Below are 461,373 nucleotides of genomic sequence, written 5' to 3' on the forward strand. Positions count from 1 at the left end.
CGTTTCTTACCAACAGATGTATTTGATAGAACCCTAGCTCAGGACAAGTTTCAAGTTTACCTGCAAAATATGTTGGCGAAACTATTTAAAACTGTGAGTAACGAATTACTAGGCAACGTTACTAATAATGAATTTAGAATGTAAAAAATTGGATCTAAAAAGCAGTGACTTTGTAGACCCAAACCTTTTAAAGGCATATTTTGAGTTTATCAGGTGCCCAGTAAAACGGCGCTGATTGCTGGAACAGTTGTGCCAATAACTTCCTGAGTGCTGGCAACAACAGGTAAAGTTGCAGACATAACACTTTCAACGACTGTTGGCGTATTGTAGAGACCCATACCGCCACCAATGCCCAAGGCAAAAGCCATCAAGCTTTGGCGAGCGATACCGCCCACAATACCCACCAGAACCATGGCTCCCGCTACGATCCGTCCCAAAGTACCTTGGGTCCAATCTTTTAGGGTATCCCACACATCAGTGAAAGCATCACCACCGGTGCCCGCAAATGAGGGCTCCGAAATCATTAACGCCATTAAACCAAGCGCACCAATAGTCATTAGGCGCTGAGTTTGAATGGTGCGAACTGCATTTGTCATTCGTTAGTTTCTCCGTAGATACTCAAGTTATCGCGCTTACCATCAGCTCCCGCTGAGGCTGAATCGCTTTGAGTCTGAAGTGGACGTAGCACTGGCGAAACCGTTCGAGGTGCTGACACCCCAATATCCCACCGGCGCGGTTCAATTTCGGTAAACACGTAGCTGGATAAATTCAGATCTCCACGGTCATCCTCCCAAGGCGCAATCCAAATTCGCATCACCCTTGAAGGAATGCGAATAGGTGCAGATTGCTGCGTCTCAGGTAATGCTGGATGGCTCAGCAGTCCTGTCTCTAAATCAGATTGTGAATACCCAGAGGGAGAACCAATTCGAGTCGCCACAGCATCAATCGTCTTGGGTGCAGCCCCATTACTTGTAAGCTCATAGACTTCACGAGCGGATAAACAGCGCACACCGTCAGGCATACCTGGGCATCCATATTCACTACTCCCAAGACCCAATGAACTACAGCCAGACAATAAGGTTGAGCCGACTGCCAATAAAAGTAATCCAGCTTTAGACCACTGTTTTGACTGGTGCTTTGGGTTGTTCTGCATTGATGTCATCATGGTTAACTCTCCTCTGGATACACATCTTATTGTCTGAAACGGACTTCGATCGGTTAGCAACATGCAGGATTTTTTCATCTTCTTGCACCTCCCCCTTGCGAAGTAGCCAACGACAACGAGGCACCACGAGTGACTATGACTTCAATTTTCCTTGCAGCGTCTACCTCTATGACTGGGAACATATTTTCTGCCATGTCCAAATAGAACTTGGCCACTCGATCCAATGCTTTACCAGTGCCTTTAATCGCAGCGCCTTGTAATGCTTCTTGGCTCATGACTTGCTGGTACAACTGAGTATCACCGGCATTACCCGTCTGAATCGTTGGTACGGGATTCACATCAAATGCGCCTGCCAAGCCCTGAAGGAATCCGGCCATCATCGATTTGGCCACCAGCTGGCCTTGTTTCGACACTAATCGGCCACGAATACCGGCTTTGCCGTCTTCTCCCACGGCATAAGAATCCAGTCGCGTTTCAATGACGCCACCATCTTCTCTCACACATGAAATGGTCTCGCCTCGCAAATAAGCACGCTCAGAGCTCAAATCACCGTAACCCGCGGCGATCAAGAAACACTCTTTGATATCCGCTCTAAATCGGTTGGGTAAAATGGCTTCCTTTTGAATCCTCAGCAATGCAGGAAAAGGCTCGCGCCTTGCGGACTCGTAAGTAGGTGCATCCAAACCAGTGATCAAAGTACCTGAGATGATGCTGCCCGCCGGTAGGTACAAAGGCGGCGCTTCTTGCACAACAACCTCTGGTTCAGCAACCACTTCAGGCTCAATCATACGAATCGTGATTGGCGGCAATGGAACATCTCGTGCTCGTGTACCTTGGCCATTGGCTGGCTGCTGATAGAGCGGATCAGGCAGCGGCGCATTGGCAAAATAGTCGTCTGGGTTAGACGGCAGTGGCTTTTCTTCTTTAGGTAATTCCATGGCAGATAAAGGCACTTCAAAACGGCTATTTGTGCCTTCAACTGCTGCATCACCTCCTGCGCGAACATCATCAAGTTCCGCTCTAAGGCGGGCCAGCTCCGCATTGACCTCACTTGGTATAGAAGGCGAACCTGGGCTTAGCCGTCCTGAATCGACGTCACGACGCAAGCGCTCAACTTCACGACGTAACTGCTCGTTGCGCTCACTGAGAAGTTTTACGTTCGCAGCCAAACTATCGACCCCAACATCACGAGTATTGGTATCCGTAAGAATGTGCCGGATCGTTTCCTGCCGGTTCCGACTGCTTGAGCCATCGTCAGGATTAGGTGAAAACACCATCACCATAAGGATGAGACCACCAGCAATACCAGCAACCGATAGGCTCCGCTTCATGTTCGGGCTCATTTGTTCCCATTGTGCTTTCATCGTTATTCACCTCCCACAAGAAGCGAAGGTCGCTGACTTTCCACCGCTTCTTCACGATGATTGCGAACAACCACATACAACTCAGTCTTTTCACCCGGCAACAAAATATTGCGAGGCCAGTAGGCGCTTGCCACTATATCTGGTGAATGACAGGCTATTTCACTGGCTTCTATCGGCTCATCAGCAAAGCTTTCAACCAGTCCTACATAGACGGTGAAGTAATGTCCCGTCACAATTTGCCCCTGCTTAAAACCAAACTTTAAGCCCGGCTGAAAACATTTCGGGCTTGTGTCAGTTTGGCCAGCTAAACGGATGTCATAGCCTTGTGGTAACTCATTTAGTGCAAGGCGTCTGAGTAAATCACGTAAGCTATCGACGTATGGCTGAGTCGTTTCCCAAGTGGCGGCTTTTCGGTTCACGACGCCCTTGATAGGCCACTGCTGACCATCAATAGCTAAGGTGATTTCACGCGGTGGAATACGACGAGGCACTAAGGTGACAGATAATGCGGGCGCTTCCTGACCAGGCGGAGTGATGTAAAGTGAAACCGGTGATTCTTTGTCCGTGGCTACATATACAACATTCCCCTTGATTTGCGTCTGAGCATCACTGGTTGTTCTCACCTGAGGCGATTCAAACGGCGTCACAATTCGATTCAGATGACCAAGTGCTACAGGGATCAGTTCATTAACCCCCGGTGTCATCAGTAGCGTTGTTGGCGTATCCGCTGCAACCGAATTGCTTTGAATCGGTGGATTTGCAGTAGCAGACTGCTTCATCACACTGGCTGGCACAATTGGCAATTCCACGTCTGCATACGACGCTTGAGATAAAAGGACGCCACTCAAGCTCATTGCGATTAAGCTTGATGTTATCCATCGACTAATTTTGGTTCGCATCATTCACCCTCCGGTTTTGCTCTTGGGTCAACTTTTCACGAACGCGCTTCGTTCTAGCTTGCCCCTCATACGTATCCATCCAACTGAGCTTTGGACGGTATTGCTCAATATCGATGTCAAACTCATAGGTGCGAGTTTGGCGCTGTTCATCTCCAGATGGCCCAGAAACCAAGGAATAACCGGTTACAAAGACATGCCCGGTTTCATACTCATACTCCACTTGTCTGGGTTGGAATTTGAGCGTGACTCGGTCTTCTCGGATTTGCCTTGCCTGAATTTCCAGTGCATCGACCACTTGCTGGTACACCGCTGGAGAAAGCAGTGGTTCTATAGCAACCCGGATAAAGGACACATTACCCGGCGTCACGTTGCCCATAAGCTCAGCCAGGTAGAGTCCCCAGGATTCAAGGTAAGGTTGAGTGGCTTGGTTTCGCGATACTTCAGCCGTTTCAGACAAGGTTAGTGGTTGAATGGCTACCACGGTATTGCGAGAAAATGCCGCTACCGCAAGCAGCAAATTAGATAGCACCAGCACTGCAATCAGGAACCGTTGCCATCGGTTCTCTAATTGCGTGCCTTGCCATGATTTTAAAAACACGTCGAACTTCACGGCAGATAGCTCCTGATAAATGGATTGGGGATCGTCTTGGCTTTGGTTGGCAACAGTCCAGCCCAGTAGATGGCGTGAAGAATAAAACCATCTGGGCGACCATCACGAAAACGCCGATAGAGCTTGGTTGTCACCAACCCCAACAGGCATAAACCCAAGGAATTACCGGTAAAAATGCCGATCACTAGCCCCAACAGAATGGGAGCCATCTCATCGGCACTCCAAAGCAGGAAGTGCGGCGGGTCATCGATATAGGACGGAATACTCACAGGTTCCATAGTCACTCCTCGTTGTTTGAATTGAGAAGTGAAGAATGCCTTGGGATTGGTAGGTTCAGTGGTCAGCTAGATGCCGAATTCTTGAAGGTTTTGAGGTGGCTACTCAGACAAGACGGTTAAGTTCTAGACAAACCGAGCAACCAGAGTTATCATTTATGATAACCTAAGTTAAGGATACCCATGAGCTGGAAGATCGACTTTTACGATGGCGTTGAGGATCAGATCCTCGATATGCCACCCAAAATACAAGCTCGCATGATTAAGCTTTTAGAGCTGATGGAAAAGCATGGTGCAAACTTGGGGCCTCCTCATACTGAGTCTATGGGCGATGGGTTATTTGAAATCCGCGCCAAAGCACAAGAAGGTATTGGTAGAGGCTTATTTTGCTACTTAAAAGGGAAGCACATTTATGTGTTACACGCTTTTGTAAAAAAATCTCAAAAGACGCCCAAAAATGAGCTCAATCTTGCCAGAGATAGACAAAAAGAGGTTCAAAAATCATGAGTCTGCAAAAACTGAAACAACGTGCTTTAGCCAATGCTGAAGTTAAGAATGAGTACGATAAGCTTGAGAGTGAGTTCAGCTTTATTGACCAATTGCTTACCATGAGAACAAAGGCAGGACTTACTCAAGAACAAGTTGCTGAAAGAATGCATACCCAAAAGAGTAACGTCAGTCGTTTAGAAAAAGGTAATGCCAATCCAAGTTGGTCAACTCTTCTAAAATATGCTCACGCATGTGGCTTTGAATTAACACTCAAGCCACAAAAAATGAGTTAACGTAATTCATGAGGCCTAACTGGCCTCATATCTTCTTCTGCAAGTGACTTAACGCCAACCCCGCCATCAACGCCAAGCCGATGATCATCGACGGTAGTACCACCGGTGGAATAGCCAGCGGGGCGAACAATCCCATAAATAGCAAGATGACGCCTGAGCCCAGGATAATCATGCTGTAACGGTGAATGATAGGGCTCGAAAAATCAAAGGTTGTCTTCTTAATCTTCCAGGTCATCAAGCCGTCCCACAGCGCCGGTAACATGAGAATAAGCGCAAAGGGCAACCAGACCATCAGCAAAGCAAATCGAGTGAACACTTGGTACAACACATCAAAAAATGCCTGAATACGGTCTTCTACCCAGACGAACCAAAAGCCACCCATGTTCTCCATCCCTTTAGAACGCAGTCGCTGCTCTTCAGTGGGGATTAGAAAATCACGCACAGATTGCTCCATCTGCGTATCCACAATCCATGACTGATACCAGCGATGGCTAGTTTGACCAATCCAATAGCTTGTTTGTGCGCCCAATTGGTTTTGGATCATCTGCTTCTCTTTATTAATAACCCGGCCAGTCCAATCACCGGGCACTAATACGCCAATGGCAATAATCTCCAGCATCAGCGCCAGACACAGCAGCCAAACTGACTTATGCTTGCTCATGCCAAACATCCTCTTCTACTCGGGCCAGCATGGCTGCAACGGTTGGCGTCATAATCCGGGCTTTAATCACTTGTTGAAGCCGCTTTGTCGTCGTATGGCCACTGACATAACGCACTTCGATGCGTCCTTCAGCCAAATACGCCATCCTGTTTGGACGATTACGAATCCAGGAGTAGAAATACACACCATCTACGGCGGCCCACTCGAAATGGTCAGGATCACGCAGGCGAATCCCCGTTAAAGCACTGGCGGCAGTCCAGGTCAGTGCCTCAATTAAATGCCACAGGCGTACACTGTCATCATCACAACTGACTTCTTCATAACTGCTCAAACCATTACACAGACACAAATCAAAGATGGAATGGCCATCTAACGTGAACGCATCTGTTAAATAGTCCGCCAAGCAATACACAGAGGCCAAAGCATGAGGCCAGTCGGTTTCAAGCAGTCTTAAGGTTTCCTTGAACTGGGGGTTATGTTGCTGCCATTGAGCGAGCATTTCTTTACTGGTAAGTGTTGTCATTTTCAGACAGACAGAATGATGCATACAGACTCCTTATGCTGCCTGTGTAGAGCTGGTTAAAATAGGAATACGGCCTTTGATCACGCGGCCACCTGAAAGCTTGGCGATGTACTCCAGGTTAGGGAGCTGGCCCAATAACTGCGGTGGAAACATATCGCCTTCTTCCTCCATCAAGCGTTCTCCATGATTGCCGGTAAACAATGCGGGGCTGTCCGAGTTGGACGACATACCTTGAGTTTGCATGATGTACTGCAACCGAGTCTTAGGCAGATTGTCAGTAATGTACTGCTGCGTTTCGGCGTCCATCACCCGAAGGGCTATCAAGTTGTTGATGTTACCTAACACCTGGCGAGCCTTAGCTTCACTGCCTGTACGAGCTGCAAAGTCAGCAAAGGTCTGAGTAGCAATAACACAACGCATTTTTGCGCCACGGCCTTTGTTGAGCAGTTGAATGAAGGGATCGTTGACGACTTCAGCCGCCTCATCGATGAAGATATTTACGGGACGATTTTCAACACCATAGTTATAGCGGTCACCGGCCACGGCGGTGAGATCGGATAAAAGCAACGAACCAATGGCGCTGCCAACCATGGCGTCGGTCAATGAATCCAACCCGATATACGCCACTTGGGCATTGTTGATAATACGGCCAGAATCCGTAATTAACCGGCTGTCATCCACATCGTTTGTAGTAGGTGATAGCAATGGGCCTAGTTCACTTGATGTGAGCATATTGAGTACCGGCATCAGTGAGGCCACCATCTTGGAATAGTGGGTTCTGTCATGCTCAAACATACTCAATAGCCCCTCTAAATCGGTATTGGCGGCAACGGGCTGAATGCGTTCGTAGTAGAAAAGCAGCATCGCCATGGCTTGTTTAGTCAAGGTGTTGGCCTTTTCGGTAAAGCGCTTGATCTCCACACTAAAGTTCGGATACACCTGCTCCCCCCAGGCCGTGACGGCTTTTACTACCAAGCCTTCTGGGCCACCTTCCAAGAACCGTCTCAGTGTTTTCAGATCAGGACGTTGTGACGTAAGCAACAGACCTTGCACTATGTTATTCAGTGCCATTTGGCCAAAGGCTTTAAATGGATCAGCACCGGTTTCAGATGGGATTAATGCCGCAATTCGGCTGGCAATTTCAGTGCCCCGGTTAAAGTTCCTCAAGGGATTAAGACGTACTGAATGTTCAGGAAAACCCGGATGAAAATACACAAAGCGCTCAGGACTATCGGCGGCAATACAGGCTCGCTGTGCATTATCCTTAAGTTCTTTGTCTCCCTTAGGGTCAATAATAATCACGGCTTCATTGCGCAAAATGGCCTGGGTGATCATCGCATCGAAGCATCGGGTTTTTCCGGCACCGGTCGTACCGACAATTAAGGTATGCCCCTCGGTGTGACCAACTGGCTGGTACACATCTTCTTCTTTGGGCTCGACACCATGAATCCAAGTCGAACCCATTTGTTTGCCGTGACCTTGGTTAAGCAAGGTTTGCTTATCCCGCTTTAGGATTTCATAAGCGCGTTGAGCATGACGTTGATCCCACTCAAAGCCATATCCTAACCACAATTCATCAGGATGTTTTGCCATCACTTTTTGCAAATGCGACAGCTCCATAAATGCCAATGGTTTGCCTTTTAGCCCCCTCTGCAACTTATAAAGGCGGTAAGACTCAGGCAGGCGGTACAACGCCATGCCCGAGGAAATCCCTGTCATCCACCAAAATGGCTCAGGTGGTAGCTCAGTCAGCATTTCTGCGGCAATTGCCCCAGTTGCTCCGACCAGCCAACCTGCTGCTGCCATGGCTTCATAGTTCGTGCGCCAGGGCATCTCGTATGCGTTTTCTTTCATTCATGCTCCGCAAAATAACCGTTTGCAATCTGCTCAACTTAAAATGGATTAACGTTCAGCGTGAGCGGTAAACAGAACCGTTTCCCCCTCATCAAACTGGCATTGGTCACTGGCCGAGATCCCCCGAAGCAGCTGTCCGGCTGGAATGCCATGCTCATTGGCGACTTGGCGTAAGGTTTGAATCGTGACGCGAATACCATCGGCACTATGATCCACGTCTGGGTAATCGCCATCGGTCAGTAAGATGGGCAAATCTTTCACAAAATTAACCATCTGTTGCCGCTGCGCGTGTTTGGGATCTGTACTTGAGTTCGCATTGGGCTCAATCGGCTTTTGATTACGCTCCGCTCTTATGACGGGCTCTTTTGCTTGGGCAGTGGTTGTCTCAGTTCGACTCGGACGCTGTGAAGCCTCTTCGTTCTGAATTGCTGCCGCCGGTTCTGCGTATTGTTTGGAGAGGTCTATCAGTGCAGTTAGCCCTTTAGAAACTGGCACTTTTAGCAGCAACCCTTGCTCCTGAACACCATCATTCGTAGTCACAGTTCTAGCCTTACATGTCGGGTTTGCGGGATCTAATTCAAGCCAATCTAATCGACTGAGTTCAGCAAGCAGTTTTCGGGGAGCACACCAATGTCTTACGGCATCGGGATAGCGGATCAATATCTGTTCACCAACCATGACCAACGCACTGCCTGCCTCTGGGAGCCACGCCAAAGAATCAGGGAGATTCAATGCTTCTACATCGTGCTGGTTTACGTTATTTGAGATAGCGCCATCATATGAGTTGTTAGGCTTTTCACATCCATCACCTGGAGCATTTTCATTTGCCTGGGGGTTATTAACATCACTAGCAAGACGAAGTTCATCATCTTGTTCGGACGAGTTTGTCGATGGCGACTCAGACGAATTGCCGTGTTCGATTGATGATGACGCGTCAGGCAAGCCTGGCTGCTCACTGGAGCGACTCTGTGGCTCTGCTTGTGTTTGCTGTGTTGCTTCCCACTCAGATTTGCTAAACAGTCTCACGCTACTTGGTACATTCGAGCTGAACAATAAATCGGCCTCAACTATATGTAGCATAGCTAACCAGATTGGCTTGTCATCTTTGATCAGCACTTCAGGGGCAAGGCTTTCATATCGCTCATTTGAGGCGGATTTAGTGGCCAATCCTCGCTCAATAAGGATGTCCGCAAGGGTATCGGGATCTCTTGGAATGCCAGGTATCTTGTCTTTAGCCAACAGCTCAATGATGTCCTTAGCCGCGCTTTTCCAAACCAGGTAAAGATGGGTTGATTGATTCGATTTTCGTATCCAAACTCTGGCATCTCGCTGATTGACCAGCCATTGCGAACTGGCAAGTAATCGCCTCATGGCATCAAGTAGATAGCGTTCAACTGGGACACCAAGGGCATTGTCGTCAACGGAAATTCGTTGAGCTTTCAGGTCTCGCTGGACACTGGTTTGGTCAGCTTCAATAACCAATTTAGACAGGACATGCTCGGGATCTGTATTGCCAATTGCCTCTAGCATGGCTTGCAAAATTTCAGGGCCCGGCTGGGTTAACCAGGCGAGCAACTCAGGTGTCATCACCCGGTTTAATACCAAAATTGAAAATTGCTCGTGCCGCTTGCACCGTCCGTCGCGCCAGCGAATAAAATAGCGTTCAATGCTGTTGTTACTGGTCCACTGAGATAAGGTTTCTAAAAAAGGGTTCCACTGATAGCGTCCATCTTCATCCGTGATGGACAGGTCTGAAACGGGCTTACCAATATCATGGAACAAACCGCCAAGAGCCGCTGCAACACGCCACCTTGGCTCTAGCTCTTTTTTCTCAACCGGTGTGCCACTGGCAACAAAGATGATCCCTTCAGCAGCTTGTGCCGCCCAGAAAGCAACTTCCAACGAATGACGTAATAAACCACCTGCGCCACTGTGATGATGATACTCAGAAGCTGGCAGCAAGTGGACATAAGCAGCCAGATGATCAATGCAGGGCTGAATCAACCGTTGAAAATCACGCTGGTTGAAGCCAAGTATCTGGCGAAGTTTGGCAATTAGCTCGTCTTGTGTGGACTGCAAATCTTCCGGTGACGCAGCTGGCAACCCCTTCAGGAATGGCGGGTAGCGTGGAATTTCTGCATCCAGTTGCGATGAAAGCTCTGGTAGTGCTTTGGTTTGAAAAAATAGTTTTTTGAACATAGTGAACCTCCGACACGATAGTGTGAAGGTTCAAACAGAGTTGTTTAGTTCGATAGCTTCAAAAATCTTGCATCAAACTACCATGTCATTTTTAGGCCACCAAGAGGCTAACAATCTGCTATCAATGTTTTACGAGTTCTTTTGATGGATACTTTAGTTGCCATGTTTCTATTAGGAATAACGCTGCGGTACTTGCTGAGTGAATAGCTAACTTGGCTATACGGGCATCTAGTCGGGTGTATCCCCGCTCTCGACCATGAGCATCACCACCATGTGTTCGCAGAGCTCCGATACCTTCAACAATGGTTGCCAATCCAGATAGGACCTTTCTTACGTCATCAGCAATTTCTGGATTTACATTAATTTCTCCAGGAGACAACCCTAGTGGTCGCTTTACTGAGTCAAACAATCCCTTAATATCTTTCTTCTTTGGAAGTTCAAAGCCAAGTTCAATTATGATCGAACGGCACACACTCTCCAGTGTAGAACAAGCCGATGTGACAGCACTTTCCGGATCACGAAAGGCGCTTTTCAGGGCTCTATCAAGGTCCCTAGATACCGTATCCATATTCAAAACTTCGGCTTTGGTTGAAAGCGTCGCTAAGACTGAAGCACTAACTCCAGTTTCAACTTTGGCTAAAATTTCAAGCAGTTTTGCCTTTTCCTGCGATTTATACTGCCAAAGTTTTCTGAGTACTTGACCAACCAAGTAACCATCCTCTAGCTCAATAAAAGCTCTTAAACGTTTAGCCTTTGAGCCCCCATTGATCTGGTACTTTTCTTGAGTAATATCAATGTTCAACTCGTCTTCAAAATACTCAGCCATTGTCCTATCTGAAAAATCTAACAGGTAGCCATCTGTCATTTCGAAAATTTTATCTATCGTTCTAATCTCAGAACCTTTTAGTTTTGGCATGAGCAATCCTCTCTGACCATAAAACGCTGCCCGTCATGTTGTTAGCCAAATAAAGCCTTGATAAACAGAGATGGGTACCGAAATTAATGCACTAGCCAATGCAATTGTCTTAGCCAACCGGCTTTCAAAAAGCCTATCAATAAGAACGCCCATGCCCTTTGCGTTCGTTTTAAGTTTTCCCTGAGCTAGCTTATCGATTAATTTCTTATAAAAACCGGTCTTACACAGCGTAGAGTTGTGCATTTTGATGAACTCATTGCTCTTGAACGCTTCTACTTCTTCCGCACCAGTTAAAAAGTGCCTATGGATACCACCATTCAAATTCATCAATGACTTTAAGCGAGGATCTGCAATATAACCACTGCCATAACGGTCAGACAAAATATCATTGAGATTGATTCGTCGTTCAACAGGAATTACTGCCATATCGGTTTTACCAAGTACTCGATATCGATGTTCTAAATGTTCGAAACCGTAAGTCAGATTTCGCATATTCCAGTGAATCCAGTATCTATCACGACGATCACGGACAAATTCATTGAATTTACCTAGTAACGCAAGCTCAATATCATCGAGACGTTGATGGATATTATCTCGACTGATACCAAGTTCTTCAGCAATAGCGTGAATAGAAAAACTCACTGTCTGGTCTGTAGACAGGTGCAGTATTGCAATCGACGTAATTCGAGGAGATAAGCCGTCGTTATCATCATTCAAGCTTTGGCAAGAATAGTGAATAATGTAGAAATTCTGAGGTGTGCGCTTAACCTCACGAATGAATTCTTTGCTATTAACGATAGTCAATCATCTTACCCCAACAATATTTAAAATCAGTCAAGCAGTATGCTTTTTTGCATAAGCATCTGATTATTCTGATAAAACGTAACATCTGTATTGCCAAGAACTGTTGGTGGTACATTTATTAGCTCAACTAGATTATCCATTGGAACAACAACCGTCTTCGCGCCATTCTCAGACAACATTGTTATCTTGTCAGCAAAGTTAATCGACCTTTCAATCGCACCGCCAACGGATATATTACCCAACACTGCAAGGCCAGCCTTTAGGTTCTTTTTGTACAGAGCAGACACGATTGCGATATAAACCGCCGAGCCAATTCCCGTTGATATTGAAGCCCCCAGCATATTGGTTACTTGGATAGTGATATCGTAATTTTTAAGCGAATGCTGTTCACTTAAAATTGTTTTTTCATTAGCTTTAATATACTGGTAGGTATTCTTGATATTTTCTTTTACTCCGGTGTTACTTACACCAGAAATATTGAGTTTCCCAGAACCCGAGGTAGTAACAGCTTCAATACGCACGAGCGCGACATTGTCACCATCACTAGTACTGGTGTAACAAACACCAGGCGGCAGTGGCGTATTTTCGATTAAGTGAGATCCCTTTTCCTCAGGCAAGCCAACAAAGTGCTCTTCCTGCGTTTCTTTATCTATGTAAGAAAAATTCGTATCCCAAAACTCCATTCCACCGATTCGCTTTAACTGTTCTTTCACGCGACGTCGCATTTCAAGAGCTATCTCGAGGTATTCACGCACATCTTCCTTGGTGTATTCACCATTCGGGTGAAGCAATTTAATCAGACCTGATACCGTCTTTTTTACTGGCTTGGTGTCACGTTGTTTCAAGTGTGAACCTAGCGAAAAAAAGTTTTCAAGAGCATCAGTGTATGTAACGCGACGAAACGACTTCAATGCTTCTGAGAAGTAGTCTGTACTGAAACCAAAATTAGATGTGAAGTGTTTAGGAGCAAACTTGATCATTTCCCACCCAGGTAGATAAAAATGAATACGATCAAGGAATGCAGTATCGTTATTCACTTCATCAGAAAGAGGACTAAATAAGTGAGATGTTTGCAATACCGTCTCAACTGGTTGATTTATATTGCCGTTTAGGATTATTGAAGCAACACCAGTGATTTCACCTCCTGCACCAGCTCGCGAAAACGAGCCAGACTCCATATAGTCCTTCATTAAAGGAACAGCATCCTTTTCTTTAAAGATCTTGTCCGTTGCCTCATCGAAACATATCGCATCCCATTGACCAACGGCACCAACTTTGCCAGTAGAACCGTGAACAAAGAGCTTGGCAACTGTTCCTTGACCACCTGATATAAGCACGGCATAAGGTGTAAGCTCTTTAAAAACGAACGACTTACCTGTTGAGCGCGGACCTAACTCTACAAAGTTAAAATTACTCTCAACCATTGGCAGCAGACGTGCAAGTAACAGCATTTTTACGCGGGTTGTCATCCCTTCAGCATCAGGCTCATATCCACAGCTACGTAGCAATACATTCAGCCATTCATCTCTCGAAAACTCATTTCTTTTCTGGATAATCTTACTGTTATCAAAAGTCGACAGTTGAATAGGCTTTATATTTGTCACTACAAACGGATATATGTTTTGACCGATTCTTATGTCGGGGTCATATTCGACGTCAATAATGGCCCAAATACCACCCATCAACATCTTCTCATGCTCTTTCACAAGGCCATCACGGATATTACCGTTGTTAATGTTGCTATTTTGAAGCTGAGCCCAATAGATATCTTTTTTCGAATCCAGTTTGACAGAAATTTTATCGATTATTTTAAATCGACCTTTTTCTCTTATTTTAGAATGTATTAGAGAACTTTCTTCCGGATTAACATAGTGCTCGCTAAGAATCTTCTTAACGTTTTCCATGCCTTCTTTAATCTTTTCTTCATCATCGGTAGAGCAGGAATTAGCAATTAAATATTCCAATACAAACACCGGTACGTTGGCACCAACTTTTACCATACGCACTAAGTCTTTCTTTACCACATAGCCTCGAAAGTGCTCTAACAGCTTGTGATCTAAATCGTTCAAAACGGCCATCGCCTATTCCTCTATCGCATTCTTTAACATAACTGGCCTTAAAATAATCCGCCAAGGTCGCGGTCGTTATTCTTTTTAATAAGAACACGATCAAGCTGCTGTTTTGAAATCGCGTCTACCAGTTGCACTTCTAACTCTTCATGGCCATCAAAGGTGTACTCTTTAGTAACCTGACCATTACTCTGCACGGTATGTAGTGGCAGGAATCGAAACGATGAAACAATCTACATGGTTTTATTGACTTTGGTCTCAATGCCTGCATTGGCTGATGACATGGGGTTGGCTGACACAATGAAAGCGCTTGATACGCGGCGTTTAACTCATTTAATCATTGCCAAAATCCGCAAGAACTAGATAGGCAAGCAAGCTTTTTTACAGCTGATGTTGAGTTTTATCATGATAATGGTGGGGGACCGTGGGATCGTGACGCCATGATTGCCAATACTAAAAATAATGCCTGTGGTCATTTCAACCGAAAGTTGGTTGAAGAATCTTTTAACGTCCACTCAATTAAAGATTTTGGAGTTATTACCGAAGGGATACATATCTTTTGTCATAATAAAACCAACCAATGCGAAGGCAAAGCTGACTTTGTCATGATTTGGCATAAAGTAGACGACAAATGGGAAATTACTCGCGTATTAAGTTACGGTCACCGCGAAATAAATAAAAGAATAATAATATACAAACAGATTTCAATTATTACATTCAGCATGATGATGTTAATGGGCTGCTCTGGCACTGTTCCTAAATTGGGCTTGAATCATGGCCAATTAATGCCATATTCTGAATCATTAAATTGCAATAACCGAAGTCTGCTATTTATACCCACCCTTCTCAACCTGCCATGACAGCAGCAACGGTAAGAAATAACACATCAAACAGAGGACTTGCTTAGCGAGGATCATCAATGTCATTAAAGTGACTAGAAAAACCAGAAAAACTCATGCAATACACCTTAAAAAAGAGAATAAGTTCACAACAATATTAGCGAGTCGAATAGTTTGTTAGATTGTATGAAAAACACTTAAAACATCGCCTTGGGTGTCATATCATTTATAATTTACCCTATTGACGGTTGCCTTTTAAATAAATCAATATTTGCATCTACACAAACATGATATCTGATAATAAGCCACTACCTATAATCGATAATGGCTTAGAATTATTATCATTTAACTAGAAATTGAAAGTGAAATTGGCATCCCAAAGTTGCTAATATTAATTTAAAAATAATATCCAAAGTTAATATTGACGCGCTTATCCCAATTGCTACCGGCTTGGGGTAACCCAACATGATCATCATTAGCGGTTGAAAAAGTCATATTTTCACCCATGATAAAATCAATCATGGTGTAGGTCGGGCCGGCAGAAATGGCACAACCAGTGACGTTTTGCATACTATCATCATAGCTGGTATCAGCTACATCGGGGGTCATTAGGCCAAAGTCGTTATAGCATTTTACGCTACCAAAGGATGTGGTGATAGTTTTAGCTAGATTCAGGCTGTATATTTGGCCTTTGGATGCAATTTCATATTGCCAGTCAAGCAAGGCAACACCTATTTTATTGGGATCCTGACTATCATCCGCATCATATTCATACTGCAAGGCTTGTAGCTGCAGGTTCCAGTCATTATAACTGGAGTCTAGATGAACCGCTGCTGCATAGCGATCGCCATTGTTTTTAGTTTCATTGTTATAGATTTGTCCTACTTCAATCGAACCACCCAAGATAGTCGATCCGCCTTCATACTCGATAGTATATGTATGGCGCAGATTGAACTGGTTAGTTTCTTCGTTGTTGTAAGCGGTACCATTGATGCTGCCGCTAAACAAATCCGGTGCATATTGCTTATTTTCAGTCGGACCATATTCAGGGTTTTTATAAAAGGCAATATCCGTATGCCAGCCATTATTTTTATAGACAGCTTTAATGCCGACATCATTGTCATCTTCTAGGCCAACATAGTAGGGAATGCCAAACCAGAAACTATTAGAGATATAATCACGGTTACCAAAAGGCGTCTGGTTTATACCGAATTGGATTTGCCAATTAGCTCCCGCATCTAAAAGCCATAACCATATCTGATATAGTTAGTATTTGCGGTGAATCTGTATTCAGAATTTAGACCCCAATTACCTTTTTTTCCACTGAATTTTAATGCGGCGATATCGAATTTAAGATCGCCTCCTTTGTCTTTCGAACTTTTGTCATAATCTTTGTAGACATAGTTGAGTCGCACCGTTCCGCCGATCTCGATACCATCTTCAGCACAAACAACAGTGGTATAGCCGCAAAATGCAATTGTTGTAGTCAAAGCCGATAGTAAAATTTGTGTTGATTTTTTCATTGTTTTCTACCTCTCCCATTACTATGTAATAAATGCCTTATTATTAGAGTTTTAACTCTTGTTCAACCAATGCTTGCCAGTAACGGACACCTAGTATCAATATTTTGTCATTAAAATCGTACAAAGGATTATTTAGCGCGTACCACCACACTCGCTTTGGCCATTACCAATTAGAATGTAACAGCCAGCGACTTCACGCAGCACAAAAGAGAAATCTTCACTGATAGTGAAGGGCTCACAGTTAGCATTAACCTTGCTTTCCCGTACAACACTTTTATCCGCTCGAGCAGCATTTCCTGTTTGTTCTGGACTATTTATTGTGGACAAGAAACTGTTATGAAAGTGGTACTTATAATCGCCCCCGGCACTGATACATTGGCCTTTCACTATGCGCTCGATAGCAGCATCTATTTTTGCCAGTGCTTCATCGGCAAAGCTGCAAGTATCCCCCCTTTATTTTGACCTGTGATGGAATAACATTTACATTACCGTTTGTAATAAACTCAGTAATCGAAATAACTGCAGTTTCGTAAATGGCTGTTCAGTTACGTGACACAATTGTTTATATTGCTGTAACAATTTGTGCTCTTACCACTAACGGATCGGTACTCATTTGAGGCATTGCTGCATGACCACCAGTGGCAACAAGGTCAATTTCGAAACTGCTTTTACTGGCCATGATCAATCCAAGACGAGCAACGAAGTGTCCTTCTAATATCTCTAGTAAGTTGTACTTTGCATAAATGGCATCGATCTTCCAACACGTGAACAGACCATCGGCTATCATAGCCTTGGCCCCTAGCCCATGTTCTTCACTAGGCTGGAAGATGAAATAAACGGTACCGTCAAAGTTTTGAGTACGTGCTAATTCATGAGCAGCACCTAATAACATTGCGGTATGACCGTCATGACCGCAAGAATGTATAACACCGTTATAGAGTTGCGACTCTTAGGTTTTTATCTGCCGGACAGCTTTAACAACACGCTCGGCTAGTTTCTCGAATGCCACTGGTAACGATTAATAGCGCCAGCAAATCATAAGTAGAGCAGCTCATTTAATGATTAACTCTACTAGTTATCAGATTATCAATACCAAAACCAATAACACCATTCTACTTTCCACCGGCCCCCATTCTAGAATGCTCAGTATTTTCCACCAGAATACCTTCGCCGATGTGATTTATCTCAGTCCACAACGTTTCATCAATTTCGATACCGTAATCAACACTGTATTCCTTATTTTTTTCGACCTGTAACGCACTGACATAACGAGCATTAGTGTTACCTTTGGACTGCTGCAAAGAGGCCGTCAGATCAACGCGGGAGCTACAGATAATCGTCAACGCTTGCTTTTCTCCCACCGTGGCTGCCAAGTTAGTGGTTGCCTCGCTGTAACTCGGGTAGCGACCCCCCGCTTTAATAGCGACGGCATGCTCACTCACTACCTTGCTGCCATTTTGCCAGTAAGCCGCAGCGCTGATACCACGTCGCCCACAATCAGTCAGCGCTTTAAGCACGAACATACGATTATGGCAGTTATGAACGGTCACCGTTGCGATGCCACACTCCAACGCTTTAGCATGAGCAAGGTCAACCGAAGCCGCGATACAGTTCAGCGCACTGCGGCCATTGCTATCAATAATAGCCGATGTGCTATCTTCGTATATCATGGTACTTAACGGTTTTTCTTTATCTTCTTTGATGTAAGAGATGGCTCGTTCTAACTCACCTAAGCCATTGAGTCCGTGTTTTTCCAGCCACAAAATCATATTGGCGGCGTCTTCATAATTGCCGACAAAGTAACCACTCGCTTCAAAACAGCGGCGCAGAGCAGCTTTCAGTTCTATCATTGATACATGCATAGCGATCTCCTGCTGTTATGGGGTTACTGATTCCAAGGACTCTTGGTTTTGTACTGATTCTGGTTTTGGTGCTAATGGCATAAACCAGTCGTCATTAAATGTTTTACCGATATCTTCCAATAACGGAGCACCCTGAAACATCGTATTACGTACCCATAAACGCGAACGAGGATCAAATTTACCGACACCAAAAAATGCTAATTTGGCACGTAATAAGTGCATAGGCAAAACATTCCTATCGAGCAGATTGGCCTGAATATCACCATAAACGCACTTATTCATGGTCTGAATGCGGCGCACAATGCCGCGTAATTTGGGATTCGCCACCATAAAGCGGGCGGTAGTATGTTTGGGATAAGCGGCGACATATTCACATAGCTGGTCATAACATTTGCGCACAGCATAACCCACGCCCAGAGCCATCTGTTTTTTCCTACCCTCTTCCAGCTCAGTCCCTCCTAAGCGCGGTTCCATTTTTTCTTCGGAGCGATACCAGAATGTTTCGCGCGCGCCCTCAGCGTTAAAATCAATCGCCAGCGCCCAGTCATAACGCTGTTCTATTACTTCTTTTAACTGCTGCACCGGCATCAGTGGATCAAGATCCAAAAACTCTTCCGCCGTATGATAATCTTCAAGATCATCCACCAGCTCAGGGTAAAGCTCTAACATCATGGAGATCAGCATCTCCTGACCTTGTAACGAACAGTGCTCCTCACTCCAACCTAATAACTCATCCCAATCATTAAAAGAAACAGCTACACGATCTTTTAATCCATCAAGATCGTTAAGGACTTGCTGATTGTTGCTCGTCTGCCACTCATCTTCCGTGACTGTTTCTGCGGTATGCTCGTAACAGCGTTCAATCAATTCTTCCAGCTGTTGGCAGATATGTGCATTAATCCCTCCCAACACACGAATACGCGCCAATGCCAATTCACGCATCTCAACCCATTGATTAATCAAGAGCGGATGGTTGATCAGATACGGCGCCATCCCCAAACCTGTTGAGTTACCGATACCGAAGAAACGTTTAATCTTAGGCTGCATCGGTGTAAAAAAATCTGGCGACTGATTTTTTGCAATATGCTCTACCTGTAACAGACTGAAATTGCGCAGCATTAGGCAAACAAACATCTCAGCAGCAAAAGGGCGGGCAAAATCAGGGTAACGGGTAGAGACCTTTTCCCAGTCCGCCATACCCAATTTGCCACTGCCGTACACAGCGGTGGTGCGATACAAATAACCAACTTGTGCAATTTTGGCGACATCCGGCCGCTCACCTTTGGCTAACTGATTAACCACATAACCAAAGTTACGGGCGCTTCGGTTAGCACGTGATAAAACGAACACACGCGAGTCAACCCGCCCAGCTTCCTGCTTAGGCACATTTTGACGTAGTTTTTCAAGATAGATGCCGTCGACTTGACCATCAACCAACGCCATGGTAATATCCCACTGAGTCGCGATAACACGATCATTTCGGTTTTCTGGGGCCAGATAACTGGAGAATAAAACGAAACTAAACAAGCCATGTAGTGCTTTAACTTCGTATACCACAGTGCCGTAACCTAGTGCATCAAGCTCAAAAAGTGCCGGAGCAATCTGCCAGCGTTGACGCATAATGCGACGCACTAAGGTACGCATAAAACTTAATCGGCTCTGATGCATTGCTCCTAACCGCTCGAGATTCATCACTTGGTTAATCGGCCGTAACGGCAATGCGTTATCGCCCCTCAAAGCAGCTTTAATGTATGCTGGCGTTATCATTATTTTTATCCTCGTTTATATACTTGCATCTGGTTTTCGTCACTCAATCATCAGCCAAACAGGCAATACTTATCAAATAAAAAGGTTATATCATTTGATAAGTATTGCTTATCAAATCACCTTAAACTGTTATTTTTCCTATATACAGCACTACTTTTCTAGTGAGTTATTTCTTATAAAATATTTCACTGTTAACGGTAGCCATCACTTTTTATTTTGCTCAAAGATAAAATCAACTAACGCCTGAGCCGGTGGCGTCAGCGACTTGTTATTTAATTTTACAATACCGATACGCCTCGTCACTTCAGGTGTTTCTAAGGGTATAAATTGCAACATGGTGCTTTCTTCAGGAAAAGCATAATAGGGTAATGTTGTAATCCCGAACCCCGCCTCCAGCATCGCGATTAACGAGATCATATTGGACACATAAAACTGAGAATGTCCGAGTAGCGGACGCGCTTCGGTATCTTCCAATAACCGAGAGGTTCCATTACTAATCAGTCGATGCTGTCGCAACTCTTTCCAATGTACGCCCTGCTTATCTGCCAACGGATGACCCTTAGGGCACACCACACCAATGCGATCCTCCCAGATAGGCGAAAATACCTTGTCGCTATGATCTTCCTCATGAAACAGGTGACAAATACCAAAATCAACTTGCTGGTTCTCTAGCATCTTCAATACTGCATCAGAATTATCATCAAAGAAACTAACATGCAGAGAGGGCGAACTCGCAACAAACTTCAATAATATTTCGGGCAGTACCCGGCTCGCAATAGAAGGCACGGAGGCAAGCCGCAAGTGTCCGGTTTTATGCTCTGACAACAGCATTATATCTTCGGCGATACGATCATGATGCGCGATAAGCTCTTTTGCTTTGGGCAAAAAATACTTCCCAAAAGGTGTGAGCTCGATCTTAGCCGTTTTCGCATTGCGCTTTTCAAACAACCCTTCACTGAGTTTGTTTTCAAGATCCCGGATAGATAACGAAATAGCTGGCTGGGTACGATGCGCCTTTTCTGCCGCTGCATGAAATCCTTTTAGCTCAGCCACCCAAACAAAGTGGCGTAGCTGAATCACTTTTAATTCTGGAAGCATGATAAGAAAACCTTATTGTTCGATATAATTTATTAATTTTTATTATTGCATCACGAGTTTTATGATTATCTCAATTACATTCCGGAGGTCAACATGTCTGATTCAGTATTTAAAAATTACATCGCAGGTGAGTGGGTAGAAGGCAACAAGGGCAACCTGGCTAACATCAGCCCTGCCGATACCAACGACGTAATCGGTCACTATGCGCAAGCAGATAAAGCCCAGACTGAAGCAGCTATTGCGGCCGCTGCGGTTGGTCAGGCCCAATGGGCTATGAGCGGTTTAGAACAACGTTACTCTGTTCTTATGGCGATTGGCGACGAGCTGATTGCACGTAAAGACGAACTTGGCGAACTGCTCGCTCGTGAAGAAGGAAAAACGCTGGCAGAAGGTGTTGGCGAAACGTACCGCTCAGGTCAGTTCTTTCATTACTACGCCGCTGAAGTCCTGCGCCAAATGGGTGAGACTGCTGATTCCGTTCGTCCTGGTGTTGAGATTGAAACCCGTCGTGAGCCAGTGGGTGTCGTCGGCATTATCACTCCATGGAATTTTCCTACAGCAACGGGCGCCTGGAAAATTGCGCCAGCCTTAGCGTTTGGTAACGCGGTTGTTTTCAAACCAGCCAATCAGGTTCCGGCAAGTGCCTGGGCGCTCACTGAAATTATCTCTCGTCAAGGGCTGCCTACAGGTACATTTAACTTGGTCATGGGTCTTGGTGCTGAAGTCGGTGACGTACTGATCAACTCTCGCGGTATCAACGCACTAACCTTTACTGGTTCTCTTGAAACGGGCCGTAAAGTTGCCATAGCAACTGCTGCGAACCTGGTGAAATGTCAATTAGAGATGGGCAGCAAAAACGCACTGGTCGTTTTGGATGATGCTGATCTTGATAATGCCGTTGAGTGCGCGGTTGGCGGGGCTTACGGCGGCACAGGCCAGAAATGTACAGCCTCCTCTCGTTTGATCGTCACTGAAGGCATCCATGATCGTTTCGTTGCTGCCGTTATTACACGAATGAAAAAACTGGTGGTGGGTCATCCATTAAAAGCCGGTGTACACATTGGTGCGGTCGCCGATGCGCGTCAGATGGAACAAAACTTACGCTATTTAGAACTCGCTAAAAATGAAGGCGGCACGCTGGTTTATGGCGGTGAAGTACTGAAAGAAGAGACCGAAGGCTACTACATGCAGCCGGCGCTGTTCACCAACACCACCAATGCTATGACGATTAACCGTGAAGAAGCCTTCGCACCGATCGCGTGTGTCATCAAAGTTAAAGATTACGCCGAAGCACTGGCGACGCTGAACGATACCAACTTTGGCCTTACCGGCGGTATCTGCACAGAATCTCTGAAATACGCAACGGACTTCAAACGCAATGCCAAAACAGGCTGTGTGATGGTTAACCTGCCGACAGCAGGCACTGACTACCATGTGCCATTCGGTGGACGCAAAGATTCCAGCTTTGGCCCGCGTGAACAAGGCACCTATGCGAAAGAGTTTTACACCGTTGTAAAAACGACTTACATCCGCGCCTGACAGGAGCAGACCCATGAATAATGCATTGCATAACGATCTGATTGTGATTGACGGTCTGCAGTATTCGAACTGGAACCGTAAAATCTTCGAGCAGCTACACGAAGGTGGCGTAACGATGGTGCATGCCACCATCGTTTACCACGAGCAAATTCGTGAAACACTGCTGCGTATTTCGGAATGGAACCGGCTTTTCGAGCAAAACAGTGACCTGATTATGCCAGTCAAAAGCGCGTCGGATATACGCCGCGCGAAACAACTCGGCAAAGTAGGCATCATGTTTGGCGCGCAGAACTGCTCTCCCATTGAAGACGATATCGGCATGATCGAGGTGATGCGCGAGCTAAACCTGATGATTATGCAGCTCACCTATAACAACCAAAGCTTACTCGCTTGCGGTTGCTACGAAGCTGAAGATAGCGGTGTAACGCGTTTTGGCCGCCAAGCGATCAAAGAGATGAATCGCGTCGGTATGGTTATCGATATGAGCCACAGCGCAGAACGCAGTACGCTGGAAGCCATTGAGATTTCACAGCGCCCGATTGTGATTTCGCATGCAAACCCTACCAGCTTTCACAAAGCAAAACGCAACAAGTCCGATACGGTACTCAAAGCACTCGGTGAATCCGGCGGTTTACTGGGTTTGAGTTTGTACCCATTCCATCTGAAAAATGGCCCGGACTGCACGCTAAATGAGTTTTGCGACATGGTCACCAGCACCGCAGATCTAATGGGAATCGATCATATCGGTATTGGAACTGATCTTTGTCAGGAACAACCGTTATCGATTCTTGAATGGTTACGCAACGGCCGCTGGTCAAAGGATATGGATTACGGTGAAGGTTCCAAGACCAACGCCAATTGGCCTCGGCCATTGTCCTGGTTCAAGGATAACCGGGACTTCCCAAATATCACTAATGGACTGCTAGCACGTGGTTTTAGCCCAGACGATGTGGCCAAAGTCATGGGCCTGAACTGGCTGAACTTTCTGGATGATGCACTTAAGCCATTAAATGTAGGTGTTTGATAATAAGGAACGCAATAGCGACTCCTTGTATCAATAAATGACCTGATCAACTAATAACTATAAGAGATCCATCAGGAGACTCATATGAGTAAAACAACTCAGGCTTCTCTGGCGACTGACGCACCAGATAATAGCCAAAACACATCGTTTTCAGGCGTTGATATATCTGTATTCCTTATAAGTGGCGGTACGGTAGTACTGTTTGCAATATTGGCACTCTATGACATCGACATGATGTCTAGCTGGGTTAACAGTGCATTTGCCACCTCCACCAAATACTTCGGAGCTTACTGGCAAGTACTCTTATTGCTGACATTTTTCATTGGTATTATCCTGGCTCTCGGGCGCACTGGGGGAGTTGTTCTCGGCGGTTTAAAAGCCCCTGAAATTTCAACCTTCCAGTGGATATCCATTATCATGTGTACGCTACTTGCGGGTGGCGGTGTATTTTGGGCTGCAGCTGAGCCTATGGCTCACTTTACCTCTCCCCCCCCGTTATTTGGAGGTGAAACAGGCACGACTGAAGCGGCCTACAATGCATTAGCGCAAAGCTTTATGCACTGGGGCTTTCTTGCCTGGGCGATTCTCGGCAGCCTGACAGCCATTGTTTACATGTACCTGCATTATGAAAAAGGACTGCCGCTCAAGCCGCGCACCTTGCTGTACCCTGTATTTGGTGATCGCGTTATGAAAGGCCCTTTTGGTGCCATTATTGACTCCTGCTGTGTTTTGGCAGTGGTGGCCGGCACCGTTGGCCCGATCGGTTTTCTTGGTCTGCAAGTCAGCTTTGGACTGGAAAAACTTTTTGGCATTCCTTACACCTATACGACCCAAGTCATCATTCTACTCGGGCTGATCGCCATCTATACACTATCTGCGGTTAGTGGAGTGGCCCGCGGTATACAAATACTTAGTCGCGCTAATGTGATTTTAGCCGTTGCTCTGATGGCGTTTATCCTGCTCTTTGGCCCAACCGCCTTTATCATTGATAGTTACCTGCACTCTTTTGGTATCTACCTGGATAAATTCATCCCAATGGCAACTTTTCGTGCCAGCCCAGGCTGGTTAGACTGGTGGACCGTGTTCTTCTGGGGCTGGTTTCTGGGTTATGGTCCGCTGATGGCGATGTTCGTTGCACGTATTTCCCGTGGCCGCACTCTCCGTCAAATGGTACTTATGATCTCTATCGTGGCACCCGTTATTACCTGCTTCTGGTTTACGATTGTGGGTGGTAGTGGTCTTGCATTTGAACTGGCGAACCCCGGCGTTATTTCTGAACCCTTCATCGGATTCAATTTACCGGCGGCCCTGCTGGCGATTACTGAACAGCTACCGATGGGCTTCTTTATCTCAGTACTATTTCTGATCCTGACCACTATCTTTGTTGCCACCACCGGAGACTCCATGACGTATGCCGTCTCCATGGTAATGACAGGAACGGATCATCCGAAAAGCTCTATACGTGTCTTCTGGGGCGTCATGATGGGTGTCGTTGCGGCACTACTAATCTCTATCGGATCAGGTGGTATTTCAGCCCTGCAATCCTTCATTGTTGTCACGGCCGTACCGGTATCTCTGGTATTACTACCTTCATTATGGACTGCACCGCAGATCGCGAAAAAAATGGTGGATGAGCAAGGTCTCTAGTGCCTTAAATGATTCAAAAGGAGCCTGTTTATGGCTCCTTTTTACCTTCACAGTTAATAAAGTGGAAACACAATATGAAAACAGCCGTAAAAACCGACCTATTTGCATCAGCAGCCCCTCTGGAGTGGGCTATTATTGCTAACAATCAATTCTATACTGCCCAGATCCCTATTAATGCACAAGGCAAGGTTGTTGACGGAGGGATCGAAGCACAAGCCCGCCAAACAATGGATAACTTAAAGCACACTATTGAAGCCGCTAAACTGACAATGGATGATGTTACGCAAGTCTTAATCTATGTCACGGCTCGTGAGCAACTACCTGTGTTTAATAAAGTTTATGCAGAGTATTTTGCAGCGCCCTATCCAAACCGTGCCGCTATGGTTGTTGCAGGACTTGCCCGCGAAGAGATGCTATGTGAAGTAGTCGTGTATGCAGCTGTGTCTTAATCAGTCGAGCCTCAATAAACCGAGCTTCAAAAACATGCTCCTGCATCTATTTCTAAACCCCTGCTTCTACTTAAGCAGGGGTTTCTATTATCCAATCACAAAAAATCAAGCTGCGGCAATTTGTGTCAATCTGCAACAGCGATTTTTTCAGTTATAATCTGCTACATTCATACACTGGAGCAAGATGCTGTAGGCCCCTCATAATTCATAACCCCAACAACCATGAGTAATGAGAGTGCGCAAGTTTCCTCACAGCACAAAGTAAATCATCTGCTGATATGGGATAATCATGCCGTCGCCGCAGCAGTTTTTTGCCCATCCTGATTGTTGATAGCACATTCCTTTTCTTTGCCGTATTTGCTTGGAAGTGCCTCTGTAATTGCTGTGTTTCTCCATATAATCCTACCCACCAAAATGCCAGTTGCACCAATAACGCTATCAATAGCAGTATGTCCATCCTTGCCGTATAACGTGTTCTGCTATGACGTAAACCAAAGTCATAAGCGGGACTTTATTAAGTCTCTAAATGTTTCCTCTATTTGCATTCGTTTATGGTAAATATTGACCAGTTTCTAAGGCGACATGGCTTCCATAGTCGAGTTAGTCACCAGTACCCAAGGCTCTTTGGAGGTCAATTCATACGTCCATTGCACCGTATGGTGACAGTCTGTTGTCGTACTTCGCTGACCTTTTCAGCCTTTACTTTGGACCCTAAACAATAGCATGAGAGAGCCTGTGCGGGTATAAAGCTGCAGTGTATTTTTATAAGTTTGCGCGCAGACTTCAGTGGTGGTTTGTTTTAACTGAATAAAACGTGATAATGTGGGGTTCGTTGTTTGCACTGGCAAGGTTGAATTAGGCTGATACTCAGCCAGTAAAGCGCTGTTTATAGTAAGTGGTTATAGAGACATTATAGTGTTGGCAAAATTCGATATTAGTGCCACTAAACAAGCCACGTTGTTGAAGTTGCACCTGTCACTAAGTAGTTGATCTGTATGTTTTCATCACCTGCTCCAAATTTATTATTGAGCAGGTATTTTTAGATAATCAGAACATCGATGCTAGCTGTACTTAGCTAGACGCATACAGTTATTTAAGCGCTTCGATTAAAAAAATGATTCGATCCTGCCCCCAGAAAACCTCATCATCGACAATGAAAGTAGGCACCCCAAAACCGCCTTTTTCAATCAATTCATCAGTATTCGAGGCCATAATTTCACTACACTGCTTCTGACACATAAGCTCCGAAAGATTAAAGCTATTCATCTGTTTCTCAATAAACTCTGGAGTAGAAATATCAGTCTCATGGCGCCAGAGCATTTTACCAATATCAATTGCCATTTCCAGCCCTTGACCGTTCTCCTGCTCCGCAGACATCACCAGAGCATCTGCTCTAGCCTCATTACAAGGATAAAACTTAGGATGTAAATTGATGGGAATTTCAAGATGCCGACTCCAACGCTCTAATTCCTGCAACCGATATTTTTGTCTATTAAGAGAACGCTTCTTCAATGGTAACCCTCCGGTGGCATCAAATAACCGTCCAATATCAATCGGCTTCAGATTCAAGCTTGCGTTGTAGCACGGCAATAGACTCCGTATCTGCACAGAGGAAAAAAGCGACCATGGAGAGTTTAAACAGAAGTAATAATCTACATTTTTCATTCGCCAGCCTATTTCGAGAAACCATCAATAATGACTAGTATTACTTTTAATACTCTCAGAAATTTGAGAGAACGATCTTTCTTTTTACTTGGTGCAATCAACTTATGTTCTCTAATTATATTTTCTACATTGATTTTTCCGTAATTTTTATCCAGTGTCCTGATGACTTGTCCCTTTTCAATCAACTCGGCGATACGATTCCCCCCTTGCGAGGCAATATCCACTGTCTCAAAATCGATTTAGTAAACATAAACGCCCAGTGTACCGACACACTTTTATTCTTGAAAACACTAATATTGAGACGTTCTGGATCATCAGTCAAACCAAATTTACCCTGCGGGGCGATAAAGTTTGCAATCGCAGCAAGATGCTTATACGTCTGATTCAGACTGGCAACATGGTCTGCACTCAGGGACTTCATCCATTTCTGCGTATCAAGGCGGAGCCGATGCAATCACCTTGATATTGGTCAACGCCTTGAGCAGCTTAATCATTAATCGAGTCTGCAACACCATAGGCTTATATGCGCCTTGGAGCCCCTTAAGCAACTGGAATTTGCTAACCGCAGAAGCAGCGCCCCATACTGCAGTAAAAGCAGTCGCTACTTATCAGCCAGTACTGCTCCGGGAATTCGATAAACCTTACTGCCATTAACGGTAGCAAAATAAACCCACTGGTACTGAGTATCGATAGTGATCCAGATAAAGAGCCTCATTCGTACCGCCTTCTCGCCTAGTTTCCATAACCGTTCCATCAATCTTGACTGTATGATTTCCCATCATCAGCCTGATATCAGCTTCCAACACCCGGCGGGCTTTAGGCGTTTCAAGATCAACAACAAGCGCGGGCTTGGCTTCACCAGCAAGGATACCTAGGGTCATATCCGCAATATAGACCTTATTACGCTCGTATCAATCGCAAAGTCCTGCAGAAAAGGTGTACCAACCAATGCTTCCTTTTCAACCGAGATAACTTTGACCAATACTGTTCCAGCCAACTGGCTGCGCAGGAGCAGTATCACTGCCCATATCCAGAACCCAGACAACGCACTCTTCAGTAGCATCGATACCAACACCAGTAAATAACCTTTAAATCAATGAGTTGTGGTGAAAATATAATACGAACGGTGGTCGTCACATTGGGTTCCCCGCCGACTGCCTTCCAGTTGCGCGACCACTTCAATATCAGTCACTGCATAAGCAGGGTTAAACGCCAGCAGTGAGATCAGAGCTATAGACGTTTTATATGTTTCATAACGGCTCCTGTCAGATATATGTAATCAACAAAATCATCATAAAACTTGATTGCCACAACTTAAAGAGTACAATTATTGAAATATTATATTAAGAATAAGCTTTTAGAAGAGCTACAGGCAATACTTATAATTAGCTAATTCCGCAGTCCTACCGCTGCCTCAAATAACTGGAGCATGTGCACGTAAATAGAAAGGCTAGTAGTAAGCGATTGGAAAAACTAGGCGTAGGCGTCAAATATTAAAACGTTATAACAAGGAAAAAGCAGTGAAAATAATTACGGTATCGTTTGATGAAAAATATGCTCCGGAGATCAAAAACATAAGGAGCAAAGTATTTACGAGTGAGCAGAATATTGATCCCAATATGGATTTTGATGGTCAAGATCATGATGCTGTACACGTGCTGATCCGTTCCGATGATAAATATGTTGGCACAGGCAGAATGCTAAATGATGGTCATATCGGCAGATTAGCTGTACTTAAGGAATATAGAGGTAAAGGGTTGGGTGCTGAGATTATTATATCTTTAATCAAAGAGGCAAGAAAAAACAATCTAAAAAGAGTCTATCTTGGAGCACAGAGTCATGCAATAACTTTTTATGAAAAATTAGGCTTTTCAAAACATGGTAAAGCATATATTGAAGTTAATATTGAGCATGTGAATATGGAAAAAATAATCTAACCAATCAATTTACATCGAATATACTTGTTCATGCTTAGAGCGTTTGAAAAACTTACTCATTAACTATTGACTGTAAAAGGTTTTAACTCTACTAACACAATGATTTGTAACATTATATCAGATATCTCTAAGGAACATGCGTTCAAGTCAAACAGCGCGCCTTAACATTCTGAAAGCCCAATGACAGTCAGTAATGTGGGTTGTTTATCATTTTACCACTAAACAAGATAATTGAACCTTGTTTAGTGTTTTTTAAACGTATTAACCTCTTGCTTTTCGGATCAGCTGATCAACTCGAAACATGTTTGCAAAAGTAAACAGCATGGCGAGCTTACTGTCATTTTTAGCCAACCCACGATAAACAGCTTTTCTAAAACCAAACTGACACTTGATGATTCGTAACCGTCTAGCGAAAAACACCTACTGTTTAAAATTCCAGGGTAACAAGCTATCGATATTGGGTTCTGGTTTACACAGTTCATCAAGGCAAACCATGATGTAATCAAATGGGATTAGACCATTTGTTTTGGCGGTTTACATAATACTGTAAAGAGTGGTTCTGGCATGTGCACCGTTAGCCGTTTGGCTAAATAACCAATTCTTTTGGATTATTCGGGTCTGGTGAATCTCGACCAGAGTAATACACTCATCGGATTTCACCTCCTTTAATGGCGTTTCATCGGCAAATAACGTGGGCTGCTTTAACAACTCTGTTTTAAATCGTTCAACTAGTAGTGCAAAGAGTGTGGCGGATTTGTCTATCAAGCTGCTCATGTTCTGACGACTCAGCTTAATACCATATTGCTTGAGCATCGCCCCCTGGCGATAAAGCGGTAACCCATATTGGTATTTACTGGTGATAAGCTGACTGAGCAAACTGCTCGTTGCAATGCCTTTGTTGATGGCATGGCAGGCATTGAGGCTTGCTTTATCTGTGTTTGAATCGAGGATTTATCACAGTGACGGCAAGCGTACTTAGGCCGAATGTGCTCAATCACTTTGATTTGAGCGGGAATAAACTCAAGCTTTTCTGACTTATATTCACCCATTTTATGTAGCTCACCGCCACAACAATTACAGGTTTTATCTTCGATGTCGTGGATAACCTGCCCACGAAATAAGTCTTTTGGCAGCGGCTTACGCACTGGCTTTTTACGGGTATAGCTAATGGATTGTTGCCCAGCCTCAGCGGCTTAAACAATTTCCTCCACTTCATTGAATAACTCGTCTTGCCCTACAAAGCCTTCAGCACTTTTGCCGAATTGTTTTTGTTGAGCTAAACGCCAGCGTTCTTCTAACGCTGCGATTTGCGCATCTTTCTGTAAAGATAATTGCCGCTCATTTTCGAGCAGTTTTTCCAGCTCAGCGATGCGCTGTTTAAGGGCGAGTTCATTTTTCATGAAGCCTATTTTAAGGCATAACAAAAGGCTTTCCAGTGCTAACTGAACGTCTTTTGATGATCATTAATCGATCGCCATATCTTTTGAATAATTAAAGCACTTGCTTACCTGCGACATCAATTTTGCTGTGGCCAATCACATCATAACCCGCTAATAACCAGTGTAATTGTTGCTCAGTTAATGTCATGGTGGGTAACATGAGTTTGGGACATTTAAATTTATGCTTGTTTAATCGCTTATACCATAGGGCAAAGCCAGTGTTATCCCAGTACAGCAGTTTGAGTTTGTCGCGCCCTTTATTACAAAACACTAATAGTGCGCCACTGGCACCGGTAGTTCAAGCCCTGCTTCCACTAAGGCGGCTAATCAATTAATCGATTTACGAAAATCGACCACATCCGCACATAAATAAACGGTGGGCACATCAACAAACATCTTCATGCCATCAGCCCTTTAATGATGGAAACGATATCGTTCGTTGCTAAATTGGCAGGAAACATTAACTGGCCTGTGCGGGTATAAAGCTGCAGTGTATTTTTATGAGTTTGCGCGCAGACTTCAGTGGTGGTTTGTTTTAACTGAATAAAACGTGATGATGTGGGGTTCGTTGTTTGCACTGGCAAGGTTGAATTAGGCTGATACTCAGCCAGTAAAGCGCTGTTTATAGTAAGTGGTGATAGAGGGCAAAATTCGATATTAGTGCCACTAAACGAGCCGCGTTATTGAAGTAGCATCTGTCACTAAGTAGTTGTTCTGTATGTTTTCATCACCTGCTCCAAATTTATTTTTGAACAAATATTTTTAGACAATCAAAACATCGATGCTAGGTGTAATTCGCTGGACGCATAAGATAAAGTAGCCCAAACGATTACGTTTAAAAAAAACATTAACTTATCGATATTTTTCTACTCGCTATCTATGAATTACTCTCTGGGGTCGAGGGGGGGACGAGGACATTGAGAACTTTGATCACCTTAAGCTTTAGTCATAAAGTGGAAGATATGCCTTTGTCGGTTCACAAGTGGGACAGTTCCTGTTGAAACACTACGGATATAAGTCGCGACTTAAATGCTGCCCTCAATATCCGTAATAAAGGCATCCTGGTATTCCCCTTGCAACAAGCTGGACCTAAGTTAACTTCCCTCAACAGATTATTCTTGCAGCGTAATACATATGTGTGAATGCATCATTCGCTCTATGTTGCCAGAAAAGAAATAAAGAAGGAGGCCAAACTTTTTCATGTTCAGCCTTCCTTATACAACCTAAGTATCCATTTAAGTATAAGCGATGATACTTATCTGAATGTCATTAGATCATAGGGTCGTATTTTTTCATAAGCGACTATTTGAGTTCTACCACGCCTGGGTAATAAACGTCTGCTGGTGATGTACGCGGTAATGTCTTGGAGGTCACGGCGCCCCCGCCTAAAGGTACTGCAAACAACACATCATCGTTGTTCTGGCGCATAATGCCGAGGATGTCACCATTGCTGTCTTCGGTGAGATAACCTAACACCTCCCCGGGCCCCACTGATGCAAATTGTTGCACCTGATTGAGCAGTGGATCAAACTCCATCAACTTACCATTTTCTGTGCCGTAGTATAGCTTGCCGTTTGAGGCGGTGAGCAGGCCTGTGGATGGTATATCGGTCAACCCAGTTACCACATCATTGTTTAGCGGCTGACCACAATCATTGCTTACGGCTTGTATAGTACCTTGATTTGCTGTTGCACTGGATCGGGTTGCCACATACCAGGTATTGGTGGCGTCACTGAAACTCAATCCTCTCACGGGTAAATGCCCATCAGTACTCACAAATGCGCTGGAACCCTGAGCCTTGGTTTGCATGTTGTAGCAGTGAATAGCGCTGTTGGAAACAAACCAGGCCTCATCATTTCTCAGTTGCACTTCGCTGGTCGCCTGGGCACTGTTAGTGATATCGAAGGCGGCCAACTCGGTGAAAGCCAGTGAATCTGGGTCAATGCGGTACAAAATTTGTCTGAAATTGTCTAAAATATCGATCCCCAGTCCAACCAACCCACCACGGTCGTCCTCCTTCAGGGCAATGCCCGGGCGAATATCACCATTACCACTGCCATATTGAATAATGGCATTGTTTGGGTCATAACTGAATTGCGCGCCGGAACCGGTGAAACCGGGAGCATACCAGACGCTGCCGTATACTTTCCCATTACTGTGAATTAACGGCTTGCCTATTGGATATGCACCAGCGGTATAGCCCAAACTGGTTACCGATAGGCTATCATCCAAACGATCTTTAGTTATGATGGCTCCATGACGGGTATCACCACCATCAAAGCTGATAACAGATACAAATCTGTCATTGATATTGTCATTGGAAAAATCTGCAATGCCGGGATCGCCAATAAAGATATACCCTCTATTCCCTCCGCCGACAATAACAGGGAAATCGGAAAAGTTAAGGCTGTTAATACTTCGAAGCTGAGAGGTACCAAGAGTTATACCAAAAACCTTATTGGAGCCGCTAAGGCGAATCTCACTGGCAAATGCCAGTGCACTTTCATCTCCATTTGAAATATAGAGAGCACCTCCCACTGTTGATGGTGCAAATCCGGTTGCTGTTAAGCCTCCCCAATTTGAGAATCGTCGAACATCACTCGATTGCCCACTGCCAGCGTTCACTTCAGTTAACATCGCCGGGTGGGTCGATGACCCAGCACAAACCGAGAACAGATCATTGCCAGTCCAACTGAATACTCCCAGACTTTTCCAACACTCAAAATTAACATACCCTTCAGCCCCCCCATCACGGGTATTAACGTTAAAGATGGTTTTGCCACTATTTTGCAGGGCACTGACAAACGAATTTCCCGATACATGGAGATAATGCCCCGAGTAACTGTAATAAAGTGAATTGAAATATGTGGGAGTCATAAAAGGCGTTGATACCCAAGGCTTGCTAAGGTCCTGAGGATCTGAGGGCGTCAACTCCAGCACATTTGTATTGGTAGCGTTACGTCTACTGTAGTTGGCGATAAATATCCGGTTATCCCCGTTCCATTGCATATGCGCCAATGGGGAGCGCCCAAATGTGTTGCCTTGGATATCCGGTGCACCGAGGTCTGCGACCCAGGCAAATTTCAGATAGTCGGGGCTGGCAGGGTCGATATTCAGATAAAACACCCGTCCAGCATTCAAATAACTACCGTATTTGGCCAAACCAAAAAGTGCTTTGCCAGAAGGGTGAAGCAGCAAACGGGTATCAAAACCATAAACGCGATTACCATTCACTATCTCATATTCAACATGATGTAGAATATCAACGACTTTGGTCACTGGATCAAAGCTCATTACGGCAGCGCCAGCATACAGCCCCTCATTTGGCAGCATGAAGTAAAATTTGCCAGTTGTTTGGTTAAATACCAATCCAAGGTATCCTGTAGTCTCGACTCCGGGCTTACCTTTGAGGCTTAGTAGAGGATGAATTTCAGTAATATTTTTCTCGCTAATAGAGTAAAGCCCTCCTATCTCATCCTCCCCGCCAAGAGAACTGTTTAAAATCAGCGTATGGCCACTGGGTACAGGGTTAGCACCGATGTTACTACTTGGTTTATTGGTTATGGAAACAGTCACTGGGCTACTATCTAGTTTACCGTCATTGACGACTAGCTGGGCAACATAGGCACCGGCAATATCCAGGGTGAATTGACTGCTAGCCTGATTGTCATTGGTTAGCATAGCCATACTGGCAGCAGGCTTGCTGATCAAGGCCCAGTGGTAACTCAATGCATCACCATTGGCATCAAACGATGCCTGACCACTGAGTGTCACCTGGGCTCCCACATCCACCTGCTGGTTGTTGCCCGCATCGGCGATAGGGGCAACATTTTTAGCCACATCATGGATAAGTACTGTATCCGGCAAGCTGTTCCCCTTGCCATCACTCACCACCAACTGCACCACATAGTCACCAACTAGATCGGTTTTCAGGCTTGGGTTGGCACTGGCAGCATCCGCTAATTGGGCGTTGCTGCCACTCGGACGGGTCAGTAGCGCCCATTGATAACTTAGGCTATCGCCATCGGCATCAAATGACGCACTGCCATCGAGCAATATACTCATCCCCGCTTCGGCCGCAAGGTCCGAGCCTGCATAGGCTACAGGTAAGGTATTTTTATCAAAATCACGCACTATGACTGTGGCAGGCTTACTGTCGAGCTCACCATCATTGACTACCAGCTGGACGATATAATCGCCACTGAGATCAGCCACAAACTCGGTGTCCACAGTGTCGGTATCAGTAAGCACAGCAACGCTACCCGCAGGTTGGTTCAGCAATGTCCAGCGATAACTCAATAGCTGCCCTTCAGCATCAGTGGAGCGTGTGCCGCTGAGGTTAACCCGGCTGCCTTTGCTGGCTTTTTGATCGCTGCCCGCGTTGGCAACCGGAGCAAGGTTGACATCGGTTATCACCATGGTATCCGGAGCGCTGTCGGCATAACCATCATTCACTATAAGCTGCACCACGTAGTGGCCCTGAGTATCTAGGGTCAGCGCTGGTTGGGCGGAGCTGGTGTCGGTTAACACAGCCTGACTACCCGCGGGTTGACTCACCAAACTCCAGCGATAACTGAGTGGATCGCCATTACCATCGGAGGATGCACTGCCATCAAGCAGCACCGTCTGTCCCGGGCCACCTTTAATATCGCTGCCTGCGTGCGCCACTGGCGGCAGGTTGCTGTCGGTTAACAGCACACTGACCGGCAGACTGTCACGACTGCCATCGTTAACGATTAACTGCGCTACGTAGCTGCCGGGAACATCTGGGGTAAAGAAAGGATGCACGCTAAAGGGTTCACTAAGCTGAGCCTGACTGGTAGACGGCTTGTGTACCAGTGACCAGCGGTAGTTTATAACGTTTCCATCAGGGTCGTGGGACGCACTGCCGTCTAAATGCACGGGTTGCGAGGTGGCAATCTGTCTGTCATGCCCGGTTACCGCAATGGGAGCCCGGTTTACCATTGAAGCGGCATGAATGGTTACTGTGGCTGTTTCACTAGTGCTACTGACGTCCTTTACTGCCAATGCTGCGACATAATCGCCAGCCACATCAGGCGTAAAGCTGGTTGCTGCTGCACTGGTATCCAAAAGATTTGCCTGGCTGCCCTCAGGCCGGGAAACCAGATGCCAACCATACGTTAAGCTATCACCATCGGCATCAAAAGAATCAGAGCCATTGAGCTTTACTGCAGTGCCCAGGGCGATAAAAGCACCGGCAGCCGCCTTTGCAACCGGCACAGTATTGGTGTCTGAGATGATCACCCGATCTGGAGCACTTTCCTGGGTGCCGTCACTCACCACCAGCTCTGCAACATATTGCCCTGCAATATCATGCTGAAGCAACGGAAACGCTGTTTTGTCTCGATAAAGGCTTGCTTGGCTGCCCGAGGGGCGCTCAACAAGCGTCCATGAATAACTGAGGCTGTCGCCATCCACATCAAAGCTTTGACTGCCATCAAGCATAACGGCGGCTGTGCCAGACAACTTAATATCCAGCCCAGCGTCAGCAACGGGAGGCGTATCTGTGTCGGTTATGACAACCTCCGCAGGAAGACTGCTTTGGGTGCCATTGTTGACAACCAGTTGAACCCGGTACTCGCCTGGACGGTCGAGCGTCAGCAGTGGATAGGGGTTGGTTGAACCAGAAAGCTGGGCAGTACTTCCTAGCGGCAGAGAGATCAGTTGCCATTGAAACGTTAATGGTTTGCCATCTGGGTCATGGGAGCCACTGCCATTGAGTATGACGCTGGCGCCGATCTTGGTTAGGATGGGATGCCCTGCATCAGCGACTGGCAATACCACCTCAACGGGTGGCTGCACGGGGGGAACTACCGGCGGTTTAACAGCGTTATTATCCCTGTCGTCACTGCATCCCTGAAGTACAATTAAGATCCAAAACAAGAAAATCACTCGACTCCTGAACATAGCCCGCACCCATTAAATAGTCTACTCATTATATTTGATTTCAGCTTAGACTATTAACTTACATTTTACAAAAGGGCAAGTTTCGTAAGAAAAGTATCCTGATTTAGTTGCGCATAACATCGCCTGATAGGAGGTAAGAAGTCACCACCACAGTGGTTCAATATCAGCAAAACGCTTGCTGATCTTCATATAACAATAATGGTTTAGAAGTTAATGGCCAGTTGATATTCAAATCCGCATCATTCAATAAAATCGCTTTTTCAGATGATGTATTATACTAATCCGTACATTTATAAAGAAAATCAGCAGAGTCACTCAACACATAAAAACCATGAGCAAAACCTGCGGTGATCCAAATTTGACGTTTATTATCAGCAGATAAATATTCTCCCACCCATTGCCCATAAGTGGCTGAATCTTGGAGAATATCCAATGCTACATCAAATACCTCATCAGAGGTAACCCAAACTAACTTATCTTGGATATGCTTCATATTAGTCGAGAGCTTATCACAGTGACGGCAAGCGTACTTAGGCCGAATGTGCTCAATCACTTTGATTTGAGCGGGAATAAACTCAAGCTTTTCTGACTTATATTCAACCATTTTATGTAGCTCACCGCCACAACAATTACAGGTTTTATCTTCGATGTCGTGGATAACCTGCCCACGAAATAAGTCTTTTGGCAGCGGCTTAAACAATTTCCTCCACTTCATTGAATAACTCGTCTTGCCCTACAAAGCCTTCAGCACTTTTGCCGAATTGTTTTTGTTGAGCTAAACGCCAGCGTTCTTCTAACGCTGCGATTTGCGCATCTTTCTGTAAAGATAATTGCCGCTCATTTTCGAGCAGTTTTTCCAGCTCAGCGATGCGCTGTTTAAGGGCGAGTTCATTTTTCATGAAGCCTATTTTAAGGCATTAATAATGGCATCAATAATGGTTTTGTAGTGCTAAATGAACTTGTTTTGATGATCATTAATCGATCGCCATATCTTTTGAATAATTAAAGCACTTGCTTACCTGCGACATCAATTTTGCTGTGGTCAATCACATCATAACCCGCTAATAACCAGTGTAATTGTTGCTCAGTTAATGTCATGGTGGGTAACATGAGTTTGGGACATTTAAATTTATGCTTGTTTAATCGCTTATACCATAGGGCAAAGCCAGTGTTATCCCAGTACAGCAGTTTGAGTTTGTCGCGCCCTTTATTACAAAACACAAATAGTGCGCCACCAGGATGGGATTCCACTTTGCTCATAGATTAACCAAAGAGTAACTCCGTCCTAAAATCACCATTCCAAGCTGCTCCTCTTCGTTTCGCTGCTAAACTGTCTTTTTTACCTTGATGTTATCTGATTATGTTTAAGCATACCCTGTTGAATAAAGCGATGTGCGCCGCCCCGTCGGGGTCTGATACCTTTAATTTATCTTCTTTGAAGACAACATCTAAGACCCAGTGAAGCCGATTCTCTATGTGCCAATGTTTCGCGTATTACTTTTGCCACTAACTCTGGCTCTACCGCCAATGAACTGACATAGAAGTGGGAGGTATAACTGGTTTTGTCACCTAATTTACGACCTCTTGCAATCTCAATCACCGTTTTGACATTAGGCCATTTCTCTTTGAGTTTCTGCGGTAATTTAATCGGTAGTTGCATAACTAGACGACTTTCACTTCGGCCATGAGCATTTCCATTGCTTTGTGTTTCTTCGTGTGGGCCCATGCTGTCATAGTGAGCTTTAAAGTGCTCAGCGATAGCATTATGTAAATTACGCTGATTGGCTTTGACTTGGATAATAAAGTAGCCTTATTCTTTACAATTGTTTCCAACGTTTTCGTTTGGCAATGCAGAGCATCAAGCGTCACAATGCAATCTTTACACGCTAATATGTCGATGATATCACGGACAACTTGACCTTCTTGGCCTTTATTTTTCGCAGCTTGTTGATATAAGGCTAGCCCATTATCAACATCAAATGCACTAACCACATTTAGCGCATTGTCACATTGTCTTTCCAGCAACCTCGAAGCACCTAACCATCAATCGCAATGTATGGCTTTTGAGCTTCTTCACGACGAGAATTACTCCGATTTAACAGTGCCTTGAGTAAAGAATCTGTATCTAATGCTCTGATTATATTAGCAATACAATGGCGTTTTGGAATGCCATTTTCAAAGGGACGATGATGCCTTAGCCAATCCAGTTGCAACTCACCAAACTCTTGAATTGACTTCCATCCATCAGCGCCATTGAGCACTGGCATCTCCAATTCCGCTTTGACCAGAGCCGCCAAACCATTAATCGATTTTCGAAAATCGACTAAATCGGCACATAAATAGACGATGAGTGCATCAGGATGACATAGCGAACAATTTTCAGCCATTCAAACTAGCAATACTTCTCAATTTGACGGCTTTGTGATCTTATATTCTCTTTTGATGAGACACGATCATTAGCCTTCTTTCCCTTACCAAGCACTTTGAACTTATTGAAGACCACCGACAGGCCGCCAAAGTGACTTATCTTTTGTTTGATGTGTTGTTCTTAACCGTGGTGGCGGTCATCGGTGGCTCTGAGAGTGGGGAAAATATTGAAGACTTTCGTCATTGTCACTTGGAATTACTGAAGAAGTATGGTGATTTCAGCAAAGGTATTCCTGTTCATGACACCATCGCACGAATTATCAGCAAAGTTGATCCAGAAGCGTTGCAACAAGCCTTTATTTCATGGATGTAAGCAACCCAACAATTGACTCAAGGTCAAATCATGGCCATTTATGGCAAACTTACTCGATTCTTATAACACTGAGGAGCGTCAATCGGCTATTCATATGGTGAATGCTTTCTCTGCCAACAATGGTGTAGTGATGGGACAACTTAAAACCGATGCGAAGTCCAATGAGATCACACCGCGTTCCCTGAGTTATTAGCCTTATTGGATATTAAAGGCGCACTGGTTACCATTGATGGTATGAGCACTCAAGCAGAGATTGCTCATACCATCATAGGTAAAGGCGCCGACTTCCTGTTAGCAGTCAAAGGCAATCAAAGTGCTTTGTATCAGCGCGTAAAAGAGACCTTTGCAGCTCAGTTTGAGGAAGCTGAAAATGTTACTCAAATCGAGGTGCTGCGTAGTCGAAAAGAATATCAGGAGTATCAAACCATAGCGGCTTCCAAGGAGCTGATAGATGCTAAATAGCCGACAATACAATCAGTTGGCAAAGTCATTAGTTATCAGATACACAAAGGTGAAGGAAAGCTTCAGACATATCAGTTCCGCGATATTATCAGTAGAGGAATTAGCTGACGCTGCTCGTAGTCATTGGGCTGTTGAAAATCAGCTTCATTGGGTACTGGATGTGACAATAAATAAGGATGCTTGCCAGATATCTCGAGATGATAGTGCAGAAAATCTAGTAAGAATGCGGCAGACTACCGACAATATACTGAAAAAGGGCCAAGCAAATTAAGTCTACGGCGAAAGAGACGCCTAGCCGCAATGAATTCAGAGTATTTGGATAAGATAATAAATGCTTAAAAAAAATTCATGCTCTTGCCCTGGTAATCCCGCACTGTTTACCAAGGTGGTGATTAAATATTGTTAAATTCTACTCATTTGTCAATAAAGGCGATTGAATTGCTTATTTATTTTGTTTTTTTAAAGTGCGTCCTACCATACCTAAGCCTAAACCGATAAACCCCCCATAAAAAAGACTATGAAAAAAAGATACAAATAGTTTGGCTTGAAGCCCTTTGGGAATTGTATCTATTATTTCTTTACTACTTTTTATGTGATTTGTTACAGAATTCCCTCTTGGTGAGCCTCTAAGTATCACTTCGATGTAATGGCCTGGTTCTGGAGCGTTATAATACAATATTAATGTTAACCAAACTATATAAATTCCTAATATGCCCCCTAACCTCGCTGATTTTGACAGTATACAGACTGTCATGAGGTAAATAATAAATATAAATAATGAATTAATATTAAAGACTAGTAAGGTTGGGAGGGATAGCAATAGAAGTATAAATATGGTCTTTGTCTCGAATAAGACCTTTAAAGTGTCATATAGGTGGTCGATTAATTCCTCATTATAATTTTTCATTTTATCTTCGATTTACTTGTGAAGGTGCAATTCAAGTTATAGTATACCTAACTTTAGTTCTTCCGTATTTTAATTCAAGTATCCATTTACGAATATTACAACTTTACATCTTTAATGGCAATTCTAATCACCTCCGATTTCGGGTCGCGTTGTTGATGACTAAGTCACTGTAAGTATTGTTTCAACCCCTGCGCCCAGAAGGGTGTTAACTGTACCATTACTTGATAGCAGTATCGTCCATCCAAAAGGTTAACTAACCTCTTTGAGTTAAGACTGGATTGTATTTACTTTCAGTTGGTGATTTTGCCCTTGGCTGCGCTGCGCCCATGATACGACCTGATTGTAATGTTTCACGAGCAGACGCAGATAAGCAAAATGGGTTAACTCGATATAGGCAACAACGCCTTACCATGGTTCAATTCCTCACGGGTTTGACGACGCCAAGGGGATACAGCCATTTTGGATGAACACTTAGCCAACATTCGGCAGCTTCTTCTGCGCTAAGATCCCTGCGATTGATGGCATAGTTCAACTCGGCAATGTCCCTATTAGACATCTGAATATTATCCAGCACCGGATCTGAGTCTGAGCAAAGCGACCAGCGGCATTTTCTGTCAGTAAGAGTAAGGCGTGATCTTTGCCACCCAGCAGACCTTTGAGATCCTTGAGTTCCCATATCTTGTAATTATGATTCAAAAACTGGGGCCTCGGCCCAGACCTTATGTTGCATTGCATTCTTAAAGGCTTAGAAACATTGCTGCTGAGTGCCGGTATGGAACTCATAGCCGACCTGCTGCAAACCATAACCCTGCATCATCTGTTTTGAGAAACATTCCTTGAATGTGGTGGCGCATTTACTCCAACACTTATGGACGCAATAGATCTGTCACCGATTACACCAGATCTTACGACACATATTCTGGCACACATCATAGGGCATAGGGGTCATAATACAGCCCAGCTCCCACACTTCTAGATTTTATCCAGACAGATGCCGTTGCTGTGAGGTAACCAAGCGAAGCAGATCAAGCTTGCCCCGGTCAAGGGCATCAAAGTTGGCCTGATGATCGGCAAAATTCAATTGCACCGATTTACCCAAGATATCTAGCACATAGCCGACAATGGCTGTAGTGGCCCGATGAAAGCGAGGTTGGTGACTCCCAGCCGTGGCGGCGTTTCCTGTGATGTTGAAGTGATTGCATGGTTTGGTATCGGGTTTGGCATGGGGTTTCTTCTGTCAATGGTATGGCCGTTAGGATCTGCTAAATATCAGCTTGGGCATAGCTTCTCCCAGGATATTATTGACCAGTGAGAAGGGAAAAATTATCTCAACGGTAATGCCGTTGGGGTCTTCCAGAAACCGTTGATGTTCAAGAGTTTCAGGGGTCTACTGCTCCCGAAATTGCAGTTCAAGTGCAAGCAGTTTGTGCTGCATGGCACTTAGGTCTGCGCTGCGAAAAGATAGATGAACCACGACGCCTTAGCCATTGGTGATGCGCCTTTGTCTTGGTAGGCCTCTAGCCGGATCTTGCTCGGCAGACTCTAGATGCAGCACAGGTTTGTCTGCGGCATAAAACCAATGGCCCGGAAAGGCTAACGCAGGACGGTAGCCCTCGATCAAGCCAACAACCCAGCAGTAGTAATCACGGGTCTGCAGCAGTTTACTGCTGAGCAGCGTAAAGTAATCCAATCCCTGAATATTCATGATGGACTCCTTAGTTTCAGTTTCCCTGTACACCGGCGCTCAAAGGTTTAAAGCGGAAGATGTAGTAAGGGGGTTGGTTTTTGGCCTTACCATCGTTCAGTGGCGCAGACAGCGGCAGCTGTGCGGCTGCGCTGTAGAGGAAGCCATCAGCACCCAGGCTGACACCGTCTGGCCAGATCATTCTCGGATCTGCGGCAAATGGGCGATACTCACGACTACTTGCTGGAATAATGCCAATACGGCGCTCGCCGACTTCGGTGAGATAGATATTGCCGTCAACATCTATGCTCAGGCCACCACTATTGGGTTTGTGGGCCCAAAACTGAACCTGATTGGCCAGCACGCTTGCCGACAGGGAAGGATTGGCCAAGGCCAACATGGGGATCCGGTAAAGTTCCCCCTTGCTGAGCGGAGTAAAGTAAAGCCACTCTTCATCTTTATCTATGGCAATACCATCGACGCCCACATAAATGGGGAGCGATTTCTGCCCGGCTGTGCCGACATCTATCACTATTGGGCGGTTAGTGTCAGGCATCACGCTCTGGTGGCCCTGCAGTACTCGGCGACTCTGGCCTGTTTTGAGATCTACCACCACCAGGGCAGCCTTGTCGCCCACAGACCCAGTCGCAATGCCTTCATCGGCGATAACAATCAACTGATGCTTGGGGGATATTAGTAAGTCATTATGCTGCGACTCCGGCAGGGATACCGGTGATGGCAAGTGGATAATTCGTTCCAGCTTGTTGGTATTGCTGTTCCAGGCCACCAGTTTCGGGGTGACTCTGGGGCTAGCCTGGCCCGAGTCCAGCAACCAGACAATACCGTTGGTATCGGTACGCAGACCAAGAACCCAGTTTAGGCAGGTATCGGGATCTTTCTGACTGCCGTCACCGCGGACACAGCCTTGCCAGTCGCGGTTTGGAAATGGCTTGCTGCTGCCATCGGCGAAGATTTCCGCTACCTTGATTTCAGGCTCGTAAAAGGGATGAAAACTCACCAGCATACGCCCGCTTGGAGTGAAGCTGATGCCACCGACAGCCCGCTCTGTAGTGCGGTAGACCTGAGCTTCGCTTTCAGAGTACTGCGAAACGGATGCCGCAGAGGCTGAAATACTAAAGGAGGCCAATGCACCGGCGAAAAGGGTAGACAAAGTAAATAATTTCATTGTGTTGACTCCTTTCTTGGACCGGCCAGCAGTACGAGCTCACTCTTAGTCAGGGTGTGTTGCCAGAGGAAGAAGCCGGTCATCGCCGCAGAATAGTCGGGGGTTACTGGCAGTTTTGCCACATCGAGCGCATAGACTGTCCACTTGTATCTGTGCTGACGCCCCTCGGGTGGGCATGGGCCGAAGAAACCGGGTTTTCCCAGATCTGTGTTTGACTCAATAGCACCTTCTGGCAAGGGGCCGCCATCTTTGCCGCCTGGCAGGCTGTGGACATCGGCGGGAATATCATATACCACCCTGTGCCAGAAGCCTGAACCTGTGGGAGCATCCTGATCATAAAAGGTGACTGCAAAACTCTTGGTTCCTACCGGCGCATTTTCCCAGTCCAGCCTGGGCGCCAAGTTGGCACCGCTGCAACCGAATTGGTTCCAATAGTAGTCTGAAGGTATGACTTGATTGGCAGTTAATAAACTTTTTATTTGAAAATCAGCGCCATAGACAAAGGGGAGGAAAATGAAAGTGCCTAGTGCAATACACCAATATTTTTTTTGCCTCATGATATAACATCCTAAATTTTATGATAGATTTGGTTCGTAGGATTTATTATACAAAAAGAAACCTAAGTGTATTAGTGGATATTTATTGTATTTACTTTTAAAAATTTTTTGATAATCACCGGCTTTTTCTCCTAAATTGAACTAACAAAAAACGCCCCTCGATTGTTTAAGTATTAGCCAAAGCACTGTATTTCAGGCGTACTTTCCCCAGGAAGAATAAGAGGCTTGCAGCCCTAGTCTGTAGCACTGAAGTATTTAACCACCATCTCCTGACACTGCATGAACCTTTCTGCGAAGTGGATTCAATAATATTTGAAGAGCTTCACTATCACCAACGTTGCCGAGGCTTACTTCTGCGCTAATAACTTCATGGGTATCAACATCAATCGCAAGATGCATTGCATGCCAACGATATATCGACAATCTGTCGTTATTGATGTGGTGATTACCGAGCAAGCGGTCAATGCGTTTGATACTTTGTTTAAGCGCCACTTTGCCAGAGATATTACGACCTAGTTGGGTCAAAGATAATTATTCACCTTCCAGTAATAATTTACTGGTAAATATAAGATAATTAAGACATTTTTTGTTGATGAAAGAACATTGATAGCTAAGATATTCATCTTATATCGTAATGTCACGCATTATGCTGTTTTAGTTTGTTTTTGGCGAAACTGATTAGATCAAACAGCAGCATGCGTGTCTACTAATTAATTGTAAAAGGAATTATCTGGTGATTCCCTAGTCAGCGACTACTTCCATCGCGAGTTAATATATATTGCAGCGCTGGGTAACTTGCAGGGAGTACTATTTTTGACGGTCTTTCAAATGTATTGGGATAGCATAATATTCGCCCCAAGTTTTTAATGACATTAATATTGGTCTTAGTGTTTCACCAATATCTGTCAGGCTGTACTCTACTTTGGGGGGGACTTCGGCATAGACCTCTCTGTGAATTAATCCGCTTGCCTCCAGTTCTCTCAACTGCTTAGTTAACATACGTTGTGTTACATTACCAACTTGTCGTTGTAACTCGTTAAATCGTAACGTTCCGTCGAGTAAATGATAGAGGATCATTCCTTTCCATTTACCACCAAATAGCTCCAAAGACGCTTCCACTGGGCATCCTATACTTGAGTAACAATCGAAACGAGGCTCTTTCATAGTATCCTTTTAGTACCTATATGACAAATTTGTACGTACTTGTTTTTTTAGATTGTAGTTTTATTATAGATGCTACAGCGTTTTTAACATAAATGAAATTAAAGGAGGCATTTTTATGTCTATCGCAACAAAAAAAATGAAAGCTATTGGTTTTACTCAGTCTTTGCCAGTTTCAGATCCTCATAGTTTACATGTATTTGATGCTGATTATCCCAAGTCCGCTTCAAATGATGTAATTGTTAAAATTAGCGCGGTATCGATAAATCCAGCCGATGCTAAAATTCGCATTCGCGCAGCGAAAAACACAACTTTAGATATACCAAGAATTGCCGGTTATGACGCTGTTGGTACGATTGTGGGGCTAGGAGATGAGGTGAAAAACTTCGCGCTGGGTGATCGCGTTTATTATGCAGGGGATGTGAGTCGTCAAGGCTCAAATGCAGAATATCAGGTGGTTGATTCACGAATTATTGCCCTAGCACCGAACAGCTTAACCGATGCAGAAGCAGCAGCGTTGCCTCTTACAGCTCTAACTGGCTGGGAAGCTCTTTTTGATCGTTTACATATAAACCACACCACTAAAGGAAAATCATTATTAATAATCGGCGGAGCCGGAGGTGTGGGCTCTATCACCACACAGATTGCTAAGCAGTTGACAAACCTCACTGTTATTACAACTGCATCCCGCCCTAAAACCATTGAATGGTCAAAAAAAATGGGGGCAGATTATGTCGCTAATCATCACGATTTAGTCCCCTCCGTTAAGGCTCTTGGTTTTGAGACTGTTGATTATATTTTCAATACAGCAGATACCGTCGGACATTGGGATGCCATGGCCGAGCTGATAGCACCACAAGGAATGATCTGCTCTATTGTTGAGTTTGATGGTGGTGTTGACTTGAGTAAGCTGCAAGGAAAATCCGCAGGTTTTGTCTGGGAACTGATGTTTACACGTTCTCTATTCAATACACCTGATATCGAAAAGCAAGGCGAAATTTTACAACAAGTTGCTAATCTAGTTGATGCTGGACGTATCCGGACAACATTGAATGAAACGCTAACCGGCTTCAATGCAGAGACTTTAAGAGCAGCCCACGAAAAAATAGAAAGCGGCACAGCTATCGGTAAAACATCAATTATTTTTTAACCCACATAATAAATCATCTAGGAGTGATTTATGAATATTGCAGATGTAGCTTTAACACGCTATTCCACTAAAGAGTTCGATAAAAATAGAAAAATATCTGAAAGTAACTTTAATGATTTAAAGACATTATTACGCTTTAGTCCTTCCAGTGTGAATTCACAACCATGGCACTTTGTAATTGCAGATACAGACGAGGGAAAACGCAAGATTGCTGAAGGAACACAAGGAATCTATAGCTTTAATGAAGGAAAAGTTTTAGATTCCTCGCACGTAGTACTTTTCTGTGCAAAAACGAATATTGATGAAGAGTATATGTACCATCTGTTAGATACAGAAGAAAAAGATGGTCGTTTCGAAGCAGACATTTCTTTTAAACAAGCTAACCATAGTGGCCGCAGTATGTTTGTCAATATGCATCGTTTTGAGTACAAGGATGCACAGCATTGGATGGAAAAACAAGTCTACCTGAATATGGGCACGCTATTGCTGGGAGCAAGCGCCATGGGTATTGACGCTGTTCCCATTGAAGGCTTAGAGCCAAAGGCACTTGACGAAGCACTCGGACTACGTCAGCGCGGTTATACCGCATTAGCAATTATTGCACTGGGTTACCGTAAAGATAGCGACTTCAATGCTAAGCTACCGAAATCTAGATTACCTGAAACTGAAATTTTTACTTTTCTTTAAGGATGGAATAAAACGAATGTCAGAAGTTAATGTTATTGCCACATTGCATGTTATAGAACATGCGAAGGCTGCAGTTAAAACTCATATGAAAAAACTTGTTGAACTCAGTCGCGCTGAGTCAGGCTGCTTGCGTTATGATTTTTATCAGATCAACGCAAAAGGAGTACCTGGTGTAGAAAATACAGGTGGAGACTTTGTAGTTATCGAAAGATGGAAAAATATTGGTGCATTAAACTCTCATGCTGAATCTGATCACTTTACTGCCTTTGCAGGCAGCTTTAATAAAGATGAGATGAATATTACTCTACAATTAATTGATGAAATCTAATACCCTCTTGTCTTTGAATCAATTAGTAATATATAAGTGTGTTAATAAGCTCCGGTTATATAACCGGAGCGAGGCTGGATCTCTAGCACACTGCTATTTAATACTTTTTTACAATTTAAGCCTCTCAGCTGAATACTTAAGAGCATAATTTAAGAGGTATTGAATTTATTCAATATTCATAGATAAGTATACTCATATATGGAAAGTTACTACCCCTGCTGAACTAATAAATACAGCTCTGATAACTTGACCAATACAAACAGAATCTTTCAGGGGGCTGTACTATTGAGTTATCTGTGAAATAAAGAGTTATCTGTGAAATAAAGAATTAACCGTAAATAAATGATAAATATAATTAATTTCCACACGCGATGGTAAGGTGAGCGTTCTAAACGCCTCAATTCGTTTTTATTATGAGGGATTAGGTATGAAATTATTAAGTCAATAAGACTAACTTAAAAAACATTTTATTCTAGTATACCTCGCTACTCCTAGGAGTCTAGATGCTCATATTGAGCTAACCTATAACTGGGATCAAAAAGTATTGAGTGGAGGGCGTAATTTTGATCAGAGCGGTATAATTTCGCGCGCACGATTTTCAATGAGATTATGAACTGGATCATTGAGGCACCCAGCTCTACCAATAATAAAGCGGGTGAACGTGATCCCGAAATGCATCAAACCAAGAATGGCATTTCGGCATGAAAGCCCATATCGGTGTTGATGCCTGAACCGGTCTGGCTCACAGTTTTACGACTACTGCCGCAAATGAACATGATCTCAACCAAGCTGAACACCTTCTTCACGTCGAGAATAGAGTATACCTTCGTAGACAGTGGTTAGTTTGTTGCAGAGAACCGTGAAGACTTGGGAATGTGAAAGCCAGCTGGCATGTTGCTGAAATACCCAGCAAGGTCAAAGAGCTTAAGAAGCATCCGCGAATCAACACAGTTCAGTTGAAAACTGAATACCTAAAGGTGCTGAGCATCCGTTCTAGATCATCAAATGTCAGCTAGGGATCACCAAGACATGCTACCAGGGATTGTAGAAAAATAATAACAAACTGGCCATGCTGTTCCCCTTAGCGCGTGTATTAAAGGCAAAACCGTCTGTATGCTGAGCTGAGAAACCGGCATACAGACGGTAAAAAAGATCAATAATGTGCAGATTACGCCACAAATACAACGAAGCTAGAGCATTTATCTCCTGCTCATACAACACACTGGCACCAGTTGCCGAGAGTGAAGTAGCGCTGTTGATTCAATAGGCATTCACTCTGCGACGCAGCATGTTGAGCTTATCAACCTGGCATCGAATATCACTGAAGAAACCTTCTTTTTCCATCGCCAGCGCTAACTCCCATTCTTTGGCCAGACCTTGGCAGTCCAAAAATGAATATCTCAGCTTCGTCTTTGAAATTCGCAGTCCCTTACTAAAGACTACGCGCTTTCCTCGTTGACCGTGAAAACTGTTGATGTACCACTCTATGCCAAAGCCATACTTAAAGTCTCTGATACGGACACCAAGCAGCCCCCAGTCTTTAAAGGGCTCATTCTCACGAACCTTGTAATGGGTAACCCAAAAGTTATCAACTTCAGCTCGTGCCAGCGCTTTTAGCCTGTCCGTTTCTTGCTGCAATAAATTTGATATTTCCGATTTCCATTGTTCATTGACGATTACTACCAAACCAATTTCCCCATCCAATTTACCCCAAAAGCCAAAACCACTATCCGTTTGGCTTTTGGATCGAAACGCCAAACGTAAAACTGCCGTCACAATCACTATTTGGCGTCTCGATATAAATCGACTCGCTCAATCCCATACCTAACAAGAGATACAGGCTGATTTCACACAAAAATGACTGAAAAGACGGATCGCCATGAAGATACAAACCATTTGGCGAGTTCAAGCCAGAATGCAAACGACATTTGGCGTCTCGATTTTTTTGACTAGGTCATCCGCCGCCAAACAGAGCCTATTCTCATACTTTTGCGAAAATGCAATAGGCAGATAGATGAAAGGATTTGTCACCTTTCTGCCCACCGCCAGTGCACCGAATCCTGATAATGGCATTTGAGTGAATCGCCAGAGCACTTGGACATGCCCAAGCGTGACCATCGCGGTTGATTGAAAACCGTTAGAGCACTTTGAGTGTACAGGAGATAAGTATGTTTGTACTAGGCGTAGATATTGGATACTCAAACCTGAAGTTGGCATTTGGCCAATCAGGCAATGAACCGAAAACCATTATTTTGCCTGCGGGTGCCGGTCCTGCGGATCGTATGCCGGAGCGTATCGGTGGAGGCGAAGATGAAACTTGTTTGTATGTATCTGTCGAAAATGAGCGTTGGGCCGCTGGTGTGCCTGCTGGACGCCTTCAAGGCTGGGAACGAGAGCTTCACCCGGAATATCCCACCACAAAAACCTATAAGGCGCTTTTTCATGCCGCCTTGTTAATGGCTGAAACTGAGTCCATCGATTTGGTTGTCACTGGATTACCGGTTTCCCAGTTTCATGAACCACAACGTAAATCTGACCTTGTGAAGCGTTTAAAAGGTATCCATCAAGTGACGCCTAAGCGCAGCATCACAGTTCATGATGTCAAAGTGCTGCCGCAGCCTGCCGGTGCCTATATGGATCTGGTTCAAACAGGTGGTGATTTGGGCTTGATTGAAGAAGGTCGCGTCGTCGTCATAGATCCAGGCTTCTTTTCTGTTGACTGGGTTGCCCTTGAGGCCGGAGAAATTCGCTACAGCTCATCAGGAACCAGTCTTCAGGCAATGTCCGTGCTACTGGAAACGATTGATAAGCTGATTTCAGAAGATCATGGTGCCAAAGTGGGTATGGATCGACTTGAAAAAGCCATGAGAACCGGCGACTTGCAGGTGCTGCTATTTGGAGAAAAAGTCGATATTTCACCTTATCTGAATGCTGCCATGAAAAAGGTAGCGCCTGTTGCTCTTACAGCCATGCGCCAATCCATGCGTGACGAAAGCATCAATGTGGACTTGGTATTGATCGCGGGAGGTGGAGCCTTGGCTTATAAGGAAGCGGCCAAGGAGATTTTTTCACGAAGCAAGATCATCGTGCCGGAACAGTCTGTTTTGGCGAACGTCCGAGGCTTCTGGTTTTATGGGGCCTGATTATGAGAGTTGTCGTCAACATTCCCCCAGGGAGCCACCCAGAACTTCTCAAAGAATTGGAAAAGACGCCACCACGGGAACGTGCTGAGCGTCTGCGGATGCTGGCCACCTTTGGATTAATTCACATGAGCCACCCCAATCTATCCACGACATCTGTACCGGTGGATGGCTATGCACCAGATGGTGAAGTTACTTCTATGAGTACAGCGCCAGAACCCAAAGCAGAATCACGTAAACAATCATTAAAATCAAAACTAGGGCTGGGCTTATAATATGGCGTTATCAGTTAGCTGGCTCGATGCCAGGTTAAATAAAGAAGCAAAAGAAACCGTAGTAAAAGCCGACCGAGATGGGCTAAGTGCTCGGGTATCGCCTAAGGGCAAAATTGTTTTTCAGTTTCGTTATCGTTTCGATAGCAAGCAACAGCGGGTAGACATAGGTACTTACCCACTTATGAAGCTTGCTGAAGCCAGGAATGAACTGGATAGGTTAAGGGCAGTACTTGATCAAGGCAGAAACCCCAAGCTCTACCTACAGCAAGAACGAGCCAAGTATTCTGCCAATCAAAGCTTCGAATCGATTTTTCGAGACTGGATAGACTCTGCTGGTAAGCAATGGCTAAAGGAGAAAACGTGGCACTACCAAAAACGCAGCAGTGAAATATATTTGCTACCCCGACTTGGCAAGTATCCATTAACTGACATTAATGAATTGTCCTTGCGAAACTGTCTTCGTGAAGTTTCGGCGTCATCCCCTTCAAACACAGAACGCCTAGTGTCTGTACTGCATAAGTTCTATGACTGGCTGATTGATGAACAAATCTTGGAAGTTAACGCTGCTGCTGGGATCACAGCAAAAAAAGTCGGCGGTAAGAAAGGCAAACGAACTCGGGTGCTAAATGATAACGAGATCAGGATACTTTGGCGCTATTTGCACGAGTCAAAAATCACTGAGAAGAACCGCATCTACATAAAACTGCTTCTGCTATTGGGCGGTCGCAAGGGTGAACTCATTCAAGCTGAAAAGCATCACTTTGATTTGCAATCTGCAATGTGGACAGTGCCCATAGAGATCCGCAAACAAGGTGAGAAAATTGGAGCGCCGATCATGCGGCCATTGATTAAACCAGCTATCGAGCTGATTGAACTTGCGATGCATATGAGTAAATCAACTTACCTATTTCCCGCGAACGGACAGGAAGAACTTGCCACAAATGGCTTTGATACCACTATCCCTAACAACGTAAAGATCTGGGCTCGCAGATCGCTTGGTGTTGAGATGGAACATTGGTCTATGCATGATCTTCGCAGAACGATGCGTACGCGAATGTCGGCCATCACGACGCAAGAAGTTGCAGAGTTGATGATTGGCCACAGCAAAAAAGGATTGGATGCTATCTACAACCAATATCAGTACCTGGATGAAATACGTCATGCTTACGACGTTTGGTATCAACAGCTAGAGACTATCATCGAGCCGACAGGCTTTCCATTCAATTGGTGTTTTGGACAATAAAATAAAAGAAAGAGGCTCAGTCCTCTTTCTTTTCATACTCTTCCAGATCTTCAATGTGCCACAGCTTGTTTCGTGTATATCGGTTGATGCGCGGTTGCGGCAAGCTGCCATCCTTTATTCTTCGCCAGAGCGTCGTATAACTAATATGGTAACGAGCCATCACTTCGTAAGACGTTAAAAAAGGGGTTACTTGGTGCGCTACTGCTGTCATCTGCATTCTCCTGAAAATCAATGTAAAGCTATCATCGCCTGATTCATCAATTGTTGATGGTCAGAAAGATGCATGATCTGTTCAGAAGATCAGCCTGTTGAAAACATTGGTATCACTATTCAGTTTACCAAATTTCCAGTTTACGGCGCAAAGCGCCGTAAAACCACGTGAAGTTAAACCATCTTTACGAAAACATCGATATGCACATGCACGCTCTGACTACTAGGAATTCAGCGTAGCGCAATGCTTCGTAAGTGTGTTTCGATGGCTTCAATCACTGACTTAGTAAGGGGTAAATGCGCTTTTTCTTTCGCCCATACCTCATGGAAGCCTGCTACAGTTTGCTTTGCGGTATCTAACACCAATTTTTCTGGCAACATGGCTTTAGCCGCTAAGTGTGATAGCTCATCCAGCGTGAAATCGATGAATTTCTTGCTACGGCTAACCTTCAGCGACGCACTATCATCTGGGATATAAGGAATGGTTGAAACAAAGTCATAAGCAGGTGCAATAGACGCTGTGCGCTTATCTTTGTAGATCACAGACCAATTCTTTAAATGCATATCGGCATTTCCAATTAGAGTATTGAACACCAATCGGCGAGTAAATTCTGCAATGTCTTCGTCTTTCCCTTCAATGCCGATAACCTGAGCAATATTCCGCATACTGGCTTTTTTGTATTTATCTTGAGGATAGATGCCAAACACTTGCGCAAAGTCCTCAATGTGCACGGCTTGACCATCTGCACGGTCAAAACGCTTGATAACAAACGCACTGTCACCAAATTTGCCAATGCCATTTGGGATATTAGCAATCCGATTAATAGGGAGTAGTTGCGTTTCTGGCACGTCCATTCCCAACATTCGAGCCAGTTCCATCATTGAATATTCATTTTCTGGCACAGCTTCAAATCGAGACGACGGCAATTTAACAATCCAAGAACCACCTTGACCGGTTGCTGGGATCGTCAAACCACCATTTGCCTGTTGTACGGCAGAAAACTTCAACTGCACTCCCGCCAATGAAAAACGCATTGGTCCATCCGTCTTCGTTTCATCTTCTATGTCTTGATGTACATTAGGTGGTAAGGCTTCACCATCCGCAGACTCAACCGTGATCGCGCCGGCCAGATCCCGCCCCAGAACCCACAATAGAAAAAACTCCCGCGCTGAATTAACACCGGCACGCTCTGCCAGGTAATTACGCATGGTTTCTTCTGGCAAAAGGTTAGAGAAAAACGGGGTTAACTTAGTTTGGGTCGGTTTGAAGCTAGCCAGCAGGCCACCTAGCGAATCTTTAAAGCCCAGTCCTAACACAGGACGCGATTCGTCATGAATGTACGAGTCCATAAAGGCAAAAAGCGTTCTGTCATTGCCCACGTTGGTGATCGTTGCAATGGGTTCACCATACAGCAAAACGTTGAGCGTAGAGACATGGTTAGTCATCGTAATCTTCCTCTAACTGATATGCGGGCAACATTGGCTCACCCTCGTCGCTGATGCCATTAATACCTTGACCACTTCGAATAATTGACTTGATGGCAGGTACAGATTTTTTTGGCGCAACAAATAACTCTAGGTCGAGTACACGGGCAAGAGCAATCAAACTGGATATTCTTAAATCAACACTGCCTGACTCGATTTTCGATATATGGCTTTGAGGCACACCCGAACGCGCGCTTAACTCTCTCTGGCTAAACCCCTTTCGTACCCGAGCTTCTCGAAGACTTTCTAGTATCTGCTCTGTTACATAGCTCATTTCGATAGGCCTTAATGCATCACTTAAGAATAATTATGCACAAAAACATATCACAGTAACTCAAAGAACACAAATTCGATTATCTACTACATATCAATAACCATGAACTGATACACAATTACATATAAGTAGATGGAGATTTTTGTCATCGACAAAAGAGAGATACTCTAGCTGATAATCGCGAACTGACACATCAAACTCCCTAAGTGCTTTTATCGCTCAGTCCTTATACAACAAGGGCTACAGAACAACTCGCGTCAAATAGCCGAAGGATAAGTGCAACAAAAAGGAAGTTTGTACACAGTCACAGGAAATTTTGTACACACAGGCCGAAAAACAAGTGCAAAATGATGGTGTAAACAGCAACTAAATTTGAAGGTAAGTCTGATATCTCAATTAGAAATAACCGTATTGGTTCGCTTCAAGCATATTCAAAAATAAATGCCAAAGCAAAAATCACACCAAGAATAAACCCATTCATTAAATTTTGTAATTTGGTACAGAAGAAAACATTTACCAAAAAAAGAGACTCTTTTTAACGGTAGTACTTTTTACGTAAAACCCAGTAACCACAAGGCCTACAGCCAGATTTGTGTCATGGAATGTTCGCCAATGGCCTCTAAAACGGAATTTGTACTCAAGTTTGTACACACTTTCCGAGGTTACGCTTGAACATAATTGAAAAGCAAAGAAACGAGAAAAAGACAAAAAGCCTTTAAATTCAGTACGTAGAGATGTGATTGTGGTGTGCAATGAAAGGTGGTTTTATGCGTTGAAAGGCTGGGCGGCATCAGGATGCGAGATGATCGCAAAGGTACGGCGTTTATTAATTTCGCTAAGGAGATTTTGGTCTGCCATTAAAAAGGTTCTTTTAGTTGATATACGGATGTATTTATATTTTAGTATGCTGAGCTTTTAAGGCTAAAAACAAGCCAACCTCGAAAGCTCAACATACCCCAACAAGAACCCAAATTAGCTCTTGTGACGCTATCCGTTAAGTTAATCGTAATTGAAGACTATTTTCGCTGATCTTGGCGCTATAAACAATCAATGGTTGGTTATTAACGGATCTTTTTTAACTTTGGTATTTTCAGCGATTATTAACAATAACGCTATAAATTGCCCACTAACTTAACACCAAGCTTGAGTAATAGTGCTGTAAATCATATTATTGTTCGATTACATGGAGGATTTGATGTTGGGTAATGAAAACCAGTAAGCTAAGTATTCGATTATTATGGTATATAACTCCACTGGTTATACTGCCGTTGTTATTTTTAGGCGGGTTCACGCTCACTAATGTAACCAACTCTACGCAAAAACAAGCTGACTTGATCATGAGTCGCTTTGTAGAGCAGCAACAACAAAAAGTATTCAACTATATTGATTCCTTTCATGCAACGGCCAAGTTACTCTCTGCCTCACCCGTGCTGAGTGACTTTTTAGCTAAAGATTTATTTGAAGACGCCAGCTATACGTATCGTCTTGGTGCACTAATGGACGTATTTGCTAGTTATAGTGAAGCCTACCCTGACATTATTAGCATAAATTTAGTCTCAAAAACCGGTGAAAGTGATGCCTATTACTCCAGTAATTTAACCGTAGCGCCCAAGTCATACCCATTTTTTGATCAAGTTATACAAAGTAATTTAAGCCAACAACAGTTTATGGTGCAAAAAGAAGATGGCACCACCAACTTATACTTTGTGCAACGCATATACAGTGTCGACTATTATCTAAAACGCCCACAGCAACTCGGTTTTATTGTGCTTAAGGTCGACCCTTCAATTTTAAACACCAGTATTTTAGAAGCGCCTTATAACAACACCTTAAATTTGTTACTGGCCAGTGATGGTAAAATTTTATTTAGCTCTGATTATAAAATGCGCGGCCACTATGTTAGTGAGTATGAACTAAATAAAATTAACGACTTAGCGGATATAGGTAGCTTATCAACCATTGAGCTTTCAAGTGTTGATAAAATAGAGCGACTGATTTTTGCAGCTCAAATGAGTGGCGGCTACTATTATGTGTCGACTATTCCTAAAGCGGTGTTATATCAATCGGGCAAAGCAATTAGTGTGATCACCGGGCTAATTGTAATTATTTCCGTGATCACCCTACCAATCTTAATTTTTATTGTGGTGCGTAATTTACTACTTAACCCAATAGAATTACTAGGTGAAGCAAGTCATCGTGTTGGTGATGGCGACCTCTCAGTCACACTGCCCGCTTATACTACGGATGAAGTAGGGATACTGTTTAACGACTTTAATCACATGATTAACCAAATTAAGCATTACCAACAGCAACTAGAAGAATATAAGCATCACTTAGAAGACAAAGTAGAGAGCCGTACTAAGGCACTTGAGTCGATGAACAGCAAGCTTGAAACCGCTATTGCCCAAGCAGAACAAGCAAACCAGCTTAAAAGCCGATTTTTAGCTAATATGAGCCATGAAATTCGCACACCGCTCACCGCCATTATGGGGTTTACAGAGCAACTACTGCATAGCGAAAAACCAACCAATGACAAACACCATTTAGGCACTATTTTACGTAACTCAAAGCACTTATTAGAGCTTATTAATAACATTCTTGATCTATCAAAAATTGAAGCCGAAAAGCTCGCGGTTGAACAAACGCCGTTAAATGTTGTGCAGCTTATCCATGATGTTGAATCAATTATTAAGCCTTTAGCACAAGAGAAACAGTTATTATTTAAAATTAATTATGCATTTCCGCTACCACATACCATAAATAGTGATATAACTCGTTTAAAACAAATACTCATTAATATTGCCAGTAACGCGGTTAAATTTACTGAGCAAGGCCAAGTTACAATAACCGCTAAATACCAAGCACCAAAAACACTTACCTTTGTTATAGAAGATACCGGTATTGGTATGTCTGCAAACCAAATAAGCCGATTATTTACGCCATTTGAACAGGCCGATGCTACTACCACACGTCGGTTTGGAGGTACGGGATTAGGGCTGTGTATTTCAAAGAATCTAGCTCAGTTACTCGGTGGTGATGTCAGCGTAACCAGTGAAGTGGGTGTGGGCAGTTGCTTTACTATCGATATAGACTGTCATTTGAGTAATGGCTTAGGTAATAACTTATTGTTAACCGAGCATTCCCAACTTACACCAGAAAAAGATCCGCAGCTGTCTTTTGCAACCAACAGCTTTGATGCGCATATTTTGGTCGCAGAAGATAACCCCGATAATCAGTTATTGATTAAATTACTATTACAAACATGGGGGTTAGAGCCCGATATAGCCAACAATGGTGCACAAGCCGTAGAAATGGCATTGGTGAACGACTATCAGCTTATAATCATGGATATGCAAATGCCGGTTATGGGCGGCTTAGAAGCAACTAAAATGCTTAGAGATGCCGCCTACGATGGCCCTATTATCGCCCTGACCGCGAATGTAATGAATCATGATATTGATACTTACCTTGAAGCAGGCTGTGATAAAGCGCTGGGTAAACCCATTGATAAAGACGCACTGGAAAATGTATTAGTTAGCTATTTACACCTTGAACGTGATAACCAAAACAAGTGGGATAGCTTATTAAAGAGTGAAAAGTTTCAGCAAATAAATGCTAATTATTTGGCAAGTTTACCTGATTATTTACAACAGATAAAAACCCTATATAACAGCCGGGACTGTGAGACATTACGCGCCCTTGCTCACAGTATTAAAGGCAGTGCTGGTTGTTTTAACTTTGATGACATTTACCATAGCGCCTCAGCCGTTGAACACAGCTTAAAAGGCAATGATATGCCACAAAGAGAAAAGTGCGTTGCAGAACTTATTGCCGCAATAGAGCAAGCCATTGCTAATAAGTAATCCTTAAAAATTTAAACCCAGTGCCATGCCCATTAAAATCGCGTCTTCAAAGCCGTTTTTATTGGGTGCATCACTGGGGTAATAATTTTTACGCACTGACATTTCAATAAAGCCTGCACGTTCATACAAAGCAATCGCCCGCGTATTAGACTCTCGCACTTCTAAAAATAAGTTTTCAGCGCTTTGTTGCTCACCGTTCGCTATAAACTGCGTTAATAACTGCTGAGCAAACCCTTTCCCCTGAAAGCTCGGAGCAACACAAATATCCATTAAGGTAAAATCGGGTCCTGCTTTTTCACCAATGTAAAAACCTATCATTTGCTCGTCATCGAACGCGGCTAAATTAAAATAGCGGCCCTGCAAACACGACTGCATTGTTTTTAATGTCCAAGGGTGAGTATGGCAGGAGGTTTCAATAGCCATAAGCTCATTGATATTCTCATCACTAACCGACTTAAAGTGTATCAAGGTGTTCACTCATTAATGCCCATAACGCACGTTTTTGTGCACTGGACAGGGTGGAATCAGGTAAGCCTAATTGTTGCTCACTAAACTCAATGGTTGATGATTTAACAATCTTGTTTATTGTTACTGGCGCAAACGCACGCTCAATATCATCTTTTAACGTATCACAGAGTATTAACGATGAATTAGCTGACTGCTCTGACGGAGCTGGGCGAAAGTGTTGATTAAGTTCAAGCTTTTCTATACCAAAAACAGATGCGTAACGTGAATGCATAACGACTCGATGGAATTAGTAAGTTGAATAATATATGAAGTAATCAAAACGATGTAAAGAAGAAATGGCAGGGGCGGAGAGATTCGAACTCCCAACCGTCGGTTTTGGAGACCGCTGTTCTACCAATTGGAACTACGCCCCTGCAATGACGATGAATTATAAAGACCTTTTGACAAAGGTAAAGTAAAAAATCAAATTTTTAGTTTGTTTGCTTTTTAAATAAACAAAACGGCGAATTAGCATGCTAATTCGCCGTTAGTTATTACTTAACTATAGCAATGGGAGGGTTATTCCCATTCGATAGTTGCAGGTGGTTTACCTGAAATATCGTAAACAACACGTGAGATACCGTCGATTTCATTAATGATACGGTTTGAAACCACACCTAAGAATTCATACGGTAAATGTGACCAACGCGCAGTCATAAAGTCGATGGTTTCTACACAACGAAGTGAAACAACCCAATCGTACTTACGTGCATCACCCATAACCCCTACTGACTTAACCGGTAAGAATACAGTAAACGCTTGGCTTACTTTATGGTAAAGCTCTGCTTTGTGAAGCTCTTCAATGAAAATAGCATCAGCGCGGCGAAGTAAATCACAGTACTCTTTTTTGATTTCGCCAAGTACACGCACACCTAAACCTGGCCCTGGGAATGGGTGACGGTAAAGCATGTCGTACGGTAAACCTAGCTCTAAACCAATTTTACGTACTTCATCTTTAAATAACTCACGTAATGGCTCTACTAAGCCCATTTGCATATCATCTGGTAAGCCGCCCACATTATGGTGCGATTTAATTACGTGTGCTTTACCAGTCGCTGAGGCCGCTGATTCGATTACGTCAGGGTAAATTGTACCTTGGCCTAACCATTTTGCGTTTTTAAGCTTTTTAGCTTGCTCATCAAATACATTAATAAACGTGTGGCCAATGGCTTTACGCTTATCTTCTGGGTCTGATTTACCTGCTAAGTCATTTAAAAATTGATCTTCGGCATCTACTTTAACAATGTTTAAGCCAAACTTATTGCCAAACATATCCATAACTTGCTGGCCTTCGTTTAAACGAAGTAGCCCGTTATCAACAAATACACAGGTTAGTCGCTCACCAATAGCACGGTGAATAAGCATAGCTACAACCGATGAATCTACACCGCCTGATAAGCCTAAAATAACTTCGTCGTCGCCTACTGTTTCTTTGATACGCTCAATGGCATCATCAATGATTTTTGCCGGCGTCCATAATTTTTCACAACCACAAATATCAATAGCAAAACGCTCTAGTAAACGTTGACCTTGATGTGTGTGTGTTACTTCTGGGTGAAATTGTACACCGTAAAAGCGTTTTTCTTCGTTAGACATTGCCGCATGCGGACAAGTAGATGTTTTAGCTGTGGTATTAAAAGTATCTGGAATTTCCATTACTTTATCACCGTGGCTCATCCACACATCTAGTACACCATTGCCGCCATCAGTGATGTGATCTTCAATGGCATCAAATAATGCACAGTTACCCACTTTTTCAACTTGTGCGTAACCAAATTCTTTTTTATCTGAGCTATGTACACGGCCGCCAAGCTGTGTTGCCATAGTTTGCATACCGTAACAAATACCAAGTACTGGAACGCCTGCATTAAATACATACTCAGGAGCACGCGGGCTGTTTTCAAGCGTAGTTGATTCTGGGCCACCTGAAAGGATAATACCTTGTGGGTTAAACTCGCGAATTTGCTCTTCGGTTACATCCCAAGCCCAAAGCTCACAATAAACACCAATTTCGCGCACGCGACGGGCGATTAACTGCGTGTATTGTGAACCAAAATCTAAAATGAGGATTCGTGAATCGTGAATGTCTTTGCTCATGAAGTATCTCGTAAAGTCAGGTGCTAAACGCCACCAGCTTAAGCTGTGTGACTATATTAGGGCTAACAAAGGTTAGCCCACTTATTTCAAGTTGTTAAGGCTGATTAGCCTAAACGGTAGTTCGGTGCTTCTTTAGTGATTTGCACATCATGAACATGCGACTCACCCATACCAGCAGAAGTTACACGTACAAACTGTGGTTTAGTGTTTAGCTCTTCGATTGTGGCACAACCGGTTAAGCCCATTGCACTGCGCAGACCACCCACTTGTTGGTGAATAATGGTTGCAATTGGCCCTTTATAAGCAACACGACCTTCAATGCCTTCAGGTACTAACTTGTCAGCTTGGTTTGATTTTTGGAAGTAGCGATCTGATGAACCTTCTTTTTGATCCATCGCACCTAGGCTACCCATACCACGGTAAGACTTGTAGTAGCGACCTTGATAAAGTTCAACTTCACCTGGTGCTTCTTCAGTACCCGCGAGCATAGAGCCAACCATTACACACGATGCACCCGCAACCAATGCTTTTACAATATCACCAGAAAAACGAATACCGCCATCGGCAATCACTGGAATATCGCGACCTTTAAGGCCTTCGACCGCATCTGAAATGGCTGTTATTTGTGGTACACCACAACCAGTAACAATACGTGTAGTACAAATAGAACCTGGGCCGATACCTACTTTAACAGCATCAACACCGGCATCTGCAAGGGCAATAGCACCTTCGGCAGTTGCCACGTTACCCGCAACAATTTGTAAGTCTGGGTAAGCTTGACGAGTCGCTGCAACACGGTCAATAACACCTTGAGAGTGACCATGAGAAGTATCGATTAGTAGTACATCAACACCGGCTTCGACTAATGCAGCAATTCGCTCATCAGTGCCTGCGCCAACGCCTACCGCAGCACCTACACGTAAACGGCCTTGCTCGTCTTTACATGCATCTGGTTTGTCTTGTGCTTTTTGGTAATCTTTTACGGTGATCATGCCTTTAAGTTTAAACGCATCATCAACCACAAGAATCTTCTCAATGCGGTGTTCGTGCATTAAGCTTAAGATATCTTCGCGAGCAGTTCCCTCTTTAACCGTTACTAGGTTTTCTTTTTTCGTCATCACTGTTGAAACCGGCTGTTCAAGCTTAGTTTCAAAGCGCATATCACGACTAGTTACAATACCTACAAGGTTATTTTCGCTATCGGTGACCGGAAAACCTGAGAATCCCTTTTCCTGAGACAGCTCAACGGCATCTGCAATAGTCAGATCGGCGGTTACTGTAACAGGGTATGAAACAATACCTGCTTCATAGGTTTTAACTTTACGAACATTTTTCGCTTGTTCTGCAATGGTCATGTTTTTATGAATAAAACCAAGACCACCTTCCTGCGCGAGTGCAATAGCTAAACGAGCTTCAGTAACAGTATCCATAGATGCTGAAATGAGCGGCAAGTTAAGTTTGATACCACGCGTTAAGCGAGTTGAAATATTTGCCGTATGTGGCAAAACAGTAGAATGACCAGGTACTAAAAGTACGTCATCAAAGGTAAGAGCTTCTTTAGCGATTCTAAGCATTTTGGCAACTTCTCACATGTGGATCTAAGATAAGGAATTGCGGCCAAATTTTAACAGCGTTGTAGGCACTAGTAAATAATATTTTGTATTTATTTATGATAAGCTAGATTTATAAATGTTTTTTGGTAGTTTTTATGTTTTCTAAGCCCTCGCAAACGGTTTATACCGTATCTCGCCTTAATCGTGAAATACGTGCCTTACTTGAACAAGGTTTTGCGTCTTTAGTACTCACTGGTGAAATTTCTAACTTTATTGCGCCTGCTTCTGGGCATTGGTATTTTTCGTTAAAAGACGATAAAGCGCAAATTAAAGCCGCCATGTGGCGAGGCAATAATCGCAACCAAAGCTACCGCCCTGTAAATGGTGCACAAGTAACCGTTAAAGCACGTGTATCGTTGTACGAACCCCGTGGTGACTACCAGCTTATTGTTGAACATATGGAGCCTGCCGGCGAAGGGCAACTTAAGCAAGAGTTTGACGCGCTAAAAATGCGTTTGGCTGCAGAGGGCTTATTTAGCTCCGCTTATAAAAAACCCCTACCCCAAAACATAAATCGCATAGGGGTGATCACCTCACCTACAGGCGCCGCAATTAAAGATATTTTAACAGTACTAAAACGTCGTGCACCGCAATTAGAAGTCGTTATTTATCCTGCGATGGTGCAAGGCAAAGAAGCGCATGGCCATTTAATAAAGCAAATAGAGCTGGCAAATTTACGTAATGAGGTCGACGTTATTATACTCGGGCGCGGCGGTGGTTCATTAGAGGATTTGTGGTGCTTTAACCATGAGCACCTTGCTCGCGCTATTTATCAAAGCGCACTACCCATTGTGAGCGCTGTTGGCCATGAAATAGACACCACGATTAGCGATTACGTTGCTGATGTACGTGCAGCAACTCCTTCTGCAGCCGCAGAGCTCGTAAGCCCCAATACACAAGAGCTACATAATAGGGTTCATCAGTTAATTAGCCGTTTAGCGAATGCATTTAAACACGACATTGCCGATAAACGCGCACTAGCCATACAGTTGCAGCACCGCTTAAATTTATGCCACCCGCGCAATCAGCTAAACCAAAAATCACAACGCTTAGATGAGCTGAGTATTGCACTGCAACAGGCAATGCGTCAGCGTTTATACCAGCAAGAACGCGTGTTAGCTAATTTAACTCCACGCCTAATGCGCCAATCACCAGATAAAAAGCTAGCAAATGCAAACTATCAGTTAGCACAACTCCATGCAAGGCTAAACCAAGCGATGCAGCAGCAGCTACAACACGCAAATAATACGCTTGCCTTACAGGCGAGTCGGCTTGATTCGGTTAGCCCCCTTAATGTATTAGCGCGCGGTTACAGCATAACGAAAACGGCGCAAAATAAAGTGGTTAAATCAGTGGAAGATGTAAAAGTGGGTGATGTGTTGATCACTGAGTTAGTAGATGGCCAGGTTATTTCAAAGGTAGAAGCTTAGCCATATTGCTAAGCGCTAGCCTTGCGTACTAACAGTAAACTCAATACGGGCATCGTTAGATTGAGATGCACTGAGTTTAAATTGCTGCCACCAAGGTTCAAGATGAAGCTTATCGTTTAGCTCGCGCCATAATTTAGCTCCATAATTAACGGCATGTTGGTTAATGGTAAGCTCAAACTTACAAATTGTTTGCTTACACTTTAGCGCTGTAAGCTCAGCGCTATCTGCAAACTCATTAATAATTAAAAAGTCAGTTAACGCGACTTCAAGCTCGTAACTCCATTCGAGATTATCAGCCTCTTGTTCAAACTGTATTGCGAGTTCATCATCAAGCTCTACACTTTCTGATTGATTTAACTTTAACTGTTGTTGAGACTGCTTAAGCTGGATTGATTTTTTTTCAAGCCGCTGATTAAGCTCAACCACATGTTGTGCTAGCTGAGTTTGTTGATCAGCCTCTTGGGCTTTATTAACCTGCACTAGGCCTTGCAAAGTAGTTGGCTGATTATTGACTTGAGTGTTAGCCGAAGAGATTACAGCTTGTTTGGGCGCTGAGGAAACACGAGTGGAATCTTTAAAAAACAAAAAGTAACCACTTGCTAACGCCACGCCTGAAGAAAAACAGAGCAGCATAGCCACAAGGTTACTTTTATATATCATTTCTAGGTACTCAAAAATTAAAGCATTGCACTGGTGTGCGATTCGTTTTCTGGCTCGGGGTATTCTAAAAAGTTTTGGTTCATACTTTCTGCCGGGCACTCACAATCAGGACGACCAATAATTTTTGCAGGCACACCCACCGCGGTCGTATGAGGCGGCACAGGGCTTAGTACCACAGAGCCTGCACCAATACGTGCGCCCTCGCCTACTTCAATATTACCCAACACTTTAGCACCCGCACCAATAAGTACGCCCGCCCTGATTTTAGGATGGCGATCGCCTTGCTCGTTACCCGTACCACCTAATGTAACCGATTGTAATATAGATACATTATCTTCAATCACGGCGGTTTCGCCAATTACAATACCGGTAGCATGGTCAAACATGATGCCTTGGCCTACTTTACAGGCAGGGTGAATATCAACCCCAAACACCTCTGAGGTACGGCTTTGAATAAAGCGTGCAAGCTCTTTACGGTTTTGCTGCCATAAGCAGTTTGCTAAACGGTGTGCTTGAATCGCGTGAAACCCTTTTAAATTTAAAATCACAGTAAGGTAGGTTTCGGCTGCAGGGTCACGATCTTTTACTGCTTTAATATCATGAGCAACATGTGTCAGCATGCGGTCACACTTTACAAAAGCTTGGTCAAACAACTCACGGATTGTAAAAGCAGAAACCACAGCATCAGCTAGTTTATTAGCAACAATAAAACTCAATGCCGACCCTAAGCACTCATGATTTAAAATACACGAATACACATGGCTCGCTAAAAGGGGTTCACGAGTTACTACTTCATTTGCTTCACTACGAAGCTGTTGCCAAATTTCATGACGCATAATAATGCCTTAAGATTAGTACAAAGAGCCTATCGCCAATTCTAACGGATTTAGCCGCCTAGGTGTTAATCCCTTTGTTATTTGTTCTAGTTATTAGATATAACCAGCTAAGTTTCAGGTTTATATTACTTTTTTCAAGTCATGTCATATGACAGCTAGGCAGGTTTAAGCATTTATGAAAAAATAAAATAAGTTAATAAAAATCAGTAAATAACAACATATGACAGCACGTGTGTCATGTGCCAAAATAGCCACTGGCGTACTGCTGACGGCGTAAAAAATAATAATAAACGCTAAATTAGCATCATCAACTCAACAAGGATAACGATGATGAAAAACGACATATTAAATACAAAAAAATTAGGCTATAAATTTTACTTTCAAGATGGCGATAACCAAATAGCCTGTTTTGGAAGCTACTTTACAGGTAAAGAAGAAGTCTATATTAACGATGACTTAGTTAGCAGCAGACGCAGTGTTAATATAAAAAGCTCACACAAATTTGAATTTGAAAATTCGCAGTACCAAGTGAAATTTGACATGCTCAACATACTGACAGGGCGACTTGAATGCACTCTTTACAAAGATCAAGAAGTGCTTGCCAAGCAAGTTCAAAGTAGTCTTCCTAGCGATCCTAAAAAAGCGGCTTTTTTTATTCTAGGCTGCGCGTTAGGTGGTGCAGTATTTGGCTATACCACAGCAACAGTCGTAGAGCTAATTGTAGGGAAACTTTAACATGCAATTAAACCCTACAACGGTAAAGTCGCTTAGGCACACATTCGATTGGACACAACAACAGCTTGCCGATGCCTGCGATGTAAGCTTACGAACTATTCAACGGGTAGAAAAAGAAGGTGCAGCCTCAAAAGAAACCACCATGGCCTTATGTGCGGTATTTGAAGTACGCCAAGGTGAGCTTATTAAGCTTGATGAAAACAACCAAAATGATGCCAATAACAGCCCATCTAAAAGTTTTATTGCTGGTTTAGTTATTAGCTCTGTTATTAGTTTTGCTCTTGGTGCAGCCTCAGTACTATTAATTAGTAACTAACATTACTGCAGTAAAGCAATAAAAATGCCCCAATGCTTACGGCACAGGGGCATTTTTTAATACTTAAGAACTTAAATTATTGAAATACTTTATCCACCTTCACTACTTCAATATTTTTCGCTGGTATTGCCAGTTTGTAATCAGCAATTACCCTATCTTCAGCCACTAATTCGGCAGGCTTATCGGTGTTATACACCATAGGCGAGGTTTGCATAGTTGCTAAACGTTTTTGCATATCTTCACCATCACCGGTAACAAACACATAGTGAATATTCTCAGTTTGTAGGTTGTCTTTAATCACTCGATTTACATCGCCAACAGTCAATGTTTTAAGCTTGTTTGTTACATAGTTTACAAAACTATCGGTGTTATAAAACTCGCTATCTAGCGCATAACCTAACTGGCGATTTTGACTAGCAACCATTTGTGGCACAAAGTTAATTAAAAAGTTACGTGTAGCTTCAAAATCTGCCTCAGTCATACCATTTTTAATTAGCTTATCTAGCTCAAATAATGCGGTACGGGTTGCAAAATGCGCATCGTTGTTTGAGCGCAGTGGACGCAGCCACACTTGGAATATTTGCTCAGAGCGCCCTAAGTTTGCATCAGGTTTAGTTTGAAACATACCTCTAGGGAAGTATTCAATGTAGGCGTAATCACCGTAATTCATACCACGCGTTTGACGAATACGTTCGTACAAGTAACTGTTAGAACTGCGATGCTCACCAAAGTACGAACGCACTAGCCACAATGCGGTCCAGTCTTCGCTGCTACGAATGGTATCAATAGGGAACCCGAACGACACAGCCGTTGATTGCGCTGACTTTTCAACAATCGTTGCATGATGACCTTTAAGCTCTGGCGCATCAGGGATTGTTAAGCGGCTTTGTTCGCCTTTTGGAAGTGTCGCCAAGTCAGCTAACATTTGTGCTTTAAGTTTTTCAGGCACAGCACCAATTAAACCCACAGTAAGTTTAGCTTGTGTAAGTTCAGCATTATAAAACGCTTTAACATCATCAAGAGTGAGCGCTTCTAAATCTGATAAGTCACCGTAGTTATAGCTTTCATAAGGGTGCCCCTTATAAAGCACACTGTAGAGCACTTCTTTACCCAACTCTTCATCATTAGAGGCTTTTAAACCCGACTTAATGCCATCGATCATTTCTTTTTTCAGACGTTTAAAGTCATCTTCTCTAAAGCCTGGGTTTAACAGCTGCTCACTCACTAAGGCATACCACTGAGCTGCATTATCTTTATGAATACGCCCTTGGAACGACAGCATTTCTTTATCTATTTGATAACCAAAGCTACCCGCCAGTGGGTACATTGCCTTTTTAATATCTTTGTAACTCATTGAGGTTGAGCCACCTTGCGCCAGCATTGCGGCAGTCAGTGCTGCAACCCCTTTTTTACCCTGCGGATCGGCAGCGGCACCGGTATTAAATAATAAGTTAATATCGATTAACGGCGAGCTATTAGTTTTATCCAGCACTTTAAAGATAGGCTTACTCGGTGCTTGCTGATACTTAGCTACCAATGCATCTAAGTCGCTTTCTTGTTCAAAACCTGGGGCTTTATCAAGTGCCGACATAGTAATTGTGGTGCGGGCATTATCAACAAAATACTTATTTGCAACGGCTCTAATATCTTCGCTAGTGATATTGTCTGCCGATTTATACAGCTGGTTAATCACCTCAGGATCGCGCTCAAAATGCATATAGCTGGCAAGTGTAGAGGCAATTGCTTGCGATGAATCTAAACCATTTATAAAGCTGTATTTAAGATTAGACTTTAAATCGCTGAGTTTTTGGCTATCAACCAACTCGGTACGCGCTTTGGCATACGTACGGTTTATAGCATCACGCACTGTGGCTAAATCATCGGCATTTTCAACTTTTACAAATACATGCAGTAACCCTGGATCTTTTGTCTCTGGGTTATAGGTAAACATTTGACTCGCGATTTGCTTTTCTACTACCAGCTCTTGGTAAATATCTGAATTGCTAGAAAAATAAAGCTGCGACAGTAAATCTAATGCGGCTCGGTCTTTTTTCTGTGGCTCCCATGCGGCCCCTTTATACGACACAAGTAACCAATGACCTGGTAACCCTTCGTTTTGCTCATGCACATATTTTGGCGCTTGCTGAGTTGGCTCTTTTGGAATATCAGCAACATAGTCGCCTTTTTGCCAGTTACCCCAGTGTTTTTTAACCATCGCCATGGTCTCTTTTGGATCAACATCACCAACAATCACAAGCGATACATATTCAGGCTTATAAAACTTATCAAAAAACTCTTTACCGTAGGCCATTTGATCTGGCATAGCTTCAATGTCTTCAAAAAAGCCCATTGTAGTGTGTTTATAGGTATGTTTTTCGAACGCTTCTTGGCGTACCGCACTTAATAATTTACGAATTGGACTGGCGTTATTTTTTAAGTACTCGCCTTTAACCGTTAGCGCTTCCGTTCTAAATTGTTCTTCGGTGTAGCTTAAGTTTTGAAAAATATCAGCTTCAATCTCGAGCACTTTATCAAGGTGTTGTTTTGAAAAATTTAAGTGGTAGTTAGTGTAATCGTTAGTTGTGTAGGCACGGTTATCAACCCCTGAATTTTTTAAAATATCTGAATACACATCTTGCGGAAACTTTTCAGAGCCTTTAAACATCATATGTTCAAAAAAGTGAGCAAAACCAGTTTTACCCGCTTCCACTTCATTACGCGAGCCAACAGATACCGGTATTTGTAGCGATACTACATCTGGGTAATCGGTTTTAACTACCATAACGCGCAAGCCGTTATCTAGCTCTTCTATTAGGTAATCTTGTGAAAAAACACGCTCATCTGCTTTATTAACTTGTTCTTGTTGAGCTGCTGTTTGCGTGTTTTGACTTTGCTGCATAGCACAACCGGTTAAGGCCAGCGATACCGCTAGGCTAGTTGCCAGTAATTTAAATTTCATTGTTATCCCTTTTTAAATCGAGCAAATTTGTTGTTGTATTAAAACATTTACCAAACTAAGTATGCCGTAAAGTAGTTAAATATAAGAGCCCTAAGCCTATTAATTATGTAAACAACTGTGTCAGTTATTGCTGGTAACTTGGTTTAACTATGAAAATAATTCACGTTAATTGAGAAACTTTCAATAAATAAATCTATCTAGACGTCTAAATGGCTGCTATATTAAATCTATCATCACAAATTAAGCTGGAATGGGGATTATGGCTTTATCACTTCAAGAAAAAATACAGGACACCAACCAAGGTGTTTACCTAATTGGCACAACACCGCCAAAAATTGGGACTGATAAAGCGCAATTAAAAGTCATTGCCGAAAAATTATTAGGCCGTTTACACGAAATTGAATATGACGGTGTGATTATTTATGACATTCAAGATGAAAGCAGCCGTACAGAGCAAGCGCGTCCATTTGCGTTTAAGCAAACAGTTGATCCGCGCGAGTACAGTCAACTCTTACGAGGCTTATCTGATCTTGATGTAATTACTTATAAAAGTGTAGCTCAGCGCGGTGTGAGTGAGTTTAAAGCGTGGTTAGATGAAACTAAAAATGACTACGATTTAAAAAACGTGGTGTTAGTGGGCAGCCCTTCATCAGCGGGTGATATAAAGCTGAGCTTACCGAATGCCTATAAAACACTGGCAGAGCAGTCTGAAGACTTCTTTTTAGGTGGCGTAACCATTGCTGAGCGCCATGCCAATAAGCGCAACGAGCACCAACGCTTAATAGAAAAAACAGCACAAGGATGCCAGTTTTTTATCTCTCAAGCCGTTTACAATGCACAAGCAACCATAGATTTAATAACCAGTTATGCGCGCACATGCAAAGCACAAGGCCTGACACCTAATCGGATTATATTAACCTTTACGCCTTGTGGTGGTGAAAAAACCTTAGAGTTTATGCAATGGCTAGGTATCTCAGTGCCAGAGGCAACTAAATGGCGCATGCTTGATTCGGAAAATACATTAAGCGAATCGGTGCGTATTTGTCGCGAAAATCTCGATTCAATTTTAAAAAGCTGTGCGCACTTAGGTGTGCCGCTGGGTTTAAATATTGAAAGCTTAACCAATCGTAAAGAAGAAATAGACGCGTCTATTAACTTATACCGATTGCTAAAAGCCACAATGGAACTCAACCTTGCGGAGAAGCTAATAGCTTAATTGCGGGGTTCGAGGTTCGGGGTTCGGGGTTCGGGGTTCGGGGTTCGGGGTTCGGGGTTCGGGGTTCGGGGTTCGGGGTTCGGGGCTCGGGGCTCGGGGCTCGGGGTTCGGGCAGAATGATAAGCTACATAAAATAAGCCGGTTCAAGTCGTTAGCTTCGTTTATTTTAATAAGTACTAACTTGATCTATCAGGTTTGAACTGTAGGACTTTATCAAATCTAACAGTCGCATTTGTGCCATGAGCGGATAAAAAGTGAATTTGAAAGCCTGTTGGGTGGCGCCTTCGGCTTAACCAACCTACATTTTGACGTAGGTCGGATAAGTGGCGGAGCCACGCCATCCGACAAAAATGATGAATTTACCAGAAACAATCTAATTTGCCACGTTAGCGATATATAACTGCTTTATACTGTAAGTTAAACCACTCTATACCGACTATCGGCTGAGTGCCATGGGCGGTCATTGGTAACGCCCTGTTAACAGGCAAAATATAGTTGGCTAAAATAAGTGAACGGAGTGAACAAAAAGCCAACTGTATTTTGTCCTTGTTTAACAGCTTGTTAGGCTTCAATTGCTTGAGGATTTAATATGTGTCCTTGTGTTGCGGTTAGTGGTTTCCAATCTCCCAGTTTTACTTTAAAACCTTTTTTTACATAATCTTGCGCAATTGATAATAAATAATCATCTTGCGAACCAAATGAAGCTAAAGCTAAAATCTGTCTACCAACACTAGTTAGTTGGTATATAGCAGCATCTGCTTTTTTATCAATGTCGTCATGTTCTAATAAAATTACTTTATTATTAGAAATTAATGCTTTTATATAATTTGTAGGGGATGTTGAATTCCATGTTACAGATAAGCCAACAGATTCTACGCCGGAGACAATCCCAATCTCTTGTAAAAACAATAACGTATTAAAGCTAATACCACTTTGTTCTAGAAATGAATCTTTATCTCTAAATATTGAACCAGCCACAACAAATTTTGCAACCTTACTAATTAATTCTGCTTCATCTTTGGACAAGCCTTTCAAAAATTCCATAGTTCTAAATGAGTAGCTACCGGGGTTCTTAATTTCTCCTGCTAGAATTCGTCCCCAAAGATCTTGAAGTTCTTCAGAAGAAACACGACCCGCATTTTCCCGCCATGAATATAACCAATCATCTTCTACATCTTGTACTGGAGGCTCCTGAACTTCGCTAGCTAATATATTCTCAGCCGCAAGAACTGCTCTACTTACATTTACTTCTTTTCTAATGGATTCAGAAATATCGATATTAGCTGCTGTTATTGCTAGATCAGGAAGACCAATAGTTGGTTCTATTCTATTTTGTGCAGATCCACCAATTAAGGGAGTAGACACATCAATTGGTATATTTTTTCCAGCCTTTATATCAGCTGCTAACTTTTCAGCTTCAGCTAACATTATTATTTCGTTTCTTCTAACTTGATTTTTAGCTTCACCTAATCGTTTTTCATGCCAAGGTTGTAGAGCTGAACCAATTCCTTTTTCGGCGAGAGTTTCCCACATCTTTATAACTAATTTTTCACCTGGAAATTCCATATATACTCCTTGAAGCCTAACAATTTAATAGTGCGCTCATCGCGCATATTTCTGCCGACTCCACGCTCATTTTTCTACATTATATAGTTTTAACAAATAACCTAAGGTATTACTATAACTATGTTTTCTAAAGTTTTTAGGTAAAGTTAAATAGAACAATATGCGCTCATAGCAGCTTGTCAGGTGAAGTCTAAACTAATTCTCCTCAGCTGTAAGATCAGATATGAGCTACTACACCTATATGGCTTGCCTTTTTATTTTTATAATGTAATTAGCCGGTCAATTTCTTTTTAAATTTATATTTTATTACTGTGTTTATCGCGGATTGTTTTTTTTAGCTGTTTCTTAATTAAGGTTTGCTCGCAATATAATGCAACAAGAACTCCAATAAAACTCGAAAAGATCACAATAAGCCAATAGTAAATACTATTAAAAATGACCACCCCTGAAATAGATAGATACAAATTGAATGGAACCACAAAAATTAAAAACCCTAAGACTTTGATAAACTCTCTGAATAGCTGAGAGTCCATTTTTGCTGAGTTTATATGAGCATTAATAGTTTCGTCTGACACATTACCTAGCTCAGCGTATTCCTTTTTCAACCAATTGAGATAATCCAATTTCACTTCCTTTTTATATTTTTCGCTTCAATCACCTGATTTCATTCTCGACAAAATAATTACACTTTATTGATTACATGTAAACAATACAATGACTTAATACTTAAGCTGTGTGCTAAAAAGAACTAACAGGGAGAGGTAGTGAATTAAGAATATGCAGCAAACCACGGCGCTAAATTTAACGCCGTGTTGGGCTCTTTTTTACTGACAGCTGATAGCTAAAAACTGAACGCTTTTATTTACGTCTTCTATTTGGTGCTCTTTGGCCTGTAATACGTTTTTTATCGCGATCTTTACGCGCTTTGTTAGTGTTTTTGCGGTTATCTTTAGGCGGCTTATTTAAATCAGGTTCATAGCCTTCAAGCCATTGTGGTGTTAAGCGGGTATCAAGCAGCACTTCAATTTCTTCAAGCAGCCATTGCTCATCTAAACTCACTAGCGACATAGCAAGGCCTTGCTCGCCTGCACGCCCTGTACGGCCAATACGATGCACATAGTCTTCAGCTATGTATGGCAATTCAAAGTTAATTACGTATTTAAGTGCCGGTATGTCTAAACCGCGCGCCGCTACATCGGTGGCTACTAAAACACGCGTACTGCCCTCTTTAAAGTTTTGTAATGCGCGATCGCGAGCACCTTGCGATTTATCACCATGAATAGATTCGGTTTTTAAACCATCTTTACACATTTCTTTGGCTAGCTTATCGGCCATTTGTTTTGTGCGGGTGAATATAAGCACTTGGCGCCAGTTTTTCATGCCAATCATGTGCGATACCAGTTCGCGTTTTCTGTCTTCATCTACTGCGTAAATAACTTGTTCAACCTCTACAGCAGCAGAGTTGCGCTTATCGACTTCAATAAGCTCTGGGTCTTTAAGTAATTTTTTACTTAGCTCAAAAACACTGTCATCAAAGGTCGCAGAAAACAGTAAGGTTTGACGATCGCCTGGGATATGACGCAGTATTCGTCTAATTTCGTCAATAAAACCCATATCAAGCATACGGTCTGCTTCATCAAATACCAAAGAATCCACGCTTGAAAGCACCACACTGCCCTTCACTATATGATCAAGTAAGCGCCCTGGCGTTGCCACTATTACTTGCGCTGTTTTAAGAGCTTTGATTTGTGGGCCAATGCTTGCGCCACCATAGGCAAGTGCACCTTTTATATCTGTACCTTGTGCGTATTTTTCAAAGCTTGCAAATACTTGCTGAGCAAGCTCCCTAGTGGGCGTTAAAATAACCACACGAGCAATGCCTGGTTCGTCTTTTTTAGTGGTATTTAAAAGCTTATGTAAAAGCGGCAAAACAAACGCGGCTGTTTTACCAGTACCAGTTTGAGCGCTACCCATAACGTCTTTGCCCGCTAAAATTGGCGGTATCGTTTTGTGCTGAATGGCGGTAGGCGTAGTGTAATTATTTTGCTCTATTGCCGTTAATAGTAACGGGTCTAGGGCTAGTGATGAGAACGATGTGGCAGACATAAGCTTGGCTTTAAAATAACAAAGAACGCTATTATACCTGAGCTTAAGTAATAAAAAAGGCGCTAAATAGCGCCTAAGTAAAATGAAATATTTAAGCTGGTTTTAATGTGGCTTTACGCTCATTATAAAATGCAATTAAATCATCTACGGTGCTTTGACAGTATTCACGAATACCCGATACCACCATGTGTTTTTCACCAAAACCCACCTTTTCGCCGTTTTCTAATAAATTAAAGCGCAAGGTTATTTTGCCGCGTTTACCAGCGTATTCAAAGCTTGGCTCTGCAAACTCAAGGGTCGGTGATTTAATATCAATGTTATTAAGATTAATTATCATTGATTCATAAATAATCATAGGCCGCGCAGGATTTATCATTACCTCTTGCTTGCCCATTAAAGGAATAATTACATGCGGGAACGCAGCACCTGAAAACTCAACATAATTTTTTATTAAACTGTTTGTAAGTGTTGGGCATTTACTGGTTTTACCGTCGCGTTTAACCTTTAAAATTACTTTTTCGCCATGGTTTACATCAAACTCTTCTCCAGGTTGTTCTGGAAAATTTAGCTTGGTATTTTCATCAACCATACCGGCAAAGGTAAACTCCATTCGCTCACTAATGCCATAGCGGTCTAACACTAGAGAAAAAAGTAAGTCTCCTGGTGCGCAAAACTTTTTAGCGTCTTTATCATGAAGCGGGTTGTAGTCGTCGGCTACACATTTAGCAAAGCGACAACCTTGCTCACGAGAAATTAAAACATAATCAGCATGCTGCTGATAGTAAGGACTTAACATAGTGTGTTCACTGCTTAAACTGCTTATAACCTAGCTATACTACCAGAAAAAAAATCTTGAGAGGTCGAATCTGTTTAATAAAGGCGAAAAATGATAATTTGCAACTCGCTAATTAACTAAGTAAATTAGGCAAATACGAGTTTAAGGGATTAACTAATGAAGTATTTTTCTTTATTAATATGCGCGGTTTCATTATTAACTGGCTGTAATAACATTACTTACACAACCAATATCGACGACGAGGTTTTATCAGAACACGTTTCAAGCCACACTAAAAAACGTGGTCTAGAGCAGTTTTACAGTGTTCAGGACGCTCTCGATAGAGGTGCAAGCCCTCTTGGTGGAATAAAAGGCGAAAGCTGCGATGTATCAGATGATACGCGAACATCCTCAATTAGCTATAACCGTTTGAAATCACAAGCTATAGAATCCCTTAAAAACGATGTGCTTTATTTAGGTGGCAATGCATTTACACTGGAGCAATGCCAATCAGTATCCCGCTACAATTGTGATTTAGCCGTTACTTGTACCGGACAAGCCTATAATTATTAATAGCTCAAAATTATCTAATTGAGACTATAACGCTATGTGATTCGTTTTCTCTCATTTCCTCTATCAAACAACAAGCAGTATTTGCCAATGACTTTTTACTTTTTAGCTGCCGCTATTTTATGTGTTTTCCCGCAGTGTAAACTCACTGTATTTCGCCAACCATTATGGCAATACTTATTGCTGCTAAGTGTTATTAGCGCCTATTATCAAGAATATATAAATTTAAACGCGGTTGCTGTTATAGCTGTTTATGTGGGATTGTTTCACTTTACGCTATTGGCAACCTCAGCGTTAAAACGTAATGTTCTAACGTCTTTATTTATAACAGCCTCACTCGGGTTGGCCTTACATTGGTTTGCGGGTTTTAATAACCTGCCTATTGTTGTTAATGAACAAATCACCAGTAACGCAATTGCATTCACCTTGTATGCTAATTTTGATAAAGCATTAGCGGGTTTAATGCTGGCCGCTTATGTTTTTGAAAAAAATAAAACGGCAAAGCCAGTAACTATCGGCTACCCTGCTTTAATCATAATTATCACTATTTTAGCGGCGCTCATAACTGCTTTAACGTTAAACCTTGTTGAATTTGCGCCAAAAGTACCTGAATTTTGGTTGTTATTTATAGCCATCAACCTACTTTTTACCTGCGTTGCAGAAGAGGCATTATTTAGGGGAGTGATACAAACTAAGCTTTCAAAACTAATAACCCCGAGCAGGTTTGCATTACTGGCACCGGTGATCAGCACTTGTGTATTCTCACTGGCACACTTTTCAGCGGGTACTCATTATATGCTTGTGGCGGCCGTTGCAGGTTTTGGTTATGGCTATATTTACTATAAAACTAGCCGATTAGAATGGGCCATTTTATGTCATTGGCTCGTTAATGTGTTTCACTTTTTCTTATTTACTTACCCTATGCTGGCAACACCATCTTAAAACTACGGGTACAAAAAAGCCGCTTAAATAAAGCGGCTTTTGAATCTGTATACGCGATTACGCACTTGGATAATCACGGTATGCGCGTTCTATCTTTTTAGCCTGCTTTTTAGAAATACCTAAATGGGCAAGCGCAACACGTAAACGTGCACGCGATAGGTCAGACCCTAAAATCTCCATTGCATCTAATACCGAGGTAGACGATGTTTTGCCGGTAATAGCCACAAATATAGGCTCTAAGAAATCTTTAATTTTAAGCTCGTGGAAGGTGGCTACTTCTTTTGCAATTGCAAAAATAGCAGGCTTTTCAAAGCTACGTAAGCCTTCTAGCTGCCATACAAAAAATTGTAATGCTTGGCGAATAACATCTTCGTCAGCTTTACCGGCTGTTAATAGCGCTGGGTCGTAAGTCGGGATGCCGCCTACAAAGTGCCCTGCTAAATCAACCATGTCAGAGAGCGTATTAATACGCGTTTTAGCTTCAGGTAAGACTTTAGCCAGCATGTCGCCATTAAATTTCCAGTCAACAAAACGCTGCATTAGCTCTGCATCAGTTAAGTTTTCGCGGATCCACATACCGTTTAACCAGCTTAACTTGTCTACGTCGAATACTGGGCCACCAAGCGATACACGCTTCATGTCAAAATGTTCAATCATTTCATTAAGGGTGAACTTTTCACGCTCATCAGGCATTGACCAACCCATACGGCCTAAGTAGTTTAGTACCGCTTCTGGTAGGTAACCCATTTCTTTGTAGTAATTAATAGACGTTGGGTTTTTACGCTTAGACAGTTTTGATTTATCTGGATTACGCAATAATGGTAAGTGACCTAGTACCGGTGCTTCCCAACCAAAATCTTCATACAGTTTTAATAGCTTAGGCGCTGAGTTTATCCACTCTTCACCACGGAAAATGTGGCTAATTTGCATATGGTGATCATCCACCACGTTAGCTAAAAAGTACGTTGGAAAACCATCCGCTTTTAATAGCACTTGCATGTCTACGTTTTCCCACGGGATCTCAATTTCGTCGCGTAGGTAATCGTTAAACTTAAACGTACCTTCACTTGGGATTTTCATACGAATAACGTAAGGTTTACCCGCTGCTAAGTTTGCTTTAATTTCGTCTTCTGTATGGTTTAAGCCACGACCATCGTATTTAGGACGCAGACCTTCGGCCATTTGTTCTTCACGCATTTGGTCCAGTTCTTCGCTGGTTGCGAAACAGTAGAATGCTTTGCCGTCTTCAACTAACTGATGAGCGTATTTTTTATATAAATCACTGCGCTCAGATTGACGGTATGGACCAAACTCACCACCTACATCAGGACCATGATCCCATTCAAGGCCTAACCAGCGTAAGCTATCCATGATGGCTTGTTCAGATTCAGGTGTGCTGCGAACTTGGTCAGTATCTTCAATACGAAGTACAAATTCACCGCCTTGCTGTTTAGCAAAACAGTAGTTAAATAAGGCAATGTAAGCGGTGCCAAGATGCGGGTCACCAGTTGGCGACGGAGCAACACGGGTACGAATTGTCATGGTAATGTCTCTTTTAATAAGTGAGATGGTATGAAATACCAATAAATATTTTAAGCGGCTACTTTGTTTAAGTAAGCAATAATATCGTTTGATTCATAAAGCCATTTAACTTGGCCATCTTGCTCAATACGTAAACAAGGTACTTTAACTTTTCCGCCTTGCTCTAATAGCTCTTGGCGGTATTGCTCATCATTTTTTGCATCGCGTGTTTCAATTTTTAAGCCTTCACGCTTAATTGAACGGCGCACTTTTACACAAAAAGGGCATGCTTTGAATTGATAGAGCTTAAATTGTGCGGTTTGCTGATCAAGCTTAGTTTGCTCTTGCAGATCACGTTTTTTGCTACGCGGCGTAAAAACAAAATTAAAAAATAAGATGATACAACCTAAAACCCAGCGAACTAATTTCATCTTCAATACTCTTTACAACAAATTTAAGGTGCAAGATTTTAACACAAAAAAGCGCAACACTATAAGCGGATTATACGTTGCGCTATATCGTTAAAAAAGTGCTTAATTACAACACCACCATATCATCTCTGTGTAGCACTTCCACGCCGCTATCGTAATCAAGTAAATGGCTGATTTGATTAGAGTGTGCGCCTTTTATTTTATCGATTTCAAGATGACTAAAGCGAGTTAACCCGCGTGCAATAATTTGCTCGTTTACATCAATTAAGTTAATTAAATCTCCACGTTCAAATTCACCTATTGCACGCGTAATGCCTTTAGCAAGTAAACTAGCCCCCTTAGATTGCAATGCATGCACCGCACCGGCATCAATTAAAATTTGGCCACTACTTTTAGGCCCTGCCAATAACCATTTTTTTCGGCCATCTTTAGGCGCGGTAAGTTTTAAAAAACGGGTGCCTGGCAGTTGTTCGCTCATGCATTTTAAAATCACGTTTTCATCAGCGCCTTTGGCAATAATCACCTCAACCCCAGCTCTTCTGGCAATATCTGCTGCCTGTAGTTTGGTTGCCATACCCCCTGTGCCTAGGTTTGTACCGCTGCCACCCGCAAGTTGGCGTAACTCATCATTAATATGAGTAACTTCGTCAATCAAGGTGGCGTTAATGTCGGTGCGGGGATCGCTGGTAAATAACCCTTGTTGGTCGGTCAGTAGCAGTAACTTGTCGGCATTGGCTAAAATAGCCACCAATGCCGACAAGTTATCGTTGTCACCTACTTTTATTTCGCTAGTAGCAACTGCGTCATTTTCATTAATGATCGGCACTACATCATAATTTAATAAGGCATTGAGGGTATCGCGGGCATTTAAATAACGCTCTCTGTCGTCAACATCCGCGCGCGTTAGTAGCATTTGCCCGACGTTAACGCCATATAACGCAAATAAACTTTGCCAAATATGAATGAGTTGCCCCTGTCCAATGGCGGCCAACATTTGTTTGTCTATTAATGTGCGCCCACAGGGTTTTAATAGCTGTTCGCGACCTGCGGCAACCGCACCGCTTGATACCAAAATAACGTGATGACCTTGCTTTTTTAGCTCACAGCATTGGCGAACAAGTTCCACCATATGTGCTTTGTCTAACTTATCGGTACCGCCAGTGAGTACGCTTGTACCTAGCTTTACAACTACGACCTGATCCCTTTGCATGTTTTTTACTTTGCGCAATAAATGATGAATTTATTTATACCAGTTCGGTATTTTTGAACAAGTAAAAAATATTCAATCACCCCCTCTGCGTGCTAGGATCGCACTATATTCAACCGTTTAAATTACGCCTTATGCCTGCCAGTTTATGTTTAATTATTGCCACCTTTTTGTGGGGTAGCTCCTTTATTGCACTTAAATACGCGATTGCGATTTATGACCCTGCCTTGGTGATATTTTTACGTATGCTCACCACTTTACTGATTTCGTTATGTTTATGGCGTTACGTAATTCGCTTTGAATATTTAAAAGGCGATTGGAAGTACTTATTAGGCATGTCGCTGGCAGAGCCTTGCTTGTACTTTTTATTTGAAGGCCACGCAATGGAATATACCTCAGCGTCTCAAGCGGGGGTGATTGTTTCTTGTTTACCCATTATTGTGGCATTTTTAGCGTTTTTCATGCTCAAAGAGCATATTAGTAAAGCTATTGTGGTGGGTTTTACGCTGTGTATTGGCGGCAGTATTTTACTGACCTTGCTCTCACCGAGTTCAAGCCAAGCCCCAAACCCATTACTGGGGAATTTTTTAGAATTAATGGCCATGGTGTGCGCGGCATTTTATACCGTGTGTATAAAACATTTAGCTAACCGTTATTCCCCACTCACATTGATTGCTCTGCAAGGCGTGAGTGGTAGTTTGTTTTTTGCTCCGTTTTTACTGTTTATTGACCTACCCAGTGAAAACCAACACGATTTAACCGCACTAATGAGCATTTTGTACTTAGGCTCTTGTGTTACTTTGGGTGGGTACGGCATGTACAACTATGCGATTAGTAAAGTGTCGGTATTAACCGCCGCGGCTTATTCTAATTTAATCCCTATTTTCACTTTAATTTTGTCAGCCATTATCCTCAACGAAGTACTAACTCTTGGCCAGTGGATCAGCATATTTGTGGTGTTTATAGGCGTAATGATTAGCCAACGCCATCAAGAACTAGTGGTCGATATTCCTAACTCAACTTCGGGTGAGAATATTTCTGCCGACACTAACCATCTTAAATCGGTACCCGAGGCCAGTGAATCAAAAGGGTAACAGGTTAATAAATACAACCCTGATTGCTGCAAAAAATCGGTGTTGTACTGATTAATTACCTCAACATGTGTTACTGAATAATGCTGCACTTGGCCATTTTTAAGTTGTAGAGAAAATTGCTCCCCCACTTTAGCGTTTTTTAAAAACGCAAAGTGGGTATCGTTGTGGCCAGCAATAAGTGCTCCTTGCGAATTACCAAAATCAGCCCCACCTAAATCCCCTGCTGGTAAAAAGTGGCTCGGCGCAAACGCTAAATTTCTACCACTTGCACCATCAAGCACGGTTAGTCGCTTATTATGCTTTGGCCATATTATTTGTGCTACGGGGTAACTATCAGCATAAAACCACGGCTTAATTTTTTTATTGGGCGATTTAAGGGTCGTTTGCCAAGCTTGCTCTATTAACACTTGTGCAAGCCACGCCTTTGCCTGCATGTATACACCATGGCCAAACAAGCTCAGCCCTAAGGCAAGTAAACCTATGCTTAGCCACTTTTTCATTTACAGCGCCTTACTAACAACAGACCACCTAGAAGTAGTAATGCTCCAAACACAATATGTATTTTGCTTTGCCCATCAGTTTGCGGCAAGCGCATACTCATTCCTTGTGGCATAGTATTAGCCACTTGTGTGCTTTGTTTAGCAACTTCTTTAATAGTGGTCTCTTCTATGGCAATAAACGCAGTAAATGGGCTAAGTAATTGATGCTCAAGCGCGAGCTGCTGCACTTGCTGTTTTACAACACTTTGTTGGTTGTATAACAATAACGACTTTATTTTTTGACGTGCCCAAAGCTTATCAATTCCCGTGGCTTTTGAACTTGCTTGCGGATTAAGCTTAACCTTAAACTCCCCATGCGCCGTTTGCCCCGTAAAAGTAATTGCATCGGTATTGTCTAATTTAATGGCCACCATAATGGGCTCAGCAAAATATAGGTCCGGCAAAGGTGAGGGCCAAAAATCTAAGCTCTCTCCATTTTTATTTGTTAACGCTAAATTAGTCATCGCCGGGTGAGCAAGTTTATCAAACAACTGCTGCATTTTCGGCTGCACATCATGAGCACTGCTTATAAAGGTGTAAGTTCCCTTGCCTATATCAGCGGCACGACGCATAAAATAACGGTTAGGCGCACTACCAATGCCCACAGTAAATAAACGGCTATCACCTAAGGTATACGCAATATGTTTAAATAACTGATCTTCGTTACTTACGCTACCATCGGTTAAAAATACAACTTGGCGTACAAACCCTTCAAACTGCGTACCATCGAGTACTGCATCAAGTGCGCCTTTTATTTCAGTTCCGCCATCGGCTTGTAAGTTATAAATAAAACGCTCTGCGCGACGTAAATTAAAGTCACTGGCAATTAATGGGGTTTCACTCATGGCTGCAACCTCATTATTAAAACTGACAATATTGAAGCTATCATCACTATCTAATAATGATAATGCGTAAAACAGCGCTTTTTTAGCTTGTTCAATAGACTGCCCATGCATAGATCCCGAGGTATCAACTACAAACACCATTTCACGCGGTAAACGCTGAGATTGAGTAAAGCTATCGCTTGGCGGCATTAGCATTGCTAACGCATACTGCTCACCATTTTGTGCTTGCTGAGTAAAAAGTGCAGCTTGCGCTTGCGCTATTTGTAGTGGCTTAAACTCAAGTACAAAGTCTCTATTTATGGCTTGCTGTGGTTTTAGCACAATGCTGTATTGCCCAAATGCAGGGTTTTCAATATTAACTTGATGGTACTTAGCGTTTATATCAACCAATTCTAAGCCTATATCCATGTTAATTGTTAAGCTTAAATCGCTGGCATTTGTCGCCTCATTGGTTTGTTTTGTGTAAACAGGGCTTAACCAACCCTGTGGAGTGAACGAAGGTGCATTAGCGCTTTTTATCGCATGTGTATCTTGTTCATCGTTAACTTCCCCTGTTATTGCATGATAGCGTGGCGTAATTGTAGTTGGAAAATGAATCGCAAAGGTTCCGTGTTGGTAATCAATAATCTCTTGATACTCAAGCGTTATAACTATTTCTTCTCCTGGCCCTACATTTGCCACATTTGTAATAAACATATTTGCACGCTGCTGTCGCAGCAATGAAGCTTGTTTGCCTGCTTTTTTGGCAGCTTGGTACTGTTTTTCAGCTTGGCGTTTTTTTGCTATTTTACCTTTGATAACTCGCTCGCCAATGCGCATGGTCATTGCTTGCACGGCGCTTTCATCGGGTAAAGGAAATACATAACGTGCATTTACGGCAAAAGGGTTTTCATTTATGTAGTGCTGCGTTACTACAACATGATTAATTAGCCCTGTTAGGGTCATTTTTGCATCGCTTTTTAAAATAACCCCAGGGTTAACCGCCACTCCTTGGCTATCAAACAAAGATAGTTTTGGCGACTGTGCATGGCTTTTAAAGCTGGCCAAAAGCACGATAATAATAAAAATAAAAAGGCTTACCTTGGTAAGCACTTTGGTGGGTTTACTCAACATAAATCACTCCATCGAACGCCTTGCGATTAATTGCTTGCTGTTTGATCAGTCGTTTGATTAAGCGCACGGGTAGTGAGAGTAACGCGTCTGTCAAAAAAGTTATCTTCAAGGGTGTTACTATTTGCTATGCTTTGTTGCTCGCCAAATGCTTGTGCGCTTAAACGTGTATGGCTTACACCTTGTTTAATTAAGTAACTTTGTACGGCGTTTACTCTGGCTTTTGAAAGTAATAAGTTTGCTTGCTCTGCACCACGCTGATCGGCAAAGCCACTTAAATCGAGCGCGAGTTGCGGTTGGCTTTTTAATAACGCTACCAATTGATCAAGCTGCTTGGCAAAATGAGGAGCAATATCGCTAGATCCAGTTTTAAATTGCACCGTCATTGCCAATAAATTATTAAGCTGCGATTGAGTTAATTGCTCATTTTGTTGCGCCAGCAGTTCAAGTTGCGCCTCTAGGTGACTGTTATGATTAAGTACATGCTGGTAGTCGTTGGTTTTCTCTGCCATTACAATTAAAGCTTGCTGCTGCTCAGCAATGGTTTGCTCAGCTACCTTGGCATCGCCAATCAAACCACCAGCAAATGCGCCTACAAACGCGCCGATTGGCCCACCAACAACACCACCAATAATGGCACCAGTGCTCAGGCCAACAATTGTTTCTTTTTTTGCTTCTTTTGATGGGGTATCCGCAGCAAATACTGGCGTACAAAAAGTGCTAACAAGTGTGAGTGCGATTAATGTTTTCTTCATGATCTATTCCTTACTATTAATAATGGTTGGCAAGCTATTGGTTGGCACTTGCGTTGTATTGGTAATTTCAATAGCTGTATTAAAACACCATGAAGTGGCAATAAAGGGGAGTAAAAATGGCAAACTGCTGAGCAATTGTGGCAAAAAAATGGCAATTGTGTTTTTAACCTTACTTAGCGCAAAAACTTCGCTATAGTGCGCCTAAGTCAATATGAGTAATTAAAAAATGAAAAAAATAGCTATCGTTGAAGATGAAACTGCCATTCGCGAAAACTACATAGAAATGCTGAGCGCTCAAGGCTATCAGGTAAGTGGTTATGAAAACCGCCCTCAAGCAGAAGTAGCTTTTAAAGAAGCACTCCCCGATTTAGCCATTGTTGATATTGGCTTAGGCCATGAAATAGATGGCGGCTTTTTACTGTGCCAAACACTGCGTTCACTTTCTAAAACCTTACCAATTATTTTTTTAACCGCTCGCGACAGCGAAATAGACACCGTATGCGGCCTGCGCATGGGCGCCGATGACTACTTAACCAAAGATATTAGCTTAGCGCATTTAGCCGCGCGTATTGGTGCGTTATTTCGCCGCATGGAAGCATTAGAGCAACCCGCCGATGCCAACGCATTAATAATTCGCGGTCAACTAACACTCGATACGCAACGCATGCAGGTGCTTTGGCAGCAACAGTTGGTTGATTTAACCGTAACTGAGTTTTGGATGCTGCATTCACTCGCCCAACGACCTGGCCATGTTAAAAGCCGTAATGAGTTAATGAGCGATGCTAAAATTTATGTAGATGACAGCACCATTACCTCGCATGTAAAACGCATTCGCAAAAAGTTTATAGCACTCGATAGCCAGTTTGACTGCATTGATACCGTGTATGGCATGGGTTACAGGTGGGAGCAACCCACATGCTGAGATTTGGCCTACGCAGTAAATTTATTCTACTTTCATGCTTTTTGTTTTTGTTGCCATGGTTAGGCTACGAGTACGTATGGGAAATGGAAAAGTTTTTACGCCAAGGCCAAGAAAAAACGCTCGTAGGCACTACACGCGCACTGGCAACAGCCCTGCACGAACGCCCCGCTTTATTTGACGAACAAACCAACTTTTTAGATCAAGTTGTAAAAGGCCGCGATCTCTATGCTTATAATTTAAAAAGCCCAATTCAGCTCGATGGCAAACTCAGCGATTGGGACGCTTACCAATCGCTGTTTTGGCTTTATGATAAACGCTACTTACAAACAGCCAATGATAACCACCAACTGCGCGACTTATCATTTAGCCACATGGTGGGTAAGTTTGATAATTACTTATATGCGCTCTTTAACGTCACTGACGATGCTTTAGTTTACCGTGCCAAAAACAGCCTCAGCATTACCAATAATGACTATGTAAAAATTGGCCTAAAAAACCCTGATGGGCAATTTAATACTTATATTATTGCTCCGCGCCAAGATGGCTGGGTCAACGCATTTGATGCCAACAGTAAAATGCCTTTTACTAAAATTCAGGGTTTCTTTAAAAAAACTGAAACAGGTTACAACCTTGAGCTGCGCTTTCCTTTGAGTATGCTTGGCAATAAACTGGGATTTGCCATTGCCGATGTTGATAGTAAACAACCAAACCAAACCCCTAGTATTATGTCTACATCGAACTTAAATAACCCGAATGATTTAGGTTCGGTACTGGTGCCCTCCCCTGAAATAAACCGTATATTAAAAGGCATGGGACACAGCGGCAGTCGCATATGGGTGGTCGATAATCATCACCGTGTATTAGCGCAATCGGGCAGTATTCAAAATGCCGATGGCGTATGGGCCGATGGGCTAAAAAATCAAGCGCCAAAAACTGCGTGGCAGCGCTTTGAACAGGCCTATTTACATCCTTTGTATTATAAAATTTTAACGCGTCCTGAAGATGAATTTATAGATACCTTACACGATGTAGCTTCAATGCAAGGCGCTCACTTAGCCAAAGCACTGAAAGGCCAACCGGCCTCGTCTTGGCGACTCACCCCCGACAATAAAGCGGTGATATTATCGGCTGCGTATCCTATTTGGATCGAGGATAAAGTTATTGGGGCAGTTATAGCTGAAGAAACCACCAATGGCGTGCGTACACTGCGTAATAAATCGCTGGAAAAACTATTTAATGTGATTTTAGCGGTCATGTTAATTGGCACAGTCACTTTGTTCTTTTTTGCTTCGCGTATATCGAGCCGTATTAGGCGACTACGCGATACAGCAGAGCAAGCCATTGATGCGCAAGGGCGAGTAACAGGCCATATAAATTACAGCGATGCCAATGACGAAATTGGCGATTTATCGCGTAGCTTTTCAAATATAGTGAGCCGCCTTGGTGGCTATACCGATTATTTAGAAAATATGTCGTCGCGCTTATCTCACGAGCTGCGCACACCGGTTGCGGTTGTCCGTTCATCTCTTGAAAACTTACAAAGCTTGCAGCAAAGTGAACTGAGTCAAAAATACCTTGAACGTGCCAGCGAAGGGGTTGAGCGCTTAGGAAAAATAATTACCACCATGAGCGAGGCAACCCGCCTTGAGCAAAGCATTCAAAGCAATGAGCCAGAGCAGTTTGATTTACAAAAAGTAATTAGTGGCTGTATGCAGGGCTACCAACTTACTTATCCTAACCAGTTATTTACACTCAACATTTGCCAAAGCACACTATTGATGCAAGGTGCCCCTGAATTTATAGCGCAACTGCTCGATAAGCTAATTAATAATGCCTTGGAATTTAGTGAAGCTAACACAGCAATTGAAGTCAGCCTTAAGCAAAATGAAAACAAAGCAACCTTAACGGTAAGTAATACAGGTACCTTATTGCCTGAGGGACTTACTGAACATATTTTTGATTCTATGGTATCGGTGCGCAGCCAACAAATGCAGCAACAACCGCATTTAGGCTTAGGGCTTTATATTGTAAGACTGGTGTGTGATTACCACAAAGGCACAGTAACGGCGCACAATAATGAGCAAGGTAATGGGGTCACTTTTACAGTGAGTTTACCGTTAGCAAATTAGTTAAATGATTTTTTAGTCTTAATTAGTTTTAGCTTGATTTAGCGGGGCTGGCTAATAAGATTAAATTAAATCTAAGAGCCTAATACCTACCGATTAAAAACATTAGTAAAGCAACGAGCAAAGCAGAAAAATAGTGAGTTAAACGGGCATAAAAACGTAACACATTATTTTACAAAAGTTTAATGACAGTACTAGTTGATAACTTTTAAAATTAAGTAAATATGACCAATGTATAAAATTACAAATACATACCCTATAGATATCAAACGATTTAGTACCCATATACCATACAAAAACTTACCATAAAAATAAGTACTCTCTTAACTTGGTATTAAATAGTGCAAAAGATGAAAAAGCAAAGACTGACCGTACACTTTAAAGCTTACCATATGTACTTTACCTACCTCCCCTTAAACGCATACTAGTAGAATAGATGATATCTTCGCTTGAGCAGGAATATTTTGGTGTGGTAGATGAGAAAGGCTGATTTGGCTTGCCAAAAAATTAAATCGAGTTTGCGTTTTTACTGGCTGAATTAGTTTAATACTGAATCAATAATCACTTAACCCAAGTAAAAAATAAAAAAAGGTTGCCTTTATGTAACCTTTGGGTATCATTGATACCTGAAGGTTACATATGGTGTGTTTAGGTATCACATGAAAACCTTAAGTGGAGTAAACACAACGCGACATTATTTGGTCGTCACTAAAAAGGGATATACAACAGATGGCAAAATCAATATCAGTACTACCAGAACAAGAACAGCAATATTTAACAATTACTGGAAAAGCCAGTATTGCTCTAGCGTTTTTCTTGTTAGCAGAGCTGCTTTCAACAATAATCAGCAAAACCGATTCAGTTATATATTTGCTAGTAGATTTAACTTTATTTGCGAGTTTTATCTATTTTCTTGTGTTAGGTACTAAATCCATGAAGTTTGCTAAGCACATATCAAAACTAGGTTTCTGGACATATAAATTTAACGACGAGTATGTGGATTATGTTAGTTCGCTCAGCCTGCGCGCTACATGTCACATTATGGTAATTGGCGGAGCATTTCTAGCATATAGTGGCGACAGTAAGTGGTTTGTGGAATTAATAGCCCCTTTCAACCCCACAGATGCACTTCAAGTATTGCTTTGCCTAGCAGCATCTACACATGGCACATTAATTTTGTGGCAACTTGGCAAGGAAGAGCTTTATGAATGAAGATTTAGATAATCATATTCACAAACTTCGATTACAGCATAAAATATCTCAGCAAGAGTTAGCGGATGCCATAGGCGTTTCTAGAAAAACTATTAGTACAGTAGAAACCGGGCGTTTTACACCGTCGGTGGTTATTGCACTAAAAATAGCGGCTTATTTCGCTATTTCTGTAGAGCAAATATTTACTTTAAAATAATCTTCCTGGCTCTACAGACTTTGAAGATGCTCTCAACAACAGTAAATAGCTATGAGTTAGGTGCTTTTAATAGAAAAAAGCCTTTAAATATTGCTCCCTTACCATCCTTAAATAAACCGCAACAAATGTCGAGCTCATTTAAGGATGGTAAGAAACAGCTACAGATTTTCCTTAAATAGCTTATTAGATTCTACGATATTAATCTAACAATGAGCTTTTGAATGTTATCCAACTCTTTTTTTGGGAGTTTACTGATTGTTTTGTCGTTGCTTTAAAGGTATGAGCAACTGCGATTTAATTAATTGTAATCATTCACTTTTAATTAAGTCGGGTTCACATACTCTGGCGCTATATTAACTCATTCAGCAGTAGGATTTGCCGTGTTGCCATCACTTGAACGAGAAGAGCTCGACTTTATTTTTAGTTTATATAAATCAGATAAAAACGCTGAGCCTGAAGCAACTAAACCACAACACTCAGGTAAACGACCTTCAAAAAGTACCACTTCTTAAGGTATAAGGCGTATCTCGGTACTTAATTTAATCTTCACTAATTAGCTTACCGTACTTGGCTCATCGCTTAAAAACGCTTTAATGCAGTCTATTTCTGCCTGTTTGACCGTTTCGCCTATTTCGGGGCCCTTTTTGCCGCTTTTAAGCGCGTCTTGCACTATCTGTTTTTTATCCATTTTTTGTAGTTCATTGTGAATAGCACGTAATTTAGCGGCTTGTGGATAGGGCTTATCCACCAACGTTTCGCCTCGTCCTTGTGCATCACACTGGCAGGCTTGAGTAAAGGCAATAAAACGCTCTGGATGCACTAGCGCATTTAAATTAGTGACGATTAATTTATGAATAGTTTGCGGTCTTAACTGTTCAAGCGTGTGGCAAAGGGTATGGTTATCACTGGTAAGCACGCCTATATCACGAAAGCGATTAGGCACTTTTAAACGTTCACAAAAGGCCTCAACTACAGCAACCCCTTCACGTTCATGGCCACGTAAATTACCCCGTTTTTTATAGCTTAGTGCTTTACCAAAATCATGGGTTAAGGCGGCAAACCGCGTTTCTAGGTTAAAGCCTAAATCGGCTGCTCGTCTAAGCACTAGCATGGTATGGACAAACACATCGCCCTCGGGATGATGATTTGCCGACTGCGGGGTGTTTTTCATCTGCTCTATTTCAGGAAAAATACCTAACCCATCTAATGCTTGGAAATAAAGCTCAGGGTGTTTTTCGCCAAGCGCTTTTTCTGTTTCAAGCCAGACTCGCTCTGGTACTAGATGTTCCAACTCGCCTTTATTTTTAAGCTCATGCATTAATGCAGTAGTACTTGGATGAATAGACCAGTCGCTACCATAACGCGCTAAAAAGCGAGCAATACGCAATACCCGAACAGGGTCTTCTACAAATGCTTGGGTGGTGTGACGCAGTATTTTATTTTTTAAATCAGCTTGACCATTAAATGGATCAATAATAGTGCCGTTTTCATCTAGTGCCATAGAGTTAATGGTTAAATCTCGGCGTGCTAAATCTTCTTCAAGAGTTACGTTTGGGCTGGCATCCACCACAAAGCCGGTATAACCTTTACCACTTTTACGCTCAGTGCGCCCTAGTGCATATTCTTCTTTAGTGTTTGGGTGTAAGTAAACCGGAAAATCGCTGCCAATGGGTAAAAATCCGAGCGCTTCCATTGTCTCTGGCGTTTCACCAATAACAACATAGTCATTATCTTTTGATTGTATGTTTAGCAGTTTATCTCGCACTGCTCCACCCACTAGGTAAACTTGCTTTAAACTCTGTTGCACTTTATTCCCAACCACTACTTTTAAGCTTTTCTTTGATGTTAATCATACCTAATAGTCATTAAAAAATCTGTGTTGTTTGCCAAGCTTTATTAAGCTCATTACAATAGCGCATTATTTTTTAATACCTAACAGCGAATGAAAAACCACTCAGCAAAAAAAGAACTTATGTTACTGCCCATCCTTTTGGTGGTTATTATTATGTGTGTTGCAGGGCATTTCTTGCTACAGGCTAATTTTCAAGATAGCCATTTGGTTGAGTATTTGTTAGCTGCAATTCCATTTGCTATGTTTGGCTTAGTAATAATAGCCTTTAAAATGGCAGCCAAAAGTGAACAACAAGAAAATGATGAGTAAATAAGTTACTGATAGTTTTTTTCTGCTTTAGTGACTTTGTATAAATAGCGTCTTGATTCTGCACGTGAGTGCTTAGTGGTGAGAATATTATAAAACTGGCTTGCAGTAAGCTGATTTATTTGTGAAAACGCCACACTTCTATTTTTATTAAATATGCGCAGTACATTACCCGCCCCGCCGTTATAAGACGAGATCATGGCAAAGTGCTTACTTTTGTCGGTACTAATTTTGTTTAAGTAGTTATTTTTTAAAATACTTAAATAGGCGCTGCCAATATCAATATTATGTTTTGGATTAAACAATACAGCTTTGGTTGGTTGCCCGGATACTTTTTTTATTTTTTGGTATACATCGCGCCCTGCGGTAGCCGGGATCACTTGCATTAATCCATAGGCATTGGATGAACTCACCGCATGTGGATTAAAGCTACTTTCGGTTTCAATAATGGCATAAATAAGTGCTGCCGATATTTGATATTTTTTTGCAGCCGCCAGCACATAAGCACTGTACTTTTGCTTTCTTAAATGGGCATTTTGCTCGACTAAATCAAAACTAACCGACGAAATAACGTGCCCATATTGACGTTGCTTTTTTAAGTTATTATTTACTAAATAACGCGCAAATCGATTAGCACGCCAGCTATATTTTATGGGTAACTTATCTTGATCGAGCACTTGTTGGTATAAAAACGGCTCACCTTCTAAAATGGGCGCTTCGCTGGTAAAAATATCGGTTTTATCGGGATCGCTAGAGGTCAGTAAGGTCATAACAATGGCCTGCTGTAACAAGCTTATTGTATTTTTTAACGCGATGGTTTCTACTTTTACAGTGCCTTGCTCAAAATCAATAATGGCACGAGCTTGGTAATCATTACTGTATTTTACGTATTTTTTGGCACTAGGTTGCTGAGTGTTTTGTTTACCCCACTTGCGCCCAACAACGCTTTCTAATGCGGCTAAAAGCTGTTTTACGCTACCAACCTGTGCCTTAATAGAACGGTGTGTTTTTTGTGCTTGCTTGTGAATTGCAACCACGTCAGTAGGATCGTTTTTTACTTGCTTTACCAGTTTATTTAAATCAACAACGGGTGGTAAACCTGACAGCGATTTACAGCCACTTAAGCCAACTAGCAAAAGTATAAACGCATACTTTTTCACACAACATCCTAATAAACTTAATAAATCCTCATTTATTATAATACATGATAACCAAACCAGTCAGGTTTAATTGTTTGTGCTTGACCACTTGGGGTTAGTTTAATATTAAGCTGGCTATCGAGTAAATCTATAGCAAAGCAATCATCAACGTCATGTAAATCATCTTTATGTAGATGGCTAAGCCCTGCGAGTAAATCATTTTTAGCGCGCTGTTTTGCTTCTTCACTACTACTGGCAACATACAAAGCAAAGTCGTGTTGCTCTGCTAGTGAGTCGCTTCTGTAAGCACCTAAGTTAACAAAATAAAGCTGCTTATTTTGCTCTACATAACTATCAACTACCTCGACTTTATAACCATCAATGTGATTAACCGCCATGTAGCTATCCATGTGTACGCTATTTTTGTCGCCTACCCACTGACTTTTAAGCTTGCTATAAGTTTGCTCAATGTTTTGACCTACCACAAAGCGTACGTCGTGCATTTCTATGTGGCAACCTTGAATACGCCCACCTAAATACACCATAAATAACTGCATGCTCACTTCCTTTTTTAAAATTACATTAAGCTATCTACGTCAATTTCATGCTTTTTAATCAGCTTATAAAAATCAGAACGATTACGCTTGGCAAGCTTGGCACCTTCGGCCACATTACCCCCTGCCATTTTCAGGGTATTGATAACGTAATCTCGCTCAAACTCTTTTTTAGCGTCGTTAAGCGAAAGTGGCTCAACGTTATTTTCATTGCTATTTAACGCACTAAGCACTAAATGTTCAGATATAACGTCACTTGGTGTTAAGGCAACCACCTGCTCCACTACATTTTGTAATTGACGAATATTACCTGGCCAATCATACCTTACCAATGCATGCATGGCATCGTTTGCAAAACGTTTTTCTTTTTGCTCCATACGTTTTGCAATATTAGCGCTAAAAAAGTTAGCTAATAAGCTAATATCTTCACGGCGCTCTCGCAGCGGAGGAAGTTTGAGGTTTACTACGTTTAAACGATAATATAAATCTTCTCTAAACTCTTGATTGCTAATAGCTTCAGGCAAGTTTTTATGGGTCGCTGAAACAATTCGCACATTAATGGGGATTTCTTCTTGAAAACCGACTGGGCGAATGGTTTTTTCTTGCAGCACGCGTAATAACTTAACTTGTAAATTTAGCGGCATATCACCAATTTCATCTAGAAATAAGGTCCCCCCTTGCGCTTGCTGAAAAAGGCCTTGGTGATCTTTTACCGCCCCTGTAAATGCGCCTTTTTTGTGACCAAATAACTCCGATTCTAATAACTCACCAGGGACTGCACCACAGTTAATAGCCACAAATGGGCCATCACTAACATGGCTGTGCTGATGAATTGCCTGTGCAAGCAGCTCCTTACCCGTACCACTAGCACCAGAAATAAGTACATTTACCTGAGTAGGGCCTAGTAATTTAACTTGCTCTAGCAAATGCAGCATAGCGCCACTGCGAGTAACAATATTGCTTTGCGGAGTAATATCATCATTATTCACCCCATGTATTTCTATGGCTTTAACTAAGCTATCGAATAGCTCATCTTTATCAACTGGCTTAGTAATAAAGGCAAAAATACCTTGCTTAGTCGCCTCTACCGCATCAGGAATTGAACCATGAGCCGTCATCATAATTACAGGTAGTGCTGGGTAGCGGCTTTGCAGCTGCCGATGCAGTGCCATTCCATCCATTTCATCCATTCTTAAATCGGTGATCACCGCATCAAATACTTGGCTTTTAAGTATTTGTAATGCATTCATGCCACTATCACAGGTTGTTACTTCATAACCTTTTGATTGAATTCGAATTGCCAGTAACTGCAGTAAGCTGGCATCGTCATCAACGAGTAACACTTTAGCGCTTGATGGAAGTGTGACTGACATAGTTACTGCTCCTTGGTTTCTTCACGTAATAAAAGTTGCTGTTCAATTGCAGCTAATGACGATAAGGTTTTTTGCATTTCAGCGTTTAATGCTTGCTGTTGTTTTTTGGCATTTATTTGCATTAACACCTGCTGCTTTTGCAGCCATAAATAGTGTTTTATATCGTCTGGCCAATAGTAAGCCTGATCTAGCTTAAGCAATTGACTCATAACAGTATCAGGGTCGCGACTAAGGTTGACGCATGCGGTATTAAAAAATGCCTTAAGTGCTTGCTCCCCTAAGTAAGTTTTATTGTCAGGCGTTAATTTGAAGCCACCACACTGATGGGCATGCCATGCAATAACTTGCGCTGCAGGCGGATACATTAGATCTAGTTTTGGCCGAGGCTTTGGGTTGGGCTGGTTGCTTTTATTGTCGGGCTGAGTTTGAGCTATTAACTTAGGTTTAGCTGTTCTTTGAGTGTTGGTTAATTCACACCCAGATAATAAAACGAGACTGCTGGTTAGCCATAAAATAGCCATTAAACGCGCAGACATATTATTTAACTCCTTTATTTTTATAGGGGATGACAATGTTAAATCGACAGCCTTGCGGCTCATTATGCTCAATAGTTAACTTACCCTGTAACTGTTCAACCGACTCTTTTACTATGGTAAGGCCTAAACCACTGCCTTGAAGACTAATCTCTTTACTGTGTTTACCTTGATAAAAAGCGCCAAAAACATATTCTTTTTCATGCTCTTTAATACCGCAGCCCTCATCAGCGACCTGTATAATTAAGCTATTGCTTTCTAAACTTAAGCTAATCGACACTGCTTGGTTTGACTGTGAAAACTTTAAACCATTAGAGATTAACTGAATTAAAATCATTTCAATTAATTCTCTCGGTAAATTAAGTGCAACTGTCGGTAAGCTATTGTGCCAAATAAGCGACTGCTCTCGTGCATTTAACCTATGTTCAAAATGATTACTTACCTTTTTTATTAGCTGGTTAAATTCCACTTCACTAACATTATCTTTACTAGTTCGAATCGCGTTATAACTTAACAAGCTGTCTATCATAGTGCGTAATCGCACCATAGATTGACTAATTAACTCAAGCACTGCTTTTTGCTCATTATTAATTGGCCCAACAATTTCATCGGCTAATAACTCAGTGCCCTCAACCATAGAGGCCAAAGGCGTTTTTAATTCGTGAGTAACATGGCGTAAAAACGTATCTTTTTGCTGCTCTAGCATATGCAATTGCGCCTGCACCCACTGCAACTTGTTACCTAGTTCAATGAGCTCAGCTGATCCCTGCACTGATATTTTTTGCTGCCAATCTCCTTGGCCTAATTTATCAATAACGGAGGTTAAACCTTTTAAACGGCCACTTATCCGCCATAAAAACCCACCGCCAACAAGTAAGGTTAAAGGCGTAAGTGCCACTAACCAGTTTATAAAGGAGGCTTGTAAATTTGTCAGTTTAATTTGGTTTTGAGTGATTTTGGCTTCATTGGTTTCACGCAACCACATTGTTAGATCTGCCAGTATTTCACTAATTGGCACAAACAACTCTGCTTGCTCACGAGCTTCAACCACCAGTTTGGTATGCGCTGCTTTTAGCGTATCTGTTAACCGTTGCCATTGTTGAGTACTTTGTTGGCTGCTAGAAAGCTGTTTAAGCTCATTTATATTGTCCAGCGATGACTGCCATTTATCCACGATAAGTTTATCAAGTGAATCGCTTTTTAAAACCCAGTTTTGCCTTGTTGCCCTTTCTAAACTATTGAGCTCTTGTTTAAGTGCATTAAACGACTTGGTTACTTGGTAGTTATTACTGACAATTTGCTGTGTGACCGCTAATTGTTTATTTAATACATTTAAAAATACAATAACCACAATAGACAAAGGCAAAAGTGACAACAGCATACTCATTACAAACTGGCCAATCAAATTAGGACGCCAGTTTACCAATGCTTTATATTTTTCAGCCATGATTGCAGGCATACACTAATCCTTTACTACTTTTAAGCGCTCTATTATTAAGCGCTCAACTTATACACTCGCTGAACCAAATACATTTTTGAGAGTAAAACCGTTGCAATGTCGCACAATTGCGACAAGTTAAACACTTGATTTAGAAATAGTAAAAAATTCTAACTAAGAAAATGTTGCATAAAACACACAACCGTCGGTAAATATTACTCATTAAAAACAAGTTAAAAAATTAAATCATTGATTTTTAATAAAAATTAAAGATGGCACTATAATTGTAATACGCTTATAAATATTAATTTTTAAAGGCCAAGGAATGACTAAAGGTTATTTAAAATCTACTGCCTTAATAGCGTTATGTTTAACGAGTAGCCATTTATTTGCGCTTGATGTGAATACAGCATTTTACAGCCTAGATAAAGACAGCAACGGTACATTAAGCGAAGCAGAGGCCGGCGAAGATGCATTACTGCATGAGAATTTTGCACAAATAGACAAGAATGAAGACGGACAACTATCGTTCGATGAATTTAAACAGTTTGTAAAATAAAGGAGTATATTTATGAAACAATTAATTGGTGCTTTTTCGCTACTATTTTTAGCTATTAGCGCGACGGCATTGGCATCGTCGTTAAATGTACGTTTTATGCATTTAGACAAAAATATGGACGGCCAAATATCGCTCACTGAGGCCAAACAAGATAAGCAGCTGCTTAAGCAATTTACTGATTTAGACAAAGACAATAACGAGATGATTTCTAAAAAAGAGTTCGAAAACTTTAAACCTTAAGTTTAGATTCAAGTTAAGTTTTATATTATAGAGTTAAAAGCATTTGCCATAATCCCTGAGGGAGTGTGTAAACGGATTTAATGTTGGGAGTTAAATTATGGCAAGTGCTTTCTTTCAATACTGCAGCAATTAAAATACACCTTGGAACGCCAACTATGAGAATACTGCTTCCCTTTATTGGTGCTTTACTTTTTATCAGCCAAAGTGCATTCGCACTTGATGTAAAGCAACGCTTTGACCATTTGGACAAAAATAATGATGGATATTTAACCCACAGCGAGCTTGCTGCTCAGCCTCAGCTATTAAACTCATTTTCAAATTGGGATGAAAATCAAGACAACAGAATTTCTTTAACTGAGTTTAAAAACTACTTAACCACTAACCTGTACTGAGCATTTATATGAAGCCTTTTCATAATATTATTTTACTAACACTGACTGTTTTTAGCTGTATGAGTTTTGCAACAAGCAGTTATATTGCCGAAAAGTTTGAAAAACTTGACCGCAACCAAGATGGCTTTTTGACTCGTTCTGAAGCTGCCAGTGATCCTGCTTTATGGTCACGTTTTGGCAGTTATGACCGTGATAAAGACGCACAATTGTCATTAAGCGAATACAGCTTGTACGCCAGTAAATAAAGAAAATATATTATAAAGTACGTTTATATACTTTTCCTTTTACCAAAAATTTTTCTTCGGTGGGGGGGCAGTTTTTCAAATATTTTTTACTAACGTCTTTAGATTCAAGCATAAAATCCATTCTAATGTGCGTAAGAATGGGTTGTTTATTTTTATTATTTTCAGCCGGAAGCCATTTCCATAAATTGAGGGATTTTGCGGCTGCTTTATCAAATAGCTTTTGAGGGTATGAAGAAAGTATTTTATAGCCTTGCGCCTTTCCTTCCTGATTAATCATAGTTACGAGCTCAACACACCCTGCAAGCCCTTTTTTAGCAGCTTCAATGGGGTATAAAGGCTCCACTCTTTTAAAAATATTCCAGTAATCTTTTCCCGAATCACGAAGTTCTGCGCTTGATAAATCAATGTAGTCTATTTTTTCAACAGTCTCATTCTCAGGTGATGTTGCACTACATGCGCAGAGAAGTAATGTTAAAGGAATTGTGAGGTAAAGTGGTTTCATAGCGTTTCCTTATGCTTGAAAGTTAAGTTTAAATTTTTAATTTTTTAAACGGTCACTGTTTAACCTACTATAGGTACGCTATTACATCAATAAAAAATCGCTATATTGGTATTCTAAATTTGAGTTTGCTAATGTGATAGTACAAAAAATAACAACATGCCTCTTATGCAACTGAAAAAACTAATAAAACCGATATTGCTAGTAAGCCTTTGCGGCTTATCTAGTGTGGCAATAGCACAAACTAAAGTCATTTATAATGCCAATGGCTACTCACCTTTGTATAAAGGAAAAATGCGCCACGGCGAAGTAAACACATTTACAACCTTAGTCATAAAAGATGGCAAAGTTGTAAAAACCGGTCCAGACAGCTTAAAAAATAGTTTTCCCGGCGCAACCCTAATTGACGCAGAAGGTAAAACTTTACTCCCAGGGCTCATTGATGCCCACGGACATGTAATTGGCCTTGGTGAGAACTTGTCACAGCTGGATGTGCGCGGTGCTAAGTCGGTAGATGAAATAACCGCTAAGCTCAGCGAATTTGCTAAAGATAAAGAAGGTTGGATCATTGGTCGGGGCTGGAATCAAGAACTGTGGTCAAACACCCGCTTTCCTACAGCCGCTGATTTAGACAAAGTCGTTAACGATCGCCCTGTTATTTTATCGCGAGTAGATAGCCACGCTATTTGGGTTAATTCAAAAGCCCTAGAGCTTGCTAATATTAACGCTGATACATTATCACCTACTGGTGGAGAAATTATAAAAGATGAGTTTGGTAAACCCACCGGCATTTTTATTGATAAAGCAGAAACCTTGGTTACCCAGCATATGCCTGCAACGTCTGCACAATCTGTCAGTAATGCATTAGATGCCGCAGGTAAACACTTACTAAGCCTAGGTATCACCTCAACTCACGATGCAGGTATTGATAAAACCACTTGGCAAGTTTATAAACAACGCGCCGAGTTAGGCACATTACCGCTTAGAATTGTAGCGATGTTAAGTGCAGCAAGTCCAGACTTAAGCGCCATGCTTAAAGCGGGTCGTTATCAAGATGCACAAGACTATTTATCTATCCGCAGTGTAAAAATTTATGCTGATGGCGCATTAGGGTCACGCGGTGCTGCGCTTATTGAAGAATACGCTGATAGAGCCAATCACTTTGGCCTAATGCTTGAAACCCAGCAAAAGCTAGAGCAATTATTTACCCAAACCTTTAAAAGCGGTTTTAGCGCTAACACACATGCAATTGGCGATAGAGCCAATAAAATTGTGCTAGATGCCTATCAAAATGTATTTAAACAAACCGGTGGCATACTACTGCGCAATCGTATGGAGCATGCACAAATAGTTTCACCCGCAGACATTCCACGCTTTAAAACCCTGAAAATAATTCCATCTATGCAACCTGTGCATGCCACATCAGACATGCATATGGCAGAGCAGCGTTTAACCGATAAGCAACTTCAAGGCGCTTATGCTTGGCAAACATTTTTAGACCAAGGCTCAACGATTGCGGCGGGGTCTGATTACCCTGTCGAACTGGCGAACCCGTTCGATGGTTTGTATTCTGCGATAACGCGCATGGATCATAATCAACTGCCTGAAAACGGCTGGCGCGCCAGTGAAGTATTGAGCAGAGAAGATGCATTGCGTGCGTTTACCCTTGGCGGCGCGTATGCAGCGCATCAAGAGTTTAAAGTAGGAAGTTTAGAGCAAGGTAAATGGGCTGACTTTATACTGGTTGATCAAGACTATTTTAAAGTGCCTATTGAGCAGCTTTACAAAACTCAGGTGCTGCAAACATGGATTGCAGGCAAGTTACGTTACCAAAAAGGTTCAGCAAAGTCTGAGTAAAAACAAAAAAGGGTTAACTTAAAAGTTAACCCTTTTTTGTATCAGCTTTAGACTGACGATATAACTTAATAATGTGATAAATATTGACCAAAGCTAATAAGCCATTAGTAAATGCCACCGGAACAGAGCCGATTGCTGCACCGTAAAAAGTAAACGCAATACAGCCCAGTAAATTAAACCAACGTAGTTTGGTTACATCGGTCATGGTCAAGGATATAACTAATAAAGCGGATGCTAAATAACCTAAATATTCCCAACTCAATTGTTCTCTCCTAGGCTTTAGGTTAATATTAACAGCTAAACTTTAGTACATTATTAAAATATGCTGCACAGCAGTTTAAATAAAAAAGCTAACTTACCAATAAAACCTTAAAATATGCTGGTTTTACCCACAATTTTTTAATCATTACACGGTAGAATGAAGGCCATTTAACGCCATTAAATAAATAACAACGTGGGCAAGTTAGCGTAAATTCTTAATCTTAATGCTATCGTCATTAAGGTGTAATAAATAGGACAATTGTCCGAAGAGCATGATTGATGTTTCAATACCATTTTTCCAGTTACCTTGTTGAACAGCTGCTGACATTTGCCGGCAGTAGTTATCAGCAATCAAAAAAAGAAATATTAATACAGCAAGACCAACCACTCACTAAGTTGGTATTGGTGCGAAGTGGTACTGTATCGTTTAGTTATGATGTGGGGAATGGCCGACGCCTGCTTCTTGGTCAGCTCGACTGTAACAACACCTTAATTGGTGAAATTGAAGCACTGAATAATAACCCGTGCATTTACACGGTAACCTGCTTCAGTGATGTAACGTATAATCTTATTGAGCTAAAGCATTGGCGCTCATTATTGCTCGATAAACCAGAACTGAGTCTTTACACAGCGCAAACCATTGCCGCTAAGTTCCAAGAAAATCAAAAGATTAACTTAGATAAACTGTTACTTCCCTTAAGCTACAACATTGCTAAAGATTGCTTATTACGTGCGGAGAATAACAACCCCACTTTATTGCGTGCTTATCCTACGGTAAATGCAGAAGCAGAGCGCTTTGCAACCACTGAACGTGCATACCGACGGGTAGTGAGTGAGTTAGTAGAAAAAAACCTAGTGCAACGAAGCACTCAAGGGCTGCAAGCTGTCGATATTCCTAAACTCAGTGACTATGTAGATAGCTTTGCACAGCTTTAAAGACAATAAAAAAGGCCATTAAGGCCTTTTTTATTGAGCAAAATCACGTTTATTTTTCAAGTAAAATATCGTGGATTTTAGCTAAATCAGATTTACCTTCAATAATTTCATCCGGCGTTAACCCTGATAATTCATGCGGGAATACTAACCATTCTTCAGATTCATGAATGTAGTAATCAGGCACTGTATCAACTTTTGAATTTTTTGGCTTGTAGTATGGACAAGCAATACGAATATCACGTGGTAAGTTTAAACGCATTAGCTCAGAAAGCTTCTCTTTTAACGCTACAATGCTACGACCTGAGTCAAACACATCATCCACAATTAACAATGAATCACCCGCATTCGCGTTTTCAACAATGTAGTGTAAACCATGTACTTTGATTTCTTTTGATTGCTTGCCAATACCGTAATAAGACGACGTACGCACCGCAATATGATCGGTTTCTATACCTTTGTAATCATAATATTCTTGAACTGCAATCCCAATTGGAGCACCACCGCGCCATATACCAATAATAAAATCTGGACGAAAGCCATCTTTATACACTTGTGCCGCTACGCGGAATGAATCTTCAAGTAATTGTTGAGCCGTGATATAGCACTTTTCTGACATAGTAAGGATCCCAGTGGTATGTATAATATTTGAGCGAGGTTTAAATGAAATAGATGCCCAAACACGTATTGGCGAAGGATTTTACCGTAAATAAAACAAAATTGCTTGTATGGCGGATAAAAAAATAGGCACCCTAAGATACCTATTTTTTAACTAATTGCTTAATCTTGGTTGATTAAGCCTTTTCAAGCAAGGTACGCGCGACTGTACGCATACCTTGAGTAGTTGCGCCTGAAGCCCACTGGCTAGTGCCGCCACCCATATTAAATGCAGCCGCTAAATCAATATGTACCCAACCTTTACCATCGTTTGGCACAAAGCGAGATAAGAAACCTGCTGCATTTGAAGCACCACCATAGCCACCGCCTTTTTGTGCACGGCTGTTTGCTGTATCTGCATACGGTGATGGGCAGTTTTGTTGATGCCACTTTTCAAGCGGTAATGGCCAAGCGGCTTCCATTTCTTGTGATGCAAAGTCTTCTACTTCACGCACTAGCTCTTTATCAAGGGCAAATAACGCGTTGTATTCTTGACCAACGGCAACAAGGGCTGCGCCCGTTAATGTTGCTGCATCAATAATAAGTGGTGCGCCTGTCTCACCTGCCGCCATTAGGCCATCAGCTAATACTAAACGGCCTTCAGCATCTGTGTTTACAATTTCAACGGTTGTGCCATTTTTGTAGGTAAGAATATCACCTAGTTTGTATGCATGGCCGGAAATTAAGTTCTCTGCACAACATAAAAACAGCTTAATACGCTTTTCTACACCACGATTAATGGCCAGCGCTAAACCTGCAGTTACCGTTGCAGCTCCACCCATGTCGCACTTCATGCCTAACATGCCTTCGCTAGATTTAATTGAGTAACCACCTGAGTCAAATGTAATACCTTTACCTACAAGTGCTGCGCTTACTGGTGCGTTATCATCGCCAGTTGGGTTGTAATCAAGCTCAAGTAATACAGGTGGGCGTTCACTACCACGACCTACAGCATGAATACCAATCCATTGCTGCTCTAATAGCGCATCGCCTTTTATTATTTGGTAGCTAACATGCTCTGGTGCCAGTGATTGAATAAATTCAGCCGCTTTTTCTGCTAGGCTCTCTGGGTAAATGTCATCGGCGGTGCCGTTAACCATTTCACGTGCCCACGTTGCTGAAGCTTTTAAATCAGCAAGTTCTTTTAAATCAGATTGTGCATTATCAACAAACTCAACACCGTGCAGTACTTTTGGTGATACAAAGCCTTGGTAAAATGCCCATTGGCTCTCTGTACACCAAACATCGCCTTCAAGCACAACACTTTTAATACCTTGGCTTGCAATAGTACGACCTGCTTTTTGCACGTTTTTTAATGTTTCTTGCTCAGATAAATGAACCGTTGCGCCGTGTTCGTTAAAAGATAGTGACGCACTTTCGCCCCAGTGTCCTGGTGCCGACTGCTCGCTTAATTGAACAACAAATTTTTCACTCATGTTAGAATATCCTTGCACTTAAATGTATGGTTGAGTTTACTATAGCGCGCTTAAGTTCCCAACTGCTTGCGGTAAATAACCTCAAATAGTCCGTAAAGTCTTATTTTACTTAACCTGAACCCTGGTTATATAAGGAAGTCATTAATGAAGTACACCCCGCCATTACAATCTGCTACGTTATTAAAACGTTACAAACGCTTTTTAGCTGATTTAGAGCTCAGTGATGGCAGCACTTTTACCGCTCACTGTGCTAATACGGGGAAAATGACGGGCTGTGCTGACTCTGGTTTTAATGCCTTTTATTCCACCAGCAGTAACACCAAACGAAAGTACCCACAGTCATTAGAGCTGACGCAAAATAACTTATCACAGCTTATTTGTGTAAATACAGCCGTTGCTAATAAAGTAGTTGAAGAAGCGATTAACGCTGAAGTAATTAAAGAGCTGACAGGCTATCAGCAAGTCCAAAGTGAAGTGAAATATGGCAGTGAAAACAGCCGCATTGACTTTTTACTTACCCACAATAGCAAAGCTAATTGCTATGTTGAAGTTAAATCAGTCACGCTCCTAAGTGAAAAGCACCCACAAAGCGGCCAAGGTTACTTCCCAGATGCGCAAACAGTTCGTGGGCAAAAGCATATTCGTGAATTAATCGAAATGGTAAAACAAGGGCATCGTGCGGTGTTACTATTTGCGGTGCTGCATCAAGGGATCACACAAGTGAGTGCGGCGGCGCATATAGATTCAACCTATGCACAATTACTAAGCGAAGCGATTGAGCAAGGCGTAGAAGTATTAGCTTATAAAGCCCATATTTCTGCCAGTGAGGTAACTTTAGTTGAGAAAGTGGAGTTTGTTGAGTAAAAGCGCCAGCATCAACACTAGCGCTCAAAGTCTGCTTACTCTTTATTCATTGATAAATCCATTTCATCAATTAAATTAAGGTTAATATCTTCATCTTTAAACAGGATGGGTCTCAATACGGGTGTATTTGAATAAAAACGCGATTGATCATCAAAATGTTCAGAACTTGAATCAGAGCTTTGCGACATAGTTAACAGCCCTTTTGCTACAGGGCCATCATCGGTAAAGTTCATTACAAACATCCAGCTCGATCCGTAATTAACAGGGTAGCCATTGGCAGATAAATCAGAGCGTAGTGGTTTACCAGTTATTGCATCATTTAACGTTTGATGATCGATATACGGGATCACCGTAGAAAATGAGCGACTGCTACTGCGATCAAAGCGATATACATTAAAGCCGCCTTCCACACTCATTGGTCCACTCCAAGGTAATTGCTCGCCTGAGGCAATACCACCCGCTAGTGTTTTTTCAACAAATTGCAGATCACCTAAGGTGCTGTTTAATGCCACGCCATTAGTTTGCAAATTAAGAACCGCATGGGCTAAAGCGGTTAATGCAGAGCCATCTGCACGCAATGTATTAGGTGTATTTGCAGGATTGGTTACATCAAAGTTAGCATATAAGTATTTATCGCCATCAAATAGATGGGCAAACTCTCTAATTAACGCAGCCCCTTGTGTATCAAGGTTCATAGCACCATTCCAGCCCTCTAACACTGTACAAGCAGCTGTTAGGTCAACACTTGCGCCATTACTAAGGGTTACCGGTGTTGTGCCACGCGCTTTACATTGGGCAACTAAGTCATCAAACACCAATTCACCTAAATAAATACGATTACCAACCAGCGCATTTTCAAGCTCAACTAAGTCAAACTTGCTGTCTTCACCGCCTCCCTCTTTTATGAGCTTCAAACCCATACGGGTACGCAATGATAATGGCTGATGAACATCGCCATATTGCGCAGCAAAGCCCACAAGAGGTTGTTCAAGATTAGTAACCCAATAGCTGTCATTTGAGTTTTGTACGTAGTCAGTGCGACTTAGTTGGGGAGCTTGTTCAAAAGGCACAACGCCTTGCGGCTCAAATAACTTTAAGTTACCAGGTACTAAATCAAAGCCCGTCGACTCTCTAAGTGCAACCAATTCAGGTTGCAAACGAATTGCCATATTTGCGGTATCACCCAGTTTCAAAACGGTGCTGTCATCAACAAAAAAGACATTACCTTCTTTATCGCTGGCCATGGTGTTATTAAAAGAGACGCCATCGTATTTAGCAAACGAGGCCTTCATCTCTTCTAAGCTGGTTGCTTGATTAATAGCTGACCACTGAGCAACCACATCCATATTAAATTCATTGGCATCTTTGATGGTAAATGCTTGGCTGTCGTTCCACCCTAAACCATTTGCGGCAGGTGTTTCAATCATTAAACCATGGTGGCTATAGTAAAACGGTTTGCTAAGTGTAATTGTGGTCCCTGGTGCTACAGTTACCTCAACGTTAATTGTTTTGGAAGTAATTTCATAATTATCACCCTCTACGCTATAACCCATGCGGTCATTATCATTGAGTGCCAACTGATAAATTAAAAAATGGCGCGCAGTAGAAAAAGTATGGGTCCAAGCTATGTGCTCATTAAAACCAATATTGATAACCCCTGGCATGCCTTGCAAACTGCCACCCATTACATTCATAGCATCAGGAATGGTTAGGTGCGATTGCCAAAACCGTAAATTACCTTCATGTGGAAAATGAGGGTTTGCTAATAAGCCCCCTTTGCCGTTGGCCATCATATCTTTACCAAGCCCCCAACCGTTCGAGCCTAAATGTTCAAACTTTTTCTCTAACTTAAACTGCTTTGCTCGCTGATTAATATTACCCACTAATGACGACACGCTACTCGGTGCACCCGCAGTTGGAGCAGGTAAATACTCATTGGAATCACCTGGGTTGGCTAAAAAAGCGAGCTCTAAAAAGTTCGCCGAACTTGCCAATTGCACTGTTGCCATAGAATAGGCCAACATATCTTCTGCACTCAAACTGGTTACCCAAGGGGCACTGGCACATTCAGGCGCTAAGTTATCAACCCCAGTATCAGTAACGTATTTATTAAAGCCTTGCACAAACCCTTCAAAGTGGGCTCGGCTGTTATCTTCTAATTGATTATAATTAGCTTGAGCATATTCATTTACTCCCAAGGCTTTATAACCAAAATCAGAAATTAAATGTACTGAATCGCCACTGCCGGGGACTTTATCTGGGCCGTAGTATTTAGAGCGCTCGCCACGCACTTTAATAATTTGATCCATCAATAAACACGCATGATCTTTAGCGTAGGCATAGCCACTACCAAACGCTAAACTTTCTAAGTTATCAGCCGTAATATGCGGCACACCAAAGGTGGTCCAACGGATATTCGCATCAAGTTTATTATCGTCATCAAAGGCAATTATTGGCGCGCTTGTTTCTGGCGCAGGATCAGGCACCACGGCAACCGGTGGCGCAACATTATTGTCATTATCTTCGCTACAACCAATTAAAAGTAGGCTACTGGCGATACAAAGTGAGAGTAAATGGGGTTTCATTGCGATGTTCCTTGTCATTATTATTGTTTAACCTAACAACCATGCCGTAAATCCTAGTTAAAATCTTGACCTCAAACGCACAAAATTGACTTTATGCGCCAGTTAAGGCAGTTTAAACTTTAACCATATAGAAAAGGATGTTTTATGTATTTTGTAAGTAGCCAAATTATTCGCTCTTTGACGAGTTATTTAGCTTCTCAAGGCCTGAGTAAACAACACTTACTTAATAATATTACTCAAGGAGAGCTGCAACTTAACAATAGTCGTTATAAATACCCCCTTAGTGATTACGAAAAACTCATGACCATTGGCGCAAAACAATTAAATAGGCAAACAATAGGGCTTGAATTTGGGCAGGCATTAAATGCACAAAATTGGGGATTGCTGGGGCATATTGCTTTAGTAAGTGACTCTTTATTAAGTGCATTACAACATGCTTTAAAGTTACATACCTTAGTTAGAAACATTGGCACTATTAGCCTAAATCATCACCCACAATACAGCAGCCTGGAATGGCACCCTAAAACGGCTGTCACACACTACATGGCAGATGAACTTTTTAGTAGCTGGCTTGCTTTTGCTAAACAATGTTGTGAATGGCAAGCTTCGCTGACGCTCAGCCAAGTAAAGTTAATGCGCCCACAACCTCCAACCAGTGAAGCAAAGCAGTATGATTTGCTGTTTAACTGCCCAATTGAGTTTAATAGCACAACAAATAGCATGACCTTTAATAGCCAATTACTACACAGCCCATTAAAAGGCGCTAATAACGAGCTAGAAACCCTATTAGCCGCACAAGCTATTAACTATAACCATGAAGCCCAGTACATCAGTCAGCTCAAAGCGCTAATAACCCAACACCTGCCAGAGCGTTTAAGCGTTCAGCAAGCGGCACAGGCGCTAGCATTATCAACCCGCAGCCTACAGCGTTACTTAAAACAACAACACACCAGCTACAGCAAAATTATTGACGATATATGTAAACAACAAGCGCTCATATTACTAAAACAAGGACTCAGTTCGTTAAACATTGCCACTGCACTGGGTTTTTCTGAACAAAGCGCATTTCAGCGCGCATTTAAACGTTGGTATTGCGCCACGCCAAAAAAATACTTAACCAAAAAGTAAAAATAAGTTGTTTTTATTGTTATTGCCCATATAACTACGCCAGTTTATAAACCAATACTGTGATAAGAAAGTATAAGTAGTGCTTTTACTACTTTTATATCACCAAACAGGGTTAAGCTAATTCGATTATTTAAAAATAAATTTGCCTAGGGTATGAGTTTCTGTTATTTATACCGCCGGCTAATGCTGAGGCATTAAATTAAGGATTTAGGAGAGAGTTATGCCAGACCAAAAAAGACATGGTTTATTGGCTCAAGCCGGTTTAGAACCATACCAAGAAAAACCGGGTGAAGAGTACATGAATGATGCACAACGTGCTCATTTTAAAACAATTTTAGAAACTTGGCGTAATGATTTACGTAACGAAGTTGATCGTACAAAATCACACATGCAAGACGAAGCAGCTAACTTTCCTGATCCCGTTGACCGCGCAGCACAAGAAGAAGAGTTCTCATTAGAGCTTCGTACTCGTGACCGCGAACGTAAGTTGATTAAGAAAATTGAAAAAACAATTATATTAATTAAAGAAGACGAATTTGGCTTTTGTGAGTCTTGTGGCATTGAAATTGGCATTCGCCGCTTAGAAGCGCGCCCTACTGCTGATTTATGTGTAGACTGTAAAACACTTGCTGAAATCAAAGAAAAGCAATCTGGACGCGGCTAATTAAGTATAGCCATGTCTTCTACAGCCGTTACTGCGCAAGTACCTAACTATCGCGGCCGATTTGCACCGTCCCCTTCCGGACCGTTACATTTTGGCTCACTTGTGGCGGCTGTAGGTAGCTACCTAGATGCAAAAGCAAACCAAGGAAAGTGGTTAGTTCGCATCGAAGACATAGACACCACTCGCGTTGTAAAAGGCGCCGCCACCGATATCCTAAATACCTTAGACGCCTACAACCTCAATTGGGATGAAAACGTTGTGTACCAAACACAGCGTCTTACTATCTACCAAGATGCCGTGCACTCTTTATCACAGCAACAGCTTGTGTATGCCTGCCAATGCTCCCGTAAGCAAATAAAAGCCCTCGGCGGCATTTATCAAGGGCAGTGTAAACACAGTCAACTAAATGAACAGGGGCATGCCCTGCGCTTAAGCCAATGCCATGCAACTGTTGATTATAACGACCTTATTCAAGGGCATATTGACGTTGACCCAGCCCTCGCTCATGAAGATTACATAATAAAACGTAGTGACGGTTTATTTGCCTATCAACTGGTGGTGGTTATTGATGACATTGAGCAAGGGATTAATCGTATTGTACGAGGCGCTGATTTAATTGAACCGACTGCGCGTCAAATCAGTTTATTTAAACAACTTAATTGCCCTATTCCAGAATTTGCTCATTTACCTTTAGCGGTAGCAAAACCGGGATTTAAACTCTCTAAGCAAAATTATGCCCCTGCAATTTGCAAACAAAATCCAAAACCTACTTTAATAGCTGTATTTAAATTTTTAGGCCTGCCAATACATGAGCAATTAATGGATTTAACCTGCGAACAATTACTCGCTTGGGGCGTGGCACATTTTAACCTAAGCCTTGTTCCTGCTAAGCGCGAAATACAGATTTAACCTTCCATTACGTATTACGTGTAATTAATTCAAATAAAATCGTTAAAAATGGCTTAATTTCAGTGCTGCAACTTAATTTTTTTACCTTGCTGGTATATGATAGCCGCCTAAATATATGCTAATTACATTGAACGGTAAAAATAACGCTTTAAGCGAATACTTGCTGTGATTTTGATTGCAATGGCGAGCAAATCAACCGCTTCTCTAGGAGACAGACTATTATTTCCAAGCTTTTTCAATTTTGTCGACAAATTATCGGCCCAAGTGCCAATAACGAAAATGTCGCAATCAGCAGTGAGCCGTTAGTGATCCCTAGAGGTGAGCATGGTATTTCTCGCAAACAATTTAGCCCAAATGCAATCAAAGTACTCTACCGCCTGAAAGATGGTGGTTATGATGCTTACTTAGTTGGTGGTTGCATTCGCGATGTATTGTTAGGTCAACAACCTAAAGATTTTGATGTTGTAACCAATGCCACCCCTGAGCAAGTAAAAAAACTGTTTCGTAACTGTCGCTTAATTGGTCGCCGCTTTCGTTTAGCGCACATTGTTTTTGGCCGTGAGATTATTGAAGTGGCAACAATGCGCGGCCATCACGAAGCACAAGAAGATAAAAATCAAATTAGTCAGTCAAGTGAACACGGGCAACTTCTTCGCGATAACGTATTTGGGAGCATTGAAGAAGATGCAGAACGTCGTGATTTTTCAATCAACGCTTTGTACTACTCCATTAATGATTTTTGTGTTTACGATTACGCAAATGGCTTAGCCGCTATCAAAGCAAAACAAATTGAGTTGATTGGCGATCCTGAAACACGCTACCGTGAAGATCCGGTTCGTATGCTTCGCGCAGTGCGCTTTGCTACCAAGTTAGATATGCAAATAGCGCCAGCAAGCGAAAAACCGATTACCGAATTAGCAAGCTTGCTTGATAATATTCCGCCAGCGCGGTTATTTGAAGAAATACTCAAGCTATTTTTAAACGGCAAAGCACAGCAAAACTTTATAATGTTGCGTCAGTACGGTTTATTTAAGTCGTTATTTCCTGAGCTAGACCGCATTTTAGATAAAAACCCAGGCGGACTTGAAGAAACCTTCATAAAGCAAATGTTTGCCAACACTGATATCCGTATTAATGCTGATAAAAAAGTCACTCCTGCATTCGTATTTGCAGCGTTACTGTGGTTCCCGCTAATTGAACGTACTGAAAAAATTAGACGCCAAGAGCAACTATCTGAATACGATGCATTTGCTCAGGCAATTAATAAAGTACTGAGTGAGAATGCCCAACACATTGCCGTGCCAAAACGCTTTACGTTAGGTGCTCGTGATATTTGGCATATTCAACAGCGCTTAGATAAACGTGCTGGCCAACGTGCCTACCGCTTAACACAGCAGCCACGCTTTAAAGCCGCTTATGATTTTTTACTATTGCGTGTTGATGCTGGTGAAACTGAGCATACAGAACTGGCACAGTGGTGGACACAATACTTAGGCCAAGATATTAATGGCCAAAAAGAAATGGTGCGAGAGCTTGGTCATCAAGGCGGTCCAAAACCACGTAAGCGACCTCGCCGTCGTACTACTAAAAAGCCAGCTGAGTAAATAATGCAACGTGTCTACTTGGGGTTAGGTGCAAACCTTAACAGCCCTAAAAAACAACTTGATAACGCTGTTATTGCACTTAAAAGCTTGCCAAACAGCGAATTTATAGCCTGCTCGCATTATTATGCGAGCAAGCCTATGGGACCACAAGATCAACCTGATTATGTGAATGCGGTCGCCTGTATCAACACTTCACTTGAGCCAGAGCAACTACTTGATTTAACCCAAGCCATAGAGCTGGAACATGGTCGAGTTAGAAAGGCTGAGCGCTGGGGCGCACGCACACTGGATATTGATATTTTATTATTTGGTGAACACATTTTAAATACCGAACGTTTAACCGTACCTCATTATGGATTAACTGAGCGAGAATTTGTTGTTTACCCATTGCAAGAAATTGCACCGGAACTGATTTTACCTAGCGGCGCATCTATCCAACAGATAGCAAATACCTTACCGCTTAACGACTTACAACAATTACCACGGTAATTAATTAAGGCCATTGTCTGCGAGAATATTATGTCTAAAATAACCGTTTCAACTTTGAATAAAATGAAGGCTGAAAGTAATAAAATCACTGCGTTAACAGCTTACGATGCTAGTTTTGCTAAGTTATTTCATGATAACGGCGTTGATGTTGTTTTAGTTGGTGATTCTTTGGGTATGGTATTACAAGGTGGCGATGATACCTTAGCGGTTACAAACCAAGAAATTGCCTACCATACTCGCTGTGTGCGCGCAGGAAGCCGTGATTTATTTGTTATTGCTGATTTACCATTTATGACCTACGCAAACCCAAATGATGCGTGTAAAAATGCTGCAGAGCTGATGCGCGCGGGTGCTAATATGGTCAAACTTGAAGGCGGTGAATGGCTGCATGACAGCATTAAATCACTCACCCAACAAGGTATCCCGGTATGTGGCCATTTGGGTCTTACACCACAATCTGTGCATGTATTCGGTGGTTTTAAAATCCAAGGCCGTGAAGAAGCGCAAGCGAAAAAAATTATTGCCGATGCAAAAGCATTAGAAGCCGCAGGTGCTCAACTACTGGTGCTTGAATGTATTCCAAGTGCCTTAGCAAAACGCGTTACTGAGTCATTGAGCATTCCTACAATCGGGATTGGCGCCGGTAATGTAACCGATGGCCAAATTTTGGTTATGCACGATTTAGTGGGTATTTCTGCAGGTTACATTCCTAAATTTTCAAAAAACTTTTTACTCGAAACAGGTAATATGCCTGCTGCGGTTAAAAAGTATTGTAACGATGTCAAAAGCGGCGTATTCCCAAGCGCTGAACACGAGTTTAAATAATGCAGTCAATCACTGAAATTAAATCATTACGCAGTCAAATTAGAGCATGGCGCCAAGCCGGTTTAAGCGTCGCATTTGTACCTACTATGGGCAATTTGCATCGTGGTCATTTTTCACTGGTAGAAAAAGCAAAAACACTGGCCGATAAAGTCGTCGTGAGTATTTTTGTTAACCCAATGCAATTTGGCGCTAACGAAGATTTAGACAGTTACCCGCGCACCTTGGATGCAGATAAACAAGGTTTAGCCGATCTTGAAACAGATATTTTGTTTATTCCCAGTGTAGAAACTATTTACCCTAATGGGTTAGGTGCACAAAGCTTTGTTGATGTACCCGGTATTTCAATGGGGTATTGTGGCGGTTCACGCCCAGGTCACTTTAAAGGCGTAGCGACTGTTGTTACTAAGCTATTTAATTTAGTACAGCCTGATTACGCTTGTTTTGGTGAAAAAGATTTTCAGCAGCTACAAGTGGTTAAAACCATGGCCACTGATTTATCAATACCAGTAGAAATTATTGGCGTACCTACCATGCGTGAAGTTAGCGGCCTCGCTATGAGCTCGCGTAATGGGTATTTATCAGCTGATGAAAAACACACCGCTCCCGCTTTATTTAACACCTTAAAACACTGTGCTCAGCAACTTAAAAGCGGTAATAAAGACTTTGCCACACTTGAAAATGAAGCGAAGAGTGCATTAGAAAACGCAGGTCTAAAACCAGATTATTTTACGATAGCTCAACGAGATACATTAAAAGCTGCTACACTCGAAGATACACGATTTGTAATTTTAGCTGCCGCCTTTTTAGGTAGTGTTAGATTAATCGACAACCTACAAGTTGAAGTTTAATCTTGGTAGCTACACTTTAAGGACAAGCATGAAAACTTTTATAAAAACTAGCTGTGTGGCTTTTTCGTTTGCAGTTCTCGCTGGCTGTCAGAGCCAGGCGGGTAATCCGGCACTTAATCAATGTGCTCAACAAAGTTATCAATGTGAAACCAGCTGCGAGCAGCAAACAACGACCGATAGTCTTAAATCGCAAGTTTGCTCATCAAAGTGTATTGAGGCGTACAATCAATGCAAAGTACAAGCTGAAAACTTAGGTAAAGCTGACTAATAGCAATCGTCGGCATAAATTGTAAAACAAAAAAACCGCTCAATGAGCGGTTTTTTATTAATTGCTTCAGTTGCTTATTTCAAGCCTAGCTTTTTCAGTTCTAATTCAACTAACTTTGCAGAAAGTGGTACATAGCCATCTTTTTCTACAATTTTTTGACCTTCTTGAGAAAGTACCATCTTTAAGAACTCAGCTTCAACTGGGCCAAGTGGCTTATTTGGGTGTTTATTTACATAAACATATAAGAAACGTGACAGTGGGTATTTACCTTGCGCTACGTTTTCAAGCGTGGCATCAACAAAGTTAGTGCCTTTTTTCGATAACGGAACAGTACGTACACCCGATGTTTTATAACCAATACCAGAGTAACCAATCGCATTTAATGACGCTGAAATTGATTGTACAACAGAAGCTGAACCCGGTTGCTCGTTCACGTTATTACGAAAATCGCCTTTACATAACGCTTTCTTTTTAAAGTAACCGTAAGTACCTGATACTGAGTTACGTCCGTATAATTGCACGTCTTTTGCAGCCCAATCACCTTCTAGACCAACATCACTCCAGCGATTTACTTGCTCTGGTGCACCACATTTACGAGTTGATGAGAAAATAGCATCGATTTGATCAATGCGTAGTCCTTCGATTGGGTTATCTTTGTGTACAAATACGGCCAACGCATCAATTGCTACACGCACTTGTGTTGGTTTGTAGCCATGACGCTTTTCAAATGCTTCAATCTCTTTTGACTTCATTGCACGGCTCATTGGACCTAAGTTAGCCGTACCTTCAGTTAGTGCTGGTGGCGCAGTAGACGAACCTGCCGCTTGAATTTGAATATTTACATTTGGGTAAATACGTTTATATTCTTCAGCCCAAAAGGTCATCATGTTGGCTAATGTGTCAGACCCTACCGATGAAAAGTTACCTGATACACCGCTAATTTTTTGATACTCAGGAATACCGTCTTCTAATGCAACCGCTTGTGCAGATACAAATGTTGTAACAGCCACACCCATTGCGGCAACTAAGTTTTTAAATTTCATTTTGGGGTTCTCCAGTTTGTTCGTCCCATTTCCTAACTGCGGTTCACTCTAAAGTGAGTACATGACAATGGTGTGACTCTTAAATGACACTTTTATGACCACTCTAATTACGCCACTGATGGCGCAATTGCGATAAGTCTATCGCTTGAGAATGCGAAAGAAAAACAGGAACCTTTACCCAGTTCACTGTGGATTTTTAATTGACTACCATGGCGAGTAAGTACATGTTTAGTAATTGCCAAACCAAGTCCAGAGCCACCTGTAGTACGACTTCTGGCTTTATCTACTCGATAAAAACGCTCAGTTAAGCGGTTAATATGTTCAGGTGCAATACCATCACCATTATCGGTAACACTAAAACATGCTTGTTCGTTGTTGCGCTGCCAAAGCACCTCTATTTTACCGCCTGGTTTAGTATAATGAATGGCATTAAATACTAAATTTGAAAATGCACTTCTAAGTTCATCCTCAGCACCGGTAATATCAAGTGATGTATCAATATTAAAAGTAAGTTGATGGCCTTTGTCTTGATTAATAGATTTCGCTTCTGTTTCAATTAAGTTTAATAATCGTGGCACATTCACCGCTTTGTCATTACTGTGTTGCTTTGCTCCTTCGATGCGCGATAACGACAACAACTGATTGACTAAGCTATCCATACGCTTGCATTGCTCTAGCATAGTAGTTTGTGCTTTATTCCACATTGCAGGCGGGGGCAGTGAATCACTATCGAGCATTTCAAGGTAGCCGGTAACAACCGTTAAAGGCGTTCTGAGCTCATGAGAGACGTTTGCTACAAAGTCTTTACGCATTTGCTCAAGTTGCTTTAAGCGAGTGACATCGCGTACCACTACCAACAACTGTGTATTGGCATAGGGCATCACCCTAAATTCAAGAACTTGCTCAACACTGTGACCACTTTCAAGCTCCAGTGCATCGCTAAACTCTTTACGGCGCATATATTTAGCAAATTTAGGATCGCGAATGAGGTTATCTAAGCGCTGACCATGATCAACCGGCCACTGTAACCCTAGCACTTTGAGTGCAAGCTGATTACACCACACAATTGATAAATCGTTTTGTAGTACAACAACGGCATCAGGTACGGCCTCAGCGCCGTCGCGAAAACGCCGTATCAGTTCTGCCAACTCATTACGCTTTTTACGATTGCGGTGTTGCAGCTGATAAATACCTTCAAATACTTGCTCCCACGACCCTTCCCCTTCAGGCGGGTTAAAGCTGCGTTGATTATGCAGCCAGTCACTTAAGCGATAAAGCTGATGGTAATGCCACATAAGTAGCGAAAAAGCACCCAAAAACAACATCAAAAATGGGGCACCAATAAGCACCCCAATTAAAAGCAAAGGTATAAAATAGACAAACAGCCGTTTGGTTAACGCCTGCTTGTTAATAACTCGATACATACACGCTCTTTACCTTATAAACGCTAGCAGAAGTTTGACTGTGCTAGGTTAATAGATTGTGACTTACGAAGTAAACTTATAATTTACTCGAAAAGCGATAACCAGCACCGCGAACTGTTTGTACTAAGCGGTCATGCCCAAGGGTTGCAATTGCTTTACGCAGGCGACGGATATGAACATCTACAGTTCTATCTTCAACATAGACGTTAGTACCCCATACATGATCAAGTAATTGCTCTCGGCTATATACACGCTCTGGATGGGTCATAAAAAAGTGTAAAAGTCGAAATTCGGTTGGTCCCATATCAAGCTCACTGCCACCTGATGTCACACGATGCGAAATAGGATCTAAACGCAAACCATGTACTTCAATGGCCTCTTCAAGTGAGGTAGGAGCAACACGACGAATAACCGCTTTAATACGCGCCATTAACTCTTTAGGTGAAAACGGCTTAGTAACGTAATCATCAGCACCGACCTCTAAACCGCGTATTTTATCTTCTTCTTCGCCGCGAGCAGTCAGCATAATGATAGGAATTTGGCGTGTGTGTTCATTTTGTTTGAATTTTTTAGCGATTTGAATTCCACTACCGCCAGGTAGCATCCAATCGAGTAACACCATATCTGGATAAGGTTCAACCATTGCTGATATTGCAGAATCATAATCTTCTGCCTCAATGGCTTGAAACCCATTTTGTTCTAAAACAAAAACCAACATTTCCCTGATAGGTGCTTCGTCATCAACGACTAATACTTTACGTGACATTCCAATTTATCTCTTAGGCTATTGAGTAGGTTTCATTATTATGACTAAGTATGACATTTTTATTAAAGTGTAACGTGGAAATCAAAATGAGCGTAAAAAAAACACAAAATAGTGACAAAAAATTAAATATGTCATCTTTGTATCATCATAAGCTGTAAATAAAAAAGCGGTTTGAGGTGTTAATAGCTTAAGAATTGCGCATAGTTTTAATATTATTTATGAGATCATCAAATTACTAAGCGACGAGTTTTAACAGCTATATTTTTAGTCTGATCATAAAAGCTGACTGCGCCACGACACTATTTAGATCAGCTTTATTAAGATCTTAAATATCAGGATCAGAGTTTTATCAAGCAGATCCCTTTGCGGATCACTATTTTACCCACTACTAAAGCTAAACTAATGATTTTTTGTATAATTTTCATTCTACCATTGCGCTTTACGATGCCTAAATGAGTAAAACATGCCCATTTTAGCGCTTTAGTTAGTAAAGTAATGATCCCAGATATGACAAGTTAGTAATCGAGTGATCCCAAATTAATAACTAGGTAAAATACTGATCCCCCACAGATCAAAAAAGCCAGTGCATAGGCAACTGGCTTTTATAATGAGTACGAGAGTATCGCTATTATTGACTCATTATTTTATTTTTGGGTTTAGCTCACCGCTTAAGTATTTAAGGTGCATTTCATCCAATGAAATTGGCTTAATTTTACTTGCTTGACCTGCAGTACCAAACGCTTCGTAACGAGCAATACAAATGTCAGTCATTGCTTGCGTTGCAGCGGCTAAGAACTTACGTGGGTCGAAGTTAGACGGGTTCATTGCTAAATGACGACGGATTGCACCGGTAGACGCTAAACGTAAGTCAGTATCAATGTTTACCTTACGCACACCGTATTTAATACCTTCAACAATTTGCTCAACTGGCACGCCGTAAGTTTCTGGGATCTCACCACCGTATTGGTTGATCACCTCTAACCACTCTTGTGGTACTGAAGACGAACCATGCATAACTAAATGCGTGTTTGGTATACGCGCATGAATTTCTTTAATACGATCAATTGCTAAAATGTCGTCGGTTGGTGGACGAGTAAATTTGTAGGCACCGTGTGATGTACCACAGGCAATAGCCAGCGCATCAACATGGGTTTTATTTACAAAGTCTGCCGCTTCTTCTGGATTTGTTAGCATTTGCTCAGTGGTAAGTTTACCCTCAGCGCCAACACCATCTTCTTCACCCGCTTCACCAGTTTCAAGTGAACCTAATACACCTAGCTCACCCTCTACAGATACGCCACACGCATGCGCCATTTCAACTGTTTTACGTGTTACATCAACGTTGTAATCGTAGCTTGAAGGTGTTTTACCATCGCTCATTAATGAGCCATCCATCATTACTGATGAAAAACCTAGCTGAATTGAACGCTGACATACACCCGGTGATGTACCGTGATCCTGATGCATAACCACTGGAATATGTGGCCATTCTTCAACTGCCGCTAAAATCATATGACGAATAAAAGGTGCACCGGCATACGCACGTGCGCCCGCAGAACCTTGCACAATAACAGGGCTGTTTGTTTTATCAGCCGCTTCCATAATTGCACGCATTTGCTCTTGGTTATTTACATTAAACGCGGGTACACCGTAACCATGCTCTGCGGCATGATCAAGAAGTTGTCGCATACTGATTAAAGCCATTGGGTATTCTCCAATTTATCGGTAGTTATTTTACTACCTAGTTTGAACGGATTTGTTAGTTTGGCGCAATCACTGCGCCATGAATTAAAAGGCAAATGGCCTAATATTCATATTATTAACGACTAAATAAAAGTGAGAGGTATTTACTCGTTAATTGTAGCAGATGTGGGATAAGCACATCTGCTTTACGGCTAGCTAATACCCAAAGGTATTATTTAGCGCGTGATTCTAGCATTGCAACTGCAGGTAATTTTTTGCCTTCTAAAAACTCTAAGAACGCACCACCACCTGTAGAAATATACGATACTTTATCACTAATGCCGTACTTATCAATTGCCGCTAGGGTGTCACCACCGCCTGCAATAGAAAATGCGTTTGAATCAGCAATCGCTTTTGCAATGGCACGTGTACCATTACCAAATTGATCAAACTCAAACACACCCACTGGGCCATTCCATACAACGGTGCCCGCATTAGCAATAATTTTTGCAAGTTGATTAGCAGTATCAGGGCCAATATCAAAAATCATATCGTCGCTGGTGACTTCACTTACATCTTTAAGTGTTGCTACAGCTGACTCTGAAAACTCATTACCTACAACAACATCTGTGGGTACCGGTATTTCGCCATCGTTGGCTTTCGCCGCAGCGCATAAACGATTTGCTTCATCCATTAAATCAGCTTCATAAAGTGACTTACCTACAGGATGGCCAGCAGCAGCAATAAAGGTATTGGCAATACCACCACCGGTAACAAGCTGATCAACAATTTTAGACAATGAATCAAGTACCGTTAATTTAGTGGATACTTTAGAGCCACCCACAATTGCTACTAACGGACGAGCAGGGTTATCAAGTGCTTTACCTAATGCTTCTAGTTCAGCCGATAATAATGGACCGGCACACGCGACATCAGCAAACAAACCCACACCATGGGTTGACGCTTGAGCGCGATGCGCAGTACCAAAGGCATCCATTACGTAAACGTCACATAATGCAGCTAATTGCTTTGATAAGGCTTCGTCGTCTTTTTTCTCGCCTTTATTAAAACGCACGTTTTCAAAAACAACCACTTCGTTATCTGCAACATCAACGCCGTTTAAGTAATCTTTTTCTAGGCGAACAGTTTGCTCAAGTGCATCATTTAAGTAATCAACAACCGGTGCTAATGAAAACTCGTCTTCGTATTGCCCTTCCGTAGGACGGCCTAGGTGTGACATAACCATCACTTTCGCGCCTTTTTCTAACGCAAGTTTGATAGTAGGTAGTGCTGCACGAATACGCGCATCTGACGTCACTTTACCTGCTTTAACGGGTACATTTAAATCTTCACGAATTAATACACGCTTGCCGTTTAAATCTAAATCTGCCATTTTTATGACCGACATGAACATCTCCTTAGTTAACGATACTGAACCTGAAATTAAAATATTACTTAAATGCCATCATAGCACGAGCGGTATCAAGCATGCGATTAGCAAACCCCCACTCGTTATCACACCAAACTAGTAATTTTATCAGGCGTTTATGACTAACACGTGTCTGTGTGCCATCAATAATACAAGAATGGGGATCGTGGTTAAAATCAACCGATACCAGCGGCTCTTCGGTGTAACTTAAAATACCTTCAAGCCTGTCTTTAGCTTGTGCTTTAAGCGCACTATTAACCGCGCTTAAATCAACATCGGTATTTACCGTGACACTTAAATCCATGGCAGTCACATTAATGGTCGGTACACGAACGGCAATGGCCTCAAAACGACCTTTAAATTTAGGTAAAATACGGTCGATACCACGGGCTAATTTTGTGTCTACCGGAATAATAGATTGGCTGGCGGCACGAGTTCGGCGTAAATCATGGTGATACGCATCAATCACTTGCTGATCGTTCATTGACGCATGAATCGTTGTAATGGCGCCAGATTCAATACCAAAGGCATCATCGAGTACTTTAATAACAGGAACAACGCAGTTGGTGGTACACGAGCCATTAGAGACAATAGTATGCTCGTTTTTCAGCTCATCGTCGTTTATGCCATACACAATGGTCGCATCTACATCATTATCAGCAGGATGAGAAAACAACACTTTTTTAGCGCCTGCGGCAATATGTAACTGCGCGTGCTCACGTGAGTGGTACACGCCTGTACATTCAAGTACCACGTCAACATCTAGCGTTTGCCATGGTAATTCAACTGGGTTTTCTTCACAAAATAATGCAATGGTATCATCAGCAACGCTGATAGTGTCTTCACCTAATTTAACTGGGAAGGTAAAGCGACCATGAGAGGTGTCGTATTTTAATAAATGGGCAATAGCTTCAGGGTCGGCTAATTCGTTAATCGCAACAATTTTAATCTCGTCGCTTAAGCCTGATTCGTATAGTGCGCGGACAATATTTCGACCAATACGACCAAAACCATTAATTGCAAGTTTGATTGCCATGAAATATAAAATCCACTCTAGTTACGTACAGAGAAAGGCAGCGTCGCCTTTTAGATGGCGGTATTGTAATCGACCTTGCCTGTGATTATAAGAGCCAAGCATTAGAAACTTTAAATTAACGTCAGAATCAACACGCAATGCGCTTTTACTTTTAGCTCGGCTAATAGGTATTTGCGGTATTTGCTATTTTAGTTTTAAATCAAACACCACGTTTATAGATGCTTTAACGCTTATTGTTGCACCTAAATATTGCTGTTGCGTAAATGGGCTCTCGTTATTTCTAGCAGCCATGCTATTTCTGTGGCTAGATAAAATAATGTGCTTAACACCGCTCGCGTCATAATCTGAGCTGCTGGAATTTGCACTAATACTATAAACGTTGCCAAGTTCAGCACCAAAAGACTGAGCGAGCTTATTTCCCTTCGCTTTTGCGTTATCGATTGCTAGTTGTGTCGCCTCTGCCTCTAACTGCTTAGCCTTGGAGGATAAACCATTAATTTTTTTGATATTGTCTATTTTTAAGCGTTGGGCAAAATCAATAAATTCATCGACTTTTTTAATATCTTTCAATGTGACTTTAACTGTTTTCAGTGCTAAATACTTATCGCCTGAAACAGTTCCAGATTCTGTACCAACCCTAGTGTATACCTTGCTTTTTAAACCCGATATATGAACATCACCTTGCCCAAAGGCGTATTTGTCTAATTCTTCGAGTAACAAACTAATCCGGCCATCAAGCTCACGTTTAGCCTCAAGTAATGTATCTTCAATGCTTTTTACTTCAAATATAATTTGAGCCATATCTGGCTCAACTAATACCTCAGCTGTGCCATGCACAGAAATATGACGATTAGCTGGCACGCCTGAATTAGCAAAAGCAATAAGAGGGAATAAGGTAATAAAAATAGCGATGATAAGTTTCATATTCGTTCCTTGAATTTTTAATTAAACATGCGTTCCCATAATTATACAAACAAGAAGAAAAGTAAACTGAATAAAACTAAGCCATTGTGCCTACTTTAAAGTTGGGTTTCGCTTCGCTCTTCAGAACCTACGTTAGATCGCCTACTTTAAGTTCTTTACCGGCGCCTATTTGGTGGCATTGGGCTAATAACAATTCGGCAGTGGCTTGTGCATCGGTAAGAGCGTGATGACAATGATAGTTTGGTAAATCGTAGCGATTACGGCATTCATTTAAGGTTAAATCATCTAATTTTATATCGCTTGCGTGTTGCAGTAAGCGCTTTTTTTCTATTTGTAAGGTATCGATGATCAGCTTAGGCCGCTGGGTGATCCCTGCATTTTTTAGTGCTAACTTTAAAAAGCCCCAGTCGAGCATGGCATTATGAAATACTAAAATGCAGTCACTAAAGTGAGCGCTTAGAGACATTAAAATACTCTGTAGGCTTTGCCCTTGTGCCACCGAGTCAGTACTAATGCCATGAAAAACAGGGCTTTGCTCTAGACTTTTAACCTCTTTATTAACGATATGCTGCGACTGACTGTTTTTAATACATTGATTATCAATCAGTACCCAAGCAACCGAAACAATTTCATGTTGTTTAGGATCAAGCCCTGTTAATTCTAAATCAATCACTAAGTAACGTTGCTTTAGAGCACTTTGCGCAAGCAAGTGGCGACGCTTTAAGTACCGCGTAATAAGCTGCTTAACCATTATTGTTACAAACTCCCACGCGCAAATTTAAACGCCGCGCCTTGCTGCGCTTGTTTTACTAGGTAAAACGCTTCTTTAAGCTGATGACGCTCTAACGAATTGAGTTTGTCTGGGTTAATACAATTACTAGGTAACCCTTCTTCGTTTATTTGCGTGCGCAGCCGAAGCTGAGTTAAAAATCGCCAACAATCTTTTAAATTATAAATATCTTCTTTGCTTAATAGTGAATACTTTAATAAAGCATCCAACCTCTCTTGGGTGTTAGCACGGCGAATGCCTACTTTTAATGCATAAAGTCGCGCTAGATCGTTAATGATCACTACCCCGCGCTTTTTAAGATCGATGTACTTATGGTGTTGCTCTGTTTTTTCGGTTTTAAAGTTATTGAATAAACCAATCGGCGCACTATTAGCATTAACATCGCTGGCCATTGCCGCATAAAAAAGATCGTTGCGAGAAATATGGGTCAACTCTTCACAAAACTGGCTATAAAGTGTGGTGGATCCTTCAATAAAACGCAGATCAAAAAAGATTTTACAGTTGAGCATTGCCTGGGGTGTGGGACTGGTGATCCACTTTAAAAACTTCGCCCGCCAATCACTAACACTCATTCGACACGCATCACTGCTAGCCATTATGTTACCAGGACAACGACGAATGCCGCACTCAACTAAGTTTTCACAAACAAATTCGCCCATCTGTTTAAAATATGCGTGCTGTTCATCGTTTAGACCATCAGGTAATAACAAGCCATTATCTTGATCTGAATGCAGTGTTTGCTCTTCGCGCGCTTGAGAGCCAAAACAAATAAAACTAAAACTGGTTGGCGCGGCGCCATGGTGTTGTTGAAATAAAAAAATTAGCCGCGAGGTCAATGCATCGGTTAAACCACTGAGTAACTTTCCGATCAGCGAAATATCATCAATATTATTTGAAAACCCTTTTAATAACTCAGGAATTTCTTTCGCGTAACGTTTTAAATCAGCCACATTATGGGCCTTGTAAATACGACCAATTAGCTGCACTGGGTCGCTTTTTTGTTGGCGTAGTAAGTCTGTACTGGTGATCATTCCTAGCGGTTTATGGTTTTCGTCAAGCACAGGTAAATGATGAATATTATGCTTAAGCATTAAGTGCAGCGCTGAAAACACGCGGTTATTTTCAAATATAAACTTAGGCTTATTGGTCATAATACTATTGATAGCTTGCGCGGGATCCACTTCATCAGCAAGCACTCGGTTACGTAAATCCCGATCTGTAACTACTCCAACAAGATGCGAATTTTCGGTGATCATCATTGATGAAATCCCATGCTCTTGCATTTTTTTAGCACTATGGCGGATGCTGGCATCGGGGGGCAGCGTAATCGCTTTGCGAGTCATGATCTCTGATATTTTACGCTCAGACCAGCTGTCGTTGTTACTTTTATAATGTGATGACAGCAATCGATTAGCATGAGCACGAACAAAGTATTGCTCGAATGCTTTATATTCTCGACGTAAGTAATCAAAATCCGTTTGGTCGAGCATATAGACAATGCCCTCTTTTTGTACTTCTAAACTGTTTTGTATTGAATCTCCCGTCAGTAACGAGGGGTAACCAAAGTAATCACCTTGAGTTAAACGCGTTACCGTATCGCCTTGAGCATCCACTAAATCGTATAACCCGGAACGAATTAAAAATAATTTAGGCTGTTCACTGTTAAGCCATTGCGTTTGGTTTTCTCGGGTCAAATAAATACTATCGAGATGGTTAACAAAATAACTGCAGGCGCTGTCCTGTAACATTGAAAATGGTGCTTGCTTGTTAATAAACTGCGCGACTTCCTGTTGCTCACTACTCATAAATCATCCTCAATAAAAAGCGACTTAACCTGAAATATGGTTATTTAATATAGCGATTATTTAATGTAGCCATTATTTAAACAAATAAAAAGCCCGACTTAAGTCGGGCTTTGATGCGTTATATCATTAGATATATGGATTAGTGAGCATGCGCTTCACTAGACCCTTTAGGATTACGAATACCTTCAACCATTTCTTGAATTTCAACTGGTGTCGGTTGAGTCATTTTCATAACACCTGCAGCTACTGCAAAGTTAATGATCATGCCTACTAAACCAATCCCTTCAGGTGAAATACCTAAGAACCAATTTTCTGGGCTATTAAGCTCTGGACTCACAAACTTGAAGTAGATGATGTATGCAGCAGTAAAGGTGATACCCGTTACCATGCCTGCAATTGCACCATGTTTATTCATTGATTTAGAGAAAATACCCATAATAATTGCAGGGAAGAAGCTCGCCGCCGCTAAGCCGAAGGCAAAGGCAACAACCGAGGCCACAAATCCTGGCGGGTTAATCCCAAAGTAAGCGGATATTACAATAGCAATCATCGCTGCTAACCTCGCTGCAAGTAATTCTTGCTTGTCGGTTATATCCGGTTTGAGTGTTCGTTTAAGTAAATCATGCGATACCGAGGTCGAAATTACCAATAGTAAGCCCGCTGTAGTAGATAGTGCCGCGGCAATACCACCAGCAGCAACGAGTGCAATAACCCAGGCTGGTAAATCGGCAATTTCAGGGTTCGCTAGCACCATAATATCGCGGTCAACGTTTACTTCGTTTGCGCTATTAGGATCAGTGATTTTACCTGATGTGTAGAACATTTTGCCGTCACCATTTTTATCATTAAAGGTGATTAGGCCCGTACGTTCCCAGTTTTTGATCCAAGCAGGCGCATCCGCATACGCTGTACCGCTTCCGTCTTTACCGTTAATTGTATCAATCATATTTACACGGGCAAACGAAGCTACTGCGGGTGCTGTTGTGTATACAATAGCAATAAACACCAGTGTCCACGCAGCTGAAATACGCGTGTCTTTAACGCGAGGTACAGTGAAAAAGCGAACAATTACGTGTGGTAAACCGGCTGTACCCACCATAAGAGCACCTGTGATTGCAAATACATCAATCATACTCTTAGAGCCTTCAGTGTACTGACCAAACCCAAGCTCGGTGCTTAAACCGTCTAGTTTATCCAATACATACATGCCTGAGCCGTCACTTAGCGTGGCACCAAAGCCTGTTTGTGGAAAAAAGTGACCTGTTGCCATCATAGAGATGAAAATAGCCGGTACTAAATAAGCAAATACTAGTACACAGTACTGCGCAACTTGCGTGTAAGTAATACCTTTCATGCCACCAAGTACGGCATAGAAGAAAACAATGATCATACCGATGTAAACACCGGTTTCAATTTCAACTTCTAAGAAACGAGAGAACACTACACCAACACCGCGCATTTGACCCGCAATGTAAGTAAAACAAATAAAGATGGCACATAAAATAGCCACTAAACGCGCTGTACGAGAGTAGTAACGGTCACCGATAAAGTCTGGCACGGTAAACTTGCCGAATTTACGTAAGTAAGGCGCTAAACACATAGCCAGTAGTACATAACCACCGGTCCACCCCATTAAGTAAACACTTCCGTCGTAACCCGCAAACGAGATGATACCCGCCATTGAAATAAATGACGCAGCACTCATCCAATCCGCAGCAGTTGCCATACCATTAGCAAGTGGAGGTACACCACCACCAGCAACGTAGAATTCATTTGTTGACCCAGCACGAGCCCAAATTGCAATACCGATATAAAGCGCAAAGCTTAAACCGACGATTATAAATGTGAGTATTTGAACATCCATTGATTAGCTCCTATTCGTCTACGCCATATTTTTTATCTAACGTATTCATTTTGAAAACGTACACAAAAATCAAAGCTACAAAGGTATAAATCGCGCCTTGCTGGGCGAACCAGAAGCCAAGTTTAAACCCAAAAAAACGTACTTCGTTAAGTACATCAACCAGTAATATGCCAAAGCCGAAAGAGACTACAAACCATACTGCTAATAGTTTAAACAGTAATGAAATGTTTTCTGCCCAATAAGCTTTTGCTTGTTCTTCATTTTTAAAAGCCATTTTTATTTTCCCCTTTAAACATCACAAGATTGTGATGGGTGGTTTTTTATATTCGTTAACCAATTTAGCAATGCAATTCAAATATTGAATTGCGACAATAGTCGTAACAACATATTAACGTTTTCGTAAACTGCTAGCGATTGATTAATAAACAACCCATGAACTACTTTAGTTTCAGTAGCTTAATGAATTTTAATAACTGAGGTTTTTAGCCAAATTTAAACAAACCGTGGGAATAAGACATTAGTCTAACTAAATAGACAAATAAAAATTAAAGCATATAAATCAGCATGTTATTTTATTTATAGATAATATAAATAAAATGTATACCCCCTACTTTATCCACAACTAGGTATTGTAAATAAGCAAACTACTTCAAACTCCAACTGACGCTCGCATCTTGAGATAGTTTGGGTATAGTTATGGCAAATTATAAAAATATTCTATGAGGTTAAATAAACATGACGGCTGTACTACTGATCGTTGCCTTTGGCTACATAGGTCTGCTGTTTTGGCTGGCAAATTGGGGCGATAAGACCACGCCACTGGCCAAGCGTATTAGTCATCACCCATTTGTGTATTCATTTGCATTGGGGATTTATTGTACTTCGTGGACTTACTATGGTTCGGTAGGCACCGCAGCTACCAGTAGTTGGAGCTTTTTGCCTATTTTATTAGGGCCCGCTTTACTGTTTTTTTTCGGCCAAGGCTTTTTACGTAAACTGGTATTGGTGAGTAAAAAACAAAATATTACCACCATTGCCGACTTTATTTCAGCACGTTACGGTAAACGCCAAACCACCGCCATCATGGTGACCATTATCGCCTTATTGGCCACTATTCCTTATATTGCTCTGCAATTAAAAGCGCTCAGTTCTAGCTTTTTACTTTTGCAAAGCAGTAATCAGATATCTGGGGATATTTTGGCGTTATCGGCCACGTTAATGATGGCGCTATTTGCTATATTTTTTGGCACGCGCAAAGTTGATGTAACCGAGTATCGCTCAGGTTTAATGCTCGCAGTTGCGTTTGAGTCGCTAATAAAGTTGTTTGCTCTAGGGGCTGTAGCAGGGCTTGCAATATATAGCTTATTTAATTTACCTGCAGAGAGGTCTAGCCAAGTCGCCGAGTCCATTTGGCTGCATTGGGCACAGTTTGACTTTTTTAGCTTTAACTTTGTAGGTCAGTCGCTGATGGCGGCAGCGGCTATTATTTGTTTGCCACGCCAATTTCATGTAACCGTGGTTGATAACCAAGATAAGCGCCATTTATTCACTGCTCGCTGGGCTTTTCCATTGTACTTGTTATTGACCGCAGCAATGATTTTACCTATTGCCACTGCTGCTATTCATCCAGAAATTGGCCGCAGCTTATCACCAGACAGCTTTGTACTGGCACTGCCTATGCTGCACGATAATGCTTTTTTAACCACCTTTGTATTTATAGGTGGGCTTTCAGCTGCCACGGCCATGATTGTTGTAGCCACGCTTACGCTAAGTACCATGATCTCCAACGATGTGGTGCTGCCCTTAATGTTACGCCGTAAATTTAAACGTAATTTAATCACTAGCAGCTACAAATCTCGCATTTTGTTAGTGCGTCGATTTACCATTGCCGGGGTGCTTATTTTAGCCTACTTCTATCAGCAATGGTTTGGTAATGGCAGCGCGCTGGCCAGTATGGGATTAGTGGCTTTCTCACTGGTGTCGCAGTTATTGCCTGCTATTGTGGGTGGTTTATATTGGCGAAAAGGCCATGCTTATGGTGTTTATGCCGGGCTACTCGCTGGGGTCATTTGTTGGGTACTGTTTTTAATGCTGCCTATTTTAGAAGCCCCCAACCCACTAGACAGTGAGCTGCAACAAACACTTATAACTCGAGGCACCTTAATCGCGTTGTTTGCTAATATTGGCTGTTACATTAGCTTTTCGCTAGGAGCTGAAGAGCGCTTAATTGATAAAATTCAAGCAGCGGCATTTGTTAATCCCAAAGATCAGGCCATTTTATCTCGTCGCTTAAATAAAAACGTAAAAGCCACGGTGTATGACTTTAAAATTTTACTGCAAACCTTTTTAGGTATTCAACGTAGCCAACAAATTTTATCGCATTACGCACTCCATCATGATTTAAACGACAACAACGCACACCCTCGCGCTGACTTTATTGCCTACTGCGAACGCGCACTGACAGGCGTATTAGGTGCCTCTTCTGCGCAAGCACTTATTCACACCGTATCGTCTGGCAAGCGAATGGCGTTTGAAGAAGTAGTAAACTTTTTTGATGAAACCACACAAGCACTGCAGTTTAATCAGAACTTACTATTTACCTCACTAGAAAACTTAAGCCACGGACTCTCTGTGGTAGATAAAGATCTTAACCTCGTTGCTTGGAATAAGCGCTACAGCGAAATGTTTAACTACCCTGAAGGCTTTTTACAAGTTGGCCAGCCTATTGAAGAAATAATACGGTATAACGCAGAGCGCGGTGAATGCGGCCCAGGTGAAATTGACCGCCATGTTGATAAACGGGTTCAGCATTTAAAAAATGGCAGTTCACATCATTTTATTCGCCATCGTCGAAATGGCCAAGTGTACGAAATGATAGGTAACCCACTGCCTGACGGGGGGTTTGTAACGAGTTTTTCTGATATTACTAATCATATTAGTACGCAAAATGCGCTCGAAGAAATTAATATGGACTTAGAAAACCGTATTGAAGCGCGCACCCAAGAAGTACAAACCATTAATAGTAGCCTGCAAGCACAAATCGATAGCCGCGTACAAACAGAGCAAGCACTCACTTTAGCTAAACGTGAAGCTGAGCAAGCAAATGATAGTAAAACTCGCTTTTTAGCACTCGCCAGCCATGATATTTTACAGCCACTCAATGCGGCACGTTTATACCTTGCCGCCATTGATGAAACCCAGTTAGATAGCACCAATAAAAATAATTTTAATAAGTTAGGTGATAGCCTAGATTCCACCGTGCATTTAATGTCGGCTTTATTAGAAATTGCCAAGCTAGAGCAAGGGGCAATGACCCCAAATCCCCGTCACTTTTGCATTGATGATATTTTAGATCCTCTTAAAAGCGAATATGCGATTTTATCGAGCGATAAAGGACTTTCATTTAAAGTACGTTCAAATCAACAAATAGTACACAGCGATATTACTTACTTGCGTCGAATACTACAAAACTTGCTGTCAAATGCGATTAAATACACCGAAAATGGCCGTGTGTTAATTGCCTGCAGAAACAGAAAACACAGTTTACGGATTGAAGTATGGGATACCGGCCCAGGTATTAGCGATATTGAACAAGCAAAAATATTTAACGACTTTTACCGAATTGAAGCGGGCGACAATAAAGGCGTTGGCTTAGGTCTAGGGGTGGTTAAACGTATGGCTGATTTATTGAGCCTGCCGATTGATGTGGTTTCATTACCCAATAAAGGCAGCCGATTTAGTATTGAAGTGCCTTATGGTGATGCGCAATTAGTACAGCAAAAACAAACCAGTCAAAATATAGTCGACAACCGCGCCGCGATAAATATTATTGCCGTTGACGACGACCCTGAAAACCTTGCAGCCATGGCCAGCTTATTGAAACGCTGGCAAGCAAATTACACCCTATTCGATAAAGTAGACGCGGTGTTAACTTATGCAAAAGAACAGGGGGCACCTGATGTTATTTTAATGGACTATCAATTAGGTAATGATTGGGATGGCATTACGTTAATTAAAGCGCTACGCGAGATTTGGCAAAGCGATATTCCGGCTATTTTAATTACCGCAGTGCGTGACACTGAGCTAAAACAAACCACCAAAGCTGAAAATATTCATTATCTGAGTAAACCAGTAAAACCAGGTAAACTTAAAGCACTGCTGAATCACAGTACTTAACGTTCAATAAACGTGTTAGCCCAGTAAATACTGGGCTAACACCTAACTATAATTGCGCTTTCTGAGTTTTTGGAACAACCAACTAAGCCCTACCAGCGACAGCCCTAAACCAATGAAGGATAATGCTTTTAAAAGCCCCGTTAAGTTTGCCATATCAATTAAAAACACCTTAACAATTACAGCGCCAAGAATACCTAAACCAACATTTTGCAGTAACCGTTGCTGCTTTAAATGCCCGGCTATCACGACCAGTGCACCCAGTAACAACCAAATGACCGAATAGCTATATAGTTCAGCGTCACTGGTTGCTTTATCAAGGTAAATGAAGCCGCCTTGCCAATATTGGCGGATCAAGGTGTTGATAGCTAATACCGCTAATAAACCAGACACACCGAGTGTAATTTGACTCAATTTAGCATTTAACGATTTAACTAAACTCGCTAACCATAACGCCAGTAGGCTCGGTACCAACCAAATTAAAATCACCCAGTTAAATATTGGCGTTTCACCAACATAAAGACGCATTAATAACGGATTATCACCCAACGTTGTTTTAATTAACAATAAGCCAGCTAATGCAGATAATATAAGACCTGCTGTACGGTATAACTGACCTAATTGCCCAGCACTTTGCGAACGGTATAAATAAACGCAGCCTAAGCCAAGTAAGTTACAGCTAAGTAATACTTGCTCATAAAAACTTAAAGAAAAAAGTTGTGGGTAATGCCCTACCAGTTGATAACTGGTTTCGGTTGTCACAAATAACGCTAAGCAATGCAGTGCTGCTCCTTCGAGCCATATTTTTAGTTGTGAAGCATTAAAACATTTAGCCGCTGTAAAAAATAACCCAATACAAAGCGGGTAAACAGCTAAGCTCCAATGCAAATCAAATAGTGTTAGCTCTTCATAACTAGGCGTCCAAGGTGATAGGGTTAGACGTAAAAGTAATGCCGCCACAAGCGCCTTTATTGGCCAGTGTGGCATTGCCACATTGTATTTTTTTATTAATAAGCTCAACAGTAATACTTGAACAGCCAGAGCAATGGTAAGGCCGCTATCGCTGAGTAACATAGTAATTGCTAAGGTAATATTGGCGTTTGCCCCTACCCAATAACTAAAGCGCTGCCATAAGGTTGTTTGATGCTGAGTAAATTTTATTAACACCGCACTCATTAAACATAGCAACACCGCCCAAAGTGGGTAAGCGGTTGCTAAAGCCGTGTTTGGGATCATCGCATACAAGGCGCCAACTAATGCAAACATGCTTAATGAAGCAAGCAAATGAAAGGCTAATCTTTTTGGGTATATATTGCCAAAATAAAGTCCATAGCCACTCAAGCCCAGAGCAAGTAATAAGCCTAATCCGTATTCATTTTTAAAAATAAATAACGCATCATCAAAGGTATAAGTTTGTTCAGCACTGATCACTAATAACAGCGCAATCACTAAAGAGACCCCTTGCCATGCATCCCAACGACTATTTTTTAGCACTAAAAATAGGAGTAAAACGATGCTTAATAACGCCACTATTTGCCATTGTATATTAAACACACTCAACAGCATGGCAACCATTAAAGGCGCAATAAAGGCCAGTAACAAACCATGATCTGGAAATAAATTAACTAACCGTTTAAAGCTGTGCGGGCGTACTTCAAGGGTTTTAAAGGTTAACCCTAAGCGTGCAATAGCGATTAATCCTAAAATACTTAACAACGCAAAAGCGCCTATTAACCACACTGTGTCGTAGGTAAATAAAGTGAGTCCAACCAAATACCAACTAATATGCCCTACCCATAGTAAATACCACAGCCAAACACGCTTTACTTTTTGTGCCACTACTGTCGCAGCAACACTCACAAGGGCAACATAAATAAGCAAAGAAAATAACTGCCCACTGTCCGTATTTACCCAAATAGGGACACTGTATGCGCCTATAATGCCTATTACTGCAAGTAAAGGGCCTAGCTTTATTGCCATTGCACTAGCACACAGAGCAATAACTGCTAAGCCAATAAACGCCCACTCAGCACTGAGCATGCTAAAGCTGTTATAAGCTAAAAACATTAAGGCAAAACAGGTTATAAAGCCGCCACTAGCCAAGGCTGCAGGAATATAATTATTAAAGCCTTCAAAAACGATTCGTTTATAATGTAAATAGGTCGCCGCTGCGATTAAGCCAACACCAAATAACCCACCAGCACTGAGCCTCATTGCTGGTGAAAGTAGCCCCGCCTCTAAACTGTATTTTGCTAAAAATACGCCACCTAAAGCCAAAGCAATAGCACCAATCCAGGTCATCCAATTTTGCTCGAAGCCTGCACGTAACTGCTTAAAGAGCAGTTCAATACTCGATGGTTTTTTAGCTATCGTTTTACGAACTGATGTAGGTTTAATGCTCACTGGTTTATAAACAGCGGCTGGAATATCTGAGCGGTGTAGAGATTTTGCATTATCTATTTGAGGATCGGCGGGAGATTTTTCATTTATTGCTGCATTTGCATTTAACTCAAACTGAAATAGTTTTAGTTTTAATGCTGCAACCTCTTGTTTAAGGGAGTTCAATTGCACTAAGGCTACTAACCCACATATGGCCCCTGCAACAATCGCAATAGATATAATAATTGCTAATCCGATTAACTCATCCATACAATTCCTTTTTATCTCGCAACAAGAGTTCCCAAAAATAGCACAAGCGAAGTCTATTTCATAAAATTACTATGTTTAAGCAACCTCAAGGCGATCACGGCCTGCTTTTTTAGCACGGTATAATGCTTGATCAGCACGTTTCATCACATTATCAAAGCTCTGCTCACTGCTACGATGTGCAATACCAATGCTAACCGTTAAAGAGCGCTGGTTTTGCACGGTAATAGTGCGAGCAGTCTCTAGGATAGTCTGCGCGAAGTTAAGTACTTCATCAAGCTCATAACTAGGCAGATAAGCGGCGAATTCCTCTCCCCCTATGCGAGCAAATGTATTTTCATTGTTAAATAGCGCATTCACTTTGCTAGCAAATTCTTTCAGCACCTGATCGCCCACATCATGACCAAAGTCATCATTAATACGTTTGAAGTGATCAATATCTATGATTAAAACAGTATAGGGATTATTAGCAATCCCCTTCACATGCTGATAAAAGCAGCGTCGGTTATACACTTTAGTTAAATCATCTATAATAAATTCTTGCGCCAAGCGGGTGTGCATTCGCTGCATAAAATGCATGGTTTTAAATAAACCATAAGCGGTGATTAACATGCCGAGTGTTCTACATAAATCTTCGATGTAGTTGCTCACCCAATAGGGTTGGCGTGTCACTTCATCAAGTACATCGGCAGTAGAGCCTACAATCCATAGCATCAAACCGATACTGACATATACATAGGCTTTTTTGGCTAACTGTGAACATTGCACCACAAAGAAAATAGTGAAAATAACCACTAAATTAATAAAGTCAGTGGTAAAGCCATAGAGATTTTGTGTTATATCTATTGGAGAGAAGCGCATTAACGAAAAAATTGAAAAGCCAATAATAAATGCCAGCGTAGCTAAAATTAACAGCTTGTTTAATCTGGTAATTTTTACAAAACGGCTGAGCTTAAGGCTCACTTTTTCCGGATTCATCATAGGCTGTATTTAAATTTATTATTGTTATTAAAACTATACCATAAACTAAAACTGATTAATTTTAAATTAATGTGCTTATAATCCAACCAATCGCAACTAAAATAGTTAGTCCAATCATGGCCTTAGTTTTGTGCTTGCTGATAATACGTTCAGCTTGATTACCCGCATAATACACCACTATTGCTAAACCAAAATAACGTATAGAGCGAGCAATAGCGCTTGCTAATAAAAACAGCGCCAGCGAATACTTAGTCGCGCCAGCGGCCAACATCGCAATTTGAAACGGAATAGGCACGATACCTAGGCTTAATACAAACCAAAACCCTTGTGACTGCATTTTCTGTTTTACGTTTTCAAACTGCTCAGGGCTTGAGAATGTGTTGATAACCCAATCGCCAATCACATCAAATAAGTAATAACCTAAAGCGTAGCCAAATAGCGCCCCCACAATACAGCCTAGTGTTGCCATAAGAGCAATTTGCCACAGTTTTTCGCGCCTTGCCTGCATTAAGGGCACCAAAACAGCTTCGAGTGGAATGGGCACTATGGTGGATTCTAAAAATGAGGCAATAGTAATTCCACCGAGCATATTTTTAGACTCAATAAACTGACGTGTTTTTTGCTTGAGCTTTTTTTGTACTGCCATAAACGTCCTGTTAGCAATGAGGTAAGTGATTAAATCATCTCATAATAAGGTTAATGCTGCCTGAAGAAATACAACCAACATAGTAATCAGCAAAAGAGTGCTTTATTATCTTTACATGACATTATACTTTTAAAAATTATCACTGTATGCAAACTGCTCGCTACATTCCATTTAGAAAACACGACATCATTACAATGTGCGCCAAAGAGCTTAATAAAGATCAACAAACCTCTTTTAAGCAGCTTTGTGAACTTTTAGCCAGCTTAATTCACTTTCAGTACCACGGCACACTTGAGTCATTAAAAAACAATTACGCGCCTTTTGATCCAAATAGCGATACCCGTTTAATAAACAGTGTGACTGATGAGCAAAAAGCTCAATGCCAACGCGATTTTGCTAGAGATTTTGCCAATGTATTAAACGCGGCTAATTTTGAAGTGATCACCCATCAAGACTTACAAGATGCACTCAACGAAGAATCACTTTTTAAAGTACGCCTTGAGGTGGAGTTTGAGGATTTTGAAGAAGTGGTTTTTTATCGCCGAGGCGAATCACAGCTGAGCGAAACCATAACCAGTTTTTGGGGGTTACGTAAAAAGCCACTGCATTTTACCAACTACGATCGCGTAGCAGTATTTATCCGTTTTAAAGACAAAGCCTATTTTGAATCAAAAAATAAACTACCTATGGGGTTTGAGCCCAGCTCAACCATAGTAAAACTATTTCAAAATGTGCCAAAAGCTGACTTAGAAATGCTATTTCCTAATAGCGAAGTACGCATGCGCCCTATTGATAAAGTGATTATTGGCTCATCGGCACTTATTGGCGGTGCGGTAGTATTAGTTACCAAACTGGGCGCCTCATTACTTTTACTGTTTGCTTTGTTTACATTTTGGGGAGGGTTTAGTGATAAAGCCGTTACCATGACTCAGCAGCACTTTATTACGTTAGCCATTGGTATTGGAGTATTTGGCAGTTTTGTGTTTAAAGAGTGGAGTAAATTTAAAAACCGTAAAATTAAATTTATGAAAGCACTGAGCGATAATCTTTACTTTAAAAACCTTGATAACAACGCCGGTGTTTTTCATACACTAATAGACGCCGCCGAAGAAGAAGACATTAAAGAAGCCCTGCTTGCTTATACGTTTTTACTAAAATCTAAAAATGCCTTAAGCGCACACGCGCTTGATGAGCAAATAGAAACGTGGTTTAAAACTAAGTACCAATGCGAGCTAGATTTTGAAATTAGCGACGCGCTTGAAAAGCTTGAACGTATGCATTTAGTAACTTGCACAAACACCCTATATAAAGCAGTAAATCTAGAGCGCGCAAAAGCCATATTAGATGAGCGCTGGGATAGCCTATTTCAATATAACTAAGCAACTCCTTACTTAAAAAAAAGCAGCTGACAATTCAGCTGCTTTTTACGTTATACATTAGTTAGTAACTAGTTAAGCTGTTTGCTGCTTTTTAAATTTTCCATGCACTAATTTATAAAGTGCTGGTAAAATTAACAATGTGAGCAAAGTGGATGACATAATTCCACCTACCACCACGGTTGCCAAAGGCCGTTGTATTTCAGCGCCGGTACCGGTATTTAGCGCCATAGGTATAAAGCCTAAACTAGCCACAAGCGCGGTCATTAGCACTGGGCGTAATCGCTGTAGTGCCCCGCTATGTATTGCATAATATAAGCTTAACCCCTCATTTCGTAATTGCTTAATGAACGACAACATCACTACACCGTTTAATACCGCAACTCCACTTAGCGCAATAAACCCCACACCCGCTGAAATAGAAAGCGGCATATCTCGTAGCAATAATGCCAATACCCCACCGGTCAGTGCCAGTGGTACACCACTGAATATAATGAGTGAATCACGCAGCGATCCAAAAGCACTATAAAGTAAGCCAAAAATAAGCAATAAAGTCACAGGCACTACCAACGACAAACGCTTACTCGCCGATTGTAATTGCTCAAACGTACCGCCGTATTCAAGCCAATAACCGCTGGGTAGGTTAAGTTGTGCGTTCATAGTCGCTTGGGCATCTCTTACAAAGCTGGCTAAATCGCGCCCCGCTACATTGGCCGTTACTACCACATTACGCTTACCACTTTCGCGGTTTATTTGATTCGGCCCTTTTTCAATACTGATTGTAGCTACTTCCCCAAGCGGTACAAATGCAAGCTCAGGGTTACTACTTTGAGGTAACGCAATAGGTAAACGCGCAAGCGCAGAGACATCTTCAGACCAACGCTTATCTAAGCGCACCAATAACGAAAAGCGCTTATCACCCTCATAAATTAGCCCTGTTTGCACCCCACCAACAGCAGCGGCAAGGGTTTGTTGAATGTCGTTTACGGTTAATCCTAATAGCGCCATATGATCTCGCATTGGGGTAACAGAAAGTGTAGGCAAGCCCTCCATTTGCTCTAAACGAACATCGGTAGCACCGGTAATATTTCGCATTAAGCTTGTGGCTTTTTCGCCAAATTGCTTAAGTATGGCTAAATCATCACCGTAAATACGCAGCGCTACATCGGCACGCACACCGGCAATTAACTCGTTAAAGCGCATTTCTATAGGCTGGGTAAATTCATAGTTATTACCCGGTACCTCATTCACACGATGACGAATGCGCTGCACTAACGCGTCTTTACTTAGTGATGGATCAGGCCATTGCGCACGCGGCTTTAACATTAAAAAAGTGTCGGCAACATTAGGCGGCATAGGATCGCTGGCTACATCCGCGGTGCCAATCTTTGAAAATACGTTCGCAATTTCAGGTTGCGCTAATAAAGCCTGCTCCAACTGCTTTTGCATTTGCACCGATTGTTCAATACCGGTGCCAGTAATACGCAGCGCATGCATTGCAATATCACCTTCATCAAGCTGAGGTAAAAATTCGGCGCCCATATTTTTAACTTTAAAGCCAAGTACCAGCACTAAAACAGTGGCAATGCTTATCATAAGCCACGGTAATTTAAGCGATAAATTAAGCAGTGGCTTGTAGATTTTTTTAACGCCACGCATTACTGCGTTTTCACTTTCATCTACTTTACCACGCACAAATACGGCAATAGCCGCCGGCACAAAGGTAACAGCAAAAATAAGTGCACCTATTAACGCGGCAACAACGGTAAACGCCATGGGCTGAAACATTTTGCCCTCAACACCACTGAGCGCAAAAAGCGGTAAATACACCAACATAATAATTAAAATACCAAATACCGCGGGGCTAAACACTTCTTTGGTGGCTGAAGTGACAACCTCTAAACGCTCACTGAGCGTAAGTAAGCGGCCATGTTTATGTTGAGCCATCCCTAATTGACGAAGGCAGTTTTCAACCACAATCACCGCGCCATCTACAATTAATCCAAAGTCGATTGCACCTAAGCTCATTAAATTACCTGAGACTCGATTGCCCACCATGCCAGTAATAGCAAATAGCATACTGAGCGGAATAACCATGGCGGTAATAAGCGCACCAGTGATATTCCCAAGCAATAACAATAAAATGACGATGACCAATACCGCCCCTTCAAACAGGTTTTTTTGTACTGTAGCGATGGTTTTATCAACCAGATTGGTGCGGTCATAAACAGGCTCAACAATAACCCCTGCAGGTAAACTTTTTTGTACTTGTATAAGCTTATCAGCCATGGCTTTAGCAACCACACGGCTGTTTTCACCTATGAGCATCATTGCCGTGCCTAATACGGTTTCTTCGCCATTATAGGTAGCCGCGCCGGTTCTAAGCTCTTTTCCTAAGTATACATTTGCCACGTCTTTAATTCGCACAGGAGCATCATCACGCTTAGCAATAACGGTGTTTGCTATATCCGCTAATGTTTTTAATTGCCCAGGTGAGCGCACTAAATATTGGCCGTCAAAGCGCTCTATGTAACCGGCCCCGCGGTTGCTGTTATTAAGCTCAAGAGCGGTTATAACATCCTTAATTGTCAGCTTATAAGCAATCAGCTTTTCTGGTATGGGCGCAACTTGGTACTGGCGCTCAAAACCACCTTGGCTGTTTATTTCGGTTACGCCTTTTACTTTTAAAAGCTGCGGACGAATAACCCAGTCTTGTAAAGTACGTAAATCTTCGGCGCTGTAAGGCATACCATCACTTTTTAACGCATCGGGTTTTGCATGCACGCTATAGGTAAATATTTCACCTAAACCACTGGCAATAGGTCCAAGGTTTGGCTCAACATTATTAGGTAAATCGGCGCGAATACTTTGAATACGCTCACCAATTTGTTGACGCGCCCAATAAATATCGGTGCCTTCATCAAAAATAATGGTTACTTGAGAAAGCCCATAGCGAGAAAGCGAACGGGTATAATCAAGCTTAGGAATACCCGCCATCGCTGTTTCGACTAAGTAAGTGATACGCTGCTCAACTTCAAGCGGCGTAAAACCAGGCGCTTTAGAGTTAATTTGCACTTGTACATTGGTAATATCGGGTACAGCATCTACCGCTAAGTTTTGGATGTTATACACACCAAACCCAGCAAATAAAAATGTTAGTGCCAGTACCATCATGCGGCGTTTAACCGCAAAAGAAACAATCCAGTTAATCATGGTACCTCCTAGTGAGCGTGACTTGCGCCGCTTTTTAAAATATCGGCTTTGATCACATAGCTATTGGTTGTGACGTACTCACTACCTGGGCTTAAACCCGCGATGACTTCAATCCACTCGCTATTTTTTGCGCCTAAAGTAACCGGGCGTACTTCAAACACATTATTTTTACGCACAAACACACTCGCCATGCCGTTAAACTCTTGAATAGCCTCAGGCTTTACACGCACGTTAGCATTAACCTTATCGATACTGACATCAGTATTAACATGCATGCCCGGACGCCAATGACCATCAGGGTTATTAAGCGCTATACGGGCACGTGCAATGTGCCCGCCGGTCATCATAGGCGCTATAAAAAACACCTTACCTTGGGCATTCAAATGATGATGTAAATCGTATACCGTGGCGCTTTGACCAATGGCTAGATTTTCGATGTTTTCAGGAAAGGCTGATAGCTCAACCCATACTTTATCAAGGTTCACGACCTGCATTAGCGCGCGAGTACTTGCCAATTCACCACGCTTTAAATACTGCTCGGTCACCACACCGCTAATAGGGCTTTTAATACTGTAGTTTTGCAAAGTTTCGCGATTGGTGACGCTGGCTAATACATCACCTTTTTGAACGGTTTGACCTATGCTGACAAAAATATCGCTGATCAATCCGGTATATGGCGCCATCACTTCTACTGTGCCGTGCTGTGTCGGTGCAATAACACCAAACAGCGTGTCGGAAATATCAACCTCGCCACTTTGTGCTATCTCTGTTTTAATGCCCGCACCTTTAATTGCTCGCTCGCTAATCACGGTGCGGCCTTCGTGCTGAGAGTACTCAAAGCTAACGCGCTCACCTTTATAATTGGCAGTAATGAAAAGCGCAAACGAATGTGGCTCATTTATGGGTTGCGTGCTAACAAGGTAGCCATTCTCACGCGTAAATTGTATTTTTTGCGGCGCTTCTACTAAGCGTTTTAAGTTTATTTCTATACTTAAATCGTTTACATCTACCGGCTGATTTTGCTCATAACCATATACGCGCAGCTCAACTTTACCTGCTAACTCTTGCAGCTTTAACTCAAGAGTGAGCTTTTCGTTTGTTAATAAAAAGCCGCCGTGTGGACCTTGTTTTTGGGTTTGCTCTGTTTGGTCATGTTCTGCTGAGGCAAATACATGTGTGCTTGTTAAGCTAGCTACAAACGAGAGAAATACTAATAATGCGATAAAAATGTTGTTCATGATTGAAAAGTCTCAGTTAAAGATTGGCCAGTTAAACGCTCAAGTGCGAGGTGGGTCTGATATAACGCTGCATAGGTATTGATAAGTGCGCGTTTAGAATCAAAAAGGGCTTGTTGAGCATCGAGCAATTGCAACACCGAAATTTGTCCGCGTTGATAGCTTTTTAAGCTTTGCTCAATCAGTGTTTGCGCTTGGGGAATAATCTGCTCAGATAACAACTGCACCTGTAATGTTTTGCCTTGGTAATAGGCATACAAAGTACGAACTTGTTGGCGTAATTGAATCCGTAACTGTCCTTGCTGATCACGTAACAATGCCAACTGACTATTAGCCGCTTCAATATTACCGCTATTTGAGTTACTCAATTGCAACGGCATAGAAAACGAAAACAGCAATGAACTGGTATCGTTTTGCTGGTTGTAACGCAGGCCTGCACCTACATTAATGTCACTTTGCCCATTGGCTTTTTGCAGCGTTAAGTTGGCCGCTTGCTTTAAGTATTGCTGCTGTAACATAGCAAAATCAGGCGCTTGGTTAACCGCATCAAGTAACCCTTGCTCAGAGCTAAGCGATATTAAGGTAGTAATATTTCCCGCTAAATTAGTGTAGCCATGTTGCTCGCTCCACAGCTCATTAAGTGATAAACGTGCTCGCTCAAATTCGCTATTTAGCTTAGCTTTCTCAAGCTCTACTTGACTAAGCGCATAACGCATGCGGGTTACATCCGCTTGCGATACAGCACCAGCATCAGCCCTTTGCTTTATTGCTTTGAGAGCTTGGCTTACAACCTGATGTCGTTCGCTATTGAGAGAAAGTAAAGTTTGAAATTTAAGCGCCTCGTAATACCGCTCACCGGTGGTTGCCAATAAGGCTAAACGAGTATTTTGATACTGTATTGCTTGGGCTTTAATGTTTGCCGTAGCGTAATTTACACGGCTTTGGCGTTTATCTCCAAGCTCTATAAGCTGGCTAAATGCCAAGGTTACTTCAGCGCCTTGTACACCACGTGCATCGTTTGTCCCCAGCAAATTTTCAGCTTCTATATTTAAAATAGGGTTAGGCGAAAGTGCCGCTTGAGATTTAAGCGCGCTGAGTATTTTTTGATGATAAGGGTAGCGTTTTAATAGCGGATTTTGTTGCTCGGTATTTATCAACGCTTGTTTTAGAGTTAGTGTTTTAACATTTGCAAACGCACTAAAAGCAGGCAGCGCGCACAGCATCGCCACCAGCATAATTGGTTTTTTATTCATATAGCTTGTCCGTTTTTAATCAACAGAGTTCACTTGCAAACCATTCACAACCTACGCAAAAAATAGCGACAGTGTAAAATGCTCAGCAATCTAAACATGCCTATAACAGCCCATTAAACGCTTACGCGTAGGCAGCTAAAAGCACACTAATTAATTGAAATAAATTAAAAACTAACTAAATAAATTCGGTGGCGGTACGTCTGGTGGATAATGTAAGCCGTGATAGCATGTCGCTAAAGTTGGTTTACTTTTCTCGGGAGTTATTGAGTGATTTGAGCTGTGGCTATAGCCACTGTGGCAATGCTGGTGGGCATGTATTTCTGCTGTTGGGGCGCTGTCGTTATCATCAGCAGTTTCGCTACTTTGCGAAAATGAGCTATTTACGTGGTCAACGTCTTCTTGTAAATGGTACGCGGCGCCATCACAGCTTATAAAGCTATGCACAAGCACAAGTAACATTACAATTAAAAAACGATTTGAACGCACAGTTAAACGAATTCCCTATTGAAATACACGATTAGTTAAGCTCATTACTTATCTAATTCAGCACTGTACCTGAAAATACCTAAAAAGTAATGCAGCAAAATAAAATTTTATTTCATTCAATCTTATTTTGCTGCAAAAAGCCGCTAACCAATGTTAGCGGTCAATATTAACCGTTATTAAGCAACCGCTTGCTCTAAAATTTCACGGCTTTCTTTTAACGTAATAGCTTGGTTTTCACCAAGGGCAACCATGCCATGAGCTTCAAGCTTGCCAATAATATTATCAATGGCAGCCGCTTTGTCATCACCATGCTCAGTAAGCTCAGTGGCTACATCAAGACTGTGGTAAAACGCTTCAATTGCTTGAATTGTTTGCTCTGCTAAATCATCTGTTTGTGCAAGACCAAATACGTTTTTACCCATTTGTTCTAGTTTTGCTTTTTTAACTGCAAATTGGTTGCGCAGTAAAGAAGGCTGAACAATAGCTAGTGAGCGGGCATGATCAACACCATAGGCGGCTGTTAATTCATGACCAATCATGTGGGTTGCCCAATCTTGCGATACGCCAGAACCAATTAAGCCATTAAGTGCTTGGTTAGCTGCCCACATAAGATTTGCACGCCATGCATCGTCTTGGCTTTCAAAGTTATCACCCAATGTTTTAAGCGCTTTTAACAGTGCCTCTGCGTAACCTTCTTGAACAAGTGCACCTTCTGGGAATGTTAGGTACTGCTCACACGTATGTACCCATGCATCTACTAAACCATTTACAAGCTGGCGCTGCGGTAATGTTTTCATTACATCAGGGTCCATAATGGCAAATTTTGGTAATACTTCTGGAGATGCAAACGGTAGTTTTTGCTTCGTTGCTTCTTTGCTTACTACTGAATTTTGATTAGACTCAGAACCCGTTGCAGGCAATGTAAGTACCGCACCAATAGGTAATGCGCTGATAATTGTGTGCTTACCTGTAGGAATATCCCAACCTTCGCCATCATATACAGCAGATGCTGCAATGTATTTAACGCCGTCTATTACAGAGCCGCCGCCTACACCTAATACGAAATCGATGTCTTGTTCTTTACAAATTTTTACTGCTTGGTCTAACACTTCAATTGTTGGGTTAGCACCCACGCCCGAAAACTCTACCCAATCAAAACCTTCAAGTGCTGCTGCAACTTCATCGTATACGCCGTTCTTTTTAATAGAACCGCCACCGTACACAACTAATACTTTTTGATCTTTTGCGATCAAATCAGTAAGTGCGGCAATTTGTTGCTGACCAAATTGAATTAAAGTGGGATTTACGTAGCTAAATTTCATTATTTTGCTCCTAAAGGGGACGGTTAATTACTAAACACTTTATCAATTCTTAAACAAATAAAGTGTTGATAGATGCATAATAATGGCATGGCGCATATATAAAAAGCCTAATACCTGTCAAAAGCTTGCCTAAAACTATCAGCGTTGTTATTTTATGCCAAATACCGTTAATTTAAGCTGTTCTTATGACGACCATCGCCACTTTGTTACAACAATACGCAGAGCATAATAAATTGCTCAGCTTTGAAGGTACCATGGAAACTATTATTCCAGGGGTGTACTTTCATCGCGCCACCAAAAGCTCAGCGCGTCAGCCGCTTATTTATAATTCAGGTATTATTATCGTTGGCCAAGGACATAAAATTATTCACTTCCCTGAGCATCAAATTCAGTATGGTGCAGGCGATTATTTAGTACTAGGTGTGCCCGTTCCACTAGAATGTGAAGCGTTTACTGATAATGATTTGCCGGTAATGGGTATTGCAGTTGATATAAACCCAGCCATGCTGCACAAATTGGTTAGCCAAATGATGCAACATAAGCCTATTTCACCACCGTTAACGCAAAGCGGAGCGGTACAAAGTGCCGCTTTAGATATGGCCATGGAGCAAGTCACTCACCGACTGTTAACAGTGTTAAACAATCCGCTTGAGGCTGAGGTATTTGGTGGCGATATAGTTAAGGAATTAGTATTTAGAGTACTGTGTGGCCCTCAAGGGCATACCTTAATTGGGCTTGCAATGCACGATGGCCATTACGCGCGCATAGCGCGTACTTTATCAACATTACATAGCAATTACGCAAGCCCTATTACCGTAGAGCACTTAGCTGAAGAAGTGAACATGAGTGTGTCATCTTTTCATCGTGCCTTTAAACAAGTTACGTTTGAATCCCCTTTGCAGTATTTAAAAAAAGTGCGTTTAGCTAAAGCAAAAGAATTAATAACCACCTCTGGCAGTAAAGCAAATGAGGCCGCATTTAAAGTAGGTTACACCAGTGCGTCACAATTTAGCCGTGAGTTTAAACGCCATTTCAACAAAACCCCCAGTGAAATACATGTGTGATTAAAACTAACTTACTTTTGCGCAAGTCATTATTTAAATACTTTATCATTAGACTTTGTTAATATGGCTTAAAAGTATTCGTCTACTTAGTAGCAATAAATTGTACGATAAAGACAAGGAGTTTTTAGCATGTTAGGCGCTCAGGTGGTTAGGTTTAGCATTTTTATATGCGCTTTTGCTATGCTATTTAGTAGCGTTACTTATGCGCAAGAACGTTGCCAGCTCAGTGTAAGTGCAACAAACACATCGGTGTCTTTGTCCAAAGAAGTTGTCTCAAATATTAAGCTTAAAAACGGTATCAATCATCTCGAATTAAGCTGTAACTTAAACCAAGGCGGGGTGTTTTCATTTACTCGTCCTGCACTTAAAGACTTTTCGTGGCAGCAAAATTCAGTATATAAAACACCTTTAAAAACCAATCAGATGGCAATTTTAATGGACCCAGGCGTTTTTACTGCCCAGCTTACGGTTACTACCTCAGCAGCTTATACCCCACGCTTTACTTGGTCAGATACACAGCCTTTTGTCGAAAAAATTCAACGCTACAACCTTATTTTTGGCATTTTTTATGGTCTTTGCGCCACGCTTATTTTTTATGCACTAATTATAGGGCACGGCATAAAAGACCCTCTTTTTAAACTGTATGGCATTTATATTTTTTGCATCGCTAGTTTTATATTCTTTCAAGAAGGACAGCCTTATTTATTTACACAGCAGTACTACTCTGTGTACGTAAGCCATCTTTACACGTTAAGTATTGGCTTAACTATAGTCAGTGCTACATGGTTTATGAGCGCACTATTGGAGCTACCTAAATACTTTCCAAAGATAAGCAATACATTAAAAGTTGCCGCCTTATGCGTACTGACTTTGTGCTTACAAAAAATAGCCCTCGATCTGCCACTCATAACCAATATTACCTCTGCAGTAACCGGCTATTTATCATTATTTATTGTCATGACTATTTTTATCCTCAGCGCGACACAAACAAAGTACGGTGTTAATGAAGCAAACTTGGTATTTATAGCACTGTCAAGTGTGTTTATTAGTATGGTGTTTAGAGTACTACTAACCGATTACAGTCCGTTCATTCAACGCTATGGATTTGTTATTGCGTTTACAATTGAATCTTTATTACTAGCTATTGCCGTCGGCAGACGAATTCAAAGGTTAAGTTATACAAAAAAACAAGCTGAACGACACGCTAACTTTGATCACTTATGCCATATATACAATCGTCGCGGTTGGAGCTTAAAAGCAAACGACTTACTAGCAGAGCACAAACAACGAGGAGGCGTTTTGTGTTTTTTATATATAGATTTAGACCGTTTTAAAGCAATTAATGATACTTATGGTCATGATGTGGGCGACAAAGTACTGTGCAAAGTTGCAGAGTCACTTAGTCAACATATGCGCACTGAAGATGCCGTTGGCCGCTTAGGAGGCGATGAATTTGTGGCCATGGCATTATTTAATAGCAACGAAAAAATTAACCAGCGAGTTAACACCCTAGAGCAACAATTAAACCAGTTAACTATAGAGCATCAGGGCCATACCATTTCCATTTACGCCAGTGTTGGGCAAACTAGCTATACTCAGCCACCTGATAACTTAGACACAGTTTTAAAAGCGGGTGATGAAGCGATGTATAAACAGAAATTACAAAGAAAGGCGAAGCTGGCTGAAAAAATGGTAGTCGCCGCTATTTAAAAACATAAAACATGAGCTAGTCAGTAAGACTAGCTCAGCTACAGTCTAATCCTTTTTAAATAGTACCTCAGGATTAACCATGGTTTTCATTTCAAGCACGTTACCGTTAGGATCTTCAATAAAAAAGGTTTCTTGCTCAAACTCATCACCAACAAAACGACGGTAAGGCTGATCTAAATATTCAAGGCCGGCATCGGCAATGCGTTGCTTAAGTCCTTGAAACTCGTTCTCTGATAAATGTATACCAAAATGAGGGACAGCCACTGCGCCCATATCAACGTCGTGACGAACCGTAGGTAAACGCTCAACACTTTGATGTAGGGTTAATTCATTACCCCAAAAATTAATGTCTACCCATCGCCCCGCTTCACTATTGCCGGTTTTACAGCCGAGTACGTCACAGTAAAACGCTTTCGCTTTTTCAAGATCACCAGCAGGGATAGCCAGATGTAAACAGTTAGACATAAATTACCTTAGGTTATAACTTTTAATATATGAAATATGCTGCATTATACATAATTTGCAATTTATAGAACATTAGCAGTGTTATTTTTAGTCATTCATTGCATATTACTAACCTTCAATAGTAATAATTCACCTTTTAGCTGCGGTGTATCGATTTTAGTCTTAAATCGCAGTTTTAACTATTAAAGCTAAAACTGATACATTATTATGTGCGCGCCATGACTAAATTCATACTTTTAAAATTCATCACCTTTTTTATCGGCTGCTTGTCGTGTTTTGTAATGCATAGCACATTCGCATTACCTATTGTTGTATCTGCCGGTTTAACAGGGCTTATCGGTTCATTTATTCCATTTCCTGCAGATTACAAAAACCACCCCTATGCAGCTATTTATGCAGGCAGTTTTGCCGGTATGTGCTCCACTAATTTAATTAATGAATACTGGGAAATTGCGATTATTTCTGCCATTGGTGCTGTTTTATACACACTTACCATTAATGTATTTGCGGGGTTTGGCGGACGGTTAGGTAGCATTGCATTTGCTAGCGTCGCCTTATTTGTTTTAGCCAAGGAGTTAATAATATGACACTTATTTATCCGCTGCTTGCATTGTTAGGGGCGTTTTTAACCTTTTACTTGGCTAAACATAATCGCTTTGATGGGATCCGAGCCTCTGCAGCCCTATCCATTATTGCTTATTTAATATTTGAACAATTTAGTTTCAACGCTGAGCTATATAGCATCGTCTTTTTTGGCGGCACATTTATTGGCATGAGTGCCCCTCAACGCTTTGGTGTGTATACGCTTGCCAGTTCAGCAATTATATTTTCACTGTTTTTTGCCTATTTAGTGCCTATTCTTGATGGTTTCGGTGGTGCTTTGGGGATTAGTGCATTTTTATCCGTATGTATTTGCCATGTATTTATTTTACTTGGTGCACCGCGCAGTAAAAAAACTAAAATTTAAACGCTTTCTTGAATAAAAATTCAATAAAATCCTACATCTATCAAATTGTACGAAAATAAATCAAGTTTTTTTGATCAACAATGCAAACAGCTTCGTAATATTCACAAAGCTGTAACACTGTAACATTCGATTAAAGGAACAATTATGAATAAAGTATTTAAGCTCGGTGCTCTCATACTTCCCTTGTTACTCATTCAAGGTTGTAGTAGCGATGACGATAACAACGCCCCAGTAACTGTAGATACACAACCCGCTGTCTCAGTCTTTGATGCCGCACAGGACTCTGGAGATTTCACCACCCTTGTTGCAGCACTTGAAGCAACCGGTCTAGATGAAACCCTTGATGATTTAACTACTAGCTTTACTGTATTCGCCCCAACTGATGATGCATTTGCGTTACTAGGCGAAGAAACCATTAATAACTTATTAGCTGATACAGACACGCTTAGTTCAATTTTAACTTACCATGTGGTCTCTGGCAGAGTTGATGCACAAACTGCTATTGGTTTAGCGGGTACTACCGTTGAGACTGTTAACGGACAAAGCATTGCTTTATCTTTAAGTGGTGAAAATTTATTAGTAAATACCAGTACAGTAACAATGACTGATATTGTGACTGACAACGGAATTATTCATGTTATAGATGCAGTGCTCACACCTAAAACAGTGCCAGAAACAGCACCAACTAATAATATCATTGAAACAGCTCAACAAGCTGGCAATTTTAGTACATTACTTGCAGCTCTTGATGCTGCATCCCTTACTTCAGCACTTGCCGATGAATCATCAGAATTTACCGTATTTGCCCCTACGGATGCTGCATTCGAGGCAATTGGTAGCAACTTTTTAAACACGTTACTGGCTAATCCCACCGTTTTAGCCGATATTTTGAAGCAGCATGTGCTTGTAGGAGCAGTGGATTCTGTTACTGCAATGTCTCTTAACGGTCAATCAGCAGAAACGCTACTTGGCAATACCCTTCCAGTGGCGATAAACGCAGAAACAAACATGCTATCGTTTGGCGGAGCCAATATTATAGTAAAAGATATTATGACCAATAACGGTGTCATTCATGTAATTGATTCGGTTATTATTTCTGATGTTACTTTACCTCAAAGTACCAATACAATTGCTGACATTGCGAGCGCTGATGGTAACTTTACGACACTTCTCGCGGCTCTAACGGCAACAGGCTTAGATACACTAGTTGCCGATCCAGATAATACTTTTAGTGTATTTGCTCCTACAGACGCTGCATTTGCTGCACTCGGTCAGGATACAATCAATGCGCTACTAGCTGACACAGATACGCTTCGTGATATTTTGCTATACCATGTTTTTCCTGACGCAACAGTTTTATCAGATGACGCAGTAAGCATTGCCAATAGCAACAGCAACAAGGTAGAAATGGCCAATGGCGACATGGCAGCTATTTCTTATGTAGACAGCTCACTATTTATCAATGATTCTGCAATCACAGAGGCAAATGTAACCGCCAGTAACGGCGTGATTCATGTATTAAATAAAGTGATTATGCCGCCGGTTGAAGTGGGTACTCCGACTAAAACAATTGCTACTGTGGCTACTGAAACACCCGCATTATCTACTTTGGTCACTGCACTACAAGCAGCATCACTAGTAGATACCTTTAACGACACCACTCAATCATTTACGGTATTTGCACCGACAAATGCTGCATTTAGCAAAATCCCTGCGGCTGATTTAGAGGCTTTATTGGCTGACACGACAGCACTAACAGGTGTACTGACTCAACATGTTTTAGGCGCTCAAGTGGGCAGTACTGATGCATTTGCAGCCAATGGAAAAATGGTTACTACCCTTGCTGAAAATATGTTGAGCGTAAACATTGTTGACTTTACCAGCACCGAAAATACAGCAACAGACAGCATTGCTTACGATACAACTAACAACCGTTTAGTAACAGGTATGGCCGATGCAATGCCAGGTAAAACAGTTTATGTGTTCGACAATGATTTAGGTGAGGCAATGAGCGTGTGTGAAGGTGGATGTGCAACAACATGGCCACCTGTTCTTGGTACTGCAGCGTCAATTGAAAATGTGCCAGGTTTATCGTTAATTGCTCGCTCAGATGACAGCATGCAAGTCGCTTATCTTGGTCGTCCTTTGTACACTTACGCAGGTGACACCGCTGTAGGTGATAACAATGGCCAAGCCGTGAACAATATTTGGTGGCAAGTAAGCTTGCCGGCTACATCACTACAAGTAGCGGGTAGTAATGTAACAACCACTGATATTTACACCAGTAATGGCGTTGTTCACTTAATTGATACAGTGATCACAACAGCTAAATAAGTTAAGTTTTACTGTGAGATAAGCCAGGAGTGATGCTATTTACTCCTGGCTTTTTTATATAAAAATAGGCTTACTTATTACTACCTTGAGAGCTTGTTGGGTAACCAAATACTACTTTTAATTTAGCTTTTAACCCGTTTGCCCTGTAGCTACTTTTAACGAGATGCTGCCACTGATGAAAGGTAATTTTAATCGGGTTATTACTGTTTAGTTGGCCAATAATTCCGTATTTACACGGCTTATTTTCATCCTCTTCTACATAAGTGCCAAATAATTTATCCCAAATAATTAAAACTCCAGCGAAGTTTTTATCTAAGTAGCCATTATTTATAGCGTGGTGCACCCGATGATGCGATGGGGTATTAAATACGCTTTCAAACCAACCCAACTTTTTTACCACTTGGGTGTGAACAAAAAATTGATACGCTAAATTAAGGGCAACTACGGCAAAAACAATCACAGGTTCAAAACCAAGTAATATCATCGGCATCCAAAACAGCCACATGCCCGCAAGCGGATACATTAAACTTTGTCTAAACGCAGTAGTAAAATTCATTCTCGTAGAGCTATGATGTACGACATGTGCTGCCCATAACCAATGTATATGGTGTGATGCACGATGAAACCAATAATATAAAAAGTCTTGCAGTACAAAGGCACCTAATACGGTCAGTACCGTCAATTCAATATCAAATAACCGAAACTGATACAGCCAGTAAAAAAACGGCATTAGCACTATTAACGCAATAGCATCAGCGCCTTGGTGTAATAAAGCAAGTAACGCGTTGGCTAAGCTGTCTTTTATATCGTAATAACGCCTAAATTTAATAAACTCAATAGCAACAAATAACAAAAAAATAGGGCTCAGTGCGAGTAAAATAATTTCAATGCTCATACAACACGCTCCTGAAAATAATGGGCTATTTTTTTAAGTGCTTGGCTAATATCTTTTTTTATAAAAAAAGTCAGTATAAAATCGGGTAGCCATAAAGGTGCAATGCAACGAATATGATAGCTAATCTCGGTGAGTGATGGATCTTCGTTATTGGTATTTAAGTAAATATCACCACGATGCTGTGCAACGGGCTTGCTGCCTATAATACGGTAACTAATATGACTATTATCTGCGGCTATTATTTGCTCTTTAAAGGTAGTGCCTTGCATTTTTATTTCTCTAATCGTGCCTTTCCCACCACTTATTTCACCCGGCTCTTGTGGTGTTAGTAGTTTAAAGTGAGCATTAAAAAACCGCCCTAAATCGGCATGCGCTAGTAATACGCTGCGTATTTGCTCAGGCGTTGCTGCCACAGTACGCTTAACCTTTATTTTTACCATGACCTTTGCCCTATTATTTTTATAGATCACTAGCATATAAAAATATGCCGTGGCAAACTTGCGATTAGATGACTATTTTTTAGCTTTAGGCGACAAATGAAAACCTTAGCCGATCATTACTTTTGTAGCTGTTTGGATTACCTTGAAGCCAAGGGCTTAGCTAGTCATGAGGTTTTAAACGCGATTGAATTTAATGAGTATACTAATAAGCAATTACAACAATTGGCGCCGCGGATCAGTTTAAAAAGCTATAATGCGTTGCTTAGCTATGCACAACAAGCGTTAAACGACCCCTTATTTGGCTTTGAATTAGGAAAACAAATACGCACCGCTGATTTTGGTGTATTAGGGTATTTAATTGAATCGAGTACTAATTTAGCCAGTGCAATTACTGCACTGCTCAATTACGACAGCCTAGTAGCTAACATTGGTCGCGCCCAGTTTGAGCAACAACAAACATTGTGTAAAGTAACTTGGTTAGCCGATCCACAATGTAGTCCACAGGCTGTTTTACGAAATATGACCGCATGGGTCAGTGTGGTACGCCAGCTACTTAATCCACAACTTTCACCTAGCTGCGTGTATTTTTCAACACACTTTTCAATCACCGAGCAACAACGATTAACTGATTGGTTTAATTGCCCAGTAAAAGCTGGAGCTAGCTTTAATCAAATCGAGTTTCCAAGTAATTACTTAACTCTGCCTTTTAAAACCGATAACAGCCAAATCAACGCGATGCTCAAGCAAATGTCAGAGCAACAGCTCTCCCAGTTTAAAAGTCAGCAGTTATTAACAGAAAAAATTAATCATATTTTAATGGCAAAACATGACTTACAAGATTGCTCTTTGCTTAGAACAGCCGCCGCCTTAAATATGACGCCACGCACAGTACAACGCTATTTAAAAAAAGAACAAACCACCTTTGCTAAACTGCTTGAAGAGGAGCAAAAACGACGTTTATTAACCTATATTCCTCATTATTCATTAAATAATATCGCATTTATGCTGGGATTTAATAATCAAAGCTCTTTTAATCGTGCCTTTAAACGCTGGTATCATTGCTCACCTCGACAGTTCATAAAAAACAATAATTAAACATCTTAATTACTTAAAATACACATTTACAATATACCTTCTTCTTAATTTTCTTTACACTAGCATTATTGTATTGCCTAAAAGACAATTATTTATGCTTTTGCGTATGGTGTTAACTGTTTTTGTATTGGTTTTTTATAACGCGGTTTGTAACGCCAATCCAGTTACTTTCATCGCTGAAGATTTACCGCCTTATCATTTTAAAAATCCCCAAGGTGAAACGCAGGGCGCATTGGTTGATATCGCAAAAGCTGTACTAAAAGGGACTGATTTAACAGCAAAGTTTGAAATAATGCCAATGGCTAGAATGTTTCAGCAGCAACAAGCCAACCCTAATGCCATTATGCTGTCACTGCTAAAAACACCAAACAGGCATCATCAATTTAAGTGGCTGGGTAAAGTTTACTTTGCAGACGCATACCTAGTTAGCTTACGCAGCCATAAAGATGAAGTGATTCATTTAAACTTCGCTAAAGAATACAAAGTAGCCACTATTCGCGGTTACTCTGCGCAGGCCTATTTAGAAGCCCAAGGTTTTACTGAAAATGAAAACTTGGTATTAGTGAGTTATTATCAGCAGCTCTGGAAAATGCTATATAAAGATCGTATCGACTTTGTCGTTACTAACACGCTCACACTTGAAAACGAATTAAAGCGCAGCGGGCTCGACCCTCATTTAATTTCAAAGCGCATCCATTTAGATGAATTACCTTCTTCTTTGCATTTTGCAGCCAGTAATCAACTTGACTCACACACAGCAAAAATTATTAGCGATAGGTTAAATGCCATCAAAGAAAGCGGTGAATATCAACAAATTTTAAATAAATGGCAACTTCCTATGCCAAAAAAACTTTAATACTCAGCGGGCAAGGAACTCTGTGCTAAATAATTTTTTAATGAGGCAAACAAAGGTGAAGGCAAGTTATTAATATCGCACCAACGCCACTGCAAACATTTATGTGGCTCTTTATTTACCACTTCACCACCTTCATAGTCTGCTTGCACATATAAAGTAATATAATGTTTGTTCTCTTTGCTAAATATATCGTTGGTAAAATCGAGTTGTCGAATATTAGTAACATCAAGGCCCGTTTCTTCTGCTACTTCACGCACAGCACATTGCTCAACCGTTTCACCAAATTCTAAGTGCCCACCAGGGGTTGCCCACGTATTTGCACCATGCGCGCCTATCCGTTCACCCAGTAGAATTTTATTATCATGCATTACTATTACTGCAACGCCTACCCTGACCATTTGATTCATTCTTTTATCCAATTACTCTTCATTAATTACAGTTACATTTTACATTAGTTGGTACCTTTTAGTTCCATACAATCATTACGTTAACCAAAAAACAAAAGTGTCGCTCACTATTTAACCGACCATGGTCGAATATCGCTATTGATAAAAAGCGCTTAGTTTTAAATTACGTTAGATTATATTTTTCTCAGGAGCCTTTATGTCAGGTGAATACAAACAACATTACAACGAGTTTAAACAAGACCCGGCAGCGTTTTGGTTATCACAAAGTAAGCGACTTCCTTGGTACAAGGCTCCAGAAACAGCATATACACAAGATCAACAAGGACTGCACCACTGGTATGCAGACGGCCAACTTAACAGCTGTTTTTTAGCATTAGACCAACATGTAATCGCTGGGCATGGGAATGAGACCGCCTTAATTTATGACTCACCGGTTACCAATAGCAAACGCAGTTTTAGCTATTTACAACTGCAGCAAGAGGTCGCTAAATTTGCAGGGGTAATGCAGTCTTTGGGGGTGACTAAAGGCGACCGCGTAGTGATTTATATGCCTATGATCCCCGAGGCAGTAATTGGTATGTTAGCCTGCGCCCGAATTGGCGCTATTCATTCTGTTGTATTTGGTGGTTTTGCAGCGCATGAATTAGCGGTACGGATTGACGATGCCAAGCCCAAATTGGTACTCAGTGCCTCTTGCGGTGTAGAAGTAAATACCGTAATTGAATACAAAGAATTACTCGATAACGCGCTTGAAGCTGCTAGCTATAAAGTTGAACACTGTATTATTTATCAGCGTGAACAAGTCACTGCTCCGCTAACGGCTAATCGCGACATAAACTGGGCAGATGCAATGCAAACGGCCACACCGGTTGAGCCTGTTGCGGTCAGTGGTGATCATCCGCTTTATATTTTATACACCTCAGGCACAACAGGGACACCTAAGGGTGTGGTCCGTGAAAATGGCGGTCATGCGGTTGCTATGCATTACAGTATGGAAACCGTATATGGCATGAAACCGGGTGACGTGTTTTGGGCCGCCTCTGATATTGGCTGGGTAGTAGGCCACTCATATATTGTGTATGCGCCACTTATGTATCGATGCGCAACTATTTTGTTTGAAGGAAAACCAGTTAGAACTCCCGATGCCAGTGCTTTTTGGCGCGTAGTAGAAGAATACAAAGTGAATGCTTTATTTAGTGCCCCCACTGCGTTTCGCGCGATTAAAAAAGAGGACCCCAATGCCGATGGATTTAAACAATACGATACTTCTAGTCTCAAACGATTATTTTTAGCCGGAGAGCGTTTAGACCCACCTACCTACGATTGGCTCAAAGAAAAAACAGGCTTACCGGTACTTGATCATTGGTGGCAAACCGAAACCGGCTGGGCAATTGCGTGTAACCCTGTAGGCATTGAACACCTGCCTACAAAAGCCGGAAGTTCAACGGTTGCAACGCCTGGATTTGACGTACGAATTTTAGATATGAATGGGGATGAATGTGCCCCTAATGAGCAAGGCGCGGTTGTTATAAAGCTGCCTTTACCGCCGGGCTGTTTACCAACAATTTGGCAAAATACAGCTCGTTTTAAGGCTGGTTATTTGGCCGAATACGATGGCTACTACTTATCTGGTGATGGTGGTTATATAGATGACGATGGTTACCTCTTTATTATGGGTCGCACCGACGATGTGATTAATGTTGCAGGGCACCGTTTATCCACTGGTGAAATGGAAGAAATTGTTGCCGCTCACCCAGCTGTAGCTGAATGTGCAGTATTTGGTATTAGTGATGCGCTAAAAGGGCAAAACCCAATGGCGATGGTGGTGCTAAAAAATGATTTTCATGGCTCACATAAAGAGGTAGAACAGCAATTGGTGCAAACCGTGCGTAATCAAATTGGCGCTATTGCATGCCTTAAAAATATTATGTGTGTAGAGCGGTTACCAAAAACCCGTTCTGGCAAAATTTTACGTAAAAACCTGCGGCAGTTAATTGATGGTGAAGAACTGCAAATCCCCTCAACCATAGATGATCCAAGTATTTTTGAAGAGCTTAGCCATCAACTCGAGCATAGTAAACTGTAACTACACAATGTAAAAAGTCTTAAATAGACTTTTTACATTACAGCTGCTTAACTACCAGTAATTAATAATAACGCCCTTATGGAGTATTAATGACAGGAACACGTGCACAGCTGCGAGATTTTTTACTGCAATGGTTTGGCGATTATTTTCCGGGGAGCCCTTTTTTATGGTACGACCTGATTGTATTGGCTTGGATTGCGCTATTTGCATTAATATTACACCTTATTTTAAGGCTGATTTCTCAGCGCTTAGTTAAAAACCGTTTTAGCGAACAAGCAGCGCAACCCGATAGTAAAAGCCCTTTATATTCAGCAAAGAAGCTCGCTCGTAATATCTCATTTGTTTTACAAGGAGCGGTCGTTGTTATTCAGGCGCAACTATGGATACCCGAAGGCACTACGTTTTTGTATTTGATTCAAATGATCACCGATCAGTGGATCATTTTATTTGCCTTGCTTTCGCTGTTTTCGTTACTGGATATATTTCAAGCAATTTCCGATAAGCGCCCCTTGAGTGCTCACTTTCCGCTGCGCGGCTTTTTGCAAACAATTAAGCTTATTGCCAGTGTATTAACTGCCATTTTAGCCGTTTCGTTGTTGATGAATAAATCACCGTTAATTTTACTAAGCGGCTTAGGCGCTTTGTCTGCGGTGTTATTACTGGTATTTAAAGACGCTATTTTAGGATTAGTAGCAGGTATTCAGCTCTCTGCCAATAATATGCTGGCGGTAGGTGACTGGTTAGAAATGCCTAAATACGGCGCCGATGGTGATGTTATTGATATTGCGTTAACCACAGTTAAAGTAAGAAATTGGGATAAAACCATTACCACCATTCCTACTTATGCGCTTATCTCCGACTCATTTAAAAATTGGCGCGGTATGTCAGACTCTGGTGGACGCCGGATAAAACGCAGCATTCATCTAGAAATGAGTAGTGTGCACTTTTTAGATGAAGCCGCACTTGTTGCCCTTAAAAAAGCTGACTTACTAAGTAATTACCTTGAAAGTACGCTATCGACTATTAACGAGCAGAACACGACTAAAAAAGTAGATATGAGCTGCATTTTAAATGGCCGCAGGCTCACTAATGTGGGTACATTTCGTCACTATTTGGTGGCGCTATTAAAACAGCACCCGCATATTCATCAGGGTATGACCTTAATGGTAAGGCAATTAGCGCCAACAACCCAAGGGTTACCCATTGAGATTTACGCATTCACCAATACCACCAATTGGGGTGAATATGAAAATATTCAGTCAGATATATTTGATCATATATTAGCGGTTTTGCCCGCCTTTTCGTTACGTGCACATGAAGCACCAACAGGAAGCGACATTCGTCAACTAATTAAATAATCACTAAATCTGTTTTAATTGTGCAATAAGCCACTGATGAATATCGCTATTATTTGAACGCGGGTGCCAGGCTGCAATCACCTTAAACGGCGGCGGTAATAATTCAATATCCAATTGCTTCACCTTACTATTTGGCAATAACCGTGATGGGTAAAACGCAATTAAATCGGTGGTATTGAGTAAATCAGGCACAGATGAAAACCCAGGTACTGACATGACAATATTTCGTTTGTAGCCTTTATCTGCAAACCAGCGATCGTGCGATCCACGTAAGTTTGCTCTAGATGCCGACACCACCAACTGCGGCCGACTCGCAACCTCAGATAAGCTCAAAGGCTGTGAAGATGTGGGCGCATGTGCGCCTGCAATACAAATATGCTGTTCTTCAAATAGGGTATCGTAAACTAAATTATCAGGAATAAATTCAACAAAGCTAATCAGTAAATCAAGCTCTCCTGCACTAATGAGCTGGTTAACGTTATCGGATGCGAAGTCTCGAATAATCAACTTTAAACCTGGCGCTTCACGGCGAGTAATTGCTAATAACTGGGGTAAAAGTGCAGCAATCGCATAGTCCGTAGCACTTATAGTAAAAACGCCTTGATAACTCTGCGGGGAAAACTGTGGTGGCACTAATAACGCGTCTAGTTGACTCAGAATTTGATTAATTGATAGTTCAAGCGCCAGCGCTTTTGGCGTTGGCAGCATCGTATTGCCTTGACGAATAAACAGCCTATCATCAAATAAGTCGCGTAATTTTCGCAGCTGCTCACTAATGGCTTGCTGAGTTAGCCCCATTTTTTGCGCAACATGCGATACATTTTTTAATTTAAGCAAAGCGCTTAAAACTCGCAACTGCTTTATATCCAGCCGACCTATACCATTCATAATTGTATCTAAAACAAAAAAGTGTTGTTTCAAATTGTAGCTTTAAATCCCTATGCTCACCAGCATTGTTATAAGCGCTAAGCAGCATAGTTAATTTAAAAGGTATTCAAATGAGTCAACCGAGTAAAAATATCGACAGTTTATTTTCATCCATTAGTTTAGGGCCATATACCCTTAAAAATCGTATTGTTATGCCGCCACTTACCCGCTCACGCAGTACAGTACCTGGCAATATCCCCAACGAAGTAATGGCCACCTATTATGCGCAACGTGCAAGTGCTGGCTTTATGGTTACCGAAGGCACTCAAATTGAACCCAGAGGACAAGGATACGCTTGGACACCCGGTATTCACTCTGCTGAACAAGTCGTTGGCTGGAAAAAAGTGACTAATGCCGTGCATGCAGAAGGGGGAGTTATTTTTGCCCAGCTTTGGCATGTAGGCCGTGTATCGCATACTAGCCTACAACCAAATGAAGCCAAACCTATTGCTCCCTCAGCAATAGCAGCTGATAGTGTGAAAGTGTTTATAGAAACAGGGCCAGCTCAAGGCGCTTTAGCCGATCCAAGTAAACCACAAGCTTTAACAACAAATGAAGTAAAAGAGCTTGTTGGCATGTATGCACAAGCTGCCCGTAATGCGCTAGAGGCTGGGTTTGATGGTGTGGAACTGCATTGTGCTAATGGCTACTTAGTAAACCAATTTATTTCTGAGCATAGTAACCAACGTGAAGATGAATACGGTGGCTCACTGACTAATCGCTTACGCTTTTTAAAAGAGATTGTTGCTGCCGTTAGTGATGTAGTTGGCGCTGAGCGTTTAGGGGTTAGATTTGCGCCGCTATTTAGCAGTACTGATGAAACCCGTGTTTATTTAGGATTAGTAGAATCAGACCCTCAACATACTTATATAGAAGCCATTAAAGTACTTGAGCAAGCGGGTATTGCCTATCTTTCAATTGCTGAAGCCGATTGGGACAATGCCCCTGATTTGCCAGAGCAATTTTACCAAGCGGCACGCGCAGAGTTTTCTGGACGTATTATTTACGCAGGTAAATACACAGTTGATAAATCTGTGGTAATGCTAGCTAAAGGTTATGGAGATTTATTTGCTTTTGGTCGCCCTTTTATTGCCAATCCTGATTTACCAGCGCGTATTAAACATAATTGGCCATTAAATGAAGCCGATGCTACTACTATGTATGGTGGCACTGAGCAAGGCTACAGTGACTACCCTCGCTATCAGAACGATTAGCAAAAAGGCCATGGATGGCCTCTTAAATTGCTAAAGGCGCGATAATACACTCTATCTAAACCCCTCAAATAGTTTTCATTACTGTTTTTATCTTATCGAAAATATCATACATTTGGTTAAAAAATGTCGATAAAAGCCACCTAAATTAGTTTTAAAGTATTGTTTTTAAATAATTAACAAGCATTAAAGTAGTAATATTTTTCAATATGAATACAATAAGCCTTTATTTTTTAGACATCGGTCTTTGGAGCATGGGTTGTTAAAATTAGCAGGAGTTAAATCAACTTCTTTGAGCCTTTTAGGGCTATGTGGCTTATTTTTATTATTAGTTCAGTTTCAAGTTCAATGGCAAAGTAAGCTCTCTCTTATTAATAACCTTGTTTATCCATTACTGGTTATTACTGCTGTATTTGCTACTCAGTTTAATCGAAGTCGAGTTGCACTACTTTGCGCATTTTGGGTGATTTATTTATCTTCATTAGACTACGCTTTACCTTGGTCTGACTGGCTCAAAGCGCAACCTGACTGGACCTTATTATGCGCTGCAAGTTTATTAATGTTATTGGCAGTCATAAAAGATAGAGCGCTTTTATCAATACACACAGTAACTCGCAGTTTACTTGTTATTGTTTGCGGCGGTGCTGCGTTTGCTTGGTTAGCACTGAGCCAACATTTACAAGAACTAACAATACAATCCTCTTTTTATACTCAACTACTTCCTTACTTTCCCATTATTTTACCGCTTTCAATAATTGGCGGCTTGCTTATTTGGCAAAGCTTGAGGGCCCATAACCTGACTCAAACCGCCTTATTAATTACCTTTATTGTGTGGTGCCTTAATCAGCAACATATTATTGATTTTCCTTGGTCTGTAATAGCCGTGCTTATGGCTTCTTTGTATTTATTGGCAGTGAGTACCGACTCTTATTATTTAGCCTATAGAGACGATTTAACCAGCTTACCAACGCGGCGAGCACTTAATCAGCTTGCTTTATCATTAGGGCGAAAATACACCGTTGCTATGCTCGACATTGACCACTTTAAAAAATTCAACGATACCTATGGCCACGATATTGGCGACCAAGTGTTAAAGCTAGTGGCGGCTAAAATGGCTGGCATTAAAGGGGGTGGCAAAATTTACCGTTATGGTGGAGAAGAATTTACGGTGGTGTTCCCGCGTAAAACAGCCGAGCAGTCAATCCCTGAGCTAGAAACACTGCGCGAAAATATTGCCACCTACGACATGGTGATCAGAAACCCAAAACGCACTGATAAAAAATCTCGCAAAGGTAAACAGCCAAGCGACAACAAAACGGTAAACGTGACGGTTTCTATAGGTGTAGCGCAAAGAGCGGCAAAACAAAGCTTTGATGAGGCATTAAAAAATGCCGATTTAGCCCTTTATAGAGCTAAAAAGAAAGGCAGAAATAACGTAAGCGAGTAATGCTTTTAACGTGGCACGCTAACTTAATAATAGCGTGCCCAAAGGCAACTAAATTTAACTACAACTTATTGCTTTTCCAAAACCGCTTTTAAATTATTTAATGCCGAGACAGAAAAGCCACGGTCGTAAAAGTAAATAATTTTGCCACTCTCATCAAGCAGTATTACACGGCTGTTATTAGGATTTTCGTTGCCAGTAAATGCCTGAACTTTATCGCCATCTTTGTAAATTGTGATCACCCCACCCCACAACTCTTTTGGGATCCCCTTACGCATGCCGCTATCAATTAAGGTACTAAACATACGAGGAACCATGCCCTGAATAGTTGGCAACTCATAGGCCGTTACATCCACTGCAGTCATATCTAAACCAATAAGCCAACGATCAATATCAAACTGGCTATCTTGTTTATAACCAATTAATAGCAACGTATGTGGGTTGTTAAAGTCATCAGGAATAGTGAATGACTGTTGCTCTAAGCTTTCTCCTGTAACAGTGGGAAATTGCTTACCAAGTAGTGCTTGATTTGGATACTGGGTTGAACATCCGCTTACTACTAAAACCATCACCAGCGTCATTATTGCCTTTAACATACCTTTACTCCCTATTTTTAAATAAAACTAAAGTGAACACGTTGACCAATTAATTCGTATGAGACTTACGCTTTAAACAAGGCTTACGATCTATAGTAAACCCTATAAATTAAAGAAAATACAAGCATATGAATAAGCTTGTACAATAAAACGCTGATTCGTTATACTTTAATATTATTACTATATTCCTTTTAATTCTATCCCATAGCGAAAGTGTATTTTGTTAACGTCTTACAAAGCGTTAAAGTGCCGCGCTAATTCACAGCTATAAAAGAGGGTACCATGTCGCTTGCTGTATTATTAATGTTGGCATTATTTGTCGGTTTGCTGTTTGCTATTTATCTTGTTTCGCAAAAAAGCAGCTCTTTATCTCGTACCGTTTTATTTGGTTTAGTACTTGGTAGCGCCTTTGGTTTAGCCCTACAGTTTTTATTTGCCCATTCCCCAGAAACCATTAAAGAAATACTCAGCTGGGTTAGCATAGTAGGTAAAGGCTATGTCGGGTTACTAAAAATGATCATCATGCCACTGGTATTGGTCTTTATGATTGCCGCTGTGGTTAAGCTTGAGAACCAAGGCTCACTGGGGAAAATATCCTTTATTAGCATCTCTGTTTTACTGTTTACCACCGCGATTGCAGCATTAATTGGTATTGCGGTAACGTATGGATTTGATTTGAGCATTGAAGGGCTTGTTTCAGGTACTCGTGAAGCCGCTAGAATGGACACCCTGCAAAGCAAAGCAGCGAATGTGGCCGATTTAAGTGTGCCACAAATGCTACTGAGCTTTATTCCTGAAAATCCCTTTGCAGATTTAAGTAATCAACGTTCAACCTCTATTATTGCCACGGTTATATTTGGTGTACTTGTTGGTATAGCTGCGCGTAAAGTAATGCTTGAAAAAACAGAGCTTGCTAGCCCAATTCGTAACGGTGTAAACGCCCTACAAGCAACAGTAATGAGCTTAGTTCGCATGGTAATTGCTCTAACGCCTTATGGGGTTGCAGGTTTAATGGCAAGTGTTGTGGCAAACTCTAGTAGTAGCGACATTTTAAATTTACTTGCCTTTATCGTTGCTTCTTACGTGGCTATTTTATTAATGTTTGTTGTGCATGGTTTACTGCTTAGCTTAGTAGGTGTTAATCCAAAACATTACTTTGAAAAAATCTGGCCAGTGCTTACCTTTGCTTTTAGCTCACGTAGCTCAGCGGCATCGATTCCTATGAATGTAGATGTGCAAATTAACCAGTTAAAAGTACCCCCAGCAATCGCTAACTTATCGGCTTCTTTTGGTGCCACCATAGGTCAAAACGGCTGTGCTGGTATTTACCCTGCCATGCTCGCGATGATGGTTGCGCCAAGTGTGGGGATAGACCCACTCACGTTTGAGTTTATTTTACCGCTTATTGGTATTGTGGTTATTAGCTCGTTTGGTATTGCTGGCGTAGGCGGTGGTGCTACTTTCGCAGCGTTGGTTGTATTACCTACCATGGGATTACCTATAGAGGTAGTGGCTTTACTTATTTCTATTGAGCCTTTAATAGATATGGCGCGTACCGCACTCAACGTGTCGGGTGCTATGACCTCTGGTGTGATCACCAGTAAGTTAATGAAAACTCAATAGCACTAAGTTTATTTAATAGCCCAGCCTACGCTGGGCTTTTTTATGCCTATAGCTCTGCAAAGCCTTCTTTGCGTATTTACAATTCATTTATTTAATCGATTAAATTTAATAAATCATTTTTATAGATTGCACTAATCGTTTTATTTCGCACACGGTTTTTACCCTCTTTACTATACTATCCTCACTGCTTAGCCATTCAGGCTTGTTTAACAACAACTTGAATGAAGTATTAGCCTACTGTTTTTTTAATGAGTAGGCCCTATTTTTTAATACGCTTTGTATATAACGAAATTCGTTAACTTTAAGGAAGCTGACAATGAAAAACCGATCATTTACAAAAAAAGCGCTTGTTGGATTTATAAGTATGGCACTTATGTCTGGCTCTGCTTTTAGCCAAGAAAAACCACAAATGTCTAAGCCACAAGGTGCTGTAGGCATGGGTGAGGCAAAAATGGGCGCAACCAGAACCAACCAATTTTGGTGGCCAGATCAACTTAACCTATCTCCTCTTCGCGATCATGATCTACGTTCAAACCCTTACGGTGCCGACTTTAATTATGCAGAGGCATTTAACAGTCTAGATTTAGACACTGTAAAAAGTGATATCGACGCTCTACTAACTCAATCTCAAGATTGGTGGCCAGCAGACTTTGGTAATTATGGCCCATTTTTTATTCGTATGACCTGGCACAGTGCTGGTACCTACCGTACGCTTGATGGCCGTGGTGGCGCTGGCGGTGGACAACAACGTTTTGAACCACTTAATAGTTGGCCAGATAACGTAAGCTTGGATAAAGCGCGCCGTTTACTTTGGCCAATCAAACAAAAATACGGTGAAGCCCTTTCATGGTCAGACTTAATCGTATTAGCGGGTAACGTTGCCCTAGAAAATATGGGATTTGAAACCTATGGTTTTGCTGGTGGTCGTACTGACGATTGGGAACCAGACATGGTTTACTGGGGTCCTGAAGTAGAAATGCTTGCCAGCGACCGTGAAGATGCTGACGGCAAATTAGAACGCCCATTGGGTGCAACACACATGGGCTTAATTTATGTAAACCCAGAAGGGCCTAAAGGGGTTCCTGATCCTATTGGGTCAGCTAAGAACATTCGCGTTGCGTTTTCTCGCATGGCGATGAACGATGAAGAAACACTCGCACTTATCGCCGGTGGTCACACCTTTGGTAAAATGCATGGTGCGCACAAACCTAAAGACTGTGTAGGTGCAGAGCCTGCTGCAGCAGGTATTGAAGAGCAAGGTTTAGGCTGGAAAAACAAATGTGGTAAAGGCCACTCTGAAGATACCGTATCTAGTGGTTTAGAAGGCGCATGGACACAAGCACCTACCCGCTGGTCATCACTGTACTTAAGCAACCTACTTAACTTTGAGTGGAAACAAACTCGCAGCCCTGCAGGCGCTATTCAGTGGATCCCAACAGATGAATCATTACATAACGCCGTACCTGATGCGCACGTTAAAGGTAAATTTAACCCACCGGTAATGACTACGGCCGATTTAGCGTTAAAATTTGATCCTGAATATCGCAAAATTGCAGAACGCTTTTTAAATGACCCTAAAGAGTATCAACTTGCCTTTGCTAAAGCATGGTACAAATTAACTCACCGAGATATGGGACCACCACGTAACTTTTTAGGTAAAGAAGTACCAAAAGACGACTTAATTTGGCAAGACCCTATTTCAGCAGAAACTCAATCAAACATTGATGCTGGTGCAGTAAAAGAGCTTAAAGCCGCTATTTTAGACTCAAACCTAAGTGTACCTGAGTTAGTACGTGTGGCATGGGCATCGGCTGCCAGTTACCGTGATTCAGATATGCGCGGCGGTGCCAACGGCGCACGTATTGCGCTAGCACCACAAAAGGATTGGGCAGTAAATAATCCAGCAGAAACCGCAAAAGTACTTAAAGTATTAAAAGCGATTCAAGCTGACTTTAACGACAGCTTATTTAGCAAAAGCCATGTATCGCTTGCTGATTTAGTTGTACTTGGTGGTAATGCAGCGATTGAAAAAGCAGCCAAAGATGCAGGCTACTCAGTAGACGTGCCGTTTAATGCTGGCCGTGGCGATGCTACGCAAGCGCAAACTGACGTTAATGCATTTAGCTTATTAGAGCTGCCAGCCGATGGTTTTAGAAACTACTTTGATGCAGAGAAAAGCTATAAATCGCCAACAGAAATGCTGATTGATAAAGCGGATCAGCTTGACCTAACAGTTCCTGAAATGACTGTATTAGTCGGTGGTTTACGTTCACTTGATGCAAACTATAAAGGCACTGACTACGGCGTATTTACCGATAAGCCAGGTACTCTAAATAACGATTTCTTCGTTAACTTATTAGATATGTCGACGGTATGGAAAAAATCGTCAGATGCTGGCATTTATCAAGGCTTTGATCGTCAATCAGGTGAGCAAAAGTACACCGCTACTTCGGTTGATCTGATTTTTGGTTCAAACTCAGAACTACGTGCAGTTGCTGAGGTGTATGCCTTTGATACATCAAAACAAAAGTTTGTAGAAGACTTTGTTAAAGCATGGACTAAAGTAATGAATTTAGACCGTTAATAACCATTAAGTAACACAACCACAGCGCTGCAATTAATTGCAGCGCTTTTTTATTGTAAAGCTACTTTAAAGCAAGCACTCGATCACGCAAGTCATCGGCACTCACATTTTCAGGTGCAACCGACTCACCAATCGCGACGCTTACTAACGACCATTTGGGTCTAGGTAGTCGCCACTTGGTTTTTCGGCTAAACATACTGCCCCATAATCCATCTAAATGAACAGGGATAACAGGCACAGGCGTGCGCTGAATTATTTTTTCAATGCCACGGCGAAATACATCAACCTCGCCATCACCGCTGAGCTTTCCTTCAGGAAAAATACCTACTAACTCACCACTTTCCAGTGTTTTAGCGATGTCATCAAAGGCTTTATTAAACGCCTTAGGGTTTACCTTTTCACTATCGATTGGAATGGCTTTGGCCATTTTAAATAACCAATTAAGTGCCGGTGAATAGTAAATAGGTGCAAATACAACAAACCGAATTGGCCTAGGCGACGCCGCTAAAATAAACATCCAATCAACAAAGCTAACATGGTTACTTACCACTACCGCAGCCCCTTCATCGGGAATGTTAGGCTCGCCTTTAGTGCGCACCCGATACATGCAAATCGCTAAAATATAAATAATAAAGCGTAAAAAGAACTCAGGAACTTTGCTGTATATATAAACCGATATCAGTAAATTAAGCCCTGCTAATAACAACAGTAATTGTGAAATATTCCAGTGTAATAGCGTTAAAGTAACAATACTTAAAACGGCGCTGCCGACCATAAACAGTGCGTTTAATACATTATTAGCTGCAATTACCCGAGAACGGCTATCGGGGTGAGTACGCTGCTGAATGAGTGCATACAAAGGCACGGTATAAAACCCCGAGGCAATACCAATACCTGCCATCCAAACAAAATGCCAGAGCATATCGCCGGTATTAATCACTTGTTCAAGAGTAAGCTGCAACTCACTAACTTGGCGATAAAATTCAATACCAGGTTCTTGACTTAATAAATATAAAAATAAAGTAATTAACAGTGCACCAAAAGGCACAATACCTAGCTCAATACGTGAGCGTGATAGCTTTTCACACAATAAAGACCCCAATGCAATACTCAACGAAAACACCACTAAAGCAGCCGTCACCACCAACTCATCGCCTCCCATTACATGTTTTACGTAATTAGGGAGCGCCGTTAGTATCACCGCACCAATAAGCCAAAACCAGCTGATCCCTAATACTGACTTACCCACCGACTCGGTTTGTGCCTTAAGCGCATTAAAAACACTTTTGGTTGAAGTAATAGGGTTAATCGATACTTTTAAATTAGCATCATTGGCAGCACTTTTAGGAATAAATCGACTGCTCAAAAAGCCAATAACCGCTAGGCTCACTATTGCGATACTGATATAAATAGGGCCCGCTGCTTGGGTTATATAATAGGTGCCAAATACGGTGCCCAATAAAATAGCGACAAAAGTGCCCGACTCCACCAGCCCATTCGCTTTGGTTAGCTCATTTGGGGCCACATGTTGCGGTAAAATAGAGTACTTAAGCGGTCCAAAAAAAGTGCTTTGTAAACCCATTAAAAATACAGTACCTAACATTAACCAAACCTGCTCGGTTAAAATCGATACTACGCCCACCAGCATAATAGGAATTTCGCAAAACTTTACGATGCTGATCAGTTTTGATTTTTCCAACTTTTCTGCAATTTGCCCAGCCATGCCCGAAAATAAAAAGAACGGCAAAATAAATAATCCTGCCGCCAGATTAGAATAAAAGGCACCATCGGCTACCGTAGCAGCTTGAAAAATTAAAATAAGCAAGATTGATTGCTTATAAACATTGTCATTTAAAGCAGAGAAAAACTGCGTCACAAACAGAGGTAAAAACCGTTTACTGCCCAGTAAAGCTCCTTGAAATTGTTGTTTATTTTCCTTCATTACGGTCTCTTAACATTAGGTACAGCGGTTAGATTACCATTGTAGAAAAGAAATACGAACCCACTTTTTAAGTGTTTACTTATACACGGAAGTAAAACCGTTCCCCCTATAAAAATGACTAACAAATGAACAATGCGATTAAATCTTGCGTATAAGTTGTTTACGAGTTGTAAATAAAACATCTATGTTCTAAAACTAAAAGGTGACTAAAAAAGGAGCATCTTTATGCCAACTACAAACACGATAGAAAAAGACACTAAATTCGCACGCTGTTTAGAGTGCAACAAAGTAAATACATTTGCCGCTTTTCATTGGCTTTCGTTAGCGTTTAAAGATATGGCGCGCGCGCCCATGTTGAGTTTAATTTACGGTTTAATCTTCACGCTTATTCCGATAGCGATTGTTTACTCTGTTGTACTTACCGACAGCCACTTAGCTATTTTACCTGCAACCGTTGCTTTTGCTTTAATCGGTCCGGTATTCGCCGTTGGCCTATACGATGTAGCCTGGGAGCTTGAAAAAGGCCACAAACCTACGTTAAGCCATTCATTAAAATCAATGTTTCGTAACCCTGTAGGTGAATGGGGGTTTGCGGTATTACTTATGGTAATTATGATTATTTGGATGCGCCTAGCTGCAATTGTGCATGCGTTATACCCAAACCACGCAAATCCTACCTTTGAAGAACTTTCGGCGTTTTTAACTATAGGCAGTATTATAGGCGGAATTTTATTGGTCAGTGTGTTTTCAATCTCAGCGTTTACCCCGCAAATTATGATGGAAAGACGCGTTGATATTATGACTGCCGTGGTTTCTTCAATCCACGCGGTTAAAGAAAACTTTGCTGCCATGGTGGTGTGGTCAATTTGTATATTTGTATTGGTAGCGCTGGGCTTTGCTGCAGGTGCAGCTGGATTCATTATTATTATGCCGCTACTTAGTTATGCTAGCTGGCACGGTTACATTGCGGTAATTAAAACTAAAAAACCACGCGGTTACGAGTAACACTTGTCGAAAAAATTTTAATCTCTTTCTATCATTCACTTAATTAAATGCTTTTGGGCATTTAGTTAAGTGACTCCTCTCTCCTCCTGTTTATTAAATCCGCAAAAACCTTGATCTGAATAAGGTGCAAAGCTTAAAAATAGCGCTAATATAAGCTGATACACTACAGATAACATAAAGGAATAAACATGAGTCAAAATGTTACCGACTTAATGACAGCTAACCCATTTTCAGTGAACGTAAAAAGCACCCTGCATGACGCACATAATTTAATGAAAGAAAAAAATATTCGTCATATTCCTGTTATCGACGAAGACGGCGCATTTGTCGGTATGCTGACACAAAAAATCATGGTCGCTAAAGTTATGGGGATCATGGCAACGTTTGGTGCAAATGCATTACAACGAAAAGAGAAACTCACAAAAGTAGAAGATATTATGGTGAGTGATTTTATTAGTGTCACCCCAGAGCAGCCGCTATCAGATGTGGTTAAGTTTTTTGTAGATAATCGCCACGGTTGTATGCCCGTTGTTAGCCAGCAGGGTCAGCTAGTGGGTATTTTAACGTCTTCTGATTTTGTGCGTTTAGCGGCAGCACTACTTTCGTAAGCGCCCTTGCTTAGTAAAAACTGCATTTTGGCTTTACTAAGTGCAGTTTTTTACTCGCTTAAAGATGTATAAAATTAATAGCATAGATAGATAAGTCACTAACGGCCTGTTATGGTAAACACCTCTGCTTTCGATGATTATTACAAGGTAACTGTGCTGCATGGCTAATCAATTAAATGTACTGGGAACTCGCTTACAACTGTGTTGTGGTAATGGTGGCTATACCCGTGAAGGGTTTTGCTATGTGCCAGATTCAGACTTTGGCAATCACAGTGTATGCGCCATTATGACCGACGAATTTTTGCAGTTTTCTAAAGCGCAAGGTAACGATTTAATTAGCCCTAATCCTTTGTATGATTTTGCTGGCTTAAAAGCTGGCGACAAATGGTGCTTGTGCGCAGTGCGTTGGTATCATGCCATTGCTGCAAACGTTGCTCCTCCAGTGGTACTTGAAGCTACAAACCAAAAAGCGCTCGACATTATTGAGTTTGACGTATTAAAAGCGCATCAATATCAAAAAACGCTATAACGATTAAACACTGAACCCAGTTTTCTTTTGCCTAAATAGCGTAGGCAAAAAGAGTCCTTAACGTGCCCCCCGTTTTAAACGTGCTTTTTTGCAGAATTTACAAAAAAGTGCATATTTTTCATATGCACTTAAGTTTGTTGCTTTGAAAAATACCGCCAATTAAAAATTAAAACAATAATTTCAGCAACTTAAAAAAACAATACTATCGGCATGAGCATTGCTTCTATTAATACAAGACGTGTTCGTTATCGCAATTAAAACACTCACTTGAGTTAAGCGAGCACTATTTTGAAATAGTAGGAGGCATAATGAGTAACAGTAATAATGCAAACAAAGTCGCTGAATTTACCGCTCCCGGTGTAGAAAACGAATCAGCAAATAAAGCAATATCTGTTCTAGAAGATCGCATGGTAGCGCTAATTGATTTACAGCTAACTTTAAAACATATTCATTGGAATGTAGTAGGTCCAAACTTTATTGGCGTACATGAAATGCTAGACCCTCAAGTTGAAACCGTACGTGAAATGACCGACACCATAGCAGAACGTATTGCCACTTTAGGCGGCGTCCCTGTTGGTACACCAAAATCAATTGTCGATCGTCGTACATGGGAAGACTACGCTATAGGCAAAGGTTTAGTAACCGAGCACTTAGCTGCATTAGACAAAGTATATAACGGCGTTAACGGTGATCACCGTAAAGCTATAGAATCACTTGCTGAGCTTGATCCGGTATCTGAAGATATGATCATTGCGCAACTTGCCGAGCTTGAGCAATATCAGTGGTTTGTTCGTGCCCATATAGAGTCATCTACGGGTCAATTGAACAGCTAATTTTAAATTGATATACATTGAGCCCAGCAAATATGCTGGGCTTTTTATTTTTTCACTATGTCCATCTCATCATTAAGCTAAAACCATCACATTTAATCCACTATAGCGCGTTTAGTTACTATACTTATTTTTATACAGAACTTACTATCTACTCCTTATTATTAAAGGGATTTTTCAGTGTTGTCGCGTTTATATAATTTTATGCCTGGTTTACAAACGTTGTTTAATTATCAGCGCCAATGGCTTGCCGACGATATGCGAGCAGCCTTATCAGTTGCAGCCGTGGCATTGCCTGTAGCTATTGCTTATGCGCAGCTTACCGGCGTAAATGCCGCCGTTGGTCTCTATTCTTGTATCTTACCTATGATGCTTTATGCACTATTTGGTACCTCTAAACAGCTTATTATTGGCCCTGATGCCGCAACCTGTGCGGTGATTGCCGCAGTAGTGACTCCACTTGCCGCAGGCGATAGCTTTAAACATTGGCAATTAGTGATCACCATGACCGCAATGACAGGTATCTGGTGCTTTATTGCCAGCCGCTTTAAACTAGGTGTACTTGCTGACTTTTTATCAAAACCTATTTTAATGGGACTGCTCAATGGCGTAGCTATTACCATTATTGTTAGCCAGTTTTCAAAAATATTTGGTTTTACCTTTGACGAACGCTACTTACTGGAGCGCTTAGGAGGTGTGCCAACCTATTTATCGCAAACTCATATTCCCACCTTGCTAATGGCTTTATTAACGCTGAGTGCCTATTTCGCTTTCAAACGTATTAAACCAAGTTGGCCTGCCTCTATGCTGGCAATCACATTGGCTGCAATCTTAGTTTGGTTATTCAACTTAGAACAGTTTGAGATAAAAACCATTGGCGTTGTAACGGGTGGCTTACCTATATTTAACCCTCCAATGTTTGATATTGGGGTGATCCGTGAGCTCGTAGTTCCTGCACTTAACTTAGCCATAGTCAGCTTTGTAAGTATGATGTTGACCGCACGAAGCTTTGCTGCAAAAAATGGCTATGACATTAATCCAGATAAAGAATTTAGAGCCTTAGGTATTGCCAATTTAGCCTCAGCATTGTCGCAAGGTTTCGCAGTTAGTGGTGCTGACTCTCGTACGGCTGTTAACGACAATGCCGGCGGTAAAACTCAATTAGTATCGATTATAGCGGCTGTTATTATTGCCATTATTGCGTTATTTTTAACGGCTCCCCTTGAGTATATTCCCAGTGCAGCACTGGGAATTGTGCTTATTATTGCTTCAATTCATCTCATCGATTTAAAGGCGTTATGGCAATTAAAATTTAAAGATAAGCAAGCATTCTACTTAGCATTAACTACGTTATTTGCGGTGTTGTTTATTGGTGTAATCCCTGGCATAACGCTTGCTGTATTATTGGGTTTATTTCAATTTATCCGCAGCGTTATGCGTCCATCTGACACTATTTTAGGTATTGATGCCAAAGGGGTAGTAAGAAGCCTCGACGAAACAGATAAAGCCAAAGCGATACAAGGCGTTTTTATTTATCGATTCAATTCGCCTTTAACTTACTTTAACGTGGGTTACTTTAAACGTCGCTTATTAGAGCAATACGCCCGCCAGAAAGACGATATAGAATGCGTTATTATCGACGCTGTACCTTGTTTTACTCACCTTGATTTAAGTGTAATGAGCATGCTTGCCGACTTAGATGTAATTTTTAAAAAGCGCCATATTCGTTTAGAGCTTGCTGGCAGAAAACGTCAATTGCTCGCTTGGTTTAAAACGGCAGGAATTACATCTGGTAAAGAGGGGATTTATGTTCACTCAGACTTGTATATCGCCCTACAAAAAAACAGTGTGAGTCAACATATTACTGAAGCCGCTTTATTTAAATCGCCTAACCAAAGCTCAGCTTAGTTAGAATTATTAGTTATCATCTACTACACTCAAATTGTAGATAAAATATGGTGATGACTCATTTCATTAACTGAAAAATATCTGAGACTCAGTGCAAAGAATGTTTTCTTTATTAACTTGTTAAGCCTTAAAAAGATATCGCAAGCAAAAATGAAAATGCCATACCATGCAGTATCAAAATACTCGTGCAGCCGCTTATTTTATGGCTTATCAAATAAAGTATTATTGATGAGAACAATTAAGCACTGCAAAAAACCAATTAAAAAATGGAGTTATTATGAAATATACACTCTTAATTGCATGCTTAATGGCACTGGCAGGTTGTGATAAAGGCGTTGATTCACCAAAAGGATTTAGCTTACCCGAAGGTAATGCAGAACAAGGTAAAGCCGTGTTTTTAAAATATAAGTGCTTGGCATGTCACACCCTTGCAGGCGTTGAAGATAGCAGCGTAACAAAACATGACGATATTTCTATTAAGCTAGGAGGTAATAAAACCAAAATAATTACTTATGCTGAGCTGGTAACGTCAGTGATTAATCCCTCCCATCGGTTTTCTAGGCCTTATAGACCCGACGCCAGAAATGAAGATGGCAGTTCAAAAATGACGGTATTTAACGATACCATGACCGTATCTGAACTCACCGACTTAGTCACTTTTTTACAACCAAACTATAAACTTATTCCGTACCACAGAACTAATTACCAACTTTACTCTCACTACAAGTAAATATTGATAGCAAAAAAAACCGTTGTTAAACAACGGTTTTCTTTATGCGTTTTATCTACTCGGCATTAACCATTTCTTCAAACTTCATACCGGTTAGCTTGGTCAGCACTTTAATTACATATATAAAAATACCAATAAGCATCAGCATAGAAGGAATGGCAATAACGGAATAACTTAATAGGGTCATTTCGCCAAGTTGTTCGTTAAATTCCACACTACCTGCGGGGCTAGTAACAATCCATTTAGCTAAGAGGTAATTCATAGTTGATGAAAACACAAAGGTCAGCGCTAATAAGTAATTAGCGTTAGTAATTTTTTGTTTAAAGCTTTGCGTATTGCCGCGCTCAGCAAGGGCATCGTAAATAGTGTCTAACTTGAATAAAAGTGAGTTTAATAAAAGTTTGGCTAGCAAGGGCTTACCAAAAAAGCCCGACATTAGCACTGTAAAACCAATAATTGCCGGTATAGCCGCTTCTTTAATTGCTAACCACTCAACGTTAAGCTCAAACAGCGCTATACCACCGGTAAGTAAAGTACTTAAAAAGCCCAAAAGTGAAATAAAGTTTAATGAGCCCGCTTTTATAAAATCATAAATACCATAACTAATAGGAAATATGAGCGCCACAATTAAGCCAACCACACTACCTAAATATTCAGGGCCAGAGAACTTCATTAAAATGACTGAAGGAATGATGATATTAAATACTATTTCGATAAGCGGATTATTTTTTTTACGCTGCTTTGTGGCTTGATTATGACTGGTCATTGTTAATTCCAAAAAATATTACTGCTGCATCACTTTCCTCCTGTGTGGAGTAAATAATGTTTTAAAGTGCCTTGAAGCATAATACCTGCAATGCAGCCGCTATTCTAGCGCAGCACACAACCACCCGATTTTTTTAGGTCGCTATCTTATCAAATGCTATTTTTATTAATAAATAATTTATCGAACGCTCTATATTCTTACGCTGAGTGTTCATTATTACAGAACACATTTTTTACAGCTTGGAAAACCTTCATGCTTGCTCTAGTATCTAATTGTCTTAGCTCAATAATTTGCATTTTAATGAAATCATTTCCATCACTGTATTTTGCCAATTTATTTTTAATTATTGGTACCGGCTTACTTACAACCTATTTAGCCCTGTATTTAGGTAAGCAAGGCACGTCCACATTTTGGATAGGCTTAATGACCTCGTGTTATTACCTTGGCTTGTTGCTGGGCTCTAAACTTGGTTACCACCTAATAAAATCGGTAGGTCACATTAGAACCTTTGCCGCCAGTACCGCTGCTGTGACAGCCTGCGTGGCCGCCCACGGGGTGAGCGATAACCTATACATATGGCTTGCTTTAAGGCTGTTTGTTGGCTTAGGTATGATGTGTAATTACATGGTGCTAGAAAGCTGGCTAAACGAACAATCAGCGCCTGAATCTCGCGGGCGAGTCTTCTCTTTTTATATGATCACCTCCTACCTAGGCATGATTTTAGGGCAACTAGCGCTCGCACAATTTCCTGAGCTAGGGTATGCGCCGCTATTTTTAGTGTGCATGGCGTTGGCTATCGGCATTATTCCAATTTCTATCACTCGTAGAATTCACCCAAAACCGTTAAAACCGATAAAAATGAGCCTATTTGATTACGCTAAAAAAGTGCCTCAGTCGCTTACTGCGGTGCATTTCGCGGGCATTATTAATGGTAGTTTTTATGGTCTATCGCCTATTTTTGCTAAGCTATCTGGCTTTGGCGCCGCTGAAATTGCTATTTTTATGTCGGTGACTATTTTTGCTGGCTTGTTAGCACAATGGCCTATGGGGATGCTCTCCGACCGTATTCGCCGCAGTGTGTTAATTCGTACTAATGCAGCAGCTATCGGAATTGTAAGTTTGGCATTGTTTTTATTACCTACCTCACAGCCTATTGCCTACATACTCACTTTTATATTTGGTTTGTTTGCCTTTACTTTATATCCGCTTTGTTCGGCACTGGCCAATTCGCGGGTTGAAGACGAAGAACGCGTAGGCGTATCATCTGCATTATTAGTCGCTTTTGGCGCTGGTGCTGCAATAGGCTCAACAGTTAACGCACAGCTTATGAGCTACTTTGGTCACCCAGCATTGTATGCGTCTATTTCACTATTAACCGTGGCCATGTATTTACTGCTGACCTTTATTAACTCAAAACAAAAAGTTGAACAGCCTGAACCCAGTGATTATGTGGTCGGTACATCCGATGTTACAAACTCGCCACTGGCCGCTACGATGGATCCGCGCATTGAAGAAACCACCGCGCAAGATCAAATGTTGGTAGTAAATGAAGATGATGATGAATTTTTTGAGCATCCCCAAGGGGAGCTGTTTAAAGATCTTCACGAAGATGACGTGAAAAATTAAGTTTCTATTCAAAGCATTAGTAATGCATAACAAAAAAGGGGAGCCTCCCCTCTTTTTTGTTATTTTTACTACTTAATACATTACTGGCTTATCTGTGGCTTAATATCGCTTAAATCTAAATGGATAGTCATTTCAAAATTCTCAGGCTGTACAGCAACATCACTCAAACCTGTTCTCGCAAAATAATCTTCAAAGTCTTGCTGATATTTAGCCGAAAACTGCGTATACGCGGTAATAAACAAACTCAACTTTTTAGCTATTATTAGATAGGTAGCGGCAAGTTCCCGCAGTTTTTCAGGTTCAGCAAAGGCAAATTCAGCATAAATATTAAAGTCGTTTCCGACAGAGGTTTTACCATAATCAGACAAAAAGCCTGCGTTATAATCGGGTGCAGATTTATACTTTGTAAGCGCGTCAAAATTAGATGCTGCGGGTTTCCAGTCTTTTGGCAGCAAAGCTTGCCATGCAAATATAACGAAAGGTGAACGTATATAAACTAACGAGCTTAATTCATGATGAACCCCCTTCAACGAATTTTCGAAATTAAAATTCATGCCATTCCATCCTGAGAGATTAACTAGAATTATGGAATTACTTGAATAGGTTCCTCCAGCAGCAGCCCCCTCTATAAGCATAGGTCCAGAAAGGTAAATAGCGTCAATTGCTTCAGCAACAAACCCTGGAGGATAGGTCGTTAATGCGGCCTCAATACCATCGAGTGACTCAGAAGCATCTGCAAGCGTAGTCATTTCCATTTCAAGAATTGGAGGCTCTCCATCACTAACTGCAAATTGTTCAGGGAAAAATAAACGGGGTTCACCAGCTTGAATGTCTACTTGGTGTGTTTTGGATAAACGATTAGCTTGCTCTGTTTCACTTTCGAAATATGAACACGCACTAACAAATAATAAAAAAACGAATATTGCTTTTTTCATTTATAAAATCCTTTTTAATGAGCATGCCTGAATGTTGCCACCGCCACTACTGAGAAGCAAAATCTAACAACAGCAGGGAAGCAACTTAAAGCTCTAAATTTCATCTACCTAGAGTAGATAAAATAGAAAATAACAGGCAAACCTTAAATTAACTACATTCTTTTTAGCCAACCCAAAATAAAAAAATCAAGAGACCTTTTATATAGGTTAAATACTACCCCTGTATTTTTAATTAAATTTTAAAACTATTTCACCCCTTTTCTATTTGCCAGCCGTTATAGCTCTGAAACAACATAATAAGTTAATTTGGAGCGGCTTATGCACACACTTGAATTTCCTAAAAACCCCATGTTCAAAACATCAACAGCTATTATTGGCGGTGCTGTGATGACCTTTATTGCATTTGCCTTTATGCAATACTTAATTAGTGGCGAACAAAGAGCACCTATAAAATTGGGTGATGATATTACTGTTGAGATTTTTCAAGCACCAGAAGATAAACAAACCACGCATATTAAAAGAATACCGCCACCACCCACACCTAAAGTGCCGCCTAAAGCACCACCACGTGTAACACCTAGTAATGAGCCAATAACAGCAATAAGCACTGCACCACCCATAGTAATTGACGGATTTGGTAACGATATGAAGCAAACACTGACCCGCCCTACGGGAGATGCTTCACCCATTGTGCGCATAAATCCAAAGTACCCAACTAGCGCAGCACGTGATGGTATAGAAGGCTGGGTGCAACTTAGCTTTAATATTTCACCCACTGGTGAAGTGATTGATGCCACGGTAGTAAATGCTGAACCAAAACGCATATTTGATCGCGAAGCACTTCGCGCTATTAAACGCTGGAAATATCGTCCAAAAGTAATTGAAGGTGTGGCACAATTACAAACAGGTCAAACCGTACAGCTTGATTTTAAATTAGACAGTTCGCAGTAAAGGAATAAGCGCCTATGCTATTGAGTATTAAGTCATGGTTATTTGAAGCGCCAAGCAAAGACTGCATGGCGCGGTATGCAAAAAGTGGCGACAACCGCCACTTAGAGCAGCTTATTGCCTTATACAGTAACGATTTATATCACTACCTAGTTACCCAGTCTAATACACATTTAGCATACGACGTAAGCCAACAAACATGGCTAAAGGTTATTGAAAAGCGCCACCTTTACCAAGCACAAACCACGCCCAAAGCCTGGTTATTTAAACTCGCACGCAACACCCTAATAGACGAATACCGCAAACAGCAACACTTTGTCGAGCTTGACGAAAACAGCCAACTACCTGCGCAAAATAACAATCAAAGTGAATTAACAAGTAGTGACTCACACATAGGCGACACACACATAAGTTATGAAGCGTTTAATGCTGCGCTCAAGCAACTTAGTTTTGTGCAGCGCGAAGCCATCACCTTACAACAAGAAGGCTTTAGCCTTGCCGACATAGAGCTTATAACGCAAAGCAACGCCCAAACCATAAAAACAAGGCTACGCTACGCCAAACAAAACCTAAAACAATTATTAGGAGATTATAATGAACAAGCCTGATGAGCAGTTTAATGAAAAGCTCACACAACATTATAACGAGCGTAAAGCACGCACCAGACTTTCGCACGCTCAGCAACAGGCGTTAAAACATAGCGTAATCCAAAAACAACCTAAAAAGCTTGGCTTTGCCCTGCAACTCACGAGCCTTACCTGCGCATTGGGCTTACTGGCTTTTATAGTGCTCGACAGTAACAACGTGATAAATACTTCCCCTAAAACCGTATTAAACACCATAGACATACACGACTACTCGTTTATAACAACGCATGAAATAGATCAAACAGGTAACTACGCAAGCACTATAACGCAACAAAAACGCGCGCTCGACACCCAACTAGCAAACGACTTACGCCGCCATCAACAACACCACATAGAATACGGCACGCTCGTAAAGGTCGACAACGACTGGTACATAGCCAGCTGCAATGACGAAGTACTCGTACAAATTAAGCAGTCACTGCTCAGTGATTTAAAAGGAAAACATGCAGTTGAAAGTAATATAAATACGGGTGATATGCTGGCCATGGCACATAACGGCAAAGGGCAGATTATTGCGCTGAAGCATGCTGGGGCTGGGGTTAAGATGTGCGGGGCTTAGGTGGTTTAGCTCAGTTAAGATTGGTGGTAATTTAGATAAATTACCACCGAGAACACAGAGGCGCTTCGCGCTGCACAAAGGTAGTTAACTATCGCCCATATAATCTAATGGTGAGGAAAGCTCTATAAAATCACGATATTGCTCTTTGGTAATTTTGTTGTATTCATCTTTGATATAGATATAGTCAAGCCATAATAAAGTAACTTCTGGAGAAGCTTCTATTTTATGCTTTGCTAACGCCTTTTCTGTGTATTGCAGTTCCGTTAAATCATCATCACTAGAAGAAATCCAAAAATCATAAGGGTTTGATTCTGAGACAAAAATACTGCAAAAAATATTCTCAATAAATTTAGATAGTGAAATAGGGTAATTTCCCTCAAAGTACTTATTATCTTTTGGAACGAAACGGCCGTTATGGAATTGAGAGGTGTATGACTGTGGCTCAATAAAATAGATTATCTCGGCTAATAAATACTCTTTTGATATATCCTTTTGTAAGAAGTCAGCTAGGCTAATATCTATGATCTTATTTTCATCACCTCGTTCTGTTCTTTTGAACCTACCATTTATTATCTCCTCATAAAGTGGGTGGTCTTTTTCATGGATACAAAACAAAATAGCGAGCACAAGCACATCTACTTTTTTACCATTTGGTAAATTTGCAATAATGGCAGTAATACGTTCAGTAATTTGAATAGCTGTTCTTGCTGATACCTGAAAGGCATCTAGAACAACTGAAATATTAGCTAAAGCTATCTCTGGTGTCTTTGTGTAGGGAAATATTTCAATATTTTTACTTTCTAAGTACGCAGATTCAAATTTAGTTGTATCGCTGTGTACTGATAAAAAATCCTTTAAAACAGGACGCTTTAAACTGTAACGACTATTAAAAAAACGGCCTAAATAAACCTTAGCGTCAAACCCTTCACCGTATATTGATTTTATTGTATGTTGAAGCTGATCGGTATCCGTAGCCACAACAAATACGATACCTTTAACATCAAAAATATGTTTAATCGTCTCTAGCATTTCGACCGCATAACTTGGGCGACAGCGATCTAATTCATCAATAAAAATAAATATGGGTAGCGACTTACCTTCCTGCTTTTCAAACTTACTTACCCAGTCTGCTAACTTGGATTTGATTACTTCGATGCTTTTATTCTTTGCTTCATGATCTTTAATCAAATTTTGTGCAAGCGCTTTTACTGCTGGTGAAAAGTCGCTACCAGTCAGCTTATTGGTATTTTGATTCTGATCGTTATCAATTTCATCATCGGAAAATAACAGTGCATGCAGTTCATCTATATCTATACCTGATATTTTTTTAGTTAAACCTTGTGCAATAGCAGGTGCTACAGCCTTAAACATCGAAACTGCGCTTTTGGGAATAGTTATATCAAATTTCGCCTGAAGTTGTAGCTGCTTAATAATCCCCGAAATTACAGTTAAAAACGGATCGTCTGAGTAATCTTGCTGCCAAGCATCAATATATACAACGGGATAATTTACAATTAGCTCTTGTGACCAACGCTTAAGAAAATAGGTTTTCCCCGCTCCCCATTCAGCATTGAGATTTAATACATAGTTTTTCTTTTGGTCATCAGGTTTACTTTCGTCAAAGCCTTCTTGAGCCAATAGCCTTGATAAGAATGTGGCATAACGAGCGCGATCTAATTTATCAGCAGGAAAATATTCCCCAAGTGAACGGTTGGTTGACTTGCTCCAGTTGAAGTCTTTAATATCGTGCATTTAATTTCCCTTTAAATCATTCTTTTTCACATAGTGCCATACAACATTCAATAAACGTAACCTATTAATAAAAAGCTATTATTATTTATCTCTGTGAAGCGCGTAGCGCCTCGGTGTTCTCGGTGGTGATCAATCTTAAACAAAAAAGCCTGCACTAAGCAGGCTTTTGATTAACTCACTTTGTTGGGTTTCGCTACGCTCAACCCAACCTACAAAACAATTAAGCTCGTTACTAAGTAAGCTACAAACGTTAGGCCACCGCCTACTAATGCATAGGGTAATTGGGTTTTAACGTGGGTGAGTAAATCACAACCTGAGGCAATAGCTGATACTGCGCTGGTGTCGGATATAGGGGAGCAGTGATCGCCAAATATGCCGCCACCTAAAATAGCGCCTACCACCAGCGATGGCGGTAAACCAAGCGCTTGAATAAGCGGTACGCCAATGGGGATAAGTATGGCAAATGTGCCCCATGATGTGCCTGTAGTAAACGACATAACCGCGCCAGTTAAAAACAGTACTGGTACTATTAAATATATTGGTAAGTAATCGCCAACCAAAGATGCCACAAACACGCCTGTACCTAGCTCTTTTAAGCTTGCACCCAAGGTGAGCGAGAGCAATACAATACTTACCAGTGGGAGTAATTCACCCATGCCTTTAAAGCCAGTATCGACTAATTGGTGGTGGGTAAACTGGCGCGAACTAATCATTAAACAATAGGCCACAACAATAGCCAACACAGTGGCATACAATACTGATTTTGAGCCACTACCCTCGGCAAGTACCCCGTTACCAGTGTAAAACATAAAACCGACCATGCTCACAATCAGCGTAAGTAATGGCACCAACATATAGCGTGCTTTAGAGCCTTTTACTTCTTCTTTTAGCTCGGTTGTTTGTAACTCTAACTTTTGCTCGGCTACTTTCATTGGCCCGTGTACTTTATCGAACGCAATGGTATAAAAAACAATAACCAAGGTAATTATGGCGTAAAAGTTATAGCCTACGCTGCCCCACAATACCGATACTGCCGACTCGCCTAATTCGTAATTACCTAACAAGCCCAGTACAAATGCACCCCAGCCATTTAATAAAATTAAAATACACACAGGGGCGCTGGTGCTATCGATTATATAAGCTAAACGCGCGCGGCTCATTTTAAATTTGTCGAACAGGCCGCGAGATAAAATACCCGAGGTAAGCACACTTAAGTTTGACTCTATAAATACCGCAACGCCGGTAAACATAGTTAAAAAGCCCACTTGGCGCTTACTTTTAGCAACGCCTTTGTTCATCAGCAAATTAACAGTAGCAGCAACACCGCCAGACTCGCGAATATAGGCAAGTAAGGCACCTATTAAAATACTAAATATGAGAATACGGGTATTACCGGGAGAACTGGCCACAGCAACTATGCGCTCAATGCTATTTAAAAACGTAGTAAATACGCTATTTCCTTCACCTTGTAATGCGAGTAAAAATTCCGATGAAATTACCGCAACAAGCAGCGCCATAATGACTTCTTTGCGCCAAAACACAATAATAATGGCAATCAGTGGTGGCAAAATAGAATACCAAGACATAGCTAAACCTTTTTAATTTTTATAATAAACGCGGCTTTAACAGCCTTGGTTAGTTAACAGTTAACTTAATAGATTTACATCATTAAGTCACTCACTGAGTTTGCTGATTTAACAGCGCCTCATAAATTAACGAAACGATAGAACCATACTGGGCGGTTTCGAAATTCTTACCTACAAACTGATAACGTTTTTCACTACCTTTAATTGGTGAATGGCGTGCATTGGTAAGTAAGATGATGGCTAAATCGTAAGCGGGATCAATCACAGTTACTGTGCCAGTCCAACCTGTGTGTCCATAAGCTTGTGGGCTGGCATACGGGCCAAAGTGCCAGCGCCGCGCTTGATTATTTCCTGCAAGACGAAAGCCTAAGCCGTAGGTTTCATCGGTACTTTGTGGGGTTAAAAACTGCGCCAAACTACTGGCATTAAAAATTTGCTTATCGCCGTAACCGCCCTTGTTGAGTAACACTTGGCATAAAACGGCTAAATCGGGGGCATTACTAAATAGTCCTGCATGGCCTGCTACACCATCAAGTGAATAAAAAGCACGCTCATCATGTACCTGCCCTTGCAATACATTGGTGCGAATATTATCAAAATGAATACGGCCATCGCGGGTATTTCCACTTAGCTCCGTGGCGGCAAACTGCTGACGATTAAAGCCTTTTTTAAGCGGGTTAAATAAAGTGTTGTTAAGCTTTAAAGGCGCGTAAATATGCTGCTCTAGGTATTCGTCGAGCGGTTGGCCGCTAATACGCTCAATTAAAACTCCTAAAATCATGTAATCAATATCAGAGTAAACATGCTGGGCGCTTGGCTCGCTAGCTAATGGCACGCTGGTGAGTAGTAATAGTTTGGTGGTGTCGCTGGTTTGTGAAAAAAACGCTTCGCCATAGCGGGTGTCTTTTCGATGAAAGTCGAACACTGGCGGATAACCGGCTTTATGAGTGAGTAAATCTTTAACTTGGCGCAGCTCTCGTCCATCGCCTTGGTATTCTGTTAGGTAATCACTCACCCTATTATTTATATTTAACCGCCCTTCGCTCACAAGCTTCATTAGCGCAAAGTTAGTGGCAAATATTTTGGTGTTTGAGGCTAAATCAAAGAGTGTATTTGTTTGCATGGGCTCTGGGCGTAATAACATTAAGTCATTTTGCTGATATTGCTTGGCATCACCATAAGCGGTTAATTTTAATATCTTACCTGCTTTAATTACCGCTAATACCGCACCAGGAAAGCCCTCACTTACATCTTTTTCTATTAGCTTATCTACGGCACTAAAATCAATAGTTTTAGCCGCTGAGCTATTTAGAGTAGCAAAGGCAAATCGCAGCGTTAAACTGCCGTCAGCAGGTTGAATGTTATCAACCTTAAAAGTGTTAACTCCGTTGTGAGTGTACTGCCCTAAATTAAAGGCATACTCAGTATTTTTTTGCAGGGTATCAAGCGCTAACTTTTTATTATTAATATAAATATCGGCACTTAAGGCGCTTTCATTTTGTAGTAATAATTGCCCGCGCCCTTTATACGCTTTAAAGGTGCCACGATTATTTACATATTCTCGGCTACTGGGGTTGGGCTCAGGAAAGGTGGCAATAACTTGCGCATTAGCGAGGCTCTGTATTTGATTAGGAATAAACGGGCGCTGAGATTTAATTGCACTGCTTGCGCCACTGCAACCGGTAATAATAAAGCAAAGCGCAATAGTCAGCGCGTTAAAAAAAGTACGCTTTGCTAGCACGGAAAAATTTAAATACACACACATTCCTTATTGGTAGAGCAAATAAGGCGCTCTTTGCTGTTTAAATTGCTCAAGCCCCGCTTGCCAGCTTTGTTTAATTTGCGCTGCCGACTCACCTGCTTCTATGGCGAGTCTTAATTTATCAGTTCCTGCGAGTTTATCCATAAAGTCGGCACGCTCAAAAAACAGCTTTTTAGCCTCAGTCAGTTGCTGGTAAGCATTAATTAAATAATTTAAGTTTAAGCCAGTGGTATCACTATGGCGTAAATCAATCCCTTTCACTAGCTGGTTTTTAAATTTAGGATTAAGCGCTGCGCCTTTTATTGAGCGAGGGGTAAAGCTAAAGTCCCCAAGTGCTATCGGTGAATAACCAATAACCTGAAATGCAAAGTCGGTACCTCTACCAATACTAATGGGCGTTGCCTCAAAAAAGCACAACGAGGGATACAGCGCTATTGACTGATCGTTGGGTAAATTAGGGCTTGGTTTTACTGGCAAACTATATGGTGTTGTGCGGGTGTAATGATCAACAGCAATGACGCTCAGCTGTAACTCAGCCGCTTGATTGATCCAGCCCTCGCCTTTGATCATTTTAGCTAGCTCGCCTACCGTCATACCGTGTAATACAGGGATTGGGTGCATACCCACAAACGATTTAAACTGCGGCTCTAAAATTGGCCCGTCAATGTGGCTAATATTAGGATTTGGTCTATCAAGTACAATAAATTCAACACCCTGCTCAGCAGCGGCCTCCATCATGTAATGCATAGAGCTAATGTAAGTATAAAAACGTACGCCCACATCTTGAATATCAAAAATAATGATATCAATATCGCTTAGCACCTTGGCGCTTGGTTTTTTGTTTTTTCCGTAAATAGAAATCAGTGGAATACCGGTTTTGCTATCAACGGCGTTTTGTACATGCGCTCCCGCGTCATGATCGCCTCGAAAGCCATGCTCAGGTGCAAAAATTTTAGTAATATTGATGTTTTTAGCCAGCAAGCTATCAACTAAATGCGTTTGCCCCACAAGAGAGGTTTGGTTGACCACCAGCCCTACACGTTTATTTTTTAATTGCGGTAAGTACAAAGCAAACTGCTCTGCACCTACGGCGATTGTATGTTTAGCCTCATTTGCATGTGTAGCAACAGTAAAAAGTGCGCTTAAAATAAATAAGAATATAAAAAATACGGTTTTAAACATACGGCAAGATCCTTTTAAACAAGACGTTTAAAATAACACAGCCGAGTTTAAAGAGCAGCTTAGGTTTTAGGTTTTAGGTTTTAGGTTTTAGGTTTTAGGTTTTAGGTTTTAGGTTTTAGGTTTTAGGTTTTAGGTTTTAGGTTTTAGGTTTTAGGTTTTAGGTTTTAGGTTTTAGGTTTTAGGTTTTAGCAATGAGAAGCTGTGCTGCTAATATAAGCAAGTTCTTTGTATATTTAAGTTTTTAAGGGCGTTATTCACAAAGAGGTTAAGAGGCGTTGCGCTTTTAGAGAAATGATTAAAACATTATAAATAAAAAGCGACGCTTTCAATGTAAGCAAGCTCTACGTCTGCTTAAAATTTTAACTGCGGTATTTAGTTGGGTTTAACTGATAGCTGAAGACTTTCTCAAATTTTAGGCACAAAAAAACCGACTTAATGTCGGCTTATGTATGAAAGTGGTGGGCGCAGGACGTATCTTCTAAGAGTGAACCTCCGACCGTCTGGTTCGTAGCTTACTACTTTTCCATATTCACTTTATTTCAGACATAAAAAAACCGACTTTCGTCGGTTTCTTTTCTATTAACTTTTGTAGTAATAGAAAGTGGTGGGCGCAGGAGGATTCGAACCTCCGACCGCCTGGTTCGTAGCCAGGTACTCTATCCAGCTGAGCTATGCGCCCACTTTCATATTTACTTATTTATACTCTAAGTGAGAGTTGAAAGTGGTGGGCGCAGGAGGATTCGAACCTCCGACCGCCTGGTTCGTAGCCAGGTACTCTATCCAGCTGAGCTATGCGCCCACTTTCATTTTGCTTGTTTTAACTCTAAGCAGAGCGTTCTCTAAAAGAGAGTAAAGTATGGTGGGCGCAGGAGGATTCGAACCTCCGACCGCCTGGTTCGTAGCCAGGTACTCTATCCAGCTGAGCTATGCGCCCATACTTTATTTTACAAGATTTCGCCATTTAAGAAATGGTGGAGAGGGAGGGATTCGAACCCTCGATAGAGCTACAAACTCTATACTCCCTTAGCAGGGGAGCTCCTTCGGCCACTCGGACACCTCTCCGTCTTGTGGGGCGTATAATAAAGATTTCAGAAAATATGTCAAACACTTTTCTGACAAAAGTGACTATATGGCTATAGATTGCACACATGTCTGGTTTTAAAGTGTAATTAGTTTGAAAATTAATCAGATTAGGTATTTGAAGTGCTTGAGTTTACGCCCATCACTGGCACTAGTTCGTCAGTAAGTTCAGCAAGATATTGCTCTTGGTAGCCTAACTTCTGAAACTCAGCAATACACGCGCGGTAATAAGCTTGTCGCTCTTGCTCTGTGGTGCTCTCATCGGGTAAAGATTCTACTCGTTTAACTTTCATATTATTTCTCTAAGTCCTTTAGAAATTTTTATTTTTTACGACTAAGAATGACCGTGTACAAATTCCGGTCATATTTTAGCTAAAAAATTCACATAAATACAACATAATGTTTAAAAAACAATCATACCAAAAAGTTATAGTACTGCTTTTATGTTACTAAGCAGTCGGCCAACTTTATGATAATGAAACTGAATTAAGGGTTAACACCCCTTTATACTTACACTTCATTATCAGTGTAGTACTTATTAATTAAAAGCCCTAATGGAAAGTTTAAGCAATGTCTCACAAACAATAGGGCAAAAAAAACGCCACTAATTAGCGGCGTTAATAATTTTTTAGTTTATTCCTTCAAGCTTAGTCAGCTTGTGGGCGCATGTGCGGGAATAAAATAACATCTTTGATAGTTGATGAGTCAGTAAATAGCATCACTAAACGGTCAATACCAATGCCCTCACCTGCCGTTGGTGGTAAACCATACTCAAGTGCGCGAATGTAATCTTCATCGTAATGCATTGCTTCATCATCACCGGCGTCTTTCTCTTCAACTTGGCGAGTAAAGCGCTCAGCTTGATCTTGTGCATCGTTAAGCTCTGAGAAACCATTTGCAAGCTCACGTCCGCCAACAAAAAACTCAAAACGGTCAGTTACAAATGGGTTTTCGTCGTTACGACGTGCCAATGGCGATACTTCCCACGGGTAACCAGTAATAAATGTCGGTTGGATGAGCATATGCTCAGCCGTTTCTTCAAATATTTCACATAAGAACTTACCTGGGCCCCATACGCAGTTTTCAGGAATTTTAACGTGTACTTGTTTAGCGTACGCTTTTAATTCTTCAAAGTGGTTTTCTGGGTCGTTAAATACCGCAGCATCAAACTCAGGGTTATATTTTAAGATAGCATCTGCCATGCTTAAACGTGTGAACGGTTGACCAAAGTCATACTCTACTGAATCAACAACGTCGCCGTTTTCATCTTTAGTGGTGTTAACCACAATTGGGCTACCTAATACGTTAGTTGCTACTGTACGTAACATATCTTCGGTGATGTTCATTAAATCAATGTAGTCAGCGTACGCTTGGTAGAACTCAATCATAGTGAATTCTGGGTTGTGACGCGTTGATAACCCTTCGTTACGGAAGTTACGGTTAATTTCGAATACACGGTCAAAACCACCAACGACTAAACGCTTTAAGTAAAGCTCAGGCGCGATACGTAAGTACATGTCGATATCAAGCGCATTATGATGAGTTACAAACGGACGTGCCGATGCGCCACCAGGGATAACCTGTAGCATTGGCGTTTCTACTTCCATAAAGTCGCGGTCTGCTAAAAAGCGACGAATACCTTCAACCACTTGTGAGCGAATACGGAATGTTTCACGCGTTGCTTCGTTAGTAATTAAATCAACATAACGTTGACGGTATTTAGTTTCTTGATCTGATAAGCCATGGAATTTTTCTGGTAGCGGGCGAAGTGACTTAGTCAGTAGTTCGTACTCAGCCATATCTACGTATAAATCGCCTTTACCCGATTTATTAAGCGGACCTTTAACACCAATAATATCGCCAATATCGAGTTGGCCATATTTTGCTTTTAAATCTTTTTGTACGTCTTTTGATGCGTAAACTTGTACACGGCCTTTCATATCTTGAATAGACATAAATGGACCACGCTTAGCAAGAATACGACCCGCAATCGATACTACATGCTGTAATTCGATTAACTCTTCTTTACTCTTATCACCAAACTCAGCCTGCAAATCTGCCGTGTAATGCTCACGACGGAATTGGTTTGGATGACCGTTGGCTGGGCAATTTTCGCGAATAGCGTCTAATTTGCCGCGACGCTCAGCGATTAACTTATTTTCGTCTTGGATTTGATCAGTCATTTTTTAGCTCTTTTTTAGCTTGGTGGTTATAAACCAGATTTTAAGCTGGCTTCAATAAATTTATCTAGGTCGCCATCGAGTACCGCTTGTGTGTTACGGTTTTCAACGCCAGTACGTAAATCTTTAATACGCGAGTCATCAAGTACGTATGAACGAATTTGACTTCCCCAGCCAATATCAGACTTGTTGTCTTCTTGGCTTTGCTTTTCAGCATTTTGCTGTTGTAGCTCAAGCTCAAATAATTTCGCTTTTAATTGCTTCATTGCTTGGGCTTTATTTTTATGTTGTGAACGCTCGTTTTGACATTGCACCACGGTGTTGGTTGGTACGTGAGTAATACGTACCGCCGATTCAGTGGTATTTACGTGCTGACCACCCGCGCCTGATGCACGGTAAACATCTATACGTAAGTCAGACGGATTAATGTCAATTTCAATGTTGTCATCAACTTCTGGGTAAACAAACGCAGAAGCAAACGAGGTATGGCGACGGCCACTTGAATCAAATGGGCTTTTACGAACTAGGCGGTGTACGCCTGTTTCAGTGCGTAACCAGCCATAAGCGTATTCGCCAGAAAAACGTACCGTTGCGCCTTTAATACCAGCAACATCACCATCGGTCGCTTCAACTAGCTCCACTTTAAAGCCTTTTGCTTCACCCCAGCGTAAGTACATACGCAGTAAAATATTACACCAGTCTTGTGCTTCAGTACCGCCAGAGCCTGACTGTAAATCAAGGTAAGCATCGTTTGAGTCGTGAGTACCTGAAAACATACGACGAAACTCAAGCCCTTCAAGCTGCTGGTTTAAATCAGCTAGTTCGCTCTGCGCTTCATCAAAAGTGTCTTGATCTTCAGCTTCCACAGCAAGCTCTACTAAACCTTCAACGTCGTCAGTACCGGCTACTAATGTGTCTATGGTTTCAACCACGGCTTCTAGTGCAGACTTTTCACGACCAAGGGCTTGTGCGCGCTCAGGCTCATTCCATACGGCTGAATCTTCAAGTTCGGCGTTAACTTCTTCTAAACGTTCTTGTTTAAGAGCGTAGTCAAAGGTACCCCCGAAGCAGTTCAGTACGTTCGCGAATTTCCTTGATTTGATTAATCACAGGATTCACTTCAAACATGTACATTACTCCAAAATGGCTAGGTTATTGCGCACTTAAAAAAGAGACCGAGCGCAATTAAAAATCATCAAATAATAAAAACGCCCGATTTTAACAAAAAACCGCGCGTTTTATTAGCCTTTTATGCATGGTTTGAAGATATTTTTTAAGCCACTTTTTCAAGCTCTCTAACTATAAGTTGTAAGCTAAACTTACCTCTAAACTCGTTAATATCGAGTTGGTACGCTACTTTAACAAACTGCGCCTCGGTATCTGGCCACGCTTTAACATCAATGCCAAAGGCAATGGCATCCACTAAGCGTGCAGACTGATGCTTTAATACCAGCTTTAAGTGTTTTTCACCCACAATACGCTGCTGGATTACTTCAAAGGTGTGTTCAAATATCGGCTCAGGAAACTGCTGCCCCCACGGCCCCGATTGTTTTAAAAGCTGCGCAAAATCCATGCTAAAGCAATCATTAGGTAGCTCACCATCGGTAAACACAATGCAGCGTTTACTTTCTTCGCTGAGTTGCTCGCTAACCGCACTATCAAACGCGCGTTTAAACTCAGTAAATTGCTGCTCGTTAATACTTAAACCTGCTGCCATTGCGTGGCCGCCAAATTTATTAATTAAACCGGGTTGCGCAGTGTTTAATCCCTCTAGTAGGTCGCGCATATGCAAGCCTTCAATAGAGCGACATGAGCCTTTAATTTCACCATTTTCGCCACCGGCAAATATCACGGTTGGGCGATGGTATTTTTCTTTTAAGCGCCCCGCTAAAATACCAATAACGCCTTGGTGCCAATCGTCTTGATATAAACAAATAGCATCAGGCACACTGTCTTCTTTAAATGCCAGCCTATCAAGCACAGCTTGCGCCTCTACTTGCATACCTTGCTCTATTTCACGTCTAGCAAAGTTTAAGCTATCAAGCTCGCCAGCTATGCGCCTAGCTTGATTTATGTCGGTACTGAGTAAGCAGGCTATACCTAGGCTCATATCATCTAAACGCCCTGCTGCATTTAAACGCGGCGCTAATGAAAAGCCAAAATCGCTGGCACTCAAACGAGCTGCATTGCGATTAGCCACTTCAATCAGTGCGGTGATACCTGGGCGGGTTTTACCGCTGCGAATTCGAGCCAGCCCTTGATGTACTAACGTACGGTTATTTGCATCCAGTGCCACCACATCGGCCACCGTACCTAGCGCTACAATATCAAGCAAATCAGCAATATTCGGCATAGGATGTTGGTTAAAGTAGCCTTGTTCACGCAGCGCACTTCTCAGTGCGATAAGTAAATAAAACGCCACCCCAACACCGGCTATCGACTTAGAGGGAAAATCACAGTCATGGCGATTAGGATTAACAATAGCATCGGCATTAGGCAGTTGCTCACCTTGTAAATGGTGATCTGTTACCAGCACTTTAATGCCTGCAGCTTTAACAATATCAATGCCTGCAACACACGAAATCCCGTTATCTACGGTGATCACTAAATCAGGCTGAATAGTCACTATTTGCTCAGCCAATGCTGGGCTTAAACCATAACCTAGACTAAAGCGGTCTGGCACTAAGTAATCTAAATGGGTAAAGCCAAACATGGCCAGCCCTTGCATTAAGGTGGCGGTGCTGGTTGCGCCATCGGCGTCAAAGTCGCCCACAATAAGTATTTTGCTTTGTGCGTGTAGGGCTTCAATTAACAGCTGGCTGGCTTTGTCTATATCTTTAAATAATTTAAAGTCGAGTAAAGTGGCCGCACTATTATTTAATTCATCAGCATGGCAGACGTTACGCGTGGCATAAATTTGCTTAATAACAGGGTGTAGATGACTTGGTAGGTGAGAGTCGTCAACGGGTTCTCGCGCGATGATCATTTTTTTCATGCTGGTTTTTAACTTATGATGTTCATAACAAAAAGACAAAAAAAGGCCATAAAGGCCTTTTTAAACAGTTACTCAGGTTTTTAATTAACCTGCTTTGTTGGCCTCAAGCGCAGCGCTTAATGCGGCTGCTGGTTGGTAGCCTGGGATCATGGTGCCATCTTCTAAAATAATAGCCGGTGTACCACTAATACCAAAACTTTGGCCTAATTGGTAATGCTCTGCTACAGGGGCGCTACAGCCTTTTACAATTTGTGTATCTGCACCCGATTTAGCTTCAGTAAGTGCTCCTTGCTGATCTTTAGCACACCATACATTCATTAAATCAGCATAACCTGACCCTTGTAGGCCACCGCGTGGAAACGCTAGGTATTTAACCGTAATGCCCGATTCAAGTAGGTCATCAAGCTCACGGTGTAATTTACGACAGTAACCACAGCTAATATCGGTAAACACGGTAATGCTGTGTTTTTCTTCTGGCGCTTTATACACGATCATTGAATCTTCGTATTCTTTTAACCCTGATTGGCGCACACCGTTAAGTGCTTGCTCGGTCAAATTACTACGGTTGTTTAAATCGATTAGTGTACCTTGCATTAAAAATTGACCGTCTGGGCTTGCATATAGTACCCCTTTATTAGTGATCAATTCTTTTAAGCCTGCAACTGGGCTTGGGTTAATTTGTTTAACAGTTACCCCTAGCGCGGCAAATTTTGTCACGATAGGATCTGTAGCATCCGGAGTGACTACAACGCTATTAGCAAAAGCGCTCAAACTAGTGCACAACATGGCACCTGCTAACATTAATTTTTTCATAACGGGTTCTCTATCCTAAAAATACTTATCTTATCGTGTCTATATGACCGGCTTAGTGACAAAAAAATTCGCTTAAGCACGAGGATGATGCTCAGCATGCACCGATTTTAATCGCTCATTCGCTACATGCGTATAAATTTGGGTAGTTGATAGGTCGCTGTGGCCAAGCATCATCTGCACCACACGCAAGTCAGCCCCATGATTTAATAAATGCGTTGCAAATGCATGTCGCAAGGTATGGGGTGATAACGGCGACTCAACGGATGCCAAAATAGCATAGTGTTTAATCCGATGCCAAAAAGTTTGTCGTGTCATGCCTACCCCTCGTTTAGAAGGAAATACAAAATCAGTGGCGTGTTTTATCATTTGCGCGCGCCCGAGCTTTAAAAACTGCTCGAGCCAATACATAGCTTCTTCACCTAAAGGCACTAGCCGCTCTTTGTTTCCTTTACCTTTTACAAACACCACAGCTTGGCGCAAATTTATTTGCTCCATTCTCAGCCCCACCAACTCAGTTACCCGCAAGCCCGTTGCATACAAGAGCTCTAGCATGGCTTTGTCGCGCAGACCCATTGGTTCTTCTGTATTGGGGGCACTTAATAGCGCCTCTACTTCAGCCTCAGAAAGCGTTTTTGGTAACGACTGCCCCGCTTTAGGCTGAGCAATATTGACCATAGGTGAGTCACTAATTATTTTTTCACGCACAAAGTACTGATAAAAACGTTTTAATGCACTAATGCTGCGCGCAGTACTGCGTGGCTTTAGCCCTAAATCAACACGGTGCGCTAAGTAACTTTCAACGTCGAGGCTGGTTACCGTCATTAAGTTTTCGCCTTTTAAAAATTGGCAAAACTTATCTAAGTCACTGCGATAAGCGCTCAGTGTGTTTTCACTTACACCTTGCTCTAAATAGAGGCTATCAAGAAAGGTTTCTAAAAAGTCGCTATTGCTGCTTAGCTCAGTATTTTGTTCAGGTAAATCGTCAGATAGCGTTGTCACGTTGTGATCTCATGTTGGTAATACCACGGGAGAAGGTATCAATTAAAAATACCTTACGGTAAACTTGAGCCTATCATAACAGGCAATTACACAGTGATAAATACGATGCAGATTGGTTTATTTTTTGGTTCTACTACCTGCTATACCGAAATGGCGGCAGAAAAAATACGCGACATTATAGGCGCCGACATTGTCAGCTTACATAATATTAAAGACGAGCCGCTTAAAAACGCTGAGCAATATGACTTTATCATTTTTGGTATTTCTACGTGGGACTTTGGCGAAATTCAAGAAGATTGGGAATCAAAGTGGGACGACATAAAAGACGTTGACCTAAATGGTAAAACCATTGCCTTATTTGGCATGGGCGATCAGCAAGGGTATGGCCAATGGTTTCAAGACGCATTAGGTATGCTTCATGATGAAATAAATGCCCAAGCCATTACTCAACTTGGCTTTTGGCCTAACGACAGTAATTACGAATTTGAAGCCTCTAAAGCCCTTACCGAAGACGGTAAACAATTTGTTGGTTTAGCATTAGACGAAGATAGTCAGTACGAGCTAAGCGACGAGCGCATTGCCACCTGGGTAGAACAGGTGATGACAGAGTACGCTGAAACCCTATAACTATTTAGTATACAAACAGCGCTGCCATGCAGCGCTTTTTAATCCTTAACTATTCTACTTTTAACCAGTATTGGTTACGGTAAAAAAAGCCCACATAACCGCGCACTTCAAGTTTTTCGCCATTTTGCTGCGGTGTTAAACGCACGCTGTAGGTTTTACCGTTATTTGGGTCGAGTATTTCACCGTCTTCCCAACGACCATCTCCGGCATACGTTACATTTTCAATAATGGTCATACCCAACATAGGCTGATTCTTTTTATCACCATCACACTCGCTGCAAAGTGCATCTTGCTTATTTTTATTGAGTATTGTTTCAATTTTGCCAGTCAGTACGCCATCTTGTTCAGTAATGCGTACGTACGACTTTGCTTCTTTGGTGTCTTCATTAATGGTTTTCCAAAGCCCAACCGGTGTGGGGTTAGCTAATAACTTAAATGAGGCAAAAATACTGCCGACCAAAAATCCCATCAACAGCGAGTTAGCTCTTTTTTTATTCAATAAATTCATTGCGTTACTATATTAGCGATTAATTAAGCCATAGTAACAATAAACAACCAGATGCAAAACTGTTTAAACACCCAGAACGCGCTACATTTTTAAATAAAATTCGCGGCATAACGCCTGATACTGTGAGGTATAGCTATTATCATCGGCTCTTATACATAACTGAGTTGTGCTTACTTCGCTTTGCTCATAGCTAAAGGTCATTAAGCTGCGAGTAAAAGATTTATGCGCCGTTGCTTGTACTTGGCAATGCGCGTTTAAATACAGCCCTTGCTGCTGCGCCAGGGTTATGAATAACTGCGCCTCTTCACTAGGCAAAATTAAATTAAAACGTGCTTGCTTATGCGTTAAGCGTTTAAACGCAGCAATCAGTTCTGCAAAGCTTAAACCATCGGTATGGCGAGCGGCATTTCGCGCTGCATTATCACTTTTTAAACTGTGATTAAAATAAGGTGGATTAGATATAACGCAATCAAATTTAGTCTCAGCCGCAAACTGCTGAACGCACTGGTGATAAATATTAATGTCTGGCCAAGGGCTTTGCTGGCAGTTTTGTAAAGCTTGCTGGTAGGCGGCTTCATCAACCTCAACTGCGCTCACTTTTAAATGTGGCGCTCGTTGCTTACACATTAACGCCAGTAACCCCGTGCCTGTGCCAATATCTAATAACGAACTTGCACCGTTTAAATCAGCCCATGCCCCGAGTAAAATACCATCGGTAGAGACCTTCATGGCGCACTGGTCGTGCTCAACCTTAAATTGTTTAAATGCAAAACCAGACATTTTTTCACCTTTTCATTCACCAAGTAGGTTTAAGTGCGTATAATTAACGGCAATTGTCCCCTATTTTTGACACTCTATGCAATTTTCTGAATTTGATCTTGATGATAAGCTACTTAATGCTATTAATAAAATGGGTTTTGAAACCCCCACTAGCATTCAACAACAAGCCATTCCTGAGGCGTTGCAAGGGCGCGATATTTTAGCGTCTGCACCAACAGGTACGGGTAAAACGGCGGCATTTTTAATTCCAGCAATTCAATATTTAATGGATTTCCCGCGTCGTGATCCGGGCTTTGCACGGGTATTAATTATGACCCCAACTCGCGAGCTTGCTTATCAAATTCATGAACAATGTGAGTTACTTGCAAAGCAAACCCACTTAAAAATTGGGGTGGTTACCGGTGGTATAAACTACGGTACACATAAAGAAATTTTTGAAAATAATAACGACATTTTAATCGCCACACCTGGGCGTTTAATGGAGTATTTGGAAACCGAAAACTTCCACGCAGAAAACGTAGAAATGCTCATTCTTGATGAAGCAGACCGCATGCTCGACATGGGTTTTCGTAAAGAAATGCTGCGTATTTGTGATGAAGCTAAAAATCGCCGTCAGTGCTTTTTATTCTCAGCTACTCTTGAAGGTGACAGCGTAGAATTATTTGCAGAGCGTATTTTAAACGACCCTGCTCTACTTGAAGCCGAATCATCACGCAAAGAAAAAGCTAAAATACACCAATGGGTTCATTTAGCCGACGATTACCATCATAAACTTGAGCTATTAGTTAACACCTTAAATGGCCCTGATGTTAGTAAAGCGATTGTGTTTGTAAAAACCCGTGAGCGTCTTGAAACCCTTATTGGTGAACTAACCAATAACGGCGTTAAAGCTGCGTGGCTACGTGGTGAAATGCCACAAGATAAACGCATGAAAGCGATGGAAAATTTCCACAGTGGCAAAACTCGCATTTTGGTAGCTACTGATGTCGCCGCGCGTGGTATTGATGTAGCGGATATAAGCCATGTAATTAACTTTGATATGCCGCGCACTGCAGATGTTTACGTACACCGTATTGGTCGTACGGGTCGTGCAGGTAAAAAAGGCATAGCGATTTCACTAATTGAAGCGCACGACATTGGTATTCTTTACAAAGTAGAACGTTACATAGAGCAGAAGCTAAAACGCCGTGTATTTAAAGGATTAGAGCCGAAGCATAAAGAAGCTAAGCCACCGGTTAAAAAGCGTAAAGATCCAGTAAAAATGAAAGCAAAGAAAAAAGCCAAGGTTAAAAAGAAAAAGTAACCTTTGTTTTCTAACTTGTTTAATTTAGCCGACGTCTGTCGGCTTTTTTATGACTTATATTAATTTTATTAAAACAGTGAGTAAGCAATTCAAAGTAATATGTAAAAACTACTTAGCTGAATAACCATTTAACAAAATAACCAATAATTTCAATTGGTTAAATTTGGAATGAAACTTGTAACCCCTAACAGTATATGAGTATTAAAACGCCGAGTAACGGCGTTGCTTTTTAGTAACACACTAAGGATATAGTTATGAGTCGCATTAAATTTACTGTCGGTTTTATTTCGTTTTGTTGTTTATTTTTATTAGCCTCTGCTTTTAACGTCAGTGCAGCAACGCATTTAGCAGTAGTGAGTAGTGTGGCCACACAACCTAATTTACAACAATCTATTACTCATGAGTTACGTACTAATCCAAATTTAGAATTAGAAAATTTAAACGTACGCGTTAATAACGGTGACGTTGAACTCAAAGGCGAAGCTAAAAACGGTTTTGAACGTGCTCTTGCACAAAAGTTTTTAGAAAATATGGATGGGGTTAAACGCATTAAAAATAATATCGCTATTATTTAAGGTCTGTTGACCTTTGTGAATTAAATTTTTAGTAAGCGCAGCGTGTTGCTTAAACACGCTGCGTTTTTTATTGTGCAAAATAAATATCTGCATAAAAATAAATTTAAATAATGGCTTACATAAAAGAGTGCAGCGCAGCAGGCAATGTAAAAACGCGCTGCAAGTGGGAAATTATTTCCCACTCAATTTACTCAATCTAGTTTGATCTATTGTTGTCCTTGCTCTCACTTTTTAGCCGAGTGGTGGCTTATTTTTTCGCTTATCATGGCATCGAGCTTTTCACCGCCTTTAATACCAAAATCAAGGGTACGAATTGGAAACGGAATACTTATATCTGCCGCATCGAGTGCTTGCTTTACTGCCACAACCCCTTTGTGACGCACCGTCATAAAATCGGGCTCGCCAGGGTATTTAATCCAAAACCATACCAGTAAGTTTATACTGCTATCACCAAAGCCTTCTGCGTACACCGCGGTCTCATTTTTACGGATCACAAAGTCAAGTTGATTAATTTTATCGACGATAACTTCACTGGCTTTTTCTATATCGTCAGCGTAAGAAATACCTACTGGTACTTCTATTCTTCTGACCCCTAAAGTGCTGTAATTACGCAGTACATTTCTAAATAGTATTTTATTAGGAACCAGTATCAACTGCCCGTAAAAGCTCTCTATTAGTGTGTTACGTAAATTTATTGAATGCACTGAACCAAATACGTTATCGGTCTCGATAACATCACCCGCTTTGAACGGTTTACGAATACCCATAGCAATACCCGCAATTAGGTTTTCGGTCATATCTTGAAAAGCAAAACCAATGGCGAGACCAACAATACCTGCACCCGCAAGCAATGACGTAACGGTACTTTTTAAACCCATAAAATCAAGGGCAATAAAGACTCCTACACTCAAAACAATGACTTTAAAAATGGAGGCCATTAAGTCGGCAATTTGAGTAGAGTCGAGGGAACGACGCAATACTTTTTTCATTCCTTTGCCTGCAAGGCGGGCTATAAATGAAAATATAATCGCAATAATTACTGCAACGATAAAGTTTGGGATATGACTTATAACAACATCAAACCAGCCACCGAGCTTCTCTTCTATAAGTTTTTCGGCTTCTGTAATTGAGGGAATTGAGAGCATTTATCTTATACCTTAGTTTGGGTTAATAACCTAAGGTTTGCAAAAATAGCGCCAAAATAAAAAGCGATGCAATGCATGGCTTATAACTACTTAATTAAAGAGAGCGTTAATTTATTCTTAAGGTTACTTACTACACTTTTGTATCAATAGTTTTTAGTGTAAAAACCCACTTAAAGTATTTGCTATTATCATTAGTTATTTTACTTTCAACCCACAGCGAAAAATGATAGCGTGATATTACTCAATATAATAGGGATATTTTATTAATGAAATATATAATTTTTTTTACTATGCAGTTATGCATTATGTTTTCAAGTAATTCACAAGCCTCTCAAACAACCGCTGCTAGTTGTGACTATTGTAGTGCGGAAGGCAAAAAAATAACGGCACTTGCAGCCTCATTCATAGATGGTCAAAAAATTTGGATTATAGATCAACAAGGCACAGACTTTATTCTCGATGAATATAAAGCTGTATATACTGGAAATGACCAAATGCTTCAGGTTGGTGATTTTACTGTTGAGCATGTTAGTACTCATAGTAAAAATTCTACTTTATCGCGAATAGTTAGTAATACATTTACAGTTAATCAAGAAGCTCTTAGAAATATAGATAAAGAAATTAGCCATATAATCCTACCTCACGATGATGAATTTCAAAGTGCTTTTGAAGTTTCGCTTTTCCCTCAATTATTTGCGGGAAAAATGAGCGATAGAATAATGAATGACCCAGAAATTAAAAGTCAGTTTGATATTATTGACTCTCAAAACCAAGAGTTAAAAGCCAATCTTTCAATATCAATACCATTTTTAAGTACATCATTAAATTTATCTAGTCAAATAACTGTCAGCTTTACTGATGGTACTACAGTAACAATGGGTGTTGAGTTAGTTACAACTAATGGCACTAATGTGAAAGCAAACTTAAAATTTGAGCAAGCTCGTGATAAAGAAGGAAATATACTTCCTATTAAGTCATCAGGATTATCTCATTATAGGAGTGGAGTTATTCTTAATTCTGGCAATACAGGAAACATGGAGCATTTTGCTAGTTGGTTTGAAACACTACAGATTAGTGGTATAAAAGTTATAACCGTAAGAGGTGGTGGCGCTAACACTGGATCAATCAAAGATTGTACATACGTGGTAACAACTAATGCACAAGGAAAAAAGATAACAGAGCTTGTGTGTAGCTAAAATTGATATTATTTTACAAAAGTGCGTAATTGTAAATTTTTATAAATGGCAAATAAAGTCAACTCAGATAACAGGTGATGACTAACACTTAACTGCCAACGTTGTTACCTACCAACATAGGTTAATAAATAAAAAGCCATGCAATGCATGGCTTATTAAACACTTTAAACGATGTGTTAGCTTTGCTCTTCACGCAAAAATACCGGTTCAAGTTCTTTAGTGGTTGCCTCTGGGCAAAAGTAATAACCGGCTACGGTAAACTCTTTAAGCTGACTTAATTGCGTGACTTGGTTTTCGATAATGTAACGCGCCATCATGCCGCGCGCTTTTTTAGCGTAAAAGCTAATCACTTTATATTGACCATTTTTACAGTCTTTAAAATGTGGGGTAATAATTTGTGCGTTAAGCGCTTTTTTATCTACCGCTTTAAAGTATTCGTTAGACGCTAAATTAACTAAATATTGTGCATCTTGTGCCGCTAAAACGTCGTTAAGTTTATTAGCAATAATACTGCCCCAAAACTCATATAGGTTTTTACCACGGCTGTTTTCAAGCTTTGTACCCATTTCTAGGCGGTAGGCTTGCATTAAATCAAGTGGTTTTAATAATCCGTATAAACCCGAGAGTATACGTAAATGCTCTTGAGCATAATCAAGTTGCTTAGCCGTTAGGGTGTCGGCATCTAAACCGCCATATACATCGCCGTTAAAGGCAAGCACCGCTTGTTTAGCATTACTCGTAGTAAACGGTTGCGCCCACTCACTAAAACGTGCTGCATTAAGGCCCGCGAGCTTATCGCTAATTTTCATTAAACTACCAATCTGCGCAGGAGTTAGTTCACGGCATACTTTCATGAGCGCTTCGCTGTGCTCAAGTAATTCAGGTTGAGTGAACTTATCTGTTGCGGGTGGCGTGTCGTAATCAAGATTCTTTGCTGGTGAAATAACAGTGATCATAGTTAGCTATTGACTTGTAAATTATTTAATGTCAATTTCAACATTAAATGAGACGAAAAGCACGTTTTGTTTAAAATTATCCTACCTAAAACTCAACCGTTACCGTTTTTTCATTGATAAGGACATAAGACCTATCAAGCATTGTCACACTGTTGCAGTATAGCTATATTAAGGTAGTTTAGATTTTCTTTTAACTTGCTTGGAATGAGGAAAAGCAAATGACTAGCGCTCTACAAAGGCTTAAACAACATTCTTCTATCGTGGCCGACACGGGCGATATAGAAGCCATAAAAAAACATCAACCTGAAGATGCGACTACCAATCCATCGCTGCTTTTAAAAGCGAGCGAGATTGAAGCTTACAAACCTTATCTAGATAAAGCATGGCAATACGCTAAAGAAACCGAGCAACAGCCTGCAAAACAACTAGAGCTGGCTTGTGATTATTTTGCAGTATTACTTGGTAAAGAAATTAGCGAAATTGTACCGGGTTATATTTCTACTGAAGTTGATGCACGTTTATCATTTGATACCCAAGCAACAATTAATAAAGCACACACGCTATTGAGCCTTTACGAAAAAGAAGGCGTAAGCAAAGACAAGATTTTAATTAAAGTAGCCTCTACTTGGGAAGGCATTAAAGCCGCAGAACAGTTAGAAAAAGAAGGCACTAAATGTAACTTAACGCTTTTATTTAGTGATGCTCAAGCTCGTGCCTGTGCTGATGCAAACGTATTTTTAATTTCGCCATTTGTTGGCAGAATTTTAGATTGGCACGTAGCAAACGGTATGGAAAAACCAACCGACCCGCTTCAAGACCCGGGTGTACAATCGGTGCGTAGTATTTTTGAGTTTTACAAACGTCACGATTACAAAACGGTTGTTATGGGCGCAAGCTTTCGTAACACCGGTGAAATTATTGCCCTTACAGGCTGCGATAAGCTAACAATTAGTCCTAATCTTTTAGAAGAGCTAGGTAATTTAGAAGACGCACAAGAGTACTTACTAGAGAGCGACATTGCTAAAGAGCCAAAACCAGAGCCACTTAGTGAAGCACAGTTCCGTTGGTTACATAACCAAGATGCTATGGCCACTGAGAAACTAGCTGAAGGTATTCGCTCATTTGCAGATGCGCAAGAGCAATTAGAAGCACGCTTTAAAGCGATGTAACTAACAGCTGTTTAATGAGTTAAGAAACGTCGCTTTTAGCGGCGTTTTTTTATGTCTGCGATTTACTTTAAATACTCGACTTGTCCCCATTTACGTTCTTTTTGTATTGATCTTCATCAAAACACCACCCATCAGTAACAGTTTCGTCACATTTATATTCTATTTTATTAATAGCTGTGGTATAGATACTGCCGAGGTTCAAAAAGTGGTCAATAGGAGATAATCAATGGATAGCCTAAACGAAATAATAGAGATATTAGAAGGTTCTGATACATCGAAAAAAACCTCTCAAAAAAATAAAAAAAGAAAATGGCGTGAAATAGAAGCAATAAAAGATAAGCAACGTTTGCGCAAAGAACTACAGGAGCTCGACTATTTTGCTGATAGTATTGCTATTGATGAATTAGAGTTTTAATCAACAACAGCAACTAAAAAGGCTTTCATTTATGAAAGCCTTTTTTAATACCAATTACCCTATACTTGCCAATTAATGGGCTGTGCTCCTTGCGCTATTAACAGTTCATTGGTTTTTGAAAAGTGCTGACAGCCAAAAAAGCCGCGATGCGCAGAAAGCGGTGAAGGGTGCGGCCCAGACAATACATGATGGCGCTGGCGATCAATGCTTTTACCTTTTTTTTGTGCATGTGCGCCCCACAAAATAAACACCACTCCTTGGCAATGCTCATTTATATGAGTAATTACGTTATCGGTAAATTGTTCCCAACCTAAATGTTTATGGGAATGGGCTTGCCCTTGCTCTACTGTTAGTACGGTATTAAGCAAAAACACACCTTGATCTGCCCAGCTTTGTAAATAGCCATGCTCTGGCGTAATAAAACCATTAATGTCCGTCACTAACTCTTTATAAATATTTTTAAGTGAAGGCGGGAGCTTTTTAACTTCAGGCAATACAGAAAAACACAAGCCATGCGCTTGCCCTTCTCCATGGTAAGGGTCTTGACCTAATATAACCACTTTGATATCGCTAAGTGGAGTTGCATCAAATGCGCTAAACACCTGTGGTTCTGGTGGATACACAGCAATACCGTTTGATCGTTTATTCGCAACATATTCAAGGGTTTGCTGCATATATGCTTGGCTAAGTTCGTGATTTAAAAAAGATGACCAGTTGCTCATAATTGACTCTTAATAAGTTCTCTAGATACCTCAATTTTGTCACACATTTGTGCTAACCCATCAAGCATTCTAGGGGAAAAACGATGTAATAAATCCGCGTTAACGCTAATAAATTGCTCATATTTAACCGCCGGAATTTCAGGCCATTGCTGCCAATTAACTGTAGGTATTACCCGTTTTGACTTTTCATCAGGAATAATAATAACTTGTGGCTTAGTCACTATCACGTTTTCAATGCTGATTTGTGGGTAATCTGTGTCGCTGTCAGCAAATACATTAGTTACTTGGCAGGTTTCGATTAACTGATTTATCCATGTATTTTTTGATACCGTCATCATAGGCTCTGGCCACAGCTGATAAAACCCAGTAAGCATGGTTTTATTATGCTGCGCGGCTTTAATTGCGTTGAGCTTAACTGTAAATGCCTCAGCTACTTTTTTACTTTGCTCAATATGACCGGTTAATTGACCTAGTTTTAGTATTTCTTTAGCTACGCCTTCAATAGAGCGTGGATTACTTAAATGCAATTCAATCCCTAGTCGCTTAATTTGTGCCAAATCTTCTGCCTGATTACCGCTTTTCCACGCAATGACCATGTCAGGCTTGAGCATGAGTAACTTTTCGATAGAAATACCATTATAGCCGCCGATACGCTCAATTTTAGTCGCTTCTTGTGGGTAATCTGCGTAATCCAGCGTGCCCACTATTAGATCACCCGCCCCAATGGCATATAAATTTTCGACTATGTGTGGTGCCAAAGCCACAATACGAAGCGGCTTGTCGGCTAAGGCTTGAGGTACATAAACAGCAAACAATAACAGCCCAAGAATAATGCGTTTTAACATTAGTAATCAAAGCCTTTTAGTGCTTTTACGCCCGACTCAAACGCATGCTTTACATTACGCACTTCACTTACGGTATCGGCCAGCTCAATTAAGGTACGGTGCGCAGCACGGCCAGTAATAATTACCGATTGCATTACAGGTCGGTTGTTAATTGCAGCAACCACTTCCTCAAGGTCGATATAGCCATAGGTCACCATATAGGTGAGCTCATCGAGTAATACCACATCGATACTGCTGTCGCTTAGCATCCGCTTTGAATCTTGCCATGTTGCTTGTGCTGCCGCAGTATCGGCCTCTTTATTTTGCGTATCCCAAGTAAAACCTGTGTTCATAACAGCAAATTCGACCCCTGCACCTTGCAGTAAATTACGTTCACCACATTCCCACGTACCTTTAATAAACTGACACACGGCCGCCTTTTTACCGTGACCAACACAACGTGCAACCACACCAAAACCAGAGGTTGATTTACCTTTGCCATTACCAGTAATAACCTGAAAAATGCCTTTTTCTTGCTGTGCCGCTGCTACTCGAGCATCAACTTGTTCTTTTACTTTTTGCTGGCGCTGTTGGTGCTTGTCGTTTGTTGATTCAGTCATTGTTATGTCCTTGGTAAATTTTAATAATTTGTTCAATGTTTAAATGTGTTTGGCACATTTTAGCGAGGCGTTCTAGCTGGCGCTCGCGATGCTCATTGATGCTGATACCACTAATTTCACTGTCTGGTTTTAGCCACTTTAATAGCAGCTCTGTAGCGGCTGCGTTGTCAAATAAGCCATGTAAATAAGTACCAGCAATAGCATTATCATCACTAATAAAACCATCAGTTTCAAAGCCATTTGGGTGTTTATTAAAGCGAATAAGTGGTTTGTTGAGCGCTTGACCTTTACTGATCCCAGCATGTATTTCGTAACCGTGACAAGCAACCTGCTGCTGGTTTAAATTAAGTATTGCATTTACTTGGCTTAGCACTTTTTGCTCACCTAAAATGGTATCAAAATCACTAAGCGCTAACCCAGCTATTTGCCCTAATGATGATTCCACCGCATTAGGGTCACAAATCGTATTACCTAGCATTTGCATACCGCCGCAAATACCCAGTACTTTGCCACCATAACGTAAGTGGCGTTTAATTTGCTGATCCCAGCCTTCATTTTTTAAAAATACCAAATCACTAAGTACATTTTTACTGCCAGGCATAATGATTAAGTCAACGGATGGAATCGCTTGAGTATGACGCACATAGTTTATATTTATATTTGGGTGCAATCGCAGTGCATCAAAATCAGTGTGGTTACTAATATGAGGCACCAGGAGTACCGCAATATTAATGCTGGCTTCGGTCACATTATTATCTATGGCAACGGCATCTTCGGCATCAAGTGCTAAATCGTGTAGGTAGGGTAACACCCCTAACACAGGTTTACCTGTGTACTCTTCAAGCCAATCTAACCCGCCTTGTAATAGGCTAATGTCACCACGAAAACGATTAATAACAAAGCCTTTTACCCGTGCTTGCTCTGACTCGCTTAATAGCGCCAAAGTTCCTACTAGGTGAGCAAACACACCCCCTTTATCAATATCGGCAATAATAATAACCGGACAATCGACCTTTTCGGCGTAGCCCATATTGGCAATATCGTTTGCCCTTAGGTTAATTTCAGCTGGGCTACCAGCCCCTTCAACCAGCAATAAATCAAAGCGTTTAGCTAAACGATTATGCGAGGTTAATACCGCATCCATAGCCACTTTTTTATAGTCATGGTAAGAGTCGGCTTCCATATTGCTAATAACTTTGCCATGAATAATTACTTGTGCGCCGGTATCACTATTGGGTTTGAGTAATATGGGATTGAAGTCTATTTCAGGTGCTACTTTTGCTGCAACGGCTTGTAATGCTTGGGCTCTACCAATTTCACCACCATCATGCGTTACGGCACTATTAAGCGCCATATTTTGTGGCTTAAACGGCGCAACATTAACACCTTGATTGGCAAACACTCTGCAAAGCGCTGCAACCAAGGTACTTTTACCCGCATCGGAAGTAGTGCCTTGTACCATTAATGTTTTCATTATTTACCCACCAGCTGGCGCTTACGAAAATACAATATACTTAAGAAAAATAGACTGCCGATAGCCGCCGTGATCACCCCGATTGGCAGCTCTTGGTTGCTTAATAGTGAACGAGCAAGCACATCGACCCATACCATAAATATGCCCCCGACTAATCCGGTCATTAATAACCCAACACGACTACCTTGAGAGATAAAAAAGCGTACTATGTGTGGCACCATCAAGCCAACAAAACCAATTCCACCACAGTTAGCAACCAATACGGCCGTGATCAGTGAGCTTAAAATAAGCATTAAAATTCTAAAGCGATGCACCCTAACACCAAGCGTTGTCGCGCTTTCATCGCCTAACAACATCGCATTAAGCTGTCGCCTAAAACCCAACATGACTATTGTACATACTATAATGACTAAGGCAGGTAACAGCAGCGACTGCCACTGTGCTTTAGCAAAACTACCTAAAGTCCAAAATAAAATAGCCGCGACTGCTTGTGGATCGCTCCAATAAAGTAACAAACTAGTAAAAGCACTAAATAAAAATGATAAGGCCACCCCTGCCAATAACATCGACTCAACTTGAGCGTTGCGCTGGCTACCTGCAATTAAAATTAATAACCCCATCGCCACTAAACTGCCGGTTAATGCCGCCCCAGATAGTGCAATACCCGCCCCAGCTCCTACCAAGGACATTAATATAACCACCCCTAATGAAGCACCAGACGAAATACCAAATAAATAAGGATCAGCTAAGGGATTACGGGTAACCGTTTGTAGTATTAAACCTGCAATCGCTAAGCCACTACCGGCTAAAAAAGCCAACAAAGTACGTGGCATTCTTAATTCAATAATAATACGGCTGGTAAATGAAGCCTCGTTTGAAAAGGTTAAGCTTTGGTATACATCTGCGAGCGACGTAGGTACCGCACCAAAACTTAGTGCGATAAATAAACTCAATAGTGCGCATAATAGCGCAGCGATTAATGCAACGGCGTGGTTAGAAAAGGCCGTCATATTATTGGTATCCATAATAATAAGTAATATGAGGAATAGCCTCACCTTTGATTGTTGCTTGAGGGTGAGTGCTCACTTGAGCACAAACACCAAACACCTCATCCAGCATCTGCTCGGTGACCACTTTATTTGGCTTACCTGCATCAACAATCTCTCCGTTTTTAATAACCACTAACTCATCGCACATAGCTGCGGCTAAATTTAAGTCATGAAATGACGCGAACACCGTAATACCTAAAGATTTAGCCAGCTCCATAAGTTGAATTTGATATTTCACATCAAGGTGACTGGTCGGTTCATCCATAATAAGAAGTTGTGGTTGCTGCACAATAGCGCGGGCAATAAAAGCACGTTGCTTTTCACCGCCAGATAACGAATCAAATAATTGAGTACTATGAGATTCAAGTCCCACATGGCTAATAGCCTGAGCTATTTTTTGTTTATCTGCTTGGGTGGTCGAACTGAATAGCGTTTTATGTGGCGTAAGCCCAAGAGCCACAACATCGAATAACGAGAGGTTAAATTGCGACGGTGTTTCTTGTAGCACAACAGCAACCTGCTTAGCGTAGTCTTCGCTTTTTAGTTGCCAAATATCGGTATTATTAAATTTAACCTCGCCTGCTGATGGCTGATTAAATCGATATAAGCAACGCAGTAAACTCGATTTTCCCGCACCATTAGGACCAATTAAGCCAACAAACTTGCCACGCTCAATACTCACATTAATATGCTTAAGGATTAAGGTATTACCCACTCGCCAAGAGACATTATTTACGGTTAAAAGCGCTGTTTGTTTAGAGGTTTGAGTGTGCAAAAAATTATCCTAGGCAGGAAAAACCCACACTCAGTACCACAAGTACTAAAAAGAAAATGAGTTAACCCGCTCGTTATATGAAGTTTTAAGGCACTTGTATCTGACTTACAGTAAAACTGATCACAGTTACGGGAATAGTTGAGGAGTTTCACCTCATTCCAAATGCTTGGCTATTATGCGCAGATAAGTAAATAATTTAAAGCAAAAAAAACCGCACTCAACTGAGTGCGGTTAAAAGGGAGTGTTTTAACTAAGTATTAGTTAAAACTTATATTCCATACCTAAACCTAGGTAATCTTGGTCAACGTTGTTGTCCATATCAAAACTTGAGTAAAAGCCAAACACTTTAAGGTTTTTGTTTAGCTTATGATCAACACCCACTGTTACAGCGCTTTTATCATCGCTGTCATCAAAGTCCATTGCTTGGTATTGAACTTTAAAAGTGTTACTACCCATTAGGTAAGCTGCATTCACTAAATAGCCATCAGCTTCTGCGCTGCCGTCTAATTTTTCTTGTGTTTGGTACATAGCGCCAAGTCTAAAATCTTCAATTTTACCTTGTACTGTTGCACGTACTACATCGTAGCCGTTCACTTCGCTGTCAGCAGCAATAGCAGCATATACTGCGCTCTTTTTAAGGCCTGAATCACCATAAGTTAACGCCACTGAGTAACCATTTTTAGCATCTACATCGTCTTCTGCAATAAATGACGCTAATACTTTAAAGCCTTCATAGCTGTTTGAAGCGTAAGATACTGAGTTACCTAAACGGTTTTCACCTTTAAAGATATTTTTAATATCACCTTCAAGGTCGCTAAATAAGTCTACTTTACCTTGCGCCTGCTTTAGCGCTGTATCGTTACGGCCTATTACTACCTGACCAAATGAACCTTTAAAACCTACATATTGATTACGTGCTGAAATATTATCTTTATCGCCTTTTGAGTCAGCATCCGACACATCAACCTGAAATTCAAACTTATAAACAGCTTCTAAACCGTCTGAAATTTTTTCAGACCCTTTAAGTCCGAAACGAGATGCATTACTTTTAATTTCAGTAAACGACCCTTCACCATCGTCAGATGATTGAACGGTTACATTCGCTTTACCGTAAATGTCTACTTCTGCAAGCGCATTAAAAGATAAACCACTAAGTAAGGCTAAGCACAAGCTCGATTTTACAAATTTCATGTTATTTCCTCGATAATCACAATAGGCTAATTTTTAAAACAGCAGCAGTGTGTCACCACTAAATGACAAAAATATTACAAACGACATATTTTTGTCTTTTTAAGTTAATAAAACTGCATTAATTATGAAATCAAAATAACATGTAACTAAAATACGGCCTGATCACTACTTACTTTGTTTCAATAAACTGGGTGTCATTTGCGACAACAAATTAACTAAGGTTTCAATTAACTCTTTCTGCTCGTTATCTCTATGATAGGCAACAAATACATCTCTTGAGGTATTTTCTACCCCTTTAACATGAAAAAGTTCGCCTTTTTCCAAATGATCTTTAACTAATACTTGTGGAATAAACGCACTACCACCGCATTGCAGTATTAAATCAAGCGCTATACGACCAGTGCTAGTTCTAAAATAAGGCGGCGTTTTACCAGTAAACTGACGCGCATGCCAAAGAGAAAACGTGGTTCCCCAATCAACATACACATATTGATTATCAAAGAAGTTATCGCCTGTTGCGGTGTCGTAACCACTCACCGGAATAATAGGTAGTTCACAAATTCGTTCAACCACGAGTTCATCCACTTTTGGCGGATCAAATAAAATGGCGAGATCAAGGGTGCGTTCTAGTAGTAATCGAGTACTCTCTTGTTGCGCTTTCACTTCTGCCACCAGCGATACACCAGGCATAGCCGATACAATATTTGTAATACCAAACTGTAAAAAAGCATCCCAAATATTAGGAGTCCCTGCTAAGCTTATTTGCTTATGCATATTATCTGCAAGTGCAACATCCACTTTGGCTCTTTGCATACCGGTAATAATCATTTGCGCATGCGGTAATAAGCGCTCACCAGGGGCCGTTAGTTGTATATTATTACGCTGGCGAATAAATAAATTTACGCCTAATCCCTGCTCTAATTGACGAATTCGAAAACTCACCGCAGACTGCGTTATGTATAGGTTTTCTGCCGCTTTACCAAAATGGCGAGTACGCACCACTTCGACAAATGTTTTTAATAAATCTATGTCCAATTTTTTATCCTCACGATAAAAATTTTTTGTTTAAAAAAATAGCAATTATGTCCCATACTCCAGCTAATAATTGGTATGAGGGTACAGCTATGAGCAATGATATTTCACTACTTCGTCAAGCATTTGTTAGTCAACGTCAGTTTTATGATGATCAAAACTTTCCACGCGGATTTAGCCGCAGCGGACATTTTACCCTGTTAGAGGCAAGTATTTTAGAACAGCACGGTGTTGTTTTAAAAAGTCTGTATAACAAAACAATTGAGCCACAAAACGAATATCAGCAACAATTTGTAAATGCGGTCAGTGGCATAATTGAGCCAAGTAACCCAATTGAGCGAGCATGGGTTAAATACTTAAAGTTAACAACCTGCAAAACAAAATTTCATACATTATTTGGTCGCTCAAAAATTTCAGGGCCAACACCAATCAGCCAAGATTATTATTCTGAGGCTGACAATTTATAAGTCATTACAATAGTTGCTTTTTGGCGTTTTAGCAGTTACAACTTGTATAAGCAAACACTTTTGCAAAATTTTAAACAGGGCTGTTACGTGACGCACAGAATACTTATTGTTGAAGACACACCCGCAATTGCGCGAGTGCAAAAGCATATCGCGCAAAAAGCGGGCTACGAGGTTGATATCGCTCAGTCGCTGGCTGAGACTAAAGAGCTAATAAGTGAGCACGCTTACTTTTGCGCGGTCGTTGACTTTATATTGCCTGATGCCCCGCGAGGGGAAGCGGTTCCCTGCACGGTTGCAGCAGATATCCCCACCATAGTTATGACGGGCAATATTGATAAACAAACTCGCGACACCGTCGAAAAATACCCTATTATTGATTACATTATCAAAGGCAATAAACAAGCTTATGAATATTTAGAAAAGCAACTTTACCGCCTACCTCGCAATAAACAGGTAAAAGTACTGGTTGTTGATGATTCAGCGTCAACACGCCAATACATATGTAGTTTATTAACACGTCATAAATACCAAGTATTACAAGCAGCCGATGGCATAGAGGCGCTCAAAGAGCTTGAAAATACGCCAGATATTGCTGTAATTATTACCGATAAAGAAATGCCTAACATGGGCGGTGTTGAGCTGTGCAATGAAATTAGGCGGATTTACACTAATGACGAAAAAGCTATTATTGGAATTTCAGGTGCTACGTCGTCTAATTTATCTGCCTTATTTCTAAAAAATGGGGCAAATGATTATTTGTATAAACCTTTTAATAGTGAAGAGTTTTACTGCCGGTTAAGCCAAAACGTCGATATGCTAGAACACATAGCCACCATAAAGCGACAAGCCAATACCGACTATTTAACTAAACTTCCTAATCGTCGTTACTTTTTCGAAGAGGCTAATAAGTCGTTAAAGCAGTTAAAAAAGGCAGAAACACCAGCCATGCTAGCGATGCTTGATATTGATCATTTTAAAGCGATTAACGATACCTATGGCCATGATGCCGGCGATGAAGTGCTAAAAGGGCTTGCGGTGTGTTTTAATAAGTATTTTGAAAACCAATTGGTTGCCCGTTTAGGCGGAGAAGAATTTGCGGTATTTTTTACTGAATTGACCGAACAAGAAGCACTAAAACGACTCGAAAGTTTCAGACTTTTTATTGAGCTTAACAGCCATGAATTTAGCCAAGCACAAATCAAGTTTACGCTGTCGATAGGCTTCAGCCATAGTGAAACCTATCAAATTGACGAGTTATTAAAACAAGCCGACTTAAAGCTCTACAAAGCCAAAGAGTCGGGTCGTAATAAAGTGGTTTAGTTTCTAAACCACTCCGGAGGCAACAATCGCCGCTTTTCTGCGTTTACGCGACTGATGGTATGAATCCCAACTAAAAATAGCCAATGCACTCCAAATACACGCAAAGGTAATTACCCGTTCAGCATCAAACACTTCACCATAAAACACCACTGCTAAAATAAACATTAAGCTAGGGCCTATGTACTGAAAAAACCCAAGCGTTGTGTATTGCAATCGCTTAGCCGCGCCAGTAAAACATAGCAATGGCAGCGTAGTCACTATGCCCGCACTCACTAACAATGCATTAGTTAGCCAATCATTCGCTGGTAAATTAGAGGTTTCGGTCGGCACCATTAACCACCAATAGGTCAGTGCCACTGGTAATAATATTAATGCCTCGATTAAAATCCCAGGCAAAGCATCAACCTGTAGCTTTTTACGTAATAAGCCATATAACGCGAAAGATGTCGCTAACGAAAAAGCCACAACTGGAAATGAGCCAAAGCTAATTAGCTGTAACAACACGCCCGTAAAAGCTAAGGCAACAGCAGCACCTTGCAACTTACGTAACCGCTCGTTTAAAAACACCATGCCAAGCAGTACGTTTAACAAAGGATTAATATAGTAGCCTAAACTGGCATCTAGCATGTGGTTGTTATTAATGGCCCATATAAACAACCCCCAGTTAAATCCCAGTAAGGTAGAGGTAACAACTAACATTAAAATAAGTTTAGGTTGGATTAAAATGCGTTTAATTTTATCCCAGTAGCTCAGCACACTCACTACCACAATAAGAAACACCACTGACCAAATAACACGGTGCATTAAAATTTCAAATGCTGACACATGTTGGATCATCTTAAAATAAATAGGTGCTAGGCCCCACATAAAAAAAGCGAGGCAGGCAAAAATGGCGCCCTTTCGCTGCTCGGTATCAATCGACATAGTAACCACTTGGTGATTTAAAAGGCCGTAAGTTTAACCCCCTCTCACTTTTTAGCCAACTAAATACGTGCCCGTTCCAAAAGCAATTTGTACTGACTGCTCGTTGTGCAACTCCATTCGGCACACGCATACTTTATTTCCTGAGCGAATCAGTTTAGCACTAGCAATAAACACCTCGCCTTTACCTGGGCGTAAATAGTCGGTGCGTAAATCTATGGTCCCCAGTGTGGCTAGCTTTTTATGTACACTGGGTAAATCTGCATCGTCTAGTTTTCCTATAACGCTGGCGGCAGCAAGCATTCCACCCACATTATCAAGTACTGCCGAAATAACCCCGCCATGGAGAATTTTTTGCGCGGGGTTGCCTATTAACACATCTTGCCAAGGAAAGGAGATTTTAGCTTGTTCAGTACTAAGCGACTCCACCGCTATTTTTAAAAACTGGTTAAAAGGCATATTATTTACAAACAACGCCCCAACTTGTTCAATCAACATTTCTTTATTCATTATTATTCTCTATGTTTTAAGGTGGTACGATGAGTAAAGCACAACTTTAAGCTGTTGTAACCTCCTCGATTATCATTACCTATGTTTACACCAAGTAATGAAAGCTAAAGACATCCTGACAAAAAACCACTAAAATAGCGCCGATGAATACACTAACTCCCTCTCCCAATACGCTGGTGCGTAAACCCGAAACTGTACTCAAACAAGTGTTTGGTTACAGTGAATTTCGCGACGGTCAAAGTGCAGTAATTGATGCTGCAATTAATGGCCAAGACTCGTTAGTATTATTGCCTACCGGTGGTGGCAAATCGGTTTGTTACCAAATACCCGCACTAGTATTAGAGGGGGTAACCATTGTTATCTCTCCGCTCATTTCTTTAATGCAAGATCAAGTAACTCAGTTACAAGCTCTAGGCGTCAAAGCCGCTTACATAAATAACAGCTTAGCACGTGAAGAACAGCAGCTAGTCTATCAGCAGTTGCATCAGGGGCTTATAAAATTACTCTATGTTGCCCCTGAGAAAGTGCTGCAAAGAGAATTTTTAGAGCGGTTATCGCATTTAAATGTCAGCTTGTTTGCTATTGATGAGGCGCATTGTGTTTCTCATTGGGGTCATGACTTTAGACCACATTATTTTCGTTTAAATGAGCTTAAACAACGCTTTGCAAATGTGCCGATGATGGCACTCACTGCCACCGCTGATAAAGCCACTCGCTTTGATATTGTTGAGCAACTAAAGCTGCAGCAGCCTTATATTCACACTGGCAGCTTTGACCGCCCTAATATTCGTTACACCATAGAAGAAAAATTTAAACCTATGGTGCAATTACTGCGTTATTTAAAAGAGCAAAAAAATCAAAGCGGTATTATTTATTGCACCAGCCGCAAGCGGGTTGATGACATTGCTGAAAAACTTGCCGATGCAGGTCTCAATGCCGCGGCTTATCATGCGGGAATGAGTAACGAACAGCGTCAATTTGTGCAAACCGGGTTTGCTCGTGACGATATTCAAATTGTGGTTGCCACTGTTGCCTTTGGAATGGGAATTAACAAGCCTAACGTGCGTTTTGTACTGCATTACGACATTCCAAAAAGTATTGAAGCGTATTATCAAGAAACAGGTCGCGCTGGGCGTGATGGACTGGCTGCAGAAGCCATTATGTATTTTGACCCCGCAGATATAGGCCGGGTTAGACGCTTTTTTGAAGATATTGACGATGAGCAACGCCGTCGAGTAGAAGAACAACGTTTTAATGCCATGGCCAGTTTTGCCGAAGCGCAGACCTGCAGACGTCAAATATTATTAAACTACTTTAGTGAATACCAACGAGAGCCGTGCGGTAACTGTGATATTTGCTTAAATCCACCAAAAAGCTTTGATGGCACACTGGTTGCCCAACAAGCACTTTCGTGTGTCTATCGTGCACAGCAACGATTTGGTTTAGGTTACATCGTAGAGTTATTGCGCGGCGCTAATACCAGTCGCATTCGTGATAACAACCACCATGAACTCAGCACCTATGGCATAGGTAAAGATAAAAGCAGTGAGTTTTGGCTGAGTATTTTACGCCAACTTATTCACCAGGGGCTATTAAGCCAAGATATAACTCAGGGCGCATCATTACGGCTTACTGAAGCCGCACGCGCTATTTTAAAGGGTGAGTATGCGCTGCAACTGGCTGAACCACGCCTACAAGCTAAGCACGTTTATCAGGATAAATTAGCGCAGTTTAATTACGATAAAAAACTATTCGCTCGCCTGCGTGCATTACGTAAAGAATTAGCCGATGCCGATGACGTGCCTCCTTATGTGGTATTTAACGATAAAACACTGGCCGAAATGGCGCAGCTTATGCCTACAAACGACAGTGAGTTTTTAAAAGTGTCGGGAGTTGGTTTTACTAAATTAAACAAATATGGCGGTGAGTTTTTAACCGCAATTCGACATTATCTAGCAACGCAATAAGCCCCTTATGACCGAACTTGAATACGATCACACACATCAATGTATTATTGTTAAACCAACAGAGCTGCCGCACGATGAAGACTTTGAATTGTGGGGAACGTTTTTTTTGCACAGCGATGAAATTAGCATTAGTGAATTTGCGGCTGGGGCTGATCGTCATCAACTGCGTTTTAACTATGCTAACCACACGTTTAATTTAAATTTTGAACATTACAGTCAAAGTGTATGGATTAACGGCGAAGGGCAAGATGCTGACAACCTATTGGCAGCGTTAACATTTTATTTAAGCTAAGACCAACACCTATTTACCGCTAATACCTTATAATCGCTATAAAAAATAAACTAAATTGGCACTTTTACTTACATATTAATAACAATGATGTAAGCTAAGAGTAAGTGTTTTATTTTGCAAAATAGCGCTAAAGAGGGTCAATGCTAAATAGAAAATGGATTGCACGTAGTTGTTTTAGCCTTTCTATTTCGAGTATGTTTATGCTCAGCGTTTGCGCGCAAGAAACGCCACTAGCCCAAAGCTGCCCAAATGACGACTCATCACAAACTCATGAAATTAATTTGCGTCGCCAAATCGAGTCTCAAACCCCACCGCTTACAACAAATAGTAACGCTAAAATTGCCTCAATTAATCTTAAACAACTTAATGTTTTTAATACCGAACTTGAAGCTGAAAACAACGCACTATTTCGCTTTGCTAACCGTGCACATATACAAACTGAGCCTGAGGTTATTAAAAGCATTTTATTGTTTAAAGCGGGTGATACTTTTAATCAAAAAACGCTAGCGGAATCTGAGCGGCTACTGCGTAAACAAAACTATTTATATGACGCACAAATCATTGCCAACGAAAACTGCGATGGCGATGTTGATGTAACCGTGGTGACTCGCGATTTATGGACTTTATTACCAGAGCTTAGCTTTAGCCGCAGTGGCGGCGAAAATAAATCAAGTATTGGCTTTCGCGAGTCGAACTTATTTGGGTGGGGTAAACGACTATCGTTTGCCCGCAAAACCGACAGTGATCGTAATGGCTATTTATTTGTTTACGATGATCCAAATATCCTATCAAGTCGCTACAGAGGGCGTTTAGAGTATGCTGACAATAGTGACGGCAAGAGTCACTTAATTGAGCTAACTTACCCGTTTTACGCTATTGATACACCTTATAGTTATGGTGCCCTGAGTTACTCGACCCAGCGAGAAGAAGCCCTCTACCTTAGGGGCGAAAAATTTAGTGAGTTTGAACAAACCTCCGATCTAAATCAGGTGTTTTTTGGTCACTCTAAAGCCCTTAGTCATAATTGGACACAGCGTTTAAGCCTTGGTTATATTGATGAGCAACAAACATTTAAAAGCATAGATGAAACCACAGTGCCGCTAGCTGAAAATAGGCAACTTAGTTACCCTTATGTAAGCGGCCATTGGTTTGAAGATAACTTTATAAAAGTGCGTAACTTTGACAGTATTTATCGTACCGAGGATTTAAATTTAGGTTGGAATATCAAAGCTACGTTGGGTTACTCTGATGAATCGATTAGTAATGACGATAGCCGCGCTATTTACTCGTTTAACTTTAACAAGGCACATTTTAGTGGCGATAATACGCTGTGGCGCTTTCACGCTGATATTCAAGGTTATTGGAATAAAGAACAAAAACAGCTTGAAAACTTAATCACCACCAGCCAAATTCAATATTATTTAAATACCAGTATTGATCAGTCTTGGTATGTAAAAGCCAGGCTACAATACGCAAAAAATCTCACCAATGATAAACAGCTTACCCTAGGGGGAGAAACCGGTTTACGCGGTTACCCTATGGAGTTTCAACATGGGGATCGTAGTTTTTTAGTCAGCTTAGAAAAGCGCTACTATTGGGAATATGATTTACTACAGCTATTTAAAGTGGGTGGTGCAGCCTTTGTAGATGTAGGCCGCGCATGGTATAACAACGACTCGAATACCCTGTATCAAGTTGAAAATACCCCTGTGCTTAAAAATGTGGGTTTAGGTTTACGCCTTGCGCCAAGTCGCGCCAATGCAGGTACCATGATCCACCTTGATATTGCTGCGCCACTAAATAAATACAACGATGTTGACTCGGTACAGTGGCTACTGAGCGTCAAAAATTCTTTTTAAATCACTACTGCGCACAAAGCTAAAACGTTAAACTGTGCGCCTATCATTATTGTGAGAATACGTTTTGGAATTAATCACTGTTTTAGAGCTTGTGGGCACACAATATAAATTAATCGTAACCATTATTGCCCTTTTAAGCTTTCCGTTGCTGTTAAAGCTAACTAAAAAATTACTCGAAAAAGCCATTCGAGGTAAAATCGATTTACACCGAAAATACCGTGCAGAGTTACTATTAAAAATAATACTCGCCTTTGTGATGCTGTGTTTAGTATTAGTTTTTTGGGGAATAGAACTGCGTGGTTTACTGGTATTAGGCTCTTCTTTATTTGCCATGCTAGGCGTTGCACTCTTTGCGGCGTGGTCATTGCTGAGTAACTTAACCGCGTTTTTACTGATGTTTATTCAAAATGACTGCCGTGTAGGTTATTGGGTGAGAATTGTGGATGGAGCTAACGCCATTGAAGGGCGTATTATTGAAATGGGGCTGATGAATGTCTTACTCGAACACGTTGATGGCCACAGAGTGATTTACCCTAATAACTTATTTGTTACCCGCCCCGTGTTAGTACTCAATACAGAGCCAAAACCAACAAAAGCACCTAAAATCAAACGCATTATTGGCCCTAAAAAATCATAAATTTAGCATAAAAAAAGCCGTTTTATTAACTAAAACGGCTTTTTAGTAGCTGTTAATAGGTTAGTTATTTAGCTCAGCTGTTTTCAGCTCATCGTCTAAATCGCTTATTTCACCAATAAAACTTTCAAGCTGTTGCTCTACCAAACTATTTGAGTGGGCAAAGTAAGCAATATGAAATACGGCATCGCCTTCATTTACTAGTGGCATGGTTTGCTGACCAATAATAATACCGCTACGTGGGGCAAGCAGTTCAAGCTCAGAGTCGCCAAGCGGGCTACTTATATAAGCAAGCACTTGGCCTTTCATTACTCTTTCACCTAACGATACTTGCGCTCTTACTATGCCATCAACCTCAGCTCGCACCCAACTTGTTGAACCTGCAATAACTGGCTCAGGTAGCTTTTTAGGACGCTTACCACGCATCATTTTTAAATGACGCATAACATAATCAACTCCTTGAACCCCTGCTGCAATTGCAATCGGGTCAAAGCGCAACGCCTCACCGGCTTCGTAGGTAATAACGGGTATACCCAAATTGGCCGCTTCACTACGCAGCGAGCCATTGCGTAACGACGCGTTAATTACTGCTGGTGTGCCAAAGGCTTTAGCCATTTGCGCTGTTGCTTCATCGGCTAAATTAGCGCGTATTTGCGGTAAGTTAGTACGGTGAATCGCACCCGTATGCAAATCTATAATATGCGTACAGTGCACAGCGACTTGGTTAAAAAACATATACGCCATGCGACCCGCTAACGAGCCACGCTCAGACCCAGGAAAACTTCGGTTCATATCGCGGCGATCAGGCAAGTAACGCGACTTATGAATAAAACCAAACACATTCACAATCGGCACTGCGATAAGGGTTCCACGTAGCTGGCTAGGGTCGATTTTAGCCAGTAATTGGCGCACCACTTCAACACCATTTAGCTCATCACCATGTATTGCGGCGCAAACCATCAAGACAGGGCCTTCCATTACACCATTGACCACTTCAATAGGGATATTAAGCGGAGAATGGGTATAAAGCTTTGCAGCTTCCAGCGCCAGTGTTTTTCGCTCACCTACGCCAATACTTTCACCTAATAAGGTAAAAGGACGGTTAATTTTAACCTTTGCCACGTGTTGCTGTTCCTTTCACTGAGGCCGTTTTTTCGATGAAATCAATCACCATACCCGCTATATCTTTACCTGTTGCCACTTCAATTCCCTCAAGGCCTGGCGATGAGTTTACTTCCATAACCAAAGGACCACGAGATGAGCGAAGTAAGTCAACGCCAGCAACGTTTAAGCCCATTGCTTTTGCCGCTGCAACTGCTGTTTTACGCTCTTCTGGAGTAATACGCACCAGTGTAGCACTACCACCACGGTGAAGATTAGAGCGGAACTCGCCTTCTTGCGCTTGGCGTTTCATCGCAGCAATTACTTTATCACCCAATACAAAACAACGAATGTCTGCACCGCCTGCTTCTTTAATGTACTCTTGCACCATGATATTGGCTTTTAAACCCATGAATGCCTCAATAACACTTTCAGCTGCTTTACGTGTTTCGGCCAATACCACACCAATACCTTGAGTACCTTCAAGTAGCTTAATAACAACCGGTGCGCCGCCTACCATTTCTAATAAATCTTTTACGTCATCTGGCTTGCTGGCAAAGCCTGTAACCGGCATACCCACACCTTTACGTGATAGTAACTGCAAAGAACGTAATTTATCGCGAGAGCGAGAAATAGCCACAGATTCATTAACAGGGAACACCCCCATCATTTCAAATTGGCGTAATACAGCACAACCATAAAATGTAACCGATGCACCAATACGTGGCACGATAGCATCGAAATCTTTTAGGTTTTCACCACGATAATGAATTTCAGGTTGTTCTGAGTTTATGTTCATGTAAGAGCGTAACGCATCAATTACTTTCACTTCATGTCCGCGCGCCTCAGCAGCTTCGATTAGACGACGCGTTGAATATAATTTTTTGTTACGAGATAAAATACCAATTTTCATCATTAAAGCCTTAACTAAATGATGTTAAGCATGACGTTAACACTTAACGCTGCTCAACGAATTCTTATAATAAATGTGATAAAGCCGGATCAACGACTATACGATTTTCCATTGCTGTGCGCCCTAACAACATTCTAAACTTCATTGACGCACGACTTGTTAATGTTATTTCTATTGGCCAGCTATATTCGCCTGCATGTAATGTGGTCTCAATAAAATAACGTAATTCTCTCTGGCCACTAGAGCTGGTGACGTACTTCATCTTTTTAACTTTGGCATTGCAGGTAATTTGCGTTTGCTCGTCTTCTTGCAATGGTTGGGCTGTAAATTTAACCCATTTTTCGCCATCTACTTCGTACTCTTCAATATTAATTGCATGAATACAGGAAGTACGCGCACCAGTATCTATTTTTGCTTTAATTTGCTCGATGCCTAGCTCGGGTAAACTTAACCACTCACGCCAACCAACTGTTATTTTTGTCGTCATAAATGTGCCCTTAGTAAAAAAAGTGTTTTATACGCTACAGCCAACAAAATACCAACAAAATAAATTCATCTACTCGATAAGCCGATTTGATTGACCTTTTAAGTTAACTCGTTTAACAATGCACCTTAGCGGGTGCACTTAACCATAGGCTAAAAAACAATTTTTTGTTGCTTAACTCAATTTAACATACGAAAAGTAAAGCTAAATTTTATTTACTTAATTAAATACATTACAGTCAACTGTATTAAAAATATACCATTTATGAGAAATTATTATGATTAACGGCTTACTTCATGCGCTTATTCTTGATGAACAAGGCGGTGCTCGCCCAATAGAAAACAGTAAACAATTACGCCAATGGCAACCCACTGATGGAAAGCTGTGGGTGCATATGGACTACAGTCAAAAAGAAGCCGTTGACTGGTTAAAAAATTGCGGGCTGTTAAACGACTACGAACTTGAATCACTGACCGCAGATGAAACACGCCCTCGTATTACTCCTACAACGAATGGCCATATGCTGTTTTTACGTGGAATTAATTTAAATCCAGCACAAAGCCCTGAAGACATGGTGTCTATTCGCTTATTTATTAATAAAGATGTGGTGATCACTACCCGCAAGCGCCGATTATTATCAGTGCAAGATATTCTAACCTCATTAAATAATAACGAGGGGCCAAGCAGTATTTCTGAACTGGTGTGTACATTAGCGCAGAAACTCACTTCACGTATGCAAACGGTAATAGATGAACTAGATGAAAGCTTAGATGAGTTTGAAGAAGAAATTGATGAACCCAGTAAAAAGTTTGATAACCAGGGCTTGTCGCAACTTCGCCGTCAAACAATCGCGCTAAAACGGTACTTAAAACCACAAAAAGAAGCGTTAAGCAACATGGTTAATCATCATTACCCATGGCTTTTTGACGAAAATAAAGCCAAGCTAAATGAAACCACCAACTTACTTATTCGCTATTTAGAAGAGCTCGATAGCTCAATAGAGCGCGCGCAAGTTATTCAACAAACCATTACTAACCAAGTGTCTGAGCAATTAAATCAGCGTATGTATGTGATGTCGGTAGTGGCGGCTTTATTTTTACCGCTGGGATTTTTAACTGGATTATTAGGTGTCAACGTCGGCGGTATACCAGGGACAGACAGCCCCTATGCATTCACTGCATTTGTCGTTTTTTTGGTTGTTTTGACTGGTGGCATTGGTATTTACTTTAAAAATAAAAAGTGGCTGTAATTACAGCATAGCTCCAACAAGACACAAAAAAGGCGAACATTATTGTTCGCCTTTTGCATTAGACACCCTTACTCTTGAAAGTAAGTGCCCCAACCGTCGTATTCTACATCACATTCAACCGCAAGCTGCGCAAGCTTATCAACGTCTTCCATTATAACGTCAACATCTAATTCGGCTTCAACAACAATGTCAAAGCTCCAAATTTTTTCGCCGTCTTCAAGCTCAAGTTCTGCTGGCTCTTCTACATCGTAACCTAGTTTAAACGCAGCAAGTGCAGCTTGTTCTAACTTAGTAAAGTCTTCACATACAAAGTGGTGTTCTACTTCATAAAGAATTTCCGGATCGGAACCATCTTCAAGTAATGAAGTTACGATGTCTTCACTTATTTCACGCCAGTTTTCCATTATTTCTCTCTCACTTGAGCATCTAATTCTGTTATTTTAGCAGCCATAATGCTGTGCACACTTTTAGCATGTTCACGGGCACTGATACTTTTATCAAGTGCTATGGGGGCTAACATTTCGATGTAAATTGTACCATTATCCCAACGATTTAGTTTAATGGTTTTATCGGTTGTGTTCATACATACTGGCACAATAGGCACCTCTGCACTCATTGCCGTATGAAACGCACCGGTTTTAAAAGGGAGTAAACCTCGACCATAACTGCGCGTCCCCTCAGGGAACATCCACACCGATAAGCCTTTTTGTCTTATTTTAGCCGCTGCTTTAGAAATAGTGCCTGCCGCTTTTGAACGATTCGCTCTGTCGATTAAAATATTACCCGACAACCAATACAGCTGACCAAAAAATGGGATCCACTTCAGACTTTTTTTGCCAACACTCACACAGTTTTTTGGCACCATAGCTGGAACAGTAAATAAATCATAGCTATTTTGATGATTCGCTACATACACAGCGGGTCCCACCTTAAGCGCATCGGGATGATATTTTAGTTCTAATTTAACCCCAAGCATTTTAGCCATTGAGCCAAACCAACTTGCAATAACATGCACATTATTAGGGTGAAATGGTCTAAATATTGATAATAACAAACCAAAAAAACAACTTAATAATATAAACAACAGCATTATTAAAATACGTATAACAGCTAGCAAGTGCGCCTCTCCAATATAACCACAATTATGTATTGCTTTATTATAACGTTATTTTATTGCGCAGACGAGAAAATAGCGCACAAGCGTGCGCTGAAATAAAACAGTCATAAAAAAAACGGCTTACCTGAGTAAGCCGTTGTCTAGTTTAGTCTAATTTTTCGAGTGTATTAACTTTGCTCTGCGTCTGAGCTTGGCTCATCTACTTGCTGAGGTGTTAACTCTACAACGGCTTCATCAACGCGCTGCAAGCCACGAGGTAACTTATTGCCTCTTCGGCCTCGCTCACCATGATAATGTTCAAGGTCACTCGGCTTAAGGGTTAATTTACGCTTACCTGCATGCAGCGTTACACTACTGCCTTGCGGTACAACGGCTAATACTTTTACAAACTCTTCGCGGGCTTGCACTTTCGCACCCGGAATAGAAATAATTTTATTGCCTTTACCTTTACCAAGCTTAGGTAAGTCACGCAGTGGGAATAACAACATCCGTCCTTCATTGGAAATCGCCATACAGTAGTCAGTAGCCACGTCGTTAACGCGAATTGGCGAAAGTAATACCCCACCTTTTGGTACACTCACCAACGCTTTACCGTTTTTGTTTTTACTCACTAAATCTTTAAAGTCTGTAATAAAGCCATAACCAGCGTCGGAGGCCATTAACAACACTTGAGCGTCTTCACCCATAACTACGTGCTCAAAGCTTGCGCCCGAGGTTAAGTTAAAGCGCCCTGTCATTGGCTCGCCTTGGCTTCGCGCTGAAGGGAGACTATGAGCATCAGTGGCAAATGCACGGCCTGCTGAATCTAAAAATACCGCTGGTTGATTACTTTTACCTCGAGCAGATGCCCTATAGCCGTCACCAGCGCGATAACTTAATCCTTCTACATCAAGGTCATGACCTTTACCAACCCGTGCCCAGCCTTTGTCTGATAACACCACGGTGACTGACTCTGATGGTATTAAATCTTTTTCGCTTAGTGCTTTAGCTTCTACACGCTCAATCACTGGCGAGCGGCGATCATCACCATACATTTCTGCGGCTTCTTGAATTTCTTTTTTCAATAAGGTCGACATGCGACGGTCTGAGCCCAGTGTTTGCTCTAATTTGTCACGCTCTTTCGCCAATTCATCTTGCTCACCACGAATTTTAAACTCTTCAAGTTTTGCTAAATGACGAAGTTTTAATTCTAAAATGGCTTCTGCTTGAATATCGGTTAAATCAAAGCGCTCCATTAATAAAGGTTTGGGCTTATCTTCAGAGCGGATGATTTCTATAACTTCATCAATATTTAAAAAGGCAGCCAGTAAACCTTCTAAAATATGTAATCGTGCCAGCACTTTATCAAGTCGATATTGCAAGCGACGACGTACCGTTTCGCGTCTAAAGGTTAACCACTCGGTTAAAATACTACGTAAATCTTTAACTTGTGGACGGCCATCTAAGCCGAGCATGTTTAAGTTTACGCGGTAATTTTTTTCAAGATCGGTAGTCGCAAATAAGTGCGCCATTAATGGCTCAGCTTTAATTCGGTTTGAACGCGGCACAATCACAATACGGGTCGGGTTTTCGTGATCAGACTCATCACGTAAATCGGCCACCATCGGCAACTTTTTAGCATTCATTTGCGCTGCAATTTGCTCAAGTACTTTTGCACCCGAACATTGATGCGGTAACGCAGTAATAACTATATCGCCCTGCTCTTCACAATACACAGCGCGCATTTTAATTGAGCCACGACCGGTTTTATAAATTTTGTGAATATCAGCTTTTGGAGTAATTATTTCAGCATCAGTTGGATAATCAGGCGCATGCACTAAATCCAATAACTCTTCGAGTTCTGTTTTTGGTTTATCAAGTAATAAACAACAGGCACTGGCTACTTCACGCACATTATGCGGCGGTATATCGGTTGCCATACCTACCGCAATACCGGTGACACCATTAAGTAATATATGCGGTAAGCGCGATGGCAATACTAATGGTTCATCCATGGTGCCGTCGAAGTTTGGCGTCCAATCAACAGTCCCTTGGCCTAACTCTTTAAGTAATACTTCAGAGAATTTAGATAAACGCGCTTCGGTATAACGCATTGCCGCAAACGACTTCGGATCATCTGCAGCACCCCAGTTACCTTGACCATCAACCAAGGGGTAGCGATAAGAAAACGGCTGCGCCATAAGTACCATAGCTTCATAACAGGCACTATCACCGTGAGGATGGTATTTACCTAATACGTCACCCACGGTACGGGCTGATTTTTTATACTTTGCATTCGCCGATAACCCCAATTCACTCATCGCATAAATAATACGACGCTGAACTGGTTTGAGGCCGTCACCAACGTGCGGTAAGGCACGATCCATGATCACGTACATTGAATAATTTAAATAAGCGTCTTCGGTAAAACGCCCCATTGTTTGCTGTTCAATTCCTTGCATTAGCAAGGTATCTGTATCACTCATTAAAGCTTACCTAGTTTTTCTTATAGCTTACGCGGTAAATTACGTTTGCGTAATCATCGCTTACCAATAGACTGCCATCATTTAATTGTGCAAATGCAACAGGGCGTCCAAATGTTGTTTCGTCTTGCATAAAGCCGGTGATCAATGGCGTATAGTTAGTTACTTTGGCATTTTCTATGGTTGCCACAGCCACTTTATAACCGACCTTTTTAGAGCGATTCCATGAACCATGCTCAGCAACAAATAACTGTTGTTTGTAGCTATCTGGGAACTGTTTGCCGGTATAAAAATGAATACCTAATGGCGCAACATGCGCCCCCAATGCCAATGCAGGTTGAGTGTAATCAGCAATATTTTTGCCTTCACCAAACTCAGGATCAACAATAACGCCACCATGCACGTATGGAAAACCAAAGTGCTCTTCTTCCTTAGTAATACGGTTTAGCTCATCGGGTGGAATATCATCCCCCATCATGTCGCGGCCGTTATCGCTAAACCATAGCATTTGCGTACTAGGATGAAAGTCAAAACCCACCGTATTACGTACACCTTTGGCTAAAGTCGTTATTTCTTTGGTATCGGTATTTAACGAAAAAATACGGCCAAAGCGAGCATCTTCCTCACAAATATTACACGGTACGCCCACGGGAATTATCAGCTCGCCATTTGGTGCAAAGCGCAAAAACTTCCAACCATGGTGACGCTCTGAGGGTAAATCGCTATAAAACACTTCATACTCAGGATTTTTGAGGTGTTTATCGATATTTTTAAAACGAATAATACGGTGCACTTCACCGACATATAAGTCACCGCCTTTAATTGCTAATCCCGAGGGCATATTTAATCCCTCTGCAATCACTATTTTTTTATCTGCCACGCCATCGCTGTTATGGTCAATCAGTGCATATACATTACCCGCCTTACGCGACCCTGCATACACTATACCTCTGCTTGATACTGCAATTTGCCGTGCATTTTCAACATCATCAGCAAATAAGCTGATTTCAAAACCCGGTGCAGCGGTCAGCTTGTCGAGTATATTTTTCGCCATCACTGGCGATGATATTAAGCCGAGTAACAACAGTGTGCTAAATAATTTATTCATTTGCCTCTCCTGCTTTAAGCCCAAAGGCTTATTAAACTTGTGCCTTGTTACCGTGATCTTCTAACCATTGACGGCGATCTGATGAACGCTTTTTGGCTAGTAGCATATCCATCATTTCCATTGTTTGCTGCTCCTCATCAAGAGTGAGTTGCACTAAACGACGAGTATTAGGGTCCATGGTAGTTTCACGCAATTGTAGCGGGTTCATTTCACCCAAACCTTTAAAGCGTTGTACGTTTACTTTGCCACGTTTTTTTTCTGCTTCTATGCGCGCTAAAATACCGGTTTTTTCATCTTCATCCAGCGCGTAGTAAACATCTTTACCAATATCAATTCTAAATAACGGTGGCATAGCAACATACACATGGCCAGTTTTAACTAATTGTGGGAAATGGCGTACAAATAAGGCACACAGTAAGGTGGCAATATGCAGTCCATCGGAGTCAGCATCCGCTAATATACATATTTTATTGTAACGTAGTCCCGACATATCGGTTGAGTCAGGGTCTATACCTAGCGCAACTGAAATATCGTGCACCTCTTGAGAGGCCAAAATTTGCCCTGATTCAACTTCCCAAGTATTTAAAATTTTACCTCTTAGCGGCATAATTGCTTGGAACTCACGATCTCGTGCTTGCTTTGCCGAGCCGCCTGCTGAGTCACCCTCTACTAAAAATAATTCCGTGCGGTCATTATCCGCAGCGCTACAATCGGTAAGCTTACCCGGTAGTGCTGGGCCTGATGTTACTCGCTTACGTACTACTTTTTTAGCCGCACGTAAGCGTCGTTGCGCATTAGAAATACATAATTCAGAAAGTAGCTCTGCGGTGTCAGTGTGCTCATTTAGCCACAAACTAAAGGCATCTTTTACTACACCCGATACAAACGCAGCACATGAACGTGATGAGAGTTTTTCTTTGGTTTGGCCTGCAAATTGTGGGTCTTGCATTTTAACCGACAACACATAGCTACAACGCTCCCAAATATCGTCTGGGGTAAGCTTTACGCCACGTGGTAATAAATTTCTAAACTCACAAAATTCACGCATCGCCTCTAAAAGTCCTTGGCGCAGGCCATTTACATGGGTGCCCCCTTGCGCGGTAGGAATTAAGTTTACATAACTTTCGGCTATCGACTCACCACCTTCTGGCATCCATACTACCGCCCAATCAGCGCCTTCAATAGAGCTTGAAAACTCACCCACAAATGGGTCTTTAGGTAGTATTTCGTAACCTTTAACGGCTTCAATTAAGTAATCTTTTAAGCCTGTTTCATAAAACCATTCTTGGGTTTCTTTCGTTTGTTTATTTACAAACTTAATACGCAAACCTGGGCATAAAACCGCTTTGGCTTTTAATAAGTGGTTAAGCTTAGTCAAAGAAAAATTAGCGGAGTCAAAATAGCTGGTATCTGGCCAAAAACGAACCGTAGTACCGGTGTTGCGTTTACCCACTGAGCCAATCACATTTAAATCTTCAACTTTATCGCCATGCTCAAAAGCCATTCTAAATTGCTGTGCATCACGGCGAACCGTTACTTCCACGCGGGTAGATAGCGCATTAACAACCGAGATACCTACGCCATGCAAGCCACCAGAAAATTGATAGTTTTTGTTTGAAAACTTACCGCCAGCATGCAGCTTAGTAAATATTAACTCAACTCCTGGAATACCTTCTTCTGGGTGAATGTCAATTGGCATACCTCGGCCATCGTCACTCACCTCAAGCGAATTATCTTCATGTAAAATGACATCAATGCGTGTTGCGTGCCCAGCCATTGCTTCATCAACACTGTTATCAATAACCTCTTGGCCTAAATGGTTTGGCCTTGTGGTATCTGTATACATGCCAGGGCGGCGTTTTACCGGCTCTAATCCATTAAGTACTTCAATGGCTTCGGCGTTATAATTTTGTTGAGTCATAGTTTTTATCTTTATATACGCTAATATCTGATTTTAAGAAAATCGACAATGCTTGAAAAAGCTCGCTCAAAGCCATTAAAGCTATGATCGCCGCCAAATTCAATTAACTGTTTACATTGTGAGTAATACTTTATTGCGTGCTGAAAATTTAACACTTCATCCCCTGTTTGCTGTAATAAATACAACAGCTCAGGGTGTTTTAACTCTGTCACCGTTAATGCTTTTAACGCATCTATATGACGAGATTGTAATTGGTAATTATAATCTTGATACGGATTATAATTAGGCCCAAGTATAGGCTCTAATAGTGTATATGGGGCAACGGCAGGATTAATTACCACCGCAGGAATTTGATAACGCTGCGATAAATACGTGGCAAAAAAACCACCTAACGAGCTGCCCAATAATACGGTATTCGGTGTTAATAGTTGTTCAAGCGCTATAATAGCCTCTACAGGCTCATGATTTAAACGCGGCACACAATAATCAACATCATAGTGTGCCATAAGCTCACCAAAGCGCACAGCTTTATATGATTTTTCAGAGCTATTAAAACCGTGAATATAAATTACTCGTTTAACCATACCACGTCCGAGTGTATATGTAGCTGTTGTTGCTCAGCATTTAAATACAGCATTCGATAAGCTGCCCCTTTATTTTCTTGCTGCCAAGTCGCACTGTGTTTACTAAATTGCACGCAGCTGGCTGGGGTAGCGTAAACATTAAGCCCTCTAAACTGCTGTTGATAGTCATTATGGACATGCCCATGAAACAGCGCATCAACGCAGCCATTATTAACTAATAAATTTAATAATTGCGGCCCATTTTCTAGCATGTGTTTGTCTAGGTAGCCATTAATAGGCAGTGGGTTGTGATGACAAAATGCAATATGACGATTGCTTGAGTTAACTAAGCACGCCATGATTTCATCTAAATGTGTGGCGCTGACCCACCCTGCAGGCGTTTCACCTTTAGAATTAATTAATATCAGTTCAATCCCTTGCGCCACTATATGTTTAGCGTGTTGTATTTGCCCGCCACTAATTAAATTAAGCTGTTCAATCTCATCATGGTTACCAGGCACCCAAAATACCGGGCAATCAACGTCACTATTATGAATAAGTTCTGCAAATAATAAATACGAATTAAAGCTGTGATCTTGCGTTAGGTCACCACCAAATATCAACGCATCCGGCTGCTGCTTTGCAATATCAGCTAATGCCTTAACAAAATGATCTGCTGTATTAACGCCAAAGTATTCAGCATTTTTATCACTAAAAAGGTGACAATCGGTTAGGTGTGCAATTCGAAGCCTAGTCTGTTCAAAATAATAAGTGTCATCAAACCAAGCCATTATTTACATCCCAATTCAGTGTTGATTGACCTCTTTCAACACACGCTACTAACCAATCATACAAAAAAGCATTTAACTGATACTTTTCATCTTTTTGATGCATTTTAGGGTTAGGGTAACCATAAGAAGGCTTTATTCGTTGGTGGTAGTCATGATGAACAATTTCAGCCACCTTCGCATCATTGTACAAACGTACTGTTAAATACAGCGGAGCAATGCCAACGAGCATGCCATTTAACTGTTTAATAGATACATCGAGTGTGTACTTGGCACTATCATCTATATGGATTACAAATTCACTGTGGCCTAATTTAACTTCTCTTACATTACCAATCACTCGCTCATGAGGCAGTAATTTTAAAAGGCGTACGTAATTATGCTCACAAAGCGTTAAATACTTTGGAAGACTTTGAATATATCGATTAGTGGTTAAAAGTGCTGTCAAAATACCGCCATTACTATTAAAAATTAAAAACTATGCCCACTTTTTACGTATCTTATCGCGATTTAGCGCTAACCATTGCAAGCAAATTACGGTAGCGGCATTATCAATTTCACCACTATTAAGTCGCTGCAGTGCTTCGTCTACGTGCATAATATGGGTTTTAATATCTTCACCTTCGGTTTCTAACCCAAAAATGCCGGTGCTCATTTGGCTTAAATCGGCATGAGCTAAATATAAAAACAAACGCTCTGTGGTTCCACCTGGGCTAGAAAGATAAGACAACATAAACTCAAGCTCGGTTAAATTAAGCCCGGCTTCTTCAAACGCTTCCTTTTTAACAACCGACTCGTAATTTTCGCTGCCATCAGTCATGCCCGCTATACATTCTAACAGCCACGGCGAGTGTTTGCTTTTAATTGCGCCAATGCGAATTTGTTCTATAAGCAATACTTGCTCAGTCACTGGATCATAAGGAAGTACCGCAACCGCATCGCCACGCTCTAAAATTTCTCGACGAATAACCTCAGACTCTCCACCAGCAAACAGAGCATGCTGAAATTGATAAAGGTTTATTTTAAAAAAACCGCTATACAGGTTTTCAATCGGTTTTAATCTCACATCATCATGGGTAAATTGAATACGACTTTTATTCGCCATGTTTTTCTATTTCCTTTTTGAAAGCGCCGATACATCAACGTCTTGATAGCCAGTCCCAGTAAAACGCTAAATTGAGCGAATGGGGTTTGTTGGGTATATATTCTGTTACACTTGAAAACGTTGTTTTACTAATTTTTTTTTTAGTTATGAAGTAAAACAGGTTAACATGCCTGTAGTACAAAAATTGTCTAAGGACCGAACATCACATGAAAAAGAACATCCTTGCAGCACTGGTTAGTTTATCATGCGCATTGGGCTCAACCGTAGCCAATGCAGAAGATTTACTTCAAGTTTTTGAAATCGCAACAGCCAACGATCCTACCGTTTTAAAAGCAAAAGCCCAAGCCGATGCACAATCATACCAAAGCGATCGCGCTATGAGCGCACTATTACCGCAAATTGGTTTGACCATGAGTTACGATAAAAGCGACTCAAGCTCTTTTCAAAGCGTAGGCGATTTATCAAACCAAGTTAAAGTAGAAAGTGAAACCGATCAATTCAGACGCGGCATTAGTTTAAGCCAAACGTTATTTGATTTAGGCGCATGGAATTCATTAGGTATTGCCGACAAACAAGCACTTCAAGCAAGCGGCCAATACGACTTTGCCAAGCAAAACCTAATTGTGCGTGTTGCTGAGGGCTATTTTAACGTACTTAGCGCTATTGATAACCTTGAATTTGTACAAGCTGAAAAACGTGCTATTGAGCGCCAACTTGAACAAACTAAACAGCGTTACGCTGTAGGTTTAACGGCTATTACCGATGTACATGAAGCACAAGCACAATTTGATAACTCAGTAGCGCAAGAGATCATTGCTAATAATGCGGTAGAAACAGCCCGTGAGCAGCTACGTGAGATCACCGGTAAGTACCACGCAAAACTAGATATGTTAAACACTAAAACATTTTCTACTGTTAAGCCAAGTACGCCTGCAACTGATTTAGTTAAAATAGCTAAAGACAAAAACTTAAATCTGCAAGTATCAAAAATAACGGTTGATATAGCTAAAGAACAAATTGAACTCGCAAAAGCAGGTCATTACCCAAAACTAACGTTAAATGCTAGCTACGGCGACTCATTAACAGATAGTGAGTTAAATGGCGCTAGTTTTGACGACCAGCCTCGTTCAGATTCAAGCTCTATTGGACTAAACTTTAGCGTCCCACTTTATTCAGGGGGTGCAACAGTTGCTGCAACTGATCAAGCACGTGCATTTTACGTTGCTGCAAGCCAAGATTTTGAAACCGATTATCGTGCAGTAACTCGCTCTGTCATTACTTCTTACAATCAAGTGGTATCTGACATTGCGACATTTAAAGCGCTTGAACAAGCTGTTATTTCAGCAGAAAGTGCATTAAAAGCCACTGAAGCGGGTTTTGAAGTAGGTACACGTACTATTGTTGATGTACTGATCAGTACGCAAAACTTGTACAATGCAAAGCGTAACCTTGCTGATGTACGTTATCGTTATGTTGTATCAACGCTTCGCTTAAAACAAGCAACAGGAACATTGAGCCGTGAAGATTTAGTGGGTATAAACCAAGGGTTAAATACCGTTAACTAAACACACGACTTCATTATAAATAATCACTAAAGCCAGCTTTTTGCTGGCTTTTTGTATTTTTAAGCACATAGCGTTAAACTAGGGTCTGTTGACCTTTCAAGGTTTAATTTGCAGCAGCCTGTTTGGTATTTAGGCAAGGCAAAGCTTATGTGGTGTGGTTATTCCCCATAAATAGGCGATAACGCAGCATCAATGCCAAACAGGCGCTGCCCGAAGGGTTCTGCCTAGGGGCGATTTACTCTTTGTTGCTCGGTTTTTACTTAGCCCACTAGGTTACAAACCTCGCGCCGCTATTAAACCGCCCCTAGTTTGAACAAATATTAATCCGCAAAGGTCAACAGACCCTTGCCTTTTATTTTTAGAGAAAAATTTTTGTGGTTAACTCATCCCCTTTTAAAGCTTCTTTTTTAGGTCCTCGTTACTGGCTAACCTGGATTGGTGTTTTGTTTTTATATCTTATTTCATGGTTACCACAAAAACTACAATTAGCTATGGGTAAGCAGCTCGGACGCTTGGTTTATAAGTATATGAAACGCAGAAGGCACATTGCTGAGGTTAATATTAAGCACTGCTTTCCAACAATGAGCGAAGCCGAGCAACAACAGCTGGTACTTAAGAACATGGAAAATACTGGTATTGCAATGGTTGAAACCGGTATGGCTTGGTGGTGGCCACAGTGGCGGGTCAAAAAAGTATTGGGATCACTAAAAGGACTTGAACATTTTGAGCGCGTACAACAATCAGGAAAAGGCGTTTTATTACTTGTTCCACATATACTTCACCTTGAAATGGCAAGCCGCGTAATGGGATTGAAGTGCCAAGGTATTGGTTTTTATCGCCCACATAATAACCCGCTTATGGAATATTTTACCACCAATGGACGCCTTCGATCTAACGAGTACATGGTTGGTAAAAAAGATGTTAAAGGACTATTGAAAGCATTAAAAAATAAAAAAGTTTGTTATTACTTACCTGATCAAGATTATGGCCGTAACCGTTGTGAATTTGTGCCTTTTTACGCAGTTCCCGACACAGCAACGACCACTGGCACACTGATGTTTGCGGGTAGTAAAAACTGCGAAACAATGAGCCTAATTACTCGTCGTGATGAGAAAGGCCAATATCATTTAGAAATCGTGCCTGAGCTTGAGCACTTTCCAAGCGGTGATGATAAAGCCGATGTAAGGCGTGTTAATAAGCGCATGGAACAATCAATAAATGCAGCCCCTGAACAGTATATGTGGCTACATAGACGTTTTAAAACGCGCCCCAATAAAGACGCCCCGTCTTTTTATTAAAGATGGGTTATTAAAATAACAAAGATGAGTGACAGCCATGTGGTTTTGGATTAGATACATACTTTTAGCCTTATTGTTAATTGGTGCAGCCATTTACTTTTTACTAAATGGTACGTCGTCACTTAATTATCAACAAACCACTAACGCGGCAGCTGAAGGGTTGTCTCGTTTTTATGCGTCAATTCGCGATAAAATTAGCGTTAATAAAGATAACGAAAAATTTGTAATTGAACTTGAGAAACCCGATCTTAGTCTCGATAGAGCACTGAACCAACGCTCTTTTGTAGTAGAGCCTATGCCTTTGAATTGGAGTGGAGAAGTAGGGCCTCGTCGCTTTCAACGTGACTCAACCTTACGTACTGTACTAACTCAATATGCGAATAACGAAGGGGTTACTTTAATGTGGTACTTAGACAAAGATTACGTTGTTAAAGATCACTTTCGCATAGATAGCAGTTTTAACTCCGCTTTATACCGCGTTAGCCGCTCTATAAATGATGATTTTTCAAATGAGGTGTATGCGTTTTTCTGCCCTAAACAACGTGCAGCGGTCATTACCGAGCTACCGTCTGAATTTGTACGTACAAACTGTTTAAAGCTAAGTAATTAACTAGGGTCTGTTGACCTTTCAAGGTTGAATTTGCAGCAGTCTGTTTGGTATTTAGGCAAGGCAGAGCCTATGAAGTGTGGTTATTCCCCATAAATAGGCGATAACGTGGAATAAATGCCAAACAGGCGCTGCCCGAAGGGTTCTGCCTAGGGGCAATTAACTCTTTGTTGCTCGATTCTTACTTAGCCCACTAGGTTACAAACCTCGCGCCGCGATTAAATTGCCCCTAGTTTGAACAAATATCAATCCGCAAAGTTCAACAGACCCTTGGCTTTATAGGCGCTCAATAATAATCGAGCGCCTACGTATTTATTCAATTTAATTCAAAAATAGCCTGCCATATCGACGTTACATTTTTAATATCTTCACTAAAATCTTCACGTTTTACGCAGCGACCTTGCTGATCTAGGCTCAACACATGATAGCGTGAACGATAATCTATATAGGCTTTAATAAGTTGCTGTTTTTGTGTGTCTGTAATGCAACCAATTTTAGCCGCGTCCGTTAAAATTCTGACATTGTCAGAATTATCGCATAAATGGGTAAACTCATGAGCGTGCTTTAATACTAAGTATTGAGTCATAAACTCAATATCAGTCATCGCCCCCACGTCTTGTTTTAAATCAAACTGCTGCTCGTTGCCTTTGGCTAAATGACCACGCATTTTTTCGCGCATTTTAATTACGTCGGTTTTTAGCAGTTCAACATCACGTTTTTGACACAATATCTCGGCGCGAATTTGTGCAAAGCGCGTCACTAGTTCAGTTTGGCCTAAAATTAACCTCGCCCTTACTAAAGCTTGATGTTCCCACGTCCACGCTTGGGTTTGTTGATAATGATTAAAACTCTCTAAGTTAATCGCTAATAACCCTGATGCGCCCTCTGGACGAAGGCGAGTGTCTAATTCATATAAAATACCTGAGGCTGTACGAGTATTAAATAAGTGCATTAACCGCTGCGCTAGCTTTAAATAAAACTGCCTTGAGTCAATTGCCTTGTCGCCGCTGGTATAGCTGGTACCGTCATGGTTATGGACAAAAACTAAATCGAGGTCAGAATCATAGCCCACCTCAAAACCGCCGGTTTTTCCATACGCAATAACAGCAAAGCCTTTATGTTCATCGTCAGTATTAGGTGGCATGCCAAAACGTTTAACACAATGATACCAAGCAATATTAACAGCCTGATCAACTATTGCTTCTGCAAGTGCAGTTAAGTGATCGCTTACTTTCATCACATCAATAACACCAGTGGCATCTGCGGCGGCAATCCGTAACTGATGGGTTTGTTTAAACTGACGTAATGCTTCCATTTGTTGTTCAAGATCGTCATGTTCAATACGTAAAAAATACTGTCTTATTTCATCTTTGTACGCTGTTAATGGGGTCGGTTTATATAGTACTGCAGGGTCAATAAGTTCATCGAGCAAAATGGGGTACAATGAAATATGCTCACCAATCCACTTGCTATGGCAGCAGAGCAAAACTAACTGTTTTAACGTTCCAGGGTTTTCATACAACAGCTCTAAATATGCGGTTCGCGAAATAATTTTATTTAATATTTGGCATACCGTTGTAAATGCACTGGCACTGGCATTAAAGTCGTTTAATTGTTTGAGCAATGCAGGCATTAATTTATCAAGAATATCGCGTCCACGATTACCCACTTTGGCTTTAGATAGCCGTTGTTTAAAGTCATTTAATGGTGTTTGCCACTCATCTCTGGGATCATTTAAAAAGCTAACATCGCCATGATCCCAAGTACTTATAAACGCGCCTTCACAGGTATCAAGTGGTTCGGTTTCTTCACCAATTACCTGAATAAACTCATTATGAATTTGCGCCATTACCTGCTCTATTTTCTCAATAGCTGAGCCAAAATCACCTTGGTTCAATAACACATTCAACCGTTGCTGATTTAGCTCATCATCAGGCAGAGTTTGTGTTTGCTGATCATTAAAAATTTGCAGGTATTGCTCTACCCTACGTAAATAAAGGTAGTTATTTTTAAGCCCGCTGGCCTCATGTTCATCAATCACTTGGCTAACTGTTAGCTGCTCTAATGCAGTTAATAAAGATTGTGTTTGTAAGTTAGCTTCTCTGCCGCCTCTGACCATTTGCAATGCTTGAACAATAAATTCAACTTCGCGAATGCCGCCACCGCCTAATTTAATATTATTAGTTAAGCGCTTACGACGCACTTCTTGGGCAATCATGAGTTTCATTTTTCTAAGCGATTCAATCACTGAAAAATCAATATAACGGCGATATACAAAAGGCCTCAGCAAGGTATTAAACTCCTGCCAATAAATGTTAGGCGTGCCAATTAAGCGCCCTTTTAACATCGCGTAGCGCTCCCAATCACGTCCTTGCTCTTGGTAGTAATCTTCAATGGCATTAAAGCTCATCACCAACGGGCCACTTTCACCAAATGGGCGCAGGCGCATATCAACCCGAAATACTTGGCCATCTACGGTGCATTGGTTCAGTGCTGTAATTAGCTTTTGAGCCACTTTAGTATAAAAAACAGATGCTTCGAGCGAGCGACGTCCCCCTTGGGTTTTAACGTTGCGGGGGTATGCAAAAATAAGGTCTATATCAGATGAGTAATTGAGTTCTTGCCCACCTAACTTCCCCATGCCTAGTACCATTAATGGTAAAGAATTTTTGTCTTCATCTAATGGTTCACCATTAGTTTTAGCAACATTTTTGTAGGCCCATTGGTTGGCACTATCTATAAGTTTATTAGCTAGTTCACTAATGTATTTAATACTATCCGCGATTGAGTTTTCACAACACAAGTCTAAAAATGCGACTTTTAGCCAGTATTTTTCGCGATATTGGCGCAGTAATTGATGACATTGCTGCTCTTCTACTTCATTTATATTAAGCGTTGCAAAGGGATCTGAAATTTCTCTATTGTTAATTTCAACGTCGCATAGCAACCAAGATAACAGCGAAGGTTGAGAACTTAAGCTGCGCCAAGCAAAATCACTTAACGCTAATAAACGCACGATTTGCTGCTGGATTTGTTGTTCGGGATACAGCGCGGCAAAACGCGTTTCACCCAGTTTTTGTAATTCAATAGGAAGCTGCGTGTCGTTACTCATCAATACCCTCTTTTATCTCACCAATAACCATACTAGAATGGTTAAAAACCTATCAAGGTAAATCTATTTAGGAACACCATGTCATACTTGTCATTATCTAACACTAGTTTAGTTGCGATTGCTATTAGTTTTGTGGTTATTTGTATCATTATCATTAGTTTAAGAATTGTTACTCAAATAAAAGCAAAACAAGCACTTAAAGAAGAATTAGCGCAACATGATAACTTTGCAATGGGGATTAGTTTTGCCTCTGAAATATCAGTAGTGATCGCCACGATGGCATTTTTGTTTGATGAAATAAGTATTAGCACGGCTCAATCAAATCCACTAAAAGTCATTTTATTAATTGTGCTGTTATTTTCGTTTATAAAAATGGGGCATTTAATCCATCGTAAATGGATATTACGCCGCTTTAATGAAGAAGCTGCCATATTAAAACAAAACGTTTGTGCGGCGCTGGTTGATTCAGGGATGCTGATTGCTAACTGTATTTTAGTACTGGGTTTGTATACGTGGACACACACTCAGGGCTTTAGTAATTTATTAATAGCCTCAGTAAGCTTTTTTGTTTTACAAGGCCTATTTGCCCTAGACAGTAAAATACGCGAAAACCGCTTTGCTAAAGCCAATCAAGGGGCTTCGTTGCAAAGTAACTTTGGTTTAGAAAATACCTCAATTGGTATTCGCTATGCGGGTAAGTCAATAGGCTTGGCACTTGCCGCGTATGCTGGTTTATCAAGTGCGGCGTTTCAAAACGGTAAAATGGTAGAAAACTTATTTACTTTGGTAATGCATTGCGGTGTGATGTGGCTATTACTATACTGTTTAACGTATATAATAAAAATTATCTCAATGCCAAATATCGATACCGCACTTGAAGTCGATCATCAGGATAATATTGGCATTGCCTGTATTGAATTTGCTGTATTTTGTGCTATTGGTTACTTATTGATAAGTATGTTTTCAATTTAGTACCAAACACGTTAAATTTAGCCGTTGCTAAACGTCCCTATTTAATTGTTTGGTAAAATTAACAGGGACTTTAGGCATATGGCAATTAAAACAGGAAGTTATCTATTAATTGATATAGATAACGAGTTCAGCCGATCATTTGTAAAACAGTATATTAATACCAATGATGCTGCTAAAAAAGACATTGTAATAGCCGGTGCGAATACGCAAAAGCTAGTTAAAATGATGTTTGATGAACTCGTTAAAGATTATTGCTATTGCGATATTGAGAACGAAATCAGTATTTCAGAGCTCGCCAGCTACCTCCACGAACACCACAATGTTCAAGGCGTGTTATTTAATCAAACAGATTATTTGCTCGCCGATGATAAACAACGCTTTATTTATAATTCATTACATGAAAAACGCTATATTATCAGTCAAACCAATCATGGTTATGACATTAAGCCTATAAATGAAGAGTGTCATTCAAATCATTTGTCCTGTCATACCGATATAGCTCAAACCGCACAAGCGCTAGCTGAGCTTGCTGCCCCTGAATCTGAAAAATAAATAATTGCACCCAAGCCTTTGCTTACTTACCATAGAGGGATATAACTTCTATGTAAAAAAGTGATTTGCCATGCGAGTGCCTCATATTTATCAATCATCTGCGATTGCTGTTAATACCCCTTTAAGCCTTGACGATGATGCTGCAGGGCACATAGGTCGAGTGTTGCGCATGAAAGTGGGCGAACAGGTTTCTATTTTTAACGGTGAAGGCGGAGAATTCCTCAGTGAAATTATTGAGGTAAGTAAAAAGAGCGTGGTTGTTATGCCGCTTGAATTTAACTCTCATGACGTTGAATCACCATTAAAAATTCATTTAGGCCAGTGCGTATCTCGTGGTGATAAAATGGACTTTACCATTCAAAAGTCGGTTGAATTAGGGATCACTGAAATCACCCCTATTTTTAGCCAGCGCTGTGGCGTAAAACTAAGTGGCGACCGCTTAGAAAAAAAACACCAGCAATGGCAAAAAATAGCGATTGCCGCAGCAGAGCAATCTGGGCGCAACTTTGTGCCAACAGTACACTCTCCCGTTGATTTAAAAAGCTGGCTTGAACAGCAAACAGCTGCCATTAAATTAACTTTGCATCCTCGCGCCGAACACAGTATTAAAACCATTACCATTCCCGATGACGGCGTACGCTTTTTAGTAGGGCCGGAAGGCGGATTTACTGACGATGAAATAGCGCAAACAAAACAACAAGCGTTTGTAGATATTCGCTTAGGCCCGCGCGTTCTTCGCACAGAAACAGCGGCATTAACCGTTTTAAGCGCACTACAATTACAATTTGGCGATTTAGCTAATTGAAATAACTAAAAGCACCCACATATCAAGGTTACAGTTGTAAAAAACACATAAATTAAGGCACAGCGCATGGCAATTAAGTTAGGTATTATTTCAGATCCTATTAGTGGGTTTAACATTAAAAAAGACACCGGTTTTGCAATGATGCTGCAAGCGCAAACCCGTGGCTACGAAATTTACTATATGGAAATGGATGATTTATCGCTGCGTAAAGGTAATGCCTACGCCACAGCGGCCAAAGCACAGGTTTTTGATAACACAGAAAAATGGTATCAGCTTGAAGAAAAAACCAGTATTGCGTTGGCTGATTTAGACGTTATTTTAATGCGTAAAGATCCGCCTTTTGATACTGAATATATCTACGCAACCTATATTTTAGAACGTGCAGAGCAAGCCGGTACTTTAGTTATTAATAAGCCGCAGAGCTTGCGCGACGCCAATGAAAAATTATTTACAGCTTGGTTTAGTGAGCACACACCTGATACATTAGTTACGCGCAGCCAAAAGCAAATCCGTGAATTTTTAGCCGAGCATAAAGATATTATTTTAAAACCACTGGATGGCATGGGCGGTGCTTCTATTTTTAGAGTGAAAGCAGATGATGCCAATATTGGCGTAATATGCGAAACCTTAACCGAGCATGGCAGTCGCTTTGCTATGGCGCAAAATTACATTGAAGAGATCACTCAAGGTGACAAGCGCGTATTGGTTGTTGATGGTGAAGTTATTCCTTATTGCTTAGCGCGTATCCCACAAAACGGCGAAACGCGCGGTAACTTAGCCGCCGGCGGACGTGGTGAAGCACGGCCAATTAGTGAGTCAGATCTTAAAATTGCTCAAGCAGTTGCCCCTACATTGAAAGAAAAAGGCTTAATATTTGTTGGTTTAGATATTATTGGCGATAAGTTAACTGAAATTAACGTAACAGCCCCAACCTGTGTTAAAGAAATTGAGGCCGCTTACGATATTTCTATTACTGGCATTTTATTTGACGCTATAGAGAGAAAACTTAGTAAATAATATTAAAGCCATACCAAACTTTGAGCGGTGGCGCTTCTATAATCACCGCTTAAAGTTGAATAAATTTTTAGTGTTAAAACATGGGACTATGCCATACTCAAGATTCAATAACTAAAAGGGTAAAAATTATGCAGTCATTAGAAAATCACTTTTTAATCGCAATGCCATCAATGCAAGACCCTTTTTTTAAACGTGCTGTCACTTATATTTGTGAACACAATGAAGAAGGCGCTATGGGACTTGTTATCAATCAACCGATTGATGTTACCGTAGGTGAATTACTCGATAAGATTGATATTGACAACGATAAGTCTCAACATGCTGCGCAAGTGACAGTGTATGCTGGTGGGCCAGTTAAAACTGATCGTGGTTTTGTGCTACATTCACCAAAACCTGGGTACTCGGCAAGCCAAAAGCTGAGCAGTGATATTATGATCACCACCTCAAAAGATGTGTTAGCCACGTTAACTACCGCCCAAGCACCCGAACAATTTATAATTACCTTAGGTTACTCTGGTTGGGAGCAAGGCCAATTAGAGCAAGAACTACTTGATAATAGTTGGCTAATTATAAAAGCCGACCCTAAAATAATTTTTGATACTCCCGTAGAAAAACGCTGGGAAATGGCAGTTTCTATGCTTGGTTTTGATATTGGCCAACTAAGCCCAGAAGCTGGACATGCTTAGGGTCTGTTGACCTTTGCGGATTAAAATTTGTTCAAACTAGGGGCGGTTTAATCGCGGCGCGAAGTTTGTAACCTAGTGGGCTAAGTAAAAACAGACCCTAATAACATAAAAGATAAACATGACTAAAAAAACTCTAAAACCGCAGGGTGAACGCACTGTAATGGGATTTGACTTTGGTACTAAGAGTATTGGTATTGCAATTGGTCAAGAATTGACAGGCAGCGCCACCAGCTTAAAAGCGGTGAAAGCTCAAGATGGCATCCCTAATTGGGATGACATTGCTGTGCAGGTAAAAGAGTGGCAACCTGATTTAATGGTGGTTGGCCTACCGCTTAATATGGATGGCACCTCACAAGAGGTTACATTTAAGGCTAAGAAGTTCGCCAACCGTTTGCATAACCATTACGGTATTGCGGTTCATACTCAAGATGAGCGCCTCACGACCGCTGATGCTAAAGCACGATTGTTTGAACGTGGCGGTTATAAAAACTTAGGTAAAGGCAACGTAGATAATATGTCTGCGGTGATCATTTTAGAGAGTTTTTTTGAAGCCAGTTATGGTGAATAAATTGATTTAACAAAAAAAGCGCCTTGGGCGCTTTTTTTTATGCGTGGATTTACACTAGGGGCAATTTAATCGCTGAGCGAGCTTTGCAGCCTAGTGGGCTCGATAACTGCTCCTGCTTTATTCTACTGGCTTACATCCAGTAAGAATAAGTAAAAACCGAGCAAAGCTTGCGCCCTGCTCACGCACCTTTACTACATCCATGTAGGCAAAAAATTAGGTCATATTACCTTTATCATCAAGGCCATCAATGGTTACACCTTGTAAAAAGCCTGCTCCCTGCTGCTCGTTATTACGCAGTTTTATCATTAAGCGTAAATCATTTGGTGAGTCTGCATGATGCAGTGCATCGGCATAGTTAATCCGTTGCTGTCTATATAGCTCAAATAAAGCTTGGTCGAAGGTCTGCATGCCCACTTCAGTTGATTTGGCCATAGTCTCTTTAATGCCACCAATATTGCCGTTTTTAATCAGCTCACTCACCATTGGCGTATTCAATAACACCTCAATAGCTGCAACGCGCCCTTCACCGTCAGAGGTCGGGATCAGCTGCTGGGCAATAATAGCGCGTAAGTTTAATGCTAAGTCATATTTAAGCTTGTCGTGCTTTTCTTTTGGCACTAAGTGCATAATACGGTCAATCGCTTGGTTAGCATTATTAGCGTGCAAAGTGGCAACACATAAGTGACCAGTTTCGGCAAAGCTTAACGCATATTCCATGGTTTCTTGCGAACGAATCTCACCAATTAAAATAACATCTGGCGCTTGGCGTAAAGAGCTTTTTAGTGCTGACTCAAAGCTTTCTGTATCTAAGCCCACTTCACGTTGGGTAATAATACTTTTTTGGTGCTCATGCACAAATTCGATTGGATCTTCTATGGTTAGAATATGCCCGCGCTGATGGCGATTTCTATAACCAACCAGTGCCGCCAGTGATGTTGATTTACCGGTTCCCGTACCACCTACAAATAATACCAGGCCTCGCTTTGACATAATGACATCGGTTAGTGCCGAGGGTAACCCCAGCTCTTTTACATCGGGTATTTTGGTCACAATCCGGCGAATAACCATCCCCGCTCTATCACGTTGCCAAAATGCCGAAATACGAAAGCGCCCTTCGCTGGTCGCAATCGCAAAGTTACACTCTTTAGTGTTATGAAACTCAGCTTTTTGTTTTTCACTCATTGCCGACTCAACCAACGCCAGCGCTTGCTCATCGGTTAGTTTGTCATCATTAAGAGGGGTGAGCTCGCCATTAATTTTGGCGCTAATAGGCAGCTGGCTTGATACAAATAGATCAGAGCCTTTTTTGTCGATCATTATTTGTAAAAAATGATTCAAAGATAAAGTCATAATAATTCCTTAAGCGCTAAACTGCGTCTTATCTTGCGCTTTTGCATGCGCCGCAATATGAGTGATGATGCCACGGTTAACAAGGTTTGTTAAACATTGATCCATAGTTTGCATGCCCTGCGACGCACCGGTTTGAATTGATGAGTACATTTGAGCAATTTTATCTTCACGAATTAAGTTACGAATAGCAGGCGTTGCCAACATGATTTCGTGTGCAGCCACTCGCCCTCCACCGACCTTCTTGATCAGTGTTTGTGAGATAACCGCACGCAATGATTCTGAGAGCATAGAGCGGATCATGTCTTTTTCTTCACCTGGGAATACGTCAATGATACGGTCAATGGTTTTAGGTGCCGAGGTGGTATGCAAAGTGCCAAACACTAAGTGACCAGTTTCAGCGGCAGTCATAGCAAGGCGAATAGTTTCTAAATCTCGTAATTCACCGACCAAAATAACATCGGGATCTTCACGCAACGCACTTCGCAGGGCGTTAGAAAAACTATGTGTATCGCGGTGAACTTCACGCTGGTTAATTAAGCTGAGTTTATTGTCGTGCACAAATTCGATAGGATCTTCAATGGTCAGTACATGATGATGTTTAGTTTGATTTATATAATCAACCATGGCTGCAAGTGTAGTCGACTTACCTGAACCCGTAGGACCCGTGACTAATACCAGACCTCGTGGATTATCTGAAATTTGTTTGAATATTTCCGGCGCGCCCAAATCTTCAAGTGTCAGTACGTCACTAGGTATGGTACGGAATACGGCAGCAGGACCACGATTAGAGTTAAAGGCATTTACACGAAAACGTGCTAAATTAGGGACTTCAAAAGAAAAATCCACTTCGAGATTTTGCTCATAGTCCTTACGCTGGTTATCGTTCATAATGTCATAAACCAGACTGCTGACTTCTTTATCTCCAAGTGCTGGTATATTAATACGTCGCACATCACCATCAACACGTATCATAGGTGACACCCCTGATGATAAGTGCAAATCTGATGCTTTATGTTGCACACTAAATGCCAATAATTCGGTGATATCCATTTATGACTCCACAACTAACTGATAAATATATGGTTACAATAGCAGAACGACTCACATCCGCCTACGCTAGAATTGCAGAGGCAGCGCAAAATGCGCAGCGTAACAGTAACGACATTACGTTACTTGCAGTATCTAAAACCAAACCCGTCTCTGATATTATGGCAGCTTATGAGCAAGGGCAACGCCAATTTGGTGAATCTTATGTTCAAGAAGCTGTAGATAAAATAGCGCAACTAGGCACATTTAGCGATATTGTTTGGCATTTCATTGGCCCCATTCAGTCAAATAAGAGCGCCTTAGTGGCTAACCACTTTGACTGGGTGCAAAGTGTTGATAGGCTCAAAATAGCAAAACGCTTAAATGCTCAGCGTCCACAGGAACTACCCGCACTTAATGTGCTAATACAAGTTAATATTAGCGCAGAAGAAGCAAAGTCGGGCTGTGCAGTAGAAGAAATTGACCAATTAGCACAATTTATAAGTCAATGCTCGCAATTAAAACTGCGCGGACTAATGGCTATTCCTGCAAAAAGTGACGATGAAAACACGCAAACTCAATATTTTGAGCAATTACAAACTTGCTTTGATAAACTACAGACCCAATATCCTCATATAGATACGTTGTCGATGGGGATGAGTAACGATGTAGAAGCTGCCATAGCGGCAGGTTCAACCATGGTGAGGATCGGCACAGATATTTTTGGAACACGAACTTAAAAGGTGATAACAGACATATGTCAGATAAAAAAATCGCATTTATAGGCACAGGTAATATGAGCTACGCCATCATTGGTGGCATGGTAAAAAACGGCTTTAACGCAAACAATATTATTGCGACTAACCGCAACCAAGAAAAACTAGCTAAGGTAGCCGCGGATTTCAAAGTGCAAACCACCAGTGACAATAACGAAGCTATGCGCGATGCAGATGTCATTGTTCTGTCTGTTAAACCACAAATGATGGGCGACTTATGCCAATCATTTCAAGATTCAGGCATCGACTTTAGTGATAAATTATTTATCTCAGTTGCTGCGGGCCTAACCGTTAAACGCTTACGTGAAATGCTTGGCCAAGATGTGAAAATGGTGCGTTGTATGCCAAATACACCGTCGTTACTTGGCCGTGGCGTATCGGGCTTGTATGGCGCTGGCGAAACGCAAAGCGAACATGAATTTGTACAACAAGTATTTGAGTGTACCGGCATTGTAGTATGGGTAGAGCAAGAGTCACAAATAAATGACGTGATTGCTGTTACCGGCTCTTCGCCAGCTTACTTTTTCTTATTTATGGAAGCGATTGAAGAAAAAGCGAAAGCATTGGGCTTTAATGATGAAGACGCGCGTCGCTTAGTACAGCAAACAGCGCTAGGCGCAGCTGAAATGGCACTTAGCCAACCAGATATTAGCATTTCGCAACTGCGCGCCAATGTAACCTCAAAAGGCGGTACCACGCATGCAGCTGTTGAGCATTTAAAAGCGCAAGGTTTAACCCAAACTGTGGGTGATGCAATGGATGCGTGTATTGCGCGTGCAGTGCAAATGGAACAAGAACTTTAAAACCATTTTTTATTGAAGGTTATACTATGAATGCCATGCAATTTTTAATTAGCACCTTGTTTGATCTATTTTTAATGGTGGTACTACTGCGTTTTTGGCTACAGTGGGCAAAAGCCGACTTTTACAACCCGATGAGCCAATTTGTGGTCAAAGCCACTTCGTTTGCAGTTAATCCACTGCGAAAAATCATTCCAGGGCTGGGCGGGCTTGATTTAGCCTCTTTGTTACTGGCATTTATAGTAGCGGCTGCAAAAATAAGTACATTAATGTGGCTTATTTATAGCTCTTGGGCTATTCAACCTGTACTTATACAGGCGCTAATAACTGTTTTAAAAGAAGGTTTAAATTTAGTCTTTTGGGTGTTAATCATCCGCGCTATTTTAAGCTGGGTAAGCCAAGGCTATAACCCAATTGAAGCGGTATTCCATCAGCTAACTGAGCCAATGTTAAAGCCAATCCGTAAAATTTTACCGCCATTGGGGGGATTAGATTTATCGGTATTGGTACTGATTATCGGCATTCAGTTTTTACAAATGCTGCTAATGGACCTTTTAGCTTAAGCATAACGTAATATAAAAGAGGCCTAGCGCCTCTTTTTTATATATTCAGGAGTTAACCATGCAACGTTTAATCAAGTTTTGTTTTATTGCTTGTCTCGCTTTAGCATTTAATGCACACAGCGCTCAAGAACAAGGCGCCCAATACAAAGAACTAGGCCCTTGGCAAGTTCATTACATAGCCTTTCCATCAACGTTTATTCAACCACAAATAGCTAAAGCCTATGACCTTGAGCGTAGTGGCTATAAAGGCATTGTTAATATTTCAATATTAAAAAATAATGCAGATAAAGCCGCTCAAAAAGCAACATTACAAGGTACCGCTAAAAACTTATTAGGTAACAAGCAAACCCTTAACTTTAAAGAAGTCGTTGAAGGCGATTCAATTTATTACCTAGCACAAGTAGATTACACCAACGAAGAGATTTTACGTTTTGAAATTGAAATCCAACAAGGTAATCAGTTTCAAACATTAAAGTTTAAGCAAAAATTTTACGTAGATTAAATATGACCAACACCTTAGTTCTTGCAACCGGCAACCCCGGAAAAGTGAATGAGCTGGCTAACATGCTCAGCTCACTTAATATTAATGTTGTACCGCAAAGCGACTTTAATGTCAGTGACGTAGACGAAACAGGCACCACGTTTGTAGAAAACGCGATAATTAAAGCGCGTCATGCGGCTAAAATTACCGGACTGCCTGCTATTGCAGATGATTCAGGCTTAGAAGTTGATGGCCTGAATGGCGCACCCGGTGTTTACTCTGCTCGTTTTGCAGGAAATAGCGCAAGCGATCAAGATAATATCGATAAATTACTGGCTGATTTAGGCAACAACCCTAATCGCAGCGCTCGCTTTTGGTGTGTGTTGGTACTAATGCGTCATGCCGACGACCCTACTCCACTTATTTGCAGTGCTAGCTGGGAGGGCGAAATTACCCTTAGCCAACACGGTAAAGGTGGCTTTGGTTACGATCCTATCTTTTTTGTACCATCAGAAAATTGTACCAGTGCAGAGCTTACAAAAGAGCAGAAGAATGCACTAAGTCACCGTGGGCAAGCACTTAATAAATTACTACAAGAGTTACAACACAAAGGCGGCCTGTGAACCTTCCTCCACTGAGTTTATATGTGCACGTGCCTTGGTGCGTGCAAAAATGCCCTTACTGCGACTTTAATAGCCACGGGCAAAAAGGTGACATCCCTGAAGCTGAATATGTACAGCACTTAATTGACGATTTAAAAGCTGATTTACACTTAGTACAAGGGCGAAAAATTCACAGCATTTTTATTGGCGGCGGCACGCCAAGCCTATTAACCGGCGCGGCATACACCCGTTTACTCAATGAAGTAGATAGCCTCATAGGCCTAGCCGATAACTGTGAAATAACCCTTGAAGCAAACCCCGGCACAGTCGAAACTGGCCGTTTTAAAGATTATGTAAAAGCAGGGATTAACCGTATCTCTATTGGCGTGCAAAGCATGCAAAATGATAAGTTAAAAGCCTTAGGCCGAATTCATGGTGCCGATGAGGCCTGTTATGCAGCACAACAAGCTAGTGAAGCAGGGTTGAATAGCTTTAACCTTGATTTAATGCATGGCTTACCAGGGCAATCCCTCAATGACGCACTAAGTGATTTAAAACAAATTATTGCCCTGAGCCCACCACATATTTCTTGGTATCAGCTCACCATTGAGCCTAATACGCAATTTGCTTCAAAACCGCCCACGTTGCCACAAGATGAAACCTTATGGGATATTCAAGAACAAGGCCAAGCATTATTAGCACAAGCAGGCTATCAGCAATACGAAATATCAGGATATGCAAAACCGGGCTTTCAATGCCAACATAACTTGAATTATTGGCGGTTTGGCGATTATCTTGGTATTGGCTGTGGCGCCCATGGTAAGGTTACTGATTCGAAAACGGGGGTGATAACACGCACTGAAAAGGTTAAACACCCACGGGGCTACATGGACATTATTAAGCCCTACTTATACAAAAGCTGGCAAGTAGAACAAGACGACTTAGCGTTTGAGTTTTTTATGAATCGCTTTCGTTTAACAGAGCCATGTCCGATTGAAGACTACAGTGCACTGACTAATCAGCCATTACAAAGCCAACAAGCGGCTTTAAATAAAGCTATTAACACAGGTTTATTAATAGAAAAAGACGGCCATTGGCAAGTAAGCCTTAAAGGCCATCGCTTTTTAAATGACCTGCTAGAATTGTTCGTATAACGCTTTTGGCGTTATGCGCATGTAAAGTAAATACATGAAAAATTAAAATACCCTAATGGGTTTCTAACAACAAAAGGGAAACGAATGCGTAAACTTACTCTAATTGCTGCCACGGTAAGCGTGGCACTGCTTGCAGGTTGCCAACAAGCAACACAACAATCAACGCCTGCACCTGCGGTTCAAGCTCAACCTGTACAAAGTGAAATTGATAAAGCGAATGCTTTTTTTGAAGACACTTTTGATCGTGATGTAATGAGCAGCCCAGTTTATCAAACCTACATGGGCATCAAAAAAGATTACGATAAATGGGATGACAACAGCGAAGAAAAAGCGCTTAAAGACTTGGCACAAACTAAAGCCGATTTGGTCACGCTCAACAGCATTGACCGTGCGCAATTAGATGCAGCTACTCAAGTAAGTTATGATTTAAAAAAACAAGATTTAGAAGCTAGCATTGCTGATTTTAAATGGCGTTACCATAACTACCCAGTAAACCAAATGTTTGGTACGCACTCTATGGTGCCGGCTTTTTTAATTAACCAGCATCAAATTAGCAACGTAAAAGAAGCAAACGATTATATTGCTCGTTTAAATGGCGTGCCGGGTGTATTTGATCAACTTATTACCGGCTTAGAAATTCGCGCCGATAAAAACATCATCGCGCCTAAATTTGTATTTCCACACGTGATTGATTCAAGCAAAAACATCATTAAAGGTGCGCCGTTTGAACAAGGTGAAGATTCTACGCTATTAGCTGACTTTAAACGTAAAGTAAATGCATTAGAAATCGACCAAGCTGAAAAAGATGCACTTATTAGTAAAGCGACTGATGCATTAAAAACAGCAGTTAAACCTGCTTACTCTAAGTTAATTAACTACATTGCACAGCTAGAAAAGCGTGCTGATGACCGTGACGGTGCTTGGAAATTCCCTGATGGCGAAGCGTTTTACAATAACGCGCTTAAACGCACTACCACGACAGACCTTACAGCAAAAGAAATTCATGCCATTGGCCTTGCCGAAGTGTCACGTATTCATGATGAAATGCGTGCCATCAAAGATAAAGTTGGCTTTGAGGGTGACTTAAACGCCTTTATGCAGTTTATGAAAACCGACAAGCAATTTTACCTTGCTAATACTGAAGCGGGTAAAGCGCAGTACCTAAGTGAAGCTAAAGGCTTAATTGATAACATGAAAACACGCTTAGATGAGCTGTTTATTGTAAAGCCAAAAGCCGACATGATAGTAAAACGTGTTGAAGCTTTCCGTGAAAAAGCGGCGGGTAAAGCGTTTTATCAACAACCTGCGCCAGATGGTTCACGCCCAGGTATTTACTACGCCAACCTCTATGACATGGAAGCAATGCCAACTTACCAAATGGAAGCTCTCGCTTATCATGAGGGTATTCCGGGTCATCACATGCAAATTGCTATTTCACAAGAATTAGAAGGCGTGCCTAAGTTCCGTAAGTTTGGTGGTTACACAGCCTACATTGAAGGTTGGGGTTTATACTCAGAGTTACTACCAAAAGAAATGGGCCTTTACGAAGACCCGTATTCAGATTTTGGTCGTTTAGCTATGGAGTTATGGCGCGCCTGTCGTCTAGTGGTTGATACCGGTATTCACGCAATGAAGTGGACTCGCCAAGAAGGTATTGATTACTACGTTAACAATACTCCTAACGCCACTTCTGACGGTGTGAAAATGGTTGAACGTCATATTGTAATGCCATCACAAGCAACGGCTTACAAAGTGGGTATGCTGAAAATTTTAGAACTACGTGAAGCAGCTAAAAAGCAGCTTGGCGACAAGTTTGATATTCGTCAGTTCCACGACGTAGTGCTTAAAAATGGCCCTGTACCATTGAACGTACTAGAAAACTTTGTTGATGAGTGGGTTGCTAGCAAACAAGCTTAATTTTTAAGTATTTACTTAAAGGTATAAAAGGTCGCAATTGCGGCCTTTTGTTTTATAAAGCAAAAAATTAAGCTAGGATAAAGTAGGTATTCAAGGAGAACAGAATGGATCTAAGCATACAGCTACTCAATGCGCGTATTAAACAACAACAGTTTGATGAGCTTGATAACGACTTTAAAAAGCTCACTGACGCACAACAAGTGATGCAGCTTAATTACCTGTTTGAGAGCGCGTTACGCATGAGTATTAAATACGATTTTATGCAAAACATTGCCGTGCGAATTTTAGCGAGCAATACGCCACCAGCGCTGTTTATTGAACAGCTAACCAGTTTAGATGCATTGAGCTTTTTTACCCCTGCGCTTAAATTAAATAAAGGCTTTATCAGTACAGATAAGCACGGCAATAACGTGTTGCATAATGTGTTTAAGCACGCAGCGCCGAGCCAATTGCCTTTTAACTATGTTCGCTCGTTAATGTTATTTGAATCGAATGAAGAGTTACTGCATGCATTGGCGCAAACCAATCAGCACGGGCTGACTCCGGTGGCCAATTATATCGCTTATGCACATAAGCCCAACATACCGGTAAAACATGAGTTTTCTGCCTTACTGGCATTAATGGAAATAGAACAAAAACAAAATCCTACGGCAAAATTACAATTGCTTGAGGCATTAAAAAATAACCCCCCAAGCGACATAACCTTGCTGCTAAGCGCCGCTTATTTACAGCGCTCTACTGAGCAAATAGCGGCACTAGTCTGATAAGTAATATTCTACGCTGGTAACCACGCGAACATTTTTAATTTGCGGTGTGTTTGAATCCCGATCGCTAATGCTAAATTGCCCCTGGCGTGCGGTTTTAATTTTACCTAATAGGGAGTTTGAATCTTTCGCGAATTTATTTGCTACTTCACGGGCTTTTTCTGTGGCCTCTTGTACCATGGCAGGTTTTATATCGTTAAGCCCAGTAAATAGATATTCGATACGGGTTTGATAGTTATCTTGCACTATGGCTATATTTTGCTTAGCTAACTGGCTCACTTTACTCAGTGCGTTTTTAACTTTATCAGGGGCATTAGAGTACACAATAATATTTGAGCTAATAACATACCTAAATTTTTGGTTGTCGTTCGCGTATTCACGCGCTTGCTTATCAATAATAGATTGAGTGCCTGTCGATATTTCTTCATCGTCAAAGCCATGTAACTTTAAAAAGGCAATTACGGCATCGTTTTTTTGCTCAACTCGCTCAACTAGCTGCTCAAGGTTGTTATCGGCATCATTAAACTGCAGCGGCCAAATAACAGTATCAGCGACCACTTCACGCTCTGCTAAACCTTTTACCTGAACTGTACGCTCCATACCTTTAATATCAAGCGCGGCTCCTTTTATAATAAAGCCCAATGCAATTAAGCCGATGCTTAAACAAACTGCTGCCATAACAACGGTTACATTCGATATTTTATTCACTTCACTCTCCTTGATTAGGGTCTGTTGACCTTTGCGGATTAAAACTTGTTCAAACTAGGGGCGATTTAATCGCGGCGCGAGGTTTGTAACCTATGGGCTAAGTAAAAACCGAGCAAAGCTTCCGCGTCCTGCTCACGCCCCTTACCTACATCCATGTAGGCAACAAAGAGTAAATCGCCCCTAGGCAGAACCCTTCGGGCAGCGCCTGTTTGGCATTTATGCTGCGTTATCGCCTATTTATGGGGAATAACCACACCACATAGGCTCTGCCTTGCCTAAATACCAAACAGACTGCTGCAAGTTTAACCTTGAAAGGTCAACAGACCCTAATATCAATAATAAGCATGTTCACGCTCGAAAAAACACATTAAACAGGTTACATTGAGGCAGTACAGAACGCAAAACTTAATCAGCCAAGGAAACGCAATGAGTCTAAAACGTATTAGCCAGTTTTTTAACCCAAGCTCTGTCGCTGTTATTGGGGCATCAAACACCGCCACTCGTGCAGGTAATGTGGTTATGCGAAACTTACTTCAAGGTGGCTTTAAAGGGCCAATTATGCCCGTTACACCCAATCATACAGCGGTGCATGGCGTGCTGGCTTATCCTAGTATTGAAGCCTTACCTAAAGTGCCTGATTTAGCGGTTATCTGTACCAATAAAAACACCTTAATGAAAATTATTGAGCAACTAGGAACGCTTGGCTGTCATAGCGCCATTATTATTGCGGATGGCTTAACTACAGTTCAAAAACAGGCACTTAAAGAGAGCGCGGCGAAGCATAAAGTTACCCTACTTGGCTCAAATTGCTTGGGGTTACTTATTCCGCATATAGGCTTAAACGCGAGTTTTTCGCACACCGTTGCCACGCCAGGTAAACTGGCTTTTGTGTCGCAATCAGCGGCTGTTTGTTCAACGATTCTTGATTGGGCTAAAAATAAAGAAATTGGCTTTTCATACTTTGTATCTATGGGGGATTGTTTAGATATTGAGTTTGACGAAATACTCGACTTTTTAGGCCGTGATGCTAAAACCAAAGCTATCTTACTGTACATCGATAATATTAATGATATTCGCAGCTTTATTTCTGCGGCTCGTGCAGCCGCATTTTCTAAACCGGTTATTGCTATTAAAACCGGCAGAACCAGTGCAGGGGCTCTCGCTGCTGAAATACATACTGGCGGAAAACAAAGCTCCGATGCAGTATATGATGCCATGTTTCAACGCGCGGGGATGCTAAGAGTAAACGACTTACGTGAGCTTTTTGCCGCCACTCAAACCTTGGCCATGCATCCTAAGTTGCTGCAAGTAGAGCAACTTACCATATTAACCAATGGTGGCGGCCCTGGAGTAATGGCGGTTGATGAACTCATTCAAAGCTCTGGAAAACTGGCTCAGCTCAGTGATGAAACTCGCGAAGCACTCAATAAAGTGATCCCGCATTCAGACACTGCAGCCAATCCGGTTGATATATTTGGTGATTCGGCGCCAGTGCGTTACAAGCATGCGTTGGAAATATTACTAAATGCTAAAGAAGTTAAAAACTTACTGATCATCCACACTCCATCGGCATTGGCCCCAAGTGAAAGTTACGCTCAGGTTATTGTTGAGGCGCTAAATAAATTACCGAAAATGGCACGCCCCTATGTGATTACTAACTTTATGGGCGAAGATGCCGCCTTCGCAGCCAGACGCATCTGCGCTAATAATGCCATCCCTACCTACCGCACCCCAGAAGGTGCGGTAGGTGCCTTTATGCACCTAGTAAGCTACCGTCGTAACCAAAAGCATTTAACTCAAACACCAGAATCAAATACTGACGATGCCACTATTAATAAAGCGGCAGCGAAAGCGACTATAAAAGAGTTTTTAGCTGATGAGCAGCATTACTTATCGACCCATCAGGCGAGTCATATTTTAAGTAGTTACGGCATTGACTGTATTCAAACTGAAGTTGCCTACACTCCAACTGAGGCCAAAGAACAAGCAATAGAGCTAGGTTTTCCGGTGGCATTAAAGCTGATGAGTCCCAGTATTCCCTCTAAGTCTGAAGTCGGGGGTGTCGTACTAAACCTCAATGATGCGCAAGAGGTAGAACAAACCGCATTTGCCATGCTGTTAAGAATAAAAAACACCTACCCTGATGCCATTATAGATGGTTTTTCATTACAAAAAATGGCACCTCGAGCAGGCGCCAACGAGCTGCGTATAGCCATTAAAACCGAGCCTAATTTTGGCCCAGTTATTTTATTAGGTGAAGCTGGTACAGGGCTTGAATATGCACAGGCTGCAGTCGCTTTGCCACCATTGAATATGAACCTAGCTAAATACTTAATTGCCGCTGCCCATGATAAAGGCGTGCTTAAAGATCGCGTGCTACCTGAAAAAGTTGATAAATATCGTTTGTGTTCACTACTAACCCGAATTTCTCAATTAGTGGTTGATCAACCGGATATTACCTCATTAGAGCTTAATCCTATTTTAGCTAGTAATGGCCAGTTTTTAGTACTTGATGCCACCATGAACTTGAGCCAATATCAAATTCAGGCACACCGAAAACGTTTATCTATTCGCCCTTACCCTATTGAGCTGGTTGAAACGGTTACCCTAAAAAATGACACCTTAGCAACGCTCAGACCAATTAAACCTGAAGATGAGCAAGCACATCAAGCGTTTGATCAGTCATTAACCAAAGAAGATAGGTATAAGCGCTTTTTTGGTGAGTTACCTCAGTTTAACCACGATCAACTCGCTAAAATGACACAAATTGATTACGACCGCGAAATGGCGTTTATTGTTACCCAAACACAAGACGAGCAACAACAGACATTAGGGGTTTCGCGAGTGATTATGGATCCTGATAACTTACAAGCAGAGTTTGCTATTGTAGTACGTTCTGATTGCCAAGGGCTTGGGTTAGGCCGTATTTTAATGAATGCAGCAATTTCTCATTGTAAGCGCCAAGGGGTAAAAACCGTTGAGGGGATCACCCTCCCTGAAAACACCGGCATGATTGAGCTAGCTCGTAAACTCGGGTTTAAAATTAGTCGTGATTTTGAAGAAGGCAGTATCAACATGCTGCTCACATTGTAATAATTATTATGCAAAAACTCAGACAAACCATTAATCAAGTATTTGAAGCGTCAGGAAAGTACCAACGGGCCGGTCATTTTTTAGATGCCCTACTAATCACTATTATTATGATAAATGTAGTGGCCATCGTACTCGAATCAGTTCACAGCATTGCTACCGCATACTATAACGAGTTTTTGATGTTAGAACTGGTATCGGTTGCCATATTTAGTGCTGAATACCTCATACGTGCTTGGACCTGTGTAGATAGAGTAAAGTATGCCTCTATGAATTGCTCCAATACGCAAAAGCGGATCCGCTATATTTTTTCACCACTAGCTATCATCGATTTAATCGCCATTTTGCCAAGCTTGTTAATGTTTTTCTTTGCTTTAGACTTACGTTTTTTACGCGTACTACGTTTATTACGCGTATTTAAACTGACTCGTTATTCTCGGGCAATGCAGTTGTTATTACAGGCATTTATTGATGAATCAAGTTCATTATTAGCCGCATTTTTTATTATGTCGGTGGTGCTTATTTTAGCTTCTTGCGGTATTTATTTATTAGAGCATGACATTCAACCAGACAAGTTCGGCTCAATTCCGGCCGCAATGTGGTGGGCAATGGCAACACTTACTACAGTAGGCTATGGTGATGTTGTGCCAATAACACCCATTGGTAAACTGTTCGGTGGCGTTATCACTCTGGTAAGTATGGGCATGGTGGCTATACCCACTGGTTTATTGGCATCGAGCTTTTCAGAGCAAATACGCAAACGTCGCCAGCTATTTGAAGATGCCACCCATGAGCAAATAACCGATGGTAAACTCACTAACGAGCAGTTACATCACCTAGAAGATCTTCGCTACAAACTTGGGTTAAGTAAGTTAGAGGCTAATAAAGCGATAAAAGCGGAGCTTAATAAACGCAGCTCACACTTATTTTGTCGCCATTGTGGTAAGCGGCCTTAATTAAATATAGATAAAGCGGTATTTTAAGCTTGTGAAAATACAGGCTGCCAATCGCGTTCAATGAGCTCAAGCACCTGCTCTTTAGGCACCGCTTTACTGAACAAATAACCTTGAAAGTAGCTGCAGCCTTGAGCTTTTAAAAAGGCCAGTTGGTGCGCGCTTTCAACCCCCTCAGCAATACACTCTTTACCTAAACTGCTGGCTAAAGTCAGAGTGGATTGAATAATCGCTTCATTATCTGAATCAATACCAATATCTTGCACAAAACTACGATCAATCTTTAATACATCAATCGGGAAGCGCTTTAAATACGTTAATGAGGCATAACCCGTTCCAAAGTCATCCATATATAGCTTACATCCAAGCTGCTTTAGTGCATCCATATTTTTAAGCGCATAGTCTGAGTCTCGCATTAAAATAGACTCTGTTATTTCAAACACAATAGCCTCGGGCGGCAGTGCCGCATTACTCAGTGCCTGACTAATTTCAGGTACAAGCCCTGTAAACTCAAAATCAAGTGCAGATAGATTAATTGATAAATATAAATTGGGGTTCACTGTGCGCCAACGCACCAATTGTACAAGTGCTCGTTTAAATGTTTGCAGCATTATTTTGGTAATTAAACCAATATTTTCAGCCACATTTGCGAACTCTTGGGTACTGGCGAGTTGGTTTTCAGGCCAGCGCAGTAACACCTCAAAGCCCACGGTCTTTTGTGTAGATGTACTAATTATAGGTTGATAGTAATTACAAAATTCGTGCTCGTGATACGCTTTGATCAATTGCGACTCTAAATGCAGCGCTCTTTCAACTCGCTGATTCATCTCTTGTTTGTAAAACTTGTAACACCCTTCTAAGCCATCTTTAGCATAATAGAGCGCCACATTTGATGCCTTTAACAGCGCTTTATAGTGCTGGGCGTCATCGGGGAAAAGCGCCACACCAATACTTAGGTGCACATTTACATTTTGGTTATTCATAGCAATGTCTTTACTCACGCAATCCATAAGCTTGGTGCATATAAGTAACACTTCTTCTATTTGCTGAATGTCTTCAACTAAAATAACAAATTCATCACCACCTAAACGCGCTATGCTATCGCAGGGGCGTAATGCTGTTTTTAAACGGTTTGCCACCAGCTTAATGATTTCATCGGCGTTTTCTGTACCAAATGAGTCATTAAAGTATTTAAAGCGTTTTATATTTACGTGTAATAGAGCGACTTTGCTGTTATGACGACGCGCTTGATCTATGGCATGCACAGCTCGGTCATTAAACAAGGTTCTATTTGGCAAGCCCGTTAATGAATCGTAATTAGTTAATAGATGCAGCTCGTTCTCAGCTGATTTTTGCGCATGAATATCCGTTAAAATAACCACATAGCTACTCAACCTTTTACTTTCATCCGCTACAGCGCTTATTTTAACTAACACATGACGCTGCTCTTTATTAGCCAGTACCACAGTGTCTTCACATGAGAAGTGCTCGCCTACTTCAAGCTTTTGCATAATGCGTAAATAGTCAAAATAGCTGCTGCGAGTCATGCCTAAATTAAGCGAGCGAGTTGAACGAGGCTCTGCCGATACAGCAAAAGCCGTTTGCAGCGACTTATTTGAAGCACGTATGTTAAAGTTTTTATCTAAAATAAATACCCAATCTCGGGTTTGTTCAAACGCGGCGGTAAATAATCGAGCGTGTTCTTCAAACACCATTTCACGTGTCATATTAGTATACGTACCCGCTACTTTTTGCGGTGTTGTTTCATCCCATTCAACCACTTTGCCAAAGTCTTTGTACCAGCGCCAATGACCTTTGGCATGACGTAGTCTGTAAGTACAGTTAAAGTATCCTTTGTCGGTTGATAAAAATTCTAACCACTCCAACCTAAAAATGGCACGCTCTTGTGGATGAACTTTGTCTAAGTAGTCATCTAAACTGACTGAGTCGTCCTCATAACCTAATTCGTTGACCAATCTAGGCTGATAAATATTTAATTGACTCGCTTGCCAATCCCAAACACCCGACTCACTTCCCTCTAGCGCAAGCTTTAAACGTGCCTCGCTATCTTGGCTTTCTTTGTGTGCAGCTAATAAAATACGCTGTATTTTATTACGTCTCATCACCCATGCAGTCACTACAGTGATCAATAAAATAGCATACAGTGCTAAAAAGTAAGGGGCGCGCCATAACGGGTATTTCACTTTAATGTTTAACGTTGCTGGTGGGGTATACTCACCCGTCAGCGGATCCTTTGCCCAGACCTTTAACTGGTAGCTGCCGGGATTTAATTTAGGAAACACCACGCGATTATTACGGGTATAACTTTTTTTACCCTTGTCGAGCTGATACTCGTAAATAATACGTTCTTGAAAACTAAATGACATCGCTGAAAATGCAATTTCAAGCCCTATATCATCATGATTTAAAATAATATTTTTTAATGGCTGTTGTAAATTAAGCGACAAGTCTCGAGACATTAAATTGATACGGGTAATGTTGACGTGATCTAATAAACCTTGGCTATTTTTATTATCTTTAGGATCAAAATAGGTAAAGCCTTTAAGGCTACCATAGGCAATTCGTCCATCATTTAATTTAGCCATAGCACCACTATTAAATTCAGCAGAAAGCACCCCATCTGATGTAGTGAATTGCTGAAAATGAATGGTGCTCGGGTTTAATCGCCATATTCCCTTATGGCTGCTCATCCAAATCATTCCCTCTTCATCAAGCACCATATCGTATAATAGAGTACCTAGTTTATTTTTATCTAAATCAATAGTGTGTACTAATTCATAAGTGCTGGCATCAATTCCAATCAAACCAAAGTTAGATAAAGAAAGCCACAGTATCCCTTGCTTATCTTCAACGTAAGAAAGAATACTCACAGCAACATTGTCATGATGCTTGGGGACTTTATAGAGGGTGTTTAAACTGCGATCATCTGGGTTAAATTGGTACAATACCCCACCACTAAAAAATAATGGCCACTGCGGCTGTGAGGGTAATGGCGGTAAAAAGCCATGCGCTAAAAATGGGTCAAATTGGGAAAACTCGCCTTTTAATGGGGTTAAAATCCGGCTATCAATATTATATTTAAACATGCCATGATCAGGGTGAACAAAATATAAATCGCCATTTGCTAGCAAGGTAATGCCATGCATCCAGTCATTTAAAAAAACTTGGTTCTCGGGGCTGACAGTTTCAGGCTTGGTAAGCTGCTGAGTTTGTGGGTCAAAAATAAATAGTCCTCGGTTTGAGTGTAACCAGAGTTTATTTTTGTAAGGCATAATTTTGAAAACGGTAAATTCAGTGGTTAGTAAATCAACTTTATAATCTTTTAAATACACCCTTGAGGTGTTATTTTTTATATCAACCGCTGTTAAACCATTATGTGTACCTAGCCATAACTTATCTTGGAATTGTTTAATTGCCCAAACTGAGTGATGTGAAAATCCATCTCCTCCCAGAGCACTGCCCTCTACATTATAAAATTTATAGTTATCACCCGATAAATAAAAAGCACCATCAGTTTTAGTCGCAAGCCACATACCGCCTGATTTATCTTTTACCATATCAATAATACTGGTATCGGCAAGGGTGTATTTACTTTGTTGAATACGTTTATTTTTAACCACCGTTTTGGTGGTTAAATTAAAGCTGAGAAGGCCTTTGTCTGTTGCTAAATCAACAACCCCCTGCTGATTATCTATATCCCAAACATTCAAATCAGCCAGTAGCTTTTCATTTGTAAATGCCTGCTCACTATTCTTAAATAGTGCCTCTAGATTGCTAATATCAACAGCGTATAAGCCCTTAACCGCTCCAACCAATAACTGGTTATTACCACCTAGTGCAAATGACTTCACATTGTTTTGATAAATATGCACATCGGTTTCGCTTAAATGATCTAGCGGACGTACTTGTTGCGTTGCAATGTTAAATACATAAGCACCGTCTGTGCTACCAATAAAGATATAGCCATTGTAATGAAACAAGGTACGCACAAACGCATTTTCAAATTGCTCAGGTAGCTTAAATAAAGGAGTAATTGAGCCACTGGCTATATCGAGTTGTGCAAACACTCGCCCTTGTCCAACCCACAAGGTTTTGTTATCTGTGGCTAACATGGTAAAAACAGACTGCTGAAGAATTTGCTCTTCTGTCACTGGTTTTTTTAAATACTGCTGATAGGTATCTGTTTGCGGGTCATACCTGAACAACCCTGCTAATAAGGAAGCAATCCAAATTTGCCCTTCTGGATCTTGGTATATGCGATCAATAATAGCTTCTTCTAACTCACCATTAGGGCCGTTAATTGGAATAACCTGATAGCCATCGTAGCGATTTAGCCCCCCTTCAGTAGAGAGCCATAAATAGCCATTATTATCGATAAGCATAGTATTGACGTAACTTTGAGATAACCCTTCGCTTGGGGATAGCCGTTTTACTTGCGCTGTTGCAGCAACGCTTATGAGCATAAATAGCATAAACATGGCTGTGATAAACCTATTAATACTGATGCCCATGTGTTTCCTATTACTGATTTAGGGTTGCTGATATTTTAATGCGATAATATTTCGGTGCTTATATGCATCAAATAGCGTTAATAATGCAGGAGTATATGTTAACACCTGGTTAAAACCAAGTGTCTGATAAAAATCAGTAATGTGTTGATAAGCGAAGGTGAAAACAGCGTCGGTTTGCTGACTTAAAAGCGTGCTTAACAGCTTTGTTGCTACACCAGTGGAACGGTATGCAGGAGCCACAAAAACTGTCGATAAAAATAAAAAAGTCGGTTTGTGTTGTAACCGGCACGCCGCAATGATTGTGTGGTTATCGTAGGCGACCCACAGTTGATCTTGTTTATTGGCGCGACCGCGAACTTTATACAAAGTATAAAACTTATTTACTAAGGGAGTTTTAACTGGTTCTAATTGTTTAATAACAATCATAGCAAGCAGACTCTAACTAAGCATAAGTGCCAAATATTGCTCAAACTTTTGCTTTAAAAACCCTTGCTCTGCAACCGGGCGGCTATGCAGGGTGTCATAAACTTGCTCACGCGTTTTCTTGCCGCGCTTAATTTGATATGCCCAAAATGAAGCTTCGTAATCTAGCTGAATCTGATACTTTTGCTCTCGTGGTAAATCACACAGGTTATAGCTCACAATCACCCCTATTCTTGGCTTAATAAAACCTAGATTATACGTTTAAACTGATAATAAACTAACTTTATAACGAATAAAAGTAACCAATTCAAAGTGACGCAGCAAAGCCTGAGCTATAGGCATATTAGGTAAGACAAACTGGGCAAAAGACAGCCAATTTGTTATTATACTCGCTTACCCATTTGCCCCAAAAGACAGGAAGTGCTGACGTGTTTAAATACTGTAAAGGATTGCTGGTATTAATATGTTTAGTGTTTAGCAATCCGTCATTTGGTCATAGTTACAGCTATACATTTAATCGCCCACAGAACACCCAGCAAGCAAATTATACTATTGAACTTTTACAAATAGCGTATGCAGATATGGGCTTTAAATTAAATATTATCGATTTTAATCGCCAGAATGCATTATTTGCAGCAAATAATGGCATGTTAGCTGGGCAGCTTGCTCGGGATATTAGTATTGAAAGTGCCTACAAAAATTTAATTCGAGTTAATTATCCGTTATTTAAATTTAACCTTGAGCTTTATAAACACTGTGAGCCCAGCTCTACTAAAACAATCGATAGCGTTGCCATTATAGCCAGCTACCCTGTACAACAGCGATATTTAGACAGCATTGATTTTCAAGGCGAGGTTATTGAAGTAAAAAATAATACCACTCAGCTAAATTTACTGATCCAGCAAAAAGTACAAGCCGCATTACTGATTGATTTTGCAATGGCCAATAAAACTATTCCTCCCGCTTTAGGCTGCTATGAAAAGCAAGTGGTTGCTACCTACCCGCTATATCATTATTTACATAACAGCCATGCGAGTATTGTCCAGCAGCTAGAGGCTACACTTGAGAAGTTACACAACAACGGCACAGTCGCTAAACTCAGATCAAAATACAAGCTACAGTTTTAAAAATCAAAGCCTTGCTGCTGTGCTGGCGAAGCGGCTTGCGCAGCTTTATTTTTTTGCTGTAAATAACGTTTATAGCGTTGTTGGCATAAGCTCAACACTTTCTTTTTTTGCGCATTGGTTAACGAATTCCACGAAAATCGCTCATCGCGACTGCGATAGCATCCTTTGCAGTAACCCCGATTATTAACCAAGCAAATACCTTTACAAGGGCTAGGAATATCAAATATTTCAATTTGTTGCATAAAACCCTCCGGTATATAAAAGCATAGCTTGAGTATAGCGCTATTTTTGTGCAAAAAAAAAGCAGCAAATTAATTGCTGCTTTTATCTTAGCTGTTAATTAATGTTCACAGCTTTGTTCATCTACTTGTGTTTTTCTGTGATACGGTTTGGCGTACATCGCTAATACCAGAGGTCTTAATTCTTCTGGTACCTTTGCCAATCGCTCTGCAAACTGTGCTGCATCATTTTTATTTATTACCGCTTCAGTACAACCACCCGCAATGTAGTTGCCTGGGTGTAAGTAAAAAGAATCAATTATTTGTTTATCAATGGTTTTTGCCAATTCATCGGCACTGTCGCAATGCGATGTAATTGGTTGACCAAAGGATAAGTGCACATGCCCTTTGGCTGAACTAAAGCCTTCAACAATGCTGGCAATATCTTCACCCGCTGATTTCACATATTTACCATGATGCTGTTTATGGTAGAGCTCTTTTGCCTTGGCTATTGCACATGGCTCGTATTGATAAGAGATTGCAACAGGCACCACTTTTAGCTCTTTGATGTATTCGCCAAATTCTTTCTTTTGTTTGCGTCCATTTAGTTGCAGCATTTTTAACAGTGCGGGATCGGTTTGATCTACGCCATCTTTGGCACGGCCTTCTTTTTGAGCAATCCAAATAGAATGCCCACTGCTGAGTGAGTCATAAATGTAAGCCGATAACTGAGTAAGCGCTTTTAACATCTCTTTTGGCGCTTTGGCTGAGCGTTTTACAATAAAGCTTTTATTTAAACGCATAAGCTCAGTAATGTAAGGAATTTGCAGTAAGTTATCACCAATCGCAATTCTCACTGTTTTCATTTTATGCTGATAAAGGCCCCAATTAACCAATGCAGGGTCAAGTACAATGTCTCTGTGGTTTGAAACAAAAAGATAGGCTTGATTAGGGTCTAACGCCTCTAAGCCCGAAAAGGTTACGTTTGATGTGGTGCGCTTTACTAATTTATTTAAATAATGCGCAACTTCGTTTTGTACATCTTCAACTGTTTTAACTTTGCCCCACTTTTTACGCAACTGATGTTTTATTATAGCGCGTGCTAAAAACCCAACTGCGGATATAAAGCGTGGCAAATTATACTTTGCTATCACATCAAGAAACGCATTATCGTTAATTAATCGCGTTAATGAGGCGGCAACTTCATCGTCATTGTAAGGTCTTATATCTGCGTACTTATCTTCTAATTCAATCATTTACTGCATCTACAAAGTTAAAAACGGCGCGCGAAAACGCCCCGTTATGTCTGATTTTGATTATAACTCAAGCAAAAATACGAAACTAGCAATACTAAAGTTCGATTTACTGAGTTTTCATAGCGTTATAGTTTAGTACTAAGCATCATTGTCAGATTAACTGCTCATGTGTATAAACTATAGCTATTAATTATTAATTCAAATGGATAGACCTTACTAATAGCACTTTGTTCAAGTTAACTTAGCAAGGCAGTTGATCATAATAACATGCAAGTTAACCCTCAGTGGGCAGACCACATTTAAATATGGCTTTACACCTGCTAATGTGAACACAATAAGCTAAGTCTAAATAAATCCATAACATTCAATCAAATGATGATCTTTTATCTGCTTACAGAGGCTACTCCCTCTCTAACACATACACTTATTAGGACATACCGTGAAAATAACAATTCTTGATAACGCAACACTGGCAAACACCTCACTTGATGGTATTTCAGCACTTGGAGATCTCACCGTACATCAGCTAACTAGCCCTGAGCAAGTATTAGCGCATAGCCAAAATGCAGAGGTTTTAATCACTAACAAAGTGGTGATTAATCGTGACACGATGACGCAATTAAAATCGTTGAAACTCATTTGTGTTAGTGCAACGGGTACTAATAATGTTGATTTAAATGCCGCGAAAGACTTAGGCATTGCAGTTACTAATGTTGCCGGTTATTCAACCCCTTCTGTTGTTCAGCATACCTTTTCGTTGATCACTAACTTATTAGGTAATACTCATCGCTATCAAGCAGATTGTCAGCAAGGCGCATGGCAAAAAAGTGAGATGTTTTGCCGACTGGATTACAGCTTTAATGACCTTCAGGGCAAAACATTAGCCATTATTGGTGGTGGCACTTTAGGTAATGCAGTATCTAAAGTGGCTGAAGCGTTTGGCGCCAATGTGATTATTGCAGAGCGCAAAGGCGCAGCGTGTCGCAACGGACGCACCCCGTTTGAAACAGCAATAAAAACAGCGGATATTATTAGCGTTCACTGCCCACTTAATGATGAAACGCGCGACTTAATTACGCTTAATGAATTAAAAATGATGAAACCAACTGCGCTAATTATTAATACCGCACGCGGTGGGATTATCAATGAAGCTGACTTAGTTGAAGCATTAAAAGCCAATATTATTGCCGGTGCCGGCGTTGATGTGCTTACCAAAGAGCCCGCTGAGCTAACTAACCCTTTGGCTAATTATACCGGTGATAACTTACTACTTACTCCGCATATCGCGTGGGCGAGCACTGAATCTATCGTGCGTTTGGTAAAAGAAGTGAGTTTAAATATTGCAGCATTTAATCAACAAGAGACTCGTAACCGCTTGGTTTAATGCCGTAAAAGTAACTTAGTCAAAATTACTAAAAAGTGGCTTTTTAGATTTATATTTTAAAAAAGCCACTAACCCACTACGCACAACAAAATCAACCCATTGATTTTTAAAGATTTAAAAACTGGCTTAGTCTTTGCTATATTAATCTTAATTAATCATCTAGGGTAATAAAAAATGAAAAAAACACTTTTAATCGCTGCACTTACCGCTCCTTTTTTAACAGGTTGTGTAATCGCTGTATCAGATGGCGAAGCAGAGGGTCATTGGGCAGGTAATAGCTCTTCAGGTTGGCAGGCAACACATAAAAATAATCGTGAAATCATTTCAGGCTTGGCAATGGATAGCTCGTATCAGTCGGTATTAAACCAACTAAAAACACCTAACTTCACTGAATTATTAAAAAAACAGGATGATGTTTACCAAGTCTTGTTCTACGCAACACACAGCATTCATTCAGATGGAAAAATGACCAAAGATGAATGTACACCGCTCGTTTTCAAAAATGATAAATTAGTGGGTATTGGTAGTTCAGCGTTATTGATGCTGACAAATTAAGCCATCGCAAATACTATTGGGCGCTAATTTGATTGCGCCCTAATTTCTTGGCATTATATAAGCCTGAGTCAGCCTCTTCTAACAACGCTTTCTCGGTGTATGCTTGACTGCTCTCACTTGAGGCAATACCAATGCTAATAGTAATATGTGAAGCATTTAGCGATGCATTGTGTTCTATATTCAAATCATTAATGGCTTTACGTAATTTATTAGCAAACGCAATAGCACCTTGCTTATTGGTTTCTGGTAATACTGCTACAAACTCTTCTCCGCCATAGCGGGCAACAAAATCACTGCCGCGCTCACATTGCGCAGCTAACGTTTGCGCCACTGTTTTTAAACACTCATCGCCAGCACGATGACCGTAACAGTCGTTATAGCGCTTAAAGTGGTCAATATCGATAAGCAATACACACATGGAAGAGTTATTACGCTTACTTCTTCGCCACTCTCGCTCTAAATTTTCATCTAAATAACGTCTGTTCGGTATTTCTGTTAAACCGTCAATAGACGCAAGCATTTCTAATAAATCGTTTTTTTGCTTAATGAGTAATTGGTTGCGCACACGCACTTTAACAATTGAGGCACAAAATGGCTTAACAATGTAATCCATTGCGCCTAACTCTAAGCCTTTTGCTTCGTCTTCATGGGAGCTATTCGCTGAGATAAAAATAATGGGGATGGCATGGCTTAAACTGCTTTCTTTAAGTTCCACCAGCACGTCGTAACCATTCATGCCAGGCATCATGATGTCTAAAATAATTAAATCTACTTGTGTGTGCTTAACAAATGCCAACGCCTCTTCACCACTTGTCACTAAGTAAATCTCATGCTCATCACTTAAGGTTTTTTCTAAAATGATTCGGTTAAGCGCATCGTCATCTACGATTAATATTTTTGCTTTATTTATCATTGCTTACATCTAAACTTTTTATATAAATTTGCACTTGCTCTAACTGTATTATTAATTCTTTAATTGCAGCTGCGGCGTGCTCGCCGCCCGCTTTTAATACCTGCTCAGTGTGTTGAGCACACAATAATAATCGGTTAAAACCTAAATTTCCTGCTATCCCTTTTAAACTATGCACTAAGCGTACCATTTCAATACTAGGGTTGTTGTTTTGAAGCTCAGCTGAATATGACTCACTTAATGTCGCTAACTTGTCCAACATACTGTGCAGTACAGAGTGATCATCCTCAAACTGAGACAAAGCAAAGGCTTTATCAAAAAAACGAGGCGCTGTGATACCAAGACTAGCCATTGCTGTAAATAAAACTGGCGCAACCACAGGCTTAGTTAAATGTTTATTCATCCCACCATTGAGTGAACGCTCAATGTCGGCTGGTTCACTATGCGCAGTTAATGCAAAAATAGGCAATTGCTGGGCGTCAAACTGTTGGCGTATTATCTCAGTCGCTTGATAGCCATCAATATTGGGCATTTGAATATCCATTAAAACTAAGTCGGGGCGTAATACACTCACCAATTCAATCCCTGTTTGCGGGTCATTGGTCGTAACAATATTTACTCCGGCTTGACTCAGAATACTGCTAATAATATCGAGGTTCAATGGATTATCGTCTATCGCTAATACTAATATCCCTGCGACTTTATCACGTGGTTTTTGCGCTTTATTTTCAATTACCTTCGTTATTTTTTGCGAGCTTAAATTAAGTAATCGCTGTGCAAGTGCGCTTGAGGGTAAGAACTGGGTAATAAAAGAGTCATTTATTGGTGGCTGTTCGCCTTGGTTATCCGCAATTACAACAACTGAAATAGTAGCTGTGCGCAGTGTTGTTTTTATTTTTGGTGTTAAAAAGGCCGACAGCTCACACGCATCAATGATTATTGTGTGCGCTTGCAGCAAACATTCTGGTTCAGCGATTGCCCTATTAAGCGCTTGGTTATTAATAACAGGATGCGCTTTAATTACTTGATTAAGTAACGTACTTTTAGCGCTAGTAATAACTAATAACTTATTTTCATCACAGCCAAGCTTGCTAGTATCGGTCGCTAAATCGAGCGTGAAGTAAAAGTGGCAACCTTGTCCTTTATCGCTATTCAGTGAAATCTCCCCGCCCATTAATGCCACACTGTGTTTTACAATCGCCAGTCCTAAACCCACCCCTTGATGTTGACGAGTGGATGATTCATCGCCTTGGGTGAAGGCATCAAATAAACGGCGCTGATCGGCTTGAGCAATTCCCTCACCAGTATCTATAACTCCAAAACAGATACGCTGTAACTCATCACGGCTACTTGGCTGTAACTGCATTTTTAATGTCACGTTGCCTGCAGGAGTAAATTTAACGGCATTGGTTAATAAGTTACCCAACACTTGTTGCAAACGAATGGTGTCGCCAACTAAAAAGGGGGAAATATGTGGATCGATATCAATTTGTAGCTGTATCTGTTTAGCTTGGCATAAAGGCAAAATTAAGCTTTCGCAGGTATCAATCAAATCAACTAGGCATAATGGCGCTAATTGCAGCGTTGCTTCATTACTTTCAACACGCGCAAAATCAAGCATACTATTTAGCATTTGTAATAAATTATTGGCTGCATACGTCGCTTGGCTGGTCTGTTGCAATTGTCGCTGCGTTAATCCATGCTCTGCTAACATATCTAGTAACCCCAGTATGGCATTGAGGGGAGTACGTATTTCGTGGCTTAAATTAGCAATAAAGCGACTTTTAGCTAAAGTGGCTCGCTCTGCATCATCTTTGGCTTTAGTCAGCTCAGTAACATCTTGAATATGAATAACATAATATAGCGGCTGAGCATTCTCATTCCAAATTAATGACATGCTCAACTGCAACCAAGCATTTAATTGAGTGTGCGCAAAAGTTAAATGAAACACCTGTTTTTTGTTGTGTAGTAGTTGCTGCAGTAAGGCTTCGAGTTCTTGCCACTGCGTGTCACTAAATAGTGTATCAAACGGGGTATCTGTTAATTGATGATGTTTGGTAAACAGTTTCCGCGCGGCTTTATTAACCTGTAAAATAGCGTACTCAAGTGAAAGTAAAAACACCCCATTGGCAGCAAATTCAATGGCACTTCTAAATTTAGATTCCGACTCTTTTAACGCATATAGAGTATGTTGCTGCGCAGTAATATCGCGACCAATTCCCATTGTGCCTAGCAATTGGCGCTGTTCATCATAAAACGGAGCAATCGTTAACTGATAAGTTTGCTTAGCAACGTCTATACGCTGCTGAATTTGCATTTTATGCTGTAATGCTTGATGTTCCAGCAGCTTAATTTGCTCGTAGTTGTGACTAACACTGTGCACCTGTTGACCAATAAGTTCGCTTTGGCTCTTACCTATAAACTGCTCAAATGCTTTATTACAACCTAAAAAGGTGCCGTCTGTATTTTTAAAATATATAAAGTCAGGCACGCTGTTAAGTACTGTATTTAGCAGAGCTAAATGCCGCTCTTTTGCTTGGTCGCTATGTTTTAATTTTTCAGATTTGAGCTGCACCTGCTCATCTAACTTTTTATTAGCATTTTGCAATGAAATAACTAAACGTTCATTTTTCGCAAAAATAGCTTTCACCCTAGCAAACCAAGGTTGCCAATTTAATGGTATTTTGTAATTTAAATATCCCGAGTTGTCATCGTTATGATGTTCTAAGTAACGCATTAGCTCTGTCATAGGTCTGATAAATATACGCTTGCTTAACCAAAAAAAGACATAAAACATCAAGCATAAAAATAACGCTAATGAAATAAACTCCAACACCACTTCTTGCACAAGGCTGCTGGTCAGTGTTTGCTCATCAGCAAGAAATCCTAAATGAATCGGGGTCTGATCTGAGGGTTGAATTAAAAAAAGCGGTTCAGACAGGGTCGTAAGCTTTGGTGAGCGCGTATTAATTTGAGGCCAGTATGTCGAAAAATTTATTGCTTGGTTAATTGACTGCTGTGAACTGGCAATAATTTGATTTGCTTGATTAATAAAAACATACTCACCTTGCTTAGAGGTGATTTTGTTTAACCAGCCAGAGATGGCCTGCAAGTCATAAATTAAAATAATATAATCAGATGAATTTCGCTCACGCTGACGGCCAATCGCAAAATATGCTTTATTACCTAGATTAATGACTGCACTCGAAGCCAATTTCGCTGCTGACGGTAAGGGTTTAAAGTCGCCATTCAATAGCGGGGTAAATATATTATTTTGAGTATTGTCGCGCCGAGTTAAGTATGCAAACCCACGTTCATCAACATACGCAACAGAATGCAAAGATGAAAGCAGCGCTAAGGTGGTATTAAAAGAGGGTGCAAGCGATATTACCTGCTGCCACTGTAACAGTGCCGACTCAGAAGAACTAAACTGACCTTTACCTACAATTTCACCGTTTAAATGGTCAAATTGACGATAGTAGTAATGCTCATATTGGTTAATGTTTGCTGTGAGACTATGATTTTCTACAAGAAAAGTTTGCTTGTTATACATAGCAAACATTTCATCAAGCAAATCACTCATGGCTTGCATATCATGGTCAAGCTGCGCCGATAACGCACTAAAATCGGTGGTCTTTTTTGTTATTGCACGGTCCATTTTTATATCATAAAAATGCAAACACAAAAAAGAGGCCACCAATAAAGGGATTGCTAACGCCACAAAAACAGAGCGATGATAATGTTTTAGCGGTAAAAAATTCAACGACCTACCTAATTATTAGCTCAAAAATCAAACTGTAGACTATAGAGCCAAGGTGTTAAGCGCAAGTTATAAATTCTCCTCGGCAAACGACGCTAGTCGGCTTCTTACCACACCATTAAGATTAACAGTAGCGCCACCTTCAAAGTGCTTAAATCGCTCTACAATATAAGTAAGCCCTGAGGTAACTGCGGTTAAGTAATTACTGTCTATTTGTGCTAAATTTCCGGTACAAATAAGTTTAGTTCCTTCACCACAGCGGGTAATTATGGTTTTGAGCTGAGAAGCCGTTAAGTTTTGGCTTTCATCTAAAATCACCACCGCATTTTGAATGCTTCGCCCACGCATAAAGTTCACCGATTTAAACTGAACATTGGCTTTTTCCATAATGTAATTACGGCTTGAAACAGGGTTCTCATCTCCTTTATGTAGCACCTCTAAGGTATCAGTTATTGCAGCCAGCCAAGGCGCCATTTTCTCTTCCTCGGTGCCAGGTAAAAAGCCAATCGATTCTGCAATTTCAGGGGTATTACGGGTTACAATGACTTTATCGTAAATACCTTTTTCAATCACCATTTCCAGCGCACACGCAAGTGCCAGTAAGGTTTTACCACATCCCGCTGGGCCGGTTAAAATAACAAGCTCAATAGACGTGTCGAGTAAGGCATCAAGGGCCATTGCTTGGTAAATATTTTTTGGCTTTATTCCCCATGCACTTTGATGCATCAACCGCTCGGCACCAATATCTTTAATGGTAATATGCTCACCATCATACGATTTAACTCTAGCGGCAAACTGATCGCCATCATCAAGTAAATACTCATTACAAAACACATCTGGGATTAAATCTTTAGGGATATGATGAACTGTTTCACGCCCGTGTTGCTCAGTGTTACACTCGCCAACATGCTGCCAAAAATCACCAGTAATTTTTTTATAGCCGCTGGTAAGTAAGGCGATATCGTCAATAAGCTGATCGGTACGGTAATCTTCAACATATTTAAGCCCCGCCCCTTTGGCTTTTAAGCGCATGTTGATATCTTTAGTAACCAGTATGACTTTTTTATCACTGTGCTGATTTTGTAAGTGCACCGCGCAATTAATAATGCGGTGGTCGTTTTCATTGCCCGGTAAGCCAGAAATAGAATCGGCAAATAAATGGTCGTTTACAATCAGTAAGCTTCCTGTTAATCCGCCTTGTTTATTACTTGGTAGCGCAACCCCTTGTAACATTTGCTCGGGAGAGGCCTGGCTGAGCACCCCATCAAGTCCACGAATGGCCACTCGGGCATCGCGACTTACATCGTGTTTTCTATCTTTAATGTGATCAAGCTCTTCCAATACAGTCATTGGAATAACCACTTGGTGTTCTTGAAATGACAAATACGCGAGGGGTTCATGAAGCAATACATTGGTATCTAGCACATACATTTTACTATCAAGGTTCGAAGCTTTTTCCATAGCACTTTCCTTACGTTTTATGATTTTTATGCTATACCCAATAAACTAATCAGTGTGACTAATAAACTTGATTAATTACTTAGGTATAATTTGAGTTTAGTCTATTTGTCATAAAAGTCTGTTTTATGACAAATATCATTTAGTTTGAATTTCCTACAAAATCGGCGCACTAATCAGTGCTTATAGATAGGAATAATTCACACTTATAAAATTAATTAAAAGTCAGGCAAATAGCGCCTTGCAGTGGTGTTATCTAACAGGTAACATAGCCGCCTTTTTCTTCATAGACGAGACATACATGAATTTTTCCTTAGGTCAGCGTTGGATCAGTGATACAGAGTCAGATTTAGGATTGGGCACCGTTGTTGCCATTGATGGCCGCCAGGTCAGCATTTTATTTCCTGCCAGTGGTGAAAACCGTGTTTATTCTTCTGCAGAAGCTCCGGTAACCCGCGTAGCATTTAATCCTGGTGATGTGATCCGAAGCGTTGAGGAGTGGGAATTACAAGTTGAGTCAATTGAAGTACAAGGCGAATTACTGTGCTATCACGGTGAACGTATTGATAACGGTGAAAAAGTACAATTAAAAGAAACCTTTTTAGACCATTTTATTAAATTTAATAAACCACAAGACCGTTTATTTGCAGGCCAAGTAGACCGTTTTGACCGGTACACTTTGCGCTACCAAACTTGGTTACATCAATTTGAACGCCAACAGTCACCTATTAAAGGTTTAATTGGCCAACGTGCCAACCTTATTCCGCATCAGCTTTATATTGCTCAAGAAGTAGGTAAACGTTTTGCGCCACGTGTATTACTTTCTGATGAAGTCGGTTTGGGTAAAACCATCGAAGCTGGCATGATTTTACATCAACAAATTATTACTGGTCGCGCCAGCCGTGTGCTTATTGTGGTACCTGAGAACTTGCAGCACCAATGGTTAGTAGAAATGCTACGCCGTTTTAATTTACGTTTTTCTATTTTTGATGAAGAGCGCTGCGACGAAGCGTTTGCTGATTCACCTAACGTATTTGATACCGAGCAACTGGTGCTTACCAGCCTTGAGTTTTTAACTAAGAAAAAACGTTGGTTTGAACAAGCTACGTTGGCCGACTGGGACTTATTAGTCATTGATGAAGCCCATCATTTAAGCATTAACAACAATAAACCCAGCGCCGAATACCAACGTATGGCTGAGCTGAGCCAAGACATTCCGGGGTTAATTTTATTAACAGCAACGCCAGACCAACTGGGTCATCGTAGCCACTTTGCACGCTTACAACTGCTCGATCCAGATCGCTTTTACGACTACGACGTATTTAAAGAAGAAGAAGCAAACTACAAAGATGTAGCCGAAGCTGCTAACCAACTACTGCAAGAGCAAGCATTAGATGATAACGCTAAAGCAACCTTGATTGAGCTATTAAAAGAAACGGATATCACCGATATTCTTGAAACAGCACAACAAGGCGACCTTGAAGCACGTAAAGAAATTTTAAATATGCTTTTAGACCGTCACGGTACTGGGCGCATCTTATTTAGAAATAGTCGCAGTGGTATTGATGGTTACCCAAGTCGTAAATTACACGCCTACCCTATGGCTTTACCTAAGCAATACAAAACAGCAATGACTGTACTAGGTAATATGAGCGGCATTCAAAATGCTGAACTCAGTGCGCAACGTGCACTTTTCCCTGAAAAAATATTTCAAGAGTTTGAAGGTGAAAGCGCCAGCTGGGGTTTATTTGACCCCCGTGTCGATTGGCTAATCGAAACGCTAAAAACACTCAAACGTGAAAAAGTACTTCTTATTTGTGCTAAAGCCGAAACAGCAATCAGCCTTGAGCAAATATTACGTGAACGCGAAGCAATTAAAGCCTCTGTGTTCCATGAAGGTATGTCGATAATTGAACGTGACCGCGCCGCCGCATTCTTTGCCGATGAATACGATAATGCTCAAATATTACTGTGTTCAGAAATTGGTTCAGAAGGCCGTAACTTCCAATTCTCACACCACTTAGTGTTGTTTGATTTACCACTGAACCCAGATTTACTTGAGCAACGTATTGGTCGCTTAGACCGTATAGGACAAACACAAGATGTAAACATTCATGTGCCTTACTTTGAGAACACGGCACAGGAAGTATTATTGCGTTGGTACAATGAAGGCCTAGATGCATTTGAAAGCACTTCAACCACAGGGCAGTTATTGTATAAAGAGTTTAGCGAAGATTTACTTGAGTACATTGCAGCTCATAACTGTGACGAAGACGAGCTAGACCCATTACTTGAGCAAGTGGCACAAAAGAATGCAGTATTACGTAAGCAAATGGAAAGTGGTCGAGATCGCCTACTAGAACTGCATTCATCAGGGCAAGGCGCTGCTGATTCACTTGTGGCTGACATTGAAAAACTCGATAATCAGTTTGAGCTACCAAGTTACATGATCAATGTGTTCGACACCTTTGGTGTAAGCCAAGAAGATAAAGGTGAAAACACCATAATTTTAAAGCCCACTGAGCATATGCTTAATGCCTCATTCCCAGCTTTAAAAGAAGATGGCATGACGGTGACCTTTGACCGTGATACTGCTCTTTCGCAAGAAGATGTGCACTTTATTAGCTGGGATCATCCTATGGTGCAAGGCACTATGGACATGATTTGCGATGATGACTTTGGTAGTGCGTCAGTGGCGTTACTTAAAAATAAAAAGTTACCACCAGGAACATTCTTTGTTGAGCTAATATTTGTTGCCGAAGCAATGGCACCAAAAGTACTGCAAGTGGGCCGCTTTTTACCGCCTACGCCTATTCGTATTTTACTCGATAAGAGCAGTAATAACTTAGGCGAAAACGTTGGCTTTGATGGCTTTAATCAACAGTTATCTGCGGTAGGCCGTCAAACAGCAAGTAAATTAGCCGGAGCATTACAAAGTGCGGTTCATCCGATGATCAACACAGCAAAAGACATGGCGCAACAAAAGCTAGATGTTATTCGTGCAGAGTCATTAGCTAAAATGCAAACATCGTTGAGTGAAGAGCAGCAGCGTTTAGAGGCACTTAAACAAATAAACCCAAATATTCGCCAAGAAGAAATTACTTTTTACGATAAACAACGCAATGAGCTAACCGCACATATTGAAAAAGCGCAGTTAAAACTCGATGCCATTCGTTTAATTGTGGTTTCTCACTAAGGGATCTAGCTTTGAGCTATAAGCTGTCAGTCGTTAGTTAAAGATTAACTAGCGTGTGTATTGAAAAAAGCGCGATATTTATATCGCGCTTTTTACTTGAGCCTTTGCGCTCGCTCCACTAAAATAGCGCACTTCAAAATCACTGAGGTCTGCCGTGTTAGTTAATTACAATCCCCCTATGAGCCCGTATTTAACTATACTGTTTCAAGACGATGATTTACTTATTGTAAATAAGCCCAGCGAGTTACTCACCGTACCAGGTAAAGACCCAAAACATGCCGATAGCTTAATTAATCGCGTCAACCGTGTTTTTCCTACGGCTAAAATTGTTCACCGTTTAGATATGGCTACCTCAGGGATACTTTGCTTGGCAATGAACAAAGCCGCTCACCGCCATTTAAGTATGCAATTTCAAGAGCGTGAAACGGCAAAGCGTTACATTGCGCGAGTTTATGGGCAACTTGAAAGTGAAACCGGCTCAGTTGACTTACCGCTTATTTGTGATTGGCCGAACCGTCCTAAGCAAATGGTTGATCACGACAATGGCAAGCCCTCGCTTACTCATTTTAAAGTGCTTGAGCGCGAAGCACAGGCAACCCGTGTAGAGCTGACTCCCATAACAGGGCGTTCCCACCAATTGCGAGTGCATATGTTAAGCTTAGGCCACCCTATTTTAGGCGATCGTTTATATGCCCACAAAGACGCACTTTCTGCGGCACCTCGATTACAGCTGCATGCACAAATGCTGCAACTAAAGCATCCTGTTACAGAGCAAGTACTCACGTTTGAAGCTGACCCCGAGTTTTAAATAAATACGCAAATAGCTAAACTTTTATAGCCTCGCGCCGATACCTAAATAATCTTTATTGTTTGAGTTTATTATGGTTGTTGCGCAATTTATAAAAATGTCACTGTATGCATTGTTAGCTGTTTGCATATTAATGCATTGGCAAACATATGCTGTAGAACATATAGCCCCTACAGCCCACTCAACTATTATTGAAAATGATATTAAACGCTTGGCACCAGGGGATGAAATTAAAACCATTGAGCTTGGCGACACCCCATTTTTAACCTTACATCGTGAATACATGAGTGCTGATTTTAGAGGTGTGGTGATTCTAATACCCGACTGGCAATCGAGCCCTACAAACAATTCTGGCATGAACTTTTTGCGCAAAGAGTTAAATAACCATGGCTATAGCACTTACGCTATGACGGTGCCCGATATTAATTGGCAAGCTGCTGAGCAGAGCAGCGAGGCAAATAATCAACCGGCTGCAGCAGATAACAGCACGCCAACTGAGCCGCCTCATCATGTTGATTATATTGAGCAGGTCAATGTTGACGTATTAGATAACTACAAAACAAATTTAATTGCTCGCTATGAGGCCCTCTATCAGCAAGCGAGTGAAGCCTCGAATGATATCGTGGTTATTGCTCAAGGAACCAGTGCGGGAGTATTAATGGAGCACTATGCTGATTTTTCAGATTTACAGATCAATGCATTTATTAGTTTAAGTAGCTTTTTACCAAATTCACAGCGTAATGCGCGTTTGAGCCAAACCACCTCTTTAGTGACACCTGCGTTATTAGATATTTATTTTTCAGGCGATCATAACGATATTTTAATGAACCTTAAAAACCGTCAGCGTTGGGTTAACCGTAATGCAAAGTTTGATTACCGCCAGCGCCAGCTATTTGGATTGCGCGACGCGCCGCAGCAACATGCACGCTTGAGCAAAGAAATAGACGGTTTTTTACGCCGCCTTTTTTAAATACTCGTAAGCAGCTTGAATATCTTGACTTTTTTTAACCGCGACTTCCATCATATGCTTAGGTAAACCTTGCGATACCAGTTTATCAGGATGGTGCTGAGCCATAAGCTTTCGGTACGCTACTTTAATATCACGTTGCGACGCGTCTTTATTTAATCCCAATAAGGCCAATGCCTGCGAGCGATTCATATCATTACTTGGCGGAACATGATGCCCTGAGCCTTCTCGGTAACTACTACTTTGACTTTGCTGCTGTCTAAAGCGCTGTTGTTGCTGCCTAAAATTAAACTCAGCTTGGTAACGTTTTAGCACAAACGCAAAGTGCGCTTTAGATACACCCAACTGCTTACTGACTTCTTGTAATAATTGCTTTTCTTGTGCGGCAAGTACCCCATCAGAAAACGCCATTTGTATTTGAATTTCTAAAAATAACTGCAGTAAATCGTAACGTTTAGCAAAGCGTTCTTTAAAGTCATAAACCGTGTCTTTGAGAGAAAAGTCGCTATCTTTACCTGATTGAAACGCTTGTTGAGCTTCACGGCGTTCTTCGCCTTTTAAGCCCATTTCATCCATAAATAGCGTCGCAGCTTTAATATGGGTTTCACTTATTCGTCCATTTGACTTGGCAATATGCCCCATTACTGCAAAGCAGCTAGAAAAAAACAGTGCTTGGCGTTCGTTAACATCATCGCCCTTAAAAAGGTTAGAGAAGCCGCCAGCCTGATCAAAGTCTTTCTTTAGGCTTTTATCAAACATATGACCTAGGTATAAGCCTAAAATGGCGCCAAATATTTTGCCAAACATAAAACCAAAACAGAAACCGAGAATTTTTCCCCACATTTTAAAACTTACCTCTAGTGTTTTATATTTAGCTTATGGCGCTAATTGTTGGTTAAGAGTCGATAAACGCTCTGGTGTGCCTATATCGTCCCATTGGCCAATATAGAGTTCAGTGGAGACTAAATGTTCATTTAATTTTTCACGCAGTAAAGGCCCTAACGGGCGGATACCTAGGGCCAGCCCTTCAAAGAAATCAGCCTGGTAACGGCCAATTCCAGAAAATGTATAGCGCTGTTCACTATTAGGTAAGTGGCTTAGGGTAAAATCACCCTCTGGGTTATGCGCAGGATTTTCAACCAATACAATGTGCGCTTCTTTTGGCTGTAAATGCAGCTGCATTAATGCACTAATATCGTAGTCGCTGTAAACATCACCATTAATAACAATAAATGACTCACCTAATAAAGGAAGTGCTTGAATAATACCGCCTGCAGTTTCAAGCCCGCCAGTCACCTCTTGGCTATAGGTTATGGTTACCCCCCATGCACTGCCATCTGCAAAATAGGCTTTTATTTTATCTCCTTGCCACGCAAGGTTAATCACAATTTGGCTAATGCCAGCCGCTTTTAAGCGCATAATATGATGTTCAATAAGTGGCTTACCTGCCACACATAACATAGGTTTTGGCAGCTGTGCGGTGAGCGGCATCATACGTTTACCGCGTCCAGCAGCTAAAATCATCGCCTTCATAATTGTTCCTCTTTTAACCGCTGCTGTACTTTTAGTATCACGTAATTTTTTATCCAATCTGATAAGCCGCAAAGCTCCGGATATTGTGCCGCTACCTCTATTACGTATTCAAGCGTAGGAAGTATATTCGCTAAGTAACCTTTTTTGCCATCACGTAGGTACAAGCGACAAAAAATACCCGCCGCTTTTAAATGGCGCTGCAAGCCGGTTAAATCAAACCAATACTTAAATTGTGCAAATGACTCATTAGTTATTAAGCCTTGGCGCTTAAATTCGTCATAGCCAAACTCAAGTAAGTGAGTAAGCTCGTCATTAGGCAACTTAAAGTAACAATCTCTTAAAAGCGAGACCAAGTCATAACATAATGGGCCTTGTACCGCGTCTTGATAATCAATAATTGCCCATTGCTGCTCGCAACGCATAATATTACGACTATGGTAATCACGGTGCATAGTCACTATAGGTTGTTCAAGCAGTGTATTGATTAACAGCGTAGTGCTTGTTTGCCAAATATTTTGTTGCTCAGTGCTGAGCTCTGCACTAATAAAATCATTAACTAACCAATTTTTAAAAATATCCAACTCAAGTGCAATAAAATCACTGTCGTACGGGTTCATTGCCGGTGCTTTTGGCGTTTTAGACCACTTGGCACTTAAACTGATCAGCTGCTGGTAATACTCACTGCGATTGGCATCATCAAGCAAGTCAGCTAAATGGGTGCTGCCCAAATCACTTAAAATAAAAAAACCTTGTTGCTCGTCACTATAAATAATGGATGGTAATAAAAAACCCTGCTCAGAAAACACCTTATTTAATGCAATATAAGGGACGTTGTTAACTTTTTTTGGATCGGAGTCCATCACAATAAAGCTTTTATTTTCAGCATTTAATCTGTAGTAACGGCGAAAACTGGCATCTGCGGTTATTGCATTAAGCGCGCAGGATTGCTCACTAAAGTGAGTATTAATAAACTGTTGTAAACTCTCAAAGCGTGTCATTTTATAAGCTATCTATTTTTCACTAATTACTTTGCCATTGTTTTCCTTTATTATGTATAGCTTGTAACTAATCACAGAGCATAAAGGTCGATAAATGAGCAAAACCTGGGGCATTTTGATGCTAAGCGTACTGAGCGCACCATCGCTTGCCGAAACTGAACTGACACACAATTTTTGTGGCACTTCAATGCAAACCAGAGCTTGGCAACCGCTAGCTGGCCTTGAGCTTGGAACGGTTGATATCAGCGCTGATGACGTTGAGCTTTTAGGCACACAAAGCGCTGAATTTACTGGCAATGTTGATATTAACACCGTTAACATGAGTTTGTCCGCACAATCAGCACTGATTGATAAACAACGCGGCCTACTCAATGCTACCGGCCCAATTACCTACCGCGATTATGTAAGCCACGTACAAAGTGCGGGCTTAAACGCTGATTTAAACAACTCATCATTTAGCTTATTAGGCGCACAATACAGCCTAACACAACAGCAAGGCAAAGGCGGTGCGGAAAAACTCACCATTGATGAGTCTGGCTTAATGCTGATGAATGCAAGCTTTACTGCTTGTCCTGGAAATACGCCAGTGTGGGCTATTGAAGCTGATGAGATTAATTTATCTCGTGAAGAGGGCTGGGGCGAGACCTACAATGCGGTGCTACGTATTTTAGACACGCCAGTACTCTATTTACCTTATTTTACTTTCCCACTTGATGAGCGCCGTAAATCAGGTTTATTAACGCCCAGCTTTTCAAGTTCAGATCGCTATGGGTTAGAAACAATTACGCCTTACTATTGGAACATTGCTCCAAACTATGATGCAACCATTACCCCGCGTTATATGTCACGCAAGGGGCTACAGTTACAAACTGAATTTAGATATTTAACCCCAGAGCACCAAGGCCTAGTGGCTGTAGAATACCTAAATAAAGATGATTCAGAGCCAGAGCTAGACGAGCGTTTCTTGTTTCATTGGCAACAAAAAAGCTATATAGGCGAAGACTGGCGAGCCAGTATTGATATTACCAATGTCAGTGATGATAACTACCTGACTGATTTAAACTCAACCTATGCAAGTAAAACCGATACTCAGCTTTATCGTACCGGCTCACTGACTCATATGGGCGAGATGTGGCGTACCGATATAAAAATACAAAACTTTGAAGTACTCGGTGACCACCTAGAATCATATACAGCCTTACCTCAAGTTAGCTTTACACAAACTACGCCGTGGAAAATTGATTACTTCGATTTTAGTGTTTCAGGCGAGCTAAGCCACTTTACTAATAGCTCAGCGGTGATTGACCAAGCAACTCGCGTTCATATAGAACCTAAAGCACGCTTTGATTACAAAGAATATGCCTGGTCGTTTTTATCTGAAGTAAGCTTGCTACAAACTAACTATAAACAAGACGGCGACTTACAAGGCACTCAATATAGCGAGACTGTCTCGCGTACATTGCCAAAAGTGCGCTTATATTCTCAGCTTAACTTTGAGCGTGATACCTCAATTTTTATCGACGATGGTATTCAAACCTTAGAACCACAAATTCAGTATTTATATACACCTAATAAAGATCAGTCTGATATTGGCTTGTACGATACCACTAAATTACAAGACGACTTTTTTGGCTTATTTAGAGATGCGCGTTTTTCAAGTGTTGACCGAATTGCCGCTGCGAATCAGTTTACGCTTGGGGCAACCACCCGTTTATTTGATAATAAAAATGAAGAAGTATTTAACTTCAGCGCAGGCCAAATATTTTATTTAAGTGACTCAGCCAAGCCCACAGAGCAAGGGCTTAACAGCGACAGTAACTACAATGCCTTGTTTGCAGCGCAAACCATGTTACATTGGCACCGCCGCTGGTATTTATCCGGTGGTATTCAGTACGACACGGATGGCAAGCAAATTATCCAGTCAAATTTAACCTTAGACTATAAAGGTGACGATAATCAGCTGGTTCAATTGAACCATCGCTATGCAAATGATGTCTCAGGAAATACAATCGAACAAGCGGGCTTATTTACAAGCATCCCTATTAGTGACGAATGGCAATTTATTGCAAGTTACCATCGCGATCTTGATAATAACCGCAGTATTGAAGTATTTAGTGGATTACAGTATGAATCGTGCTGTTGGGCGTTCCAAATTACTGGCCATCGTCAAATTGAAACTGATTTAAATCAGTCAATTGGGCAACCCCAAGCCACTTTTGATTCGAGCATTCGTTTGAATTTTGTATTAAAAGGGCTTGGTAGTAAAAGCCGTTATGATGCTCAAAAATTATTACAACAAGGTATTTTTGGTTATCGTAGGCCGTATTTTCTTAATGACTAAACTGCATTTTGTATAGTAAAAATTTACAAATAACTATATCAATCTAGCCGCATTTAGCATTACAACAGTACTATTAGTAAGAGTAGTAAAAAGAATATGAATTTAAAAAAATTATTAACATCAGCAGTTTTAACGTTTAGCTTATGCCAAAGTGCATTCGCCGCTCCGGTCGAAATAGACAAAGTAATTGGTATTGTAAACCAAGGCGTTATTTTAAAAAGTGAAGTTGACACCATTGTTGATCGTGTTAAAAAACAAGCAGAAGAACAAGACCAACAGCTGCCAAAAGACGAAACACTTCGTGTACAAGCAATTGAGCGCTTAGTTAATCAAACACTAATGATGCAAATGGCTGAGCGTATGGGCTTAGAGATATCAGATAGTCAGCTTGACCAAACACTCGCTAACATGGCCAAAGAGCAAGGCGGTACGATTGCTGACTTACGTCGTACCATTGAAGCGTCGGGTGAAAGCTTTCAAGCTTACCGCGAAGAAATACGTAAAGAAATAACCACCCAACAAGTCACGCGTGCAAACGTAGACCGCCGTATATATGTAAGCGACCAAGAAATTGATAACTTGCTAAAAATTATGGATAGCCAAGGCCAAAACGCCGAAGAATACGATATTGGTCATATTCTTATCGATATTCCAAGCGGTGCAAGTGCAGACGACGTAAGCTCTGCAAAAACACGTGCAGACAAAGTAATTGAACTACTACAAGACGGCCAAGAGTTTAAGCGTATTGCTATTTCTTCATCAAGTGGTTCAAAAGCCCTTGAGGGTGGTCAGTTAGGTTGGATGGGCATTAACGAAATGCCATCACTATTCGCAGAAGCTGTAAAAGGTGAAAAGAAAGATGCGATTATTGGTCCACTTCGCTCTGGTGCGGGTTTCCACATCATTAAAGTACAAGACGTGCGTGGCCGCCAAGTAGTAGAAACCACAGAAATTAAATCTCGCCACATCCTTATTAAGCCTTCAATTATTTTAAGCGAAGAAAAAGCCCGCACTATGTTAGCTGGCTTTGTTAAAGATTTACGCGCCGGTAATGCTGACTTTGCAGAACTAGCTAAAGAACACTCGCAAGATCCAGGCTCAGCACTTAAAGGCGGACAATACGATTGGACTGATCCAACTACTTACGTGCCTGCGTTTAGAGATACATTACTATCTCTTGATCAAAACGAAATCAGTGAACCATTTAGAAGCCAGTTTGGCTGGCACATTGTGCAATTACTAGACAAACGTGTTGCAGACAAAACTGAGCAAGCTAAACGTAATCGTGCACATGGCATGTTGTTTAATCGTAAATTTAAAGAAGAAAGCTTTAACTGGCAGCAAGAAATGCGCGAACAAGCCCATGTTGAAATTTTCCCAATAGACGAATAATTATGACCTTAAGAATTGCGGTAACCCCTGGCGAGCCTGCAGGCATTGGCCCTGACTTGCTATTAAAATTGGCACAGCACAGCTGGGATGCACAACTAGTAGCGATTGCAGATGCTTCGCTACTAAAGCAGCGCGCTAAACATTTAGGTTTAAACATTAAATTAATTGAATTTGATGAAAGCGCTGAAGCCATGCCTACTGCTGCTGGCAGCTTATACATAAAACAGATTGATTTAGCCGAGCCGGTTGAGCTGGGTGTACTGAATGACGCAAACGGTCAATACGTATTAGACACTCTACGTATTGCTAGTGAAAAAAATATGGACGGCACTTTTGATGCCGTTGTTACTGGCCCTGTTCATAAAGGTATTATTAACCAAGCCGGTATTTCTTTTAGTGGCCACACTGAGTACTTTGCTCAGCAGTCGGGCACTGCTGATGTTGTTATGTTATTAGCCACAGAAGGTCTGCGAGTTGCACTAGTAACAACACATATTCCGCTTGCTTATGTCTCTCGTGCGATTACCCAAGAGCGACTAGTTAAAGTGGCAAATATTCTTAATCATGACTTAAAAACTAAGTTTGGTATTGAGCAACCACGTATTTTAGTCTGTGGCTTAAACCCGCACGCTGGTGAAGATGGCCATTTAGGCCGCGAAGAAATCGACACGATTACGCCTACACTTGACATACTAAGAGCTGAGGGGATGAACTTAATCGGGCCTTTACCAGCTGATACGTTATTTCAAGATAAATACCTAAATGAAGCTGATGCAGTGTTGGCTATGTATCACGATCAGGGATTACCTGTGCTAAAATACAAAGGATTTGGTAAGTCTGTGAATATAACTCTCGGCCTTCCATTTATCCGCACTTCAGTCGACCACGGTACTGCGCTTGATTTAGCCGGTACCGGTGATGCTGATGTTGGCAGTTTTGAATTAGCGATCCGCGAAGCAATTAAGCTCGCCCATGAAAAAGCACAGAATCAATGACCGATAAAGTACACTTAGGACACCGCGCCCGTAAACGTTTTGGCCAAAACTTTTTATTCGATGAATCAATTATCGATAAAATCGTCACCGCTATAGATCCCAAGCCGCAAGATAATTTAGTAGAAATTGGCCCAGGCCTAGGCGCTATTACTGAGCCTGTAGCCGATTTAAGCGGCCATTTAACGGTTGTTGAGCTAGATAAAGATTTAGCCCAACGTTTAATTGAGCACCCTTTTTTAGGGCCTAAATTAACCGTAAACCAAGGCGATGCAATGAAGTTTGATTTTGCAAGCCTAGTTAAAGACGACAAAAAGCTAAAAGTATTTGGTAACCTACCGTACAACATTTCTACTCCTTTGTTGTTTCATCTTTTTGAATTTGCCGATCATATTGAGCACATGCACTTTATGCTGCAAAAAGAAGTGGTAAAACGCATGGTTGCAGGCCCAGGCAGCAAAACCTTTGGCCGCTTGAGTGTAATGACTCAATACTACTGCAATGCGATGCCTGTAGTAGAAGTACCACCAGAGTGCTTTAAACCTGCACCTAAAGTAGATTCTGCGGTTATTCGCTTAATCCCCAAAAAGGCAGAGCAGCGCACAGCTAAGAGCGTTAAAATATTAAATACAGTCTGTTTAGAAGCGTTTAATCAACGTCGTAAAACACTGCGCAACAGCCTAGGCAACCTTTTAACCGCTGAAGAGTTAACCAGCATTGGCATTGATATTACCCTGCGTGCTGAGAGCCTGTCGTTACAACAATTTATTGATATAGCTAACTGGATTTATGACAACAAGCAGTAATATGGGATCACCTGTAAAGGTATCTGTAGAAACATTTTATGTAGAAGAGCAATCGCAACCTGAACTTGATAAATTTGTATTTGCTTACTCCGTTACTATAAAAAACCACAGTTTATGTAGTGCAAAACTACTTAGCCGCTATTGGTTAATTACCGATGCCAATGGTAAAGAAGTAGAAGTGCAAGGCGAAGGTGTGGTAGGTGAAACCCCAGATATAGCCCCAGGTGAAAGTTACAAATACACCAGTGGTGCAATATTAGATACTCCCGTAGGCACCATGCAAGGGCATTACACTTTACGAAACGAGTTTGGTGCTGAGTTTGAAGCACCCATAAATGTGTTCCGTTTAGCTTGCCCTAATATCTTACACTGATAAAAAACAGCATCTAATGGCCGACTACGCAATAGGTGATTTACAAGGCTGCTTTAACGAATTTAATTTATTGTTAAAGCAAGTCGACTTTAACCCTAGCAAAGATCATCTCTACCTAGTGGGTGATATTGTTGCTCGCGGCCCAGACTCCAAAGCGTGCCTTGATTATATTTATCAGCACCAAGATAGTGTTAGTGTTACATTAGGCAATCACGACTTGCATATGATTGCCTGTTATTTAAATAATGTTGCCCCTAATCCCAAAGACAAACTAACGACACTGTTCAACAGTAGCAAACTCCCCGACTACATCGCGTTTTTACAAACTCAACCTTTAGCTCTTTATCTAGAGCAATATGACTGCTTTATTTCACACGCGGGGCTAAACCCTGACTGGTCGTGCGAGCAAGCCATTAAGCACGCTCAATTTGCGCAGCAATGCTATGGTGCTGATAACGCTCAGTTCTTCTTAAAAAACATGTATCAGCCTCATCCACTCAAATGGAGTGAGCAACATGATGACGCTGCTAAATTTCGGTATATCGTTAATTATTTCACCCGCATGCGCTTTATTACGCCTGATAACTTGCTTAATTTTAATGCAAAAGAAGCAACAACAAATTCCTCATCATTAATCCCTTGGTTTTCTCATCCTAAAATAGTGAATGCTCAACATGACCTTATTTTTGGACATTGGGCAGCTCTTGAAGGACAAACTCCCTACAAACACCTATACGCACTAGACACTGGTTGCGTTTGGGGCGGCTCAATGACCTTAATAGATTTACAAAGCAAACAAAAATTTTCAGAAAAATCACAACTTTTGTCTAAATAAACTGAAAAAAGTTAATACATCTGTTAAGTTTAAGAGTGCATGTTAAATCGTATAATTACAAACTATTCACAACAGTGTGTAAAAAATAGCAACACTCTCATAATCAAATTGATGATGAGTAAAATTGCCTTTTATTATTTTATATCCATAATCGAATAGTTTAATTATGCATTCTTAGCGTGTGATGTAGTTTCACGGTAAATTTAGCAACTAACTATTAACAGTAAAAATTAATTATTTTTAATTACTTAACTTATTGTTGAAAGCGCCGATAAGTTTTAATAGACGTATTTTTGAATGGAAAACCATATGAATCTAACAGTGAGTCAACGTATTTGGGGTGGTTTTATATTTATCACTTCATTACTTTTAATTATTGGCGGTAACTCTTTAATAAAAATAGCAAATATAGATCGTTCAACTCAAAAAGTTAATCAACTATCGCTTCCGGCATTAAACAAGAGCGCTCAATTACAAGCTGAATTTATTTTGATGAGTAAGGCTGCTCAAGCCAGCTTTCATACTTCGTCAGCTCAAGAGCTAGCACCAATAAAAGCACAGATAGAAGAACAAAAGCAGTTATTTGATAGCTTACATCGCGAGCTGCAACAGGTCGTAAAAGATGATCCGCAATTAAATAAGAGCAGCCTTGAAGTTGAAAAAACCTACTTAAGCTTTTTAAACATTATAGAGAGCCTACTTAAAGATAAAAACACTCAGTTAGTGCTTAACAAAAAGCTCAAAGCGCAATTAGAAACCGTTGAGCTTGCTGCAGAAGATGCCAACTCTATGGTTCTTGATATTATTGATATTGATGGCTTAGAAGATAACTACCCTCGTGCTTATCAAGCAGCTAATAACCTTGAAAATAACTTTATGTCTGTGGTTACCAGTAGCACCGACATGTTAACTGTGAAAACACTTAACACGCTCGATATTATTAAAAATGAACAAGTGTATTACTTTGAAGAAGTGGTTCGTACTGTTGCATTAATACAACCTGCGATAGAGCAAAGCCACAGCAGCTTGTTTAACGACTTAAAAGGTTATGTAGATACACTTGAGAGCAATATCTTAGGCAACGATAGCCTTTCAGCGAATAAAAAGCGCCTTATTGATGCAATCAGCACAACTGAGCGTGAATTAGAAGAGTCTGAAAAAGCCACTAAAACAGCACTTAGCCAAATAGACGAATTAGTATTACAAGCCAGCGGCGTTGCATTTACTTTGCAAGAAGGCGTACGCAGCGATGTAAACTCAGCTAATTTATGGACTTGGATAGGCATGATCATTGCGACTATTATCGCTGTGCTTGTAGCCATCATTACTGTTAACCGTATTACTAAGCCATTAGCAGAAGTTAACCGCATTTTAGATATTGTTGCCAGTGGTGATATGACTCAACGCTTAGATGACAGCGCAAAAGATGAGTTTGGTGAATTGTCGAAAAGCTGTAATACCTTAATTGATAGCTTACGTAGCTTAATTACCGGTATTATTTCACGTTCAACACAACTTGCAGCCGCTTCTGAGCAAACTTCAACAATTACCGGTGAATCAAGCAAAGCGATTAGTAATCAACAAGCGCAAGTAGAGCAAGCTGCAACCGCAACCACTGAAATGAGCAGTACTTCACAAACTGTAAGTAACAGTGCACAACAAGCACTGAGTGAAATTAAAAATGCCGATAAAGAAGCTGAACGTGTTAAAGGCATTTCAAATCAAAACAAAGCAACCATTGAACAACTCGCTTACGAAGTCGATGAAGCATCAAGTGTTATTAATAAACTACACAAAGATAGCGCATCAATTGGTAGTATTTTAGACGTTATTCGTGGCATTGCAGAACAAACTAACTTACTTGCACTTAATGCGGCCATTGAGGCAGCGCGTGCCGGAGAATACGGTAGAGGGTTTGCCGTGGTAGCTGATGAAGTAAGATCACTTGCAAGTAAAACACAAGAGTCGACCCAAGAAATTCAATCTATGATTGAATCACTACAGTCTGGCGCTGAAGAAGCAGTTAAGGCAATGGAAAAAGGTAAAGAACGTGCCGTTTCGTGTGTTGAACAAAGTGACTTAGCCAATAGTGCGCTGGATTCAATTACCCTTGCGGTATCACAAGCGCACAATGTCAGTGAAGAGATATCAACAGCAGCACAAGAGCAACAACAAGTGTCACAAGAGATCAGTGAACGCTTAGAGTCTATTGTTGCTATCGCCGAGCAAACAGCAGAAGGTGCTGTACAAACTAATATTTCAAGTTCAGAAGTGGCTAAGTTAGCCGAAGAACTAAGAATATCAGTAGAGAACTTTAAAGTATAAATATCGCACTGTAAGTAGCCCTAGGGCTACTTACAGCTCACACCCTAGTGAAGTCATAGTAAAACACCCACTTCCTCATTAGGTGTGCTTACATGCCCCACAATCTCACTCTAAATACACAACACTCAACTGCTTAGTCCGTAAAGTCATTTAATGCCCATACTCTTTATGTTCTCTTTGGTTATACCCATTCGCTTAATTAAGTGGTCTATTTTGAAGATGAAAAAACGTGTTGATAGCAAGGCAAAAAAATTGCTATTTAGTTGTTCTAAATGAGAATTTTTTAACGCAGATAGCGACACGTTTAGTCCTGTAAAATGATTAAGTATTATTGCGAATTGGTATTAGATGGACATTATTACGGTAGGTATATTTTCGGTAGCTAACAGAGTGGATTTAAAAACAAAAAACCCAGCATAAGCTGGGTTTTTACATTTCTGAAAGAAAACTAAATTACTTGATTTTAGCTTCTTTGAAAATCACATGTTTACGAGCCTTAGGATCGAACTTTTTGATTTCCATTTTTTCAGGCATGTTACGCTTGTTCTTGTCGGTAGTGTAGAAAAAACCAGTACCAGCAGTTGAAACTAAACGGATCTTATCGCGCATAATTCAGTTCCTTAAACTTTTTCGCCACGAGCACGGATTTCTGTAAGAACCGTGTCAATGCCTTTTTTATCGATAATACGCATACCTTTAGTAGTAGTGCGTAATGTTACAAAACGTTTTTCACTTTCAACCCAAAAACGGTGTGTTTGTAGGTTAGGTAGGAAACGACGTTTAGTCGCGTTTCTCGCGTGTGAACGGTGGTTACCAACCGCTGGACGCTTACCTGTAACTTGACATACTTTAGACATGTCTATATATCTCCAATAACTTCGCTCGAGCTTAATTTTTCCCTAAGGCCATGTATTTGTGCCCTAGAGATAAATCGAAGGGCGCTCTTTATACAGCTTTTACAGGCAAAGATCAAATACTGATCTTATCCAACCAGCTCATGTGTAAATTTTATAGCGGCTAATTATAAAGATCGAATGCCCTTAGGGAAAGTAAAAACTGCATTTAAATTAAACTAATTTGCCAAAACACACTAAACCGCTCATTTTTAGCACATATCTGCGAGCGATAAACTTAAATAAGTCCCCGTTCAGCAAACGAAACACAATTTTCACCACCAATAATAATATGATCCAACACATTTATGTCGACTAATTGCAGTGCTTGGCATAATTTATTGGTAATTAGCTTATCGGCCTGACTCGGTTCTGCAATACCACTTGGGTGATTATGTGAAAAAATAACCGCTGCCGCATTATTTTTTAACGCTGCTTTGACTACTTCACGGGGATACACACTGGCTGCGTTAATCGTACCATAAAATAAGATTTCATCTTTCAATAAACGATTTTGGCTATCAAGATACAACACCATAAACACCTCCTGCTGCAGCCCTCGCATTTGCAAGGTTAAATAGTCGTATACAGCTTGAGGGGAGTTAAAAACGGCATCGCGAACAAAGCCTTCTTGCATATAACGTTGACTCAGCTCAAGTACCGCTTGTAGCTGTACATATTTAGCTGTTCCTAGCCCTTTTTGCGCACAAAATTCATCTATGCTGGCATTAAACAAATTATGCAGGGTTTTATTTTCATTGAGCAGGTGCTGTGCCAGCTCTATCGCATTCATACCGGGTAAACCAGTACGTAAAAATATAGCCAATAGTTCAGCATCAGAGAGTGCCTTTGCGCCTTTTTCTAGCAGCTTTTCTCGCGGTCTGAGTGAATTAGGCAGAGAGGTTAATTGCATCGTTCATCCTTGAAAGCGGTCAGTATCATATAACTGTAATGCAAAATTAAAAATTAGCGCGATAAAACGCATTTTATCTTAGCTGTCACGCTCAAGATTTGTTATTTTAGCCAGCATATTTTATAAAATTGATGAACAACCATGATTAATTTAACAAATAAAAAAATAGTGCTGGGAATTAGCGGTGGAATTGCAGCCTATAAATGTGCCGAACTCGTAAGACGTTTAAAAGACCATGGTTGTGACGTTAAAGTTGTAATGACTGAATCAGCAAAGCATTTTATTACCCCGCTAACGATGCAAGCAGTCAGTGGTGAAATGGTGTCTGACTCATTACTCGACCCATCAGCAGAAGCTGCAATGGGACATATTGAATTTGCCAAATGGGCTGATTTAATTTTAGTTGCCCCTGCCACCAGCAATATTATTGCAAAAATGGCCGCAGGCATTGCTGATGACCTACTCACTACGTTATTGCTCGCAACCCCTGCAAAAGTAGCCATAGCGCCGGCAATGAATCAGCAAATGTACGCACATCTTGCAACGCAAGCTAATATAGCCACTTTAAAGGCGCGTGGCGTTGCTGTTTGGGGACCTGGTAAGGGTGAGCAAGCCTGTGGTGATGTAGGTGCAGGGCGAATGCTTGAACCGCATGAATTAGTGAGTTTATGCACTGAACCTGCGCAACCACAACTCTTAGCGGGTAAAACCATTACTATTACCGCAGGTCCAACCCGAGAACCTCTCGATCCGGTGCGTTTTATATCAAACCACAGCTCAGGAAAAATGGGCTATGCACTAGCACAAGCTGCTTTATCATTTGGCGCACAAGTTAACTTAATTTCAGGCCCGGTAACCATTACCGCACCGCAAGGGGTTAATTTAATTAATATAGAAAGTGCTGAGCAACTATTGCAAGAGTCACTCAATTACGCTCCTCAATCAGACGCCTTTATTGGCTGCGCTGCTGTAGCCGATTACCGTGCAGCAAATATCGCCACACAAAAGATGAAAAAACAAGGTGATGAACTCACTCTTAGCTTAGTTAAGAACCCAGACGTTATAGCAGCGGTGGCAAACCTTACACAAAGCCGCCCTTACACTGTCGGCTTTGCAGCAGAAACGCAAAATGTTGCTAATTACGCTAAAGGGAAACTAGCCAATAAAAACCTCGATATGATTTGTGCTAACGACGTATCGCAAAGTGATTTGGGCTTTAATTCAGAGCGTAACGCACTCACTCTTTACTGGCAAAATGAACAACTCGATTTACCTGAGACCAGCAAAACAGAAATAGCCATCAAAGTGATCGAACAGCTTGCCAAACGATTATAAAAAGGCTGGAAACAAACTGAATAAAACATTAACATGATGACGCCTTGTGACCTTTTAGTGTAATTTTATCTCGCTAATATAGTTTAATGCTTGCGCAGTACCAGAGCTTCACCGTAACACGTGAAAATACCGTCTCACTGGTTACTGCCTGTAGCAGCACTAGGCCGGTAGCTGTGTTATCGCACATTGATGTAGAAAAAATAACTATTAAAAAAGGAATGTTCATGCCTGCGACAAAAAAAAGTAATCGCAAAGAGCAAATACTGCAAGCACTCGCACAAATGTTAGAAACCAGCCCTGGCCAGCGTATTACAACAGCCAAACTTGCCGCAGAAGTTGGCGTATCTGAAGCCGCTCTTTATCGCCACTTTCCTAGCAAAGCGCGGATGTTTGAAGGATTAATAGAATTTATTGAAGATACCCTGCTATCACGTATTAATCTTATTTTAGATAACGAAAAAGAAAGCAAAGCACGCGTATACAATACCCTATTACTGTTGCTAACGTTTGCTGAGAAAAACCCTGGCATTACTCGTATATTAACAGGCGACGCTCTACAAGGAGAACAAGAGCGACTTCGTGAGCGTGTACAGGGCTTATTTGAAAAACTAGAAACCCAATTTAAACAAATTCTTAGAGAGCGTAAGCTACGTGAAGGTAAAAACTTCCAAAGCGATGAGTTAACCCTAGCTAACTTTTTGCTTGCCTACGTTGAAGGTAAAATGAATCAGTTTGTGCGCAGTAATTTTAGTGCTCGCCCAAGTGAGCAATTTGAAAAACAATGGCCAGAATTACAAAAAATTTGGTTATAAGGTTTTAGGTAATCTTGCCAGCAAGATTATTAAATTAAACTCTTTAACCTTCTCCTATCATCAATTCCACATAAACTCTGTGTTCTTTTTTATAAATTAATTTGAACACAGAGCAAAAAGTAAAAAATTGAAAACCACAATTAAACGTACGCTTCCCTAACTTTTTACGGATACTTAGCACCTCGCATCCCGTGGCCCGAAAATCAAACCTTTCACCTTTAACCTTTGACCTTTAACCTTTGACCTTTAACCTTTTACCATTCATTTTTCCCCTCTCATCTCTGCCTTGCTACCACTTATCGTATCTACTCGAATTGTTATTAAAACTCGTTACAATAAAATAATGTTAAAAAACGAGAATCTATAATGAAAACACAACTCACTCTTATAGGCTGTGCACTTATTACCAGCTTAACGAGCGCCAGTGCCTTAGCAAATAAGCCATTAGAATTTAAAGATGTATTTGATTTTAAATCTGCAAAAGGCACACAGCTTTCTGAAAATGGTCAAATCCTCTCTTTAAGTGCAACTCCTTATCGTGGCAATGCCACTGGGCAAGTCTACTCGCTAAGTAACAATAAGCTTATTGCAGAGGTAGAACGAGGCACTCGCCCTACAATTAACAAAATGGCGAACTGGGTCGCATTCACCCAAGTGCCTACCCTACTTGAAAAAGAAACCACTAAGAAAAAAAGTGATTTAAAAAATAACTTAGTATTAGTGAATACCCAAACCGGTGAGCAACAACGTTTTAATGACGTAAAAGACTACGTACTTGCTAATAACGGCCAATGGCTTGCCTATCGCAAAAATGAAAGCACCGACACGGATGATAAAACCTCCGATAACGATAGCGCTATTACTGCTGACAAAAAAGATAAAAGCTACCCGCTGGTTATCATCAACTTAAATGATAAGCGCACCCATACTCTTGAAAGTGCCTTCACCTATGATATTAGCGCCACCAGCGATCAGCTATTAGTGAGCCAAAGCTATGTGGATGGTAACAATAATCAAATTACTTTGTTTTCACTCGATGATTTTACCAGCACGGCATTAATTGATGAGCCGGGTGTGGTTGCCAGCAAAATAGCTTGGCACCCAATCAATAAGAGTGTTGCATTTACCTTAGGTAACTATGTGAACGATGATAAGCGTCGCCGCCAATACGAATTAACGCTTTGGCAAAACGAAACGCTTACCACTGTGCAGTCACCTAACCCAGAATGGTTAATGGGTAAAACCGCGACATTAACGTGGTCCGAAGATGGCACACGCTTGTACTTTGAAAACCGCCCAAAGCTTGCTGCAAAAGTTAAACAAAAGGAATATACCGATGAGTCGTCACTGTATGACTTTGAGATTATTCGCGACCAAAAAGGGTTAAATGTATGGCACAACAACGATGCGCAAATTAAACCTCGCGAAGAGCAGCAATGGAATGAAAATAATAAAAATCGACATTACACGGCGGTATACCATGTAAACTCGCAACAAGTTGTGCAGTTAAGCACACCAAATATGCCTGAGGTCGCACTTAATACTGAACGCGCGGATTCATTATTAGGTTACTCAAATTTAGCTCATCTTGAAAAAGTAATGTATGGCGGTTTTTTTGCTGACTACTTTGCTGTTGATATAAAAACGGGTAAACAAACCCCTATTATTAACGACTACCCATTTAGACCAAGCCTTGCGCCTAATGGTAAGTTTGCTGCTTACTTTGATAATAACCAAGTACAGCTTAAAAACTTAGGCAATAACAAAGTGAGCGTACTCAGCAAAGCAGTTAACGCCACCTTTGCCGATGACAAACACGATTACCCATCTAAGCAGCCTGGCTATGGCTTTGCTGGCTGGCTTAACGATAGCAGCGAAATACTGGTTTATAGCAAATACGATATTTGGTCGTTTAATGTAAATACCAAGCAAGCCAAACGCTTAACTAATGGTAAACAAAGTAATACTCAGTACAGAGTGATCACACTTGATAAAAGCCAAGTGGGCTTTAACAGTAAGGATACACTGCTGCTCTCTGCAATTAACTTACAAAGTAAGCAAAGAGAAGTTGCTAAACTTAATTTAACAACGCTTAACGTTACTAAAGTACTCACAGGAAATAAACGCTTTGATGTAATTAAAAAAGCCAAAAATGCCGATAAATACTTATTTACTGAGCAAACCTATCAGCAATTCCCTGATATTTACCAAACTGACTTTAGCTTTAATAAGCCACAAAAGGTCACGAACTTAAATCCACAAGTTAATAACTTCGCGTGGGGCCAAGAACCTGAGCTTATCAGCTATAAAGGCTTTGATGGGGAAGATTTACAAGGGGTATTAATCAAACCTGCGGGCTACAAAAAAGGCGATAAAGTACCGGTTGTGGTGTACTTTTACCGCTATATGAGCCAGCGTATGTACGACTTCCCTAAAATGGAATTAAATCATCGCCCTAACTTCCCATTGTTTACATCAAATGGCTACGCCATCTTTTTACCTGATATTCGCTTTGAAATAGGTCACCCAGGTAAGTCGTCAACGCAAACCATGATCAACGCCACCCAAAAGCTGATTGATTTAGGCATTGCCGATCCTAATAAAATAGGGTTACAAGGCCACTCATGGGCGGGTTATCAAAGCGCGTTTATGATCACTGAAACTGATATGTTTAAAGCTGTGGTATCGGGTGCGCCAGTGTCTAACATGACCAGCGCTTACAGTGGCATTCGCTTAAAATCAGGGCTTGCTCGCCAATTTCAGTATGAAACAGGGCAAAGCCGTATTGGTAAAAGCTTATTTGAAGCCCCAGAGCTTTATATTGAAAACTCGCCAGTCTTTTTTGCCGATAAAGTAAATACCCCTATTCTGATTATGTTTGGCGACAAAGATGATGCTGTGCCATGGCATGAAGGCGTACAATATTATTTAGCGCTGCGCCGTGCGGGTAAAGATGCCACATTTTTACAATATGAAGGTGAACCGCATCACTTAAAGCAATTCCCTAATCAGGTAGATTTCTCCGTACGCATGATGCAGTACTTTGATCATTACTTAAAAGGCAAGCCAGCCGCTAAGTGGATGAACGAAGGTGAAGCGTTTGTAGAAGAATAACCCCTCTCTCGAAGCTAAAAACCCCATACACTGATAGGCTATGGGGTTTTTAGCTTTTAACATCAAATAATTTACCAACCAAAACTTAGACCAAAATCTTCATAGCAAACATTGAGCTTTCGTTTGAACACAAAAATACGCTATTTTTTATAAATATTTATTTGTAGAGTGATTTTACTCAGCACTATAATAAAGCTGGGTTATAGGTAATAATCAATAAAAATATAAAAACTAAAGAGAAGTGGAGAATGCTAGATTTTTGGTACAAAGGGCTACCACAGTATCCAAAAGATCATAAAGATTTTTGGCGCACACGCTTAATCGCTCATTCATTATTAACAGCAACCTGCTACTTTTTAATTTTAACTCTACTCAATTTGTTCTACTTTGATAGCTACGATATTGCAGCCATTGACGCATTTGGCTTGCTTATAACACTAGCAATTTATCTTTGGTTTAGTAAAACGGCGAATGTGCATGCTGCAGCATGGGCAGTCACTATTATGGTAGCTAGTTTAATAATGACATTTGTTGTCTCTGTAGGTGGCCTTGCCCACTCTTTATTTTGGGCAACACTTATCCCTCCTTTTGCATTTTTTCTCGTCGGCAGAAATTGGGGGAGCATCTTTAGCGGCATTGCCTTTTGTATTTGCGCTTATTTAACTTATAAACAACAGCAGCTAACTGTGACTGTAGGTCTGGGCTCTTTATTTAATATCATAGAGGTCAGTATTGCCCATATCTTAATCTTCAGGTTTTATGAAAAAACTCGCTTTTCTGCTTATGACCATTTAACAATGCGCAATATAGAAATCCAACACCTTGCTGAAACAGATAAACTGACAGGGCTTTTTAATAGGCAAAAATTTGATTACGAGCTATCACAACTAATAACCAACTCTAAAAAAACAAAAACCACTAACTGTTTACTTATTTGTGATATCGATCACTTTAAAAAAATTAACGACACTCATGGCCATATAGTAGGTGACCGTGTTTTAAGTGAATTTGCAAATATAGTTAAAAGCAAAATGCCAGGTCATTCAGTAATAGCGCGCTGGGGCGGTGAAGAGTTTTCAATTATTTTACCCAACACCTCCTTAATCGAGGCTATAGCGCAGGCAAATCAACTAAAAGAATGTATTTACGCTGTTCCCATTGCCAACATTCCACTAACTATAAGTATAGGGCTAGCATTAATCGATCCTAACGATTCGGTTCTTAGCGTATTAGAACGTGCAGATAGCGCGCTATACAAAGCTAAAAACAATGGTCGTAATTCAGTGTATTTTAGAGACATTGAACTAACAATAGCAACTTCATAGAGCCCTTTATAGTTGAGTAAGATACCCAATTAATTAATAAACACTCAAAAAAACAACCATAAAGAACCAATAAAAAAATAAAATTGCATACTAAAAAACCATTAAAACTGACTTTTATGCTTAGTTCGCGTATTCTAACGCCCTGATTTACATAACCTCTATAACGAAATGAGCAACACCACTCCCCCATTTTCGATTTCAGCCAGCATGACTCACAGCATTGCAAATATTAGTGAAGCTTTAGGTAAAATCAGTGTCTTATATTCACCAGCAACCCTTGAGCACTATAAGCAACAAAAAATCACCTCTGTACAAATGAAAAACCCTGAGTTTCAATTCACAGCATCTGACTTATCAAACCCAGACAACTTGTTATGCTTACATCGCAGCTTAATGAAAGATCAAAGTGAAAAGTCAGGCAGTTATAGGCAGCAAAGTCTAGCATTAAAAAGTGGTGCACAAATGGCACCACAGGCAATACGAGTGCCACAAATGGTAGAGGAGTTATTTGCGTGGTTTAATACAACCGCGCATCACCCCTTAATCAGTAGCGCAGTATGTCATTATGAATTACAGTTTATTCAACCTTTTGCACAGGGTAATACTGAATTAGCGTGTGTGTGGCAAACTAAGCAATTATCGCAGTGGCATACGCTATTTTCATTGCTAAACATTCATAACCTAATCGCGACAACACGCCAACAATACGTTGAAAGCATTAACCTAAGTACCAAAATCGGTGACTCATCCGTGTTTATTGAGTACATGTTAGAGACATTACTTTCAGCATTGAACGTTTTAAAAAGTGATTTAAAATCAATAACAAAGAACCAAACCCCACAACACCCCCCTCAAGTTGAAGAGACTTTAGATATAAATCTGCAAGCCCCCCAAGTCATCGCTTTAATCAATGTATTTAATCAAATCGAAAGGCCGTTAAACCGACAAGAGCTACAAAATCAGCTAGGATTAAAAGATCGAAAACATTTTAGAGAGCGCTACTTAAAGCCTGCGATTGAGGCAGGCATAATCGAAATGACCATTCCCGAAAAACCGAATAGCAAAATGCAGCAATATAGACTTAAAAATTAGAAATAAAAATGCCACTTCAGAGCTAAAGTGGCAAGTTTAATAAGCTGTGGTGAGCTATTTTTTTACACGTATTGCCCAGCGGCGAATCCACAACTCCATGCGTATTGAAAATTATAACCTCCAAGCCAACCCGTTACATCGGTTACTTCGCCAATAAAATATAAACCATTAGCTTTTTTAGCCTCAAATGTTTTAGAGCTTAGCTCATCAGTATCAACACCGCCTAAAGTCACCTCTGCGGTTCTGTAACCCTCTGTACCATTTGGCTTAATTTGCCACGCATGAATATAATCCGCGAGTGCATCTATTTGGCTATGCGTCAGTTGATTAATATTGCAATCGGGAATGGCTTTACTGTCATGAAGTATTTCAACAAAGCGCTTAGGTAAGATAGTCGCGAGACTATTTTTTAACGATTTTTGCGCTTGCGTTTCTCGCCAGTCAGCTAACTGTTGCTTTAAATCGAGTTCAGGTAGTAAATTGATCGTTACCGCCTGACCTGCTCGCCAAAATGAGCTTATTTGTAATATGGCAGGCCCGGATAAGCCGCGATGAGTAAATAAAATATTCTCTTTAAATACAGTGCCATCTTCGCTTGTAACTTCACAAAGTATACTAATACCCGAAAGCTCTTCAAAACGGTCTTTATCGTGCTGATGTAAGGTAAAGGGAACTAAAGCAGCCATCGTCGGCAATACCTTTAAACCAAATTGGTCTGCAATTTTATAACCTATTGGCGTAGCACCAAGCTTAGGCATAGTTAAACCACCAGATGCAACGACTAACGACTCACAAGTGAGTGTTTCTTGCTCAGTTGTGACACTGTAACCCATTGCTGTTTTAGCAACATTTAATACTTCGCTACGTAGTTTAATAGTAACACCAGCCCACTCACACTCGGTAAGTAAAATATCAACAATGTCCTGTGCGCTATTGTCACAGAATAATTGTCCCAATGTTTTATGGTGATACGCCAAACCATGTCGGTCTACAAGCTCTACAAAGTCATGCTGCGTATAACGACTTAAGCACGATTTTACAAAATGAGGATTTGCGCATAAATAGTTATTAGGGCTCGCATTTTCGTTAGTAAAGTTACAACGCCCGCCGCCACTAATTAAAATTTTACGTCCTGGCTTTTTACCCATATCAAGCACTGTAACGCTTCGGCCGCGATACCCTGCTTGCGCTGCACACATTAAACCTGCTGCACCTGCACCGATCACAATTACATCAACGTGAGTCATTTAGTCATCTCTTAAAAACTTTGGTGGATTATAACAAAGTTTCGATAATAACCAGATAGTTGTTACATTGTTTTTAATTTGTCAACAAAGGCCAATTAATGATAAAAAACACCGAAAAAATCTAATACATTAGGATCGCAAAAAATAAAAAATTAAATACAAAACAATTGAAAGCTCACTGAATACGCGGTTATAACTAAATGAAATAGATACATGCGTATTTAATATTTCAAAATAGTTAACAGATCATTTACCTTTGTACCCGCTTTGTGGATATCCACAAATAATAATAACACTAAGGGTAATTATGACTTCTAATAATTCATTTAAAAAATGCGCTGTTGCGCTAACAATAAGTACACTATTTGCTGCCAGCTCAAGTATGGCAAATCCAGCACAAGCAATCGCACCTTCAATGGCTGAAACCTCAGCTAAAATGCAAAATCAAGGTGGGTTTGAAACTCAGTTCATTATCAAATATAAAAATAATAGCGATATGATGAGCACATCTACAGCTGACGCATCGCCTGCAATGATGAACAAAAAAGCGCAAAGCTTTGTAAAAAACTTCACCTCAAAAAAAGGTAAAGTTAAAGCTAAATATATCCGCGCAATGGCATTAAACAACCATCACGTAATGCGCGCTGACAAAAAGCTCAATGCTGAAGAAGCACAACAGTTTATGCAAGAAATGGTTAATTCAGGCAATGTTGAATACATTGAAGTCGATCAAATGTTAAAGCCATTTGCAACACCAAACGATCCTCGTTATGGCGACCAATGGCATTACTATGAGCAAGCCGGTGGTCTAAATCTACCAACAGCTTGGGATACTGCCACAGGTAGCGGCGTGGTTGTAGCTGTTCTTGATACTGGTTACCGTCCGCACGCTGATTTAAACGCTAATATTTTACCTGGTTACGATATGATCTCTAATCTATCAGTGGCTAATGATGGCAATGGCCGTGATAACGATGCTCGCGATCCGGGGGATGCAGTTGCAGCCGGTGAGTGTGGTAATAACGGTGCACAAGGTTCTAGTTGGCACGGTACTCACGTAGCAGGTACTGTTGCTGCGGTAACTAATAACGGTGAGGGTGTTGCAGGTGTTGCTTACGACGCAAAAGTAGTGCCTGTACGTGTATTAGGTAAGTGTGGCGGTTTAACCTCTGATATTGCTGATGGCATTATTTGGGCCTCTGGCGGTAATGTATCGGGTACATCGGCAAATGCTAACCCTGCTGATGTTATAAACATGAGTTTAGGTGGTGCAGGTGCATGTAGCTCAACGACTCAAAATGCGATTAATACAGCACGTAATAATGGTACTGTTGTTGTTATTGCTGCAGGTAACGATAACGATAATTCTGCAAACTACAACCCAGGTAACTGTAATGGTGTTGTTAATGTTGCATCAGTTGGTCGTAACGGTGGCCGCGCATATTACTCAAACTACGGTAGTAATATAGATGTGGCAGCACCGGGTGGCGCACAAAGCTTTGCAAATGATTCTGAGGGTGTTTTATCTACTTACAACTCAGGCTCAACAACACCATCAAGCGACAGCTATGGCTTTTCGCAGGGTACTTCAATGGCTGCACCTCATGTTGCGGGTGTTGCAGCATTGATCAAGCAAGCTAAACCAAATGCTACCCCTGATGAAATTGAAAACATCTTGAAAACAACGACTCGCTCTTTCTCTGCAGCATGTACTAGCTGTGGCACAGGCATTGTGGATGCTGCAGCCGCTGTTGCCGCAGCATCTGGTGGCACGCCACCGCCAACAACCGGTGATAATGAGCTCGTTGATGGACAAGCGAAAACTGGATTAAGCGGTGCGGCAAGTGCACAAGACTTTTACACTATGACAGTACCAAGTGGTGCGACTAATGTTACTTTCACCATGAGTGGTGGTACAGGGGATGCTGACTTGTATGTACGTGCTGGCAGCAAACCAACCACCACTACATATGACTGTCGTCCTTATAAAGGTGGTAACAGTGAAGAATGCTCTATCGATAACCCAACGGCAGGTACTTACCATGTAATGTTACGTGGTTACTCAGCATACACTGGTGTGAGCTTAGTTGGTAACATCACAGGTGGTTCAACCGGTGGTGGTTCAGGTACACCTCAAGCTGGTGGCGGTACAGTAAGTGATGTTTCTGCAACAGCAGGTCAATGGAAACATTACACGCTAGATGTGCCAGCTGGCATGGCTAACTTTACTGTAACAACATCAGGCGGCACCGGTGATGCAGATTTATTTGTAAAGTTTGGCAGCCAACCAACTAGCTCTAGCTATGATTGTCGCCCATATAAAAATGGTAACGCTGAAACTTGTACGTTTAGTAATCCTCAAGCAGGCACATGGCACTTAAGTGTTAATGCGTATCAAACCTTCTCTGGTTTAACGCTAAGCGGTCAATACCAGCCATAATCCACACTCTCCTTAGATAAAAAAGCCGATACATATGTATCGGCTTTTTATTCAATAATTAAAACAACTTAGTTATAGCTTAGCTAAAACAGCTTCAGCACTGCTTATTACAAATTCTTTGTCTTGTTCTACAAATAATTGGTTAACAACACCATTGTCAACAACCATAGCGTAACGTTTCGAGCGCAAACCACCAAAGCCTGCAGTATCTTTTTCAAGCCCTAAGGCACGAGTAAAACTAGCATCACCGTCTGCAAGCATGTCTATATGCTCTGCGTTTTGTGACTCACCCCATGCTTTCATCACAAATGCATCATTAACTGATACACAATAGATAGCGTTAATACCTTTAGCCTTAATTTTATCGGCTAGCGCGATATAACCAGGCAAATGAGCATTCGAACAAGTGGGTGTAAAAGCACCCGGCACCGCAAATAGCACAACTTTTTTATCTGCAAATAATTCATTATTAGTGAGTGTTTGCATACCTTCATCAGTAAGCTGAGATAAATTTACTGCAGGTATTGTCTGACCTTGCTCTATCATATTAATTCCTTAGGGTAATTACGTAGTCTTTTAGCATACAGATTAATGTTTAATTCGTCTTCGATTAATCGCTGTTGTTACCTAAACCTAAACCTTCTTTAATAGATATCATTTGCAACTCTAACTGCGAGCCTATATCAGCAACTAATTCACTCGACTCACTTACTTGGCTTTTCATATCATGCATTGATAGAGTAAAACCATGAAGCAACTCACTTTGTTGTTTAGCCAATTCCATTGCATCTACCGCAACTTTATTAGCCTGCTGCGCATTATCTGCTACTCCTTCAGAGTTTGCTTTAAGCTCTTGAGCATTTGCTGTTTGTAACTGTGCATCCTCAGTTAATGCATTGATTTGTTTATAGACTTCTTGAGAGTTTTCACTTAATAACGCCAATTGATCATTAATCTCTTTTAGCGAACCTTGAGTCTGCATAGCTAATTGCCTTACCTCATCAGCAACCACGGCAAAACCCCGACCTTGCTCACCGGCTCTTGCTGATTCAATCGCAGCATTGAGCGCGAGTAAGTTTGTTTGCTCAGCGATGGTACGTATAACGGTAATAATATTACTTACTCCTTGCACCCCGCTCAGTAACTCCTGAACACTATGCATTCCCTGCTCAATACGCTGCTGTGTATCTGAACTGGCATTAAGCATATTTTTAGCAAAACCAACACTTTGCTGCATTGCTTCATAGGTACTTTGAGCATTTTCAGCTGCAACAGCATTAATATGATTTACCTGCTCGCCAAGTTGCTGAATATTAAGAAGCAGCTCTTCATTGTGATTTACCTGCTGATAACTCGCATTACTTTTTTGGCCAATCGTGTGTAAATGCTTACTCATTTGCTGCATGAACTGGCTGACTACATTGAGCATATTTGCCTTCTCTTGAGCTTCTAGACGCTGGCGCTCAATTAACTGGTTAAAATACTGCGCTATTTCACCCACCTCTGTTTGAGGGTTGTTTACTGTAATATTTTTTAACTCATTGCTTTCGATTAGGAATGCAAATCCATCTCGCAGCTGTCGCAAAGGCTGTAAAACCTGTTTACGTTGCCCCCAATAAACACCAAAAGCTAATATTACTAATCCACCTATCGCTATTCCAAATACCCAAAAAACTTGTTGTTTCACGGTATCTTGCTGCGCTTTTAATGTTTGCTCTGCTTCAATCACTGTTTTTGATAGTAAGCTAATTTGTTTCCGTAATTCATTTGTTCCTAAACGACGCTGTTTTGCTTGCGATAAAGTACTACTTAAATCGCGCAGATAGCGTTTAGGCCAACTCACCAACTCTGCTTTTATTTCAGCTGCCAAATCTTCCGGTTCCTCATCTACAAATAAAGCAAATTCATCAACCTCAGTCATTACCCCTAAGTTAGGTAACTGTTCAATTTTGACAGCCAGTAAATTTAGGTTTTTAATACTTTGTTGCAGACTTTTCTCTACCTCGGATTGGTAATCATTTATTAATTGATAGGTCGATAAAGATAAATTAACCACTTCACTGTAATAATCACTCGCTAATTTATTATAGCTAAGGGCGTTGCTGGTTTGCGTTGATGCTTTTTGCGCATAATTAATAAGTGAAGAGGCTGAGCCCGCCATTTGCCTCAGTGCGTTATCTAACAGCGCCGTTTCATTACCAGAGAGTTTTCCAAGTGCTCTGTATTTACCGTTAATATCTGTATTTAATGAAATTAATTGTGCTGATAGACGAGCTTCTAACTCAGGAGGCAGTGCTGTTAACTGTTGCGCTTTAAGCTGCTCAATCAAAGTTGATGATTTTATTAAATATTGGCTATTACCTTGTACTAAGTAACTCTCCAAATGATCGGCCAGCTCAACCATTATGCTATTTTTTAATTGACTATATGCGCTATCTTGTTGTTGGAGTTTTAGTAATGTATGGCTTGCCCACAATAAAGTCGCAGCTAGAAGGATACTTGCTAACGTTAGTAAAATGGCTAATAAACGGGTAAAGAATGATACACGCATAAACATATCTCAAAACTGACATGCGCATAGAGTATTGAATTTTTATGACATTTTTATGTAATAAGAGTAATAAGAGTAAATATTTAGAGGAGGCAGAGATAGTTAAACAGGATGTGAAATGACAGTGTATCCAAACAAATAAAAAACCGCGTTTAAACGCGGTTTTTTTAATTAAACTTTTATTTAAAGACCTGCACGGTCTTTAATAATAGGGATTAAAGCTGAACCTGCATGGTTTGCCTCAGCCCAAGCAATATCAGCACCATCTTCAAGCGAGCTCTTTGATAAGTTTTTAACAATGTACTCACCCGTATCAACCGCATTACTTGCAACAGCGTGACGTAGTAAATTATTACCGTTACAGAAAACTGCATCATAGATATTACGTACTTTCACACGCGAGCTTTTTAATTTACTACGTAGGCGATTTTTATCATCAGCAGCAATGTACTCACAAACTGAAACAGCTAACTGATCATCAGCGCTTGCAGGCGCAGTATAAGCGAACGAACCCGCTGCGATAGCAGCAATTACAACTAGCTTCGGTAATTTAATCATTGATTGGACACCCTATATTAATACTTTTTTCGTACTCGACTGTTTAATATTGTACCAACACGCTCAGATTTTGGCAATAATGTTAAGGAATTTTATTCAAAGTTACGAACTTATAATTATGTTTGTTTTTATCATCAGGCGTCATCAACATTTCATCTTCAATTTGCCAGTTTGCAACACTTTGGTAATCAGGAAATTGTGTATCCCCCTCAACATCTAGGTCAATAAAGGTTAAATACAATCGCTGCGCCTGCTCTAAGAACTGCTGATAGATGTTTCCACCACCAATAATCATCACCTCTGCAACATCATTAACAAGCTCAAGTGCAGCTTCTGGTGTGGTTACAGTTTCAATTCCTGATGCGTGATAGTCTTTATTGCGAGTAATAATAATATTACGACGCCCAGGCAGAGGCCGACCTATCGATTCAAATGTTTTACGTCCCATAATAACGGGCTTACCAGAGGTTACTTTCTTAAAGTGCTGAAGGTCGCCAGGTAAGTGCCATGGCATTTTATTATCTAAGCCAATGACACGGTTGTTTGCCATTGCTGCAATCATTGAAATTATCACACTAAACACCCAATACTTTATTATTAATCAAAGAAAAAGGAGCATTAGCTCCTTTTAAATATACACAATTATAATTAACGCTCGTAGACAACTTCTACGTCGTAATCATCTTCATCCCAATCATCCCAGTCATCATCATCGCCTTTAGTGGCTTTTTGATGGTAGGTATCCCACTTAAATTCAACCTCTTCGTCTGCAACTTCAACAAACTTTTCTTTAGGCATGTTATCAAGTAGCGTCATGATGTCGTGAATTAATGGCTGCGTATTTAATTTATTAATTGCGGCAATACTATAAATATTTTCAGATTCACCTAACTCTTCTGCAATTTGCTCACACAGGGCCTTGGCTTCATCTTCAGGCAATAAGTCAATTTTATTAAATACTAACCAGCGTGGCTTTTCAGCAAGCTTAGGACTGTACTGATGCAACTCGTTGATGATTGCAAAAGCATTATCAACAGGGTTAGATCCATCAACTGGCATAACATCAATAATGTGCAATAACACACGACAGCGCTCTAAATGCTTTAAGAATCGGATACCCAAGCCCGCACCATCCGACGCACCTTCAATCAAGCCAGGAATATCGGCAATGACAAATGATTTATTTGCTTCAGGACGAACAACGCCTAAATTAGGGATAAGCGTAGTAAATGGATAATCTGCTACTTTAGGTTTTGCAGCGGATACACTGCGAATAAAGGTCGATTTACCTGCATTTGGTAAACCCAGTAAACCTACATCAGCTAATAGCATTAGCTCTAATTTAAGGTTACGTACTTCACCTGGTGTGCCGAGTGTTTTTTGACGTGGAGCACGGTTAGTACTTGATTTAAAACGCGCATTCCCCAAGCCATGGAAACCGCCTTTTGCAACCACAATTCGTTGACCATCTTGGGTTAAATCCCCTAATGATTCTTGAGTATCAACATCTAGGATACGTGTACCTACCGGCACTTTTACAATCAGATCTTCACCTTTTTTACCAGTACAATTACGGCTTTGACCGTTAGTACCACGTTCTGCTCTGTGAAAACGCTCAAATTGATAGTCAATAAGGGTATTTAAGTTTTCATCAGCTTGTAGATAAACACTACCACCGTCTCCACCGTCACCGCCATCAGGTCCACCATCTGGAACATATTTCTCACGACGAAAAGACACGATGCCGCTGCCACCGTCACCAGCTTCTGCGCGAATTTCTACTTCATCTACAAACTTCATGATTACTCACTTTAGGGATTGGCTTGTTAATAACTCTATTATATACCCAAGCCGTGCTGATTGCAGGCTGGGCTTGGGTATATATTTTGCTTAAAACAAAAAACCCCGCAAAGGCGGGGTTTTTTAACTACCTTGCTGATTACTCAGCTACGATAGTTACGTATTTACGGTTTAAAGGACCTTTTTGTTCAAACTGAACTTTACCATCTGCTTTTGCGAAGATAGTGTGGTCTTTACCGATACCTACGTTTGCGCCAGGGTGGAAACGAGTTCCACGTTGACGAACAATGATGCTACCCGCTAGAACTGATTCGCCACCAAAACGCTTAACACCTAGGCGTTTGCTTTCTGAATCGCGACCGTTACGAGTACTACCAGCTGCTTTTTTATGTGCCATTTCTAAGTACCTCTAATTAAGCGCTAATGCCAGTGATTTTAACTTCTGTGAACCATTGACGATGGCCCATTTGCTTACGAGAATGCTTACGGCGTCTAAATTTAACAACCTTAATCTTCTCACCGCGACCGTGTGAAACAACCTCAGCTGTTACTTTACCACCGTTTACGAACGGTACACCAATCTCGATCTTCTCACCATCAGCAACTAAAAGTACTGAATCAAATTCAACTGCTGCACCAGTTTCAACGTCTAATTTCTCAAGACGAATTGTTTGACCTTCAGTCACACGGTGCTGTTTACCACCACTTTGGAAAACCGCGTACATAATTAACTCCGTCTGTGCGCCCTCAAATCGACGCAACTAAAATATTCTTCAATAGGGCGCGAAGTTTACGCTAATGCGAAAAAACTAGCAAGCCTCTTTTTGTAATTAAATGAATAAAAAGTAGCTGCATTGAGAGCAATTCAATATTTCCCCTATTTTATATTAAAATCCCCCTTTGCCAAGCGCTTTTTAACGGTTAGAGAAAATAAATTAGCAATCGCAAAGCAAGCCCACGCAGTTCAATTAACCGTCAAGGATGATTCAAATTTAAACCGCGCTGTTTAATCATTTATTCACCAAGTTAATAGGTCATTTAACCTACTTAAGGGTGTTTTTTTAAGGAATCATCACAAAATATCGAGCTAATGCGTTTTTTGTTGTACAATCTGCGCCGTTCACACATTAAAATTGGCTCGGAGATCAATGGATATAAAAGCTATCCAGGCGTTAATCGAAAGCGATATGAATGACGTCAATCAACTAATACATGCGCAAATGCGCTCAGATGTGGCGTTAGTTAATCAACTTGGTTTGTATATTGTTAACAGCGGTGGCAAACGTGTTCGCCCCATGTTAGCTATTTTGGCGGCTAAAGCGCTAGGTTACCAAGGTAAAGATCACATTACGCTAGCAACTATTATTGAATTTATTCATACCGCCACTCTTTTACACGATGATGTGGTAGATGAATCTAACTTGCGCCGTGGCACACCCACAGCAAATGCTGAATTTGGTAATGCCGCCAGTGTTCTCGTGGGTGACTTTATTTACACTCGCTCGTTTCAGCTAATGGTCGGCCTTGGCAAGATGCAGATAATGCAAATACTGGCTGATGCAACCAACATTATTGCTGAAGGCGAAGTACTGCAATTAATGAACTGCAATGACCCAGATACTACTGAAGCCAGTTATATGCAGGTTATTTATTCTAAAACCGCTAAGTTATTTGAAGCTGCAACCGGACTAGCTGCCATTATTACTGAGCAAGATGATAGTGTATTAGACGCACTTAATTTGTACGGTATGCATTTAGGCACCGCTTTTCAGTTAGTGGATGATGTTTTAGATTACAACGCCGATGCCGACCAACTGGGTAAAAACATTGGTGATGACTTAGCTGAAGGCAAACCTACACTACCATTAATTTATGCCATGCAACACGGTAGTGAGCATCAAACACAGTTAATAAGAGATGCCATAGAGCACTGTAATGGTATGGCGCATCTAGATGAGATACTCGCTGCACTTAAACATACTAATGCCCTTGAGTTCACAATGCAAAAAGCAGAGCAAGAAGCAGAAAAAGCGATTGCTTGTTTAGATTGCTTAGCTGAGTCGAGTTACAAGCAAGCATTAATTAGCTTAGCTAGAATAGCGGTTGACCGCGACCACTAAGTTTTACTGTGTAGATAATTCCGAGCAATAAAAAAGCCTGCAAATGCAGGCTTTTTTATGAGTTAATTTTGGCTATTACGCCATAAAATCAACACCTTCTTTAATGTCTTTTTTCAGCGTTTCAAGCATGTCATTCTTTGCTTGCTCTTCAAATGCGCTTAGTGTGCCGTAAGAAAGAATTTCTTCTACGCCATTTTTACCTAAACGTACTGGGTGTGCAAAGTACTCTGCATCGCCATTTTCAACAGCAACGTATGCGTAATCTACAACGTCTTCACCTTGTAAGCCTTTAACTAAAGACATACAAAAACGTGCAGCAGCAGCACCCATAGATAATGTTGCAGAACCACCGCCCGCTTTAGCATTAACTACTTCAGTACCTGCGTTTTGGATACGTGGAGTCAGTGCAGCCACTTCTTCATCAGTGAAAGTAACACCTTCAACTTGAGAAAGTAATGGTAGAATTGTTGTGCCTGAGTGACCACCGATTACTGGAACTTTAACACTTGCTACGTCTACGCCTTTAAGTTCAGCAATGAACGCTTCAGAACGGATCACATCGAGTGTTGTAATACCGAATACACGCTTAGCGTCATAAGTACCTGCTTTTTTAAATACTTCAGCAACAATTGGTACAGTGCCGTTAACTGGGTTAGTAATAATACCCACAAGCGCTTTAGGACAGTTAGCAACAATGCCTTCAGCTAATGTTTTGATGATACCAGCGTTAACATTAAATAAATCAGCACGATCCATACCTGGCTTACGTGGCATACCCGCTGGGATAAGAACGATATCACAACCTGTTAATGCTTTATCTAAATCGTCTGCACCAAAACCTGCAACTTTAACATCTGTTGGGATGTGAGAAAGGTCAACAGCAACACCAGGAACTACTGGCGCAACATCATATAGTGATAATTCAGAGCCAGCTGGTAAGCCTGTTTTTAATAATAAAGACAACGCTTGACCGATACCGCCTGCAGCACCTAATACAGCAACTTTCATTGGAATTCTCCGTGATTTGAGGTAGGAAATATTTGTGGTTCATAAGATAAAGAAATTAACGACTAAAAACAAATTTATCCTGCTTATTTTAGCTATATTTTCGACCATAGTTGTAAACTTTGCTGTTTAAACGCAGCAAAATGGCAACTTAAGCAAACAACTGCTGCATAATTATGCATTTTTGTGTAGAATTTGCAGTATCTATTACATAACTAATTAGACACTATGCAACCACAAGACAAACAAGAAGCATTGGTTAAAGCCTTTAAAGCACTTTTAAAAGAAGAAAACTTTGGCTCACAAGGCGAAATAGTTGATGCGTTAAAAGAACAAGGCTTTGATAATATTAGCCAAAGTAAAGTGTCGCGAATGTTAAGTAAGTTTGGCGCGGTACGCACCCGTAATGCAAAACAAGAAATGGTGTACTGTTTACCCGCCGAAATGGGAGTACCAACCGCTAAGAGCCCGTTGCGCCAACTCGTTATTGATATTATGCATAACGAAATGATGATTATTATTCGCACCAGCCCAGGGGCTGCTCAACTCATTGCGCGTTTACTTGATTCATTAGGCAAAGCAGACGGCGTACTAGGCACTATTGCCGGCGATGATACTATTTTTATCGCACCAGCTAAAATCTCAGAAATAGACCTCACACTAGAGCGTGTGCGTATTTTATTTGATACGGTTTAACCACTAACGCTGTGATTGAAACGGCTATGATCACTACGTAGCCGTTTTACAACTGTTATAACTGCTTTAAAAATCGCACTGAAGGCGCAAAAAATGCAGAGCCCATATCCGCCTGAGTAAAATCAAGCCAGTGGTCATAATCTTCCCCCTGCCCTAGTCGGCTAGTTAGCACTTTTTCGAATGCATCTCCTTTAGCAGAGCACGTGATCACTAACATACCTTGCTCATATACATCGCCATAAGGCATGCTTTGGTTGAGTAACAGTGCCTGACCTTGTTCATCTTTTAATTCACTGCGGGTTGCATGGCTACTTTCAGGTGCGGGGCTGAGCAAGGTATTATCAAGGCGTGTACGACCCATTATTTGCTCTTGTTCATGTAATGACAAATGCTGCCACAAGCTCAAGTCGTGCTTATAGCGCTGCACATGAATGTAACTACCTTGATCTTCAAAACTATCAGGCTTATTAACTAACGCCGTTACACGTTTTTGACGGCCATGGGGAGTATCGCCCGCATAAATAAAGCCATTAAAGTCTCGGCCATCTAAAAAGCGAAAATTACGAATTTGCTCAACTAGCTCAACATCTGGGGTGAATAGCTTGAGTATTTGTAGTGCAAACAAATGGTTTACATCTTCTCTGTCTGAGCGGATTTGCACAAACAAATCACATGGCCTTGCACTCATAACAAAGTCGCTATGGGTAATATTAGGAAAGCTTTGCAGCTCGCTTGGCATGAAGTCAGGTAAAATATGCGGCCAATATTGGGCGCCAATTGCCACCATGCAAGAAAGCATAGATTCAGAGAACTGATCACTAAACTCATCTTCAATATCGCTCACTTGTTTAAGCTTAGCGCGAAGTGATTCGTCGTGACCATCAAGTACATTAAAAAATAAGTGCAAACCGTGTAAGTTTGCTTCAGCACAAATCCCTGATTGCGCTTGCGCCATTGTTATTCCTTACTTTTTAGAGCAAAACACAGTGATTAATTACGATTCAAAAAAATTCACCGTGTGCGGTTTTATTTTTATTATAACCTGTTCATTAATTTCAAATGACTGGCCATACTGAGCTGCAACTTCTATTTCTTGTTCAGCAATAACCACAGTGTATACATAAGCAGAGCCAATAAAGCGACTACTTAGTATAGTTACGCACTCACACTCCAGCTCGTTATCATTATTACTGGCAAGTTCAAGTTGATGTGGGCGCACATAAATAACACCCTTTTTAGCCACTGCGCATTGCTGTGGCAGTATTGATTTAACCACACCAAACTGTGTTTTATATTCAGTTGCTGTTAATACAGTTGCGCTTAAGTATATGCCCTGACCCAGAAATTCTGCAACCTCCTTTGAACTTGGTTTGGCAAAAAGCTGCTCTGGCGTGCCTTGCTGCGCAATTTTACCTTGATGCATAACCGCAAGCGTATCTGAAAATGCAAACGCCTCTTCTTTTGAGTGAGTAACAAACACTGCCGACACTTGCTGAGCTTTAATAATACGCCTAATATCGGCGATTAATTCAAATCGGACTTGGGTATCAATATTAGAAAACGGCTCATCTAACAAGAGTAAACTGGGTTTATAAGCTAATGCACGTGCAATCGCTACCCGCTGCTGTTGACCACCAGAGAGTTGATGTGGGTACCTATCGGCGCAGCCAACCAAATGCACAAGCTTTAACATTTCATCCACGCGAGCTTGTTTATCCGCTTTGCTCATACCGCTTAGACCAAAGCCAATATTATTCGCTACCGTTAAATGTGGGAATAGTGCGTAGTCTTGAAACATCATACCAATATTACGATGCTCTGGTGACACAAACGTATTGGCATCACTGACTAATTTACCATCAATAAATACCTGTCCTTGCTTGGCCTCAATTAATCCTGCAATGGCTTTAAGCGTGGTGGTTTTGCCGCAGCCACTGGCACCGAGTAAACACACTATTTCGTCTTTGCCTAAGGTTAAGTCTAAATCATCTACAACCTTAGTCCCGTTATATGCATAGCTCACGCCTTGTAAAATCAAACTACTCATTTAACTACGTTGCTCCATTGAACGGTTAATAAAATATAACGGAATAAAGCCCACCACCACTATAAATAAAGCCGATATAGAGGCCAGCTCTAATTGTTCGTCACTGACATATTGAAACACGTGCGTTGCTAAGCTTTCAAAGTCAAAAGGCCTTAGCAGTAAGGCTGCGGGCAGCTCTTTCATACACTCAATAAAGACCAATAAACCTGCGGTTAATAAGCCTCGGCGCAATAAAGGCAAATGCACTAAGCGTAATGTGCGGCCTTGGCTTTTCCCCATTGACTGACTTGCCATATCAAGCGAGGGGCTAATACGTGAAAAGCTTGATTCTATGGCACCATGAGCCACGGCATAAAACCGCACTATATAAGCAAAAATAATAGTGAGTAAGCTGCCAGTTAGTAATAAACCAATATCTAAATCATAAGGAGTCAGAATGCGGTTAATGGTATTTTCTAATAATGTGAGTGGCAACAATACCGCAATCGCTAATACTGTACCTGGTAACGCATACCCCGTACTTGCTAAACGCCCAGGTATAAGTGGGTTTGCTTGTTTTGCAATGCGCTGATAAAACACCACTAAAACACTCAGTGTTATCGTCACTGCACTAACCACTGCAGCCACTTTTAAACTTTGCCATGCATAGCTAAAAAATTCACTATTCCACGCTTGGTCAAAATACATCACTGCATATTTAAGTAATACAAACATAGGAATAATAAATGAGATTATTAAAATAAGGCTACAAAATCCCGTTGCTAACCATGCAGACTTACCTTTTAGGATATAAAGCGCCTCGCTGTTCACGCTCGATTGACGTTCAAATACAGCTTGGTTACGACGGCTAAAACGCTCGGTGATCAATGCTAAGAACAGCAGTAACAACATCACCCCTGAAATTTTTGCTGCTGCAGTTAATGAATAATAACCAAACCAGGTATCGTATACTGCGGTGGTTAGTGTACTGACTGCAAAGTAGCTAACGGTAGCAAAATCAGCCATGGTTTCCATACTGATCAAAGCCAGCGCAGCAACAATAGCACCACGAGAAAGCACCAAGCTTACTTTAAAAAAGCTTTTCCATGCACTTAATCCCATTAACTGGCTTGCTTGGACTAACTTAAAGGATTGTTCACGTAGTGCAGTTTTAAAAATTAAATATAAATACGGATAGAGTACCAGCGCAATCATGATGATAGCCCCTGGCAGAGTGCGTATATCAAAAAACCAGTAATCACTAGGTGACTGCCAACCAAACCACTCTCTAAGTGTTATTTGTACCGGCCCCGCGTAGTCGAGTAAATCGGTATATACATAAGCAATAATATAGGTAGGCATTGCAAGCGGCAACATCAATGCCCATTCAAACTGTTGTTTGCCAGGAAAACGGCAATAAGCGGTGAGCCAACCCAGTGGTAACGCAATAAGACAGCTAAGTAACCCTACACCTAAAACCAGTAATACGGTATTACTTATATAGTCCCACAGCACGGTATTCCACAGGTGAGTAAATACCTCTGAGTCGCCTTGTAAAGATTCTACTAGTAGAAAAAACAACGGGGTCGACAGTAACAAACCAGTCGACCACGCAATAAGCTGCCACTTCGACAGCTGAAATTTATAAGTCATTAAAGATCGAACTTCACCTCATCAATTAGCTTAAGGGCTAACGGACGATATTTGCTAATTTCATCAAGCGGTAAGCTGTCTTCCTTAAAGCTTCCCCACGATGCAACCAAACTTGAAAGCTTAACACCTGGCTTAACCGGATACTCCATATTGAGCGAGGCATACATATTTTGCGCCTTATTGTCGGTCATATACTCTATGAGTTTCAAGGCATTTTCAGGGTTTTTAGCATACTTAGTAATTACCGCACCCGATACGTTAATATGCGAACCACGGTTAGTTTGGTTTGGAAAATTAATATTAACCGCATCTGCCCATGGTTTTTGCGCTTCATCTTGCAACATTTTACCTAAGTAGTAACTGTTACCTAAGGCTAAATTACATAAACCTTCTTTAACGGCTTTAACTTGCGCACGGTCATTTCCCTGCGGCTTACGCGCTAAATTCGCTTTTACACCCTCTAGCCATGTTTTAGTCTGCGCTTCACCATGATGAGCAATCATAGAAGCCACTAACCCTAAGTTGTACGGGTGCTTACCAGAGCGAGTACAGATTTGACCTTTATATTCAGGTTTAGCTAAATCTTCATAACTCAGCTCAGGCAATGGACCTAAGCGCTCTTTTGAAGAGTAAACGTTACGTACTCGCTTAGTGAGTGCCACCCACTGGCCATCGCCATCACGAAATGCAGCCGGCACATTATTATTAACGTTTTCACTCTCAATAGTTTGCGTTAGCTTTAGCTCTTCTAACTGAATTAACGCACTAAAATTAGAGGTTAATACTAAATCTGCTTTGCTATGCTTACCTTCACGCTTAACACGTTCTATTAAGCCTTTTTTAGCAAACACCACATTGGTTTTAATGCCTGTTTGCTGTGTAAAATCATCTAAAATAGGTTTAATTAAAAAAGGTTGTCTAAATGAGTAAATATTCACAACATCTGTTGCAACAGCAGGTGCTGAGATAATTAACCCAACAACAAGCGCGAGTGTTTTTTTCATATTTTCTTACCTGATTAATAATTATTATCATTAATTTTACCGCGATGAACCAAAAAGTGCACACTTTATATAATTACTTAGTGATAAATACGCCCAAAAAAGAAAACCCCTGTAAGATATCTCTTACGCTTATGACAGCAAATGAGTAAAAACACCCTGCACAACACCCTAAAAACAAACTAAGCTATTGTATTTTAAGTTATTTAAATATATTTCATTTGTAAGAACATAAACCATAAGCGGTTTTATCCTACATTTACTGCAAATCACTCTCTATAATTAACCCATAAATAAGCAACGACGCTTACCGAGTAAATGGAAACGGACTAACTACTCGAGTACCAAGGTTTGGTTTTTAGGATAACAGGGATTTAAGGACAGGCTCAGGATGAGTATCGCAATGGATTGTTGCATAAGGGATAGCATCAGGATGATGCGTAATGGATAACAACACCGGAATAGTTGTTTATAAAGGATAGGGAATAAAAGGACAGGCCTTTAAGGCAACACAATGGAATGATAACAATGGAAATGCACTCGGATGTGCAATAAGGATTGGTAATAGATTTTACCTTACAGGATGTTTCAGGGATTTAGGGAGACAGGCTCGGATAGCCTATATTACATAGAACTAGAAAGTAATATTGTAATAACACGGAACGTAAAAATTGGAGTTGATTAGGTTCAATTGCAGGATGCAACAAAGTTAGAAGATTCCGCAAGCGCGACTAGAGATGGTTCGCGCTTTTCTTTTGCCTGAAAATCAGCGGTCAGCCAGAATTATATATATTCAAACTATGAACAAGCATTAAATCCAGCTTTTTCGTATTAATACCCTGCACTTTATTCCGGCCTGCCTTTGTTACGCTTACCGAGTAAATAGGCGTCGCGAAACTTAATAAAATGCTGCTCTAATTTAGTACTTGCATCAACCTCATTCGCTAATGCTAATACCATAATAGCCACCTCTGCCGTACCTAACTGGTGAGCATGGGGTGCTACACGTAATCGGTAATCTGAGAGTTTTTCTGCGGTAATAGAAAGCACGGGCAAATTATCTAAATAAGGACTTTTGCGGATCATTTTTTTAGCTTCACGCCATGTACCATCTAAAAATATAAACAATGGCTGTTTACCTGCAAACGTTTCAACCTGGGTTACCACCCTATCAGTTTCAACATCTTCAGCCGGAAAAATCACAAAAGGCTGATACTTATCATTATTCAACAAGGCTAACAATGCCGGATCTGGGGAGGTTCTATCCCAACGAAACGCATAATTATCAGGCACTATTTCCGCAATTAAACGCCCAGTGTTAGACGGTTTAAAACTTTCATTGTGATACATCAATAAACATACAGCAGCATCGCAGCTTGCGTACTCAGCGCCCTCACAAATACAGTAATGCTTGGCAATTAAGCATTGTTCACAGCGATCCATTTTTCCACCACGGGCATTAAACTCACGTCGAGATTCACTTATTTGCTGGGCACGTAATGCTAAAACTGAATTTTTTAAACTCTGGGTCACTGTGGTTAATTACCTATAAACTGATGGCTGCGCATTGTAGCTAAAATAAAAGAAAATAGATATCAGCGGGCAGCGGGCAGCGGGCAGCGGGCAGCGGGCAGCGGGCAGCGGGCAGCGGGCAGCGGGCAGCGGGCAGCGGGCAGCGGGCAGCGGGCAGCGGGCAGCGGGCAGCGGGCAGCGGGCAGCGGGCAGCGGGCAGCGGGCAGCGGGCAGCGGGCAGCGGGCAGCGGGCAGCGGGCAGCGGGCAGCGGGCAGATAGTAAAATAAAACACTGGGCTCTTTGCAAACACAATTTTTATATTGTTGACGGGAGTTTACCTCGCGCAGGTTTAATTTTGAGGTTTTAAGCCCTTTGCTCGACATCCTTTAACCTTTTTTGCACCATTGAGACGCTGCGCTACACAGAGCAATCTTTTGCTAAACGCTGAGGCTATAAAAACAAAAAACCCAAGCCGAGGCTTGGGTTTTTTATCGCGATTAACTAAAAGAAATTACTTCTTCTTTTTAACTGCTTTTTTGTTTGGTAAATCAGTGATTGAACCTTCAAAAATTTCAGCAGCAAGGCCGATTGATTCGTTCAATGTTGGGTGAGCATGAATTGTCAGCGCTAGGTCTTCACCATCTGCACCCATTTCAATACCTAGACCGATTTCGCCCAGCATTTCGCCTGCGTTAATACCAATCATAGCACCACCGATAATACGGCCGCTTTCTTTATCAAAAATAAGCTTAGTAGAACCTTCAGTACGTGAAGAAGCAATAGCTCGACCCGATGCAGCCCAAGGGAATACAGCTGTTTCGATGCTTAAACCTTGCTCTTTCGCTTCTTTTTCAGTTACACCTGCCCAAGCAATTTCTGGGTCAGTGTAAGCGACCGAAGGAATACACTTAGGATCAAAGTAATGTTTTTTACCAGAGATAACTTCAGCAGCAACATGGCCTTCATGAACCGCTTTATGCGCAAGCATAGGCTGGCCAATTAAGTCACCAATTGCATAGATATGATCTACGTTTGTTTTAAGTTGCTTATCAACGTTGATAAAGCCACGCTCATCAACATTTACACCAGCTTTGTCAGCGTCTAATAAGTTACCATTTGGTGTACGACCTACAGCAACAAGTACTTTGTCGTAACGTACTGGTTCTGCTGGCGCATTTTTGCCTTCAAACGTAACATATAAACCGTCGTCTTTTGCCTCAACGCCAGTTACTTTAGTTGAAAGCATCACGTTAAATTTATCTTTAACATGCTTTTGGTAAACTTTCATGATGTCTTTATCAGCAGCAGGAACAAGTTGGTCTGCAAATTCTACAACATCAATTGCAGAACCTAGTGCGCGGTAAACCGTACCCATTTCTAGACCGATAATACCACCACCTAAAACGAGTAGCTTTTCAGGAACATCTTTAAGCTCTAACGCGCCCGTTGAATCAATAACGCGATCATCTTCTGGGATGAAAGGTAAGTTTACAGGTTTAGAACCCGCAGCAATAATTGCGTTATCAAAGGTAATGGTTGTTTTACCGTCAGCGCCTTCAACATCTAAAGTGTTGCTACCAGTAAATTTACCGTAACCAGATACAACTTTTACTTTACGCATTTTAGCCATGCCGTCTAAGCCACTAGTAAGTTGGCCAACAACAGACTCTTTCCAAGAACGAACTTCATCTAAGTCAATTTTTGGTGCGCCAAAAGTAACGCCGTGAGATGACATTTCTGCAGCATCATCAATCACTTTAGCTACGTGTAAAAGTGCTTTAGAAGGAATACAACCAACATTAAGACATACACCGCCTAATGTCTCGCGAGATTCTACTAATGTAACTTCTAAGCCCAAGTCAGCAGCGCGAAAAGCCGCAGAGTAACCACCAGGACCACCGCCTAGTACAACAACTTGAGTTTTTAATTCGTTGCTCATGCTATTACCTTTATTGTTTGAACGGGACACAGCCCCAAAATTTAACTGCCATGTTTCTGCAAGGCAGAAAAGGGCATTTGTGCAAATATTGTATCATTGCAAATGATAAAAATCCCAGCTAAAAACAACTGGCTGGGATTTGATTTTATTCACTCTGTAGTAATTACATCACTAACTGGCGTATATCACTCATGTAACTTGCAAGAGTAACAGTAAAGCGTGCAGCAAGTGCACCGTCAATCACTCTATGGTCGTAAGACATTGAAAGCGGAACCATTAGCTTAGGTTCAAACTCTTTACCATTCCACTTAGGCTTCATCTCAGATTTTGACACACCTAAAATAGCCACCTCAGGCGCATTCACAATCGGCGTAAATGCCGTACCGCCAATACCACCTAGGCTTGAAATAGTAAAACAACCACCTTGCATATCTGATGAACTTAGCTTGCCATCACGCGCCTTAACAGACACGTCCATTAGTTCACGAGAGAGTTCAATAATGCCTTTTTTATCAACATCTTTAAACACTGGTACAACTAAGCCATTCGGGGTATCAACCGCTACACCAATGTTAATGTACTTTTTAAGGATTAAGCTTTCGCCATCCTCAGAAAGCGATGAGTTAAATGTAGGGAACTCAGCAAGCGCTTTAGCTGCTGCTTTCATTACAAACACGAGTGGCGTAATTTTAACACCTAGCTTTTTCTTCTCGTTAAGGGCATTTTGCTCTTTACGGAATTGCTCAAGACTCGTGATATCCGCTTCATCAAACTGAGTAACATGTGGGATTTGCACCCAGTTACGATGTAGGTTTTTACCTGACAGCTTTTGAATACGAGAAAGTTTTTTCTCTTCAATTTCACCAAACTTAGCAAAATCAACTTTTGGCCATGGAATTAAACCAAGCTCACCGCCACCGGCATTGCCTTTAGCTGCAGGTACTTGACCAGATTCAACTTGCTTAACCAGTTGCTTAACATAGTTTTGCACGTCTTCTTTAACAACACGGTTTTTACGACCTGTGCCTTTTACGTTCGCAAGGTTAATACCAAACTCACGTGCTAAACGACGAACAACGGGCGATGCATGAGCATAAGCGCTGTTGTTTTCAAAGCTCTCAGCACTTGCTTTTTCAGGCGCAGCAGTTGGTTTTGACTCTGCTTGAGCTGCTGGCTTAGATTCAGCCTTTGGCTCATTTTGTTTTGCAGGCGCGTCACTTGGCGTGCTACCTGCTACTTCAAATACAAAAATCAGGGAACCCGTTTTAACTTTATCGCCTGTTGCCACTTTAATTTCTTTTACAGTACCTGCAAACGGTGCTGGTACTTCCATGGCGGCTTTATCGCCCTCAACGTTTAAGATAGATTGCTCTTCTTCTACGCTATCGCCAACCGCAACCATGACTTCGGTTACTTCAACTTCGTCGTCACCAATATCCGGTACGCTAACTTCTTTTGTGCTTGATGCTGACGCTTTAGATGAAGCAGCTTTTTCAGCAGGCTTCTCTTGCGTTTTTGAATCACTTGCAGGTGCAGTGTCGTTATCACCACCAGCGACTTCAAAAACAAACACTAATGAGCCCGTTTTCACTTTGTCACCAGTATTTACTTTAATTTCTTTTACGGTGCCAGCAAATGGTGCAGGTACTTCCATGGCGGCTTTATCGCCTTCAACGTTTAAGATAGATTGCTCTTCTTCTACGCTATCGCCAACCGCAACCATCACTTCAGTCACTTCAACTTCGTCATCGCCAATATCTGGCACAGTCACTTCTTTGGTTGATGAGCCCGATGATGCAGCAGGGGCTGCTTCTTCGGTTTTTTCAGCTGCTTTAGAGTCAGCACCAGAGTCTTGCGCTTCACCTTCAAATATGAACACTAAAGTGCCTGTGGTTACTGTATCGCCCACATTTACTTTAATTTCTTTTACCGTACCCGCTTGTTCAGCAGGTACTTCCATCGCAGCTTTATCGCCTTCAACACTTAATAGTGATTGGTCAACTTCAACTTTATCGCCAACGCTCACTAGTATTTCGGTTACTTCTACTTCATCGCCACCGATATCAGGTACTTTAATTTCAATACTCATTGCAAACCTCTTATGCGTACAGTGGATTTAGTTTGTTAGTGTCGATGTTGAATTTTTTAATTGCTTCAACAACCACTGACTTTTCAACTTCACCACGTTTAGCAAGTTCAGATAATGTCGCAACTACCACGTAGCTTGCGTTAACTTCAAAGTGACGACGTAGGTTTTCACGGCTGTCTGAACGACCGTAACCATCTGTACCCAATACTTTGTAGTTATTGCTTGGAATAAATGAACGCGCTTGTTCTGCGTAGTTTTTCATGTAATCCGTTGCAGCAACAGTTACTGAATCGTTTAATACGCTAGTGATGTATGGCGTTTTTTGCTCGCTTTCTGGGTTAAGCATGTTGAAACGTTCAACATCTTGTCCATCACGGGTAAGTTCATTGAATGAAGTTACTGAGTAAACATCAGACGCAATACCAAACTCTTCGCTTAAAATTGTCGCCGCTTTACGCACTTCAGTCATGATAGTACCTGAGCTTAATAGCTGTACGTTGGCTTTTTTACCTTCGTAGCTTTCTAGCTTGTAGATACCTTTACGAATACCTTCTTCAGCGCCTTCTGGCATTGCTGGCTGATGGTAATTTTCGTTCATTAGCGTTAGATAGTAGTAAATGTTTTCTTGATCTTCACCGTACATACGACGAATACCGTCTTGCACGATAACCGCTACTTCAAATGCATAAGTAGGATCGTAAGAAATACAGTTAGGTACCGTGTTTGCAAGAATGTGGCTGTGGCCATCTTCGTGCTGTAAGCCTTCACCATTTAGCGTTGTACGACCCGCTGTAGCACCTAATAAGAAACCACGTGCTTGTTGATCCCCTGCCATCCATGCCATGTCACCAACACGTTGGAAACCAAACATAGAGTAGTAAATGTAGAATGGGATCATCGGTAAGTCGTTGGTACTGTAAGATGTTGCAGCAGCAACCCATGACGACATTGCACCTAGCTCGTTAATACCTTCTTGTAGTACTTGTCCTGACGTTGCTTCTTTGTAGTAAGAAACAATATCACGGTCTTGAGGCGTGTAGTTTTGGCCATGCGGATTATAAATACCGATCTGACGGAATAAACCTTCCATACCAAAAGTACGTGCTTCATCGGCAATAATTGGCACAATGTTTTTACCAATGCCTTTATCTTTTAATAAGATATTAAGTGCACGTACAAAGCCCATAGTGGTTGAAATATCACGTTTTTGCTCTTCAAGTAACGGCTTAAACGCATCTACTTCTGGCAACTGTAATTTTTCAGAGAACTTAGCGATACGTGTTGGCGTGTAACCTTGTAACGCATCACGACGAGCATGTAGGTACTTGTACTCTGGAGAATCTTTTTCAAGCTCTAAGTAAGGCAGCTCTTTTAATTGCTCTTCTGATACTAAATCATCTAAGCCTAAACGTGAGCGTAAGTGAGCCACATGCGACATATCCATTTTCTTAACTTGGTGCGCAATGTTTTTACCTTCAGCCGCTTCACCCATGCCGTAACCTTTTACTGTTTTAGCAAGGATCACTGTTGGACGGTCTTTAGTCTCTTCTGCTTTTTTGAATGCAGCATAAAGTTTTGAAGATTCATGACCACCACGCTTAAGCGCAAAAATTTCGTCATCGGTCATATCAGCAACAAGTGCCGCTGTTTCTGGGTAACGACCAAAGAAATGTTCACGTACGTACGCGCCATCTTTTGCTTTATATGTTTGGTAATCGCCATCAACAGTTTCGTTCATTAGCTGTAGTAGTTTACCTGTGGTGTCTTTAGCAAGCAGAATATCCCAACCGCTACCCCAAACAAGTTTAATAACATTCCAGCCAGCGCCTTTAAATAGCCCTTCTAGCTCTTGAATGATTTTACCATTACCCATTACAGGGCCATCTAAGCGCTGTAGATTACAGTTAATTAAGTAACATAGGTTATCTAGCTTCTCACGCGCAGCAAAAGAGATAGCACCACGTGATTCTGGCTCATCCATTTCACCATCACCTAAGAACGCGTATACACGTTGGTTTTTAGTGTCTTTTAAGCCACGACCATCTAAGTACTTTAAGAAACGCGCTTGGTAAATTGAAGAAATTGGACCTAAACCCATAGATACCGTTGGGAACTGCCAAAACTCAGGCATTAATTTAGGGTGAGGGTAAGAAGGTAGGCCATTGCCATCTACTTCCTGACGGAAATTATCAAGTTGTTCGGCGCTTAAACGCCCCTCAACAAATGCACGCGCATAAATGCCCGGAGAAATATGACCTTGGTAATATACTAAATCGCCGCCATCAACATCATTTGGCGCTTTAAAGAAGTGGTTAAAACACACCTCATAAAATGCAGCAGACGATTGGTAAGACGCCATATGGCCGCCTAAGTCGAGATCTTTTTTCGATGCACGCAATACAATCATAATCGCGTTCCAGCGAATAATTGAACGAATACGGCGCTCAAGATTTACATCACCAGGGTAGGCAGGTTCTTGATCAACCGGAATCGTATTAACGTAGTTTGTGTTAATGCCTGTTGGCATATCAACACCGTCTAAACGGGCTTGCTCTAACACTTGCTCAAGTAAAAACTGAGCTCGTTCAACACCTTCTTCGCGCACAACCGATTCAAGAGCTTGTAACCACTCTTGTGTTTCTAGCGCGTCTACGTCAATTTTATTGACTTCAGACATATGGAGGTTTCCTTATGTTTAAAATACTAATGTATGTATTGAATACTTCACTGTTGAATCAAGTTAACAGTGAATGTACTTGCTTAATTTTGTTTGGTGCGTCTTAAACTACGTTCAATTCGCGAATGCTCTTTACCCGCTTCAAGCAATGCTTCTTCAATATAGGCTAAATGCGCATTACTCGCTAAGCGAGCTTGTTCAGGATTACCGTCAATCACTGCATCCATTAATAAACGCCGGTGTTCGGCTAATTGGCTGCTTATATCTGACTTTTTAAGTAACACTGTTAAATTTTGTAAAACATTTTGCTCAAGTAAGCTTTGCATCCCTCTTACTAAATGCAGTAACACTACGTTATGAGACGCCTCAGCGATGCAAAAATGAAAGTCATTAATCGCTTTGGCTTTTTGCTTTAATTCATCTTTAGCTAATGCAATCTGATCAAAGCTCTGTTTTACTTTTGCAAAATCGTTGCTTGTTCCGCGAAGTGCTGCGTAATAAGCTGCAATTCCCTCTAGCGCATGACGAAATTCTAATAAATCAAATTGCGATTCGGGGTGTTTACTGATCAAATCAAACAACGGATCAGTCAGTCCCTCTTCCAATTGATTTTTTACATACGTTCCACCACCTTGACGACGGGTTACAAGCCCTTTTGCCTCAAGCTTTTGAATGGCTTCACGCAACGACGGACGCGACACTTCAAATTGCTTAGCGAGTTCACGCTCCGGTGGTAACTTTTCTCCTGGTGCTAACGACCCCTCAAGAATCATGTTCTCAAGTTGTTGTAAAATAACATCAGATAATTTTGCCGCTTTAATTTTTAAAGACATCAATCAACGTCCGCGTTGTATAAGTGCTAGCAGCCCATTAAATAAGGCTTTTAACTGAATGACCTGACCAAAAGGTAAATTGGTCATACCAAATTTTGCCATACGTTATCAAAAACCGTAATTACTGTCAATTTACAGCAGTTTTAAAGCCCTAAGGCCAGCGTAACGTAATTTAAACAAAGTTCAAATAATACACAGATTACAGAGGATAAAGAAAGGTTAATAAGATGAAAAACAAATGGTCAGACCAGCTGATTTTCGGGGTTCGGGGTTCGGGGTTCGGGGTTCGGGGTTCGGGGTTCGGGGTTCGGGGTTCGCCAAAATAATGCTTGGTATTAATTAAAACACAATTAGTAATTTATTTATAAAAAAGCAAAGAAAGGCTGTGTTTTTTTGCTCATTTTCACTCATTCTTTGCTCTTTGTGCAAATATATTTTAAGTGATTTATTCACAACAGAGATTAAGAGACGCTGCGCTTTTAGAGGAGGTTTTAGGTTAGAGGTTAAAGGTTTTAAGCCCGTTCCACGTTGCTTGTAGCTCGTAGCTCGCCCACATTAAGCTAAACACGGTGCTTAGTTTCTACCAAAACCAAACACCAAATATATTTATTTCTGAACCTCTGAGGGCACAACCATTGATTGTCACTTTCTCTGTGTACTCAGCATTCTCTGTGGTAAATAAATTACTTAAACACTATTACACAAAGAGAAGATAATAGGGATAAATGAGAAGCCAAAATGAAGTAACCCCCAGTACCTAGAACCTAAAGCCAGAGATCTAATATTTATTTTTTGAACCACAGAGGGCACAGAGGCGCTTCGCGCTCCACAGAGGGAACAACCATTGATTGTCACTTCCTCTGTGTACTCTGCATTCTCTGTGGTAAATAAATTACTTAAAAGCTATTACACAAAGAGAAGATAATGAGGGTAAATGAGAAGCCAAAATAAAGTAACCCCTAGTGCCTAGAACCTAAAGCCAGAGATCTAATATTTATTTTTTGAACCACAGGGGGAACAACCATTGATTGTCACTTCCTCTGTGTACTCAGCATTCTCTGTGGTAAATAAATTACTTAAAAAACTATTACACAAAGAGAGGATGGGGGTAAAGAGGTTTTAGCCCGCCCCCCGTTGCTCGCGCAGCCCGCCAACACCAAACTAAACAAGGTGCTTGGCTTAATTTCTACCTAACACCTAATACCTATGACCCAACCCCTAGTTTTAACTTAAACCGCCAAATAAAGTCATTAAGGCAATTAATACTAAGTAAAAAAGTACATTGCGCTTAACCAGTTTAATCATACAGGTAGCTTCAAAGGTGCAACCATAATAGCGCTCTTCAACTTGCTCGGCGGCTAATGCAGTATAAGTAACCACCTTACGGTTAGGGCTTGAAAAATCAAACACGTAGCGCAGCCAACAACTCGTGCCTTTGTTAAAGTTGCCAATCACTAAATAACCAAAACTAGTAATACGCGCTGGTAACCAGTCTAGCCAAAACAACAAACGGTGAATGAGCTTAAAGTGTTTGGCAATCACTTCATCGCGGTTATCACTGACTAAGTCTGCAAAGGTACGTACTAATGCATAAAAAACAGCACCAGCAACCCCCAATACCACAAACCAAAATATAACCGCGCAATAAAACCGGAAATTAACCCAAGCTAATGTTTGCCCAACGGTTTCTCCGCCCTGCTGATCTTCTGTGCGCTTTTGTCCCAATTGCAAAGCATATAAAGTAGCTGCGGTTTGATCACCGCGAGTCAGTGCATTTAAATACGACTTATACAAAGCACGCTGTTTAGCACAGCCAAAGCACACCAATAACACCGCTACATTAAAAACAAGCTGCCACAATGCAAAGTCAGATAAAAAATACACACACCCAACAGCAATCACTGGCAGTAATAACCAAATTAAAAACCCGGTAGCCGTGCCAAATAAACCTTTATTCGTTAATAAATTAACACTGCGATTTAAGTAGCCATTGGCATAATGACTTATTTGCCAATGCGCAGAGCGAGCACCTAAACGCTCAAGTATCAGTGCTATTATTATTGAAACCAAAATCATGTTGTTACTCGCTTAATTTAGGGTCTGTTGACCTTTGCGGATTATAATTTGTTCAAACTAGGGGCGATTTAATCGCGGCGCGAGGTTTGTAACCTAGTGGGCTAAGTCAAAACCGAGCAACAAAGAGTAAATCGTCTCTAGGCAGAACCCGAAGGGCAGCGCCTGTTTGGCATTGATGCTACGTTATCGCCTATTTATGGGGAATAACCACACCACATAGGCGCTGCCTTGCCTAAATACCAAACAGACTGCTGCAAATTTAACCTTGAAAGGTCAACAGACCCTAGTTATTTAATTAGGTTAAAAAACTTACGCCAGTTAAAACTAACCCCAGGGTCGGTTTTTCGCCCAGGGGCAATATCGCAGTGCCCTACTATATTACTGGCTGTTATTTTTGGGTAGCGCTGCATAATAGCCTGCGCCAATGCAGCTAAACTTTGATATTGCGCATCGGTGTAGTTAGTTGTATCTGTGCCTTCAAGCTCTATACCTATACTAAAATCATTACAATTTTGTTGCCCAGCAAAGCAAGAGCGCCCCGCATGCCATGCACGTTTTTCAAAAGGGACATATTGTATAATTTCACCACAGCGCTTAATAAAACAATGCGCTGACACTCTAAGCCCTGCTAAATCAGTAAAGCTAGGGTGTGCATTGCAATCAATATTGCCCATAAATAAGTCATCAACGTAGGGAGTGTTAAACTGCCCTGCAGGTAATGAAATATTATGAATAACCAACAGCGAAATATCGCAGTGAGCAGGTCGATCGTCAAAATGGCTACACGCCCGCTGGCTAATATTATTTATAACGCCTAAAGAATCTATTTTCATACTATTTATTTAAAACTTATGTAGCCCGCTGCCCATAGCCCGTTACCCGCATCCCGTTACCCGTAGCTCGCAGCGCTCAGGTTAATCAACCAAAATTGATGTATATCAAGATGCTAATAGATTTAAGCCCATAAAGATAGCGTAATACCAAACGATAAAATATGATTAACGCGTTAATTAAGCGCTGGCTTTTTAGTTTAGTTGTTAGCGGCTTCTATTTAGTAATTAAACAGAGTAAAATTTAGTTAATTTATTATCTATTATGAGTTTTTCATGTCTATTTCGCATACCCTAATTAGCCAACTTGTTACCTTAGCGCTAGATGAAGACCTAAATCACCAAAGCGCAGAACAAGGCGATATTACCGCACAGCTTATTCCGCAAGCAGAGCAAGCCAATGCGAAAGTGATCACCCGTGAAGACTGCATTTTTTGTGGTAAAGACCTAATCATTGAAGTGTTCAAGCAAGTCGACCCAAGTGTGGTTGTAACTATATGCGTGAACGACGGCGACTTTGTTAGTGCCAATAGCACTCTATTCACCGCATCAGGCTCTGCTCGCGCTATTTTAACGGCAGAGCGTACAGCACTTAATTTTGTACAAACGCTCTCTGGCACAGCCACCACCACCGCGCATTATGTAAAAGAGCTAAGCGGTACTAATACACAACTACTCGATACCCGTAAAACCATTCCAGGGCTAAGAGCATTGCAAAAATACGCAGTTAAGTGTGGTGGCGGTGCAAACCACCGAATTGGTTTGTTTGATGCGTTTTTAATTAAAGAAAACCACATAGCAGCCTGCGGAGGAATTAATAACGCAGTAGCTCAAGCTAAGCTAAATCATGCCGATAAACCTATAGAGGTTGAAGTTGAATCGTTTGCTGAGTTAGAGCAAGCCATTAACGCAGGCGCCGATATTATAATGTTAGATAATTTTAACCCAGAGCAAATACGCCAAGCGGTTAGCATTACAAATAAGCGCGCTAAATTAGAAGTATCAGGCAATATGACCTTAGAAACGCTAAAAGCATACTCGCAAGCTGGGGTTGACTTTATTTCAAGCGGCGCGCTTACAAAAAATTTACAATCAATCGATTTATCGATGCGATTTGAGTAAATAGTGTAAAATTTATTTATATATTCCCGCGCTAATTGATTGACAGCCTTTAAAAAAGGGCATTAAATAATTGAAAAGGATTATTTATAACAAGTTATTAAATTAATGCGCTTTTTATCAGTTTTTTACATACAAAAGCGCAATAAACAGTGTTAGACTCATACCGAACAACTAGTTTTAAGTATAAAATTAGTTTAAAAGACTGAGAAAACACAAAAGCGTATAAACTTGAGATAAATGACAATGTTTATTTCATTATTAACTTGTAACTTTCGGGGATTATAACTAACTTTTAATAGTTAGGCTTATACTCAAATAAGGGACGAGTAACGAATAACCGTCATACAGTGCGTGTCTTTGTGGCAAATATTTTTCCGCCCAAGCGCAGCACTAAATTTGGCAAGATGATTTTATTTTTGTAGTAACAGGTTAAGTAAACACATAAGTTACAGTTTAAAAACTTATACCCGTTTGGCTTACCACAACATTATCCTTTAGGAGAGGAAACATGCAAACAATGACACAACAAAACCAAAAGGGTTTCACCCTAATTGAATTAATGATTGTAGTAGCAATCATCGGTATTTTAGCAGCAGTAGCCCTGCCTGCTTATCAGGATTACACAAAACGTGCTCATGTTAGTGAAGGGATTACGCTAGCAGCTTCAGCAAAATCTGCTGTAACTGAGTACTTCACATCACAAGCTGTTTTACCTAAAACAAATGCTGAAGCTGGGTTACCTGCAAAAGCTACTATTAAAGGTAATGCAGTAACCTCTGTTGAAGTCGGTGCAGCAGGAATTATCACTGTTGTATACAATGATAAAGTAAAAACAGGTGCAACACTTATACTCACTCCAGACACTACAACTAACGCTGGAGCTATAACTTGGACATGTAATGCTGGTACTGTTGAAGACAAATACCTACCTGCAAACTGTCGTTAAATACTGAAAGACTGTAAAGCTGAGTAATATTCACTCAGCTTTATCTATAAAAATAGAGATATGTATATGTCATCAAAGGAGCCTTCGAAAAATCTAGACACTTTCCAATGGATGGGATTAAGCGCTAGAGGTAAAAAACTAGAGGGAGAGCTTACGGGCTCTAGCATTGCATTAGTAAAGGCACAACTTCGTAAACAAGGTATTACTCCTTCCAAAGTAAAACGAAAAGCAAAACCCTTATTTGGCTTACAAAGTGTACAGAAAATCACTCCAAAAGATATTGCGTTAGTTACGCGACAAATAGCCACTATGTTAATGGCGGGTGTACCGCTGATACAATCAATTGAAATGATAGGCTCAGGCTCCACCAATAAAAGCGTAAGTAAGCTCATGGAAACCATTGGTGATGAGGTTAAAGCCGGTCAACCATTATCAATGGCACTCAGAAAGCACCCCCGTTATTTTGATGATTTATATTGCGATTTAGTGGCCTCTGGTGAGCAATCGGGCGCACTGGATAAAATATTTGACCGCGTAGCCCTTTATAAAGAAAAATCAGAAGCGCTAAAATCAAAAATCAAAAAGGCCATGTTTTACCCTATTGCGGTATTGGTGGTGGCATTGATTGTAACCTCCATACTACTTATTTTTGTAGTACCGCAATTTCAGGATATTTTTAATGGCTTTGGTGCTGAACTGCCTGCCTTTACCTTATTTGTTATTGCTATTTCTGAATTTATGCAAGAGTACTGGTGGATGGCGCTAATAGCGGTAATGGCATTTGGCTATATATTTAAAGAAGCCCATTTGAGGAGTTTAGCACTCAGAGATGCCACCGACCGCGCCATACTCAAACTGCCCATTATAGGCATGATACTTAATAAAGCAGCGGTAGCACGTTATGCACGTACCCTATCGACCACCTTTGCTGCCGGTGTACCGCTTGTAGATGCGCTTGATTCTGCTGCAGGTGCCTCCGGTAATGCGGTTTATCGCTATGCTATTTTAGAAATTAAAGCCGAGGTGAGTTCAGGTAACCAAATGAACTGGGCAATGCGCAACTCTAAAATATTCCCAGATATGGTGGTACAAATGGTCGCCATTGGTGAAGAGTCAGGATCGCTTGATGGCATGCTGGCAAAAGTGGCTACTATTTACGAACAAGAAGTGGATGACGCCGTAGATGGCCTATCTAGCCTATTAGAGCCATTAATAATGGCAGTACTTGGTGTATTAGTGGGTGGCTTAATTGTGGCCATGTACTTACCTATATTCCAACTAGGTTCAGTTATTTAGCTTCGAGCTTCGAGCTTCGAGTTTCTAGGCCCGTTGCCCGAAGCCCATTGCCCGCACCTAAAGTGCGCGGCAAAAAGCTCCGCCTACAGGACAATTAAAGCGCGGTGGCTCCCCGCTACCCGCTACCCGTTGCCCGTCGCCCGTCGCCCGTCGCTCGAACCTAACATCCTAAAACCTAACTTTGCACTTATGTAAAACCACTGTATTATCAACGCAGAATTTAGTTTTAGGTAAAATAAATGCAAAGTTTTTTTATTGATATTATCAGCGCGATGCAGGCCCATTTATGGTTTTATTTGACCACAGTTGGCTTAGTGAGCTTATCTGTTGGTAGCTTTTTAAATGTAGTGATATACCGCTTGCCGCTAATGATGCAAAAAGAATGGCAAACTGAATGCCGCTTATTATTAGCCGATGAACTAACCAGCCCAAAGGCTAAACACGCCCCTGCACGAACAAATGACACGTTTAACTTAGTTAAACCCAACTCATGCTGCCCTAAGTGCAAAGCGGCCATTAAACCTTGGCAAAATATCCCTATAATTAGCTGGCTATTATTAAAAGGAAAATGCGCAACCTGTAATAACCCAATATCAATTCGTTACCCAAGCGTTGAGGCCATTACTGCTATTTTAAGCCTAGTGGTTGCTTATTGCTTTGGCGTAACTGAGCAGGCTTTATTGTACATTGTAGTTACTTGGGTATTGGTAGCACTAACTTTTATTGATATTGACCACATGCTCCTGCCGGATCAGCTTACTTTGCCGCTTTTATGGCTGGCGTTAATAGCCTCAGTTATGGGTTATACCATAGCCCCTAGCGATGCCATTATTGGCGCAGCATGTGGCTATTTAAGCTTATGGAGTGTGTTTTGGTTGTTTAAATTAATAACCGGTAAAGAAGGCATGGGCTATGGCGACTTTAAATTACTGGCGGTGTTTGGCGCATTGCTGGGTTGGCAATCGTTATTGACCATTATTTTGCTCTCCAGCGTGGTTGGCGCAGTAATTGGCATTGCCCTGCTGAGCATTCAAGGTAAAGACAAAGCAACACCGATTCCTTTTGGTCCTTATTTAGCAATAGCCGGTTGGATAACTATGCTGTGGGGGTCACAACTACAAAACAGCTATTTTAATTTTATTGGCTACTAACTATGAATAATACACACCATCATATTAAAAACTGGGTGCTAGGGCTAACCGGCGGCATTGGCTGTGGTAAAACCGCCGTAAGCAATATGCTGGCAGAACTAGGCATTACTATTGTTGATGCTGATATTATTGCTCGCCAAGTAGTTGAGCCTGGCACTGAAGGGCTTAATGCTATTGTTAAGCATTTTGGTACTGACATACTTAATGAACATGGCGCATTAAACCGAAGCGAACTAAGAGCGCGTATTTTTAGTAACGCTGAGCAAAAAGCATGGCTGAATGCGCTGCTACATCCTTTAATACGCACTAAACTGATCACTGATTTAACAAACGCGCAAAGCGACTACGTGGTGTTAGTTGCGCCGTTGTTATTTGAAAATGAGCTTGATAGCTACTGTAATCGTACCTTGCTAATTGACGTACCGGTAGAAATACAAATTACCCGCACTACAAAACGTGACAATATTAGCACTGAACAAGCAAAACAAATTATTGACGCACAAATGTCTCGTGAGCAAAAACAACATAAAGCGGATGATATTTTAAATAATAACCGCAACTTAAACGATGTAAAACAAGACTTACTTGAGCTGCATAAGTATTATTTACAGCAAGCTAAGTCTACAATATAACTGGATAAGCTAAATGCTAGATAGTAAACCATGCAACAGCGCATTTTTTATCAGTAAAAATACCTGCTGCATTGGTACGATTAATGTATTCCTTTCTTTTTTCTGATAAATTGCTGACAAATGAAGGATTAAATCAGGTGCGCAATGAATATTAACTCACCGTTATTAAGAAAATTTATTACCCTCGGCCGGGTTGATACCGATACCGTAAAAGCAAAACAACAAGAGTTTGCGTCAACTGCTGAGCTTATTTCTAAATGTGGCAAAATAGACAGCCAAGATTTAGCGCAACAATGTATTGATTTGTTTAGAGTGCCTTTTTTTGATTTAAAAGATTTTAATGTTGCACAAATATCTGCCGAGCTGGTTAAAGAAAAGCTGATCCGCAAGCACCATATTTTACCTTTGGTACAAAAAGGCAGAAAAGTATACATTGCTGCCTCTGATCCTACCGATTACGGCGCTTTTGAAAACTTTGAATTTAGCACCGGTTTATCATGCGAAGTGGTGGTGGTTGACTACCTACAGCTCGACCATAAAATTGAGCAACTACTGGATGCCACAGGTAGCTTAAACTTAAGTGAAGATGAATTTAAAGAGTTTGCTGAACTAGACTCTGAGCCACAAAGAGATAACACCCCTAAAGATGATGACAAAGACGATGCCCCTATTATTGTCTACATTAATAAAATTTTAATGGATGCAATAAAAAAAGGTGCTTCCGATCTTCACTTTGAACCCTATGAGCACAAATACCGTATTCGCTTTCGTATTGATGGTATTTTACATGAGGTAGCTAGTCCACCGAATAGTTTAGCAACCAAGCTTTCGGCGCGTATAAAAGTTATGTCACGCCTTGATATCGCTGAAAAACGTAAACCACAAGATGGCCGTATCAAGCTTAAAATTACTGAGCGTAAAAGTATTGATTTTCGTGTTAGTACCATGCCAACCCTATGGGGTGAAAAAGTGGTAATGCGTATTCTAGATTCATCCAGTGCTATGCTAGGCATTGATGTATTAGGTTATGAACCCGAACAGAAAAAACTCTACCTCGATGCACTAGAACAACCACAAGGGATGATTTTAGTGACCGGGCCAACCGGCTCGGGTAAAACCGTATCCTTGTATACGGGTTTAAATATACTTAATCAGCCGGAACGAAATATTAGTACCGCTGAAGATCCGGTAGAAATTAACCTCGAAGGGGTTAACCAAGTACAAATAAATATTAAAGCCGACATGACCTTTGCTAATGCTTTACGGGCGTTCTTACGTCAAGATCCCGATGTTGTCATGGTGGGTGAAATACGTGATTTAGAAACCGCTGAAATATCAATTAAAGCGGCGCAAACCGGTCACTTGGTGCTATCAACGCTTCACACTAACTCCGCGCCAGAAACCATTACCCGTTTGTTAAATATGGGTGTACCCGCGTATAATGTAGCCAGTTCAATTAGTTTAATTATAGCCCAGCGCTTAGCGCGCCGATTGTGCTCTAAATGTAAAGTACCAGAGCCTTTACCCCGTGAAGAGCTTATTCGCCAAGGCTTTAATGAACAACAAATACAGGACATGATTTTATACGCACCGAAAGGCTGTGAAAGCTGTACCGATGGCTATAAAGGCCGTGTTGGTATTTACGAAGTCATGAAAGTTACCCCAGAAATAGCGCAAATTATAATGCGCGGTGGTAACTCATTAGAAATTGCTGAGGTATCACTTAAAGCAGGGTTTAATAACATACGCTTATCAGGTCTTCGAAAAGCCGCAGAGGGCGTGACCTCACTCCTTGAGATAAACCGTGTCACTAGTTTTTAAATAAAGTGCTTAGTTGCTTAACAATAAATTGAGCGGCTAAGCCTATGTTAATTTGAGAGTAAATTATGCCAACTATGGTTAACTGCCCAAACTGCAAAGCACAAGTAGAATGGTCAGCACAAAGTCCGCACCGCCCTTTTTGTTCAAAGCGTTGCCAACTTATTGATTTAGGTGAATGGTCGTTTGAAAATAATAAAATTTCCGCGCCGATTACAGCTGCAGATGAGTTCAATCAAGACATGATTGAAGACATTGAAGCAATGATGGCAAAAAATGAAGATGACTTTTTTAAGTAACCTTTAAAGGTTCGAGGTTCGAGGTTCGAGGTTCGAGGTTCGAGGTTCGAGGTTCGAGGTTCGAGGTTCGAGAAATTTAAAAACCTTGCAGTTAACATTGCAAGGTTTTTTTATACCTGTAGCAGCGGGTTTACCCCGCGTCAGTATTAGGTTTTAAGTTTTAGGTTTTAGCAACAGGCAACTCTGTGAAGCGCAAAGCGCCTCTGACCCCTCTGTGGTTCAAAATATTCTGTAGATACAAGGCGGGGCTTCGGGCGACGAGCTTCACCCCTCGAACCTCGCACCTAGCCCTTCTACCTGCGGCGCTGCTCTATTTTAGCTAACTTTTCTTTTTGCTCAGCGTTAAGCAGTTGCATTACCTGATGCTGGGTTTTCAATTTAATTAATCCCAATTGCTGTTTCTTATCTTGGCGTGCGGTTAATAACTCTTTCGCTGCATTTTCGTCAAAGTTTGGCGCTGACAATAACGCATCCATCTGCGCTTTATAAGCTTGGCGCTGTGCCTTACGCGCGTCTTTATTTTGGTTTCTTAGTGCTTTAATCTGTGTTTTTTGCGCTGTAAAAATCGCTTTTAATTGTGTTTGTTGCTGTTGCGTAAGCGCCAGCTTATCTGCTGCTCGCTCAGAAAGTAAAAAGCGCGCTTGAGAGTGGCCTTGTTTATGTCCATCACCTTTTGCAAGTGCGCTGCCCGCACTGAGCGTTGCTGCTGTTAAGCCACATATAAGTACTAATTTTGATAGCATGTTTACTTTAGTCATAATCATCACCTTAATATTAGGTTGGTTGTTGGTTGCTAATGTTTACTATAACTAACTCAATACAAAGTAACGCAAAGCAGTGTAAAGGTTATGTAAAGACTAACTTTTGATGAATTTAGCGCGTAAAATAAAACCATAAACAGCGCGTAAGGCTTTATATATGAAACTATTAATGATTGATGATGACACCGGTTTATGTGAGTTATTGAGCGAGTATCTGAGCGCACAAGGCTTTAGCATTCAAACCGCACACGATGGTCAACAAGGCTTAGAGCTAGCCTTACAAAACGATTACGCGCTTATATTACTTGACGTTATGCTGCCCTCTATAGATGGCTTTGAAGTGCTAAAACAGCTCAGGCAAAGTAAATTAACACCAGTGATTATGCTGACCGCTAAAGGAGAAGACTTTGACCGTATTTTTGGCCTTGAACTCGGCGCGGATGATTATATTGCAAAACCATTTAATCACCGTGAACTCCTTGCCCGGGTTAAAGCCATTACTCGGCGTATTGAACACATTAATAGTGTGTCTAATAACAATAAAAAAATATCTTCAAACGGTATTACTGTTAATTTTGCTACGCGAGAAGCTAGTATTAATAACAACTCCCTCACACTAACGGGCACCGAATACGAGATACTTGCCTTATTGATAAAGCACGCCCCGAATGTAATTAGCAAAGAGCAAATAAGCGAAGATGTATTAGGCCGGCGGTTAGCGTCTTTTGACCGCTCTATAGATATGCATGTGAGTAATATCCGTAAAAAAATAGCCGAGCACATAGACGGTGATAAAATTAAAACAATGAGGGGAACAGGGTATGTCTTCATCCAAGGAGAATAAACCTCACCGTTTTAGTTGGCTACGCCACCCACGACATTATTTATTTTTTAAGGTCTTTACGTGGTTTTGGCTGACGATTATTGGCACTTTTACAGCGCTCTTTTTCTTGAGTAATATTTCACTAATAAATGCCATTAGCCATGACCCACTGCAAGGACCAATGCAGAAAAACCTAGAATACCTAGCACGAGCTATCGAGCGCAGCGCACATAAACACAAGCGATCTATTAATGACATTATTACTCATCCGCGTTTAACTAAACGTAAATTACTTTATTTAAATTCACAAAACAGCGATGAGGTTTTGATCAGTAAAGATGTTGAGAACAATATTGATTTAAGCTTACTTAACTTTAGCAAGGGGATGCCTCCACAGGTTATTTTTACTGAATACTATCAAGCTTTTGGCCCCATGCGTATTCGTGTTCCCGAAGGGGAATTTGAGTTATATGAAATAGATATAAATCAGCAGCGGCCGCTCTTTATTCGTTTAAGGTTGCTACCTGTATGGTTAAAAATTTCCATCGCGATTATCGCCTCACTTACATTAAGTTTTTTATTTAGTCGTAACTTAATTGCCCCTATAAATAGTTTAAAACAAGCAGCAATCAAGCTCTCAAACGGCGATTTAAGTGCGCGTGCGGCAATAAATAGTCAGCGAAAAGATGAACTTGGAGTTTTAGGCCGCGACTTTAACCGCATGGCCGATCAACTAGAGCAGCTACTTAGCGCTCAAAAGCGCTTATTAGCCGATATATCCCATGAATTACGTTCTCCGCTAACTCGTTTAAAAATGGCGACGGGGCTGGCGCAAATGCAAGCAAGTGAAGCAAGCCAATCGTATTTATTGCGTATTGAAAAAGAAGCTAATCAGCTGGATAAAATGATAGCCGATGTATTACAGGTATCGCGCTTAGAAGCAAATAGCCAACCTTTATCGCTGCAAGCACAGTCGTTGCAAGTGATTGTTGACCATGTGATTAACGATGCTCAGTTTGAAGCGAAACAGCACAATAAAACCTTACTTGTACACGGTAATGTTGAAGTAAATATAGAATGTGACGAAATGTTGATTGCCAGTGCCTTAGAGAACATTCTGCGCAATGCCATTAAATATGCACAACATACTATTAGCATCAGCTTAAAACACAGTGATACCATATACATACAAATATGTGACGATGGCCCTGGCGTACCTAAGGCGCAACTTGATAAGTTGTGTGAACCGTTTTTCAGGCAATCAGATGCCCGCGACCGCCTCAGCGGTGGCACGGGTTTAGGGTTAGCCATTGCAAAAAATGCGGTGATCGCGCATGGTGGAAATTTAGCTTTATCAAATAAAGACGCTGGCGGGTTGTGCGTTGAGGTAAGCTTACCAATACAAAAGAGAGAGCATGTTTTATAGTACTGAAAGTGAGCTTGAAAAGAATCAGCCTGCAATAATTGAGTTTTATACTAATACGCTAAAAAAAGCGTATTTAAACACAGCGGCTGGGGAATTGTTTTATGCTTATGCCAAGCCTAACGATGCTCACACTGCCATTGTTATTAGTTCAGGGCGTATTGAAGGACTGGATAAATACAAAGAGCTACTTTGGGAGCTTTATTGTAATAATTTTGCAGTGTTTATTGTTGATCACCAAGGCCAAGGTCGCTCTTATCGGTTATTAAAAAACCCCCATAAAGGCTACGTAAAACAATTTGAAGATTACAGTCACGATCTTAACCAGTTTAATGAAAAAGTGGTGCAGCAGCACTGGCAAGGTAAAAAGTTACTGCTTAGTCATTCAATGGGCGGCGCCATTGCATTTGATTACTTAGCACGTTATTCACATGATTTTAGTGGGGCATTTTTATCGGCGCCCATGTTTGATATTCATACCAAAGGAATACCCAAGCCAATTGCACAGTTTATCGCTGCAAGTGCCTCATTATTAGGGCTCTCAGGATGTTATGCACTAGGACAAAACGATTACTCACCTGAAGAGTTTGCGCTTAATACTTTAACCAGTAGCCAAATACGTTACGAGCAATTTAGGGCAACTTATCAGCAAACCCCACTATTACAATTAGGTGGCGTGACTTATGGCTGGCTGAATACTGTTTTTTCGTTTATTAAAGCGCTTGATAAACTATCCATAACCACCCCACTATTTATAGCTAGCGCAGAAAATGATGAAGTGGTTGATAATCAAGCCCAATACAAGCTTGCAAGCCGGCATAAAAATACGCTAATCAAGCAGTTTAAAGGGGCTAAGCACGAGCTATTTTTTGAGCGTGATGAAATTCGCCAACCACTACTAACAAGCCTATATAAATTTTGTGAGTCGCTAAGTTAACCTAAATTCTGGTTAGGTTAACGACCAAGCGATAATGGATCTAGGTGAATCAATATATCCACTTCCGATTCAAATTGCTGAGTGATCATCAGCTCAACTTCGTCGGCTACTTTATGGGCACGAATAAGCGGTAAATGATCATCAAGCTCTAAATGCAGTTGGATAAACTTAACTTTACCGCCTTGTCGAGTACGAATTCCGTGTACCCCATAAACATCAATATGGGCATGCGCTATTTCAAAAATACTTTGCTTTTCTTCATCTGGCAGCTCTTTATCCATTAAGTGCGAGGCACTCTCAGTCGCTATATCCCAGCTGTTATAAAGTAAGTAACCCGCTACACCAATGGCAAACAAAGGATCAGCATACAGCACCCCATAATAAGCAAGTAAAATAGCAATTAGTACCGCCGCGTTTAAAATTAAATCGCCTTTATAGTGAACAGAATCAGCCTTGATGGCGATTGATTCTGTATGCTTCACTACTTTATTTTGCACAAATACAATTACTAAAGTACATGCTATAGCAAAAATACTGACCCACACACCTAATAATGAATGTGTCAGCTCTACGGGGTTAATTAGTCGCTCAATACCGTGAAACGCCAATAAACAACCTGAGCCTGCAATAAAAGCGGCCTGCCCAAGCCCTGCAAGTGCCTCTGCTTTACCGTGGCCAAATCGGTGGTCGTCATCCGCAGGACGCAGTGCATACGATAAAACCAAAAAGCTCATTAGTGTTGCTGTTATATCCATTAATGAGTCGGTTAATGAGCCAAGCATTGACGCCGAACCCGACGCAAGCCACGCCCATGCTTTGGTCGCAATCATTAGGCTGACCATAATCATGGTCACTATACTGGAGGCCTTGACCCAAAATTCATAACTGCGATTATGCACGTATCTTTCCGTTGTAAGCTGTATTTAATGTTTTCAGTATATCATTTTTTATTCATTGTTCGTGTATACTGACCCCGTCAAATTAAAGATTTTATAGGGCTTATTGTGCTGGATATTGTTTTATACCAACCTGAAATTCCGCCTAACACCGGGAATATCATTCGTTTATGTGCCAATACAGGCTATTCACTGCATTTAATTGAACCGTTAGGGTTTGAATGGGATGACAAACGTGTAAAACGCGCTGGCCTTGATTATCATGAATTTAGCCATGTACAACGCCATGCTTCATTTGAAGCTTACTTAGAAAAGTGTCAGCCTAAAAAAGTGTATGCGTGCACCACTAAAGGCAGTCAGTTTCACCATCAAGCACAATATGAAGCGGGTGACTGCTTAGTATTCGGCCCTGAGACCCGAGGCCTACCTGATGACATGATCCAAGCATTACCAAACGAGCAACGAGTACGTATTCCTATGCAAGCCGACAGCCGTAGTATGAATCTATCTAATGCGGTAGCTGTGTTTGTGTATGAGTCTTGGCGCCAGCTTGGTTTTCCAAACGCCCAGTAAGGTTTTAGGTTTTAGGTTTTAGGTTTTAGGTTTTAGGTTTTAGGTTTTAGGTTTTAGGTTTTAGGCAAACAAAAATACCTGTCACCTAAAACCTAGCAGTTCGTTTTATTCTGATTTCTGTTCACGACCTAATAAGGCCATAGCAGCTGCTTTCATGTCTTTATTTTCATAAAGTACTTTGTATATTTGCTCAGTAATTGGCATTTCAACACCTGCTCGCTGCGCGAGTAAATACACTTCTTTGGTGTTTCTAAAGCCTTCAACGACTTGGCCAATTGATGCAATCGCATCATCAACACTTTCACCTTTACCTAACGCTAAACCAAAACGGCGGTTGCGCGATTGGTTATCGGTACAGGTTAAAATTAAATCGCCTAAACCAGCCATACCCATAAAGGTTTCTGGTTTTGCACCCAGTGCACAACCCAAACGCGATAACTCTGCTAAACCACGTGTAATAAGCGCGGTACGTGCATTTGCACCAAAGCCGACACCATCAGAAATCCCTGCACCAATAGCAATTACGTTTTTAACCGCACCACCAAGCTGGATGCCAATAAAGTCATCATTGTTGTACACCCGAAACGAGCGGCCGCAATGGAGTAGATCGGCAATTTGTTTCGCAAATGCTGATGAAGTTGATGACACCGAAATAGCAGTAGGTGAACCCATCGCCATTTCTTTTGCAAAGGTTGGCCCAGAAAGTACCGCTAATGGTACTTCTTCACCGAGCTCTTGCACTGCCACTTCTTGCAATAAGCGCCCAGTATCTGGCTCAAGTCCTTTAGTAGCCCAGGCTATTTTTGCATTTGGCCGCAAAGCCGGTTTAATTTGCTTTAGCGTGTCGGCAAATGCGTGGCTTGGCACAACAACCAGTACAATATCGCTAGCTGCTGTTGCTTGCTGCAAATCGGCTTCAAGGGTTAAGGTGTCAGGAAAAGGAATATCAGGTAAGTAACGTTGATTTTTTCGCTCAGCTGCAAGCGTCGCAACGTCTTGGCTATTGCGCCCCCATAAAGTCACATTGTGACCATTTCGGGCTAAACAAATAGCAAGGGCGGTGCCATAAGACCCCGCCCCTAAAACAGTAACAGCTGATGTTGCTGTATTCATAAATTATGCGTCTGCTGAAGCCTGCTCAGCTTGCGCTGTGCGTTGCTGCATGTATTGTGCAAATAATGCATCAAAGTTAACCGGTGCAAGGTTAAGCTGTGGGAACGTACCACGGTTTACTAAGTTCGATACCGCTTCACGTGCATACGGGAATAACACGTTAGGGCAGAATGCACCTAGCATATGTGCTAATTGCATTTCTTCAACATCAGCAATAGTAAAAATACCTGCTTGTTGAATTTCACATAAAAACGCAGTTTCTTCACCGATAGATGCCGTCACAGTTAACGCTAAAACAACTTCGTAAACACCTTCATCAAGCTTATTAGAGCGTGTATCTAAATCTAATTTTACTTCTGGAGCCCACTCTTTTTGAAAAATAGCGGGTGAATTTGGCGTTTCAAACGACACATCTTTAGTATAAATACGTTGAATAGTAAACTGTGCGCCTGCATCAGCTTCTGCTGCTGCGTTTTGATTTTGTTCGTTCATTGTTATTCCTAACCTGTTATTTATTATAATTAATTAAATTAAGCACTCAGCTTAGCATCAAGGTTACCTTGTGCTTCTAGTGCCATCATATCGTCACAGCCACCGATGTGTTCATCGTTAATAAAAATTTGTGGAACCGTGCTTGCGCCACCGGCTTTGGCGATCATTTCATCGCGAAGCTCTGGCTGTAAGCCAATATCAATATTTGTGTATTTTACACTTTTGCTGTCTAACAACGCTAATGCGCGATGACAAAAAGGACAGTATCCTTTGGTGTATAAAACAACGTTACTCATAATATAATCCTTAATCGGTTTAGCTAAGGCGTATTAGCGACCGGTTGTTGTTGGCAAGCTTGCTGATTGCCACGCACCCATACCGCCAGACAAAACAGAAACCTGTTCAAATCCTGCTTTATGCATTGCTGTTGCAACGCCTGAGGCAGTCATACCTGCAGCACATACCACTATAATGGGTTTGCTCTTGTACTTTTCAAGGGTTGAAAAATCAGATTCTTTGGCTTTTTCAGGGTTTAAATGCACAGCACCGGCAATATGGCCGGTTTTAAACTCTTTTTGCCCACGCATATCAACAACCTGACCGTCTTCGCGGTTAATAAGTAACGTTAACTGCTGAGGATTGATCTGACGAATTGCTGAAAATTTACTTTTTATTGCGCCACTAACAATAAGAAACGCAATCGCAACCCAAGCTAGGCTTAGAATTGGATGATTTGAGACAAATTCAATATATTGATCCATTCGACTTCCACTATAAAGTTACATGCTAAAACAGGGTGTTTTAGATATTTAATTCATATTTATTGTACTTACATAATGAGCAGTCACTCATCAGTAAATCAATTTAGAGTACTGTTAGGCTACTCTGAATTTTACCTACACAGAGGCTTAACTTACCCCACAAGCCTATTCAATACTTGAATAAAATAGGGATTAGCCGCGCAAGTATACCCAAATCAGCTAAAAATGCGAGTTTAAGCACGCCTGAAAGCCACAATGTAGCGCTCTTTTTAACTGAAAAATAACCTAACCCTTTAAAATATTCAATTGAGAGAGGAAGCTCATTGAAAATTTTTAATATCTTCTTTTCATTGCTGATCCTAGCTATAAAACACGGTATGCTTAGGCTTGGCATGTTGGCATTAATGTTAGCGTGTATTTTAGCAACGCTAGGGTCTGTTGATCTTTCAAGGTTAAATTTGCAGCAGCCTGTTTGGTATTTAGGCAAGGCAGAGCCTATGTGGTGTGGTTATTCCCCATAAATAGGCGATAACGCAGCATCAATGCCAAACAGGTGCTGCCCGAAGGGTTCTGCCTAGGGGCGATTTACTCTTTGTTGCCTACATGGATGTAGGTAAGGGGCGTGAGCAGGACGCGGAAGCTTTGCTCGGTTTTGACTTAGCCCACTAGGTTACAAACCTCGCGCCGCGATTAAACCGCCCCTAGTTTGAACAAATTTTAATCCGCAAAGGTCAACAGACCCTAATAGGAGTGACTATGACAGAGCATAAAAAACCACTGGTATTAATGATTTTAGATGGCTGGGGATACAGAGAAGATGAGCAAAGCAATGCCATTTTAGCTGCTAATACCCCTGTGTTAGATGAGCTTTGGGCAACGCGCCCTCATACATTAATTTCAGCATCGGGTTTAGATGTGGGTCTTCCTGATGGTCAAATGGGTAATTCTGAGGTTGGTCATGTTAACTTAGGTGCCGGTCGTATTGTTTATCAAGACTTTACCCGCATCACTAAAGCCATTGATGATGGCGAATTTGACTCAACCCCCGCACTGGTTGAAAACATTGATAAAGCCGTTCATGCCAACAAAGCCGTTCATATTATGGGACTGCTAAGCCCTGGTGGCGTTCATAGTCACGAAGATCATATTGTGGCGAGTATACAACTGGCTGCAAAACGCGGCGCTAAAGAGGTGTACTTTCATGCCTTTTTAGATGGCCGAGATACACCACCACGAAGTGCCAAAGCATCTATTGAGCGAATTGAAGCTTTATTTAGCGAACTTAAATGTGGCCGTTTAGCCTCATTAGTTGGTCGCTATTACGCCATGGACAGAGACAACCGCTGGAACCGTGTTGAAAAAGCGTATAATTTAATCACCCTAGGTGAAGGCGACTTTGATTATGAAAATGGCTTAAGCGCACTCAATGCTGCCTACGAGCGCGATGAAAATGACGAATTTGTAGCAGCCAGTTCTATCACTCCTAAAGGTAGCGAATCTGTAAAAGTAAATGATGGCGATACCATTATATTTGCCAACTTTAGAGCAGACCGTGCACGTGAAATCACTCGCGCCTTTGTCGAACCTGGTTTTGACGGCTTTAATAAGAAAAAATCGCCCGAGCTTAGTGCCTTTGTGATGATGACAGAATACGCCGCCGATATTGATGCGCCAGTAGCTTTTGGCCCAACGCCGCTTAATAACGTACTTGGCGAATGGTTTGAAAAACAAGGTAAAACTCAGCTACGTATATCTGAAACTGAAAAATATGCCCACGTTACCTTCTTCTTCAGTGGCGGACGCGAAAATGAGTTTGACGGCGAAACTCGCGAGCTGATCCCATCTCCTCAAGTAGCAACGTATGATTTACAGCCAGAAATGAACTCACAAATGCTTACCGATAAACTCGTTGCAGCAATAAAAAGTGGAAAGTATGATGCCATTATTTGTAACTACCCTAATGGCGATATGGTAGGCCACTCAGGTGTATTTGAGGCGGCAGTTAAAGCCTGTGAAGCAGTAGATAGCTGTATTGGTCGCGTAGTTGATGCCCTTAAAGAATATGGTGGAGAAGCACTAATAACTGCTGATCATGGTAATGCAGAGCAAATGGCAAACCTTAAAACAGGCCAAGCGCACACAGCACATACTAGCGAGCCAGTACCCTTTATTTATGTAGGTCGTGACGCACAAGCGCATACCGGTAAAGCCTTGAGCGATGTTGCACCCACTATGCTGCATTTAATGGGTTTGGAACAACCTGCAGAAATGACAGGTTCGCCAATTATGGTGTTGAAATAATTTATGAATAAAAGCGCATGCCGCATTATTGCGTGTATATGTGTACTAAATTCATTAGCCACTGGCGTTGCCGTGGCTAATGAAGATCGTACCAAAAAAGACTTATCACAGGTACAAGTCGCTTTAGAGCAAAGCCAAGCTGAATTTCAACAACAACAAAAAGAAATCGCTAAGCAACAGCAAAAACTGAAAAACCACGAACTCGCCATCGCTAAAAATGCTAAAGCACTTAATATGGCTGAGCAATCAGTTAAAACAGCACAACAACTGCAAACAGAACAACAACAAAAAGCGGCACGGCTTGAAAAACAACAGACACAGTTTCAGCGTATTTTAGCAGCTCAATTAAAAAGTGCTTACATGGCTGGCGGCGATGACTATTCAAAAATGCTGCTTAACCAAGAAGATACCGCCAAATTTGAACGAACACTTAGCTACTATAACTACTTAAATAAAGCCCGTATAAAACAACTCGATGAACTTAAAGCACTACAACTAGAAATTGCGAAAAACCAAGCTGAACTTGCGAAAACAAAAGAGAGACTGGTTGCTTTATTTGAGGAGCAAAAAAGACGACAAGCAGCGCTTCTTGGGGCTAAAAATGAACGTCAAGCAAGCTTAAAAAATCTAAAACAGCAATTAAATAAAACCAAAAATTCCATTAGCTATTTAGAAGAAAACGAGCAAACTCTGATTGCTACCATTAAAGAGCTTGAAGAAGAAGAAAAAACCACAAAAATTGAGCTACTTGGCTTAAATCGCAATAAGGGTAAATTAAACTGGCCGAGCAAAGGAAAATTAGCGCACCAGTTTGGCCAACGTAAACACGGGGGCATTAATTGGAAAGGCGTGTTAATTTCTGCATCTGAAGGGACTGCGGTAAACAGTATCGATAATGGCCAAGTAGTATTTGCCGATTGGTTAAAAGGCTATGGCTGGGTAATCGTACTTGACCACGGCCAAGGTTTTATGAGCTTATACGGACACGCACAAACCTTGCTAAAAGACGTGGGTGATATGGTCAGAGAAGGTGAAAGTGTTGCATTAGTTGGGCAAAGCGGTGGACAAGCTGATTCTGGTCTATACTTTGAAATACGTCATAAAGGGCGTGCTGTTAATCCCATAAAATGGTGCAGGCGTATTTAATATCAAAATAGCTGCATCCTATTAGAGGCAGTTATGATAAACAGACACATTTGCCAAAAAAAAGTATCGCAAACAAAACCAATGTTTTGGTTTTGTTTGCAGTTGTTTTTTTTATTCGTGTTTTTTAGCTTTATAAATACAGGCTATGCAAGCTCGGTTAAAGATTTAGAAAGCCAAAAAATAAATGAAATACTGTTTAATATCCACACCTACTACGTTGATGATTTAGCACTGCAAAATAGTGAATATATTGAATACAATACGTCTCAATTTGAACGCTTATATTCTAAGCTCGACGCTTACTCTAAGTATTTAGATAAAAATGAGTTAAATGCATTATTTGATAATACTAATGGCCGCTATACCGGCTTAGGTATAGAAGTAAAAAGCATTGAACAGCGCACCACAATTGTTAAAGTAATTAATAATTCACCAGCAAAACAAGCTGGCCTTCGCCCAGGCGATATAATTACCGCCGTTAATCAGCGCCATGTAGAAAATAGCCCCATTGATATCGTCGCGCAGCAAATTAAAGATAGTGCTAACGGTAAAGTACGGCTAAGTATTACCCGTAATAATAATCAAACACCGCTAATATTTAATCTTAGTAGAAAACAAATTAAGCTCGCCAGTGTTACCAAGCAACTACTTGATGCGGGTAGTGGCTATATTGCTATTAATAACTTTTCTAATCACACCTTGCATGAGGTTGCCTTACAAATAGCTGCCATGCAAAACCATTACGGCCATTCTTTAAAAGGCCTGATTATTGATTTACGAGACAACCCTGGGGGCACCTTAAAAAGTGCAGTTGCAGTAGCAGATCTGTTTCTTCAAGATGGCTTAATCGTGACCACCAAAGGACGTTTTTATGATTCGAATCAATCCTTTTACGCTAAACGTGGCGATATTTTAAAAGGTGCACCGATTGTTGTGCTCATTAATGAAAACTCAGCCTCAGCAGCAGAAATACTGGCTGCAGCGTTAAAAGAAAACCTACGTGCAAAAATAGTAGGCAGTCAGTCGTTTGGTAAAGGAACAGTGCAATCACTCATTCCATTAGGCGATGGTGATACCGCTTTGAAACTAACAACAGCTCGCTACTTTACGCCATTGGGAGAGTCTATTGAAGGGATTGGCGTAACCCCAAATGTGGCGATTAATCAAACAACGCTTCCACAAACAAATAAAGCCGTTATAATAAAAAATGAACAATCAGAACAAAACACCGCTTTTAACGCTGAAGAATTAGCCGATATCCAGTTAGTAAAAGCAAAGCAGCTACTTAGCATGCAGTAAAAGTGGTAAATTATTTTAAGATAATAAAAATTATAAAACGTGAAAATTATAAATTTAATGGTGTTAGCTGGGCTTTTTTTAGCCTTATTTGCAACATCGAGTGCTGTTAAAGCCAAACAAATAGCCATAGTGATCGATGACATAGGTTATCATCAACGTGACCTAGAATTCCTGAGTTTACCTGGGCAATTGTCTTATTCAATTTTGCCTCATACTCCCTACTCTCAAATATTTGCAACCCTTGCTAGTCAGTCAAATAAAGAACTCCTGTTGCATGTGCCTATGCAAGCTTTAAATGGTAAAAAGCTGGGCCCTGGGGCGCTCACTTTAAATATGGACAAAGCCCAACTCCAACAAACACTCGGTAATGCGCTGGCTAGTTTGCCACAAGTTAAAGGGGTTAATAACCATATGGGCTCTGCGCTCACTCAGCAAAGCCAAGCAATGAAATGGACTATGGAAGTACTTAAAAAGCGTCAGTTGTATTTTCTTGATAGCCGAACAACCGACTTAAGCCAAGCACAGAATGCAGCTAACTTTTTAGGGGTAGAGAATATTGGTCGGCATGTATTTTTAGATAATATAACGACCCCTGAGCAGCTACAATTTAGGCTAGAAGAACTAAAATCAAAAGCAACTAAGTATCAGTTTGCCATTGCAATAGCGCACCCCTATCCCGAAACCATCGATTTTTTACGCCACGCTTTGCCGCAATTAACCGAGCAAGGATTTGAATTGGTGCCAGTATCACAACTGGTAGAACGTAAGTATGTGCAAATAGCCCAACAACAAGCCATTTCATTAAACTGATGGAGCAAGGTAACGCCTTACCCCAACAGTTGATTTAACTCAATTATAAGTATGCTACTTATAAAATAAACGTCGCTACTTTGGCATTTAAATCTGTAGCTCTGTCTTTTAAGACTTCTGCTTGGCTTAAATGCGCAGTAGCTGAGGTCGTTATTTCATCGGTTACATCTTTAATGGCGACCGTATTTCTAGTAATTTCATTGGTCACTTGCGTTTGCTCTTCTGCAGCTACGGCTATTTGACCCGCCATATCAGAAATTTCATTTACCGCCAAAGTAATTTCTTCTAATGCTTGCGCCGCAGCATTTACATCATCAACACTATTATTGGCATAACCCTTACTGCTGTCCATCAAGCTCACGGCTTTTTTAGTAGTGTTTTGTAAAGTTTCTATGGTGGTATAAATTTCGGCTGTAGAGTTTTGTGTTCTTCTTGATAGCACACGAACCTCATCAGCTACCACAGCAAAACCACGCCCTTGTTCACCGGCGCGTGCAGCCTCTATAGCGGCATTAAGTGCTAAGAGATTAGTTTGCTCAGCAATTTCTTGAATAGTGGTCAAAATGCTCGAAATAGCCTGAGCATGCAAGCTTAGCTCACCAATCACGGTGGTAGTTTGGTCTATTTCGCCCGCCAGTGAATTAATCGTGTTTCTGGTTTTATCAACTAACAGCTTACCTTCACGACTACTTTGCGCCGACTGCTGCGATGCGGTCGCAGTATTTTCAGCATTAGCAGCAATTTCATGGGTTGCACTCGCCATTTCTGTTACTGCAGTGGCAACCATGGCTACTTCTTGTTGCTGTCGCTGCAATTCACTGACACTGCTTTGGTTGGTGATTAAGCTTTTCTCTGCATCAAAATCCAAATCCGTTGCTAGCTGACGAATATGGCTAATTAGCTCATGCTGGCTGCTTACAAAGCGATTAAAACTATCAGCCAGTACCCCAACCTCGTCTTGCGTATCAACACTAATACGCTGGGTTAAATCACCGTTACCATCTGCAATTGTTGATAATGCTTGTGATACTCGGCTTAACGGCGCAAGCAACACACCCAATAACCATGAAATAGCAAACACGCTTAATAAAAGTGCCACACCAACTAACACGAGTTGAGTTACTAATAAACTGATTAGCGGTGCCTCTAAGGTTTGCTTATCCAGTACAAATAATAGCTGCCAATCAGTATTGTTAATATTCTCACCCCAAACAAGCTTCTCTCGGCCTTCATCTTTAAAATAAATAGGCGTAAATTCACTGTTTTGGCTGTTAGATAAAATTAATTGGTGATTAATTTTCGAGTCAATATGCGTAATATCTGCCATTACTTTTTTAGTGTCTTTATAAGCAATCACAGTGCCATCTTTATGCATCATGATTGCGTATCCATCTGCAGGCAAAGACATTGTATTGACGCTATCGACTAAGGTCTCAATCGATAAATCACCCGCTACCACGCCGCTTTGCGTGGTTTTAGCAATAGAAACAACCAACTGATTAAACGCGGTATCTAAATAAGGTTTAGTAATTACGGTACCACTTGTAAGTTGTGCTTGTTTATACCATGGTCTTGAGCGCGGGTCGTAGCCGCTTCGGTCAATATTAGGATCAGAATCAGTCATTTTACCCTGATTATCACCAAAGTATGTCAACTCAAAATCACCCGACAACTTTGCTTGTTGCAGTGCGTTTAACGTATTGCCCTCAACTTTGCTAGCTACTGATTCTACAATTCGCTGTCGATCGACTAACCAACTTTCAATGCGTACTGCCTGCTGTTTACCCGATTGACTGACGTTATCAATACTGCTTTTTAACAGTAACGCTTTTTGAGAGGTGTAGCTATTCCACGATAGCAAAATAATGATGACAGCTAGGGCAAGAACCACCGATAGCAAGATCTTTTTCTTTAGTGAATAAGAGTTCATAGTGAGTGCAAATACTCGTGTTAATAAAATTAGAAAGTGATTTTAAATACAGCGATTGAATGGCTGAATTTAGACTATTGTTGAAGCTGATTTAAGCTCACACGCGAGGCATCTTCACATACAAGCTAAAAAAAACAAATAGAAATCATTAATTTAGTTAAAAACCAAACTTATTCACTAATTTCAATGAGACTCTTTTTAATTAAAAGATATTAAGATGTAACAACAGGTAAGCAAAAAAGTTGCAAGCCTGCTTTTTATTAACTTTTCTTTAAAGCATAAAAAAGCCCCGCATTTTCATGCAGGGCTTTGTCAGTTTTTTAAGTACGATTAACTCATCGCGCTTTGTAATTTTTTCATTGCTGTTTTTTCTAGCTGGCGAACACGCTCAGCTGATACGCTGTACTTTTCAGCCAGCTCTTGCAGTGTTGCTTTATCGTCTGACAGCCAACGTGCACTAACGATATCTTGAGAGCGCTCATCGAGTGTTTTCAAGGCGCTAAATAAACGCGTATGCGACTGTTCTTGCCATTGCTGTTGTTCAATGTCGTCAGCTAAATCAGCAGAACCATCGGTTAAGTATTGCACCGGTGAGTAAGTGCTGGTTGGCGCGTCATCATTATCGTCGCCAGTTAAATCAAAGCCCATGTCTTGGCCGCTCATACGCGACTCCATTTCACGCACTTCTTTTTCACTCACACCTAGCTCACTCGCTACTGTGCTCACTTCAGCTTGGTTAAACCAACCTAAACGCTTTTTATTTTTACGTAAATTAAAAAACAATTTACGCTGTGCTTTGGTCGTCGCTACTTTAACGATACGCCAGTTTTTAAGCACAAATTCATGGATTTCAGCTTTGATCCAATGAACCGCAAATGAAACCAAACGTACACCCACTGATGGGTCAAAACGTTTTACTGCTTTCATTAGTCCGATGTTACCTTCTTGAATCAAATCAGCTTGTGGTAACCCGTAACCCGAGTAGCTTTTAGCTATGTGCGCTACAAAGCGCAAATGCGACATAATGAGTTGCTTTGCAGCACTAAGATCGCCTTCTTCCTGAAGTCTTTTTGCAAGTTCCTGCTCTTGCTCAACTTTAAGCATAGGAATAGTACTAACAGCTTGAAGGTAGCCATCCATACTTGCGCTTTGTTGCCCAACTGTAAGTGCCATTGCGTATAAATCTTTACTCATTTTTCACCTCGGTGATAAACATTTGAAACCATCTTAGCACTCTTTTAGTAAGAGTGCTAACTTGAATTTAAAACTTTTTTGAATCATAAATCAAGTGGTTTTTTTAGTGTTAAGCCAGTCTACGCTAGGCGACTGAATAACCTATGAATTGATTTAGCCAAAGCAAAGATTAACCTTTTTACTTTGGCTTTTTTATAATTTTAAACTTAAAACATGACAGTTTTAAGAATTATATTAGGGCCCTAAACCTTATCAGGTTCTATTTCTGAGATGTAACGATTAACCGATAAGTAAGAACCAATAAAACCTAAACTAGTAGCAAGTAATACCAACGCGCCAAACTCATTAAGACTAAGCCCTATTAGCGTAAAACTGGTTTGATACACCCCTGCAACACTGCTTACTGCAGCCGATAGCCACCACATCATTAATGCTACACAAATAAAGGCAAACAATCCGCCAATCACGCCATACCAAATGCCGGTCCATAAAAATGGAGCGTGTATAAAGGTATTGGTTGCCCCCACTAGCTTCATTACCTGTATTTCTTCTTTTTTATCCATAATAGATAAACGAATTGTGTTGCCTATAATAAGCGTCACTGAGGTAAGTAATAGTAGCGCAATAGTGATTACACTCTCTTTTAACAAACTTAGTAATGCATTTAGGCGCTCAAGCCAAGCAATATCAAGCTTACCAAAGTCAACTTCGCGCTCGGCTTCGAGTTTTTTAAGCAATAGCTTAGCCGCATTAGGTTGGCTATGTCGCTGTGTTGGTGTAACTAAAACCACATTCGGTAATGGGTTGCTATCTAAATATTCTAAAGCCTGACCAAACCCAGACATTTCTTTGAATTCATCCAAAGCCTCAGTGCGAGAAATAAAAGTCACACTTTGTATTTCTGGATATAGCGCTAAACGTTTAACTAAAGTTTGTGTTTCTTGCTCGCTCATATTTTCTTTTACAAACAAGGATATTTCGCTGGCTTGCTCAAAACCACTACTCACTTGCTGCACATTTTTAACCACTAAATATAGTGTAGCGGGCAAGGTTAAACTCAAACCGAGTACTGCAATGGTCATCATTGAAGCCAATGGCGTGCGCCACATTTCTCCTAGGCTGTACACACCTTGGCGAAAAATATTAATAATGAAAAAGTAACCACCAGAGAATACTGATTTTTTTTGTTTATCATTACTATTTTGACGGCTTTTAAATAGTAAACTCATAATATCCCCTCAGCCAATGGATCTTGGCTCATGCGCCCATCATGAAGCGTTAAGCTACGGTACTTCATTCGCGACACCAAGCCTAAATCATGGGTGGCAATTAAAACCGTGGTGCCATGTCTATTAAAGTCTTCAAACAGGCGTAATATTTCCATTGATAATTCAGGGTCTAAGTTACCGGTAGGTTCATCGGCTAGCAATATAGGTGGAGAATTGACGATGGCTCGTGCAATCCCTACTCGTTGTTGCTCACCGCCAGAAAGTGTTGAGGGGTGACAGCGAACTTTATCTAACAAGCCCACTTTATCGAGCGCGCCATGTACACGTTTGGCAACCTGCTTGTGGTGAGTCCCTTCAATAATTAAGGGCAAAGCAACGTTATCAAATACCGTATATCGCTCTAATAACCGATGATTTTGAAAAATAATACCAATATCACGACGTGCATAAGGAATTTGACGCGAATTTAATTTATTTAAATCCACGCCATTGATAAACACATTGCCCGCAGAAGGGCGTTCCATCAAGCTTATAAGCTTTAACAGTGTACTTTTACCGGCACCACTGTGGCCTGTTAAAAAGGCCAATTCACCAGGCTTTATATGAAAGTTCACTTTTTCAAGCGCGCGGTGCCCACCGGTATAGGTTTTACTTACTTGCTGAAAATTTATCATTTTTTATTATTGCCAATTTATTGTGAGCCTTAGGCTTAAAAATAAAATGGTATTCCTCGCAATTAAAAAGGGAGCAGGCTCCCTTTTGGTAAATTAAGCGTCGTCCTCATCTTGACTAAATAGCGCGTCAATAAAGTCATCGCTCTTGAAGGTACGTAAATCATCAATACTTTCACCTACGCCAATGTAACGAATAGGAATATTAAACTTATCGGCAACGGCAAAAATAACTCCGCCTTTAGCAGTACCATCGAGTTTTGATAGTGTGATACCCGTTAAACCTACGCATTGATTAAATAAGTTTACTTGGCTAATTGCATTTTGGCCGGTACCAGCATCAATAGTCAGCATCACCTCATGCGGTGCATCAGGGTCTACTTTTTTCATAACACGGGCTATTTTTTCAAGCTCTTGCATTAAGTTATCTTTATTTTGCAAGCGCCCTGCTGTATCAGCAATTAACACATCGACATTACGTGCTTTTGCAGCTTGAAAAGCATCAAATACTACCGATGCACTATCAGCACCCGTATGTTGAGCTATTACCGGAATGCTGTTGCGTTCACCCCATACTTGAAGCTGCTCTACCGCTGCAGCTCTAAAGGTATCACCTGCAGCAAGCATGACCGACTTACCTTGGTTTTGAAATTGTTTGGCCATTTTACCAATGGTGGTGGTTTTACCTACGCCGTTTACACCTACCATAAGGATAACAAAAGGTTTTTTCTCTGCTGGTATTTCTAAAGGCTGCTCTGCTGTTTTGAGCATAGTTGCCATTTCTTGTTTCATAAGCTCATAAAGGGCATCACCATCTTTAAGTTGCTTGCGATCAGCAGCATCAGTCAAGTTATCAATGAGCTTCATGGTGGTATCAACCCCAAGATCAGCTGTAAGTAACTGAGTTTCTAGCTCTTCAAATAACTCGTCATCAATTTTTTTACCGCTAAAAATAGACGAAAAACCAGAGCCAATATTAACGCGAGTTTTAAGTAAACCTTTTTTAAGACGAGAGAAAAAGCCTTCTTTTTTAGGCTGTTCAACTTTTTTTGCATCTTCCTCTGCAAGCTCTGCAGTCAGTCGCTGTTGCTCTAAGCGTTCAGCCTCTTCTTCAGCCGCAATGCGTTCTTGCTCTAAACGCTCATTCTCAGCTTGTTCTGCTGCAATGCGCTGTTGCTCTAAACGTTCATTCTCAGCTTGTTCTGCTGCAATGCGTTGTTGCTCTAAGCGTTCATTCTCAGCCTGCTCTGCTGCAATGCGTTGTTGCTCTAAGCGTTCATTCTCTGCCTGTTCAGCCGCAATGCGTTGTTGCTCTAAACGCTCAATTTCAGCTTGCTCTGCTGCAATGCGTTGTTGCTCTAAGCGTTCATTCTCTGCCTGTTCAGCCGCAATGCGTTGTTGCTCTAAACGCTCAATTTCAGCTTGCTCTGCTGCAATGCGTTGTTGCTCTAAACGCTCATTTTCAGCTTGCTCTGCTGCAATACGCTGTTGTTCTAAACGCTCATTCTCAGCTTGCTCTGCTGCAATGCGTTGTTGCTCTAAACGCTCATTTTCAGCTTGTTCCGCCGCGATACGCTCTTGCTCTAACTGCATTTGCGCTTGTTGTTTAGCTAAGCGTTTAGCTTGCTCTTGTCTTTGTTGCTCTGCATCTGCCTGTTGTTTGGCTAATAGCTCAGCGTTAGCCTGTTCAATCGCTTGTTTTTCTGCAGCCGCTGCGCGTTGTGCTTGCGCCTGTTTTTCTTGCTCTAAACGTTCCGCCTCTGCTTTTTCAGCAGCTATTTGTTGTTCGGCTTTTTCAGCTTGCTCTTGCGCTAAACGTTCTGCTTCAGCTTGTTCAGCTGCAATTCGGGCTTGTTCTAAACGTTCGGCTTCAGCTTCAGCTTGCAAACGCTCAGCCTCGGCTTTCTCTGCTGCTAAGCGCTCCTGTTCGGCTTTTTCTGCCTGCTCGTTTGCTAATGCTTGTTGTTTATCAGCTTCCGCTTGTTTTTTATCTGACTTGCCAAAACCGAGCCACGACATGAATTTACTTTTTTTTGCCATACTTGCTAATAACCACTTATAAAAATCTGATAAACTAACGATAATGATAACGTGCTTTTAAGCCTAAATAATTGCTTTTTAGCAACACGTTATCCTCGAGGGTGCATAATAGTAACACTTTTAGCGCAGTTGAAAAATGACACGCCATGATATGATTGCAATATTATCTGAGCTAGATCATAGATACCAATTTTTAGTGAGTTAAATGAGAAAAAAAACCACACAAAATAACACCAGCCATAAATCAGCCGATGGCGTTATTAGAATCATTAGCGGCCAATTTCGCGGTCGTAAACTGTCAGTAAAAGATGTCCAAGGCCTGCGCCCCACAACCGACAGAATAAAAGAAACAGTATTTAATTGGTTAATGCACGATACCCGCGATGCGCGCACTCTCGATTGCTTTGCCGGTTCCGGTGGTTTAGGATTCGAAGCGCTATCTCGCTTTGCTAAAAACACCACGTTTATAGAACTTGATGCGTTAGCAGCAAAACAACTCATGCAAAATATTGCCACGCTGAATGCGCAAAATGCACAGGTACTCAATACTAATACCTTGACCTTTCTTGAGAGTAAAAACACCAGTGAGGCATTTAATTTAGTTTTTATTGACCCGCCATTTCGTAAAAATTTGGCTCAATCATGCTGTGATTTATTAGAAAATAATCAATGGCTCGAGTCAGACGCTCTGATATACGTTGAGGTAGAAACAGAATTAACTTCGTTTAAAGCACCTAGTAACTGGTTGTTAATAAAAGAGAAAAAAGCTGGTCAAGTTTTTTGTAGGCTGTACCAACGCCATATAAATTAACACTGTTTTAGCGGTCGGGTTTCTGTTAATATTATCCTTTACATGTGGTGTTGCTTCGGATTACAATACCGCACCATTTTTGAACCACTTGATCAATGTTTGATCAACTTGAGCAACGCTCATAATTTAGGTAGGTGAATTTTTAATGCCAGTAATTAAAGTAAGAGAGAACGAACCGTTTGACGTAGCACTTCGTCGCTTCAAGCGTTCATGTGAAAAAGCAGGTATCCTTTCAGAAGTTCGTCGTCGCGAGCACTATGAAAAACCAACAGCTGAGCGTAAGCGTAAAAAAGCAGCTGCTGTAAAACGTCACATGAAAAAACTTTCTCGTGATAACGCTCGTCGCGTTAAATTATACTAATATATTAGGTCTTGTATAAATGAGCCTTTTAATAACGCTAAAAGATGCGCAAAAAGATGCGATGAGAGCCAAAGACAAACAACGTCTTAACCCTATTCGTATGGTACTTGCTGCAATCAAGCAACGTGAAATTGACGAGCAAATAACACTAGACGACGCAGGTATTACCTCCGTTATAGTGAAGCTTGTTAAACAACGTCGCGACTCTTACACTCAGTACAAAGATGCTGGGCGTGATGATTTAGCTGAAATTGAAGCCAATGAAATTACAGCACTTGAAGCTTTTTTACCTCAACAACTGAGTGAAGAAGAAATCATTGCTCTCATTGACGCGGCTATTGCTGATACTAACGCAGCAGGTATGCAAGACATGGGTAAAGTAATGGGTATAATCAAAAGCAAAGCCGAAGGTCGTGCCGATATGGGCAAAATCTCAGGTTTAATTAAGCAACGATTAACTGCCTAATACTCCCACATACATTAAGTATGATTGAAGTAAACCGAGCCTTGAGCTCGGTTTCTTCGTTTAGAGATTTAGTACTTCAAAAAATTATGCATTTATGTTCAAATCTTTGCGTATAATAATTCGTTTTCATCACTTTTCTATTTATCTTAGGGCTGTACTTTAACCAATGGCTGGAAAGATCCCACGCAACTTTATCGATGATTTATTGGCACGAACCGATATTGTCGACCTGATTGACTCAAAGGTAGGGTTGAAAAAAGCGGGCAAAGACTATCAAGCTTGCTGTCCTTTTCACAATGAAAAATCGCCTTCATTTACCGTATCGCAAGATAAACAGTTTTATCATTGCTTTGGCTGTGGCGCTAACGGCAACGCTATTTCTTTTGTTATGGAGTATGACAAACTCGAGTTTGTTGATGCAATTGAAGAACTAGCCAGTTTACTTAACCTTGATGTTCCTCGCGAGCAAGGAAGCAGTAATGGACCAGAACGCACAGCGGCACAAAAACGTTCAGACTACGATTTAATGCTCCATGCAGCACGCTTTTATCAGCATCAGCTAAAACATCACAGTAACTCTGAAGCGGTAATCGATTACGTTAAAGGTCGCGGCTTAAGTGGCGCAACAGTTAAAAAGTTTATGATGGGTTATGCGCCCAGCGAATGGGAAGGTCTGTGCCAACAACTAGGGCGAAACCAAGAACAAAAAGAGCAATTAGTTGAGCTAAAACTCGCATCAGAGAAAACCCCAGGTAAACAGTTCGACTTTTTCCGTGATCGCTTAATGTTCCCTATTCGTGATAAACGCGGCCGCGTTATCGCTTTTGGTGGGAGAGTAATGCAAGCGGATCAAGGGCCTAAATATTTAAACTCTCCGGAGACGCGCATATTTCATAAGGGCTTTGAACTCTATGGGCTTTATGAAGCTAAACAAGCGCACAAAAAGCTTGACCATGTACTGATTGTAGAAGGTTACATGGACGTAGTCGCGCTGGCAGAACAAGGTATTGAATATGCCGTAGCAGCCCTTGGCACAGCGACAACTAGCGAGCATATGCACACTTTATTTAGAACCACTGACAAAGTTATTTGTTGCTACGATGGTGACCGTGCAGGTAAAGATGCTGCGTGGCGTGCACTGGAAAATGCACTTCCTTACTTAAACGATGGTAAAGCACTGCATTTTGTATTTTTACCCGATGGTGAAGACCCTGATTCACTTGTACAACAAGAAGGTAAAGAGGCTTTTGAGCAGCGCCTTGAAAACGCCGATGACTTCACTAAAGTGCTGTTTAATAAACTAAGTAAAGAGATTGATTTAACGCTTGATTCCGGTAAAGCTAAGCTACTTAGTGCAGCATTGCCATTAATTGAAAAGATCCCAAGTGAGTTCTATCAAGAAAATATCCTAGAGCAGTTAGGCCGATTAATTGGTCGCACCCGTGAGCAACTTAATAATCACTTAAAAACGCCAAAACAACAGCAAGCAATTGAACGCAAATTTAAAATTACCCCCATGCGCCAAGCGATAGGTATTTTAATTCAGCATCCTAATTTGGCGAAAAGCGTGCCCTACTTGCCTGATTTAGCACAAATGAATATAGCGGGTATTGGCTTATTATTGCGCCTGCAACATCAAGCATTACAAAAAGACGGCATTACCACTGCACAAATTCTCGAATCATTTAGAGATACTGATGACTATGAGCCACTAACTAAGTTAGCGACATGGCAACATCAAATAAATGAAGAGCGTTTAGAGACTGTTTTTCAAAATACTTTTAAATTTATTGAAGATCAGTGTTTAAATTATCGACTAGAGACCCTATTAATAAAAGACAAGACACAGGGCTTAAATAGCGATGAACGACTAGAATGTCATTTGCTAATGACAGCGTTAAAAACGACTAACGGCTAGTCAGATTTGATTTAGGCTGTTATACTGTGCTATTCACTGCGTCACATTATTCTGGTTAGCCTTTGAGCAAACTCCATGATGGCGCCTGTTGTATCAACTTATCAGAGTGGAAGAAACAATCTCTATGGATCCAACTCCTCAGTCACAATTAAAACTTCTGATTCAAAAAGGTAAAGAGCAAGGTTACTTAACTTTTGCAGAAGTTAATGATCACCTTCCACAAGATATTATCGACTCAGATCAAGTAGAAGATATCATTAGCATGATTAATGACATGGGTATCAAGGTTAGCGAAAACGCGCCTGATGCTGATGAATTAATGATGCAAGAAACCACGACAGACGAAGACGCAGCGGAAGCTGCCGCTGCAGCCCTTGCTACTGTAGAAAAAGAAATTGGCCGTACAACTGACCCTGTTCGCATGTACATGCGTGAAATGGGTACTGTTGAGCTTCTTACCCGTGAAGGCGAAATCGTTATCGCTAAACGTATTGAAGAAGGCATTAACCAAGTACAAATTTCGGTTGCTGAATACCCAGAAGCGATCACTTACCTACTTGAACAGTGGGATAAGTTTGAAGCAGAAGAGATGCGTCTTAGCGACATTATCTCTGGCTTTTTCGATCCTGATGCAGACGAAGCACCACCGATTGCTGCCACTAACATTGGTTCTGAATTAAGCGAAAAACAGCTTGATGACAGCGACGATGATGACGATGACAGCGATGATGAAGACGAAGAAGAAGTAGATACAGGGCCAGATCCTGAAGAAGCGCGCATCCATTTCGAAAACTTACGTGATTTATACACTAAAGCACGTGAAACATTCGATAAAAAAGGTCGCTCTCACCCAGAATCTCAAGCCGCTATTTTAGAAATCGGTGAGTTGTTCAGAACCTTCAAACTTGTGCCTAAACAATTTGATCGCATGGTTAATAACATGCGTGAAATGATGGACCGAGTTCGCGTTCAAGAACGTCTTATCATGAAGCATGCAGTACAAGTTTCAAAGCTTCCAAAGAAAACCTTTGTTAAGCATTTTGCAAACAACGAAACTGACACAGCATGGCTTGATATTGAAATTGCAGCCAACGAAAAGCATTCAGCTAAACTTGAAGAAGTGAAGCCTGAAATACTTCGTTGTATTAGCAAACTTACTTCAATGGAAGAAAGCACTGGCTTAAGCATTGAACGTATTAAAGACATAAACCGTCGCATGAGTATTGGTGAAGCGAAAGCGCGCCGTGCTAAAAAAGAGATGGTAGAAGCAAACTTACGTCTTGTAATTTCAATTGCGAAAAAATACACCAACCGTGGCTTACAGTTCTTGGATTTAATTCAAGAAGGTAACATTGGTCTGATGAAAGCGGTTGATAAATTTGAATACCGTCGTGGTTATAAGTTCTCTACTTATGCTACGTGGTGGATCCGCCAAGCAATTACGCGCTCTATTGCTGACCAAGCAAGAACGATCCGTATTCCAGTACATATGATTGAAACGATCAATAAATTGAACCGTATTTCACGTCAAATGTTACAAGAAATGGGTCGTGAGCCAAATCCAGAAGAATTAGCTGAACGCATGATGATGCCTGAGGATAAAATCCGTAAGGTACTTAAGATTGCAAAAGAGCCAATTTCAATGGAAACACCGATTGGTGATGATGAAGATTCGCACTTAGGCGACTTCATCGAAGATACGACTATTGATTCGCCTATCGATTCGGCAACAATGGAGTCTCTTCGTGGCGCAACTAACGATGTGCTAGCTGGCTTAACAGCCCGTGAAGCGAAAGTATTACGTATGCGTTTTGGTATTGATATGAATACCGACCACACGTTAGAAGAAGTAGGTAAGCAATTTGACGTAACACGTGAGCGTATTCGTCAAATCGAAGCGAAGGCACTGCGTAAGTTACGTCACCCTTCTCGCTCTGATTTACTGAAAAGCTTTTTAGACGCTAAGTAATCTAGCGTTACATTATGAGTTAACTTAAAAGGCCGCTGTAGCGGCCTTTTTTCTATTTCAAGGAAATAAAAATGGCCTGGATCCAAATCCGTATCAATGCCAATGCTGCAACTGCTGATGCAGTAAGTGACCTATTAATGGAAGCTGGTAGTGCTTCAGTCACCTTTATTGATGCAAAAGACACCCCTATTTATGAGCCTAAAATTGGCACTGTCGTTTTTTGGGCTGACACCACAGTAATTGGCCTGTTCGAAGCTAATCATGATATGAACGCCGTGGTTGCGCTATTAAAGCGCCATGATGAACTAAAAGACAATTTAGTTTACAAAATTGAGCAACTCGAAGACAAAGATTGGGAACGTGAATGGATGGATAATTTCCACCCCATTCAATTTGGCGAAAAACTCTGGATTTGCCCTAGCTGGCGCGATATTCCAGACCCTGACGCAGTCAATGTACTGCTTGATCCAGGCCTTGCATTTGGAACTGGCACACACGCCACCACCGCGCTGTGTTTAAAGTGGCTTGAAAGCCAAGACTTAACTGGTAAGACGGTAGTCGATTTTGGCTGTGGCTCAGGCATATTAGGCATTGCAGCAATTAAATTAGGTGCTGAGCGCATGATTGGGATAGATATAGACCCACAAGCCCTAGAAGCAAGCCTAGATAACGCTAATCGTAATGGCGTTGCTGACAAGCTTGAAGTTTACCTTCCAGAAAACCAGCCTGAGTTTACTGCTGACATTGTAGTGGCAAATATTTTAGCGCAACCACTGCGTGAGCTTCATAGTGTTATTTTAGGATTATTAAAGCCAGGCGGTAAAATTGCCATGTCTGGCATTTTAGAAGAACAAGCACAATCGGTTGCTGACATATACGCGCCCTTTATTGAACTCGATGAAATTGCCATTGAAGGTGATTGGACCCGAGTCAGTGGCACTAAAAAAGCGTAATAGTGCGTTTTTAAAAAATTTAGAGTATTAACTCAAAAGTCGTATCTAGAGCCTGTATTTAACAGGCTTTACTATTTTTTTACATAATAAAAAATAAAGATTTTTTATTATAAAAACAACGACCGTTCAAAATTCAAACAAATAAACCGCTTCGTCATACGGTTATCAAATGTCAATACGAAAAGAGCAAAAAAAAGTCACTTTTGTTCAATTTATAGCCTTTGATTTTTGCGCAAAAAGCCGTAAACTTAGCGCCCCTTGAAAAGAGGCCTATTGAATATCGTGCGTATCGGTTCATACCAACTTGAGAATAATGTCATTGTCGCGCCTATGGCGGGCATAACAGACAGACCATTTAGACAGCTATGTCGTCGTTTAGGCGCTGGCCTTGCTGTATCTGAAATGCTGTCGTCGAATCCGAAGGTTTGGAAAACCGAAAAGTCGATGAACCGAATGGATCATTCTGGTGAGTCGGGTATACGTGCGGTGCAAATTGCAGGAGCAGACCCTGAGCTTATGGCACAGGCCGCACAATTCAATGTTGCAAACGGTGCACAGATCATAGATATCAATATGGGGTGCCCAGCAAAAAAAGTGAACAAGAAACTTGCAGGCTCAGCCTTATTACAGTTTCCAGAACTCGTGGAAGAGATTATTGATGCCGTCGTTAATGCGGTTGATATACCTGTGACACTTAAAATCCGTACTGGATGGGATCAGGACAACCGTAATGGTGTAGAGATTGCAAGAATAGCTGAACGTTATGGCATTGCATCACTGGCTGTACATGGGCGCACGCGCGCATGTATGTATAAAGGTGATGCTGAGTACGCCACTATTAGGGATATAAAACGTTCAGTGTCGATACCTGTGGTTGCTAATGGTGATATTACATCACCAGAAAAAGCAAAACAGGTTTTGGACTATACGGGTGCAGATGCCATTATGATTGGTCGAGCCGCCCAAGGTCGCCCTTGGATATTTAGGGAGATAGACCACTATTTGCGAACTGGTGAACATATGCAGCCACCTGCTATAGCAGAGGTGCGCAGTATTTTAATGGAGCATTTAACTAACCTCCATATGTTTTACGGTGAGCCAATGGGAGCACGAATCGCTCGCAAACATGTATCTTGGTATTTGCAAACCCATGACAGTGACGGTCAGTTTAGGCGAGTATTTAATGCGCTCGACAATTCAGAGGCACAGGTCGTCGCATTAGAGCAATACTTTAAAACACTAGCAGCTAACTAAGAAAGAAAGAGACTTTATAATGTTCGAACAAAACGTGACTTCTCCATTTATCACTAACCCTCATGTTCAGTCACACGAGAAACCGCAGCCATTGCGTGATGCAGTAAAAAAAGCTGTTCACCACTACTTAAAGCAGCTTAACGGTCAAGATGTGCAAGACGTTTACGACCTTGTTCTTTCTGAGCTAGAAGCGCCATTGCTTGAAGAAGTAATGACTTACACACGTGGTAACCAAACTCGTGCGGCAATTTTACTAGGTATCAACCGTGGTACTTTACGTAAAAAGCTTAAAAAATACGGTATGAACTGATACCAGCTATATTGAAACCGTAATCATTCTAACGAGCTAAATAAGCCCCTAACTGCGTTAAAAATTTTTTATGTAGAATAACTACACAGCAAAATTTTTGCCTTGTTATTGACTTATTTATCTGTCGTTATAATTGCTTACTAATCCAATACAACTGGTATAAAGTATTTTGAGTAGAAAGCACCTTAGGGTGCTTTTTTTATATGCAAAATTTATTAACGAAATTGCAAAATGCTCACGCTTTATGGGTCGTTATAAGTCGTTTTTTGAGTCGGAATCAGTTAAAATACGCGCTTCTAAGCTAGCTCATTAACTGAGGAAATCAAACTACAATGGATACACATCGTCCTATACGTCGCGCACTTTTGAGTGTGTCAGACAAAACCGGTATTGTTGAATTTGCCCGTGCACTAGAAGCACAAGGTGTTGAAATACTTTCAACTGGCGGCACATGTAAACTACTTGCTGATAATGCTATTAAAGTGACTGAAGTATCAGATCACACCGGTCACCCTGAGATCATGGATGGTCGCGTAAAAACCCTTCACCCAAAAATTCATGGCGGTATCCTTGCTCGTCGTGGCCAAGATGAAGACGTAATGGCAGATAACAACATTGCTGCTATCGACATCGTTGTAGTTAACTTATACCCCTTTGCGAACACTGTCGCTCAAGAAAACTGCAGCCTTGAAGATGCTATTGAAAACATCGATATTGGTGGCCCAACTATGGTGCGTGCAGCAGCTAAAAATCACAAAGATGTGACGATTGTTGTTAACGCAAGCGACTACGACCGTGTTATCAGCGAAATGCAAAATAATAACGGCTCAACCACCTACAAAACCCGCTTTGATTTAGCTATTGCCGCCTATGAGCACACAGCGCAATACGACGGTATGATTGCTAACTACTTCGGTAAAATGGTGCCTGATTACACAGAAGAAGCCGCTGAAGATACTAAGTTCCCACGTACTATTAATATGCAATTCACTAAAAAGCAAGATATGCGTTACGGTGAAAATTCGCATCAAGATGCCGCGTTTTATGTTGAAAACGACATCACTGAAGCGTCTGTGGCGACAGCGACTCAGCTACAAGGTAAAGCATTATCGTTTAACAATATTGCCGATACCGATGCCGCACTTGAGTGTGTTAAAGAATTTGATGTACCTGCGTGTGTTATTGTAAAACATGCTAATCCATGTGGTGTTTCAATTGGCGACAATATCTTAGAAGCGTACGATCGCGCTTTTAAAACAGATCCAACGTCAGCGTTTGGCGGCATCATTGCTTTTAACCAAGAGCTTGATGCCAACACCGCACAAGCGATTGTTGAACGTCAATTTGTTGAAGTTATTATCGCACCAAGTGTAAGTGCAGAAGCGGCTGAAATAGTCTCGGCTAAGCAAAATGTTCGCTTATTAGAGTGTGGTGAGTTTTCAGCTAAAGGCACAGGCCATGATATTAAACGCGTTAATGGCGGTGTTCTAATTCAAGACCGTGATTTAGGTATGGTAACGCAAGGCGACTTAACGGTCGTGTCTAAGCGCCAGCCTTCTGAGCAAGAACTTAAAGATTTATTATTTTGCTGGAAAGTCGCTAAATTTGTAAAATCAAACGCCATTGTTTATGCCCGCGACGGTATGACTATTGGTGTAGGCGCAGGCCAAATGAGCCGCGTTTACTCAGCTAAAATCGCCGGTATTAAAGCCGCCGATGAAAACCTTGAAGTAAAAGGTTCGGTAATGGCATCAGATGCATTTTTCCCATTCCGTGATGGTATTGATGCTGCAGCCGCTGCAGGCATTACCGCGGTTATTCAACCGGGTGGTTCAATGCGCGATGAAGAAGTAATTGCCGCCGCTGATGAAGCCGGTATGGCAATGGTGTTTACGGGTATGCGCCATTTCCGCCATTAATCGCTTAAAGAGCTAACTACTTCAGTTAGCTCTTTTTGTTTGCATCAAATTCACGTATTCTGCTTATTCTATAACCATGACTAACAATTATAATGTGAAGGATTAGACGATGAAATTTGCACTAAAATCTCTACTGGTTGCCACGCTGTCATTAAGCTCAACAATGGCATTGGCACACAACCACGGCCACGAATCAGCATTAACAAATGCAGTTAAAGCAAGCGAGCGCAGCAGTGAGCGCGATCAATACCGCAATCCTGTAGAAACTCTGGAGTTTTTTGGCTTTAAACCAACAATGACTGTAGTAGAAATTGCGCCTGGCGGTGGTTGGTATAGTGAAATTTTAGCGCCAGCACTAAAAGAGCGAGGCACTTATTATGCCGCGCATTTTCCTGCTGATTCATCGGTAGGTTACTACCAACGCTCTCTTGCTGGTTTTAAAGCTAAAATCGCTGAAGATGCCCGCTTTAGTAACGTTAAACTCACTGAGTTTGCTCCTTCTACTCATTTAGATATTGCCCCTGCAAATAGCGCCGATATGGTACTTACTTTTCGCAATGTCCATAACTGGTTCATGAGTAAAGACAAAGACGCAGCAAGCAATGCATTTAAGTCTTTTTATACAGCACTTAAACCCGGCGGCACTTTAGGTGTAGTTGAACATCGCCTTCCTGAAGAACAAGCCGATGAAATGCAAAAGTCATCAGGTTATATGAAGCAAAGTGTGGTTATTGCACTTGCTGAACAAGCAGGTTTTGAACTTGAAGCAAAAAGCGATATTAATGCAAACCCTCTTGATACAGCCGATCACCCTAAAGGGGTATGGACCCTTCCACCGAGCCTTAGACTTGGCGAGCAAGATGCCGCTAAATATAAAGCCATAGGTGAAAGCGACCGTATGACGCTGAAATTTAAAAAACCGCTTTAAATAGGATATTCGCCATGAATGTATTAGTCATTGGCAGCGGCGGCCGCGAACACGCACTTGCGTTTAAGGCCGCTCAAAATACAAAAGTAAACACTGTTTATGTTGCACCAGGTAATGCCGGCACAGCCCTTGAGCCAAAACTTGAGAACGTAGCAATTAACGTTGAAGACCTTGATGGGCTACTTAGCTTTGCACAACAAAATAACGTTGAGCTAACCATTGTTGGTCCAGAAGTGCCACTAGTATTAGGGGTTGTTGATAAGTTTCGTGAACACGGCTTAGCCATTTTTGGCCCAACAGCCGGTGCAGCGCAGCTTGAAGGGTCTAAATCGTTCACTAAAGACTTTTTAGCACGTCATGCTATTCCAACGGCTGATTACCAAACGTTTGAACAAATCGACCCCGCGCTTGCCTACTTAAAAGAGAAAGGCGCACCGATTGTTATAAAAGCTGATGGTTTAGCGGCCGGTAAAGGCGTTATTGTCGCAATGACACATCAGGAAGCTGAAGACGCTATTCGCGATATGCTTGCGGGTAATGCCTTTGGTGAAGCTGGCAGCCGTGTTGTCATCGAAGAGTTTTTAGAAGGTGAAGAAGCGTCGTTTATTGTAATGGTTGATGGTAAAAACGTACTGCCGTTTGCAACCAGCCAAGACCATAAACGCGCTTACAATGGCGATGCAGGCCCTAATACTGGCGGCATGGGTGCATACTCACCAGCGCCTGTAGTCACCGATGAAATTCATCAACGCATTATGAATGAAGTGATTTACCCAACGGTAGAAGGTATGGCTAATGAAGGCCATCCGTACACTGGCTTTTTGTATGCAGGCTTAATGATAGATGACACCGGCACACCAAAAGTGATTGAATATAACTGTCGTTTTGGCGACCCTGAAACACAACCTATGATGCTTCGCTTACAATCAGATTTAGTTGAACTAATTGAAGCTGCCAACCGTGTAGAACTTGATAAAACCACCATTGAGTTTGATTCACGTGCTGCTGTAGGTGTTGTTTTAGCTGCCAAAGGTTACCCAGATAACTACCCGAAAGGCGATGCAATAAGTGGCCTAAAAGTAACCTACCCTGAAGGCGAAAAAGTCTTCCATGCAGGGACTAAGCAAGACGGCAATAATGTAGTAACTGCCGGTGGTAGAGTATTATGTGCAACGGCACTGGGTAATACCGTTACACAAGCGCAGCAGCGCGCTTACAAACTGATTGATGAAATCAGCTGGGATGGCATGGAATACCGTACAGATATAGCCTATCGTGCAATTGCTCGTGAACAATAATTATTGAGTTTTACTCATTAAACTTTATAAGCGCAGATTATCTGCGCTTTTTACTGCTACACTATAAAAAAACAATCAGGGCATAGATTAATATTGGATTTTAAAACCTTGCGCTATCATGCGATAGCGGTCGTGATACTTATTTTTATTTTTTTTATTATCAGCACATTGTCATCAAACTTTGTGATGCCCTCTCGCTATACTATAGATAAAATCACCCCTGTTTACCTCGATCATGCTTATTACATAGATGAAACCAAGACACAAAACTTCGCAGAAGTAATGAGTACACAAACGCAGTTTACACAGCAAAAATTTAACGATATTCCTTGGAGCTTTAAACAGCAAAATTATTGGTTACGCCTTGATTTAGAAAATAAAAGTAGCCAACAAGAAGATGTGGTGGCGCATTTTGATAACCCAATGGTGGATCATCTCACCATATACCGACTTAATAATAATAACCAGCTACTCGATACTTATAAGCTTGGCGACAAAGAGCCGCGGCTGACTCTGTTTGAATACAGTGTACCCCATATTCGTTTTAAGCTTGATGGTCAATCTACGCAACGCCTCATTATAAAAATAGATACCGTGGGGATCAGTAAAACCCCAATTCACTTATATCGCCATACAGTATTTGTTGACTTGATGCGCTCTCAAACGGGCATTTGGGGAATTTTTGTTGGCGTGCTGTTAATGGCTTCACTGTATAACCTATTACTTTATTTTGGTATTAAAGACCGCGTATATTTGGTTTATATTGGCTACATTATTAGCGCTATTGCATTAATGGGCACCGTTCTGGGATTTGGTTTTTATTTATGGCCGCTGCAATGGCAATTATTTATTCACGAAAAAGTAATTGTAGCGAATTACGCCATTGCATTTTTTACCCTTGCTTTTTGCACACTGTTTTTGCGTTATCACAAAGATGGTTGTTGGCGTTATAAATTGAGCATCGGCTTATTAAGGCTAATGCTAGTGCTTGCTATATTGAGTTTTTTTATTCCTGAAAATATAGCAGCACCGATATTTTTTGTGATTTTAGGATCGCTCTATATCGTCTGCTTCATTTTAATTTATAACAAATTAAGAAGTGGTTTTCGCTGGGCTAAGTTTTACGTGTTTTCGTGGGTGCCACTGATCATTGGCGCTGCGATACAACCCTTAGAACTGACAGGCGTTATTTCCTATAGTTTTTCAATACGCCATGCATTTTTGATTGCCATTTTGTGTGAAATTGTCTTAATGGCAATGGCACTTGCCGATCGGATTCGTTATCAGCGTGAGCAAGCGCTGTACCATGCAACACATACTCAGCAAACCAAGCTACTCAATAGTGCAAAGTTAAAATATGCCTTTATGGCACTCAAAGCACAACAGCGCTCTACCACTTTATGTTTAGTGAAAATACGTCACTTTAATTCTCTAAATACCATTATTACCCCTTCGCAAGGGTATGAGCTCATTAAACATGTTGCTCAGGAGTTAGAACGCCAATTGAGCTTTGAACGAGAGTTCTCTCAGCTCAACAGTGGCATTAATCAGCCTGCTAAAATTGCTGATTTAGGCAGTGGCGTATTTGCCTGTATTTCCACTAAAAATCAGAGTCAGCATACACTTGAAGAGTTATTGAAACAGATCTTAAATAAATTACCAAAAACGTATCAAATTAAAGGTCTAGACCTACAACTTAATTACAGTGTTGGCATTAGTGGTTATGGTAAACGTGATGACTTTGAGTTTTGGTTAAAGCGAGGCTATTTAGCATTACACGATGCTAAACATAGCCTAACTAAGGTCAGCTCATCATCTGCTAATAATAACCTAGCAATGGACGTATCACTTGCTGCCAAGCTACAGCAAGCCATAAGAGAGGATCAGCTTGCGCTTTATTATCAACCACAAATTAGCTTAAAAGAGTGCAGTATCAATGGCGCTGAAGCACTATTACGTTGGCCTAACGCGGAATTTAAAAATATTTCGATAGAAAAGCTGATTATGCTCGCTGAGCACACCGGTATTATTAATGAGCTAACCCTTTGGGTTATTGAGCAAGCCTGTAAAGACATTGCAAGGCTGGCAAACGATGGCATCAAAAATCACAGTGTTAGTGTGAATTTAAGTGCAAAAAATTTAGCCATCGCCAATTTAACGGAAAAAGTAGAGAATATTTTAATTAAGTATCAGGTCGCACCTCATTTATTAAAGTTTGAGCTGACTGAATCTGCTTTTGTCGAAAACCAAGATGCGTTAGTCACCTTAGTGGATGAACTGGCCACTTTAGGCGTTAAAGTAGTACTAGATGACTTTGGTACTGGTTATTCATCGCTTAGCTACTTAGTTAACTATCACTTTAGCGAACTTAAAGTAGATAAGTCGTTCGTGTTTGATTTAACTGATAACCGTGCACATCAGGTTATTGTACAAACAGCCATAGATATGGCACATAATCTGGGCCTAACGATTACGATTGAGGGCGTAGAGACTCAAGAGGTTCATCAACTACTTACAGCCATGAGAGCCGATCGTACCCAAGGCTACTTATATGCCAAAGCACTCTCTTATGATAATTATTTAGACTTCTTAAAAAGCCAATACAGCCTAAAAATGTTAAACTCCCCTTTTTAACATCTTTGGGGCCAAGAAAAGATGCAAGGTACACTGCGTAAATTAAAGTCGAGCTTAACAGAGCCAGTTCAATATCATCTACCTGTGGGTGAGCAGCTGGTTGATTTAAATGCCTTAATTGGCAAACAGCTGACCCTTACTTTTAGTGGCACAATTTTGTGCTCTAACTGTGGTAAAAAAACCAAAAAGAGCTACTCTCAAGGACATTGCTTTGTATGTATGCGCAAACTTGCTAGTTGCGATATGTGTATCATGAAACCGGAAACCTGCCATTACGACCAAGGCACCTGCCGCGAGCCAGAGTGGGGCGAAGAAAATTGCATGATCCCGCATTATGTATACCTAGCAAATACCTCAGGATTAAAAGTGGGCATTACTCGCCATACACAAATCCCTACCCGTTGGATTGACCAAGGGGCAACCCAAGCCTTACCCATTTTTAAAGTGCAGACTCGTTTGCAATCGGGCTTAGTTGAAGTAGCACTGGCACAGTTTATTGCTGATAAAACCAATTGGCGTAATATGCTAAAAGGACAAAACGACGCGCTTGACTTAAAAGCAGCGGCCGCTGAACTTATTCCACAAATAAGCGAAAAGCTCACAGAGCTGAGTGAGTTGTTTGGCGCAACCGCCATTGAAGAACTTGATGAAGACGAAGTAAACCTTGATTTTCCAGTCAGTGAATACCCAAGCAAAATTAGCTCGTTTAACTTTGACAAAAACCCCGTTGTTAGCGGCGTTTTACAAGGTATAAAAGGTCAGTACTTAATTTTTGATAGTGGTGTAATTAATATTCGAAAATTCACCTCTTATGAAGTGAGTGTAGACTCAGAATAACCATTTGCTGCTTGGTTATAAAATGCTATCCATTGCTGTCGTGTTAATGGATAGCAATAATGGTAACCCTGAATAACATTGCAGCCTATTTCGACTAAGTGTGCCTCTTGCGAGGCATGCTCAACTCCCTCAGCAACCACATCCAATCCTAAACTTGTCGCCATGGCTATAATCGCCGTAACAATTTGGCTATTGCCGTATTCATCAGGAATTTTCGCAATAAAACTGGCATCAATTTTTAATGAGTTAAAGGGCAATTTTGTTAAATAGCTTAACGCCGAATACCCCGTGCCAAAGTCATCAAGCGCAATATGCACACCTAGCGTTTTAAGCTGTTGTAATTGTTCTTTTGCCTGTGAAAAAGAGCCTATAAAGCTACTTTCTGTCAGCTCTATTTCAAGTAAACTTCCTGGTAATTGATAGTGAGTTAGCATCGCTTTAATATTATCAGCCAACTTACCTTGGCTTAGGTGGCAAGCAGATACATTAATTGCTAAACGCCCAGGGTTCATTCCTTTTGCTTGCCAAAGAGTTAACTCTTTACCGGCTTGGTTAATAACCCATAAATCGAGACGTACAACTAAACCTAACTCTTCAGCGAGTGGAATAAACTGCGCTGGTGGAATAGTGCCTAAATCAGGGTCATGCCAACGCAGTAATGCTTCAGCCCCCATAATCGCCCCTGTTTTTAAACATTTTTTAGGCTGAAAATAAAGCTCAAACTCATCATGTTCGAGTGCATGTTGAAAGCGGCTCATCATCGCTAAGCGCTCTAGAGAGCGTGCATTCATTGAGGGTTGAAACAACTGAAACGAATTACGCCCTACATCTTTTGAGCGATACATGGCAATATCAGCATGCTTTAATAATGTTTCACTGTCCAAGCCATCATCGGGATAAACGGCAGCCCCTATAGAGGCGGTAACACCCACTTCAAATCCTTCCAATTTGAAGGGGGTATTTAAGTGATTTAAAATCCCTTCTGCAAGTCTGATAACAGCTGCTACGTTTTCAACCTCACACAATACAATAAACTCATCACCCCCTAATCGCGCCAGTGTATCTCCCTCATTAAGAGTGTTAATAATGCGCTCAGAGACTAATTTTAATAAGGTATCACCGGCGTTATGGCCTAAGCTGTCGTTTACCTCTTTAAAACGGTCTAGGTCAATAAACATTACTGCTAACATTTGTTTGTCTCTGTGAGCAGCAGCCAATGCCATAGAGAGTCTATCGTTAAATAAGCGCCGATTAGGTAAGCCAGTTAGCTCATCAAAATACGCTAGCTGCACCACTTTTTCTTCTGCACTTTTTCGCTCTGTTATGTCACTAAAAATAGCGGCATAAATCACATCACTATGACTTGGCTCTTTTATTTCTATAATACTGAGCCATTCAATATAAATATCGCCAGATTTTTTACGATTATGAATTTCCCCCTGCCATACCCCTGTTTTGGTCAGTGAATCCCACATTTTTATGTAAAAGTTTTTATCATGACGCCCTGAACTCAACATATTTGGCCGCTTACCTATCACCTCATATTCTTTGTAACCGGTTAAATGGGTAAATGCAGGATTTACTTGCATAATCACCCCATTCGAGTCGGTGATCATGATGCCATCTAGAGAGGAGTCGATAATTTTATTGGCTAAAAATAAATTACGCTGTGAATGCTGCAGTGCAATATCACGCTGCTGAAGTACCTTTTCAAGCTCACAACAATAAGCGGTTTCAATTTCATTAATTAGGTTTTCAAGCGACAATACACCATTAATTTGATTATTTTCGCTTACCACTAAATGCCGAATATTACTTTCAGACATTAACCTGTAAGCATCAAAAAGGCTGTCTTGAGGGCTTATTTTATAAAGAGGACGGCTCGCTAAATCCCAACAAACAAGATGGTTATGCTGCTCGGTGATGAGCTTTAGTAAATCACGTTGGGTAATAATGCCATGGACATTTTCATCTTCATTAAAGACTAAAATCACTTTTTCAGCGTATTCGCGCATTAAGTTAACCGCGTCATTAATTGCTAATGAACTGGAGACGACTCTTATTTTTTTATTATACTGATCGTTTATCGGTCTAAATTGCAGGTAATGCTCTAATCCTTGATTACTCACAATATCAGTAATACTGATCACCCCACTTGGGTTATCGTTGGCATCGGTTACTAGTAAATGCTTAACCCCGTGCTTATTAAATACCATCGCGGTATCGGTTAATAATTGTTGGCTGGGTACACTTAATACTGGGCTCGACATCACATTCTCAATCATTACCTGTCTTAGTGTCTGATCAGAAAAGTTAAGCGTTAAGCAATCTGTTTCAGTCCATACCCCCACTATTTGCTGCTGATATTTAACAAAAATAGCGCTAACATTGTGCGCACGCATTAGTTTCACCGCTTCAATTAAAGGGGTATCCTTAGTGCAAGCGATCACCTTATTGGTAAAAACATCGCATACTTTTTGATAGCGGCTAGTGTGAGGCATTGCTTCTACTTCCAAAATTAAACCAATGCACGATTATAAATTATTCAGTAAATGACAATTTGATTTAGGACAATATATGAGCATCAGTTACCCATTAATTATTATTTATAATAATGAGATTGAGCTATTAGAGTATGCCGATGAGTTACATGACTTTATTTATACTCTGGACGTGAATGAGCAGCAAAACGTGGTTATTTTAGATAAGGTAAGTGGCTATCAAGGTTTAAATGGCGATGCGCATAATGCACTCAGTGCAATACAATTAGCCCAATTGGTAAAAGAATATTTAGCAAAAGAAGGACAATGTTGTCTCAGTAAAATAGAGCAGCTTACTCCTGAACAGGCATTTAGGTTACTCGCCGAAATCAACTAAGGCTTTAACGTGTGCAATTGCGCTGCGCCCGAGGGCAGACAGTGAGTATCCTCCCTCTAAATAAGAGATAATACCTAAGCAATCATGTTGTTGGCTAAATTGCGCTAATTGCTCAGTAAGCCATATATAATCACTTTCAACAAACTTTAAACTGGCCATATCATCTTCAAGGTGCGCATCAAACCCTGCGCTTATAAAAAGTAGCTCAGGCTTAAATTCTGTTAATTTTGGCAACCACTGCTGCTCATAAAGCGCTTTTAAATCAGTACCATCACTAGCTATAGGCAAAGGTGAATTTACCAGTGTGGCGTTATTTTTAATGGCGGTATTTGGATAAAATGGATATTGAAATAACGAGCACAGCAACACATTTTCATCATCCATAAAAATATCTTGCGTGCCATTGCCATGGTGCACATCAAAATCGATAATGGCAATGCGTTTCACCCCTTTGCTTTGTGCATATTTAACCGCAATAGCAAGGTTGTTAAACACACAAAAACCAGAAGAGCTATCTCTGTTAGCGTGATGCCCTGGCGGGCGCACTGAACAAAACGCGGCATCCAATTTACCCTCTAAAATCTCATCAACAGCGAGTAAACCAGCTCCTACTGCACGCTCAATGGCTTTTAATGAATCGGGGCACAACCAGGTATCGCCGTCCAAATCGCTAAGCCCTTCGATTGGGATCATACTTTCTACATGCTTAATGTGTTGCTCACTATGCGCCAATAAATAGTGCTCACGCGAGGCCTTAGGCGCTTGTTTTTGCTCAATAGCGACATCCAGTCCACTTGCAAGTAAACGGTCGTTAATGGCATCCAAACGCTCAGGGCACTCTGGATGATCGTCAATCATTTTATGTTTACGACAGTGGGGGTGAGAAATAATCGCAGTGCGCATAGCTAACTCCAAAGATAAGTTGCTTAACGAGTATAACAAAGCCACCTGAGGGTGGCTTTGCGACTTTGGTTGATACTAAACGACTATATAACCAAGGTTCAGGTTATTTAGCTTTTAAGTCGAGATTTCTAAAATCAAAGCTAAAATCGGTCACCTGCGTTGAAACTGCATTCATTTTCGCTGATTCTACGCGGTTATCTGCACTCATAGAAAAACGAATGAAGGCATCTGCTTCTAATAGTTTTTCATCCCACTTAACGATAAAGGTATTGCCAGTGTAATGCTCCAGTTCACCTTTAAGGCGCTTTGTGTGGGTAAAATCAATGCGTAATTTACCATCTAACTCTTCAACTATTACATCGCCATACCAATCATCATGCAATGTGCCTTTGTAATTAATGGTTGGCAATGCCGGCTGGATATCTGCTGGTACTGATGGAGCTGCGTTAGCATAAGCTTTTTCTTTACCTGCAAAGTGCTTTTTAGCTAAATCTTCAACCCAGTCTTTATCTTCAAGCTCTAGTACATCTTCAAGTACCTCATGGGTCACCGCCGATAATGCAGAAAACGCTTGTTGGTTGCTTAATATCACAATCCCCACGTTTTTCTCTGGCAAAAGAGTAACCTGCGATACCATACCTAAAATACCACCACCATGTGCCAGCTTCTTAACGCCGTGGTAATCTTCTATACTCCAACCTAACCCATAACCTCTAAATTGCTGATGGTACGCTTCATAAGCACTTTTAGATGCTAGTGAGGTAATATGTGGGTGCCACATTTGTGCTTGTTGTTTTTCGCTAAATAGCTGCTCGCCATTAGGCATTTTACCACCAGCAAGTTGAGTACGTAGCCATTGGCTCATATCATTTACGCTTGATGCAATGGCTCCTGCCCCTCTAAAGTCTTCAAGGTAATTAACAAAAAAGGGATGTAATTTACCGTCCATTGGGATATGCCCAATTGCCCAGTTTTTGTTATTTTTAGCGATACGCGAAAAGCCAGCCCGTGAGTTGCTCATATCGAGCGGCTGTAAAATATTTTTTTCAATGTAGTCGTTCCAACTCATACCCGATATGCGGGCAACAACTTCACCAGCGGTAACAAACATTAGGTTGTTGTAAGCATATTGGCTACGAAAACTGCTGGCAGGTTTTAAATATTGCAGCCCCGATAAAATATCAGCGACTGATTTATCAGTACTTGGCCAAATCATTAAATCACCTTGACCAAGCCCTAACCCACTGCGATGACTTAGCAAATCGCGAATTCGCATTTCACGGGTAACATAAGGGTCATGCAATCTAAATTCAGGTAGGTGATCAATTACGCTATCATCCCAGCTTAATTTGCCTTCATCCACCAGCTTAGCCAGTGCTGCACTGGTAAATGCCTTAGTATTTGAAGCAATGCCAAATAAAGTGTCTTTATTCACCTTGCTATTAGTATTGAGGTTGGCAACACCAAACCCTTTAGCGAATACGACTTTGTCATTTTCAACAATAGCAACGGCCATTCCGGGTACATCAAACCGTGTCATTGAGGCGTTGATCACCTCTGAAATTTTATCGGTATCAACTGCTGCAGAGCTCGTAAACGCCCAGCCAGCCAATAATGCGGCTGTGGCTAATTTTTTTAGTTTCATAGTATTACCTTAGGTTATTATTTTTGTTTAGTCTTGATGAACCGCAAATTCTATTTCGGCGCGCGCTTTATTTGTATCTTGCTTACTCGGGTAAGCTAAAATGCGTTGACTATAATGCTCTGGCACACCGGCCTCAAGTGCGCCGCGGTATACATGCTGTACGTACCAATCATAAGGTAGCAGTGTGTCGTCATGTGTGTTTGCTATGTAACAGTGCACATTAATGTCATCGTCATCTAAAAGGCTCACGGTTAAATCAACACAGTCGTAATTAGGGCCTTCAATTTTATCTAAGATCTCTTTTTCGGCCTCATTAAGCTGATACACCACCCCATATACCAGAGCATCGGGTTCGTTGGTGGGTACAATAGTGCATTTACCTGAACCATCAGCAAAGGCCATATTAAAGGTTAACTTATAGCCTTTTAAAAGCGCCGTACCCACACGTTTTGCATTAGGTAAACGTGCCAATAAACGATTAGATGACATATTGGAGCCAAACGAAAAATTATATAACGCCATACTATTCCTTAGGGTCAATTGACCTTTCAAGATCAAATTTGCAAAGGTCAACAGACCTCTGTTAAATAACAACTCGCACAGCCAGTGCGATTAAAATAATGCCAATGCCGCGATCGAACCAATAACCACTTTGTTGAAAAAAGTTACGCACCCGTGCTTTTGATAACAATAGCGACAAAATAGAAAACCAAGCCCACGTAGCAAGCGCCATATAAACACCATACCCCACTTGCACTATTACCGGTGTGGTTGGACTAATTACTAAGGTAAACAAAGACATAAAAAATAGCGTAGCCTTAGGATTTAATGCATTGGTAAAAAAACCACGGCGAAACGCAAGACATGGTGACTCAGGTACAAGGATGGGTTTTGCAGTCTGTTCTGATGAGGTGTTTGAAGGTTTAGCAGCGCGTAGCGCCTGCACACCTAAATACGCTAAATAAGCACCAGCTATATATTTAAGTGCCATAAACAGCGAAGGCGATTGAGTTAACACCAACGCGACTCCCAACACACAATAAGCTATGTGTAATAAAATAGCTGCGCCTACACCTGCACTGGTCCACAGCGCATTATGCCTGCCGTACTGTACACTTTGCTTAAGTACCACAGCAAAGTCCGGCCCGGGACTCGCCACTGCAAAAAAGTGAGCAATGGCAATTAATAAAAACTCATCAATATAGATCATGATTAACTGGCTTGCTCTGGCGAAAAAGCCAACAACAATGGGTTAGCCGACTGATTAACCAACGCTTTTATTTCTTTTTGCGCTTTTTTAAATTGGCCTCTTAAATGCGGTTTTAAATGTTTTTTAGAGTGTTTATCTTGCTTAAAGTAGCTTACTAAAGCATGCATAAATACAGTATGGGTTTCACTGAGCGTGGCTTCGCGATTGGCATATGGGTTGTAACATGAGCCACAACCCCCCTTAAACTGGTATACGGTATTGCTCATCATCACCCCAAAACCTAAAAAGCACGCTAAAGCATCCGTTGCTTGAGGTAAGAACTCTTTACCACCTGGAGGTAATACGCCTACATGATGAATTAAAATAGTAGCAAGAGTACCTGCAAAGCTAGCTACTAAATCTTGTGGCTGATTAATTTGGTTGGGGTTAAACGACACATTAATTGTATGGCTTGGTGGCACCATTAAATGGCAGTGCTCACCACGTAGATGCTCACTAAATTCAAAATGTGGAAACACCTGAGGTTGTAATTGTTGCGGTGCAACAAGTGTTATAGGCCACTCATCCATACCAGCATAGTGTTTAACACGCGCAAACACTTTACTGGCCATTTCTTCAATGCTTGAAACCGAATCAGGAAAAAACTCGACCGTTGGTAAAATAATTTGGCTATGCTTAGTAAAAAAATTCAGGTCAAAGTTTTCTGCAGCCCAAATAAAGGTATCAACTAGCCACTGTTGTTCTTGTTCTGCCAATAAGGGCTTTGATTTAAATAGGGTTAACATAAACTATTCTTGCCCCTGTGCCCATTGCCATGCTTGTGTATTGTATAAAGGCACCGTAGAAAGCGCGTGATGATGACTGCCCGTAGATTCTTTCGTTGAGTACGATAAATACAATAACGTATGGGTTTTAGCATCATAAATGCGACGAACCTTTAACGACTTAAACAAAATACTCTTAGATGATTTAAACACGACTTCACCCGACTTACTACGGTCAATAGACTGTAATTGGTCTGCGGTAATTGGCCCTGTTTGACGACAAGCAATCGACATATCTGAGGGATCTGAAAAATCTAAATTAGCCTCAATATGACTAATATGACAAGTAACCCCTGTAACAAGAGGATCTTGCTGTGAGTTTACCACCACATCTTTAGTAGTAAACAGCCCTAAACTCACTGAAGCAACATCATCAGAACACCCTGTAAGCCCTGCTAAACACGCAATTAGACTACCCATTTTGAGATACTTCATAGCAAGTCCTTCGTTCATAATAAAATTAAGTTATGCCTTATACTAAACGCTTTCACTGCGATAAAACAAATTTTATAAACAATAAAAAAGGCACGCCCGAAGGAGTGCCTTTGCAAACTAATACAGCTAAAAATAATTAAAAGCTATATTGTGCACCTAGATAAACATAACGACCGGCACCGCCGCCGTAGCCACTATAAAAGTTACCTCGGCCACTTGGATAAAATGCCCCTTTGTCGTCAAATACATTATTAATCCCACCAAATACACGTAAGTCACTCTTGTCAGTCAGTGCCATAGTGTAAGACGCTGATAAACTATGCTTTAAAAATGAGCCATAGTTTTGATATGCCAGTGGCTCAGGGTTAGCAATACAACCGGCATCGCCCGTAGCACAGCGTTCATCATTTGCAGCAACATATTCAAGGTAATCTTTCTCATCTTCTTGGCTTGCTTTAAAAGCACCTACGTAATTTGTACGCCAGCGGATACGTAAGTCATCCATTTTCCATACAATCGACATAGCTGCTTTATCTTTTGAACGGCCATAACCTGCATACTGAGAAGTCACACTAGAACCATCTAACCCTTCATAGGTTTGCGAGTTTTCAATAATATGATTGTAATCAAGCTTAAATGACAGGTTACCATAGCTGCCTATGTCATATTTGTAAGTTGCAACTACATCGTAACCGCGCGCTGTTAACTCATCTAAGTTATATTCACGCTGTAGTATTTTTACAATGTTACCTTCGTCGTTACGGGTAATATCGTTACAATATTCGTTATCACTACCCCACGCAGCCTCTGAGTCATAACATTCACGCATGATGTTTTCGTTACTTATTTCATCAATTGCATCAACAATGGCAATGTCGTAGTAATCAACCGCTAAGTTAAAGCCATCTAAAAACTCAGGTGAAACAGTAATACCAAAGGTATAGGTATCGGCTGTTTCTTCTTTTAAGTTTGGATTACCCGTATTTGGTGAATAGTTATTGTCTTCACTTTCAAATTCAAAGTCAGGATCATCAGCCAGCTTTTGTGCCAAGGTTGGCTCTAAACGGCAGTTATCGTGCCCTGGGTTTGTTGATGTTGCCGTTAAGCCATCACAAATATCATCAAATGAATCAAAATCGCCACGAGGGGGTGATAATAATTCCGTGATAGTTGGGGCACGCTGTGCACGTGCATAGTTAGCACGTAGCATGTACCCATCAATTGGCTGCCACAATAATCCTAACTTATAACTGGCTACGGTGCTGATATTATCAATACTGTAATTAGCTAAACGCAACGACGTTTCTGCCGATAAGCTTTTAGCAAATGGCACATCTTTAAGTAGTGGCACTGCAAGCTCTGCAAACGCCTCATATACTTCTACTTCACCATAAAAAGAAGGCACAACGTTAAACGTAATACCGCCCGCTTTCATATCATCACTGGTATCTAAGCTTTGCGAGTCTTTACGATACTCTGCACCAAATACTGCAGACACATTACCTGCTGGCAATTCATATAAGTCACCGGTGATATAACCCATTACCGTGTACTGTTGAATCTCAGTATCAATAATTGGATTTGTACGGATCCAGTCAGCCATTTCAGGGGTAATAGACCCTTCACCAAATAAATTAAGCGGGACACATCCTTGCGCTCGCGCTTCGGCGTCTTTACATTGAATAGTGCCATCGGCTAGCTTTTCAGCTTGCAGGGCTTGGTTAACACGCACCGTGTTTAACTCGTTACTGCGGATTTGATGCTGTTTAAATTGACCATATCCGGCAGAAATATCCCAATCCCATGTATCATCAAACATCATACCTTGCAGGCCAGCCCAGGTACGGATAGTCGTACGGTCGTTGTCAGTGCTGATATTACCTACTTCACCAAAACGACGATCCCAATAAATACGGTCTTTGTATGGGTTACTGTCAATAATTTCTTGTGGCACATATGGGTTATCAATAGGAATATAACCTGGCGCAATATCATCGATAGGATCGCCAGTCACTGGGTCGTAGCGAGGTACGTAAGCCCCTTCGTATTCATCTTCTGGTGACTTATCGTTGAACGAGCCACTCTTACTGTATTGAATTTGGAAATAACTCATGATGTCGTCTGTTACATCATAATCGACTTTTATTGCGGTCGAAAAGTTATCACTCGGCACATCAAGCATAACGTACTGCTGTGAGTTGATACCGTATATCTCTTCATTGCCTTTCCAATCATCACGTAGCGTTTGGCCGTCATACCAAAATTGCGTATCGTTTCGGTTGTTTTCTAAAAATACGCCGCCTAAGGTGCCATCGCTTTTGCTTGCCCAATCAGCTTGTGTAATACCGCTCATACACTGATAGCCATCAGCAGTGTACATTTGATTACACATCAGCTCATCATCGTAACTATGCGCCGCTTCTATTTGCGCTCGGTCGCGATCGTAAAAGGTCATACCAAAATCACGATCCCAGTTTGAGCTAACAAATACATAACCACGATCATCAGCAAATGACGTTCCGTAGTTTAAATCAAGCGTAAACTCGCGACCGCCACCATCTGTTGTTTCACCGCCACGGGCTTGAAATTCAAAACCTTCTTTTTTTGACTGGGTAATAATATTAACTACACCAGCAACCGCATCGGCACCATAAGTGGCCGACGCACCACCACTAATAATTTCAACGCGCTCTACCATGCCACTTGGAATGGTATTTAAACTGACATAATTACCACCGTAACTATTAGAGACAACACGGCGGCCATCAATCAATGTCAGCGTTCTATTAGCGCCTAAGTCACGAAGTTGGACTGTTGATAAACCAGTTCCCGAAATGCTTGATTGGCTGGTTGTGTTACCAATACTTTGGCTCAGTGCAGGCATATTATCGATTAATACATCAGAAAGATTACCTAAGCCTGTATCCTGAATTGATGCTCTGTCCATGGTAACCAGCGGAGTCGTAACTGAAAAACTATCACGCTTTAAACGCGAGCCTGTTACTGTTATTTTCTCTGGTACTTCTTGTACCACTTCTTCGCTTGCCTTAGCAGTTGATTGACGATCAATTGCCTCGTCATTTGCTATTGCATGCCCAGATAAGCTTGCTGTTATAGCCAGTGCTAACGCACATTTTTTGGTTGATATTTTACTCACAGACTTCCCTCATTTTTTATTAGCCCATTAGTACAAATCGCTTTTTTATTAACTTTTTAGTTATTAAATCTGTTTTGTAATAATTGGTTTGTTTTACTAATAACAGGTTGTAAGTAATCGTGAATAAAAGCACAATGAGAGGTGTCTCGTTTATATCCCTATTTTACATCTATTTAATATCTATTTATTTATAATCATGAACTTATATTTATTGTGTTAGAATGGTGTAAAATTGAATATTAACTAATTATCGTGTTACTTTGCATTAAACAACACGTGTAAACATCGCTAATAACTCATACTAGGAAGAGGTTTAAATACACATACTATGAATACTCAACAGCCATTTTCAATTGGAAATTGCCAAATATCGGCGTTTGAAAATAAGCTGTTTTGTGCTGATAAAGCCTGTATTTTACAACCTAAATTTATAGAACTGCTGACCTACTTAGTAACGTGTTATCCAAATGCGGTGAGTCGCGAACAACTAATCGAAAACGTATGGGATGGTAATCAATATGTGGGTGAAAAAGCACTCACTAATGCCATATGGCACCTTCGTAAAAGCTTTAAAGAACTCGACCCCGACAATACCTATATAGAAACACTGCGTAAAACGGGTTACCGCTTAGTACAAAAACCAACAACGCCAGAGCCTGTTAATAGCATTAACAATACGCCGCTTCGTTCTGGGTATATTTACGCTGCCGTACTTGCTATCGTTATATTATTAGGTAGCTATTGGGGTTATAGCGCCCTTTTTGAAAACGCAAAGCAGCCACTTGCTCAATCGCAACAAGCAGCACGTTTGTACGATTACATTGAAACAATTACTACCAGCCCAGGAAGAGAGTTGTTTCCGGCTATTTCTAATGACAGTCATTTTTTAGCGTATTCGTGGCGCCGCCCTGGTCACAAAGCTAATTTATACTTACGCGATTTACATTTACCCGAACAAGCTGCCATCGCACTTACCGACACGCCATTTATTGAAGGGCGAGCGGTATTTAGCCCCGACTTAACTTTTATTTATTATTATCGCCGCATATCTGGTCAAGGCTGTGAGGTTATTCAGCAAAATGTTGCCTCGGGAAATACCACGATTTTAGGACAATGCGGCAGCAAAGCGAGTACCGATATAGACATAAATGCCGTGGGCACACAACTGGTTTATATTAGTGAAGATGATGAAAATAATAGCCTAACTCAACTTAACCTTGTTGATTTAACCTCATCGCCATACACAGTTACTCAAATACCTTGTATTTCAGCATGCCAATATACCGATGAGTCGGTTGTATTCTCCCCAGATGCAACTCAACTTGTAGTCTCTCGTAACTTACCAACGGGGTTTGAAGAATTATTTTTAATCGATATAAAAACAGGCAATGCAAAGCAGTTAACTACTGGGTTTATTGATATGAGAGGCGTTGATTGGCACCCCTCTAAGGCGCAACTCGTTTTTTCTGGTGTGAAAAAAGGTAAACGCCAAGGGTACTTTTACAACCTTAAAACACAACAAATGATCAATGCCCGCATAGATGGCTTAAGCTACCCAGAATTTGCCAGTGATGGCAGTTTGTATTTTCATCAGTGGAATATAGACTCAGCTTTAATGCGTTTAGAGGTTAATAATGCGGTTGCAAGCTCTCCTTTCCCAGTGTTATCGAGCCATTTTAGTACCCGCTTTCCTGATTACAATAAAGCCAGAAACAAACTCGCGTTTGTCTCTAATGAGTCGGGTTCAATGGAATTGTGGACCGCAAATAAAGACGGTACGTCTCGAAAGCAGCTCACTAATCTCAATGCCAATATTTACCACCCAGTATGGTCGCCTGATGGTGATTACATTGCTTTTGTTGCCTCGCACCCTAGTGGTCATGCGTTATACCTGTATGACTTTAATAAACAAACCAGTCAATTATTACCTACAGGCTTTAGAGATCATGGCAAACCGAGCTGGGCTGCAGACAGTAAAAGCGTATTAGTCTCTGATGATCAGCATGTGTATCGCTTCGATTTAAATGGTAATAAACTCGAACAGGCCATAGATTCACCGACATTATACGCTTATGAAAACCAGCAAGGCGCTTTAATTTTTGCCAACCAAGCAACCAATCAGTTATGGATCAAAGACCCTGATAGCCAAACTGAGCAACCACTGGTTAGCGAAATTAATTTATCAAATCATAATTCGTGGTATTTTTTTGAAGGCGATACCTTAGCGCAATCGCGTATTTACTATTTTAATGTAAAACAAGGCGACTACCGATTAAGTTATTACGACTTTTCAAACCAAGATCACCATGATGTAATAAGACTTCCTGAACGTGCATTTAGCCGCAGCTCAGGCTTAACTTATATTACAAGTGCAAACTGGCTGGTGTACTCTTCGTATAAGTCACCACAAATTGATATAAAGCGTATTAATCACCAATATTTGCCCTAAAAGCAACAGCCTGAACTATGCTAAGCCAAATTTTTAAAAATTAAGCTCCATAGGGTTAGCGTGTACAAACCCGTTTGGTATAATTAAACAAACCAATCTAAAGAGGATACGCTAAATGCCACACATTATTATTGAACACTCAGAAGATCTACCTTTATTACCTCAGGTTCTAGTGGAAAAAATCCACACAACAACATTTGAAAGTGGCTTATTTGATTTAGAAACAATAAAAACTCGTGCTATTGCGTATCAACATTACCAATTAGGTGTAGGTAAAGAAGGGTTTATACATATTGCAGTGCATATTATGGCTGGGCGTTCTATTGAGCAAAAGCAAAAACTAAGTGAGCAGTTACTAGCGTGCCTGCAAACATATTGCAGAGCCTCTGACAGTTTAAGCGTTAATATTTACGAAATGAATCACGAGATTTATCGTAAAAACTAACCGCCATTAAAACATCATAGTTATAGTACCAGTGCTCTATAACTATGATGGTATCCCTGTTCGGCTGATTTTTATAAAACCGCGGTTAAAGCGTAAACTTACCTAGTAAATCCCTTAAAATATTCGACTCTTTATTTAAGCCATTACAAAGCTGCTCTGACTTTTTCATATTTTCTTTGGTTTGCTCTGCCGAGTCGGAAATCATCACAATATTTTGGCTAATTTCTGAGGTTGCTAACGTTTGCTCTCGCGTTGCAGTAGCAACTGAGTTATTTAACTCGCTTAACAGTACAATTTCCTGTGAAATACCATTTAATGTATGGCCTGTTTCTTTTAATCGCTCGGCATTTTCTAAGGTGTTTTTGCTGCCCAATTCAATCGCAGTTACCGTGCTTGAAGCTTTAGCATTTAACGAAGCAATCATCTCATTAATTTGCTCTGTAGACTCCGCAGTACGCTGTGCAAGCGTTCTTACTTCATCAGCAACTACTGCAAAACCACGCCCTTGCTCGCCAGCTCTCGCCGCTTCAATTGCCGCATTTAACGCCAATAAGTTAGTTTGCTCAGAAATCCCTTTAATAACATCTAATACATGAGAAATTGATTTAATCTCTGTCGAGAGCTCTAACACTGAGGCCACAGAATTGGCCATCGATGCTTCCAGCTGCTCCATTTGTTTAATTGTGCTTTGCACAAAATCAACGCCTTTATGCGTAGTTTCTTCGGTTTTAGTAGCAATATCTGCCGCATTGCTGGCACTGCCGGAAATATCTTGAACCGTAACTTCCATCTCATTAACCGCTGCCGCCACCGTTTGTGTACTCGATGATTGCACTTCAGCTAAATTAGCCGCGCCTTGCACTTGCTCAAGTACATCATGCGAAATATCTTTAACATGAATTGCCGACTCAGAAACCTGTTTAAACATATAATGTAACTGCTCTAAAAACAGGTTAAATTTAATCGCTAAATCAGAAATTTCATTATTATCGTCGGTAGGGAGTCGTGCTGTTAAATCGCCATCTTTTTCTGTTAATGCGTTCACCGCTGCAGTAATGTTTTCAATGGGTCTAAATATTTGCCCGACCAACACACGTGCTAACGCTAAACCTACAAGCGCAATAATTACACCAAAAATGATATTAGTATTAATAGCGCTATTAATTGGGCCATATAATTGCTCTTGGGGAATCTCAGCGACTAGGTGCCAACCTAAAGAGTTTACTGGTGTACTTGAGACAACATAGTCATCGCCATCAATTACTTTACTTTGAATTGCCCCATTTTTAATTGGCGCTAAGTTAACAGATTGCCCTATTTTAGTTTTATCACCATGCAACATAATCTCGCCAGTACCAGAGGCCAAATAAACAATGCCGCCCTCGCCAATTCTATATTCGCTTATGAGCTCCACCATAGAATCGAGCGAACGGCCTATCCCGGCAATTCCTTGTCGTTGCCCATCAAGCTCAATGGCATAATTAATAAATACCATTACCTCAGAGCTACCTTTATCTATATCGAGCGCGACTTCAAATGGCCTATCCGATGCTAAAAAAGTATCAAACCAAGTATCGCTGCTGTCTATTTGCCTAGAAATACCTTCATCGGTGTAATAGTTACGGGAATTTTTAGAAATAATATATGCGTTACTGGCTTGGTTTTTATTTTTTATATGTTTGAGGTAATCAATAAATTTACCGCGACTTTGCGCATCTTCATTATTATTCATCCATTGCTGCACAAATAAGTTTTGCGCTATTTCTTTACCAACAATAATAGGTGTAGAAAGCTCTAATTCAATTTGGCTTTTCACTTCACTAAGCGCTGTAGGTAGATCTACTCTAGCTAGCTTTTCTTCTGTATTTGAGCGAATACTATTTGAAAATATTAGCGTAGATATTGCTAAAGGAGCAACAACAGCCAGAATAAGACTGAGGTAAACTTTTCGTTTTAATAACATAGAGCACCTAAGGAGTAACTAAGCGAAATTTTATATACTGCACACTATTAACAGTAGCGACATTAAAGGTCATAAAGTAAAGATTTTTATAATAAAACCCCATAACACTTTAATAGTAGATCCAACTGTGTTTATTGCAATGTATTCAATAGAATTAATACAAAAATCAGTGCACTGGTAAAAATACGATAGAAATAATAAAAACGAATTTTATAAACGAGGAAGATGAGTTTCTATTTACTTGGAAAGCTTGTAAAAGTGGTGGCCCCTCCCAGACTCGAACTGGGGACCTAACGATTATGAGTCGTGTGCTCTAACCAACTGAGCTAAGGGGCCAACTTTGTATAACTGTAAGCAGTTAATTTTTGAGGCGTTTAGCCACAGAGCGACTAAAGCGGGTTGCAGTATAAAAAGTTTTTAGGGGCTTGTCACTAGCAAAAAGCTTTATTTTAACAATCAAGGGGCTAACTGCTCAAATAGTAGGCTTTGAGATTTTAATGGTGATGACTTTTAAAACGAATCCATTTATTAAATTACAGTCTGAGTGGCTAATACACATACCTTTGTTGGCACTTAGCAACTCAGTGTTAAATGTCCAGTCAAGCTACTGCATTACTTCTTGGCAATAATATAAATCGCATGAATTAATCCTGGGAAATAGCCGAGCAAGGTTAGCAGAATATTTAACCAAAAGTGCATCCCTAGCCCCACCTGTAAAAATACACCCAGTGGTGGTAATAAAATAGAAAAAATAATTCTGATGATATCCATAATTTAACCCTTCTAACGTTAGCAAAGCAAAAAGCCCAGCAAGGCTGGGCTTTTAGTATAGTGTATTATTCTGCAATAACAGTTAATTCATCAACTACTTCGCGAACATCTTCTGCGTTTTTAGCAATTTCCATCGCTAGTTGTTTTTCAGCATCCGATTCCACAGTCCCCTTTAGGGTAACTACACCGTTATCAGTATCAACATCAATGTCTGTACCACCGACTTCTGAATCAAATAAGTAGCGAGTGGTAATTACGGTGGTAATTTTCGCATCGGTTAAATCACTTTCAGTGTCGCTATCCATCATAGTAGAATCGTGGTGTTTAGCATTCATCTGATCAACTGTTGTTAAATCTTTTGCATCCTTGAGCTCAATAACAGTTAGATCATTTTCAACCTCAGTTACACCATCTAGGCTTAGCACAAGCTCTTCAGCAAGCTCTTTATCTACTTCGCTATTAACTTTACCTGTTAGCATTACTTTGCCATTTTTTACGTCCGTGTTGATGTCAAAGTTATTCAGGTTAGTGTTCATCAGCAGTACTGTTTCTGCCTTTCCATCAATCCAAGCATCTTTGCTTTCGTTTTCCCAGCTGCTTGCTTGAGCGCCCATTGCGGTTGTTCCTAATACTAGGGCTGCAATCATAGACTTATTAAATGTTTTCATAATCGTTCTCCTTTTGATTAAAGACACTTAAACTAATGCGAACATCGGGCCAATATTTTTTACACTTAAATTTCAATGACTTAAGTTAAAACTACCGATACTGACTTAAACCTACAAAGTAAACATTTACCGAGTATTGCGTAAAAGTTTCTCGAATAGCGAAACTTACTAAATAATTGTATATTTGGTTAATCTGTCGTTAATATAGTAACACGAAAGAACACAGCAAATCATAATACACTGATTTTAAATGAGTTAATATTTGGTATAAGGCTTGCTCTGAAATAACCAGCAACCATAAAAGGATAATTTAAATGTCTGTTAAAATTGAAGACCGCCCTATTGAGCAAGTTCGAGAGCAAGTGATTGATCAGCTCATTTATAATTACAGCCATGGTGTCATTTCTGTAGAAGCATTTGAACGACGCTTAGACGACGCCATGGCAGCGAGTGACAATAAAGCACTTATGGATCTCGTTGAAGATTTAACCTTAAATACTGACCAGCAATACAAGGCGCAAAAGCACTCGCAGTTTGCACCTAACTATGGTTCGCAGCATGAGGGGAGTGAAGAACCACTTACATTAAGAAGCATTCTTGGTTCAAGTGAACGAAGCGGCCAATGGGTCGTTCCTCAAAACATTTATATAGAAAACTACATGGGATCTATCAATCTTGATTTTACGGATGCTATTTTTACCCACCAACATGTCACTATTCACGTTAATTGTTACTTTGGTAGCGAAGAAATATATGTACCAGAGCACGTTAATGTAGTTTCTAAAATGTTTTGTATTTTAGGCAGTTTTGAAAATAAAACCGTATCACTCAATAAACGCCAAGGGCCAACAATTCACATTGAAGGAAAAACTGTTTTAGGCTCTGTGGAAGTTAAAGTTAAACGCACTATTAAAGAAAAATTTATTAGCTTTGCAAATGATTTAAAAACTCAACTTGGCATGAATAGTAAACATTTTTAAATATGCTAATTTATGATGAAGCCAAAATAGTTGGCTTCATCCATATTATAAATCGTTATTACGCTCACTGGGTATATCACTCATGTACTCTACAAACTCAACCTCAAACCCTGCGGGGTCAATAAAATAAATATTCTTCCTAAATGGATTTTCAGCGCCTTGCTTACTTATTTCAAAGCCCGCATGCTTTAAGCGCGTTATTACTGCATTTAAGTTATTAGTGACATAAGCAAAATGTGCCAAACCAATTTGATGCCCTGATAAGTCACGGTTTTCACCTTCTCCATGATCGCTAATAGCAATATATTGCTCGTTATCACCAAAGTGTATCCAGCGTCTTGCTTTACCATACCAGCTTCCTTCTCCCTCACTTCTAATTGACCAATAGGGAAACGCTGCTTGGTAAAACTTAAGCATGGCGTTTATATCACTGACAACTAAATTTACGTGTTCTAATTTCATAATTTTCTTCCTGTTAATTGAATATAGAACATCATAAAACCTCAAGCTAACTTTAGGTAAAGTGCTCATTCATAAATTTATTGCTTGTTTTTATTTCAAGAAATGTAGTGAAAGATCATAGCTGTACAAAAAACACTCACAAGTATTTAGGCTTTATGGTTTACTTTATGGCAAAAACCGCTAAAATACGCCGGCTTAAATATATAAACGTTCTTTTACAACCCAAAGGTAATACCATGCATCCAATGTTAAACATTGCGGTTCGCGCTGCGCGTAACGCAGGCAAACTTATTCTTCGTGCAAGTGAAGACTTATCAAAAGTTGAAGTGCAACAAAAAGGCACCAACGATTTAGTTACTAACATTGATAAAGAAGCCGAAGCCGTAATTCGTGACACTATTTTACGTTCTTACCCTGATCACTGCATTGTTGGTGAAGAGTTAGGCGAACACAAAGGTAAGGATGCTGATTACCAATGGATTGTTGACCCACTTGATGGTACAACTAACTTCATCAAGGGTATCCCTCATTTCGCAGTATCTATTGCACTTAAAGTTAAAGGTCGTTTAGACCAAGCAGTAATTTACGATCCAATTCGTGGTGAGCTTTTCACTGCTTCTCGCGGTCAAGGCGCACAGTTAAACAGCAAACGTTTACGCGTATCTAAAACGGTTGAACTTGCCGGTTCTGTTCTTGCTACAGGTTTTCCTTTCAAACAAAAACATCACTTAGATGCCTATTCTGAAGCGTTTAAAGCGTTATTTGTTCACACAGCTGATATTCGTCGTGCAGGCTCTGCTGCGCTAGATATGGCGTATGTTGCAGCGGGTCGTGTTGATGGTTTCTTTGAAATTGGTTTAAAACCTTGGGATACAGCAGCAGGTGAGTTATTAGTTAAAGAAGCTGGCGGCATGGTTGTTGATTTTGCTGGCGGTAATAACTACAACGTGAGCGGTAACGTAATCTGTGGTGCACCTAAGCTAACACAAGCGATCGTTCGTGAAATGCGTCCAGTATTATCTGAGTCGTTATTACGTTAATCGTAATTACGTACTAAAAAAAGGAGCCTTGGCTCCTTTTTTGCTTTTTGTTAGCCACTTTTTTTACTATTGGATAAACGTACAACAGCGGGAGCGGGTCTTCTGCGATTACAAATAAATAGGTAGCTGTGTTTGAAGCGCTTAGCTTCCTTCTTTGCATCGGTTGCTAATGCCGCCACTTGATGACTATTTTTACACTGCTGCAGATCAGGCTCAACTAAACCTATCGATAATGTAAGTAAAGGCACAAACTGCTTTTCGCCTTCTCTATTAGTTGCCCAATACCCTTTTTCAGCAATATGCTCTGGCGTAAAAAACACGCGTGACTGCAGTTCAAATTGCGTGATAATAGTATTACAAACTTCCACCGCATCTTTTTTTTCAAACACCACCATAAAATCATCGCCGCCAATATGGCCGACAAAGTTAGCGCTGTGCGCACACGCTTTTACAGTCACATCGGCCAGAAGTTTTATCACGCTGTCACCACTGGCATAACCATACAAATCGTTAAATTGTTTAAAGTGATTTAAATCGATATAGGCTAGTGAAAATGGCTGTTTATGTTGCAGACGCTGCTCTATTACCTCACTAATTGCCACATTACCCGGTAACATGGTCAAAGGGTTAGCATGTTGGGCGTGGCGGATTTTTTCTGCTGTAATGTGCTTTAGTATGTCTCTGAGCGGTGCCAAGCCTAAATATTTATTGTTGCAGGTGATAACAATATGACGACGAATATCAAAATCTTGCTCTGTTATTTGCTGGGAGACAATATCAAGCATTTGATTTTCATCAACCACCAGAGGTTGTTTATCCATTAACTCTGTGACTTCACACTTATCATAAAGCGCGTGCCCATAAGGCGCGGCAAACACTTCTGTTAGCTGATCTTTGTGTAACAGCCCTATTGGCTGCTGACTGCTATTTAATACCGGTAAGCTGATTGTGCTTTTGTCTTGCTCAAAAAGTGCATGAGCTTCTTTACAACGCGTATGACTGCTAATAGCAGGCTGAGCAACAGCAAGCACACCTATTGCCATTGATTGCTCAAACTTTGAGGCGGCTTGGGTCGAAGTGAGTGATTGTAACTGTTTACAGTTATAGTCATAACTTGGCTGTTGACTCGGTCTTTCTAACAAAAACCCCTGAACATGATTTATGCCTATGCTTTTGACTAAATCTAGCTCTTCAGGACGTTCAATTCCCTCTGCAATCACCGCTGTATTTGTTGCCCGCGCTAACACCATAATTGATTTTAAAAATTCTTTTTTAACTTCGCTTTGATCGCAATGATCAATAAAGTAACGATCAATTTTTACAATATCTGGGCATAACTGCGACCATTGCTTTAGTCCGGAATAACCTGCACCGAGGTCGTCAATAGCAATAGTAAAGCCTAGCTCTCGATAATGCGCGATGGTTTTTAACAGTAAAAAACCATCATCTACCTTTTCTTGTTCGGTGACTTCAATCACCACACGATTGGCTGCAAGACCAAACTGCTCAATTAAATGTAAGGTTTCGCCTTTAGGGTGACTCGGATCGAGTAAAATTTTTGGGCTGACATTTAAAAATAACTTCCCTTGTAGACTGAGTTTTACAAAATTTTCAATGGCGCGAGAGCGGCATAAAAGCTCAAGCTCTGAGATCAATTTGTATTTATGAGCCGTTTCGAATAGCTTATTTGGCATGGCTAACGGACCATTTTTAGGGCCTCGACTCAGCGCTTCATACCCAATAATAGATTGCTTAGCTATATCGAAAATAGGTTGGAACAAGGTTGTTATTGCCCCTTGGTGTAAAATTGATTCTAAGACTTGTCGTTGCTCTGTCACTACTAGCTCGGATAAAAATTTAATAAGAGCAATAAAATACCAACTGAGTATGACTATTATGTGACTTATGTACGAGGCAATAAAAAACCGCTCACTAGGAGCGGTTTTTTAAAAAGGATAATTTAATCTCAATTAAGGCATTGGATCTAAATCAGCGCCTTCTTTTTCAATCACTTCTGGTATTAAATCTTCTTTACTTACGCCCATGGCAATAGCTACCGAACTGGCAACGTAAACTGAAGAATAAGTACCAATAAATACACCAAATAATAGTGCAGTAGCAAAGCCATGAATGGTTTGGCCACCCCATACAAATAACGCAATCAATACTAAAATAGTGGTTATTGAGGTTACTAAGGTACGGTTAAGTGTTTGCGTAAGCGAGATATCAATAATCTCAACAGTGTCGTCAATACGTACTTTACGGAAGTTTTCACGAATACGGTCTGATACAACAATGGTATCGTTTAGTGAATAACCTATCACGGCGAGTATTGCTGCCAAAATAGTTAAGTCAAACTCTAAACCAAGTACCGAGAACAAACCAATCGTAATAATTACATCGTGTAAAAGCGCACCAACTGCACCCACAGCAAAACGCCATTCAAAGCGAAACGCCACGTAAATTAAGATACAAATAAGCGCAGTTAACATGGCAAGGCCACCCTGCTCTTTTAAGTCTTCACCTACGCTTGGGCCTACAAACTCAATACGGCGCATTACTACGCTATCATCAGCTTGTTTAAGAGCAGCAATCACTTGGTTACCAATCACTTCTGCTTTTACATCATCACCGCGAGGGGCTAAACGAACCAGTATCTCTTGGCTTGAGCCAAAAAGCTGTACCGATGCATCAGCAAAATCGTTTTCAGCCAGTACATTACGAACTTTTTTCAGATCGGCTGGTTGTGAAAAACCTACCTCAACTGCTGTACCGCCGGTAAAATCTAAACCGAAATTTAAGCCTTTAACAAAAAGTGACGCCAGCGACGCTATAATTAATAACGTAGAAAAGCCCATTGCCACTTTTCGAAGAGACATGAAACGAAGGGTTTTTCCGCCCAATCTTAAAATTTGCATGTCTGCTCCTTAAATTGAAAGTTTATCAACACGTTTGCCACCAATAAATAGGTTGATCACCGCACGGGTACCTATAATTGCTGTAAACATAGACGTTAAAATACCAATTGCTAAGGTTACCGCAAAGCCTGCAACAGGACCGGTACCAACAGCAAACAAGATAATCGCCGCAATTAATGTGGTGATATTGGCATCAAAAATAGTACTAAAGGCACTATCGTAACCAAAATGAACCGCTTGTTGAGGGCTACGGCCATCGGCCAGCTCTTCACGAATACGTTCAAAAATAAGTACATTCGCATCAACAGCCATACCAACGGTTAATACAATACCGGCTATACCTGGTAGGGTGAGTGTTGCGCCTGGAATTAACGACATAACGCCGATAATAAGTACTAAGTTGGCAGCCAGTGCAATATTTGCAACAAGACCAAAACCTTTGTAGTAAATAAGCATAAAGGCCAGTACAAACGCAAAACCTAAGGCTACAGCGGTCATACCTGCTTCAATGTTTTCTTGACCTAAGCTTGGCCCAACCGTACGTTCTTCTACAATTTGAATAGGCGCAACCAGTGCACCCGCGCGAAGTAGTAAACTTAAGTTATGTGCTTCAGCTGGGTTATCAATACCGGTAATGCGGAATGAACGGTCAAGACGCGCTTGAATGGTTGCTACGTTAATAACTTCTTCCACTTTAATTGGCGGAAGTGCTTTACCGTCACTGTCTTTTTTACCTGATGGCTTGTATTCAATAAACACGGTAGCCATGCGTTTACCGATAGCACGCTTGGTAAAGGCATTCATTTTTGCCCCACCTTTACTATCGAGTTTAATGCTTACTTGTGGACGCTGGTACTCATCTGCACCTGACTGCGCGCCAGTAATATGGCTGCCTTCAAGAATAATGCGTTTTTTTAGTACTACAGGGTAACCATCACGACTCATGATCATTTCAGTACCCGGTGGGATACGACCTTGAGCAGCGGCGCTTATGTCAGCATTTTCGTCAACCTCACGAAACTCAAGCGTTGCCGTAGCACCTAAAATTTCTTTAGCGCGAGCGGTATCTTGAATCCCTGGTAATTGCACAATAATACGTTCAGCACCTTGACGCTGTACGTTTGGCTCTGCAACCCCAATTTGGTTGATACGGTTACGAATAATAGTTTCGTTTTGCTTGATAGCATAGTCACGAATTTCTTTTAGCTTTAGCTCACTCATAGTGGCAAAGAATGCGTTATCGTTACTGCTATCATCAATGTAAACGTTTAATGGGTAACGGCTTTCTAAAAAGCGCTCTGCAGCGTCTTTATCTTCTTCGTTACGCATTTCTACACGCATACGCTCAGTACCAGCTACACGGCGCACACTACGATAACGTAGTTTTTCTTCGCGCAGGTCGCTACGAAAATCTTGCTCCATTTGCTCTAACTGATTATCCACCGCAGTGACCATATCGATTTCCATGGTGAAATGCACACCACCACTTAAATCTAGGCCTAACTTCATAGGATTACCGCCCAGCGACTTTAACCAAGCCGGTTGTGCAGGAGCCATATTAATTGCTGAGATATAATCGTTACTAAGCGAGTTACGCAGTAAGTCTTGCGCTTTAAGTTGGTCTTCAACGTTTTTAAAGCGAACAAGAATTTGCCCGTCTTCGAGCTTTGTCGATTTAGCGCTAACGTTATCTTTTTTGAGGATTGCGTTTACTTTGTCTACAACACTGAGGTCAACATCGGTGCCTTTAGCGCCAGAAACCTGTATGGCCGGATCGCGGCCATACAGGTTTGGTGAAGCATATAAAAGGCCAATGGCTAACACAGCTAAAACAAGTAAATACTTCCAAATTGGAAACTTGTTTAACACGGGGTCGTCCTTATTATTTTTATAGCGACTTCATTGTGCCTTTAGGCAATACAGCAGATACTGCTGATTTTTGTACTGTTACTTCTGCTTGCTCATTTAATGAGATCACGATGAAGTCTTTATCTTCAGCAATTTTTACGATTTTACCCACTAAACCACCTTGGGTTAGCACTTCATCGCCTTTTGCCATCGCACTCATTAAGCTTTTATGCTCTTTTACGCGCTTTGCTTGCGGGCGGTAAATTAAAAAGTAAAAAACCAAACCAAAAATCGCTAACATAATTAGCATTTCCATACCGCCGCCTGCCGCAGGTGCGCCAGCGCTTGCATGCGCGTTTGAAATAAATAAACTCATAATACTTCCTCTTTAATTTTTAAATTTTAATTTGTTGTATCAGCTAGCTCTGGCACTTCTTGGCCTCGGCGAGCGTAAAAATCGTGTACAAATGTCTCTAGTTGACCTTCGCTAATAGCATTACGCAAACCTTCCATAACACGTTGATAGTATCGTAAGTTATGGATAGTGTTTAGTCGTGCACCCAAAATTTCGTTACATTTGTCTAAATGATGCAAATAGGCGCGCGAATAATTATTACAGGTATGGCAATCACACTCAGGATCAAGTGGACCAGTATCTGTTTTATGCACTGCGTTACGGATTTTAATGGTACCCGTTGTAATAAATAAGTGACCATTACGTGCATTACGCGTTGGCATTACGCAGTCAAACATATCAATACCGCGACGAACCGACTCAACTAAGTCTTCTGGCTTGCCTACACCCATTAAATAACGTGGTTTGTTTTCTGGCATTTTATAAGCACAATGATCAAGAATATTAATCATTTCATTTTTAGGTTCACCCACCGATAAACCACCCAATGCATAACCATCAAAACCAATTTCTTCAAGACCCGCTTGTGATTGTGCACGAAGCTCAGGATACATACCGCCTTGAATAATACCAAACAATGCTGATGGGTTGTCGCCATGCCCTTCTTTTGAACGCTTAGCCCAACGAAGAGAAAGCTCCATAGAGTCTTTGGCTTCTTTTTCGGTGGCAGGGTACGGCGTACATTCGTCAAATATCATCACGATATCTGAGCCGAGATCACGCTGCACTTCCATTGATTTCTCTGGCGACATCATAATTTGGTCACCATTTACAGGCGATTGGAACATTACGCCTTCTTCAGTGATTTTACGCATTGCGCCAAGGCTAAATACTTGGAAACCGCCTGAATCAGTAAGAATTGGGAAGTCCCAGTTCATAAAGTCGTGTAAATCACCGTGCTGTTTGATGATTTCAGTGCCAGGGCGCAACATTAAGTGAAATGTATTGCCTAAACAGATTTGTGCACCCGTTGCTTTAACTTCATCAGGTGTCATGCCTTTAACCGTGCCGTAAGTACCTACAGGCATAAACGCTGGTGTTTCTATTACACCTCGGTCAAAAATCAAGCGACCGCGGCGTGCTTTGCCATCGGTGCAGTCTAATTCAAATTTCATAATATCCTCTGTGTCGGAAAAACAGTCCAACAAGCTATAATTTAACCGCTCGATTCTACCCTTTTTACCATCCTATTACTATTAGCAGTGAAAAATTCACTGTGCTTGGGAGTAAAATAAAAACCGATAACGCTGTAAATTATTTACGGGTCAAAAACATTGCATCGCCATAGCTAAAAAAGCGATACTGTTGTTCAATTGCAGTATTGTAGGCACCCATAATATTGTCTTGTCCTGCAAAGGCACTGACCAGCATAATTAAGGTTGATTCAGGTAAATGGAAGTTGGTGACCATGGCATCAACAACATTAAATTGATAACCCGGAAAAATAAAAATATCGGTATCACCAAAGTAAGTATCTAACTTGCCGCCATGTATTTTTGCTGCCGACTCAAGTGAACGAACTGAAGTTGTACCTACCGCAATCACACGCCCGCCCTTGGCTTTAGTGCTTGCAACCGCATCCACCACATCTTGCGGTACTTCAATATATTCAGAGTGCATGATGTGCTCATCAACACTTTCTACCCTAACTGGCTGGAATGTACCTGCACCAACATGCAAGGTAACAAACGCCATTTGTACGCCTTTGTCTTTAAGCGCAGTCATGAGTTTATCGTCAAAATGAAGGCCTGCTGTTGGTGCCGCAACCGCGCCTGGCTTTTCACCATATACTGTTTGGTAACGCTCACGATCCGCTTCGTTATCTGGGCGGTCAATGTAAGGAGGAAGCGGCATATGACCCACATCATTTAAAATGTCGAGCACATTTTCACTGCGGTCAAACTCAAGCTCAAATAACGTATCGTGGCGTGCCACCATAATAGCTTTTGCTTTGCCCTCTAAAATGAGTACATTACCCGGCTTTGGCGATTTACTCGCGCGAATGTGAGCGAGCACGCGGTGTTCGTCTAATACGCGTTCTACCAGCACCTCAACTTTACCGCCAGATTCTTTTTGACCAAACATACGCGCAGGTATTACTTTGGTGTTGTTAAAAACCAGTAAGTCGTTTTCGTTTACAAGCTCAAGAATGTCACTAAATATTTTATGCTCAACAGCACCACTCGGCCCGTCTAAGCTCAATAAACGGCTACTGGTTCTATCTGCTTTAGGAAAACGAGCAATTAATTCATCAGGTAAGTCAAAGCTAAAATCAGCTACGCGCATTGTTAGAATTCCACATCATTTAAAATCGCGCCAAGTGTATTACTATTACTAATGAAGCTCAAGATAACCCCTATATTCTCCCTAATTACTATTACTAATGAAGCTCAAGATAACCCCTATATTCTCCCTAATTAGCTATCAATGAACTACATTTAAAATAGCGGTTAAATACGCTTGTTCTTATCGCTAAATATCATTACTCTTACTAATTGAATTATTATCTGCATTTCTCGGAGTGGTACCTAAGTGGCAAAACAGCTTAAATTGCTAATATTAAATGCAAGTAATGATGAGCGCCAGACTATACGTGCCACGCTGGAGAGGCTTAGTGTGTTTGAGTTTATTGAAGCCTCAGACAGCCAAGATGCGTTAAAAATCTTAAAGAACCAAAGCGTAAATATAATCATAACCGGCTTAGATGTAGGTAAAATTGATGGTTGGCGGTTTTCACGTATGATCCGCTCTGGTTTGCTAAACACGCCGAAAAACACGCCTATTTTGCTAATTCCGCCCATTTATTGTGAGCGTATCGCTGAAACCACCGCGCGTAGCTATGGCATTGATGCAGTACTGCCTTTTGAGCGCCAAGATATATTGCCGCAAATACTAGCAAATGTGCTGTCGAGTCATTTAGAAAAAAGCAGTCGCTTAAACCTGTTGTTATTAGAACCCTTTACCAGCAGAGCAAACGACATGAGTGAACAATTAAAGCTTAACTTTGCAATTACTCATGTTACTAACGAAAAAGACGCGCTCAGTGCCTATAATCAGCAGCCGTTTGCTATCGTGCTACTTGATGCCACTGCAGCACACGCTGAGAGCTCAAATCAATTAGTCGAAAAGATCCTACAGCATAACCCTCAGCAAGCCATTGTTACTATTATTGATAAAAACGATGCCGATTACGCCGAGCAGTTATTACTTTCAGGCGTTACCGACTTTATTCGCGCCCCTTACGACCCCTCATTTTTAAATAAAGTCTGTGATCACGCAGCTCGTCGTGAAGACTTTATGGTCAGCTATGCTGAATTTGCTAATAAGGTACAGCAGCTAAGTATTAGTGAAGTAAAGTATCGCGACCTATTTTCAGCGCATCAACGTATTTTATTGCACCTAAACACAGTTGTACTTGAATTAGACCAACAAGGGAATATTCGCTTTATAAACCCTGCGTGGGAATCTCTGAGCGGCTTTGGAGTTAAGTCGACCTTACAACAACCACTCACTGCATTTTGTACCACAGAATATAAACAGTCATTACAAGCGACGATTGATGATATTTTACAAGGTGGCGCAAACAAACAAAAAATAGAAGTTAAACTAAGCCAAAAAAATGGTAATTCAGTGTGGGTTGAATGTCGGCTTCAGTTAATAAAAAATAGCAGCAACAACGCTACTATTACCGCCACACTCGATAATATTCATGAGCGCAAGCAAGCAGAGCTGCAATTACGCCATCTGGCATTGCATGATACTTTAACCGGCCTACACAACCGGTATTATTTTGACCAACAGCTTAACTATATTTGCCAGAGCGAAAATACCCATACAAATATTGAACATGCACTTATTTATATCGACCTTGATCACTTTAAAATAATCAACGACAGCAAAGGTCACCAACAAGGTGATATTGTTTTAAAAGAAGTGGCTCAGCTGTTTATTGCCAATATTAGTAATGAGCATCTGATCTGCCGTGTTGGTGGTGATGAATTTGCGGTGATACTTAAAAATACCAATTTATTGGATGCACATTTAATCGCAGAAGGAATTTGTAGTGCCATTGAAGGCAACCAATTTAAATCTGAAGAGCAAATCTATTCAATTAGTTGCTCGATTGGTTTAACCCAAATCACTGCTGATAACTGCGATCCAAATGAATGCTTAAAGCAGTCAGATATTGCGTTATATATTGCTAAAAATTTAGGCCGTAACTTAGTACATTGCTATTCAAAACAAGATGGTGAAAACAATGCGCTGCAAACGGGTTTAGAATGGGGTCATGGAGTACGCCAAGCACTCCAACAAGACAGTATAGAGCTTCATTACCAACCCATTTGGGATTTTAAAACCAATCAAGTTGCCTATTTTGAAGTACTGCTAAGGTTAAAACTCGATGGCGAGCTTATTTACCCAAATCAATTTATTCCCTCATTGGAAATGCTTAACGATACCTTTTTAATGGACCAATGTGTTATTCGTAACAGCATTGCGAGTGTTGCTGCACATCCAGAGCTTCTTCAAGTTGCAATAAACTTATCGGCACAGTCATTTTTAGATGAGCGTTTATTGCCATTAATAGAGTCGACCCTTGAGAAGTATAAAGTATCTCCGGCGAAAATTATTTTTGAAATAACCGAGTCGGCCAGTATTAATAATTTAGCGGCGACGCGTAAAATGATTGAGCGGCTAAATAATTTAGGCTGCCACTTTTCAATTGATGACTTTGGCACCGGCTTCAGTACTTTTAATTACCTTAAACAATTACCAGCTCAACACGTAAAAATTGACGGCTCATTTGTTCGCGATATGCTTAATGACTCCATTGATTTAGCGCTAGTAAAGGCCATAAATGACATCAGTCGCTCACTAGATAAGCGCTCTGTAGCCGAATATGTTGAAACCGCAGAAGTGTTTTTTGCACTTAAAGAAATTGGTATCGACTACGGGCAAGGTTACTTTATTGCTCGCCCTGTACCTATTGACAAGGTATTGATTGAGTTAGAAAAAATAAAAAATAATCCTATTTTTTATCAAGACACCCTCACGTCACTATAAACATTAATAAACAAATTTAAGCAATTTATTACTTTCAAATTTGCCTATCTAACCTATACTTTGCTTATCGGCAGCACAATGTCATGAAAATTAAGTGATTACCTTGATTTTACATGACATCTTTATTTCTTATCGTCTAGATGTCTATACTTTTAAAGGTGGACATAGGGCATAAGGAGGATGTTTATGACGCAACTAATCACGTTATTATTGTTTATACACTTTGCTATTGCGCTTCAATGTTACAAATATGCTCAGATCAAGGGTTACCCTGTAAAAACCTTTACAGTGCTTGGGCTAGTCCCTTACTTTAATGTAGTTGTTTGGGTTTACTTACTATTTTTACCGCCGCTAGAAAGCTATCACGGCCAGCACAAGCAGCCACTTTAATTCCCCCGTGTTATTTAGCGTATTAATTAAAATACGCTTTTTTTTATCTATTTAAAATCAACACTGCACTGCTTTTTCAAAAAAACCTCTAATTGTTGGCTAAACAATTTAAAGTCACGAATGCGCCCCGTTGTTTTGCGCCACAATACACCAATATCACGATAGGCATCACCTTGCGATGGTGTAGCAAGCATATCTTTGTTCTCTAAAATACCCGCGTTAATTGCCATTTGCGGTAAAAACGTCACGCCAAGTTTATACTCAACCATACTCAATAAGGTATGAAGGCTAGCCGCCTCAAAGGGGTTTATACAACTAGAGCGGTTTAAATGACACGCACTAAGCGCATGCCCTGTCATACAGTGCTCTCGCTCAAGCAAGAATACACTGGCTTCTGGTAGTAAATTAAAGTCTTCAATACCTTTAGCTGGCATGTAATCTTTATGATGCACTAAGCTAAAGTGATCTTGTGCTAATACTTGGGTATGAAATTTATCGGTTTCGTAGGGCAGCGCTAATAATGCTAAATCAATTTGCCCATGTTCTAACTTGTCGAGAAGCTTGTCGCTGGTGTCTTCAATTAATACCAACTCTAAATCTACAAATGTTTGCTGACAAAAATGATATAAAGGCGCTGCGATAAAGCTGGCTATAGTAGGAATAACACCCACCGTTAATGTACCACTAAGCGGTGTTAAAAAGCTTTTAGTTAACTCTTTTAAACTAATTGTATCGTTGATTATTTTTCTTGAACGCTCAACCACCTCTTCACCAATGGTGGTAAACATTAGGCTGCGATTTTCTCGCTCTATAAGCTGACATCCTAAAGTTTCTTCTAGGTTTTGAATCGCGGTACTCAGCGTAGACTGACCGATAAAACAAGCACTGGCTGCTCGGCCAAAATGTTGATGTTGATGCACAGCTAATAAATACTGCAGCTGTTTAATACTAGGGAGATTGGTCATTTTTCTTTCCACAAATAAAAAGACCCCAACACCAAGGGCGTTGAGATCTTTTCAAGCTAAAAGTCTTTTAAGTACTTTTTATTAAACCCCAAAAGCGGTTCTTAGTACGTAGAAAATAACAATAGCAAGGGCAGCACCAACTGGCAATGTAATTACCCAAGAAACTACAATATTTCTTATTACACCCATGTTAAGTGCGGCAATACCACGTGCCATACCTACGCCCAACACAGCGCCCACTAGGGTTTGTGTGGTTGAGATAGGTAAGCCTGTGCCCGATGCAATAACAACCGTAGAGGCCGCGGCTAATTCAGCAGCAAAACCACGACTTGGTGTTAAATGGGTAATACCTTCACCAATGGTTTTAATTACTTTTTTACCTAAAATAGCAAGACCGGCAACAATACCTAAACCACCTAGTGGTAATATCCACCAAGCGATAGCCGCCTTTTTAGCAATTTCACCATTGTTTTCAACAATGTTTACAACAGCAGCTAGAGGTCCAATTGCGTTAGCAACGTCGTTAGAACCATGAGCAAATGCCATACAACAAGCAGTTAGCACCATAAGTACCGCAAACACTTTTTCTACATTGTTAAACTGCATTTCTCTATCCGCTTTAGGATCGATATTTAAACGAGAAATAGCAATTTTACCAATAACAGCAACTAGTACCGCTATACCAATAGAAATAGCAAAACCTTCAAATGTACCTAAATTAATACCAATGTGCTTTAAGCCTTTTTTAATGGTCACAAGTGCCATAATAAAGCCAGCTAAACCCATGTATATTGGTACAAAGCGCTTTGCATTTTTAAGTGGAGCATCGGTGTCAAAAATCAGCTTTTGCGCACTCATAAATATTAAGTACGCTATAAAACCAGATATCGCCGGCGTTACAATCCAGCTACCTACGATACCGGCAACCTTACCCCATTGAATAGCCTCTGTGCCTACTGCAACAAGAGCAAAACCAATGATAGCGCCAATGATTGAATGAGTCGTCGATACCGGCCAACCTAAAAACGAGGCCATTAATAACCAACTGCCAGCGGCGAATAAAGAGGCGATCATACCTAAAACCATCAGTTCAGGAATGTCAGCAAATGGGGTCGCATCAATAATCCCTTTACGAATTGTTGATGTTACTTCACCCCCTGCTAAATAAGCACCTGCGAATTCAAAAATCATCGCGATAAAAATCGCTTGTTTAATGGTAAGTGCTTTTGAACCCACCGATGTACCCATCGCATTGGCAACGTCGTTTGCGCCAATACCATAAGCCATAAAAAAGCCGACTGCTGCGGCAATTAAAATTAATACCGTGCCGTAAGATGCAATGATATCCATTGTGTAACCTTAATCTTTCGTGTTTGAACTGATTTTAAATTAACGAGCTAACATCAGCTCAAGACGTGATCCTACGCGCTCTGCAATATCTGCAAGCTCGCCAACCCATTCAATGATTTTGTATAAAAACATTACATCAACTGGATTTAGCCCATCTTCTACTTTACGTAGTTGACGGCGTATTTTAATTTGCATTTCATCCGTGTCTTGTTCTATGGCATCCAATTCAACAAGCATTTTTTCAACCAGAGTTACTTCTCTGCCTTTAAAGCCTGTTTCTAACAATTCTTCTAATTCATTAATCGCTTTAGATGCTTGTTTAGTTGCATCTACACAACGAGTTACATATGCCAAAAAGTCTTCTTGAATCTCTTTTGGTATGATCATCTCACGACCAATTACGCGCCCAGCAATGTCTTTTGCTTTATTAGCAATTTTGTCTTGTTGGGTTACTAATTCGAGCAGATCTGTACGCTCTACCGGCATGAATAATCCACGCGGTAATTGTAGGCGTATGTTTCTTTTCATTTCATCGGCTTCACGCTCTAAGTTTCGAATAGTTAAACGTAGCTCTTCAGCTTGTTGCCATTCTTCTTTAAAAACGTGATTGAAAAAAGGTATCAAGGTTTTACTAGCTTGATGAACCTTTCGGATATGTTCTTCCATTGGTTTTATAGGAGATTTTGCAAATACTCCTAGAAACGCGTTTGTATGCATAACTGACCCTTAAATCAATTTAGTATGCTGATCAGCGTGAATTTTACAGCATTAAGCTCGATTGTGAACGCTTTTTATTGCTCAATGACCAGCAGACTAAAAGAAAAATGAATATTCATCCCTATAATTAAAAAGGATGATGGTTCAAAATTACAAAGACTTCTCTATATCTTCTTGAGATGTATGACGAATATCTTTTCCATTTACAAAATAGATAATATATTCAGCGATGTTTTGACAGCGATCACCGATGCGCTCTAATGAGCGAACAGACCATACTAAATCCATAATTTTTGGAATTGAGCGCGGATCTTCCATCATGTAAGTCATTATTTGACGGGTGATTGCTTCATATTCCCTATCCACTTTGGCATCCTCTTTATGCACTTCAAATGCACGTTGCACATCCATACGTGCAAATGCATCTAAAACGTCATGCAACATTTTAGATACTTGGCGTCCCATATTTTCGATATTTACTAATAAATCTTGTTGATCCTTAGTAAATGAGTCTAGTGCAACTTTAGCAATTCGCTTAGCTTCATCACCAATTCGCTCTAAATCGGCAATGGTTTTTGCAATTGCCACCACTAAACGCAGGTCGCTAGCAGCTGGCTGACGACGCGCGATAATGCGAGTACAGTCTTCATCAATACTCACTTCCATTGCATTAACTTTATAATCATTCTCACGCACTTTTTGTGCTAGTACCGCATCGTTTTGACTTACCGCGTCAAGGGCACTATTTAGTTGCTGCTCAACCAGTCCACCCATGCTTAGCACATGGTTACGGACATCTTCTAGTTCTTGATTAAAACGACCAGAAATATGTTTATTAATGTTGTGTTCCATAATGACCTTCTTTAATAATTTATTGCTTTCGCGTTTTAATCCGACTAGCCGTAGCGACCGGTAATATAATCTTCCGTTTTTTTCTTTGTAGGCGTTGTAAACAAGGTATTGGTATCTGAATACTCAATCAGCTCCCCCATATACATAAACGCTGTTTGATCAGAAACACGAGCTGCTTGTTGCATGTTGTGAGTAACAATAACCACAGTAAATTTATTCTTTAAATCATTAATTAGTTCTTCGATTACTAACGTTGAAATCGGATCCAGTGCTGATGTTGGCTCATCAAGCAGTAATACCTCTGGCTCAATCGCAATAGAGCGAGCAATCACTAAACGTTGCTGCTGACCGCCCGATAAACCAAATGCGCTATCGTGAAGTCTATCTTTTACTTCATCCCAAAGAGCTGCACCGCGAAGCGATTGCTCGACCACTTCATCAAGCTTACGCTTTTCTTTAATGCCTTGCAGGCGAAGACCATATACCACATTCTCATAAATTGATTTTGGAAATGGGTTTGGGCGCTGGAACACCATGCCAACATTACGGCGAAGCGCTGCAACATCAACGCTTTTATCGTAAATATTTTGCCCATGCAGCATGATTTCGCCTTCAATACGACAAATATCTACCAAGTCGTTCATGCGGTTAATACAACGTAATAAGGTTGATTTACCACAACCCGACGGGCCGATAAATGCCGTTACTTGGCCTTTAGGAATATTCATATTTACTTTACTCAGTGCTTGTTTATCACCGTAGTAAAGGTCGAGATCTTTAATTTCTAGCGCTTTTTGTTCGTCTGTTAAATTATTTAAATCTAACTTCAAGCTTGGCTTTGCTTGGTTTACTTTTGGAGCGACTGTAATCATGTTTGTTACCTATACTAAATTAATGCTCAAGCGATCTGAATTTTTCACGTAAATGGTTACGTATACCAATGGCGGTGATGTTAAGGGTAATAATAACCGACACTAACAAAAAGGCCGTTGCATATACCAGCGGACGCGCCGCTTCAACGTTCGGGCTTTGAAAGCCAACATCGTAAATATGAAAACCTAAGTGCATGAATTTTCTGTCTAAATGTATATATGGGAAGTTACCATCAAGCGGCAGCGTTGGCGCCATTTTTACCACACCCACCAGCATAAGTGGTGCAACCTCACCCGCTGCACGAGCAACCGCTAAAATTAAACCCGTCATAATTGCAGGACTGGCCATAGGAATTATGATTCGCCATAGCGTTTCTACCTTAGTCGCGCCCAGTGCTAGCGAACCATCACGGACCGTGCTTGGAATACGAGATAAACCTTCTTCGGTAGACACTATCACTACTGGCAACGTTAATATCGCCAAGGTAAGTGCTGACCATAAAACACCTGGGGTACCAAACACAGGGGTAGGCGATGACTCTGGATAAAATAATTGGTCAACACTACCACCAACCATATAAACAAAGAAACCTAAGCCAAATACACCGTATACAATAGACGGAACACCCGCCAAGTTAATAACCGCAATACGGATCATTTTAGTAATTGCATTTTTGGCTGCATATTCATGTAAGTAAATAGCAGCAACCACGCCAAATGGCGTTACAATCACAGCCATTAACATCACCATAAATACCGTACCAAAAATAGCAGGAAATACGCCGCCTTCGGTATTAGCTTCACGTGGGTCATCTGCAACAAACTTACCTAACTGCACAAAGTAATGACCTAGTTTAGCAAAAAAGCCCATATCGTTTGGAAACCATACATCCAACACTTGATAAAGCGGGATAGTAACAACCTCACCACGCATATCTTTTACGGTTACTTGATCACGTTTAGCTTGTTTACGCAGTGCGAATAGCTCTTTTTCTAATTCACCATATTGTGCACGTAAATCAGCACGCGCTTGAGCAAGCTCAGCAACACGCTCGTCAGTTAGCTCGTTATCAAGCAAGTAGGCTTTTTCTTGTAAACGTAAACGCTCTAGCTCATAGTTTATATGTCCTATGTCGCCATTTTGTAAATCAAGCGCTTCGTCATTTAAGTCGACTGCACGCTCTACAAGGTCATGTAAGGTTTCTACTTTATCTGCTGTTACCGTCTGACCGTCTTTAATGACGCTTTCTACATACCCGTAAAAATTACCGTTTTTACTGCGCTCGAATACCGCGAGTGCTTTGGGTGCTGAACTTTGTTTAATATCGGTTTCGAGTATCCAGCGAAAATCTAAATCAACATACTCACGGTTACCTGTTTTAATTAGTAAACGCTCAACCTCATCTTTTTCAAATTTAGAAACATCAATACCGGTTGCCGCTAAACGCGACTTAGGTACCAATTCACGGTCATAAATTTCACCAATAACGGTTTGCTTCGCAATTGAGCCTTCAAGCTCATACTGCATAACTTGAGATGGCCAAAAAAAGCTTAACCCCTTCCATGCAATCATGGCGAGTAAACCAATTACTGAAATTAAACTGATGCTGACAGCACCACCGGTCATCCAAATCCAAGGAGAACCAGACCTAAACCACTGCTTTACCATGTCGTGTTTCTCCACTTACATTGAGCTGTATTTTTCACGCAGCTGCTGACGAACAAACTCAGCAACGGTGTTGAAAATAAAGGTGAATATGAATAATACAAAGGCGGCTAAGAATAGAATTCGGTAATGCGAACTCCCTACTTCCGACTCTGGCATTTCGACGGCGATATTAGCGGCTAAAGTACGCATGCCTTGGAAAATACTCCAATCCATAATCGGGGTATTACCGGTAGCCATAAGTACAATCATAGTTTCGCCTACGGCACGGCCTAATCCCATCATTACCGCAGAGAAAATACCTGGGCTGGCCGTTAGTAACACCACGCGAATTAGGGTTTGCCACTGCGTTGCACCTAACGCTAACGAGCCATTTGATAAATGCTTAGGCACACTAAATACCGCATCTTCGGCAATTGAGAAAATAGTGGGAATAACCGCAAAGCCCATCGCAATACCTACTACTAATGAATTACGCTGATCGAAGGTCATGCCTAATTCATTAGTTAGGTATTGACGCACATTGCCATCAAACATCCATAGTTCGATACTTTCGCTCATCGCAAACGACAACCAACCAATAAATAACACCACAGGTATTAGTAAAATTGAATGTGAACCTTCAGGAATTTTATGGCGAATAACCGCAGGTAATTTAGTCCAGCCTAACGCCGTTGCTAAAATACCTAATGGCAGTAACACCAGTAAACCAACAATAGCCGGCAAGTGCTCTTCAATTAAAGGCGCTAACCACAAGCCAGCTAAAAAGCCTAGAATAACCGTTGGTAGAGCTTCCATTATTTCAACCGTCGGCTTAACCACGCGACGCAATTCGCTCGACATAAAATAAGCAGTATAAATAGCGGCTGATATAGCAATAGGTACTGCAAATAACATCGCATAAAGCGCTGCTTTTAAAGTACCAAATGAAATAGGTACTAGTGAAAATTTCGATTCAAAATCATCACTGGCAGAAGTAGATTGCCAAATATAGCCGGGTTCAGGGTAGCCTTCGTACCACACTTCTTGCCAAAGCGCTGACCACGTTACTTCTGGGTGCTCGTTATGAATTTCTAAAACCGTTAGCTTATTATCAGCTAAAATTAGCGCCGCATTTGAACGCGGAGCAATAGCAAATTGTTCAATTGCACCGTCACTGACTTTACCTTGCCATAACTTTGCTTCGCTGGTTGTGTAATAAAGCCCTAATTCACCATTTTGACCGGTTGTAAAAAAGGTGCGACGGTAAAACTCGGTAAAAATATTCAGCTTACTTTGCTTAGTCGTTTCAAATGAACGGATTTTTTGAAACTCACGTCCTGAATCTGTATTGATTTCAAACCACTGCGATATTTCACCATTATCATTGGCCAACATCAGTGAGTTTGCACCCGCCAATAATTGCGATGACACTATATTGGCGTTTTCTTCATTGGCAGATAATAATTGAATTTGCTCAACTTCACTTGGGTAGCGAGTATCGAATACGTAAATTTGATTAGCAGAACGAACAAAGGTGCGGGTGGTATCTGGCGACATTAATAGCTCATCTACGCGACCATCAACGTTAAGTTCAGTGCGTTCCACTTGCCATTCAACTTCACCAGTGAACATGTTTTCTTCGGCTACAAAGCTACTAAATACCACTCGTTTATCGGCGGTAAGTGCCACCACGGCTGTTTTGTCTTCATAATGGCTAAAGGCAAAACGCTTAATAGCGGCACCTTGCTCATCAACTTCGAGTGCCATTTCCCCCAGAGGATAACCTAAACGCGGGGTTAATTTACGTTCATTATTAGGGAAGGTAACTAAAAACTTAGGCGCGACAATAGTCACGGTGCCGTTTTCTAAGCCATACGCATAATGCCCTTGAAAAGGAGCACTATTTGCAAAACTAGTTACCTGCGCGGGTAAAGTGGCATTAAGTGTTTTTAGTTTTTTACCAAACTGTGCTTTATCAACACTATAGAAGTTAACTTGACCTTGATTATCAAGTAAGTAAGCAACCTCAGTTTGCTCTTCAACACCAAGCCCTACTATTTGCTCAGTATTAGCAACATTAAAGCTAGCGCGCTTTTCAACTTTGGCTGACTCAAAAATAGGCTGCACTACATAAAGAAGGTAAAAAAAGATTAATAGCAGTGCTATTAATACCATTATACCGCCAGCGGTTATGCCAAACTTAGCAAACCGGTCTTTAAATAGACGGCTTCGATCCGTATTAAAAGTCGGTTTATTCGGATTTGAAGTCATCAAAACACCCTTATATCTTAACGTTGGGCGCATTATATTTCATCAAAGTGACAGTAATGTTACAGTCGTAATAATTCTTTACTTATACAGAGTCTGTTCATCTTTGCAGATTAAATTTTCAGCTTTATGAGCGGATTTTAGGCTAAATTGCGATTTTAAATAATATTAAAGTATTGTTTGTAGTAGTAATTGTATTTATTTATGCGTTATTTATGAACTAAATCAATTATTAATTGGACAAACTATTTATCCAAGACAATACTCAATGGGCATCTAATATAACAACAATAAAGTAACCTCTTAAGCTGTAACAATCCTTTTGTGGTTAGCTTTTACATACATTTAGAATCACATACATTAGATCGCATCACTTAATGCCTATGCATTTATTTTTTTCATTTGGGCTTAAAAAAGAGAACTATTATGAAGCAGTTGGTAATAACTATTTTAGGGGAAGATCGCCCCGGTTTAGTAGAAAGTATTTCATCGGTTATATTGGAAAACCACGGCAATTGGTTAAGCAGTAATTTAAGTCACTTACTCGGTCACTTTGCAGGCATCATTCAAGTTGAAGTAGCTGAAGAGCATTTACAGACATTTCAAGATGCGCTTAACGGGCTTCCTAAGTTAGATGTTCGTATTGAAAAGGGTAACATTGAAATTGAGCCTGTAGAGCTGGAGCAACTTAATTTTGTGATTACCGGTAATGATCGCCCTGGTATAGTGCAAGAGCTGGCAAGTGTTATTCGCCATAAAGGCGCGAATATTACAAACTTAAATTCTAGGCAGCAAAGTGCGCCAAACTGGGGAGTGCCTATATTTAGTGCCGTTGCCACCGTGAGCCTACCTAACGGACTGAATAAAGAAGAGGTTATTAACGCACTTGAATCAATTACTAGCGACTTAGTGGTTGATATAGAACAAAGTTAAATTTGCTTTATAATTCAAAACACAAAAAAGGCGCTAGCTATAGCGCCCTTTTTATGAGTAACTCTTAAAGCTACATATCAGCGTGACGATTAATACTTTGCATCATTTGCTTCAAACCTTGCTCTTCTAATTCATGAAGCTGATTTAACTTTTCTTGCGCCTCGGGCGATTGAGCCTTATCCGATAAGTAACTATAAACATCCAGCACTTTTTGATGCTGCGTAGATAAGTATTCTTGAATCGCTTGTGCATTAAGATCTTGGTCTCGGTCTAAATCAGTAAATTGAACAATCTCGTTATTTTCTAAAAAGTATTCATAACAGTAGGTGTTTAAGGTATTAATTTCGCTGATTGCCTTGAATCCAATTAAATCCTCTGCGAGCTTTTTTTCATAATCAACACAATAATCAGCCAGCGCCACATTGCGCTCACCCATTAACTCCCTAACACTAAAGAAATTAGCCGCCATTTGTGTATGAAATTGAACGGTCCAATCGAACACTTCTTGAATTGTTTTTACTTGCATGTGCGTTCCTTACTTTTTAACCCTAATGATTAAATAGATGCGTGAATCATGCCAATAAAAAACACAATAAAATCAGTGGATAAAAAAAAGTTGCCTAACTTGTACTGATATTTTCAGTACAAGTTACACAACCAATGTAAATATTATAGGTTTCGCTTTCGCCACAATAAATACACAGCAGGCAACACCAGCAGTGTTAAAACAATAGCACTGAACATACCACCGACCATAGGTGCCGCTATACGGCTCATTACTTCACTCCCCGTGCCGGTGCCATATAATACAGGTAATAGGCCAATTACTATGGTTGCTACCGTCATCATTACCGGGCGAACACGTAAACCGGCGCCTTCTAATATGGCATGCTTAAGCTGCTCAATACTCAAGCTTTTTCCCACTTGAGAAGCGGCCTCTATCTGCGCTTTATAAGCTTGGTTTAAATACACCAACATAATAACGCCAATTTCAACAGCTACCCCTGCAAGGGCAATAAAGCCGACCCCCACAGCAACAGAGAAGTTAAAGCCTTCTAAGTACATTAGCCAAATGCCACCTATCATTGCTAGTGGTAAAGTCGCCATAATGATAAATACCTCGGTGAAGCTTCTAAAGTTAAGATAAAGCAGCACTACAATAATGGCTAAGGTAAGCGGCAACACATAACTCAGTTTAGCTTTAGCGCGCTCCATGTATTCGTATTGCCCAGCCCAAGTTATAGAGTATCCAGCAGGTAAAATAAGCTGCTCATTCAATAATTGTTGAGCATTTGCTACATAGCTACCAATATCAGTATCTTTAATATCAATAAAGCTCCAACCATTTAAACGGGCATTTTCACTTTTTATGCCAGGCGGACCATCACTAATAAATACATCCGCCACATCAGCAAGTGCAATTCGTTGCCCCGTTGGAGTAACTATAGGTAAAAGCATCAGTTCTTCGGGGGAGTTACGGTACGCTTGCGGATAACGAATATTAACCGGGTAGCGCTCTTGACCCTCAACCGTTTCAGTCACGTTCATGCCACCAATAGCGGTTGCGACTACTTGTTGCACATCAGCAATATTTAAACTGTAGCGCGCTGCTTTTTCACGGTTAATATCTACCTTAATATAACGCCCACCCGCTACACGCTCTGAGTAAACAGACGCTGTACCGGGAAGATCTTTAAGTAATATCTCTATTTGTTGACCTATTTTTTGAATCTTATTCAAATTTGGCCCCGCTACTTTTATACCCACAGGAGTTTTAATCCCTGTAGCCAGCATATCTATCCGCGTTTTAATTGGCATTACCCAAGCGTTAGTCAGCCCAGGAAACTTAACTAAAGCATCCAGCTCTTGTTTGAGTTTTTCAGTGGTCATGCCTTCGCGCCACTGATCTTTAGGCTTAAACTGTATGAAGGTTTCAATCATGGTCAGTGGTGCCGGATCAGTTGCCGTTTCCGCTCGTCCAATTTTACCAAATACGGTTTTCACCTCGGGCACAGTGGCAATCAATTTATCGGTTTGCTGCAATAGCTCGCGCGCCTTACCTATTGAAATTCCTGGATAAGTAGTCGGCATATACATTAGATCCCCCTCATCAAGAGGTGGAATAAATTCACTGCCTATTTTATTTATCGGATAAAAGCCCATTAAAGTGATAACTAGCGCAATCAGCAAGGTACTTTTCGGAAATTTTAATACTAGATTTAACAGCGGCTTATAACTATTTACCAGTAAACGGTTAACTGGATTTTTATTTTCAGAGATCACCTTACCACGAATGAAATAACCCATCAGCACGGGTACTAAGGTAATTGCTAATCCGGCCGAGGCCGCCATTGCATAGGTTTTTGTGTACGCTAATGGCGCAAACATTCGTCCTTCCTGAGCTTCTAAAATAAATACCGGCATAAAACTCACGGTAATTATTAATAAGCTAAAAAATAACGCAGGCCCAACTTCACTGGCAGAGTCAATCACCACTTGCCAACGGTTTTCATCTGTTAGCGGTTTTTTCTCCATGTGCTTGTGCATGTTTTCAATCATCACAATCGCACCATCAGTCATAGCACCAATCGCAATAGCAATCCCGCCTAATGACATGATATTGGCGTTAATTCCCTGCCAATACATAATAATAAAAGCGGTGAGTATGCCTAACGGTAAGGTAATAATAGCCACCAGCGATGAGCGTACATGGAATAAAAACACCACACACACTAAAGCCACTACAATAAGCTCTTCCATTAATTTAGAGGTGAGGTTATCAACTGCGTCTTTTATTAAATGAGAGCGGTCGTACACAGGTACAATTTCAACCCCCTCTGGTAGCCCTTTTTTAAGTGACTCTAATTTAGCTTTAACGAGCTCTATGGTTTTTTGCGCGTTTTCACCAAAACGCATAACCACTACGCCACCTGCCACCTCGCCTTCGCCGTTAAGCTCGGCAACACCGCGGCGCATTTGCGGACCTAGACGCACATTAGCAACATCACGTAACTGTAGTGCAGTACCGTTAGCGTTTATACCTAAAGGAATGGCTTCTAAATCAGCAACACTTTTTACGTAGCCAGTACTGGTGACCATGTATTCAGCTTCTGCCATCTCAACTACCGATGCACCCATTTCTTGATTGCCTTGCTTAATGGCAGTTTGAATAAGGCTTAGCGGAATACCATAAGCACGAAGCTTATCGGGCTGAACGTTTACTTGGTATTGTTTGACCATACCGCCTACCGATGCCACTTCGGACACACCGGGTACAGTTTGCAGTTCAAATTTTAAAAACCAATCTTGTAAACTACGTAGTTGGCTTATGTCATGCTTACCGGTGGTATCAGTGAGTGCATATAAATATACCCAGCCAACGCCGGTGGCATCCGGGCCTAGCTCTGCAATTGCCGTACTAGGTAAGCGCGCAGATACTTGGCTTAAATACTCTTGAACACGGCTTCGCGCCCAATATAAATCGGTGTCTTCATCAAAAATAACGTATACGTAGGAGTCACCAAAAAACGAAAAGCCTCGCACTGTTTGCGCGCCAGGTACCGATAACATCGCCGTGGTTATAGGAAATGTAACCTGATCCTGTACTACTTGCGGTGCTTGCCCAGGATAAGAGGTTTTAACAATAACCTGTACATCGGATAAATCGGGTAAAGCATCTACAGGCGTATTTTTTACAGCATACAAGCCGCCACCAATCAATATAGCGGTCAGTAACAGTACAAAAAAACGATTAACAACAGACCAGCGAATAATTGCAGTAATCATAACCACTCCTACTCGTGCTGACTATGCATAGCATGCACAGAAGTCATTGTATGGATCACAAACTCACCTTGCTCAATACTAAAGGTAAATGTAACTTCATCATTTAGCTTAAACGCCTCAATCGTTACATTTTTTGCTAACACAAAGTCCATAGTTGCAGGTCCACGCCCCCACTTTTCAATTGCCTCACGGCTGATATTCACAACTCGATTGTTAGCATCAATACTGTTAATCACTCCATTCACAGTTGCCATGCTTGGGTTGGTATCACTCATTTGCATATTGCCATGCGAGACTGCTTGCATACGCTTAAAGTCAGAGTTTTTACTCGATTCTGAATCAATTAAAAACTGTGCTGAAGTAACCACTTCATCGTCTGCCATAACACCTGATAAAATTTCGGTATTAGCAGCATCACTTCGCCCTAAAGTTACCTCGACCGATTTAAAACGACCTTCCCCTAGTGCAACTACAACACGGTTTTGGCTACCAGTGCGAATAACAGCTTCTTTAGGTACGATTAACTGTTTTTCAGCTACTTGACTATGAATACTGACTTGAGCAAACATATTAGGCTTTAACTGATGGCCTTGGTTATCAAAGCGCAAACGTACTCTTAAAGTACGATTTTTAGCATCTAAGGTAGGGTAAATATAATCCACTTGCCCTTGCCAGCGTTGGCCACTTAAATAATCGAGTGTCATGGTTACAGGCAAGCCAACACGAATGAGTTCTGCTTGGCGCTCAAATACCTCAGCCTCAACCCATACTTCATCAAGCTGAGCAATACTCATCATTGAGGTATCAGGTTTAACATAAAATCCTTCACGAATATTAAGTTCATCAACAACACCACCTTGGCGGGCATAAAACGTTATGTTTTGCAGTACTTGCTGACCTTTTTGCAGACGTGAAATAAAGCCATCAGACACATTGAGTGATTTTAAACGGGCTTTAGCGGCACGAATTAGCACCGGATTATTGCGCTTTAACGCTAACACAAATTCTTCTTGTGCATTCACTAGCTGTGGTGAATATAAGGTATAAAGTGGCTCATCTTGTTTAACCTGATCACCCGCGGCTTTAACGTATAAGGTTTCGACCCATCCCTCTACGCGCGGATGAATATGAATTAGCTGGTCTTGGTTGTATTGCACATAACCTACCGTGTTAACTTCATTTTCAAGTGCAGCAAACGCAACAGGGGCGGTACGCACACCTAAATTATTAATCACTGTGGGTGAAATTTGAATACTGCCAGGCCCTTCATTTGCGCCACTGTCTGACTCTTCGTAAACAGGCACTAAATCCATGCCCATGGGCGATAAACCAGGTTCATCTCGGCGATAATTACTGTCCATAGGTGCGACCCAATAAAGCGGCTCTTTTTTACTACTGGCTTTACTGTCAGTTGGCATAGAGTGCTCACTAGGTAAGCTTAATAATATCCCCGTAGTTAATGCCGCACTACATATAGCCACCAGTAATAATTTTAAATTAGTATTCATAGCTCGGCTCCTGCTGTGGTGTGTTTTTTAAGCTGGTATCATCAGCACTGGCGTAATAATTTAACCTTGCGATAATTATCTTTTGATCAACATGAATGTTTAGGGCGTCTATCTTGGCATTTAATTGACTAATACGCGCTTGCATCACATCTGAGAAATTACCATCATCGCGAGTGTAGGCATTTAGGGTCGCTTGAGCTTGCTCAGCCATTTGCGGCAGCAGCTTGGCTTGATAAAGCTCGGCGCGCTGATGAAGCCGCGCTAACTGGCTAACTTCCTTAAAGTACATCCCTTGTAGCTTTTTAAGGGCTATTAATTTTTGTGTTTTAGCTTCTTCGCTATCAGCAATGGCAGCATTTACTAGTTGGTCTTGGCGGTTATCGGTAAACAGCGGTAAATCAATACTTATACCCACAGAGAAAAGGTCTGCTCGCGAGCCACCCATGGGCATGTCATCACGATAACCGTACCCCATATTAACGCCAATTTGCGGTTTATAGCCTTGCTCAGCCACACTAATTTGAGTTTGCTTTGCCACTATTGCATTATCCATTGCCATAATTGCAGGGTGCTTTAATAGCATGGTCATTAATTGCTGATACTCTAACTCGGTGTAGTTTTTTAATGCTGTAAGCTCTGAAAAGTCATCACTGACAGGCAGGCTCAGCATAGCGATAGGCAACCATTGTGTTAGCCGCTTTTTAGCACCTTGTAGCTGCTGCTCCAGTTGCATTAATTTATCTTCAAGGCGGGTTAACTCTAATTGCGCTCGAATAATATCTTGTTGGCGTGTTTTGCCCACCGAGCTTACATAGCTTGATTCTGTAATATCAATGAGCTGAGTAAACAAAGCTTTATCTTGCTCAATTAGTGCAATGCTTCGTTGCGCTCTATAAGCATTGAGCCATGACTCAGTAACTATGGTTTTTACTTGCGCGAGTCTATCTTTACGCAGCCAAGGCTCTGCTGCAGCTGACTGAGAAAGGGCCTTTTGTTGAAGTGCTAGGCTATCGCCTCGGCTCAGTGATTGGCTAATTCCCACCTTAAATTGGGTCATATTTTCTTGATCAAAAGCAAAACCATTAGTTGGTAGGTTCATTAACCCTAATGTAAGCACTGGATCAGGTAAGGTTCCTGCGGCAATACTTTTTGCTTCAATTGATGATTGTTTTTGCTTGCTAGCTTTAAGCCAGGGCTCATGGTTTAAGGCATAGTTAATTGCCTCATTTAAACCTAGTTCAGCACTGTGTACAGAGACACTAATACTCAACAAGCTACTTATACACACGGATTTTAATACTGCGAAGTGATTCATCACTTGCTCCACTTAAATTTAAAAATAACGAATGAAAACGATTAAATTTATAAGCAGATAGATGACAAAAAGCTAAATAACTAGATTTTAAATACACCTACCCTGCGATTATGCAGGCATAGGAGGACGGTAAAGAGAACGTGCAAAGTTAACTTGATGCTGTATTACAGCATGTTGCACTTTTTCAGAGGGTAATTTGGAGGCTATAAATAGTGAGTTTACATGCAAGGCTGAATGCGAACTACAAGCACTCATCGGGCAACTGCAATCTTGGGTTAACGTGCTTTGCTCACTACAGCAATCCATAGAAATGGTTGTTGTATCAGCATCGTCACTCATTGCCATCTTACTATGCTGCATCGATTCATGGGTTGCCATGTTCGTATGCGGCATATCACATACCATAGATACAGACGCAACGGCTTGACCCACAAAAGTGAGTAACAAAGTTAGCGTGAGTAAAATACAGTAAATACGTTGCAATGAATTAACCTAAAAATAAATAGACGTTTAAAGTTTATGGGAACTGTGTTTAAAACTCAATAATTAACTGGTTTTTACTACTGGCTTTATGAAGCTACTGGCCGCAATGGCGAACAAGCAATAGCCGGTAAAATACCAAAAACCAGTACCAAACTCAGCATGCATATTAAGTAAATCTTCTGAGTTCGCGTTTGCATTACCAGCCATGTAAGCCACTATTAATGCAATAACAAACACATCCACCATACTCCATTTACTTAAACCGATAATCACCTTACCAAGATTGTGCTTAAACGAAGTCTCCTTCAGCACACAATACAACAATTGAAGCAGCAGCTTAATTGTTGGGATCACCATTGAAAAAAACGCCACTAATATCGCCACTAAGTAGTTTTTGTTATCGGCCAGTTCGTTAACGGTGCCCCAAATACTGCGTGTTTTTTGATAAGCGCTTATCTCGCCTTCAAGTTTATCTAACCCCAACATACTCGAGATCATCATTAGCATATTACGGGTGTTTTGATTCCCTTCATCTGCCAACATTTCAATGCCCGCCTCAGCAAGTTTAGACTTATCAATTTTACCTTCCATACTCAGTACGGGCTGAGTCACCCCGGGAATTAATAAAGCTAAGGCAATTAAAATAGTGGTAATAGGTAAAAATAAACGCATGGTGTAATACTAAGTAAAATCAATATGTGCCAATCATACCCAAACGTTTTGCGTTAGTCTTGCTCAATAATGGTGGCTAATAACTCATCCGCATATTGGCGTGCATCTAACATGGCTGTATACACCAGCTCTATATTTGATGCAGGTCGAATAGTCTCTAACAACTTTTTAGCCAATTGCCAATTATCTTCCTCTACCGCTTTTATTAAATGTAAAGAATTACCCATCATGCCTTCAAAACTTAATAGTGCACCAGATAACTCAGCCCCTAAACTAAACTCTTTAGCAATAGCTTCCAGTTCCATATCTAAAATAGCATCAAGCACCGACATTAAGCCGACTAAATAACCTTGTTCTGCAATGACTTTTCCGCCTGGTTCTAAAATTATTTGCATGAACTGCGCTCGACATAAGCCTAAACGAGTAAGTTCACTGGGCTTGTCTGAGCCAAGTTCGCTTAGCGCCAATACTCGTACAAACTTTCTAATAGAGTCTTCCCCTAAATACACAACCGCCTGAGGAATAGACGTTATCACTAAATTTTTATTAGCAGAGCGAGCATTCACTAGTTTTAGGACGCGTGCAGTCAAACCGACATCTTTAGAAATGCGTTGATTAATTTCATTAAAATCTAAGTCTGTGCGGGATGTGCAACGCAGTAAGTCTAAAACAGCCATTTTTAAGGGTTCAATATTGCTGTAACTCAGCATTTCTGGATGTGCAAAAAAGAACCCTTGAAAATAATCGCATCCAGCCTCTTTCAGTTGCCTGAACTCTTCATAAGTTTCAATTCGCTCTACCACTATTTTAATATTAGGAAAGTTCCGTTTAAGTTTTTTCAGCAGCATGCTGGTTTTTATTACGGGTTCTTCAACTTCAAGCTTTATAAAATCTACCAAACCGAGCAAAGGTTGCCATTTTTCGTGTGCGTCGTAATCATCTAACGCAAATACATACCCTTCCTTTTTTAACTCGGTTACTCGTTGAGCAACCAGCTCTATATTTTCAGTGCGCTCAACAATTTCAATTACGGTATTTTCTGGCTGCAATAATTTAGGTAAATCCTCTAAAAGCCCCTCACTCGATAAATTAATAAACGCAGTTTTATTGAGCGTTAGCTTTTCAATACCAACCAGCATTAGCGCATTAAAAAAAAGTCGTCCTGTAGCTTGCCCGTCAGTTGTTCCTACAGGAAAAGCATTATTAACTGAATCGCGATAGAGCAACTCATAAGCAAAAATGCTTTTATCACCGTCAAAAATTGGTTGCCGAGCAATATATTGAGTGACCAAAATAGATGAATTTTTTACGTCTGAAATATTTGGCATTAACCTTCCTGCTTAACAGTGATGTCATCATTATTTTTATTATTTAATCAGTATAGTGAAACTTTAAATACTTGCAGTAATTTTAATTAGATTAAAAAACAAGCAGGTAAGTTTAAATTTATACACTTAAAACCAGCAGATTAGTATCCTTATTTTTTATAAGGTTTTATTGCTTGTCGCCGCCCTGAGCATACCCAAAACCTGTGCTTATAAGGTATAATATAGGCACTATTTACTTATAAACTCACAAGAGCCACCAAAAATGAGCATTGAACAAGCCTTAATAGAGCGTAGCAGTAACCAATGTGAACTCTGCGCAGCAACCAACAACTTAACTGTTTACGAAGTCCCTCCTGTTACAGAAGCTCATTCAGATAAATGCATTTACACCTGTCAAACATGTAAAGATCAAATAGAGGGCAATAGCGATTTAACCCCAACCCATTGGCATTGCTTAAATGACAGTATGTGGAGTCAAACACCGGCGGTACAAGTTGTGGCTTATCGCATGCTGACTCAGTTAGCAGCTGATAACGGCTGGGCACAAGACGCGCTTGATATGATTTACCTTGAAGAAGATACATTAACATGGGCGCAGCAAGCACTTGCTGAAGATGATGATATTAAACACATTGATAGCAATGGTGTGGTACTACAAGCTGGCGACACCGTCACGTTAATAAAAGATTTAGATGTGAAAGGTAGTAGCTTAACAGCAAAACGCGGTACTGCCGTTCGCAATATTGGCTTAACCAGCAACCCTGAACATATTGAAGGGCGTGTTGATGGACAGCGTATTGTAATTTTAACTAAATACGTAAAAAAATAAGTAACGAATCAAGGCGCGTAGCGCCTTTTTTTATATCTCAACTTTCTGTATTTGCTAGTTAAGCAATGATTAAGCAATTCAACCGTATGCTAACGATCATATACCATACTCCATCAAGGAACTACTATGTTCTCATCTAAGCCAAATTCAATGTTAAAGTCGATTGCAGGCCTGTGTTTTATATCAAGTGGCGCACTTATGCTGAGCGCATGTAACGACGATACCGCACAGCAAACTAGCGCTGTGACGCAAACAACAGCTACCTTACCGGTGCAAGTTAGTTACTTAGATCGCAGTCTATTAGCGCCTAATTCACAGCTAATCGTTACCTTGGTTGATGTGTCAAAAATGGATGTGGCAGCAACCGTAATTTCTGAGCAGGTGATTGATTTAGTGGGCGCACCGCCTTATCAAGTAGAGCTTGAGTACAACCGTGAAAAAATTGATCAAACTCACCGCTATAGCGTACGTGCAACCATTAATAATCAAGGAAACTTGCTATACACCAGCACAACCAGTAACTCGCCTTTTGCTGATACTAGCTCATCTGAACCTTTAGAGATTATTGTTTCAAAAGTAGCGCCAAAGCCAGACGTTGATTTAGTAAATACCTACTTCAAAGCAGTTTCAATCGACGGCAACCCCGTTGTAGTGAATACCAAAGAACTATTTATTCAATTTAATAGTGACAACACTGTGCACGGCTTTTTAGGGTGCAATAACTTTAATGGCGGTTATGAAGTATCGAAGCAAGCAGTGACTTTTACGCAGTTAGCTACCACGCAAAAAATGTGTCATGACTATATGGAACAAGAAAGCGCGATGGCGGCTGTGCTTCAGGCAGCAACGCAATGGCAAATTAATGGTGAAAAATTAGTATTACAAAATGAGGCAGGCAACCAACTTGCTACCTTTAACGCTGTTTACTTTTAATTAAGCGTAACGATACTCCGCATCTAAGTAGATCAGTATAAAGCCCAGTTAAACTGGGCTTTTTTATTTTTATTCGGCGACTAACTGCTCGCTACGGTAAAAGCCACCTGGCTTACTCAACAAACTTACTAGTTCAGGCAACACGTCATCCATTGCTTGCTTTAATTTCCATGGTGGGTTTATTACTATCATTCCAGAGGCGGTCATACCATGTACATCAGTATCAGCTTCGGTACCTAATTCAAATAATTGAATATTTCTAATTCCCGCGTCAATTAATCCCTGCTCCATAGTATCAATACGTTCTCTGTCTACAACCGGATACCAAATCATGTAAGTCCCTGTCGCGAAGCGCTGATGGGCTTTTACAATGGTTTGTACTACCGTGTTGTAATCGTCTTTTATTTCATAAGGTGGGTCTATTAACACGCAGGCTCTGCGTGAAGCTGGCGGTAATAAACCAATTAAGCCCGCAAACCCATTTTCGCCGCGCACCCGAATAGAGCGTTTACCTTGCATGTTTTCTTCAAGTAATACCAAATCTCGCGGATGCAACTCAAAAAACCAGCCCTTATCTTGACGACGTAAAAAGTGTTCGGCGATTTTTGGTGAGCCTGGGTAAAACGCCAGAGACGAGCTCTCATTAAACGATTTTATTAACTCAATGTAGTCATTTAGTGCGCTATGCTGACTAGTATGTTGCCAAAGTTTTTCAATACCGTCTTGGTACTCTTGGGTTTTTTGCGCGTCTGGTGCTGCCAGTTCAAAAAAACCAGCCCCCGAATGCGTATCAATATAGTCAAGCGGCTTATCTTTTATAGTTTGATAACCCAGCACTTGCGCTAGTACTAAATGTTTAAGTACATCGGCAGGGTTACCCGCATGAAAGGAGTGTCTGTAACTAAGCATTATTTATTTTCGCCATACGCTATTTAATAAAATTAGTGAACCATAAAGCACACTACTTTGGCAATCGATACCAGCTTTAGCTAGTGTTTACGTGAACCATTTATGAATGAAAAAGCCAATAACATGAATTATCCCTTAACATAGAATAAAAATCACCTAAAACCAGCGTAAATGCTGGCAAATAAACACACTTTGCTTTACATTTGCATGACATTAATTACAGTTATATGAGCGCATTTATGAACAACAATACTCTTCAACAACTCGAACAACTGATCGACCAACTAATTACCCGTAATAATCAGTTGCAAACTGATATTTCAGAGCTTAAAGAACAAAATAGTAAACTGCTTGATGAAAATGAATTATTACAGTTAGAGGCTCTCGAAAACGAAGAAAAGCAAAAAGATGCAAGCACCACCTTGTCATCATTATTAGATAAATTACAAAGCGCACAACAGGCAAGCTAATGTCTGAGCTGCAAAACCAGCGAGTCACTGTTGAATTGCTTGGGAAAGAGCAGCAATTTGCTTGTCCGGCTGGGCAAGAAGAGGCACTAAAAGCGGCCGCTAAAAATTTGAATGATTTAGTTGAACAAATGAAACAACGTTCAACGGTCAGAAACGATCAAAAAGCATTATTAATGGCTGCGTTGAACTTAAGCCACGAATTGCTTGAAGCAAAAACGCAAAAATCAGTTGAACTTGAACATCAAGATCAACTGATTGATAAGCTGAGTCAGTACTTAAGCTCGAACCCTGAGCACATTAAATAAAAGCGCATTTTGCGCTTTTATTGTTTTTACCGTCAAAATACAGCTAGAGAAAAGATGAAACCATTTTTAACTAAAGCTCAAAAAATAGGTAAGTGCTTACTGCCTTTAATCGGCCTATTTATACATACAAAAAGCAATGCAGCAGTTGAGTGGCAATCGTTATCGGCTAATATTCAATTTATCCAGCAGCCAGATAGGTTACGTTTTTACGACTCTAATCAAGTGTTAATTCAGGGCAGTGAATGTGCCTTACTGGTAGATGCCAGTGGTAACTTTGCAGCAGTAGAACAACTGGTTACCGAACTAAAACAACAGCTAAAGACACCTTTATGTTACTTGGTTGCCACTCATTTTCATGACGATCACTTGCTGGGCATGGCGGTTATGCAGCATTACTTCCCAGACGCAAAACTGATTACTCACCAACAAGTCGCTAACGATTTTTCCCGTTATCAGCAAGCATTAACAGACAAGCTAGAGGGGTTCGAGAAAAGCATTGAGCTGAGCTATCAGCGATTAGCCACCTTACCCGATGCTGAGCAAACTCAATGGCGAGAAAAGCTCACTCGCGCTAAAACACGCTTATTTCGCTGGCAAGGCTATCAACTAACACCACCAAAAATGAGTATTAGTGAATCTAAAACATTAGATTTAGGTGGCTATACGCTCACTATAAGCCCGCATCAGGCACATACTAATGGCGATTTAACATTACTTGCCGACAAGGGTAAAACCTTAATAGGTGGTGATATAATTGACTGGCTACCCTACCCAGGGCATGGCGAGCTTAAGCAATGGCAAAACTTATTAAAAAAATATATAAATAATAATACGCTGTCACTTTTTATTCCTGGGCATGGCAATTTGGTAGATAAAGTTAAATTAAAACAATCACTCACGTTTTTAGAAGCAATTACGGAGCATGCTAAAAACAACCCCGACGCCAATATTGAGCAATTACAAAAAAACTTTCCAAGTGAAGCTCTAAAACCTTATCAACAAGAACCACTTGATATAAAATCAAGTCACTTGTTTTTGCAATCGGGATTACTTCGCGCTAAAAACAGCCAATAACTGAACACAATGGATTGTGTTAAAATATGGAAATATATTTTTTAAAAAGGAACAAAATGCGTCACTTGATCTTATGCTTTGCCATTGTATTGCTATGTAGCTGTAAAACCACACAGCCAGAGATCATTGCGCCTGTAGTCCCTGCACCCGTAGAACAAAAAGCCGCACAATCAAACACGCCAACCTCTACAAACACCAACAAAGTTATTAATAAAAAAACAATACCTAAAGCCCTAAAAGTGACTCAACCGACTGACTTATGGGCACATATTGCTGATAACTTACATTTACCGGTTGAGCAAAATCAGGCGTTAAAAAAACGCATTAACTGGTATTTAAAACAGCCGAATTATTTAAAAATAGTGTCTCGCCGTGCAGAGCCTTTTTTATATCATATCGTAAAAAAAGTAGAGCAAAAGCAGCTCCCCATGGAACTGGCATTACTGCCATTTGTAGAAAGTGGCTTTAGGCCTACCGCCCGCTCAAGTGAGCACGCTGTGGGTGTGTGGCAACTGGTTGCAGCAACCGCGCATCATTTTGGGGTTAAATCTGATCAATGGTACGACGGACGCCAAGATGTATTGGCCTCAACCGATGCGGCACTTGATTACTTAAGCTATTTACATAAGCGTTTTGATGGTAATTGGCTGCATGCACTTGCTGCCTATAATACCGGTGAAGGTCGAGTTAAGCGCGCTATAAAACGCAATCAAAAACGAGGTAAATCAACTGACTTTTGGGCACTAACCCTACCAAATGAAACAGCTGACTATGTACCAAAACTATTAGCACTAAGCTATTTAGTAAAACACCCTAAGGCAAAGTTTAAACGCCCAAAGCTTCCTTATAAAGCACTGACTACCTCGTTAAATGTGGCAAAACAGTTTGATTTTTCAATTATGGCCAAGCTCTCTGGTATGGGTGCAAAACAGCTACATGCTCTTAATCGAGGCTATTTAAAAAACCAAAGCTCACCCCATGGCCCGCACACTTTGCTACTCCCTATTGAGCAACAAGCTTTATTAAAAAACCGCTTTTTTAAAGCCAATTTTGCAGGGGAATACATAGTCAAAAAAAATGACACGCTATACGGTATTGCTAGGCATTTTGGCTTGCCCTTAAAAGTACTAAAACAGCTCAATAATAAGCAAAATAACTTTATTGGCGTTGGCGAAAAACTTGTTTTAGGGGAGCCGCAAACTTTGCCTGAGTCGCTCACTATTAACTATAAAATAAGTCCTTACTTAGAACAAAAAGAGCAAATCATTCCAACCATCGAGGTAGATTACCACGTAAAACCCGGTGATAACCTTTGGAATATAAGTCAGTTATACGGCGTTGCTCATAGCGATTTAGCGCGTTGGAATAAATTATCTGCCTCAAGCGTATTAAAACCTGGGACTCAGTTGGTTTTATTTATACCTCAAGCCGCTACGCCAAAAACTACACCGGCGAAAAAAGACCTGTTACTCGACTTACAAAATACATTAAATCATCCACGTTAAGTTTCTAAAGCGCAGTATTTCGCGTAAAATTGCCTTTAATTAATTTAAATCTTAAAGAGACATGCATGCAAATCAGTAAAAATTCGGCCGTTGAATTTCATTACACCCTAAGCGAAGCGGGTGAACAAATCGAAAGCAGCCTAAACGACGCGCCATTAAGTTATATTCACGGCAGCGAAGGCATGCTACCCGGTTTAGAAACCGCACTTGAAGGTAAAGCCGCTGGTGATAAATTTAGCGTTACGTTATCTCCAAGTGAATCATACGGTGAGCGTGTTGATGACTTAATTCAGCGCATTCCGCTTAAGCACCTTCAAGGTGATGTAAAAGTGTGGAAACCAGGCATGACTGCTATGGTGCAATCAAACCAAGGTCGCCACCAAGTAACCATTGTAAAAGTAGGCCGCTTTAATGCAGATTGTGATTTAAACCACCCATTTGCTGGTAAAACGCTGACTTTTGATGTTGAGGTTGTCTCAGTTCGTGAAGCAACAAACGAAGAGATTTCTCACGGCCATGTTCATGCTGAAGGTGGTTGCGGCCACGCACATTAATTGCTAATTAAAGGAACAAGTATGTCAAAAGTTGCAATAGTAACCGGTGGCTCTAAAGGCATTGGCTTTGCTGTGGTTCAGCGATTATTAACGAGCGGCTATCAGGTTCATAACTTAGATATTGAGCCCAGTGAGAGTGGTGTTTTTCATCAATGTGATGTTAGTGATGTAACCGCCGTACGCCTGTGTATACAGGCTATTATTGAAAAAACACAACGAATTGATGTACTTGTTTCAAATGCTGGTAAACATTTAAGTGCCACAATTGAGCAAACCGATGAAGCGACATTCGATGCGCTAATGGCACTTAATGTTAAAGGTGCGTACGCGGCTATACAAAGCGTATTACCAACTATGAAAGCACAGCAAGATGGCGCTATTGTGTTAATTGCCTCAGATCAGGCCATTATTGGTAAACAAAACTCATTTGCTTATAACCTGACTAAACATGCATTGGCTTCAATGGCTAAAACCACCGCCTTGGATTACGCAAGCTTTAATATTCGCGCTAATGCAGTGTGCCCTGGCACCATAGAAACGCCGTTATTTCATAATGCAATTGATGCATATTGTAAAAGAAGTGGTGCTAACAAAACCGATATTGTTGCAGAAGAAGCCGCCTTACAACCGCTCAACCGTTTAGGTCAAGCCGATGAAGTTGCTGCACTGGTAAGCTTTTTAGTAAGTGCAGATGCCAGCTTTATTACTGGTAGCTTACAACGTATTGATGGCGGCTACACAGCACAATGAGCACTAAAATTATTGACCCGCATCTGCACTTTTTTAATTTGCTGGAGGGTCAATACACTTGGCTGCAAGGTGCTAACCCACCAGCTTGGTCTAACTTAGATAAAATAAAACAACCGATTAGCGTTGCTGAACTGATCAAAAGTACGGACTTTGAACTCGTTGGTTTAGTGCACATAGAAGCAGGCTTTGATAATAACCAGCCCGTTAAAGAGTTAAACTGGTTAGCCAACCATATTAAAACCATACCTTATAAAGCGATTAGCTTTGCAACAATTAACCAGCCAAATAACGCATTTAAACTAGCACTTCAGCAGCTAGAACATTGCTCTCTTGTAGGCATTAGAGATATCACTGAAGGTTATGATGCCGAGCGCTTATTGAGCCCACATTGCCTCGATAACCTGCGGCACTTGAGCCAATTAAAGCTGCATTTTGAAGCCCAATTTGAAGTAGAAAACCTCAACATCACCGAGCGGCTCATTTCTTATGCCAACCAAGTTAGTGACTTACAAATAATCATTAATCACACTGGGCTTGCACACAACCTTGCTAACTGGGCAGCTGCAATTGAACTACTTGCAAAGCAGCCTAATGTTGCGATTAAGTTTTCAGGTTTTGAGTTACTCATGCTTAATAGCGAGCAGCAAAGCCAATGTTTTAAACATATATTAAAGCATTTTGGTATGCAAAGAGTGATGTTTGCTAGCAACTTCCCAGTGTGCCAAATTAACATTAACTACAATGAGTTATGGCAACATTACCGCACTCTATGTGACGATACTATTATCTGGCAGCACCTGAGTTACAAAAATGCAGCGCGCCTCTATCAACTCTAAATAAAAACCGCTATATTTAGCTCAACAGTTTAAAAAACGAGCATGCGTATGGCCATTTTTAATTCATCTTCTCTTAAATACACATTACTCCCTTTTTCGCTAGCCGCTTTATTAACAGGTTGTGGCGGTGGAGGTAGCGACAATGCGACCAACCCAACAACGGATAATAGCGGCTGGACTTCAGGTGTATTTGCTAGCTCAGGACAATTTAAAGGTCAATGCCAAGCAATTAATGAAAAAAACTGGCTACGCTCTTGGAGTAACGAAACCTACCTGTGGTATGACGAAATTATTGATACCAATCCGGCATTAACGTCAGGCGTTATTGATTACTTTAATACTTTAAAAACTGAGCAACTGACTGAATCGGGTGCGCAAAAAGATAATTTTCACTTTAGTTTGCCGACCGATGAATGGCAAAGACAAAGCCAATCTGGCCTGAGCTTTGGTTATGGCTTTAACATAAAAATAATTGCAGGTAGTGCGCCGCGTCAAGCTGTTGTTAGCTACACCGAGCCAAATACCCCAGCTAGTAATCAAAATATTATTAGGGGTTTTGAGCTTTTAGAAGTTGATGGTGTTGATTTTATTAACACCACCTCATCAAGCGAGGTGGGGATCATTAATGCAGGTTTATTCCCCGAGCAAACGGGTAAAGTTACCGAATTTGTATTTAGGGATATCAGTACCAATGAAAATCGCACTGTTACGCTCACGTCTCAAAATATCGAATCGCAACCAGTAATGAATGTTCGTACCGATTTAGCCGATGGTGATGTAGGTTATTTTCAATTTAATAGCCACAACGCCATAGCCGAGACACAGCTTTACAACGCCTTTAACCAACTCGCTGCCAGTAGCATTAAAGATTTAGTCATTGATGTGCGCTATAACGGGGGAGGATTATTACAAATGGCTAGCCAAGTAGGCTACATGGTAGGGGGCAGTAACACGCAGGGCAAAATATTTGAACGCACTATTTTTAACGATAAATACCCCAATACTAACCCTGTGACAGGGCAAACACTGACACCGATGCCTTTTACAAATCGTTTTGTTGGCTTTGAAAATAATCCTGCAATTGTAGCAGGCACGCCGTTACCCACCTTGAACTTGGAAAGGGTATTTTTACTCACCACCAGCAGTACCTGCTCGGCTAGTGAGGCTATCATTAACGGGCTGCGCGGAGCAGATGTTGAAATTATTCAGATAGGCGCAGGCACCTGTGGTAAACCCTATGGCTTTTACCCTACCGATAACTGCGACACCACTTATTTTACCATTCAATTTACTGGCGAAAACAATAAAGGTTTTGGTGAGTATTCAGATGGCTTTGCACCGCAAAATACTATTGATGACGCACGCCAACCTGTTCGTATTGCAGGTTGTGCTGTTGCTGATGACTTTACTAAACGCTTAGGTGATGCAAGTGAAGGCTTACTCGATACTGCGCTGAGCTATAGAGCAACTGGCAGTTGCCCAGCTCCAAGCTCGATAAATAGTGTTCTTGGTTTTGCGCCCACTATCGCCACCGATATACCAGAAGTAAAAGATATGCGAATTCAAACCATGCTGGAACAAAATACTATTCTTAGTGATAACATGAGATAAGCAATGAACATATTATTAGCAATAAGCATGGCTGCAGCGACATTAGGGCTAACGGGTTGCTTAGCGCAAAGCTCAGAACCCACACCTAAGTTGCAACATGCGTTACTGGTTGAGCCAAATAGCGCTAAAGTAGCCGAGGCTATTACGCAACTGCTACATAGCTCGCAGGTTCAATTAGCCGATGACGTTTTTGTAACTTCAAGCACAGTTACGCTTGAGCAACTTAATCACAAAAACTCTCAGGGAAATCCGATTATGGGCAAGCAACTTAATATGCCGGATCAGTTTGAACTGATGATTAAGGGAGAGCGCTGTTTTGTTCGCCACCTTGATAGCAAAGCAACCATTGAACTAAAACAGGTGCTTTGTAAAATAAATCCACAGCGATAAAAAAGCCGGTAAGTGAGTTATCACTTACCGGCTATTCATAAATAGAGCTATCTATTTTATTTCTACGCGTTGTGAGCGCATAACAATTTCATCGTTAAGCTCAATCCCAAGACCTGGTTCTTCTGATACCTCAAAAAAGCCATTTTTAGGTTGTGGATCTTGTAAGCACAGCTCTCTGTTCCACTTTTTAATCGCATAAGTATGATGTTCATGAATTAAAAAGTTAGGGATTGCTGTTTCTAAATGTAATGCTGCCGCGGTTGCAACCGGCCCACCACACACGTGTGCCTGAATACGCACGTCAAAAATATCGGCGTAATCACATACTTTTTTTGTTTCAGTAAAGCCACCACATAAACCAATATCTGGCTGTAGTACATCAATGCTTTGATCTTCTAAATATGGACGCACGCCCCAACGGTTATATAAGCGCTCGCCGCCTGCAATAGGTACAGCCACTTTATCAGCCACTTTGGCATGTAACGAATGGTTCAAATAATTCACTGGCTCTTCAAAATACATACAGTCGAATTCTTCTGCAATCTCACCAATTTGAATTGCTGATGTCGCACCCGGTAAACTGTGGCATTCAAAAATAATATCGACTTCGTCACCCACGGCTTCACGAATAGCTTGCATACGGGCACGGTATAGTTTCATTTCTGCACGAGAAATAATATTTGTGCGGTCGTAATAGGTGTTGCCATCTTTATCATATTGAATTGGGTCAACTTTTACTGCATCGTAACCTTCTGCAATTGCCTTAAGCGCCGCTTCGGCATATTCTTGTGGCTGCACCAATGCTTTAAATTCGCTGTCCCAGTCAAACTGTAACTGTGATGCATAAGTACGTAGTTTGTCGTTAACTTTACCACCAAGCAACTGATACACAGGTAAACCCAATGCTTTACCCTTTATATCCCAAAGCGCAGTATCAATCGCACTCATTGCAGCATAAACTACCGGCCCACCACCTAAACCCCAAAAGCTTTCACGCAACATACGTGACCATAGTTTTTCAGTTTGAAACGGGTCATGGCCAATTAAAAAGGCATCCGCCATTTCTTTGATCATCGCAGCAGCAGCGCTGTGACCTAAGTCATAGGCAAGACCGGCTTCACCTACACCGCTAATCCCTTCATCGGTATGAATGCGAACAAATACCGGCGTCCATGCAGGACGTTCAGGACAATGAATATCAAAGACTTCAACGCGATTTACTTTCATAAAAAATTCCTTATTAACCTTTATCGGTTATTTTGCAAAACTTGGGTCAAGACGATACGCTTTTCGTAACATGGCAGGCCATGCTAGCTGCCCCCCAGTACTGCCGCTGTGAACAACGTTCGCTTGATTATAAATGTTATCAATAATAGTTTGTGGTACTGCAATCGCTTGTTGTGCACTTGATTGAATGGCTAACTGTATTTCACAGGCACGCTGAAGGTCATAAAAGCGCATAAACGCATCACCTACTGTTGGCCCTAACGTTAAGCCGCCATGATTCACCAATAGCATATGGTTGGTGCTACCTAAATCTGTTTGCAGGCGTTTACGCTCATCATCGTTCACCGCCAAGCCTTCATAACCATGGTATGACAAAGAGGGTAATGAAAACATCGAATACTGACTTAACGGTAATAGCCCTTCTTTTTGTGTTGCAACTGCAATGGTTTCTTTAGTGTGTAGGTGTATGACGCAATGGGCATCTTCACGTACTTCATGAATGGCACTGTGAATGGTGAACCCCGCAGGGTTAATATCAAATGGAGTGTCGTCAATAATGCGGCCATTTAAATCAACTTTAACCAAGTTAGATGCAGTGATCTCATCAAACGTTAAACCAAACGCGTTTACTAAATAATGATCCGTACCCGGTAAGCGAGCAGAAAGGTGCGTATAAATTAAATCCCCCCAACGAAAATGGTCTACCAGTCGATAACATGCGGCTAAATCAACACGAAGTTGCCACTCTTGTTCTGATACTTTATTTTTTAAATCGAGCTGGGGTAAATCAAACATAACAAGCCTTTTAAAACACAGCATAGCGCTAGTGATTGTAGATGTTTAGAAGTCTAAATGAGTATTCGCATGATGGCAATCACCAAATAAAAAAGCCACACAAAGGTGTGGCTCTTTTTAGATTTCGTTAGCGATTATTGTACTTTTGATAGGTAATCGGCAATCGCTTCAAACTCTTCATCAGTCACAGTCGCAACCATTGCTTTCATCGCCATAGACATACCGTTGTTACGAGCGCCTGACTTAATGTCTTTCATTTGCGCTACTAAATACTCTTTGTTTTGACCATTTAGTTTAGGGTACATCGCCATAATAGGTGCTTTACCATCTGCACCATGACATGTTTGACAGTTTTTAGCGGTGTAAAGTGCAGCGCCATCAGCAGCGGCGGCTGAAAATGAAAAACTTGCGGCTAAACCAATACCCGCGCCTAATAAAAGTGTTTTTATCTTGCTCATTGTATTTACTCTTCTTTTTTACGGTTAAAAAAAACGGTTGTGATAATTGTAGTCAATAAATCTTTAAAAAGCATACGTCCTTGATAAGGTTTGACGATCAATCAGAACAAATACGTGTATCCCTCATAAAACAAATATTAGCTTGCCTTAGCTGAGCAGATACTTAATAACACCTTACCAAATAAGATCGTCTGGTACTTCAAAATCAGCGTACGGATCGTCTTCGTCCTTGGCTTTGTTCTCAGGTTCAACATGAAACACAATATACTTTTCATCAACCTCAGCCACTTTGCGTGCAGGCTCGTCTTCTAATACGTAAAACTGGCCTTCTAATACACAAATTGCTAAACGTCCGCCCGAAAGCGCCTTTTGCGTTTGCTCATTCACATCAAGACCCTTTACTTTATTTTCATAAGTAAAGTTAAAGGTGCGCTCACCACGAATTGACTCTTGATTGTGGTGCTCTAAAATTTGCTTAACACGGGCTACCTGCTCACGTTGCTTTAATTCTTCTTGGCGCGTTTTGTTAAGCTCTTCAGCTTTTTGCTGCTGCTCAAGCTTGGTTTGCTGAATATGTTTTTGCAAATCATTTGGGTTGCTCGTCGCTCCCTTCTTTTGCTTTTTCTGTTGCTTGCGCTTTTCTGATTTAGCAACTTTGGCTTTATGTGATGTTGTTAAACCAGCTTGGAGCAATTGCTCTTGTAGTGACCCCATGGCGTGTTCCCACTAAAAACGAATATTAATGCTATTTTAATCACCAACGAGCGTAAATAACAGCGCTATTGATATTAATCTAACAAACTACTGAAAACAAAGCATGATTTAGCGCAATAAAGGTTAATTTATGAAAACCCTAGCAGTTTTGTATATAATGCGGCTCAACTAATAAGCAATGTTAACGGCAGTCAATGCGCTTATCTCACTTACTACTTTGTTCTGTTTTTATTTTTTTTGTTTTATACGCACCACAGCCATTATTAAGTTTATTTGCCACCGAATTTAATGTAGCGCCTGCCATTGCAGGCAGCTTAATGACTGCCACTATGCTGCCTTTAGCCATTGCCCCTTTGGTGTATGGGTTGTTTCTAGCCAAGCGAAACCCATTATTAATTTTACGCACCGCAATGTTATTACTCGGTGTCGGCTGTTTATTATTTATTTATGCCCCTAGTTTTGAGCTACTGTTACTTGTTCGGTTTTTACAAGGGCTGACTTTACCTGCCGCTTTAACCGCAATGACCAGTTATATTGGTATGAGCTATCAAGCCGATACATTACAAAAAAATATAACTCTTTATATTGGTAGTACTATTGTCGGTGGTTATTTTGGCCGAGTATTGGCTGCGCTCTTTAGCGACTTGTGGTCATGGCAAAGTTTTTATTACTTAATTGCTGCCATGTTGATAATACTCGCACTTAGCATCCCCCATAAACGCTTTGTCCTGAGTAGCTCTAGTGAGGTGTTATCACCTTTAGATTATATGAAACAACTTAAAGAAGGCTCGGTACTTAAACTTTATGGTGCCATATTTTGTATGTTTTTTTGCTTTGCCGCATTATTAAACTACTTGCCTTTTATTTTAAAAAATACCTTTTTAATTAATAACACCCGCGACATTGGCTTAGTTTATAGCGGTTATCTCATTGGCGCGTTAGCCTCTATTTTTACCCCGTGGTTATTAAAAAAACTGACCTCAGCTTGGCGCTTGTTGGCAGCGGTATTCCTGTTTTATAACCTTAGTATTGTGTTATTAATGAGTCATTCACTGATGTTGTTTTTGCTTGCATTTACGCTATTTTGTGGTGCTATGTTTGTAATTCATTCAACGGCGGCCCCACTAGCTAATAAAATTAGTCACGCTCCACCGAGTGTTACTAATGGTTGTTACGTGTCATTTTATTACAGCGGTGGCGCCCTAGGGTCATTATTACCTGGGGTGGTTTATCAAACGCATGGGCAAACCGCGTTTATGGCAACACTTCTTGCGGTTTGCTTATGTGGGCTGGGTCTTATTTTGTGGGCTCAGTGCGATGGCAAAAACATTACCCGCGGCTGATGCTCAGTAAAATCAAAAAAACGCAGTAAATCAGGCTTAGTTAATAGCCATGTTTGAGTATTTATAAATGGATGACAATGAAATAAGTCGCCAAACCAAATATCCTGATCAAGCCAGAGCGTTACATCTCGTTGCTTATCGTTCATTAAGCTGAGCATCGATACACAACCCGGTGCAACCTTTAGATACTTAGCCAAGCGCTCATTAGAGGCAAACCCTAAACGCGATAATCCTTGTTGTTTAGAAAGTGATTTTAAATCGAGTTGTTTATCGTGCGCGGTGATCACTAAAAAATGGCGCTTACCTTCGTTATCCCGCAAAAATAGATTTTTTAATCGTGTTCCTGGGCGATTCACCATCAGCTCATCGGCATCTAAGCTACCATGTAACGCTGGATGCTCAATTACATCATAGTTAATATCAAGCTGAGCTAATACTGCCGCTAATTTTTGTTTATCCGCTAACATACTACAAACAACGCCCTCTTAATTGCACACTTAAATCACGCCATAGCACTTCGTTTATTTCATGCTTATCTGCACAATAGTTACGTTGAGCAAGCTCTTTATTAAGAAACTCTACCGCTTGATCTTCTAATTGCAACTTAAGCACGCTCGACTCTTCAAAATGCTCTTGTTCGGCAAAACGCTTTACATCGCTTCGGGTTAGCTGTTTATTAATATTAATTTGCTCGCGGCTCTTAGCCTTTACAGAGACCACATAGGCAAAAAGCTTGTTACCTTGCTTATCAAGGGTGTCATAAAATTGTTTATTATTAATTTCATAAGGAGGCTCATCTACCGAACTGGCACAACCAAAAAGGAAAACCATTAAAACTAAAGCGTATTTTTTCATTATGTATTGTCGTTTTAGTAAATATTGAGGCCGAGTTTAACAAAAATTAGTTAAAACGGAAAAATTTGTGAAAAAATACTTGACCAAAAACGTAAAAATATTTAAAGTTCACTCCGCTTAAGACTCAGCACTTAAGCATTTACAGTATATGTAAATTAGGAATGTGGGGCTATAGCTCAGCTGGGAGAGCGCCTGCCTTGCACGCAGGAGGTCAGCAGTTCGATCCTGCTTAGCTCCACCACTTTCCTACTCTTTCCTTCAAGTAATATCCTTATTTTTATATTCTAAATAAACTTCTCTGTTAATAATGCTTTGTATTTTTTAATCTCTATGTTTGCTTAGTTGTTTGATTTTGCTAAATCGAGATCAAAAATGCCGAGCAAAGCCCGGCATTTTTATCATTTATTGAGTTGGGTTAGTTATTCGCGAACTTGACCAACACCATTCACTAAATATTTTTCAGTGGTTAATGACTCAAGCCCCATAGGGCCATAAGCATGTAGCTTGGTCGTTGCAATACCAATCTCTGCCCCTAAGCCTAGTTGTGAGCCATCAGAAAAGCGTGATGACGCATTAACCATAACAACCGACGCATCAACACTGCGTTGGAATAACTCTGCTGCGGCATCGTTCTTAGTACAGATAACTTCAGTATGATTTGAACCAAATTGAGCTATGTGTTCAACCGCTGCATCAAAACTTGGCACAATGCGAATTGCTAACTCTAGGTCTAAGTACTCTTCGCCAAATTCGTTATCAGCAAGTACAGTAGCGTTATCAAAGTACTCAGCCGCCTTGGCATCAGCATTAATTTTTACACCTTCTTGACGAAGTACAACTGCACACAGATTTAAAAACTCATCAGCTACATCTTGGTGTACCACTAAACCCTCTAGTGCATTACATACGCCAGTACGTTGAGTCTTGCCATTTAGCAGTAGATTGAGCGCTACTTCTAAATCAGCATCTTTATCTACATATAAATGACAAACGCCTTTAAAGTGCTGAATAACAGGGATTGTGCTGTTTTCAGTAACATAGTTGATTAGGCCTTCACCGCCACGAGGGATGATTAAGTCAATGCTATCGCGTTGTTGCATCAATTCCATGAGCAAGGCGCGGTCAGGATCTGGGATCACTGAAATTAGCGCCGTTGGTAGACCATGTTTAGTAAGCACGCTATGCATTACACTGGCAATGGCTTGTGAGCTTTTAAGCGCTTCTTTACCACCGCGTAAAATAACACCATTGCCTGATTTAAAGCATAATGCACCCGCGTCAGCCGTTACATTAGGACGCGCTTCATAAATCATACATACCACACCTAGTGGTACACGCATTTTACGAATTTTAATCCCATTAGGGCGCTCAGTAATGTCACGTAACTGACCAACAGGATCATCAAGTGAAACAATCACTTCGATACCTTCAGCCATGGCTTCAATACGCTCATCATTCAATGTTAGACGGTCTATCATTGATGCCGCTAAGTTATTGTCGCGTGCAGCGCTTAGGTCACTTTCGTTTTCTTTAATTATAAATTCTTTTTGATCTCTTAATGCCGCTGCCATATCGGTTAACACTTTGTTTTTAGTCTCGGTATCGAGTAAAGCAAGTGTATGTGCAGCCTTTGCTGCTTGGCGTGATATATCCGTAATTAAACTCATGACTTCTCCAATAATGCGATATCTTTTTCTGAAATAATTGGTCCAATTGAATCCTGCATTTTTTCGCTGAATTCACTCTGCTCGTTATCTGCAATAAAGTTTAACAAGCAGCTACTGTAATTTGCTGTGGCTTTAGCTAAACGCGTACCATCTTCACTGCGCACTAAGATAGTGTCGCCCACAGCAAACTCGCCATGTACTTCTCTGATCTCATCGCCACGTAAGCAGCCGTCTTCACCTTCTAATGAATCATCGAACGATCCATCTACAACAACTTCACCCTGCTCATTGGCGGTGTGTGTCATCCAGTGAATAGAATCTTGCATTGGTTTTTCATAAGGCAAGAATACACTTCCTGGGTTTTCACCGGCTAACAAGCGAGTAAAGGTTTCTTCTTTAAAGCCATTAATAATGTAAGTTGCAATACCATGTGAAGTCGCTTTCTCTGCCGCTTCAATCTTGGTTTTCATACCACCTGTACCTACCGCACTGGTAGCACATCCTGCCATAGCATAAATAGAATCATCAATTGATTTTATTTCAGGCAATAATACGGCATCGTCATGCAAATTTGGGTTTTTATCATACAAGCCATCTACATCCGAAAAAATCATTAATGCGTCGGCATCAGCAGCTGCTGCAACCATGGCTGATAGATTATCGTTATCACCCACTTTTAAATCATCTGTTGTTACTGCATCATTTTCATTAATGATAGGTAGCACGCCGTGCTCTAGCAATGTAAATACGGTTTCACGGATACTCTGGTAACGCTCACGGTCACGTAAGTCACCATGAGTTAATAATAGCTGCGCTGATGGAAAATCAAAGAAACGATCCCACATAGCCATCATTTCTGTTTGTCCTGCTGCTGCCATGGCTTTTTTCATTACCACTGAACGAGGTTGTTCTGATGGAAATAAGTGTGAGCCAGCCGCTACAGAACCAGATGAAACTAAAATAACTTCTATTCCACGTGCGCGACAGCGAACAATAAACTGTGCGATGGTTAATAAATAACGTGAACGACAGCCATCTTGATCGGGTGCAATTAAGGCACTGCCCACTTTAAGTACGATACGTCGCCAATTTAACTTTTGCATAAGTGCTCAACTTTCCATTTAATTTGTATTCATCACATAGATGAATGAAACCAGGTCGCTATGTTTATAACACAGCGTCGAATTTGTTTATCATGCCCACACTTTTTATACACACGTACACCGTCTCTAAAACTAGCGTTTTAAATTAAGATGCAAAAATAAATAGTATTAACCCAATAAATAAATCGGATCGTACTAACTAAAAAAATATAAAGTGTTGTTTATGTATCGCTGTAAAAAGCTGTGTGCGGCCTTTTTATTAACAACATACATAGAGCCTCTTAAGTCTGGTACACCAACAGATAGGGTGATGACTTAAGGACCGAGATTTAACCGCCACGATGGGGATTAAATATTGAAAGGTAATAGTTCAACTCAAACCTTTATTTATCTGCACTGAGCAAATAAACACCTTGAGCAAAACCATACCAAAGAGTTCGGTAAATGATATTGTATGTTCAAATATTACAAAACAAAGTAAAAACAATCAGTAAGAGAGTTAAAATGTTTATATCTAACATGATTAAGTATTTAAACTATAAACTTGGTTAGATAACTAATTATTCGAACACGAAGTATAATACGTCAAAGTAGCGGCTTAGATCAAGGCTAAAATTCAAGCTAAATAGGTCCACACTGCTAAAACGAGTGTTTTTTACATTAACTATCATACAGTTAGACTACTATAAATAGGAGTTATAGAGACTATAACTTTGATAACATTTTAGAGAATGACGTTAACACTAAATAAATAAGTATTATTTATTAGCTAAATTGAATTTACACGTGTATACCCACTGTATTACTGGTAGGTAACAGTTATACTTTTAAACATTATTAATATTAAGGAGTTTTTACTCTATGTCAGCAATTTATATAGCCGGTATTGCATTGTGTTCGGTGCTAGCCCAATGGGTCGCCTGGGCATTCAGAGTACCCGCTATTCTGTTTTTGTTGCTTACTGGGCTTTTATTAGGGCCATTTACTGGCGTATTAGACCCTGATGCTTTATTAGGCGATTTACTTTTTCCTGTGGTGTCTTTAAGTGTTGCTGTGATTTTATTTGAAGGATCATTAACACTGCATTTCCGGGAGCTTAAAGGGATCAGTAAAGTCGTAAGAAACCTCTGTTCTATTGGTATGCTTATGACCTGTGTCGTTATCAGTTTAAGCGCCTATTGGTTATTAGAGCTAAATTGGCGAGTCGCAGCAGTACTTGGCGCTGTGCTTGTTGTAACCGGACCAACGGTTATTGCGCCACTGCTCAACTCAATGCGACCCACTCAAGACATCGACCGTATTTTACGCTGGGAAGGCATAGTCATAGACCCTATTGGCGCATTATTCGCGGTATTAGTATTTGAAGCCGTGATGTTAGTTGGTCAGGGTGAAGTGCTTAGCCACACTATCGTTGCACTAGTTAAAACCGTTGGCGTTGGTTTGAGTATTGGTGTGGTTTCAGGCTGGATCACAACGCAACTAATGCGCCGCGAATGGCTGCCATTTGAGCTACATAAATTTGGCATTTTAGCGTTAGTGTTAATTAGTTTTTCGATTTCAAACCATTTAAGTCATGAGTCAGGCTTATTGGCCGTGACTGTATTTGGCATTTGGTTAGCTAATCAAGATGACTTAGAAATAGATTCGGTGCTTGAGTTTAAAGAAGATCTTTCGATGATTCTGATCTCAACCTTGTTTATATTACTAGCTGCCAGATTACAACTATCTGACTTAATGATGCTCGACAGCGACGTATTTATATTCTTAGCTATTGTGTTATTTATTGCGCGCCCATTGTGTATTGCTATTTCAACCTTTGGCACCGATTTACCAATGAAGTCTCGCTTGGTGCTGGCTTGGATTGCGCCTCGCGGTATAGTTGCTGCAGCCGTAGGTTCTGTATTTGCATTAAGTATGATAGAAGCCGGTGTAGCCGATGCACAAAAAATGGTGCCATTGATATTCACGGTTATTATTGTCACTGTGGTACTGCAAAGCTTAACCGCTATCCCTGTTGCTAAATTGCTTGGGGTGCGCCAGCCCTCCCCTAATACTATTTTAATTATTGGTGCAAACCATGTGTCTAGAGCGATTGCTCGTGGATTGAAGGAACAAAACATTCCCGTTCATTTATCAGACCCTGCTTGGGAAAACTGTAAAATGGCACGTATGGATGGTTTACCTTGTTATTACGGTAACCCACAATCTGAGCATGCTGAACGCTATTTACCTTTAACCACTATTCGCAGTGTTTTAGCGCTTTCACCTAATCGTCATCATAACGCATTAGGGGTGCAGTATTTTTCTCATTTATTGAATGAAAAAAATGTATTTTCACTACGCTCATCTTCATCACATGCTAAAGCAAATAAAGACAGTGCAACGTTCTTATCTCGACAAATTTTGTTCGGTGAAAACGGCGCATATGCTCGTTTAAGTAGCGTGATAGCCAAAGGCGGCAAAGTGAGTGCAACGCGAATATCTGAAGAATTTAGCTGGCAGCAGTATTTAGAAATGAATCCTGAAGCGATCCCACTGTTTATTCTCAAAGGGGATAAAGACAGTGATGAAGACGCACCAGTGAAAATGAGGCCTTTTACCAGTGATATGGAAAAGCCACCACAAGAGGGTGAACGAGTAGTTGCATTGCAACCGCCTAAAATATCGCTATTAAAAGATCCGGCCAATAACAAAGCCAAAGACAATAAAAAAGACGAGTAATAACTAAAAAGCGAGATTGCCACAAAGGCATTCTCGCTTTTTATTTACATAGCTGAACTCTGGTTAAGAGATTTACTAACATATTAAATCATAGTCATAATTAGGTTTATTCTCTCTAGCCAGAGATAGATTTATTATCCAGAGTTTAGGTTACATAGGTAAGCGCGCGCGGGTAACGACACTGGCTGGCATTTTTTCAGCAAGTTTAGTCAATGCTCGCTCTATTTTTTTATGTGTCGCTTTATCGGCTACCGTGGTGTTAAACAGCCAACGATAAGCATCTTCGAAATCTCTTGGACTACCATAACCTTGATTAAACAAGCCAACTAATCGTAACTGCGCTTTTAAGTTGCCTTGCGCTGACGCCTCACGTAAGTAGGTTATTGCCATGGTTTTGTCTTTTTGGACCAACTGCCCAACGTCGTAGTAGCGACCTAGTTGCTCTAATGCAGCCGCTAAGCCCTGCTCAGCCGCTTTTTTCATATAATACACTCCTAAAGCAACATCACGCTCAACACACACTTTATAAGCGAGCATATCACCGTATAGGAATTGATATGATGGCAATGCCATTTTATTGGCTCGCGCTTCTATATCTTGTACTAACTGGCAATTATCTGCCTTTACGCGGGCTAGATGAGTGTTCTCATTAATTAAAGCTATTAACTCAGATTCAGTATACAGCGGCACAGCTGCAGGACTTTCTTCAGCTAAGCTATTGCTTACATTAAATAAAGAAAGTGTGAGTAGTGATAATGACCACACAGAGCAACGAGAAGATAAACGCATATTAACCACTTTAAAAATAAACTTACCAAATAATATACAAAGATCGTTCCACTATTAATAGCGTCACTTTTCTGCAGACATAAAAAAAGCTGCACATGGCAGCTTTTTTCAACATAAACCCAATTATGCAAATGGGCTACGAAGTATCATCGTTTCAACACGATCTGGACCTGTAGAGATAATATCAACAGGTACGCCAGTGATTTCTTCAATACGTTTAATGTAATCAATTGCCGCTTTAGGTAAACCTTCAAGCGATGTTACACCCACGGTATTTTCAGACCAACCAGGCATTTCTTCGTATACAGGCGTTACTTTATCGTAACCTTCAGCTGCTAATGGTGTCACGTTTGTCACAGTGCCATCTTCAAGCTTATAACCAGTACAGATTTTAAGTGTTTCTAAACCATCTAAAACGTCAAGTTTAGTTAAACAAAATCCTGAAATGCTGTTTATTTGGACTGCACGGCGCATAGCCACTGCATCTAACCAACCAGTACGACGTAAACGACCTGTAGTAGCACCAAACTCATGACCTTTGTCACCTAAATGCTTACCTACTGGGTCTTGCTTATCAAGACCGTCGTAAAGCTCTGTAGGGAAAGGACCTGAACCTACACGTGTTGTGTACGCTTTAATGATACCTAGTACATAATCGAGGTGTAATGGGCCAAAACCCGCACCTGTAGCAACGCCACCAGCTGTGGTGTTTGAAGATGTTACATAAGGGTAAGTACCGTGATCAATATCAAGTAGTGTACCTTGTGCACCTTCAAATAAGATGTTGTCACCGGCGTTACGCGTTTGATCTAAAAGCTCAGTTACATCAACTACCATTGCTTTTAAAATGTCTGCAACAGCCATTGCATCATCAAACGTTTTTTGAAAATCCACAGCATCTACTTTGTAGTAGTTCACTAATGTGAAGTTGTGGTATTCCAATACTTCTTTTAACTTAGTAGCAAATAATTCAGGATTGAATAAATCGCCAACACGTAAACCACGACGTGCTACTTTATCTTCATACGCTGGACCGATACCACGACCAGTTGTACCGATTGGTTTATCGCCACGCGCAGTTTCGCGAGCTACATCTAATGCAACATGGAAAGGCAATATTAGCGGACATGCTTCACTGATTAAAAGACGATCACGTACAGGTACGCCACGCTCTTCAAGCATGCCAATTTCTTTCATTAGCGCTTCTGGTGATAAAACAACACCATTACCAATCACACATTTAACATTGTCACGTAATACACCCGATGGAATAAGGTGTAGAACTGTCTTTTCACCGTCGATCACTAAAGTATGGCCAGCGTTATGACCACCTTGATAACGAACTACTAAAGATGCTTTATCTGTAAGGAGGTCAACTACCTTACCCTTACCTTCGTCACCCCATTGGGTGCCTAGTACAACAACGTTTTTACCCATTGCAAATTCACTTAGAGAAAATTAGGACGAGATTTTACCAGAAAACTAAAGCAATGTTCACCCCGTTTAGCTTATTTTTTCCTCGTGCGGCTAGTAAACATCAGTGTTTAGCTAATAATCACATAAATAACAATCATTTATAGCCTTAAAATTGAGATAACAAAAAGCCCTGCAATTGCAGGGCTTTTTCAAATTTAACTAAAGCTATGATTACTGAGCCTTCGCGCCTTTCATGTATTGGAAGAAGTCGCTATCCGGTGATAACACCATCACGTCTTGCTTGCCTTTGAAAGTTTGCTTATAAGCTTCTAAAGAGCGAACAAAGCTAAAGAACTCAGGGTCTTTATTGTAAGCACTAGCGTAAATCGCAGCAGCGTCAGCATCACCTTGACCACGAACAGAACGAGCATTACGTTCTGCATCGGCAAGCATTACTGTTACACGACGGTCAACACCTGCACGAATTGTTTCGGCTTTTTCCTGACCTTCAGAGCGATGCTCTTTAGCAACTGCAGTACGCTCAGCGCGCATACGTTGGTAAATAGAGCTACTCACCTCTTGTGGTAAGTTAATTTGCTTAACACGCACATCAAGTACTTCAATACCCAGCTCACTAGCACTTTCAGACGCTTGTACTAACGCTTCTTCCATCAGCTCGCTACGCTCACCAGATACAATTTCACGAATAGTACGCGTACCAAAATTAGTACGTAGTCCATTGTTTACCTTTTGCTTAAGTAGCGTTTCAGCGTATTGCTTATCACCACGTGCACGCAGGTAAAAAGAGCTAAAGTCGTTTACGCGCCACTTTACAAACGAATCAACGATTAAGTCTTTTTTCTCGCTAGTTACAAAGCGATCTGGTGTACCATCTAGCGTTTGAATACGTGCATCAATGCGACGTACTTGGCTAAAAAATGGGACTTTTAAGTGTAAACCCGGACCATAAACTACCGCTTGTTCATCGCTGTCTTTTTGCACTTTACTAAATAAAAGTACAATCGCTTTTTGACCTTCAGAGACCACGAACACCGACGAGAAAGACATCACAATGGCGGCTAATAGGATTACTAAACTAAAGTTTTTCATTGCTCTTATCTCCCGTCGTTAAAACGATCATTGTTAAAGCGATCGTTACCACTATTAACAGTGCTGTTGCGTGACGTATTTACCTTGTTACGTAAATCGTTAATATCGCTTGAGCTAGGTAAAGCAACGCGTGTTGATGAACCCTGTTTCTCCATGATTTTATCAAGTGGTAAGTACATCATGTTATTACCGCCTTTAACATCAACCAATACTTTAGAGCTATTAGCCAGCACTTCTTGCATCGTATCTATGTATAAACGCTCACGTGTTACTTCTTTAGCTGCTTGGTATTCTGGAAGTAATTTCTCAAAACGAGCCACTTCACCTTGCGCTTCTAAAGTAATACGTTCTTGGTAACCTTCAGCTTCTTGCGTCATACGAGTTACTTGACCACGCGCACGCGGCTCAATTTCACGGGCATACGCTTCTGCTTCACGAATAAAGCGTTGCTCATCCTCTTGGGCTGCAATTGCATCATCAAACGCATCTTTAACTTCCATTGGTGGACGTGAGTCCTTGAAGTTAACGTCGGTTACGATTAAACCTAAATTATAAGGTTCGATGATTTGATTTAGCTCATCCCAGGTATTTTGACGCACAACTTCACGGCCGTTCGTCAGTACTTGGTCCATTTTTGAATGACCAACAACGTAACGCAACGCACTATCTAATGCTTCTTCAAGGCTGCTGTCAGCGTTAGTAACACTAAATTTGTACAAGTAAGGGTCGATTACTCGATACTGTACTTCAAATTCAACGCTTACTACGTTTTCATCTTCGGTTAGCATAAAACCTGATGCTGATAACGAGCGAACAGCTTCGATATCAACTGGAATAACCGTTTCAATAAAGGTCATTTTCCAACGCAAGCCTGGATCTGCAATTCGGTCAAACTTACCAAATTGAAGAACGACACCGCGCTCAGCTTCTTTCACCGTATAAATACCGCTTAGCGCCCATACAATTGCAGCGATAATAAGTACAAATGAAATACCGGCTCCGCCAAGTCCACCACCGCTACCATTGCCGGATTTTTTACCGCCAAATAAGCCGTTAAACTTGTTACTGAATTTACGGAACACCTCGTCTAAATCAGGTGGGCCTTGATCACGTCCGCCTTTGTTATTCCACGGATCTTTGTCATTGCCATTATTACCCGGTTCATTCCAGGCCATAGCTATACTCCATTGTTATCTAAATAAATTCGGAAATTGTGTTAAATCTAACAAATCTTCTGCGTTTCTTATACTAAAACCGACATTAATCTTGCAGTTTTTAATCGCAGCTAATAAAACTTTCAATTTCAGGGCCAAAATCTTTAATTAAACGGTTCCATTCAATCATAGGTAATCGTACATCAAGCAACCAATTACCTTGCTCATCAAACCGTTCATTGTGTACTGCACTTAAATTAAATAGCGATGCTCTTAAACGCCCATACTGCGGTGCGAGTAAAATTGTTTCGTTAAGCATTTGTTTAGCGAGTAAGTCGCTGATAGCTTCACTAAGTAATTCACAGCCTTCGCCAGTTTTTGCCGATAGCCATACTCTTATAGGTTGGCCCTCGTCATCACGATCAATACGTGGCGTTACCTCATCAAGCGCATCAATTTTGTTATAAACTAATAACTGCGGTACCTCGTCGGCTTCAATCTCTTTAAGGACTTCTTGTACCTGTTCAATATTTTCTTTTCGGCGAGGGTCAGCTACATCTATCACATGCAGTTGCAAATCGGCTTCACGCGTCTCGGTTAGGGTTGCTTTAAATGCAGCCACTAAATCATGCGGTAAGTGACGAATAAACCCTACAGTATCCGCTAAAATAACGGAGCCAACATCACCTATATCGAGTTTACGTAGCGTTGGATCTAGAGTGGCGAATAGTTGATCGGCTGCATACACATCTGAATCGGTAATGTAGTTAAACAGTGTTGATTTTCCGGCATTGGTATAGCCCACCAGCGACACTGTTGGAATTTCATTACGTGTACGAGCACGTCGACCTTGTTCACGCTGTACAGCCACTTTGGCAAGTCGTGCACGAATATTTTTAATACGTGCGCGCAATAAACGTCGATCGGTTTCTAGCTGCGTTTCACCCGGACCACGTAAGCCTATCCCCCCTTTTTGGCGCTCAAGGTGAGTCCACCCACGGATTAAGCGTGTAGACATATGGCGAAGCTGCGCCAACTCAACTTGAAGTTTACCTTCATGAGTACGGGCACGCTGAGCAAAAATATCAAGAATAAGTGTTGTTCTGTCAAGCACCCGGCATTGACAAACACGCTCTAAATTGCGTTCTTGAGACGGGCTCAACTGATGGTTAAAAATGACAACATCGGCATTGTGGATTTTGACAATTTCAGCTATTTCTTCCGCTTTGCCGGTACCGACAAATAACTTAGGATGTGGTGCTTGACGGCTGCCTTGCACAACCGCCAAACTACTAACACCAGCAGAAGATACCAACATTTCTAATTCATGAAGATCTTCACGATCCCCATCTTTAGGTAAGTCGATATGGACTAAAATTGCCTGTTCGCCAGATTCATAGCGGTCAAACAAGCATTACGCTCCTAATTTAAAAGTTTCCAAGTTCAGTTTCTTCAGTGTCTTCATTTCCCTGTACACCTTGGAAGTTGACTGCGCGTGCAGGTACAACTGTTGAAATTGCATGTTTATACACCATTTGATTAACAGTGTTTTCCAGTAAAATTACAAATTGGTCAAATGACTGAATTTTACCTTGTAATTTTATGCCATTTACCAAAAAAATTGATACTGGAATGCGCTCGCGGCGTAATGCATTTAAAAATGGGTCTTGTAACGATTGGCCTTTTGCCATGTTATTATTCCTTCGTTCTAGGTGTTATTATAATTAAGTGGCTGAACTAATTTAACAAAGCTAAATTTTGTCCAACTACTACTAGCTTAGCGAACTTACTACACGATGCAAGTTTTCTTCATCACCGGTTGTCAACCATGTAACGTCAGGCCAACTTCTTAACCACGTTAATTGACGCTTAGCCAATTGACGTGTGGCAGCAATACCGCGAAAAACCATTTCATCGTGATCTATTTCACCCGCAAGGTAATCCCACATCTGTCTATAACCTACACAACGAATAGAAGGCATATTGGGATGTAAATCCTCACGTAGATATAGGGTCGAAACTTCTTTTTCAAACCCCTGTTCAATCATTATTTTAAACCTTTCTGCAATTCGCTGGTGTAACTCTTTACGATCATCTGGAGCAATAGCAAATTGATGAAAAGTGTAAGGTAAAGGTGGCTGTTTTTGCTTTTGCAATTCAGTCATTGTTTTACCTGTTATACGGTAAACCTCTAAAGCGCGATTAATTCGTTGTGAATCATTTTCACTCATCTTTTGCGCTGCTTGAGGATCTATTCTTAATAGCTCTTGATACAAATGTGGCCAGCCATGCTGTTTCGCCTGCATTTCAAGTTCTGCCCTTATCTGCTCATCAGCCTCAGGTAAAGGAGATAGTCCATCAATTAAGGCTTTAAAGTACATCATTGTACCTCCAACCAGTACAGGCACTTTACCTTGTTGATGAAATTTATCAATTTTTTCTATTGCATCGCGTCTAAAATCAGCCACTGAATAAGTTTCGCTTGGATCAAGTAAGTCAATTAAGTGATGTGGAGCACGTGCTAGTTCATCGGCATCCGGTTTAGCGGTACCAATATCCATACCTTTATAAACCAGTGCCGAATCAACGCTGATAATTTCAGTATTTAAATGCTCACACAGTGAAATTGCCAATGCTGTTTTACCAGCAGCGGTGGGGCCCATTAAAAATATGACCGGTAAATTACTCAACACGAATACCCTAATTAAATTGCGCTAGATAAGACTTTAGATCTATTTTAACTGCTTTTTCACGTAAACGTTCAATTGTTTGCGCATTATTTTGTAAGCGAGTTTGCTGTACTGCAAAGGCTTTACTGGCATAGAACCGTATAGGTATTACATTTACCTGCCACGCTAGCCACTGTTCAATACTTTCTAACTGAGCTTTACACCCATCAAGTAAGGCATCGACTGCGGCATTCACGTCAAGTAAGTACAAGCAAACAGGCAACTTCTTAACCATAACAAATTGTTTTTCAATTAAAAGTTCAAAGCCAAGCAAAGTAAACCATGATTGTTGCGTAGCCAGCAGTTCGATATCTTGTTTTGATACGTTAACCCGCACGGGTAATAACAATGCTTTGCCTTCAAGGCTGCCTTGCTCTTTTATTTGTGCAAGCCAATCATCTGCTAGCGCATATTTAAAGTGTGAACAATAAAGTTGGTTTGCATCATTAAACACACATGTGCCCTGTTCAATGGTTATTATATCGACAGTACGAAGCGCTGTATCTGATACTTGCGTCTCATCTGATTGCACAAATGGCACTGGATTATCAAAGTGATGTGCTTGTTGCTCACTCACCCCTTGATAAAACGCATTTACGTCATGGTAATTGCTGCTTTCGGTGCGTTGTTGATTACCTGCTCCTTGATTTGCACCACGATAAGAGCCAGCATGCGTTGAAGGTGACCGGCTAGGCTGTAATGATGACTTAGGGTAATCAAACGGTTCGCTACTGGCAGTATTGAGTGAATTAAACGCTGCTACCGGTGGGCTATTATCATTAGCTTCACTGGAGCTTGAAAATTCAGCTTGCAGGGGCACAACAACTTGTTTAATCGCTTGCAAAATAAAGTCGTGTACTAAGCGCCCTTGATGAAAACGCACCTCATGTTTAGCAGGATGTACGTTCACATCTACTTGACGTGGATCTATATCAATATAAATCACAAACCCAGGTAACTCTTGCTCACCACTGACCTCTTCAAATGCTTGGCGTATAGCATGCAGAATAAGTTTATCGCGCATCATACGATTATTTACATAGGTGTACTGTGTGGTATTGGCCGAGCCAACTGGCAGCACCCAGCCATGTAGTTGCAGCCCTACTTCACCTGATTGAATATGCAGGCCCTGTTCAGCAAACGCTTTACCTGCGACTTGGGCAACTCGTATAATCGCTTGAGCAGGATCGGTTTTAGCGCGATATTGCCGCACTACTTTTTCGTTATGAGTTAACGTAATTGATACATCAAAGCGACTCAGCGCAATCCGCTTTATAAGCTCATCAATATGGCTAAACTCGGTTTTTTCGGTACGTAAAAACTTACGCCGTGCTGGGGTATTAAAAAATAAGTCTTTTACTTCAATTGTAGTACCGCTGGGATGTGCCACAGGCTTTACCTCCACGGCCATATCTCGACCTTGTGCAAAGGCTTGCCAAGCAGCTTCTTGCTGTTCGGGCTTAGAGCTTAAGGTTAAGCGAGATACCGAGCTAATGGACGCGAGAGCTTCGCCTCTAAAGCCTAGAGAACAAATATTTTCTAAGTCGTCTAGCGACTTAAGTTTACTGGTAGCATGGCGAGAAAGTGCTAATGTGAGCTCCTCTTTTGCAATCCCTGAGCCATTATCACGAATTCGAATCAGCTTGTGACCACCGCGCTCAATATCTATTTGAATACGTGTCGCACCTGCATCTAGGCTATTTTCTACTAACTCTTTAACCACCGATGCAGGACGCTCAACAACTTCACCCGCCGCAATCTGGTTTGCCAAGCGCGCAGGTAATATTTCAATACTCATAAAAACCCTAAATGTTGTGCGCTTTTAAAATTAACTCTGAGGAATATCAAGTTCTTGACCAATAAATAGCGTATTTGAACTGAGCTTATTAACCTGTTTAATTTGATTAATACTGACACCATATCGCCCTGCCAACATACTCAATGACTCCCCCGGACGTACCTTGTGCTTTGTTGGGTATTGAGACTTTAATGACGCAAACAGAGAGTCGTCGGGTGGGTTGCGCAAATAGTAATTTTTAATTGAGGTAAACATGGCTTTAGCCAAACGTTCTTGATGGTTGGCACTTTTAAGCAGTCGCTCTTCACGTGGATTAGAGATAAACCCAGTTTCAACTAAAATAGACGGAATATCTGGCGACTTTAATACTGCAAGGCTGGCATGTTGCGGTGCCTTTTTATGCATTTTTGCTACTTTTCTTAATTCTTTTATTACTTCATCTGCAACATTAAGCCCTGTTTTCATTGAATGATCCATCGACATATCAAGCAAGGCTTGCGCTAAGTACTTTTCATTAGCAGCATCTTTAATAACATCAGCGGCCCCGCCAAGTAACTCAGAGTGCTTTTCTTTATCCTCAATCCATTTACCTATTTCTGAGTTGGCGCGTCGCAACGACAACACCCATACCGAAGCCCCATTGGGTCCTGGACTGGTAAACGCATCAGCATGAATAGAAACAAAAAAATCGGCTTTTTTCTGGCGAGCACGATTAGTACGTGTATTAAGTTTTACAAAGTAATCGCCACTACGAACCATACGCGAAATCATACCGCGCTCAGCATCAATCATGCGCTCTAAACGCTTGGCAATTTGTAAAGTGATGTCTTTTTCGTAAGTACCTGAAGGGCCAATGGAGCCTGGATCTTCACCACCATGGCCTGCATCAATGGCAATAACAATGTCGCGTTCTTGGCTTAACTGGCGTTTTTTAGCTGCCGTTTGTGCCGGACTGACCGCCCCTTGAGATTGACTCTTGTCGTATAAGTCGACCACTAACCTGTTTTTATAAGGCCCCGTAGGTGCCAACGCAAATACCACAGGCTTGACCGGTCCGCTTAACTCAAACACTAAACGCACGCTGTGTTTATTTTTAGGTTTTGAGTAGCGTAACTTACTAACTATTTGGTGCTTTGATGGCACACCTGGCAATGTTTTCAACTCATCCGTATTTTCTAAATCAACGACTAAACGGCTTGGGTTTTTTAACATAAAGTAACTAAAGTCGGGTTTATCGTCGAGGTCAAACACCACCCGAGTGCTATCAGGTGATGGCCAAACACGCACACTATTAATAGTGTTTTGCGCCCACAATGGCAAGCTCACTGTAAAAACCATGAGGTAAATAAAAAGTTTAACTAAACCACGACTCATTTTGATAATCACTGCCTTAACTATTTTATTATCTATTATTTAGTTTTTCGACAATTGCTACACCACGCTCACTCGCGCTGTTAATAACAATTTTACGCTCGTCACCTACATAACTTAGCGTAGCATTTAGATCGGGAACAGGGATAAATTCTCCACCTTTTTCCGGCCACTCAACAATACAAATTGCCGTTGCTGAAAAATAATCACGAATCCCCATAAATTCAAGCTCTTCAGGGTCACCTAATCGATATAAATCAAAATGATAAACATTGCCACGCGCAAGTTCGTAGGGCTCAACAAGTGTATAAGTGGGACTTTTAACCTTACCTGTATGACCAAAACCTTGCACTATACCGCGAGTAAATGTCGTTTTACCTGCCCCCAAATCACCATGCAAATAAATAACTGCGCCCTGTTCTATTATGGCAGCTAATTTATTACCCATAGCAACAGTGGCATTTTCATCGACTAAATGAAAATTAAAACTACACGACATGATTACCTCAAAATTTACGAAAAGCGCATATTTGTTAATCATACCAGATTATTTATTTAAGGTGATACTGCCTCTTTTTTAAAGATAAAAAAACCGGCTTAAGCCGGTTTTTAATTAGCATAGACTTTACAGCCCTAATTTCTTCTCAAGATAGTGGATATTTGTACCACCATTTTTGAAGTTTTCATCTGCAAGAATACGCTTATGCAGTGGGGTGTTGGTTTTAATACCATCGATAACGAGTTCATTAAGTGCATTACGTGCACGGGCAATAGCTACATCACGGTTTTCACCGTAAGTAATTAGCTTGCCAATCATTGAATCGTAATGTGGAGGAACTGTGTAGTCAGCGTAAATATGGCTGTCCCAACGAATACCTAAGCCACCAGCTGGATGAAAACGGGTAATTTTACCAGGTGATGGAATAAAGGTTTCTGGATCTTCAGCATTAATACGACACTCAATAGCATGGCCACGAATAACCACATCTTCTTGAGTGAATGATAAAGGCTGACCAGCGGCAATTTTTAATTGCTCTTTGATTAAATCAACACCGGTGACCATTTCAGTTACTGGGTGCTCAACCTGAATACGGGTGTTCATTTCAATGAAGTAAAATTCACCGTTCTCGTATAAGAACTCAAACGTACCCGCACCACGATAACCAATTTCGATACATGCGCGTGTACAACGCTCACCAATGAACTTACGTACTTCTGCAGTAATACCTGGCGCTGGCGCCTCTTCCACTACTTTTTGGTGACGACGTTGCATTGAACAATCACGCTCACCTAAGTGAACCGCATTGCCTTGACCGTCGGCCAATACTTGTACTTCAATGTGGCGTGGGTTTTCAAGGAATTTCTCCATGTAAACCATGCTGTTGCCAAAGAACTGTTTCGCTTCTTGCTGCGTAAGCGCAATTGAATTGATTAACTCAGCTTCGTTGCGAACAACACGCATACCACGGCCACCGCCACCGCCAGCTGCTTTAATAATTACCGGGTAACCAATACGCTTAGCAATTTGCATGTTGCGCTCTTTATCATCCGATACCGGACCATCAGAACCTGGTACACACGGAACACCCGCTTTACGCATAGCTTCGATTGCCGATACTTTATCGCCCATTAGACGAATAGTGTCGCCACGGGGACCGATAAATACAAAACCGCTTTGCTCAACTTGGTCGGCAAAGTCTGCATTTTCTGCAAGAAAACCATAACCTGGGTGGATAGCGACCGCATCAGTAATTTCTGCTGCGGCAATAATGCGTGGAATGTCTAAGTAACTTTCAGTTGCTGCAGGTTTACCAATACAGATGGTTTCATCTGCTAGCAATACATGCTTAAGATCGCGATCCGCCGTTGAATGCACAGCAACCGTTTTGATCCCAAGCTCTTTGCAGGCGCGCAATATACGAAGTGCAATTTCACCTCGGTTTGCAATGACTACTTTATCTAACATGAGAGTTGGCCTTTTACGTTGCGCTATTATTCAATGATGAATAAAGGTTGATCAAATTCTACTGGCTCGCCGTTTTCTACTAAAATAGCTTTTACTGTACCGGCTTTATCTGACTCAATTTGGTTCATCATCTTCATTGCTTCAACGATACATAATGTGTCGCCAACTTTAACCTGAGAACCCACTTCAACATATGCTGGTGCTTCTGGAGAAGCTGCTGCATAAAAAGAACCTACCATAGGAGACTTAACTTGATGACCTGTAGGCCCTGCAGGTGCTTCAGATTCCACGGCCGCAGGTGCAGATGGTGCAGCTGCCGCTGGAGCCGGTGCTGGAGCGTATTGCTGTGGTGCAAATTGCGCGTACGCAGGACCGGCACTCATATTGTTACGGTTAATACGTACTGATTCTTCACCTTCAGTGATTTCTAGTTCTGCAATACCTGATTCTTCTACTAATTCAATTAGTTTTTTGATCTTGCGAATATCCATAAACGGCCCGCCTATTAGTTTGTTAGTTTAAATTTAGTTTGAGTTTTGCAATCGGCTGACTGCTGCATTTAAAGCAGCGTGATAACCCATTGCACCTAATCCACAAATAACGCCTTGCGCCACATCAGAAAAATAAGAATGATGGCGAAACGTTTCACGTGCATGCACATTACTTAAGTGCACTTCAAAGAACGGAATATCAACACTTAGCAATGCATCACGTAATGCGACGCTTGTGTGCGTAAATGCTGCTGGGTTAATTATTATGTAATCAACCGCTTGCCAAGCATCATGAATGCGTTCAATGAGCGCTTGCTCACTATTACTTTGGAAATGCGTTAATGCCACACCTAAACTATTAGCAGCGCTGTTTAACTCGCTCATAATATGCTCTAAAGAATGCGAACCGTACTTATCAGGTTCACGCTTTCCTAGCATGTTTAAATTTGGGCCATTTATAACTAAAATCTTTAATTTTGCAGCCATAATACGCGATATATCCTATAAGTAATGAGTTAAGCGGTTACTAACTAGTTTTTCTCTAAAAAGTAAGCAGAAAAAAGTAAGATAGCAACAATTTCTCACGTTAACCAACTATTATAGTGATTTCGAAGTAAATAGCAGCAAAATACTGGTCTAATCTCTATTCTGGGGACATGCTTTGAGGGAAGTGATATGGCACAACATTAATATAATGTTGTGCCATATAGAATGATTATTCAGCGCTGGCACGCACTGCAGCTAGGTGCTTAGCAAAATCATCCGCATTTAAAAAGCCAGTTACACGTTGTGCACTTAACTCTTCACCTTGGGTATTGAAGAATAAAATACTCGGCAAACCAAACACTGAGTATGCTTCCATAAGCTCAATTGTTTCATTATCGCTTTGGGTTAGGTCAATTTGAATCAATTGGTAATGGCTAAACTCACTTTGCACTTGCGGGTCAGGAAATGTGTAATGCTCAAACTCTTTGCACGCTACACACCAGTCAGCGTATAAGTCCACCATAACCATGCGGCCTTCGCTATTTGCTTGTGATACGGCTTGTTTAAGCTCGGCCAAGTTAGCAACATGTTTAAACTCATTGCTTTGCGAGGTTGTTTGCAAACTCACTGTTGGTGTTGGCCAAAAATAGTTTTTGGTTAAGTTAATTCCTGTGAGCACTAATAAAACAGCCATAAACCACAGTAAAGTTTTTAACTTACCTTGCGATTGGGCGCTTTGCCAATGATGAAAATAAAGCGCTGTAGCGATAGCTAATAAACCTGCTAATAATAAAATTATCTCGATATCGATAATTCGCTCTAGCAAAATAAGTGGCACAACTAACATAATAAAACCAAACAAAGTTTTAACTTGTTCCATCCACCCGCCAGCTTTAGGTAATAGCTTACCTCCCGACGTACCAAGGAGTAACAGTGGTAAGCCCATTCCTAGGCTAAGTACGTAAAGCGTTAGTCCACCGACTAAATAATCGCCGCTTTGCGCCACAAATAATAATGCGGCTGATAAAGGCGCAGTGGTACAGGGTGATGCAATGAGCCCTGATAAAACCCCCATCAGGAATACCCCAATGTAATTACCGCCTTTTTGGTTATTGCTCACTTGGGTTAGTTTGTTCATCATACTGCTAGGTAATTTTATTTCGTACCAACCGAACATCGACATAGCCAACAATACAAACAGTAAACTAAAACTTATCAATACATATGGGTGCTGTAAGTAACCTTGCACTTGGCCGCCTAATGCAGCAACCACTAAGCCTAATGCAGCATAGGTGACCGCCATACCCTGAATATAAACAAATGACAGTGCAAATGCTTTTTTGGTAGACAGGTTCTTTTGACCCGCAATTAAGCTAGATAAAATAGGGAACATCGGAAATACACACGGTGTAAATGCCAAACCTACACCCACAGCAAAAAATATAGCTAGGTTAACCATTAAGCTCTGACTAGCTAGTTGCTCTGTAAAGGTGAGCTCTTTCTCAGGTGTTGCTGCAGTAACAGGTTTTTCTACAGGTTGGCTAAGTGCCGAGAATGCACTACTTGTTGCGGTATTGTCATTAGTATTATTCTCACCTGCCAGTACACTCAATGGAATGCTTATAATTTCAGGTGGATAACACAGCCCTGCTTTTGCACAGCCTTGATAACGCACCTTAACAACGCCATCTTCACTTACATTACTAAGCTTGCTGATAATACTGAGAGAATTAAAAAACACTTCAGTTTTACCAAAAAACTCATCTTCAATAACTTCACCAGAGCCCAACTCAGGCACGTCAATGCTGGCACCTTTAGCAATAATTTCTATTTTATCTTTATATAAGTAATAGTCATCAGCGATATCCCAACCAACAAATAACGTACTACCTTGCTGATCAAAATCAAATACAAACGCTTCGTTAACCGGTAAAAATGTGTGCTGAGTTGGTTTAAGAAAATCATCAAGGGTATTTTGTGTTGCCCAAACAGGCGCCATTAATACGCTTAATAAAAAAAATAAAATAAAGCGCATTAATGAAGCACCTCATCCATCCAATTAAAGTAAGCCAAGTTACCGGTTGCTACATCAACGACTTGTATTTCTGGTACTTCATAGCTGTGAAGATCTTTCAAAGTTAAAAATACATCGTTCATTTTATCGGCCTTGGTTTTAATTAGCAGCTTCACTTCAGTTGCCTCGGCTACTTCACCTTCCCATATGTAAATTGAAGTCATGGCAGGTAAAATATTTACACAAGCAGCCAGTTTCTTTTCAATTAGCGCCATAGCCAATAAACGGGCTTCATGGTTATCTCTGCAAGTGGTAAAAATAAGTTTAAATTGCGTTGTCATAGTGAACCTTTACTTGTTTACGGGGGTCTAGCCCCATAGTAGCTGATAGCGGGTATAATGTGTAGACACGAACTCTGTCAACATTTGAGGTCTTTACAGTAAAGTGACTTAAACCCACTAGCTATAACTTTACTAACATTAAAGTTTATTACTTACTCTTATTAGCTTGAAAATAGACCCGACAACCCTCACTTATATTTCATTAGCACCTTAATGAGTGTCATTTTAGAGAGTCTTATGTTTAGAATTTTATTTTTGCTGTTTATCATCATTCCTATTATTGAAATTGCCCTGCTAATTCAGGTTAGTGACGTAATAGGTGGCTTCGCAACAATTGCTTTGGTGGTACTAACCGCTATTGTGGGTGCGAAAATGGTGAAACAGCAAGGGATGGGCGCATTACAAAACGTACAAGTGCAAATGGCTCAAGGGCAAATGCCGGCTAAAGAGTTGTTTACCGGTATTTGCGTGATTATTGCAGGGGTACTTTTATTAACCCCCGGTATTATGACGGATGTATTTGGCTTACTGCTTCTTACTCCTGCAATTCGTAATAAATTAGCCGCAGGACTTGCCAGCCAAGCAACAGTGAGAATGAGCGCTAGTATGCACCAAACGAGTACTTCAGGGTTTTCACAACCTCATCAATCTATGCATCATGAGCAAGATGAAAACCGTCCTAATACCATAGATGGTGAATACGAGCGAAAAGATTAAAAATTTATCATTTTTTCTCTTGGAATTTTTCACTCTACCCCCATTAATGAAAGCAAATTAGATACACTTTTTTCTGTACTGTTCAGAAACTGTTAGGAGAACTAAAAACATGAACATTCGTCCTTTACAAGATCGCGTAATCATCAAGCGTCTAGAAGAAGAAACCAAGTCTGCTGGCGGTATTGTATTAACTGGCTCTGCAGCTGAAAAATCAACTCGCGGAGAAGTTGTTGCCGTAGGTAATGGTCGCGTTTTAGAAAACGGTGACGTTCGCGCGTTAGAAGTGAAAGCCGGTGACACTGTGTTATTTGGCTCATATGTTGAAAAAACTGAAAAGATCGAAGGTCAAGAGTACCTGATCATGCGTGAAGACAATATTTTAGGCATTGTAGGCTAAACCTACTTTTCGTTTAACACACATTTTAAGAATTTAGAGGAAATTAAACATGGCAGCAAAAGAAGTACTGTTTGCAGGCGACGCACGTGCAAAAATGCTAACTGGCGTAAACATTTTAGCAAACGCAGTAAAAGTAACATTAGGCCCTAAAGGCCGTAACGTTGTACTAGACAAATCATTTGGCTCTCCAGTGATCACCAAAGATGGTGTATCTGTAGCAAAAGAAATCGAACTTGAAGATAAGTTTGAAAATATGGGCGCACAAATGGTTAAAGAAGTAGCGTCTAAAGCAAATGATGCTGCTGGTGACGGTACTACTACCGCAACTGTGCTTGCTCAGTCTATTGTAAACGAAGGTCTTAAAGCAGTTGCTGCGGGTATGAACCCAATGGATCTTAAGCGCGGTATTGATAAAGCAATCATTGCTGCAGTTGCAGAACTTAAAGCGCTTTCTGTTCCATGTGCTGATACTAAAGCAATTGCACAAGTAGGTACTATTTCAGCTAACTCTGATAAAGAGATTGGTGAAATCATTGCTGATGCAATGGAAAAAGTAGGCCGTAATACTGGTGTTATCACGGTTGAAGAAGGTCAATCACTTGAAAACGAACTAGATGTTGTAGAAGGCATGCAGTTTGACCGTGGTTACTTATCTCCATACTTCATCAACAACGCTGAAAAAGGCGCAGTTGAACTAGATAACCCATTTATCTTACTTGTAGATAAAAAAATATCTAACATCCGTGAATTATTACCAACATTAGAAGCGGTTGCAAAAGCAAGCAAGCCTCTACTAATCATCGCAGAAGACCTTGAAGGTGAAGCGTTAGCGACACTAGTAGTGAATAACATGCGTGGTATTGTAAAAGTATCAGCGGTTAAAGCACCTGGCTTTGGCGATCGTCGTAAAGCAATGCTACAGGATATCGCGGTATTAACTGGCGGTACTGTAATTTCTGAAGAAATCGGCCTTGAACTTGAAAAAGCAACAGTTGAAGACTTAGGTACAGCTAAGCGCGTAGTAATCACTAAAGATGATACAACAATCATTGATGGTGCTGGTGAAGAAGACGGTATCAACGGTCGTGTTGCTCAAATCAAAGCACAAATTGAAGAAGCGACTTCAGACTACGATAAAGAAAAGCTACAAGAGCGTATGGCTAAGTTAGCTGGCGGTGTGGCTGTAATCAAAGTAGGTGCCGCTACTGAAATTGAAATGAAAGAGAAAAAAGACCGTGTTGAAGATGCATTACATGCAACTCGCGCAGCGGTTGAAGAAGGTGTAGTACCAGGTGGTGGTGTTGCATTAGTACGTGCTGCTAGCAAGCTAGTTGAGCTACTTGGCGACAATGAAGACCAAAACCACGGTATTAAAGTGGCACTTCGTGCGATGGAAGCACCACTTCGTCAAATCGTTACAAACGCAGGCGATGAAGCATCAGTTGTTATTAACGCAGTTAAAGGCGGAGAAGGTAACTACGGTTACAATGCAGCCACTGGCGAATACAGCGACATGATTGAAATGGGTATCCTAGATCCAACGAAAGTAACGCGATCTGCATTACAATTTGCAGGATCGATTGCTGGTCTAATGATCACTACAGAGGCTATGGTTGCTGAAATTCCTAAAGAAGAAGCAGCTGGTGCACCTGATATGGGTGGCATGGGCGGCATGGGTGGAATGGGCGGCATGATGTAATCATCCCCTAAACACTTAGCTCAAATAAAAACCCAGCTTCGGCTGGGTTTTTAGCAATAGAGATAAAATAAATTCACTAAACAACAATAAAATTAACTCAGTGTATTCCAATGCAACTGAGTTCCTGCAAGCTATACCAGAGTAAATTTTATTTAACATGATTAAGGATATTAAGTTGAATACAAAACCTGAAATTATCATTTCATCGCTGGATGCAGATAGGTTGTATGCACTGATGGAGTCGTTGCCTGCAAACAGCTTTGCGGGTGAAAAAGAACTTGAAGCAGAACTTGCACGAGCCAGCATAGTTGAGCCGCACGAAGTTCCCTCAACCGTGGTAACCATGAATTCAACTGTGAACTTTGTTGTTGAATCTACAGGCGAAGAGTTTACTTTAACGCTTGTTTACCCAAAAAATATTGATTCGATTGGCGACAAAATATCAATCTTAGCTCCTATAGGTAGTGCATTACTTGGCCTTTCACAAGGAGATCAAATTGAATGGCCAAAGCCTGGCGGTGGATTAGTAACAGTAACCATCAAAGAAGTTATTTATCAGCCTGAAAGAGCTGGTGAGCTTCACAGATAGTAGCCAAAACAAGCAGCGAAGACATTAGCTAGCACAGCCAGTCACTGCTGCTTTTACTATTTATGATTGATCAGTGCTCTTACATGCGCAAATAAGTCACTGGCTAACATTCCTCTTTGCCCTGATTGTTCACAGGCTCTATCACCCGCCTTTGCATGTAACACAACGCCATAACATGCTGCCTCACTGGTATTTAATCCTTGAGCCATTAACGCCCCTATTATACCACTAAGCACATCACCACTTCCTCCTACAGCCAAACCAGGGTTACCATTTTCACATATCCAAGTATGCTCGGTATTATCGATTAGCGTACCTGCGCCCTTTAAAATAGAGGTCGCTGCGAAGTTGATCGCACATTGTCGAGCATAATAAAAACGATCAGACTCAACCTCAGAGGTAGTTAAGTTTAATAACCGTGCAGCCTCTGCAGGATGAGGCGTTAGCACGGTATTATTTAATTTATGAGAAGATGATTGCTTAGCTAATAAGTTTAAGGCGTCTGCATCAATAACAGTAGGGATATTGTTTTGCTGGCAATAACGGATTGCCTGATCAAAGGTTTTTTGGGCCCATTCATCTTGGCCTAAACCTGGACCGATAACTACACACGTTGACCATGCTAGGGCATCATCCAAGTGTTCACTAGTTACCATAAGCTCTGGTCGCCCGATGCTCACAGGTAAAACGGCATGTTCATGGGTATACACTTTTACCATTCCAGCACCAGACCTTAATCCACTTTCAGCACTTAATCTAATAGCTCCTGCAGAGCCGTGGTTTCCTCCTATACATAATAATTTTCCATGACTACCTTTATGGCTACTCACTGAGCGCTCAGGCAAAGGTTTAAAGCTGTCTATATTAATAATCTGAGCTGAAGGGGTGGCTAATTTCATAAACTGCTTGCCAACGCCTAAATCATCGAAGTGCAATTCCCCCGCATACTGCTTCCCTGTAGCTGTTGTGAGCCCTTGCTTTATCCCAACTAGTGTAACCGTTTTAGTTGCCATAATGGCTTCTCCGTGGGGGCAGCCAGTATCTGCATTAATACCTGACGGTACATCAATACTAAGGATAGGTTTTGCACTTTGATTAACTGCTTTAATCATTTCAGCAAATTTGTCATGCACGTTATTAGTTAAACCTGTCCCAAGCAATGCATCAACTATGACATCACACTCATCAAGTAATTCCTGCGAAAAGTCACATATCTGACCACCCGCATTAATCCATTTTTTTTGCGCTTTTGCTGCGTCTCCGGTAAAGACTTTATCCGGATTAATAGCACAAACAACTACATGCCTATCTGCTTGTTTAATTAACCGAGCTACCTCATAACCATCTCCAGCATTATTTCCATTACCTGTAATAACTAACGTTTGCTTTGCATTAAAGGTTTTCCAACAGTAAAAAACAGCCTCCGCGGCGCGCTGCATCAGCGTGTATAGATCAGCGCCCTCAGCATAGACTGCTTGTTCTTCATACTCTTTTACCTGTTTTGATAAATAGGTCCATTGCTCACACTTAGATGACGTTAGTAGTAATGACATAAACAGCTCAATTTAATAAAAATACCTAATTTCATTTTGGGCTTAATAAATTCTTTTTCAAGTAAAACATAGTTAAGTAATTTATGAGGCTTTTTATTTTTGGAGGGATTAATTTTGTATAACGAGGTTCACCATACAATAGAAGATAATAGGGGGTCAGTGTAAAGCAGAGCTTATTTTTTACTTCAAGCCGGATGCTTTGCACTTTTCTGTATTTGGAGTGGGTATACTACTTCGTAGCGACAGCGCAGTAGAATGTCATGGGCTCGGTTCTGGTCAATTCTCTTCCTTTCACCTAATACCTTTTACCTTTGTTTTTCACTTTCCTGCAGACGTAAAAAAGCCCGACTCTTTCGAATCGGGCTTTCTTGTATTTGGAGCCTGGTAATGTCCTACTTTCACATAGCAAATGCTACACTATCATCGGCGCTGTTTCGTTTCACTACTGAGTTCGGCATGGGGTCAGGTGGGTCCAAAACGCTATTGTCACCAAGCAAATTTGGTGTCAGTTCGTATTACTACGCACTAACTAAAATTTGGAATTTCTGATAATAAAGTCTTCAAGTATCTACTTTAGTTATATTAACTTCTTCGCTTGCTTCACTATCACATAAAACGCGTTTGGCGTTGTATGGTTAAGCCTCACGGGTAATTAGTACAAGTTAGCTTAATGGCTCACACCACTTCCACATCTTGCCTATCAACGTTGTAGTCTTCAACGGCCCTTCAGAGACTTTAAAAGTCTAGTGAGAACTCATCTCGAGGCCTGCTTCGCGCTTAGATGCTTTCAGCGCTTATCAGTTCCGAACGTAGCTACCGGGCAATGCCATTGGCATGACAACCCGAACACCAGCGGTTCGTTCACTCCGGTCCTCTCGTACTAGGAGCAACCCCTCTCAATTCTCAAACGCCCACGGCAGATAGGGACCGAACTGTCTCACGACGTTCTAAACCCAGCTCGCGTACCACTTTAAATGGCGAACAGCCATACCCTTGGGACCGACTTCAGCCCCAGGATGTGATGAGCCGACATCGAGGTGCCAAACACCGCCGTCGATATGAACTCTTGGGCGGTATCAGCCTGTTATCCCCGGAGTACCTTTTATCCGTTGAGCGATGGCCCTTCCATTCAGAACCACCGGATCACTATGACCTACTTTCGTACCTGCTCGACGTGTCTGTCTCGCAGTTAAGCTGGCTTCTACCATTACACTAACCGTACGATGTCCGACCGTACTTAGCCAACCTTCGTGCTCCTCCGTTACTCTTTGGGAGGAGACCGCCCCAGTCAAACTACCCACCAGGCACTGTCCGTAACCCCGATTCAGGGGCCAACGTTAGAACATCAAAACTACAAGGGTGGTATTTCAAGGACGACTCCACAAAAACTAGCGTCTCTGCTTCTAAGTCTCCCACCTATCCTACACATGTAGGTTCAATGTTCAGTGCCAAGCTGTAGTAAAGGTTCACGGGGTCTTTCCGTCTAGCCGCGGGTACACAGCATCTTCACTGCG

The 461,373-nt window shown here is 41.1% G+C and carries 405 protein-coding genes, 7 tRNA genes, 2 rRNA genes, 9 pseudogenes and 1 riboswitch (2 of these 424 running past the window's edge); of the genes and pseudogenes, 178 read left to right on the plus strand and 245 right to left on the minus strand.

Translation table 11 applies throughout. From position 1 onward, the window contains the following. Positions 1 to 144 carry the 3' portion of a nucleotidyl transferase AbiEii/AbiGii toxin family protein gene (locus B1F84_RS11855; RefSeq protein WP_131691538.1) on the plus strand. The gene continues 777 nt to the left of window position 1, outside the view, so the window shows 144 of its 921 coding nt (coding positions 778-921); its start codon lies off the left edge, out of view; its stop codon occupies positions 142 to 144. 65 nt (positions 145 to 209) lie between these two features. Here B1F84_RS11855 and traA read toward each other — a convergent pair whose 3' ends face one another. The 6 genes from traA to traL form a co-directional block, all read right to left on the minus strand. Further along, positions 210 to 596 (minus strand): TraA family conjugative transfer protein, encoded by a 387-nt coding sequence (gene traA, locus B1F84_RS11860; RefSeq protein ID WP_000180225.1) that lies wholly within the window; start codon positions 594 to 596, stop codon positions 210 to 212. After that, positions 593 to 1,165 (minus strand): type IV conjugative transfer system lipoprotein TraV, encoded by a 573-nt coding sequence (gene traV, locus B1F84_RS11865; protein ID WP_157733254.1) that lies wholly within the window; start codon positions 1,163 to 1,165, stop codon positions 593 to 595. The genes traA and traV overlap by 4 nt, the downstream gene beginning before the upstream one ends. 74 nt (positions 1,166 to 1,239) lie before the next feature. Further along, a complete protein-coding gene (locus tag B1F84_RS11870) occupies positions 1,240 to 2,529 on the minus strand; it encodes a TraB/VirB10 family protein (RefSeq protein WP_131691539.1) in 1,290 nt (429 codons plus the stop codon). 2 nt (positions 2,530 to 2,531) lie between these two features. Next, positions 2,532 to 3,428 (minus strand): type-F conjugative transfer system secretin TraK, encoded by an 897-nt coding sequence (locus tag B1F84_RS11875; RefSeq protein ID WP_131691928.1) that lies wholly within the window; start codon positions 3,426 to 3,428, stop codon positions 2,532 to 2,534. Further along, positions 3,412 to 4,038: a TraE/TraK family type IV conjugative transfer system protein gene (locus B1F84_RS11880; RefSeq protein WP_108479654.1), complete on the minus strand. Its 627-nt coding sequence runs from the start codon at positions 4,036 to 4,038 to the stop codon at positions 3,412 to 3,414. Before B1F84_RS11880 ends, B1F84_RS11875 begins: the two co-directional genes overlap by 17 nt. Beyond that, positions 4,035 to 4,316: a type IV conjugative transfer system protein TraL gene (traL, locus tag B1F84_RS11885; protein WP_131691540.1), complete on the minus strand. Its 282-nt coding sequence runs from the start codon at positions 4,314 to 4,316 to the stop codon at positions 4,035 to 4,037. The genes B1F84_RS11880 and traL overlap by 4 nt, the downstream gene beginning before the upstream one ends. Positions 4,317 to 4,496: 180 nt before the next feature. Here traL and B1F84_RS11890 point away from each other — a divergent pair, with 180 nt between their 5' ends. Both B1F84_RS11890 and B1F84_RS11895 read left to right on the plus strand, forming a co-directional pair. Then, a complete protein-coding gene (locus B1F84_RS11890) occupies positions 4,497 to 4,820 on the plus strand; it encodes a type II toxin-antitoxin system RelE/ParE family toxin (protein ID WP_001896384.1) in 324 nt (107 codons plus the stop codon). Beyond that, positions 4,817 to 5,095 (plus strand): helix-turn-helix transcriptional regulator, encoded by a 279-nt coding sequence (locus B1F84_RS11895; protein WP_000058216.1) that lies wholly within the window; start codon positions 4,817 to 4,819, stop codon positions 5,093 to 5,095. The genes B1F84_RS11890 and B1F84_RS11895 overlap by 4 nt, the downstream gene beginning before the upstream one ends. A gap of 25 nt (positions 5,096 to 5,120) precedes the next feature. On the opposite strand, the gene B1F84_RS11900 is transcribed toward B1F84_RS11895, so the two are convergent. The 8 genes from B1F84_RS11900 to B1F84_RS17950 all read right to left on the minus strand — a co-directional run bounded on the left by B1F84_RS11900 (position 5,121) and on the right by B1F84_RS17950 (position 14,318). Then, positions 5,121 to 5,756, minus strand: coding sequence for a DUF4400 domain-containing protein (locus B1F84_RS11900; protein ID WP_131691541.1), 636 nt, complete (start codon positions 5,754 to 5,756; stop codon positions 5,121 to 5,123). Next, the gene (locus B1F84_RS11905; RefSeq protein ID WP_131691542.1) at positions 5,743 to 6,303 is read right to left on the minus strand and encodes a conjugative transfer protein; all 561 of its coding nucleotides are present in this window, start codon (positions 6,301 to 6,303) and stop codon (positions 5,743 to 5,745) included. Before B1F84_RS11905 ends, B1F84_RS11900 begins: the two co-directional genes overlap by 14 nt. Positions 6,304 to 6,312: 9 nt before the next feature. After that, positions 6,313 to 8,133 carry a conjugative transfer system coupling protein TraD gene (gene traD / locus B1F84_RS11910; protein WP_131691543.1) on the minus strand — a complete coding sequence of 607 codons (1,821 nt, stop codon included), beginning with the start codon at positions 8,131 to 8,133 and terminating at the stop codon, positions 6,313 to 6,315. Positions 8,134 to 8,181: 48 nt separating this feature from the next. Beyond that, positions 8,182 to 10,332 carry a MobH family relaxase gene (gene mobH / locus B1F84_RS11915; protein WP_131691544.1) on the minus strand — a complete coding sequence of 717 codons (2,151 nt, stop codon included), beginning with the start codon at positions 10,330 to 10,332 and terminating at the stop codon, positions 8,182 to 8,184. A 121-nt stretch (positions 10,333 to 10,453) separates the two neighbouring features. Then, a complete protein-coding gene (locus B1F84_RS11920) occupies positions 10,454 to 11,248 on the minus strand; it encodes an abortive infection family protein (RefSeq protein ID WP_131691545.1) in 795 nt (264 codons plus the stop codon). Between the two features lie 33 nt (positions 11,249 to 11,281). Beyond that, a complete protein-coding gene (locus tag B1F84_RS11925; protein WP_131691546.1) occupies positions 11,282 to 12,052 on the minus strand; it encodes a hypothetical protein in 771 nt (256 codons plus the stop codon). 26 nt (positions 12,053 to 12,078) lie between these two features. Beyond that, positions 12,079 to 14,130, minus strand: a complete 2,052-nt coding sequence (gene brxL / locus B1F84_RS11930) for a protease Lon-related BREX system protein BrxL (RefSeq protein WP_131691547.1) — start codon at positions 14,128 to 14,130, stop codon at positions 12,079 to 12,081. Between the two features lie 38 nt (positions 14,131 to 14,168). After that, complete coding sequence (locus tag B1F84_RS17950) at positions 14,169 to 14,318, minus strand: hypothetical protein (RefSeq protein ID WP_165489685.1); 150 nt, start codon at positions 14,316 to 14,318, stop codon at positions 14,169 to 14,171. Positions 14,319 to 14,504: 186 nt separating this feature from the next. Here B1F84_RS17950 and B1F84_RS18025 point away from each other — a divergent pair. Continuing rightward, a pseudogene (locus B1F84_RS18025) lies at positions 14,505 to 14,981 on the plus strand (nuclear transport factor 2 family protein); the annotation flags it as partial. 375 nt (positions 14,982 to 15,356) lie between these two features. On the opposite strand, the pseudogene B1F84_RS11945 reads toward B1F84_RS18025, so the two are convergent. The 5 genes and pseudogenes from B1F84_RS11945 to B1F84_RS11965 all read right to left on the minus strand — a co-directional run bounded on the left by B1F84_RS11945 (position 15,357) and on the right by B1F84_RS11965 (position 21,210). Then, positions 15,357 to 16,483: pseudogene (locus B1F84_RS11945) on the minus strand (hypothetical protein). A 562-nt stretch (positions 16,484 to 17,045) separates the two neighbouring features. Beyond that, complete coding sequence (locus tag B1F84_RS18030; RefSeq protein WP_276319964.1) at positions 17,046 to 17,408, minus strand: M20/M25/M40 family metallo-hydrolase; 363 nt, start codon at positions 17,406 to 17,408, stop codon at positions 17,046 to 17,048. A 187-nt stretch (positions 17,409 to 17,595) separates the two neighbouring features. After that, positions 17,596 to 18,345 (minus strand): DUF3726 domain-containing protein, encoded by a 750-nt coding sequence (locus B1F84_RS11955; protein ID WP_131691548.1) that lies wholly within the window; start codon positions 18,343 to 18,345, stop codon positions 17,596 to 17,598. Positions 18,346 to 18,360: 15 nt separating this feature from the next. Further along, positions 18,361 to 20,112, minus strand: a complete 1,752-nt coding sequence (locus B1F84_RS11960; RefSeq protein ID WP_131691549.1) for a hypothetical protein — start codon at positions 20,110 to 20,112, stop codon at positions 18,361 to 18,363. 204 nt (positions 20,113 to 20,316) lie between these two features. Next, a complete protein-coding gene (locus tag B1F84_RS11965; protein ID WP_131691550.1) occupies positions 20,317 to 21,210 on the minus strand; it encodes a LysR family transcriptional regulator in 894 nt (297 codons plus the stop codon). Between the two features lie 93 nt (positions 21,211 to 21,303). On the opposite strand from B1F84_RS11965, the gene B1F84_RS11970 reads away from it, so the two are divergent. The 4 genes from B1F84_RS11970 (at position 21,304) to B1F84_RS11985 (ending at position 25,869) form a co-directional block, all read left to right on the plus strand. Continuing rightward, positions 21,304 to 22,749, plus strand: a complete 1,446-nt coding sequence (locus B1F84_RS11970; RefSeq protein ID WP_131691551.1) for an aldehyde dehydrogenase family protein — start codon at positions 21,304 to 21,306, stop codon at positions 22,747 to 22,749. A gap of 25 nt (positions 22,750 to 22,774) precedes the next feature. Next, positions 22,775 to 23,773, plus strand: a complete 999-nt coding sequence (locus tag B1F84_RS11975; RefSeq protein WP_205988862.1) for a membrane dipeptidase — start codon at positions 22,775 to 22,777, stop codon at positions 23,771 to 23,773. Positions 23,774 to 23,857: 84 nt separating this feature from the next. Beyond that, positions 23,858 to 25,420 carry a BCCT family transporter gene (locus B1F84_RS11980; protein ID WP_131691552.1) on the plus strand — a complete coding sequence of 521 codons (1,563 nt, stop codon included), beginning with the start codon at positions 23,858 to 23,860 and terminating at the stop codon, positions 25,418 to 25,420. Between the two features lie 74 nt (positions 25,421 to 25,494). Next, positions 25,495 to 25,869 carry a RidA family protein gene (locus B1F84_RS11985; protein WP_131691553.1) on the plus strand — a complete coding sequence of 125 codons (375 nt, stop codon included), beginning with the start codon at positions 25,495 to 25,497 and terminating at the stop codon, positions 25,867 to 25,869. Positions 25,870 to 26,067: 198 nt separating this feature from the next. Here B1F84_RS11985 and B1F84_RS18035 read toward each other — a convergent pair. Next, a pseudogene (locus B1F84_RS18035) lies at positions 26,068 to 26,594 on the minus strand (transposase); the annotation flags it as partial. A gap of 364 nt (positions 26,595 to 26,958) precedes the next feature. Next, positions 26,959 to 27,534 (minus strand): 2-hydroxychromene-2-carboxylate isomerase, encoded by a 576-nt coding sequence (locus tag B1F84_RS11995; RefSeq protein ID WP_131691554.1) that lies wholly within the window; start codon positions 27,532 to 27,534, stop codon positions 26,959 to 26,961. A 1,520-nt stretch (positions 27,535 to 29,054) separates the two neighbouring features. Between B1F84_RS11995 and B1F84_RS12000 the strand changes: the two genes are divergently transcribed. Next, positions 29,055 to 29,471: a GNAT family N-acetyltransferase gene (locus tag B1F84_RS12000; protein ID WP_131691555.1), complete on the plus strand. Its 417-nt coding sequence runs from the start codon at positions 29,055 to 29,057 to the stop codon at positions 29,469 to 29,471. A gap of 261 nt (positions 29,472 to 29,732) precedes the next feature. Here B1F84_RS12000 and B1F84_RS12005 read toward each other — a convergent pair. The 9 genes and pseudogenes from B1F84_RS12005 to B1F84_RS12055 form a co-directional block, all read right to left on the minus strand. After that, a pseudogene (locus tag B1F84_RS12005) lies at positions 29,733 to 29,870 on the minus strand (IS5/IS1182 family transposase); the annotation flags it as partial. A gap of 21 nt (positions 29,871 to 29,891) precedes the next feature. After that, a pseudogene (locus B1F84_RS12010) lies at positions 29,892 to 30,871 on the minus strand (IS66 family transposase zinc-finger binding domain-containing protein). Positions 30,872 to 30,962: 91 nt separating this feature from the next. Then, positions 30,963 to 31,187, minus strand: a pseudogene (tnpB, locus tag B1F84_RS12015) (IS66 family insertion sequence element accessory protein TnpB); the annotation flags it as partial. 1,025 nt (positions 31,188 to 32,212) lie between these two features. After that, positions 32,213 to 36,823, minus strand: a complete 4,611-nt coding sequence (locus B1F84_RS12030) for a PKD domain-containing protein (protein WP_205988823.1) — start codon at positions 36,821 to 36,823, stop codon at positions 32,213 to 32,215. A gap of 292 nt (positions 36,824 to 37,115) precedes the next feature. Further along, positions 37,116 to 37,331 carry a dTDP-4-dehydrorhamnose 3,5-epimerase gene (gene rfbC, locus B1F84_RS18040; protein ID WP_240702028.1) on the minus strand — a complete coding sequence of 72 codons (216 nt, stop codon included), beginning with the start codon at positions 37,329 to 37,331 and terminating at the stop codon, positions 37,116 to 37,118. After that, a pseudogene (locus B1F84_RS18045) lies at positions 37,332 to 37,737 on the minus strand (IS66 family transposase zinc-finger binding domain-containing protein); the annotation flags it as partial. A gap of 103 nt (positions 37,738 to 37,840) precedes the next feature. Beyond that, positions 37,841 to 38,098 carry an IS66 family insertion sequence element accessory protein TnpB gene (tnpB, locus tag B1F84_RS12040; RefSeq protein ID WP_131691557.1) on the minus strand — a complete coding sequence of 86 codons (258 nt, stop codon included), beginning with the start codon at positions 38,096 to 38,098 and terminating at the stop codon, positions 37,841 to 37,843. A 402-nt stretch (positions 38,099 to 38,500) separates the two neighbouring features. Beyond that, positions 38,501 to 38,863, minus strand: coding sequence for an ISAs1 family transposase (locus tag B1F84_RS18050; protein WP_131691558.1), 363 nt, complete (start codon positions 38,861 to 38,863; stop codon positions 38,501 to 38,503). An 11-nt stretch (positions 38,864 to 38,874) separates the two neighbouring features. Then, positions 38,875 to 39,105, minus strand: coding sequence for a transposase family protein (locus B1F84_RS12055; protein WP_165489686.1), 231 nt, complete (start codon positions 39,103 to 39,105; stop codon positions 38,875 to 38,877). Positions 39,106 to 39,293: 188 nt separating this feature from the next. On the opposite strand from B1F84_RS12055, the pseudogene B1F84_RS12060 reads away from it, so the two are divergent. Continuing rightward, positions 39,294 to 40,379, plus strand: a pseudogene (locus B1F84_RS12060) (ISAs1 family transposase). A gap of 2,048 nt (positions 40,380 to 42,427) precedes the next feature. On the opposite strand, the gene B1F84_RS12065 reads toward B1F84_RS12060, so the two are convergent. The 5 genes and pseudogenes from B1F84_RS12065 to B1F84_RS12085 form a co-directional block, all read right to left on the minus strand. Further along, positions 42,428 to 42,652: a hypothetical protein gene (locus B1F84_RS12065; protein ID WP_131691560.1), complete on the minus strand. Its 225-nt coding sequence runs from the start codon at positions 42,650 to 42,652 to the stop codon at positions 42,428 to 42,430. 16 nt (positions 42,653 to 42,668) lie between these two features. Continuing rightward, the gene (locus B1F84_RS12070; RefSeq protein ID WP_131691561.1) at positions 42,669 to 43,817 is read right to left on the minus strand and encodes an L-dopachrome tautomerase-related protein; all 1,149 of its coding nucleotides are present in this window, start codon (positions 43,815 to 43,817) and stop codon (positions 42,669 to 42,671) included. Continuing rightward, on the minus strand, positions 43,814 to 44,374 hold the full coding sequence (locus B1F84_RS12075) for a YbhB/YbcL family Raf kinase inhibitor-like protein (RefSeq protein ID WP_131691562.1): 561 nt from the start codon (positions 44,372 to 44,374) through the stop codon (positions 43,814 to 43,816). The genes B1F84_RS12070 and B1F84_RS12075 overlap by 4 nt, the downstream gene beginning before the upstream one ends. A 261-nt stretch (positions 44,375 to 44,635) precedes the next feature. Beyond that, positions 44,636 to 44,773: pseudogene (locus B1F84_RS12080) on the minus strand (transposase); the annotation flags it as partial. 408 nt (positions 44,774 to 45,181) lie between these two features. After that, the gene (locus tag B1F84_RS12085) at positions 45,182 to 45,538 is read right to left on the minus strand and encodes a helix-turn-helix domain-containing protein (RefSeq protein WP_131691563.1); all 357 of its coding nucleotides are present in this window, start codon (positions 45,536 to 45,538) and stop codon (positions 45,182 to 45,184) included. 115 nt (positions 45,539 to 45,653) lie between these two features. Here B1F84_RS12085 and B1F84_RS12090 point away from each other — a divergent pair, with 115 nt between their 5' ends. Genes B1F84_RS12090 through B1F84_RS12100 form a run of 3 tightly spaced genes read left to right on the plus strand, consistent with a single transcriptional unit; the run spans position 45,654 to position 47,700 of the window. Next, complete coding sequence (locus B1F84_RS12090; protein ID WP_131691564.1) at positions 45,654 to 46,685, plus strand: zinc-binding alcohol dehydrogenase family protein; 1,032 nt, start codon at positions 45,654 to 45,656, stop codon at positions 46,683 to 46,685. A gap of 30 nt (positions 46,686 to 46,715) precedes the next feature. Next, complete coding sequence (nfsB, locus tag B1F84_RS12095) at positions 46,716 to 47,372, plus strand: oxygen-insensitive NAD(P)H nitroreductase (RefSeq protein ID WP_131691565.1); 657 nt, start codon at positions 46,716 to 46,718, stop codon at positions 47,370 to 47,372. 16 nt (positions 47,373 to 47,388) lie between these two features. Beyond that, positions 47,389 to 47,700 carry a putative quinol monooxygenase gene (locus tag B1F84_RS12100; protein WP_165489687.1) on the plus strand — a complete coding sequence of 104 codons (312 nt, stop codon included), beginning with the start codon at positions 47,389 to 47,391 and terminating at the stop codon, positions 47,698 to 47,700. Positions 47,701 to 48,960: 1,260 nt separating this feature from the next. On the opposite strand, the gene mobI is transcribed toward B1F84_RS12100, so the two are convergent. Beyond that, a complete protein-coding gene (gene mobI / locus B1F84_RS12110) occupies positions 48,961 to 49,404 on the minus strand; it encodes a conjugative transfer protein MobI(A/C) (protein WP_131691567.1) in 444 nt (147 codons plus the stop codon). A gap of 464 nt (positions 49,405 to 49,868) precedes the next feature. Here mobI and B1F84_RS12115 point away from each other — a divergent pair, with 464 nt between their 5' ends. From B1F84_RS12115 to B1F84_RS12125, 3 genes are all read left to right on the plus strand, one after another. Further along, positions 49,869 to 50,843 (plus strand): ParM/StbA family protein, encoded by a 975-nt coding sequence (locus B1F84_RS12115; RefSeq protein WP_131691568.1) that lies wholly within the window; start codon positions 49,869 to 49,871, stop codon positions 50,841 to 50,843. A gap of 125 nt (positions 50,844 to 50,968) precedes the next feature. Then, the gene (locus B1F84_RS17960; RefSeq protein WP_165489672.1) at positions 50,969 to 51,115 is read left to right on the plus strand and encodes a hypothetical protein; all 147 of its coding nucleotides are present in this window, start codon (positions 50,969 to 50,971) and stop codon (positions 51,113 to 51,115) included. Position 51,116: 1 nt separating this feature from the next. Then, the gene (locus B1F84_RS12125) at positions 51,117 to 52,358 is read left to right on the plus strand and encodes an integrase family protein (RefSeq protein WP_131691570.1); all 1,242 of its coding nucleotides are present in this window, start codon (positions 51,117 to 51,119) and stop codon (positions 52,356 to 52,358) included. 16 nt (positions 52,359 to 52,374) lie between these two features. On the opposite strand, the gene B1F84_RS12130 is transcribed toward B1F84_RS12125, so the two are convergent. The 3 genes from B1F84_RS12130 to B1F84_RS12140 form a co-directional block, all read right to left on the minus strand. Next, on the minus strand, positions 52,375 to 52,569 hold the full coding sequence (locus B1F84_RS12130; RefSeq protein WP_131691571.1) for a DNA-binding protein: 195 nt from the start codon (positions 52,567 to 52,569) through the stop codon (positions 52,375 to 52,377). A gap of 230 nt (positions 52,570 to 52,799) precedes the next feature. After that, a complete protein-coding gene (locus B1F84_RS12135) occupies positions 52,800 to 54,014 on the minus strand; it encodes a HipA domain-containing protein (RefSeq protein WP_131691572.1) in 1,215 nt (404 codons plus the stop codon). Beyond that, positions 54,007 to 54,327 (minus strand): helix-turn-helix transcriptional regulator, encoded by a 321-nt coding sequence (locus tag B1F84_RS12140; RefSeq protein WP_131691573.1) that lies wholly within the window; start codon positions 54,325 to 54,327, stop codon positions 54,007 to 54,009. The genes B1F84_RS12135 and B1F84_RS12140 overlap by 8 nt, the downstream gene beginning before the upstream one ends. A gap of 1,205 nt (positions 54,328 to 55,532) precedes the next feature. On the opposite strand from B1F84_RS12140, the gene B1F84_RS12150 reads away from it, so the two are divergent. Next, a complete protein-coding gene (locus B1F84_RS12150) occupies positions 55,533 to 58,190 on the plus strand; it encodes a sensor histidine kinase (protein WP_076918346.1) in 2,658 nt (885 codons plus the stop codon). A gap of 3 nt (positions 58,191 to 58,193) precedes the next feature. Here B1F84_RS12150 and rimI read toward each other — a convergent pair whose 3' ends face one another. The 5 genes from rimI to guaB all read right to left on the minus strand — a co-directional run bounded on the left by rimI (position 58,194) and on the right by guaB (position 62,368). Then, positions 58,194 to 58,658, minus strand: coding sequence for a ribosomal protein S18-alanine N-acetyltransferase (gene rimI, locus B1F84_RS12155; RefSeq protein ID WP_205988864.1), 465 nt, complete (start codon positions 58,656 to 58,658; stop codon positions 58,194 to 58,196). Continuing rightward, a complete protein-coding gene (locus tag B1F84_RS12160; protein WP_131691575.1) occupies positions 58,645 to 58,929 on the minus strand; it encodes a hypothetical protein in 285 nt (94 codons plus the stop codon). The genes rimI and B1F84_RS12160 overlap by 14 nt, the downstream gene beginning before the upstream one ends. Positions 58,930 to 58,994: 65 nt before the next feature. Next, positions 58,995 to 59,071, minus strand: a tRNA-Trp gene (locus tag B1F84_RS12165). A 145-nt stretch (positions 59,072 to 59,216) separates the two neighbouring features. After that, the gene (gene guaA / locus B1F84_RS12170) at positions 59,217 to 60,794 is read right to left on the minus strand and encodes a glutamine-hydrolyzing GMP synthase (RefSeq protein ID WP_024602106.1); all 1,578 of its coding nucleotides are present in this window, start codon (positions 60,792 to 60,794) and stop codon (positions 59,217 to 59,219) included. Between the two features lie 104 nt (positions 60,795 to 60,898). Then, complete coding sequence (gene guaB, locus B1F84_RS12175) at positions 60,899 to 62,368, minus strand: IMP dehydrogenase (RefSeq protein WP_008110278.1); 1,470 nt, start codon at positions 62,366 to 62,368, stop codon at positions 60,899 to 60,901. A 134-nt stretch (positions 62,369 to 62,502) separates the two neighbouring features. Here guaB and xseA point away from each other — a divergent pair, with 134 nt between their 5' ends. Then, positions 62,503 to 63,837, plus strand: a complete 1,335-nt coding sequence (xseA, locus tag B1F84_RS12180; protein ID WP_131691576.1) for an exodeoxyribonuclease VII large subunit — start codon at positions 62,503 to 62,505, stop codon at positions 63,835 to 63,837. Positions 63,838 to 63,852: 15 nt separating this feature from the next. Here the strand turns inward: xseA and B1F84_RS12185 are convergent, their stop codons facing one another. Both B1F84_RS12185 and cysE read right to left on the minus strand, forming a co-directional pair. After that, complete coding sequence (locus B1F84_RS12185) at positions 63,853 to 64,497, minus strand: hypothetical protein (protein ID WP_128583356.1); 645 nt, start codon at positions 64,495 to 64,497, stop codon at positions 63,853 to 63,855. A 17-nt stretch (positions 64,498 to 64,514) separates the two neighbouring features. Further along, positions 64,515 to 65,333, minus strand: coding sequence for a serine O-acetyltransferase (gene cysE / locus B1F84_RS12190; protein ID WP_010387694.1), 819 nt, complete (start codon positions 65,331 to 65,333; stop codon positions 64,515 to 64,517). Positions 65,334 to 65,660: 327 nt separating this feature from the next. On the opposite strand from cysE, the gene B1F84_RS12195 reads away from it, so the two are divergent. Together B1F84_RS12195 and B1F84_RS12200 are read left to right on the plus strand one after the other, a co-directional pair. Further along, on the plus strand, positions 65,661 to 66,068 hold the full coding sequence (locus tag B1F84_RS12195; protein ID WP_109874206.1) for a hypothetical protein: 408 nt from the start codon (positions 65,661 to 65,663) through the stop codon (positions 66,066 to 66,068). Position 66,069: 1 nt separating this feature from the next. Continuing rightward, positions 66,070 to 66,384 (plus strand): helix-turn-helix transcriptional regulator, encoded by a 315-nt coding sequence (locus B1F84_RS12200; protein WP_131691577.1) that lies wholly within the window; start codon positions 66,070 to 66,072, stop codon positions 66,382 to 66,384. A 76-nt stretch (positions 66,385 to 66,460) separates the two neighbouring features. Here B1F84_RS12200 and B1F84_RS12205 read toward each other — a convergent pair whose 3' ends face one another. Continuing rightward, complete coding sequence (locus tag B1F84_RS12205; protein WP_131691578.1) at positions 66,461 to 69,343, minus strand: pitrilysin family protein; 2,883 nt, start codon at positions 69,341 to 69,343, stop codon at positions 66,461 to 66,463. Between the two features lie 259 nt (positions 69,344 to 69,602). On the opposite strand from B1F84_RS12205, the gene B1F84_RS12210 reads away from it, so the two are divergent. Next, complete coding sequence (locus B1F84_RS12210; protein ID WP_008110265.1) at positions 69,603 to 70,559, plus strand: hypothetical protein; 957 nt, start codon at positions 69,603 to 69,605, stop codon at positions 70,557 to 70,559. Positions 70,560 to 71,120: 561 nt separating this feature from the next. Here B1F84_RS12210 and B1F84_RS12215 read toward each other — a convergent pair. The 4 genes from B1F84_RS12215 to B1F84_RS12230 form a co-directional block, all read right to left on the minus strand. Further along, positions 71,121 to 72,125, minus strand: a complete 1,005-nt coding sequence (locus tag B1F84_RS12215) for a DUF2806 domain-containing protein (protein ID WP_131691579.1) — start codon at positions 72,123 to 72,125, stop codon at positions 71,121 to 71,123. A 296-nt stretch (positions 72,126 to 72,421) separates the two neighbouring features. Then, positions 72,422 to 72,748, minus strand: coding sequence for a hypothetical protein (locus tag B1F84_RS12220; RefSeq protein WP_131691580.1), 327 nt, complete (start codon positions 72,746 to 72,748; stop codon positions 72,422 to 72,424). 235 nt (positions 72,749 to 72,983) lie between these two features. Beyond that, positions 72,984 to 74,231, minus strand: coding sequence for a DEAD/DEAH box helicase (locus B1F84_RS12225; RefSeq protein ID WP_024602386.1), 1,248 nt, complete (start codon positions 74,229 to 74,231; stop codon positions 72,984 to 72,986). Positions 74,232 to 74,322: 91 nt separating this feature from the next. Then, complete coding sequence (locus tag B1F84_RS12230; RefSeq protein ID WP_131691581.1) at positions 74,323 to 75,027, minus strand: DUF3581 domain-containing protein; 705 nt, start codon at positions 75,025 to 75,027, stop codon at positions 74,323 to 74,325. 156 nt (positions 75,028 to 75,183) lie between these two features. Here B1F84_RS12230 and B1F84_RS12235 point away from each other — a divergent pair, with 156 nt between their 5' ends. Then, positions 75,184 to 75,579 carry a hypothetical protein gene (locus B1F84_RS12235; protein ID WP_131691582.1) on the plus strand — a complete coding sequence of 132 codons (396 nt, stop codon included), beginning with the start codon at positions 75,184 to 75,186 and terminating at the stop codon, positions 75,577 to 75,579. Positions 75,580 to 75,666: 87 nt separating this feature from the next. Further along, positions 75,667 to 76,518 carry a CPBP family intramembrane glutamic endopeptidase gene (locus B1F84_RS12240; RefSeq protein WP_131691583.1) on the plus strand — a complete coding sequence of 284 codons (852 nt, stop codon included), beginning with the start codon at positions 75,667 to 75,669 and terminating at the stop codon, positions 76,516 to 76,518. A 57-nt stretch (positions 76,519 to 76,575) separates the two neighbouring features. Here B1F84_RS12240 and gltX read toward each other — a convergent pair whose 3' ends face one another. The 3 genes from gltX to proB (B1F84_RS12255) all read right to left on the minus strand — a co-directional run bounded on the left by gltX (position 76,576) and on the right by proB (B1F84_RS12255) (position 79,680). After that, on the minus strand, positions 76,576 to 78,060 hold the full coding sequence (gltX, locus tag B1F84_RS12245; RefSeq protein WP_008111109.1) for a glutamate--tRNA ligase: 1,485 nt from the start codon (positions 78,058 to 78,060) through the stop codon (positions 76,576 to 76,578). Between the two features lie 50 nt (positions 78,061 to 78,110). Then, positions 78,111 to 78,470 carry a glutathione S-transferase N-terminal domain-containing protein gene (locus B1F84_RS12250; protein WP_131691584.1) on the minus strand — a complete coding sequence of 120 codons (360 nt, stop codon included), beginning with the start codon at positions 78,468 to 78,470 and terminating at the stop codon, positions 78,111 to 78,113. Between the two features lie 106 nt (positions 78,471 to 78,576). Then, positions 78,577 to 79,680, minus strand: a complete 1,104-nt coding sequence (proB, locus tag B1F84_RS12255; protein WP_131691585.1) for a glutamate 5-kinase — start codon at positions 79,678 to 79,680, stop codon at positions 78,577 to 78,579. A gap of 131 nt (positions 79,681 to 79,811) precedes the next feature. On the opposite strand from proB (B1F84_RS12255), the gene B1F84_RS12260 reads away from it, so the two are divergent. Continuing rightward, on the plus strand, positions 79,812 to 80,771 hold the full coding sequence (locus tag B1F84_RS12260) for a DMT family transporter (RefSeq protein ID WP_075169758.1): 960 nt from the start codon (positions 79,812 to 79,814) through the stop codon (positions 80,769 to 80,771). Here the strand turns inward: B1F84_RS12260 and B1F84_RS12265 are convergent. From B1F84_RS12265 to pdsO, 3 genes are read right to left on the minus strand one after another with little or no spacing between them, the layout of a single operon-like run. Then, positions 80,666 to 81,271, minus strand: a complete 606-nt coding sequence (locus B1F84_RS12265) for a class GN sortase (protein ID WP_131691586.1) — start codon at positions 81,269 to 81,271, stop codon at positions 80,666 to 80,668. The two genes, B1F84_RS12260 and B1F84_RS12265, sit on opposite strands and share 106 nt — an antisense overlap. Beyond that, positions 81,268 to 83,268: a marine proteobacterial sortase target protein gene (locus B1F84_RS12270; RefSeq protein WP_131691587.1), complete on the minus strand. Its 2,001-nt coding sequence runs from the start codon at positions 83,266 to 83,268 to the stop codon at positions 81,268 to 81,270. The genes B1F84_RS12265 and B1F84_RS12270 overlap by 4 nt, the downstream gene beginning before the upstream one ends. A gap of 26 nt (positions 83,269 to 83,294) precedes the next feature. Continuing rightward, positions 83,295 to 84,020 carry a sortase-associated OmpA-like protein PdsO gene (gene pdsO / locus B1F84_RS12275; protein ID WP_131691588.1) on the minus strand — a complete coding sequence of 242 codons (726 nt, stop codon included), beginning with the start codon at positions 84,018 to 84,020 and terminating at the stop codon, positions 83,295 to 83,297. Between the two features lie 226 nt (positions 84,021 to 84,246). Here pdsO and pdsR point away from each other — a divergent pair, with 226 nt between their 5' ends. The 5 genes from pdsR (at position 84,247) to B1F84_RS18065 (ending at position 88,988) form a co-directional block, all read left to right on the plus strand. Further along, the gene (gene pdsR, locus B1F84_RS12285) at positions 84,247 to 84,942 is read left to right on the plus strand and encodes a proteobacterial dedicated sortase system response regulator (protein ID WP_008111124.1); all 696 of its coding nucleotides are present in this window, start codon (positions 84,247 to 84,249) and stop codon (positions 84,940 to 84,942) included. Next, positions 84,936 to 87,071: a proteobacterial dedicated sortase system histidine kinase gene (pdsS, locus tag B1F84_RS12290; RefSeq protein WP_131691590.1), complete on the plus strand. Its 2,136-nt coding sequence runs from the start codon at positions 84,936 to 84,938 to the stop codon at positions 87,069 to 87,071. Before pdsR ends, pdsS begins: the two co-directional genes overlap by 7 nt. A gap of 726 nt (positions 87,072 to 87,797) precedes the next feature. Beyond that, a complete protein-coding gene (locus B1F84_RS12295) occupies positions 87,798 to 88,280 on the plus strand; it encodes a hypothetical protein (RefSeq protein ID WP_131691591.1) in 483 nt (160 codons plus the stop codon). Further along, positions 88,273 to 88,476, plus strand: coding sequence for a helix-turn-helix transcriptional regulator (locus B1F84_RS12300; RefSeq protein ID WP_054201830.1), 204 nt, complete (start codon positions 88,273 to 88,275; stop codon positions 88,474 to 88,476). Before B1F84_RS12295 ends, B1F84_RS12300 begins: the two co-directional genes overlap by 8 nt. Positions 88,477 to 88,856: 380 nt before the next feature. Continuing rightward, entirely contained in the window at positions 88,857 to 88,988 is a 132-nt protein-coding gene (locus B1F84_RS18065; protein ID WP_258306396.1) for a hypothetical protein, read from the plus strand. Between the two features lie 41 nt (positions 88,989 to 89,029). Here B1F84_RS18065 and B1F84_RS12305 read toward each other — a convergent pair whose 3' ends face one another. Beyond that, positions 89,030 to 90,283 carry a multifunctional CCA addition/repair protein gene (locus B1F84_RS12305; protein ID WP_131691592.1) on the minus strand — a complete coding sequence of 418 codons (1,254 nt, stop codon included), beginning with the start codon at positions 90,281 to 90,283 and terminating at the stop codon, positions 89,030 to 89,032. A 135-nt stretch (positions 90,284 to 90,418) separates the two neighbouring features. On the opposite strand from B1F84_RS12305, the gene B1F84_RS12310 reads away from it, so the two are divergent. Beyond that, on the plus strand, positions 90,419 to 90,637 hold the full coding sequence (locus B1F84_RS12310; protein WP_076918363.1) for a hypothetical protein: 219 nt from the start codon (positions 90,419 to 90,421) through the stop codon (positions 90,635 to 90,637). Between the two features lie 5 nt (positions 90,638 to 90,642). On the opposite strand, the gene B1F84_RS12315 is transcribed toward B1F84_RS12310, so the two are convergent. From B1F84_RS12315 to B1F84_RS12335, 5 genes are read right to left on the minus strand one after another with little or no spacing between them, the layout of a single operon-like run. Next, entirely contained in the window at positions 90,643 to 91,794 is a 1,152-nt protein-coding gene (locus B1F84_RS12315; protein WP_055012986.1) for a murein transglycosylase domain-containing protein, read from the minus strand. Between the two features lie 35 nt (positions 91,795 to 91,829). Beyond that, positions 91,830 to 92,330, minus strand: coding sequence for a DUF1543 domain-containing protein (locus B1F84_RS12320; RefSeq protein ID WP_010387662.1), 501 nt, complete (start codon positions 92,328 to 92,330; stop codon positions 91,830 to 91,832). A 20-nt stretch (positions 92,331 to 92,350) separates the two neighbouring features. Further along, positions 92,351 to 93,700 (minus strand): sigma 54-interacting transcriptional regulator, encoded by a 1,350-nt coding sequence (locus tag B1F84_RS12325; protein ID WP_131691593.1) that lies wholly within the window; start codon positions 93,698 to 93,700, stop codon positions 92,351 to 92,353. A gap of 2 nt (positions 93,701 to 93,702) precedes the next feature. Next, entirely contained in the window at positions 93,703 to 94,236 is a 534-nt protein-coding gene (locus B1F84_RS12330) for a hypothetical protein (protein WP_131691594.1), read from the minus strand. A gap of 1 nt (position 94,237) precedes the next feature. Further along, positions 94,238 to 95,692, minus strand: a complete 1,455-nt coding sequence (locus tag B1F84_RS12335) for a HAMP domain-containing sensor histidine kinase (protein ID WP_131691595.1) — start codon at positions 95,690 to 95,692, stop codon at positions 94,238 to 94,240. A gap of 304 nt (positions 95,693 to 95,996) precedes the next feature. On the opposite strand from B1F84_RS12335, the gene B1F84_RS12340 reads away from it, so the two are divergent. The 4 genes from B1F84_RS12340 to B1F84_RS12355 all read left to right on the plus strand — a co-directional run bounded on the left by B1F84_RS12340 (position 95,997) and on the right by B1F84_RS12355 (position 97,107). After that, complete coding sequence (locus B1F84_RS12340; protein WP_076920714.1) at positions 95,997 to 96,230, plus strand: EF-hand domain-containing protein; 234 nt, start codon at positions 95,997 to 95,999, stop codon at positions 96,228 to 96,230. 12 nt (positions 96,231 to 96,242) lie between these two features. Beyond that, complete coding sequence (locus B1F84_RS12345) at positions 96,243 to 96,470, plus strand: hypothetical protein (protein ID WP_008111149.1); 228 nt, start codon at positions 96,243 to 96,245, stop codon at positions 96,468 to 96,470. Between the two features lie 155 nt (positions 96,471 to 96,625). Beyond that, positions 96,626 to 96,862, plus strand: coding sequence for an EF-hand domain-containing protein (locus B1F84_RS12350; RefSeq protein WP_010387655.1), 237 nt, complete (start codon positions 96,626 to 96,628; stop codon positions 96,860 to 96,862). 8 nt (positions 96,863 to 96,870) lie between these two features. After that, the gene (locus B1F84_RS12355) at positions 96,871 to 97,107 is read left to right on the plus strand and encodes a calcium-binding protein (RefSeq protein WP_010387654.1); all 237 of its coding nucleotides are present in this window, start codon (positions 96,871 to 96,873) and stop codon (positions 97,105 to 97,107) included. A 10-nt stretch (positions 97,108 to 97,117) separates the two neighbouring features. Here B1F84_RS12355 and B1F84_RS12360 read toward each other — a convergent pair whose 3' ends face one another. Beyond that, complete coding sequence (locus B1F84_RS12360) at positions 97,118 to 97,609, minus strand: energy transducer TonB (RefSeq protein ID WP_131691596.1); 492 nt, start codon at positions 97,607 to 97,609, stop codon at positions 97,118 to 97,120. A gap of 165 nt (positions 97,610 to 97,774) precedes the next feature. Here B1F84_RS12360 and B1F84_RS12365 point away from each other — a divergent pair, with 165 nt between their 5' ends. Continuing rightward, positions 97,775 to 99,463, plus strand: a complete 1,689-nt coding sequence (locus tag B1F84_RS12365; protein WP_131691597.1) for an amidohydrolase — start codon at positions 97,775 to 97,777, stop codon at positions 99,461 to 99,463. Between the two features lie 25 nt (positions 99,464 to 99,488). Here B1F84_RS12365 and B1F84_RS12370 read toward each other — a convergent pair whose 3' ends face one another. After that, positions 99,489 to 99,725 carry a YgjV family protein gene (locus B1F84_RS12370; protein ID WP_076918372.1) on the minus strand — a complete coding sequence of 79 codons (237 nt, stop codon included), beginning with the start codon at positions 99,723 to 99,725 and terminating at the stop codon, positions 99,489 to 99,491. 278 nt (positions 99,726 to 100,003) lie between these two features. Here B1F84_RS12370 and B1F84_RS12375 point away from each other — a divergent pair, with 278 nt between their 5' ends. Continuing rightward, a complete protein-coding gene (locus B1F84_RS12375; protein ID WP_008111159.1) occupies positions 100,004 to 100,660 on the plus strand; it encodes a cyclic nucleotide-binding domain-containing protein in 657 nt (218 codons plus the stop codon). A 49-nt stretch (positions 100,661 to 100,709) separates the two neighbouring features. Here B1F84_RS12375 and B1F84_RS12380 read toward each other — a convergent pair whose 3' ends face one another. Further along, positions 100,710 to 101,276, minus strand: coding sequence for a phosphoribosyltransferase family protein (locus tag B1F84_RS12380; protein WP_008111161.1), 567 nt, complete (start codon positions 101,274 to 101,276; stop codon positions 100,710 to 100,712). Positions 101,277 to 101,451: 175 nt separating this feature from the next. Beyond that, complete coding sequence (pepB, locus tag B1F84_RS12385) at positions 101,452 to 102,750, minus strand: aminopeptidase PepB (protein WP_131691598.1); 1,299 nt, start codon at positions 102,748 to 102,750, stop codon at positions 101,452 to 101,454. Positions 102,751 to 102,894: 144 nt separating this feature from the next. Here pepB and sfsA point away from each other — a divergent pair, with 144 nt between their 5' ends. Next, a complete protein-coding gene (sfsA, locus tag B1F84_RS12390; RefSeq protein WP_131691599.1) occupies positions 102,895 to 103,614 on the plus strand; it encodes a DNA/RNA nuclease SfsA in 720 nt (239 codons plus the stop codon). 35 nt (positions 103,615 to 103,649) lie between these two features. Here the strand turns inward: sfsA and B1F84_RS12395 are convergent, their stop codons facing one another. Next, positions 103,650 to 106,199: a penicillin acylase family protein gene (locus tag B1F84_RS12395; protein ID WP_131691600.1), complete on the minus strand. Its 2,550-nt coding sequence runs from the start codon at positions 106,197 to 106,199 to the stop codon at positions 103,650 to 103,652. Positions 106,200 to 106,343: 144 nt separating this feature from the next. Between B1F84_RS12395 and B1F84_RS12400 the strand changes: the two genes are divergently transcribed. From B1F84_RS12400 to B1F84_RS12435, 8 genes are all read left to right on the plus strand, one after another. Beyond that, entirely contained in the window at positions 106,344 to 107,327 is a 984-nt protein-coding gene (locus B1F84_RS12400) for an AraC family transcriptional regulator (RefSeq protein WP_131691601.1), read from the plus strand. Positions 107,328 to 107,547: 220 nt separating this feature from the next. After that, positions 107,548 to 107,991 carry an RNA polymerase-binding protein DksA gene (gene dksA / locus B1F84_RS12405; RefSeq protein ID WP_008111170.1) on the plus strand — a complete coding sequence of 148 codons (444 nt, stop codon included), beginning with the start codon at positions 107,548 to 107,550 and terminating at the stop codon, positions 107,989 to 107,991. A 12-nt stretch (positions 107,992 to 108,003) separates the two neighbouring features. After that, positions 108,004 to 108,900 carry a tRNA glutamyl-Q(34) synthetase GluQRS gene (gluQRS, locus tag B1F84_RS12410; protein ID WP_076918375.1) on the plus strand — a complete coding sequence of 299 codons (897 nt, stop codon included), beginning with the start codon at positions 108,004 to 108,006 and terminating at the stop codon, positions 108,898 to 108,900. Between the two features lie 305 nt (positions 108,901 to 109,205). Continuing rightward, entirely contained in the window at positions 109,206 to 110,504 is a 1,299-nt protein-coding gene (gene pcnB, locus B1F84_RS12415) for a polynucleotide adenylyltransferase PcnB (protein WP_131691602.1), read from the plus strand. 3 nt (positions 110,505 to 110,507) lie between these two features. After that, positions 110,508 to 110,993 (plus strand): 2-amino-4-hydroxy-6-hydroxymethyldihydropteridine diphosphokinase, encoded by a 486-nt coding sequence (gene folK, locus B1F84_RS12420; protein WP_008111179.1) that lies wholly within the window; start codon positions 110,508 to 110,510, stop codon positions 110,991 to 110,993. 30 nt (positions 110,994 to 111,023) lie between these two features. Next, the gene (gene panB / locus B1F84_RS12425; protein ID WP_131691603.1) at positions 111,024 to 111,818 is read left to right on the plus strand and encodes a 3-methyl-2-oxobutanoate hydroxymethyltransferase; all 795 of its coding nucleotides are present in this window, start codon (positions 111,024 to 111,026) and stop codon (positions 111,816 to 111,818) included. Next, positions 111,818 to 112,666 carry a pantoate--beta-alanine ligase gene (gene panC / locus B1F84_RS12430; RefSeq protein WP_131691604.1) on the plus strand — a complete coding sequence of 283 codons (849 nt, stop codon included), beginning with the start codon at positions 111,818 to 111,820 and terminating at the stop codon, positions 112,664 to 112,666. Before panB ends, panC begins: the two co-directional genes overlap by 1 nt. A 28-nt stretch (positions 112,667 to 112,694) precedes the next feature. Continuing rightward, on the plus strand, positions 112,695 to 112,934 hold the full coding sequence (locus B1F84_RS12435; protein ID WP_008111185.1) for a hypothetical protein: 240 nt from the start codon (positions 112,695 to 112,697) through the stop codon (positions 112,932 to 112,934). 74 nt (positions 112,935 to 113,008) lie between these two features. Here the strand turns inward: B1F84_RS12435 and B1F84_RS12440 are convergent, their stop codons facing one another. The 11 genes from B1F84_RS12440 to B1F84_RS12490 form a co-directional block, all read right to left on the minus strand. Beyond that, the gene (locus B1F84_RS12440; RefSeq protein WP_008111191.1) at positions 113,009 to 113,977 is read right to left on the minus strand and encodes a phosphate ABC transporter substrate-binding protein PstS family protein; all 969 of its coding nucleotides are present in this window, start codon (positions 113,975 to 113,977) and stop codon (positions 113,009 to 113,011) included. 107 nt (positions 113,978 to 114,084) lie between these two features. After that, on the minus strand, positions 114,085 to 115,401 hold the full coding sequence (gene phoR, locus B1F84_RS12445; protein WP_131691605.1) for a phosphate regulon sensor histidine kinase PhoR: 1,317 nt from the start codon (positions 115,399 to 115,401) through the stop codon (positions 114,085 to 114,087). Between the two features lie 76 nt (positions 115,402 to 115,477). Then, a complete protein-coding gene (phoB, locus tag B1F84_RS12450) occupies positions 115,478 to 116,167 on the minus strand; it encodes a phosphate regulon transcriptional regulator PhoB (protein WP_008111196.1) in 690 nt (229 codons plus the stop codon). Between the two features lie 639 nt (positions 116,168 to 116,806). Next, entirely contained in the window at positions 116,807 to 117,871 is a 1,065-nt protein-coding gene (gene fba / locus B1F84_RS12455; protein ID WP_008111197.1) for a class II fructose-bisphosphate aldolase, read from the minus strand. 211 nt (positions 117,872 to 118,082) lie between these two features. Continuing rightward, positions 118,083 to 119,258 (minus strand): phosphoglycerate kinase, encoded by a 1,176-nt coding sequence (locus tag B1F84_RS12460; protein WP_008111199.1) that lies wholly within the window; start codon positions 119,256 to 119,258, stop codon positions 118,083 to 118,085. A 43-nt stretch (positions 119,259 to 119,301) separates the two neighbouring features. Beyond that, positions 119,302 to 120,315 carry an erythrose-4-phosphate dehydrogenase gene (gene epd, locus B1F84_RS12465; RefSeq protein WP_010387623.1) on the minus strand — a complete coding sequence of 338 codons (1,014 nt, stop codon included), beginning with the start codon at positions 120,313 to 120,315 and terminating at the stop codon, positions 119,302 to 119,304. A gap of 183 nt (positions 120,316 to 120,498) precedes the next feature. Then, positions 120,499 to 121,239 (minus strand): SIMPL domain-containing protein, encoded by a 741-nt coding sequence (locus B1F84_RS12470; protein WP_131691606.1) that lies wholly within the window; start codon positions 121,237 to 121,239, stop codon positions 120,499 to 120,501. Between the two features lie 127 nt (positions 121,240 to 121,366). Beyond that, on the minus strand, positions 121,367 to 121,990 hold the full coding sequence (locus tag B1F84_RS12475) for a 3'-5' exonuclease (RefSeq protein ID WP_131691607.1): 624 nt from the start codon (positions 121,988 to 121,990) through the stop codon (positions 121,367 to 121,369). Between the two features lie 5 nt (positions 121,991 to 121,995). Beyond that, positions 121,996 to 123,834: a DUF294 nucleotidyltransferase-like domain-containing protein gene (locus tag B1F84_RS12480; protein ID WP_131691608.1), complete on the minus strand. Its 1,839-nt coding sequence runs from the start codon at positions 123,832 to 123,834 to the stop codon at positions 121,996 to 121,998. A 139-nt stretch (positions 123,835 to 123,973) separates the two neighbouring features. Next, positions 123,974 to 125,698: a sodium:solute symporter family protein gene (locus tag B1F84_RS12485; RefSeq protein ID WP_013465754.1), complete on the minus strand. Its 1,725-nt coding sequence runs from the start codon at positions 125,696 to 125,698 to the stop codon at positions 123,974 to 123,976. Between the two features lie 10 nt (positions 125,699 to 125,708). Beyond that, complete coding sequence (locus B1F84_RS12490) at positions 125,709 to 125,972, minus strand: DUF4212 domain-containing protein (protein ID WP_008464847.1); 264 nt, start codon at positions 125,970 to 125,972, stop codon at positions 125,709 to 125,711. 461 nt (positions 125,973 to 126,433) lie between these two features. On the opposite strand from B1F84_RS12490, the gene B1F84_RS12495 reads away from it, so the two are divergent. After that, complete coding sequence (locus B1F84_RS12495) at positions 126,434 to 129,874, plus strand: PAS-domain containing protein (RefSeq protein ID WP_131691609.1); 3,441 nt, start codon at positions 126,434 to 126,436, stop codon at positions 129,872 to 129,874. A gap of 42 nt (positions 129,875 to 129,916) precedes the next feature. Here B1F84_RS12495 and B1F84_RS12500 read toward each other — a convergent pair whose 3' ends face one another. The 3 genes from B1F84_RS12500 to B1F84_RS12510 all read right to left on the minus strand — a co-directional run bounded on the left by B1F84_RS12500 (position 129,917) and on the right by B1F84_RS12510 (position 134,144). Next, positions 129,917 to 132,520 carry a DUF2339 domain-containing protein gene (locus B1F84_RS12500; protein WP_131691610.1) on the minus strand — a complete coding sequence of 868 codons (2,604 nt, stop codon included), beginning with the start codon at positions 132,518 to 132,520 and terminating at the stop codon, positions 129,917 to 129,919. Between the two features lie 75 nt (positions 132,521 to 132,595). After that, entirely contained in the window at positions 132,596 to 133,495 is a 900-nt protein-coding gene (locus B1F84_RS12505; RefSeq protein ID WP_131691932.1) for a GGDEF domain-containing protein, read from the minus strand. A gap of 64 nt (positions 133,496 to 133,559) precedes the next feature. Next, a complete protein-coding gene (locus tag B1F84_RS12510) occupies positions 133,560 to 134,144 on the minus strand; it encodes a VTT domain-containing protein (protein WP_008111219.1) in 585 nt (194 codons plus the stop codon). Positions 134,145 to 134,290: 146 nt separating this feature from the next. Between B1F84_RS12510 and B1F84_RS12515 the strand changes: the two genes are divergently transcribed. Beyond that, entirely contained in the window at positions 134,291 to 135,523 is a 1,233-nt protein-coding gene (locus tag B1F84_RS12515) for a TMEM143 family protein (RefSeq protein ID WP_131691611.1), read from the plus strand. A 72-nt stretch (positions 135,524 to 135,595) separates the two neighbouring features. On the opposite strand, the gene B1F84_RS12520 is transcribed toward B1F84_RS12515, so the two are convergent. The 5 genes from B1F84_RS12520 to B1F84_RS12540 all read right to left on the minus strand — a co-directional run bounded on the left by B1F84_RS12520 (position 135,596) and on the right by B1F84_RS12540 (position 143,029). After that, on the minus strand, positions 135,596 to 138,733 hold the full coding sequence (locus B1F84_RS12520) for a CusA/CzcA family heavy metal efflux RND transporter (RefSeq protein WP_131691612.1): 3,138 nt from the start codon (positions 138,731 to 138,733) through the stop codon (positions 135,596 to 135,598). An 8-nt stretch (positions 138,734 to 138,741) separates the two neighbouring features. After that, on the minus strand, positions 138,742 to 139,971 hold the full coding sequence (locus B1F84_RS12525; protein WP_131691613.1) for an efflux RND transporter periplasmic adaptor subunit: 1,230 nt from the start codon (positions 139,969 to 139,971) through the stop codon (positions 138,742 to 138,744). Further along, the gene (locus B1F84_RS12530) at positions 139,968 to 141,221 is read right to left on the minus strand and encodes a TolC family protein (protein WP_131691614.1); all 1,254 of its coding nucleotides are present in this window, start codon (positions 141,219 to 141,221) and stop codon (positions 139,968 to 139,970) included. Before B1F84_RS12530 ends, B1F84_RS12525 begins: the two co-directional genes overlap by 4 nt. Positions 141,222 to 141,392: 171 nt before the next feature. After that, complete coding sequence (locus tag B1F84_RS12535; RefSeq protein ID WP_131691615.1) at positions 141,393 to 141,707, minus strand: hypothetical protein; 315 nt, start codon at positions 141,705 to 141,707, stop codon at positions 141,393 to 141,395. A 176-nt stretch (positions 141,708 to 141,883) separates the two neighbouring features. Then, positions 141,884 to 143,029 carry an iron-containing alcohol dehydrogenase gene (locus tag B1F84_RS12540; protein ID WP_131691616.1) on the minus strand — a complete coding sequence of 382 codons (1,146 nt, stop codon included), beginning with the start codon at positions 143,027 to 143,029 and terminating at the stop codon, positions 141,884 to 141,886. A 185-nt stretch (positions 143,030 to 143,214) separates the two neighbouring features. Between B1F84_RS12540 and B1F84_RS12545 the strand changes: the two genes are divergently transcribed. Continuing rightward, positions 143,215 to 144,093 (plus strand): AraC family transcriptional regulator, encoded by an 879-nt coding sequence (locus B1F84_RS12545; protein WP_008111236.1) that lies wholly within the window; start codon positions 143,215 to 143,217, stop codon positions 144,091 to 144,093. Positions 144,094 to 144,222: 129 nt separating this feature from the next. Next, on the plus strand, positions 144,223 to 145,803 hold the full coding sequence (locus B1F84_RS12550) for a diguanylate cyclase (protein ID WP_131691617.1): 1,581 nt from the start codon (positions 144,223 to 144,225) through the stop codon (positions 145,801 to 145,803). 45 nt (positions 145,804 to 145,848) lie between these two features. Here B1F84_RS12550 and B1F84_RS12555 read toward each other — a convergent pair whose 3' ends face one another. Further along, the gene (locus B1F84_RS12555) at positions 145,849 to 146,268 is read right to left on the minus strand and encodes a VOC family protein (protein WP_131691618.1); all 420 of its coding nucleotides are present in this window, start codon (positions 146,266 to 146,268) and stop codon (positions 145,849 to 145,851) included. 218 nt (positions 146,269 to 146,486) lie between these two features. Between B1F84_RS12555 and B1F84_RS12560 the strand changes: the two genes are divergently transcribed. The 3 genes from B1F84_RS12560 (at position 146,487) to B1F84_RS12570 (ending at position 149,569) form a co-directional block, all read left to right on the plus strand. Next, entirely contained in the window at positions 146,487 to 146,855 is a 369-nt protein-coding gene (locus tag B1F84_RS12560; RefSeq protein ID WP_171036863.1) for a hypothetical protein, read from the plus strand. Then, positions 146,852 to 147,235, plus strand: a complete 384-nt coding sequence (locus B1F84_RS12565; RefSeq protein ID WP_131691619.1) for a hypothetical protein — start codon at positions 146,852 to 146,854, stop codon at positions 147,233 to 147,235. The genes B1F84_RS12560 and B1F84_RS12565 overlap by 4 nt, the downstream gene beginning before the upstream one ends. Before the next feature lie 144 nt (positions 147,236 to 147,379). Further along, entirely contained in the window at positions 147,380 to 149,569 is a 2,190-nt protein-coding gene (locus tag B1F84_RS12570) for a fasciclin domain-containing protein (RefSeq protein ID WP_131691620.1), read from the plus strand. 70 nt (positions 149,570 to 149,639) lie between these two features. On the opposite strand, the gene B1F84_RS12575 is transcribed toward B1F84_RS12570, so the two are convergent. Then, positions 149,640 to 150,464 carry a sterol desaturase family protein gene (locus tag B1F84_RS12575; protein ID WP_131691621.1) on the minus strand — a complete coding sequence of 275 codons (825 nt, stop codon included), beginning with the start codon at positions 150,462 to 150,464 and terminating at the stop codon, positions 149,640 to 149,642. After that, positions 150,461 to 150,904, minus strand: a complete 444-nt coding sequence (locus B1F84_RS12580; RefSeq protein ID WP_131691622.1) for an SRPBCC family protein — start codon at positions 150,902 to 150,904, stop codon at positions 150,461 to 150,463. The genes B1F84_RS12575 and B1F84_RS12580 overlap by 4 nt, the downstream gene beginning before the upstream one ends. Positions 150,905 to 151,000: 96 nt before the next feature. Between B1F84_RS12580 and B1F84_RS12585 the strand changes: the two genes are divergently transcribed. Together B1F84_RS12585 and B1F84_RS12590 are read left to right on the plus strand one after the other, a co-directional pair. After that, a complete protein-coding gene (locus tag B1F84_RS12585; protein WP_131691623.1) occupies positions 151,001 to 151,999 on the plus strand; it encodes an AraC family transcriptional regulator in 999 nt (332 codons plus the stop codon). Between the two features lie 94 nt (positions 152,000 to 152,093). Then, a complete protein-coding gene (locus B1F84_RS12590; protein WP_131691624.1) occupies positions 152,094 to 152,855 on the plus strand; it encodes a transporter substrate-binding domain-containing protein in 762 nt (253 codons plus the stop codon). Here B1F84_RS12590 and B1F84_RS12595 read toward each other — a convergent pair. Beyond that, positions 152,852 to 153,262, minus strand: coding sequence for an NUDIX hydrolase (locus tag B1F84_RS12595; protein WP_008464829.1), 411 nt, complete (start codon positions 153,260 to 153,262; stop codon positions 152,852 to 152,854). The two genes, B1F84_RS12590 and B1F84_RS12595, sit on opposite strands and share 4 nt — an antisense overlap. Positions 153,263 to 153,458: 196 nt before the next feature. Between B1F84_RS12595 and B1F84_RS12600 the strand changes: the two genes are divergently transcribed. Beyond that, on the plus strand, positions 153,459 to 155,348 hold the full coding sequence (locus B1F84_RS12600; RefSeq protein ID WP_131691625.1) for an acetate--CoA ligase: 1,890 nt from the start codon (positions 153,459 to 153,461) through the stop codon (positions 155,346 to 155,348). A gap of 89 nt (positions 155,349 to 155,437) precedes the next feature. After that, a complete protein-coding gene (locus B1F84_RS12605) occupies positions 155,438 to 156,706 on the plus strand; it encodes a mechanosensitive ion channel domain-containing protein (protein ID WP_131691626.1) in 1,269 nt (422 codons plus the stop codon). 3 nt (positions 156,707 to 156,709) lie between these two features. On the opposite strand, the gene B1F84_RS12610 is transcribed toward B1F84_RS12605, so the two are convergent. Continuing rightward, positions 156,710 to 157,594, minus strand: a complete 885-nt coding sequence (locus tag B1F84_RS12610) for a LysR family transcriptional regulator (protein ID WP_131691627.1) — start codon at positions 157,592 to 157,594, stop codon at positions 156,710 to 156,712. A 110-nt stretch (positions 157,595 to 157,704) separates the two neighbouring features. Here B1F84_RS12610 and B1F84_RS12615 point away from each other — a divergent pair, with 110 nt between their 5' ends. After that, positions 157,705 to 158,847, plus strand: a complete 1,143-nt coding sequence (locus tag B1F84_RS12615) for an alkene reductase (protein WP_131691628.1) — start codon at positions 157,705 to 157,707, stop codon at positions 158,845 to 158,847. 256 nt (positions 158,848 to 159,103) lie between these two features. Then, positions 159,104 to 160,291: a GGDEF domain-containing protein gene (locus B1F84_RS12620; protein ID WP_240702003.1), complete on the plus strand. Its 1,188-nt coding sequence runs from the start codon at positions 159,104 to 159,106 to the stop codon at positions 160,289 to 160,291. 65 nt (positions 160,292 to 160,356) lie between these two features. Here B1F84_RS12620 and B1F84_RS12625 read toward each other — a convergent pair whose 3' ends face one another. Then, complete coding sequence (locus tag B1F84_RS12625) at positions 160,357 to 160,884, minus strand: hypothetical protein (protein ID WP_131691630.1); 528 nt, start codon at positions 160,882 to 160,884, stop codon at positions 160,357 to 160,359. A gap of 282 nt (positions 160,885 to 161,166) precedes the next feature. Here B1F84_RS12625 and B1F84_RS12630 point away from each other — a divergent pair, with 282 nt between their 5' ends. Together B1F84_RS12630 and katG are read left to right on the plus strand one after the other, a co-directional pair. Next, positions 161,167 to 162,507 (plus strand): L-cystine transporter, encoded by a 1,341-nt coding sequence (locus tag B1F84_RS12630; RefSeq protein ID WP_008464818.1) that lies wholly within the window; start codon positions 161,167 to 161,169, stop codon positions 162,505 to 162,507. A gap of 316 nt (positions 162,508 to 162,823) precedes the next feature. Then, a complete protein-coding gene (katG, locus tag B1F84_RS12635; protein WP_131691631.1) occupies positions 162,824 to 165,091 on the plus strand; it encodes a catalase/peroxidase HPI in 2,268 nt (755 codons plus the stop codon). Positions 165,092 to 165,152: 61 nt separating this feature from the next. Here the strand turns inward: katG and B1F84_RS12640 are convergent, their stop codons facing one another. Continuing rightward, a complete protein-coding gene (locus B1F84_RS12640) occupies positions 165,153 to 167,033 on the minus strand; it encodes an MFS transporter (RefSeq protein WP_131691632.1) in 1,881 nt (626 codons plus the stop codon). Between the two features lie 225 nt (positions 167,034 to 167,258). Here B1F84_RS12640 and B1F84_RS12645 point away from each other — a divergent pair, with 225 nt between their 5' ends. From B1F84_RS12645 to B1F84_RS12670, 6 genes are all read left to right on the plus strand, one after another. Then, complete coding sequence (locus tag B1F84_RS12645) at positions 167,259 to 168,038, plus strand: DUF2189 domain-containing protein (RefSeq protein WP_131691633.1); 780 nt, start codon at positions 167,259 to 167,261, stop codon at positions 168,036 to 168,038. Between the two features lie 188 nt (positions 168,039 to 168,226). Further along, a complete protein-coding gene (locus tag B1F84_RS12650) occupies positions 168,227 to 168,646 on the plus strand; it encodes a CBS domain-containing protein (protein ID WP_076918408.1) in 420 nt (139 codons plus the stop codon). A 160-nt stretch (positions 168,647 to 168,806) separates the two neighbouring features. Next, positions 168,807 to 169,175 carry a DUF2237 domain-containing protein gene (locus B1F84_RS12655; protein ID WP_131691634.1) on the plus strand — a complete coding sequence of 123 codons (369 nt, stop codon included), beginning with the start codon at positions 168,807 to 168,809 and terminating at the stop codon, positions 169,173 to 169,175. Positions 169,176 to 169,483: 308 nt separating this feature from the next. Then, the gene (gene dps / locus B1F84_RS12660) at positions 169,484 to 170,008 is read left to right on the plus strand and encodes a DNA starvation/stationary phase protection protein Dps (RefSeq protein WP_008111394.1); all 525 of its coding nucleotides are present in this window, start codon (positions 169,484 to 169,486) and stop codon (positions 170,006 to 170,008) included. 177 nt (positions 170,009 to 170,185) lie between these two features. After that, positions 170,186 to 171,913, plus strand: a complete 1,728-nt coding sequence (locus B1F84_RS12665; RefSeq protein WP_131691635.1) for a SulP family inorganic anion transporter — start codon at positions 170,186 to 170,188, stop codon at positions 171,911 to 171,913. 277 nt (positions 171,914 to 172,190) lie between these two features. Further along, a complete protein-coding gene (locus B1F84_RS12670; protein WP_008111390.1) occupies positions 172,191 to 172,643 on the plus strand; it encodes a c-type cytochrome in 453 nt (150 codons plus the stop codon). Between the two features lie 55 nt (positions 172,644 to 172,698). Here the strand turns inward: B1F84_RS12670 and B1F84_RS12675 are convergent, their stop codons facing one another. After that, positions 172,699 to 173,409 (minus strand): VC0807 family protein, encoded by a 711-nt coding sequence (locus tag B1F84_RS12675; protein WP_131691636.1) that lies wholly within the window; start codon positions 173,407 to 173,409, stop codon positions 172,699 to 172,701. Between the two features lie 300 nt (positions 173,410 to 173,709). Here B1F84_RS12675 and B1F84_RS12680 point away from each other — a divergent pair, with 300 nt between their 5' ends. Next, positions 173,710 to 175,035 carry an MFS transporter gene (locus tag B1F84_RS12680; protein WP_131691637.1) on the plus strand — a complete coding sequence of 442 codons (1,326 nt, stop codon included), beginning with the start codon at positions 173,710 to 173,712 and terminating at the stop codon, positions 175,033 to 175,035. A gap of 80 nt (positions 175,036 to 175,115) precedes the next feature. On the opposite strand, the gene B1F84_RS12685 is transcribed toward B1F84_RS12680, so the two are convergent. Further along, on the minus strand, positions 175,116 to 175,970 hold the full coding sequence (locus B1F84_RS12685) for a hypothetical protein (RefSeq protein ID WP_131691638.1): 855 nt from the start codon (positions 175,968 to 175,970) through the stop codon (positions 175,116 to 175,118). A 318-nt stretch (positions 175,971 to 176,288) separates the two neighbouring features. Here B1F84_RS12685 and B1F84_RS12690 point away from each other — a divergent pair, with 318 nt between their 5' ends. From B1F84_RS12690 to B1F84_RS12700, 3 genes are read left to right on the plus strand one after another with little or no spacing between them, the layout of a single operon-like run. Further along, the gene (locus B1F84_RS12690) at positions 176,289 to 176,921 is read left to right on the plus strand and encodes an energy transducer TonB (RefSeq protein ID WP_131691639.1); all 633 of its coding nucleotides are present in this window, start codon (positions 176,289 to 176,291) and stop codon (positions 176,919 to 176,921) included. 14 nt (positions 176,922 to 176,935) lie between these two features. Beyond that, positions 176,936 to 177,526 carry a sigma-70 family RNA polymerase sigma factor gene (locus tag B1F84_RS12695; RefSeq protein WP_131691640.1) on the plus strand — a complete coding sequence of 197 codons (591 nt, stop codon included), beginning with the start codon at positions 176,936 to 176,938 and terminating at the stop codon, positions 177,524 to 177,526. Then, on the plus strand, positions 177,513 to 178,124 hold the full coding sequence (locus B1F84_RS12700; protein ID WP_131691641.1) for a hypothetical protein: 612 nt from the start codon (positions 177,513 to 177,515) through the stop codon (positions 178,122 to 178,124). The genes B1F84_RS12695 and B1F84_RS12700 overlap by 14 nt, the downstream gene beginning before the upstream one ends. 84 nt (positions 178,125 to 178,208) lie before the next feature. Here the strand turns inward: B1F84_RS12700 and B1F84_RS12705 are convergent, their stop codons facing one another. The 14 genes from B1F84_RS12705 to xerD form a co-directional block, all read right to left on the minus strand. Further along, the gene (locus B1F84_RS12705) at positions 178,209 to 179,876 is read right to left on the minus strand and encodes a P-loop NTPase fold protein (RefSeq protein WP_131691642.1); all 1,668 of its coding nucleotides are present in this window, start codon (positions 179,874 to 179,876) and stop codon (positions 178,209 to 178,211) included. A 209-nt stretch (positions 179,877 to 180,085) separates the two neighbouring features. Continuing rightward, a complete protein-coding gene (locus tag B1F84_RS12710; protein ID WP_131691643.1) occupies positions 180,086 to 181,462 on the minus strand; it encodes a Na+/H+ antiporter NhaC family protein in 1,377 nt (458 codons plus the stop codon). 91 nt (positions 181,463 to 181,553) lie between these two features. After that, positions 181,554 to 183,221 carry a penicillin binding protein PBP4B gene (pbp4b, locus tag B1F84_RS12715; RefSeq protein WP_131691644.1) on the minus strand — a complete coding sequence of 556 codons (1,668 nt, stop codon included), beginning with the start codon at positions 183,219 to 183,221 and terminating at the stop codon, positions 181,554 to 181,556. Positions 183,222 to 183,230: 9 nt separating this feature from the next. After that, positions 183,231 to 184,406 (minus strand): DUF1343 domain-containing protein, encoded by a 1,176-nt coding sequence (locus tag B1F84_RS12720; protein ID WP_131691645.1) that lies wholly within the window; start codon positions 184,404 to 184,406, stop codon positions 183,231 to 183,233. Positions 184,407 to 185,008: 602 nt separating this feature from the next. Continuing rightward, positions 185,009 to 185,085, minus strand: a tRNA-Arg gene (locus B1F84_RS12725). Between the two features lie 43 nt (positions 185,086 to 185,128). Further along, a tRNA-Arg gene (locus B1F84_RS12730) sits at positions 185,129 to 185,205 on the minus strand. Positions 185,206 to 185,263: 58 nt separating this feature from the next. Further along, positions 185,264 to 185,340, minus strand: a tRNA-Arg gene (locus tag B1F84_RS12735). 35 nt (positions 185,341 to 185,375) lie between these two features. Next, positions 185,376 to 185,468, minus strand: a tRNA-Ser gene (locus B1F84_RS12740). 128 nt (positions 185,469 to 185,596) lie between these two features. Beyond that, positions 185,597 to 185,779 carry a hypothetical protein gene (locus B1F84_RS12745; protein WP_131691646.1) on the minus strand — a complete coding sequence of 61 codons (183 nt, stop codon included), beginning with the start codon at positions 185,777 to 185,779 and terminating at the stop codon, positions 185,597 to 185,599. A gap of 354 nt (positions 185,780 to 186,133) precedes the next feature. Next, positions 186,134 to 187,669, minus strand: coding sequence for a lysine--tRNA ligase (lysS, locus tag B1F84_RS12750; RefSeq protein ID WP_008110670.1), 1,536 nt, complete (start codon positions 187,667 to 187,669; stop codon positions 186,134 to 186,136). Between the two features lie 26 nt (positions 187,670 to 187,695). Further along, a protein-coding gene (gene prfB / locus B1F84_RS12755; RefSeq protein ID WP_131691647.1) for a peptide chain release factor 2 occupies positions 187,696 to 188,794 on the minus strand; the annotation gives its coding sequence in 2 pieces (ribosomal slippage) (positions 187,696 to 188,718 and positions 188,720 to 188,794; 1,098 coding nt in all). Between the two features lie 145 nt (positions 188,795 to 188,939). Further along, complete coding sequence (gene recJ, locus B1F84_RS12760; RefSeq protein ID WP_131691648.1) at positions 188,940 to 190,661, minus strand: single-stranded-DNA-specific exonuclease RecJ; 1,722 nt, start codon at positions 190,659 to 190,661, stop codon at positions 188,940 to 188,942. A gap of 84 nt (positions 190,662 to 190,745) precedes the next feature. Then, complete coding sequence (gene dsbC, locus B1F84_RS12765) at positions 190,746 to 191,474, minus strand: bifunctional protein-disulfide isomerase/oxidoreductase DsbC (protein ID WP_131691649.1); 729 nt, start codon at positions 191,472 to 191,474, stop codon at positions 190,746 to 190,748. Positions 191,475 to 191,546: 72 nt separating this feature from the next. Beyond that, positions 191,547 to 192,473: a site-specific tyrosine recombinase XerD gene (gene xerD / locus B1F84_RS12770; protein WP_131691650.1), complete on the minus strand. Its 927-nt coding sequence runs from the start codon at positions 192,471 to 192,473 to the stop codon at positions 191,547 to 191,549. 105 nt (positions 192,474 to 192,578) lie between these two features. On the opposite strand from xerD, the gene fldB reads away from it, so the two are divergent. After that, entirely contained in the window at positions 192,579 to 193,100 is a 522-nt protein-coding gene (gene fldB / locus B1F84_RS12775) for a flavodoxin FldB (RefSeq protein ID WP_008467792.1), read from the plus strand. Between the two features lie 49 nt (positions 193,101 to 193,149). On the opposite strand, the gene B1F84_RS12780 is transcribed toward fldB, so the two are convergent. Further along, positions 193,150 to 193,608 (minus strand): DUF2147 domain-containing protein, encoded by a 459-nt coding sequence (locus B1F84_RS12780; protein WP_131691651.1) that lies wholly within the window; start codon positions 193,606 to 193,608, stop codon positions 193,150 to 193,152. An 81-nt stretch (positions 193,609 to 193,689) separates the two neighbouring features. Continuing rightward, positions 193,690 to 194,388 carry a methyltransferase gene (locus B1F84_RS12785; RefSeq protein ID WP_131691652.1) on the minus strand — a complete coding sequence of 233 codons (699 nt, stop codon included), beginning with the start codon at positions 194,386 to 194,388 and terminating at the stop codon, positions 193,690 to 193,692. A 76-nt stretch (positions 194,389 to 194,464) separates the two neighbouring features. Here B1F84_RS12785 and srmB point away from each other — a divergent pair, with 76 nt between their 5' ends. Together srmB and B1F84_RS12795 are read left to right on the plus strand one after the other, a co-directional pair. Next, entirely contained in the window at positions 194,465 to 195,691 is a 1,227-nt protein-coding gene (srmB, locus tag B1F84_RS12790; protein WP_076918424.1) for an ATP-dependent RNA helicase SrmB, read from the plus strand. A gap of 254 nt (positions 195,692 to 195,945) precedes the next feature. Then, complete coding sequence (locus B1F84_RS12795; protein WP_131691653.1) at positions 195,946 to 196,266, plus strand: BON domain-containing protein; 321 nt, start codon at positions 195,946 to 195,948, stop codon at positions 196,264 to 196,266. 224 nt (positions 196,267 to 196,490) lie between these two features. Here B1F84_RS12795 and B1F84_RS12800 read toward each other — a convergent pair whose 3' ends face one another. Then, a complete protein-coding gene (locus B1F84_RS12800) occupies positions 196,491 to 197,411 on the minus strand; it encodes a mechanosensitive ion channel family protein (protein ID WP_076918425.1) in 921 nt (306 codons plus the stop codon). Positions 197,412 to 197,677: 266 nt separating this feature from the next. Between B1F84_RS12800 and B1F84_RS12805 the strand changes: the two genes are divergently transcribed. Further along, positions 197,678 to 198,607, plus strand: a complete 930-nt coding sequence (locus B1F84_RS12805; protein WP_131691654.1) for a hypothetical protein — start codon at positions 197,678 to 197,680, stop codon at positions 198,605 to 198,607. Between the two features lie 176 nt (positions 198,608 to 198,783). Here the strand turns inward: B1F84_RS12805 and yaaA are convergent, their stop codons facing one another. Beyond that, positions 198,784 to 199,563, minus strand: a complete 780-nt coding sequence (gene yaaA, locus B1F84_RS12810) for a peroxide stress protein YaaA (protein WP_131691655.1) — start codon at positions 199,561 to 199,563, stop codon at positions 198,784 to 198,786. Between the two features lie 218 nt (positions 199,564 to 199,781). On the opposite strand from yaaA, the gene tal reads away from it, so the two are divergent. Together tal and B1F84_RS12820 are read left to right on the plus strand one after the other, a co-directional pair. Next, positions 199,782 to 200,732: a transaldolase gene (gene tal, locus B1F84_RS12815; protein WP_008110647.1), complete on the plus strand. Its 951-nt coding sequence runs from the start codon at positions 199,782 to 199,784 to the stop codon at positions 200,730 to 200,732. Positions 200,733 to 200,958: 226 nt separating this feature from the next. Next, positions 200,959 to 201,147 (plus strand): DUF3545 family protein, encoded by a 189-nt coding sequence (locus tag B1F84_RS12820; RefSeq protein ID WP_008110646.1) that lies wholly within the window; start codon positions 200,959 to 200,961, stop codon positions 201,145 to 201,147. 59 nt (positions 201,148 to 201,206) lie between these two features. Here B1F84_RS12820 and ung read toward each other — a convergent pair whose 3' ends face one another. From ung to B1F84_RS12860, 8 genes are all read right to left on the minus strand, one after another. Next, positions 201,207 to 201,869 (minus strand): uracil-DNA glycosylase, encoded by a 663-nt coding sequence (gene ung, locus B1F84_RS12825; protein WP_010391534.1) that lies wholly within the window; start codon positions 201,867 to 201,869, stop codon positions 201,207 to 201,209. Next, positions 201,866 to 202,714: a cobalamin-binding protein gene (locus B1F84_RS12830; RefSeq protein WP_131691656.1), complete on the minus strand. Its 849-nt coding sequence runs from the start codon at positions 202,712 to 202,714 to the stop codon at positions 201,866 to 201,868. Before B1F84_RS12830 ends, ung begins: the two co-directional genes overlap by 4 nt. Further along, entirely contained in the window at positions 202,714 to 203,313 is a 600-nt protein-coding gene (gene cobO / locus B1F84_RS12835; RefSeq protein ID WP_131691657.1) for a cob(I)yrinic acid a,c-diamide adenosyltransferase, read from the minus strand. Before cobO ends, B1F84_RS12830 begins: the two co-directional genes overlap by 1 nt. Continuing rightward, complete coding sequence (locus tag B1F84_RS12840; RefSeq protein ID WP_131691658.1) at positions 203,306 to 204,787, minus strand: cobyric acid synthase; 1,482 nt, start codon at positions 204,785 to 204,787, stop codon at positions 203,306 to 203,308. Before B1F84_RS12840 ends, cobO begins: the two co-directional genes overlap by 8 nt. Then, entirely contained in the window at positions 204,787 to 205,797 is a 1,011-nt protein-coding gene (locus B1F84_RS12845; RefSeq protein WP_131691659.1) for an iron ABC transporter permease, read from the minus strand. The genes B1F84_RS12840 and B1F84_RS12845 overlap by 1 nt, the downstream gene beginning before the upstream one ends. A gap of 1 nt (position 205,798) precedes the next feature. Then, the gene (locus B1F84_RS12850) at positions 205,799 to 206,611 is read right to left on the minus strand and encodes an ABC transporter ATP-binding protein (RefSeq protein WP_131691660.1); all 813 of its coding nucleotides are present in this window, start codon (positions 206,609 to 206,611) and stop codon (positions 205,799 to 205,801) included. A 73-nt stretch (positions 206,612 to 206,684) separates the two neighbouring features. After that, a riboswitch (cobalamin riboswitch) is annotated at positions 206,685 to 206,815 on the minus strand. Between the two features lie 57 nt (positions 206,816 to 206,872). Beyond that, the gene (locus B1F84_RS12855) at positions 206,873 to 207,802 is read right to left on the minus strand and encodes a porin (RefSeq protein WP_131691661.1); all 930 of its coding nucleotides are present in this window, start codon (positions 207,800 to 207,802) and stop codon (positions 206,873 to 206,875) included. Between the two features lie 165 nt (positions 207,803 to 207,967). Continuing rightward, positions 207,968 to 208,837, minus strand: a complete 870-nt coding sequence (locus B1F84_RS12860) for a LysR family transcriptional regulator (RefSeq protein WP_008467766.1) — start codon at positions 208,835 to 208,837, stop codon at positions 207,968 to 207,970. A gap of 89 nt (positions 208,838 to 208,926) precedes the next feature. Between B1F84_RS12860 and B1F84_RS12865 the strand changes: the two genes are divergently transcribed. Next, a complete protein-coding gene (locus tag B1F84_RS12865; protein ID WP_008467764.1) occupies positions 208,927 to 209,301 on the plus strand; it encodes a DUF413 domain-containing protein in 375 nt (124 codons plus the stop codon). Positions 209,302 to 209,388: 87 nt separating this feature from the next. After that, positions 209,389 to 210,621 carry a response regulator gene (locus B1F84_RS12870; protein WP_131691662.1) on the plus strand — a complete coding sequence of 411 codons (1,233 nt, stop codon included), beginning with the start codon at positions 209,389 to 209,391 and terminating at the stop codon, positions 210,619 to 210,621. Between the two features lie 3 nt (positions 210,622 to 210,624). Here B1F84_RS12870 and rarD read toward each other — a convergent pair whose 3' ends face one another. Together rarD and B1F84_RS12880 are read right to left on the minus strand one after the other, a co-directional pair. Then, positions 210,625 to 211,545 (minus strand): EamA family transporter RarD, encoded by a 921-nt coding sequence (gene rarD, locus B1F84_RS12875; protein ID WP_131691663.1) that lies wholly within the window; start codon positions 211,543 to 211,545, stop codon positions 210,625 to 210,627. Between the two features lie 51 nt (positions 211,546 to 211,596). Then, on the minus strand, positions 211,597 to 212,052 hold the full coding sequence (locus B1F84_RS12880; RefSeq protein WP_076918432.1) for a thioesterase family protein: 456 nt from the start codon (positions 212,050 to 212,052) through the stop codon (positions 211,597 to 211,599). Positions 212,053 to 212,195: 143 nt separating this feature from the next. Between B1F84_RS12880 and recQ the strand changes: the two genes are divergently transcribed. The 4 genes from recQ to B1F84_RS12900 all read left to right on the plus strand — a co-directional run bounded on the left by recQ (position 212,196) and on the right by B1F84_RS12900 (position 216,807). Then, entirely contained in the window at positions 212,196 to 214,019 is a 1,824-nt protein-coding gene (gene recQ, locus B1F84_RS12885; protein WP_131691664.1) for a DNA helicase RecQ, read from the plus strand. Positions 214,020 to 214,026: 7 nt separating this feature from the next. Next, positions 214,027 to 214,311, plus strand: a complete 285-nt coding sequence (locus B1F84_RS12890) for a DUF3630 family protein (RefSeq protein ID WP_010391549.1) — start codon at positions 214,027 to 214,029, stop codon at positions 214,309 to 214,311. Between the two features lie 140 nt (positions 214,312 to 214,451). Then, positions 214,452 to 216,170: a POTRA domain-containing protein gene (locus tag B1F84_RS12895; protein ID WP_131691665.1), complete on the plus strand. Its 1,719-nt coding sequence runs from the start codon at positions 214,452 to 214,454 to the stop codon at positions 216,168 to 216,170. Between the two features lie 64 nt (positions 216,171 to 216,234). Beyond that, complete coding sequence (locus tag B1F84_RS12900) at positions 216,235 to 216,807, plus strand: mechanosensitive ion channel domain-containing protein (RefSeq protein ID WP_131691666.1); 573 nt, start codon at positions 216,235 to 216,237, stop codon at positions 216,805 to 216,807. A 60-nt stretch (positions 216,808 to 216,867) separates the two neighbouring features. Here B1F84_RS12900 and B1F84_RS12905 read toward each other — a convergent pair whose 3' ends face one another. The 3 genes from B1F84_RS12905 to B1F84_RS12915 all read right to left on the minus strand — a co-directional run bounded on the left by B1F84_RS12905 (position 216,868) and on the right by B1F84_RS12915 (position 219,305). Next, positions 216,868 to 217,926 carry a succinylglutamate desuccinylase/aspartoacylase family protein gene (locus B1F84_RS12905; RefSeq protein WP_131691667.1) on the minus strand — a complete coding sequence of 353 codons (1,059 nt, stop codon included), beginning with the start codon at positions 217,924 to 217,926 and terminating at the stop codon, positions 216,868 to 216,870. After that, on the minus strand, positions 217,913 to 218,818 hold the full coding sequence (gene rimK / locus B1F84_RS12910; protein WP_008467750.1) for a 30S ribosomal protein S6--L-glutamate ligase: 906 nt from the start codon (positions 218,816 to 218,818) through the stop codon (positions 217,913 to 217,915). Before rimK ends, B1F84_RS12905 begins: the two co-directional genes overlap by 14 nt. A gap of 64 nt (positions 218,819 to 218,882) precedes the next feature. After that, the gene (locus B1F84_RS12915) at positions 218,883 to 219,305 is read right to left on the minus strand and encodes an ATP-dependent zinc protease (RefSeq protein WP_008467748.1); all 423 of its coding nucleotides are present in this window, start codon (positions 219,303 to 219,305) and stop codon (positions 218,883 to 218,885) included. Positions 219,306 to 219,579: 274 nt separating this feature from the next. Between B1F84_RS12915 and B1F84_RS12920 the strand changes: the two genes are divergently transcribed. After that, positions 219,580 to 220,551 (plus strand): zinc transporter ZntB, encoded by a 972-nt coding sequence (locus B1F84_RS12920; RefSeq protein WP_131691668.1) that lies wholly within the window; start codon positions 219,580 to 219,582, stop codon positions 220,549 to 220,551. Between the two features lie 68 nt (positions 220,552 to 220,619). On the opposite strand, the gene rraB is transcribed toward B1F84_RS12920, so the two are convergent. The 9 genes from rraB to B1F84_RS12965 all read right to left on the minus strand — a co-directional run bounded on the left by rraB (position 220,620) and on the right by B1F84_RS12965 (position 229,615). Further along, positions 220,620 to 220,955 carry a ribonuclease E inhibitor RraB gene (gene rraB / locus B1F84_RS12925; RefSeq protein ID WP_008110603.1) on the minus strand — a complete coding sequence of 112 codons (336 nt, stop codon included), beginning with the start codon at positions 220,953 to 220,955 and terminating at the stop codon, positions 220,620 to 220,622. Further along, positions 220,955 to 221,668 carry a 1-acylglycerol-3-phosphate O-acyltransferase gene (locus B1F84_RS12930; RefSeq protein WP_024600806.1) on the minus strand — a complete coding sequence of 238 codons (714 nt, stop codon included), beginning with the start codon at positions 221,666 to 221,668 and terminating at the stop codon, positions 220,955 to 220,957. The genes rraB and B1F84_RS12930 overlap by 1 nt, the downstream gene beginning before the upstream one ends. Before the next feature lie 167 nt (positions 221,669 to 221,835). Beyond that, positions 221,836 to 224,133, minus strand: a complete 2,298-nt coding sequence (gene parC, locus B1F84_RS12935; protein WP_131691669.1) for a DNA topoisomerase IV subunit A — start codon at positions 224,131 to 224,133, stop codon at positions 221,836 to 221,838. 10 nt (positions 224,134 to 224,143) lie between these two features. Further along, positions 224,144 to 225,238 (minus strand): PQQ-dependent sugar dehydrogenase, encoded by a 1,095-nt coding sequence (locus tag B1F84_RS12940; RefSeq protein ID WP_024600808.1) that lies wholly within the window; start codon positions 225,236 to 225,238, stop codon positions 224,144 to 224,146. 31 nt (positions 225,239 to 225,269) lie between these two features. Next, positions 225,270 to 227,159: a DNA topoisomerase IV subunit B gene (gene parE, locus B1F84_RS12945; RefSeq protein ID WP_024600809.1), complete on the minus strand. Its 1,890-nt coding sequence runs from the start codon at positions 227,157 to 227,159 to the stop codon at positions 225,270 to 225,272. Positions 227,160 to 227,179: 20 nt separating this feature from the next. Beyond that, positions 227,180 to 227,743, minus strand: coding sequence for a YqiA/YcfP family alpha/beta fold hydrolase (locus B1F84_RS12950; RefSeq protein WP_010391565.1), 564 nt, complete (start codon positions 227,741 to 227,743; stop codon positions 227,180 to 227,182). Beyond that, on the minus strand, positions 227,728 to 228,513 hold the full coding sequence (locus B1F84_RS12955; RefSeq protein WP_076918438.1) for a metallophosphoesterase: 786 nt from the start codon (positions 228,511 to 228,513) through the stop codon (positions 227,728 to 227,730). The genes B1F84_RS12950 and B1F84_RS12955 overlap by 16 nt, the downstream gene beginning before the upstream one ends. Continuing rightward, positions 228,500 to 228,958, minus strand: coding sequence for a DUF1249 domain-containing protein (locus B1F84_RS12960; RefSeq protein ID WP_131691670.1), 459 nt, complete (start codon positions 228,956 to 228,958; stop codon positions 228,500 to 228,502). Before B1F84_RS12960 ends, B1F84_RS12955 begins: the two co-directional genes overlap by 14 nt. Before the next feature lie 30 nt (positions 228,959 to 228,988). Continuing rightward, positions 228,989 to 229,615 carry an NUDIX domain-containing protein gene (locus B1F84_RS12965; protein WP_131691671.1) on the minus strand — a complete coding sequence of 209 codons (627 nt, stop codon included), beginning with the start codon at positions 229,613 to 229,615 and terminating at the stop codon, positions 228,989 to 228,991. A 206-nt stretch (positions 229,616 to 229,821) separates the two neighbouring features. Between B1F84_RS12965 and tolC the strand changes: the two genes are divergently transcribed. From tolC to B1F84_RS12980, 3 genes are all read left to right on the plus strand, one after another. Beyond that, positions 229,822 to 231,180, plus strand: coding sequence for an outer membrane channel protein TolC (gene tolC, locus B1F84_RS12970; protein WP_131691672.1), 1,359 nt, complete (start codon positions 229,822 to 229,824; stop codon positions 231,178 to 231,180). A gap of 374 nt (positions 231,181 to 231,554) precedes the next feature. Beyond that, positions 231,555 to 232,478, plus strand: coding sequence for an LpxL/LpxP family Kdo(2)-lipid IV(A) lauroyl/palmitoleoyl acyltransferase (gene lpxL, locus B1F84_RS12975; protein ID WP_131691673.1), 924 nt, complete (start codon positions 231,555 to 231,557; stop codon positions 232,476 to 232,478). A gap of 37 nt (positions 232,479 to 232,515) precedes the next feature. Further along, positions 232,516 to 233,088 (plus strand): toxin co-regulated pilus biosynthesis Q family protein, encoded by a 573-nt coding sequence (locus B1F84_RS12980; RefSeq protein WP_076918443.1) that lies wholly within the window; start codon positions 232,516 to 232,518, stop codon positions 233,086 to 233,088. 313 nt (positions 233,089 to 233,401) lie between these two features. On the opposite strand, the gene glnE is transcribed toward B1F84_RS12980, so the two are convergent. Continuing rightward, positions 233,402 to 236,197: a bifunctional [glutamate--ammonia ligase]-adenylyl-L-tyrosine phosphorylase/[glutamate--ammonia-ligase] adenylyltransferase gene (glnE, locus tag B1F84_RS12985; protein ID WP_131691674.1), complete on the minus strand. Its 2,796-nt coding sequence runs from the start codon at positions 236,195 to 236,197 to the stop codon at positions 233,402 to 233,404. Positions 236,198 to 236,275: 78 nt separating this feature from the next. Here glnE and B1F84_RS12990 point away from each other — a divergent pair, with 78 nt between their 5' ends. From B1F84_RS12990 to ruvX, 6 genes are all read left to right on the plus strand, one after another. Beyond that, positions 236,276 to 237,169, plus strand: coding sequence for a hypothetical protein (locus B1F84_RS12990; protein ID WP_008110578.1), 894 nt, complete (start codon positions 236,276 to 236,278; stop codon positions 237,167 to 237,169). A 78-nt stretch (positions 237,170 to 237,247) separates the two neighbouring features. Beyond that, entirely contained in the window at positions 237,248 to 237,721 is a 474-nt protein-coding gene (locus B1F84_RS12995) for a hypothetical protein (protein WP_131691675.1), read from the plus strand. 70 nt (positions 237,722 to 237,791) lie between these two features. Continuing rightward, entirely contained in the window at positions 237,792 to 238,526 is a 735-nt protein-coding gene (gene rsmE / locus B1F84_RS13000) for a 16S rRNA (uracil(1498)-N(3))-methyltransferase (RefSeq protein ID WP_131691676.1), read from the plus strand. A 66-nt stretch (positions 238,527 to 238,592) separates the two neighbouring features. Next, positions 238,593 to 239,543, plus strand: a complete 951-nt coding sequence (gshB, locus tag B1F84_RS13005) for a glutathione synthase (RefSeq protein WP_131691677.1) — start codon at positions 238,593 to 238,595, stop codon at positions 239,541 to 239,543. 128 nt (positions 239,544 to 239,671) lie between these two features. Next, positions 239,672 to 240,229 (plus strand): YqgE/AlgH family protein, encoded by a 558-nt coding sequence (locus B1F84_RS13010; RefSeq protein WP_008113323.1) that lies wholly within the window; start codon positions 239,672 to 239,674, stop codon positions 240,227 to 240,229. Between the two features lie 118 nt (positions 240,230 to 240,347). Continuing rightward, positions 240,348 to 240,797 (plus strand): Holliday junction resolvase RuvX, encoded by a 450-nt coding sequence (ruvX, locus tag B1F84_RS13015; protein ID WP_008113324.1) that lies wholly within the window; start codon positions 240,348 to 240,350, stop codon positions 240,795 to 240,797. Between the two features lie 213 nt (positions 240,798 to 241,010). Here the strand turns inward: ruvX and B1F84_RS13020 are convergent, their stop codons facing one another. Next, entirely contained in the window at positions 241,011 to 242,147 is a 1,137-nt protein-coding gene (locus tag B1F84_RS13020; RefSeq protein WP_008113325.1) for a PilT/PilU family type 4a pilus ATPase, read from the minus strand. Between the two features lie 9 nt (positions 242,148 to 242,156). After that, on the minus strand, positions 242,157 to 243,197 hold the full coding sequence (locus B1F84_RS13025) for a type IV pilus twitching motility protein PilT (protein WP_008113326.1): 1,041 nt from the start codon (positions 243,195 to 243,197) through the stop codon (positions 242,157 to 242,159). Between the two features lie 2 nt (positions 243,198 to 243,199). On the opposite strand from B1F84_RS13025, the gene B1F84_RS13030 reads away from it, so the two are divergent. The 8 genes from B1F84_RS13030 to B1F84_RS13065 all read left to right on the plus strand — a co-directional run bounded on the left by B1F84_RS13030 (position 243,200) and on the right by B1F84_RS13065 (position 250,230). Next, positions 243,200 to 243,913 carry a YggS family pyridoxal phosphate-dependent enzyme gene (locus B1F84_RS13030; RefSeq protein ID WP_008113328.1) on the plus strand — a complete coding sequence of 238 codons (714 nt, stop codon included), beginning with the start codon at positions 243,200 to 243,202 and terminating at the stop codon, positions 243,911 to 243,913. A gap of 17 nt (positions 243,914 to 243,930) precedes the next feature. Continuing rightward, positions 243,931 to 244,752, plus strand: coding sequence for a pyrroline-5-carboxylate reductase (proC, locus tag B1F84_RS13035; RefSeq protein WP_008113330.1), 822 nt, complete (start codon positions 243,931 to 243,933; stop codon positions 244,750 to 244,752). Between the two features lie 26 nt (positions 244,753 to 244,778). Further along, positions 244,779 to 245,312 (plus strand): YggT family protein, encoded by a 534-nt coding sequence (locus B1F84_RS13040; protein ID WP_008113334.1) that lies wholly within the window; start codon positions 244,779 to 244,781, stop codon positions 245,310 to 245,312. A 58-nt stretch (positions 245,313 to 245,370) separates the two neighbouring features. After that, positions 245,371 to 245,814 (plus strand): DUF4426 domain-containing protein, encoded by a 444-nt coding sequence (locus tag B1F84_RS13045; RefSeq protein WP_010391596.1) that lies wholly within the window; start codon positions 245,371 to 245,373, stop codon positions 245,812 to 245,814. Between the two features lie 2 nt (positions 245,815 to 245,816). Further along, positions 245,817 to 246,416: an XTP/dITP diphosphatase gene (locus B1F84_RS13050; RefSeq protein ID WP_075169837.1), complete on the plus strand. Its 600-nt coding sequence runs from the start codon at positions 245,817 to 245,819 to the stop codon at positions 246,414 to 246,416. After that, positions 246,413 to 247,549 carry a radical SAM family heme chaperone HemW gene (gene hemW / locus B1F84_RS13055; protein WP_131691678.1) on the plus strand — a complete coding sequence of 379 codons (1,137 nt, stop codon included), beginning with the start codon at positions 246,413 to 246,415 and terminating at the stop codon, positions 247,547 to 247,549. The genes B1F84_RS13050 and hemW overlap by 4 nt, the downstream gene beginning before the upstream one ends. A gap of 84 nt (positions 247,550 to 247,633) precedes the next feature. Continuing rightward, positions 247,634 to 249,466, plus strand: coding sequence for a DUF885 domain-containing protein (locus B1F84_RS13060; RefSeq protein ID WP_131691679.1), 1,833 nt, complete (start codon positions 247,634 to 247,636; stop codon positions 249,464 to 249,466). 104 nt (positions 249,467 to 249,570) lie between these two features. Next, positions 249,571 to 250,230, plus strand: a complete 660-nt coding sequence (locus B1F84_RS13065) for a hypothetical protein (protein ID WP_131691680.1) — start codon at positions 249,571 to 249,573, stop codon at positions 250,228 to 250,230. Here B1F84_RS13065 and B1F84_RS13070 read toward each other — a convergent pair. After that, positions 250,222 to 250,938, minus strand: coding sequence for an SIMPL domain-containing protein (locus B1F84_RS13070; RefSeq protein ID WP_131691681.1), 717 nt, complete (start codon positions 250,936 to 250,938; stop codon positions 250,222 to 250,224). The two genes, B1F84_RS13065 and B1F84_RS13070, sit on opposite strands and share 9 nt — an antisense overlap. A gap of 426 nt (positions 250,939 to 251,364) precedes the next feature. Between B1F84_RS13070 and B1F84_RS13075 the strand changes: the two genes are divergently transcribed. Both B1F84_RS13075 and B1F84_RS13080 read left to right on the plus strand, forming a co-directional pair. After that, positions 251,365 to 254,031, plus strand: coding sequence for a bifunctional acetate--CoA ligase family protein/GNAT family N-acetyltransferase (locus B1F84_RS13075; RefSeq protein ID WP_131691682.1), 2,667 nt, complete (start codon positions 251,365 to 251,367; stop codon positions 254,029 to 254,031). Positions 254,032 to 254,039: 8 nt separating this feature from the next. Next, a complete protein-coding gene (locus tag B1F84_RS13080; RefSeq protein ID WP_076918456.1) occupies positions 254,040 to 254,984 on the plus strand; it encodes an ion transporter in 945 nt (314 codons plus the stop codon). A 23-nt stretch (positions 254,985 to 255,007) separates the two neighbouring features. Here B1F84_RS13080 and B1F84_RS13085 read toward each other — a convergent pair whose 3' ends face one another. Genes B1F84_RS13085 through B1F84_RS13095 form a run of 3 tightly spaced genes read right to left on the minus strand, consistent with a single transcriptional unit; the run spans position 255,008 to position 260,155 of the window. Continuing rightward, on the minus strand, positions 255,008 to 259,513 hold the full coding sequence (locus tag B1F84_RS13085) for an EAL domain-containing protein (protein WP_131691683.1): 4,506 nt from the start codon (positions 259,511 to 259,513) through the stop codon (positions 255,008 to 255,010). Between the two features lie 18 nt (positions 259,514 to 259,531). After that, a complete protein-coding gene (locus B1F84_RS13090) occupies positions 259,532 to 259,939 on the minus strand; it encodes a GNAT family N-acetyltransferase (protein ID WP_008467703.1) in 408 nt (135 codons plus the stop codon). Positions 259,940 to 259,951: 12 nt separating this feature from the next. Further along, complete coding sequence (locus B1F84_RS13095; protein WP_008113353.1) at positions 259,952 to 260,155, minus strand: DUF3283 family protein; 204 nt, start codon at positions 260,153 to 260,155, stop codon at positions 259,952 to 259,954. Between the two features lie 209 nt (positions 260,156 to 260,364). Between B1F84_RS13095 and B1F84_RS13100 the strand changes: the two genes are divergently transcribed. Beyond that, positions 260,365 to 261,063, plus strand: coding sequence for a transporter substrate-binding domain-containing protein (locus B1F84_RS13100; protein ID WP_008467701.1), 699 nt, complete (start codon positions 260,365 to 260,367; stop codon positions 261,061 to 261,063). Here the strand turns inward: B1F84_RS13100 and B1F84_RS13105 are convergent. Together B1F84_RS13105 and B1F84_RS13110 are read right to left on the minus strand one after the other, a co-directional pair. Next, entirely contained in the window at positions 261,060 to 261,305 is a 246-nt protein-coding gene (locus B1F84_RS13105) for a DUF1289 domain-containing protein (RefSeq protein ID WP_036934167.1), read from the minus strand. The two genes, B1F84_RS13100 and B1F84_RS13105, sit on opposite strands and share 4 nt — an antisense overlap. Positions 261,306 to 261,403: 98 nt before the next feature. Beyond that, positions 261,404 to 262,537, minus strand: a complete 1,134-nt coding sequence (locus tag B1F84_RS13110) for a 1-acyl-sn-glycerol-3-phosphate acyltransferase (protein ID WP_076918458.1) — start codon at positions 262,535 to 262,537, stop codon at positions 261,404 to 261,406. A gap of 439 nt (positions 262,538 to 262,976) precedes the next feature. Here B1F84_RS13110 and B1F84_RS13115 point away from each other — a divergent pair, with 439 nt between their 5' ends. Further along, positions 262,977 to 263,921, plus strand: a complete 945-nt coding sequence (locus B1F84_RS13115) for a D-2-hydroxyacid dehydrogenase (protein WP_131691684.1) — start codon at positions 262,977 to 262,979, stop codon at positions 263,919 to 263,921. A 174-nt stretch (positions 263,922 to 264,095) separates the two neighbouring features. Continuing rightward, positions 264,096 to 264,476, plus strand: coding sequence for a DUF3192 domain-containing protein (locus tag B1F84_RS13120; protein WP_131691685.1), 381 nt, complete (start codon positions 264,096 to 264,098; stop codon positions 264,474 to 264,476). 13 nt (positions 264,477 to 264,489) lie between these two features. Here the strand turns inward: B1F84_RS13120 and B1F84_RS13125 are convergent, their stop codons facing one another. From B1F84_RS13125 to B1F84_RS13135, 3 genes are all read right to left on the minus strand, one after another. Further along, a complete protein-coding gene (locus B1F84_RS13125) occupies positions 264,490 to 265,389 on the minus strand; it encodes a diguanylate cyclase (RefSeq protein WP_076918460.1) in 900 nt (299 codons plus the stop codon). Beyond that, the gene (locus tag B1F84_RS13130; RefSeq protein WP_131691686.1) at positions 265,379 to 269,044 is read right to left on the minus strand and encodes a PAS domain-containing hybrid sensor histidine kinase/response regulator; all 3,666 of its coding nucleotides are present in this window, start codon (positions 269,042 to 269,044) and stop codon (positions 265,379 to 265,381) included. Before B1F84_RS13130 ends, B1F84_RS13125 begins: the two co-directional genes overlap by 11 nt. A 171-nt stretch (positions 269,045 to 269,215) precedes the next feature. Beyond that, on the minus strand, positions 269,216 to 270,607 hold the full coding sequence (locus tag B1F84_RS13135) for a PhoH family protein (RefSeq protein ID WP_131691687.1): 1,392 nt from the start codon (positions 270,605 to 270,607) through the stop codon (positions 269,216 to 269,218). Positions 270,608 to 270,905: 298 nt separating this feature from the next. Between B1F84_RS13135 and rapA the strand changes: the two genes are divergently transcribed. From rapA to B1F84_RS13150, 3 genes are all read left to right on the plus strand, one after another. Beyond that, a complete protein-coding gene (gene rapA, locus B1F84_RS13140; protein WP_076920059.1) occupies positions 270,906 to 273,800 on the plus strand; it encodes an RNA polymerase-associated protein RapA in 2,895 nt (964 codons plus the stop codon). Positions 273,801 to 273,954: 154 nt separating this feature from the next. Then, positions 273,955 to 274,608: a bifunctional tRNA pseudouridine(32) synthase/23S rRNA pseudouridine(746) synthase RluA gene (gene rluA, locus B1F84_RS13145; protein WP_131691688.1), complete on the plus strand. Its 654-nt coding sequence runs from the start codon at positions 273,955 to 273,957 to the stop codon at positions 274,606 to 274,608. A gap of 73 nt (positions 274,609 to 274,681) precedes the next feature. Continuing rightward, positions 274,682 to 275,578, plus strand: coding sequence for a DUF3530 family protein (locus B1F84_RS13150; RefSeq protein WP_131691689.1), 897 nt, complete (start codon positions 274,682 to 274,684; stop codon positions 275,576 to 275,578). Here the strand turns inward: B1F84_RS13150 and djlA are convergent. Genes djlA through B1F84_RS13165 form a run of 3 tightly spaced genes read right to left on the minus strand, consistent with a single transcriptional unit; the run spans position 275,561 to position 278,106 of the window. Continuing rightward, complete coding sequence (gene djlA / locus B1F84_RS13155) at positions 275,561 to 276,418, minus strand: co-chaperone DjlA (RefSeq protein ID WP_010391624.1); 858 nt, start codon at positions 276,416 to 276,418, stop codon at positions 275,561 to 275,563. The two genes, B1F84_RS13150 and djlA, sit on opposite strands and share 18 nt — an antisense overlap. Before the next feature lie 33 nt (positions 276,419 to 276,451). Beyond that, the gene (murU, locus tag B1F84_RS13160) at positions 276,452 to 277,108 is read right to left on the minus strand and encodes an N-acetylmuramate alpha-1-phosphate uridylyltransferase MurU (protein WP_076920061.1); all 657 of its coding nucleotides are present in this window, start codon (positions 277,106 to 277,108) and stop codon (positions 276,452 to 276,454) included. Continuing rightward, complete coding sequence (locus tag B1F84_RS13165; protein ID WP_076920062.1) at positions 277,105 to 278,106, minus strand: phosphotransferase; 1,002 nt, start codon at positions 278,104 to 278,106, stop codon at positions 277,105 to 277,107. The genes murU and B1F84_RS13165 overlap by 4 nt, the downstream gene beginning before the upstream one ends. A 94-nt stretch (positions 278,107 to 278,200) precedes the next feature. Here B1F84_RS13165 and lptD point away from each other — a divergent pair, with 94 nt between their 5' ends. The 7 genes from lptD to B1F84_RS13200 all read left to right on the plus strand — a co-directional run bounded on the left by lptD (position 278,201) and on the right by B1F84_RS13200 (position 287,170). Beyond that, on the plus strand, positions 278,201 to 280,447 hold the full coding sequence (lptD, locus tag B1F84_RS13170; RefSeq protein ID WP_076920063.1) for an LPS assembly protein LptD: 2,247 nt from the start codon (positions 278,201 to 278,203) through the stop codon (positions 280,445 to 280,447). A 96-nt stretch (positions 280,448 to 280,543) separates the two neighbouring features. Continuing rightward, the gene (surA, locus tag B1F84_RS13175) at positions 280,544 to 281,839 is read left to right on the plus strand and encodes a peptidylprolyl isomerase SurA (RefSeq protein WP_076920064.1); all 1,296 of its coding nucleotides are present in this window, start codon (positions 280,544 to 280,546) and stop codon (positions 281,837 to 281,839) included. A 2-nt stretch (positions 281,840 to 281,841) separates the two neighbouring features. Next, positions 281,842 to 282,834 (plus strand): 4-hydroxythreonine-4-phosphate dehydrogenase PdxA, encoded by a 993-nt coding sequence (gene pdxA, locus B1F84_RS13180; protein ID WP_008464119.1) that lies wholly within the window; start codon positions 281,842 to 281,844, stop codon positions 282,832 to 282,834. Beyond that, positions 282,831 to 283,637 carry a 16S rRNA (adenine(1518)-N(6)/adenine(1519)-N(6))-dimethyltransferase RsmA gene (gene rsmA, locus B1F84_RS13185; RefSeq protein WP_010391631.1) on the plus strand — a complete coding sequence of 269 codons (807 nt, stop codon included), beginning with the start codon at positions 282,831 to 282,833 and terminating at the stop codon, positions 283,635 to 283,637. The genes pdxA and rsmA overlap by 4 nt, the downstream gene beginning before the upstream one ends. Next, positions 283,621 to 284,010 carry a Co2+/Mg2+ efflux protein ApaG gene (gene apaG, locus B1F84_RS13190; protein ID WP_041709470.1) on the plus strand — a complete coding sequence of 130 codons (390 nt, stop codon included), beginning with the start codon at positions 283,621 to 283,623 and terminating at the stop codon, positions 284,008 to 284,010. Before rsmA ends, apaG begins: the two co-directional genes overlap by 17 nt. 16 nt (positions 284,011 to 284,026) lie before the next feature. Beyond that, positions 284,027 to 284,845 carry a symmetrical bis(5'-nucleosyl)-tetraphosphatase gene (locus B1F84_RS13195; RefSeq protein WP_131691690.1) on the plus strand — a complete coding sequence of 273 codons (819 nt, stop codon included), beginning with the start codon at positions 284,027 to 284,029 and terminating at the stop codon, positions 284,843 to 284,845. Between the two features lie 309 nt (positions 284,846 to 285,154). Further along, positions 285,155 to 287,170 (plus strand): methyl-accepting chemotaxis protein, encoded by a 2,016-nt coding sequence (locus B1F84_RS13200; protein WP_131691691.1) that lies wholly within the window; start codon positions 285,155 to 285,157, stop codon positions 287,168 to 287,170. Positions 287,171 to 287,623: 453 nt separating this feature from the next. Here the strand turns inward: B1F84_RS13200 and rpmG are convergent, their stop codons facing one another. The 3 genes from rpmG to radC form a co-directional block, all read right to left on the minus strand. Then, positions 287,624 to 287,779 (minus strand): 50S ribosomal protein L33, encoded by a 156-nt coding sequence (gene rpmG / locus B1F84_RS13210; protein WP_004587947.1) that lies wholly within the window; start codon positions 287,777 to 287,779, stop codon positions 287,624 to 287,626. Between the two features lie 11 nt (positions 287,780 to 287,790). Then, positions 287,791 to 288,027 (minus strand): 50S ribosomal protein L28, encoded by a 237-nt coding sequence (gene rpmB, locus B1F84_RS13215; RefSeq protein WP_008464111.1) that lies wholly within the window; start codon positions 288,025 to 288,027, stop codon positions 287,791 to 287,793. Positions 288,028 to 288,301: 274 nt separating this feature from the next. Further along, entirely contained in the window at positions 288,302 to 288,976 is a 675-nt protein-coding gene (gene radC, locus B1F84_RS13220; RefSeq protein ID WP_008464109.1) for a DNA repair protein RadC, read from the minus strand. A 141-nt stretch (positions 288,977 to 289,117) separates the two neighbouring features. Between radC and coaBC the strand changes: the two genes are divergently transcribed. The 5 genes from coaBC to B1F84_RS13245 all read left to right on the plus strand — a co-directional run bounded on the left by coaBC (position 289,118) and on the right by B1F84_RS13245 (position 296,654). Continuing rightward, entirely contained in the window at positions 289,118 to 290,311 is a 1,194-nt protein-coding gene (gene coaBC, locus B1F84_RS13225; RefSeq protein ID WP_033103978.1) for a bifunctional phosphopantothenoylcysteine decarboxylase/phosphopantothenate--cysteine ligase CoaBC, read from the plus strand. Between the two features lie 224 nt (positions 290,312 to 290,535). Further along, positions 290,536 to 291,123: a nucleoid occlusion factor SlmA gene (gene slmA, locus B1F84_RS13230; RefSeq protein WP_008113236.1), complete on the plus strand. Its 588-nt coding sequence runs from the start codon at positions 290,536 to 290,538 to the stop codon at positions 291,121 to 291,123. Between the two features lie 366 nt (positions 291,124 to 291,489). After that, positions 291,490 to 294,237: a prolyl oligopeptidase family serine peptidase gene (locus tag B1F84_RS13235; RefSeq protein WP_131691692.1), complete on the plus strand. Its 2,748-nt coding sequence runs from the start codon at positions 291,490 to 291,492 to the stop codon at positions 294,235 to 294,237. Positions 294,238 to 294,485: 248 nt separating this feature from the next. Further along, complete coding sequence (locus tag B1F84_RS13240) at positions 294,486 to 295,562, plus strand: GGDEF domain-containing protein (RefSeq protein WP_131691693.1); 1,077 nt, start codon at positions 294,486 to 294,488, stop codon at positions 295,560 to 295,562. Positions 295,563 to 295,730: 168 nt separating this feature from the next. Then, positions 295,731 to 296,654: a Fic family protein gene (locus B1F84_RS13245; protein WP_131691694.1), complete on the plus strand. Its 924-nt coding sequence runs from the start codon at positions 295,731 to 295,733 to the stop codon at positions 296,652 to 296,654. Between the two features lie 62 nt (positions 296,655 to 296,716). On the opposite strand, the gene B1F84_RS13250 is transcribed toward B1F84_RS13245, so the two are convergent. Next, a complete protein-coding gene (locus tag B1F84_RS13250; protein ID WP_131691695.1) occupies positions 296,717 to 297,901 on the minus strand; it encodes an NAD(P)/FAD-dependent oxidoreductase in 1,185 nt (394 codons plus the stop codon). 307 nt (positions 297,902 to 298,208) lie between these two features. Between B1F84_RS13250 and B1F84_RS13255 the strand changes: the two genes are divergently transcribed. Continuing rightward, positions 298,209 to 300,341 carry a S8 family peptidase gene (locus tag B1F84_RS13255; protein WP_131691696.1) on the plus strand — a complete coding sequence of 711 codons (2,133 nt, stop codon included), beginning with the start codon at positions 298,209 to 298,211 and terminating at the stop codon, positions 300,339 to 300,341. Positions 300,342 to 300,413: 72 nt separating this feature from the next. On the opposite strand, the gene B1F84_RS13260 is transcribed toward B1F84_RS13255, so the two are convergent. The 7 genes from B1F84_RS13260 to rplU all read right to left on the minus strand — a co-directional run bounded on the left by B1F84_RS13260 (position 300,414) and on the right by rplU (position 305,975). Continuing rightward, complete coding sequence (locus tag B1F84_RS13260; protein WP_076920074.1) at positions 300,414 to 300,887, minus strand: peroxiredoxin; 474 nt, start codon at positions 300,885 to 300,887, stop codon at positions 300,414 to 300,416. Between the two features lie 64 nt (positions 300,888 to 300,951). Next, positions 300,952 to 302,892 (minus strand): methyl-accepting chemotaxis protein, encoded by a 1,941-nt coding sequence (locus B1F84_RS13265; protein WP_131691697.1) that lies wholly within the window; start codon positions 302,890 to 302,892, stop codon positions 300,952 to 300,954. Between the two features lie 183 nt (positions 302,893 to 303,075). Beyond that, entirely contained in the window at positions 303,076 to 303,450 is a 375-nt protein-coding gene (locus B1F84_RS13270) for a DUF3718 domain-containing protein (RefSeq protein ID WP_076920076.1), read from the minus strand. Between the two features lie 82 nt (positions 303,451 to 303,532). After that, positions 303,533 to 304,024, minus strand: a complete 492-nt coding sequence (gene folA, locus B1F84_RS13275; protein WP_205988826.1) for a type 3 dihydrofolate reductase — start codon at positions 304,022 to 304,024, stop codon at positions 303,533 to 303,535. Positions 304,025 to 304,098: 74 nt separating this feature from the next. Next, entirely contained in the window at positions 304,099 to 305,250 is a 1,152-nt protein-coding gene (gene cgtA, locus B1F84_RS13280) for an Obg family GTPase CgtA (protein ID WP_008114965.1), read from the minus strand. 139 nt (positions 305,251 to 305,389) lie between these two features. After that, positions 305,390 to 305,647: a 50S ribosomal protein L27 gene (rpmA, locus tag B1F84_RS13285; RefSeq protein ID WP_008114963.1), complete on the minus strand. Its 258-nt coding sequence runs from the start codon at positions 305,645 to 305,647 to the stop codon at positions 305,390 to 305,392. A 16-nt stretch (positions 305,648 to 305,663) separates the two neighbouring features. Next, positions 305,664 to 305,975: a 50S ribosomal protein L21 gene (rplU, locus tag B1F84_RS13290; protein WP_004587921.1), complete on the minus strand. Its 312-nt coding sequence runs from the start codon at positions 305,973 to 305,975 to the stop codon at positions 305,664 to 305,666. 423 nt (positions 305,976 to 306,398) lie between these two features. On the opposite strand from rplU, the gene ispB reads away from it, so the two are divergent. After that, positions 306,399 to 307,370, plus strand: coding sequence for an octaprenyl diphosphate synthase (ispB, locus tag B1F84_RS13295; RefSeq protein WP_076920079.1), 972 nt, complete (start codon positions 306,399 to 306,401; stop codon positions 307,368 to 307,370). 75 nt (positions 307,371 to 307,445) lie between these two features. On the opposite strand, the gene mdh is transcribed toward ispB, so the two are convergent. After that, positions 307,446 to 308,378 carry a malate dehydrogenase gene (mdh, locus tag B1F84_RS13300; protein ID WP_008466462.1) on the minus strand — a complete coding sequence of 311 codons (933 nt, stop codon included), beginning with the start codon at positions 308,376 to 308,378 and terminating at the stop codon, positions 307,446 to 307,448. A 225-nt stretch (positions 308,379 to 308,603) separates the two neighbouring features. Between mdh and argR the strand changes: the two genes are divergently transcribed. Next, on the plus strand, positions 308,604 to 309,071 hold the full coding sequence (gene argR, locus B1F84_RS13305; protein ID WP_008466460.1) for a transcriptional regulator ArgR: 468 nt from the start codon (positions 308,604 to 308,606) through the stop codon (positions 309,069 to 309,071). 55 nt (positions 309,072 to 309,126) lie between these two features. Here argR and B1F84_RS13310 read toward each other — a convergent pair whose 3' ends face one another. The 11 genes from B1F84_RS13310 to ampD all read right to left on the minus strand — a co-directional run bounded on the left by B1F84_RS13310 (position 309,127) and on the right by ampD (position 325,711). Continuing rightward, positions 309,127 to 310,026: a Dyp-type peroxidase gene (locus tag B1F84_RS13310; protein ID WP_131691698.1), complete on the minus strand. Its 900-nt coding sequence runs from the start codon at positions 310,024 to 310,026 to the stop codon at positions 309,127 to 309,129. 39 nt (positions 310,027 to 310,065) lie between these two features. Further along, positions 310,066 to 311,118 carry an ABC transporter ATP-binding protein gene (locus tag B1F84_RS13315; protein WP_131691699.1) on the minus strand — a complete coding sequence of 351 codons (1,053 nt, stop codon included), beginning with the start codon at positions 311,116 to 311,118 and terminating at the stop codon, positions 310,066 to 310,068. Next, entirely contained in the window at positions 311,119 to 312,750 is a 1,632-nt protein-coding gene (locus tag B1F84_RS13320) for an iron ABC transporter permease (RefSeq protein WP_036933451.1), read from the minus strand. It lies immediately after the preceding gene. Beyond that, positions 312,750 to 313,754 carry a Fe(3+) ABC transporter substrate-binding protein gene (locus B1F84_RS13325; protein WP_008466451.1) on the minus strand — a complete coding sequence of 335 codons (1,005 nt, stop codon included), beginning with the start codon at positions 313,752 to 313,754 and terminating at the stop codon, positions 312,750 to 312,752. Before B1F84_RS13325 ends, B1F84_RS13320 begins: the two co-directional genes overlap by 1 nt. A gap of 843 nt (positions 313,755 to 314,597) precedes the next feature. Next, entirely contained in the window at positions 314,598 to 315,284 is a 687-nt protein-coding gene (locus B1F84_RS13330) for a DTW domain-containing protein (RefSeq protein WP_131691700.1), read from the minus strand. Positions 315,285 to 315,775: 491 nt separating this feature from the next. Then, positions 315,776 to 317,203 (minus strand): dihydrolipoyl dehydrogenase, encoded by a 1,428-nt coding sequence (gene lpdA / locus B1F84_RS13340; RefSeq protein ID WP_131691702.1) that lies wholly within the window; start codon positions 317,201 to 317,203, stop codon positions 315,776 to 315,778. A 163-nt stretch (positions 317,204 to 317,366) separates the two neighbouring features. Continuing rightward, a complete protein-coding gene (gene aceF, locus B1F84_RS13345; protein ID WP_131691703.1) occupies positions 317,367 to 319,292 on the minus strand; it encodes a pyruvate dehydrogenase complex dihydrolipoyllysine-residue acetyltransferase in 1,926 nt (641 codons plus the stop codon). A gap of 10 nt (positions 319,293 to 319,302) precedes the next feature. Next, positions 319,303 to 321,969, minus strand: coding sequence for a pyruvate dehydrogenase (acetyl-transferring), homodimeric type (aceE, locus tag B1F84_RS13350; RefSeq protein ID WP_131691704.1), 2,667 nt, complete (start codon positions 321,967 to 321,969; stop codon positions 319,303 to 319,305). 83 nt (positions 321,970 to 322,052) lie between these two features. After that, positions 322,053 to 322,802 carry a pyruvate dehydrogenase complex transcriptional repressor PdhR gene (pdhR, locus tag B1F84_RS13355; protein ID WP_008114937.1) on the minus strand — a complete coding sequence of 250 codons (750 nt, stop codon included), beginning with the start codon at positions 322,800 to 322,802 and terminating at the stop codon, positions 322,053 to 322,055. A gap of 1,224 nt (positions 322,803 to 324,026) precedes the next feature. Beyond that, positions 324,027 to 324,878 (minus strand): beta-lactamase regulator AmpE, encoded by an 852-nt coding sequence (ampE, locus tag B1F84_RS13360; RefSeq protein WP_131691705.1) that lies wholly within the window; start codon positions 324,876 to 324,878, stop codon positions 324,027 to 324,029. 287 nt (positions 324,879 to 325,165) lie between these two features. Next, a complete protein-coding gene (gene ampD / locus B1F84_RS13370) occupies positions 325,166 to 325,711 on the minus strand; it encodes a 1,6-anhydro-N-acetylmuramyl-L-alanine amidase AmpD (protein ID WP_131691706.1) in 546 nt (181 codons plus the stop codon). 273 nt (positions 325,712 to 325,984) lie between these two features. Here ampD and nadC point away from each other — a divergent pair, with 273 nt between their 5' ends. The 7 genes from nadC (at position 325,985) to yacG (ending at position 332,972) form a co-directional block, all read left to right on the plus strand. Then, a complete protein-coding gene (nadC, locus tag B1F84_RS13375; protein WP_131691707.1) occupies positions 325,985 to 326,830 on the plus strand; it encodes a carboxylating nicotinate-nucleotide diphosphorylase in 846 nt (281 codons plus the stop codon). Positions 326,831 to 327,338: 508 nt separating this feature from the next. After that, positions 327,339 to 327,776, plus strand: coding sequence for a pilin (locus B1F84_RS13380; RefSeq protein ID WP_131691708.1), 438 nt, complete (start codon positions 327,339 to 327,341; stop codon positions 327,774 to 327,776). Positions 327,777 to 327,842: 66 nt separating this feature from the next. Continuing rightward, complete coding sequence (locus B1F84_RS13385; RefSeq protein ID WP_131691709.1) at positions 327,843 to 329,072, plus strand: type II secretion system F family protein; 1,230 nt, start codon at positions 327,843 to 327,845, stop codon at positions 329,070 to 329,072. A gap of 239 nt (positions 329,073 to 329,311) precedes the next feature. Beyond that, positions 329,312 to 330,223: an A24 family peptidase gene (locus B1F84_RS13390; protein WP_131691710.1), complete on the plus strand. Its 912-nt coding sequence runs from the start codon at positions 329,312 to 329,314 to the stop codon at positions 330,221 to 330,223. Positions 330,224 to 330,225: 2 nt separating this feature from the next. Next, on the plus strand, positions 330,226 to 330,855 hold the full coding sequence (gene coaE / locus B1F84_RS13395) for a dephospho-CoA kinase (RefSeq protein ID WP_131691711.1): 630 nt from the start codon (positions 330,226 to 330,228) through the stop codon (positions 330,853 to 330,855). 144 nt (positions 330,856 to 330,999) lie between these two features. After that, a complete protein-coding gene (gene pilB, locus B1F84_RS13400) occupies positions 331,000 to 332,676 on the plus strand; it encodes a type IV-A pilus assembly ATPase PilB (protein WP_131691712.1) in 1,677 nt (558 codons plus the stop codon). Positions 332,677 to 332,741: 65 nt separating this feature from the next. Continuing rightward, positions 332,742 to 332,972, plus strand: a complete 231-nt coding sequence (gene yacG / locus B1F84_RS13405; RefSeq protein ID WP_008466423.1) for a DNA gyrase inhibitor YacG — start codon at positions 332,742 to 332,744, stop codon at positions 332,970 to 332,972. 293 nt (positions 332,973 to 333,265) lie between these two features. Here yacG and B1F84_RS13410 read toward each other — a convergent pair whose 3' ends face one another. Beyond that, positions 333,266 to 333,730, minus strand: coding sequence for a Spy/CpxP family protein refolding chaperone (locus B1F84_RS13410; protein WP_131691713.1), 465 nt, complete (start codon positions 333,728 to 333,730; stop codon positions 333,266 to 333,268). Between the two features lie 160 nt (positions 333,731 to 333,890). Between B1F84_RS13410 and B1F84_RS13415 the strand changes: the two genes are divergently transcribed. The 3 genes from B1F84_RS13415 to B1F84_RS13425 are packed head-to-tail and all read left to right on the plus strand — an operon-like array spanning position 333,891 to position 336,916. Next, complete coding sequence (locus B1F84_RS13415) at positions 333,891 to 334,577, plus strand: response regulator (RefSeq protein ID WP_076919373.1); 687 nt, start codon at positions 333,891 to 333,893, stop codon at positions 334,575 to 334,577. After that, complete coding sequence (locus B1F84_RS13420) at positions 334,555 to 335,982, plus strand: ATP-binding protein (RefSeq protein ID WP_131691714.1); 1,428 nt, start codon at positions 334,555 to 334,557, stop codon at positions 335,980 to 335,982. The genes B1F84_RS13415 and B1F84_RS13420 overlap by 23 nt, the downstream gene beginning before the upstream one ends. After that, a complete protein-coding gene (locus tag B1F84_RS13425; protein ID WP_131691715.1) occupies positions 335,972 to 336,916 on the plus strand; it encodes an alpha/beta fold hydrolase in 945 nt (314 codons plus the stop codon). Before B1F84_RS13420 ends, B1F84_RS13425 begins: the two co-directional genes overlap by 11 nt. A gap of 17 nt (positions 336,917 to 336,933) precedes the next feature. On the opposite strand, the gene B1F84_RS13430 is transcribed toward B1F84_RS13425, so the two are convergent. Continuing rightward, positions 336,934 to 337,764: a cation diffusion facilitator family transporter gene (locus B1F84_RS13430; RefSeq protein ID WP_131691935.1), complete on the minus strand. Its 831-nt coding sequence runs from the start codon at positions 337,762 to 337,764 to the stop codon at positions 336,934 to 336,936. 156 nt (positions 337,765 to 337,920) lie between these two features. On the opposite strand from B1F84_RS13430, the gene trmL reads away from it, so the two are divergent. After that, complete coding sequence (gene trmL / locus B1F84_RS13435) at positions 337,921 to 338,385, plus strand: tRNA (uridine(34)/cytosine(34)/5-carboxymethylaminomethyluridine(34)-2'-O)-methyltransferase TrmL (protein WP_008466410.1); 465 nt, start codon at positions 337,921 to 337,923, stop codon at positions 338,383 to 338,385. Between the two features lie 105 nt (positions 338,386 to 338,490). On the opposite strand, the gene gpsA is transcribed toward trmL, so the two are convergent. The 4 genes from gpsA to B1F84_RS13455 are packed head-to-tail and all read right to left on the minus strand — an operon-like array spanning position 338,491 to position 340,751. Next, positions 338,491 to 339,498 (minus strand): NAD(P)H-dependent glycerol-3-phosphate dehydrogenase, encoded by a 1,008-nt coding sequence (gene gpsA / locus B1F84_RS13440; protein ID WP_008114906.1) that lies wholly within the window; start codon positions 339,496 to 339,498, stop codon positions 338,491 to 338,493. A 3-nt stretch (positions 339,499 to 339,501) separates the two neighbouring features. Continuing rightward, positions 339,502 to 339,990 carry a protein-export chaperone SecB gene (gene secB / locus B1F84_RS13445; RefSeq protein WP_008114905.1) on the minus strand — a complete coding sequence of 163 codons (489 nt, stop codon included), beginning with the start codon at positions 339,988 to 339,990 and terminating at the stop codon, positions 339,502 to 339,504. A gap of 38 nt (positions 339,991 to 340,028) precedes the next feature. Continuing rightward, positions 340,029 to 340,286 (minus strand): glutaredoxin 3, encoded by a 258-nt coding sequence (grxC, locus tag B1F84_RS13450; RefSeq protein WP_131691716.1) that lies wholly within the window; start codon positions 340,284 to 340,286, stop codon positions 340,029 to 340,031. 33 nt (positions 340,287 to 340,319) lie between these two features. Next, entirely contained in the window at positions 340,320 to 340,751 is a 432-nt protein-coding gene (locus B1F84_RS13455) for a rhodanese-like domain-containing protein (protein WP_008114901.1), read from the minus strand. Positions 340,752 to 341,074: 323 nt separating this feature from the next. Between B1F84_RS13455 and B1F84_RS13460 the strand changes: the two genes are divergently transcribed. The 5 genes from B1F84_RS13460 to B1F84_RS13480 all read left to right on the plus strand — a co-directional run bounded on the left by B1F84_RS13460 (position 341,075) and on the right by B1F84_RS13480 (position 346,307). Beyond that, positions 341,075 to 341,272, plus strand: a complete 198-nt coding sequence (locus B1F84_RS13460) for a hypothetical protein (RefSeq protein ID WP_131691717.1) — start codon at positions 341,075 to 341,077, stop codon at positions 341,270 to 341,272. 235 nt (positions 341,273 to 341,507) lie between these two features. After that, positions 341,508 to 343,052, plus strand: a complete 1,545-nt coding sequence (gpmM, locus tag B1F84_RS13465; protein ID WP_131691718.1) for a 2,3-bisphosphoglycerate-independent phosphoglycerate mutase — start codon at positions 341,508 to 341,510, stop codon at positions 343,050 to 343,052. 3 nt (positions 343,053 to 343,055) lie between these two features. Beyond that, on the plus strand, positions 343,056 to 344,198 hold the full coding sequence (locus tag B1F84_RS13470) for a peptidoglycan DD-metalloendopeptidase family protein (RefSeq protein WP_131691719.1): 1,143 nt from the start codon (positions 343,056 to 343,058) through the stop codon (positions 344,196 to 344,198). Positions 344,199 to 344,231: 33 nt separating this feature from the next. Beyond that, entirely contained in the window at positions 344,232 to 345,497 is a 1,266-nt protein-coding gene (locus B1F84_RS13475) for a S41 family peptidase (RefSeq protein ID WP_131691720.1), read from the plus strand. Between the two features lie 57 nt (positions 345,498 to 345,554). Next, complete coding sequence (locus tag B1F84_RS13480) at positions 345,555 to 346,307, plus strand: divergent polysaccharide deacetylase family protein (RefSeq protein WP_131691936.1); 753 nt, start codon at positions 345,555 to 345,557, stop codon at positions 346,305 to 346,307. A 58-nt stretch (positions 346,308 to 346,365) separates the two neighbouring features. Here the strand turns inward: B1F84_RS13480 and B1F84_RS13485 are convergent, their stop codons facing one another. The 5 genes from B1F84_RS13485 to ftsY all read right to left on the minus strand — a co-directional run bounded on the left by B1F84_RS13485 (position 346,366) and on the right by ftsY (position 353,371). Then, complete coding sequence (locus B1F84_RS13485; protein WP_131691721.1) at positions 346,366 to 348,237, minus strand: methyl-accepting chemotaxis protein; 1,872 nt, start codon at positions 348,235 to 348,237, stop codon at positions 346,366 to 346,368. A gap of 330 nt (positions 348,238 to 348,567) precedes the next feature. After that, a complete protein-coding gene (rpoH, locus tag B1F84_RS13490) occupies positions 348,568 to 349,431 on the minus strand; it encodes an RNA polymerase sigma factor RpoH (protein ID WP_008114893.1) in 864 nt (287 codons plus the stop codon). A gap of 242 nt (positions 349,432 to 349,673) precedes the next feature. Next, positions 349,674 to 350,660: a permease-like cell division protein FtsX gene (gene ftsX / locus B1F84_RS13495; RefSeq protein ID WP_131691722.1), complete on the minus strand. Its 987-nt coding sequence runs from the start codon at positions 350,658 to 350,660 to the stop codon at positions 349,674 to 349,676. Beyond that, the gene (gene ftsE / locus B1F84_RS13500; RefSeq protein WP_131691723.1) at positions 350,657 to 351,334 is read right to left on the minus strand and encodes a cell division ATP-binding protein FtsE; all 678 of its coding nucleotides are present in this window, start codon (positions 351,332 to 351,334) and stop codon (positions 350,657 to 350,659) included. Before ftsE ends, ftsX begins: the two co-directional genes overlap by 4 nt. Positions 351,335 to 351,427: 93 nt before the next feature. Next, a complete protein-coding gene (gene ftsY / locus B1F84_RS13505; RefSeq protein WP_131691724.1) occupies positions 351,428 to 353,371 on the minus strand; it encodes a signal recognition particle-docking protein FtsY in 1,944 nt (647 codons plus the stop codon). 205 nt (positions 353,372 to 353,576) lie between these two features. Between ftsY and rsmD the strand changes: the two genes are divergently transcribed. The 13 genes from rsmD to B1F84_RS13570 all read left to right on the plus strand — a co-directional run bounded on the left by rsmD (position 353,577) and on the right by B1F84_RS13570 (position 369,029). Continuing rightward, positions 353,577 to 354,182 carry a 16S rRNA (guanine(966)-N(2))-methyltransferase RsmD gene (gene rsmD, locus B1F84_RS13510; protein ID WP_131691725.1) on the plus strand — a complete coding sequence of 202 codons (606 nt, stop codon included), beginning with the start codon at positions 353,577 to 353,579 and terminating at the stop codon, positions 354,180 to 354,182. A gap of 145 nt (positions 354,183 to 354,327) precedes the next feature. Then, the gene (rpsU, locus tag B1F84_RS13515; RefSeq protein ID WP_002957797.1) at positions 354,328 to 354,543 is read left to right on the plus strand and encodes a 30S ribosomal protein S21; all 216 of its coding nucleotides are present in this window, start codon (positions 354,328 to 354,330) and stop codon (positions 354,541 to 354,543) included. 19 nt (positions 354,544 to 354,562) lie between these two features. Continuing rightward, on the plus strand, positions 354,563 to 355,009 hold the full coding sequence (locus B1F84_RS13520) for a GatB/YqeY domain-containing protein (protein ID WP_008114877.1): 447 nt from the start codon (positions 354,563 to 354,565) through the stop codon (positions 355,007 to 355,009). A 166-nt stretch (positions 355,010 to 355,175) separates the two neighbouring features. Continuing rightward, a complete protein-coding gene (gene dnaG / locus B1F84_RS13525; protein WP_076919385.1) occupies positions 355,176 to 356,927 on the plus strand; it encodes a DNA primase in 1,752 nt (583 codons plus the stop codon). A 124-nt stretch (positions 356,928 to 357,051) separates the two neighbouring features. Next, complete coding sequence (gene rpoD, locus B1F84_RS13530; RefSeq protein ID WP_008114873.1) at positions 357,052 to 358,896, plus strand: RNA polymerase sigma factor RpoD; 1,845 nt, start codon at positions 357,052 to 357,054, stop codon at positions 358,894 to 358,896. Positions 358,897 to 358,967: 71 nt separating this feature from the next. Beyond that, entirely contained in the window at positions 358,968 to 359,849 is an 882-nt protein-coding gene (gene prmA / locus B1F84_RS13535) for a 50S ribosomal protein L11 methyltransferase (RefSeq protein ID WP_008466387.1), read from the plus strand. A 282-nt stretch (positions 359,850 to 360,131) separates the two neighbouring features. After that, the gene (gene dusB, locus B1F84_RS13540; protein ID WP_171034673.1) at positions 360,132 to 361,103 is read left to right on the plus strand and encodes a tRNA dihydrouridine synthase DusB; all 972 of its coding nucleotides are present in this window, start codon (positions 360,132 to 360,134) and stop codon (positions 361,101 to 361,103) included. A gap of 19 nt (positions 361,104 to 361,122) precedes the next feature. Then, positions 361,123 to 361,413 (plus strand): DNA-binding transcriptional regulator Fis, encoded by a 291-nt coding sequence (fis, locus tag B1F84_RS13545; RefSeq protein WP_002957804.1) that lies wholly within the window; start codon positions 361,123 to 361,125, stop codon positions 361,411 to 361,413. A 332-nt stretch (positions 361,414 to 361,745) separates the two neighbouring features. Next, positions 361,746 to 363,332 carry a bifunctional phosphoribosylaminoimidazolecarboxamide formyltransferase/IMP cyclohydrolase gene (gene purH / locus B1F84_RS13550; protein ID WP_131691726.1) on the plus strand — a complete coding sequence of 529 codons (1,587 nt, stop codon included), beginning with the start codon at positions 361,746 to 361,748 and terminating at the stop codon, positions 363,330 to 363,332. 109 nt (positions 363,333 to 363,441) lie between these two features. Next, positions 363,442 to 364,260 carry a class I SAM-dependent methyltransferase gene (locus B1F84_RS13555; RefSeq protein ID WP_076919387.1) on the plus strand — a complete coding sequence of 273 codons (819 nt, stop codon included), beginning with the start codon at positions 363,442 to 363,444 and terminating at the stop codon, positions 364,258 to 364,260. Between the two features lie 14 nt (positions 364,261 to 364,274). Then, positions 364,275 to 365,558: a phosphoribosylamine--glycine ligase gene (gene purD / locus B1F84_RS13560; protein ID WP_131691727.1), complete on the plus strand. Its 1,284-nt coding sequence runs from the start codon at positions 364,275 to 364,277 to the stop codon at positions 365,556 to 365,558. Positions 365,559 to 365,651: 93 nt separating this feature from the next. After that, entirely contained in the window at positions 365,652 to 368,192 is a 2,541-nt protein-coding gene (locus B1F84_RS13565) for an EAL domain-containing protein (protein WP_131691728.1), read from the plus strand. A gap of 21 nt (positions 368,193 to 368,213) precedes the next feature. Then, on the plus strand, positions 368,214 to 369,029 hold the full coding sequence (locus B1F84_RS13570; protein WP_131691729.1) for a DUF2797 domain-containing protein: 816 nt from the start codon (positions 368,214 to 368,216) through the stop codon (positions 369,027 to 369,029). Here B1F84_RS13570 and B1F84_RS13575 read toward each other — a convergent pair. Continuing rightward, positions 369,002 to 371,530 carry an EAL domain-containing protein gene (locus B1F84_RS13575; RefSeq protein WP_165489688.1) on the minus strand — a complete coding sequence of 843 codons (2,529 nt, stop codon included), beginning with the start codon at positions 371,528 to 371,530 and terminating at the stop codon, positions 369,002 to 369,004. The genes B1F84_RS13570 and B1F84_RS13575 overlap by 28 nt on opposite strands. A gap of 76 nt (positions 371,531 to 371,606) precedes the next feature. Here B1F84_RS13575 and B1F84_RS13580 point away from each other — a divergent pair, with 76 nt between their 5' ends. Further along, complete coding sequence (locus B1F84_RS13580) at positions 371,607 to 371,906, plus strand: DUF4144 family protein (RefSeq protein WP_131691731.1); 300 nt, start codon at positions 371,607 to 371,609, stop codon at positions 371,904 to 371,906. Here B1F84_RS13580 and B1F84_RS13585 read toward each other — a convergent pair. The 7 genes from B1F84_RS13585 to B1F84_RS13615 all read right to left on the minus strand — a co-directional run bounded on the left by B1F84_RS13585 (position 371,886) and on the right by B1F84_RS13615 (position 380,080). Next, positions 371,886 to 372,809: a histone deacetylase family protein gene (locus tag B1F84_RS13585; RefSeq protein WP_008114852.1), complete on the minus strand. Its 924-nt coding sequence runs from the start codon at positions 372,807 to 372,809 to the stop codon at positions 371,886 to 371,888. The genes B1F84_RS13580 and B1F84_RS13585 overlap by 21 nt on opposite strands. 103 nt (positions 372,810 to 372,912) lie before the next feature. Then, a complete protein-coding gene (locus tag B1F84_RS13590) occupies positions 372,913 to 374,454 on the minus strand; it encodes a serine hydrolase (protein ID WP_131691732.1) in 1,542 nt (513 codons plus the stop codon). 27 nt (positions 374,455 to 374,481) lie between these two features. Continuing rightward, a complete protein-coding gene (locus B1F84_RS13595; protein WP_131691733.1) occupies positions 374,482 to 374,976 on the minus strand; it encodes a gamma-glutamylcyclotransferase family protein in 495 nt (164 codons plus the stop codon). A 61-nt stretch (positions 374,977 to 375,037) separates the two neighbouring features. Continuing rightward, on the minus strand, positions 375,038 to 375,664 hold the full coding sequence (locus tag B1F84_RS13600; protein WP_131691734.1) for a LysE family translocator: 627 nt from the start codon (positions 375,662 to 375,664) through the stop codon (positions 375,038 to 375,040). Between the two features lie 2 nt (positions 375,665 to 375,666). Then, positions 375,667 to 376,449, minus strand: a complete 783-nt coding sequence (locus tag B1F84_RS13605; protein ID WP_055012408.1) for a hypothetical protein — start codon at positions 376,447 to 376,449, stop codon at positions 375,667 to 375,669. A 3-nt stretch (positions 376,450 to 376,452) separates the two neighbouring features. Further along, on the minus strand, positions 376,453 to 376,923 hold the full coding sequence (locus tag B1F84_RS13610; protein WP_008466374.1) for a CreA family protein: 471 nt from the start codon (positions 376,921 to 376,923) through the stop codon (positions 376,453 to 376,455). A gap of 136 nt (positions 376,924 to 377,059) precedes the next feature. Next, positions 377,060 to 380,080, minus strand: a complete 3,021-nt coding sequence (locus tag B1F84_RS13615; protein ID WP_131691735.1) for a TonB-dependent receptor — start codon at positions 380,078 to 380,080, stop codon at positions 377,060 to 377,062. Between the two features lie 328 nt (positions 380,081 to 380,408). Here B1F84_RS13615 and B1F84_RS13620 point away from each other — a divergent pair, with 328 nt between their 5' ends. Both B1F84_RS13620 and B1F84_RS13625 read left to right on the plus strand, forming a co-directional pair. Further along, positions 380,409 to 382,529, plus strand: a complete 2,121-nt coding sequence (locus tag B1F84_RS13620) for a winged helix-turn-helix domain-containing protein (RefSeq protein WP_131691736.1) — start codon at positions 380,409 to 380,411, stop codon at positions 382,527 to 382,529. A 115-nt stretch (positions 382,530 to 382,644) separates the two neighbouring features. Beyond that, entirely contained in the window at positions 382,645 to 382,974 is a 330-nt protein-coding gene (locus B1F84_RS13625; RefSeq protein ID WP_008114843.1) for a 5-carboxymethyl-2-hydroxymuconate Delta-isomerase, read from the plus strand. Between the two features lie 85 nt (positions 382,975 to 383,059). Here B1F84_RS13625 and B1F84_RS13630 read toward each other — a convergent pair whose 3' ends face one another. The 4 genes from B1F84_RS13630 to B1F84_RS13645 all read right to left on the minus strand — a co-directional run bounded on the left by B1F84_RS13630 (position 383,060) and on the right by B1F84_RS13645 (position 386,376). Continuing rightward, positions 383,060 to 384,937: a methyl-accepting chemotaxis protein gene (locus B1F84_RS13630; RefSeq protein WP_131691737.1), complete on the minus strand. Its 1,878-nt coding sequence runs from the start codon at positions 384,935 to 384,937 to the stop codon at positions 383,060 to 383,062. 259 nt (positions 384,938 to 385,196) lie between these two features. After that, positions 385,197 to 385,273: transfer RNA gene (locus tag B1F84_RS13635), tRNA-Ile, on the minus strand. Between the two features lie 276 nt (positions 385,274 to 385,549). Next, the gene (locus B1F84_RS13640) at positions 385,550 to 385,708 is read right to left on the minus strand and encodes a YqaE/Pmp3 family membrane protein (RefSeq protein ID WP_008466367.1); all 159 of its coding nucleotides are present in this window, start codon (positions 385,706 to 385,708) and stop codon (positions 385,550 to 385,552) included. Positions 385,709 to 385,773: 65 nt separating this feature from the next. Beyond that, positions 385,774 to 386,376 (minus strand): BON domain-containing protein, encoded by a 603-nt coding sequence (locus B1F84_RS13645; RefSeq protein ID WP_131691738.1) that lies wholly within the window; start codon positions 386,374 to 386,376, stop codon positions 385,774 to 385,776. 314 nt (positions 386,377 to 386,690) lie between these two features. On the opposite strand from B1F84_RS13645, the gene B1F84_RS13650 reads away from it, so the two are divergent. Beyond that, complete coding sequence (locus tag B1F84_RS13650) at positions 386,691 to 387,356, plus strand: LiaF domain-containing protein (RefSeq protein WP_131691739.1); 666 nt, start codon at positions 386,691 to 386,693, stop codon at positions 387,354 to 387,356. A 45-nt stretch (positions 387,357 to 387,401) separates the two neighbouring features. On the opposite strand, the gene B1F84_RS13655 is transcribed toward B1F84_RS13650, so the two are convergent. Then, on the minus strand, positions 387,402 to 387,818 hold the full coding sequence (locus B1F84_RS13655; RefSeq protein ID WP_131691740.1) for a VOC family protein: 417 nt from the start codon (positions 387,816 to 387,818) through the stop codon (positions 387,402 to 387,404). A gap of 236 nt (positions 387,819 to 388,054) precedes the next feature. Between B1F84_RS13655 and suhB the strand changes: the two genes are divergently transcribed. After that, positions 388,055 to 388,858, plus strand: coding sequence for an inositol-1-monophosphatase (suhB, locus tag B1F84_RS13660; protein ID WP_010391751.1), 804 nt, complete (start codon positions 388,055 to 388,057; stop codon positions 388,856 to 388,858). Between the two features lie 50 nt (positions 388,859 to 388,908). Here the strand turns inward: suhB and B1F84_RS13665 are convergent, their stop codons facing one another. From B1F84_RS13665 to queA, 6 genes are all read right to left on the minus strand, one after another. Beyond that, positions 388,909 to 390,696 carry a bifunctional diguanylate cyclase/phosphodiesterase gene (locus tag B1F84_RS13665; protein WP_131691741.1) on the minus strand — a complete coding sequence of 596 codons (1,788 nt, stop codon included), beginning with the start codon at positions 390,694 to 390,696 and terminating at the stop codon, positions 388,909 to 388,911. A 132-nt stretch (positions 390,697 to 390,828) separates the two neighbouring features. Next, on the minus strand, positions 390,829 to 391,776 hold the full coding sequence (gene secF, locus B1F84_RS13670) for a protein translocase subunit SecF (protein ID WP_076919407.1): 948 nt from the start codon (positions 391,774 to 391,776) through the stop codon (positions 390,829 to 390,831). 9 nt (positions 391,777 to 391,785) lie between these two features. Further along, positions 391,786 to 393,645, minus strand: coding sequence for a protein translocase subunit SecD (gene secD, locus B1F84_RS13675; protein ID WP_008114832.1), 1,860 nt, complete (start codon positions 393,643 to 393,645; stop codon positions 391,786 to 391,788). 19 nt (positions 393,646 to 393,664) lie between these two features. After that, positions 393,665 to 394,000: a preprotein translocase subunit YajC gene (gene yajC / locus B1F84_RS13680; RefSeq protein ID WP_010391747.1), complete on the minus strand. Its 336-nt coding sequence runs from the start codon at positions 393,998 to 394,000 to the stop codon at positions 393,665 to 393,667. A gap of 26 nt (positions 394,001 to 394,026) precedes the next feature. Next, a complete protein-coding gene (gene tgt / locus B1F84_RS13685; protein ID WP_008114828.1) occupies positions 394,027 to 395,154 on the minus strand; it encodes a tRNA guanosine(34) transglycosylase Tgt in 1,128 nt (375 codons plus the stop codon). Positions 395,155 to 395,293: 139 nt separating this feature from the next. Then, on the minus strand, positions 395,294 to 396,325 hold the full coding sequence (gene queA / locus B1F84_RS13690) for a tRNA preQ1(34) S-adenosylmethionine ribosyltransferase-isomerase QueA (RefSeq protein WP_008466350.1): 1,032 nt from the start codon (positions 396,323 to 396,325) through the stop codon (positions 395,294 to 395,296). 246 nt (positions 396,326 to 396,571) lie between these two features. Between queA and B1F84_RS13695 the strand changes: the two genes are divergently transcribed. Both B1F84_RS13695 and B1F84_RS13700 read left to right on the plus strand, forming a co-directional pair. Further along, positions 396,572 to 399,103 (plus strand): EAL domain-containing protein, encoded by a 2,532-nt coding sequence (locus B1F84_RS13695; RefSeq protein ID WP_131691742.1) that lies wholly within the window; start codon positions 396,572 to 396,574, stop codon positions 399,101 to 399,103. Positions 399,104 to 399,289: 186 nt separating this feature from the next. Then, positions 399,290 to 399,493 carry a hypothetical protein gene (locus B1F84_RS13700; protein ID WP_008114823.1) on the plus strand — a complete coding sequence of 68 codons (204 nt, stop codon included), beginning with the start codon at positions 399,290 to 399,292 and terminating at the stop codon, positions 399,491 to 399,493. A 47-nt stretch (positions 399,494 to 399,540) separates the two neighbouring features. Here the strand turns inward: B1F84_RS13700 and B1F84_RS13705 are convergent, their stop codons facing one another. The 7 genes from B1F84_RS13705 to B1F84_RS13735 form a co-directional block, all read right to left on the minus strand. Continuing rightward, positions 399,541 to 400,458 (minus strand): hydrogen peroxide-inducible genes activator, encoded by a 918-nt coding sequence (locus B1F84_RS13705; RefSeq protein ID WP_008466345.1) that lies wholly within the window; start codon positions 400,456 to 400,458, stop codon positions 399,541 to 399,543. A gap of 81 nt (positions 400,459 to 400,539) precedes the next feature. Beyond that, a complete protein-coding gene (locus B1F84_RS13710; protein WP_008466343.1) occupies positions 400,540 to 401,808 on the minus strand; it encodes an inorganic phosphate transporter in 1,269 nt (422 codons plus the stop codon). A gap of 39 nt (positions 401,809 to 401,847) precedes the next feature. Continuing rightward, a complete protein-coding gene (locus B1F84_RS13715; protein WP_036933418.1) occupies positions 401,848 to 402,525 on the minus strand; it encodes a TIGR00153 family protein in 678 nt (225 codons plus the stop codon). Between the two features lie 150 nt (positions 402,526 to 402,675). After that, on the minus strand, positions 402,676 to 403,377 hold the full coding sequence (phoU, locus tag B1F84_RS13720; RefSeq protein WP_008466339.1) for a phosphate signaling complex protein PhoU: 702 nt from the start codon (positions 403,375 to 403,377) through the stop codon (positions 402,676 to 402,678). A 44-nt stretch (positions 403,378 to 403,421) separates the two neighbouring features. After that, positions 403,422 to 404,249: a phosphate ABC transporter ATP-binding protein PstB gene (pstB, locus tag B1F84_RS13725; protein WP_008114812.1), complete on the minus strand. Its 828-nt coding sequence runs from the start codon at positions 404,247 to 404,249 to the stop codon at positions 403,422 to 403,424. A 19-nt stretch (positions 404,250 to 404,268) separates the two neighbouring features. Then, complete coding sequence (gene pstA / locus B1F84_RS13730; RefSeq protein WP_008466335.1) at positions 404,269 to 405,918, minus strand: phosphate ABC transporter permease PstA; 1,650 nt, start codon at positions 405,916 to 405,918, stop codon at positions 404,269 to 404,271. A 15-nt stretch (positions 405,919 to 405,933) separates the two neighbouring features. Further along, entirely contained in the window at positions 405,934 to 408,168 is a 2,235-nt protein-coding gene (locus B1F84_RS13735) for an ABC transporter permease subunit (protein WP_036933415.1), read from the minus strand. Between the two features lie 423 nt (positions 408,169 to 408,591). Here B1F84_RS13735 and B1F84_RS13740 point away from each other — a divergent pair, with 423 nt between their 5' ends. Next, positions 408,592 to 409,098, plus strand: a complete 507-nt coding sequence (locus tag B1F84_RS13740; RefSeq protein ID WP_008466332.1) for an ACT domain-containing protein — start codon at positions 408,592 to 408,594, stop codon at positions 409,096 to 409,098. A 70-nt stretch (positions 409,099 to 409,168) separates the two neighbouring features. Here B1F84_RS13740 and B1F84_RS13745 read toward each other — a convergent pair whose 3' ends face one another. The 7 genes from B1F84_RS13745 to B1F84_RS13775 form a co-directional block, all read right to left on the minus strand. After that, positions 409,169 to 409,624, minus strand: coding sequence for a hypothetical protein (locus tag B1F84_RS13745; RefSeq protein ID WP_008466330.1), 456 nt, complete (start codon positions 409,622 to 409,624; stop codon positions 409,169 to 409,171). A gap of 143 nt (positions 409,625 to 409,767) precedes the next feature. Next, a complete protein-coding gene (locus B1F84_RS13750) occupies positions 409,768 to 412,884 on the minus strand; it encodes an efflux RND transporter permease subunit (RefSeq protein WP_131691743.1) in 3,117 nt (1,038 codons plus the stop codon). 8 nt (positions 412,885 to 412,892) lie between these two features. After that, positions 412,893 to 414,392: an efflux RND transporter periplasmic adaptor subunit gene (locus tag B1F84_RS13755; protein WP_131691744.1), complete on the minus strand. Its 1,500-nt coding sequence runs from the start codon at positions 414,390 to 414,392 to the stop codon at positions 412,893 to 412,895. Continuing rightward, a complete protein-coding gene (locus B1F84_RS13760; protein WP_054202641.1) occupies positions 414,382 to 415,707 on the minus strand; it encodes a TolC family protein in 1,326 nt (441 codons plus the stop codon). Before B1F84_RS13760 ends, B1F84_RS13755 begins: the two co-directional genes overlap by 11 nt. A gap of 108 nt (positions 415,708 to 415,815) precedes the next feature. Then, on the minus strand, positions 415,816 to 416,190 hold the full coding sequence (locus B1F84_RS13765; RefSeq protein ID WP_131691745.1) for a hypothetical protein: 375 nt from the start codon (positions 416,188 to 416,190) through the stop codon (positions 415,816 to 415,818). Between the two features lie 63 nt (positions 416,191 to 416,253). After that, a complete protein-coding gene (locus B1F84_RS13770; RefSeq protein ID WP_010391723.1) occupies positions 416,254 to 416,862 on the minus strand; it encodes a paraquat-inducible protein A in 609 nt (202 codons plus the stop codon). A gap of 53 nt (positions 416,863 to 416,915) precedes the next feature. Continuing rightward, complete coding sequence (locus B1F84_RS13775) at positions 416,916 to 418,190, minus strand: HDOD domain-containing protein (RefSeq protein WP_131691746.1); 1,275 nt, start codon at positions 418,188 to 418,190, stop codon at positions 416,916 to 416,918. A 262-nt stretch (positions 418,191 to 418,452) separates the two neighbouring features. Here B1F84_RS13775 and B1F84_RS13780 point away from each other — a divergent pair, with 262 nt between their 5' ends. Both B1F84_RS13780 and B1F84_RS13785 read left to right on the plus strand, forming a co-directional pair. After that, a complete protein-coding gene (locus tag B1F84_RS13780) occupies positions 418,453 to 419,019 on the plus strand; it encodes an alkylphosphonate utilization protein (protein ID WP_008113444.1) in 567 nt (188 codons plus the stop codon). Positions 419,020 to 419,145: 126 nt separating this feature from the next. Further along, on the plus strand, positions 419,146 to 419,952 hold the full coding sequence (locus tag B1F84_RS13785; RefSeq protein WP_131691747.1) for an META domain-containing protein: 807 nt from the start codon (positions 419,146 to 419,148) through the stop codon (positions 419,950 to 419,952). A 69-nt stretch (positions 419,953 to 420,021) separates the two neighbouring features. Here B1F84_RS13785 and rlmJ read toward each other — a convergent pair whose 3' ends face one another. Beyond that, the gene (gene rlmJ, locus B1F84_RS13790; RefSeq protein WP_076919415.1) at positions 420,022 to 420,861 is read right to left on the minus strand and encodes a 23S rRNA (adenine(2030)-N(6))-methyltransferase RlmJ; all 840 of its coding nucleotides are present in this window, start codon (positions 420,859 to 420,861) and stop codon (positions 420,022 to 420,024) included. A 239-nt stretch (positions 420,862 to 421,100) separates the two neighbouring features. Between rlmJ and B1F84_RS13795 the strand changes: the two genes are divergently transcribed. From B1F84_RS13795 to B1F84_RS13835, 9 genes are all read left to right on the plus strand, one after another. Further along, positions 421,101 to 421,331, plus strand: a complete 231-nt coding sequence (locus B1F84_RS13795) for a hypothetical protein (RefSeq protein ID WP_008466311.1) — start codon at positions 421,101 to 421,103, stop codon at positions 421,329 to 421,331. Further along, positions 421,331 to 421,636, plus strand: coding sequence for a cell division protein ZapA (locus B1F84_RS13800; RefSeq protein WP_008466310.1), 306 nt, complete (start codon positions 421,331 to 421,333; stop codon positions 421,634 to 421,636). The genes B1F84_RS13795 and B1F84_RS13800 overlap by 1 nt, the downstream gene beginning before the upstream one ends. Before the next feature lie 54 nt (positions 421,637 to 421,690). After that, the gene (locus tag B1F84_RS13805; RefSeq protein WP_131691748.1) at positions 421,691 to 422,710 is read left to right on the plus strand and encodes an MBL fold metallo-hydrolase; all 1,020 of its coding nucleotides are present in this window, start codon (positions 421,691 to 421,693) and stop codon (positions 422,708 to 422,710) included. Positions 422,711 to 422,766: 56 nt separating this feature from the next. Beyond that, positions 422,767 to 424,215, plus strand: coding sequence for a transglycosylase SLT domain-containing protein (locus B1F84_RS13810; protein WP_131691749.1), 1,449 nt, complete (start codon positions 422,767 to 422,769; stop codon positions 424,213 to 424,215). Positions 424,216 to 424,280: 65 nt separating this feature from the next. Next, positions 424,281 to 424,769: a peptidylprolyl isomerase gene (locus B1F84_RS13815; protein ID WP_008466307.1), complete on the plus strand. Its 489-nt coding sequence runs from the start codon at positions 424,281 to 424,283 to the stop codon at positions 424,767 to 424,769. A 21-nt stretch (positions 424,770 to 424,790) separates the two neighbouring features. After that, the gene (locus B1F84_RS13820) at positions 424,791 to 425,519 is read left to right on the plus strand and encodes an SDR family oxidoreductase (RefSeq protein WP_131691750.1); all 729 of its coding nucleotides are present in this window, start codon (positions 424,791 to 424,793) and stop codon (positions 425,517 to 425,519) included. Next, on the plus strand, positions 425,516 to 426,355 hold the full coding sequence (locus B1F84_RS13825) for an amidohydrolase family protein (protein ID WP_131691751.1): 840 nt from the start codon (positions 425,516 to 425,518) through the stop codon (positions 426,353 to 426,355). The genes B1F84_RS13820 and B1F84_RS13825 overlap by 4 nt, the downstream gene beginning before the upstream one ends. Before the next feature lie 48 nt (positions 426,356 to 426,403). After that, a complete protein-coding gene (locus B1F84_RS13830) occupies positions 426,404 to 427,966 on the plus strand; it encodes a S41 family peptidase (RefSeq protein ID WP_131691752.1) in 1,563 nt (520 codons plus the stop codon). Positions 427,967 to 427,969: 3 nt separating this feature from the next. Then, entirely contained in the window at positions 427,970 to 428,356 is a 387-nt protein-coding gene (locus B1F84_RS13835) for a hypothetical protein (protein WP_036933410.1), read from the plus strand. 51 nt (positions 428,357 to 428,407) lie between these two features. Here the strand turns inward: B1F84_RS13835 and B1F84_RS13840 are convergent, their stop codons facing one another. From B1F84_RS13840 to B1F84_RS13855, 4 genes are all read right to left on the minus strand, one after another. Continuing rightward, positions 428,408 to 429,583: a mandelate racemase/muconate lactonizing enzyme family protein gene (locus B1F84_RS13840; protein WP_131691753.1), complete on the minus strand. Its 1,176-nt coding sequence runs from the start codon at positions 429,581 to 429,583 to the stop codon at positions 428,408 to 428,410. Between the two features lie 27 nt (positions 429,584 to 429,610). Then, positions 429,611 to 430,378: a class II aldolase/adducin family protein gene (locus tag B1F84_RS13845; protein ID WP_131691754.1), complete on the minus strand. Its 768-nt coding sequence runs from the start codon at positions 430,376 to 430,378 to the stop codon at positions 429,611 to 429,613. A gap of 134 nt (positions 430,379 to 430,512) precedes the next feature. After that, on the minus strand, positions 430,513 to 430,836 hold the full coding sequence (locus B1F84_RS13850) for a c-type cytochrome (protein WP_036980337.1): 324 nt from the start codon (positions 430,834 to 430,836) through the stop codon (positions 430,513 to 430,515). Between the two features lie 174 nt (positions 430,837 to 431,010). Next, positions 431,011 to 431,550 (minus strand): DUF2058 domain-containing protein, encoded by a 540-nt coding sequence (locus B1F84_RS13855; RefSeq protein ID WP_036980338.1) that lies wholly within the window; start codon positions 431,548 to 431,550, stop codon positions 431,011 to 431,013. A gap of 194 nt (positions 431,551 to 431,744) precedes the next feature. Between B1F84_RS13855 and B1F84_RS13860 the strand changes: the two genes are divergently transcribed. Continuing rightward, positions 431,745 to 432,893, plus strand: a complete 1,149-nt coding sequence (locus tag B1F84_RS13860; RefSeq protein WP_131691755.1) for an MFS transporter — start codon at positions 431,745 to 431,747, stop codon at positions 432,891 to 432,893. On the opposite strand, the gene B1F84_RS13865 is transcribed toward B1F84_RS13860, so the two are convergent. After that, a complete protein-coding gene (locus B1F84_RS13865; RefSeq protein WP_131691756.1) occupies positions 432,860 to 433,360 on the minus strand; it encodes a prolyl-tRNA synthetase associated domain-containing protein in 501 nt (166 codons plus the stop codon). The two genes, B1F84_RS13860 and B1F84_RS13865, sit on opposite strands and share 34 nt — an antisense overlap. Before the next feature lies 1 nt (position 433,361). After that, on the minus strand, positions 433,362 to 433,748 hold the full coding sequence (locus B1F84_RS13870) for a hypothetical protein (RefSeq protein WP_131691757.1): 387 nt from the start codon (positions 433,746 to 433,748) through the stop codon (positions 433,362 to 433,364). 165 nt (positions 433,749 to 433,913) lie between these two features. Between B1F84_RS13870 and B1F84_RS13875 the strand changes: the two genes are divergently transcribed. Beyond that, positions 433,914 to 433,989: transfer RNA gene (locus B1F84_RS13875), tRNA-Ala, on the plus strand. A gap of 178 nt (positions 433,990 to 434,167) precedes the next feature. On the opposite strand, the gene B1F84_RS13880 is transcribed toward B1F84_RS13875, so the two are convergent. Next, positions 434,168 to 435,415: a glutamate-5-semialdehyde dehydrogenase gene (locus B1F84_RS13880; RefSeq protein WP_008466301.1), complete on the minus strand. Its 1,248-nt coding sequence runs from the start codon at positions 435,413 to 435,415 to the stop codon at positions 434,168 to 434,170. Beyond that, positions 435,412 to 436,518, minus strand: coding sequence for a glutamate 5-kinase (gene proB, locus B1F84_RS13885; RefSeq protein ID WP_008113486.1), 1,107 nt, complete (start codon positions 436,516 to 436,518; stop codon positions 435,412 to 435,414). The genes B1F84_RS13880 and proB (B1F84_RS13885) overlap by 4 nt, the downstream gene beginning before the upstream one ends. 861 nt (positions 436,519 to 437,379) lie before the next feature. Between proB (B1F84_RS13885) and B1F84_RS13890 the strand changes: the two genes are divergently transcribed. Continuing rightward, positions 437,380 to 439,239, plus strand: a complete 1,860-nt coding sequence (locus B1F84_RS13890; protein WP_008113488.1) for a sodium:proton antiporter — start codon at positions 437,380 to 437,382, stop codon at positions 439,237 to 439,239. Between the two features lie 150 nt (positions 439,240 to 439,389). On the opposite strand, the gene B1F84_RS13895 is transcribed toward B1F84_RS13890, so the two are convergent. From B1F84_RS13895 to cutA, 15 genes are all read right to left on the minus strand, one after another. After that, positions 439,390 to 440,028 carry a tetratricopeptide repeat protein gene (locus tag B1F84_RS13895; RefSeq protein WP_008113489.1) on the minus strand — a complete coding sequence of 213 codons (639 nt, stop codon included), beginning with the start codon at positions 440,026 to 440,028 and terminating at the stop codon, positions 439,390 to 439,392. Positions 440,029 to 440,151: 123 nt separating this feature from the next. Further along, positions 440,152 to 441,465, minus strand: coding sequence for an adenylosuccinate synthase (locus B1F84_RS13900; protein WP_008113490.1), 1,314 nt, complete (start codon positions 441,463 to 441,465; stop codon positions 440,152 to 440,154). Positions 441,466 to 441,675: 210 nt separating this feature from the next. Continuing rightward, positions 441,676 to 442,554, minus strand: coding sequence for a protease modulator HflC (gene hflC, locus B1F84_RS13905; RefSeq protein ID WP_008466298.1), 879 nt, complete (start codon positions 442,552 to 442,554; stop codon positions 441,676 to 441,678). 5 nt (positions 442,555 to 442,559) lie between these two features. After that, the gene (hflK, locus tag B1F84_RS13910) at positions 442,560 to 443,729 is read right to left on the minus strand and encodes an FtsH protease activity modulator HflK (RefSeq protein WP_008113492.1); all 1,170 of its coding nucleotides are present in this window, start codon (positions 443,727 to 443,729) and stop codon (positions 442,560 to 442,562) included. 100 nt (positions 443,730 to 443,829) lie between these two features. Next, a complete protein-coding gene (gene hflX, locus B1F84_RS13915) occupies positions 443,830 to 445,119 on the minus strand; it encodes a ribosome rescue GTPase HflX (protein WP_131691758.1) in 1,290 nt (429 codons plus the stop codon). Between the two features lie 16 nt (positions 445,120 to 445,135). Further along, positions 445,136 to 445,399, minus strand: a complete 264-nt coding sequence (hfq, locus tag B1F84_RS13920) for an RNA chaperone Hfq (protein WP_131691759.1) — start codon at positions 445,397 to 445,399, stop codon at positions 445,136 to 445,138. Positions 445,400 to 445,480: 81 nt separating this feature from the next. Continuing rightward, positions 445,481 to 446,398 carry a tRNA (adenosine(37)-N6)-dimethylallyltransferase MiaA gene (gene miaA, locus B1F84_RS13925; RefSeq protein WP_008113495.1) on the minus strand — a complete coding sequence of 306 codons (918 nt, stop codon included), beginning with the start codon at positions 446,396 to 446,398 and terminating at the stop codon, positions 445,481 to 445,483. Positions 446,399 to 446,408: 10 nt separating this feature from the next. Continuing rightward, positions 446,409 to 448,235, minus strand: a complete 1,827-nt coding sequence (gene mutL, locus B1F84_RS13930; RefSeq protein WP_131691760.1) for a DNA mismatch repair endonuclease MutL — start codon at positions 448,233 to 448,235, stop codon at positions 446,409 to 446,411. A gap of 30 nt (positions 448,236 to 448,265) precedes the next feature. Further along, positions 448,266 to 449,609, minus strand: a complete 1,344-nt coding sequence (locus B1F84_RS13935; RefSeq protein ID WP_131691761.1) for an N-acetylmuramoyl-L-alanine amidase — start codon at positions 449,607 to 449,609, stop codon at positions 448,266 to 448,268. 28 nt (positions 449,610 to 449,637) lie between these two features. Next, a complete protein-coding gene (gene tsaE, locus B1F84_RS13940) occupies positions 449,638 to 450,105 on the minus strand; it encodes a tRNA (adenosine(37)-N6)-threonylcarbamoyltransferase complex ATPase subunit type 1 TsaE (RefSeq protein WP_008113499.1) in 468 nt (155 codons plus the stop codon). Positions 450,106 to 450,231: 126 nt separating this feature from the next. Beyond that, positions 450,232 to 451,572 (minus strand): acetyl-CoA carboxylase biotin carboxylase subunit, encoded by a 1,341-nt coding sequence (gene accC, locus B1F84_RS13945; protein WP_008113500.1) that lies wholly within the window; start codon positions 451,570 to 451,572, stop codon positions 450,232 to 450,234. Positions 451,573 to 451,598: 26 nt separating this feature from the next. Then, positions 451,599 to 452,063, minus strand: coding sequence for an acetyl-CoA carboxylase biotin carboxyl carrier protein (gene accB / locus B1F84_RS13950; RefSeq protein ID WP_008113502.1), 465 nt, complete (start codon positions 452,061 to 452,063; stop codon positions 451,599 to 451,601). A 33-nt stretch (positions 452,064 to 452,096) separates the two neighbouring features. After that, positions 452,097 to 452,549, minus strand: a complete 453-nt coding sequence (gene aroQ, locus B1F84_RS13955) for a type II 3-dehydroquinate dehydratase (RefSeq protein WP_008113504.1) — start codon at positions 452,547 to 452,549, stop codon at positions 452,097 to 452,099. A 229-nt stretch (positions 452,550 to 452,778) separates the two neighbouring features. Beyond that, a complete protein-coding gene (locus B1F84_RS13960) occupies positions 452,779 to 454,584 on the minus strand; it encodes a protein-disulfide reductase DsbD (RefSeq protein ID WP_008113506.1) in 1,806 nt (601 codons plus the stop codon). Continuing rightward, positions 454,584 to 454,904 (minus strand): divalent-cation tolerance protein CutA, encoded by a 321-nt coding sequence (gene cutA / locus B1F84_RS13965; RefSeq protein WP_008113508.1) that lies wholly within the window; start codon positions 454,902 to 454,904, stop codon positions 454,584 to 454,586. The genes B1F84_RS13960 and cutA overlap by 1 nt, the downstream gene beginning before the upstream one ends. Positions 454,905 to 455,141: 237 nt before the next feature. Here cutA and B1F84_RS13970 point away from each other — a divergent pair, with 237 nt between their 5' ends. The 4 genes from B1F84_RS13970 (at position 455,142) to rnk (ending at position 458,306) form a co-directional block, all read left to right on the plus strand. Further along, positions 455,142 to 455,621 (plus strand): FxsA family protein, encoded by a 480-nt coding sequence (locus B1F84_RS13970; RefSeq protein ID WP_008113509.1) that lies wholly within the window; start codon positions 455,142 to 455,144, stop codon positions 455,619 to 455,621. Positions 455,622 to 455,730: 109 nt separating this feature from the next. Continuing rightward, positions 455,731 to 456,018, plus strand: a complete 288-nt coding sequence (locus B1F84_RS13975) for a co-chaperone GroES (RefSeq protein ID WP_008113511.1) — start codon at positions 455,731 to 455,733, stop codon at positions 456,016 to 456,018. Positions 456,019 to 456,067: 49 nt separating this feature from the next. Then, positions 456,068 to 457,717, plus strand: coding sequence for a chaperonin GroEL (groL, locus tag B1F84_RS13980; protein WP_131691762.1), 1,650 nt, complete (start codon positions 456,068 to 456,070; stop codon positions 457,715 to 457,717). A gap of 175 nt (positions 457,718 to 457,892) precedes the next feature. After that, complete coding sequence (rnk, locus tag B1F84_RS13985; RefSeq protein ID WP_131691763.1) at positions 457,893 to 458,306, plus strand: nucleoside diphosphate kinase regulator; 414 nt, start codon at positions 457,893 to 457,895, stop codon at positions 458,304 to 458,306. Positions 458,307 to 458,362: 56 nt separating this feature from the next. Here the strand turns inward: rnk and B1F84_RS13990 are convergent, their stop codons facing one another. From B1F84_RS13990 to B1F84_RS14000, 3 genes are all read right to left on the minus strand, one after another. Next, positions 458,363 to 459,859, minus strand: coding sequence for an NAD(P)H-hydrate dehydratase (locus B1F84_RS13990; protein WP_131691764.1), 1,497 nt, complete (start codon positions 459,857 to 459,859; stop codon positions 458,363 to 458,365). Between the two features lie 379 nt (positions 459,860 to 460,238). Then, positions 460,239 to 460,353: ribosomal RNA gene (gene rrf / locus B1F84_RS13995) — 5S ribosomal RNA — on the minus strand. A 137-nt stretch (positions 460,354 to 460,490) separates the two neighbouring features. Continuing rightward, positions 460,491 to 461,373 (minus strand): 23S ribosomal RNA (locus B1F84_RS14000) (it continues 2,004 nt past the right edge of the window).

Source organism: Pseudoalteromonas sp. DL-6 (assembly GCF_004328665.1).
In the GTDB taxonomy this organism is placed as follows: Bacteria; Pseudomonadota; Gammaproteobacteria; order Enterobacterales; family Alteromonadaceae; genus Pseudoalteromonas.

Bases quoted from the DNA above. Each gene is read 5' to 3' on its own strand.
- B1F84_RS12525 (WP_131691613.1), bottom strand. From the start codon at position 139,971: ATGAACAACATTTTTATCGCATTATTAGTATTTCTCTCGTTTGTAGCT.
- B1F84_RS13475 (WP_131691720.1), top strand. From the start codon at position 344,232: ATGATAAACAGACACATTTGCCAAAAAAAAGTATCGCAAACAAAACCA.
- slmA (WP_008113236.1), top strand. From the start codon at position 290,536: ATGCCTGCGACAAAAAAAAGTAATCGCAAAGAGCAAATACTGCAAGCA.
- B1F84_RS12485 (WP_013465754.1), bottom strand. From the start codon at position 125,698: ATGGATGTTCAAATACTCACATTTATAATCGTCGGTTTAAGCTTTGCG.
- B1F84_RS13555 (WP_076919387.1), top strand. From the start codon at position 363,442: ATGAAATTTGCACTAAAATCTCTACTGGTTGCCACGCTGTCATTAAGC.
- pdsO (WP_131691588.1), bottom strand. From the start codon at position 84,020: ATGAAGAAAACATTAATCGCACTCACACTTGTTAGCACTTTTTGTACG.
- B1F84_RS12435 (WP_008111185.1), top strand. From the start codon at position 112,695: ATGAAAACTTTTATAAAAACTAGCTGTGTGGCTTTTTCGTTTGCAGTT.
- B1F84_RS13480 (WP_131691936.1), top strand. From the start codon at position 345,555: ATGGTGTTAGCTGGGCTTTTTTTAGCCTTATTTGCAACATCGAGTGCT.
- rapA (WP_076920059.1), top strand. From the start codon at position 270,906: ATGAATTTTTCCTTAGGTCAGCGTTGGATCAGTGATACAGAGTCAGAT.
- B1F84_RS12710 (WP_131691643.1), bottom strand. From the start codon at position 181,462: ATGTCTTGGTATTCTATTTTGCCACCACTGATTGCCATTATTATTGTG.
- B1F84_RS13850 (WP_036980337.1), bottom strand. From the start codon at position 430,836: ATGAGCAAGATAAAAACACTTTTATTAGGCGCGGGTATTGGTTTAGCC.
- B1F84_RS13415 (WP_076919373.1), top strand. From the start codon at position 333,891: ATGAAACTATTAATGATTGATGATGACACCGGTTTATGTGAGTTATTG.
- B1F84_RS13585 (WP_008114852.1), bottom strand. From the start codon at position 372,809: ATGCGCACTGCGATTATTTCTCACCCCCACTGTCGTAAACATAAAATG.
- B1F84_RS12325 (WP_131691593.1), bottom strand. From the start codon at position 93,700: ATGTCAGTCACACTTCCATCAAGCGCTAAAGTGTTACTCGTTGATGAC.
- B1F84_RS11895 (WP_000058216.1), top strand. From the start codon at position 4,817: ATGAGTCTGCAAAAACTGAAACAACGTGCTTTAGCCAATGCTGAAGTT.
- B1F84_RS12545 (WP_008111236.1), top strand. From the start codon at position 143,215: ATGACGACCATCGCCACTTTGTTACAACAATACGCAGAGCATAATAAA.
- katG (WP_131691631.1), top strand. From the start codon at position 162,824: ATGAAAAACCGATCATTTACAAAAAAAGCGCTTGTTGGATTTATAAGT.
- fis (WP_002957804.1), top strand. From the start codon at position 361,123: ATGTTCGAACAAAACGTGACTTCTCCATTTATCACTAACCCTCATGTT.
- B1F84_RS13390 (WP_131691710.1), top strand. From the start codon at position 329,312: ATGCAAAGTTTTTTTATTGATATTATCAGCGCGATGCAGGCCCATTTA.
- B1F84_RS13485 (WP_131691721.1), bottom strand. From the start codon at position 348,237: ATGAACTCTTATTCACTAAAGAAAAAGATCTTGCTATCGGTGGTTCTT.
- B1F84_RS12440 (WP_008111191.1), bottom strand. From the start codon at position 113,977: ATGAAATTTAAAAACTTAGTTGCCGCAATGGGTGTGGCTGTTACAACA.
- suhB (WP_010391751.1), top strand. From the start codon at position 388,055: ATGCATCCAATGTTAAACATTGCGGTTCGCGCTGCGCGTAACGCAGGC.
- ampE (WP_131691705.1), bottom strand. From the start codon at position 324,878: ATGATTTTGGTTTCAATAATAATAGCACTGATACTTGAGCGTTTAGGT.
- hflC (WP_008466298.1), bottom strand. From the start codon at position 442,554: ATGAAAAACTTTAGTTTAGTAATCCTATTAGCCGCCATTGTGATGTCT.
- lysS (WP_008110670.1), bottom strand. From the start codon at position 187,669: ATGACTGATCAAATCCAAGACGAAAATAAGTTAATCGCTGAGCGTCGC.
- B1F84_RS13085 (WP_131691683.1), bottom strand. From the start codon at position 259,513: ATGGGCATCAGTATTAATAGGTTTATCACAGCCATGTTTATGCTATTT.
- rlmJ (WP_076919415.1), bottom strand. From the start codon at position 420,861: ATGCTTAGTTACAGACACTCCTTTCATGCGGGTAACCCTGCCGATGTA.
- B1F84_RS12605 (WP_131691626.1), top strand. From the start codon at position 155,438: ATGACAGGAACACGTGCACAGCTGCGAGATTTTTTACTGCAATGGTTT.
- B1F84_RS13795 (WP_008466311.1), top strand. From the start codon at position 421,101: ATGAACAACAATACTCTTCAACAACTCGAACAACTGATCGACCAACTA.
- B1F84_RS13625 (WP_008114843.1), top strand. From the start codon at position 382,645: ATGCCACACATTATTATTGAACACTCAGAAGATCTACCTTTATTACCT.
- B1F84_RS13630 (WP_131691737.1), bottom strand. From the start codon at position 384,937: ATGTTATTAAAACGAAAAGTTTACCTCAGTCTTATTCTGGCTGTTGTT.
- B1F84_RS12575 (WP_131691621.1), bottom strand. From the start codon at position 150,464: ATGAGCATTGAAATTATTTTACTCGCACTGAGCCCTATTTTTTTGTTA.
- B1F84_RS13740 (WP_008466332.1), top strand. From the start codon at position 408,592: ATGAAGCAGTTGGTAATAACTATTTTAGGGGAAGATCGCCCCGGTTTA.
- B1F84_RS13575 (WP_165489688.1), bottom strand. From the start codon at position 371,530: ATGCCTCACACTAGCCGCTATCAAAAAGTATGCGATGTTTTTACCAAT.
- B1F84_RS13010 (WP_008113323.1), top strand. From the start codon at position 239,672: ATGCAGTCATTAGAAAATCACTTTTTAATCGCAATGCCATCAATGCAA.
- B1F84_RS13040 (WP_008113334.1), top strand. From the start codon at position 244,779: ATGAATGCCATGCAATTTTTAATTAGCACCTTGTTTGATCTATTTTTA.
- B1F84_RS13430 (WP_131691935.1), bottom strand. From the start codon at position 337,764: ATGATTATGGTCAGCCTAATGATTGCGACCAAAGCATGGGCGTGGCTT.
- B1F84_RS12130 (WP_131691571.1), bottom strand. From the start codon at position 52,569: ATGACAGCAGTAGCGCACCAAGTAACCCCTTTTTTAACGTCTTACGAA.
- prmA (WP_008466387.1), top strand. From the start codon at position 358,968: ATGGCCTGGATCCAAATCCGTATCAATGCCAATGCTGCAACTGCTGAT.
- B1F84_RS12980 (WP_076918443.1), top strand. From the start codon at position 232,516: ATGTGGTTTTGGATTAGATACATACTTTTAGCCTTATTGTTAATTGGT.
- B1F84_RS12540 (WP_131691616.1), bottom strand. From the start codon at position 143,029: ATGAAATTTAGCTACGTAAATCCCACTTTAATTCAATTTGGTCAGCAA.
- B1F84_RS12335 (WP_131691595.1), bottom strand. From the start codon at position 95,692: ATGCCTGCAATCATGGCTGAAAAATATAAAGCATTGGTAAACTGGCGT.
- phoU (WP_008466339.1), bottom strand. From the start codon at position 403,377: ATGGAACACAACATTAATAAACATATTTCTGGTCGTTTTAATCAAGAA.
- B1F84_RS12380 (WP_008111161.1), bottom strand. From the start codon at position 101,276: ATGTCAGAAAAGTGCTATATCACGGCTCAACAATTACTTGAAGATTCA.
- B1F84_RS12880 (WP_076918432.1), bottom strand. From the start codon at position 212,052: ATGAATAAAGAAATGTTGATTGAACAAGTTGGGGCGTTGTTTGTAAAT.
- nadC (WP_131691707.1), top strand. From the start codon at position 325,985: ATGTCTATTTCGCATACCCTAATTAGCCAACTTGTTACCTTAGCGCTA.
- B1F84_RS13590 (WP_131691732.1), bottom strand. From the start codon at position 374,454: ATGAAACTAAAAAAATTAGCCACAGCCGCATTATTGGCTGGCTGGGCG.
- rpsU (WP_002957797.1), top strand. From the start codon at position 354,328: ATGCCAGTAATTAAAGTAAGAGAGAACGAACCGTTTGACGTAGCACTT.
- B1F84_RS12530 (WP_131691614.1), bottom strand. From the start codon at position 141,221: ATGAATAAAAAACCAATTATGCTGGTGGCGATGCTGTGCGCGCTGCCT.
- B1F84_RS12955 (WP_076918438.1), bottom strand. From the start codon at position 228,513: ATGGCTTGGTTTGATGACACTTATTATTTTGAACAGACTAGGCTTCGA.
- B1F84_RS13165 (WP_076920062.1), bottom strand. From the start codon at position 278,106: ATGACACGCTTTGAGAGTTTACAACAGTTTATTAATACTCACTTTAGT.
- B1F84_RS12195 (WP_109874206.1), top strand. From the start codon at position 65,661: ATGATGAAAAACGACATATTAAATACAAAAAAATTAGGCTATAAATTT.
- B1F84_RS12075 (WP_131691562.1), bottom strand. From the start codon at position 44,374: ATGAGGCAAAAAAAATATTGGTGTATTGCACTAGGCACTTTCATTTTC.
- B1F84_RS12915 (WP_008467748.1), bottom strand. From the start codon at position 219,305: ATGACGACAAAAATAACAGTTGGTTGGCGTGAGTGGTTAAGTTTACCC.
- yaaA (WP_131691655.1), bottom strand. From the start codon at position 199,563: ATGATCACTGTTATTTCACCAGCAAAGAATCTTGATTACGACACGCCA.
- B1F84_RS12565 (WP_131691619.1), top strand. From the start codon at position 146,852: ATGACACTTATTTATCCGCTGCTTGCATTGTTAGGGGCGTTTTTAACC.
- B1F84_RS13645 (WP_131691738.1), bottom strand. From the start codon at position 386,376: ATGAAAACATTTAATAAGTCTATGATTGCAGCCCTAGTATTAGGAACA.
- B1F84_RS11965 (WP_131691550.1), bottom strand. From the start codon at position 21,210: ATGCTTCCAGAATTAAAAGTGATTCAGCTACGCCACTTTGTTTGGGTG.
- phoB (WP_008111196.1), bottom strand. From the start codon at position 116,167: ATGTCACGTAAAGTATTAGTCGTTGATGACGAAGCACCTATCAGGGAA.
- B1F84_RS12125 (WP_131691570.1), top strand. From the start codon at position 51,117: ATGGCGTTATCAGTTAGCTGGCTCGATGCCAGGTTAAATAAAGAAGCA.
- B1F84_RS11870 (WP_131691539.1), bottom strand. From the start codon at position 2,529: ATGAAAGCACAATGGGAACAAATGAGCCCGAACATGAAGCGGAGCCTA.
- B1F84_RS13385 (WP_131691709.1), top strand. From the start codon at position 327,843: ATGTCATCAAAGGAGCCTTCGAAAAATCTAGACACTTTCCAATGGATG.
- B1F84_RS12510 (WP_008111219.1), bottom strand. From the start codon at position 134,144: ATGGCAGTACAAAAAAAGCTCAAGCAAAAAACACGTCAGTTTATTGAG.
- B1F84_RS12965 (WP_131691671.1), bottom strand. From the start codon at position 229,615: ATGGCGAATAAAAGTCGTATTCAATTTACCCATGATGATGTGAGATTA.
- aceE (WP_131691704.1), bottom strand. From the start codon at position 321,969: ATGTCTGAAGTCAATAAAATTGACGTAGACGCGCTAGAAACACAAGAG.
- traV (WP_157733254.1), bottom strand. From the start codon at position 1,165: ATGATGACATCAATGCAGAACAACCCAAAGCACCAGTCAAAACAGTGG.
- pdxA (WP_008464119.1), top strand. From the start codon at position 281,842: ATGACCTTAAGAATTGCGGTAACCCCTGGCGAGCCTGCAGGCATTGGC.
- B1F84_RS13075 (WP_131691682.1), top strand. From the start codon at position 251,365: ATGAGTCTAAAACGTATTAGCCAGTTTTTTAACCCAAGCTCTGTCGCT.
- gluQRS (WP_076918375.1), top strand. From the start codon at position 108,004: ATGTCTTCTACAGCCGTTACTGCGCAAGTACCTAACTATCGCGGCCGA.
- B1F84_RS13080 (WP_076918456.1), top strand. From the start codon at position 254,040: ATGCAAAAACTCAGACAAACCATTAATCAAGTATTTGAAGCGTCAGGA.
- B1F84_RS12780 (WP_131691651.1), bottom strand. From the start codon at position 193,608: ATGAATTTATTGAATAAAAAAAGAGCTAACTCGCTGTTGATGGGATTT.
- ampD (WP_131691706.1), bottom strand. From the start codon at position 325,711: ATGAAAATAGATTCTTTAGGCGTTATAAATAATATTAGCCAGCGGGCG.
- purH (WP_131691726.1), top strand. From the start codon at position 361,746: ATGGATACACATCGTCCTATACGTCGCGCACTTTTGAGTGTGTCAGAC.
- B1F84_RS12185 (WP_128583356.1), bottom strand. From the start codon at position 64,497: ATGATATATAAAAGTAACCTTGTGGCTATGCTGCTCTGTTTTTCTTCA.
- dksA (WP_008111170.1), top strand. From the start codon at position 107,548: ATGCCAGACCAAAAAAGACATGGTTTATTGGCTCAAGCCGGTTTAGAA.
- gpmM (WP_131691718.1), top strand. From the start codon at position 341,508: ATGACAGAGCATAAAAAACCACTGGTATTAATGATTTTAGATGGCTGG.
- B1F84_RS11980 (WP_131691552.1), top strand. From the start codon at position 23,858: ATGAGTAAAACAACTCAGGCTTCTCTGGCGACTGACGCACCAGATAAT.
- B1F84_RS13605 (WP_055012408.1), bottom strand. From the start codon at position 376,449: ATGTTAACCCTATTTAAATCAAAGCCCTTATTGGCAGAACAAGAACAA.
- rsmD (WP_131691725.1), top strand. From the start codon at position 353,577: ATGAGAAAAAAAACCACACAAAATAACACCAGCCATAAATCAGCCGAT.
- B1F84_RS13060 (WP_131691679.1), top strand. From the start codon at position 247,634: ATGCGTAAACTTACTCTAATTGCTGCCACGGTAAGCGTGGCACTGCTT.
- B1F84_RS13065 (WP_131691680.1), top strand. From the start codon at position 249,571: ATGGATCTAAGCATACAGCTACTCAATGCGCGTATTAAACAACAACAG.
- B1F84_RS12205 (WP_131691578.1), bottom strand. From the start codon at position 69,343: ATGAAATTTAAATTACTGGCAACTAGCCTAGCGGTATCGCTGGCCTTA.
- B1F84_RS12990 (WP_008110578.1), top strand. From the start codon at position 236,276: ATGTCATACTTGTCATTATCTAACACTAGTTTAGTTGCGATTGCTATT.
- ftsY (WP_131691724.1), bottom strand. From the start codon at position 353,371: ATGGCAAAAAAAAGTAAATTCATGTCGTGGCTCGGTTTTGGCAAGTCA.
- cutA (WP_008113508.1), bottom strand. From the start codon at position 454,904: ATGACAACGCAATTTAAACTTATTTTTACCACTTGCAGAGATAACCAT.
- B1F84_RS11875 (WP_131691928.1), bottom strand. From the start codon at position 3,428: ATGCGAACCAAAATTAGTCGATGGATAACATCAAGCTTAATCGCAATG.
- B1F84_RS13580 (WP_131691731.1), top strand. From the start codon at position 371,607: ATGAGCATCAGTTACCCATTAATTATTATTTATAATAATGAGATTGAG.
- B1F84_RS13710 (WP_008466343.1), bottom strand. From the start codon at position 401,808: ATGGATATCATTGCATCTTACGGCACGGTATTAATTTTAATTGCCGCA.
- B1F84_RS12310 (WP_076918363.1), top strand. From the start codon at position 90,419: ATGAAAAACCACTCAGCAAAAAAAGAACTTATGTTACTGCCCATCCTT.
- pstA (WP_008466335.1), bottom strand. From the start codon at position 405,918: ATGGTAAAGCAGTGGTTTAGGTCTGGTTCTCCTTGGATTTGGATGACC.
- B1F84_RS12395 (WP_131691600.1), bottom strand. From the start codon at position 106,199: ATGAAACCCCATTTACTCTCACTTTGTATCGCCAGTAGCCTACTTTTA.
- B1F84_RS13815 (WP_008466307.1), top strand. From the start codon at position 424,281: ATGCAAATCAGTAAAAATTCGGCCGTTGAATTTCATTACACCCTAAGC.
- B1F84_RS12630 (WP_008464818.1), top strand. From the start codon at position 161,167: ATGTCGCTTGCTGTATTATTAATGTTGGCATTATTTGTCGGTTTGCTG.
- guaA (WP_024602106.1), bottom strand. From the start codon at position 60,794: ATGAGCAAAGACATTCACGATTCACGAATCCTCATTTTAGATTTTGGT.
- dps (WP_008111394.1), top strand. From the start codon at position 169,484: ATGAGTAACAGTAATAATGCAAACAAAGTCGCTGAATTTACCGCTCCC.
- B1F84_RS11970 (WP_131691551.1), top strand. From the start codon at position 21,304: ATGTCTGATTCAGTATTTAAAAATTACATCGCAGGTGAGTGGGTAGAA.
- B1F84_RS12940 (WP_024600808.1), bottom strand. From the start codon at position 225,238: ATGAATAAATTATTTAGCACACTGTTGTTACTCGGCTTAATATCATCG.
- B1F84_RS12830 (WP_131691656.1), bottom strand. From the start codon at position 202,714: ATGTTAAAACGCATTATTCTTGGGCTGTTATTGTTTGCTGTTTATGTA.
- B1F84_RS13860 (WP_131691755.1), top strand. From the start codon at position 431,745: ATGCGCTTATCTCACTTACTACTTTGTTCTGTTTTTATTTTTTTTGTT.
- B1F84_RS12550 (WP_131691617.1), top strand. From the start codon at position 144,223: ATGTTAGGCGCTCAGGTGGTTAGGTTTAGCATTTTTATATGCGCTTTT.
- B1F84_RS13620 (WP_131691736.1), top strand. From the start codon at position 380,409: ATGAATACTCAACAGCCATTTTCAATTGGAAATTGCCAAATATCGGCG.
- B1F84_RS12570 (WP_131691620.1), top strand. From the start codon at position 147,380: ATGAATAAAGTATTTAAGCTCGGTGCTCTCATACTTCCCTTGTTACTC.
- B1F84_RS13890 (WP_008113488.1), top strand. From the start codon at position 437,380: ATGTCAGCAATTTATATAGCCGGTATTGCATTGTGTTCGGTGCTAGCC.
- epd (WP_010387623.1), bottom strand. From the start codon at position 120,315: ATGGCAATCAAACTTGCAATTAATGGTTTTGGTCGTATTGGTCGAAAT.
- groL (WP_131691762.1), top strand. From the start codon at position 456,068: ATGGCAGCAAAAGAAGTACTGTTTGCAGGCGACGCACGTGCAAAAATG.
- queA (WP_008466350.1), bottom strand. From the start codon at position 396,325: ATGCGCGTAGCTGATTTTAGCTTTGACTTACCTGATGAATTAATTGCT.
- B1F84_RS13840 (WP_131691753.1), bottom strand. From the start codon at position 429,583: ATGAAAGTAAATCGCGTTGAAGTCTTTGATATTCATTGTCCTGAACGT.
- B1F84_RS12470 (WP_131691606.1), bottom strand. From the start codon at position 121,239: ATGAAACTTATCATCGCTATTTTTATTACCTTATTCCCTCTTATTGCT.
- rpmG (WP_004587947.1), bottom strand. From the start codon at position 287,779: ATGCGCGATAAGATCCGTTTAGTTTCAACTGCTGGTACTGGTTTTTTC.
- B1F84_RS12505 (WP_131691932.1), bottom strand. From the start codon at position 133,495: ATGAATCCGGAAAAAGTGAGCCTTAAGCTCAGCCGTTTTGTAAAAATT.
- B1F84_RS13135 (WP_131691687.1), bottom strand. From the start codon at position 270,607: ATGGAAAAAGCTTCGAACCTTGATAGTAAAATGTATGTGCTAGATACC.
- B1F84_RS13700 (WP_008114823.1), top strand. From the start codon at position 399,290: ATGACGCAACTAATCACGTTATTATTGTTTATACACTTTGCTATTGCG.
- B1F84_RS12685 (WP_131691638.1), bottom strand. From the start codon at position 175,970: ATGAAAAAAGCAATATTCGTTTTTTTATTATTTGTTAGTGCGTGTTCA.
- B1F84_RS13325 (WP_008466451.1), bottom strand. From the start codon at position 313,754: ATGAAAAAAACACTCGCGCTTGTTGTTGGGTTAATTATCTCAGCACCT.
- traD (WP_131691543.1), bottom strand. From the start codon at position 8,133: ATGAAAGAAAACGCATACGAGATGCCCTGGCGCACGAACTATGAAGCC.
- B1F84_RS11905 (WP_131691542.1), bottom strand. From the start codon at position 6,303: ATGCATCATTCTGTCTGTCTGAAAATGACAACACTTACCAGTAAAGAA.
- lpdA (WP_131691702.1), bottom strand. From the start codon at position 317,203: ATGAGCAACGAATTAAAAACTCAAGTTGTTGTACTAGGCGGTGGTCCT.
- B1F84_RS12375 (WP_008111159.1), top strand. From the start codon at position 100,004: ATGTTTCAATACCATTTTTCCAGTTACCTTGTTGAACAGCTGCTGACA.
- B1F84_RS12495 (WP_131691609.1), top strand. From the start codon at position 126,434: ATGACGGCTGTACTACTGATCGTTGCCTTTGGCTACATAGGTCTGCTG.
- tsaE (WP_008113499.1), bottom strand. From the start codon at position 450,105: ATGTCGTGTAGTTTTAATTTTCATTTAGTCGATGAAAATGCCACTGTT.
- glnE (WP_131691674.1), bottom strand. From the start codon at position 236,197: ATGAGTAACGACACGCAGCTTCCTATTGAATTACAAAAACTGGGTGAA.
- B1F84_RS13810 (WP_131691749.1), top strand. From the start codon at position 422,767: ATGCGTCACTTGATCTTATGCTTTGCCATTGTATTGCTATGTAGCTGT.
- B1F84_RS12160 (WP_131691575.1), bottom strand. From the start codon at position 58,929: ATGCATTCACGTTACGCATCTGTTTTTGGTATAGAAAAGCTTGAACTT.
- B1F84_RS12265 (WP_131691586.1), bottom strand. From the start codon at position 81,271: ATGAAAAAGTGGCTAAGCATAGGTTTACTTGCCTTAGGGCTGAGCTTG.
- B1F84_RS13655 (WP_131691740.1), bottom strand. From the start codon at position 387,818: ATGAAATTAGAACACGTAAATTTAGTTGTCAGTGATATAAACGCCATG.
- B1F84_RS12895 (WP_131691665.1), top strand. From the start codon at position 214,452: ATGCTAAATAGAAAATGGATTGCACGTAGTTGTTTTAGCCTTTCTATT.
- parE (WP_024600809.1), bottom strand. From the start codon at position 227,159: ATGACTCAACAAAATTATAACGCCGAAGCCATTGAAGTACTTAATGGA.
- B1F84_RS13785 (WP_131691747.1), top strand. From the start codon at position 419,146: ATGTTCTCATCTAAGCCAAATTCAATGTTAAAGTCGATTGCAGGCCTG.
- B1F84_RS12650 (WP_076918408.1), top strand. From the start codon at position 168,227: ATGAGTCAAAATGTTACCGACTTAATGACAGCTAACCCATTTTCAGTG.
- B1F84_RS13130 (WP_131691686.1), bottom strand. From the start codon at position 269,044: ATGGACCGTGCAATAACAAAAAAGACCACCGATTTTAGTGCGTTATCG.
- gpsA (WP_008114906.1), bottom strand. From the start codon at position 339,498: ATGAATACAGCAACATCAGCTGTTACTGTTTTAGGGGCGGGGTCTTAT.
- B1F84_RS11960 (WP_131691549.1), bottom strand. From the start codon at position 20,112: ATGATAACGCCAGCATACATTAAAGCTGCTTTGAGGGGCGATAACGCA.
- B1F84_RS12475 (WP_131691607.1), bottom strand. From the start codon at position 121,990: ATGGTTAAGCAGCTTATTACGCGGTACTTAAAGCGTCGCCACTTGCTT.
- pstB (WP_008114812.1), bottom strand. From the start codon at position 404,249: ATGATTACAGTCGCTCCAAAAGTAAACCAAGCAAAGCCAAGCTTGAAG.
- B1F84_RS13805 (WP_131691748.1), top strand. From the start codon at position 421,691: ATGAAACCATTTTTAACTAAAGCTCAAAAAATAGGTAAGTGCTTACTG.
- B1F84_RS13250 (WP_131691695.1), bottom strand. From the start codon at position 297,901: ATGACTCACGTTGATGTAATTGTGATCGGTGCAGGTGCAGCAGGTTTA.
- nfsB (WP_131691565.1), top strand. From the start codon at position 46,716: ATGAATATTGCAGATGTAGCTTTAACACGCTATTCCACTAAAGAGTTC.
- B1F84_RS13265 (WP_131691697.1), bottom strand. From the start codon at position 302,892: ATGCGTGTATCATTCTTTACCCGTTTATTAGCCATTTTACTAACGTTA.
- B1F84_RS12640 (WP_131691632.1), bottom strand. From the start codon at position 167,033: ATGAAGGAAAATAAACAACAATTTCAAGGAGCTTTACTGGGCAGTAAA.
- B1F84_RS12215 (WP_131691579.1), bottom strand. From the start codon at position 72,125: ATGGAATTTCCAGGTGAAAAATTAGTTATAAAGATGTGGGAAACTCTC.
- mdh (WP_008466462.1), bottom strand. From the start codon at position 308,378: ATGAAAGTTGCTGTATTAGGTGCTGCAGGCGGTATCGGTCAAGCGTTG.
- surA (WP_076920064.1), top strand. From the start codon at position 280,544: ATGAATTTAAAAAAATTATTAACATCAGCAGTTTTAACGTTTAGCTTA.
- B1F84_RS12865 (WP_008467764.1), top strand. From the start codon at position 208,927: ATGAGCAATGATATTTCACTACTTCGTCAAGCATTTGTTAGTCAACGT.
- B1F84_RS12745 (WP_131691646.1), bottom strand. From the start codon at position 185,779: ATGAAAGTTAAACGAGTAGAATCTTTACCCGATGAGAGCACCACAGAG.
- B1F84_RS12645 (WP_131691633.1), top strand. From the start codon at position 167,259: ATGCCAACTACAAACACGATAGAAAAAGACACTAAATTCGCACGCTGT.
- phoR (WP_131691605.1), bottom strand. From the start codon at position 115,401: ATGTATCGAGTTATTAACAAGCAGGCGTTAACCAAACGGCTGTTTGTC.
- B1F84_RS13050 (WP_075169837.1), top strand. From the start codon at position 245,817: ATGACCAACACCTTAGTTCTTGCAACCGGCAACCCCGGAAAAGTGAAT.
- B1F84_RS12500 (WP_131691610.1), bottom strand. From the start codon at position 132,520: ATGGATGAGTTAATCGGATTAGCAATTATTATATCTATTGCGATTGTT.
- rfbC (WP_240702028.1), bottom strand. From the start codon at position 37,331: ATGAAGCATATCCAAGATAAGTTAGTTTGGGTTACCTCTGATGAGGTA.
- B1F84_RS12235 (WP_131691582.1), top strand. From the start codon at position 75,184: ATGAAGTATTTTTCTTTATTAATATGCGCGGTTTCATTATTAACTGGC.
- B1F84_RS12625 (WP_131691630.1), bottom strand. From the start codon at position 160,884: ATGTTAAAGGCAATAATGACGCTGGTGATGGTTTTAGTAGTAAGCGGA.
- B1F84_RS13750 (WP_131691743.1), bottom strand. From the start codon at position 412,884: ATGATTACTGCAATTATTCGCTGGTCTGTTGTTAATCGTTTTTTTGTA.
- rpoD (WP_008114873.1), top strand. From the start codon at position 357,052: ATGGATCCAACTCCTCAGTCACAATTAAAACTTCTGATTCAAAAAGGT.
- accB (WP_008113502.1), bottom strand. From the start codon at position 452,063: ATGGATATTCGCAAGATCAAAAAACTAATTGAATTAGTAGAAGAATCA.
- B1F84_RS13935 (WP_131691761.1), bottom strand. From the start codon at position 449,609: ATGAGTCGTGGTTTAGTTAAACTTTTTATTTACCTCATGGTTTTTACA.
- B1F84_RS12560 (WP_171036863.1), top strand. From the start codon at position 146,487: ATGACTAAATTCATACTTTTAAAATTCATCACCTTTTTTATCGGCTGC.
- B1F84_RS12670 (WP_008111390.1), top strand. From the start codon at position 172,191: ATGAAATATACACTCTTAATTGCATGCTTAATGGCACTGGCAGGTTGT.
- B1F84_RS12350 (WP_010387655.1), top strand. From the start codon at position 96,626: ATGAGAATACTGCTTCCCTTTATTGGTGCTTTACTTTTTATCAGCCAA.
- pdhR (WP_008114937.1), bottom strand. From the start codon at position 322,802: ATGTCTTTAAAAATTAAAGCGGCAAAATTATCTGATGTTATTTTACAA.
- rpoH (WP_008114893.1), bottom strand. From the start codon at position 349,431: ATGAGTAAAGATTTATACGCAATGGCACTTACAGTTGGGCAACAAAGC.
- B1F84_RS12140 (WP_131691573.1), bottom strand. From the start codon at position 54,327: ATGAGCTATGTAACAGAGCAGATACTAGAAAGTCTTCGAGAAGCTCGG.
- murU (WP_076920061.1), bottom strand. From the start codon at position 277,108: ATGAAGGCGATGATTTTAGCTGCTGGACGCGGTAAACGTATGATGCCG.
- tal (WP_008110647.1), top strand. From the start codon at position 199,782: ATGACTAGCGCTCTACAAAGGCTTAAACAACATTCTTCTATCGTGGCC.
- dsbC (WP_131691649.1), bottom strand. From the start codon at position 191,474: ATGAAAAAATTAATGTTAGCAGGTGCCATGTTGTGCACTAGTTTGAGC.
- B1F84_RS12590 (WP_131691624.1), top strand. From the start codon at position 152,094: ATGCTTTTGCGTATGGTGTTAACTGTTTTTGTATTGGTTTTTTATAAC.
- apaG (WP_041709470.1), top strand. From the start codon at position 283,621: ATGACAACAAGCAGTAATATGGGATCACCTGTAAAGGTATCTGTAGAA.
- B1F84_RS12805 (WP_131691654.1), top strand. From the start codon at position 197,678: ATGAAATATATAATTTTTTTTACTATGCAGTTATGCATTATGTTTTCA.
- B1F84_RS13235 (WP_131691692.1), top strand. From the start codon at position 291,490: ATGAAAACACAACTCACTCTTATAGGCTGTGCACTTATTACCAGCTTA.
- B1F84_RS13270 (WP_076920076.1), bottom strand. From the start codon at position 303,450: ATGATTAAATTACCGAAGCTAGTTGTAATTGCTGCTATCGCAGCGGGT.
- B1F84_RS13975 (WP_008113511.1), top strand. From the start codon at position 455,731: ATGAACATTCGTCCTTTACAAGATCGCGTAATCATCAAGCGTCTAGAA.
- B1F84_RS12085 (WP_131691563.1), bottom strand. From the start codon at position 45,538: ATGAAAGAGCCTCGTTTCGATTGTTACTCAAGTATAGGATGCCCAGTG.
- B1F84_RS13425 (WP_131691715.1), top strand. From the start codon at position 335,972: ATGTTTTATAGTACTGAAAGTGAGCTTGAAAAGAATCAGCCTGCAATA.
- yacG (WP_008466423.1), top strand. From the start codon at position 332,742: ATGCCAACTATGGTTAACTGCCCAAACTGCAAAGCACAAGTAGAATGG.
- B1F84_RS12460 (WP_008111199.1), bottom strand. From the start codon at position 119,258: ATGTCGGTCATAAAAATGGCAGATTTAGATTTAAACGGCAAGCGTGTA.
- B1F84_RS13735 (WP_036933415.1), bottom strand. From the start codon at position 408,168: ATGACTTCAAATCCGAATAAACCGACTTTTAATACGGATCGAAGCCGT.
- B1F84_RS12210 (WP_008110265.1), top strand. From the start codon at position 69,603: ATGGCTTTATCACTTCAAGAAAAAATACAGGACACCAACCAAGGTGTT.
- B1F84_RS12065 (WP_131691560.1), bottom strand. From the start codon at position 42,652: ATGAATATTCAGGGATTGGATTACTTTACGCTGCTCAGCAGTAAACTG.
- B1F84_RS12345 (WP_008111149.1), top strand. From the start codon at position 96,243: ATGAAACAATTAATTGGTGCTTTTTCGCTACTATTTTTAGCTATTAGC.
- B1F84_RS12490 (WP_008464847.1), bottom strand. From the start codon at position 125,972: ATGGCTTTTAAAAATGAAGAACAAGCAAAAGCTTATTGGGCAGAAAAC.
- B1F84_RS12680 (WP_131691637.1), top strand. From the start codon at position 173,710: ATGAAATCATTTCCATCACTGTATTTTGCCAATTTATTTTTAATTATT.
- B1F84_RS12480 (WP_131691608.1), bottom strand. From the start codon at position 123,834: ATGAGTAGTGAGCAACAGGAAGTCGCGCAGTTTATTAACAAGCAAGCA.
- B1F84_RS12600 (WP_131691625.1), top strand. From the start codon at position 153,459: ATGTCAGGTGAATACAAACAACATTACAACGAGTTTAAACAAGACCCG.
- lptD (WP_076920063.1), top strand. From the start codon at position 278,201: ATGAGCAAAACCTGGGGCATTTTGATGCTAAGCGTACTGAGCGCACCA.
- B1F84_RS12950 (WP_010391565.1), bottom strand. From the start codon at position 227,743: ATGGTTAAACGAGTAATTTATATTCACGGTTTTAATAGCTCTGAAAAA.
- B1F84_RS13800 (WP_008466310.1), top strand. From the start codon at position 421,331: ATGTCTGAGCTGCAAAACCAGCGAGTCACTGTTGAATTGCTTGGGAAA.
- B1F84_RS13970 (WP_008113509.1), top strand. From the start codon at position 455,142: ATGTTTAGAATTTTATTTTTGCTGTTTATCATCATTCCTATTATTGAA.
- B1F84_RS13020 (WP_008113325.1), bottom strand. From the start codon at position 242,147: ATGACTTTATCTTTGAATCATTTTTTACAAATAATGATCGACAAAAAA.
- mutL (WP_131691760.1), bottom strand. From the start codon at position 448,235: ATGAGTATTGAAATATTACCTGCGCGCTTGGCAAACCAGATTGCGGCG.
- mobH (WP_131691544.1), bottom strand. From the start codon at position 10,332: ATGTTCAAAAAACTATTTTTTCAAACCAAAGCACTACCAGAGCTTTCA.
- B1F84_RS13195 (WP_131691690.1), top strand. From the start codon at position 284,027: ATGGCCGACTACGCAATAGGTGATTTACAAGGCTGCTTTAACGAATTT.
- B1F84_RS13320 (WP_036933451.1), bottom strand. From the start codon at position 312,750: ATGACTTATAAATTTCAGCTGTCGAAGTGGCAGCTTATTGCGTGGTCG.
- B1F84_RS12820 (WP_008110646.1), top strand. From the start codon at position 200,959: ATGGATAGCCTAAACGAAATAATAGAGATATTAGAAGGTTCTGATACA.
- B1F84_RS13260 (WP_076920074.1), bottom strand. From the start codon at position 300,887: ATGATAGAGCAAGGTCAGACAATACCTGCAGTAAATTTATCTCAGCTT.
- B1F84_RS13570 (WP_131691729.1), top strand. From the start codon at position 368,214: ATGCAAGGTACACTGCGTAAATTAAAGTCGAGCTTAACAGAGCCAGTT.
- B1F84_RS11995 (WP_131691554.1), bottom strand. From the start codon at position 27,534: ATGAAAAATGTAGATTATTACTTCTGTTTAAACTCTCCATGGTCGCTT.
- cobO (WP_131691657.1), bottom strand. From the start codon at position 203,313: ATGACTGAATCAACAAACGACAAGCACCAACAGCGCCAGCAAAAAGTA.
- B1F84_RS13640 (WP_008466367.1), bottom strand. From the start codon at position 385,708: ATGGATATCATCAGAATTATTTTTTCTATTTTATTACCACCACTGGGT.
- B1F84_RS11985 (WP_131691553.1), top strand. From the start codon at position 25,495: ATGAAAACAGCCGTAAAAACCGACCTATTTGCATCAGCAGCCCCTCTG.
- B1F84_RS13150 (WP_131691689.1), top strand. From the start codon at position 274,682: ATGGTTGTTGCGCAATTTATAAAAATGTCACTGTATGCATTGTTAGCT.
- secB (WP_008114905.1), bottom strand. From the start codon at position 339,990: ATGAACGAACAAAATCAAAACGCAGCAGCAGAAGCTGATGCAGGCGCA.
- rpmA (WP_008114963.1), bottom strand. From the start codon at position 305,647: ATGGCACATAAAAAAGCAGCTGGTAGTACTCGTAACGGTCGCGATTCA.
- B1F84_RS13715 (WP_036933418.1), bottom strand. From the start codon at position 402,525: ATGCATACAAACGCGTTTCTAGGAGTATTTGCAAAATCTCCTATAAAA.
- B1F84_RS12800 (WP_076918425.1), bottom strand. From the start codon at position 197,411: ATGCTCTCAATTCCCTCAATTACAGAAGCCGAAAAACTTATAGAAGAG.
- B1F84_RS12705 (WP_131691642.1), bottom strand. From the start codon at position 179,876: ATGCACGATATTAAAGACTTCAACTGGAGCAAGTCAACCAACCGTTCA.
- B1F84_RS11900 (WP_131691541.1), bottom strand. From the start codon at position 5,756: ATGAGCAAGCATAAGTCAGTTTGGCTGCTGTGTCTGGCGCTGATGCTG.
- B1F84_RS12090 (WP_131691564.1), top strand. From the start codon at position 45,654: ATGTCTATCGCAACAAAAAAAATGAAAGCTATTGGTTTTACTCAGTCT.
- B1F84_RS13105 (WP_036934167.1), bottom strand. From the start codon at position 261,305: ATGCAACAAATTGAAATATTTGATATTCCTAGCCCTTGTAAAGGTATT.
- B1F84_RS12100 (WP_165489687.1), top strand. From the start codon at position 47,389: ATGTCAGAAGTTAATGTTATTGCCACATTGCATGTTATAGAACATGCG.
- B1F84_RS13380 (WP_131691708.1), top strand. From the start codon at position 327,339: ATGCAAACAATGACACAACAAAACCAAAAGGGTTTCACCCTAATTGAA.
- rarD (WP_131691663.1), bottom strand. From the start codon at position 211,545: ATGTCGATTGATACCGAGCAGCGAAAGGGCGCCATTTTTGCCTGCCTC.
- B1F84_RS11920 (WP_131691545.1), bottom strand. From the start codon at position 11,248: ATGCCAAAACTAAAAGGTTCTGAGATTAGAACGATAGATAAAATTTTC.
- pdsS (WP_131691590.1), top strand. From the start codon at position 84,936: ATGCTGAGATTTGGCCTACGCAGTAAATTTATTCTACTTTCATGCTTT.
- ftsX (WP_131691722.1), bottom strand. From the start codon at position 350,660: ATGAGTTTACTATTTAAAAGCCGTCAAAATAGTAATGATAAACAAAAA.
- B1F84_RS13420 (WP_131691714.1), top strand. From the start codon at position 334,555: ATGTCTTCATCCAAGGAGAATAAACCTCACCGTTTTAGTTGGCTACGC.
- secF (WP_076919407.1), bottom strand. From the start codon at position 391,776: ATGCAAATTTTAAGATTGGGCGGAAAAACCCTTCGTTTCATGTCTCTT.
- B1F84_RS13650 (WP_131691739.1), top strand. From the start codon at position 386,691: ATGTCTGTTAAAATTGAAGACCGCCCTATTGAGCAAGTTCGAGAGCAA.
- B1F84_RS12585 (WP_131691623.1), top strand. From the start codon at position 151,001: ATGAAAACCTTAGCCGATCATTACTTTTGTAGCTGTTTGGATTACCTT.
- B1F84_RS12675 (WP_131691636.1), bottom strand. From the start codon at position 173,409: ATGACCAGTCATAATCAAGCCACAAAGCAGCGTAAAAAAAATAATCCG.
- srmB (WP_076918424.1), top strand. From the start codon at position 194,465: ATGCAATTTTCTGAATTTGATCTTGATGATAAGCTACTTAATGCTATT.
- B1F84_RS12330 (WP_131691594.1), bottom strand. From the start codon at position 94,236: ATGTCTGCGCGTTTAATGGCTATTTTATGGCTAACCAGCAGTCTCGTT.
- recJ (WP_131691648.1), bottom strand. From the start codon at position 190,661: ATGAAAAAAATGATCATCGCGCGAGAACCCGTTGACGACTCTCACCTA.
- ftsE (WP_131691723.1), bottom strand. From the start codon at position 351,334: ATGATAAATTTTCAGCAAGTAAGTAAAACCTATACCGGTGGGCACCGC.
- B1F84_RS12270 (WP_131691587.1), bottom strand. From the start codon at position 83,268: ATGTTGAGTAAACCCACCAAAGTGCTTACCAAGGTAAGCCTTTTTATT.
- B1F84_RS13870 (WP_131691757.1), bottom strand. From the start codon at position 433,748: ATGAAAAAATACGCTTTAGTTTTAATGGTTTTCCTTTTTGGTTGTGCC.
- recQ (WP_131691664.1), top strand. From the start codon at position 212,196: ATGAATACACTAACTCCCTCTCCCAATACGCTGGTGCGTAAACCCGAA.
- B1F84_RS13315 (WP_131691699.1), bottom strand. From the start codon at position 311,118: ATGAGTAGTTTGATTTTACAAGGCGTGAGCTATGCATATAACGGGACT.
- aroQ (WP_008113504.1), bottom strand. From the start codon at position 452,549: ATGGCTGCAAAATTAAAGATTTTAGTTATAAATGGCCCAAATTTAAAC.
- cysE (WP_010387694.1), bottom strand. From the start codon at position 65,333: ATGCGTCATGAAATTTGGCAACAGCTTCGTAGTGAAGCAAATGAAGTA.
- proB (WP_131691585.1), bottom strand. From the start codon at position 79,680: ATGCAAAGGGATCAGGTCGTAGTTGTAAAGCTAGGTACAAGCGTACTC.
- B1F84_RS12855 (WP_131691661.1), bottom strand. From the start codon at position 207,802: ATGAAATTTGTAAAATCGAGCTTGTGCTTAGCCTTACTTAGTGGTTTA.
- B1F84_RS12555 (WP_131691618.1), bottom strand. From the start codon at position 146,268: ATGTCTAACTGTTTACATCTGGCTATCCCTGCTGGTGATCTTGAAAAA.
- rpmB (WP_008464111.1), bottom strand. From the start codon at position 288,027: ATGTCTAAAGTATGTCAAGTTACAGGTAAGCGTCCAGCGGTTGGTAAC.
- B1F84_RS13830 (WP_131691752.1), top strand. From the start codon at position 426,404: ATGGCCATTTTTAATTCATCTTCTCTTAAATACACATTACTCCCTTTT.
- tgt (WP_008114828.1), bottom strand. From the start codon at position 395,154: ATGAAATTTGAATTAGACTGCACCGATGGCAAAGCACGCCGCGGTCGC.
- B1F84_RS12615 (WP_131691628.1), top strand. From the start codon at position 157,705: ATGAGTCAACCGAGTAAAAATATCGACAGTTTATTTTCATCCATTAGT.
- B1F84_RS12070 (WP_131691561.1), bottom strand. From the start codon at position 43,817: ATGAAATTATTTACTTTGTCTACCCTTTTCGCCGGTGCATTGGCCTCC.
- B1F84_RS13845 (WP_131691754.1), bottom strand. From the start codon at position 430,378: ATGTTTGATTTACCCCAGCTCGATTTAAAAAATAAAGTATCAGAACAA.
- B1F84_RS13255 (WP_131691696.1), top strand. From the start codon at position 298,209: ATGACTTCTAATAATTCATTTAAAAAATGCGCTGTTGCGCTAACAATA.
- yajC (WP_010391747.1), bottom strand. From the start codon at position 394,000: ATGAGTTTATTTATTTCAAACGCGCATGCAAGCGCTGGCGCACCTGCG.
- B1F84_RS13745 (WP_008466330.1), bottom strand. From the start codon at position 409,624: ATGCAAGTAAAAACAATTCAAGAAGTGTTCGATTGGACCGTTCAATTT.
- sfsA (WP_131691599.1), top strand. From the start codon at position 102,895: ATGAAGTACACCCCGCCATTACAATCTGCTACGTTATTAAAACGTTAC.
- tnpB (WP_131691557.1), bottom strand. From the start codon at position 38,098: ATGAGCAAAGTGGAATCCCATCCTGGTGGCGCACTATTTGTGTTTTGT.
- B1F84_RS13200 (WP_131691691.1), top strand. From the start codon at position 285,155: ATGAATCTAACAGTGAGTCAACGTATTTGGGGTGGTTTTATATTTATC.
- proC (WP_008113330.1), top strand. From the start codon at position 243,931: ATGTCAGATAAAAAAATCGCATTTATAGGCACAGGTAATATGAGCTAC.
- pilB (WP_131691712.1), top strand. From the start codon at position 331,000: ATGAATATTAACTCACCGTTATTAAGAAAATTTATTACCCTCGGCCGG.
- rraB (WP_008110603.1), bottom strand. From the start codon at position 220,955: ATGGAAAACTGGCGTGAAATAAGTGAAGACATCGTAACTTCATTACTT.
- pepB (WP_131691598.1), bottom strand. From the start codon at position 102,750: ATGAGTGAAAAATTTGTTGTTCAATTAAGCGAGCAGTCGGCACCAGGA.
- tolC (WP_131691672.1), top strand. From the start codon at position 229,822: ATGAAAAAGAACATCCTTGCAGCACTGGTTAGTTTATCATGCGCATTG.
- B1F84_RS13610 (WP_008466374.1), bottom strand. From the start codon at position 376,923: ATGAAGTATCTCAAAATGGGTAGTCTAATTGCGTGTTTAGCAGGGCTT.
- panB (WP_131691603.1), top strand. From the start codon at position 111,024: ATGTCTAAAATAACCGTTTCAACTTTGAATAAAATGAAGGCTGAAAGT.
- B1F84_RS13110 (WP_076918458.1), bottom strand. From the start codon at position 262,537: ATGATTGAATTAGAAGATAAGTACGCAGATATAAGACCTTACAATGAC.
- fba (WP_008111197.1), bottom strand. From the start codon at position 117,871: ATGGCTTTAATCAGTATGCGACAACTTCTTGATCATGCCGCAGAGCAT.
- coaBC (WP_033103978.1), top strand. From the start codon at position 289,118: ATGATTAATTTAACAAATAAAAAAATAGTGCTGGGAATTAGCGGTGGA.
- B1F84_RS13835 (WP_036933410.1), top strand. From the start codon at position 427,970: ATGAACATATTATTAGCAATAAGCATGGCTGCAGCGACATTAGGGCTA.
- rsmE (WP_131691676.1), top strand. From the start codon at position 237,792: ATGCGAGTGCCTCATATTTATCAATCATCTGCGATTGCTGTTAATACC.
- B1F84_RS12295 (WP_131691591.1), top strand. From the start codon at position 87,798: ATGGCAAAATCAATATCAGTACTACCAGAACAAGAACAGCAATATTTA.
- B1F84_RS13960 (WP_008113506.1), bottom strand. From the start codon at position 454,584: ATGCGCTTTATTTTATTTTTTTTATTAAGCGTATTAATGGCGCCTGTT.
- B1F84_RS13880 (WP_008466301.1), bottom strand. From the start codon at position 435,415: ATGAGTTTAATTACGGATATATCACGCCAAGCAGCAAAGGCTGCACAT.
- B1F84_RS11955 (WP_131691548.1), bottom strand. From the start codon at position 18,345: ATGCATGTATCAATGATAGAACTGAAAGCTGCTCTGCGCCGCTGTTTT.
- B1F84_RS13755 (WP_131691744.1), bottom strand. From the start codon at position 414,392: ATGAATACTAATTTAAAATTATTACTGGTGGCTATATGTAGTGCGGCA.
- B1F84_RS13120 (WP_131691685.1), top strand. From the start codon at position 264,096: ATGAAAAAAACACTTTTAATCGCTGCACTTACCGCTCCTTTTTTAACA.
- B1F84_RS12595 (WP_008464829.1), bottom strand. From the start codon at position 153,262: ATGAATCAAATGGTCAGGGTAGGCGTTGCAGTAATAGTAATGCATGAT.
- B1F84_RS12520 (WP_131691612.1), bottom strand. From the start codon at position 138,733: ATGATTAACTGGATTGTTTCTTTTGCGGTTAAACGCCGCATGATGGTA.
- dnaG (WP_076919385.1), top strand. From the start codon at position 355,176: ATGGCTGGAAAGATCCCACGCAACTTTATCGATGATTTATTGGCACGA.
- rsmA (WP_010391631.1), top strand. From the start codon at position 282,831: ATGACCGATAAAGTACACTTAGGACACCGCGCCCGTAAACGTTTTGGC.
- B1F84_RS12655 (WP_131691634.1), top strand. From the start codon at position 168,807: ATGGCTAATCAATTAAATGTACTGGGAACTCGCTTACAACTGTGTTGT.
- B1F84_RS12840 (WP_131691658.1), bottom strand. From the start codon at position 204,787: ATGAAAACATTAATGGTACAAGGCACTACTTCCGATGCGGGTAAAAGT.
- B1F84_RS12150 (WP_076918346.1), top strand. From the start codon at position 55,533: ATGAAAACCAGTAAGCTAAGTATTCGATTATTATGGTATATAACTCCA.
- B1F84_RS13470 (WP_131691719.1), top strand. From the start codon at position 343,056: ATGAATAAAAGCGCATGCCGCATTATTGCGTGTATATGTGTACTAAAT.
- xseA (WP_131691576.1), top strand. From the start codon at position 62,503: ATGTTTTCTAAGCCCTCGCAAACGGTTTATACCGTATCTCGCCTTAAT.
- B1F84_RS12845 (WP_131691659.1), bottom strand. From the start codon at position 205,797: ATGACGGCCTTTTCTAACCACGCCGTTGCATTAATCGCTGCGCTATTA.
- B1F84_RS12240 (WP_131691583.1), top strand. From the start codon at position 75,667: ATGACTTTTTACTTTTTAGCTGCCGCTATTTTATGTGTTTTCCCGCAG.
- hfq (WP_131691759.1), bottom strand. From the start codon at position 445,399: ATGGCAAAAGGCCAATCGTTACAAGACCCATTTTTAAATGCATTACGC.
- B1F84_RS12720 (WP_131691645.1), bottom strand. From the start codon at position 184,406: ATGTTTAAAACCGTATTTTTTATATTCTTATTTATTTTAAGCGCACTT.
- B1F84_RS12400 (WP_131691601.1), top strand. From the start codon at position 106,344: ATGTATTTTGTAAGTAGCCAAATTATTCGCTCTTTGACGAGTTATTTA.
- B1F84_RS12695 (WP_131691640.1), top strand. From the start codon at position 176,936: ATGCTATTGAGTATTAAGTCATGGTTATTTGAAGCGCCAAGCAAAGAC.
- radC (WP_008464109.1), bottom strand. From the start codon at position 288,976: ATGCAATTAACCTCTCTGCCTAATTCACTCAGACCGCGAGAAAAGCTG.
- traA (WP_000180225.1), bottom strand. From the start codon at position 596: ATGACAAATGCAGTTCGCACCATTCAAACTCAGCGCCTAATGACTATT.
- B1F84_RS12260 (WP_075169758.1), top strand. From the start codon at position 79,812: ATGCCTGCCAGTTTATGTTTAATTATTGCCACCTTTTTGTGGGGTAGC.
- B1F84_RS12135 (WP_131691572.1), bottom strand. From the start codon at position 54,014: ATGACTAACCATGTCTCTACGCTCAACGTTTTGCTGTATGGTGAACCC.
- pdsR (WP_008111124.1), top strand. From the start codon at position 84,247: ATGAAAAAAATAGCTATCGTTGAAGATGAAACTGCCATTCGCGAAAAC.
- B1F84_RS13780 (WP_008113444.1), top strand. From the start codon at position 418,453: ATGAGCATTGAACAAGCCTTAATAGAGCGTAGCAGTAACCAATGTGAA.
- B1F84_RS13760 (WP_054202641.1), bottom strand. From the start codon at position 415,707: ATGAATCACTTCGCAGTATTAAAATCCGTGTGTATAAGTAGCTTGTTG.
- B1F84_RS12355 (WP_010387654.1), top strand. From the start codon at position 96,871: ATGAAGCCTTTTCATAATATTATTTTACTAACACTGACTGTTTTTAGC.
- B1F84_RS13245 (WP_131691694.1), top strand. From the start codon at position 295,731: ATGAGCAACACCACTCCCCCATTTTCGATTTCAGCCAGCATGACTCAC.
- aceF (WP_131691703.1), bottom strand. From the start codon at position 319,292: ATGAGTATTGAAATTAAAGTACCTGATATCGGTGGCGATGAAGTAGAA.
- B1F84_RS12610 (WP_131691627.1), bottom strand. From the start codon at position 157,594: ATGAATGGTATAGGTCGGCTGGATATAAAGCAGTTGCGAGTTTTAAGC.
- B1F84_RS13990 (WP_131691764.1), bottom strand. From the start codon at position 459,859: ATGTCATTACTACTAACGTCATCTAAGTGTGAGCAATGGACCTATTTA.
- folK (WP_008111179.1), top strand. From the start codon at position 110,508: ATGCAACGTGTCTACTTGGGGTTAGGTGCAAACCTTAACAGCCCTAAA.
- cgtA (WP_008114965.1), bottom strand. From the start codon at position 305,250: ATGAAGTTTGTAGATGAAGTAGAAATTCGCGCAGAAGCTGGTGACGGT.
- B1F84_RS13455 (WP_008114901.1), bottom strand. From the start codon at position 340,751: ATGGATCAATATATTGAATTTGTCTCAAATCATCCAATTCTAAGCCTA.
- B1F84_RS12890 (WP_010391549.1), top strand. From the start codon at position 214,027: ATGACCGAACTTGAATACGATCACACACATCAATGTATTATTGTTAAA.
- ruvX (WP_008113324.1), top strand. From the start codon at position 240,348: ATGACTAAAAAAACTCTAAAACCGCAGGGTGAACGCACTGTAATGGGA.
- guaB (WP_008110278.1), bottom strand. From the start codon at position 62,368: ATGCTTAGAATCGCTAAAGAAGCTCTTACCTTTGATGACGTACTTTTA.
- fldB (WP_008467792.1), top strand. From the start codon at position 192,579: ATGCAGATTGGTTTATTTTTTGGTTCTACTACCTGCTATACCGAAATG.
- B1F84_RS13240 (WP_131691693.1), top strand. From the start codon at position 294,486: ATGCTAGATTTTTGGTACAAAGGGCTACCACAGTATCCAAAAGATCAT.
- coaE (WP_131691711.1), top strand. From the start codon at position 330,226: ATGAATAATACACACCATCATATTAAAAACTGGGTGCTAGGGCTAACC.
- djlA (WP_010391624.1), bottom strand. From the start codon at position 276,418: ATGTGGGGAAAAATTCTCGGTTTCTGTTTTGGTTTTATGTTTGGCAAA.
- B1F84_RS13090 (WP_008467703.1), bottom strand. From the start codon at position 259,939: ATGATTGTTATTAAACAATTAGAACCAGTTAAAACTCCCTTAGTAAAT.
- ispB (WP_076920079.1), top strand. From the start codon at position 306,399: ATGGATATAAAAGCTATCCAGGCGTTAATCGAAAGCGATATGAATGAC.
- parC (WP_131691669.1), bottom strand. From the start codon at position 224,133: ATGAGTGATACAGATACCTTGCTAATGCAAGGAATTGAACAGCAAACA.
- B1F84_RS12580 (WP_131691622.1), bottom strand. From the start codon at position 150,904: ATGGTAAAAATAAAGGTTAAGCGTACTGTGGCAGCAACGCCTGAGCAA.
- hflK (WP_008113492.1), bottom strand. From the start codon at position 443,729: ATGGCCTGGAATGAACCGGGTAATAATGGCAATGACAAAGATCCGTGG.
- B1F84_RS12690 (WP_131691639.1), top strand. From the start codon at position 176,289: ATGCACACACTTGAATTTCCTAAAAACCCCATGTTCAAAACATCAACA.
- B1F84_RS13770 (WP_010391723.1), bottom strand. From the start codon at position 416,862: ATGCGTTTATTTTTACCTATTACCACTATTTTAATTGCCTTAGCTTTA.
- B1F84_RS12300 (WP_054201830.1), top strand. From the start codon at position 88,273: ATGAATGAAGATTTAGATAATCATATTCACAAACTTCGATTACAGCAT.
- B1F84_RS12785 (WP_131691652.1), bottom strand. From the start codon at position 194,388: ATGTCTGGTTTTGCATTTAAACAATTTAAGGTTGAGCACGACCAGTGC.
- B1F84_RS12360 (WP_131691596.1), bottom strand. From the start codon at position 97,609: ATGAAACCACTTTACCTCACAATTCCTTTAACATTACTTCTCTGCGCA.
- B1F84_RS12320 (WP_010387662.1), bottom strand. From the start codon at position 92,330: ATGCAGTTATTTATGGTGTATTTAGGTGGGCGTATTCAAGGTTGCCAC.
- grxC (WP_131691716.1), bottom strand. From the start codon at position 340,286: ATGAGTAACGTTGTTTTATACACCAAAGGATACTGTCCTTTTTGTCAT.
- B1F84_RS12200 (WP_131691577.1), top strand. From the start codon at position 66,070: ATGCAATTAAACCCTACAACGGTAAAGTCGCTTAGGCACACATTCGAT.
- purD (WP_131691727.1), top strand. From the start codon at position 364,275: ATGAATGTATTAGTCATTGGCAGCGGCGGCCGCGAACACGCACTTGCG.
- B1F84_RS13865 (WP_131691756.1), bottom strand. From the start codon at position 433,360: ATGTTAGCGGATAAACAAAAATTAGCGGCAGTATTAGCTCAGCTTGAT.
- B1F84_RS13820 (WP_131691750.1), top strand. From the start codon at position 424,791: ATGTCAAAAGTTGCAATAGTAACCGGTGGCTCTAAAGGCATTGGCTTT.
- B1F84_RS12225 (WP_024602386.1), bottom strand. From the start codon at position 74,231: ATGTCTGCCACATCGTTCTCATCACTAGCCCTAGACCCGTTACTATTA.
- B1F84_RS13045 (WP_010391596.1), top strand. From the start codon at position 245,371: ATGCAACGTTTAATCAAGTTTTGTTTTATTGCTTGTCTCGCTTTAGCA.
- B1F84_RS13705 (WP_008466345.1), bottom strand. From the start codon at position 400,458: ATGACCAATCTCCCTAGTATTAAACAGCTGCAGTATTTATTAGCTGTG.
- rplU (WP_004587921.1), bottom strand. From the start codon at position 305,975: ATGTACGCGGTTTTCCAAAGTGGTGGTAAACAGCACCGTGTGACTGAA.
- B1F84_RS13895 (WP_008113489.1), bottom strand. From the start codon at position 440,028: ATGCGTTTATCTTCTCGTTGCTCTGTGTGGTCATTATCACTACTCACA.
- B1F84_RS17960 (WP_165489672.1), top strand. From the start codon at position 50,969: ATGAGCCACCCCAATCTATCCACGACATCTGTACCGGTGGATGGCTAT.
- gshB (WP_131691677.1), top strand. From the start codon at position 238,593: ATGGCAATTAAGTTAGGTATTATTTCAGATCCTATTAGTGGGTTTAAC.
- B1F84_RS13825 (WP_131691751.1), top strand. From the start codon at position 425,516: ATGAGCACTAAAATTATTGACCCGCATCTGCACTTTTTTAATTTGCTG.
- B1F84_RS12700 (WP_131691641.1), top strand. From the start codon at position 177,513: ATGAACAAGCCTGATGAGCAGTTTAATGAAAAGCTCACACAACATTAT.
- B1F84_RS13595 (WP_131691733.1), bottom strand. From the start codon at position 374,976: ATGGCGTTATATAATTTTTCGTTTGGCTCCAATATGTCATCTAATCGT.
- B1F84_RS12055 (WP_165489686.1), bottom strand. From the start codon at position 39,105: ATGCCAGTGCTCAATGGCGCTGATGGATGGAAGTCAATTCAAGAGTTT.
- B1F84_RS13310 (WP_131691698.1), bottom strand. From the start codon at position 310,026: ATGGCGCAAGCGCAATCAGGGATTTGTGCTGAAGCAAACTTACACGGT.
- traL (WP_131691540.1), bottom strand. From the start codon at position 4,316: ATGGAACCTGTGAGTATTCCGTCCTATATCGATGACCCGCCGCACTTC.
- panC (WP_131691604.1), top strand. From the start codon at position 111,818: ATGCAGTCAATCACTGAAATTAAATCATTACGCAGTCAAATTAGAGCA.
- B1F84_RS12340 (WP_076920714.1), top strand. From the start codon at position 95,997: ATGACTAAAGGTTATTTAAAATCTACTGCCTTAATAGCGTTATGTTTA.
- B1F84_RS12920 (WP_131691668.1), top strand. From the start codon at position 219,580: ATGATTAACGGCTTACTTCATGCGCTTATTCTTGATGAACAAGGCGGT.
- gltX (WP_008111109.1), bottom strand. From the start codon at position 78,060: ATGACAATTCGTACCCGTGTTGCTCCGTCGCCAACTGGTGACCCGCAT.
- B1F84_RS13025 (WP_008113326.1), bottom strand. From the start codon at position 243,197: ATGGATATCACCGAATTATTGGCATTTAGTGTGCAACATAAAGCATCA.
- B1F84_RS12115 (WP_131691568.1), top strand. From the start codon at position 49,869: ATGTTTGTACTAGGCGTAGATATTGGATACTCAAACCTGAAGTTGGCA.
- B1F84_RS13855 (WP_036980338.1), bottom strand. From the start codon at position 431,550: ATGGGGTCACTACAAGAGCAATTGCTCCAAGCTGGTTTAACAACATCA.
- B1F84_RS12995 (WP_131691675.1), top strand. From the start codon at position 237,248: ATGGCAATTAAAACAGGAAGTTATCTATTAATTGATATAGATAACGAG.
- B1F84_RS13520 (WP_008114877.1), top strand. From the start codon at position 354,563: ATGAGCCTTTTAATAACGCTAAAAGATGCGCAAAAAGATGCGATGAGA.
- B1F84_RS13410 (WP_131691713.1), bottom strand. From the start codon at position 333,730: ATGACTAAAGTAAACATGCTATCAAAATTAGTACTTATATGTGGCTTA.
- B1F84_RS13600 (WP_131691734.1), bottom strand. From the start codon at position 375,664: ATGATCTATATTGATGAGTTTTTATTAATTGCCATTGCTCACTTTTTT.
- accC (WP_008113500.1), bottom strand. From the start codon at position 451,572: ATGTTAGATAAAGTAGTCATTGCAAACCGAGGTGAAATTGCACTTCGT.
- B1F84_RS12365 (WP_131691597.1), top strand. From the start codon at position 97,775: ATGCAACTGAAAAAACTAATAAAACCGATATTGCTAGTAAGCCTTTGC.
- brxL (WP_131691547.1), bottom strand. From the start codon at position 14,130: ATGGCCGTTTTGAACGATTTAGATCACAAGCTGTTAGAGCACTTTCGA.
- B1F84_RS13775 (WP_131691746.1), bottom strand. From the start codon at position 418,190: ATGCCAAATATTTCAGACGTAAAAAATTCATCTATTTTGGTCACTCAA.
- B1F84_RS12230 (WP_131691581.1), bottom strand. From the start codon at position 75,027: ATGTTAAGTCCTTACTATCAGCAGCATGCTGATTATGTTTTAATTTCT.
- argR (WP_008466460.1), top strand. From the start codon at position 308,604: ATGCAACCACAAGACAAACAAGAAGCATTGGTTAAAGCCTTTAAAGCA.
- rimK (WP_008467750.1), bottom strand. From the start codon at position 218,818: ATGAAAATTGGTATTTTATCTCGTAACAAAAAATTATATTCAACGCGT.
- proB (WP_008113486.1), bottom strand. From the start codon at position 436,518: ATGCAAAAGTTAAATTGGCGACGTATCGTACTTAAAGTGGGCAGTGCC.
- B1F84_RS13900 (WP_008113490.1), bottom strand. From the start codon at position 441,465: ATGGGTAAAAACGTTGTTGTACTAGGCACCCAATGGGGTGACGAAGGT.
- B1F84_RS12515 (WP_131691611.1), top strand. From the start codon at position 134,291: ATGCAAACTGCTCGCTACATTCCATTTAGAAAACACGACATCATTACA.
- B1F84_RS12795 (WP_131691653.1), top strand. From the start codon at position 195,946: ATGAGTCGCATTAAATTTACTGTCGGTTTTATTTCGTTTTGTTGTTTA.
- ung (WP_010391534.1), bottom strand. From the start codon at position 201,869: ATGAGCAACTGGTCATCTTTTTTAAATCACGAACTTAGCCAAGCATAT.
- B1F84_RS12250 (WP_131691584.1), bottom strand. From the start codon at position 78,470: ATGAAATTAGTTCGCTGGGTTTTAGGTTGTATCATCTTATTTTTTAAT.
- B1F84_RS11890 (WP_001896384.1), top strand. From the start codon at position 4,497: ATGAGCTGGAAGATCGACTTTTACGATGGCGTTGAGGATCAGATCCTC.
- B1F84_RS13030 (WP_008113328.1), top strand. From the start codon at position 243,200: ATGACTCCACAACTAACTGATAAATATATGGTTACAATAGCAGAACGA.
- B1F84_RS13125 (WP_076918460.1), bottom strand. From the start codon at position 265,389: ATGATAAATAAAGCAAAAATATTAATCGTAGATGACGATGCGCTTAAC.